The 436,475-nt window shown below is 66.5% G+C and carries 463 protein-coding genes, 4 tRNA genes and 3 riboswitches (1 of these 470 running past the window's edge); of the genes, 206 read left to right on the top strand and 261 right to left on the bottom strand.

Features of this window, described 5'->3' with window-relative positions; translation table 11 throughout:
• The 4 genes from der to panB form a co-directional block, all read right to left on the bottom strand.
• A protein-coding gene (gene der, locus AC1RPL_RS12120; protein ID WP_493069547.1) for a ribosome biogenesis GTPase Der crosses the window boundary here: on the bottom strand, positions 1 to 1,025 show its 5' portion. The gene continues 346 nt to the left of window position 1, outside the view; 1,025 of the gene's 1,371 nt are visible here — the first part of the coding sequence; the start codon lies at positions 1,023 to 1,025; its stop codon lies off the left edge, out of view.
• A gap of 106 nt (positions 1,026 to 1,131) precedes the next feature.
• The gene (locus AC1RPL_RS12115) at positions 1,132 to 2,454 is read right to left on the bottom strand and encodes an outer membrane protein assembly factor BamB family protein (protein ID WP_493069546.1); all 1,323 of its coding nucleotides are present in this window, start codon (positions 2,452 to 2,454) and stop codon (positions 1,132 to 1,134) included.
• Positions 2,451 to 3,161 carry a tetratricopeptide repeat protein gene (locus AC1RPL_RS12110; RefSeq protein ID WP_493069545.1) on the bottom strand — a complete coding sequence of 237 codons (711 nt, stop codon included), beginning with the start codon at positions 3,159 to 3,161 and terminating at the stop codon, positions 2,451 to 2,453. The genes AC1RPL_RS12115 and AC1RPL_RS12110 overlap by 4 nt, the downstream gene beginning before the upstream one ends.
• Before the next feature lie 76 nt (positions 3,162 to 3,237).
• Positions 3,238 to 4,095: a 3-methyl-2-oxobutanoate hydroxymethyltransferase gene (gene panB / locus AC1RPL_RS12105; RefSeq protein ID WP_493069544.1), complete on the bottom strand. Its 858-nt coding sequence runs from the start codon at positions 4,093 to 4,095 to the stop codon at positions 3,238 to 3,240.
• Positions 4,096 to 4,218: 123 nt separating this feature from the next.
• Between panB and AC1RPL_RS12100 the strand changes: the two genes are divergently transcribed.
• The 3 genes from AC1RPL_RS12100 to AC1RPL_RS12090 all read left to right on the top strand — a co-directional run bounded on the left by AC1RPL_RS12100 (position 4,219) and on the right by AC1RPL_RS12090 (position 5,384).
• Positions 4,219 to 4,635 carry a hypothetical protein gene (locus tag AC1RPL_RS12100; protein WP_493069543.1) on the top strand — a complete coding sequence of 139 codons (417 nt, stop codon included), beginning with the start codon at positions 4,219 to 4,221 and terminating at the stop codon, positions 4,633 to 4,635.
• A gap of 1 nt (position 4,636) precedes the next feature.
• Positions 4,637 to 4,843, top strand: a complete 207-nt coding sequence (locus AC1RPL_RS12095) for a helix-turn-helix transcriptional regulator (RefSeq protein ID WP_493069542.1) — start codon at positions 4,637 to 4,639, stop codon at positions 4,841 to 4,843.
• Positions 4,844 to 4,931: 88 nt separating this feature from the next.
• The gene (locus AC1RPL_RS12090; protein ID WP_493069541.1) at positions 4,932 to 5,384 is read left to right on the top strand and encodes a surface-adhesin E family protein; all 453 of its coding nucleotides are present in this window, start codon (positions 4,932 to 4,934) and stop codon (positions 5,382 to 5,384) included.
• A 9-nt stretch (positions 5,385 to 5,393) separates the two neighbouring features.
• Here the strand turns inward: AC1RPL_RS12090 and AC1RPL_RS12085 are convergent, their stop codons facing one another.
• On the bottom strand, positions 5,394 to 5,741 hold the full coding sequence (locus AC1RPL_RS12085) for an ArsC family reductase (RefSeq protein WP_493069540.1): 348 nt from the start codon (positions 5,739 to 5,741) through the stop codon (positions 5,394 to 5,396).
• Between the two features lie 74 nt (positions 5,742 to 5,815).
• Between AC1RPL_RS12085 and AC1RPL_RS12080 the strand changes: the two genes are divergently transcribed.
• Complete coding sequence (locus tag AC1RPL_RS12080; RefSeq protein WP_493069539.1) at positions 5,816 to 6,226, top strand: DUF1801 domain-containing protein; 411 nt, start codon at positions 5,816 to 5,818, stop codon at positions 6,224 to 6,226.
• Here the strand turns inward: AC1RPL_RS12080 and AC1RPL_RS12075 are convergent.
• The 17 genes from AC1RPL_RS12075 to rplO all read right to left on the bottom strand — a co-directional run bounded on the left by AC1RPL_RS12075 (position 6,223) and on the right by rplO (position 21,992).
• Positions 6,223 to 6,633, bottom strand: a complete 411-nt coding sequence (locus tag AC1RPL_RS12075; RefSeq protein ID WP_493069538.1) for a GNAT family acetyltransferase — start codon at positions 6,631 to 6,633, stop codon at positions 6,223 to 6,225. The two genes, AC1RPL_RS12080 and AC1RPL_RS12075, sit on opposite strands and share 4 nt — an antisense overlap.
• Positions 6,630 to 6,884, bottom strand: a complete 255-nt coding sequence (locus AC1RPL_RS12070) for a CBU_0592 family membrane protein (RefSeq protein ID WP_493069537.1) — start codon at positions 6,882 to 6,884, stop codon at positions 6,630 to 6,632. Before AC1RPL_RS12070 ends, AC1RPL_RS12075 begins: the two co-directional genes overlap by 4 nt.
• Positions 6,881 to 7,501, bottom strand: coding sequence for a hypothetical protein (locus AC1RPL_RS12065; RefSeq protein ID WP_493069536.1), 621 nt, complete (start codon positions 7,499 to 7,501; stop codon positions 6,881 to 6,883). Before AC1RPL_RS12065 ends, AC1RPL_RS12070 begins: the two co-directional genes overlap by 4 nt.
• Before the next feature lie 60 nt (positions 7,502 to 7,561).
• Positions 7,562 to 8,134 carry a DNA-3-methyladenine glycosylase I gene (locus AC1RPL_RS12060; RefSeq protein WP_493069535.1) on the bottom strand — a complete coding sequence of 191 codons (573 nt, stop codon included), beginning with the start codon at positions 8,132 to 8,134 and terminating at the stop codon, positions 7,562 to 7,564.
• Positions 8,131 to 9,309: a winged helix-turn-helix domain-containing protein gene (locus tag AC1RPL_RS12055; RefSeq protein WP_493069534.1), complete on the bottom strand. Its 1,179-nt coding sequence runs from the start codon at positions 9,307 to 9,309 to the stop codon at positions 8,131 to 8,133. Before AC1RPL_RS12055 ends, AC1RPL_RS12060 begins: the two co-directional genes overlap by 4 nt.
• Positions 9,310 to 9,359: 50 nt before the next feature.
• The gene (gene guaA, locus AC1RPL_RS12050; protein WP_493069533.1) at positions 9,360 to 10,916 is read right to left on the bottom strand and encodes a glutamine-hydrolyzing GMP synthase; all 1,557 of its coding nucleotides are present in this window, start codon (positions 10,914 to 10,916) and stop codon (positions 9,360 to 9,362) included.
• Between the two features lie 105 nt (positions 10,917 to 11,021).
• Positions 11,022 to 11,630 carry a hypothetical protein gene (locus AC1RPL_RS12045; protein WP_493069532.1) on the bottom strand — a complete coding sequence of 203 codons (609 nt, stop codon included), beginning with the start codon at positions 11,628 to 11,630 and terminating at the stop codon, positions 11,022 to 11,024.
• A 114-nt stretch (positions 11,631 to 11,744) separates the two neighbouring features.
• A complete protein-coding gene (locus AC1RPL_RS12040) occupies positions 11,745 to 13,883 on the bottom strand; it encodes a prolyl oligopeptidase family serine peptidase (protein ID WP_493069531.1) in 2,139 nt (712 codons plus the stop codon).
• Positions 13,884 to 14,178: 295 nt separating this feature from the next.
• Positions 14,179 to 14,601 (bottom strand): 50S ribosomal protein L17, encoded by a 423-nt coding sequence (rplQ, locus tag AC1RPL_RS12035; RefSeq protein ID WP_493069530.1) that lies wholly within the window; start codon positions 14,599 to 14,601, stop codon positions 14,179 to 14,181.
• Between the two features lie 290 nt (positions 14,602 to 14,891).
• The gene (locus AC1RPL_RS12030) at positions 14,892 to 15,338 is read right to left on the bottom strand and encodes a protease inhibitor I42 family protein (RefSeq protein WP_493069529.1); all 447 of its coding nucleotides are present in this window, start codon (positions 15,336 to 15,338) and stop codon (positions 14,892 to 14,894) included.
• Between the two features lie 168 nt (positions 15,339 to 15,506).
• The gene (locus AC1RPL_RS12025) at positions 15,507 to 16,580 is read right to left on the bottom strand and encodes a DNA-directed RNA polymerase subunit alpha (RefSeq protein WP_493069528.1); all 1,074 of its coding nucleotides are present in this window, start codon (positions 16,578 to 16,580) and stop codon (positions 15,507 to 15,509) included.
• 96 nt (positions 16,581 to 16,676) lie between these two features.
• Positions 16,677 to 17,066, bottom strand: coding sequence for a 30S ribosomal protein S11 (gene rpsK / locus AC1RPL_RS12020; protein ID WP_025495450.1), 390 nt, complete (start codon positions 17,064 to 17,066; stop codon positions 16,677 to 16,679).
• Between the two features lie 14 nt (positions 17,067 to 17,080).
• Positions 17,081 to 17,449, bottom strand: a complete 369-nt coding sequence (gene rpsM / locus AC1RPL_RS12015) for a 30S ribosomal protein S13 (RefSeq protein ID WP_493069527.1) — start codon at positions 17,447 to 17,449, stop codon at positions 17,081 to 17,083.
• Positions 17,450 to 17,954: 505 nt separating this feature from the next.
• Positions 17,955 to 18,644 carry a response regulator transcription factor gene (locus AC1RPL_RS12010; protein ID WP_493069847.1) on the bottom strand — a complete coding sequence of 230 codons (690 nt, stop codon included), beginning with the start codon at positions 18,642 to 18,644 and terminating at the stop codon, positions 17,955 to 17,957.
• Positions 18,645 to 19,217: 573 nt separating this feature from the next.
• A complete protein-coding gene (locus AC1RPL_RS12005; protein WP_493069526.1) occupies positions 19,218 to 19,871 on the bottom strand; it encodes an adenylate kinase in 654 nt (217 codons plus the stop codon).
• Positions 19,872 to 19,904: 33 nt separating this feature from the next.
• Entirely contained in the window at positions 19,905 to 21,263 is a 1,359-nt protein-coding gene (gene secY, locus AC1RPL_RS12000; protein ID WP_493069525.1) for a preprotein translocase subunit SecY, read from the bottom strand.
• 177 nt (positions 21,264 to 21,440) lie between these two features.
• Positions 21,441 to 21,992, bottom strand: a complete 552-nt coding sequence (rplO, locus tag AC1RPL_RS11995; protein WP_493069524.1) for a 50S ribosomal protein L15 — start codon at positions 21,990 to 21,992, stop codon at positions 21,441 to 21,443.
• Positions 21,993 to 22,156: 164 nt separating this feature from the next.
• On the opposite strand from rplO, the gene AC1RPL_RS11990 reads away from it, so the two are divergent.
• On the top strand, positions 22,157 to 22,477 hold the full coding sequence (locus AC1RPL_RS11990; protein WP_493069523.1) for a hypothetical protein: 321 nt from the start codon (positions 22,157 to 22,159) through the stop codon (positions 22,475 to 22,477).
• Positions 22,478 to 22,544: 67 nt separating this feature from the next.
• Here AC1RPL_RS11990 and AC1RPL_RS11985 read toward each other — a convergent pair whose 3' ends face one another.
• The 26 genes from AC1RPL_RS11985 to rpsL all read right to left on the bottom strand — a co-directional run bounded on the left by AC1RPL_RS11985 (position 22,545) and on the right by rpsL (position 37,913).
• The gene (locus AC1RPL_RS11985) at positions 22,545 to 23,048 is read right to left on the bottom strand and encodes a hypothetical protein (protein WP_493069522.1); all 504 of its coding nucleotides are present in this window, start codon (positions 23,046 to 23,048) and stop codon (positions 22,545 to 22,547) included.
• Positions 23,049 to 23,144: 96 nt separating this feature from the next.
• A complete protein-coding gene (gene rpmD / locus AC1RPL_RS11980) occupies positions 23,145 to 23,324 on the bottom strand; it encodes a 50S ribosomal protein L30 (RefSeq protein WP_044333362.1) in 180 nt (59 codons plus the stop codon).
• 5 nt (positions 23,325 to 23,329) lie between these two features.
• On the bottom strand, positions 23,330 to 24,061 hold the full coding sequence (gene rpsE, locus AC1RPL_RS11975; RefSeq protein ID WP_493069521.1) for a 30S ribosomal protein S5: 732 nt from the start codon (positions 24,059 to 24,061) through the stop codon (positions 23,330 to 23,332).
• A 2-nt stretch (positions 24,062 to 24,063) separates the two neighbouring features.
• Positions 24,064 to 24,423 carry a 50S ribosomal protein L18 gene (rplR, locus tag AC1RPL_RS11970; RefSeq protein ID WP_493069846.1) on the bottom strand — a complete coding sequence of 120 codons (360 nt, stop codon included), beginning with the start codon at positions 24,421 to 24,423 and terminating at the stop codon, positions 24,064 to 24,066.
• A complete protein-coding gene (rplF, locus tag AC1RPL_RS11965; protein WP_493069520.1) occupies positions 24,423 to 24,956 on the bottom strand; it encodes a 50S ribosomal protein L6 in 534 nt (177 codons plus the stop codon). Before rplF ends, rplR begins: the two co-directional genes overlap by 1 nt.
• Entirely contained in the window at positions 24,956 to 25,351 is a 396-nt protein-coding gene (gene rpsH, locus AC1RPL_RS11960; protein ID WP_213981421.1) for a 30S ribosomal protein S8, read from the bottom strand. The genes rplF and rpsH overlap by 1 nt, the downstream gene beginning before the upstream one ends.
• A gap of 10 nt (positions 25,352 to 25,361) precedes the next feature.
• Positions 25,362 to 25,667: a 30S ribosomal protein S14 gene (gene rpsN / locus AC1RPL_RS11955; RefSeq protein ID WP_348972776.1), complete on the bottom strand. Its 306-nt coding sequence runs from the start codon at positions 25,665 to 25,667 to the stop codon at positions 25,362 to 25,364.
• A 19-nt stretch (positions 25,668 to 25,686) separates the two neighbouring features.
• On the bottom strand, positions 25,687 to 26,268 hold the full coding sequence (rplE, locus tag AC1RPL_RS11950; protein WP_493069519.1) for a 50S ribosomal protein L5: 582 nt from the start codon (positions 26,266 to 26,268) through the stop codon (positions 25,687 to 25,689).
• On the bottom strand, positions 26,261 to 26,578 hold the full coding sequence (gene rplX, locus AC1RPL_RS11945; RefSeq protein WP_493069518.1) for a 50S ribosomal protein L24: 318 nt from the start codon (positions 26,576 to 26,578) through the stop codon (positions 26,261 to 26,263). The genes rplE and rplX overlap by 8 nt, the downstream gene beginning before the upstream one ends.
• Positions 26,578 to 26,946 carry a 50S ribosomal protein L14 gene (gene rplN, locus AC1RPL_RS11940; protein WP_086128650.1) on the bottom strand — a complete coding sequence of 123 codons (369 nt, stop codon included), beginning with the start codon at positions 26,944 to 26,946 and terminating at the stop codon, positions 26,578 to 26,580. Before rplN ends, rplX begins: the two co-directional genes overlap by 1 nt.
• A gap of 60 nt (positions 26,947 to 27,006) precedes the next feature.
• Positions 27,007 to 27,279: a 30S ribosomal protein S17 gene (gene rpsQ / locus AC1RPL_RS11935; RefSeq protein ID WP_086128649.1), complete on the bottom strand. Its 273-nt coding sequence runs from the start codon at positions 27,277 to 27,279 to the stop codon at positions 27,007 to 27,009.
• Between the two features lie 10 nt (positions 27,280 to 27,289).
• Entirely contained in the window at positions 27,290 to 27,493 is a 204-nt protein-coding gene (gene rpmC / locus AC1RPL_RS11930) for a 50S ribosomal protein L29 (RefSeq protein ID WP_493069517.1), read from the bottom strand.
• Positions 27,494 to 27,497: 4 nt separating this feature from the next.
• Positions 27,498 to 27,929: a 50S ribosomal protein L16 gene (rplP, locus tag AC1RPL_RS11925; RefSeq protein WP_086128647.1), complete on the bottom strand. Its 432-nt coding sequence runs from the start codon at positions 27,927 to 27,929 to the stop codon at positions 27,498 to 27,500.
• Between the two features lie 15 nt (positions 27,930 to 27,944).
• Positions 27,945 to 28,652: a 30S ribosomal protein S3 gene (gene rpsC, locus AC1RPL_RS11920; RefSeq protein WP_493069516.1), complete on the bottom strand. Its 708-nt coding sequence runs from the start codon at positions 28,650 to 28,652 to the stop codon at positions 27,945 to 27,947.
• On the bottom strand, positions 28,652 to 29,029 hold the full coding sequence (gene rplV, locus AC1RPL_RS11915) for a 50S ribosomal protein L22 (protein WP_116838638.1): 378 nt from the start codon (positions 29,027 to 29,029) through the stop codon (positions 28,652 to 28,654). The genes rpsC and rplV overlap by 1 nt, the downstream gene beginning before the upstream one ends.
• Positions 29,029 to 29,304 carry a 30S ribosomal protein S19 gene (rpsS, locus tag AC1RPL_RS11910; RefSeq protein ID WP_029936458.1) on the bottom strand — a complete coding sequence of 92 codons (276 nt, stop codon included), beginning with the start codon at positions 29,302 to 29,304 and terminating at the stop codon, positions 29,029 to 29,031. Before rpsS ends, rplV begins: the two co-directional genes overlap by 1 nt.
• Positions 29,305 to 29,307: 3 nt before the next feature.
• Entirely contained in the window at positions 29,308 to 30,159 is an 852-nt protein-coding gene (gene rplB / locus AC1RPL_RS11905; protein ID WP_493069515.1) for a 50S ribosomal protein L2, read from the bottom strand.
• On the bottom strand, positions 30,159 to 30,479 hold the full coding sequence (locus AC1RPL_RS11900; protein WP_493069514.1) for a 50S ribosomal protein L23: 321 nt from the start codon (positions 30,477 to 30,479) through the stop codon (positions 30,159 to 30,161). The genes rplB and AC1RPL_RS11900 overlap by 1 nt, the downstream gene beginning before the upstream one ends.
• Positions 30,472 to 31,086, bottom strand: coding sequence for a 50S ribosomal protein L4 (gene rplD, locus AC1RPL_RS11895; protein WP_493069513.1), 615 nt, complete (start codon positions 31,084 to 31,086; stop codon positions 30,472 to 30,474). Before rplD ends, AC1RPL_RS11900 begins: the two co-directional genes overlap by 8 nt.
• A 2-nt stretch (positions 31,087 to 31,088) precedes the next feature.
• Positions 31,089 to 31,847 (bottom strand): 50S ribosomal protein L3, encoded by a 759-nt coding sequence (gene rplC / locus AC1RPL_RS11890; RefSeq protein WP_493069512.1) that lies wholly within the window; start codon positions 31,845 to 31,847, stop codon positions 31,089 to 31,091.
• 384 nt (positions 31,848 to 32,231) lie between these two features.
• Entirely contained in the window at positions 32,232 to 32,543 is a 312-nt protein-coding gene (gene rpsJ, locus AC1RPL_RS11885; RefSeq protein ID WP_493069511.1) for a 30S ribosomal protein S10, read from the bottom strand.
• A gap of 352 nt (positions 32,544 to 32,895) precedes the next feature.
• On the bottom strand, positions 32,896 to 33,378 hold the full coding sequence (locus AC1RPL_RS11880) for a hypothetical protein (RefSeq protein ID WP_493069510.1): 483 nt from the start codon (positions 33,376 to 33,378) through the stop codon (positions 32,896 to 32,898).
• A 119-nt stretch (positions 33,379 to 33,497) separates the two neighbouring features.
• Positions 33,498 to 34,691, bottom strand: coding sequence for an elongation factor Tu (gene tuf, locus AC1RPL_RS11875; protein ID WP_493069509.1), 1,194 nt, complete (start codon positions 34,689 to 34,691; stop codon positions 33,498 to 33,500).
• Between the two features lie 79 nt (positions 34,692 to 34,770).
• Entirely contained in the window at positions 34,771 to 36,867 is a 2,097-nt protein-coding gene (gene fusA / locus AC1RPL_RS11870; protein WP_493069508.1) for an elongation factor G, read from the bottom strand.
• 101 nt (positions 36,868 to 36,968) lie between these two features.
• A complete protein-coding gene (gene rpsG / locus AC1RPL_RS11865; RefSeq protein WP_493069507.1) occupies positions 36,969 to 37,439 on the bottom strand; it encodes a 30S ribosomal protein S7 in 471 nt (156 codons plus the stop codon).
• Positions 37,440 to 37,541: 102 nt separating this feature from the next.
• Complete coding sequence (gene rpsL, locus AC1RPL_RS11860; RefSeq protein ID WP_116840096.1) at positions 37,542 to 37,913, bottom strand: 30S ribosomal protein S12; 372 nt, start codon at positions 37,911 to 37,913, stop codon at positions 37,542 to 37,544.
• Between the two features lie 278 nt (positions 37,914 to 38,191).
• Here rpsL and AC1RPL_RS11855 point away from each other — a divergent pair, with 278 nt between their 5' ends.
• Positions 38,192 to 38,746, top strand: coding sequence for a hypothetical protein (locus AC1RPL_RS11855; RefSeq protein WP_493069506.1), 555 nt, complete (start codon positions 38,192 to 38,194; stop codon positions 38,744 to 38,746).
• Positions 38,747 to 38,749: 3 nt separating this feature from the next.
• Positions 38,750 to 39,232, top strand: a complete 483-nt coding sequence (locus AC1RPL_RS11850; protein ID WP_493069505.1) for a bactofilin family protein — start codon at positions 38,750 to 38,752, stop codon at positions 39,230 to 39,232.
• Positions 39,233 to 39,336: 104 nt separating this feature from the next.
• Here AC1RPL_RS11850 and AC1RPL_RS11845 read toward each other — a convergent pair whose 3' ends face one another.
• Positions 39,337 to 39,933, bottom strand: a complete 597-nt coding sequence (locus AC1RPL_RS11845; protein WP_493069504.1) for a DUF4142 domain-containing protein — start codon at positions 39,931 to 39,933, stop codon at positions 39,337 to 39,339.
• Positions 39,934 to 40,026: 93 nt separating this feature from the next.
• Between AC1RPL_RS11845 and AC1RPL_RS11840 the strand changes: the two genes are divergently transcribed.
• On the top strand, positions 40,027 to 40,479 hold the full coding sequence (locus AC1RPL_RS11840; RefSeq protein ID WP_493069503.1) for a GFA family protein: 453 nt from the start codon (positions 40,027 to 40,029) through the stop codon (positions 40,477 to 40,479).
• A gap of 30 nt (positions 40,480 to 40,509) precedes the next feature.
• Here AC1RPL_RS11840 and AC1RPL_RS11835 read toward each other — a convergent pair whose 3' ends face one another.
• The 8 genes from AC1RPL_RS11835 to AC1RPL_RS11800 form a co-directional block, all read right to left on the bottom strand.
• On the bottom strand, positions 40,510 to 41,757 hold the full coding sequence (locus tag AC1RPL_RS11835; RefSeq protein ID WP_493069502.1) for a hypothetical protein: 1,248 nt from the start codon (positions 41,755 to 41,757) through the stop codon (positions 40,510 to 40,512).
• 64 nt (positions 41,758 to 41,821) lie between these two features.
• The gene (locus AC1RPL_RS11830; protein WP_493069501.1) at positions 41,822 to 42,166 is read right to left on the bottom strand and encodes a DUF3140 domain-containing protein; all 345 of its coding nucleotides are present in this window, start codon (positions 42,164 to 42,166) and stop codon (positions 41,822 to 41,824) included.
• 74 nt (positions 42,167 to 42,240) lie between these two features.
• Positions 42,241 to 43,644, bottom strand: coding sequence for a hypothetical protein (locus AC1RPL_RS11825; RefSeq protein ID WP_493069845.1), 1,404 nt, complete (start codon positions 43,642 to 43,644; stop codon positions 42,241 to 42,243).
• Positions 43,645 to 43,663: 19 nt separating this feature from the next.
• On the bottom strand, positions 43,664 to 44,026 hold the full coding sequence (locus AC1RPL_RS11820) for a hypothetical protein (protein ID WP_493069500.1): 363 nt from the start codon (positions 44,024 to 44,026) through the stop codon (positions 43,664 to 43,666).
• A 58-nt stretch (positions 44,027 to 44,084) separates the two neighbouring features.
• Positions 44,085 to 45,482 (bottom strand): dihydrolipoyl dehydrogenase, encoded by a 1,398-nt coding sequence (lpdA, locus tag AC1RPL_RS11815; protein WP_493069499.1) that lies wholly within the window; start codon positions 45,480 to 45,482, stop codon positions 44,085 to 44,087.
• 40 nt (positions 45,483 to 45,522) lie between these two features.
• Positions 45,523 to 45,921 carry an acyl-CoA thioesterase gene (locus AC1RPL_RS11810; protein ID WP_493069498.1) on the bottom strand — a complete coding sequence of 133 codons (399 nt, stop codon included), beginning with the start codon at positions 45,919 to 45,921 and terminating at the stop codon, positions 45,523 to 45,525.
• Positions 45,914 to 46,141: a hypothetical protein gene (locus tag AC1RPL_RS11805; protein WP_493069497.1), complete on the bottom strand. Its 228-nt coding sequence runs from the start codon at positions 46,139 to 46,141 to the stop codon at positions 45,914 to 45,916. Before AC1RPL_RS11805 ends, AC1RPL_RS11810 begins: the two co-directional genes overlap by 8 nt.
• A 17-nt stretch (positions 46,142 to 46,158) precedes the next feature.
• Positions 46,159 to 47,457, bottom strand: coding sequence for a pyruvate dehydrogenase complex dihydrolipoamide acetyltransferase (locus AC1RPL_RS11800; protein WP_493069496.1), 1,299 nt, complete (start codon positions 47,455 to 47,457; stop codon positions 46,159 to 46,161).
• A gap of 131 nt (positions 47,458 to 47,588) precedes the next feature.
• On the opposite strand from AC1RPL_RS11800, the gene AC1RPL_RS11795 reads away from it, so the two are divergent.
• Both AC1RPL_RS11795 and AC1RPL_RS11790 read left to right on the top strand, forming a co-directional pair.
• Positions 47,589 to 48,044 (top strand): universal stress protein, encoded by a 456-nt coding sequence (locus AC1RPL_RS11795; RefSeq protein WP_493069495.1) that lies wholly within the window; start codon positions 47,589 to 47,591, stop codon positions 48,042 to 48,044.
• 67 nt (positions 48,045 to 48,111) lie between these two features.
• Complete coding sequence (locus tag AC1RPL_RS11790) at positions 48,112 to 49,380, top strand: M20/M25/M40 family metallo-hydrolase (RefSeq protein WP_493069494.1); 1,269 nt, start codon at positions 48,112 to 48,114, stop codon at positions 49,378 to 49,380.
• 263 nt (positions 49,381 to 49,643) lie between these two features.
• Here the strand turns inward: AC1RPL_RS11790 and AC1RPL_RS11785 are convergent, their stop codons facing one another.
• The 5 genes from AC1RPL_RS11785 to AC1RPL_RS11765 form a co-directional block, all read right to left on the bottom strand.
• On the bottom strand, positions 49,644 to 50,684 hold the full coding sequence (locus tag AC1RPL_RS11785) for an RcnB family protein (RefSeq protein ID WP_493069493.1): 1,041 nt from the start codon (positions 50,682 to 50,684) through the stop codon (positions 49,644 to 49,646).
• Positions 50,685 to 50,798: 114 nt separating this feature from the next.
• Positions 50,799 to 51,284 (bottom strand): GAF domain-containing protein, encoded by a 486-nt coding sequence (locus tag AC1RPL_RS11780; protein WP_493069492.1) that lies wholly within the window; start codon positions 51,282 to 51,284, stop codon positions 50,799 to 50,801.
• 65 nt (positions 51,285 to 51,349) lie between these two features.
• Positions 51,350 to 51,751 (bottom strand): alternative ribosome rescue aminoacyl-tRNA hydrolase ArfB, encoded by a 402-nt coding sequence (arfB, locus tag AC1RPL_RS11775; protein ID WP_493069491.1) that lies wholly within the window; start codon positions 51,749 to 51,751, stop codon positions 51,350 to 51,352.
• On the bottom strand, positions 51,744 to 52,394 hold the full coding sequence (locus AC1RPL_RS11770) for an RluA family pseudouridine synthase (RefSeq protein ID WP_493069490.1): 651 nt from the start codon (positions 52,392 to 52,394) through the stop codon (positions 51,744 to 51,746). Before AC1RPL_RS11770 ends, arfB begins: the two co-directional genes overlap by 8 nt.
• 54 nt (positions 52,395 to 52,448) lie before the next feature.
• Positions 52,449 to 53,144, bottom strand: coding sequence for a mannan-binding protein (locus AC1RPL_RS11765; protein ID WP_493069489.1), 696 nt, complete (start codon positions 53,142 to 53,144; stop codon positions 52,449 to 52,451).
• Between the two features lie 152 nt (positions 53,145 to 53,296).
• On the opposite strand from AC1RPL_RS11765, the gene AC1RPL_RS11760 reads away from it, so the two are divergent.
• Positions 53,297 to 54,058: a M15 family metallopeptidase gene (locus AC1RPL_RS11760; protein WP_493069844.1), complete on the top strand. Its 762-nt coding sequence runs from the start codon at positions 53,297 to 53,299 to the stop codon at positions 54,056 to 54,058.
• Here the strand turns inward: AC1RPL_RS11760 and wrbA are convergent.
• Together wrbA and AC1RPL_RS11750 are read right to left on the bottom strand one after the other, a co-directional pair.
• Positions 53,989 to 54,615, bottom strand: a complete 627-nt coding sequence (gene wrbA / locus AC1RPL_RS11755; protein WP_493069488.1) for an NAD(P)H:quinone oxidoreductase — start codon at positions 54,613 to 54,615, stop codon at positions 53,989 to 53,991. The two genes, AC1RPL_RS11760 and wrbA, sit on opposite strands and share 70 nt — an antisense overlap.
• An 18-nt stretch (positions 54,616 to 54,633) precedes the next feature.
• Entirely contained in the window at positions 54,634 to 55,332 is a 699-nt protein-coding gene (locus AC1RPL_RS11750; RefSeq protein ID WP_493069487.1) for a pirin family protein, read from the bottom strand.
• Positions 55,333 to 55,514: 182 nt separating this feature from the next.
• On the opposite strand from AC1RPL_RS11750, the gene AC1RPL_RS11745 reads away from it, so the two are divergent.
• The 3 genes from AC1RPL_RS11745 to ctrA all read left to right on the top strand — a co-directional run bounded on the left by AC1RPL_RS11745 (position 55,515) and on the right by ctrA (position 57,535).
• Positions 55,515 to 55,709 carry a hypothetical protein gene (locus AC1RPL_RS11745; RefSeq protein WP_493069486.1) on the top strand — a complete coding sequence of 65 codons (195 nt, stop codon included), beginning with the start codon at positions 55,515 to 55,517 and terminating at the stop codon, positions 55,707 to 55,709.
• A 20-nt stretch (positions 55,710 to 55,729) separates the two neighbouring features.
• Positions 55,730 to 56,659 (top strand): LysR family transcriptional regulator, encoded by a 930-nt coding sequence (locus AC1RPL_RS11740; RefSeq protein ID WP_493069485.1) that lies wholly within the window; start codon positions 55,730 to 55,732, stop codon positions 56,657 to 56,659.
• A 162-nt stretch (positions 56,660 to 56,821) separates the two neighbouring features.
• Positions 56,822 to 57,535 (top strand): response regulator transcription factor CtrA, encoded by a 714-nt coding sequence (gene ctrA, locus AC1RPL_RS11735; RefSeq protein ID WP_493069484.1) that lies wholly within the window; start codon positions 56,822 to 56,824, stop codon positions 57,533 to 57,535.
• A gap of 61 nt (positions 57,536 to 57,596) precedes the next feature.
• Here the strand turns inward: ctrA and AC1RPL_RS11730 are convergent, their stop codons facing one another.
• Both AC1RPL_RS11730 and AC1RPL_RS11725 read right to left on the bottom strand, forming a co-directional pair.
• Positions 57,597 to 58,262, bottom strand: coding sequence for an HPP family protein (locus AC1RPL_RS11730; protein WP_493069483.1), 666 nt, complete (start codon positions 58,260 to 58,262; stop codon positions 57,597 to 57,599).
• Position 58,263: 1 nt separating this feature from the next.
• Positions 58,264 to 59,919: an amidohydrolase gene (locus AC1RPL_RS11725; protein ID WP_493069482.1), complete on the bottom strand. Its 1,656-nt coding sequence runs from the start codon at positions 59,917 to 59,919 to the stop codon at positions 58,264 to 58,266.
• A gap of 125 nt (positions 59,920 to 60,044) precedes the next feature.
• On the opposite strand from AC1RPL_RS11725, the gene AC1RPL_RS11720 reads away from it, so the two are divergent.
• Positions 60,045 to 61,289, top strand: a complete 1,245-nt coding sequence (locus AC1RPL_RS11720; RefSeq protein WP_493069481.1) for a threonine ammonia-lyase — start codon at positions 60,045 to 60,047, stop codon at positions 61,287 to 61,289.
• 606 nt (positions 61,290 to 61,895) lie between these two features.
• Entirely contained in the window at positions 61,896 to 62,681 is a 786-nt protein-coding gene (locus AC1RPL_RS11715; protein ID WP_493069480.1) for an arginyltransferase, read from the top strand.
• Positions 62,682 to 62,844: 163 nt separating this feature from the next.
• On the opposite strand, the gene AC1RPL_RS11710 is transcribed toward AC1RPL_RS11715, so the two are convergent.
• The 4 genes from AC1RPL_RS11710 to AC1RPL_RS11695 form a co-directional block, all read right to left on the bottom strand.
• Positions 62,845 to 63,654 (bottom strand): transglutaminase family protein, encoded by an 810-nt coding sequence (locus AC1RPL_RS11710; protein WP_493069479.1) that lies wholly within the window; start codon positions 63,652 to 63,654, stop codon positions 62,845 to 62,847.
• Positions 63,655 to 63,657: 3 nt separating this feature from the next.
• Positions 63,658 to 64,593 (bottom strand): alpha-E domain-containing protein, encoded by a 936-nt coding sequence (locus AC1RPL_RS11705; RefSeq protein ID WP_493069843.1) that lies wholly within the window; start codon positions 64,591 to 64,593, stop codon positions 63,658 to 63,660.
• Positions 64,594 to 64,603: 10 nt separating this feature from the next.
• Positions 64,604 to 66,040 (bottom strand): circularly permuted type 2 ATP-grasp protein, encoded by a 1,437-nt coding sequence (locus AC1RPL_RS11700; RefSeq protein WP_493069478.1) that lies wholly within the window; start codon positions 66,038 to 66,040, stop codon positions 64,604 to 64,606.
• A gap of 83 nt (positions 66,041 to 66,123) precedes the next feature.
• Positions 66,124 to 68,145: a protein-disulfide reductase DsbD family protein gene (locus AC1RPL_RS11695; RefSeq protein ID WP_493069477.1), complete on the bottom strand. Its 2,022-nt coding sequence runs from the start codon at positions 68,143 to 68,145 to the stop codon at positions 66,124 to 66,126.
• A gap of 78 nt (positions 68,146 to 68,223) precedes the next feature.
• Here AC1RPL_RS11695 and AC1RPL_RS11690 point away from each other — a divergent pair, with 78 nt between their 5' ends.
• Positions 68,224 to 69,879 (top strand): alkaline phosphatase family protein, encoded by a 1,656-nt coding sequence (locus AC1RPL_RS11690; RefSeq protein WP_493069476.1) that lies wholly within the window; start codon positions 68,224 to 68,226, stop codon positions 69,877 to 69,879.
• A gap of 42 nt (positions 69,880 to 69,921) precedes the next feature.
• Here the strand turns inward: AC1RPL_RS11690 and AC1RPL_RS11685 are convergent, their stop codons facing one another.
• The 11 genes from AC1RPL_RS11685 to AC1RPL_RS11635 form a co-directional block, all read right to left on the bottom strand.
• Entirely contained in the window at positions 69,922 to 70,866 is a 945-nt protein-coding gene (locus AC1RPL_RS11685) for a right-handed parallel beta-helix repeat-containing protein (protein ID WP_493069475.1), read from the bottom strand.
• Between the two features lie 125 nt (positions 70,867 to 70,991).
• Complete coding sequence (mmsB, locus tag AC1RPL_RS11680; protein WP_493069474.1) at positions 70,992 to 71,885, bottom strand: 3-hydroxyisobutyrate dehydrogenase; 894 nt, start codon at positions 71,883 to 71,885, stop codon at positions 70,992 to 70,994.
• Positions 71,886 to 72,009: 124 nt separating this feature from the next.
• The gene (locus AC1RPL_RS11675; protein WP_493069473.1) at positions 72,010 to 72,783 is read right to left on the bottom strand and encodes an enoyl-CoA hydratase; all 774 of its coding nucleotides are present in this window, start codon (positions 72,781 to 72,783) and stop codon (positions 72,010 to 72,012) included.
• Entirely contained in the window at positions 72,784 to 73,137 is a 354-nt protein-coding gene (locus tag AC1RPL_RS11670) for a YunG family protein (protein ID WP_493069472.1), read from the bottom strand.
• Positions 73,137 to 74,177, bottom strand: a complete 1,041-nt coding sequence (locus AC1RPL_RS11665; RefSeq protein ID WP_493069471.1) for an enoyl-CoA hydratase/isomerase family protein — start codon at positions 74,175 to 74,177, stop codon at positions 73,137 to 73,139. The genes AC1RPL_RS11670 and AC1RPL_RS11665 overlap by 1 nt, the downstream gene beginning before the upstream one ends.
• 225 nt (positions 74,178 to 74,402) lie before the next feature.
• Complete coding sequence (locus tag AC1RPL_RS11660; RefSeq protein ID WP_493069470.1) at positions 74,403 to 75,545, bottom strand: acyl-CoA dehydrogenase family protein; 1,143 nt, start codon at positions 75,543 to 75,545, stop codon at positions 74,403 to 74,405.
• Complete coding sequence (locus AC1RPL_RS11655; RefSeq protein WP_493069469.1) at positions 75,542 to 76,507, bottom strand: polysaccharide deacetylase family protein; 966 nt, start codon at positions 76,505 to 76,507, stop codon at positions 75,542 to 75,544. The genes AC1RPL_RS11660 and AC1RPL_RS11655 overlap by 4 nt, the downstream gene beginning before the upstream one ends.
• Before the next feature lie 125 nt (positions 76,508 to 76,632).
• Complete coding sequence (locus AC1RPL_RS11650) at positions 76,633 to 78,129, bottom strand: CoA-acylating methylmalonate-semialdehyde dehydrogenase (protein WP_493069468.1); 1,497 nt, start codon at positions 78,127 to 78,129, stop codon at positions 76,633 to 76,635.
• Positions 78,130 to 78,208: 79 nt separating this feature from the next.
• The gene (locus tag AC1RPL_RS11645; RefSeq protein WP_493069467.1) at positions 78,209 to 79,012 is read right to left on the bottom strand and encodes an ABC transporter ATP-binding protein; all 804 of its coding nucleotides are present in this window, start codon (positions 79,010 to 79,012) and stop codon (positions 78,209 to 78,211) included.
• Positions 79,003 to 79,974 carry a FecCD family ABC transporter permease gene (locus tag AC1RPL_RS11640; protein WP_493069466.1) on the bottom strand — a complete coding sequence of 324 codons (972 nt, stop codon included), beginning with the start codon at positions 79,972 to 79,974 and terminating at the stop codon, positions 79,003 to 79,005. The genes AC1RPL_RS11645 and AC1RPL_RS11640 overlap by 10 nt, the downstream gene beginning before the upstream one ends.
• Positions 79,971 to 80,804 carry an ABC transporter substrate-binding protein gene (locus AC1RPL_RS11635; RefSeq protein WP_493069465.1) on the bottom strand — a complete coding sequence of 278 codons (834 nt, stop codon included), beginning with the start codon at positions 80,802 to 80,804 and terminating at the stop codon, positions 79,971 to 79,973. Before AC1RPL_RS11635 ends, AC1RPL_RS11640 begins: the two co-directional genes overlap by 4 nt.
• 132 nt (positions 80,805 to 80,936) lie before the next feature.
• Here AC1RPL_RS11635 and AC1RPL_RS11630 point away from each other — a divergent pair, with 132 nt between their 5' ends.
• Complete coding sequence (locus AC1RPL_RS11630; protein WP_493069464.1) at positions 80,937 to 82,244, top strand: methyl-accepting chemotaxis protein; 1,308 nt, start codon at positions 80,937 to 80,939, stop codon at positions 82,242 to 82,244.
• 10 nt (positions 82,245 to 82,254) lie between these two features.
• On the opposite strand, the gene AC1RPL_RS11625 is transcribed toward AC1RPL_RS11630, so the two are convergent.
• Positions 82,255 to 83,079, bottom strand: coding sequence for a class I SAM-dependent methyltransferase (locus AC1RPL_RS11625; RefSeq protein ID WP_493069463.1), 825 nt, complete (start codon positions 83,077 to 83,079; stop codon positions 82,255 to 82,257).
• 72 nt (positions 83,080 to 83,151) lie between these two features.
• Between AC1RPL_RS11625 and AC1RPL_RS11620 the strand changes: the two genes are divergently transcribed.
• Entirely contained in the window at positions 83,152 to 83,412 is a 261-nt protein-coding gene (locus tag AC1RPL_RS11620; protein WP_493069842.1) for a hypothetical protein, read from the top strand.
• Positions 83,413 to 83,457: 45 nt separating this feature from the next.
• Here the strand turns inward: AC1RPL_RS11620 and AC1RPL_RS11615 are convergent.
• Both AC1RPL_RS11615 and cpdR read right to left on the bottom strand, forming a co-directional pair.
• Positions 83,458 to 83,532, bottom strand: a tRNA-Val gene (locus tag AC1RPL_RS11615).
• A gap of 69 nt (positions 83,533 to 83,601) precedes the next feature.
• Positions 83,602 to 83,976: a cell cycle two-component system response regulator CpdR gene (gene cpdR, locus AC1RPL_RS11610; protein ID WP_493069462.1), complete on the bottom strand. Its 375-nt coding sequence runs from the start codon at positions 83,974 to 83,976 to the stop codon at positions 83,602 to 83,604.
• A 116-nt stretch (positions 83,977 to 84,092) separates the two neighbouring features.
• Between cpdR and AC1RPL_RS11605 the strand changes: the two genes are divergently transcribed.
• Positions 84,093 to 84,935, top strand: a complete 843-nt coding sequence (locus AC1RPL_RS11605; RefSeq protein WP_493069461.1) for an N-formylglutamate amidohydrolase — start codon at positions 84,093 to 84,095, stop codon at positions 84,933 to 84,935.
• 27 nt (positions 84,936 to 84,962) lie between these two features.
• On the opposite strand, the gene AC1RPL_RS11600 is transcribed toward AC1RPL_RS11605, so the two are convergent.
• The 4 genes from AC1RPL_RS11600 to AC1RPL_RS11585 form a co-directional block, all read right to left on the bottom strand.
• Entirely contained in the window at positions 84,963 to 85,784 is an 822-nt protein-coding gene (locus tag AC1RPL_RS11600) for a restriction endonuclease (protein ID WP_493069460.1), read from the bottom strand.
• Positions 85,785 to 85,981: 197 nt separating this feature from the next.
• The gene (locus tag AC1RPL_RS11595; protein ID WP_493069459.1) at positions 85,982 to 86,527 is read right to left on the bottom strand and encodes a cytochrome b; all 546 of its coding nucleotides are present in this window, start codon (positions 86,525 to 86,527) and stop codon (positions 85,982 to 85,984) included.
• Between the two features lies 1 nt (position 86,528).
• Positions 86,529 to 87,311, bottom strand: coding sequence for a SapC family protein (locus AC1RPL_RS11590; protein WP_493069458.1), 783 nt, complete (start codon positions 87,309 to 87,311; stop codon positions 86,529 to 86,531).
• A 54-nt stretch (positions 87,312 to 87,365) separates the two neighbouring features.
• Positions 87,366 to 88,814, bottom strand: a complete 1,449-nt coding sequence (locus tag AC1RPL_RS11585; protein ID WP_493069457.1) for an FAD-binding oxidoreductase — start codon at positions 88,812 to 88,814, stop codon at positions 87,366 to 87,368.
• 74 nt (positions 88,815 to 88,888) lie between these two features.
• Here AC1RPL_RS11585 and AC1RPL_RS11580 point away from each other — a divergent pair, with 74 nt between their 5' ends.
• From AC1RPL_RS11580 to AC1RPL_RS11565, 4 genes are all read left to right on the top strand, one after another.
• A complete protein-coding gene (locus tag AC1RPL_RS11580; protein WP_493069456.1) occupies positions 88,889 to 89,371 on the top strand; it encodes a hypothetical protein in 483 nt (160 codons plus the stop codon).
• Between the two features lie 113 nt (positions 89,372 to 89,484).
• The gene (locus AC1RPL_RS11575) at positions 89,485 to 90,969 is read left to right on the top strand and encodes a DEAD/DEAH box helicase (protein ID WP_493069455.1); all 1,485 of its coding nucleotides are present in this window, start codon (positions 89,485 to 89,487) and stop codon (positions 90,967 to 90,969) included.
• Positions 90,966 to 91,481, top strand: coding sequence for a thioredoxin family protein (locus AC1RPL_RS11570; protein ID WP_493069454.1), 516 nt, complete (start codon positions 90,966 to 90,968; stop codon positions 91,479 to 91,481). The genes AC1RPL_RS11575 and AC1RPL_RS11570 overlap by 4 nt, the downstream gene beginning before the upstream one ends.
• Positions 91,478 to 91,666 (top strand): DUF1289 domain-containing protein, encoded by a 189-nt coding sequence (locus AC1RPL_RS11565; RefSeq protein WP_493069841.1) that lies wholly within the window; start codon positions 91,478 to 91,480, stop codon positions 91,664 to 91,666. Before AC1RPL_RS11570 ends, AC1RPL_RS11565 begins: the two co-directional genes overlap by 4 nt.
• A gap of 226 nt (positions 91,667 to 91,892) precedes the next feature.
• On the opposite strand, the gene AC1RPL_RS11560 is transcribed toward AC1RPL_RS11565, so the two are convergent.
• Both AC1RPL_RS11560 and AC1RPL_RS11555 read right to left on the bottom strand, forming a co-directional pair.
• The gene (locus AC1RPL_RS11560) at positions 91,893 to 92,531 is read right to left on the bottom strand and encodes a glutathione S-transferase family protein (RefSeq protein ID WP_493069453.1); all 639 of its coding nucleotides are present in this window, start codon (positions 92,529 to 92,531) and stop codon (positions 91,893 to 91,895) included.
• A gap of 19 nt (positions 92,532 to 92,550) precedes the next feature.
• On the bottom strand, positions 92,551 to 93,396 hold the full coding sequence (locus tag AC1RPL_RS11555; protein WP_493069452.1) for a dienelactone hydrolase family protein: 846 nt from the start codon (positions 93,394 to 93,396) through the stop codon (positions 92,551 to 92,553).
• Between the two features lie 150 nt (positions 93,397 to 93,546).
• Here AC1RPL_RS11555 and AC1RPL_RS11550 point away from each other — a divergent pair, with 150 nt between their 5' ends.
• Positions 93,547 to 94,356: an arylamine N-acetyltransferase family protein gene (locus AC1RPL_RS11550; RefSeq protein ID WP_493069451.1), complete on the top strand. Its 810-nt coding sequence runs from the start codon at positions 93,547 to 93,549 to the stop codon at positions 94,354 to 94,356.
• A 55-nt stretch (positions 94,357 to 94,411) separates the two neighbouring features.
• Here AC1RPL_RS11550 and AC1RPL_RS11545 read toward each other — a convergent pair whose 3' ends face one another.
• The 4 genes from AC1RPL_RS11545 to AC1RPL_RS11530 all read right to left on the bottom strand — a co-directional run bounded on the left by AC1RPL_RS11545 (position 94,412) and on the right by AC1RPL_RS11530 (position 97,870).
• Positions 94,412 to 95,101 carry a DUF1013 domain-containing protein gene (locus AC1RPL_RS11545; protein ID WP_493069450.1) on the bottom strand — a complete coding sequence of 230 codons (690 nt, stop codon included), beginning with the start codon at positions 95,099 to 95,101 and terminating at the stop codon, positions 94,412 to 94,414.
• A gap of 99 nt (positions 95,102 to 95,200) precedes the next feature.
• Entirely contained in the window at positions 95,201 to 96,223 is a 1,023-nt protein-coding gene (locus AC1RPL_RS11540) for a glycosyltransferase family 4 protein (protein ID WP_493069449.1), read from the bottom strand.
• Positions 96,224 to 96,243: 20 nt separating this feature from the next.
• Positions 96,244 to 97,122: a UDP-2,3-diacylglucosamine diphosphatase gene (locus tag AC1RPL_RS11535; protein ID WP_493069448.1), complete on the bottom strand. Its 879-nt coding sequence runs from the start codon at positions 97,120 to 97,122 to the stop codon at positions 96,244 to 96,246.
• Between the two features lie 127 nt (positions 97,123 to 97,249).
• Positions 97,250 to 97,870 carry a glutathione S-transferase family protein gene (locus tag AC1RPL_RS11530; protein ID WP_493069447.1) on the bottom strand — a complete coding sequence of 207 codons (621 nt, stop codon included), beginning with the start codon at positions 97,868 to 97,870 and terminating at the stop codon, positions 97,250 to 97,252.
• A gap of 174 nt (positions 97,871 to 98,044) precedes the next feature.
• On the opposite strand from AC1RPL_RS11530, the gene AC1RPL_RS11525 reads away from it, so the two are divergent.
• Positions 98,045 to 98,500, top strand: coding sequence for a hypothetical protein (locus AC1RPL_RS11525; protein ID WP_493069446.1), 456 nt, complete (start codon positions 98,045 to 98,047; stop codon positions 98,498 to 98,500).
• Here the strand turns inward: AC1RPL_RS11525 and AC1RPL_RS11520 are convergent.
• Both AC1RPL_RS11520 and AC1RPL_RS11515 read right to left on the bottom strand, forming a co-directional pair.
• Positions 98,493 to 99,080 carry a hypothetical protein gene (locus AC1RPL_RS11520; RefSeq protein WP_493069445.1) on the bottom strand — a complete coding sequence of 196 codons (588 nt, stop codon included), beginning with the start codon at positions 99,078 to 99,080 and terminating at the stop codon, positions 98,493 to 98,495. The two genes, AC1RPL_RS11525 and AC1RPL_RS11520, sit on opposite strands and share 8 nt — an antisense overlap.
• Positions 99,081 to 99,150: 70 nt before the next feature.
• Positions 99,151 to 100,134, bottom strand: a complete 984-nt coding sequence (locus tag AC1RPL_RS11515; RefSeq protein ID WP_493069444.1) for an NAD(P)H-quinone oxidoreductase — start codon at positions 100,132 to 100,134, stop codon at positions 99,151 to 99,153.
• A gap of 97 nt (positions 100,135 to 100,231) precedes the next feature.
• Here AC1RPL_RS11515 and AC1RPL_RS11510 point away from each other — a divergent pair, with 97 nt between their 5' ends.
• From AC1RPL_RS11510 to AC1RPL_RS11480, 7 genes are all read left to right on the top strand, one after another.
• Positions 100,232 to 100,429: a DUF1192 domain-containing protein gene (locus AC1RPL_RS11510; RefSeq protein WP_493069443.1), complete on the top strand. Its 198-nt coding sequence runs from the start codon at positions 100,232 to 100,234 to the stop codon at positions 100,427 to 100,429.
• Positions 100,430 to 100,570: 141 nt separating this feature from the next.
• Positions 100,571 to 102,892, top strand: a complete 2,322-nt coding sequence (gene clpA / locus AC1RPL_RS11505; protein ID WP_493069442.1) for an ATP-dependent Clp protease ATP-binding subunit ClpA — start codon at positions 100,571 to 100,573, stop codon at positions 102,890 to 102,892.
• Positions 102,893 to 103,155: 263 nt separating this feature from the next.
• Positions 103,156 to 104,346, top strand: coding sequence for a hypothetical protein (locus tag AC1RPL_RS11500; RefSeq protein WP_493069441.1), 1,191 nt, complete (start codon positions 103,156 to 103,158; stop codon positions 104,344 to 104,346).
• A 143-nt stretch (positions 104,347 to 104,489) separates the two neighbouring features.
• Positions 104,490 to 106,169, top strand: a complete 1,680-nt coding sequence (locus AC1RPL_RS11495) for a GGDEF domain-containing protein (RefSeq protein WP_493069440.1) — start codon at positions 104,490 to 104,492, stop codon at positions 106,167 to 106,169.
• A gap of 40 nt (positions 106,170 to 106,209) precedes the next feature.
• Positions 106,210 to 106,416, top strand: a complete 207-nt coding sequence (locus tag AC1RPL_RS11490) for a hypothetical protein (RefSeq protein ID WP_493069439.1) — start codon at positions 106,210 to 106,212, stop codon at positions 106,414 to 106,416.
• A gap of 31 nt (positions 106,417 to 106,447) precedes the next feature.
• Positions 106,448 to 108,136: a long-chain-fatty-acid--CoA ligase gene (locus AC1RPL_RS11485; protein ID WP_493069438.1), complete on the top strand. Its 1,689-nt coding sequence runs from the start codon at positions 106,448 to 106,450 to the stop codon at positions 108,134 to 108,136.
• Positions 108,133 to 108,492 (top strand): copper-binding protein, encoded by a 360-nt coding sequence (locus AC1RPL_RS11480; RefSeq protein WP_493069437.1) that lies wholly within the window; start codon positions 108,133 to 108,135, stop codon positions 108,490 to 108,492. The genes AC1RPL_RS11485 and AC1RPL_RS11480 overlap by 4 nt, the downstream gene beginning before the upstream one ends.
• A 163-nt stretch (positions 108,493 to 108,655) precedes the next feature.
• Here AC1RPL_RS11480 and AC1RPL_RS11475 read toward each other — a convergent pair whose 3' ends face one another.
• Positions 108,656 to 110,026 (bottom strand): NAD-dependent succinate-semialdehyde dehydrogenase, encoded by a 1,371-nt coding sequence (locus tag AC1RPL_RS11475; protein WP_493069436.1) that lies wholly within the window; start codon positions 110,024 to 110,026, stop codon positions 108,656 to 108,658.
• A 94-nt stretch (positions 110,027 to 110,120) separates the two neighbouring features.
• On the opposite strand from AC1RPL_RS11475, the gene AC1RPL_RS11470 reads away from it, so the two are divergent.
• From AC1RPL_RS11470 to AC1RPL_RS11430, 9 genes are all read left to right on the top strand, one after another.
• Positions 110,121 to 110,366, top strand: coding sequence for an exodeoxyribonuclease VII small subunit (locus AC1RPL_RS11470; protein ID WP_493069435.1), 246 nt, complete (start codon positions 110,121 to 110,123; stop codon positions 110,364 to 110,366).
• 8 nt (positions 110,367 to 110,374) lie between these two features.
• Positions 110,375 to 111,274, top strand: coding sequence for a polyprenyl synthetase family protein (locus AC1RPL_RS11465; RefSeq protein ID WP_493069434.1), 900 nt, complete (start codon positions 110,375 to 110,377; stop codon positions 111,272 to 111,274).
• 56 nt (positions 111,275 to 111,330) lie between these two features.
• A complete protein-coding gene (gene coaD, locus AC1RPL_RS11460; protein WP_493069840.1) occupies positions 111,331 to 111,834 on the top strand; it encodes a pantetheine-phosphate adenylyltransferase in 504 nt (167 codons plus the stop codon).
• A gap of 57 nt (positions 111,835 to 111,891) precedes the next feature.
• Entirely contained in the window at positions 111,892 to 112,632 is a 741-nt protein-coding gene (locus AC1RPL_RS11455) for a peptidylprolyl isomerase (RefSeq protein ID WP_493069433.1), read from the top strand.
• Between the two features lie 13 nt (positions 112,633 to 112,645).
• Complete coding sequence (queA, locus tag AC1RPL_RS11450; protein ID WP_493069432.1) at positions 112,646 to 113,671, top strand: tRNA preQ1(34) S-adenosylmethionine ribosyltransferase-isomerase QueA; 1,026 nt, start codon at positions 112,646 to 112,648, stop codon at positions 113,669 to 113,671.
• 83 nt (positions 113,672 to 113,754) lie between these two features.
• Positions 113,755 to 114,279 (top strand): EF-hand domain-containing protein, encoded by a 525-nt coding sequence (locus AC1RPL_RS11445; protein ID WP_493069431.1) that lies wholly within the window; start codon positions 113,755 to 113,757, stop codon positions 114,277 to 114,279.
• A 51-nt stretch (positions 114,280 to 114,330) separates the two neighbouring features.
• On the top strand, positions 114,331 to 115,272 hold the full coding sequence (locus AC1RPL_RS11440) for a cation diffusion facilitator family transporter (protein ID WP_493069430.1): 942 nt from the start codon (positions 114,331 to 114,333) through the stop codon (positions 115,270 to 115,272).
• Positions 115,265 to 115,912 carry an HAD hydrolase-like protein gene (locus AC1RPL_RS11435; RefSeq protein WP_493069429.1) on the top strand — a complete coding sequence of 216 codons (648 nt, stop codon included), beginning with the start codon at positions 115,265 to 115,267 and terminating at the stop codon, positions 115,910 to 115,912. The genes AC1RPL_RS11440 and AC1RPL_RS11435 overlap by 8 nt, the downstream gene beginning before the upstream one ends.
• A gap of 42 nt (positions 115,913 to 115,954) precedes the next feature.
• The gene (locus AC1RPL_RS11430) at positions 115,955 to 117,025 is read left to right on the top strand and encodes a calcium:cation antiporter (protein WP_493069428.1); all 1,071 of its coding nucleotides are present in this window, start codon (positions 115,955 to 115,957) and stop codon (positions 117,023 to 117,025) included.
• Here the strand turns inward: AC1RPL_RS11430 and AC1RPL_RS11425 are convergent.
• A complete protein-coding gene (locus AC1RPL_RS11425; RefSeq protein WP_493069427.1) occupies positions 117,022 to 117,585 on the bottom strand; it encodes a hypothetical protein in 564 nt (187 codons plus the stop codon). The two genes, AC1RPL_RS11430 and AC1RPL_RS11425, sit on opposite strands and share 4 nt — an antisense overlap.
• A gap of 50 nt (positions 117,586 to 117,635) precedes the next feature.
• On the bottom strand, positions 117,636 to 118,262 hold the full coding sequence (locus AC1RPL_RS11420) for a cupin domain-containing protein (RefSeq protein WP_493069426.1): 627 nt from the start codon (positions 118,260 to 118,262) through the stop codon (positions 117,636 to 117,638).
• A 190-nt stretch (positions 118,263 to 118,452) separates the two neighbouring features.
• Here AC1RPL_RS11420 and tgt point away from each other — a divergent pair, with 190 nt between their 5' ends.
• Positions 118,453 to 119,583, top strand: coding sequence for a tRNA guanosine(34) transglycosylase Tgt (gene tgt, locus AC1RPL_RS11415; RefSeq protein WP_493069425.1), 1,131 nt, complete (start codon positions 118,453 to 118,455; stop codon positions 119,581 to 119,583).
• A 118-nt stretch (positions 119,584 to 119,701) separates the two neighbouring features.
• Positions 119,702 to 120,730 carry a cell wall hydrolase gene (locus AC1RPL_RS11410; RefSeq protein ID WP_493069424.1) on the top strand — a complete coding sequence of 343 codons (1,029 nt, stop codon included), beginning with the start codon at positions 119,702 to 119,704 and terminating at the stop codon, positions 120,728 to 120,730.
• A gap of 211 nt (positions 120,731 to 120,941) precedes the next feature.
• Here AC1RPL_RS11410 and AC1RPL_RS11405 read toward each other — a convergent pair whose 3' ends face one another.
• A complete protein-coding gene (locus AC1RPL_RS11405; protein ID WP_493069423.1) occupies positions 120,942 to 121,310 on the bottom strand; it encodes a hypothetical protein in 369 nt (122 codons plus the stop codon).
• Between the two features lie 240 nt (positions 121,311 to 121,550).
• Here AC1RPL_RS11405 and AC1RPL_RS11400 point away from each other — a divergent pair, with 240 nt between their 5' ends.
• Complete coding sequence (locus AC1RPL_RS11400) at positions 121,551 to 122,366, top strand: hypothetical protein (protein ID WP_493069422.1); 816 nt, start codon at positions 121,551 to 121,553, stop codon at positions 122,364 to 122,366.
• On the opposite strand, the gene recN is transcribed toward AC1RPL_RS11400, so the two are convergent.
• Positions 122,363 to 124,024 (bottom strand): DNA repair protein RecN, encoded by a 1,662-nt coding sequence (recN, locus tag AC1RPL_RS11395; protein ID WP_493069421.1) that lies wholly within the window; start codon positions 124,022 to 124,024, stop codon positions 122,363 to 122,365. The two genes, AC1RPL_RS11400 and recN, sit on opposite strands and share 4 nt — an antisense overlap.
• A gap of 47 nt (positions 124,025 to 124,071) precedes the next feature.
• A complete protein-coding gene (locus tag AC1RPL_RS11390; RefSeq protein ID WP_493069420.1) occupies positions 124,072 to 124,887 on the bottom strand; it encodes an outer membrane protein assembly factor BamD in 816 nt (271 codons plus the stop codon).
• A gap of 119 nt (positions 124,888 to 125,006) precedes the next feature.
• On the opposite strand from AC1RPL_RS11390, the gene AC1RPL_RS11385 reads away from it, so the two are divergent.
• A complete protein-coding gene (locus AC1RPL_RS11385; protein ID WP_493069419.1) occupies positions 125,007 to 125,831 on the top strand; it encodes a class I mannose-6-phosphate isomerase in 825 nt (274 codons plus the stop codon).
• Between the two features lie 102 nt (positions 125,832 to 125,933).
• A complete protein-coding gene (locus AC1RPL_RS11380) occupies positions 125,934 to 126,455 on the top strand; it encodes a glycine zipper 2TM domain-containing protein (RefSeq protein WP_493069418.1) in 522 nt (173 codons plus the stop codon).
• Between the two features lie 240 nt (positions 126,456 to 126,695).
• Here AC1RPL_RS11380 and AC1RPL_RS11375 read toward each other — a convergent pair whose 3' ends face one another.
• Positions 126,696 to 126,917, bottom strand: a complete 222-nt coding sequence (locus AC1RPL_RS11375; RefSeq protein WP_493069417.1) for a hypothetical protein — start codon at positions 126,915 to 126,917, stop codon at positions 126,696 to 126,698.
• Positions 126,918 to 126,964: 47 nt separating this feature from the next.
• Positions 126,965 to 127,552, bottom strand: a complete 588-nt coding sequence (locus AC1RPL_RS11370) for an SOUL family heme-binding protein (protein WP_493069416.1) — start codon at positions 127,550 to 127,552, stop codon at positions 126,965 to 126,967.
• Between the two features lie 149 nt (positions 127,553 to 127,701).
• Between AC1RPL_RS11370 and AC1RPL_RS11365 the strand changes: the two genes are divergently transcribed.
• From AC1RPL_RS11365 to AC1RPL_RS11335, 7 genes are all read left to right on the top strand, one after another.
• Positions 127,702 to 128,439, top strand: a complete 738-nt coding sequence (locus tag AC1RPL_RS11365) for a hypothetical protein (protein WP_493069415.1) — start codon at positions 127,702 to 127,704, stop codon at positions 128,437 to 128,439.
• A gap of 104 nt (positions 128,440 to 128,543) precedes the next feature.
• Positions 128,544 to 128,921: a fluoride efflux transporter CrcB gene (crcB, locus tag AC1RPL_RS11360; protein WP_493069414.1), complete on the top strand. Its 378-nt coding sequence runs from the start codon at positions 128,544 to 128,546 to the stop codon at positions 128,919 to 128,921.
• Entirely contained in the window at positions 128,918 to 130,240 is a 1,323-nt protein-coding gene (locus AC1RPL_RS11355; RefSeq protein WP_493069413.1) for an RluA family pseudouridine synthase, read from the top strand. The genes crcB and AC1RPL_RS11355 overlap by 4 nt, the downstream gene beginning before the upstream one ends.
• Positions 130,240 to 130,842: an FMN-binding negative transcriptional regulator gene (locus AC1RPL_RS11350; protein ID WP_493069412.1), complete on the top strand. Its 603-nt coding sequence runs from the start codon at positions 130,240 to 130,242 to the stop codon at positions 130,840 to 130,842. Before AC1RPL_RS11355 ends, AC1RPL_RS11350 begins: the two co-directional genes overlap by 1 nt.
• A 160-nt stretch (positions 130,843 to 131,002) precedes the next feature.
• Positions 131,003 to 131,665, top strand: coding sequence for an HAD-IA family hydrolase (locus AC1RPL_RS11345; protein ID WP_493069411.1), 663 nt, complete (start codon positions 131,003 to 131,005; stop codon positions 131,663 to 131,665).
• Positions 131,662 to 131,895 carry a hypothetical protein gene (locus AC1RPL_RS11340; RefSeq protein ID WP_493069410.1) on the top strand — a complete coding sequence of 78 codons (234 nt, stop codon included), beginning with the start codon at positions 131,662 to 131,664 and terminating at the stop codon, positions 131,893 to 131,895. Before AC1RPL_RS11345 ends, AC1RPL_RS11340 begins: the two co-directional genes overlap by 4 nt.
• The gene (locus AC1RPL_RS11335) at positions 131,892 to 132,569 is read left to right on the top strand and encodes an ATP12 family chaperone protein (RefSeq protein ID WP_493069409.1); all 678 of its coding nucleotides are present in this window, start codon (positions 131,892 to 131,894) and stop codon (positions 132,567 to 132,569) included. The genes AC1RPL_RS11340 and AC1RPL_RS11335 overlap by 4 nt, the downstream gene beginning before the upstream one ends.
• On the opposite strand, the gene AC1RPL_RS11330 is transcribed toward AC1RPL_RS11335, so the two are convergent.
• The 5 genes from AC1RPL_RS11330 to fumC all read right to left on the bottom strand — a co-directional run bounded on the left by AC1RPL_RS11330 (position 132,566) and on the right by fumC (position 135,864).
• Positions 132,566 to 133,126: a hypothetical protein gene (locus AC1RPL_RS11330; protein ID WP_493069408.1), complete on the bottom strand. Its 561-nt coding sequence runs from the start codon at positions 133,124 to 133,126 to the stop codon at positions 132,566 to 132,568. The two genes, AC1RPL_RS11335 and AC1RPL_RS11330, sit on opposite strands and share 4 nt — an antisense overlap.
• 23 nt (positions 133,127 to 133,149) lie before the next feature.
• The gene (gene gmk, locus AC1RPL_RS11325; RefSeq protein ID WP_493069407.1) at positions 133,150 to 133,800 is read right to left on the bottom strand and encodes a guanylate kinase; all 651 of its coding nucleotides are present in this window, start codon (positions 133,798 to 133,800) and stop codon (positions 133,150 to 133,152) included.
• Between the two features lie 36 nt (positions 133,801 to 133,836).
• The gene (locus AC1RPL_RS11320) at positions 133,837 to 134,052 is read right to left on the bottom strand and encodes a hypothetical protein (protein WP_493069406.1); all 216 of its coding nucleotides are present in this window, start codon (positions 134,050 to 134,052) and stop codon (positions 133,837 to 133,839) included.
• Positions 134,049 to 134,243 carry a hypothetical protein gene (locus AC1RPL_RS11315; RefSeq protein ID WP_493069405.1) on the bottom strand — a complete coding sequence of 65 codons (195 nt, stop codon included), beginning with the start codon at positions 134,241 to 134,243 and terminating at the stop codon, positions 134,049 to 134,051. The genes AC1RPL_RS11320 and AC1RPL_RS11315 overlap by 4 nt, the downstream gene beginning before the upstream one ends.
• 232 nt (positions 134,244 to 134,475) lie before the next feature.
• Positions 134,476 to 135,864, bottom strand: a complete 1,389-nt coding sequence (gene fumC, locus AC1RPL_RS11310; protein WP_493069404.1) for a class II fumarate hydratase — start codon at positions 135,862 to 135,864, stop codon at positions 134,476 to 134,478.
• A 169-nt stretch (positions 135,865 to 136,033) separates the two neighbouring features.
• Between fumC and AC1RPL_RS11305 the strand changes: the two genes are divergently transcribed.
• The gene (locus AC1RPL_RS11305; protein ID WP_493069403.1) at positions 136,034 to 136,657 is read left to right on the top strand and encodes a PilZ domain-containing protein; all 624 of its coding nucleotides are present in this window, start codon (positions 136,034 to 136,036) and stop codon (positions 136,655 to 136,657) included.
• A gap of 36 nt (positions 136,658 to 136,693) precedes the next feature.
• On the opposite strand, the gene AC1RPL_RS11300 is transcribed toward AC1RPL_RS11305, so the two are convergent.
• The gene (locus tag AC1RPL_RS11300) at positions 136,694 to 137,179 is read right to left on the bottom strand and encodes an SspB family protein (RefSeq protein WP_493069402.1); all 486 of its coding nucleotides are present in this window, start codon (positions 137,177 to 137,179) and stop codon (positions 136,694 to 136,696) included.
• A gap of 70 nt (positions 137,180 to 137,249) precedes the next feature.
• Between AC1RPL_RS11300 and hisB the strand changes: the two genes are divergently transcribed.
• The 9 genes from hisB to AC1RPL_RS11255 all read left to right on the top strand — a co-directional run bounded on the left by hisB (position 137,250) and on the right by AC1RPL_RS11255 (position 144,066).
• Entirely contained in the window at positions 137,250 to 137,837 is a 588-nt protein-coding gene (gene hisB / locus AC1RPL_RS11295; protein ID WP_493069401.1) for an imidazoleglycerol-phosphate dehydratase HisB, read from the top strand.
• On the top strand, positions 137,834 to 138,439 hold the full coding sequence (gene hisH / locus AC1RPL_RS11290) for an imidazole glycerol phosphate synthase subunit HisH (protein ID WP_493069400.1): 606 nt from the start codon (positions 137,834 to 137,836) through the stop codon (positions 138,437 to 138,439). Before hisB ends, hisH begins: the two co-directional genes overlap by 4 nt.
• Positions 138,427 to 139,161: a 1-(5-phosphoribosyl)-5-[(5-phosphoribosylamino)methylideneamino]imidazole-4-carboxamide isomerase gene (hisA, locus tag AC1RPL_RS11285; RefSeq protein WP_493069399.1), complete on the top strand. Its 735-nt coding sequence runs from the start codon at positions 138,427 to 138,429 to the stop codon at positions 139,159 to 139,161. The genes hisH and hisA overlap by 13 nt, the downstream gene beginning before the upstream one ends.
• 145 nt (positions 139,162 to 139,306) lie before the next feature.
• Positions 139,307 to 140,080 carry an imidazole glycerol phosphate synthase subunit HisF gene (hisF, locus tag AC1RPL_RS11280; RefSeq protein ID WP_493069398.1) on the top strand — a complete coding sequence of 258 codons (774 nt, stop codon included), beginning with the start codon at positions 139,307 to 139,309 and terminating at the stop codon, positions 140,078 to 140,080.
• Positions 140,081 to 140,127: 47 nt separating this feature from the next.
• Positions 140,128 to 141,111 (top strand): L,D-transpeptidase, encoded by a 984-nt coding sequence (locus AC1RPL_RS11275; RefSeq protein ID WP_493069839.1) that lies wholly within the window; start codon positions 140,128 to 140,130, stop codon positions 141,109 to 141,111.
• Positions 141,112 to 141,147: 36 nt separating this feature from the next.
• A complete protein-coding gene (locus AC1RPL_RS11270) occupies positions 141,148 to 141,351 on the top strand; it encodes a hypothetical protein (RefSeq protein WP_493069397.1) in 204 nt (67 codons plus the stop codon).
• Between the two features lie 46 nt (positions 141,352 to 141,397).
• Positions 141,398 to 141,715 (top strand): phosphoribosyl-ATP diphosphatase, encoded by a 318-nt coding sequence (locus AC1RPL_RS11265; RefSeq protein ID WP_493069396.1) that lies wholly within the window; start codon positions 141,398 to 141,400, stop codon positions 141,713 to 141,715.
• 116 nt (positions 141,716 to 141,831) lie between these two features.
• Positions 141,832 to 142,209, top strand: a complete 378-nt coding sequence (locus tag AC1RPL_RS11260; RefSeq protein ID WP_493069395.1) for a histidine triad nucleotide-binding protein — start codon at positions 141,832 to 141,834, stop codon at positions 142,207 to 142,209.
• A gap of 315 nt (positions 142,210 to 142,524) precedes the next feature.
• Positions 142,525 to 144,066 (top strand): amino acid permease, encoded by a 1,542-nt coding sequence (locus AC1RPL_RS11255; protein ID WP_493069394.1) that lies wholly within the window; start codon positions 142,525 to 142,527, stop codon positions 144,064 to 144,066.
• Positions 144,067 to 144,167: 101 nt separating this feature from the next.
• Here AC1RPL_RS11255 and AC1RPL_RS11250 read toward each other — a convergent pair whose 3' ends face one another.
• Complete coding sequence (locus AC1RPL_RS11250) at positions 144,168 to 145,166, bottom strand: adenosine kinase (RefSeq protein WP_493069393.1); 999 nt, start codon at positions 145,164 to 145,166, stop codon at positions 144,168 to 144,170.
• A 56-nt stretch (positions 145,167 to 145,222) separates the two neighbouring features.
• On the opposite strand from AC1RPL_RS11250, the gene AC1RPL_RS11245 reads away from it, so the two are divergent.
• The 3 genes from AC1RPL_RS11245 (at position 145,223) to AC1RPL_RS11235 (ending at position 146,946) form a co-directional block, all read left to right on the top strand.
• Positions 145,223 to 145,918 (top strand): EI24 domain-containing protein, encoded by a 696-nt coding sequence (locus tag AC1RPL_RS11245; RefSeq protein ID WP_493069392.1) that lies wholly within the window; start codon positions 145,223 to 145,225, stop codon positions 145,916 to 145,918.
• Positions 145,915 to 146,289, top strand: coding sequence for a hypothetical protein (locus AC1RPL_RS11240; RefSeq protein ID WP_493069391.1), 375 nt, complete (start codon positions 145,915 to 145,917; stop codon positions 146,287 to 146,289). Before AC1RPL_RS11245 ends, AC1RPL_RS11240 begins: the two co-directional genes overlap by 4 nt.
• 63 nt (positions 146,290 to 146,352) lie before the next feature.
• Positions 146,353 to 146,946 carry a hypothetical protein gene (locus tag AC1RPL_RS11235; protein WP_493069390.1) on the top strand — a complete coding sequence of 198 codons (594 nt, stop codon included), beginning with the start codon at positions 146,353 to 146,355 and terminating at the stop codon, positions 146,944 to 146,946.
• A 14-nt stretch (positions 146,947 to 146,960) separates the two neighbouring features.
• On the opposite strand, the gene queG is transcribed toward AC1RPL_RS11235, so the two are convergent.
• Complete coding sequence (gene queG / locus AC1RPL_RS11230; RefSeq protein ID WP_493069389.1) at positions 146,961 to 148,016, bottom strand: tRNA epoxyqueuosine(34) reductase QueG; 1,056 nt, start codon at positions 148,014 to 148,016, stop codon at positions 146,961 to 146,963.
• A 54-nt stretch (positions 148,017 to 148,070) separates the two neighbouring features.
• Between queG and AC1RPL_RS11225 the strand changes: the two genes are divergently transcribed.
• From AC1RPL_RS11225 to msrB, 4 genes are all read left to right on the top strand, one after another.
• Positions 148,071 to 148,991 (top strand): ABC transporter ATP-binding protein, encoded by a 921-nt coding sequence (locus AC1RPL_RS11225; RefSeq protein ID WP_493069388.1) that lies wholly within the window; start codon positions 148,071 to 148,073, stop codon positions 148,989 to 148,991.
• Positions 148,988 to 150,223 carry an ABC transporter permease gene (locus tag AC1RPL_RS11220; protein WP_493069387.1) on the top strand — a complete coding sequence of 412 codons (1,236 nt, stop codon included), beginning with the start codon at positions 148,988 to 148,990 and terminating at the stop codon, positions 150,221 to 150,223. Before AC1RPL_RS11225 ends, AC1RPL_RS11220 begins: the two co-directional genes overlap by 4 nt.
• 199 nt (positions 150,224 to 150,422) lie before the next feature.
• Positions 150,423 to 151,652: a cytochrome P450 gene (locus tag AC1RPL_RS11215; protein WP_493069386.1), complete on the top strand. Its 1,230-nt coding sequence runs from the start codon at positions 150,423 to 150,425 to the stop codon at positions 151,650 to 151,652.
• Positions 151,653 to 151,787: 135 nt separating this feature from the next.
• The gene (gene msrB / locus AC1RPL_RS11210) at positions 151,788 to 152,270 is read left to right on the top strand and encodes a peptide-methionine (R)-S-oxide reductase MsrB (protein WP_493069385.1); all 483 of its coding nucleotides are present in this window, start codon (positions 151,788 to 151,790) and stop codon (positions 152,268 to 152,270) included.
• A 71-nt stretch (positions 152,271 to 152,341) separates the two neighbouring features.
• Here msrB and AC1RPL_RS11205 read toward each other — a convergent pair whose 3' ends face one another.
• Entirely contained in the window at positions 152,342 to 152,908 is a 567-nt protein-coding gene (locus AC1RPL_RS11205) for a CHAP domain-containing protein (protein WP_493069384.1), read from the bottom strand.
• A 434-nt stretch (positions 152,909 to 153,342) separates the two neighbouring features.
• Here AC1RPL_RS11205 and AC1RPL_RS11200 point away from each other — a divergent pair, with 434 nt between their 5' ends.
• Positions 153,343 to 153,894, top strand: a complete 552-nt coding sequence (locus AC1RPL_RS11200) for a hypothetical protein (RefSeq protein ID WP_493069383.1) — start codon at positions 153,343 to 153,345, stop codon at positions 153,892 to 153,894.
• 19 nt (positions 153,895 to 153,913) lie between these two features.
• Here the strand turns inward: AC1RPL_RS11200 and AC1RPL_RS11195 are convergent, their stop codons facing one another.
• From AC1RPL_RS11195 to AC1RPL_RS11120, 16 genes are all read right to left on the bottom strand, one after another.
• Positions 153,914 to 154,648 (bottom strand): extensin-like domain-containing protein, encoded by a 735-nt coding sequence (locus tag AC1RPL_RS11195; protein ID WP_493069382.1) that lies wholly within the window; start codon positions 154,646 to 154,648, stop codon positions 153,914 to 153,916.
• Positions 154,645 to 155,385, bottom strand: coding sequence for an NUDIX hydrolase (locus tag AC1RPL_RS11190; protein ID WP_493069381.1), 741 nt, complete (start codon positions 155,383 to 155,385; stop codon positions 154,645 to 154,647). Before AC1RPL_RS11190 ends, AC1RPL_RS11195 begins: the two co-directional genes overlap by 4 nt.
• Before the next feature lie 129 nt (positions 155,386 to 155,514).
• Positions 155,515 to 156,549, bottom strand: coding sequence for an SMP-30/gluconolactonase/LRE family protein (locus tag AC1RPL_RS11185; RefSeq protein ID WP_493069380.1), 1,035 nt, complete (start codon positions 156,547 to 156,549; stop codon positions 155,515 to 155,517).
• Positions 156,546 to 157,649: a Gfo/Idh/MocA family protein gene (locus AC1RPL_RS11180; RefSeq protein ID WP_493069379.1), complete on the bottom strand. Its 1,104-nt coding sequence runs from the start codon at positions 157,647 to 157,649 to the stop codon at positions 156,546 to 156,548. Before AC1RPL_RS11180 ends, AC1RPL_RS11185 begins: the two co-directional genes overlap by 4 nt.
• A gap of 343 nt (positions 157,650 to 157,992) precedes the next feature.
• Positions 157,993 to 159,018, bottom strand: a complete 1,026-nt coding sequence (locus AC1RPL_RS11175) for a sulfotransferase (RefSeq protein ID WP_493069378.1) — start codon at positions 159,016 to 159,018, stop codon at positions 157,993 to 157,995.
• Positions 159,002 to 159,376: a hypothetical protein gene (locus tag AC1RPL_RS11170; RefSeq protein WP_493069377.1), complete on the bottom strand. Its 375-nt coding sequence runs from the start codon at positions 159,374 to 159,376 to the stop codon at positions 159,002 to 159,004. Before AC1RPL_RS11170 ends, AC1RPL_RS11175 begins: the two co-directional genes overlap by 17 nt.
• Positions 159,373 to 159,555, bottom strand: a complete 183-nt coding sequence (locus tag AC1RPL_RS11165) for a hypothetical protein (RefSeq protein ID WP_493069376.1) — start codon at positions 159,553 to 159,555, stop codon at positions 159,373 to 159,375. Before AC1RPL_RS11165 ends, AC1RPL_RS11170 begins: the two co-directional genes overlap by 4 nt.
• Before the next feature lie 14 nt (positions 159,556 to 159,569).
• Positions 159,570 to 160,967 carry an arylsulfotransferase family protein gene (locus AC1RPL_RS11160; protein WP_493069375.1) on the bottom strand — a complete coding sequence of 466 codons (1,398 nt, stop codon included), beginning with the start codon at positions 160,965 to 160,967 and terminating at the stop codon, positions 159,570 to 159,572.
• 93 nt (positions 160,968 to 161,060) lie between these two features.
• Positions 161,061 to 162,305 (bottom strand): ATP-binding protein, encoded by a 1,245-nt coding sequence (locus AC1RPL_RS11155; protein ID WP_493069374.1) that lies wholly within the window; start codon positions 162,303 to 162,305, stop codon positions 161,061 to 161,063.
• A gap of 83 nt (positions 162,306 to 162,388) precedes the next feature.
• Positions 162,389 to 163,114, bottom strand: coding sequence for a response regulator (locus AC1RPL_RS11150; protein ID WP_493069373.1), 726 nt, complete (start codon positions 163,112 to 163,114; stop codon positions 162,389 to 162,391).
• A 56-nt stretch (positions 163,115 to 163,170) separates the two neighbouring features.
• Positions 163,171 to 163,557, bottom strand: coding sequence for an OsmC family protein (locus AC1RPL_RS11145; protein ID WP_493069372.1), 387 nt, complete (start codon positions 163,555 to 163,557; stop codon positions 163,171 to 163,173).
• Positions 163,558 to 163,708: 151 nt separating this feature from the next.
• Positions 163,709 to 165,109 (bottom strand): efflux transporter outer membrane subunit, encoded by a 1,401-nt coding sequence (locus AC1RPL_RS11140; protein ID WP_493069371.1) that lies wholly within the window; start codon positions 165,107 to 165,109, stop codon positions 163,709 to 163,711.
• Positions 165,110 to 165,212: 103 nt separating this feature from the next.
• Complete coding sequence (locus tag AC1RPL_RS11135; RefSeq protein ID WP_493069370.1) at positions 165,213 to 168,401, bottom strand: efflux RND transporter permease subunit; 3,189 nt, start codon at positions 168,399 to 168,401, stop codon at positions 165,213 to 165,215.
• A gap of 76 nt (positions 168,402 to 168,477) precedes the next feature.
• Positions 168,478 to 169,740 (bottom strand): efflux RND transporter periplasmic adaptor subunit, encoded by a 1,263-nt coding sequence (locus AC1RPL_RS11130; RefSeq protein ID WP_493069369.1) that lies wholly within the window; start codon positions 169,738 to 169,740, stop codon positions 168,478 to 168,480.
• Complete coding sequence (locus AC1RPL_RS11125) at positions 169,737 to 170,126, bottom strand: hypothetical protein (RefSeq protein ID WP_493069368.1); 390 nt, start codon at positions 170,124 to 170,126, stop codon at positions 169,737 to 169,739. Before AC1RPL_RS11125 ends, AC1RPL_RS11130 begins: the two co-directional genes overlap by 4 nt.
• A gap of 467 nt (positions 170,127 to 170,593) precedes the next feature.
• Positions 170,594 to 171,205, bottom strand: a complete 612-nt coding sequence (locus tag AC1RPL_RS11120) for a TetR/AcrR family transcriptional regulator (RefSeq protein ID WP_493069367.1) — start codon at positions 171,203 to 171,205, stop codon at positions 170,594 to 170,596.
• A gap of 182 nt (positions 171,206 to 171,387) precedes the next feature.
• Between AC1RPL_RS11120 and fixJ the strand changes: the two genes are divergently transcribed.
• Positions 171,388 to 172,002 (top strand): response regulator FixJ, encoded by a 615-nt coding sequence (fixJ, locus tag AC1RPL_RS11115; RefSeq protein ID WP_493069366.1) that lies wholly within the window; start codon positions 171,388 to 171,390, stop codon positions 172,000 to 172,002.
• Positions 172,003 to 172,156: 154 nt separating this feature from the next.
• Here the strand turns inward: fixJ and AC1RPL_RS11110 are convergent, their stop codons facing one another.
• Both AC1RPL_RS11110 and AC1RPL_RS11105 read right to left on the bottom strand, forming a co-directional pair.
• Positions 172,157 to 172,729, bottom strand: a complete 573-nt coding sequence (locus AC1RPL_RS11110) for a TMEM165/GDT1 family protein (protein ID WP_493069365.1) — start codon at positions 172,727 to 172,729, stop codon at positions 172,157 to 172,159.
• A 10-nt stretch (positions 172,730 to 172,739) separates the two neighbouring features.
• Positions 172,740 to 172,922, bottom strand: a riboswitch (yybP-ykoY riboswitch).
• A 64-nt stretch (positions 172,923 to 172,986) separates the two neighbouring features.
• Positions 172,987 to 173,514, bottom strand: a complete 528-nt coding sequence (locus AC1RPL_RS11105) for an alpha/beta hydrolase (RefSeq protein ID WP_493069364.1) — start codon at positions 173,512 to 173,514, stop codon at positions 172,987 to 172,989.
• A 201-nt stretch (positions 173,515 to 173,715) separates the two neighbouring features.
• Here AC1RPL_RS11105 and AC1RPL_RS11100 point away from each other — a divergent pair, with 201 nt between their 5' ends.
• The 4 genes from AC1RPL_RS11100 to AC1RPL_RS11085 are packed head-to-tail and all read left to right on the top strand — an operon-like array spanning position 173,716 to position 177,969.
• Positions 173,716 to 175,860: a TonB-dependent siderophore receptor gene (locus tag AC1RPL_RS11100; protein ID WP_493069363.1), complete on the top strand. Its 2,145-nt coding sequence runs from the start codon at positions 173,716 to 173,718 to the stop codon at positions 175,858 to 175,860.
• A 14-nt stretch (positions 175,861 to 175,874) separates the two neighbouring features.
• The gene (locus AC1RPL_RS11095; protein WP_493069362.1) at positions 175,875 to 176,177 is read left to right on the top strand and encodes a DUF3649 domain-containing protein; all 303 of its coding nucleotides are present in this window, start codon (positions 175,875 to 175,877) and stop codon (positions 176,175 to 176,177) included.
• Positions 176,174 to 177,649, top strand: coding sequence for a PepSY-associated TM helix domain-containing protein (locus tag AC1RPL_RS11090; protein ID WP_493069361.1), 1,476 nt, complete (start codon positions 176,174 to 176,176; stop codon positions 177,647 to 177,649). Before AC1RPL_RS11095 ends, AC1RPL_RS11090 begins: the two co-directional genes overlap by 4 nt.
• Positions 177,646 to 177,969 (top strand): DUF3325 family protein, encoded by a 324-nt coding sequence (locus tag AC1RPL_RS11085; RefSeq protein WP_493069360.1) that lies wholly within the window; start codon positions 177,646 to 177,648, stop codon positions 177,967 to 177,969. The genes AC1RPL_RS11090 and AC1RPL_RS11085 overlap by 4 nt, the downstream gene beginning before the upstream one ends.
• Before the next feature lie 21 nt (positions 177,970 to 177,990).
• Here the strand turns inward: AC1RPL_RS11085 and AC1RPL_RS11080 are convergent.
• Positions 177,991 to 178,066: transfer RNA gene (locus AC1RPL_RS11080), tRNA-Ala, on the bottom strand.
• A 201-nt stretch (positions 178,067 to 178,267) separates the two neighbouring features.
• Between AC1RPL_RS11080 and AC1RPL_RS11075 the strand changes: the two genes are divergently transcribed.
• Positions 178,268 to 179,143: a DUF2171 domain-containing protein gene (locus tag AC1RPL_RS11075; RefSeq protein WP_493069359.1), complete on the top strand. Its 876-nt coding sequence runs from the start codon at positions 178,268 to 178,270 to the stop codon at positions 179,141 to 179,143.
• Between the two features lie 214 nt (positions 179,144 to 179,357).
• Here AC1RPL_RS11075 and AC1RPL_RS11070 read toward each other — a convergent pair whose 3' ends face one another.
• From AC1RPL_RS11070 to AC1RPL_RS11050, 5 genes are all read right to left on the bottom strand, one after another.
• Positions 179,358 to 180,269, bottom strand: a complete 912-nt coding sequence (locus AC1RPL_RS11070) for an alpha/beta fold hydrolase (protein WP_493069358.1) — start codon at positions 180,267 to 180,269, stop codon at positions 179,358 to 179,360.
• A 4-nt stretch (positions 180,270 to 180,273) separates the two neighbouring features.
• Positions 180,274 to 180,477, bottom strand: a complete 204-nt coding sequence (locus AC1RPL_RS11065) for a helix-turn-helix transcriptional regulator (protein WP_493069357.1) — start codon at positions 180,475 to 180,477, stop codon at positions 180,274 to 180,276.
• On the bottom strand, positions 180,474 to 180,884 hold the full coding sequence (locus AC1RPL_RS11060; RefSeq protein WP_493069356.1) for a hypothetical protein: 411 nt from the start codon (positions 180,882 to 180,884) through the stop codon (positions 180,474 to 180,476). The genes AC1RPL_RS11065 and AC1RPL_RS11060 overlap by 4 nt, the downstream gene beginning before the upstream one ends.
• A 97-nt stretch (positions 180,885 to 180,981) precedes the next feature.
• On the bottom strand, positions 180,982 to 181,161 hold the full coding sequence (locus AC1RPL_RS11055) for a hypothetical protein (RefSeq protein WP_493069355.1): 180 nt from the start codon (positions 181,159 to 181,161) through the stop codon (positions 180,982 to 180,984).
• A 90-nt stretch (positions 181,162 to 181,251) separates the two neighbouring features.
• The gene (locus AC1RPL_RS11050; protein WP_493069354.1) at positions 181,252 to 182,649 is read right to left on the bottom strand and encodes a glutamate ligase domain-containing protein; all 1,398 of its coding nucleotides are present in this window, start codon (positions 182,647 to 182,649) and stop codon (positions 181,252 to 181,254) included.
• 40 nt (positions 182,650 to 182,689) lie between these two features.
• On the opposite strand from AC1RPL_RS11050, the gene AC1RPL_RS11045 reads away from it, so the two are divergent.
• A complete protein-coding gene (locus tag AC1RPL_RS11045) occupies positions 182,690 to 183,523 on the top strand; it encodes an LD-carboxypeptidase (RefSeq protein ID WP_493069353.1) in 834 nt (277 codons plus the stop codon).
• A 7-nt stretch (positions 183,524 to 183,530) separates the two neighbouring features.
• On the top strand, positions 183,531 to 184,334 hold the full coding sequence (locus tag AC1RPL_RS11040) for a 2OG-Fe(II) oxygenase (RefSeq protein ID WP_493069352.1): 804 nt from the start codon (positions 183,531 to 183,533) through the stop codon (positions 184,332 to 184,334).
• Positions 184,335 to 184,374: 40 nt separating this feature from the next.
• Here AC1RPL_RS11040 and AC1RPL_RS11035 read toward each other — a convergent pair whose 3' ends face one another.
• The gene (locus AC1RPL_RS11035; protein ID WP_493069351.1) at positions 184,375 to 185,784 is read right to left on the bottom strand and encodes a class I SAM-dependent methyltransferase; all 1,410 of its coding nucleotides are present in this window, start codon (positions 185,782 to 185,784) and stop codon (positions 184,375 to 184,377) included.
• Positions 185,774 to 186,127, bottom strand: a complete 354-nt coding sequence (locus AC1RPL_RS11030) for a VOC family protein (protein WP_493069350.1) — start codon at positions 186,125 to 186,127, stop codon at positions 185,774 to 185,776. Before AC1RPL_RS11030 ends, AC1RPL_RS11035 begins: the two co-directional genes overlap by 11 nt.
• A gap of 717 nt (positions 186,128 to 186,844) precedes the next feature.
• On the opposite strand from AC1RPL_RS11030, the gene thrS reads away from it, so the two are divergent.
• The 3 genes from thrS to AC1RPL_RS11015 all read left to right on the top strand — a co-directional run bounded on the left by thrS (position 186,845) and on the right by AC1RPL_RS11015 (position 190,428).
• Positions 186,845 to 188,836: a threonine--tRNA ligase gene (gene thrS, locus AC1RPL_RS11025; protein WP_493069838.1), complete on the top strand. Its 1,992-nt coding sequence runs from the start codon at positions 186,845 to 186,847 to the stop codon at positions 188,834 to 188,836.
• Between the two features lie 207 nt (positions 188,837 to 189,043).
• The gene (gene infC / locus AC1RPL_RS11020) at positions 189,044 to 189,577 is read left to right on the top strand and encodes a translation initiation factor IF-3 (protein ID WP_180142204.1); all 534 of its coding nucleotides are present in this window, start codon (positions 189,044 to 189,046) and stop codon (positions 189,575 to 189,577) included.
• A complete protein-coding gene (locus tag AC1RPL_RS11015; protein WP_493069349.1) occupies positions 189,574 to 190,428 on the top strand; it encodes a glycoside hydrolase family 16 protein in 855 nt (284 codons plus the stop codon). Before infC ends, AC1RPL_RS11015 begins: the two co-directional genes overlap by 4 nt.
• A gap of 702 nt (positions 190,429 to 191,130) precedes the next feature.
• Here AC1RPL_RS11015 and AC1RPL_RS11010 read toward each other — a convergent pair.
• The 9 genes from AC1RPL_RS11010 to AC1RPL_RS10970 all read right to left on the bottom strand — a co-directional run bounded on the left by AC1RPL_RS11010 (position 191,131) and on the right by AC1RPL_RS10970 (position 198,933).
• On the bottom strand, positions 191,131 to 191,514 hold the full coding sequence (locus tag AC1RPL_RS11010) for a VOC family protein (protein ID WP_493069348.1): 384 nt from the start codon (positions 191,512 to 191,514) through the stop codon (positions 191,131 to 191,133).
• 16 nt (positions 191,515 to 191,530) lie between these two features.
• A complete protein-coding gene (locus AC1RPL_RS11005) occupies positions 191,531 to 194,281 on the bottom strand; it encodes a [protein-PII] uridylyltransferase (protein ID WP_493069347.1) in 2,751 nt (916 codons plus the stop codon).
• Positions 194,282 to 194,326: 45 nt separating this feature from the next.
• Positions 194,327 to 194,509, bottom strand: coding sequence for a hypothetical protein (locus AC1RPL_RS11000; protein ID WP_493069346.1), 183 nt, complete (start codon positions 194,507 to 194,509; stop codon positions 194,327 to 194,329).
• A gap of 99 nt (positions 194,510 to 194,608) precedes the next feature.
• Positions 194,609 to 195,418, bottom strand: a complete 810-nt coding sequence (locus tag AC1RPL_RS10995; RefSeq protein ID WP_493069345.1) for a ferredoxin--NADP reductase — start codon at positions 195,416 to 195,418, stop codon at positions 194,609 to 194,611.
• 54 nt (positions 195,419 to 195,472) lie between these two features.
• Complete coding sequence (locus AC1RPL_RS10990) at positions 195,473 to 195,871, bottom strand: hypothetical protein (protein WP_493069344.1); 399 nt, start codon at positions 195,869 to 195,871, stop codon at positions 195,473 to 195,475.
• Positions 195,872 to 195,952: 81 nt separating this feature from the next.
• Positions 195,953 to 196,387 (bottom strand): DUF1003 domain-containing protein, encoded by a 435-nt coding sequence (locus AC1RPL_RS10985; protein ID WP_493069343.1) that lies wholly within the window; start codon positions 196,385 to 196,387, stop codon positions 195,953 to 195,955.
• Between the two features lie 350 nt (positions 196,388 to 196,737).
• On the bottom strand, positions 196,738 to 197,295 hold the full coding sequence (gene grpE, locus AC1RPL_RS10980) for a nucleotide exchange factor GrpE (protein WP_493069342.1): 558 nt from the start codon (positions 197,293 to 197,295) through the stop codon (positions 196,738 to 196,740).
• 10 nt (positions 197,296 to 197,305) lie between these two features.
• On the bottom strand, positions 197,306 to 198,349 hold the full coding sequence (gene hrcA / locus AC1RPL_RS10975; RefSeq protein WP_493069341.1) for a heat-inducible transcriptional repressor HrcA: 1,044 nt from the start codon (positions 198,347 to 198,349) through the stop codon (positions 197,306 to 197,308).
• Positions 198,350 to 198,435: 86 nt separating this feature from the next.
• Positions 198,436 to 198,933, bottom strand: coding sequence for a DUF6438 domain-containing protein (locus AC1RPL_RS10970; RefSeq protein WP_493069340.1), 498 nt, complete (start codon positions 198,931 to 198,933; stop codon positions 198,436 to 198,438).
• Positions 198,934 to 199,025: 92 nt separating this feature from the next.
• On the opposite strand from AC1RPL_RS10970, the gene rph reads away from it, so the two are divergent.
• The 3 genes from rph (at position 199,026) to AC1RPL_RS10955 (ending at position 200,670) form a co-directional block, all read left to right on the top strand.
• A complete protein-coding gene (rph, locus tag AC1RPL_RS10965) occupies positions 199,026 to 199,739 on the top strand; it encodes a ribonuclease PH (protein WP_180142230.1) in 714 nt (237 codons plus the stop codon).
• A 35-nt stretch (positions 199,740 to 199,774) separates the two neighbouring features.
• Positions 199,775 to 200,407 carry an RdgB/HAM1 family non-canonical purine NTP pyrophosphatase gene (gene rdgB / locus AC1RPL_RS10960; protein WP_493069339.1) on the top strand — a complete coding sequence of 211 codons (633 nt, stop codon included), beginning with the start codon at positions 199,775 to 199,777 and terminating at the stop codon, positions 200,405 to 200,407.
• A 98-nt stretch (positions 200,408 to 200,505) separates the two neighbouring features.
• Positions 200,506 to 200,670: a hypothetical protein gene (locus tag AC1RPL_RS10955; RefSeq protein ID WP_493069338.1), complete on the top strand. Its 165-nt coding sequence runs from the start codon at positions 200,506 to 200,508 to the stop codon at positions 200,668 to 200,670.
• A gap of 16 nt (positions 200,671 to 200,686) precedes the next feature.
• Here the strand turns inward: AC1RPL_RS10955 and map are convergent, their stop codons facing one another.
• Both map and AC1RPL_RS10945 read right to left on the bottom strand, forming a co-directional pair.
• Entirely contained in the window at positions 200,687 to 201,445 is a 759-nt protein-coding gene (map, locus tag AC1RPL_RS10950; RefSeq protein ID WP_493069337.1) for a type I methionyl aminopeptidase, read from the bottom strand.
• Position 201,446: 1 nt separating this feature from the next.
• Positions 201,447 to 201,653 (bottom strand): ParD-like family protein, encoded by a 207-nt coding sequence (locus tag AC1RPL_RS10945; RefSeq protein ID WP_493069336.1) that lies wholly within the window; start codon positions 201,651 to 201,653, stop codon positions 201,447 to 201,449.
• Between the two features lie 237 nt (positions 201,654 to 201,890).
• Here AC1RPL_RS10945 and AC1RPL_RS10940 point away from each other — a divergent pair, with 237 nt between their 5' ends.
• Positions 201,891 to 204,149, top strand: a complete 2,259-nt coding sequence (locus AC1RPL_RS10940; protein ID WP_493069335.1) for a TonB-dependent receptor — start codon at positions 201,891 to 201,893, stop codon at positions 204,147 to 204,149.
• 67 nt (positions 204,150 to 204,216) lie between these two features.
• Positions 204,217 to 205,815 (top strand): AMP-binding protein, encoded by a 1,599-nt coding sequence (locus tag AC1RPL_RS10935; protein ID WP_493069334.1) that lies wholly within the window; start codon positions 204,217 to 204,219, stop codon positions 205,813 to 205,815.
• A gap of 141 nt (positions 205,816 to 205,956) precedes the next feature.
• On the opposite strand, the gene AC1RPL_RS10930 is transcribed toward AC1RPL_RS10935, so the two are convergent.
• Positions 205,957 to 207,573 carry a carboxylesterase/lipase family protein gene (locus AC1RPL_RS10930; RefSeq protein ID WP_493069333.1) on the bottom strand — a complete coding sequence of 539 codons (1,617 nt, stop codon included), beginning with the start codon at positions 207,571 to 207,573 and terminating at the stop codon, positions 205,957 to 205,959.
• Positions 207,570 to 208,850 carry a spinster family MFS transporter gene (locus AC1RPL_RS10925; RefSeq protein WP_493069332.1) on the bottom strand — a complete coding sequence of 427 codons (1,281 nt, stop codon included), beginning with the start codon at positions 208,848 to 208,850 and terminating at the stop codon, positions 207,570 to 207,572. Before AC1RPL_RS10925 ends, AC1RPL_RS10930 begins: the two co-directional genes overlap by 4 nt.
• Before the next feature lie 141 nt (positions 208,851 to 208,991).
• Here AC1RPL_RS10925 and AC1RPL_RS10920 point away from each other — a divergent pair, with 141 nt between their 5' ends.
• The 5 genes from AC1RPL_RS10920 to AC1RPL_RS10900 all read left to right on the top strand — a co-directional run bounded on the left by AC1RPL_RS10920 (position 208,992) and on the right by AC1RPL_RS10900 (position 213,362).
• Complete coding sequence (locus AC1RPL_RS10920; protein WP_493069331.1) at positions 208,992 to 209,672, top strand: TetR/AcrR family transcriptional regulator; 681 nt, start codon at positions 208,992 to 208,994, stop codon at positions 209,670 to 209,672.
• 115 nt (positions 209,673 to 209,787) lie between these two features.
• Positions 209,788 to 210,681: an SDR family NAD(P)-dependent oxidoreductase gene (locus tag AC1RPL_RS10915; protein ID WP_493069330.1), complete on the top strand. Its 894-nt coding sequence runs from the start codon at positions 209,788 to 209,790 to the stop codon at positions 210,679 to 210,681.
• Entirely contained in the window at positions 210,678 to 211,997 is a 1,320-nt protein-coding gene (locus AC1RPL_RS10910) for a glycoside hydrolase family 1 protein (RefSeq protein WP_493069329.1), read from the top strand. The genes AC1RPL_RS10915 and AC1RPL_RS10910 overlap by 4 nt, the downstream gene beginning before the upstream one ends.
• Positions 211,998 to 212,191: 194 nt before the next feature.
• On the top strand, positions 212,192 to 212,722 hold the full coding sequence (locus AC1RPL_RS10905; RefSeq protein WP_493069328.1) for a hypothetical protein: 531 nt from the start codon (positions 212,192 to 212,194) through the stop codon (positions 212,720 to 212,722).
• 190 nt (positions 212,723 to 212,912) lie between these two features.
• Positions 212,913 to 213,362, top strand: a complete 450-nt coding sequence (locus tag AC1RPL_RS10900) for a c-type cytochrome (protein ID WP_493069327.1) — start codon at positions 212,913 to 212,915, stop codon at positions 213,360 to 213,362.
• Positions 213,363 to 213,515: 153 nt separating this feature from the next.
• Here AC1RPL_RS10900 and AC1RPL_RS10895 read toward each other — a convergent pair whose 3' ends face one another.
• Complete coding sequence (locus tag AC1RPL_RS10895; protein WP_493069326.1) at positions 213,516 to 213,875, bottom strand: SecDF P1 head subdomain-containing protein; 360 nt, start codon at positions 213,873 to 213,875, stop codon at positions 213,516 to 213,518.
• Between the two features lie 226 nt (positions 213,876 to 214,101).
• Here AC1RPL_RS10895 and AC1RPL_RS10890 point away from each other — a divergent pair, with 226 nt between their 5' ends.
• On the top strand, positions 214,102 to 214,980 hold the full coding sequence (locus tag AC1RPL_RS10890; RefSeq protein ID WP_493069325.1) for an OmpA family protein: 879 nt from the start codon (positions 214,102 to 214,104) through the stop codon (positions 214,978 to 214,980).
• Between the two features lie 150 nt (positions 214,981 to 215,130).
• Here the strand turns inward: AC1RPL_RS10890 and AC1RPL_RS10885 are convergent.
• Positions 215,131 to 215,216, bottom strand: a tRNA-Tyr gene (locus AC1RPL_RS10885).
• A 124-nt stretch (positions 215,217 to 215,340) separates the two neighbouring features.
• Here AC1RPL_RS10885 and AC1RPL_RS10880 point away from each other — a divergent pair.
• Both AC1RPL_RS10880 and rlmB read left to right on the top strand, forming a co-directional pair.
• Positions 215,341 to 216,966 carry a M20/M25/M40 family metallo-hydrolase gene (locus AC1RPL_RS10880; protein ID WP_493069324.1) on the top strand — a complete coding sequence of 542 codons (1,626 nt, stop codon included), beginning with the start codon at positions 215,341 to 215,343 and terminating at the stop codon, positions 216,964 to 216,966.
• Positions 216,966 to 217,715, top strand: a complete 750-nt coding sequence (gene rlmB / locus AC1RPL_RS10875; protein ID WP_493069323.1) for a 23S rRNA (guanosine(2251)-2'-O)-methyltransferase RlmB — start codon at positions 216,966 to 216,968, stop codon at positions 217,713 to 217,715. The genes AC1RPL_RS10880 and rlmB overlap by 1 nt, the downstream gene beginning before the upstream one ends.
• Positions 217,716 to 217,795: 80 nt before the next feature.
• Here the strand turns inward: rlmB and AC1RPL_RS10870 are convergent, their stop codons facing one another.
• Complete coding sequence (locus AC1RPL_RS10870; protein ID WP_493069322.1) at positions 217,796 to 218,113, bottom strand: 2Fe-2S iron-sulfur cluster-binding protein; 318 nt, start codon at positions 218,111 to 218,113, stop codon at positions 217,796 to 217,798.
• 63 nt (positions 218,114 to 218,176) lie between these two features.
• On the opposite strand from AC1RPL_RS10870, the gene AC1RPL_RS10865 reads away from it, so the two are divergent.
• Entirely contained in the window at positions 218,177 to 218,800 is a 624-nt protein-coding gene (locus AC1RPL_RS10865) for a DNA-3-methyladenine glycosylase family protein (protein ID WP_493069321.1), read from the top strand.
• A gap of 117 nt (positions 218,801 to 218,917) precedes the next feature.
• On the opposite strand, the gene AC1RPL_RS10860 is transcribed toward AC1RPL_RS10865, so the two are convergent.
• Both AC1RPL_RS10860 and AC1RPL_RS10855 read right to left on the bottom strand, forming a co-directional pair.
• The gene (locus AC1RPL_RS10860; protein ID WP_493069320.1) at positions 218,918 to 219,805 is read right to left on the bottom strand and encodes an ROK family protein; all 888 of its coding nucleotides are present in this window, start codon (positions 219,803 to 219,805) and stop codon (positions 218,918 to 218,920) included.
• Between the two features lie 131 nt (positions 219,806 to 219,936).
• The gene (locus AC1RPL_RS10855; RefSeq protein WP_493069319.1) at positions 219,937 to 223,089 is read right to left on the bottom strand and encodes a TonB-dependent receptor; all 3,153 of its coding nucleotides are present in this window, start codon (positions 223,087 to 223,089) and stop codon (positions 219,937 to 219,939) included.
• 284 nt (positions 223,090 to 223,373) lie between these two features.
• On the opposite strand from AC1RPL_RS10855, the gene AC1RPL_RS10850 reads away from it, so the two are divergent.
• Both AC1RPL_RS10850 and AC1RPL_RS10845 read left to right on the top strand, forming a co-directional pair.
• A complete protein-coding gene (locus tag AC1RPL_RS10850) occupies positions 223,374 to 223,730 on the top strand; it encodes a hypothetical protein (RefSeq protein WP_493069318.1) in 357 nt (118 codons plus the stop codon).
• Between the two features lie 143 nt (positions 223,731 to 223,873).
• Positions 223,874 to 224,788: an oxygenase MpaB family protein gene (locus tag AC1RPL_RS10845; protein WP_493069317.1), complete on the top strand. Its 915-nt coding sequence runs from the start codon at positions 223,874 to 223,876 to the stop codon at positions 224,786 to 224,788.
• A 74-nt stretch (positions 224,789 to 224,862) separates the two neighbouring features.
• Here the strand turns inward: AC1RPL_RS10845 and gcvPB are convergent, their stop codons facing one another.
• From gcvPB to AC1RPL_RS10820, 5 genes are all read right to left on the bottom strand, one after another.
• Positions 224,863 to 226,434, bottom strand: coding sequence for an aminomethyl-transferring glycine dehydrogenase subunit GcvPB (gcvPB, locus tag AC1RPL_RS10840; RefSeq protein ID WP_493069316.1), 1,572 nt, complete (start codon positions 226,432 to 226,434; stop codon positions 224,863 to 224,865).
• Complete coding sequence (gene gcvPA / locus AC1RPL_RS10835; protein ID WP_493069315.1) at positions 226,431 to 227,789, bottom strand: aminomethyl-transferring glycine dehydrogenase subunit GcvPA; 1,359 nt, start codon at positions 227,787 to 227,789, stop codon at positions 226,431 to 226,433. Before gcvPA ends, gcvPB begins: the two co-directional genes overlap by 4 nt.
• 161 nt (positions 227,790 to 227,950) lie before the next feature.
• Positions 227,951 to 228,322: a glycine cleavage system protein GcvH gene (gene gcvH / locus AC1RPL_RS10830; RefSeq protein WP_493069314.1), complete on the bottom strand. Its 372-nt coding sequence runs from the start codon at positions 228,320 to 228,322 to the stop codon at positions 227,951 to 227,953.
• Positions 228,322 to 229,485, bottom strand: a complete 1,164-nt coding sequence (gene gcvT / locus AC1RPL_RS10825; RefSeq protein ID WP_493069313.1) for a glycine cleavage system aminomethyltransferase GcvT — start codon at positions 229,483 to 229,485, stop codon at positions 228,322 to 228,324. Before gcvT ends, gcvH begins: the two co-directional genes overlap by 1 nt.
• A 68-nt stretch (positions 229,486 to 229,553) precedes the next feature.
• Positions 229,554 to 229,649: riboswitch (glycine riboswitch) on the bottom strand.
• A gap of 1 nt (position 229,650) precedes the next feature.
• A riboswitch (glycine riboswitch) is annotated at positions 229,651 to 229,739 on the bottom strand.
• A 90-nt stretch (positions 229,740 to 229,829) separates the two neighbouring features.
• Positions 229,830 to 230,477, bottom strand: coding sequence for a hypothetical protein (locus AC1RPL_RS10820; RefSeq protein ID WP_493069312.1), 648 nt, complete (start codon positions 230,475 to 230,477; stop codon positions 229,830 to 229,832).
• Between the two features lie 106 nt (positions 230,478 to 230,583).
• On the opposite strand from AC1RPL_RS10820, the gene ispH reads away from it, so the two are divergent.
• The 4 genes from ispH (at position 230,584) to AC1RPL_RS10800 (ending at position 234,448) form a co-directional block, all read left to right on the top strand.
• Entirely contained in the window at positions 230,584 to 231,537 is a 954-nt protein-coding gene (ispH, locus tag AC1RPL_RS10815; protein ID WP_493069311.1) for a 4-hydroxy-3-methylbut-2-enyl diphosphate reductase, read from the top strand.
• Positions 231,538 to 231,620: 83 nt separating this feature from the next.
• The gene (gene thrB, locus AC1RPL_RS10810; RefSeq protein ID WP_493069310.1) at positions 231,621 to 232,577 is read left to right on the top strand and encodes a homoserine kinase; all 957 of its coding nucleotides are present in this window, start codon (positions 231,621 to 231,623) and stop codon (positions 232,575 to 232,577) included.
• Entirely contained in the window at positions 232,574 to 233,014 is a 441-nt protein-coding gene (gene rnhA / locus AC1RPL_RS10805; protein WP_493069309.1) for a ribonuclease HI, read from the top strand. Before thrB ends, rnhA begins: the two co-directional genes overlap by 4 nt.
• A 6-nt stretch (positions 233,015 to 233,020) precedes the next feature.
• The gene (locus tag AC1RPL_RS10800; RefSeq protein ID WP_493069308.1) at positions 233,021 to 234,448 is read left to right on the top strand and encodes a class I SAM-dependent methyltransferase; all 1,428 of its coding nucleotides are present in this window, start codon (positions 233,021 to 233,023) and stop codon (positions 234,446 to 234,448) included.
• Here AC1RPL_RS10800 and AC1RPL_RS10795 read toward each other — a convergent pair.
• Positions 234,445 to 234,810, bottom strand: coding sequence for an STAS/SEC14 domain-containing protein (locus AC1RPL_RS10795; protein WP_493069307.1), 366 nt, complete (start codon positions 234,808 to 234,810; stop codon positions 234,445 to 234,447). The two genes, AC1RPL_RS10800 and AC1RPL_RS10795, sit on opposite strands and share 4 nt — an antisense overlap.
• 41 nt (positions 234,811 to 234,851) lie before the next feature.
• Complete coding sequence (locus tag AC1RPL_RS10790) at positions 234,852 to 235,262, bottom strand: acyl-CoA thioesterase (RefSeq protein WP_493069306.1); 411 nt, start codon at positions 235,260 to 235,262, stop codon at positions 234,852 to 234,854.
• Positions 235,263 to 235,476: 214 nt separating this feature from the next.
• On the opposite strand from AC1RPL_RS10790, the gene AC1RPL_RS10785 reads away from it, so the two are divergent.
• From AC1RPL_RS10785 to AC1RPL_RS10775, 3 genes are read left to right on the top strand one after another with little or no spacing between them, the layout of a single operon-like run.
• Positions 235,477 to 236,646: a glycoside hydrolase family 88/105 protein gene (locus AC1RPL_RS10785; RefSeq protein WP_493069305.1), complete on the top strand. Its 1,170-nt coding sequence runs from the start codon at positions 235,477 to 235,479 to the stop codon at positions 236,644 to 236,646.
• An 8-nt stretch (positions 236,647 to 236,654) separates the two neighbouring features.
• Positions 236,655 to 237,596, top strand: a complete 942-nt coding sequence (locus AC1RPL_RS10780) for a DUF4861 family protein (RefSeq protein WP_493069304.1) — start codon at positions 236,655 to 236,657, stop codon at positions 237,594 to 237,596.
• Between the two features lie 37 nt (positions 237,597 to 237,633).
• Positions 237,634 to 238,236, top strand: coding sequence for a hypothetical protein (locus tag AC1RPL_RS10775; RefSeq protein ID WP_493069303.1), 603 nt, complete (start codon positions 237,634 to 237,636; stop codon positions 238,234 to 238,236).
• Positions 238,237 to 238,273: 37 nt separating this feature from the next.
• On the opposite strand, the gene AC1RPL_RS10770 is transcribed toward AC1RPL_RS10775, so the two are convergent.
• The 4 genes from AC1RPL_RS10770 to AC1RPL_RS10755 all read right to left on the bottom strand — a co-directional run bounded on the left by AC1RPL_RS10770 (position 238,274) and on the right by AC1RPL_RS10755 (position 245,335).
• Positions 238,274 to 239,377 carry an alginate lyase family protein gene (locus AC1RPL_RS10770; protein ID WP_493069302.1) on the bottom strand — a complete coding sequence of 368 codons (1,104 nt, stop codon included), beginning with the start codon at positions 239,375 to 239,377 and terminating at the stop codon, positions 238,274 to 238,276.
• Positions 239,378 to 239,571: 194 nt separating this feature from the next.
• The gene (locus AC1RPL_RS10765) at positions 239,572 to 242,505 is read right to left on the bottom strand and encodes a TonB-dependent receptor (RefSeq protein WP_493069301.1); all 2,934 of its coding nucleotides are present in this window, start codon (positions 242,503 to 242,505) and stop codon (positions 239,572 to 239,574) included.
• 108 nt (positions 242,506 to 242,613) lie between these two features.
• Positions 242,614 to 244,494, bottom strand: coding sequence for a hypothetical protein (locus tag AC1RPL_RS10760; RefSeq protein WP_493069300.1), 1,881 nt, complete (start codon positions 244,492 to 244,494; stop codon positions 242,614 to 242,616).
• Positions 244,495 to 244,564: 70 nt separating this feature from the next.
• Positions 244,565 to 245,335, bottom strand: a complete 771-nt coding sequence (locus tag AC1RPL_RS10755) for a FadR/GntR family transcriptional regulator (protein ID WP_493069299.1) — start codon at positions 245,333 to 245,335, stop codon at positions 244,565 to 244,567.
• 86 nt (positions 245,336 to 245,421) lie between these two features.
• Here AC1RPL_RS10755 and manD point away from each other — a divergent pair, with 86 nt between their 5' ends.
• From manD to AC1RPL_RS10740, 3 genes are all read left to right on the top strand, one after another.
• The gene (gene manD / locus AC1RPL_RS10750) at positions 245,422 to 246,633 is read left to right on the top strand and encodes a D-mannonate dehydratase ManD (protein ID WP_493069298.1); all 1,212 of its coding nucleotides are present in this window, start codon (positions 245,422 to 245,424) and stop codon (positions 246,631 to 246,633) included.
• A gap of 335 nt (positions 246,634 to 246,968) precedes the next feature.
• Positions 246,969 to 247,730 (top strand): AraC family transcriptional regulator, encoded by a 762-nt coding sequence (locus AC1RPL_RS10745; protein ID WP_493069837.1) that lies wholly within the window; start codon positions 246,969 to 246,971, stop codon positions 247,728 to 247,730.
• Positions 247,731 to 247,788: 58 nt separating this feature from the next.
• The gene (locus tag AC1RPL_RS10740) at positions 247,789 to 249,282 is read left to right on the top strand and encodes a S41 family peptidase (protein ID WP_493069297.1); all 1,494 of its coding nucleotides are present in this window, start codon (positions 247,789 to 247,791) and stop codon (positions 249,280 to 249,282) included.
• Positions 249,283 to 249,291: 9 nt separating this feature from the next.
• Here AC1RPL_RS10740 and AC1RPL_RS10735 read toward each other — a convergent pair whose 3' ends face one another.
• The gene (locus AC1RPL_RS10735; RefSeq protein ID WP_493069296.1) at positions 249,292 to 250,377 is read right to left on the bottom strand and encodes an NAD(P)/FAD-dependent oxidoreductase; all 1,086 of its coding nucleotides are present in this window, start codon (positions 250,375 to 250,377) and stop codon (positions 249,292 to 249,294) included.
• Positions 250,377 to 251,321 carry an alpha/beta fold hydrolase gene (locus AC1RPL_RS10730; protein WP_493069295.1) on the bottom strand — a complete coding sequence of 315 codons (945 nt, stop codon included), beginning with the start codon at positions 251,319 to 251,321 and terminating at the stop codon, positions 250,377 to 250,379. The genes AC1RPL_RS10735 and AC1RPL_RS10730 overlap by 1 nt, the downstream gene beginning before the upstream one ends.
• Positions 251,322 to 251,370: 49 nt before the next feature.
• Here AC1RPL_RS10730 and AC1RPL_RS10725 point away from each other — a divergent pair, with 49 nt between their 5' ends.
• From AC1RPL_RS10725 to AC1RPL_RS10685, 9 genes are all read left to right on the top strand, one after another.
• Positions 251,371 to 251,847, top strand: coding sequence for an A24 family peptidase (locus AC1RPL_RS10725; RefSeq protein ID WP_493069294.1), 477 nt, complete (start codon positions 251,371 to 251,373; stop codon positions 251,845 to 251,847).
• Positions 251,848 to 251,907: 60 nt separating this feature from the next.
• Entirely contained in the window at positions 251,908 to 252,933 is a 1,026-nt protein-coding gene (cpaB, locus tag AC1RPL_RS10720) for a Flp pilus assembly protein CpaB (RefSeq protein WP_493069293.1), read from the top strand.
• A 1-nt stretch (position 252,934) separates the two neighbouring features.
• Entirely contained in the window at positions 252,935 to 254,626 is a 1,692-nt protein-coding gene (locus tag AC1RPL_RS10715; RefSeq protein ID WP_493069292.1) for a type II and III secretion system protein family protein, read from the top strand.
• Between the two features lie 28 nt (positions 254,627 to 254,654).
• Positions 254,655 to 255,275 carry a CpaD family pilus assembly protein gene (locus AC1RPL_RS10710; protein ID WP_493069291.1) on the top strand — a complete coding sequence of 207 codons (621 nt, stop codon included), beginning with the start codon at positions 254,655 to 254,657 and terminating at the stop codon, positions 255,273 to 255,275.
• Positions 255,272 to 256,558, top strand: a complete 1,287-nt coding sequence (locus tag AC1RPL_RS10705) for a pilus assembly protein CpaE (protein WP_493069290.1) — start codon at positions 255,272 to 255,274, stop codon at positions 256,556 to 256,558. The genes AC1RPL_RS10710 and AC1RPL_RS10705 overlap by 4 nt, the downstream gene beginning before the upstream one ends.
• 51 nt (positions 256,559 to 256,609) lie before the next feature.
• Positions 256,610 to 257,590: a type II secretion system F family protein gene (locus AC1RPL_RS10700; protein ID WP_493069289.1), complete on the top strand. Its 981-nt coding sequence runs from the start codon at positions 256,610 to 256,612 to the stop codon at positions 257,588 to 257,590.
• 4 nt (positions 257,591 to 257,594) lie between these two features.
• A complete protein-coding gene (locus tag AC1RPL_RS10695) occupies positions 257,595 to 258,593 on the top strand; it encodes a type II secretion system F family protein (protein WP_493069288.1) in 999 nt (332 codons plus the stop codon).
• 68 nt (positions 258,594 to 258,661) lie between these two features.
• The gene (locus tag AC1RPL_RS10690; RefSeq protein ID WP_493069287.1) at positions 258,662 to 259,189 is read left to right on the top strand and encodes a hypothetical protein; all 528 of its coding nucleotides are present in this window, start codon (positions 258,662 to 258,664) and stop codon (positions 259,187 to 259,189) included.
• 12 nt (positions 259,190 to 259,201) lie between these two features.
• Positions 259,202 to 259,711, top strand: a complete 510-nt coding sequence (locus tag AC1RPL_RS10685; protein WP_493069286.1) for a helix-hairpin-helix domain-containing protein — start codon at positions 259,202 to 259,204, stop codon at positions 259,709 to 259,711.
• A 340-nt stretch (positions 259,712 to 260,051) separates the two neighbouring features.
• On the opposite strand, the gene AC1RPL_RS10680 is transcribed toward AC1RPL_RS10685, so the two are convergent.
• The 5 genes from AC1RPL_RS10680 to AC1RPL_RS10660 form a co-directional block, all read right to left on the bottom strand.
• Entirely contained in the window at positions 260,052 to 260,561 is a 510-nt protein-coding gene (locus tag AC1RPL_RS10680; protein WP_493069285.1) for a chorismate--pyruvate lyase family protein, read from the bottom strand.
• A complete protein-coding gene (ppdK, locus tag AC1RPL_RS10675; RefSeq protein ID WP_493069284.1) occupies positions 260,558 to 263,218 on the bottom strand; it encodes a pyruvate, phosphate dikinase in 2,661 nt (886 codons plus the stop codon). Before ppdK ends, AC1RPL_RS10680 begins: the two co-directional genes overlap by 4 nt.
• A gap of 143 nt (positions 263,219 to 263,361) precedes the next feature.
• Positions 263,362 to 263,814, bottom strand: coding sequence for a hypothetical protein (locus AC1RPL_RS10670; RefSeq protein WP_493069283.1), 453 nt, complete (start codon positions 263,812 to 263,814; stop codon positions 263,362 to 263,364).
• Positions 263,811 to 266,111 (bottom strand): glycine--tRNA ligase subunit beta, encoded by a 2,301-nt coding sequence (glyS, locus tag AC1RPL_RS10665; RefSeq protein ID WP_493069282.1) that lies wholly within the window; start codon positions 266,109 to 266,111, stop codon positions 263,811 to 263,813. The genes AC1RPL_RS10670 and glyS overlap by 4 nt, the downstream gene beginning before the upstream one ends.
• Positions 266,108 to 266,974, bottom strand: coding sequence for a glycine--tRNA ligase subunit alpha (locus tag AC1RPL_RS10660; RefSeq protein WP_493069836.1), 867 nt, complete (start codon positions 266,972 to 266,974; stop codon positions 266,108 to 266,110). The genes glyS and AC1RPL_RS10660 overlap by 4 nt, the downstream gene beginning before the upstream one ends.
• Before the next feature lie 112 nt (positions 266,975 to 267,086).
• On the opposite strand from AC1RPL_RS10660, the gene AC1RPL_RS10655 reads away from it, so the two are divergent.
• From AC1RPL_RS10655 to AC1RPL_RS10625, 7 genes are all read left to right on the top strand, one after another.
• The gene (locus tag AC1RPL_RS10655) at positions 267,087 to 268,121 is read left to right on the top strand and encodes a TraB/GumN family protein (RefSeq protein WP_493069281.1); all 1,035 of its coding nucleotides are present in this window, start codon (positions 267,087 to 267,089) and stop codon (positions 268,119 to 268,121) included.
• Positions 268,118 to 268,999, top strand: a complete 882-nt coding sequence (locus AC1RPL_RS10650) for a TraB/GumN family protein (protein WP_493069280.1) — start codon at positions 268,118 to 268,120, stop codon at positions 268,997 to 268,999. Before AC1RPL_RS10655 ends, AC1RPL_RS10650 begins: the two co-directional genes overlap by 4 nt.
• A 142-nt stretch (positions 269,000 to 269,141) precedes the next feature.
• Complete coding sequence (locus AC1RPL_RS10645) at positions 269,142 to 269,474, top strand: ArsR/SmtB family transcription factor (RefSeq protein ID WP_493069279.1); 333 nt, start codon at positions 269,142 to 269,144, stop codon at positions 269,472 to 269,474.
• On the top strand, positions 269,471 to 269,950 hold the full coding sequence (locus AC1RPL_RS10640; protein WP_493069278.1) for an SRPBCC family protein: 480 nt from the start codon (positions 269,471 to 269,473) through the stop codon (positions 269,948 to 269,950). Before AC1RPL_RS10645 ends, AC1RPL_RS10640 begins: the two co-directional genes overlap by 4 nt.
• A gap of 217 nt (positions 269,951 to 270,167) precedes the next feature.
• Positions 270,168 to 270,794 carry a 50S ribosomal protein L25/general stress protein Ctc gene (locus AC1RPL_RS10635; protein WP_493069277.1) on the top strand — a complete coding sequence of 209 codons (627 nt, stop codon included), beginning with the start codon at positions 270,168 to 270,170 and terminating at the stop codon, positions 270,792 to 270,794.
• Between the two features lie 80 nt (positions 270,795 to 270,874).
• A complete protein-coding gene (gene pth / locus AC1RPL_RS10630; RefSeq protein WP_493069276.1) occupies positions 270,875 to 271,444 on the top strand; it encodes an aminoacyl-tRNA hydrolase in 570 nt (189 codons plus the stop codon).
• A gap of 122 nt (positions 271,445 to 271,566) precedes the next feature.
• On the top strand, positions 271,567 to 271,860 hold the full coding sequence (locus AC1RPL_RS10625) for a GIY-YIG nuclease family protein (RefSeq protein ID WP_493069275.1): 294 nt from the start codon (positions 271,567 to 271,569) through the stop codon (positions 271,858 to 271,860).
• Between the two features lie 50 nt (positions 271,861 to 271,910).
• On the opposite strand, the gene AC1RPL_RS10620 is transcribed toward AC1RPL_RS10625, so the two are convergent.
• Positions 271,911 to 273,098 carry a JmjC domain-containing protein gene (locus AC1RPL_RS10620; RefSeq protein ID WP_493069274.1) on the bottom strand — a complete coding sequence of 396 codons (1,188 nt, stop codon included), beginning with the start codon at positions 273,096 to 273,098 and terminating at the stop codon, positions 271,911 to 271,913.
• A gap of 157 nt (positions 273,099 to 273,255) precedes the next feature.
• A complete protein-coding gene (locus tag AC1RPL_RS10615) occupies positions 273,256 to 274,284 on the bottom strand; it encodes a transferrin-binding protein-like solute binding protein (protein ID WP_493069273.1) in 1,029 nt (342 codons plus the stop codon).
• A gap of 268 nt (positions 274,285 to 274,552) precedes the next feature.
• Between AC1RPL_RS10615 and ychF the strand changes: the two genes are divergently transcribed.
• Both ychF and AC1RPL_RS10605 read left to right on the top strand, forming a co-directional pair.
• On the top strand, positions 274,553 to 275,650 hold the full coding sequence (gene ychF / locus AC1RPL_RS10610) for a redox-regulated ATPase YchF (RefSeq protein ID WP_493069272.1): 1,098 nt from the start codon (positions 274,553 to 274,555) through the stop codon (positions 275,648 to 275,650).
• Positions 275,650 to 276,045 (top strand): OmpA family protein, encoded by a 396-nt coding sequence (locus AC1RPL_RS10605; RefSeq protein WP_493069271.1) that lies wholly within the window; start codon positions 275,650 to 275,652, stop codon positions 276,043 to 276,045. The genes ychF and AC1RPL_RS10605 overlap by 1 nt, the downstream gene beginning before the upstream one ends.
• On the opposite strand, the gene AC1RPL_RS10600 is transcribed toward AC1RPL_RS10605, so the two are convergent.
• Together AC1RPL_RS10600 and AC1RPL_RS10595 are read right to left on the bottom strand one after the other, a co-directional pair.
• The gene (locus AC1RPL_RS10600; RefSeq protein ID WP_493069270.1) at positions 276,042 to 277,487 is read right to left on the bottom strand and encodes an alpha/beta fold hydrolase; all 1,446 of its coding nucleotides are present in this window, start codon (positions 277,485 to 277,487) and stop codon (positions 276,042 to 276,044) included. The genes AC1RPL_RS10605 and AC1RPL_RS10600 overlap by 4 nt on opposite strands.
• Positions 277,488 to 277,539: 52 nt before the next feature.
• Complete coding sequence (locus tag AC1RPL_RS10595) at positions 277,540 to 277,929, bottom strand: MerR family transcriptional regulator (RefSeq protein WP_493069269.1); 390 nt, start codon at positions 277,927 to 277,929, stop codon at positions 277,540 to 277,542.
• A gap of 41 nt (positions 277,930 to 277,970) precedes the next feature.
• On the opposite strand from AC1RPL_RS10595, the gene AC1RPL_RS10590 reads away from it, so the two are divergent.
• The 4 genes from AC1RPL_RS10590 (at position 277,971) to AC1RPL_RS10575 (ending at position 282,013) form a co-directional block, all read left to right on the top strand.
• On the top strand, positions 277,971 to 278,726 hold the full coding sequence (locus AC1RPL_RS10590) for a MauE/DoxX family redox-associated membrane protein (RefSeq protein WP_493069268.1): 756 nt from the start codon (positions 277,971 to 277,973) through the stop codon (positions 278,724 to 278,726).
• Positions 278,727 to 278,728: 2 nt separating this feature from the next.
• Positions 278,729 to 280,060 (top strand): hypothetical protein, encoded by a 1,332-nt coding sequence (locus tag AC1RPL_RS10585; protein ID WP_493069267.1) that lies wholly within the window; start codon positions 278,729 to 278,731, stop codon positions 280,058 to 280,060.
• 39 nt (positions 280,061 to 280,099) lie between these two features.
• Positions 280,100 to 281,371: an alkaline phosphatase family protein gene (locus AC1RPL_RS10580; RefSeq protein ID WP_493069266.1), complete on the top strand. Its 1,272-nt coding sequence runs from the start codon at positions 280,100 to 280,102 to the stop codon at positions 281,369 to 281,371.
• A 189-nt stretch (positions 281,372 to 281,560) separates the two neighbouring features.
• On the top strand, positions 281,561 to 282,013 hold the full coding sequence (locus tag AC1RPL_RS10575; RefSeq protein ID WP_493069265.1) for a MaoC family dehydratase: 453 nt from the start codon (positions 281,561 to 281,563) through the stop codon (positions 282,011 to 282,013).
• A 159-nt stretch (positions 282,014 to 282,172) separates the two neighbouring features.
• Here the strand turns inward: AC1RPL_RS10575 and AC1RPL_RS10570 are convergent, their stop codons facing one another.
• From AC1RPL_RS10570 to petA, 4 genes are all read right to left on the bottom strand, one after another.
• Positions 282,173 to 282,709 (bottom strand): adenine phosphoribosyltransferase, encoded by a 537-nt coding sequence (locus AC1RPL_RS10570; protein ID WP_493069264.1) that lies wholly within the window; start codon positions 282,707 to 282,709, stop codon positions 282,173 to 282,175.
• An 82-nt stretch (positions 282,710 to 282,791) separates the two neighbouring features.
• A complete protein-coding gene (locus AC1RPL_RS10565) occupies positions 282,792 to 283,628 on the bottom strand; it encodes a cytochrome c1 (RefSeq protein WP_493069263.1) in 837 nt (278 codons plus the stop codon).
• Positions 283,629 to 283,643: 15 nt separating this feature from the next.
• On the bottom strand, positions 283,644 to 284,903 hold the full coding sequence (locus tag AC1RPL_RS10560; protein ID WP_493069262.1) for a cytochrome b: 1,260 nt from the start codon (positions 284,901 to 284,903) through the stop codon (positions 283,644 to 283,646).
• 12 nt (positions 284,904 to 284,915) lie between these two features.
• Positions 284,916 to 285,467 carry a ubiquinol-cytochrome c reductase iron-sulfur subunit gene (petA, locus tag AC1RPL_RS10555; protein ID WP_493069261.1) on the bottom strand — a complete coding sequence of 184 codons (552 nt, stop codon included), beginning with the start codon at positions 285,465 to 285,467 and terminating at the stop codon, positions 284,916 to 284,918.
• 200 nt (positions 285,468 to 285,667) lie between these two features.
• Here petA and AC1RPL_RS10550 point away from each other — a divergent pair, with 200 nt between their 5' ends.
• From AC1RPL_RS10550 to AC1RPL_RS10540, 3 genes are all read left to right on the top strand, one after another.
• Positions 285,668 to 286,117: a tRNA (cytidine(34)-2'-O)-methyltransferase gene (locus AC1RPL_RS10550; protein ID WP_493069260.1), complete on the top strand. Its 450-nt coding sequence runs from the start codon at positions 285,668 to 285,670 to the stop codon at positions 286,115 to 286,117.
• The gene (gene hemF, locus AC1RPL_RS10545; protein ID WP_493069259.1) at positions 286,114 to 286,968 is read left to right on the top strand and encodes an oxygen-dependent coproporphyrinogen oxidase; all 855 of its coding nucleotides are present in this window, start codon (positions 286,114 to 286,116) and stop codon (positions 286,966 to 286,968) included. The genes AC1RPL_RS10550 and hemF overlap by 4 nt, the downstream gene beginning before the upstream one ends.
• 125 nt (positions 286,969 to 287,093) lie before the next feature.
• Positions 287,094 to 287,684, top strand: a complete 591-nt coding sequence (locus tag AC1RPL_RS10540; RefSeq protein WP_493069258.1) for a GNAT family N-acetyltransferase — start codon at positions 287,094 to 287,096, stop codon at positions 287,682 to 287,684.
• Here AC1RPL_RS10540 and AC1RPL_RS10535 read toward each other — a convergent pair.
• Complete coding sequence (locus AC1RPL_RS10535) at positions 287,657 to 288,373, bottom strand: hypothetical protein (RefSeq protein WP_493069257.1); 717 nt, start codon at positions 288,371 to 288,373, stop codon at positions 287,657 to 287,659. The two genes, AC1RPL_RS10540 and AC1RPL_RS10535, sit on opposite strands and share 28 nt — an antisense overlap.
• Positions 288,370 to 289,203: a DUF7847 domain-containing protein gene (locus AC1RPL_RS10530; RefSeq protein WP_493069256.1), complete on the bottom strand. Its 834-nt coding sequence runs from the start codon at positions 289,201 to 289,203 to the stop codon at positions 288,370 to 288,372. Before AC1RPL_RS10530 ends, AC1RPL_RS10535 begins: the two co-directional genes overlap by 4 nt.
• A gap of 95 nt (positions 289,204 to 289,298) precedes the next feature.
• On the opposite strand from AC1RPL_RS10530, the gene lipB reads away from it, so the two are divergent.
• From lipB to AC1RPL_RS10515, 3 genes are all read left to right on the top strand, one after another.
• Positions 289,299 to 289,940 carry a lipoyl(octanoyl) transferase LipB gene (gene lipB / locus AC1RPL_RS10525; RefSeq protein WP_493069255.1) on the top strand — a complete coding sequence of 214 codons (642 nt, stop codon included), beginning with the start codon at positions 289,299 to 289,301 and terminating at the stop codon, positions 289,938 to 289,940.
• Between the two features lie 114 nt (positions 289,941 to 290,054).
• Positions 290,055 to 290,297 carry a hypothetical protein gene (locus tag AC1RPL_RS10520; RefSeq protein WP_493069254.1) on the top strand — a complete coding sequence of 81 codons (243 nt, stop codon included), beginning with the start codon at positions 290,055 to 290,057 and terminating at the stop codon, positions 290,295 to 290,297.
• 191 nt (positions 290,298 to 290,488) lie between these two features.
• On the top strand, positions 290,489 to 291,169 hold the full coding sequence (locus AC1RPL_RS10515) for a hypothetical protein (RefSeq protein ID WP_493069253.1): 681 nt from the start codon (positions 290,489 to 290,491) through the stop codon (positions 291,167 to 291,169).
• A gap of 162 nt (positions 291,170 to 291,331) precedes the next feature.
• Here the strand turns inward: AC1RPL_RS10515 and queE are convergent, their stop codons facing one another.
• The 8 genes from queE to AC1RPL_RS10475 all read right to left on the bottom strand — a co-directional run bounded on the left by queE (position 291,332) and on the right by AC1RPL_RS10475 (position 298,162).
• Positions 291,332 to 291,964 (bottom strand): 7-carboxy-7-deazaguanine synthase, encoded by a 633-nt coding sequence (gene queE, locus AC1RPL_RS10510; RefSeq protein WP_493069252.1) that lies wholly within the window; start codon positions 291,962 to 291,964, stop codon positions 291,332 to 291,334.
• Positions 291,965 to 291,975: 11 nt separating this feature from the next.
• The gene (queC, locus tag AC1RPL_RS10505) at positions 291,976 to 292,659 is read right to left on the bottom strand and encodes a 7-cyano-7-deazaguanine synthase QueC (RefSeq protein ID WP_493069251.1); all 684 of its coding nucleotides are present in this window, start codon (positions 292,657 to 292,659) and stop codon (positions 291,976 to 291,978) included.
• 180 nt (positions 292,660 to 292,839) lie between these two features.
• Positions 292,840 to 293,247 carry a DUF3617 domain-containing protein gene (locus AC1RPL_RS10500; protein WP_493069250.1) on the bottom strand — a complete coding sequence of 136 codons (408 nt, stop codon included), beginning with the start codon at positions 293,245 to 293,247 and terminating at the stop codon, positions 292,840 to 292,842.
• Positions 293,248 to 293,315: 68 nt separating this feature from the next.
• Positions 293,316 to 294,278 (bottom strand): Hsp33 family molecular chaperone HslO, encoded by a 963-nt coding sequence (gene hslO / locus AC1RPL_RS10495; protein ID WP_493069249.1) that lies wholly within the window; start codon positions 294,276 to 294,278, stop codon positions 293,316 to 293,318.
• Positions 294,279 to 294,340: 62 nt separating this feature from the next.
• Positions 294,341 to 295,261, bottom strand: a complete 921-nt coding sequence (gene argF / locus AC1RPL_RS10490; protein WP_493069248.1) for an ornithine carbamoyltransferase — start codon at positions 295,259 to 295,261, stop codon at positions 294,341 to 294,343.
• A gap of 149 nt (positions 295,262 to 295,410) precedes the next feature.
• Complete coding sequence (locus tag AC1RPL_RS10485; RefSeq protein ID WP_493069247.1) at positions 295,411 to 296,607, bottom strand: aspartate aminotransferase family protein; 1,197 nt, start codon at positions 296,605 to 296,607, stop codon at positions 295,411 to 295,413.
• A 167-nt stretch (positions 296,608 to 296,774) separates the two neighbouring features.
• Positions 296,775 to 297,320 carry a hypothetical protein gene (locus AC1RPL_RS10480; protein ID WP_493069246.1) on the bottom strand — a complete coding sequence of 182 codons (546 nt, stop codon included), beginning with the start codon at positions 297,318 to 297,320 and terminating at the stop codon, positions 296,775 to 296,777.
• Positions 297,321 to 297,322: 2 nt separating this feature from the next.
• Positions 297,323 to 298,162, bottom strand: a complete 840-nt coding sequence (locus AC1RPL_RS10475) for an ABC transporter permease (RefSeq protein WP_493069245.1) — start codon at positions 298,160 to 298,162, stop codon at positions 297,323 to 297,325.
• 55 nt (positions 298,163 to 298,217) lie between these two features.
• Here AC1RPL_RS10475 and AC1RPL_RS10470 point away from each other — a divergent pair, with 55 nt between their 5' ends.
• Positions 298,218 to 298,886: a GcrA family cell cycle regulator gene (locus tag AC1RPL_RS10470; protein WP_493069244.1), complete on the top strand. Its 669-nt coding sequence runs from the start codon at positions 298,218 to 298,220 to the stop codon at positions 298,884 to 298,886.
• Between the two features lie 50 nt (positions 298,887 to 298,936).
• Here the strand turns inward: AC1RPL_RS10470 and AC1RPL_RS10465 are convergent, their stop codons facing one another.
• Positions 298,937 to 299,311, bottom strand: coding sequence for a hypothetical protein (locus AC1RPL_RS10465; RefSeq protein WP_493069243.1), 375 nt, complete (start codon positions 299,309 to 299,311; stop codon positions 298,937 to 298,939).
• Positions 299,312 to 299,411: 100 nt separating this feature from the next.
• On the opposite strand from AC1RPL_RS10465, the gene AC1RPL_RS10460 reads away from it, so the two are divergent.
• From AC1RPL_RS10460 to AC1RPL_RS10445, 4 genes are all read left to right on the top strand, one after another.
• Entirely contained in the window at positions 299,412 to 299,726 is a 315-nt protein-coding gene (locus tag AC1RPL_RS10460; RefSeq protein WP_493069242.1) for a hypothetical protein, read from the top strand.
• Entirely contained in the window at positions 299,723 to 301,249 is a 1,527-nt protein-coding gene (locus AC1RPL_RS10455; protein ID WP_493069241.1) for a methyl-accepting chemotaxis protein, read from the top strand. Before AC1RPL_RS10460 ends, AC1RPL_RS10455 begins: the two co-directional genes overlap by 4 nt.
• Before the next feature lie 91 nt (positions 301,250 to 301,340).
• Positions 301,341 to 303,323, top strand: coding sequence for a DNA topoisomerase IV subunit B (parE, locus tag AC1RPL_RS10450; protein WP_493069240.1), 1,983 nt, complete (start codon positions 301,341 to 301,343; stop codon positions 303,321 to 303,323).
• A gap of 136 nt (positions 303,324 to 303,459) precedes the next feature.
• Complete coding sequence (locus AC1RPL_RS10445) at positions 303,460 to 304,782, top strand: serine hydrolase (protein ID WP_493069239.1); 1,323 nt, start codon at positions 303,460 to 303,462, stop codon at positions 304,780 to 304,782.
• On the opposite strand, the gene AC1RPL_RS10440 is transcribed toward AC1RPL_RS10445, so the two are convergent.
• Together AC1RPL_RS10440 and AC1RPL_RS10435 are read right to left on the bottom strand one after the other, a co-directional pair.
• A complete protein-coding gene (locus tag AC1RPL_RS10440) occupies positions 304,779 to 305,042 on the bottom strand; it encodes a hypothetical protein (protein WP_493069238.1) in 264 nt (87 codons plus the stop codon). The two genes, AC1RPL_RS10445 and AC1RPL_RS10440, sit on opposite strands and share 4 nt — an antisense overlap.
• Positions 305,039 to 305,872, bottom strand: a complete 834-nt coding sequence (locus AC1RPL_RS10435; RefSeq protein ID WP_493069237.1) for an AIM24 family protein — start codon at positions 305,870 to 305,872, stop codon at positions 305,039 to 305,041. Before AC1RPL_RS10435 ends, AC1RPL_RS10440 begins: the two co-directional genes overlap by 4 nt.
• A 173-nt stretch (positions 305,873 to 306,045) precedes the next feature.
• Between AC1RPL_RS10435 and AC1RPL_RS10430 the strand changes: the two genes are divergently transcribed.
• Positions 306,046 to 307,218, top strand: a complete 1,173-nt coding sequence (locus AC1RPL_RS10430; RefSeq protein WP_493069236.1) for a hypothetical protein — start codon at positions 306,046 to 306,048, stop codon at positions 307,216 to 307,218.
• A gap of 43 nt (positions 307,219 to 307,261) precedes the next feature.
• Here AC1RPL_RS10430 and AC1RPL_RS10425 read toward each other — a convergent pair whose 3' ends face one another.
• Genes AC1RPL_RS10425 through AC1RPL_RS10415 form a run of 3 tightly spaced genes read right to left on the bottom strand, consistent with a single transcriptional unit; the run spans position 307,262 to position 309,706 of the window.
• Positions 307,262 to 308,053, bottom strand: coding sequence for a LysR family transcriptional regulator (locus AC1RPL_RS10425; protein WP_493069235.1), 792 nt, complete (start codon positions 308,051 to 308,053; stop codon positions 307,262 to 307,264).
• Positions 308,054 to 308,099: 46 nt separating this feature from the next.
• Entirely contained in the window at positions 308,100 to 308,498 is a 399-nt protein-coding gene (apaG, locus tag AC1RPL_RS10420; RefSeq protein WP_493069234.1) for a Co2+/Mg2+ efflux protein ApaG, read from the bottom strand.
• Positions 308,498 to 309,706 (bottom strand): trans-sulfuration enzyme family protein, encoded by a 1,209-nt coding sequence (locus tag AC1RPL_RS10415; RefSeq protein WP_493069233.1) that lies wholly within the window; start codon positions 309,704 to 309,706, stop codon positions 308,498 to 308,500. The genes apaG and AC1RPL_RS10415 overlap by 1 nt, the downstream gene beginning before the upstream one ends.
• Positions 309,707 to 309,907: 201 nt before the next feature.
• Between AC1RPL_RS10415 and AC1RPL_RS10410 the strand changes: the two genes are divergently transcribed.
• Positions 309,908 to 311,206 (top strand): phospholipid carrier-dependent glycosyltransferase, encoded by a 1,299-nt coding sequence (locus AC1RPL_RS10410; protein WP_493069232.1) that lies wholly within the window; start codon positions 309,908 to 309,910, stop codon positions 311,204 to 311,206.
• A gap of 1 nt (position 311,207) precedes the next feature.
• Here the strand turns inward: AC1RPL_RS10410 and AC1RPL_RS10405 are convergent, their stop codons facing one another.
• The 7 genes from AC1RPL_RS10405 to uvrC all read right to left on the bottom strand — a co-directional run bounded on the left by AC1RPL_RS10405 (position 311,208) and on the right by uvrC (position 321,162).
• Complete coding sequence (locus tag AC1RPL_RS10405) at positions 311,208 to 312,308, bottom strand: glycosyltransferase (RefSeq protein ID WP_493069835.1); 1,101 nt, start codon at positions 312,306 to 312,308, stop codon at positions 311,208 to 311,210.
• Positions 312,308 to 313,360, bottom strand: a complete 1,053-nt coding sequence (gene leuB / locus AC1RPL_RS10400; RefSeq protein WP_493069231.1) for a 3-isopropylmalate dehydrogenase — start codon at positions 313,358 to 313,360, stop codon at positions 312,308 to 312,310. Before leuB ends, AC1RPL_RS10405 begins: the two co-directional genes overlap by 1 nt.
• 48 nt (positions 313,361 to 313,408) lie before the next feature.
• Positions 313,409 to 314,140: a DNA repair protein RecO gene (gene recO, locus AC1RPL_RS10395; protein ID WP_493069230.1), complete on the bottom strand. Its 732-nt coding sequence runs from the start codon at positions 314,138 to 314,140 to the stop codon at positions 313,409 to 313,411.
• A 166-nt stretch (positions 314,141 to 314,306) separates the two neighbouring features.
• Positions 314,307 to 315,251, bottom strand: coding sequence for a GNAT family N-acetyltransferase (locus tag AC1RPL_RS10390; protein WP_493069834.1), 945 nt, complete (start codon positions 315,249 to 315,251; stop codon positions 314,307 to 314,309).
• Positions 315,252 to 315,256: 5 nt separating this feature from the next.
• A complete protein-coding gene (locus tag AC1RPL_RS10385) occupies positions 315,257 to 316,213 on the bottom strand; it encodes a polysaccharide deacetylase family protein (RefSeq protein ID WP_493069229.1) in 957 nt (318 codons plus the stop codon).
• Between the two features lie 166 nt (positions 316,214 to 316,379).
• Positions 316,380 to 319,175 (bottom strand): DUF3857 domain-containing protein, encoded by a 2,796-nt coding sequence (locus tag AC1RPL_RS10380; RefSeq protein WP_493069228.1) that lies wholly within the window; start codon positions 319,173 to 319,175, stop codon positions 316,380 to 316,382.
• Positions 319,176 to 319,239: 64 nt separating this feature from the next.
• Positions 319,240 to 321,162 carry an excinuclease ABC subunit UvrC gene (uvrC, locus tag AC1RPL_RS10375; RefSeq protein ID WP_493069227.1) on the bottom strand — a complete coding sequence of 641 codons (1,923 nt, stop codon included), beginning with the start codon at positions 321,160 to 321,162 and terminating at the stop codon, positions 319,240 to 319,242.
• Positions 321,163 to 321,258: 96 nt separating this feature from the next.
• On the opposite strand from uvrC, the gene AC1RPL_RS10370 reads away from it, so the two are divergent.
• Positions 321,259 to 322,008 carry a class I SAM-dependent methyltransferase gene (locus AC1RPL_RS10370; RefSeq protein ID WP_493069226.1) on the top strand — a complete coding sequence of 250 codons (750 nt, stop codon included), beginning with the start codon at positions 321,259 to 321,261 and terminating at the stop codon, positions 322,006 to 322,008.
• Positions 322,009 to 322,196: 188 nt separating this feature from the next.
• On the opposite strand, the gene AC1RPL_RS10365 is transcribed toward AC1RPL_RS10370, so the two are convergent.
• The gene (locus AC1RPL_RS10365) at positions 322,197 to 322,388 is read right to left on the bottom strand and encodes a hypothetical protein (protein ID WP_493069225.1); all 192 of its coding nucleotides are present in this window, start codon (positions 322,386 to 322,388) and stop codon (positions 322,197 to 322,199) included.
• A gap of 97 nt (positions 322,389 to 322,485) precedes the next feature.
• On the opposite strand from AC1RPL_RS10365, the gene AC1RPL_RS10360 reads away from it, so the two are divergent.
• On the top strand, positions 322,486 to 322,911 hold the full coding sequence (locus AC1RPL_RS10360) for a surface-adhesin E family protein (RefSeq protein WP_493069224.1): 426 nt from the start codon (positions 322,486 to 322,488) through the stop codon (positions 322,909 to 322,911).
• Positions 322,912 to 322,961: 50 nt separating this feature from the next.
• On the opposite strand, the gene AC1RPL_RS10355 is transcribed toward AC1RPL_RS10360, so the two are convergent.
• The 6 genes from AC1RPL_RS10355 to AC1RPL_RS10330 form a co-directional block, all read right to left on the bottom strand.
• Complete coding sequence (locus AC1RPL_RS10355) at positions 322,962 to 324,839, bottom strand: CHASE3 domain-containing protein (protein ID WP_493069223.1); 1,878 nt, start codon at positions 324,837 to 324,839, stop codon at positions 322,962 to 322,964.
• Positions 324,840 to 324,876: 37 nt separating this feature from the next.
• A complete protein-coding gene (locus AC1RPL_RS10350) occupies positions 324,877 to 325,431 on the bottom strand; it encodes a F0F1 ATP synthase subunit B family protein (protein ID WP_493069222.1) in 555 nt (184 codons plus the stop codon).
• Positions 325,424 to 325,918, bottom strand: coding sequence for a F0F1 ATP synthase subunit B family protein (locus AC1RPL_RS10345; RefSeq protein WP_493069221.1), 495 nt, complete (start codon positions 325,916 to 325,918; stop codon positions 325,424 to 325,426). The genes AC1RPL_RS10350 and AC1RPL_RS10345 overlap by 8 nt, the downstream gene beginning before the upstream one ends.
• 25 nt (positions 325,919 to 325,943) lie before the next feature.
• Complete coding sequence (locus AC1RPL_RS10340; protein WP_493069833.1) at positions 325,944 to 326,156, bottom strand: F0F1 ATP synthase subunit C; 213 nt, start codon at positions 326,154 to 326,156, stop codon at positions 325,944 to 325,946.
• A 64-nt stretch (positions 326,157 to 326,220) separates the two neighbouring features.
• Complete coding sequence (locus AC1RPL_RS10335) at positions 326,221 to 326,994, bottom strand: F0F1 ATP synthase subunit A (RefSeq protein ID WP_493069220.1); 774 nt, start codon at positions 326,992 to 326,994, stop codon at positions 326,221 to 326,223.
• Positions 326,991 to 327,296: an AtpZ/AtpI family protein gene (locus AC1RPL_RS10330; RefSeq protein ID WP_493069219.1), complete on the bottom strand. Its 306-nt coding sequence runs from the start codon at positions 327,294 to 327,296 to the stop codon at positions 326,991 to 326,993. The genes AC1RPL_RS10335 and AC1RPL_RS10330 overlap by 4 nt, the downstream gene beginning before the upstream one ends.
• 176 nt (positions 327,297 to 327,472) lie before the next feature.
• Between AC1RPL_RS10330 and radC the strand changes: the two genes are divergently transcribed.
• The 3 genes from radC to AC1RPL_RS10315 are packed head-to-tail and all read left to right on the top strand — an operon-like array spanning position 327,473 to position 328,986.
• Complete coding sequence (radC, locus tag AC1RPL_RS10325) at positions 327,473 to 328,153, top strand: RadC family protein (protein ID WP_493069218.1); 681 nt, start codon at positions 327,473 to 327,475, stop codon at positions 328,151 to 328,153.
• 54 nt (positions 328,154 to 328,207) lie between these two features.
• Entirely contained in the window at positions 328,208 to 328,786 is a 579-nt protein-coding gene (locus AC1RPL_RS10320) for a hypothetical protein (protein WP_493069217.1), read from the top strand.
• Complete coding sequence (locus AC1RPL_RS10315; protein ID WP_493069216.1) at positions 328,786 to 328,986, top strand: hypothetical protein; 201 nt, start codon at positions 328,786 to 328,788, stop codon at positions 328,984 to 328,986. Before AC1RPL_RS10320 ends, AC1RPL_RS10315 begins: the two co-directional genes overlap by 1 nt.
• 80 nt (positions 328,987 to 329,066) lie before the next feature.
• On the opposite strand, the gene AC1RPL_RS10310 is transcribed toward AC1RPL_RS10315, so the two are convergent.
• Positions 329,067 to 329,600, bottom strand: coding sequence for an EF-hand domain-containing protein (locus AC1RPL_RS10310; protein WP_493069215.1), 534 nt, complete (start codon positions 329,598 to 329,600; stop codon positions 329,067 to 329,069).
• 264 nt (positions 329,601 to 329,864) lie between these two features.
• Between AC1RPL_RS10310 and purB the strand changes: the two genes are divergently transcribed.
• Positions 329,865 to 331,175 carry an adenylosuccinate lyase gene (gene purB, locus AC1RPL_RS10305; protein ID WP_493069214.1) on the top strand — a complete coding sequence of 437 codons (1,311 nt, stop codon included), beginning with the start codon at positions 329,865 to 329,867 and terminating at the stop codon, positions 331,173 to 331,175.
• A 670-nt stretch (positions 331,176 to 331,845) separates the two neighbouring features.
• On the opposite strand, the gene AC1RPL_RS10300 is transcribed toward purB, so the two are convergent.
• From AC1RPL_RS10300 to dnaK, 4 genes are all read right to left on the bottom strand, one after another.
• Positions 331,846 to 332,730, bottom strand: a complete 885-nt coding sequence (locus AC1RPL_RS10300) for a DUF2059 domain-containing protein (RefSeq protein ID WP_493069213.1) — start codon at positions 332,728 to 332,730, stop codon at positions 331,846 to 331,848.
• Between the two features lie 134 nt (positions 332,731 to 332,864).
• Positions 332,865 to 333,263, bottom strand: coding sequence for a glycine zipper 2TM domain-containing protein (locus AC1RPL_RS10295; protein WP_493069212.1), 399 nt, complete (start codon positions 333,261 to 333,263; stop codon positions 332,865 to 332,867).
• A 346-nt stretch (positions 333,264 to 333,609) separates the two neighbouring features.
• Positions 333,610 to 334,734, bottom strand: a complete 1,125-nt coding sequence (gene dnaJ / locus AC1RPL_RS10290) for a molecular chaperone DnaJ (protein ID WP_493069211.1) — start codon at positions 334,732 to 334,734, stop codon at positions 333,610 to 333,612.
• A gap of 122 nt (positions 334,735 to 334,856) precedes the next feature.
• Positions 334,857 to 336,767, bottom strand: a complete 1,911-nt coding sequence (gene dnaK / locus AC1RPL_RS10285; RefSeq protein ID WP_493069210.1) for a molecular chaperone DnaK — start codon at positions 336,765 to 336,767, stop codon at positions 334,857 to 334,859.
• A gap of 162 nt (positions 336,768 to 336,929) precedes the next feature.
• Between dnaK and AC1RPL_RS10280 the strand changes: the two genes are divergently transcribed.
• The 6 genes from AC1RPL_RS10280 (at position 336,930) to AC1RPL_RS10255 (ending at position 341,562) form a co-directional block, all read left to right on the top strand.
• Entirely contained in the window at positions 336,930 to 337,370 is a 441-nt protein-coding gene (locus AC1RPL_RS10280) for a copper chaperone PCu(A)C (protein WP_493069209.1), read from the top strand.
• A gap of 212 nt (positions 337,371 to 337,582) precedes the next feature.
• The gene (locus tag AC1RPL_RS10275; protein ID WP_493069208.1) at positions 337,583 to 339,346 is read left to right on the top strand and encodes a TadE/TadG family type IV pilus assembly protein; all 1,764 of its coding nucleotides are present in this window, start codon (positions 337,583 to 337,585) and stop codon (positions 339,344 to 339,346) included.
• Positions 339,343 to 339,927 carry a TadE/TadG family type IV pilus assembly protein gene (locus AC1RPL_RS10270; RefSeq protein WP_493069207.1) on the top strand — a complete coding sequence of 195 codons (585 nt, stop codon included), beginning with the start codon at positions 339,343 to 339,345 and terminating at the stop codon, positions 339,925 to 339,927. The genes AC1RPL_RS10275 and AC1RPL_RS10270 overlap by 4 nt, the downstream gene beginning before the upstream one ends.
• Positions 339,924 to 340,628 carry a TadE/TadG family type IV pilus assembly protein gene (locus tag AC1RPL_RS10265; RefSeq protein ID WP_493069206.1) on the top strand — a complete coding sequence of 235 codons (705 nt, stop codon included), beginning with the start codon at positions 339,924 to 339,926 and terminating at the stop codon, positions 340,626 to 340,628. The genes AC1RPL_RS10270 and AC1RPL_RS10265 overlap by 4 nt, the downstream gene beginning before the upstream one ends.
• 59 nt (positions 340,629 to 340,687) lie before the next feature.
• Positions 340,688 to 341,224 carry a PH domain-containing protein gene (locus AC1RPL_RS10260; protein WP_493069205.1) on the top strand — a complete coding sequence of 179 codons (537 nt, stop codon included), beginning with the start codon at positions 340,688 to 340,690 and terminating at the stop codon, positions 341,222 to 341,224.
• A 122-nt stretch (positions 341,225 to 341,346) separates the two neighbouring features.
• A complete protein-coding gene (locus AC1RPL_RS10255) occupies positions 341,347 to 341,562 on the top strand; it encodes a barstar family protein (protein WP_493069832.1) in 216 nt (71 codons plus the stop codon).
• A gap of 69 nt (positions 341,563 to 341,631) precedes the next feature.
• On the opposite strand, the gene AC1RPL_RS10250 is transcribed toward AC1RPL_RS10255, so the two are convergent.
• Positions 341,632 to 343,206, bottom strand: a complete 1,575-nt coding sequence (locus tag AC1RPL_RS10250; RefSeq protein ID WP_493069204.1) for an ATP-binding cassette domain-containing protein — start codon at positions 343,204 to 343,206, stop codon at positions 341,632 to 341,634.
• A 201-nt stretch (positions 343,207 to 343,407) separates the two neighbouring features.
• On the opposite strand from AC1RPL_RS10250, the gene AC1RPL_RS10245 reads away from it, so the two are divergent.
• Positions 343,408 to 343,875 carry a vgr related protein gene (locus tag AC1RPL_RS10245; RefSeq protein ID WP_493069203.1) on the top strand — a complete coding sequence of 156 codons (468 nt, stop codon included), beginning with the start codon at positions 343,408 to 343,410 and terminating at the stop codon, positions 343,873 to 343,875.
• A 39-nt stretch (positions 343,876 to 343,914) separates the two neighbouring features.
• Here AC1RPL_RS10245 and AC1RPL_RS10240 read toward each other — a convergent pair whose 3' ends face one another.
• From AC1RPL_RS10240 to AC1RPL_RS10220, 5 genes are all read right to left on the bottom strand, one after another.
• Entirely contained in the window at positions 343,915 to 345,387 is a 1,473-nt protein-coding gene (locus AC1RPL_RS10240) for a hypothetical protein (RefSeq protein WP_493069202.1), read from the bottom strand.
• Positions 345,388 to 345,489: 102 nt separating this feature from the next.
• A complete protein-coding gene (locus tag AC1RPL_RS10235) occupies positions 345,490 to 348,354 on the bottom strand; it encodes a M10 family metallopeptidase C-terminal domain-containing protein (RefSeq protein WP_493069201.1) in 2,865 nt (954 codons plus the stop codon).
• A gap of 75 nt (positions 348,355 to 348,429) precedes the next feature.
• The gene (locus tag AC1RPL_RS10230; RefSeq protein WP_493069200.1) at positions 348,430 to 348,771 is read right to left on the bottom strand and encodes a hypothetical protein; all 342 of its coding nucleotides are present in this window, start codon (positions 348,769 to 348,771) and stop codon (positions 348,430 to 348,432) included.
• Between the two features lie 249 nt (positions 348,772 to 349,020).
• Positions 349,021 to 349,341 carry a hypothetical protein gene (locus tag AC1RPL_RS10225; RefSeq protein WP_493069199.1) on the bottom strand — a complete coding sequence of 107 codons (321 nt, stop codon included), beginning with the start codon at positions 349,339 to 349,341 and terminating at the stop codon, positions 349,021 to 349,023.
• A 40-nt stretch (positions 349,342 to 349,381) separates the two neighbouring features.
• On the bottom strand, positions 349,382 to 349,741 hold the full coding sequence (locus AC1RPL_RS10220; protein WP_493069198.1) for a hypothetical protein: 360 nt from the start codon (positions 349,739 to 349,741) through the stop codon (positions 349,382 to 349,384).
• Positions 349,742 to 349,852: 111 nt separating this feature from the next.
• Here AC1RPL_RS10220 and AC1RPL_RS10215 point away from each other — a divergent pair, with 111 nt between their 5' ends.
• The 6 genes from AC1RPL_RS10215 (at position 349,853) to AC1RPL_RS10190 (ending at position 357,105) form a co-directional block, all read left to right on the top strand.
• Positions 349,853 to 350,188 carry a hypothetical protein gene (locus tag AC1RPL_RS10215; protein ID WP_493069197.1) on the top strand — a complete coding sequence of 112 codons (336 nt, stop codon included), beginning with the start codon at positions 349,853 to 349,855 and terminating at the stop codon, positions 350,186 to 350,188.
• 158 nt (positions 350,189 to 350,346) lie between these two features.
• The gene (gene uvrA / locus AC1RPL_RS10210) at positions 350,347 to 353,385 is read left to right on the top strand and encodes an excinuclease ABC subunit UvrA (protein WP_493069196.1); all 3,039 of its coding nucleotides are present in this window, start codon (positions 350,347 to 350,349) and stop codon (positions 353,383 to 353,385) included.
• Positions 353,386 to 354,237: 852 nt separating this feature from the next.
• Positions 354,238 to 355,281 carry a sensor histidine kinase gene (locus AC1RPL_RS10205; protein ID WP_493069195.1) on the top strand — a complete coding sequence of 348 codons (1,044 nt, stop codon included), beginning with the start codon at positions 354,238 to 354,240 and terminating at the stop codon, positions 355,279 to 355,281.
• Between the two features lie 108 nt (positions 355,282 to 355,389).
• A complete protein-coding gene (relB, locus tag AC1RPL_RS10200) occupies positions 355,390 to 355,566 on the top strand; it encodes a type II toxin-antitoxin system RelB family antitoxin (protein WP_493069194.1) in 177 nt (58 codons plus the stop codon).
• Entirely contained in the window at positions 355,566 to 355,841 is a 276-nt protein-coding gene (locus tag AC1RPL_RS10195) for a type II toxin-antitoxin system RelE/ParE family toxin (RefSeq protein WP_493069193.1), read from the top strand. The genes relB and AC1RPL_RS10195 overlap by 1 nt, the downstream gene beginning before the upstream one ends.
• Before the next feature lie 184 nt (positions 355,842 to 356,025).
• Positions 356,026 to 357,105: a hypothetical protein gene (locus AC1RPL_RS10190; RefSeq protein WP_493069192.1), complete on the top strand. Its 1,080-nt coding sequence runs from the start codon at positions 356,026 to 356,028 to the stop codon at positions 357,103 to 357,105.
• 38 nt (positions 357,106 to 357,143) lie between these two features.
• Here AC1RPL_RS10190 and AC1RPL_RS10185 read toward each other — a convergent pair whose 3' ends face one another.
• Entirely contained in the window at positions 357,144 to 357,713 is a 570-nt protein-coding gene (locus AC1RPL_RS10185) for a hypothetical protein (protein ID WP_493069191.1), read from the bottom strand.
• A 383-nt stretch (positions 357,714 to 358,096) separates the two neighbouring features.
• Here AC1RPL_RS10185 and AC1RPL_RS10180 point away from each other — a divergent pair, with 383 nt between their 5' ends.
• From AC1RPL_RS10180 to AC1RPL_RS10140, 9 genes are all read left to right on the top strand, one after another.
• Positions 358,097 to 358,309 (top strand): cold-shock protein, encoded by a 213-nt coding sequence (locus tag AC1RPL_RS10180; RefSeq protein ID WP_493069190.1) that lies wholly within the window; start codon positions 358,097 to 358,099, stop codon positions 358,307 to 358,309.
• 94 nt (positions 358,310 to 358,403) lie between these two features.
• Positions 358,404 to 358,610 carry a hypothetical protein gene (locus tag AC1RPL_RS10175; RefSeq protein WP_493069189.1) on the top strand — a complete coding sequence of 69 codons (207 nt, stop codon included), beginning with the start codon at positions 358,404 to 358,406 and terminating at the stop codon, positions 358,608 to 358,610.
• Positions 358,607 to 358,756: a hypothetical protein gene (locus AC1RPL_RS10170; protein ID WP_493069188.1), complete on the top strand. Its 150-nt coding sequence runs from the start codon at positions 358,607 to 358,609 to the stop codon at positions 358,754 to 358,756. Before AC1RPL_RS10175 ends, AC1RPL_RS10170 begins: the two co-directional genes overlap by 4 nt.
• A 143-nt stretch (positions 358,757 to 358,899) precedes the next feature.
• Positions 358,900 to 359,058, top strand: a complete 159-nt coding sequence (locus AC1RPL_RS10165; RefSeq protein WP_493069187.1) for a hypothetical protein — start codon at positions 358,900 to 358,902, stop codon at positions 359,056 to 359,058.
• Between the two features lie 282 nt (positions 359,059 to 359,340).
• Entirely contained in the window at positions 359,341 to 359,490 is a 150-nt protein-coding gene (locus AC1RPL_RS10160) for a hypothetical protein (RefSeq protein ID WP_493069186.1), read from the top strand.
• A 122-nt stretch (positions 359,491 to 359,612) separates the two neighbouring features.
• Positions 359,613 to 360,149 carry a DUF3617 domain-containing protein gene (locus AC1RPL_RS10155; protein WP_493069185.1) on the top strand — a complete coding sequence of 179 codons (537 nt, stop codon included), beginning with the start codon at positions 359,613 to 359,615 and terminating at the stop codon, positions 360,147 to 360,149.
• Positions 360,150 to 360,239: 90 nt separating this feature from the next.
• On the top strand, positions 360,240 to 360,683 hold the full coding sequence (locus tag AC1RPL_RS10150) for a hypothetical protein (RefSeq protein WP_493069184.1): 444 nt from the start codon (positions 360,240 to 360,242) through the stop codon (positions 360,681 to 360,683).
• 68 nt (positions 360,684 to 360,751) lie between these two features.
• Positions 360,752 to 361,165 carry a glycine zipper 2TM domain-containing protein gene (locus AC1RPL_RS10145; protein ID WP_493069183.1) on the top strand — a complete coding sequence of 138 codons (414 nt, stop codon included), beginning with the start codon at positions 360,752 to 360,754 and terminating at the stop codon, positions 361,163 to 361,165.
• Between the two features lie 73 nt (positions 361,166 to 361,238).
• Entirely contained in the window at positions 361,239 to 361,664 is a 426-nt protein-coding gene (locus AC1RPL_RS10140; RefSeq protein WP_493069182.1) for an OsmC family protein, read from the top strand.
• A gap of 1,072 nt (positions 361,665 to 362,736) precedes the next feature.
• On the opposite strand, the gene AC1RPL_RS10135 is transcribed toward AC1RPL_RS10140, so the two are convergent.
• Complete coding sequence (locus AC1RPL_RS10135; RefSeq protein WP_493069181.1) at positions 362,737 to 363,174, bottom strand: cupin domain-containing protein; 438 nt, start codon at positions 363,172 to 363,174, stop codon at positions 362,737 to 362,739.
• 103 nt (positions 363,175 to 363,277) lie between these two features.
• Between AC1RPL_RS10135 and AC1RPL_RS10130 the strand changes: the two genes are divergently transcribed.
• From AC1RPL_RS10130 to AC1RPL_RS10110, 5 genes are all read left to right on the top strand, one after another.
• Complete coding sequence (locus tag AC1RPL_RS10130; protein WP_493069180.1) at positions 363,278 to 363,637, top strand: glycine zipper 2TM domain-containing protein; 360 nt, start codon at positions 363,278 to 363,280, stop codon at positions 363,635 to 363,637.
• A 99-nt stretch (positions 363,638 to 363,736) separates the two neighbouring features.
• Positions 363,737 to 364,915, top strand: a complete 1,179-nt coding sequence (locus AC1RPL_RS10125) for a glycosyltransferase (protein ID WP_493069179.1) — start codon at positions 363,737 to 363,739, stop codon at positions 364,913 to 364,915.
• 55 nt (positions 364,916 to 364,970) lie between these two features.
• On the top strand, positions 364,971 to 365,120 hold the full coding sequence (locus AC1RPL_RS10120; RefSeq protein WP_493069178.1) for a hypothetical protein: 150 nt from the start codon (positions 364,971 to 364,973) through the stop codon (positions 365,118 to 365,120).
• 76 nt (positions 365,121 to 365,196) lie between these two features.
• Positions 365,197 to 365,775 (top strand): hypothetical protein, encoded by a 579-nt coding sequence (locus AC1RPL_RS10115; RefSeq protein ID WP_493069177.1) that lies wholly within the window; start codon positions 365,197 to 365,199, stop codon positions 365,773 to 365,775.
• 43 nt (positions 365,776 to 365,818) lie between these two features.
• Positions 365,819 to 366,457, top strand: coding sequence for a TMEM175 family protein (locus tag AC1RPL_RS10110; protein WP_493069176.1), 639 nt, complete (start codon positions 365,819 to 365,821; stop codon positions 366,455 to 366,457).
• On the opposite strand, the gene AC1RPL_RS10105 is transcribed toward AC1RPL_RS10110, so the two are convergent.
• From AC1RPL_RS10105 to yajC, 5 genes are read right to left on the bottom strand one after another with little or no spacing between them, the layout of a single operon-like run.
• On the bottom strand, positions 366,454 to 367,575 hold the full coding sequence (locus tag AC1RPL_RS10105) for a DUF3089 domain-containing protein (protein WP_493069175.1): 1,122 nt from the start codon (positions 367,573 to 367,575) through the stop codon (positions 366,454 to 366,456). The two genes, AC1RPL_RS10110 and AC1RPL_RS10105, sit on opposite strands and share 4 nt — an antisense overlap.
• Positions 367,576 to 367,617: 42 nt before the next feature.
• The gene (locus AC1RPL_RS10100; protein ID WP_493069174.1) at positions 367,618 to 367,989 is read right to left on the bottom strand and encodes an Mth938-like domain-containing protein; all 372 of its coding nucleotides are present in this window, start codon (positions 367,987 to 367,989) and stop codon (positions 367,618 to 367,620) included.
• Positions 367,990 to 367,993: 4 nt separating this feature from the next.
• Entirely contained in the window at positions 367,994 to 368,947 is a 954-nt protein-coding gene (gene secF, locus AC1RPL_RS10095; protein WP_493069173.1) for a protein translocase subunit SecF, read from the bottom strand.
• Between the two features lie 15 nt (positions 368,948 to 368,962).
• Positions 368,963 to 370,555 carry a protein translocase subunit SecD gene (secD, locus tag AC1RPL_RS10090; RefSeq protein ID WP_493069172.1) on the bottom strand — a complete coding sequence of 531 codons (1,593 nt, stop codon included), beginning with the start codon at positions 370,553 to 370,555 and terminating at the stop codon, positions 368,963 to 368,965.
• The gene (yajC, locus tag AC1RPL_RS10085) at positions 370,555 to 370,893 is read right to left on the bottom strand and encodes a preprotein translocase subunit YajC (RefSeq protein ID WP_493069171.1); all 339 of its coding nucleotides are present in this window, start codon (positions 370,891 to 370,893) and stop codon (positions 370,555 to 370,557) included. Before yajC ends, secD begins: the two co-directional genes overlap by 1 nt.
• A gap of 145 nt (positions 370,894 to 371,038) precedes the next feature.
• Between yajC and AC1RPL_RS10080 the strand changes: the two genes are divergently transcribed.
• A tRNA-Pro gene (locus tag AC1RPL_RS10080) sits at positions 371,039 to 371,115 on the top strand.
• Between the two features lie 256 nt (positions 371,116 to 371,371).
• Entirely contained in the window at positions 371,372 to 372,721 is a 1,350-nt protein-coding gene (locus tag AC1RPL_RS10075) for an MFS transporter (protein WP_493069170.1), read from the top strand.
• Positions 372,722 to 372,868: 147 nt separating this feature from the next.
• Here the strand turns inward: AC1RPL_RS10075 and AC1RPL_RS10070 are convergent, their stop codons facing one another.
• Positions 372,869 to 375,154: a glycoside hydrolase family 3 N-terminal domain-containing protein gene (locus AC1RPL_RS10070; RefSeq protein ID WP_493069169.1), complete on the bottom strand. Its 2,286-nt coding sequence runs from the start codon at positions 375,152 to 375,154 to the stop codon at positions 372,869 to 372,871.
• A gap of 192 nt (positions 375,155 to 375,346) precedes the next feature.
• Between AC1RPL_RS10070 and AC1RPL_RS10065 the strand changes: the two genes are divergently transcribed.
• Complete coding sequence (locus AC1RPL_RS10065) at positions 375,347 to 376,363, top strand: LacI family DNA-binding transcriptional regulator (protein ID WP_493069168.1); 1,017 nt, start codon at positions 375,347 to 375,349, stop codon at positions 376,361 to 376,363.
• A gap of 169 nt (positions 376,364 to 376,532) precedes the next feature.
• Positions 376,533 to 377,966: a glucoamylase family protein gene (locus tag AC1RPL_RS10060; RefSeq protein ID WP_493069167.1), complete on the top strand. Its 1,434-nt coding sequence runs from the start codon at positions 376,533 to 376,535 to the stop codon at positions 377,964 to 377,966.
• Here AC1RPL_RS10060 and AC1RPL_RS10055 read toward each other — a convergent pair whose 3' ends face one another.
• Positions 377,967 to 378,632 (bottom strand): TetR/AcrR family transcriptional regulator, encoded by a 666-nt coding sequence (locus AC1RPL_RS10055; RefSeq protein ID WP_493069166.1) that lies wholly within the window; start codon positions 378,630 to 378,632, stop codon positions 377,967 to 377,969.
• Between the two features lie 84 nt (positions 378,633 to 378,716).
• On the opposite strand from AC1RPL_RS10055, the gene AC1RPL_RS10050 reads away from it, so the two are divergent.
• Positions 378,717 to 379,844, top strand: a complete 1,128-nt coding sequence (locus AC1RPL_RS10050) for an FAD-dependent oxidoreductase (RefSeq protein ID WP_493069165.1) — start codon at positions 378,717 to 378,719, stop codon at positions 379,842 to 379,844.
• Here AC1RPL_RS10050 and AC1RPL_RS10045 read toward each other — a convergent pair.
• Together AC1RPL_RS10045 and AC1RPL_RS10040 are read right to left on the bottom strand one after the other, a co-directional pair.
• On the bottom strand, positions 379,841 to 381,643 hold the full coding sequence (locus tag AC1RPL_RS10045; protein WP_493069164.1) for a family 43 glycosylhydrolase: 1,803 nt from the start codon (positions 381,641 to 381,643) through the stop codon (positions 379,841 to 379,843). The two genes, AC1RPL_RS10050 and AC1RPL_RS10045, sit on opposite strands and share 4 nt — an antisense overlap.
• 76 nt (positions 381,644 to 381,719) lie before the next feature.
• Positions 381,720 to 384,629 carry a TonB-dependent receptor gene (locus AC1RPL_RS10040; RefSeq protein ID WP_493069831.1) on the bottom strand — a complete coding sequence of 970 codons (2,910 nt, stop codon included), beginning with the start codon at positions 384,627 to 384,629 and terminating at the stop codon, positions 381,720 to 381,722.
• A 309-nt stretch (positions 384,630 to 384,938) separates the two neighbouring features.
• Here AC1RPL_RS10040 and hslV point away from each other — a divergent pair, with 309 nt between their 5' ends.
• The 4 genes from hslV (at position 384,939) to hslU (ending at position 388,473) form a co-directional block, all read left to right on the top strand.
• Positions 384,939 to 385,490, top strand: a complete 552-nt coding sequence (gene hslV, locus AC1RPL_RS10035) for an ATP-dependent protease subunit HslV (protein ID WP_493069163.1) — start codon at positions 384,939 to 384,941, stop codon at positions 385,488 to 385,490.
• Between the two features lie 45 nt (positions 385,491 to 385,535).
• On the top strand, positions 385,536 to 385,895 hold the full coding sequence (locus AC1RPL_RS10030; protein ID WP_493069162.1) for a hypothetical protein: 360 nt from the start codon (positions 385,536 to 385,538) through the stop codon (positions 385,893 to 385,895).
• A gap of 105 nt (positions 385,896 to 386,000) precedes the next feature.
• Positions 386,001 to 387,119, top strand: coding sequence for an FAD-dependent oxidoreductase (locus AC1RPL_RS10025; protein WP_493069161.1), 1,119 nt, complete (start codon positions 386,001 to 386,003; stop codon positions 387,117 to 387,119).
• A gap of 61 nt (positions 387,120 to 387,180) precedes the next feature.
• Positions 387,181 to 388,473: an ATP-dependent protease ATPase subunit HslU gene (gene hslU / locus AC1RPL_RS10020; protein ID WP_493069160.1), complete on the top strand. Its 1,293-nt coding sequence runs from the start codon at positions 387,181 to 387,183 to the stop codon at positions 388,471 to 388,473.
• Between the two features lie 38 nt (positions 388,474 to 388,511).
• Here the strand turns inward: hslU and AC1RPL_RS10015 are convergent, their stop codons facing one another.
• The 8 genes from AC1RPL_RS10015 to ypfJ all read right to left on the bottom strand — a co-directional run bounded on the left by AC1RPL_RS10015 (position 388,512) and on the right by ypfJ (position 394,222).
• Entirely contained in the window at positions 388,512 to 388,922 is a 411-nt protein-coding gene (locus tag AC1RPL_RS10015) for a hypothetical protein (RefSeq protein WP_493069159.1), read from the bottom strand.
• 11 nt (positions 388,923 to 388,933) lie between these two features.
• Complete coding sequence (locus AC1RPL_RS10010; RefSeq protein WP_493069158.1) at positions 388,934 to 389,323, bottom strand: hypothetical protein; 390 nt, start codon at positions 389,321 to 389,323, stop codon at positions 388,934 to 388,936.
• A gap of 51 nt (positions 389,324 to 389,374) precedes the next feature.
• Positions 389,375 to 390,100 carry a hydroxyacylglutathione hydrolase gene (gene gloB, locus AC1RPL_RS10005; protein ID WP_493069157.1) on the bottom strand — a complete coding sequence of 242 codons (726 nt, stop codon included), beginning with the start codon at positions 390,098 to 390,100 and terminating at the stop codon, positions 389,375 to 389,377.
• A gap of 61 nt (positions 390,101 to 390,161) precedes the next feature.
• Positions 390,162 to 391,190 (bottom strand): NAD(P)H-dependent flavin oxidoreductase, encoded by a 1,029-nt coding sequence (locus AC1RPL_RS10000; RefSeq protein ID WP_493069156.1) that lies wholly within the window; start codon positions 391,188 to 391,190, stop codon positions 390,162 to 390,164.
• Positions 391,184 to 391,639 carry a VOC family protein gene (locus AC1RPL_RS09995; protein WP_493069155.1) on the bottom strand — a complete coding sequence of 152 codons (456 nt, stop codon included), beginning with the start codon at positions 391,637 to 391,639 and terminating at the stop codon, positions 391,184 to 391,186. The genes AC1RPL_RS10000 and AC1RPL_RS09995 overlap by 7 nt, the downstream gene beginning before the upstream one ends.
• 83 nt (positions 391,640 to 391,722) lie before the next feature.
• The gene (locus AC1RPL_RS09990) at positions 391,723 to 392,481 is read right to left on the bottom strand and encodes a tetratricopeptide repeat protein (RefSeq protein WP_493069154.1); all 759 of its coding nucleotides are present in this window, start codon (positions 392,479 to 392,481) and stop codon (positions 391,723 to 391,725) included.
• Positions 392,466 to 393,215 (bottom strand): alpha/beta fold hydrolase, encoded by a 750-nt coding sequence (locus AC1RPL_RS09985; RefSeq protein WP_493069153.1) that lies wholly within the window; start codon positions 393,213 to 393,215, stop codon positions 392,466 to 392,468. The genes AC1RPL_RS09990 and AC1RPL_RS09985 overlap by 16 nt, the downstream gene beginning before the upstream one ends.
• Before the next feature lie 116 nt (positions 393,216 to 393,331).
• Entirely contained in the window at positions 393,332 to 394,222 is an 891-nt protein-coding gene (gene ypfJ / locus AC1RPL_RS09980; protein WP_493069152.1) for a KPN_02809 family neutral zinc metallopeptidase, read from the bottom strand.
• Positions 394,223 to 394,338: 116 nt separating this feature from the next.
• Here ypfJ and AC1RPL_RS09975 point away from each other — a divergent pair, with 116 nt between their 5' ends.
• The 8 genes from AC1RPL_RS09975 to AC1RPL_RS09940 all read left to right on the top strand — a co-directional run bounded on the left by AC1RPL_RS09975 (position 394,339) and on the right by AC1RPL_RS09940 (position 401,458).
• Positions 394,339 to 395,478 (top strand): patatin-like phospholipase family protein, encoded by a 1,140-nt coding sequence (locus AC1RPL_RS09975; protein WP_493069151.1) that lies wholly within the window; start codon positions 394,339 to 394,341, stop codon positions 395,476 to 395,478.
• A 9-nt stretch (positions 395,479 to 395,487) separates the two neighbouring features.
• Entirely contained in the window at positions 395,488 to 396,273 is a 786-nt protein-coding gene (locus tag AC1RPL_RS09970; protein ID WP_493069150.1) for a 3-hydroxybutyrate dehydrogenase, read from the top strand.
• 17 nt (positions 396,274 to 396,290) lie between these two features.
• Positions 396,291 to 396,914 (top strand): DUF4893 domain-containing protein, encoded by a 624-nt coding sequence (locus tag AC1RPL_RS09965; RefSeq protein WP_493069149.1) that lies wholly within the window; start codon positions 396,291 to 396,293, stop codon positions 396,912 to 396,914.
• Positions 396,915 to 396,998: 84 nt separating this feature from the next.
• Positions 396,999 to 397,292 carry an endonuclease domain-containing protein gene (locus AC1RPL_RS09960; protein WP_493069148.1) on the top strand — a complete coding sequence of 98 codons (294 nt, stop codon included), beginning with the start codon at positions 396,999 to 397,001 and terminating at the stop codon, positions 397,290 to 397,292.
• A gap of 189 nt (positions 397,293 to 397,481) precedes the next feature.
• The gene (locus AC1RPL_RS09955; protein WP_493069147.1) at positions 397,482 to 398,789 is read left to right on the top strand and encodes an amidohydrolase; all 1,308 of its coding nucleotides are present in this window, start codon (positions 397,482 to 397,484) and stop codon (positions 398,787 to 398,789) included.
• Between the two features lie 131 nt (positions 398,790 to 398,920).
• On the top strand, positions 398,921 to 399,307 hold the full coding sequence (gene arr / locus AC1RPL_RS09950) for an NAD(+)--rifampin ADP-ribosyltransferase (RefSeq protein WP_493069146.1): 387 nt from the start codon (positions 398,921 to 398,923) through the stop codon (positions 399,305 to 399,307).
• Between the two features lie 68 nt (positions 399,308 to 399,375).
• A complete protein-coding gene (locus AC1RPL_RS09945; RefSeq protein WP_493069145.1) occupies positions 399,376 to 400,554 on the top strand; it encodes an alpha/beta fold hydrolase in 1,179 nt (392 codons plus the stop codon).
• A 22-nt stretch (positions 400,555 to 400,576) separates the two neighbouring features.
• Positions 400,577 to 401,458 (top strand): LysR family transcriptional regulator, encoded by an 882-nt coding sequence (locus AC1RPL_RS09940; RefSeq protein WP_493069144.1) that lies wholly within the window; start codon positions 400,577 to 400,579, stop codon positions 401,456 to 401,458.
• Here AC1RPL_RS09940 and AC1RPL_RS09935 read toward each other — a convergent pair.
• From AC1RPL_RS09935 to AC1RPL_RS09925, 3 genes are read right to left on the bottom strand one after another with little or no spacing between them, the layout of a single operon-like run.
• A complete protein-coding gene (locus AC1RPL_RS09935; RefSeq protein WP_493069143.1) occupies positions 401,349 to 401,969 on the bottom strand; it encodes a hypothetical protein in 621 nt (206 codons plus the stop codon). The two genes, AC1RPL_RS09940 and AC1RPL_RS09935, sit on opposite strands and share 110 nt — an antisense overlap.
• Positions 401,960 to 402,169, bottom strand: coding sequence for a cold-shock protein (locus tag AC1RPL_RS09930; protein WP_493069142.1), 210 nt, complete (start codon positions 402,167 to 402,169; stop codon positions 401,960 to 401,962). Before AC1RPL_RS09930 ends, AC1RPL_RS09935 begins: the two co-directional genes overlap by 10 nt.
• Entirely contained in the window at positions 402,163 to 402,477 is a 315-nt protein-coding gene (locus AC1RPL_RS09925) for a hypothetical protein (protein WP_493069141.1), read from the bottom strand. The genes AC1RPL_RS09930 and AC1RPL_RS09925 overlap by 7 nt, the downstream gene beginning before the upstream one ends.
• Positions 402,478 to 402,652: 175 nt before the next feature.
• Here AC1RPL_RS09925 and AC1RPL_RS09920 point away from each other — a divergent pair, with 175 nt between their 5' ends.
• Positions 402,653 to 402,970: a 1-deoxy-D-xylulose-5-phosphate synthase gene (locus AC1RPL_RS09920; RefSeq protein WP_493069140.1), complete on the top strand. Its 318-nt coding sequence runs from the start codon at positions 402,653 to 402,655 to the stop codon at positions 402,968 to 402,970.
• A 4-nt stretch (positions 402,971 to 402,974) separates the two neighbouring features.
• Here AC1RPL_RS09920 and AC1RPL_RS09915 read toward each other — a convergent pair whose 3' ends face one another.
• The 3 genes from AC1RPL_RS09915 to AC1RPL_RS09905 all read right to left on the bottom strand — a co-directional run bounded on the left by AC1RPL_RS09915 (position 402,975) and on the right by AC1RPL_RS09905 (position 405,170).
• Positions 402,975 to 403,925 (bottom strand): cation diffusion facilitator family transporter, encoded by a 951-nt coding sequence (locus AC1RPL_RS09915; protein WP_493069139.1) that lies wholly within the window; start codon positions 403,923 to 403,925, stop codon positions 402,975 to 402,977.
• Positions 403,926 to 403,931: 6 nt separating this feature from the next.
• Positions 403,932 to 404,279, bottom strand: coding sequence for a hypothetical protein (locus AC1RPL_RS09910; RefSeq protein ID WP_493069138.1), 348 nt, complete (start codon positions 404,277 to 404,279; stop codon positions 403,932 to 403,934).
• Between the two features lie 138 nt (positions 404,280 to 404,417).
• Positions 404,418 to 405,170: a Bax inhibitor-1/YccA family protein gene (locus tag AC1RPL_RS09905; protein WP_493069137.1), complete on the bottom strand. Its 753-nt coding sequence runs from the start codon at positions 405,168 to 405,170 to the stop codon at positions 404,418 to 404,420.
• Positions 405,171 to 405,266: 96 nt separating this feature from the next.
• On the opposite strand from AC1RPL_RS09905, the gene thpR reads away from it, so the two are divergent.
• Positions 405,267 to 405,803 carry an RNA 2',3'-cyclic phosphodiesterase gene (gene thpR, locus AC1RPL_RS09900; protein ID WP_493069136.1) on the top strand — a complete coding sequence of 179 codons (537 nt, stop codon included), beginning with the start codon at positions 405,267 to 405,269 and terminating at the stop codon, positions 405,801 to 405,803.
• 29 nt (positions 405,804 to 405,832) lie between these two features.
• Here thpR and AC1RPL_RS09895 read toward each other — a convergent pair whose 3' ends face one another.
• Complete coding sequence (locus AC1RPL_RS09895; RefSeq protein WP_493069135.1) at positions 405,833 to 408,148, bottom strand: ATP-binding protein; 2,316 nt, start codon at positions 408,146 to 408,148, stop codon at positions 405,833 to 405,835.
• A gap of 259 nt (positions 408,149 to 408,407) precedes the next feature.
• Between AC1RPL_RS09895 and AC1RPL_RS09890 the strand changes: the two genes are divergently transcribed.
• Entirely contained in the window at positions 408,408 to 410,993 is a 2,586-nt protein-coding gene (locus AC1RPL_RS09890) for a hypothetical protein (RefSeq protein ID WP_493069134.1), read from the top strand.
• 276 nt (positions 410,994 to 411,269) lie between these two features.
• Positions 411,270 to 413,312 carry a hypothetical protein gene (locus AC1RPL_RS09885; RefSeq protein WP_493069133.1) on the top strand — a complete coding sequence of 681 codons (2,043 nt, stop codon included), beginning with the start codon at positions 411,270 to 411,272 and terminating at the stop codon, positions 413,310 to 413,312.
• A gap of 48 nt (positions 413,313 to 413,360) precedes the next feature.
• Here AC1RPL_RS09885 and AC1RPL_RS09880 read toward each other — a convergent pair whose 3' ends face one another.
• From AC1RPL_RS09880 to AC1RPL_RS09870, 3 genes are all read right to left on the bottom strand, one after another.
• Positions 413,361 to 413,825: a low molecular weight protein-tyrosine-phosphatase gene (locus AC1RPL_RS09880; protein WP_493069132.1), complete on the bottom strand. Its 465-nt coding sequence runs from the start codon at positions 413,823 to 413,825 to the stop codon at positions 413,361 to 413,363.
• Positions 413,822 to 414,346, bottom strand: coding sequence for a superoxide dismutase family protein (locus AC1RPL_RS09875; RefSeq protein ID WP_493069131.1), 525 nt, complete (start codon positions 414,344 to 414,346; stop codon positions 413,822 to 413,824). Before AC1RPL_RS09875 ends, AC1RPL_RS09880 begins: the two co-directional genes overlap by 4 nt.
• Positions 414,347 to 414,409: 63 nt before the next feature.
• A complete protein-coding gene (locus AC1RPL_RS09870) occupies positions 414,410 to 415,408 on the bottom strand; it encodes a hypothetical protein (protein ID WP_493069130.1) in 999 nt (332 codons plus the stop codon).
• A gap of 210 nt (positions 415,409 to 415,618) precedes the next feature.
• Here AC1RPL_RS09870 and AC1RPL_RS09865 point away from each other — a divergent pair, with 210 nt between their 5' ends.
• Positions 415,619 to 416,500, top strand: a complete 882-nt coding sequence (locus AC1RPL_RS09865; protein WP_493069129.1) for a helix-turn-helix domain-containing protein — start codon at positions 415,619 to 415,621, stop codon at positions 416,498 to 416,500.
• 291 nt (positions 416,501 to 416,791) lie between these two features.
• Here the strand turns inward: AC1RPL_RS09865 and AC1RPL_RS09860 are convergent, their stop codons facing one another.
• A complete protein-coding gene (locus AC1RPL_RS09860) occupies positions 416,792 to 417,691 on the bottom strand; it encodes a hypothetical protein (RefSeq protein ID WP_493069128.1) in 900 nt (299 codons plus the stop codon).
• A 274-nt stretch (positions 417,692 to 417,965) separates the two neighbouring features.
• Between AC1RPL_RS09860 and AC1RPL_RS09855 the strand changes: the two genes are divergently transcribed.
• Both AC1RPL_RS09855 and acnA read left to right on the top strand, forming a co-directional pair.
• Positions 417,966 to 419,717 carry a hypothetical protein gene (locus AC1RPL_RS09855; protein ID WP_493069127.1) on the top strand — a complete coding sequence of 584 codons (1,752 nt, stop codon included), beginning with the start codon at positions 417,966 to 417,968 and terminating at the stop codon, positions 419,715 to 419,717.
• A 205-nt stretch (positions 419,718 to 419,922) separates the two neighbouring features.
• Entirely contained in the window at positions 419,923 to 422,598 is a 2,676-nt protein-coding gene (gene acnA / locus AC1RPL_RS09850) for an aconitate hydratase AcnA (protein ID WP_493069126.1), read from the top strand.
• 78 nt (positions 422,599 to 422,676) lie between these two features.
• Here the strand turns inward: acnA and AC1RPL_RS09845 are convergent, their stop codons facing one another.
• Positions 422,677 to 423,588: an eCIS core domain-containing protein gene (locus AC1RPL_RS09845; protein WP_493069830.1), complete on the bottom strand. Its 912-nt coding sequence runs from the start codon at positions 423,586 to 423,588 to the stop codon at positions 422,677 to 422,679.
• Positions 423,589 to 423,662: 74 nt separating this feature from the next.
• Entirely contained in the window at positions 423,663 to 423,881 is a 219-nt protein-coding gene (locus AC1RPL_RS09840; RefSeq protein WP_493069125.1) for a hypothetical protein, read from the bottom strand.
• A gap of 680 nt (positions 423,882 to 424,561) precedes the next feature.
• Between AC1RPL_RS09840 and AC1RPL_RS09835 the strand changes: the two genes are divergently transcribed.
• From AC1RPL_RS09835 to AC1RPL_RS09820, 4 genes are read left to right on the top strand one after another with little or no spacing between them, the layout of a single operon-like run.
• Complete coding sequence (locus AC1RPL_RS09835) at positions 424,562 to 425,314, top strand: SGNH/GDSL hydrolase family protein (protein ID WP_493069124.1); 753 nt, start codon at positions 424,562 to 424,564, stop codon at positions 425,312 to 425,314.
• Positions 425,311 to 426,525 carry a GDSL-type esterase/lipase family protein gene (locus AC1RPL_RS09830; protein ID WP_493069123.1) on the top strand — a complete coding sequence of 405 codons (1,215 nt, stop codon included), beginning with the start codon at positions 425,311 to 425,313 and terminating at the stop codon, positions 426,523 to 426,525. The genes AC1RPL_RS09835 and AC1RPL_RS09830 overlap by 4 nt, the downstream gene beginning before the upstream one ends.
• Positions 426,526 to 426,528: 3 nt before the next feature.
• Positions 426,529 to 427,935, top strand: a complete 1,407-nt coding sequence (locus AC1RPL_RS09825; RefSeq protein WP_493069122.1) for an MBOAT family O-acyltransferase — start codon at positions 426,529 to 426,531, stop codon at positions 427,933 to 427,935.
• 16 nt (positions 427,936 to 427,951) lie between these two features.
• Positions 427,952 to 428,323, top strand: a complete 372-nt coding sequence (locus AC1RPL_RS09820) for a hypothetical protein (RefSeq protein WP_493069121.1) — start codon at positions 427,952 to 427,954, stop codon at positions 428,321 to 428,323.
• Between the two features lie 55 nt (positions 428,324 to 428,378).
• Here the strand turns inward: AC1RPL_RS09820 and AC1RPL_RS09815 are convergent, their stop codons facing one another.
• The 4 genes from AC1RPL_RS09815 to AC1RPL_RS09800 all read right to left on the bottom strand — a co-directional run bounded on the left by AC1RPL_RS09815 (position 428,379) and on the right by AC1RPL_RS09800 (position 434,480).
• Complete coding sequence (locus AC1RPL_RS09815; protein WP_493069120.1) at positions 428,379 to 431,399, bottom strand: TonB-dependent receptor plug domain-containing protein; 3,021 nt, start codon at positions 431,397 to 431,399, stop codon at positions 428,379 to 428,381.
• A 315-nt stretch (positions 431,400 to 431,714) separates the two neighbouring features.
• Complete coding sequence (locus tag AC1RPL_RS09810) at positions 431,715 to 432,182, bottom strand: FKBP-type peptidyl-prolyl cis-trans isomerase (RefSeq protein WP_493069119.1); 468 nt, start codon at positions 432,180 to 432,182, stop codon at positions 431,715 to 431,717.
• Between the two features lie 9 nt (positions 432,183 to 432,191).
• A complete protein-coding gene (mtnP, locus tag AC1RPL_RS09805) occupies positions 432,192 to 433,061 on the bottom strand; it encodes an S-methyl-5'-thioadenosine phosphorylase (protein WP_493069118.1) in 870 nt (289 codons plus the stop codon).
• A gap of 3 nt (positions 433,062 to 433,064) precedes the next feature.
• Positions 433,065 to 434,480 (bottom strand): amino acid permease, encoded by a 1,416-nt coding sequence (locus AC1RPL_RS09800; protein ID WP_493069117.1) that lies wholly within the window; start codon positions 434,478 to 434,480, stop codon positions 433,065 to 433,067.
• A gap of 549 nt (positions 434,481 to 435,029) precedes the next feature.
• Here AC1RPL_RS09800 and AC1RPL_RS09795 point away from each other — a divergent pair.
• On the top strand, positions 435,030 to 435,533 hold the full coding sequence (locus AC1RPL_RS09795; protein ID WP_493069116.1) for a rhodanese-like domain-containing protein: 504 nt from the start codon (positions 435,030 to 435,032) through the stop codon (positions 435,531 to 435,533).
• 3 nt (positions 435,534 to 435,536) lie between these two features.
• On the opposite strand, the gene AC1RPL_RS09790 is transcribed toward AC1RPL_RS09795, so the two are convergent.
• Positions 435,537 to 436,352 carry a glutaminyl-peptide cyclotransferase gene (locus tag AC1RPL_RS09790; protein WP_493069115.1) on the bottom strand — a complete coding sequence of 272 codons (816 nt, stop codon included), beginning with the start codon at positions 436,350 to 436,352 and terminating at the stop codon, positions 435,537 to 435,539.
• Positions 436,353 to 436,475 lie beyond the last annotated feature (123 nt).

The raw sequence follows: 436,475 nt of genomic DNA, 5'->3' as shown, positions 1-436,475 counted from the left end.
GCCGAGACCGTGAGCAAGGGCACGCCCTTCACCTGCGCCAGCCCCTCGTCGAGCGCCTTCTTCACGCCGTTGAACAGGCCGGACGCATCCTCGGCCACGTCCCATTTGTTGAGCGCGATGATCAGCGCGCGGCCTTCCTGGAGCACGCGGTCGGCGATCTTGAGATCCTGCACTTCCAGCCCGCGGGTCGCGTCGAGCAACAGCACCACCACTTCGGCGAAGTCGATCGCGCGCAACGTGTCCATCACCGACAGCTTTTCGAGCTTCTCCTCGACGCGCGCCTTCTTGCGCAGCCCCGCGGTGTCGATCAGTCGGACCGGGCGCATATTGCCCTCGAAATCTTCCCACTGCCAATCGATCGAGATCGAATCGCGCGTGATCCCGGCCTCGGGACCGGTGATCATCCGGTCCTCGCCCAGGAAGCGATTCACCAGCGTCGACTTGCCCGCGTTCGGGCGGCCGACAATCGCCAGCTTGAGCGGCGCATTCGGGTTGTCGGGGTCCTCTTCCTCGACTTCCACGTCTTCGCGCTCGACATGCGGCAGCAGCACTTCGAACAGGTCGGCAAGTCCCTCGCCATGCTCGGCGGAGAGCTGAACGGGATCGCCGAAACCGAGCGCCATCGCCTCGATCACGCCCGTCTCGCCCGCGCGGCCCTCAGCCTTGTTGGCGACGAGCACGATGGGCCGGTCGGTCGAGCGCAGCCAGCGGGCAATCTCTTCGTCGAGCGGCGTGATGCCCGCGCGCGAATCGATGAGGAACAACGCCACGTCCGCGTCATGCACCGCGGCCTCGGTCTGCTGGCGCATGCGGCCGGGCAGCGTCGCCGCGTCCTCATCCTCATAGCCGGCGGTGTCGAAGATGCGGAATTCGAGGCCCAGCAGGTTCGCCTCACCCTCGCGCCGATCGCGCGTCACGCCGGGCTGGTCATCGACCAGCGCGACCCGCTTGCCGACAAGCCGGTTGAACAGCGTCGATTTGCCGACATTGGGTCGGCCGATGATCGCGACGGTGGGCAGTGCCATAGGATGAAACTCTTATCGGGTGTGTGCCCAGCAAAACGGCATGTAACACAAAAAGCAACGGGCGGGGCCTTTCGACCCCGCCCGCCTGCCATGGCCGGGATTCGTCTTATCGGAACGCGGTCAGGCGCCCTTTGTCGTCCAGAATATACAGCGTGTTGTTCGCCACCACCGGCTGCAGAGAGATCGGATCCTTGAGCTCGATCGTCGACGTCACGCTGCCATCGGCAGGCGACACGAAGATCAGCTCGCCGCGGGTATTACCCAGGATCAGCTTGCCGCCGGCCAGGACCGGGCCGACCCAGCCATAGGGATTCTTCGGCTTCTTGGCGTTCTTGTAATGCTTGAGCTGCGCGATCCAGCGCACCTTGCCGCTGGTGCGCGACAGGCACATCAGCCGGGCATCGTCGGTCACCACGAACAGCCACTCGCCCGCCACCCAGGGGGTGGAGATGCCGGCGATGTTCTGCTCCCACATGCGGTTGCCGGTGGCGATGTCCATCGCGACCATGCGGCCGCCCTGGCCCACGGCATAGACGCGGCCCTGGTCGATCACCGGCTCGGCATCGATGTCCGAGAGCGACGAGACCGAGGTGGTGATGCTGCTGCGCGAGAGCACGTCGCTCCACAGCGAGCGGCCATTCTCATAGCGATAGGCGTTGAGCTCGCCCGAGGAGAAGCCCGCGATCAGCGTGCCCTGGGCCGAAGCCGGGGCTGCAACGCCGAACACGCCCTGCGTCTCGAGGCTGGCCGACGCCGTCCAGCTGACGTCGCCGGTCTCCTGGCTCATCGCGAAGAGCTGATTGTCCTGGGTGACGACATAGAGGTTGCCGTTGGCGAGCGACGGCGCGCCGCGCAGCGGACCACCCGGGCGCTTGCGCCACAGCTCGGCACCGTCGGCGGCGTTGAGCGCGACTACGTCGCCCAGGCCGTTGCTGGCGAAGACATGCTCGCCGGCCACGCTGACACCGCCGCCGAACCGCGCGGTCTTGTTGCCCTCGGCCTTCACGGTCGAGGTGCGCCACAGCTCGTTGCCGCTGTCCGCGGCCAGGGCATGGACGTCACCAGCGGTGTCCATCACGTACAGCTTGCCTGCCGAGACCACCGGGGTCGCCGCCAGCCGCTCGCTCTTGGACGTCTTGGCGACTTCCTTGCTCCACGCACGCTGCGGCGTGGCCGAGAGCGCAAGATGCCCCATCGACTTCGAGGCGCTGCCGCCCGGCTGCGTCCAATCCTCGTTCACGGCCGCTTCGGGCACGATCACATCGACATTGGCCAGCGACTTGTCGGCGGTGATGTCGTTCTCGGACATCAGGATGGGAACGCGTTCGCCGAGCACGGGCGTCTTCTTGCCCTGCCCCTTGAATACACCGCAGCCGCTAACCAGCGCGAGTGCCGCAAGGGCCCCAGCCACCCTCAGCTTGTTGTTCATTGAGCTTGCTTTTCCTTCGACTGATCGAGGACGTCGATCCCCAATACGCTCGCCAGCTGAACTGCGCGTTGCCGCGTCGTCTCCGGCACATTCTCGCCGCCCTGGGCGATCTGCTGGAGCAGCTTGCCTGCCTCGGCACGCTTGCCGAGCTTGATCTGCGCGGTTGCGACCATCTCGCCGGCGCTGCCGAACCAGGCCGAATCCGGCTTGGCCAGGCCCTGCAGGCGCGAAACCACCACTTCCGGCTTCAGTGCGTCATATTCCGCCACGGTCTGGCGAAGCAGCGCATAGTCGCGGAAGGTCTTGGCATAGGCGGCGTTGTTGGCGACGGCGGCGAACTTGGCGGTGGCCCCCTTCACGTCCTTCTTCAGCAGCAGCTGATTGCCCTGGACGATCGAGGCCATGGCGGCGAAGCCGTTATTGCCGCTGGCCGAAAGCTTGGCGAGCTCCGGCAGCGCCTTGTCGGGCTGGTTCTGCTCGATCTCGCGCAGCGCCGCATCATATTGCTCGCCACGCTTGCCCTCGGCAGTCGCAGTCTGGTGCTGCCAGAACAGGAAGCCGGCAAGGGCGAGCAGGCCAACAACGACGGCGCCGACGATCAGCTTGCCGTAGCGCTGCCAGATGCTCAGCATCTGCGCGCGGCGATATTCCTCATCGACTTCGCGCAGGAAGGCTTCGTCTGTCGTACCGGAGGGGGGAAGCGCCAAAATCTACCTCATGCGTCTCTTGCGGGCGCGGAACCTGGCCGTGCCGTGCGGGAATCGATAGCCGCTCGGTAGCCCGTCAATCCCGCGGCGCATAGACCTGATCGGGTCCCGGAAACGCCCGGGACCGAACATCGGCGGCATAGGTTTCAACCGCGGCGGAAATGCGGCCAGCCAGATCGTCATATTTCTTCACGAACCGGGCGGTGCGTTCGAACATCCCGAGCATGTCGTCGATCACCAGCACCTGGCCGTCGCACTCGGCCGAAGCGCCGATGCCGATCACCGGGCAGGAGACGGCCGCGGTGATTTCCTTGGCCAGCGTCTCCACCACGCCCTCGACCACGATTCCGAACGCGCCGGCGGCGGCGATCGCGCGGGCATCGTCGAGGATCTGGGCATGCTCGGCATTGCTGCGCCCGCGCGCGCCATAGCCGCCGAGCGCGTTCACCGCCTGGGGCGTCAGGCCGACATGCCCCACCACCGGGATGCCGCGCTTGGTCAAAAACTCCACCGTCGGCGCCAGCGTCTCGCCGCCTTCCAGCTTGACGCCGGCCGCGCCGGTTTCCGCCAGCACGCGCGCGGCAGAGGCAAAGGCCTGTTCGGGACTGGCCTCATAGCTGCCGAACGGCATGTCGACGATCACCAGCGAATGCCAGCTGCCCCGCACCACCGCCGCGCCGTGCGCGATCATCATCTCCAGCGTCACCGGCAGCGTGGAAGGCAGGCCGTAGATCACCTGGGCGAGGCTGTCGCCGACCAGCAGCACGTCGCAGTGGGGATCGAGCAGCTGCGCCATCCGCGTCGTGTACGCGGTCAGCATCACTACGGGCTCCTTACCCTTGCGATCGCGGATCGCGGGGACGGTGAGCCGCTTCATCGGCGCGGGGGTCGGGTTTGCGCGGCTCGTGGCCGTGTCCATGGTGACGTGCGACATGCCGGCTCTCTAGCCGCTCGAAACGGCTCTCACCAGCACCGAGCAGCATGCAAGTTCGATACACTTGACTCAATGTTTGATATTTATAACATAGAGTCAGAAATTACCGACTCGGAGTGTAATATGCCATTCAAGGAAAAGATCGCCTGGATCTCTGTAGTGACCACGATCCTGGTGTGGGGCGGCTATTTCGGCTTTATGCTGGTGACCGGCGGGAAGTTGCACGGCGCAGTGTATTTCGTCGGCTTCATCGGCGCGGTGATCGTCCAGGCGGTCCTGGCGGCGGGCGCCGCGATCGTCACCGCCGTGCTCGCCCCCGCCGACGCCAGCGCCGGCAGCGACGAGCGGGACCGCGACATTGCCCGGCGCGCCTATGCCCTTGCTTATCCCGTGCTGATCACTCTCGTCATCTGCGTTGCGGGAAGCGTACATCTGGGGTTCGGCAAGATCGAAATGGCGTACGCGATCATGGGCTCGATCGTGATCGCCGAGATCGTCCACTATGCCGCGCAGATCATCGGCTACCGGCGGGGGCACTGACATGGCCAAGGTCGTCAATCAGGTGCGCACGCTGCGCTTCCTCGCCGGCGAGATGACCCAGGCCGAGCTGGGCGACCGGATCGGCCTCACCCGCCAGACGGTGGCGGCGATCGAGCAGGGCAAATACTCGCCCTCGCTCGAAGCCGCGTTCCGCATCGCCCAGGTGTTCGGCAAGCCGCTGGAGGACGTATTCAGCTGGGAAGAATGAGCCGTGGGTGACCCAGTTCGGAAGACGAAAGGCTTGCGCAGGCACGAAGGCGCGCTAGCGTGGTTACCGCCAGATTGGGGGAATCAGCATGCGCCTAGCCTTGTTCGCACTTGCCGCACTTACCTTGCCGCACGCCGCTTCGGCACAGAATTGGCGTCTCGCCGCCTATTCGAGCCAGGCGCCCCAAATGGCTTATTTCGTCGATGTCGATTCGGTGCGGCGCAACGGCAATGTCGTGACGTTCAAGCAGCAGACCATCTACGAGACGACGAGCCCGACGCGCGATTTCGATCGCTCGATGCTCACCCGCTCGGCGGACTGCTCGGCGATGACTTCGTTCATGCGCGACAGCAGCTTCTATGTGCGCGGCACCTATCTCGACACCGAGGCGGGCCCGAGCGATCCGACCTTGGCCAAGCCCGGCACCGTGCTGCTTACCATGCTAAACACGGTATGCGGCCGCGGCGACTATTTCTCGCCGGTCGTCGCCACGCCGGAGATCTGGGTGCTCGAGAAGTTCCGCACGGGCTTCGACAAGTAAGTCTCGCCCCTAGAGCAGCGCCTTGGCGTAGTTCTCCGGCTTGAAGCCGACCAGCACGCCGCCGGGATATTCGAGCACCGGGCGCTTGATCATCGAAGGCTGGGCCAGCATCAGCGCCGCCGCCTTGCCGGCGTCGATCCCCTCGCGATCGGCGTCGGGCAGCTTGCGGAAAGTCGTGCCCGCCCGATTGAGCAGCACTTCCCAGCCGGTGATCCCGCTCCACCGCGCCAGCCGCGCCGCATCGATCCCTTGCGCCTTGTAGTCGTGAAAGGCGTAGGGGATGCCATGCGCATCGAGCCAGGTGCGCGCTTTCTTGATCGTGTCGCAATTCTTGATGCCGTACATGGTAATGGTCATCCGCGATCCTTTGCACTGTCGAGCGGAGCCATAGCGATGACCACGGCCTTGCAGAAGCCCGCTATGGAGCGTCCATGACCGAGCCCAAGCTCCTCTCCGGCGGCAATCCCCAGATCGCCAAGGGCGACGGCGATGCGCCGGTCCAGGCCTATATCGCCGCGATGCCAGGCTGGAAGCAGCGGATCGGGCGCGCGGTGGACGATCTGGTGGTCCGCACCGTGCCCGGCGTGCGCAAGGCGGTGAAGTGGAACACGCCCTTCTATGGCGCGCCGGATGGCGAAGGCTGGTTCCTCGCGTTCCATTGCTTCGACGAATATGTGAAGCTCAGCTTCTTCCGCGGCACCTCGCTCGATCCGCTGCCGCCGGGCGCGTCGAAGCAGAAGGAGGTCCGTTACCTCGACATTCGCGAGGACGATGCGATCGACGAGGCACAGCTGGCGGACTGGATCCGGCAGGCGAGCGCGCTGCCGGGCGCGAAACTCTAGTCCTTCAGGAAGCGTCCCAGCGTCACCACGCCCTGCGGCTCCAGGCCCAGCGCCGCGTAGAAGCCGAGCGCTTCTGCATTGCTATCGCGCACCATCAGCTGGACCTTGGGGCAGCCCCGCGCCCGCAGCCATTCCTCCGCCGCGGCCATCAGTGTCCGGCCGAGCCCGGTGCGCCGCGCACTCTCCGACACCGCGAGGTAGTAGACCCAGCCGCGATGCCCGTCGTCGCCGATCATCACGCTGCCGATCAGCCCGCCCTCGCCTTCCGCGACCAGCACGGTGGAGGTTGCACCTTCCAGCGCGCGGGCGAAATCCTGCGCGGGATCGTTCCACGGCCGAGTGAGCCCGCACGCGTGCCACAGCGCGATCACCGCTGCCTGATCGGCCTGGAGTGCTTCCCGGATCATGCCGGCTGCCTTGCGATGCGCCACAAGGTCACCGCGCCGATCAGCATCCACACCACGTTGAGCGAGGCCGAGGGGATCGCCCCGTTCCAGCCGCTGTTCAGCACGAAACAGGCTGCGCCCACCACGTTCATCCATTGATAGAGGCGCGACTGGCCGGTCAGCCGCCCGGTGGACAGCAGCAGATAGGCCACCAGAATCAGCCCCGCGCCGGTCCAGCCGACGATCTCGATCAGCAGCCTTTCAATGGTCATCGCGCGATGCAGGTCACGCCGGCCCAGAGATTGGTCACCTTGCCGTCGGGGGCGTCCGAGCTGAGCAGGCCGGACAGGCCGCCCAGGGTGAACTCATGCCCGATCGTCGTCTCACCCACCTCGGCCGGGCCAGCCGCCTCCAGCGCCTTGCGGGTCATGCCGATGCCGATCCCGTTACCAGTGGTGAACTTCGGCGATTCGCGGCCGTCCAGGTCCCAGCCGGCGAACTTGCCGTCCTGGAAGTAGAGCGACAGGCCGTCGCGGAAAGCCGCATAGCCGAGCGCGCCGGCACCGCAATCCTGGTTGTCGGCCTGTTCGATCGGGCTGCCGAGCGCCGAGGTGAGCATCTTCACTGCGTCCGGCTTGGCCGTGCCGAAACGCAGATGCCGCGCCGATCCATTGGGCAGCACCAGCGTCAGCTCGTCGGGCGCCAGGTTGACGCCGACGCCCGGCGCATCCTCGCTCGCATTGACGGCATTGGTCTCATGCGCCGGCGGTACGGTGATCTCGGCCTCGTTGGCCGTAACCTTGTTCTCCACCGGCTTCTTGATCTCGGGCACGCAGGCGGCGAGCATGCCCAGCGCGGCGAGCGCGCATGGCCGCAGCTTGTTCGTCATTTTCATTCCCCTGCCCATTTCGCGGCATTTTCTCATTATCGCGGGACGCCCGCAATCACTTCACGCAAGCGCAGCCACCGGTTCACGGCGAAAGCAACCCATCTGGTGGTCGTTCACCAGCCCCACCGCCTGCATCCAGGCATAGACGATCGTCGGCCCGACGAACTTGAAGCCGCGGCGCTTCAGCTCCTTGGAGATCGTCTCGGAAAGCGGCGTGGTGGCGACGAAACCGTGGCCCGGCGACTGGATCGGCTTGCCGCCGGTGAAGGCCCAGCAGAATTCGGCGAAGTCCTCGCCGCGCGCCTGCATCTCGCACCAGATCTGCGCACCGCGAATGGTCGCCTCGATCTTGGCGCGGGCGCGGACGATGCCGGGATTGCCCATCAGCCGCTCGATATCCTCGTCCCCGAAGGCGGCGACCTTGACCGGATCGAAGCCGGCAAAGGCTTCGCGAAACGCCTCGCGCTTGCGCAGGATGACGATCCAGGCGAGCCCGGCCTGGAAGCCCTCGAGCATCAGCGTTTCCCACAATTCCCGGCTGTCGCGCACGGGCACGCCCCATTCGGCGTCGTGATAGGATCGGTTGAGCGGGTCGCTCACTGCCCAGGCGCAGCGTTGCAGGTCATCGGTCATTGGGCTCCCCTCACGGTCTCGCCGATATGCACTTCGCCCAGCCCCAGCCAGTCGGCCATGCGCCTGAGCTCCACCGCCAGCCGCGCCTCGGTATCGCCGGACGCGTTCGGCTCGAGCGTGATCCGGTGGGCGAGCAGCCGGCTGTTCTGGCGATCGGCCTTGAGGTCGACGCGGGCAGTGAGCGCCTCGTCCATCAGAAAGGGCAGCACGAAATAGCCATGGGTGCGCTTGTCGGCGGGGACGTAGATCTCGATCCGGTAGCGGAAGTCGAACAGCCGCTCGGTGCGGTTGCGCTCCCAGACCAGCGGATCGAACGGCGCGAGCAGCGCGTCGCCGGCGATCTTGCGCGGCAGCCTGGCATCGCGGTGCATCCAGGTCTTCTGCCCCCAGCCCTTGACCTGGACCGGGATCAGCACGCCCTCCTCTTCCAGCTCGGGAATGGCGTGGTTCGCTTCCTCGGGCTTGAGGCGGAAATAGTCGCGCAGGTCGGTCGCGGTGGCGACGCCGAGCGCGCGGACACTGCGCTCGATCAGCGCGCGCTGGGCAGTCGCGGCATCGGGCGTCGGCAAGTCGAAGATCGCGCGCGGGATCACGCGCTCGCTCAAATCATAGACGCGCTCGAAACTGCCGCGGCGCGTGGCGGTGGTGATCTGGCCGGACCAGAACAGCCATTCGAGCGCGAGCTTGGCTTCGCTCCACTCCCACCAGCCGCTCTTGGAGGTGCCATTCTCCAGGTCCGAAGCGGCGAGCGGCCCCTCCCTGGCAATCCGGTCGAGCACGACCTGCGCCTCCCCCCGGCGTTCATGCGCGAACAGCCGGAGTTGCCGCCAGCCGATCTCGCCGCGCTCGGCCCGCGCCATCCGCCAGCGGAACAGCGGGTGCAATTCGACCGGCAGCAGCGAGGCTTCATGCGCCCAATATTCGAAGAGCCGGCGGCTGCGCTTCGGCCCCCAGGCGTCGCGCTCGAGCAGGGTGCGATCATAGCCGCCCAGCCGCGAGAAGGCGGGCAGATAGTGCATTCGCGTCAGCACGTTGACGCTGTCGATCTGGTGGAGTCCCAGCCGCTCGACGGTGCGGCGGAGGTGCGGCGGACCGACCTTGGCCGGGTGCCGCACGCCGAACCCCTGGACACCAAGGAAGATGCGGCGCGCCTGCTTGAGGGAAAGGCTCGTCACTCTCTTCCCTCCAAGGCCCCGCGGAACATAACGGGTACCTTAGCGGGTTTTCATTCCCATTCAATCGTGCCGGGCGGCTTCGACGTGTAATCATAGGCCACCCGGTTCACGCCGCGCACTTCGTTGACGATCCGCGTCGCCACCCGCGGCAGGAATCCGCCGGGGAACTCGAAGGCCTCGGCGGTCATGCCGTCGATCGAGGTCACTGCGCGCAGGGCCAGCACCGAATCATAGGTGCGCCCGTCGCCCATCACACCGACGCTGCGCACTGGGGTGAGCACCGCAAAGGCCTGCCAGATCGTGTCGTAGAGACCCGCGTTGCGGATCTCCTCGAGGTAGATCGCATCGGCCTTGCGCAGGATGTCGCAGCGTTCCTTGGTCACCTCGCCCGGAATACGGATCGCCAGGCCCGGCCCCGGGAAGGGATGGCGGCCGACGAAGATCTCGGGCAGGCCCAGCTCGCGGCCGAGTGCGCGGACTTCGTCCTTGAACAGCTCGCGCAGCGGCTCGACGAGCTTCATGTTCATGCGCTCGGGGAGGCCGCCGACATTGTGGTGGCTCTTGATCGTCACCGAAGGCCCGCCGGTGAAGCTGACGCTCTCGATCACGTCGGGATAGAGCGTGCCCTGCGCCAGGAAATCGGCACCGCCGATCTTCTTCGCTTCCTCCTCGAACACTTCGATGAAGGTCTTGCCGATGAACTTGCGCTTGGCCTCAGGGTCGATGATCCCGGCCAGGCCGCCCAGGAACAGCGCCTCGGCGTCCACATGGACGAGCGGGATGTTGTAATGGCCGCGGAACAGGCTGACGACTTGGTCGGCCTCGCCCGAGCGCATCAGGCCATGGTCGACGAACACGCAGGTCAGCTGCTCGCCGATGGCTTCGTGGATCAGCACCGCGGCAACCGCGCTGTCGACGCCGCCCGACAGCCCGCAGATCACCTTGCCACTGCCGACCTGGGCGCGGATCTCGGCGATCTTGGTCTGGCGGAACTCCGCCATCGTCCAGTCGCCGGTGAGCCCGCAGACATGGCGAACGAAGTTGGCCAGCAGCCTGGCGCCGTCGGGAGTATGGACCACCTCGGGATGGAACTGCATCGCGTAATAGCGGCGGTCATCGTCGGCGATCACCGCGAAGGGCGCGCCCGAGCTGTGGGCGACAGGGCGGAAGCCGGGGGCGAGGTTGGTCACCTTGTCGCCATGGCTCATCCATACCTGGTGGTTCTCGCCTTCGCGCCACAGGCCGTCGAACAGCACGCAGCCATCGTCGATCTCGATGAAGGCGCGGCCGAACTCACCGCTGTCGCCGAGCTGCACCGTACCGCCGAGCTGGTGCATCATCACCTGCTGGCCGTAGCAAATGCCGAGCACCGGCAAGCCGCTGTCGAATATCTCCTGAGGGACGCGCGGGCTGCCCTCTTCGAGCACCGATGCGGGCGAGCCGGAGAGGATGATCCCCTTAGGCTGCATCCGGGCAAAGGCCTCGGCGGCGGTGGTGAACGGCGCGATCTCGCTATAGACGCCCGCCTCGCGCACGCGGCGCGCGATCAGCTGGGTAACCTGGCTGCCGAAATCGACGATGAGGATGGAATCTGCATGCTGGTCCATGCCCAGCGCGCTTAGCCAGAACCTGCGTCGGGGGGAAGGCCGGGCGGGAGATTATGCGCAGATTATTCTGGGGGCAGCGTGACGGCCGCCCCCATCCCTATCCGTCTAGAGTGACTGCAGCCCTGCGATCGTCACGATCGGATCGCTGCCCTTGCGGAACGCACAGCGGAAGCCGTAGCTCTGCTTGGTGGTGTCGCGATAGCCATCGGCCAACTCGACCTGGCCCTTGATCACCCAACTCCTGCCGTTCCAGACCGTGCTGGTGACCGAAGAGACATGCGCCAGGCGCGCATAACGCTCGCCCATGCTCTCGGCCTCCATCGCGCAGCGGTCCGCCGCGGCGTCTTCGTCGTACAGGCCGTCGAACCGGGCCGAATCAGGCGCCGGGGTCGGTGCGATCGGGCCGCTGCCGGGCTCGACCGGCTCGGCATAGCGGCTGGTATCCACCGGCGCGGTATCGATCGGCGCACGCGCCTCCGGCGGCGGCACGTTCTCATAGACCTCTGCCGCGGGCTGGGCCTTCTTCTTGCCACTCGAGACCAAGGCGAGCAGCCCGCCGACGACCAGTCCGCCGACGATCGCATCGCCCACGTCGAACTTGTCCTCATGGTGGCGCCTGCGCTCGGGATGCCAGCTTTGCGCCTGGGCCGGCATCGCCAGCCCGGTCATCGCCACCACCGCGGCCACGCCGCCCACGAGCTTCAGAAGTGCCATGCTGCTCTCCGTTACCTTGATGAAACGAGATTATGCAGGCCAGCCTGTCGCGTGGCTGAACCGATTTGCGATCGGGCGCTATTCTTCGGCAACCGCAGAATAGCGCCGCCCCGCTTACTTGCTCTTGATCTCCAGCCCCGTCCACCTGGCGGCAAAGGCCCAGAGGTCGGCCGCCTCGTCGATGATCTTGTCGGTCGGCTTGCCGGCGCCGTGGCCTGCCCGCGTCTCGATGCGCACGAGATGCGGCTTGTCGCCGATATCGGCATGCTGGATCGCCGCGGTGTATTTGAAAGTATGCCCGGGCACGACACGGTCATCGGTGTCCGCGGTGGTCGCCAGGATCGCCGGATAGGCCACGCCCGACTTCACGTTGTGATAGGGCGAATAGGCGTAGAGTGTCCTGAAATCGGCTTCCTTCGACGGATAGCCATAGTCGTCGACCCAATAGCGTCCCGCGGTGAACCGGTCGAAGCGCAGCATGTCCATCACGCCCACCGCCGGCAGCGCCGCGGCGAACAGGTCGGGCCGCTGGTTGACCACCGTACCGACCAGAAGCCCGCCGTTCGAGCCGCCCTGGATCGCCAGCTGGTCCTTGCCGGTGATCCCTTCGTTGATCAGATACTCGCCCGCGCCGATGAAATCGTCGAACACATTCTGCTTGTTCGCCAGCCGCCCGCCGTCATGCCACGCCTTGCCATATTCGCCGCCGCCGCGAATGTTGGCGAGGACGAACACGCCGCCCTGCTCCAGCCATGCCAGGCGCGAGGAGGAGAAGCTGGGGCCGTAAGGCACGTTGAAGCCGCCATAGCCCCAAAGCAGAGTCGGCGCCGGGCCGGTCGTGGTCTTCTTGCGGACGATGAACATCGGCACCTTGGTGCCGTCCTTCGACGCGTAGAAGCGCTGCTCGACCTTATAGTCCTCGGGCTTGAACAGCAGCTTGGGTGCGGCCCAGGGCGTGCTGGTGCCGGTCGCCATGTCGTAGCGGTAGATCGAGCTCGGCTCGTTGAAGCTGGTATAGGCGTAGAAGGTCTCGACATCGTCCGGCTCGCCGCCGAACCCGGAGGCAGTGCCGACACCCGGCAGCTTGACCGCGCCCAGCGCCTTGCCGTCCAGCGTGTAGCGGCGGACTTCGGTCTTGGCATCGACCAGATAGCTCGCGACCAGCTTGCCGCCTACGATCGCCGCGCCCTCAAGCGTCGCCGCATCCTCGGGCACCAGATCGGTGACCGCCAGCGTGTCCGCCGCCACATCCATCGTCACGATCTTGTGCTTGGGCGCGCCCTTGTTGGTCACCCAGTAGAACTTGCTGCCGACATTGCCTGCCAGGCCCCAGCTGTTCTCGAGGCCGGCGACGATCGTGCGCGGCTTATGCGCCGGGTCCTTCAGATCGATCAGCGTGATCTGGTAGCGGTCGTCGGTGCCTTCGCTGGTCGTGATCACCATCCAGTGTCCGTCATCGGTCACTTGGGCGTAATGGCTCCATTTGGGGCGGTCCGGCGTCTCGTAGATGAACTTGTCTTCGCTCTCGGCGGTGCCGAGCTTGTGGAAGAAGACCTTGTGGTTTTCGTTGAGCGCCTGGAACTTGGCGTCGGCCGCCACATCCGGGTAGCGCGAATAGAAGAAGCCGCTGCCGTCCTTTGCCCAGGACGCGCTCAGCGTGAACTTCATGCCATGGACGATGTCGCCGGTGTCCTTGCCGGTGGCGACGTCGAGCACCTTGGCGAAACGCCAGTCGGTGCCGCCGTCCTGCACCGCGTAGAGCAGATGCTTGCCATCGTCCGAAGGCGCCCATTCGGAGAGCGCGGTCGCGCCGTCCTTCGACCAGCCATTGGGGTCGATCAGCACCCGGCCCTGACCGTCCAGCGTGTCGCGGACGAACAGCACCGCCTGGTTCTGCAGGCCGCTATTGTGCATGTAGAAATAGCGGCCGCCCTTCTTCTGCGGCACGCCGAAGCGTTCATAATCGAACAACTGCTTGATCCGCGTCTTGAACCAGTCCCGGCCGGGCAGCGTGGCGAGATAGGCGTTGGTCACCTTGTTCTCGGCATCGACCCAGGCAGCGACTTCCTTGTCGTTACGGACGTCGTTCTCGAGCCAGCGATAGGGATCGGCGACCTTCACCCCGAACTGCTCCTCCACCACATCGACGCGGCGGGTTTCGGGGTAGCTTAGCTTGGTCACTGGGGTCTCCGGCTGGGTCTGGGCAAATGCTGGGGTGGCGAGAAGCAGGGGGAGTATGAGGGAGCGGCGCATGGAGCCTCCGAATGGGGGAATGCGCCTAGTCTTATCGCCCCTCTACAGAGGCACAAGCGCCAGCTCAGGCATAGCCGATCGACGTCGCCGAAATGGCCCAGATCAGCGCGCCGAGCGGCGCCAGCGCCATGCCGGCGGAGAGCCAGCTGGTGGTGGTGGATGGATGGTTCCTGTTCATGCCCCGAATGTGGGGAGCCGGCGGGGCAAGGCGGAGTGCAGGAAATCTTTCAGCCCCGAAACGAAAAGGGCGGCCGCACCCTAAGTGCGACCGCCCTTTGCTATCCTTCTAGACCGATCAGGCGACGGCGTCGAAATCGTCGTCCATCAGCACCGGGCCCGAATCCTGGCCCTTGGCCGAGACGTCGCGGTCGACGAACTCGATGATTGCCATCGGCGAGGCGTCCGAAGCGCGCGGGCCGGTCTTGATGATGCGGGTATAGCCGCCGTTACGGTCGGCATAGCGCGCCGCCAGGACGTCGAACAGCTTCACCAGCTGGGCGTCGTCGAGCAGACGGGCATGGGCCAGACGGCGGTTCGACAGGCCACCCTTCTTGGCGAGCGTGATCAGCTTCTCCGTATAGGGACGGAGCTCCTTCGCCTTGGCGACGGTGGTGGTGATCTGCTCGTGCTTGATGAGAGCCGCGGCCATGTTGCGGAACAGCGCAATACGGTGAGCCGAGGTACGCTGCAGCTTACGGCCGCCAACGCGATGACGCATGGTAACTTCCTTCTCGTTCGTTCGGGGGCCGTATAGCGGGTTCCATCAAAATATTACTTTGATGGAGTCCCAGCTGGTACCCCGGACCAGGCAGCGATAAGGGCCGCTGCCCAAAACCCTTTGCGAATTTCGCGAAGGCGCGCCCAAAGCGGATTCGGCGGCGAAAGTCAAGCCGCTCGACACGGATGCCGCCGGACCGCCGACGCTCCGAAGCGGAGCTAGCCCGCCCTGCCCATGGACCGGACAGCTCCGCCGCGGTTCAATCCGTCAGTTCTCAGACCCCTCCGAGCTCACTTCGCAGGCGCGGTGTTGAACAGGATCACGAACATCTTGGGTGCGACGCCATCATCATCGAACCAACGCTTCAGGACGAAGGCGATCGGGTTGGCGCCGGCCTCGCCCACCTTGAGATAGAAGGTCTTGGTGCCCATCCCGCCGACCGCACGGCCTGCACCGCCGCCTCGAGCCCCCTGATAGCTTGGCGGCTTCACGTCCACGAACCCGCCCGACGCCCAGCTGAGACCCCAGCTATACCCGTCGCTCGCAGACTCGGGGAGGTTGATGACGACCACGTCGCCCACCTTGATGTTCTGCGTCGACCCGGCGTCCTTGTCGGACAGGGTCAATGCCGGCACCACATCGGCAGCGGCCTGTGCCGCGGCCTGGCCGGCGACACCGACGGTACCCAGGCTCGCCAGGGCAAGGGCAAGAAACGCAGCACTTCTCGATCCGAACATGTCATTCCCCCAATTGCCGCAACCTGGGCGGCATCCGGTTGCATGTCGCATGGAACCCGCACGACCTGCCAGAGCAACAAGCGCGGATTTGGGGGCACCAGCGCCTTCACGGGAAAAGGGCCGCCCCTTGCGGGACGGCCCTTTCCTGTTCCTGCAAGGATCCTGGGCTCAGCCCATGATCTCCTGCTCGAGCTTCTTGGCCATCTCTTCGATGTTCTCAGGCGGCCAGCCCGGGATTTCCATGCCGAGGCGGAGACCCATCGACGACAGGACCTCCTTGATCTCGTTGAGCGACTTGCGGCCGAAGTTCGGCGTGCGCAGCATCTCGGCTTCGGTCTTCTGGACCAGATCGCCGATGTAGATGATGTTGTCGTTCTTGAGGCAGTTCGCCGAGCGGACCGAAAGTTCCAGCTCGTCGACCTTCTTCAGCAGGTAACGGTTGATCTGCGACGCGTCGCCCGCACCGGTGTCGGCAGCGCCGCCAGCAGCCGGAGCGGCCATGCCGATCGGAGCCGAACGGGTAACCGCCGAATCGTCGAAGTGGACGAACAGCGCCAGCTGGTCCTGGAGGATGCGCGCGGCATAGGCCACGGCGTCTTCCGGAGTGATGGTGCCGTCGGTCTCGACCGAAAGCGTCAGCTTGTCGTAATCGAGCTCCTGGCCGACGCGGGTGTTTTCCACCTTGTACGAAACCTGGCGAACCGGGCTGTACAATGCGTCGATCGGGATCAGGCCGATCGGGGCGTCTGCCGGACGGTTCGACGCGGCGGGGACATAGCCCTTACCGGTGTCGGCGGTCAGCTCCATGTTGAGCGTCGCGCCATCGTCCAGGTGGCAAAGCACGAGATCGGGGTTCATCACCTCGATATCGCCCGACACCGCGATGTCGCCGGCCTTCACTTCGGTCGGGCCAGTGGCCGACAGCTGAAGGCGCTTCGGGCCTTCGCCCTGCATGCGGATCGCGATCTGCTTCACGTTGAGGACGATGTCCGTCACGTCCTCGCGAACCCCTGCCAGCGAGCTGAACTCGTGGAGGACGTTCTCGATCTTGATCGAAGTGACCGCGGCGCCCTGCAGCGACGAGAGCAGCACACGGCGCAGCGCGTTGCCGAGCGTCAGGCCGAAACCGCGCTCGAGCGGCTCCGCCACGAAGGTCGACTTGCGCTTGGGATCGCCACCGGGCTTCTTCTCGAGGCCGTTGGGCTTCTTGAGTTCCTGCCAGTTCTTAGCGTTGACCGACACGGGCTTTCCTCATGTTGGGCGGGACTTGAGGCCATCCCGCCAGGTAATAACTGCAAGACCGCGGACCCGCCTCAGGATCCGCGGCACAAGCAGGATTTAGACGCGACGACGCTTCGACGGACGCACGCCATTGTGCGGGATCGACGTCACGTCGCGAATGGACGTGATCTGGAAGCCGACTGCCTGGAGGGCGCGGAGCGCGCTCTCACGGCCCGAACCCGGACCCTTCACTTCCACCTCGAGGGTGCGCACGCCGTGCTCGGCGGCCTTGCGGCCCGCGTCCTCGGCGGCGACCTGAGCAGCGTACGGGGTCGACTTGCGCGAGCCCTTGAAGCCCATCATGCCGGCCGACGACCACGAAATGGCGTTGCCCTGTGCATCGGTGATGGTGATCATCGTGTTGTTGAAGCTGGCGTTCACATGGGCGACGCCGGCGGTGATGTTCTTGCGTTCGCGACGGCGAATGCGCTGCGGTTCACGTGCCATGGTTCAGCGCTCCCTTACTTCTTCTTGCCGGCGATGGGCTTGGCCTTGCCCTTGCGGGTGCGCGCATTGGTATGCGTACGCTGGCCGCGGACAGGGAGCCCCTTGCGGTGGCGCAGGCCACGGTAGCAAGCGAGGTCCATCAGACGCTTGATGTTCATCGCGGTCTGGCGACGAAGATCGCCTTCCACGGTGTACCCTGCGTCGATCGCTTCGCGGATCTGCAGCACTTCCTGGTCCGAAAGGTCCTGGACGCGACGCTCGTCGGCGATGTTCAGCTTGGCGGTGATTTCCTTGGCCTTGGTCGCACCAATGCCGTGGATATACTGCAGCGCGATAACGACGCGCTTGTTGGTCGGGATGTTTACACCCGCAATACGTGCCATGGAATTTGTTCTCCCAGCTCCACGGGACGCCGCATGGCAGCTCGCGTCCCATCTCGTAGCGTTGATCCCGAAATGCAGTGGCACGACAAGCGTGCCAGCACGCCGCCGTTCACCGGTCTTTCGGAAGATGCGCGACATATGCGTCCGCCGGCGCTGAGTCAAGCGCCGCGGGAAGGGCTTTCGCCGGAACCGACTTCATACACCATCGTGCCCCCATCGCCAAGCAGCCCCTGCATCCCCTTCCGGGGTGCGATGTTCAACCGAGTGGTTGAACGATTCGTTGAATCCCTTGACAGTCCCACGCATGCGCGAGGAGGCGTCGCCCCGCTTCTCCAGAGAGCAGGCGAAATCCTATTTTGCAAGGGGACGCCCCCCCTGCCCACCGCCGTCATGCTGAACTTGTTTCAGCATCCAAGGCGCCGCGGGGGATATCGCCGGTAGAGGGTTGGACCCTGAAACAAGTTCAGGGTGACGGTTAGGATTGGGGTTGGCGTTGAGCCCCCCCCTACCCCTCCGCCGACAGCCGGTAGCCTGCGCCGCGCACGGTGTGGAGGATGGGCGCCATCCCCTCCTCCAGCTTGCGGCGCAGGCGGCCGATATGGACGTCGACCACGTTGGAGCCGGGATCGAAGCGGCAATTCCACACATGCTCGAGCATCATCGTGCGGGTGACGGTTTCGCCGGCATGGCGGGCGAGATATTCGAGCAGGTGGAATTCGCGCGCGACCAGCGGCACGATCCGCCCTGCCCGCGTCACGGTGCGGCTGAGCAAGTCGATATCGAGGTCGCCGACGATTAGGCGAGTCGCCGCCAGTTCGGCGGCGCTGCGCTCGGCACGGCGAAGCAATGCGGCGATGCGCGCACGCAGCTCGGCGAGCGAGAAGGGCTTGGCGAGATAGTCGTCGGCACCGGCGGTGAGCCCGGTCACCTTGTCGTCCACGGTGCCCAGCGCGGAGAGCATGATCGCCGGCGTGCGCAGCCCCTGCCCGCGCAGTGCAGCGAGCAGCGCCAGCCCGTCCAGGCCGGGCAGCATGCGATCGAGGATCCACAGGTCGAAATCGCCGTGCGTCGCCATCTCGAGGCCCAGGCGGCCATCCCCGCAGGTTTCGGCGGCGAGGCCTCCGGCGCTGAGCCCGCGCAGCACGAAGTCGGCGGAGGCGGGATCGTCCTCGACGATAAGGATACGAGGAGGCAGAAGATGCGGGGACAGGATCGGGGAAGAGGGTCGGCCGACGGACAAGGGGGTGTCCGCCGGCCGTTGCGTCGATGCCAGGGCAGCACCGGCGACTTCAGGTCGCATGCCGCTTACCTTGCGCTCTTCCCGGCGGGCTCGGCCTGAGCAGGGGCAATAGCCAGACCATGAGCCATGGCCGGGATCGCGGGGGCGGCGATCGCGGCACGAGCCGGGAAGAGCAACGGGGCAAACCGCATGCTGGAGACCTTGAATATGTGGCCGGCGATGCTGCCGGCTACAGGTCCTTGATAGCCGGTGGGGCTGCGCAGGGCGGTGACCGGGGAATGACAAAACCGTAATGTTGGCGGGCGTTCAAAATCCTCCCCCGGGCTCGTCTGGGGGAGGGAGACCGCGACGCGCAGCGGCGTGGTGGAGCGGCGCCGCGGGTCCCGGCGCGATGCGCCGGCCCCTCCACCATTCGCCACGCGAATGGTCCCCCTCCCAGCAAGCTGGGGAAGGAATTGGATCAGCGCAGGCCCAAACCAAAAAGGGCGCGGACTGCTCCGCGCCCTTTCCCGTCGATTGAACGGACCCTCAGCCCTTGGCGTCGAGGATCGCGTCGATCTGGCTGCCGACCTCGGCGATGTCCGCCATGCCGTCCACCGCGCGCACCAGGCCCCGGGCCTGGTAGATCGGCAGGATCGGCGCGGTCTTGGCGCGATATTCGGCCATGCGGGTGCGCACGGTCTCTTCATTGTCGTCGGGACGGCGCTTGAACTCGTGATGGCCGCACACGTCGCAGGTATCCGCGACCTTGGGCAGCTTGAACTTGTCGTGATAGCCCGCGCCGCAATTGGCGCAGGTGAAGCGGCCGGTGATGCGCTCGACCAGCGCATCCTCATCGACGACCAGCTCGATCACATAATCGAGCGCACGGTCATGCGACTCCAGGATCTCGTCGAGCGACTCGGCCTGGGGCGCGGTGCGCGGATAGCCGTCGAAGATCGTGCCCTGCTCCGCCGACAGCGTGCTCAGCTTCTCGTCGATCAGCGCCGAGACGATCTCGTCCGACACCAGCGCACCGGAGTCCATGACCGCGGCGACCTGATGGCCGAGCGGCGTATCCGCCTTGCGCGCGGCACGCAGCATGTCGCCCGTGGAGAGCTGGACCATGCCGCGGTCCGCCTCGAGCCGACTCGCCTGGGTGCCCTTGCCGGCTCCCGGCGGGCCCAACAGGATGATGTTCACTAAGCCTGTCCCCTCTTAAGCCCTGGACCGCGCTTAACGCGCGCGGCCCTTCAGCTTCGCCTTCTTGATCAGGTCGCCATACTGGTGCGCCAGCAGGTGCGACTGGATCTGGGTAACCGTATCCATCGTCACGTTGACGACGATGAGCAGGCTGGTGCCGCCCATCAGGAACGGAACGCTCATCGACGAGAACACCGCTTCGGGAACGAGGCAGATGATCGTCAGATAGGCCGCGCCGATCACGGTGATGCGGGTAAGCACGTAATCGAAGTACAGCTCGGTGTTCTTGCCCGGACGGATGCCCGGGATGAACCCGCCATAACGCTTGAGGTTCTCGGCGGTCTCTTCCGGGTTGAACACCACGGCGGTGTAGAAGAATGAGAAGAACACGATGCCGAGGCCGTACAGCGTCATGTACACCGGCGAGCCGTGGCGCAGCCAGGTGTTCAGGTTGATGATCAGGTCGCTGTACCAGTTCTCGCCCGCGGTCATGCTGCCGGCAAACTGGGTTACGGTGAGCGGCAGCAGCAGCAGCGACGAGGCGAAGATCGGCGGGATCACGCCGGCGGTGTTGAGCTTGAGCGGCAAATGGCTGCGCTCCGCCTGCACCCCGCGCGCCGTCTGGCGTTTGGGATACTGGATCAGGATGCGCCGCTGGGCGCGCTCCATGAAGCAGATGAACAGCACGAGCGCGGCGACGCCGACGGCGATCGCGACGAGGGTGAACCACTCGCCGCGGGTGCGGCCGCCTTCGAACAGCTGGGCGATCGTGATCGGCAGGCGGGCGACGATGCCCGCCATGATGATCAGCGAGATGCCGTTGCCGATGCCGCGATTGGTGATCTGCTCACCGATCCACATCAGGAACATGGTGCCGCCGACCAGGCTGACCACCGCGCCGATGCGGAAGATCATGCCCGGCTCCACCACGGGCTGCAGCCCCTGGCTGGCACCGAAGGTCTCGAGGCCGACGGCGATGAAATAGCCCTGCACCGCGGTCAGCGCGACCGTGCCGTAGCGGGTATACTGGTTCAGCCGCTTGCGGCCGCTCTCGCCTTCCTTCTTGATCGCGTTGAGCGTCGGCGACAGCGAAGTCGCGAGCTGCACCACGATCGAGGCGGTGATGTAGGGCATCACGCCAAGCGCGACGATCGACATGCGGTTGAGCGCGCCGCCGGTGAAGTTGTTGAAGAAGTCGAGCACGCCGCCCGCCGTCTGCTGCGCGAGCAGGTTCAGCTGGGTGGGATCGACGCCGGGAAGCGGCACGTAGCTCAGCATGCGGAACACGATCAGTGCGCCGAGGGTGAACCACAGGCGCTTCTTGAGATCGGTCGCCTTGGCGAACTTCGCCAGGTTGATGCTGGAAGCAAGTTGATCGGAGGCGGATGCCATGTGTTCGTTTGTCCCGGAAACAGAAACGGCGGTGGAGCGTTTCCGCCCCCCGCCGCTCATATAGGCACGCCCGTTCGGTTGTCTAACCTTCAGAGCATTTTGTCCCCGGCTATTGCCGGGGCACGGCTTCGAGCGGCCCGGTGCTGGCCCCCGGCGCTGGGCCGGGGAACAGCGGGTTTACGCCTTGGCGGCAGCCTTCTTGGCTTCCTTGTCCGCATTGCGCGCGTTCTGCGCGACGCGATGCTTGGCCTTGTGCTTGTCGGCAGCGGCGACGACCTCGGGGATCGTCACGGTGCCGCCGGCCTTCTCGACCGCTTCGATCGCGCTCTTCGACGCGCCGGCAACGGTGAAGGTCAGCTTGGCCTTGAGCTCGCCCTTGGCGAGGAGGCGGACGCCGTCCTTGCCGCCACGGGTCAGGCCGGCAGCGTTCAGCGCCGCCTGGTCGAGGTCGGTCGCGGTCAGCTTGCCTGCGTCGATCGCCTTCTGGATCGCGCCCAGGTTCACCTCGGCATAGTCCTTGGCGAAGATGTTGTTGAAGCCGCGCTTCGGGATGCGCATGTGGAGCGGCATCTGACCGCCCTCGAACCCGTTGATCGACACGCCTTCACGGCTCTTCTGGCCCTTCTGGCCACGGCCGGCGGTCTTGCCCTTGCCCGAGCCGATGCCGCGCCCGACGCGGATCTTGCGGTGGCGGGCGCCCTTGTTGTCGGTGAGTTCGTTAAGCTTCATGATCGTGCACTCGCTTTCGCTTTTGTCGCGCGTTGTAAGGAAGCGGGGCCCATAGCGGCGGGATCGGGGTTTGTCGACTCGTTGTTTGCCCTTTTGCCGCCAATGTCCGGCCTGGCCTCGCCAAGCCGCTTCTCCTCATGGAAATTCCAGCGAGGAGAAGTGAAGTGATCCGCAAGACGATGGTTGCCAACGCCCTGATCGCGATCAGCGGCGGCCTCGCCGGGACGGCGTTCTCGCAGATCAGCAAGCCCGCGGCGGTCTCGACCGCCAAGCCGGCCGAGATGAGCTCCGCTTTAGTCCTGGAAGCGCGGATCGACAGGCTCGAGAAGGACGTCGACATATTGAAGGAGCGGGTACAGCGCCTGTGCGATATCGTGGGCAAGCAGGCCGCGACGCTGAAGGAAATGCAGAAGTCCGGCGCCAACGAAAGCGTGGTGATGCAGCCCGCGCAGGGGATCAAGGGCAGCTGCCTGCAGGGCGTCTAGGCACTACGGACCGGGCGCGCCTGGGCATATGCCATCAGGGGGCGATATAGTCGGCGCCCGACGTCTCTCAGGGTTTCCGCTCCCGCATCTGGACATAGCAGATGGACGGCCCATAGCGCAGTCCGACATCCTCGCCGGCATCCAGCGTCTTGTAGCCCGCCTTGATCCGGTCCGCCGGGACGGGCGCATCGCCGTCCTGGTGATCGCGGATATGCGCCCCGCCAAACCCGCAGGATCGCGCAATCTCCAGTTGCGGTGAGAGCGCGGCCACCCTGACCGGTTCGCGGTCGCAGGTCGCGGGAAGCGGATCGCCCGGATGGAAGAAGCTGAAGCCGGAGATGAAGTGCGCCCGACCACCCAGGGCCTCGAGCACGCCTTCATCGGACGCCCCCGCGGGCAGCGTGAAGCGCAGGACGGTTTCCTCGCCCGCCCTTCCCGTGCAGACCCGGGTCCAGCCTTCCTTGCGCGCGGCCTGCTCGGCCAGCGCTATCTGGGGCGCCATGCCGGTGACTTCGACTGCGATCGGCCCCGATGGGGTCGCGAGGAGCGACAGAGCGAGCAACGTCCACATCTCCCTTCGCAGCGATCCTAGCGTGGCAGGCGGACAAACGAAAAGGGGCGACAGTCGCCTGCCGCCCCTTTCCTATCTTGCCGGATACGCGAAGGCTCAGCCCTCGAGCACCTTCACCATGTGCGGCAGCTTGCGGATCATGCCGCGGACTTCCGGGCTGTCCTCGAGCTCGCTGACCTTGTGCATCTTGTTGAGGCCCAGGCCGATCAGCGTCGCGCGCTGATCCTTGGTGCGACGGATCGGCGAGCCGATCTGCTGGATCTTGATCTTCGCCATGTCGCTTACTCCGCGATCGCGGCTGCATCCGCCTCGGCGGTCTGCGAACCACCGCGGCCGAGCAGGTCGGCGATCTTCTTGCCGCGCCGCTGGGCGACCGACTTCGGCGAAGTCTGGTCGTTCAGCGCCTCGAAGGTGGCGCGGATCATGTTGTAGGGGTTCGACGTGCCGACCGACTTGGTCACGACGTCGGCAACGCCCAGGCTCTCGAAGATGGCGCGCATCGGGCCACCTGCGATGATGCCCGTGCCCTGCGGCGCCGAACGGATGGTCACGCGACCGGCACCGAAGTGACCGTTGCCGTCGTGATGCAGCGTGCGGCCTTCCTTGAGCGGGATGCGGACCATTGCCTTCTTGGCAGCCGCAGTCGCCTTCGAGATGGCTTCCGGCACTTCGCGCGCCTTGCCATGGCCGAAGCCTGCACGGCCCTTGCCGTCGCCCACGACGACCAGCGCCGCGAAGCCGAAGCGCTTGCCGCCCTTCACCGTCTTCGAGACGCGGTTGATGTGGACCAGCTTCTCGATCAGCTCTTCGCCGCCGTCGTCCTGGCCACCGCCGCGACGATCGTCACGACGACCGCCACCACGATTGTCGCGACCGCCGCCACGATTGTTGCCGCCGCCCGGGCCGCCACGGCCACGGCCGCGGCCACGGCCCTGATTCTCCTGGGGAGCGCCGGTGGCCTGAGCTTCGAAGCCCGCGCCCTCTGCAGGCGCCTGGTTGTTTTCGTCAGCCATTCTCAGAACTCCAGCCCGCTCTCACGAGCGGCATCGGCCAGCGCCTTGACGCGGCCATGATAGAGGAAGCCACCGCGGTCGAAGACGACCTGGGTGATGCCGGCGGCCTTGGCAGCCGCAGCAACGCGCTTGCCGACTTCCTGCGCAGCCTCGATGGTCGCGCCGGTCTTGCCGCGCACGTCCTTCTCGAGAGTGGATGCCGATGCGACGGTCTTGCCGGCGGCATCGTCGATCACCTGGGCATAGATATGCTTGCCCGAGCGATGGATCGAAAGACGCGGACGACCACCGGCACGCGCACGAAGCGCGGTACGGTTGCGGCGACGACGCTTCGCGAAAAGCGAGAGACCCTTGGTGCTGATCACTTCTTCTTCCCTTCCTTACGGAAGATGAACTCGCCGTCGTACTTGATGCCCTTGCCCTTGTACGGCTCGGGCTTGCGCCAGCGGCGAATCTCGGCCGCAATCTGGCCGACCTTCTGCTTGTCGATCCCCGAGATCTCGACCGTGGTCTGATCCGGAGTCTTGATCTCGATGCCTTCCGGCACGTCGATGTTCACGTCATGCGAATAGCCGAGCTGGAGCTTGAGCACCTTGCCCTGCGAAGCCGCACGGTAGCCGACGCCGGTGATCAGGAGCTTCTTGGTGAAGCCCTCGGTCACGCCGGTGATCAGGTTCTGCACGAGCGTGCGCTGCATGCCCCAGAAGGCGCGCGCGCCCTTGGTCTCGTTCGCCGGCTGCACCGAGATGCTGCCGTCTTCGAGCGTGTAGCTGATCTCGTCGCGCAGGTTGAGCGACAGGGTGCCCTTGGGGCCCTTGACGCTCAGGACGCGGCCGTCGATCGAGGCGGTGACGCCTGCCGGTACGGAGACCGGCTTCTTGCCGATGCGGCTCATCAGAACACCTCCGCCAGCACTTCGCCACCGACATTCTGCTCGCGCGCTTCGGCGTCGGACAGAACGCCGCGCGGCGTCGAGACGATCGTGATGCCAAGGCCGTTGCGGATACGCGGAAGCTCCTGCGAGCCCGAATAGACGCGGCGGCCCGGCTTCGAAACACGTGCAACGTGCTTGATCGCCGGCTGGCCCTCGAAATACTTCAACTCGATGCGGATGCCCGCGGCGGGGCCCATCTGCTCTTCGCTATAGCCACGGATGTAGCCTTCGCGCTGGAGCACATCGAGAACGCGCGCACGCAGCTTGCTCGCCGGCGTAAGGACGGAGTCCTTGCGCGCGCGCTGGCCGTTGCGGATGCGGGTGAGCATATCACCCAGGGGATCGGTCACTGCCATCTTCGTGTCCTTACCAGCTCGACTTGGTGACGCCGGGGATCAGTCCCTTGTTGGACAGATCGCGCAGCATCACGCGTGCGAGACGGAACTTGCGGTAATAGCCGCGCGGGCGGCCGGTCAGCTCGCACCGGTTACGGATGCGGGTCGGATTACCGTTCCTCGGGATCTCGGCCATCTTGAGACGCGCGATGAGACGCTCGGTCTCATCGAGGCTCTCATCGTTCGCGATCGCCTTCAGCTTCGCATACTTGCCGGCGTACTTCTTCACCAGCTGCTTGCGACGCTCGTTCTTATTGATCGAACTCAGTTTCGCCATGACTTAAGTTCTCTTTCCTTTACGCGGCCTTGGCTTCGCCGTCCGCTTCGAGCGGGAACGGGAAACCGAAGAGACGGAGAAGCTCGCGAGCTTCGTCGTCGGTCTTCGCGGTGGTGGTCACGATCACGTCCATGCCGCGCACCTTGTCGATGCGGTCATAGTTGATCTCGGGGAACACGAGCTGCTCCTTCAGGCCGCAGGCATAGTTGCCACGGCCGTCGAAGCTCTTCGGGTTGAGCCCACGGAAATCGCGAACGCGCGGAAGCGCGATCGTGATGAAGCGGTCGAGGAACTCGTACATGCGCTCGCGGCGGAGGGTGACCTTCGCGCCGATCGGCATGCCCTCGCGCAGCTTGAACTGCGCGATCGACTTCTTCGCCTTGGTGATGACAGGCTTCTGGCCGGCGATCAGCTCCATCTCGGAAGCAGCCTGCTCGACCTTCTTCTTGTCCTGCGTAGCTTCGCCGACGCCCATGTTGAGCACGATCTTGTCGATCTTCGGCACTTCCATGACGTTCTTGTAACCGAACTTCTCGGTCATCGCCTTGGCGATCTGCTCGTCATAGAGCTTGCGCATGCGCGGCGTGTAGGAATCAGCCATTGATGACCTCCCCGGTCTTGACGGCGACGCGAACCTTCTTGCCGTCGCGCTCCTCGAAGCGGACGCGCGTCGGCTTGCCGTCGGCGGTCACGTGCGCGACCTTCGAGACATGCATCGGCGCTTCCGAACGCTCGAGACCACCCTGCGGGTTGGTCTGCGAAGCCTTGCGGTGACGCACGGCGATGTTCAGGCCCGAAACGACGACCTTGCCGTCCTTGGGCAGCGACTTGACGACTTCGCCGGTGCGGCCCTTGTCCTTGCCGGACAGAACTACGACCTGGTCGCCCTTCTTGATCTTGGCAGCAGCCATCACAGCACCTCGGGGGCGAGCGAAATGATCTTCATGAAGCCCTTCGAGCGAAGCTCGCGGACCACCGGGCCAAAGATACGGGTGCCGATCGGCTCCTCGTTCTTGTTGACCAGGACGGCAGCATTGCCGTCGAAGCGGATCACCGAGCCATCGGCGCGGCGGACGTCCTTGGCGGTGCGGACGATGACGGCACGGTGCACGTCACCCTTCTTCACCTTGCCGCGGGGAGCAGCTTCCTTGATGCTGACGACGATGACGTCGCCGACGGAGGCGAAGCGACGCTTCGATCCGCCCAGCACCTTGATGCACTGCACCCGCTTCGCGCCGCTGTTGTCAGCGACGTCGAGATTGGACTGCATCTGGATCATCGATCCGGTTCCTTCTCGTTTGGCCTTCCGGGACCAGCCCGGGGGTTCCAGTTAAAAAGATTAGGCGGCTGCGTCCGACTTAGTCGGGGTCGCGTGGGTATTCACCCGCTCGATCACCTTCCAGGTCTTCAGCTTGGAGATCGGCGCAGTCTCTTCGATGCGCACGGTCTCGCCGGCCTTGTACTCATTGCCCTCGTCATGGGCATGATACTTCTTCGAGCGACGGATGATCTTGCCGTAGAGCGGGTGCTTAACCTTACGCTCCACCAGCACGACGACCGTCTTGTCGCCCTTGTCGGAAACCACGTTCCCGGTCAGCACGCGCTTAGGCATGGTCTCTTCCTTACTTCGCAGCCGAGCGCGAACGCTCGTTCTGCAGCGTCTTGATACGGGCGATGTCCCGACGGACCTCACGAACCCGGCTCGGCTTCTCGAGCTGGCTGGTCGCGGCCTGGAAGCGCAGGTTGAATGCCTCGCGCTTCAGGTTGCCGAGCTCGTCGCCCAGCTGGTCTTCGGTCTTCGCACGAAGATCGGTAGCCTTGGTCATTCTATCAACCCTCCAGGTGCGAGGTATCGCCGAGGCGAGCCACGACCTTGACCTTGATCGGCAGCTTCATCGCAGCACGCTCGAACGCTTCCGCCGCGAGCGGACCGGGCACGCCGTCCAGCTCGAAAAGAATGCGGCCGGGCTTGACGCGGGCCACCCAGAATTCCGGCGAACCCTTGCCCGAGCCCATGCGGACTTCAGCAGGCTTCGACGACACCGGCACGTCCGGGAAAATGCGGATCCACAAACGCCCCTGGCGCTTGATGTGACGCGTGATCGCGCGGCGAGCCGCCTCGATCTGGCGCGCGGTGATCCGCTCCGGCTCCATCGCCTTCAGGCCGTACGACCCGAAGTTGAGCGCGGTGCCGCCCTTGGCGTCGCCATGGATGCGGCCCTTGAAGGCCTTGCGGAACTTGGTGCGCTTCGGTTGCAGCATTTCTCTGTCCTAAGCTTAGCGGCGGTCGTCGCGCGCCGGGCGAACGCCCGTCGTCTGCGACTCCAGGTTGAGGCGATCGGTCGCCATCGGATCGTGGCCGAGGATCTCACCCTTGAAGATCCACACCTTCACGCCGCAGACGCCATAGGCGGTGTGCGCTTCGGCAGTGGCGTGATCGATGTTCGCGCGCAGCGTGTGCAGCGGAACGCGACCTTCGCGATACCATTCCGAACGGGCGATCTCGGCGCCGCCGAGACGGCCACCGCAGTTGATCCGGATGCCCTCGGCACCGAGGCGCATGGCCGACTGCACCGCACGCTTCATGGCGCGGCGAAAGGCGATACGGCGCTCGAGCTGATCGGCGATACCCTGGGCGACGAGCTTGGCGTCGACTTCCGGCTTGCGGATCTCGACGATGTTCAGGCTCACGTCCGAGTTGGTCATCGCGCCGAGCGTCTTGCGCAGCTTCTCGATGTCGGTGCCCTTCTTGCCGATGATCACGCCGGGGCGTGCGGCATAGATGGAAACGCGGCACAGCTTGGCCGGACGCTCGATCACCACCTTCGAGATCGCGGCCTGGGGCAGCGTCTTGATGATGTACTGGCGGATCTTGAGATCCTCCAGCAGAAGGCGGCCATAATCGGCGCCTTCGGCGAACCAGCGGCTGTCCCAGGTGCGGTTGATCTGAAGCCGAAGCCCGATCGCGTTGCTCTTGTGACCCATTATGCTTCTTCCTGCTCGCGGACGACGATGCGAAGACGGCTGAACGGCTTCAGGATGCGGGTGGACTTGCCACGGCCGCGGGTCGCGAAGCGCTTCATCGTGATCGACTTGCCGACCGAAGCCTCGGCGACGACGAGTGCATCGACGTCGAGGTTATGGTTGTTTTCCGCATTGGCGATCGCCGAGGCGAGAACCTTGCGGGCATCGACGGCCATCGCCTTGGTCGAGAACTGAAGGATGTTCAGCGCGTCGCCGGCCTTCTTGCCGCGGATCAGGCCCGCAACGAGGTTCAGCTTCTGGGCCGAACCGCGGATCTGCGTGGCGACGGCAAGGGCTTCCTTGTCGCCGACCTTACGGGGGGCTGCCTGCTTGCTCATTAGCGCTTACCCTTCTTGTCGGCTGCGTGGCCGGGGAAGAAGCGCGTGGGAGCGAACTCGCCGAGCTTCATGCCAACCATGTCCTCGTTGACCGACACCGGCACGAACTTGCGGCCGTTATAGACGCTGAAGGTCAGGCCGACGAAGTCGGGCAGGATCGTCGAGCGGCGCGACCAGGTCTTGATCGGCGCACGCGCGTTGGTCTCCTGCGCGGTCTGCGCCTTCTTCAGGAGGTGGAGGTCCACGAACGGACCCTTCCAGACGGAACGAGCCATGGGTTAGCCCTTCTTCTTCGCGTGACGGCTGCGGATGATCATCTTGTCCGTCGCCTTGTTGTGGCGGGTGCGCGCACCCTTGGTCGGCTTGCCCCACGGGGTGACCGGATGGCGGCCGCCCGAGGTCCGGCCTTCACCACCGCCGTGCGGGTGGTCGACCGGGTTCTTGGCGACGCCGCGGGTCAGCGGGCGGATGCCCTTCCAGCGGTTACGGCCAGCCTTGCCGAGGTTGGTGTTCTGGTTGTCCGGGTTGGACACCGCACCGACGGTCGCCATGCAATTGCCGTGGATGTAGCGCTGCTCGCCCGAGTTCAGGCGAACGATCACCATGCCGCGGTCACGGCCGACGACCTGCACATAGGTGCCTGCCGAACGGGCGATCTGGCCGCCCTTGCCCGGCTTCATCTCCACGTTGTGGACGATGGTGCCGACCGGCATCGACGAAAGCTCCATGGCGTTGCCCGGCTTCACGTCGGTCTTCTTGCCCGCGATCACCTTGTCGCCGACAGCGAGACGCTGCGGAGCGATGATGTAGGCCAGACGCTCCTTGCCGGCTTCGTCGGCGCCGTAGTTCACCAAGGCGATGAAGGCGGTGCGGTTGGGATCATATTCGATCCGCTCCACGGTGCCCTCGACGTCCCACAGGCGACGCTTGAAGTCGATGATGCGGTAGCGCTGCTTGTGACCGCCGGCGATGCCGCGCGAGGTCACATGGCCCTTGTTGTTGCGGCCGCCGGTCTTGGTCTTGCCCTCGGTCAGACCCTTGACCGGACGACCCTTGTACAGGGCGGAGCGGTCGATCAGGATCAGGCCACGGACGCCAGGCGACGTCGGATTATAATTCTTGAGTGCCATTACGAATTGACCCCCGAGGTCACGTCGATCTGCTCACCGTCGGCGAGCGTCACGATTGCCTTCTTGATGTCCGAGCGCTTGTAAGGAGCGCCCTTCCACTTCTTGGTCTTGCCCTTCTGGACGATCGTGTTGACGCCAGTCACCTTGACCTTCCAGATCGCTTCGACAGCGGCCTTGATCTCGGGCTTCGTGGCGTCGCCAGCGACCTTGAACACAACGGCGTTGTGCTCGGAGACGAGGGTCGACTTCTCGGTGATGTGCGGAGCGACAATCACGTCATAGTGACGGTTGTCGATCACAGCTGCCTGCTTCTTAGCCATTGAAGCGCGCCTCCAGGCTCTCGACGGCAGCGCGGGTCAGGACCAGCGTGTCGTGCTTCAGGATGTCATAGACGTTGGCGCCGACTGCCGGGAGGACGTTGACGCCCACCAGGTTGCGGGCCGCGAGGAAACCATTGCCGGTCTCGCCGTCGATCACCAGGGCCGTACGGCCGGTGCCGAGCTTGGCGAACTGCGACTTGAGCTCCGCGGTCTTGGCGGTGCCGAACGCATCGAGGACGATCAGCGAACCAGCCTTTGCATGGCTGCTGAGAGCCATCTTGAGGCCGAGCGCGCGGATCTTCTTGTTCAGGCCGGGATTGAAGTCACGGACGCGGGCGCCGTGAGCCTTACCACCGCCGATGAACACCGGAGCGCGGCGATCGCCGTGACGAGCCGTACCGCCGCCCTTCTGGCGACCGAACTTCTTGCCCGTGCGAGCGACGTCGGCACGCTCGCGAGTGCCGCGCGCGGTGGCGCGGCGCTTCTCGAGCTGCCAGGTGACGACGCGGTGCAGGATGTCAGCGCGCGGCTCGACGCCGAAAACGGCCTCGTTCAGCTCGATGTCGCCCGATGCCTTCGCGTCGAGGGTTTGAACCTTGACCTTCACGTTCAGCCCTCCTGGCCTTCGGTCGCCTCGGGAGCCTCGGTCACTTCGGCCGGGGTTTCCGCGGGGGCGGTGTCGTTGTTGTTGGCGATCGACTTGATGCCGGCCGGGAACGGCGCATCGGCATGACGGTCGACCTTGACGGCGTCCTTGACGAACAGCCAGCCGCCCTTCGAGCCAGGGACCGAGCCCTTGACGAAGATCAGGCCGCGCTCGACGTCGGTGCCGACGATCTCGAGGTTCTGCTGGGTGCGGTACTTGTCACCCATGTGACCGGCCATCTTCTTGTTCTTGAAGACCTTGCCCGGATCCTGGCGCTGACCGGTCGAACCGAGCGAGCGGTGCGAGACCGAGACGCCGTGGGTGGCGCGCAGACCGCCGAAGCCCCAACGCTTCATGCCGCCCGCAAAGCCCTTGCCCTGGGTCTTGCCTTGGATGTCGACGAACTGGCCGGCGACATAATGGTCGGCCGAGATCTCGGCGCCCACTTCGAGCAGCCCGTCGGCATCGACGCGGAACTCATGGACCACAGCCTTGGGCTCGACTTCGGCCTTGCCGAAGTGGCCGCGCTGCGGCTTGGCGACATTCTTGCTCTTCGCCGAACCGGCGCCGAGTTGGACGGCCGTATAGCCGTCACGATCCTTTTCGCGGACGGAGATGACCTGCACGCCTTCGAGTGCCAGGACAGTGACCGGCACGTGGCGGCCGTCGTCCTGGAACAGGCGGGTCATCCCCAACTTCTTCGCGATCACGCCAGTGCGCATGACCTGTTGCTCCTATGCATAGGCACCCGAGGGGGAATTCCCACGGGTGCGTGCCTCAGCCCGAAAATATGATGCGAGCCCCCGTCCGGGCTGAACCCCCTCCCGAAGGAAGAGGCGACGGGGGACGCAGACCCGGTTCTCCGAAGAGGCCGGCGGTATCCCTATCGCGATGTGAGTGCGCCCTTGGCGCCCTCCAGTTCCTTGCCTTGGATCGGGATCGATCCGGTGGAGGAACCTTGCGAATCCCCCTTTAGGGAATCGCGAATCTCGTGTGGAGGCGCGCCTTTACGTCAGCAGCGCTTCCCTGTCCACCCTCCAACTGCGTTCCCTTGCAGGGATACGCCGAGTGGAGGACGACCCCGGCTTCCGCCGGGGCTCGCTCGCTTACGCGAGCTTGATCTCGACCGAGACGCCGGCAGCGAGGTCGAGCTTCATCAGCGCATCGACCGTCTGCGGAGTCGGCTGCACGATGTCGAGCATGCGCTTGTAGGTGCGCACTTCGAACTGCTCGCGGCTCTTCTTGTCGATGTGGGGACCACGGTTGACCGTGAACTTCTCGATCTTCGTCGGAAGCGGGATCGGACCACGGATGAGGGCGCCGGTGCGGCGCGCAGTGTCGGCGATGTCGCCGGTCGCCTGGTCGAGCACTCGGTGATCGAACGCCTTCAGACGAATGCGGATATTCTGCGTTTCCATGGACCTACCAATGTGAAAGAGCGGGGTAACTTTCCCGTCCACGCCAAAAATCGGCGGAACGGAACTGCCACCTCTTGCTGTTCAAACCCTAATTCGAAGGCGCGCCTCTACAGCCACTCGCGATTCGGATCAAGCCCCAGACTCGGCGAATTTCCCGGCGAATTTTCGGGATGCGGCTTGGGACTGGGATCGGGTGCCCAGGCAGGAGCAATTCCCTGCACCTCCCCGGCGATGGGCTGGGCCCGGCACCGGCAGATTGGCGTGCGCGCAACGACCTCTCGAACTTCATTGCAACTGGGCCCCGCCTTCGCCGCGGAACCGAAGCTGCCGGATCGCGATACGCGCCCGCGCCCTAGAAGCAATGCCCGGTCGGCTGCCCGCGCTCCGGCAGGATGCGCAAGCGCCGCTTGCCCCAATAGCTGATATCGGCCGACAGGCGCACCGGCGATCCCGGCCTGGTCCAGATCTCCTGGTCGCCGCGATCCTCCTGGCCCGTCCGGCACAGCTTCCAGCCCTTCGCCTCGAGCACCGGATTCAGCTCCAGGACGGCATCCTGGTCGCGGTCGTGCCACAAGATGAGCTGGTAGAAGCCGGAGCCCTTGCCCTCGTTCATATCGACGGCACCGCGATAGGGGCCCTTGCCGTACAGCATCACCCCGTCCTTGCGGCAGCGCAGGGCGTTCGAGGTGTACAGGCAGTCCGTGAAGCCCAGCTTCTCTGCGAAAGCCTGTCCGCCCATCACCGGCAGCCCCTCGAACCCCAGATCGGGCGGTGGCGGCGTCGGGCTGCATCCGCCGGCCAGTGCGCAGATCAGCAGTGCCAGACCAAAGCGCATTCCGCCCTCCCCGATTTTGCCAACCCGCGATAGCCGGGGACGGCACAACGGAAAAGCCCGGCCTCCCCTGGGGGAAGCCGGGCCATTCCTTGTTTCAGCTCACGCCCGAAGGCGCAGACTTACTTCTGGATTTCAGCAACCACGCCGGCGCCGACGGTACGGCCGCCTTCACGGATCGTGAAGCGCTGGCCAACGTCCATGGCGATCGGAGCGATGAGCTTGATGCCCAGCGACACGTTGTCGCCCGGCATGACCATCTCGGTGCCTTCCGGCAGCTCGATCGTGCCGGTCACGTCCGTGGTACGGAAGTAGAACTGCGGACGATAGTTGGCGAAGAACGGCGTGTGACGGCCACCCTCGTCCTTCGACAGCACGTACACTTCCGACTTGAAGTCGGTGTGCGGCTTGATCGAACCCGGCTTGGCCAGAACCTGGCCACGCTCGACTTCGTCACGGCCAACGCCGCGGATCAGCGCGCCGATGTTGTCGCCGGCCTCGCCCTGGTCGAGCAGCTTGCGGAACATTTCCACGCCGGTGACGGTCGTCTTGCGGACGGTCTCCTGGATGCCGACGATCTCGACTTCCTCACCAACCTTGACGATGCCGGTCTCGACGCGGCCGGTCACCACGGTGCCGCGGCCCGAGATCGAGAACACGTCTTCGATCGGCATCATGAACGGCTTGTCGAGCGGACGCTCCGGCTGCGGGATCGACTCGTCGACTGCCTTCATGAGCTCCAGGATGGCTTCCTGGCCCAGCTTGGCGTCCGAACCCGAGAGGGCGGCGGTAGCCGAACCACGGATGATCGGAATGTTGTCGCCGTCGAAGTCGCGCTTGCTGAGCTCTTCCCGGATTTCCATCTCGACCAGCTCGAGGATTTCCTCGTCGTCGACCAGGTCGCACTTGTTGAGGAAGACCACCATGGTCGGCACGCCGACCTGGCGAGCGAGCAGGATGTGCTCCTTGGTCTGCGGCATCGGGCCGTCGGTGGCGGCGACCACGAGAATCGCGCCGTCCATCTGGGCAGCACCGGTGATCATGTTCTTCACATAGTCGGCGTGGCCCGGGCAATCGACGTGCGCATAGTGGCGCGCAGCCGTCTCGTACTCGACGTGTGCGGTCGAGATGGTGATGCCGCGCTCGCGCTCTTCCGGAGCCTTGTCGATGTTCGCGAAGTCCACTGCGACGCCGCCCGAGGTCTCAGCGAGAACCTTGGTGATAGCAGCCGTCAGCGAGGTCTTGCCGTGATCGACGTGACCGATGGTGCCGATGTTGAGGTGCGGCTTGTTCCGCTCGAATTTTGCCTTCGCCATTGATTTCCTACCTTCTAGATCAATTTCGCGGCCGGTCAGGGCGCCACGCGAACGCGGCCCCTTAGCGACTCATTTTGGATTACGCCAGCTTCGCCTTCACTTCGTCGGCCACATTCGCGGGCACTTCGTCGTAATGCGAGAACTGCATGCTGTACTGCGCGCGGCCCTGGGTGAACGAGCGGAGCGCGTTCACATAGCCGAACATGTTCGCCAGCGGGACCATCGCCTCGACCGTCTGCGCGTTGCCGCGCGTGTCGGTGCCCTGGATCTGGCCACGACGGCTGTTCATGTCGCCGATGACGTCGCCCAGATAATCCTCCGGGGTGACGACCTCGACCTTCATGATCGGCTCGAGCAGCTTGATGCCTGCCTTCTGCGCCGCTTCGCGCATTGCTGCACGGGCGGTGATTTCGAACGCCAGCGCCGACGAGTCGACGTCGTGGTACGCGCCGTCATACAGCACGATCTCGAAGTCGATGATCGGGAAGCCGACGAGCGAACCCGTCGCAGCCGTCTCGCGGAAGCCCTTTTCGATCGCCGGCAGATATTCCTTCGGAATATTGCCGCCCTTGATCTCGTCCTTGAAGATGATGCCCGAACCGCGCTCGCCCGGCGTGAGCTTGACCTTCACGCGACCGAACTGGCCGGTACCGCCCGACTGCTTCTTGTGGGTGTAGTCGATGTCGACGGGCTTCGCGAGATATTCGCGATACGCCACCTGCGGCGCGCCGACATTGGCCTCCACCTTGAACTCGCGCTTCATGCGGTCGACCAGGATCTCGAGATGGAGCTCGCCCATGCCCTTGATGATGGTCTGGCCGCTCTCGGCGTCCGAAGTCACGCGGAACGACGGATCCTCGCGCGCGAGACGATTGAGCGCGACGCCCATCTTCTCCTGGTCGGCCTTGGTCTTGGGCTCCACCGAAAGCTCGATCACGGGCTCGGGGAACTCCATCCGCTCCAGGATGATCGGTGCGTTCTGCGCGCAGAGCGTGTCGCCCGTCGTGGTGTCCTTCAGGCCCGCCAGAGCGACGATGTCGCCGGCGAACGCTTCCTGGATGTCCTCACGGCTGTTCGCATGCATCAGCAGCATGCGGCCGACCTTTTCCTTCTTGTCCTTCACCGAATTGGTGACGACCGAAGCGGCCTCCAGCTTGCCCGAATAGATGCGCGCGAACGTCAGCGTACCGACGAACGGATCGTTCATGATCTTGAACGCCAGCGCCGAGAAAGGCTCGGTGTCCGACGACGGACGCTCGTCCGGCGTCTCGCCGTCGAGCTTCACGCCCTTGATCGCAGGAACGTCGAGCGGGCTCGGCAGATAGTCGACCACGGCGTCGAGCAGGGGCTGCACGCCCTTGTTCTTGAACGCCGAGCCGCAAACCACCGGCACGAAAGCCATGGTGAGCGTACCCTTGCGGATCAGCTTCTTCAGGTCTGCGACCGAAGGCTCGTTGCCCTCAAGATACGCTTCCATCAGGGCGTCGTCCAACTCGACGGCCATTTCGATCAGGTCGCTGCGATACTTGGCAGCCTTCTCGACCATGTCCTCGGGGATGTCGGCATATTCGAACTTCGCGCCGAGCGACTCTTCGAGCCAGATGATCGCGCGGTTCTCGACCAGGTCGACCAGGCCCTTGAAGCCGCCTTCGATGCCGATCGGGAGATACAGCACGGCCGGACGCGCGCCCAGGCGCTCGATGATCGAGTTGACGCAGAAATAGAAATCCGCGCCGGTACGGTCCAGCTTGTTGACGAAGCACATGCGCGGCACGCCGTACTTGTCGGCCTGGCGCCACACGGTCTCGGACTGCGGCTCGACGCCCGCAACGCCGTCGAAGCAAGCCACGGCACCGTCGAGCACGCGCAGCGAACGCTCGACTTCGATCGTGAAGTCGACGTGGCCGGGGGTGTCGATGATGTTGATCAGGTGCTCTTCGCCCTTGCCCTCTTCCGCGCGCCACTTGCAGGTGGTCGCCGCCGAGGTGATCGTGATGCCACGCTCCTGCTCCTGCTCCATCCAGTCCATCGTCGCGGTGCCTTCGTGCACTTCGCCGATCTTGTAGGACTTGCCGGTGTAGTAGAGGATGCGCTCGGTCGTCGTCGTCTTGCCGGCGTCGATGTGCGCCATGATGCCGATGTTGCGATAACGCTCGAGGGGATGGCTGCGGGCCATGACCTGGTTTCCTTAAGGATGTGGGGAGCCGGACGATCCGGCTCCCCGATATGTAGGAACGAAAATTTCCAGCGCCAGTTGCCCCGGCGCCGGAGAAAGACTTACCAGCGGTAGTGGCTGAAGGCGCGGTTCGCTTCGGCCATGCGGTGGGTGTCTTCGCGCTTCTTCACTGCGTTGCCGCGGTTGTTCGAAGCGTCCAGCAGCTCGCCCGAGAGGCGCGCCGACATGGTGTTCTCGCTGCGGTTGCGGGCCGAGGTGATCAGCCAGCGGATCGCGAGCGCCTGGGCACGCTCCGGACGGACTTCGACCGGAACCTGGTAGGTCGCACCGCCGACGCGGCGGCTGCGGACTTCGATGCCCGGCTTGATGTTGTTCAGCGCGTCATGGAACACACCGATCGGATCGCGCTTGGCGCGGGTTTCGACGGTTTCCATGGCCGAATAGACGATGCCCTCGGCAACGGACTTCTTACCGTCCAGCATGACCGAGTTCATGAACTTCGAAAGGACGATATCACCGAACTTGGGATCCGGCAGGATTTCGCGCTTTTCTGGGCGACGACGACGAGCCATCTTGAACTTCCTTCTAAAACTTCAGCTGATCCGGAACCTGTCCGGGGCTTACTCCAGTGTATGGATCCCGGCCTGCGCCGGGATGATCGGGCTAGCGCCCGATCACTTGGGACGCTTGGCGCCGTACTTCGAACGCGACTGGCGACGATCCTTGACGCCCTGCGTATCGAGCACGCCGCGCAGGACGTGGTAGCGAACGCCGGGAAGATCGCGGACACGGCCGCCGCGGATCAGAACAACCGAGTGCTCCTGAAGGTTGTGACCTTCGCCCGGGATGTAGCTGATGACTTCGCGCTGGTTGGTCAGGCGGACCTTGGCAACCTTGCGAAGCGCCGAGTTCGGCTTCTTCGGAGTCGTCGTGTAGACGCGGGTGCAGACGCCGCGCTTCTGCGGGTTCTGCTCCATCGCAGGGACCTTCGACTTGGTCTTCTGCAGTACGCGGCCCTTGCGGACCAGCTGGTTAATCGTCGGCATGAAGCCCTTCACCTTATGTTACCGGCGTGGCCGGCGGTTACTTTGCTGGAACCCTTGTTTGAGAATACGAAAAGGCCCCGGGTGTCCTCGACCCCCCGGGCCATTGCGTCTCCAGCAACGTTCAGCTCTTGTCCCAAAAGGAATCGCGACCGGACATGCCAGTCCCTTGTGGAACGGGGGCGCCTATAGCGAGGGGGGGCGAGCGGGTCAACCGACTCCCCCAAAGCGACACCGCAGGATAACGGAGCGTCAACCTCCCGCCGGCTACAGCTGGGAAGATGGTTCGTTACGCCCCCCGATTCAAGCCGCTCGCCGCCGCGCTCGCGGCGCTGTTCGCCACGCTCGCGCTGGGCAGCGTCGGCCCCAGCATCTCCGGAGTCGCGGGGCTGCTTTCCTGGGAGCTGTTCGGCCTGGCGATCACCGGCGGCGCCGGGGTGCTCGCTTGGCACCTTGCCCAGCTGACCGCGCTGCCGGCAGGGCCCGCCGCAAAGGCCGCCCTGCCCGCGGCGCTGGTCCCGCTGATCATATTCCCGAGCATCGGCGCGGGCGCGCTGGTCGTGCCCGCCGCGCTCGCCCTCGCCCTGTTCCGGACCGAGCGATTCGCCGCGGTGCTGGTGCTCGCCGGCGCAGTGGCGATGTTCGGCCCTGCCCCGCTATCCCCATTCGTCGCCGGCGCAGCGATGCTCGCCGCCGCGTGGCTTTGTCGAGCGCGCTGCCCCGCCGCGAACGACAATCCCTCTCTGGAACGCCTGTCCCGCTTTTGGCCGATGCCTGTTCCTGCACATTATGCTAGACAATTGCCCAGGGATTCGGGGTCCGAAACTGGGGAGTAGCGTATGTTCAATGGCAATAATCGTGGTCGTGATCGCGACGAGCGCCCGGCAATGCCGCCCGCGCCGCCGCAGCAGAGCAGCGGCAGCAATGCCAAGCGCGGCATGTTCTCGGTGATCGGTCCGGACGTGACCGTGACCGGCAATATCTCGGCCACCGCCGACCTGCATATCGACGGCCGCATCGAAGGCGACGTCAATTGCGGCAGCCTGGCGCAGGGCGCCGACAGCCAGATCTTCGGCAACGTCACCGCCGAGACCGCGCGCCTTGCAGGCGCGATCGAAGGCACGGTGCGCGTCAAGCAGCTCACGATCGAGCGATCGGCCAAGATCACCGGCGATGTCGAATATGAGAACATCACCATCGAGAATGGCGGCCATATCGACGGGCGCCTGAAGCATATGAGCACCGTCGCGGCGGCAGCGGCCACCGGCCCGCGCGCCGTGGAAGCGGCACCCTCGCCTTTCGCGGCGGCGGCGAACGAATAGGCTTCGTTTTTCGGGGAAACAGGAGGGGCGCGTTCCCACGGGGGGAGCGCGCCCTTTCTAATCTCCCCCTCCCTGCAAGGGAGGGGCGCTAGAAGGCCGGCCCCTCAGAGCCCCTTGATCTTGTCCAGATGCATCTGGACGATCGGCGCGATCTCTGCCGCGAAGCCCTTGAGCTCCGCCACGGTGCCGTTCGCGGCATAGTCCCTCACTGCCGCCAGCGTCTTCTCGTGCGCGACGATCTGCTGCGCCTTGTAGGCGGTATCGAAGTCCGCGCCGGTCGTGTCGCGCAGCGTGGCGAGGTTCGCCTCCTGCTCGGCGCTGAGCTTGGGATTGGGTGCGATCGCCGGCGCCGCCTTGGCGCCCGCGGCCTTGAGCTTAGCGGTCGATTCGGTGTGCCCTGTCACCATCATCCCGCCAAAGTCCTTGAGCGCCTGGCTCGTCGCCTTTTGCTGGGCGAGCTTGCCCGCCGCCACTTCATAGGCGTCGCTGGCACCCGCGGTGTCGGCGAAGGTCTGGCCGGTCATTACCGGCGCGCCGGTCTGGGCATTGAGCTCGGCCGCCGCATTGGCGTCGACGCTGTTCTCGGGAATGATGGTGTCGGTGGCGACGATATTGTCGACCGTGGTCACCGGCTCGCTGCCGCCGCAGGCGCCGAGCGCGAACGCCGGTCCCAGGCCGAGCGCGAAGAAGTATTTGTGCATGCAGGCTTTCCTCCTGTTGGGAGAAGGAACGCGGCGCATGGAGATGCCGTTCCGGGCGGGTTATGGGGATGCGGCGAATCGAGGAGATGGCCGATGATCGACGGGACCCAGGTGCATGAAGGCGGCTGCCGCTGCGGCGCCCTGCGCTTCCGGCTGAGCGCCGCCCCCTTCCTCACCAGCGCCTGTCATTGCACCGGCTGCCAGAAGATGACCGGCAGCGCCTTCTCGCTCACCCTGACCGCGCCGAGCGCAGCGTTCGAGGTAACGAAGGGTGCGCCGGTGATCGGCGGGCTGCACGGCCCGGTGGCGCATCATTTCCACTGCGACCAATGCAAGAGCTGGGTATTCACCCGCGCCGAGGGGATGGACTGGTTCGTCAACATCCGCACGACGATGCTCGATGCGCCGAACGACGCCCCGCCCTTCCTCGAGACCTGGACCAGCGAGAAGCTCCCCTGGGCGGAAACGCAGGCGACGCGCAGCTATCCGGGCAATCCGGACTGGAACGACTGGGATGCGCTGACCCGGGAATATGCCGCGGGTTAGATCATGCGCGGTCGGGGGCGGTGATACGGCTCAATCGAGCCGCAGCACCGCCGTCGCAGCGGAGGACAGGTCCGCCCGTTCCAGCAGGGATTGCTGGATTGCCAATGCCGTGCGGGCGACCTTTCCGGAATATGCCGTCCGCCCGTTCACGATCACGCGCACCGGCCGATCGAGGTCGAGCAGGCGATCGGAAAGGCGCAGCACGGTGCCCGCGGGAATGGTGCCGCCCAGCGTGATGGCCTGCCCCTTGACCTCTGCGGTGATCGTGTCGCCGGCCTTGGCCGCGGCGGCATCCGGAATGTGCAGCCAGTAGAAGCGATCGTGCGTCACATCATCCTGTCGCCAGATGATGCGGCGGGGCCACGGATCGCGGGTGAAGCCCGCCATCCAGGGCAGCGCCTCCGCGTCCTTGCGGTTCATCCAGTGCGGCAGGCCCGGATAGATGCGCGACATGTGGATATAGCCGCCGGGATCGGCCGCGCGCAGCCGATCGAGCTCGGCGGTTTTCTCCGCCGCGATCCTGTTGCGGTCATAGGCGGCATCGGCGCCGCCCATGAAGATCGCGAAGGGCAGGTTGCGCAGGCCGAGCAGCGACGCATCGTTCGGATGGCCCGCCATCATCGCCGCCGCAGCGAAGCGATCGGCCATGCGCGGGGCCAGCTGCCACACGCCATCGCCTCCCGCCGAATAGCCCATCAGGTAGACGCGGTCCGGATCGACACCATTCACCGCGACCTGGGCGTCGATCAGCTGCTGGAACAGCGGGTCGATATGCCCTTCGTGCCATAGATTCCACGTATCCGTCGGCGCGCGCGGGGCAAGGTAGATGCCCTCTGCAGGCTCATAGAGGCGAATCTGGTTCCGCCACTGCTGGTCGTTCACCGCCGCCTCGGCATTGCCGCCACCGTGCATCGAAATCCACAGGCTGCGCTTGCCCGGTGCCGCATTCCCGAAAATCCTGCTTTCCCACTTCAGCGTCTTATCACCGATCGTGATCTGCTTGGCGGCAATTGCGTCGGCGGAGCTTGTCGCGACTGCGCGCATGCGCGCCGCGCCCAGCAGTGCCAACGCCCGATCCGCGTCCGCGCGGCCCAGCGGGCGCGCCAGTGCAGGATCGTCGAGCGCGCGCGCCGCCGCGGGCTTCGCCAGCCAAGCCTCGATGGCGGCGAGTGGTGTCGCCGCGGTAGCCGGACGCGCCTCGACGGGCATTGCGGGGACGAAAATCGCCGGGACGAGCGGGCTGGCGGCGAGCAGGATGCGGATCGCGGAGGTGAGCATGCCGCTCCTCTACCCCGGCGGGGGCGCCTGTCCATGGTATAAATATGATCACGATGCCGACGGGTTAGTCCTTCAACGGATCATGCCCCCAGTTCATCAGCGAATAGCGCCAGCGTGAGGTCGGAATCCGGAAGTCCTCGTGCGGCCCCTGGGCGCGATGGCGGGCGACGAAGCCGATGACCTTGCGCATATGGGCATAGTCGCCGCCGTCGAGGTCGTCCTTGTCGGTTCGCAGGATCCCCACGATCCGCCGGCCCGATGCATGGCCTATGCTTTCGCCGCCATCGCGCTTGAAGCCCACCTTACGGCTTTCCGCCGTTTCGAGCCATTCCTCGATCTCTGCCGGCGCCATGTTCACCACCTCGTGGAACTTGCGCCAAATCTCCTCATGGTCGTCGCGACCCGCCACCCCATTCTCCGTTACCGTCATGTTACCCATGCGTAACGGTCTGCTATAGCTGCGGTTTCCGCCCTTGCGGGATTTTATCCAGCCGCATCGGTGTAAGTTTCGCCGACCGGCGGCAGCGCGATCCTCGCCGCGAGGCAGGTCGCGCCGACCAGCAGCAGCGCGGAGAGCGCGATCCGCACACCGCGCTTGGGCAAGGGCGCTCCTGCCAGCAGCGCGACTGCAATCCCGGTCGCGAGCATGGCCCAGAGGTGATAGCGATAATCGGCGGCGACGCTGATCACCAGGAAAGCCAGTTCGGTCAGCGCTGCCGACAGCGCAAGCGTGACCGCCAGCCGGCCTCGGGCATCCTCGCGCCGCCAGGCCAGCGCCAGCACCGCCAGCGCGGCGACCAGCCACAGGATCGGCGCACCCAGCGGGCTTTCGGCGAGCATGCCCGCGACTCGCTGGAACGGTTCGGTCCGCGGCGAAGGCGAGGCCAGCCCGAGCGCGTTGGGCTCGCTATCCCATTGCGGATCGGCAAGTGGGTAGCGCCACGGTACCAGCCAGCGCATCGTCGCGTTCCAATGCGCGAGCCGGTGCGCGGCATAGGCGAGCGGATGGCGCGCGATCGCGCCGATCCAAACCTCGGTCAACTCGCGCCCCGGCGCGGCGACGGCCAGCCCGTCCGACACGAAGTCGCAGCGGTCGCCGAGCGGATCCCACAGCAAGGGCCGGATGCACCGCTTCGCCTCCGCCGCCTGCCACACCGACGCGGGCAGCGCCGGCACTGCTTCGGCGCCCGCATGATGCGCGATGCCAGCCAGGTCGTAAATCGGCAGCGAGCGACCGACATCGCTCGCGCTGGCGCGGAAGATGGCATGATTGACCAGCGGCATCGCCACCAGCACCGCGATCGTCGCCGCCAGCATCAGTGCGCCTTGGCGTACCGGCCGCCATCGCCCCGCCCCCAGCAAGCCGAAGGCGAGCGGCACGGTGGCGAACACGGCGTTGATGCGGACCAATGTCGCATAGACCAGCAGCAACCCGACCAGCGCCACCGCCCAGCGCGGCAACGCCCGGTCCTGCAGCCGCCACCAGGCCGCAATCCCCGTCGCGGCTAGCAAAGCCCCCGCCATCTGACTGTCCTTGAGCACCGCGACCTGCCAGCCGGCGAGCGGCGGCCAGACGCCGAGCAGCAGCACCGCGCCTGCCGCGATCCGCGCACCCTGTCGGGCCAGCGCCGCCGCGATCAGGCCGAGGCCGGTCCAGAAGAGCAGCATCTGCAGCAGGAACATCGGCGCCTGGCCGTGCCAGCCGCTGGCGTGGAACAGCGCCCACAGCCGCGCCATCGCCGGCGGGTGCCAGTCGTCATAGCTGCCCGACGTGACTTGCGCGTACTGGTTGAGGCTGTCGAACATCGCGATGCCCGGCCAGAACAGCGCGAGCATGAGGAGGCCGAGCAACAATGCCGCAAGCGCCGCCCGTCCGGCAGGCGACACGCGGCTCAATGCAATGCTCCTAGCCGGTCTTGCGGCCGAACACCGGGCGCGGCGCATCCTCGGGGATCCTCATGTCGATCTCGCCCGCCGCCTTGCGCTCCATGTAGCGGGCGAGCGCGGCATCTGCGTCGAAAGCCGGCGCTTCCGCCAAGTCCACGCCCGGCTTCACCTTGGCAGCGCTGCTCGACACCAGGGCCAGCTTGAGCAGTTTGACGACCACCGGAATGCAGAAGATAAGGCCGATCGCGCCCAGCCCGAGCACCGTGGGGCCCAGCCCGGGGGCCAAATACCCGTCGCTCCAGCTCTCGCCGGTGAAACGAAACAGCAGCCAGCCGATATAGGCCAGGGGCAGCAGGGACAGGATCAGCTTGACCGCGCGCACGCCAAATCTCCCACCAGTTTGCGAGAAGCTGGTGGGAGGTTTGGCAAAAAAGCATGAACTAAATGTGGAGAGCGCGGCCATATGCGCCGAGAACCGCCTCGTGCATCGTCTCGCTGATCGTCGGGTGCGGGAACACCGTCTCCATCAACTCGGCCTCGGTGGTCTCCAGGGTCTTGCCGATCGTATAGCCCTGGATCATCTCGGTCACTTCCGCGCCGATCATGTGCGCGCCGAGCAGTTCGCCGGTCTTGGCGTCGAACACCGTCTTCACAAAGCCCTCGGCTTCCTCAAGAGCAATGGCCTTGCCGTTGCCGATGAAGGGGAAGTTGCCGACCTTGACCTCGTAGCCGGCTTCCTTGGCCTTGGCCTCGGTGAGGCCGACGCTGGCGATCTGCGGGTGGCAATAGGTGCAGCCCGGGATGTTGCGGACGTCCATCGCGTGCGGATGCTTGCCGGCGATCGCCTCGACGGCGATCACGCCCTCGTGGCTCGCCTTGTGCGCGAGGAAGGGCGGCGCAGTGACGTCGCCGATCGCATAGAGGCCGGCGATGTTGGTCTTGCACGCCGCGTCGGTGACGATATGGCCGCGCTCGGTCTTCACGCCCAGCGTCTCAAGCCCGATATTCTCGGTGTTCGGCACGATGCCGATCGCGACGATGACATGGCTGAACTCACCGACCGTGACCTTGCCGTCCTTGTCCTTGATCGACGCCTTCACGCCCAAACCGGTGACTTCGAGCTTGTCGACGCCGGTCGAGGTCAGGATCGTCATGCCCTGCTTCTTGAACTGCTTCTCGAGATGCGCGGAGACGTCCTTGTCCTCCACCGGCACGATCCGGTCGAGCATCTCGACGATGGTCACTTCCGAGCCCATGTCGTTGTAGAAGCTCGCGAACTCGACGCCGATCGCGCCCGATCCGATGACGAGCAGCTTGGTCGGCATCTCGGGCGGAGTCATCGCGGTGCGATAGGTCCAGATGCGCTTGCCGTCGGTCTTGGCGAAGGGCAGGTCGCGGGCACGGGCGCCGGTGGCGACGATGATGTTCTTCGCCTCGAGATCGGTCTTCTTGCCGTCCTCGCCGGTCACGGTCAGCTTGCCCGGCGCGGTCAGCACGCCGGTGCCCATGTGCACCGTGATCTTGTTCTTCTTCATCAGGTGCGTGACGCCCTGGTTGAGCTGCTTGGCGACGCCGCGCGAGCGCTTCACCACGGCTTCCAGGTCGGCGCTGATCTTGTCGGCGACCAGCCCGTAATCCTTGGCGTGCTGCATATAGTGATAAATCTCGGCCGAGCGAAGCAGCGCCTTGGTCGGGATGCAGCCCCAGTTGAGGCAGATGCCGCCCAGCAGCTCGCGCTCGACGATCGCCGTCTTGAGGCCCAGCTGCGCGGCGCGGATCGCCGCCACATAGCCGCCGGGGCCCGAACCGAGCACGATCACGTCATAGGTGTCAGCCAAGGGAGGAGTCCTTCATTCTGAATGATGCGAATATGGGGCGTCAGCCCGGGATTTCATCGATCGGCCGCGGCCGCTTGTGCTCGTCCACCGCCACGAACACGAAATGCGCCTGGGTGACCAGGCAGCTCTCTTCCGAGTGCCGGGCGCGGCGCCAGGACTGGACCTCGATCGTCATCGAGGTGCGCCCGACCTTGACGATATCGGCGAACACCGAGACTTCGTCGCCCACCAGCACCGGGGCGTGGAACTTCATGCCCTCCACCGCGACGGTGACCGCCCGGCCGCGCGAGCGGCGTGCGGCGACCAGCCCGGCGGCAAGATCCATCTGGCCCATCAGCCAGCCGCCGAAGATGTCGCCATAGGCATTGGCGTCGGCCGGCATGGTGCTGACCCGGATCGCCGGCTGCTGCTGCGGCGGCTGACCGCCTTCCTCAATCATTTGCGCGCGGCCCCGTGCCGCCGGCAAGCTTTGCCTTGTCCTCGGCGAACGCCTTGCGCACCGGGCCAACGCCCATCAGTACCACCGCGATCATGCAGCCGAACGCGACCACCCAGATATCCTGGGTCGCGCGCGGATAGGACCAGGCCGCCGCCGTGGCGATCAACGCCGCGGCGACCAGCCCGATCGCGATATGCACCACTTCGATCAGCACGCGCATCGGCGCAGCCCTCCGGTTCAGGCGATCATCCCGAACGGATTCTCGACCAGTTCCTTGAAGATCTTCATCATCGCGGCGCCATCGGCCCCGTCGATCGCACGATGATCGAAGCTGCCCGTGGCCGACATCACCGTCGCCACCTGCAGCGCGTCGTCGATCACATAGGGCCGCTTCTCGCCCGCGCCGATCGCCATGATCATGCCCTGGGGCGGATTGATCACCGCTTCGAACTGCTTGATCCCGAACATGCCCATGTTCGAGAGCGACGCGGTGCCGCCCTGATATTCCTCGGGCTTGAGCTTGCCTTCCTTGGCGCGGCCGGCGAGGTCCTTCATCTCGACCGAGATCGCCGAGACCGCCTTGTTCGCCGCATCGCGGATGATCGGCGTGATCAGGCCGGTCGGGGTCGACACAGCGACCGACACGTCCGAGCGGCTGTACTTGATCAGCTGGTCGCCGGTGTAGGTGACGTTGCACTTGGGCGCCTGGGCCAGCGCGACGCCGAGCGCCTTGATCAGCAGGTCGTTGACCGAAAGCTTCACGCCGCGCGCCTCGAGCGCCTTGTTGAGGTCGCCGCGCAGCTTGAGCAGCGCATCCAGGCGGATGTCGAGCGTCAGGTAGATGTGCGGGATCGTCTGCTTCGACTCGGTGAGGCGGCGTGCGATCGTCTTGCGGATGTTCGAGAGCTTCTCGGCCTCGTGCGGGATCGATTCGTCCCACCAGACCGGCTTGTGCTCGGCCGGAGCGGCGGCGGCGGGAGCAGCCGAAGGTGCGGCGGCGGCAGTCGGAGCAGCAGCGGCGGCGGCAGGCTTCGCGCCTTCGAGATCCGCCTTGACGATGCGGCCGTTCGGGCCCGAACCCGAAACATTGGCCAGGTCGACGCCCTTTTCGGCGGCGATGCGCTTGGCGAGCGGGCTCGCCTTGACACGCTCGCCCGAAGCCGAAGCCGCCTGGGCCGGAGCGGATGCCGGAGTCGGCGCGGGCGCAGGGGCCGGAGCTGCCTCCGCCTTCTTCTCTTCAGCCTTGGGCGCTGCCGCCGGGGCCGGCGCGGCCGCCGCGGTCGAGGCGTCCTCGCCCTCGCCGGCGATGATCGCGATCACGGTGCCGACCTTCACATTGTCGGTGCCCTCGGCGACGAGGATCTTGGCGATCACACCTTCGTCCACCGCTTCGAATTCCATGGTCGCCTTGTCGGTCTCGATCTCGGCCATGAGGTCGCCGGACTTCACCGTATCGCCCTCCTTGACGAGCCACTTGGCGAGGGTGCCCTCTTCCATGGTGGGGGAAAGCGCCGGCATCTTGATTTCGATCGACATGAAGGTTTCCGTTGTTGGAGCCCTGAGCAGGTTCGCGCCCTCCTTTGCGCCCCCCCCGCCCCGGGTCAAGAGACGCGCTTGCAGGAAATGACGCTACGGGGCACGTAACGCACGACCAAGAGGATCAATCCATGCGCACCTATCTGGTGGTGATCGACGAAAGTCCGGAGGCGGAGATCGCATTGCGATTCGCTGCCAGGCGTGCCGCGAAGACCGGCGGCAACGTCGAAATCCTTGCGCTGATTCCCAAGCCGGACTTCGTCCAATGGGGTGGCGTGATGGCCACGATCGAGGAGGAAGCCCGCGAACGCGCCGAGGCGCTGGTCGCCCGCGCCGCCGGTACCTTGTTCACCGAATCGGGCCTGAAGCCCTCGATCACGGTGCGCGAAGGCGACGGGCCGAAGATCGTCCACGAGATGATCGCCGCCAACCGCGAGATCGCCGCCCTGGTGCTCGGCGCCGCCGCCAGCGGCCCGCCGGGCCCGATGGTGGCGCACTTCGCGGGCTCGGATGCGGGCACGCTGCCGGTACCGCTGATGATCATCCCCGGTGCACTGGATATGGACGCGATCGATCGGCTGAGTTGATAATCCCTCTTCCATTGGGAGCGGGAGAGTTATTGACCCGCCCGCCCCATCGCGCCACCCTCCCCACATGCGCACCCTTCCCCTGCTCTCGCTCGCCCTGCTCTTTCCCGCCGCCGCCCAGGCGCAGGAAAAGCCAGACCCCGCCCATCTCAAGGCATCGGTCGAGAAGCTGGTCGGCTTCGGCACCCGCCACACCCTCTCCGATCCCGACAACCCCACGCGCGGCATCGGCGCCGCGCGGCGCTGGTTCGCCGGCGAGCTCGCCAGGATCGGCGACCAGTGCAACTGCATCGAAGTCGCCAATATCGCCCGCACCTTCACCGGCCCGCGCGCGCCGAACGGGGTGCAGATCGTCGATGTCGTCGGCTTCCAGGCCGGCACCGATCCCAAGCGCGTCGTCATCGTGATGGGCCACATCGACAGCCGCGTGACCGATGTGATGAACGCCACCGCCGACGCGCCGGGCGCCAATGACGACGGCTCGGGCACCGCGCTGGTGCTCGAGGCCGCGCGCATCCTGTCGAAGGAGAAGTTCAAGGCGACGATCGTCTATGCAGCGCTTTCCGGCGAGGAGCAGGGCCTGTTCGGCGGACAGTTGCTGGCGGAGACCGCCAAGGAGCGCGGCTGGACGGTCACCGCGGTGCTCAACAACGATATCGTCGGCAACACCGTCGGCACCGATGGGCGCAAGGTCGCAGACCGGGTGCGCGTCTTTTCCGAGACCTATGGCGAGAACGACGAGCCCGCTTCGCTAAAGGGGCTGCGCGCCGATGGCGGCGAGGATGACGGCCCCTCGCGCGCGCTCGCCAAGGCGATCGACCAGGTCGCCGGCAAGATTCCCGGCGGGCTCGACGCCTTCCTCGTCCGCCGGCCCGACCGGTTCGGCCGCGGCGGCGATCACTCGCCGTTCCAGAAGCTCGGCTATCCCGCAGTGCGCTTCTCGGTCGGCGTCGAGAATTACGACGCCCAGCACCAGGACCTCGTCCCCGGCAAGGGCGACACCGCCGACAAGATGGACTTCCCCTATCTCGCCAAGGTGACTGCGCTCAACGTCGCGACGATCCGCCGCCTGGCCTCGGCACCGGCATCGCCCGACAAGGTGACGATCGGCGGCGCCTTGGGCTCCGACACGTCGGTGAAGTGGACCGCCGTTCCCGGCGCCGCGAAATACCGCATCCACTGGCGCCGCGCCGACGCGCGGGAGTGGACGGGTCAGCTCGATGTCACCGGCACCGAGGCGAGCCTGAAGGGCGTGGTGGTGGACGACAGCTTTGTCGGTGTCTCGGCGGTCGGCGCCGATGGGGCGGAGAGCCTGGTGACATTCGGGCGGCGGTGAGCCTTATCGTCACCCTGAACTTGTTTCAGGGTCCAACTCTCGACAATGGATGTTGCGCGCGGCACCTGGACACCGAACACGTTCAGCATGACGAAGACTTGCAATGTAGGATTTCGCCTGCTCCATACTGGTGGATGCAGGCCGAGCTTCTCCTCAGCACCCGTCGCACGTCCCGCGCATCACCGCGCGGAAAGGGAAAACCGGGCCCCCGTAGCGTATACTTCGTAAACTTCCGCGGCGCGCTCAACCCCGCGAATCGGCCCTTAGCGGCAGCCGCAGACGCAGCACCTTACCACCGGCGCGCGGTAGCGACGCACGGGCGCCTTGCGCACCACGCGGCGCGGGGCCGAGCGGACATAGGTGGTGGTGGTCGCCACTTCCTCGATCACTTCCTCGGTGATCGTGGTAGTTGTGGTCGCGGCGGGCATGGTGATGATCACGGTCGAGCCGACCGGCGCGCCATAATAGGCGGCACCCGCCTGGTAGCTGCCCTGGGCGCCGTAATAAGCCTGGCCCGAGCCGTAATAGCCCTGAACCTGCACCGCCGGCGGCGCACCGATCGCGCCGGCCGGCGGTGGACTCCCCCTGGAGTAACCGTCGTCATAATAGTCATTGGGATCGACCGGCTGGATGGGCTGGCGATAGCCGCCGCCAACGGTCGCGTTCGAATAGCTGTACGCGTTCGAGTAGCTGCCGCTCGAATCGGCATAGGCATCGGCCCAGCCGATCCCGTCCACCGAATCCCACACGTCGCCGCGGTCGTCGACCAGCACGGCGTCGTCATAATAGCGGACCCAGAAATAGCCGGCGGGTGGCGCGGCGAGGCCCCAGCTCAGATAGTCCGGGATGCGGAAGCCGCTGCCCATCCAGTAATTGGGCAGGTGCCCGCCACGGCCCATGCGGCGATAATTGTTCCAGCCGCCGGGTGCCTGGGTGCCGGCATACCAGCGGCCGTTGATCTGGCCGCCCCAGCGGTTGCCGCCATGTTGCGCGGCATTCTGGCCTCGGCCACGCGGCGGCAGCGCCATCCAGCGGCCATTCTGCCAGACACGCGGGCCAGCGGTGGGCACGCCGGGGCCGGTATGGATGTTGGTCGGCACCGGGCCGGGATTGTGCGGGGGATTGGCTGAGACGCGTGGCGGCGGCGGCATCGGCACATTCCGCGGGCCCATGCCACCAGGCGCGGGAATCGGACCGCCGCGGGTGCCGCCCCAAGTGGGGCCAGGCGACGTCACCTGCGCGGCGGCGGGCAGTGCTGCCAGCAGCGCCGTGGCCATCACGGCCGGCTTCAACAGGTGACGCATCATAAACTCCTTCGCCATGCTCAGAGCCGCCCCGCTCTCATGGTTGCCGAAGGATTAAGCTCTACCCGCGCGGGGCGCCACTTTTGCCTATGCTTAACGGAGTCCCGATCCGGGTCAGCCGACCAGTCTGGGACCGAGAATCCGCATCAAGGCTTCGCAACCCGCCGCGTCGCCGGCATCGAAGCGTGCCGGATTGGGGCTGTCGAGGTCGAGCACACCGACCAGTTCGCCCTGGACGACGATCGGCACCACCAACTCGGAGCGGCTGGCGGCGTCGCAGGCGATATGGCCAGGGAACGCATGGACGTCCTCGACCAGCTGGGTCTCGCGGGTCGTCGCCGCGGCACCACATACGCCCTTGCCGAACGGAATGCGGATGCAGGCGGCCTTGCCCTGGAACGGCCCGAGGACGAGCTCATCGTTCACATTGCGGTAGAAGCCGGCCCAGTTGAGATCGGGCAGATACTGCCAGATCAGCGCCGAGACATTCGCCATGTTGGCGATGGCGTCGGGCTCGTCGGCGGTGAGCGAATCGAGCGCGGCGGCGAGGTCGCGGTAGAGCTCAGCCTTGTCGGTGGTTTCGATGTCAAAGGCGTACATGGCGCTTCATGTAGGCGATCGCGCGACCGAACGGGAGAGGCGAAACCGACAGATTGCGCGGGCGGTCAGTCCAGCCGGACCTTGCCGCGGCCGGCCTTGACCTGGGATCGGCCCTTCTTCTCGTCCACCCGCCGCGCCTTGGCGGCCTTGCTCGGCTTGGTCTTAATCCGCCGGGCGTCGCGCTCATGCGCCTTGTCGATCAGCTCGCCCACCCGCTCCCGGGCATCGGCGCGATTGGCTTCCTGGGTGCGGAACTTGCGGGCGGTGATCACCAGCTCGCCGCCGGTGGTCAGCTTGGTGCCAGCCAGCAGCTTGAGCTTCTGATAGGCATAGGGCGCCAGCCCCAGCTTGAACACGTCGATCCGCAACTGCACCGCAGTCGCCACCTTGTTGACGTTCTGTCCACCCGGCCCGGTCGAGGCGAGGAACTTCTCCTCGACGATCGCCTCGTCGGGAATCTCAGCCACGGCCGAACCCGATATTGTGGAAGCGCGCCGGCAGCGGCGCTGTCGCGTGGATGTCGTCCTTGCCTTCACGGGGCACGGTGAGTTCCGCTGCGTGGAGCATCATCGCCGGCCCGCCGCGGCCATAGACCGGGTCGCCCAGCACCGGCACCCCCAGCCCTTCGGCGGCGTGGACGCGGATCTGATGGGTGCGGCCGGTCTCGGGATAAAAGGCGACCATCGCCTTACCGTCCTTGCGCTCGATCACCTTCCAGCGCGTGATCGAAGCCTTGCCCTTGGGATCGCCGGTCATCCGCCAGCCCTCCTCTCGGGTCGAAATCTTGGACAGCGCCAGTTCGATCGTGCCGCTGTCGCCCTCGGGCTCGCCGTCGAGCACAGCGAGATAGCGCTTGGTCACCGCGCCGGCCTCGAAAGCCTGGGCGAAGCGCTTCATCGCCTTGGGGTTGCGGGCGAGCAACAGGCATCCGCTGGTGTCGCGGTCGAGCCGGTGGACGGGCAGCGGCAGGCGCTGGAAGCCGAAGGTGAGCTGGCCGAGCAGGTCCTCGAGGCTTTCCGCGCGGTCCCGCGGACGATCGACCGGCAAGCCCGCAGGCTTGTCGATCACCAGAGCCTCGCCATCGATGAAGAGCACGCGATCCTTGAACATCGCCCGCCCATGCCACCGCCGGCGCCGAAGCGCCAGCGGTGGTGGGTTTTCAGCTTAGCGCTGGAAGCGGATCGAGCAGACCGACTGGCGGCCCTGCACCGTAGTATGCCACTGGCCGGTCCATTCGCCGCGCATGTTGCGCGCGGTGTCGCGGCACTTGCGATCGGCATCGCCCTGGTTCCAGAGCGGGCCGACTTCGATGTCGCGGATCACGCCACCGCTGCCCCAGCCGCCGCCATTACCGGGATAACCGCCGCCATTGCCGGGACCGCCGGGGCCACCGCCCCAGTTTCCGCCGCCATTGCCCGGACGGCCGCCGCCGGGACGACCCCAGCCGCCTTCGCCATAGCCGCCATTGTCACCCCAGCCATTGTTGCGGCGCGGATCGACATCGGTGATGCGGTAGAGAAGGCGCGGTCCGCCGGTGCGCGGAATGCCCGAGATGACGCCGCCGCGCAGATCGAGGCGGACGCGAGCGCCGCGCGAAGGATCGTAGAGGTTGACCTGGTCGCGGCTGCGATTGGTCTCGTCGAAACGGTGGATCAGCGTGCCGTCATCGGCGAATTCGACCCACCGGCCGGGCCGGGTCTCGACAAAGGCGCCGCCGCCGGTGTGGCGGACGCGGCCGACATTATTGCCGTCCACCCGCTGCAGGGCAGTGGGCGCGGCGTGGCTGGCCGGCGGGGCCGCCGAGGCGACACCGCCCAGCAGCGCCGCGGACAAGGCTAGGCAGGAAATTCGTGCGAGCATGGTTCATTCTCCCCTGGCTGCAACTTCGGGCCTTCTGACCCGATCGACACAGCTGCGCAACGATTCAGAAACGCGCAAAGTTGCGTGAGCCTTTTCGCTTGAACGGCGTTTGAACGAGCAATGCCCATCCTGGCAGCATGTTGGGGTTGCGTATGCGTATCTCGGCACTCGCCCTGTTCCTGCTCGCGCCGCTGGCGGCCCATGCCCATGAGGACGCCGCGCCCCCGCCAGCGACCGCATCGGTGGCACGTCTATTCAACCACCTCCCCTATGACGAGACCGATCCCGCCGCGCTGCTGCCGGTGCCCAGCCTGCCGGGCTGCACCGTGGCCCGCGAGGTCGTGTTCGATCTCGAGCGACTGCTGAGCGCCGCTCGAGCGGAGGGCATCGATCTCGGCGCAGTATCTTGCTTCCGCTCGGTCGCCTATCAGCGCCGGGTATTCTGTGCCGGCGCCGACAATTGCGACGCGGTGGCGCCGCTACGCGCCCGCTTCGTTGCGCCGCCGGGCTATAGCGAGCACGCCACCGGCTATGCGATCGACTTCATCCAGCGCGGCGGCGATTGCCGGGCGGTCGAGCAATGCTTCTTCCTCACCCCCGGTGGGCAATGGCTGATGCGCCGCGCGCCCGAGTTCGGCTTCGAGCTGTCGTTCCCTGCCGGCAACAAGCAGGGCGTGGGCTGGGAGCCCTGGCATTGGCGCTGGGTCGGTGCCCCGACCGCCCTCGCGCGCTTCGCCTCGGCGCAGGCGAGCTTCCCCGCCCTTCCCGCCGCATCACAAATAAAAACAGCGGCCGGACACGAGGTCCGGCCGCCGTCGCTGGAGACCGCGGCAGGAGGGGGAGTTTACGCGGTCTCGGCTTCGCGGTGGGGGGCCGCGATCTTGTTGGCCAGCTCGGCAACCTTGCGGCCCTGATAGCGCGCGCCGTCCAACTCGACCTGGCTGGGCAGGCGGCTGCCGTCGCCGTCCGAGATGGTGCTGGCGCCGTAGGGCGTGCCGCCCTTCACTTCATCGACACCGCCCTGGCCCTGGAAGCCATAGTCGAGGCCGACGATGTTCAGGCCGAAGTGCAGCAGGTTGGTGATGATCGAGAAGAGCGTTGTCTCCTGGCCGCCATGCTGGGTGGCGGTCGACGTGAAGGCGCCGCCGACCTTGCCGTTCAGCTGGCCCTGGTACCAGACGCCGCCGGCGCGGTCCCAGAAGCTCGCCATCTGGCTCGCCATCCGGCCGAAGCGGGTCGGCGCCCCGACGATAATGCCGTCATAGTTGGCGAGTTCGTTGACGTCGTCGAGCACCGGGTGGCTGTGATCGGCGATGAAGCCCGATGCAGCCGCGACTTCGGCAGGCGCAGTCTCGGGAACGCGGCGGACATCGACCTCGGCACCGGCGCTGCGGGCGCCTTCGGCCACGGCATCGGCCATCTTCGCGAGGTGGCCATAGGACGAGTAATAGAGAACGAGGATCTTGGACATGGTTGCTTCCCTTCCTGATTATTCGCTGTCGACCAGGACGATTTCGGCGTCCTCGATCGCGGTGATGGTGTAGGTCTTACCACTGGCGAGCGCGGCCCCGTCTCGGGCATCCACGCGCTCGCCGTCGATCTCGATCGTGCCGACGGCAGGCACCAGATAGGCGTGACGATTGGCACCCACTTGGTGGGTGACGCTCTCGCCGGCCTTGAGCGTGGCGCCGAGGACGCGGGCGTCGGCCCGGATCGGCAGCGCGTCGTCATCGTCGGCGAAGCCGCTTGCCAGGGTGACGAACTTGCCCGAGCGATCGCCCTTGGGGAAAGGCTTGGCGCCCCAGCTCGGCTGGCCACCGCGCTCGCGCGGCATGATCCAGATCTGGAAGAGTGTCGTCGTCTCGGGCTCGAGATTATACTCTGCGTGACGCACGCCGGTGCCAGCGCTCATCACCTGGACATCGCCGGCGCCGGTGCGGCCCTTGTTGCCCATCGAGTCCTGGTGCGTGATCGCACCCTGGCGGACATAGGTAATGATCTCCATGTCCTGGTGCGGATGCGCCGGGAAGCCGGCGCCGGCAGCGATCTCGTCGTCGTTCCAGACGCGCAGCGCACCCCAGTTCATGCGGGCAGGGTCGTAATAGTTGGCGAAGCTGAAATGGTGGCGGGCGTTGAGCCAGCCATGGTCGGCGTGGCCAAGCGTATCAAAGGGTCGTTTGTCGATCATGGGGTGTAAACCTCCTGGTGTTGAGCAGAAGATAGGGACCCGGATCGGACCGTAAATGGAAACGTTGGAAACCGATCGTTTCGATATGCTTCCATTCGCCGGCGAAGCTGCTAGATTGGGTGGGTCCATAGCCGAAAGCAGCCGCCATGCCGCATGTGCTTCGCCGACTTCGCCCCTGCGCCGTGCTGCTCGCCCTGCCCGTTCCCGCACTGGCGCTAAAGGCTCCCAGCACCTGTCCCACCGCTGCCGCCGCGGACGGCGACGGGCAGAAGGATTTCGGACGTCACGCAATTCCGCGCGGTTCGAACAAGCCTTCTCGGCAGATGGCGCAAGCGCTGGGAAGTGAACTGGATCGCCACGACACGCGGCGCAGCTGAGCGCCGGACGGAGACACTAGATGAAAATCCCCGATTTCGAAGCCTGGGCCGTTTTCGCCGCAGTGGTCGAGCACCGCTCGTTCAGCGCCGCCGCGGACGCGCTGGCAGTTTCAAAGGCCACCGTGTCCAAGGCGATCACCCGCCTGGAGGGGCGGCTGGGCACCACGCTCTTCCATCGCACTTCGCGCCGGCTGACCCTCACCGACAGCGGCCGCGGCCTGGCCGAATATGCCCAGCGCATCCTGAGCGAAGGCCAGGCAGCGGAGGAAGCCGCCTTCGAATCCGCCAGTGCTCCCGCGGGACTGGTGCGCGTGGCGGCGCCGCTCACCTTCGGCATCCAGGCAGTAGCCCCGGTGCTGGCCGACTTCATGAAGCTCTATCCGGACATCAAGGTGGAGCTGCGCCTGTCCGATGCGTTCGTCGATATCGTCGGCGAGGGGATCGATATCGCGCTGCGCATCGCCGAGCTGCCGGACTCGTCGCTGCGGGCGCGGCGGATCGGGCCGGTGGTGATGCACATCGTCGGCGCGGCCAGCTATTTCGACAAGGCAGGCCGCCCGCGCCATCCCGCCGACCTCGCCCATCACGCCTGCTTCGTGTACACAAATACGTCCAATCCGGATGTTTGGCGCTTCCGCAAGGCCGGCGGCGAGGAAGCCGCGGTTCGCGTCGATGGGCCGATCCGCACCGACAGCGGCGATGCGATGATCCCCGCCCTGCGCGCCGGGCTGGGCATCGCCCGCCTGCCCGACTTCCTGATCGGCGGCGAACTCGCCAACGGCAATCTGGAGTCCGTCCTGGAGGATTGGTCGGCCAGCGCCGCCGGACTCCATCTGCTGACGCCCCCCGGCACGCTGCGCCCGGCTCGCGTCGAGGCGCTGATCGAATTCCTCACCGATCGCCTGCGCAAAACCTGTGGCGAATTCCTGGGAAAGGACTCGACTCCGTAACGAAATTGAGTCCGCTCTTAGGTAGATTCCCTACGACTCGTGGACCTAGGCCGGTTAGGGAGAAATTAACCTTTTGCCTTCAGACAAGCTTAGGTTAATGAATCGTCCGAGGCATGCCTTTTCATTGGGGCTAGGCAGCCTGCGGGCAAGGGGACTTTGACGATGCGCGTGCTGTTGATCGAAGACGAGCCGAGCACTGCCAAGGCGATCGAGCTGATGCTCACGACCGAGGGTTTCAACGTCTACACGACGGACCTCGGCGAGGAGGGCTTGGACCTGGCCAAGCTCTATGATTACGACATCATCTTGCTCGACCTGAACCTGCCCGACATGCACGGGTACGATGTTCTCAAGAAGGTCCGGGTCGCCCGCGTGCAGACGCCGGTGCTGATCCTGTCGGGCATTAACGAGATGGACTCCAAGGTGCGTTCGTTCGGCTTCGGTGCCGACGATTACGTTACCAAGCCCTTCCACCGCGAAGAGCTGGTAGCGCGCATCCATGCGGTCGTCCGCCGTTCGAAGGGCCACAGCCAGTCGGTCATCCGCACCGGCAAGCTCGCCGTGAACCTCGACGCCAAGACGGTCGAGGTCGATGGTGCCCGCGTGCACCTGACCGGCAAGGAATATGCGATGCTGGAGCTGCTTTCGCTCCGCAAGGGCACGACGCTCACCAAGGAAATGTTCCTGAACCACCTGTATGGCGGCATGGACGAGCCCGAGCTCAAGATCATCGACGTGTTCATCTGCAAGCTGCGCAAGAAGCTCAGCATGGCTACCGAAGGCGACAATTACATCGAGACCGTCTGGGGCCGCGGCTATGTGCTGCGCGAGCTGGACGGTGTCGAGGCGCAGGAGCCGGTTTCGGCCGTAGCCTGACACGAACTACCAACGGGGGTTGGCAAGGGCCGCGGTTCGCAAGGACCGCGGCCTTTCTATGTCAGCGCCTGCGCCGCGCCATCGCGTGGCGCTCGGCGGCTTCGAGCAGCGCCGCCAGATCCTCGCGGCTGACGTCGAAGCTCTCATGCGCTTCCTCCAGCGCCGCATCGATATCCTCAGGCTGGATGCGCGGATGGACGGGCGCCGGCACCGGGCGGTGCGGATAGCTGTGGCCGGAGAAGCGGTGAAAGGCGATGCCAGCCAGCACCAGCAAGGCGGCGTTGAGCCCGGCGGGCATCAGCGCGAACCAATAGCCCTTGGCCAATATCTCCGGTCCACCGACCACCGCGAGCAGCGCGCAGCCGCCGCCCGAGGGGTGGAGGCATCGCGTGGCCGACATCATGATGATCGACAGCCCCACCGCCAGCCCAGCCGCCAAGGCGGTATGGCCGAGGAACTGCGCCGCGAACACGCTGCACGCGGTCGAGACGATGGTCCCGCCGATCACCGGCCAGGGCTGGCCGAGCGGGCTCGACGGCACCACGAACAGCAGCACCGCCGAGGCGCCGATCGGGGCAGCGAGCAGCAAGGCGGCATGATGTCCGCCGAGCAGCGCCGCAATGCCACCGGAAAAGCCGATGCCGAGCGTGGCACCCAGCGACGCGATCATCCGCTCGCGCCAATTGGCACCCGCCAGCAGCCGCAGCCTCGGCAATACGCCGCCCATGCTATTTCTTCACGTACACGCGCGCGCCGCCCACCCAGGTCTCGAGCACCTGGGTGCCGCGCAGGTCCGCGGGCGAAGCGAGCAGCGGGTCGCGATCGACGATGATGAAATCGGCGCGCATGCCGGGCGCCAGGCGCCCGATCAGCTTCTCGGCAAACCCCGCCCAGGCGGCACCCGTGGTGAAGCCCGCCCAGCCCTGCTCGCGCGTCACCGCTTCCTCCACGCGCCAGCCGCCGAAGGGCTGGCCGTTGGCGTCGGTGCGGGTGAAGGCGACTGCCCAGCCCGCCCAGGGATCGGGGCTCTCGACCGGATAGTCCGATCCGAAGGCGATGTGGGTCCCGTCCTTGAGCATCGTCTTCCAGGCATAGGCGCCAGCGAGCCGGTCCGGCCCCAGCCGCACCTCGGCCATCTTCATGTCGCTGGTCTGGTGAACCGGCTGCATCGAAGCGATCACGCCCAGCTTGGCGAAGCGCGGCAGGTCCTTGGGATCGACGATCTGGGCATGCTCGATCCGCCAGCGGCGATCGTCCTTGTACGTGTCGGACAGCACTTCGACCGCGTCGAGCACCTGGCTGTTGGCACGATCCCCAATGGCATGAACCGCGATCTGGAAGCCGTCCATCGCGCCGCGCGTCATCATGTTGAGCAGCTGGTCGTCGCTCAGGAAGCCGAGGCCCCTCTGCCCCGGCGCATCGCTGTAATCCGCCTTGAGCCAGGCGCCGCGGCTGCCCAGCGCGCCATCCGCATAAAGCTTGATCCCGCCCATGCGCAGCTTGTCGCCATAGAGCCAGGGTGTCGGCCCCTGCCCCGCCACCGCCAGCGCGGTCTCGACGCCGCTGGCATAGCTCATGATCCGGATGCGGAGCTGGCCCATGTCCGCCATGCGGCGGAAGGTCAGCCAGTCGTCCACGCTGCTGCCCATGTCCGCCGTGGCGGTGATGCCGAGCGCGAGCAGCCGGTCCTGCGCGGCGAGGAAGGCGGCGTTGCGCTCGCGCGGCGTTGCCCGGGGCACGAATTTCTCGACCAGCGGCATGGCGCCATCGACGAACACGCCCGAAGGCACGCCCTTGGCATCGCGCTCGATGCGGCCGCCTGCCGGGTCCTTGGTCGCGGCGGTGATGCTGGCGATCTGGAGCGCACGGCTGTTGGCCCAGGCAGCATGGCCATCGATTCGCTCGAGCCACACCGGACGATCCGACACGGCCTTGTCGAGCTCCGCCGCGGTGGGGAAGCGACCGAGCTTCCAGGTCTCCTGGTTCCACCCTCGGCCGATGACCCACTTGGTCGGGTTGGCATCGGCATAGGCCTTGATCTTGGCCAGCGCCTCGTCGAGCGAGATCGTCGCCGATAGATCGAGCAGCAGCAGCTGCGATCCCAGGCCCATGACATGTCCGTGTCCGTCGATCATGCCCGGCAGCATCGTCTTGCCACCCATGTCGATCTTCCACTCGACCTTCTTCGGGCGCTTGTCCTCGCGGCCGAGCAGCTGGGTGACCTTGCCGTCGCGGTTGAACAGGATGCCGCTGAAGCGGACCACGTCGCCCTTTTCGTCCAGCGTCATGCCGTTGACGTTGTCGATCAGTCCGTCCGCCATGGCGGCAGTGGGAGCAAGGATGAGGGCGAGCACGGCGAACAGCCGCAGGAGGCGCTTCAGCATGGGCCCGGGCATAGGGCCTGTTCCGCCCCCGCGCCAGATGTGCCCGGATCATGCCCGCCGCACATGGCCCGCAAAGGAGAAGCGTGGTTTCCCCTGGGGCGCAGATGGTCTAGGCGAAGCGTCCTATGGCCACCAAGACCCTCCCGGCGAATGCGCCGCTGCCCGTTTCGTTCGATGACGTCCGTGCGGCGCAGGCGCGCATCGCGGGGCAGATCGTGCGGACGCCGACGCTGGTAAGCAAGACGCTGTCGGACCTGACCGGCGCGACGGTGTATCTCAAGTTCGAGAACCTTCAGTTCACCGCAGCCTACAAGGAGCGCGGCGCGCTCAACACGCTGCTCCAGCTCGACGAGGAAGCGCGTTCCAAGGGCGTGATCGCCGCATCCGCCGGCAACCATGCCCAGGGCCTCGCCTATCACGCCACGCGGCTCGGCATCCCGAGCACGATCGTGATGCCGAAGAACACGCCGATCGTGAAGGTGACGCAGACCGAGGGTCACGGCGCAAATGTGATCCTGGAAGGCGAGACGTTCGACGCCGCCTATGCGCATTCGCGGAAACTGGAGGCCGAGCACGGCTTCACCTTCATCCATCCCTTCGACGATCCCCGCGTCATCGCCGGCCAGGGCACGGTCGCGCTCGAGATGCTCGAGGACGTGCCCTCCATCGATACCCTGGTGATCCCGATCGGCGGCGGCGGCCTGATCTCGGGCTGCGCCACCGTGGCCAAGTCCGAAGGGCGCAGCATCGAAGTGGTCGGCGTCCAGGCCGAGCTCTACCCGTCGATGTACAACCGCATCCACCACACCGAGATGCCCTGCGCCGGCGACACGCTGGCCGAGGGCATCGCGGTGAAGGAGCCGGGCGGAATCACGTCCAAGCTGGTCGAGGCACTGGTCGATGATATCGTGCTGGTCAGCGAGCGCCGGCTGGAGGAGTCGGTCAGCCTGCTGCTCCAGATCGAGAAGACCGTGGTCGAAGGCGCCGGCGCCGCCGGCCTCGCCGCGTTGCTCGGCGAGCCGCAGCGCTTCAAGGGCAAGACCGTGGGTATCGTGCTGTGCGGCGGCAATATCGATCCGCGCCTGCTCGCCTATGTGCTGCTGCGCGACCTTGCCCGCTCGGGCCGGATGGCGCGGCTGCGCATCCGCCTGCAGGACCGGCCGGGCGCGCTCTACAAGGTGGCGCAGATCTTCGACCAGCTCTCGGTCAACATCCTCGAGCTGTCGCACCAGCGCATCTTCACCAACCTCCCCGCCAAGGGCCTGAGCCTGGACGTGGAGTGCGAGACGCGCGACCGGGATCATCTCGACCGGCTGATGACGGCGCTGCGGCGCGCCCAGTACGAGGTGCAGCTGGTCGAGCTGGCGTAGGACGATTCGCGGCGGCGCGCGGCCGCGGAAGTTTACGAAGTTTAGGCTACGGGGGGCCGGTTTTCCCTTCCCGCACAGATGCACGGTGTAGGCGATGCGCATACGGATTTGAGGGCCGGCCTGCATCCACCAGTGTGGAGCAGGCGAAATCCTACATTGCAAGGTGCTTTATCCCGGCGAAGGCCGAGGCCCAGATTAAGCGTGCGCGGCGAAGACGCGCCAAATGGCGCGTGACTTCAAGATTGGGCCCGGCCTTCGCCGGGGAAAGAAGAGAGCATGGAGGAACCCTGCTGCCTCGCAATCCTCCGCGACTCCGCAGGACTCCTTCTGTTCCACATCAAAGGGACGAAGCGAATCGCACGCGCGACGAACCGAGTCGTCGCTGGATTCACACGATTCGCCGCTTCCGATATGATGCCGGCTCAAGGCAAATTTCGCTTTTTCGGCAGCGTGTTACGCGGCCCGATGGTTAACGCCTCCGCTCTCCCGGGAAGTGGTGAATCGTTAACCCTCTTTCATGGTAAAGCAGCTTTTCATCCTTCAATTTCGGCAGCATAGTCGCCCGGTCAGGCCGAACGTACCGGCCGGAGCAAAGGGGCATCAGGGGTGACTGCACTTTCCCGTTTTCCGCGGTTCTTCGTCACCAGCCCGTCGCCCTGCCCGTATCTGCCGGGGCGCCAGGAGCGGAAGATCTTCACCGAATTGGCGGGCCAGCATGCCGGCGAGCTGAACGATGCGCTGGGCCGCATCGGCTTTCGCCGCAGCCAGTCGGTCGCCTATCGCCCGAGCTGCGCGGGCTGCACCGCCTGCGTCTCGGTCCGCGTCGTCGCCGACCAGTTCAAGCCCAATGCCAGCCAGCGCAAGCTGCTCAAGCGGCATTCCGACCTCGAGATCACCGCCTGCAAGCCCTGGGCGACCGAGGAGCAGTTCGCGCTGCTCCAGCGCTATCTGGGTGCGCGCCATCCGGGCGGCGGCATGGCGGCGATGGACGAGAACGACTATGCCGACATGGTCGAGCAGTCACCGGTCAGCTCCTATGTGATCGAATATCGCGAGCCTTCGGTGGACGGCGTGCCCGGCCGCCTGGTCGGCGCCTGCATCACCGATCAACAGGCCGATGGCCTGTCGATGATCTACAGCTTCTTCCTGGCCGATGACGAGAGCCGCCCGGGCCTGGGCAATTTCATCATCATGGAACACATCCTGCGCAGCCAGGCAGCGGGCCTGCCCTATGTCTATCTCGGCTATTGGGTGAAGGGCAGCGAGCGGATGGCGTACAAGACGCGCTATCGCCCGATCGAAGTGCTCGGCCCCAATGGCTGGACGGTGCTGGAAGACGAAGAGGCGCCGATCTCGATGCCGGTGCCGCAGACCGCGGCTGCGTTCGCTTAAGGCCGACAATCAAATTTCGTCATCCCCGCGAAGGCGGGGATCCAGAGCCAAAGGCAGAGCGCATGCGGCGAGCCTGAGCATCTCCGGCAACGGCGCTGCCAATTGCTTCGACTACCCACGCTACCCTGGATCCCCGCCTTCGCGGGGATGACGGCGGAAAGCTCTATTCCTCCACCCCGAGCTGATCGACGTGCAGGTCGACCGCCAGCTGTTCCTGGCCGTGCCCGATCCGCATGCCGCCGGTCGCCGCGGCGCCGTTCGCATCGAGCCCGATCGCCACGCGGACATAGCTTTCGTCGGGACTGAGGCCCGTCGAGGGATCGAAGCCGATCCAGCCCAGCCCCTCGACATAGGCCTCAGCCCAGGCATGCGGCGCCGAGCGCGCGGCATCTTCGGCGCGGTAGCCCGAGACGTAGCGGGCCGGCACTGCCAGCCCGCGCGCGGCGGCGATGAACATCTGCGCCACGTCGCGTGAACTCGCCTTGCCTGCCTCGAACGCCTTGGCGGCGGTGCAGCCGGCATCGGGAAGGTCGGGCACGCGCGGGAAACGCCGGTGGAAGGCGGCGTTGAGGCTGTGGAGCTGAGCGAGCGGGTCGCGCGCCGTGCCGGCGCCGTCCGCCGCGAAGACGAACAGCGCGTCGCTGGTCTTGGTGCGCGGGGTGGTGCGCAGATAATAGAGCGGCGGCAACGGCTCGGGCGCGTTGCGTACCACACCGCTCGCCTCGCTGGTCAGCACTTCGCCCGTGACGGTGATGTCGAGCGCTTCGAGCGGTCCTTCGGCATAGAGCATGGTCACGGCATTGCCGTAGCCGTCGGTCGCATCGCGCAGCCGTGCGTCGCAATCGACGCCGACCAGCCAACTCACCACCGTCTGGTCCTGCGTATCGCACGGCGTGAGGCGCAGCATCTGGACGATGCGCGCCTGCGGCTGGCTGAACTTGTAGGTCGTGCGGTGTTCGATCGCGATGCGCATGGCCTAAATGAACCTGAATTGCCGGGCGATCGCGGCATTGAGCATGTCATTCTCGCGAACGAACGCCTCGAGATATTCGTGCAGGCCGGAAACGATCACGTCATGGGTCTTGGTCTTCTGCATCCGGGCCATGCGGGCGCGCGCCATGCGGTCCGCCTCGCCCTGGAGGCCGGTGCGCTTGGCGAGCGCGTTGAGCAGGGTCACGACTTCCTCGACACAGGCGGCAAGGCTGCGCGGCAGCTCGAAGCGGCTGATCAGCAGGTCGATCACGTTCCGCGGCTGGAGCCCGTCATTGTAGAGCCAGCGATAGGCGTTCACCGCCGACACGGTCTGCAGGATCGTGTTCCACTGGTCGCGATCGACCACGCCGCCGACCTGCTCGTCGTCGGGCAGCAGCAAATGGTATTTCACGTCGACCAGCCGGGAGGTGTTGTCCGCCCGCTCGACCGCGGCACCAAGCTGGATCAGCAACGTCGCCTCGTTGCGCATCATCCGGTGGATCGCGCCTTCGAAGCCGCGGGTCTCGCCCTTGACCTGCTCGAGCAGGTTGAGCGTGGGAATGGCGCCGCCGGTGGAGGAGCGCTGCTGCGTCATCAGCCAGGCGCGGTTGATCGCGGTCCAGGCCTCGCGGGTGAGCGCGGTGCGCACCGCCCGGGCATTGTTGCGCGCCCTTTCCAGGCAGCGGATGATCGAGCCGGAATGACTGGCATCGAGCGTGAGGAAGCGCGCGACATTGGGCTGGCTCATGTCCAGTCCGGTCTCGGCAAAGGCCTTGTCGGTATAGGTGACGGCGAGCGCGCTCTGCCATGCCGCCTCGCCGGCCGGGCGGGTGGAAAGCGCGTCGAGGCGGATCGTTGCCTCAACCAGCCGGGCGATGAAGTCGGCCCGCTCGAGATAGCGGCCGAGCCAGTAGAGCGCCGCGGCGGTGCGGGAGAGCATCAGCATCGCGTCATGCCCCGTCGTCGAGCAGCACGAAGCTGTCCTTGGTGCCGCCGCCCTGGCTTGAGTTCACCACCAGCGAGCCCTTTTGCAGCGCCACCCGAGTGAGCCCGCCGGGCGCGACGCGGACGCCGTCGCTACCGGTCAGCACGAAGGGGCGGAAATCGACATGGCGCGGCGCCAGGCCCTGCTCGACCAGGGTCGGCACCGTCGAGAGCGCCAGCGTCGGCTGCGCGATATAGCGGTGCGGCTCGGCGATCAGCGCGGCGCGGAAGTCGGTGATCTGCTGCTTGGTCGCGGTCGGGCCGACAAGCATGCCGTATCCACCCGATCCATCGACCAGCTTGACCACAAGCTCGGGCAGATGATCGAGCACATATTTGAGCATGTCGGGCTCGCGGCAACGGAAGGTCTCGACATTGGGCAGCTTGGCCTCGCCGCCCGAATAGAAGCGGACGATCTCGGGCATGTAGCTGTAGATCGCCTTGTCGTCGGCGATGCCGTTGCCCGGCGCGTTGAGGATCGCGACATTGCCCGCCCGGTATGCCGCCATGATGCCGGGCACGCCGAGCATCGAATCGGGGCGAAAGACGAGCGGGTCGAGGAAGTCGTCGTCGATGCGGCGATAGATCACGTCGACCTTCACGCGCCCGGCGATCGTCTGCATCCAGACGACGTCATCGTCGACCACCAGGTCCGCCGCCTCGACCAGCTCGACGCCCATCGAGTCAGCCAGGAAGCTATGCTCGTAATAGGCCGAGTTGAAATGCCCCGGCGTGAGCACGACGCAGACCGGCTTGGGATTGTTGCCCGGTGCGACCGACTGCATCGTCTTCAGGAGCATGTCCGGATAGCTGTCCACCGGCGCCACGCGGAAATCGCGGAACAGCTCGGGGCACAGCCGGAGCATGGCCTCGCGATTCTCCAGCATGTAGGAGACGCCGGAAGGCGTGCGGGCATTGTCCTCGAGCACATAGAATTCGTCCGGGCCGGTGCGCACCAGGTCGATGCCGCAGATATGCGCCCAGATGCCGTGCGGCGGACGGACACCGTCCACTTCGGCACGGAACTGGTCGTTGAGATAGACCAGCTCGGGCGGGATGATCCCCTCCTTGAGGATGCGCCGCTCGCCGTAGATATCCTCCAGGAACGCGTTGATCGCCTCGACGCGCTGGACCAGCCCTTCGGAGAGCCGGGTCCATTCGCCGGCAAGGAACACCCGTGGCACGATATCGAACGGGATGATCCGTTCCGCGGCATCGCTGTCGCCATAGACTGCGAAGGTGATGCCGAGCTGGCGGAACGCAGCCTCGGCGGATTGCTGGCGGCGCTGCAATTCCGCAGCATCGGTATCTGCCAGCCACTGCGAAAGCGCAGCAAATTCGGCGCGCGGACTGTCAGGCCCGCCATGCCCCCAGATTTCGTCAAACGCCCCGCTTGCCGCCATGCGCCTCCCAAGTGCCGGAAAGACCGACAAGTTCCATGCTGCAACGCTTTGCTGCGTCGCACAAGGGGGCAGCAACTATGACGTCAGTTCGCGGCGGCGAGGTCCCGCAGCATGGCCTGGGTCAGGATCTGCGGCAGGACGCGCGGCTCGGCCACGCCCGGCTTGTACCAGAGATAGAGCGGTACGCCCGCGCGATTGTGCAGCTCGATGAAGCGGCCGAGCGCGGGATCGCCATTGGTCCAGTCGCCAACCAGCACCGCCACCTTGTGATCGGCCAGCGCCTGCTGCACCGCCTCGGTCTCGATCACCGCCTTCTCGTTGACCTTGCAGGTGAGGCACCAGTCGGCAGTGAAATAGGCAAAGACGGGTTTGTTCTGCGCGGTCAGTTCGGCGAGGCGTGCTTCGCTGAACGGCTCGGCACCGGAGACCGGCCTGGCCTCCGCGGGGGCGGCACGAACGATCGCGATCGATGTGATAGCGAATAGCAATAGCAGCGCCGCCGGCACCCAGGCGAGACTCTTGCCGCGTCGCTGGCGCAGTCCCGTCCACCACAGGCCGAACGTCGCGAGCAGCGTGGCGCCCAGCCCGATCGTCATACCCGAAACGCCCGCCTGCTGCCCGAGCACCCAGGCCAGCGCCAGCGCGGTAAGGAACATCGGCACCGACAGGATGCGGCGCAGCGTCTCCATCCAGGCGCCCGGTTTGGGCAGCAGCCGGCGGAATGCGGGCACGAAGCCGAGCAGCAGAAACGGGAGCGCGATGCCCAGTCCCAGCCCGCCGAATACCGCCAGCGCCGCTGGCCAGGGCAGGACCAGCGCCGCGCCCAATGCTGCGCCCATGAACGGGCCGGTGCAGGGCGTCGCAACGAACGCCGCGAGCGCGCCAGTCGCGAAGGCGCCGCCCGTGCCCTTGGATGCCGCACGGTTGACGAAGCCCGGCGCGGACAGCTCGAACAGCCCGGCCAGGTTGAACGAAATGCCGGTGACGAGGAGGAGCAACACCAGGATCACCCGCGGATCCTGCAGCTGGAACGCCCAGCCCAAAGTCGCCCCGCCCGCCCGCAGCGCCAGCAGCGAGCCGCCCAGCGCCAGGCAGACCGTTATCACCCCCGCGGTATAAGCCAGCGCCTCGGCCCGCGGATTGCCGCCCTCGGCATTGGCCTTGGCCAGGCTCAGCGCCTTTAGGCTGAGGATCGGGAAGACACAGGGCATGATGTTGAGGATCAGGCCGCCCAGCACCGCGCCCAGAAATGCGAGAACCGCGTTGGTCCAGGACACGGCTGTGGGGGCCGCCGCCTTGGCCCCCGCTACAGTGCCTTGCACGGCCTTCACCCAGAAGCCCTGCTTGCCGAACGCCAGCAGTCCCTCGATCGGCCCCCTAGCGCGTACGCCGCCGGTCTCGACCAGCACCCTGTCGCCGTCGCGCGTCACCTTCTGGGGCGCGGCATAGTCGAACACATCATGGGTGGCCGGGAAGAAATAGCCTTCGCCGTCTGCCTTCGCAGCCGCGGGGAACGGAATGGAGAGGCGCAGCGCCTTGCCGTCGACCTGATAGGTGCCCTCCGCGCCCAGCGGCTTGGGCAATGCCGCCCGCCATCCGTCGAATTGCGCGCGGCGATCGGCGGTCACCGTGCCGTCGCCCACCTGCAGGATCGTCGAAAGGTCAGCCTTGCCCGGCACGCAGATCGCGTCGGTGCAGACCAGGTAATCGAGCTTCAGCTTGACCGGGAATGCCCCCCTGGCGTCCGCCGGCACTTTCAGCGTGACCAGCGGGGCGAAGGGGCCTTCATAGACATAGTTCATCAGCCCGGCGATCAGCAGCCGCTGCGGCACCGGATAGCGGAACTCGCCGACGCTCGCACCCTTGGGCAGGGTCCAGTCGGCGCGCGCCGGCAGCCCGGCGTCGCCCGGATTGAGCCAATAGGCGTGCCAGCCCTTTTCGGGCACCGAGGCCAGCGCCAGCGTGACCTCGCTACCCGGCGCCGGCCGCTCGCTCTCGGCGATCAGGGTGATATCGACATGCTGCCGCCCCGGCATCTGGGCCGAAGCCACGCCGGCAAAAAAGCACAGCAACAACGCCATCAATCCGAAACGAACCGCCGCCATGGAGCATCCTTGCCGTGGAAGAGCTGTTGGCCCAATAGCAGCCCGGCAGGATTTGCATACGCCGGAGGTGGCCCAAGCATGAAGTCGTTCCGCCCATTCGCAGCCGCCGCCGCGCTGCTCGCGACAGCCCCGCTCGCCGCCCAGGAAGCCCCCCCGGCGCAGACGGTCCCCTCCGAGGCACCCCGTGCCGCGCCTTCGCTGGTGGTGGTGGTCTCGGTCGATCAGTTCTCGGCCGATCTCTTCGCGGAATATCGCGGCCAGTTCACCGCCGGCTTCGCGCGGCTGCTGACCGGCGCAGTCTTCCCCTCGGGCTATCAGAGCCACGCCGCCACCGAGACCTGCCCCGGCCACTCGACGATCCTGACCGGCGACCATCCGTCCAGGACCGGCATCATCGCCAATGACTGGACCGACTTCAGCGCGCCGCGCGCCGACAAGACGGTCTATTGCGCCGACGACGAGACCGTCCCCGGCAGCAGCTCGACCAACTACACCGTCACCGACAAGCACCTTAAGGTGCCGACGCTAGGCGAATGGATGAAGCTCGCCGATCCGCAGAGCCGGGTCGTCGCGGTCTCGGGCAAGGACCGTTCGGCGGTGATGATGGGGGGCCACAAGACCGACGAGATCTGGTGGTGGAACGGCAAGGCGTTCGTCTCCTATGCCGGCCGCGCCGAGCCGGCGATGGTCACGCGGATGAACGCCAATGTCACCACCCGCATCGCCGAGGCGCAGGAAGCGCTGCCGCTGACACCCTTTTGCCAGGCGCGCAGCCGCGCCATTCCGCTGGCGAATGGTCGCACGGTGGGGGATGGCCGCTTCGCCCGCGCCGCCGGCGACGCCAGCGCCTTCCGCGCCTCGCCCGAGTTCGACGAAGCGATCCTGGCGACCGCCGCCGGGCTTGCCACCGACATGAAGCTCGGCCAGTCGGGACATACCGACCTGCTGATCGTCGGCGCCTCGGCCACCGACTATGTCGGTCATGGCAAGGGCACAGAAGGCAGCGAAATGTGCCTGCAGCTGCTCTCGCTCGACCAGACGCTGGGCAAGCTGTTCGCCGTGCTCGACAAGACCGGTGTCGATTATGCCGTGGTGCTCACGGCAGATCATGGCGGCCATGACTTGCCCGAGCGCAACGTCGATCACGCCGCCCCCACCGCGCAGCGCATCGACAAGAGCGTGACCGCGACCGAGATGGGCAAGCTGATCGCCGCCAAGTTCAAGCTCACCGGCCCGGTGCTGGTCGGCAGCTCGTTCGGCGATGTCTATTTCGACCCCAAGCTCACCAAGGCGCAGCGCGTCCAAGTGCAGGCCGAAGCGCTCAAGCTCTATGCCGCCAATCCGCAGGTGCAGGCAGTGTTCACCCGCGCGCAGATCGCAGCGACCCCGATCGTTCACACGCCGCCCGAGACCTGGTCGCTGCTCGAGCGCGCCCGCGCCTCGTACGACCCGCAGCGCTCGGGCGACCTGGTCGTGGCGCTGAAGCCGCGCGTCACGCCGATCCTCGCCGGTGGGCCGGGAAGCGTCGCCACGCATGGCAGCTTCTGGGACTATGACCGCCGCGTGCCGATGCTGTTCTGGCGCAAGGGCATGACCGGGTTCGAGCAGCCGCTGTCGGTGGAGACGGTGGATATCGCCCCGACGCTCGCTGCGCTGATCCATGTGCCGGTGCCGGTCGAGATCGACGGCCGGTGCCTGGATCTCGATGCGGGTGCCGGAGACACGTGCAAGTGAAGTGACTTGAGCCCCTCCCCTTCGGGCGAGGGGCTTACGATGTTACCGCCGCCGTTCGAAGATGCGGATGCCGGGGCCCAGGTCGTTCTGCCCCAGCGGGCCGACCTGGCCGGTAAAATCGGCGACGAAGGCCGGGCTCGGCGGCGCACCCGGGGCGAGCGTGGCCGAATTGCCTTCGATGCGCAGGCCGGTGCTCGGATAGGTGCGGCCCTCCGCCGCGACCACGATCAGGCCCGAGCTGTTCTCCTTGCGCGCGCCCTGCACGAAAATGTTGCCGGCGATCAGGCCGGTGCCGCCCTCCGACAGGTCGATCATGTAGTTGGTCTTGTTGCCCTTCGAGTCGTCGAAGCTGTTGTTCGTGATCGTCACACGCCTTGCGCGCAGCTTGACGTAATGACCGCCGGTGCCGCGCTCGAAACGCGAATTGGTGACGATCACGTCGCCGTCCACCGCGAGGTAGATCGAATGGCTGCAATTCTCGGTCTCGCACTGGCCAAGACCGGCGAAGGTCGTGTGATCGATGGTGATCCGGCGCACCGTCTCGTGGCCGCCGCCGAGAATGCCTTCTTGGCTGTCGAGGAACATCGAATTGGTGACGGTCAGGTCGCCCATCTCGATGCGGATGCCGGCGCCGTTGCCGTCATCGACCGCGAAGCCGCGAAAGACCACACCGTCCACCACCGATCCGCGGCCGCGCAGCACAAAGGCAGCCTTTTCCTCGCACACGGTCTTCTCGAAGATCGCGGTGCCGGGCTGGATCGCCTTGAAACTGATCTTGCCGCCGGTCTGCACGGTGCACTCATGATAGGTGCCCGGCGCGATCAGGATCGTCGCGGTGCCGTCTCCGACGGCATTCACTGCGTCATCGAGATGCGCGAAGCCCTGGCCGGTCTCGGCGATGACGAAGGGGGCGCGCTGTTGTTGCGGCTGGGCAGCCACCGGCACGGCGAGGACGAGGGCGGCGAGGATCGGCATGCGCATGGCCATTTTGTGCACCATGAGGCGTTAAATTCCCGTCATTCCCTATTCATCATCCCGGCGAAAGCCGGGACCCAGAGCCAAGCAGCGCAGTCCTTTGTAACCCTGGGCCCCGGCTTTCGCCGGGGTGACGGTTATTGCTGCGGCGAAGGCCCCCTGAGCGTCTTGATGATGCCCGAGAAGTCGAGCCCGGCGCCTTCGCCGTCGACGAACGCCTGGTAGAGTTCCTCCGCCCGCGTCCCCATCGGCACGTTAGCGGCCACGCTCGCCGCCGCCTCCAGCGCGAGCTTGAGGTCCTTTAGCATCAGCGGCGCCGCAAAGCCGCCCTGATAGTCGCGGTCGGCGGGGCTTTCGGGGCCGACGCCGGGGACCGGGCAATAGCTCGTCATCGACCAGCTCTGGCCCGAACTGACCGAGGCGATATCGTAGAAGCGCTGGGCGTCGAGGCCGAGCTTCTCGGCCAGCGCAAACGCCTCGCAGGTGGCGATCATCGTCGCTCCGAGGATCATGTTGTTGCAGATCTTGGCCCCCTGCCCCGCGCCGCTGGCACCGGCATGGATCACGGCCTTGCCCATCTCGGCGAGGAACGGCTCGGCGCGGCCGAACGCCTGCTCGGTGCCGCCGACCATGAAGGTGAGCGAGCCGGCATTGGCCGCGGCGATCCCGCCCGAGACCGGCGCGTCGACCGCCATCAGCCCGCGCTCGGTGGCCGCCTGCGCGACGCGGCGAGCCGTGTCGACGTCGATCGTCGAGCAATCGATCAGGATCGCGCCGGGGGCGGCATTGTCGAGCAGCACATCGGCATAGACTGCCTCGACATGCTTGCCGGCGGGCAGCATCGTCACCACCGCTTCTGCGCCGGCCACCGCCTCGGCGGCGCTGGCGGCGGGCAGGCAGCCGGCGGCCTTGGCCTTGTCGAGCGCGTCCTGGCTCAGGTCGAAGGCGCGGACGTCATGCCCCGCCTTGGCAAGGTTCGCGGCCATGCCGCCGCCCATATTGCCCAGGCCGATAAATGCTACGCGTGCCACTGCTTCTCTCCTTGTTCCCCTTCCGCTTGCGGGAGGGGTTAGGGGAGGGCCTGTGTGACCCGCCCCCCATATTCGATAGCCCCTCCCCCGCCCCCTCCCGCAAGCGGAAGGGGAGCAGAAGAAGTTATTTTCCCGTCCATTCCCCCGGACGCTTCTCGACGAACGCCGTCATGCCTTCCTTCTGGTCGGCCGTGCCGAACAGCGCGTGGAACAGCCGGCGCTCGAAGGCGACGCCCTGGGTCAGGCTGGTCTCGAAGGCGGTGTTGACCATCTCCTTGTTGGCCAGCACCGCGAGCGGCGCCATGCCGGCGATTAGCTCGGCGGTCTTGACCGCTTCCTCGACCAGCTCGGCGGCCGGCAGGATGCGGCTGACCAGCCCGGCGCGCTCGGCCTCGGCGGCGTCCATCATCCGGCCGGTCAGGCACATCTCCATCGCCTTGGCCTTGCCGACCGCGCGGGTGAGGCGCTGCGAGCCGCCCATGCCTGGCGATACCGCGAGCTTGATCTCGGGCTGGCCGAACTTGGCGTTGTCGCCCGCCAGGATGAAGTCGCACATCATCGCCAGCTCGCAGCCTCCGCCCAGCGCATAGCCGGAGACCGCGGCGATCACCGGCTTGCGGGTGCGGGTGAACACGTCCCAGCCGGCGAAGAAGTCATGGCCGTACATGTCGGCAAAGCCCTGGGCCTGCATCTCCTTGATGTCGGCCCCGGCCGCAAACGCCTTCTCGCTGCCGGTGATCACGGCGCAGCCCTGCGACGGATCGGCATCGAACGCCTTCATCGCGTCGAGCAGCTCGGACAGGATCTGGCTGTTGAGCGCGTTGAGCGCCTGGGGGCGGTTGAGCGTGACCAGCGTGGCGGCGCCGCGCTGTTCGACGAGGATGGTTTCGTAGGTCATTCAGGCCTCCTGGTGCAGGCGCTCGACATTGGCGAGCAGGGCGGCGAGCTGTTCGGGCGACGCGTGCTGATGCGCTTCCTCGACCGAGCTCGGGCTGTTGTCATAGGGAATGGGTTCGTCGAACTGGTCAGTCGCCAGGTCCCAATAGCGGCCGTCGATCCGATTGTAGAAATGGGTGCCGCCCTTGGTGGCGGTCTTGAAGATGTCGCCGCCGAAGACATGCTGCGTGGCGAGCGCGGTCACCGCGCACTGGTTCAGGCACGGATTCCCAGGATCGAAGGTGCCCGGGATCGTCTCCGCGCTCCAGGCGCGCTTGACGGCGTGGTAGAAGTCGGCGGGCGTGGCGAAGGGCATCATGGCTCCCATTGTTGATCGGCCGGCAGGGGCGCGAAGATCGCGTCGATGCTATCATCGCTGACGCCCTCGGGCGTAGCGGGGTTCCATTGCGGCGCATTGTCCTTGTCTACGATCAGCGCGCGCACGCCCTCGATGAAGTCATGGCCCTGCGCGACGCGGCCGCCGATGGCGAACTCCTGGCGCATCTCCTCGGCGAAGCTGGCCCTGGTCCGGCCCTCGCGCACGAGGCGGAGCGAGACCTTCATCGACAAAGGCGATTTGGTGCGAAGGGTGGCATGCGTCGCCATCGCCCATTCGTTGGGCTCGTCCCACAGCGAGGCCAGGATCGCCTCGACCGTGTCGAACGCGAAATGCCGGTCGATGATGCTCTGGAAGGCGAGAATCTTAGCCTCGGGCGCGGGGACCGACAGCTGGGCGAGCACTGCCTCGACGGACGCCGGATCGGCAGCGATCCGCGCCTTGGCGCCTTCCAGCGCCTCGGCGGGCAGGTAATGGGTCGCGAGGCCGAGCGCGAGGCATTCGGCGCCGTCGAGGCGGTGGCCCGTCAGCGCGAGATACTCGCCGATCTTCCCCGGCAGGCGCGAGAGGTACCAGCCGCCACCGACATCGGGGAACAGGCCGATGCCGGTCTCGGGCATGGCGAACTTGGTGTTCTCGGTCGCGATCCGATACTTGGCCGGCTGCGAGATGCCGACACCGCCGCCCATGGTGATGCCGTCCATGAACGCCACGATCGGCTTTTCACAGGTGAACAGCGCGTGGTTGAGCCGGTATTCGGTGCGGAAGAAGTCGCGCGCCTGGCTGCCGTCGCCGGCGCCGCTTTCGGCGATCATGCGGATGTCGCCGCCGGCGCAGAAGCCGCGCCCCTCCGCGTGATCGATCAGCACGATCTCGACATGCGCGTCATTCCGCCACGCCGCCAGCGCGTCGAGCATTGCGGCGCATATGCCGGTGTTCAGCGCGTGGATCGCCTTTGGGCGATTCAGGCGGATGCGGCCGGCCTTGCCTTCGATCTGGGTCAGAACTTCACTCGTCATGGCCAAACTTCTCGAAACTCGCGCTTGTGAGGGAAAGAAAAAGAAAAATTTGTTCCTACTATGTTCTTATCGGTTATGGCAGGTTGGAGGCTTGTAGGACAGCCCTGGCCAACCATCTTTCGCCATCCCCGCGCAGGCGAGGATCCAGAGCCAAGGACGATACGGCAGAGAAATCCTGGATCCCCGCCTGCGCGGGGATGACAGGAAGGATGGACGCGGGAATGCTCACTGCCGCGTCAGCTCCCGGCCGATGATCATCCGCATCACCTGGTTGGTGCCCTCGAGGATCGAGTGGACGCGCAGGTCGCGCCAGAAGCGCTCGATCGGATAGTCCATCAGATAGCCATAGCCGCCGAATAGCTGGAGTGCGCGGTCGACCACCGAGCTGCCGGTGTCGGTGGCGAAGCGCTTTGCCATGGCGGCGAACTTGGTCTTGTCGGGCGCGCCCGCGGTGACCTTGGCGGCGGCGAGGTAGAGGAGCGCGCGCGCGGCCTCCAATTCGGTCGCCATGTCGGCCAGCACGAACTGGGTGTTCTGGAAGTCGGCGATCGGCTTGCCGAACTGCTGGCGGTCCCTGGTATAGGCGATCGCCTCGTCGAGGCAGCGCTGCGCCCCGCCGAGCGAGCAGGCACCGATGTTGAGGCGCCCGCCGTCGAGGCCCATCATCGCGAAACGGAAGCCTTCGCCTTCCCCCCCGATACGGTTCTCGACCGGCACGCGGACGTTATCGAAGGTTACCTGGCGGGTAGGCTGCGAATGCCAGCCCAATTTGCGCTCATTGGCGCCAAAGCTGACGCCGGGCATGTCCTTTTCGATCACCAGGCAGGAAATGCCCTTGGGACCTTCCTCGCCGGTGCGGACCATCGTGACATAGACTTCGTTCTCGCCGGCACCCGAGATGAACTGCTTCGAGCCGTTGACGACATAATGGTCGCCGTCCAGCACCGCGCGCGTCTTGAGCGCGGCAGCGTCCGAACCCGAGCTCGGCTCGGTGAGGCAGTAGCTGGCGATCCGCTCCATCGTGATCAGCGACGGGAGATACTTGTCCTTCACCGCCTGGCTGCCGAAACTGTCGATCATCCAGCTCGCCATGTTGTGGATCGAGATGAAGGCGCTGGTCGAGGGGCAGCCATAGGCCATCGCCTCCATGATCAGTGCAGCCTCGAGCCGGCCGAGGCCGATGCCGCCACTCTCCTCGGAGACGTAGATCGACGCAAAGCCCAGCTCGGCCGCGGCCTTGATCGTGTCGCGCGGGAAGATGTGCCTCTCGTCCCACTCGCCAGCGTGCGGAGTTATCGCATCGGCAGTGAACTGGCGCGCCACCTCCTGGATCTGGAGTTGCTCATCGGTGAGGTCGAACTGGGTCATTGGGCTTTCTCGTGCAGCACCCGCTCGGCGAAGAGCGGGTTGGCGATCTTGAGGTCGTTGCGGTCGTAATAGCGCGGCGGCGGGACCTTTTTCTCCCAGGCCATCTGCTCGGTGAGCGTGCCGTTGGTCCAGGGGACCATGGGCATCGCGGTGCCGATCGGATCGGCATAGGCCTGGTCGGGGGTGACGATCTCCCAGCCCTGGCGGCGCAGCGCGTCGATCAGGTCGCCGATGAACAAGGCAGCGATATCGGTCTCATGGAGCAGCATCACATGCGCGGGCGAGCGGCCGATCGTCTTGATCGCCAACTGGTCGGCGAACTCGGCAGCCTGGACGTGGCTCTCGACATAAAGGTCGCGCAGGGCGGCCATGTCGATCGGCCTGCCGTCCTTCTTCGCCGCGATCGTCAGCCCCTCGATATTCCAGTCCGAGGCTTCGGCAGTGACATAGCCGTTGCGGATATGGCGCGCGGCAAGGCCGGCGCGGACGGCGGCGACCTTGACCTTGTCCGGCCCACCCTCGTCGAGGAAGGGGAAGCGCAGCCAGCGGCGGCTGCCCGGCTGCTTGTCCAGCCAGGCCTGGGCCTTGTCGACCTGGTCGAGGAATTCCTCGGTGCTGACCTTGGACAGATGCGGATGCAGCCAGGTATGGTTGGCCAACACGTTGCCCGCCGAGACATAGGCGGCGATCCGCGCCATGGCAGCCTTGCCGGCGGCGCCATTGTCGATGCGGCCGGGATTGAGGAACAGCGCCACTTGGCTGACCCCGCGCGAGCGCAGCACCGCGATCAGCTTGCGGGTGCGCTCATCCTCGCTGAGAAAGGCGCCGGCCCCACGCGGCACATCGTCGAAGCTGAACGCGATGCGCTTGGTTGCGGTCTGGGGCGTGGCGCCGGCGTTCGCCACCGGATCGGCACGCACCACCAGCATCAACGCAGCGACGAAGAGAAATAGACGGACCATAGGCTCCCCCAATACCCGTTCGCCTCCCTGGAAGGGAGGGGTTAGGGTGGGTTGCTGTCCACGGGCGGCACGGCTCGCGGAGGCCCCCACCCCCAGCCCCTCCCTTCCAGGGAGGGGAGCAGATGTCACCCCATCGTCGGGATGACGAAGGCGCTGTCGCCGGTGCCGCCGCCATCGGGCCAGCGCTGCGTGATCGTCTTGACCTTGGTCCAGAACTTCACGCCTTCCATGCCGTGCTGGTTGGTGTCGCCGAACGCCGAGCGCTTCCAGCCGCCAAAGGTGTGATAGGCGACCGGCACCGGGATCGGCACGTTGATGCCGACCATGCCGACATTGACGCGCGCGGCGAACTCGCGGGCGGCGTGGCCGTTGCGGGTGAAGATGGCGACGCCGTTGCCGTACTGATGGTCGCTCGGCAGCTTGAGCGCGGTCTCGAAATCGGGCGCGCGGACGATCTGGAGGACCGGGCCGAAGATCTCTTCCTTGTACGCCTGCATGTCCGGGGTGACGCGGTCGAACAGCGACGGCCCGATGAAGAAGCCCTGCTCATGGCCCTGGAGCTGGAAGCCGCGGCCGTCGACGACCAGCTCGGCGCCTTCATCGACGCCGGTCTGGATCCAGTTCTCGACCCGCTGCTTGTGCGCGGCGTTCACCACTGGGCCGTAATGCGCGTCCTTGTCGGTGCTGACGCCCACCCGGAGCGCCTCGATCGCGGGGATAAGCTTTGCGCGCAGGGCATCGGCGGTCTTGTCGCCGACGGGGACGACCACCGGCAGCGCCATGCAGCGCTCGCCCGCCGAGCCGAAGGCGGCGCCGGAGAGGTCCGCCACGACCTGGTCGAGATCGGCATCGGGCATGACGATGCCGTGGTTCTTGGCGCCGCCCATCGCCTGGACGCGCTTTCCGGCCTCGACGCCGCGGCGATAGACATAATGGGCGATGTCGGAGGAGCCGACGAAGCTGACCGCCGAGATCGCCGGGTGATCGAGGATCGCGTCGACCATTTCCTTGTCGCCGTGGACGACCTGGAGAATGCCTTCGGGCGCGCCGGCCTCGAGCATCAGCTCGGCGAGGCGGACGGGGACGCTGGGATCGCGCTCGCTGGGCTTGAGGATGAAGGCGTTGCCGCAGGCGATGGCGACGCCGAACATCCACATCGGGATCATCGCCGGGAAGTTGAACGGGGTGATGCCCGCGCCGATGCCGAGCGGCTGGCGCATCGAATAGACGTCGATGCCGGGGCCGGCGCCCTGGGTATATTCACCCTTCAGCACATGCGGGATGCCGCAGGCGAACTCGATCACTTCGAGACCGCGCTGGATGTCGCCCTTGGCATCGGCGATGACCTTGCCATGCTCGGAGCTGAGCAGGTGGGCCAGCTCGTCCATGTTCTTCTCGATCAGCGCCTTGAAGGCGAACATCACGCGGGCGCGGCGCTGCGGGTTGGTCGCGGCCCAGCCGGGCTGCGCGGCCTGGGCGGCAGCGATTGCCTTGTCGAGATCGGCCTGGGTGCCGAGCTGGACCCGGGCCTGGATCTGGCCGGTATTGGGATCGAAAACCTCGCCTTCGCGCGCGCCTGCGCCGCCCGAATGACCAACAATGACATGGTCGATGATACGCATGCTGCTCTCCTGCCGCAGGCTCTTGCGGCCCGACTCGCTGTGTAATTTAATTACGCACTGGCACAAGAAACGGTCGCTGTCACGCCTCCGGCGACGGAGCGGCCGAGGGCTGGGAGCGCCCGATCGGCACGGGGATCAGCCGGCCCCGATCGTCGCCGATCACCATCACTTCGACGCCGAACGCATCGCGCAGCGGCTGGTGGGCGAGCGCTTCGTTGGCCGGTCCGAACGCGACAACCTTGCCTTCGCGCAGCAGCAGCACGTCGTCGGCCGCGCGGGCGGCCTGGACGAGATCATGGAGGACGATCACCACGCCCATCCCCTGCCCCGCCAGATCACGCAGCCGCTCGAGCAGGCCGAGCTGGTGGGCGGGATCGAGCGCGGCGAGCGGCTCGTCCGCCAGCAGCCATTGCGGGCGTCCGGCAAGGACACGGGCAAGCAGGACGCGGGCGCGCTCGCCGCCGGACAGCTCACCGACCAGGCGCCCGGCGAATGCATGGGTATCGGTGGCGGTCATCGCCTCGGCGATTGCGGCTTCGTCCTTTGCCGACATGCCGGCAAAGGGCGCGCGGTGCGGCATGCGGCCGAGCGCGACGAGGCTCTCGACCGTGACGTTCCATTGGACCGCGGCTTCCTGGGGCAGGTAGCCGATGGCGCGGGCGCGCTCGCGCGGCTCGAAGCGGCCGATCGCCTTGCCGCCCAGACGGACATGGCCGGCATCGGCATCGACCAGCCCGGCGAGCGCACGGACCAGGGTCGACTTGCCCGAGCCGTTGGGGCCGAGGATCGCCGTGACCTTGCCCGGGCGGAACACGGCGTCGATGCCGTGGAGCACCTGGCGGTTACCCAGGCTGACGGCGAGAGTGTCGATACTCAGATCCATGCCGACCGCCGAAGCTTGAGGAGCAGGCCGAAGAAGAAGGGCGTGCCGATCAGCGCCATGGCGACGCCGAGGCGGATCTCCGCGGCGCCGGGGGCGAGTCGCACCAGGCTGTCCGCCGCCAGCACCAGGGCTGCGCCGCCGAGCGCGCTGGGGAGCAGCAGCGCGGAGGGCCTGGCGCCGACCACCGGGCGCAGGAGGTGCGGGACGATCAGCCCGACAAAGCCTACCACGCCGGTCACCGCGACGCTGGCGCCGACCGTGAGCCCGGCGCCGAGCACGACCAGCGCCTGGGTGCGCTCCAGCCGGAGGCCGAGCGAGCGCGCGGCTTCCTCGCCCAGGGTCAGCGCATCGAGCGCGCGGCCGGTAAAGAGGAGGAGCACACTGCCGGCCAGGATGAAGGGCACCGCCAGCTGCACCTCGGCAAAGCTGCGATCGGTGAGCGAGCCCATGATCCAGTCGATGATCTCGGCAGTGGCATAGGGATTGGGCGCGATCGAGATCAGGAAGGCCGTGAGCGCCCCGCCCAGACTGGCGAGCACCGTGCCGGCCAGCACGAAGGTGACCGCGCTTTGCGCGCGCCAGGCGAGCGCGGCGAGCAGCAGCATCGACCCCGCCGCGGCGAACATCGCGCTGCCGAAGATGACCAGGGGCGCGCTGGCGGCGAACAGCACGATCGCGGCGACCGCGCCCAAGGCCGCGCTCGACGAGACGCCGAGCACCGACGGGTCGGCGAGCGGGTTGCGGAGATAGCCTTGCAGCACCGCGCCGGTGAGCCCCAGGCCTGCGCCGATGAAAAGGCCCAGGATCGCGCGCGGCAGCCGCAACTCGGCGACGATCCACCAGCGTGGGTCGTCGGTGAACCAGGCGGAGAAGGGCACGAACACCTTGCCCGCTGCCAGCGAGGCGACGAACAGCAATGCGACGAGGATCGCGAGCCCGGCGAGGAGGGGAATGCGCTTCATCGCCCTACCTCGCGGCGCACCTGGATGAGCCTGTTCATCGCGCGGGCGATCACCGGCCCGCCGCAATTGAGCAGGTTGCGCGGAAACACTGCCTGCGTCACCTGCCCCTTCGCATGGGCGAGCGCGCGGCGGCGCAGCTCGGCGGCGCGGCTGGCGGCGTCGCGGCCCGTCGTGTCGGGCACCAGCATCACGCGCGGAGGATCGGCGACGATCCGCTCGGCAGGCAAGGTGCCGGTGAACTGGAGCCCGTAATGCGCGGCCTGGTTGGAAAAGCCGGCGCGGCGCAGCATCTCGTCGAGCAGATTGCCCTCCCCCGAAACCATGTTGCCGCCGATCCAGACCAGGGCCGGCACCGGCGGCGCATTCGTTGCCGCGGCGGCGACTGCGCGGTCTATCCTTGCATTCATCGCCCGGCCCTTGTCGGGCGCGCCGAGCGCGGCGGCAAGCTCGGTGACCTGCGCCTTGCTCGCATCGATCGTCACGGGCGAATCGAGATAGAGTGTCTTGAGCCCGGCGCGGGCATAGGCCTGGCGGGTGGCGGGCGAGGTGAAGCTGCTGGCGATGACGAGATCGGGCTGCATCGCCACCACTTCCTCCGCCGTGCCGCGGGTGCCGCGAAAGCGGTTGGCGAGGTCGAGCGGGATCGAAGTGGCGCCGGGGTCCTGCGAATAATGGCTGATCGCGGCGATGCGCCGGTGCGGCACCAGTTCGACCAGCATCGCATCGGCGCAGGGGTTGGTCGAGACGATGCCGCCGCCGCCGCGCGGCGCGGGCGCGCAGCCGGTGAGCGCCGCGCCGCAAATGACCAGGAATGCGATTCCGCCCCGCATATGTCGCCGGATACACCGCGTGCGCCATTTTGCGCGAAGAATCGTCTGCAACCCGCGAAAAAATGCGGTTTGTCTCGGTACTGTAACGCTCGGCTAAGCGCGCATTTACCAACGCCCCCTATCCGGCGGGCGATGCTTCTCGCCGATCCCTCCCCCGCCCCAAGCGCCACCTGGCTCACCGAGCGCGAGCTCGATCCGCCGCTGCTGACGCTCACCGATACGATGTGGCGCGCGGCCGAGCTGTTCGGCGGCGATCCCGAGCTGCGGCTGGTGGCGATCGTCGATGAACGGCAGCGGCCGCTCGGCGCGATCTTCGAAAAGGACGTGCGGCGGCTGCTGCTCAATCCCTTCGGCCATGCGCTGATGCGCAACCCCAGCTATGGCGCGGCGGTGTCGCGCTATGTGCGGGACTGCCCGGTCGCCGAGATTCACGAGGATATCGCGCGGCTGATCGAAGTCTATCGCAAGGCCGGCGGGTCGGAGGGCATGATCCTGACGCGGGGTGGCCGGGTGCAGGCGACGGTGAACAACCGCCGGCTGGTCCACCTCTCCGCGGAGCGCGAGATCGCCTCGGGCCGCGCCCAGGTCGAGCGGGCCGCCCGCATCGAATCGGCGAGCAAGCGGTTCGAGGCGCAAGTGGATGCGCTGTCGCAAGACCTGGGGCGCCTGTCGACCGAGCTGGAGCATGGCGCGACTGCCACGGCGGACCGGGCAAGCGGCGTGGGCGACCGCGCCGTGGCCGTCGCCACCGCCGCTGCCCAGACCAGCGACAACATGGCCGAGATCGCCGCGCGCGGCCGCGAGCTGGCCGGGGCGTTGGCCGGGATCGGGCACAATACCAGCGATGCGCGCCAGGCCGCCGGCGCCGTCCGCACGCTGGTCGAGACCGGTAGCCAGCGTGCGCGCGAGCTGCTCCATTCGGCGCAATCGATCGATTCGGTGATCGGCCTGATCGCGGACATCGCGCGGCAGGTGAACCTGCTCGCATTGAACGCGACGATCGAGGCGGCGCGCGCCGGCGAGGCCGGGCGCGGCTTCACCGTGGTGGCGAACGAAGTGAAGCAGCTCTCGACCCAGACCGGCATCGCCGCGGACAAGATCACCGCGCATGTCCGCGAGATTTGCAGCGGGATCGACGAAGTCGCCGCCGGACACGGCCGGGTCGAGCAGGCGATCGGCTCGATGGCGACGCTGGCCGATGCCGTGGAGCGCGCAGTGGCGGCGCAGGAGGAAGCGACTCGGACGATCGCCTGGAACGTCGACGAGGCGGTGCAGGCGAGCCATGGCATCCAGCGCGACGTGGAGCAGATCGGCGGAACCTCGCTCGATGCTTCCAACCAGGCGCAGGCGATGCAGCGGGTCGCGGTGCGGCTGCACAGCGGCGCCGATGCACTGTCGGACCAGGTCCACGCGTTCCTAGGCGAATTGCGCCGCGCCTGAAGGCGCCGCCCTAAGCGGCCGCGGTGACGATCTCGACGCGAACCGGCATCCGCACCACGCCGTGCTGCACATGGCTGGCACAGGCTTCGACGAAGCGGGCACGGGCGATCTCGCGCGCTTCGGGCGAGGCATTCTGGAGCGGCCCCGTCGCCATGGACGAGGAAGCGAGCAGGAAGTCGGCGGCGTCCCGCGGCGTCGCTCCGGGCACAGGCAGCTCGCAATGCCAGCTGCGGCTGGCCGCATCCTGGAAGCCGGCGGCATCGAGCAGCGCGATCAGCTTGGCCGGATCGCCATAGCGGACCGGGCTGGGCGCATCGGGATCGGCGGCGGGCAAGTCCATCACCGTCGCGATGCTCGCGCGGATCTGCGCCATGAAGCCCACTTCGGCAGCGGGTCCCCAGACGGCGAAGGCCAGGCGCCCGCCCGGCACGAGCCAGTGGCGTAGATTGGCGAACGCAGCGGCGGGATCGTCGAAGAACATCACCCCGAAGCGCGAGGCGAGCCGGTCGAACGGGAGCTCGGGCCGCCAGCTGGAGGCATCGGCCTCGATGAAGCGCCCGACATCGCCGGCGCGGGCAGTGGCGGCCGCGACCAGGTCGGGCGAGATGTCGAACCCGGTGATCGCGCTGCCGGCAGGCGCCGCAGCGGCAAGGGCGCGGGTGGTGGCGCCGCCGCCGCAGCCCAAGTCCGCGATGCGCAGCGGGCCATCGAGCGCAAGCGCTTCGATCAGCGGCGCATCGACCGGGGCCAGCATCGCCTCCATCCCGTCGAGCTGATCCCGCCACTGGGCGCCGCGGCCGCCCGCCCAATCGTCCTTGCTGGTACCGTTCTGCATGGCGTGCCTCATGCGCCAATGCGCGATGCGATGCCAGTGGCCCGCGCGCCGCGCGTGGGCTATCGCGCCGCCATGGCCAGGAAGAAGCGCATCCTCACCGCCACGCTGCCGGACGGCTATGTGAAGACGATCGGGCCGACCAACGCCCCCTTCACCCATTATTGGCGCATCGTCGCCGATCTGGGCGATGGCCGCACCGAAGTGTTCTGGGGGCACGCAAAGTCGCTCAAGGAAGCCACCGGCAAGAAGGCCGCGCTCGCCGATGCCGCCAAGCAGCGTGGCTGGGCCGGGTACAAGTTCGAAGTGGTGGAGCTGACCGAAGGGCCGGCCTGACCAAGAAAAAAGCCGCCAGATCAGCGATCTGGCGGCTTTTCTATATGGTGGGCGCGGCAAGGATTGAACTTGCGACCCCTGCGATGTCAACACAGTGCTCTACCACTGAGCTACGCGCCCGTTGGCCTGTCGGCCGAAACGGGAAGCGGGCCTTTAGCGGGGCTCTCCGAGCCGCGCAAGGGCCCAATCTCAATTAAATCCGGCGTTCTCCGCCTCGAACAGCCGATCCACTTCCAGCACCAGGTCGCGCAGGTGGAACGGCTTGGACAGCACGCGTGCCTGGGGCACCTGCTTGCCCGCCTTGAGCGTGACCGCCGCGAAGCCGGTGATGAACATCACCCGCATGTCCGGCGCGATCTCGCTCGCCTTCTGGGCCAGTTCGATGCCGTCCATCTCGGGCATCACGATATCGGTGAGCAGCAAGTCGAACTGCTCGGTCTCGAGCAGCGGGATCGCCGCGGTGCCGCGATCGACAGCACTGACGGCATAGCCGGAACGCTCCAATGCCCGGGTGAGATATTCCCGCATCACGCGGTCATCCTCGGCCAGCAGAATCCGGATCATGTTTCCCCACTCGATATCAACAGCGCTCATCCTATACATGAAGCCCTTAAGATTTTCCGCCCTTTTCCGTGGCCCGCGGCATTGCGGCGTGCAGAAGTGGGGCATAGTCAGGTGTCGTGACCGAAGCTTCCTTCGTCCGCCATGGCCCCGCCGAGCCGCTCAGCCCGGTCGTGCTTTCCGTGCCGCATGCCGGGCGTGACTATCCCGCTGCGCTGGTCGCCGCGCTGCGCGTGCCGCTGGAGGCGCTCAAGGGGCTCGAGGATCGGCATGCCGATGCGATCGCCCTCGCCGCCCGGCGCGACGAGACGCTGTTCGTGGCGACAAGGCCGCGCGCCTGGATCGACCTCAACCGCGCCGAGCATGAGCGTGACCCGCGGCTCGACGACGGCGCCTGGATGCACGGCGCGCCGCTTTCCGCCAAGATCCGTTCCGGGCTCGGGCTGGTGCCGCGCCGCGTGGGCACCGCCGGCGACATCTGGCGGCACCGGCTGAGCGCCGACGAAGTCCAGCAGCGCATCCTCAGCGATCACCGCCCCTGGCACGCGGCGATCGCGGCGGCGCTGGCAGCGGCGCGAGCGCGATTCGGCGTGGCGGTGCTGCTCGACGTGCATTCGATGCCGCCGCTGGGCAATCCGGCGACCGCGGCACGGCTGGTGCCGGGCGACCGGTTCGGCAAGTCGGCCGCGGCGCGCTTCCTCGGGCGGATCGAAGGCGTGGCGCGCGCGCACGGGGTGCGGACAGCAGCCAACACGCCCTATTCGGGGGGGCACATATTGGAGCGCCACGGCGAGCCCCGCCGCAGCGTCCATGCGATCCAGCTGGAGTTCGACCGCTCGCTCTATCTCGATTCGGCGCTCGACCAGCCCGGGCCAGGGCTGCCGGCGATGGTGGGACTGCTTCGCGAGATGATCGATGCGGTGGCCGACGAGGCGATGCCGGGGGCGATCGCGGCGGAATAGCGCAGATTGCACGTGGCAAGTTGAAAGTCAGACGGTGTCCTTGAAGAATCCCTCCAACGGGCCTTCGTCGCGTTCCCAGATCCCGCGTTCGCTCAGCACAAAGTTGCGGCAGAAGGAGAGTATTTTCCTACTATCGCCAAGTCGGACGGGCGCTCGCGATACGTGAATACGCGCCGCGACGGTTCCCCAATAACCCGAACTGGCGAGGAAGAGACCCGCCACTGCCTGTTCCCGCAATACAACGTCAGCGAAGCGCTCGACCGCATCCGGCCCTACGCGCGACGGCGCGCTCCAGTGCTTGAGTTCAATAAGGAAACGCTGACCCTCGATAACGACCGCAAGATCGTAACCACCGTCTTTTGTGGAACGGGTGCGTTCGACCGCGTATCCTAGCCCCCGCAAAGCCTCGAACAATGCGCGCTCGAGATCCAGCCATTCCATACCGAGCAATTCGTCGGGATTTTCGGCGATCTTGCGGGCCATGTCACGCATCGCAACCCGCGCCAAATACGCAACCCCGCGGGGCCGCTCTTCTTCGGCGGGCGCTGCCAAATCCCCGAACAGCCAATCGACCGCCGTTTCGTAACTCTTGGTATCGAGAGCGACATCGATCAGCGGATGGATACTGACGCTGTCATATCCGCCAATATCCCATCTGCACGCTGCGAACGCTGCGCCTTCAGTCTGCTGATAGCCGGAAAATACAGCCCAACGTTGGCGGCGATGCAGGTCGACATAACCCATCGCGCAGGGCCCCGCATGCACTGGCGAAACCCACGACGAAAAGCCCTCCCCACGCTGGCCATCCGCGTCAATCCATCTTGGCGGGTCCAAAAGTGCAAGGGTCATGTCGCCTCCTCGCTCGCGTAGCCCATAAAAAACCACCCCGTGCTTACGCACGAGGTGGCCAAGGTTCAGGGAGGAGACACGCCCGAGGGCGTGCCGTACAGCCTCACGAAAGGGGGGACATGAAGCCGTACAAGACCAAATATAATTGGGAGGCCGATTAGTTCAAGAGGCTGCGAGCAGGCGTTCTTCCAGAAAGATCAACCGTTTCGGCGGAGTCCCGGAGCCATGCGCGCGAGCACGCGGTCGCGCAGGATCAAATGGTGGCGCAGCGCCGCGGCGACGTGGATCGCCACCAAGGCGGCCATCAGATAGCCGAGCAGCTCATGCGCCTGGTGCGCGCTGTGCGCGATATCGGGCGTGGCGGGCAGGACGGGGATCCGGAACAGCCCGAACCAGTCGATCGGACGCGGCTTGTCGGGATTGGACGAGAGCAGCCAGCCGGTGAGCGGCAGGATCAGCAGCAGCGCATAGAGAAGGAAGTGCACCGCGTTCGCCGCGGTCTTCTCCCAGGCCGGCATCGCAGCGGGCAGCAAGGGCGGCTCGTGCGTCAGCCGCCAGCCGATGCGGCCAAGGGTGAGCAGCAGCACGGCCATGCCCACCGATTTGTGGATCGGCATCACGCCCCACGCCCGCGGTATGGCGTCGTGGAACAGGCCGACCAGGATATTGAAGAGAACGAGCGCGGCGATCACCCAGTGGAAGGCGATCGCCGCCCGGCTGTAGCGCTCGCCGCGCTCGATCATTTTACGCGTTCGGCTGGACGAGCTGCGGCTCGGGCATCTTGCCCTGGCGCACCTGGCGGCCGAAAATGTCGCGCATCAGGCCCAGCGAGAAGAGGTGGGCGTAGATGAGCGGCAGCATGCCGTTCTGCACGATCTTGCGCAGCTGATCGCCGCGCATCTCGTTGAGCTTGGCTTCGTCGATCATCATGAAGCCGCGATAGACGAAGGGCTGCGCCGAGCCTTCCGGCTGGATCGTGACTTCGCCGTCGATCAGCAGGTCGAGCTCCTTGAGGTCCTTCATGAACTGGGCGGTGCGGGCACCGGCCTGTTCGAACTGCTCATTGAACTGCAGGATGTCCTTGGTGGTCTGGCTCGGCTCGCCATTCTCGAACAGCGGCTGGCCGTCCTCGAATGCGCCGATCGTGTCCGAGCTCGGATCGAAGCAGAGCGACAGCTCGTCGCTTTCCGGGCGCAGGCGGGCCAGCAGGTACGGGTAGCGGCGGATATAGGCCGGAACGTAGAAGTTGGTCTCGTTGAGCGAGCCGTCTTCGTCGAAGAAGGTGTTGATGCCTTCGTTCAGGCCCATCAGCGCCAGCGGAACCGGCTCTTCGCCCTGCGAGAAGACGATCGGCAGGTGGCGCTGCACCAGCGGGAATTCCTCCACGGTGACCGGCACCGCGTGCTGCTTGGCGAGAAACGGTGCCTTGTCGGCCGGCCGGATCTTGAAATCCGAGTGCTGCTGGCTCGAGAGCGGAAGAATGTCATTGTAGAACAGAGGCAGCGACTGCTGCGGCGCGGAAGCCATCCTAAATCTCCTGGGAACTAAAAAATATAATGTCTGGAATCCCGGTGGGCGGGTCTATGGTGTGCCAGCGTCGGGCGCAAGGCTTACAAGCTTGCCGGGATTTAGGATTCCGCGCGGATCCAGTGCCATTTTGATCGCTTTCAGCGCCGCGATGCGCGACGGCGGGCTCAGCCGCTCCAGTTCGGCACGCTTCATCTGGCCGATTCCATGCTCGGCGGAGATCGATCCGCCCTCCGCCACCACCAGATCATAGACCAGGCTGGAGATCGCCGGGCCGTCGCCCGCATACCAGGCGTCGCGGTCCGCTCCCTGGGGCGCGCGGACGTGGAAATGGACATTGCCGTCGCCGAGATGCCCGAAGGCAGTGGCGCGCGTGCCGGGGAAGCGGCGCTCTGCCTCTGCCGCGGCGTCGATCATGAAGTCCGGCATCTTGTCGACCGGCACCGAGATGTCGTGCTGCATCGCCGGTCCGAGTGCGCGTTCGGCCTCGGAGATCGAATCGCGGATGTGCCAGAAGGCCTCGACCTGCGATTCGCTGGTCGAGATCACGGCATCCTCCGCCAGGCCGGCCTCGAACACCGGCGCCAGCAGCCGCTCGAGCAGCTCGGCCGGCGGCTCCGCGCCCGCTTCGGTCGCCACCGATTCGATGAGGACATGCCAGGCATGCTGGCCGGCCAGCGGCGAGCGGGTGCCGGGGATGTGGTGGATGACATGGCCGAGGATCTCGCCGGGGATGATCTCGAAGCTCTCGATCGTGTCGGTGCGGGTTTCCATCATGCGCAGGATCTGGAGCGCACGCTGTGGGCTCTCGACACCGACCCAGGCAGCGGCGCGATCGAGGATCGCGGGATAGAGGCGCAAGGTCGCTGCGGTGACGATGCCGATCGTCCCCTCCGCGCCGATCAGCAACTGGGTGAGATCGTAGCCGCGATTGTCCTTCTTGAGCTGCGCGAGGCCGTCATGGATCGAACCGTCGGGCAGCACCGCCTCCACGCCTGCGACGAGGTGGCGCATGTTGCCGAAGCGCAGCACCTGGGTGCCGCCGGCATTTGTGGAGACCAGCCCGCCGATCGTGGCGCTGCCCTTGGCGCCCAGCGTCAGCGGGAAGCGGCGGCCCTGTTCGACCACGGCGTTATGGAAATTGGTGAGGATCACCCCTGCCTCGACCACCGCGAGATTGCTTACCGGGTCGATCGAGCGGATGCGGTTCATCCGCCGGGTGGAGAGCAGCAGCGCCGATCCATCGGCGGGCGGAGTCGCCCCGCCGACCATGCCGGTATTGCCGCCCTGCGGCACGATCTTCACGCCCAGTTCGCCGGCGAGACGGATCATCTCGGCCACTTCCTGCGCCGAACCCGGCGAGAGCAGGGCCGGCGCGCTGCCGTGATAGCGACCGCGCCAATCCGACTCCCAAGGGGAGATCTCCTGGGGGTCCGTGGTAACTGCCTTGGGGCCGAAGCGCTCCAAAACGGCGGTGACGAGCTGCTGTTGTGCTGGTGTCATGGCATTTTTGGGCTAGCACGACGGCGTGCAGTTCATCCACTGTTCAAACCTAGGTCGTACATAACCAACGCGAAATGCCGAATCCGTTTGCCGTCACCTCCAGCCTGTTGCTCCTCGGCGCCGCGCCAGCCGCGGCGCCCGCTGGCGCACCCGACTGGTTTTCGGTCACGGCCCGCCTCCAGCAGCAGCAACAGTCGCAACAGCAGGAGCGCGTGACGATCTCTGTGCCGCGCGTCACGATAACCAGCAGCGCGACGATCGTGGTGCGCCGGGCACCGCGCGTGATCGAGAAGAAGACCAAGGACTGCGTGAAGATCCAGGACATTTCCGGCTTCGCGGGAGTCAACACGCCGGACAGCGTCGATCTGGTGTTGCGCGACGGTACGCTGCTGCGCGCCAAGCTGGGCCGCAGCTGCCAGGCGCTGGGCTTCTATTCGGGCTTCTATGTGAAGACCAACAAGGACCAGAAGATCTGCGCCGGGCGCGATGCGTTCCGCGTCCGATCGGGCCGTTCGTGCGACGTCGAAGGCTTCCGCACGCTCGAACTGGCGCGCTGAGCACGCCAAAGCGCCTCCAGACACACCTCTACGCTTGACTTTCCCTGACAAATCCGCAAGCGCGTGAAGGCTTCGAGCGTGGGTTTTATCACGTCGATTTTCCGGAAAATTGCATGAGCTTTGCCGATCTCGGCCTTTCAGACGAACTTCTGCGCGCAGTGACCGACTCCGGCTATACGGAGCCGACCCCGATCCAGCGCCAGGCCATTCCAAGCGTGTTGATGGGCAAGGACCTGATCGGCATCGCACAAACGGGTACCGGCAAGACCGCCGCCTTCGTGCTCCCCATGATCGACATTCTCGGCGAAGGGCGCACCCGCGCGCTGATGCCGCGTTCGCTGATCCTCGAGCCGACGCGCGAGCTCGCCGCCCAGGTGGCGGAGAATTTCGAGAAGTACGGCACCCACCACAAGCTCTCCATGGCCCTGCTGATCGGCGGCGTGCAGATGGGCGACCAGGTCAAGGCGCTCGAAAAGGGCGTCGACGTGCTGATCGCCACGCCGGGCCGGCTGATGGACCTGTTCGGGCGCGGCAAGATCCTGCTCACCCAGTGCAACCTGCTGGTTATCGACGAGGCGGACCGGATGCTCGACATGGGGTTCATCCCCGACATCGAGGAAATCTGCACCAAGCTGCCCAAGAGCCGGCAGACCCTGCTCTTCTCGGCGACGATGCCGCCGGTGATCAAGAAGCTGGCGGACAAGTTCCTCAACGATCCCAAGCGGGTCGAAGTGGCGCGCCCGGCATCGACCAACATCAACATCACCCAGCGGGTCGTCGAGACGACGGCGGCGAAGAAGCGCGAGACGTTGCGCGCGCTGCTCGAAGCGGACGACGTCCAGACCGGCATCATCTTCTGCAACCGCAAGACCACGGTGCGCGAGCTCAACAAGAGCCTGCAGCGCTCGGGCTTCCGCTCGGCGGAGATCCATGGCGACATGGAACAGTCGGCGCGCATCGCCGAGCTGGAGCGGTTCAAGAAGGGCGACGTGAACATCCTCGTCGCCTCCGACGTCGCCGCGCGCGGTCTCGATATCAAGGGCGTCAGCCACGTCTATAATTTCGACGCGCCCTGGCATCCGGACGATTATGTCCACCGCATCGGCCGCACCGGTCGGGCGGGCGCGACGGGCACAGCCTATACGCTGGTCACCTCGGAAGACGCCGAGAATATCGCGAACATCGAGAAGCTCACCGGCCACAAGATCGAGCGGGTCAAGCTGAAGGGCGCGCCTGCCCCTGCCCCCGCTGCCGAGGAAGAGCGCGAGGAAGCCCCGCGCGGCCGCGGTCGTGGCCGCAAGACCGACGAGGAAAAGGCGCCCGCACGTCCGCGTTCGCGCGGCAAGAAGGAGGAGCCGCGCAGCGAAGCGCCGCGTGCCGAGGAAGCCCCTGCTCCCGAAGCGCGTCGCGAAGAGCCCCGGCGCGAGCCGGCCCGCCGCGACGAGCCGCGCCGTGAGGAACCGCGCCGCGAGCGTCGTCCCCGCGACGAGCAGCCGCGCCGCGATCATCGCCGTCGCGACGACGATGCGGGTGGGCCGGACGACGGCTGGAACGGCCCGATCCCCGACTTCCTGAACTACACGCTCGCTGCCGAATGAGCCGCCGCGCAGGGCTGGTGCTTGCGCTGGCCCTGCTGGCGCTGCCGGGTGCCGCGCTGGCCCAGGCCGCCGCGCCCCGGCTCAAGGCACGCTCGCTCGCGCAGCTGGCGCAACCTTTGCCTGCGCCTTATGATTCCGGCCGCGATGCGCGGAAGGACATCGACGCGGCGATCGCCCGGGCGAAGCAGTCGGGCAAGCTGCTGCTCGTCGATTTCGGCGCGAACTGGTGCGTCGATTGCCGCGTGCTCGCCGGCATTTTCGAACTGCCCGACATGCGCCGGTGGATGGCCCGCCGCTTCGAGCTGGTGCAGGTCGATATCGGCCAGTTCGACCGCAATCTCGACCTGCCTCGCCGCTTCGGCAGTACCTCGCTCGGCGCCGTGCCGGCGATCCTGGTCGTCGATCCGCGCACGGGCGCGCTGCGTAACGTCAAGGAAACACTTGGCCTGAGCGACGCGCGTATCATGCAACCGCAGGAAGTGGCCGACTGGCTCGCGCGGTGGACGAAATGATCGAGTATGTGCCGATCGTGGAGAGCCCATGCGTCAGCGTCTGCGTGATGGACGCGAACACCGGCTGGTGCATCGGCTGCGCACGCACGCTCGACGAGATCGCCCGCTGGGGCGAGACCGACCAGGCCGACCGAGACGCCGTGATGTCCGAGCTGCCGGCGCGGATGGAGCGGCTGGACGGTTAGGCCCTCTTCCTATTTCGTCCGCCGCACCGACTCGCCAAAGTCGACAAAGTACATGCCCAAGGCGGGGGTTTCGCGGCGCTTCAGTTGACACTGTTCCCGCAAATGCGCCGCATCTCGCAACATCCTTGCGCGCGCGTGATCCTATCTTCCCAACAGCCTCAAAGAGCGGCTGGTCTGCTGACCCAGCCGCGGCAGGCAAACACGCGAAATCCTACATTGCAATGGGTCAGGCCGGCGCCTTTGCAGCTTCCAGCTCCGCCGCCAGTGCATCGTCCTTGGCCCCGGCGCGCTTGTACCCCTCGCGCTCACTCAGCCGGCCGAAATAGTCCAGGAAGGCGTCGCGCTTCGGCAGGGTGCCGAACATCGTGCCCCAGCCGATCGCCGAGCCGACATAGATGTCCGCCGCGGTGAAGCGGTCGCCGGCGATGTACGGGTTCGCCGAGACCGCCTTTTCCAGCACATCGACCGTCTTCTCGAAATTGCCATAGCCGAACATGCGACCCTGCTCGGGCGAGGGCACGAACTGGGCGACGTTGTTAGTCACCGCCTGCTCGACCGGGCCCGCGGCGAAGAACAGCCAGCGGTAATAATCGGCGCGCTCTTCGGCGTTCGGAGCGAGACCGGCTTCGGGGAACGCCTCGGCAAGATAGGCGCAGATCGCTGCGCACTCGGTGACGACATGGCCGCCGTGGACGATCGCCGGCACCTTCCCCATCGGGTTGACCGTCAGATAGTCCTCGCCCTTCATCGTGGTGCCGTATTCCACCGCCCGCGTCTCATAAGCTGCGCCGGCTTCCTCCAGCGCCCAGCGGGCGATGCGTCCGCGCGACTGGGGATGGGTGTAGAAGGTCAGATCGTCCGCCATGGGATTTCCTTTCAGATCGTCAGAGCGTGGCGAAGGTCGCGAGCAGCCGGTCCCAGGCGCGGTTGGCCTGGTCGGCATTGTAGACCTGGCTGTCCGGCGGGCACCATCCGTGCATCGTGCCCTTGTAGACTTCGATCTCGGCAGGCTGGCTGCTGGCAGCGAAGGCAACCTTGAGCTTGTCCTTGTCGGTCGGCGCGCGGGCGTCGTCATTCTCGGCGATCGCGATCAGCCAGCGCGCCTTCATGCTGGGCACCAGCGCGATCAGGCCGTCCGCGGCGAGCCCGCCGCCATGGAAGGTCGCGCCACCATGGACGCGCGCGGGCGCCGCCGCGGCGGTGTACATGACCATCGGCCCGCCCATGCAATAGCCGGTGCTGCCGATGCCGCGCTTCTTGTCGACTTCCTTCTGGCCATCGACCCAGGCGACGAATGCCTTGGCATCGCGCGTCGTGGCATCGGGCGTGAGAAGCTGGCGCCAGGGGCCGACCTTGGCCTTGAGCGCGTCGTCGAAGCCCTGGCCTTCGGTGACGAAGGGCGACTTGGTCGAGCGGTAGAACTGGTTGACGGTGAGCACGGCATAGCCCGACTGGGCGAGGCGGTCGGCCATCTGCCGGAAGGCCGGGCGCAGGCCGAAGATATCGGGCCAGACGATCACGGCGGGATGCCTGCCGGTGGTCGGCGCGACGAAATAGGCATCGCAGCTGCCGTCCGGCGTGACGATGGTGACGTCGCGGCCCTTGACCTCGGCCGCATTGGCGGGAACCGGCAGCAGCGCCACCATGCCCACCGCCGCCGCGCCCGCGCCGAACTCGCGGCGAGTCATCAGGAAACGATCGTTATCGGCGGCGGTCAGCTCGTCACACATGCGGTCTCTCCACGCTTGTCGCAGGCGCGCCCGGGAGCCCCTCCCGAGTCGCGGACGCTAGGCTACACGCCCCGTCCGCTCCCGTCATGCCGCGAGGGCTCGACATCGCCGGATGCGCCCGGCATTCCTCGCGCCTGAGCGGGGAGATGCATGGATATCGAGGCCTATTTCACGCGGACCGGCCAGGCGCGGCCCGCCAAGTCCGACCGCGCCGCGCTGACCGCACTGATCCGCGCGCATCTGGCGACCTTTCCCTTCGAGAATCTCGACGTACAGCTCGGCCGGCAAGTATCGATCGAGCCCGAAGCGATCTTCGACAAGCTGGTGACCCGGCGACGCGGCGGCTGGTGCTTCGAGCAGAACGGGCTGTTCGGCCGCGTGCTCGAAGCGCTGGGCTTTGAGGTGCGCCGCATCTCCGGCGGCGTGATGCGGCAAGTGTTGGGCGAAGGCGCGATGGGCAACCACCTTGCGCTGGTCGTGACGCTGGAAGGGCAACCCTGCCTGGTCGATGTCGGCTTTGGCGGCATCCTGACCGGTCCGCTGCCGCTGATGGCAGGCGCGGAGAACCACCCGCCCTACCGCGTCGGCTTGCGCGAGGTCGAAGGCCATTGGCGCTTCGAGGAGCGCTATGGCGCGGGCGATCCGTTCAGCTACGACTTCAGCGACGGTCCCGCCGACGAGGCGCTGTTCGCGCAACGCTGCAGCGATCTGCAGACCGTGCCCGAATCGCCCTTCGTCCAGAACCTGGTGGTCCAGCAGCGCCGCGGCGACCGGCACATCAACCTGCGGGGCCGCGTGCTGGTCGAGCGCGGGCCAGAGGGCGAGACGCGCGAACTGCTCCAGAACGCAGAAGCGCTGGTCGAGCGGCTCGACCAGCGCTTCGGATTGCAGGTGCCGGAGGCTGCGGGGCTATGGGACGCGATCTGCGCCCGCCATGCCGCGCTGTTTCCAGACGCTTAGCGCGATGACACCTTGAGCCTTCTAACTCCCTCCCTTGCAGGGAGGGGAATCCAGCTTAGCCGTTGTTGCTGCGGAACAGCGTCTCGGCGGTGTGCTCGATCGGGGCGGCAGGGGCATCCTCGCCGGTAGCATCGGCCTCGCGCGCCGCGGCGGTGCGCTCGGCGCGGAGCTGCTCGATCAGTGCCTCGCGGTCGCCTTCCAGGCGGGTGTCGGTCGGCGCCTCGATGCCGGCGGCCTTGGCTGCCTTGGCAACAAGCCCATCGAGTTCGCGCTGGCTGGTCAGGCCGAGCGTCACCGGATCCTTCGGCGTGATGTTCGCGATGTTCCAGTGGCTGCGGTCGCGGATCGCGGCGATCGTGGTGCGGGTGGTGCCGATCAGCTTGCCGATCGCGCCGTCCGAGATCTCCGGATGGTTGCGCAGGATCCAGGCGATGCCGTCCGGCTTGTCCTGGCGCTTCGAGACCGGCGTGTAGCGCGGGCCCCTGGTGCGGCGGACCTGATCGGGGCCCTTGAGCATCTTGAGGACGTAGTTCGGGTCCTTCTGGCCCTTCTCGATCTCGTCCATCGTCAGCTCGTGCGCGCGCACCGGATCGCGGCCGGTCAGCTTGGTCGCAGCGGTATCGTCGGCGATCGCCTGGATCTCGAGGATGTGCAGGCCACAGAACTCGGCGATCTGGTCGAACGAGAGCGAAGTCTGATCGACCAGCCAGGAAGCGGTCGCATGGGGCATCAGCGGCTGGGCCACTTACAGTCTCCAGAAATAGAAAGGGCCGCCCATCACGGGCGGCCTGTCACGGCGCTGACTTAATGCCAGAAAGCGGCGGGGGCAAGGAAGAAGCGCGCATCAAGCCGCGGCTTTTTCCCCGTGCATCGGATGGAGCGCGTTGATGAACTGGCGCGCGCTGGCTTCCCAGGTAAAGGTCCTGCCATAGGCGGCGCAGGCGGCGCGGTCCCGGGTCAGCGCCTGGCCGATCGCCTGGGTCAGGTCCTCACTCATCGCGCCGGTCTCGGGTGTGAGCACATCGATCGGCCCGGTGACCGGATAGCCGGCGACGGGCACGCCGCACGCCAGCGCCTCGATCATCACCAGCCCGAACGTGTCGGTCTTGCTTGGGAAGACGAACACGTCCGCTGCGGCATAGGCGGAGGCGAGCTCGGCACCGAACATAGGCCCGAGGAACTTCGCCTCGGGGAAGCGCGCCTGAAGGGCGGTCCGCGCGGGGCCGTCGCCCACCACCACCTTGGTGCCCGGATGCGTCGTCTTCAGGAACGCCTCGATATTCTTCTCGACCGCGACGCGGCCGACATAGAGCTGGACCGGGCCGGGCAGGTCCTGAATCGCCCGGTGCGGCGCCAGGCCGGGATGGAAGCTGGCGAGGTCCACGCCGCGGCCCCAATGCTTCACATGGGCAAGGCCATGCGCGATCAGCGACTGGCGGATCGACGGGGTGGAGGCCAGGATCGCCTGGCTCGGCGCATGGAACCACTTGATATAGCGCCAGATCCACTCGGCCGGCACGCCCGAGCGCGCCGAGACATAGTCGGGGAACTGGGTGTGATAGGCCGTGGTGAAAGGCATGTCGTGCCGGATGCACCAGCGCCGCGCGGCGACGCAGAGCGGCCCTTCGGTGGCGAGGTGGATCGCGGTGGGATCGAACGCCTCGAGCATCGCACCGACGCTCGCGACGCGGGCCAGCGCCAGCCGGATCTCGGGATAGGTCGGGCACGGCAGCGAATAGAAGAGGTCGGGCGAGATCACGATGATCTTGTGACCCTGTTTTTCGAGGACGCCCCGCACCGATTGGAGGGTGCGCACGACTCCGTTCACCTGGGGCTCCCAGGCGTCTGTCACAATGGCTATCCGCACGGGTCCGACCTCCGTTGCCGTCACGCAGCCGCCAGTCTGACCCCGGACGCTGCTTCGCTTTCGCGCTTCACCATCTCTTCGGCCCAATGGAGAATTTCCATCGTACCGTCGTAGTGCTCAACGAGCGCGGTGCAACCCTCCACCCAATCGCCGTCATTGTAATAGGCGATACCCCCGATATCGCGCATCTCGGCGGTGTGGATATGGCCGGCGATCACGCCGTCGACTCCCCGCGCACCGGCTTCGTGCGCGACGATCTCTTCGAACTTCGAGATGAACTCGACTGCGTTCTTCACCTTGGCCTTGGCGTATTTGCTAAGCGACCAATAGGGCATGTCGAGCCAGCGGCGGACACGGTTCACCACCCGGTTCAGGCCCATCATCATCTCGTAGGCGGCGTCGCCCAGATGCGCGAGCCAGCGGTGCGACATCGTGATCGCGTCGAACTCGTCGCCGTGGAGCACGAGCAGGCGGCGGCCATCGGCAGTGGTGTGGATCGCCTGGCGGCGGATATGGACGCCGCCGAAGTTCAGTCCGGAGAATTGCCGGAACATCTCGTCATGATTGCCCGGAATGTAGATGATCTCGGTGCCGCGCTTGGCGCGCTTCAGGAAGCGCCAGACGATGTCGTTGTGCGAATCGGGCCAGTAGAAGCGCTTCTTGAGCGCCCAGCCGTCCAGGATATCGCCGACCAGGTACATCAGGTCGCAATCGACGTGATCGAGGAAGTCGATCAGCATCTCGGCATTGCAGCCGCGCGTGCCGAGATGGACGTCCGAAATCCACACGGTGCGGTAGCGCTTGCGCTCGGTGATCGCCCTTTCGGGGATCGACGGAGACGATGCGTGGAAATCCGCGATATGCTGCGCGTCGAACGGAAGCCTGGTGATCGTGGCCATTTGCCCAGCCCTGCAATTGCCCTTGCCTGGGCTCGCTAAATGGCTGCGAAATATGACATTTGGAATCGCTCGCGGTTCACGCGGATGTCACACGAATGTGGATAATGGGCAGCTTCCGCCCGACGAATCATGCGGTGAATGGAATGTGGCGCGGCAATGCCGCCACTCGGTCCAGCCAGGCACGCACCGCCGGATAGGGCTGAAGGCTGAACCCGCCGGTTTCCGCGAGGTGGGTATAGGCGTACAGCGCGATATCGGCGAGCGTCAGCCGGTCGATCACGAACCAGTCGCGTTGCGTGAGATGTTCGTCCATCAGCGCCAGCGCCGCCTCGCCCGCTGCCTGCTTGACCGGCACGTTGGCGCGCTGCGCGTCGCTCAGATTGTCCAAACCGATCCAGATCTTCCAGAAGCGCAGCGTCGCGACATTCGGCTCATGGTTATATTGCTCCCAGAACAGCCAGCGCAGCATGTCGGCGCGCTCGAACCGGTCGTGCGGGATCAGGTCGCTGCCATCGGCGAGGTAGAAGCAGGCGGCGTTGCTCTCCGGCAGGAAATCGTCCGGCCCGACCTGGAGCACGGGGATACGGCCATTGGCGTTGACCTGAGCGAGGAATTCCGACGTGCGCGTCTCGCCTTTCACGATGTCGTATTCGCGCCGCTCGAGCGGAATCCCCAGATGCGCGGCGGTGAGCCGGATCTTGTAGCAATTTCCGGAGGCGGCATATTCGTGAAGCACCAGCGCGGACATATTCCCTCCCTTGTCGAGGCGTCCCTGTCTCGCGATCCGCGCGCCGCGGTCAAACAAATAGCGCCGGCCCAACTACAAGCCGGGCTTATCGGTTGCGCCCAGGGGACCTGATCGCGGCGGCGATCGCGCCCGGTCCGCCCCGCCCCTCTATAAAGAGAGGGAAGGGAAGAAATCTTGCAAGGCCTGGACCTCATCCATCACGAGCATCGCGAGCTGGTGCGACTGACCGAGGTGATCATCGCGCTGGCCGGCGATCCGGCTGCCGGCATCGAGCAGATCGCCGCCGCCCGCCATGCGCTGGGCCAGGTAATCATCCGCCATGTTCTCGACAAGCAGGCGATCGTCACTGCCGCGCTGCAGGCCAGCGCCGATCCCGCGCACAAGGCGCTCGCCTGGCGCTTCATCGAAGACCTGAACAAGCTGCGCCAGAGCACCAGCGAGCATTATGGCGTGTGGACGGCGACGACCATCCCGGCCGATCGCCAGGGGTTCGTCCTAGCGGTGCGCGAACAGCTTCGCCTGCTCCGCGCGCGGATCGCCTGGGAGGAAAGCGCGGTGTTCCCGATCGTCGCCGAACTGCTCGCGCCGGCCGCACCAAAGCCGATTCAGGCAGGCGGCCGGATCAGATAATCCCGTTCTCCTCGCGCCACCGCACCATGCGGCGGTACCAGAGCCAAAAGGCGAGCGCGAGGCCGGCCAGGAACAGCCAGCCCCAGAGGTGGCGCCACCAAGGGATCATGCTGCTCGCCCGCAGATCGCGGCCATTGGCCTTGTCGAGACTGGCGAACCCCTGATCGTTCAGCGGCGCGGCGACGACGCCCCAGTCCGAGCTGAAGAACAGCACATGGCCGTATTCGCGCGCGTACCAGAAGGGCATGCCCAGGAAGGTCATCTCGCGGGCCGAATAGCCGAGCCTGGGCGCGCTCATATGCGCATAGGAGGGCACCGGCGCCTCGAGCCCGAGCCGAGTCCGCTCCATGTCGAGATAGCGTTCCACCTTGGTCGGCTCGCGCCGGACGTGCACCCCAAAGTCGTCGATCTGCGAGATCATGTCGCCCAGCTCGGGCGGCACCTTCACCTCGGCCAGGTCATCGATGGTCGAGCGGTCGGCGAGCACCCAATAGCGGTCCGACAGCAGCAGCGACCATGCCAGCATCAGCACGAGCGCGCCGATGACCAGCTTGAGCGGCAGATCCTTCTTCAGATTCATGAGTCCCCTCCCCCAAGGTGAGGACGATCTTACCGATATGCTTGCCCGATTCCAGATGCGAATGCCGGGGCTATTCCTCTACTTGGAGCACGATCTTGCCGACATGGTCGCCGCCCTCCATCCGCCGATGCGCATCCGCTGCGTCGGCGAAGGCGAAGACCTTGTCGATCACCGGCTTGAGCTTGCCTTCCGCCACGAACGGCCAGACGGTGCGATGCAACTCGTCGGCGAGCAGCGTCTTGAATTCCACCGAGCGCGGGCGGAGCGTCGAGCCGGTGAGCGTCAGCCGCTTGCGCATGATCTCGAAGATCGGGATCGTCGCCTGCATGCCGCCCTGGACGGCAATCGAGACGTGGCGCCCCTCCTCGGCCAGGCACTGGAGGTTGCGCGGCACATAATCGCCGCCGACCATGTCGAGCACGATGTTCACACCCTGGCCGCCGGTGATCTCCTTCACCCTCGCGACGAAATCCTCGCTCTTGTAGTTGATCGCGTGATCGGCGCCGATCTGCTTCGCGGCTTCGCACTTCTCGTCCGACCCGGCGGTAACGATGATCGTCAGGCCGAACAGATTGGCGAGGTGGATCGCCATCGTGCCGATGCCCGACGTGCCGCCATGGACGAGGATCCACTCCCCTTCCACCGCATAGGCGCGCTCGAACACGTTGCTCCAGACGGTAAACAAGGTCTCGGGGATCGCCGCGGCCTCGACCATCGTCAGCACCGGCGGCACGGGCAGGCACTGCCCGTACGGCGCTACGGCATATTCGGCATAGGCCCCGCCCGCGATCAGCGCGCAGACCGGCTGGCCGAGCACTTCGCGCGGCACGTCCTCGCCAACGGCAACGATCTTGCCCGAGATTTCCATGCCCAGGATCGAAGGCGCGCCGGGCGGCGGCGGATACTGCCCCTTGCGCTGCATCACCTCGGGGCGGTTGACCCCGGCGGCGGCGACCTTGACCAGCACCTCGCCAAGGCCGGGCGCCGGCACGGGCCGCTCGACCGGGACCAGCACCTCCGGCCCACCGGGTGCTTCGGGATCGATTGCCAGCATCGTTTCCGGAAGACCCATATCGGCTTGTCGCTTTCAAACGCAGGAGAAACCCCTGGGTCTTATTGACATCGGGCCTGCCAGGGTCAACGCTGCCCTCATGGAAGCCGATGAAAATCTTCCGCGTCGCAAAGACGACCTTCTTGCCCAGCTGGGACGCCAGGATCTCGACCCCTATTCGGTGGAGGAGCTCGAGGAGCGCATCGCCCTCCTCCAGACCGAAATCGATCGAAGTCGAAGCAAAATTTCATTCGCCATTAATCACCGCGCAAGCGCGGACGCTCTATTTAGGAAATGAGCGTGACGGCACCGGATGGGGCGATACGCCACACAAAATTCCGGTGCGGGGCCGCTGCGCTTGATGCGAGGCCCGACGATCCCGACATTAGGGATCAACAGGGTCGAGTATCCCTTTCCGGCCCACAGGAGTTGTACCTGAATGCCTAGTTTCGCCTCCGCCCTGGAATCGACGCTGCACAAGGCGCTCGAAGCCGCAAGCTCGCGTCGCCATGAATATGCCACCCTCGAACATCTGCTGCTCGCGCTCGTCGATGACGAGCATGCCAGCAAGGTGATGAGCGCGTGCGGCGTGGACCTGGGCGAACTCAAGAATACCGTCGCGCATTATCTCGATACCGAACTCGAAGCGCTGAAGGTCGATCAGGCGACCGATCCGTCGCCGACCAGCGGCTTCCAGCGCGTCGTCCAGCGCGCCATCCTCCATGTCCAGTCCTCGGGCCGCGACGAAGTGACCGGCGCCAACGTGCTCGTCGCCCTGTTCAGCGAGCGCGAGAGCTATGCCGTCTATTTCCTACAGCAGCAGGACATGAGCCGCCTCGACGCAGTGAGCTTCATCTCGCACGGCGTCGGCAAGGGCGGCACCGGCAGCACCGAATCGATCACGCCCAAGGGCGCCGATGAGGACAAGTCGACCAAGCAGGAAACCAAGCCCGGCAAGGGCGAGAGCGCGCTCAAGCAGTTCACCGTCGATCTCAACGAGAAGGCGAAGGCCGGCAAGGTCGATCCGCTGATCGGCCGCGGCCCCGAAGTGGACCGCACGATCCAGATCCTGTGCCGCCGCAGCAAGAACAACCCGCTCTATGTGGGCGATCCGGGCGTGGGCAAGACCGCGATCGCGGAAGGCCTGGCGCGCAAGATCGTCGAGGGCGAAGTGCCCGAGGTGCTCAAGGAAGCGGTGATCTACTCGCTCGACATGGGCGCGCTGCTCGCCGGCACCCGCTATCGCGGTGATTTCGAGGAGCGGCTCAAGCAGGTCGTCAACGAGCTCGAGAAGCTGCCCCACGCGGTCCTCTTCGTCGACGAGATCCACACGGTGATCGGCGCCGGCGCCACCTCGGGCGGCGCGATGGACGCGTCGAACCTGCTCAAGCCGGCGCTGTCGGGCGGCTCGATCCGCTGCATCGGCTCGACCACCTACAAGGAGTTCCGCAACCACTTCGAGAAGGACCGGGCGCTGCTCCGTCGCTTCCAGAAGATCGACGTCAACGAGCCGACGGTGGAGGACACCATCAAGATCCTCGCCGGCCTGCGCACGGCGTTCGAGGAGCACCACCACGTCAAGTACACCCCCGACGCGATCAAGTCGGCGGTGGAGCTGAGCGCGCGCTACATCAACGACCGCAAGCTGCCCGACAAGGCGATCGACGTGATCGACGAAGTCGGCGCGATGCAGATGCTGGTGCCGCCGTCCAAGCGGAAGAAGACGATCACGCCCAAGGAGATCGAGCAGGTCATCGCGACCATGGCGCGCATCCCCGCCAAGAGCGTTTCGACCGACGACACCAAGACGCTTGCCAACCTCGAGCTCGACCTCAAGCGGGTCGTGTTCGGGCAGGACAAGGCGATCGAAGTGCTGTCGTCCGCGATCAAGCTCAGCCGCGCGGGCCTGCGCGATCCGGACAAGCCGATCGGCAACTACCTGTTCTCCGGCCCGACCGGCGTCGGCAAGACCGAAGTGGCGAAGCAGCTCGCCGAGCTGCTCGGCATCCCGCTCCAGCGCTTCGACATGTCGGAGTACATGGAACGCCACTCGGTGAGCCGCCTGATCGGCGCCCCTCCGGGCTATGTCGGCTATGACCAGGGCGGCCTGCTCACCGATGCGGTCGACCAGCAGCCCCACTCGGTGCTGTTGCTCGACGAGATCGAGAAGGCACATCCGGACCTGTTCAACATCCTGTTGCAGGTCATGGATCACGGGCGGCTGACCGATCAGCACGGCAAGTCGGTCGACTTCCGCAACGTCATCCTGATCATGACCACCAATGCCGGTGCGTCGGACATGGCCAAGGAATCGATCGGCTTCGGCGAGATGACTCGCGACGACGTGCAGGAAGAAGCGGTGAAGAAGCTCTTCACCCCGGAATTCCGCAACCGTCTCGATGCGATCGTGCCGTTCGACTATCTGCCGACGCAGGTGGTCAGCCGGGTGGTGGACAAGTTCATCCTCCAGCTCGAACTGCAGCTGGCGGATCGCGGCGTCCACATCCAGCTCGACGAGGAGGCCAAGACCTGGCTCACCCAGAAGGGCTATGACAAGCTCTATGGCGCGCGTCCGATGGGCCGCCTGATCCAGGAGAAAATCAAGCAGCCGCTGGCCGAGGAGCTGCTGTTCGGCAAGCTCGTCCATGGCGGCGAAGTGAATGTGAAGCTCAAGGACAACGCCTTGTCCTTCGCGATCAGCCCGGCGGCACCCAAGCCGAAAAAGGGCAAGAAGACCGAGGCGGCCAAGGCGACCAAGTAAGACTGGGCCACACCCTGAGAAACGATGCGGGCCGGGAGGAAACTCCCGGCCCGCTTTGTCTTGGCCTTCCGCGGCGAGCGCTGGCGTGATCGGACGGTTACCGGGCCGGGTCGGTCCCATGATGGTCCGGCTTCGTCGCACGCGCATAGCCGCCAGCTATGGCGTGTAGCAGGCGACCAATACACCATTGCTTTTTCGTTCCGATGTCGTAAGGAACACCCGCGTTTCGGGTCGCAGCCATGGTCTTTCCAGGGAGAATCCGAATGCGTTCGAGAAAAATGAAATTGCTGAGCGCGGGCACGGCGCTGGCGAGCATGCTCGTCGCCGGCATCGTCGTTGCGCAGAGTGCCGATACCGGGCCCGAGGCCCGCTATGTGATGGATGTCGCCACCACCGCCGGCATGATGGGCCGGGGCGACACGCGCGACGTGACGCTGCGCCTGGGCTCGCGCATGCCCGCGACGGGCGGTGCGCCCAAGGCCGATCACTTCCTGCCCGCCGGCATGCGCATGGGCCCCTCGGTGCCGCTCGTCACGCCCGAGCCCGGCAAACCGGAGAAGGACGAGCCCGGACAGGGCGATTTCCAGCGTCCCAAGGGCCGGCTGCTGATCTTCTGGGGTTGCAGCGCGCATGCCGGGCCCGGTCAGCCAGTGGTGATCGACTTCTCCAAGCTGGCCAAGGGCCAGGTGCCGCCCGACCTTTTCAGCGCCCGCATTGCCGCGGAAGTGGGCCCGCGCGCCAGCAACAGCCGCACCTATGGCGACTGGCCGAACGGCAAGACGCGCGCCAAGGTGAGCGGCAATTCCTCGCTGATCGGCCAGCACCGTATCGCCGGCAATTACAGCCCGGAGATCGCCTTCGCCCTCACCCAGGACTTCATGCAGACGCCGCGCGTGAAATCGGGCACGGCGACGGACGGATCGATCCCGCTCAACTGGGGCGCGGTGCCCGCGGCGACCGGCTATTATGCCTGGGCGATGAGCGCGAAGGAGGGCAAGGACGGCAACGACATGGTCTGGTGGGCCTCCTCGGCCAGCCGCCAGTTCGGCGGCGACCTGTGGAGCTGGCTCTCGCCCGCCACGGTCGGCCGGCTGATCGGGCAGAAAGTGGTGATGCCGCCCAGCCAGACCAGCTGCACCATCCCGGCAGAAGTGAAGGCCGCGGGCGGCGAAGTGATGATGGGCTTCCTCAACGCCTATGGTCCCGAGGCGAACTTCGCCTTCCCCGAACGGCCCAGGGACCCCAAGATCGCCTGGCACCCCAAATGGACTGCCAAGGTGCGGTACCGCGCGGCCGGCAATTTCATGCCCGGCATTCCGGACATGGCCGACATGATGCGCGGCCAGGACGGCGATGAAGAAGGCGGCAAGCCCGAGGAGAAGCCCAAAGCCTGCAAGCCCAAGCTGGGCGGGTTCCTCAAGAAGGCGGCTGGCCTGGGCGGCAGCGGCTGCTGAGTCGGGCGGGCACCGGGGAATTGCACACCGCGTGCGGTTCCCCGGACGGCCGATAAGTGCTTGCCGCGCTTCATAAAGACGCTTCGGCGTGCGCATCATTTACCGGTTGTTCGTCATGTCCGGCGTAATCCTGCGACATGGTGGTGTCGCGTTTCCTGCAGCTTGCATTCCTGGTCGGCGCCTTGCTCGCGCTCGTGGGGACGGGTGCGCCTGCCGCGGCACAGTCGAACGCGGGCCGCCCGCTCGCCACCTGCCTGCTCAAGGACACCGGCGGAATGAACCCCGCGGAGCTGATCCGCCACCCCGAGCGCTTCGATTGCAGGACGGCGCAGCACAAGCTCGGCCCCGGCAATTTCTGGGTGATCTCGCAGGAGATCGACCAGCGCTCCCGCTCACGCAACCCGTTGCTCGTGCGCTTCGCCAGCCTGTGGCAGCAGGGCGTGGCGCTGCACACGCTCTACGCCGACGGCAAGATCGACGTCGAGCGTACGGACGCACGCGGCATCACTCCCTGGATCCAGCTCGGCGCACTAGCCGAAGTGCCGCTCGACCGCCGCGAGGCCAAGGTCGTCCGCCTGCTCTGGCACGTCGAGGGATCGGCGAACATGCGTGGCGTCATGCTCGGCACGCGCCTTGTCACAGGCACGGAGAGCCAGCGTTCCAATATCGCCCTGACCGCGCTTTATGCGGGCTTTGCCGGGTTGTGCCTTGGGCTGCTCGTCTACAATCTCGCGCTGTGGGGGGCGCTGCGCCACCGCTTTCAGCTCTTCTACTGCGTGATGGCGCTGGGCCTGCTCTTCTACGTCTTCTCATCCTCGGGCGCGCTGGCCTGGGCCTTCCCGGACATCGCCAACAACGACCGGCTGCGGCTCAACTATCTCCTGCTCGGCTTTACCGGCGCGAGCGCATTGGTCTTCGCGCGCAGCTTCTTCGAAGACCAGGTCTTCGCCGGCTGGCTCGGCCGCTTCGCCTATGTCGTCGCAGGCGCGCTGCTCGGCGTGGGGATACTCGTCTTCTGCTTCGCACCGCTCAACGTGCAGATCGTCGATGCCGCCTTCACCACCACCTTCCTGCTGCTCGGCGCAGTCGTCGGCCCGACCTTGTGGCGCGCCTGGCGGGTGCGTTCCAACTATCTGTGGCTGTTCGCGATCGGCTGGGGCGCCCCGATCCTCACCTCGCTGCTGCGCACGCTCGCCAATTTCCACGTCATCGAGTGGAGCTTCTGGCTCGACAATTCGACCTTGCTCTCGATGGCGCTGGAAGCGCTGATGTCGAGCCTGGCCATCGCCTACCGGATCAAGCTGCTCCGCGACGAGCGCGACGACGCGATCGCCAGCGAAGTGATGGCACGCCGCCTTGCCGACACCGATCCGCTCACCGGCTTGCTCAACCGCCGGGCCTTCCTTGCCCAGGCGATCGGCCGACCCGGCGAACAGCAATTGCTGATCGCCGATCTCGATCACTTCAAGACCGTCAACGAGACGCTGGGCCATGATGGCGGCGACGAAGTGCTGCGCCTGTTCTCGCGCACCCTGCGCGCCGTCACGCCGCAGGGCGCGCTGGTCGCCCGGCTGGGCGGCGAGGAGTTCGCGATCCTGACCGCCGTCGATGCCGCGATCGAGCCCGAGCAGTTGCTGGCGAAGCTGCGCGCCACGCGCATGCCCTTCGATCTCAAGGTCACCTCCAGCATCGGCGCCTGTACCGGTCCGGTCGCCAATGATCTCGACTGGAAGACGCTCTACCGCGGCGCCGACATCGCGCTGTTCGACGCCAAGTCGGCGGGGCGCGACCGCGCCCGCCGCGCGCGCCGCGAAGCCGCCTGATCGCTTGCCCGGCGGGCCCTTGCGGGCTATGCCGTTCATCATGTCGGGACGAGCCAGGAAGATCGCCTTCGGGGCGCTTGCCGCATTGGCGCTGATCCCCCTCGCCTCCCCCGACCGCCGCGCCAATCTCGAGATCAACCTGGAGCGCGCCGGCGACGTTTCGCCGCAGCGGCTCGAAGCCGCCTTCACCGTCGGCCTGGTGGCCGTCTCGGTGCTGGTCACCTGGAGCAAGCGGCTTACGACTTGACCCCCAAAGAGGCTTGCTTACAGCAGTGTCAATGACTGACCCCGAACAGATCTGGCGTACCGCGTACAACCACCCCGGCGCTTGGGACATCGAGTTCCCGCCCAAATCCATGATCGAACTGTTCGAGGAAAGCGCCCGCGCGCATCCCCAGGCACCGCTGCTCGATTTCATGGGCCGGCACTACAGCTATGGCGAGACGCTGGACGGGGCCAACCGCGTCGCCTGCGGCCTGAAGGCACTGGGCTATGGCCCGGGCGACCGGATCGGGCTCTTCCTACCCAACGTGCCGCATTATGTCGCCGCCTATTACGGCATCCTCAAATTGGGCGCGACGGTCGTCAATTTCTCGCCGCTCTACACGGCCGACGAGTTGAGCCACCAGGTCGAGGATTCGGGCACGCGCGCGCTCTTCACCCTCTCGGCCTCGGCGCTGCTGCCGACCGCGCTCAAGGTGCTCGACCAGAGCGGGCTCGAGCGGCTGGTGGTGGGTTCGGTGGCAGGCGCCCTGCCGGTCGCCAAGTCGCTCTTCTACCGGCTGTTCCGCGGGGCCGAAGTGGCGCAGCGCCCGCATGACCCGCGCATCCTCGCCTTCTCGCAGCTGATCGCCAATGCCGGCGCCTGCGAATCCCCCAATCTCGACCCCGAGAACGACGTGGCGTTGATCCAGTATACTGGAGGCACCACCGGCACGCCCAAGGGCGCGGTGCTGACGCACCAGAACCTGTCGGCGAACGCCCGCCAGGTCGCCCGGCTCGACCCCGATGTCGCCACCGCCAAGGACCGGGTGCTCGGCGTCCTCCCCTTCTTCCACGTCTTCGCCAATACCTGCGTGCTGAACCGCACCGTGGTGACCGGCGGCGAGATCGTGATGCTGCCGCGCTTCAACGCCAAGCAGGCGCTGGCCGAGCTGCGCCGCACCCAGCCGCGCGCGCTTCCGGGCGTGCCGACCATGTACCAGGCACTGCTCGACACGCCCGGCAGGAAAGCGGCGGATTTCGCCTCGCTGCGCTTCTGCATCTCCGGCGGCGCCCCCCTGCCCGCCCAGCTCAAGGACGAGTGGGAACAGGTCACCGGCGCGCGCGTGATCGAAGGCTATGGCCTGTCGGAAAGCTCGGGCGTGGTCTGCACCAATCCCTATGTCGGGCTGAACAAGCCCGGCACGATCGGCCAGCCCCTCGCCGCCACCCGCGTCCGCCTGGTCGACAAGGAAGACCCGACCCGCCCGCCGCCCGAAGGCGAGCCCGGCGAGATCGTCGTCTCCGGCCCGCAGATCATGAAGGGCTATTGGAACCGCCCCGATGCCGATGCCGAAGTGTTCGTCGACGATCACTGGCTGCGCACCGGCGATGTCGGGCTGATCGACGAGGACGGCTATATCAAGATCGTCGACCGGCTGAAGGATATGATCGCGGTCGGCGGCTTCAAGGTGTTCCCGAGCCAGATCGAGGCCGTGCTCTATCAGCACCCGGCGGTGAAGGAGGCGCTCGTGATCGGCCTGCCCGACGCCTATCATGGCGAAATGCCGCATGCCTATGTCACGCTCGACGAGGATGCCGAGCCGGTGGACGGTGCGACTTTGTGCAAATGGCTCAATGCGCGCATCGGCAAGCACGAGAGGGTGAGCGAAGTCGTGGTGCGCGAAAGCCTGCCCAAGACGATGATCGGCAAGCTGAGCCGCAAGGACCTGATCAACGAAGTGATGGCGGAGCGGGCAGCGTGAAGGCGCTGCTGGCGCTTGCGCTATTCGCGGCGGCGCCAGCATCCGAGCAGCGGATCGACGTTGCCCTCTCCAACTTCAGGTTCACGCCCGCGACGATCGCGCTGGTTCATGGCCAGAGCTATGTGTTGCACCTGACGAGCAACGGCGGGCACAGCTTCGCCGCCAGGGATTTCTTCGCGGCGGCAGCGATGCCCGCGGCGGAACGGGCCAAGGTGAAGGACGGCAAGGTGGAGCTCGACAGCGACACCGCCGTCGACCTCCACTTCACCGCGCCCAGGGCCGGCACCTATCCGATCAAGTGCACCCACCTGCTCCATGCGAGCTTCGGGATGACGGGCAAGTTCGTGGTTTCCTAATTCCTCCCCGAGCTTGTCTCGGGGAGGGACCATTCGCGCAGCGAATGGTGGAGAGGCCGCCGCGGAATGCGGCGGTGACCCGCCGCGCCCCTCCACCACCGCCTTCGGCGGCGGCCCCCCTCCCCCAGCAAGCTGGGGGAGGAATTGATTTAGTCCCCCGCCTTCACACCTTGCCGAACATCACGGCCTTCAGGTTCATGAACTCGTGCATGCCCCAGGGCCCGAGCTCGCGGCCATGGCCCGAGAGCTTCACGCCCCCGAACGGCGCCTCAGGCGTGGAGGCTAGTAGCGAATTCACCGCAGTCATGCCCGACTGGATATCGCGGGCGAAGCGCTCGATCTCGGCATCGTCCTGCGTCCACACCGACGAGCCGAGGCCGTAAGGCACGTCGTTGGCGATGGTGATCGCCTCATCGATGTCCGTCACCTTGTAGACTGCGGCTACGGGCCCGAAGATCTCCTCCTTGGCGACATCGCTTTCGGGATCCATGTCGATCAGCACGCCCGGCGTCATCCAGGCGCCTTCCTTGTCGAGCTTCTCGGCACCGAAGCGCAGCGTCGCGCCCTCATCCACCGCGCGCTTGACCTGCTCGAGCACCGTGTCGCGCTGGGCCACGCTAGAGAGCGGGCCCATGCCCGTTTCCTTCTCCATCGGATCGCCGATCTTCAGCGCCTTCATGCCGCCCTCGAACTTGTCGAGGAACGCGTCATAGACGTCGGCATGGACGATCATCCGCTTGGCGCAGATGCAGCTCTGCCCGGCATTCTGGACGCGCGCGGTCACCGCGGTCTTCGCGGCCAGGTCGAGATCGGCCGAGGGCATGACGATCAGCGGGTCCGACCCACCGAGCTCGAGCACCACCTTCTTGAGCGCGCGCCCAGCGGCCTGGGCAACCTGCGCGCCCGCGCCCTCGCTGCCGGTGAGCGTCACTGCCACCACGCGCTTGTCGGCGATGATCGCCGAGACCTTGTCCGACTTGATCGGCAGGTTCTGGAACAGCCCGTCGGGCGCGCCTGCTGCGCTCATCATCTGCTGGATCAGCGCCGCGCAGCCCTGCACGTTCGACGCGTGCTTCAGCAGCCCGACATTTCCCGCCATGATCGTCGGCGCGAGGAAGCGGACCACCTGCCAGTACGGAAAATTCCACGGCATCACCGCCAGCACCGGCCCCATCGGCAGCCAGCGCGCCACGGCATGACCGCCGCCCGCGATCTGCACCGTGGTCGGCTCCATATAGGAGGGCCCTTTCGCCGCATAATGGCGGAAGCCGCTGATGCACTTCTCGACTTCGGCCACGGCGCTGGCCAGCGTCTTGCCCATCTCCTTCGTGGCCGACTCGGCGAGGTGCTGCTTGTTCGCCTCCCAGGCATCGGCGACCTTGATCAGCAACTCGGTCCGCGCCTCCAGCGGCGAATCGCGCCAGGAGCGGAATGCCGCCTCGGCCCGGGTCAGCGCCATCTCGATCCCGTCCGCGTCCAGCTCGTGATAGGTGTCGACCGTCTCGCCGGTGGCGGGATTGATGCTGGTGAACATGGGCGCGTCTCCTGAGGCTGGTCCGGGGTAACGTGCAGCTAGGAAGCGCGGTGCCCGGTTGCAATCGCAGGGCGCCCCGGCGCATAGCGTCGCCATGGCAGAAGAAGCGGACGTCACTGCGCTCTCGTTCGAGGAAGCGCTGAAGGAACTGGAGCGAATCGTCGCTCGACTGGAGAGCGGCGAGGCCCAGCTCCAGGAAGCGATCGACCTGTACGAGCGCGGCGACCAGCTGCGCCGGCAATGCGCGGCGCGGCTCGATGCCGCCCAGGCCCGCATCGAGGCGATCCGCACCGATGCCGAGGGCCGCGCCGCGGGCACCGCGCCCTTCGCCGCCGGCTGAACCCACCCATGGCGCACGCCTCCCTCGCGCTGCAGGCGGCGCTCAACCAGGTCTCGGCGGAGATGGACCGCCAGTTCGACCTGCTGCTCGCCGTCCCGACCGACCCGCGCCAGGGCCTGTACCGCGCGATGCGACACGCCGCGATCGGCGGCGGCAAGCGGCTGCGGCCACTGCTCGCCTCCGCTACCGCGCAGCTGTTCGGCGTCGACAGGACTTGCATCGCCCGCACCGCGCTCGCGCTCGAATGCATCCATGTCTATTCGCTGATCCACGACGACCTGCCGGCGATGGACGATGACGACATGCGCCGCGGCAAGCCGACCGTGCACCGCGCGTTCGACGAAGCGACCGCGATCCTGGCGGGCGACTGCCTCCACGCGCTCGCCTTCGAAGTGATCGCTGACGAGCGCACGCATCCCGATCCGTTCGTGCGCATCGAACTGACGGGCACCCTCGCCATCGCCGCCGGCCCGGCCGGCATGGCAGGCGGGCAGATGATGGACCTGGAGGCCGAGAAATCCTCCTTCGATCTGGCCACCGTCACCCGGCTCCAGGCGATGAAGACCGGCGCGCTGATCAGCTGCGCAGTGGAATGCGGCGCGATCCTCGGCCGGGTTCAGCAGGAGGGCCGCACCGGCCTGCGCGGTTATGCCCGCGATGTCGGCCTCGCCTTCCAGATCGCCGACGACATCCTCGATGCCGAAGGCGACGAGGCCCTGGTCGGCAAGAAGCTCCACAAGGACGGCGAGGCGGGCAAGGAGACCTTCCTATCCCTGCTCGGCATGGACCGCGCCAAGGAGCAGGCCCGCATGCTCGTCGATCAGGCGATCGAGCACCTCAAGCCTTACGGCGCCGAGGCCGATCTGCTGCGCGACATCGCCCGCTACACGCTGGAACGCGACCGCTGACTTAGGGCCAGGCCCTAATCTTGCCGTCATCGCGACGGAGGAAAGAGCCTATGACTATTCGCACCGGCGTCTATCCCGGCACCTTCGATCCGATCACGCTCGGCCATATGGACATCATCCGCCGCGGCGCGAAGCTGTGCGACCGGCTGGTGATCGGCGTGACCACCAACCCTTCCAAGAACCCGATGTTCACCATCGAGGAGCGGATGGAGATGGTGAAGCGCGAAGTCGCCGACATCGCGGGCGAAATCCACGTCGTCAGCTTCGATTCGCTGCTGATGGACTTTGCCGAGCGCGAAGGCGCCAGCATGATCGTGCGCGGCCTGCGCGCCGTCGCCGACTTCGAATATGAGTATCAGATGGCGGGCATGAACCAGCAGCTGAACAGCCGGATCGAGACGGTATTCCTGATGGCCGATGTCTCGCTCCAGCCGATCGCCAGCCGCCTGGTCAAGGAAATCGCGCTCTACGGCGGCGATATCCGCAAGTTCGTGCCCTCTGCGGTCAATGCCGAAGTGGCGGCGCGCGTTGCCGTCATCGGTCGCAAAGGGAGTGGTTGAGCCCGTTCTATTGGGCTAGAGCCGCTGGTTGAGGGTGTATTCCGAGTGGGGAAATTGATGCGTTTGTTTGCCGCGATGGCCGCTTCGGCCGTGATGATGTTCGCCACGCCCGCCCTTGCCCAGGGCGGCGGAAAGGCGCCCAAGCCGGTCGCCGAGCCCCTGAAGGGCGTCAGCGCCGAGGATGTGAACAGCATCTATCCCGCCGTCGTGCCCGCCGATCCGGCCGAGACCTGGGTTCTCGACCTCTCGACCGGCGGCCGCGTGCTGATCCGCCTGCGCCCCGACGCCGCGCCCAAGATGGTCGCGCGCATCAAGGAGCTCACGCGTCGCCATTTCTATGATGGCCTGACGTTCCACCGCGTGGTCGACGACCCCTATTACATGGCACAGGGCGGCGATCCCAAGGGTGACGGCACCGGCGATTCGGACCTGCCCAACGTACCGGCCGAATTCAACAACCTCCCCCATGTTCGCGGCACCGTCGCCGCCGCTCGCCGCGGCGCGCAGGAAAACGCCACACCCGAGCAGAAGACCGAGGCGGAGAACAGCGCGAACAGCCAGTTCTACATCATGATGGCGCCCAAGCTGGCGTTCGACCATGATTACACGGTATTCGGCCGCGTCATCGCGGGCATGCCGTGGGTCGACAAGATCGAGCGCGGCGAGCCGCCGGCGAACCCGACCAGGATCGTCCACGCCTATATCCAGTCCGACAACCCGCCGCCTTATTCGAACCTGCCGGCCGATGCCCCCAAGGCGCTGCCCCCGGGCGAGGTGAAGGCGACGCTGCCGCAATAAGCCGCCGCACCACGTGAACGTCGACCTTTTCGATTTCGAGCTGCCAAACGACCGGATCGCGCTGCGCCCTGCGGCTCCGCGCGATTCGGCCCGTCTGCTCGTGCTCGACGGCGCCGTGACGCGCGACCTGCGGGTAAGCGACCTCCCCGCCCAGCTGCGCGCCGGCGATTGCCTAGTGTTTAACGACACTCGTGTGATCCCCGCCCAGCTCGAGGGCACGCGCGGAGAGGCGAAGATCGGTGCCACCCTCCACAAGCGCGAAGGCCCGCGCCGCTGGCGCGCCTTCATCCGCAACGCCAAGCGCCTGCGCGACGGCGACACGGTGGATTTCGGCGCGGGCGTGACCGCTACCGCCGGCGACCGCGCCGAGGATGGCAGCTTCGCGCTCGATTTCGATGGCGACGAACCGGTGGAGCTGCTGCTGGAGCGCTGCGGCTGCATGCCGCTCCCACCCTATATCGCCTCCAAGCGCCCCACCGATTCGCGCGATGCCGACGATTATCAGACGATGTTCGCCAGCGAGCCCGGCGCCGTAGCCGCGCCCACCGCGGCACTGCACTTCACGCCGGAGCTATTGGCGGCGCTCGACGCGGCGGGCGTGGGCCACACCACGCTGACGCTCCATGTCGGCGCAGGCACCTTCCTGCCGGTCAAGGCCGAGGACACGGCGGACCATAAGATGCACGCCGAATGGGGCCGCATCGACCAGGCGACCGCCGACCGCCTGAACGCCGTCCGCGCCGCCGGCGGCCGGGTGATTGCGGTCGGCACCACCAGCCTGCGCCTGATGGAAAGCGCCGCGGGCGAGGACAACATCATCCGCCCCTTCGAAGGCGATACCGCGATCTTCATCACCCCCGGCTACCGCTTCAAGGGCGTGGACGGCCTGATGACCAACTTCCACCTGCCGCGCTCGACGCTGTTCATGCTGGTGTCGGCGCTGATGGGGCTGGAGCGCATGCAGGATGCGTATGGCCACGCCATCGAGAGCGGCTATCGCTTCTACAGCTATGGCGACGCCTCGCTGCTGCTCCCCTGACCCCGCCCCACCTTCGCCACAGATTGCGGCTTGGGTGGCGGCGCGGTAGCGGTCCTCTTCGCCGCGAGTCGGGAAGGATCCTCATGCGTTTGTTGCTTGCCCTGGCGGTTCTGGCCGCAACGCCCGCTTTTGCCCAGGAGCGCGCGCAGATCCCGTCGCCGCAGGCGAACCCCGCCGTGCCGATCGGCACGAGCACGCGCGAGCAACCTGCCTTCACCGTGATCGTCGAGCCCGCCGCGATGATGATCGCCGCCTTCGATGCGGACGGCGACGGCAAGGTGACGCGCGCCGAATTCGATACCGGCCTGAAGCGCAGCTTCGACGCAGTCGATACGCGCCACCAGGGCTGGCTCGGCTATATCGCCTATTCGGACTGGCAGGAGCGCTGGATGGGCGACCGCAACACCGTGCCCAGCCCCTTCGAAGTGGACCGCGACGGCGACAACAAGATCAGCTTCGCCGAACTGGCCGAGCGCTTCGACCTGCTGTTCACCCGCTTCGATGCGGACAAGGACGGCGTGCTGGTCCGCAAGGAGCTGGTCACCATCCGTCCGCAGCTGGGCCCGGGCACCGGCCGGGGCAAGAAAGGTGCCCGCAGCTCCAATTGATGCGATTCATGTCCTAGCATCTCATGCCGGGACACGGCTAAGAGCGTAACGATGGCCGCGCATCACGACCATAATCATGCTTCGCACGGCCACCACCATGGCCATAGCCACGCGCCCGCGGACTTCGGGCGCGCCTTTGCCATCGGCACCGCGCTCAACCTGGGCTTCGTCGTCATCGAGGGCGGCGCGGGCGTCCTCACCCATTCGATGGCGCTGCTCGCGGACGCAGGACACAACCTCTCCGACGTGCTCGGCCTGCTGATCGCCTGGGGCGGTGCCGAACTTGCCAAGCGTCCCGCCTCTCGCCGCTTCACCTATGGCCTGCGCGGCTCCTCGATCCTCGCGGCGCTCGCCAATGCCGTGCTCCTGTTCGTCGCGGTCGGCGCGATCCTGCTCGAGACGGTCCAGCGCCTCTCCGAGCCGCGCGACGTGCCGGGCATGACCGTGATGCTCGTCGCCGGCGCCGGCATCGTCGTCAACTTGTCGACCGCCCTGCTCTTCGCCCGCGGGCGCGAAGGCGACGTCAACATCCGCGGCGCCTATCTCCACATGGCCGCCGACGCCGCGGTATCGGCGGGTGTGGTGATCGGCGGCGGGCTGATCCTGTTCACCGGGGCGGACTGGATCGATCCCGTCATCAGCCTGGTCATCGTCGGCGTGATCCTGTGGAGCAGCTGGGGGCTGTTCACCGAATCGCTGACCATGGCGCTGCAGGCCGTGCCCAAGGGCATCGACCCCGAGGCGGTGGAGAAAGCGCTCGCCGCGCTGCCCGGTGTCGAGCGGGTCCACGACCTCCATATCTGGCCGATGAGCACCACCGAGGCGGCGCTCACCGCGCACCTGGTGATGCCGGGCGGCCACCCTGGCGACGCCTTCCTGCTCGCGCTGCAACATCGGCTGGCGCACGACTTCAGGATCGATCATACGACGGTACAGATCGAACTGGGCAACGGGGCGGAATGTCGCATGCATGGCGGACACGCGCATGACTGATGCGGCGCCCATCCGGCTGGTGATCTTCGATTTCGACGGCACGCTGTCCGACAGCGGCGACTGGTTCCTCTCGGTCGTCGATGACCTGGCGCGCAAGTTCAACTTCCGCACCGTCCAGCCCGACCAGGTGGACATGCTGCGCCACAAGAGTTCGCGCGACGTGATCGCGTTCCTGGGCATTTCCCGGTGGAAACTGCCGCTGATCGCACGTCACCTGCGCAGGCTGATCGGCCGCAATGCACATGAGATAGCGCTGTTTCCCGGGACGCCCGACCTGCTTCAGCAGCTCGCCGCCTGGGGTGTGAAAATCGCACTGGTCACCTCCAATTCGGAAGCCAATGCGCGCAAGATCCTGGGCCCGGTGCACGCGGCGCGGATCGACTGCTTCGCCTGCGGCTCCTCGCTGTTCGGCAAGGCACCCAAGTTCCGCCGCGTGCTCAGGAAGATGGGCATGCGCGCCGATCAGGTGCTCGCGATCGGCGACGAGACGCGCGACGTCGATGCGGCGCGCGAAGTGGGCATGCACGCCGGATCGGTGCTGTGGGGCTATGCCGCGGAGGAGCTGCTCACCGCGATGCAGCCCGATGTGACGTTCCGCACGCCGCACGACATACTGGAATATGTCGCCGCGCATCGCTGAGGCGGTTGGACTGCGCGCGCCGACCTGCCTAGGGTAGCCGGTATGGAATTTTTGCGCAGGACCTGGATCTGGCTGCCTCCCTTCGCGGGGGCGCTGAGCATCGCCTTCGGCAGCACCGTCGCCATCCCGCCGCTGCTGCTCGGCGTGGTGCTGATCGTCACCGTGCTGGCCGCGGTCCACCATGCCGAGCTGATCGCGCACAAGGTGGGCGAGCCCTTCGGCACCTTCCTGCTCGCACTCGCCGTCACGGTGATCGAAGTCGGCCTGATCCTCACGCTGATGCTGCAGGGCAAGGCCGGCGCCGAGACGCTGGCGCGCGACACCGTGTTCTCCGCCGTGATGATCATCCTCAACGGGCTGCTCGGCGCGTTCATCCTGCTCGGTGCGCTGCGTCACCATGAGCAGAGTTTCCAGCAGGTCGGCGTCAGTGCCTCGATCGCCACGCTGTGCACGCTGACCGTGCTGACGCTGGTCCTGCCCAATTTCTCCGCCTCGGCCGGCCCCTTCTACGCGCCGTCGCAACTCGCCTTCGTCGCGATTGTCTCACTGCTGCTCTATCTCACTTTCGTGACGGTCCAGACGGTGCGCCACCGCGACTATTTCCTCCCGCCTGAGGAAGCTGCCGCCGACCTCGAGGCGCATGCCCCGCCACCTACGGGCAAGGCGACCCTGCTCTCCGGCGCGATCCTCATCGCCTGCCTCGTCGAAGTGGTGCTGCTCGCCAAGGCGCTGGCGCCGGCGATCGAGGACGGCGTGGCCGGCGCCGGCCTGCCCCATGCCGTGGTCGGCGTGGTGATCGCGGCACTCGTGCTGCTGCCCGAAAGCGTCGCGGCAGTGCGCGCGGCGATGGCCAACCGGCTCCAGACCAGCCTCAACCTCGCGCTGGGTTCGGCGCTGGCGACGATCGGCCTCACCATCCCCGCGGTGGCGGTGCTGTCGCTCGTTCAGGGCCTGCCGCTGGCGCTCGGCCTAGATTCGCGCGGGATCGTGCTGCTCTCGCTGACCCTGCTGGTGGCCACCCAGTCGCTCGCCACCGCGCGGACGACGGTGCTGCAGGGCGTGGTCCACCTCGTCATCTTCGGGGTGTTCGTGTTTACGACGCTGGTGCCCTAGACGAGGCTCCGCGACAGCCAGGCAAGCGGCCCGGAGAGGATCAGCAGCGCCAGCACCAGCGCGTGCCACCAGCGTGCGCGCACCAGCGCGAGCGAGGCCATCGCGGCCAGCACGAGCAGGTCGGGCAGACGGTTCAGCGCTGCGGCCGCCCCGCCCTGCCCCACGCCTTCGGCCACGCCGCAAAGGATGCCCCAGCCCAGCGTCACGCAGAACAAAGTCCAGATATAGCGCTGGTTCTCCGCATAATAGTCGCGCAAGGCCAAGCCCTCCGCCGGCACCTCGTCGGGCAGCACTGCGCAGGTGAGCAGGAATAGCAGGATCAGCTGGACGAGCGCGGGCAGGAAGCCGCCGATCGTCACCGGCGTGGCGGCCGGCGCATAGAGCGACCACCAGATCATCAGGTTGACCATCAGCGTGGCGAGTGCGACCGCAGGCACCGCCCAGTCCCATCGCACGCGCGCCCGGGCACGGAGCAGCTTCTGGAAGCTGGTCAGCAGGTCCGCGACGCCCAGCCCGACGATGATCGACGCCAGCACCAGCACATATTCATAGGGTTCCATCGCCGCCCCCGCCGCCGATTTGATGGGCGAGGATGACGCAGGCGGGCCCGTTAGTCGAGGTGGATCGCCAGCCAGACGGTGGTGCGGTCCTTCGTGGTCCAGGCGACCCAGTGCTTCTGGCCCTTCTCGATCAGCAGGTGATCGCCGGGTGCGAGTTCGACTACCGCCGAATCCAGGATACGGATTCCCGCCGCGCCTTCGAGCAGAAGCACCCATTCGTCCCAATCCTGCACCATCGGCGCGTCTTCGGGCGTCGACTGGCCGTGCGAGACGATGCGCTCGATGCGAATGCCGGGGCGCCGGAGCAACTCGGTGAACGCCTCGGCGCGCTTCGCCGCGGGGAGCTTGGCCAGCAGATTGGCGACCTTCGGGTTGAAGCGCGGCTTGGGCTTCGGCTTCGGTTTCGGGGCGGGCTTGGGCTTGGCCTTGGGAAGCGGCCTGGCCGAACCGGCGGACTTGCTCCAGGCATTGCTGCTGGCGCCGCGCAGATGGTCCTCGATTTCCTCCGCGCTGGCAGTGAGCACGCCCTCGTCGATGCCGAACACGGGCGCGTCGTCCAAGTCCTTCAAGCCATACCTGCCGAAGTCCCCGCCCGGCTTGCGGCGGCGCGAGGCGACGAGCTTCAGCCCGCGATGCCCGGCCATCTCGCGCAGCTTGTCGGTGGTCTCGTTCGGCATGTTCTTCTTCCAAACTCCTTCTCCCCTTGTGGGAGAAGGAAGGGGCCCGCGCCGAAGGCGTGGGAAGGATGAGGGGGACTGAGTCTCACTCCCCCTCACCCTTCCGCCGACTGCGTCGGCTCCCTCCCTCTCCCACAAGGGGAGAGGGAGAACTAGACAGCGCCCTTCGGCAACGCCAATGGCAACGCCCATGTCCCGTTTCGAGTTCACCATCCATGCCACCGACGGCAAGGCGCGCCTCGGCACGATCGCCATGCAGCGCGGCGAGATCCGCACGCCCGCCTTCATGCCGGTCGGCACCGCCGCCACCGTCAAGGCGATGAAGCCCGGCGATGTCCGCGCCGCCGGCGCCGATATCATCCTCGGCAACACCTATCACCTCATGCTCCGCCCCGGTGCCGAGCGCGTCGCGCGGCTGGGCGGCCTGCACAGCTTCATGGGCTGGGATCGCCCGATCCTCACCGACTCGGGCGGCTATCAGGTGATGAGCCTGTCCGACCTGACCACGCGCAGCGAAGAGGGCGTCGCCTTCAAGTCGCATCTCGACGGCTCGCGCCACATGCTCAGCCCCGAGCGTTCGATCGAGATCCAGCGGCTGCTCGGCAGCTCGATCACCATGGCGTTCGACGAGCTCGTCCCCACCACCTCGACCCGCGAGGTCCAGGCCGCGGCGATGGAGCGATCGATGCGCTGGGCGCAGCGCAGCCGCGATGCCTTCTTCGCCGCCGAGGAGCATGCCGAGCACAACGCCATCTTCGGTATCCAGCAGGGCGCACTCGACGAAGGGCTACGCAAGTCCAGCGCCGATGCACTGCTCAATGTCGGCTTCGACGGCTATGCCGTGGGCGGCCTGGCGGTCGGCGAAGGCCAGGAAGCGATGTTCGGCGTGCTCGACTTCGCGCCGGGCCAGCTCGACGCGACCAAGCCACGCTATTTGATGGGCGTCGGCAAGCCGGACGACATCGTCGGCGCGGTCGAGCGCGGCATCGACATGTTCGATTGTGTGCTGCCCACCCGCTCCGGCCGCACCGGCCAGGCCTTTACCCGAATCGGCCCGGTCAACATCCGCAACGCCAAGTTCGCCGAGGACCAGGGCCCGCTCGACCCCAGCTGCCCCTGCCCGGTCTGCGCCACCTGGAGCCGCGCCTATCTCCACCATCTCGTCCGCGCCGGCGAGATCCTGGGCGCGATGCTTATGACCGAGCATAATATCTGGTTCTACCAGGTGCTGATGCAGGATTTGCGCGCGGCGATCGGCGAAGGCACGCTCGCGGCCTTCGCAAACGACTTCCGCAGCCGCTACACGACCCGACAAGGTTAAAATTACCTTTACCATCAAGTGTTTCGCTGTGGGACGCGTCCAAATCCGGGGGCGCGGGAGCCAATGAAATCGGCTATGCCGCGCACGGGCAAAGGGCCCGGGCGGGGTAAGGCACAGCGTGTTCTGGCGGCGTTTCTCGAAGATGCAGGCGCGCGGGATCGGCGCGGCGATCGTCGTGTCGCTGGTGGGCGCGGGCTTCTCTGCCCAGGCGCTCGGCCCCTCGATCGCGAAGCCCGAGAGCAAGCCCGTCCTTGTCGGCTACGAGGCCGAAGACCATTTCCCCGGCGCCGCCTTCTATTATGCCGTCGATGACGATGCCGCGGTGAGCGCGGGCACGACCGGCACCACGGCGCTTCCCGACATGCCGATCCCGGCCGACGCGGTGGAGGCGCCGGTCGACGGATCGATCCAGCCGGCCCTGCCCTTCCACCTCGCCGGTAGCGGCCTGGACAAGAGCCGCGCGCTCCAGTGCCTTACCACGGCGATCTATTACGAAGCGGCGAACGAGCCGAGCGACGGCCAGCGTGCGGTGGCGCAGGTGATCCTCAATCGCGTGCGCCATCCCGCCTTCCCGGCCACCGTGTGCGGCGTGGTGTTCCAGGGGTCGGAGAAGCGCGGCTGCCAGTTCAGCTTCGCGTGCGACGGCGCGATGGCACGCCAGCCGATGCGCACCGCCTGGGACCGCGCCGCGAAGGTCGCCGCCGCAGCGCTTTCGGGGCAGGTGTTCGGCGCGGTCGGCGAGGCGACGCATTACCATACTTATGCCGTGACACCGTCCTGGAACCGCAGCCTGGTGATGACCGGCGTGTTCGGCGCGCATTTCTTCCATCGCTGGAAAGGCTGGTGGGGCACCGCCAATGCCTTCCGCCAAGCCTATCGCGGCGGCGAACCGCTGCCCGAGCCACATGCCCGGACCGACCTGGCCGCGCTGGCAACGCCGGTGATGCCGCTGATGCCGGTGCCGGTTGCGGGGAAGCCCGCCGCGACCGCGTCCACCCCGCGCGAGAATATCCAGCCGGCCTATGCCCAGAGCGGCACCGCGCTCTCCCGCTATTCGGCGCCCGGGCCCGCACCGGTCGCCGCGCCGGCGAGTGACGATTCACAGATCCTCGACAAGTGGAAGGACAGCGGCAAGCCGCTGCGTTGAGGGCCGCCTTACCTCTTATTTCTTTCCCCGGCGAAGGCCGGGCCCAGCCCTTCAAGAAACACCGCGCAGTAGCGCGCCTGCGTGCACGCTGAGTTTGGGCCAGAGAAAGATGGTGCGGACGCGATTCCCGCCAAACGCAACGGGCCCCGCCTTGCGGCGGAGCCCGTCCTCGTCAGGTTTCCCTCCAGGGGGAAAGGGAAACCCGCCGGCGTCATCGGCGGCCGGGGCGGCCGTATTCGCGGTCGTGCTTCTGGTAGTTGATCCGCGCCGACAGCGCATCGAAGCGACGATCCAGGTCACGCCGCTCGGCGATCGTGATGCCGGGGCGCGAGCGACGATACTGGGCCTCGAGCCGGTTCAGGTTGGCGAACTCGCCCCGGAGGCGAGCCGCCTCGCTGCGGCTCAGCTGGCCCGAGCGCACGCCCTGGTCGATCCGGCGATACAGATTGTCCTGGCGAGCATTGATGTTCTGCCACGTCTGATAGGCGGGCGCCGGATGCGGCGCAGCCATCGCGGCGGTCATCGGAACGGCCGAAGCGGCAATGCCAAGGCCGGCGAGCATCAGGGTAAACTTCTTCATCTCAGTCTCTCCTCTTACGAAACCGGGCCGCCCCTCAGCGGCCTGAACACCTTTATGGGGACCGGCTGTCGCATGCTTGTCCCCGTCCCCACGCTATTGTGTCGCAAGCTGTCCCGCCCGTGAGAGTTCCGTTCAGCTTCGGGGAGACGAGTCCCGCGCGCGGCGACCCGATGGTCCGAAGCTCCCAGGTTGACGGCGCGCATACCTGCGATAGGCTGAAGACTTCGGGGGAACCGCCACATGCCATATCGTTACGCCCATTGGGCTCTGCTTGCGATCTTCCCGCTCGCGGCGCTGGCCTTCTGGCCAGGGTACATCTCGACGATCTCCACCGCGCCGTTGCAGATGCATGCGCACGGGGTGACCGCAACGCTGTGGCTGCTGCTCCTCGTCGCGCAGAGCTGGACGATCCATTCGGGGCAAAACGCGCTGCATCGCACGCTCGGCGTGGCCAGCCTGGTGCTGTTTCCGCTGTTCCTGGCCGGCGGATCGATGATCTTCCTTGGCATGGCACGGCGGTACGTCGAGGGTGCGTCGCCTTTCTACACGCTCTACGCGCCGCGCCTCGCCTGGATCGATGTCGTGTCGGTCGCTGCCTTTGCCTGGTGCTATTACGAAGCGCTCCGCCAGCGGCGAAAAGTGCAGGTCCATGCGCGCTACATGCTCGCGACAATATTCTTCCTGCTTCCGCCGATCCTCGGACGGCTCGCCCCGATCCTGCCGCCGTTGTCGATCAGCGGACCGGCGGACTTCTGGAAGCTCGGCATCGGTTTCCAGCTCGCCAACGCGGTGACCGCAGCGATCGCCTTTGGCCTGGCACTGCAGAGCGGGCGCCATGGCCGGCCCTTCTTCATCGCCGGCGCGGCGACATTGTTCGCCGCGCTGCTGTTCGAGTTCGTCGGCCCGCTCGAAGCATGGAAGGCGCTGCTCGTTCGCTTCGCCGAGCTGCCGCCTTTGCCCTTTGCCCTCGCAGCGGCGCTGATCGGCGCGGGGACCGGCTATGCCGGCTGGGTCGCCGGACGGCGCCAAGGGATCGAGCGGGCTGCGGTCGCCTAGGCCGCGATCAGCCGCTCGGCCTGGGCGCGCGCCTCGTCGGTGATCTCGGCGCCCGAGAGCATGCGGGCGATCTCCTCGCGGCGCTGCGCCGGATCGAGCGGCGTCACGCCGGTGCGGGTGACGGTCCCGTCATGGCTCTTGGCAATCAATAGATGCTGGGCACCGCGCGCCGCGACCTGCGGGCTGTGCGTCACCACCAGCACCTGCGCGCTGTCCGCCAGCCGCGCCAGGCGTTCGCCGATGGCGCTCGCCACCGCGCCGCCGACGCCGCGATCGATCTCGTCGAAGATCAGCGTGCGCGCGCCGCCTTCCTCGGCCAGCGCCACCTTCATCGCCAGGATGAAGCGCGACAGCTCGCCGCCCGAGGCGATCTTGACCAGCGGGGCAAAGGGCGCGCCTGGGTTGGTCGAGACTTCGAACTCGACCCGGTCCATGCCGAAGCTCGACCAGTTTGCCTCCGCCTGCGGCTCGACCACCGTCTTGAAACGCGCGGAATCGAGCTTGAGCGGCTTCAACTCCCCCGCCACCGCGGCGTCGAGCCGGGCAGCGGCCATCGCGCGGTTCGCGGAAAGCGTCTTCGCGGCCTCGGCATAGGTGCGGTGCGTCGCCGCGACCGCGGCCTCGAGCTTGGCGATTCCCGCCCCGCCGCTCGCGACGCGGTCCAGCTTCGCGGAAAGCTCGTCGAGCAAGGCCGGCAGATCATCCGGCTGCACACGGTGCTTGCGGGCGAGGCCGCGCAGTTCGAAGAGCCGCGTCTCGTCCGCTTCCAGCGCGGCGGGATCGAAGGCCAGCGCTTCGGCGGCGACATCGACCCGGTCCTGCGCCTCGGCCGCCTCGGTGATCGCGCGGTCGATCGCGGCAAGCGCTTCGGCCAGCGCTTCATGATCGCCGGCTACACGCTCCAGCACCCGCGCGGCCTGGCGCAGCCGGCTCAGCCCGCCTTCCGAACCATCGAGCAATTCGGCGATGCCCTGCAGATCGCCCGCGATCTTCTCGCCGCGCTGCATGGCGGCGCGGCGCTCGGCGAGGCTTTCCTCCTCGCCCGCCTCCGGCGCCAGCGCGCGCAATTCGGCGACGGCATGTTCCAGCCATTCGCGGTCGCGTTCGGCAACATCTTGCTCGGCCCGCGCCACCGCCAGCGCCGCCTCGGCATCCCGCCACGCTCTGTGCGCGATCGCCACCGGGCCGGGATCGCAGCGCCCGAAGCTGTCGAGCAACGCCCGGTGCCCGCGCGGATTGAGCATCCCGCGATCGTCATGCTGGCCGTGGATCTCGACCAGGTGCGGCGCCAGTTCGCGCAGCAGCCCGGCAGAGGCCGGCTGGTCGTTGAGGAAGGCGCGGCTGCCGCCATCCGCCTTGACGATGCGGCGCACGATCAGCGGCTCGCCCGCTTCGAGCTCTAGCCCGTTCTGGTGGAAGAGGTTGGCGATCTCGCCGTCCCGCGCCGGCGGCTCGAAGCTTGCGGTCACCACGGCCTGCGCCGCGCCCTGGCGGACCAGCCCGGTCTCGCCCCGCGCGCCCAGCGCCAGGCCCAGCGCGTCGAGCAGGATCGACTTGCCCGCGCCGGTCTCGCCGGTGAGCACGCCCAGCCCGGCGCCGAACTCCAGGTCGAGCGCTTCGATCAGGACGACATCGCGTATGGCCAGCGCAGTCAGCATGCGCCCGCTCTATCGCAGGAACTTAATAGGAACAAAAGCCCCGAGCATCAGCTCGCGGGCTTGGCCACCGTCTGCGCCGCCTGAACCTTGTCCTGGTTCGACTGCATCAGCTTGTAGGCGTGCTCGTACCAGTCGGTCCCCGGATAGTTGGCGCCGAGCACCGCAGCGGCCTTGTTCGCTTCCTCGGGCATGCCGAGCGCGAGATACGCCTCGGTCAGGCGCATCAGCGCCTCGGGCACGTGGGTGGTCATCTGATACTGGTCGACCACGGTACGGAAGCGCATCGTCGCCGAGAGCCACTGGCCGCGCGACTCGTAGAAGCGGCCGATCTCCATTTCCTTGCCGGCGAGGTGATCGCGGACAAGGTCCATCTTCAGGCGGGCATCGGCGGCGTACTTGGTGTTCGGATAGCGGCGGGTGAGCTCGCCCAGCGAATCGAGCGCCTGCTGCGTGATCTTCTGGTCGCGCTGCACGTCGCTGATCTGCTCGTAATAGCACAGGCCGATCAGGTAATAGGCATAGGGCGCATCGCGGTTGCCCGGGTGGACGGCGAGGAAGCGCTGCGCCGAGGAAATGGATTCGGTGTAGTCGCGGTTCAGATAATAGCTGAACGCGCCCATCAGCTGCGCGCGGCGCGCCCAGACCGAATAGGGATGCTGGCGCTCGACTTCGTCGAACAGCGCCGCGGCCAGCTTGTACTGGTGGGCATCCAGCTTCTGCTTGGCGGTGGAATAGAGCGTGCCGACGTCGCGCGCGACATAGGGCAGGTCCTTGTTGCCGCTCTTCTTGGCGCAACCGGCCATCGAAAGTGCCAGAACCGGGAGAAGGGCGAGCGCAAGGGCGCGGGTCGTTGGAGTACGCATGGGTGGGGGTCTTAGCGTGCCGTTGTGGCTTCGAACAATCCTTTTCGCGGCGGGATTGCGGCGGGAGCTTCAAGGCTGCATGCGCGTTGCATCGCCGGACCATTTTCGGGAGGGATTTCGTGACCGCCACGCTGCTTGCCACACACCGCGTTGAGAAGCCCTGGGGCCGCCACAAGCTCTGGCCCGGCTTCGCGGATCCGTCGCCGACAGGCGATCCGGTAGGCGAGGTCTGGTTCCAGACACCGGGCAACGCCGCGCCCGACCTGCTGATCAAATATCTGTTCACCAGCGAGAAGCTGTCGGTCCAGGTCCACCCCAATGACGAGCAGGCCCATGCCGCCGGCCTGCCGCGCGGCAAGGACGAATGCTGGGTGATCCTCGATGCCGAGCCCGATTCGACGATCGCGCTTGGCACGAAGGAGCCGGTCGACCGCGAGACGCTGAAGGCCGCCGCGCTCGATGGCTCGATCGAAGGCCTGCTCGACTGGAAGCCGGTCAAGGCGGGCGACTTCTATTATTCGGGCTCGGGCACGATCCACGCCATCGGTGCCGGGATCACGCTGGTCGAAGTGCAGCAGAACAGCGAGACCACCTACCGGCTCTATGATTATGGCCGCCCGCGCGAGTTGCACCTAGACGCCGGCATCGCCGTATCAGATCCCGTGCCCTACACGCCGCACCCGATGCCCGGCCGCGTCGGCGAGGACCGGGTGATCCTCGTCGAGGGCCCTAAATTCGTGCTCGAGCGCTGGGCCGGCGGCAAGCGCGAGGTGACGCTGCCCGACGGCGTCACCGGCTGGCTGATCCCGCTGCGCGGCGAAGGCGTGGTCGACGGCGTCGCCTTCCAGGCCGGCGAATGCGTGACGGTCGAAGGCAGCGCCGACCTCCATGCCGAGGCGGGCAGCGACCTGCTCTTCGCCTATCCGGGCGACACGCGGATCTGACGCATGGCCGCGCGATGAACGGGAGGTAGTTTCCCGTTCACGCAACTCGTCCCGCTTCGGCACGTTGGTGCGGCAGGGAAAACGAGAAAACGGAGAAAACCCATGCGTATTCTTTTAGCCGCCGCGATCGCCAGCGCGGGCCTTGCCATCCCGGCCGCAAATGCCGCCGCCCCCGTCGCAGCCGCAGCCGCAGCGTCGATCGATGGCCAGCAGAACTATCGTGACCGCGACCGCCAGGATTATCGCGACCAGAATTATCGGGATCGCGATCGCCGGGACAACCGCCAGTGGCGCAGCGATTGGCGCCGCTATCGCAACTACGACTATAACCGTCTGCCGCCGGGCGAGCGCTATTATGACGCGGCGGACTATTATCGCGACGGCCGCTATTACCGCGAGCGCCGCCTGACGCGGAACGACCGCATCTATCGCGGCAATAACGGCCAATATTATTGCCGCCGCTCGGACGGCACGACCGGCCTGATCGTAGGCGGCGTCGCCGGCGGCCTGTTCGGCAACGCGATCTCGAACGGGCGCAATGCCACCCTGGGCACGCTGCTCGGCGCGGCCGCGGGGGCGGCGATCGGGTCGTCGGTGGATCGCGGCGACGTGCGCTGCCGCTAACAGCCCGCGCGCGTCCGCGCGCAAACCTGAAGCTTGCCACGCAGGCAGAGAGGGGCCCGGCGGAAACGCCGGGCCCTTTTCTTATGCGCCGATGATCTTTCGTGATCGATCTGTCCGACTTCCCACTCTTTCGTCATCCCCTTGAAGGCGAGTATCCAGAGCCAAGCAGGACGGTCCGGGCACAGAAATCCCCGGATCCCCGCCTTCGCGGGGAGGATCTACACTCGGTACTGCCAGAGATCAGAAGATGAAGCCGCCCAGCCACAGGCGAACCAGGCCGACGCCGGCGACGACGATGTTGAGGTTGCGCCCGGCGTTCGAGTCCGAAAGCGCGCCCAGCGCCAGGCCGACCACGGCGACCGGGATCACCACATAGTTCAGCCAGCCGAGCAGCGGGATCAGCGCAATCAGCATCAGCGGCAGGGCAATGATGCCCACAAGGATCGAGAGCAGGTTCAGCATGGGTAAGCGCTATATCTCAACGAAGGTGTGTTATCAAGATATAGCAGTCAGGCCGCGAGCGGGATCAGCACCTCGGTGCGCCGCAGCGATGCCGGGGTGAAGGGCGAGTTGTAGAAGGCGTGTTCCACAGGCCCGGCCGGACGCAGGCCGTTCGCGCCGATCCAGGCGCGCAATTCGGCCTCATGCGCATCGAGCGCGCCTTCGCTGTCGAGCCCGGCGAAGCGCAGCGCCGCGATCCGCCGCGCCGGCAGCGTGCGCAGCGATACACCCGCCGCGGGATCGCCCAGCACCTCGATCGCCGCATCGGCCGGCATCAGGAAACGCGTGCGCCAGCCCCGGCCATCCTCGTCGCCATCGGCGAACACCGGGACCGGTAGCCGCTTGCCCGCGCGCTCGCGGCCGAAAACGAACTCCGCCAGCCGGGTAAAGCCAACCGAGAGCGCCGCCTGACGCAGCCCCGGCACCACCACTTCGGCGACGACCAGCCCGGGATAGTCGCGCACGCTGAACGCACCATCGCGCGTCACCGTGCTGAACGCAGCTTCCTCGTCCGGCCTGGAAAGCAGGAGGTAACCGACACCAGCAGCGACTGCGGCGGCCACACCGGCGCCGATCATCCTCGCGTTGAGCTGCATGCATACCCCTTTGGTCGTTCGGCAAAATACGCACACGATCCGTCCGGGGTTCCGCTTATGGTTAACGCAATTGTGGATAGAAATCCAGCGTGCCCAAGCCTTCCTTAACCCTCCTGCGGCATAGTCGTGCGCTCAAAGGAGCGTGTAAAATGGCCCGTAGCCACGGTTTTCTGCTGATGCTTGCCCTGCCCCTGGCGCTTGCCGGGTGCGGCAGCAAGGGCAGCCTGGGCGATACTTCGGACACGGAGAGCGGCAACGCCGCCGATCCGGCGCTGGCCAGCGCGCTGCAAGACCAGATCATGGTCGATCCCCAGCTCGGCCGCCAGGCGAATGGCGATGCTGTGCGCCCGCCGGCCCAGCCCTATTCGGGCGGCGTGCCCAGCGACAATGTCGCGGCAAACGGCAGCAAGATCGACAATGGCCAGCTTCTTAAGACCCCCGCGCCGACCCAGGCGGGGAAGGATTGCACCCGGTGCGCCGCGGCGCGCGAGTCCGTCACGCTGGGCGGCCTTGCCTCGCGCCAGAAGGACAGCAAGACCAACCAGTGCGCGTCATCGCTGCAATATGCCGCCGGCTGGGCGCAGCGCCTGCCGCGCGACTTGCCGCTCTATCCGCAGGCGCGCGTGAGCGAGGCCGCGGGCAGCACCGCCGGCCAGTGCCAGCTGCGCGTCGTCAGCTTCTCCTCGCCCCAGCCGATGCAGGCGATGCTCGACTGGTATTACACCAAGGCGATCCGCGGCGGCTACACAAGCGAGCACCAAGTCGACGGTGCCGAGCACATCCTGGGTGGCACTCGCGACAAGGACGGCGGGGCGTATGTGCTGTTCCTGACCAACCGGCCGGATGGCGGGACGGACATCGACCTGGTGGCGAACAACGGGATTTGATCTCTTTCTGCCCTCCCTTGAAAGGGAGGGGCCTAAGAAGGCCGGTTCGCGAGGGAGGAATTGGTTGGGTTCCCCTCACAGCCATTCCGCGCTAACGGCTCAAGATGCCTCCCCTACTCCTCGTCATGCTCGGCGGTGCCCTCGGCTCCGCGGCGCGCTTCCTGACAGGCAGACTCACGCTCGCCTGGTTCGGGCCCAATTATCCCTGGGGAACGCTCGCGGTGAATCTGATCGGCGGCTTCCTGATGGGCATGCTTGCCGGCACCCTCGCCCGCATCGGCCAGGGCGGCGAGCAATGGCGCCTGCTGATCGGCGTCGGCGTGCTGGGCGGCTTCACCACTTTCTCGGCCTTCACCCTCGATCTGATGAACATGATCGAGCGCGGCGACTGGGGCCTTGGCCTGGGCTATATCCTCGCCTCGGTCCTCGGTTCGGCACTTTCGCTGTTCGCGGGCCTTAGCATTTTGAGAGCAATCGCATGACCGACGCAGTCCGTCAGTTCACCGTGAAGCCCGACGACGACGGCATCCGCCTCGATCGCTGGTTCAAGCGGCACCTGCCCGATACCAGCTTCAACCTGGTGTCGCGCTGGGCGCGCACCGGCCAGCTGCGCGTCGATGGCGCGCGCGCCAAGCCGGGCGACCACGTCACCGAAGGCCAGGTGATCCGCGTGCCCCCGGCCGACCCGGTCACGGCCGACAAGCCCGCTCGCCCCAAGCGCGTCCGCGTCGTCGACCTGAGCGACGAGCAGATCGAATTCGCCCGCGCCATGGTGATCCACCAGGACGATGCCGCGTTCGTGCTCAACAAGCCGCCGGGCCTCGCCACGCAGGGCGGCACCAAGACCAACGAGCATGTCGATGAGCTGCTCGACGCGCTCCAGTACGATAACGACGTGCGCCCCAAGCTGGTCCACCGGCTCGACAAGGACACGAGCGGAGCCCTGCTCGTGGCGCGCACCGCCCGCGCTGCCGCGGCTTTCTCCAAGAGCTTCTCCAGCCGCACCGCGCGCAAGGTCTATTGGGCGCTGGTCGTAGGCGTGCCGAGCATTCAGGACGGCATGATCGAGCTGCCGATCGGCAAGCAGCCGGGAACCGGCGGCGAGAAGATGCAGGTCGACGAGAAGGAAGGCCAGGCCGCCCGCACGCGCTATCGCGTCATCGGCCGCGCCGGCAACCGCGCCGCCTGGGTCGAGCTCCAGCCCTTTACCGGCCGCACGCACCAGCTGCGCGTCCATATGGCGGCGATCGGCTTCCCGATCGTCGGCGACGGCAAGTACGGCGGGCCCGAAGCCTTTCTGACCGGGGGCATCAGCCGCAAGATGCACCTCCACGCCCGCCGCCTCCGCGTCGATCATCCCGATGGCGAGCGGATCGACATGCGCGCCCCGCTGCCGCACCATTTCGCCGAATCGCTGCACACCCTCGGCTTCGAGGAAGCGGAGGGCGACGCGCTGCCGCTCGACGATGGGCTGCCGCCGATGACCAAGGAGCAGCTCAAGTCCAATGCCCGCGCGCATGCGAAGTCGGTGCGCAAGGAGCGCCGGGGGGAACGGCGCGGACGCGGCGAAGGCGCGACCGCCGACAAGCCCGCGCCCCGCAGCGGCGGCAAGCCGAGCACGCGCAAGGCGCCGGGCGCCGGCGGGAAGCCCGCCACCGGCGCCAAGCCCGGTGCCCGCAAGCCCGCCGGCGCCGGCCCCAAGCCCGGCCCACGCAGCGGTCCGCGCACCGGCACCAGCCCTGGCACCAGGCCCAGCCCGAGCCGCGGCAGCGCCAAGCCTGGCGGCACCCGGAGCCGCTGATGCATCCGCATCCGGCCTTCCGCTGGGAAGACCGCCCGGCGATCCGCGAACTGGTCCGCGACATCGGCTTCGGCGCGGTCTTCGCGGCGACGCCAGACGGTCCGCGCGTCGCGCATGTGCCGGTGGTGTGGCTGGAGGATGAAACGCTCGCCTTCCATGTCTCGCGCGGCAACGGCATCGCACGGCATCTCGACGGCGCCACCGCCCTGTTCAGCCTGCAGGGACCGGACGCCTATGTCAGCCCCGACTGGTACGGCATGGGCCCGGACGAAGTGCCGACCTGGAACTATGTCGCGGTAGAGCTGGAGGGCCGGGTCACGCCGATGGACGAGACCGCGCTGCTCGCGCATCTGGACGCGCTTGGCCATGAGCAGGAACGCCGCCTCACGCCGAAGCCAGAGTGGAAGCGCGACAAGGTCGATCCGGCGAGGATCGCAAAAATGCTTACCGCCATCGCCGGCTTCCGGCTGGAGATCCAGGCGTGGCGCGGCACCCGCAAGCTCGCCCAGACCAAGCCCGAGGCGGCGCGCCTAGCCGCCGCCGACGCGCTGGAAGCGCAGGGCCAGCGCGCGATGGCGCAGCTGATGCGAGGGGCGAAGTGATGGGCCTTCTCATTCCTCCCCGAGCTTCTCTCGGGGAGGGGGACCATTCGCGCAGCGAATGGTGGAGGGGCCGCCGCAGCGCGGCGGTGACCCGCCGCGCCCCTCCACCACCGCCTTCGGCGGCAGTCCCCCTCCCCCAGCAAGCTGGGGGAGGAATTTTATGACCAACCGTCTCGCCGTATTCGATTGCGACGGCACGCTGGTCGATTCGCAGGCCAATATCTGCCGCGCGATGGAGGCGACCTTCGACGCGCACCGGCTCGATCCGCCGAGTCGCAACGACATCCGCCGCATCGTCGGCCTCAGCCTGGTCCCCGCCATCGCGCAACTATTGCCGCAAGCCGATGCCGATCTCCACCACGCGATGGCCGAGGAATATAAGCGCGCCTTCCATGCGATGCGCGCCAGTGCCGCGCTCGATCCGGAGCCGCTCTACGACGGCATAATCGAGACGATCGATGCGCTCGACGCGGCCGGCTGGCTGCTCGGCGTCGCCACCGGCAAGTCGGATCGCGGACTGCACCTGATCCTCGAGCATCACGGCATCCACCAGCGTTTCATCACGCTGCAGACCGCCGATCGCCACCCCTCCAAGCCGCACCCCGCGATGCTCGAGCTTGCCATCGCCGAGGCCGGCGCCGCGCCCGAGACCACCGCGATGATCGGCGACACCAGCTTCGACATGGCGATGGCGCGCGCCGCTGGCGCCCACGCCGTTGGTGTGCTATGGGGATACCACACGTCCGCGGAGCTGCTCGGCGCCGGCGCGCAGGTGATCGCCGATCACGCCAGCCAGCTCCCCGCGCATCTGGAGAGGCTATGACAGACGCCGAACGCCTGGCGATGAAGCGCTATTACCTGATGGTCGGAGTCAACATGCTCGGAACCGCCGGGGCGGTGATCGGCCTGCTCGTCGCCGGCCGCGCGCATGAGTATCAGATGACGCTGTTCGGCGGCATGATCATCATGTCCTCGCTCTATGTGATGGCGATCGTGCCCAAGACGATGGCGCGCCGCTGGAAGACCCCCGAAGAGGCCCCGCCCGAGGCATGAGGCGTTTCTGGAAGGACGTTAGCGTCGAGAACCGCCAGGTGGCGCTCGACGGCAAGCCGGTGCGCACCCCGGGCCGCGCGGCGCTGGTGCTCCCCACCCCGGCGCTGGCCGAAGCGGTGGCGGACGAATGGCGCAATGTGGGCGAGACGATCGATCCGCGCGCGATGCCGCTCACCGGGCTCGCCAATGCCGCGATCGACCGGATCGCCCCCGACCCCGCCCCCTTCGCCGCCGGGCTCGCCGCATATGGGGAAAGCGACCTGCTCTATTACCGCGCCGAGGATCCCGAGCCCCTGGTCGCGCGCCAGAGCGAAAGCTGGGACCCGCTGCTCGACTGGGCACGCAGCCGCTACGACATTCACTTCGAGACCATTGCCGGCGTGATGCACAAGGCCCAGCCCGAAGCGACCGTCACGCGGCTTGCCGAAGCGGTGGGGGCGCTCGACGGCTTCCGCCTGGCCGGGCTTTCCCCGCTGGTGACGGTCAGCGGCTCGCTGGTCGGCGCGCTGGCGCTGCTCGAAGGGGCAGTGGAAGCCGAGACCCTGTGGCAGGCCGCGCATGTCGACGAACTCTGGCAGGCCGAGCAATGGGGCGAGGACGTACTCGCCGTGCAACTGCGCGACGCCCACCGGGTCGACTTCGACGCCGGTGCGCGGTTCCTGGCGCTGCTCTAGGCCTGCGCCACCACTGGCCTCGGTAGCGCCCAGGCGAGCACTGCCCCCGCCGCGATCCAGCTCGCGACATCGCTGATCCAGAGATAGGTGAAATAGCCCCAGGGTGCGTGGTTGAAGATCGGCTGGCCGAGGTCTGAATAGGCAGTGATCGCCACCGCAACCATGGCCACCAGCTTGAGCCGGCCGGCAAAGTCGAAGCCCGATGCCACGCGCATCATCGCATAGCCCGCCGCCAGCACGCACAGGATCGCCAGCACCAGCCCGCCGATCAGCGAAGCGCTGTCCGGATTGGCGAAGCCATTGGCGTTGAACAATATCATCGCCGTCGGGCCCTGCCCGTAAAGCTGGGTACCGAGTGGCGTGCCCGGCCAGGGTACGGGATAGGCGCCGGTGCCGAGCGACCCGAGATGCTGCGCCAGCGCCGCGTGCAACGCCGCGCTGGTGGCGTCGTCGGTACGCGAAAGTGCAAGCAGGCTGAGCGGCGTACCCCAGAAGAGGAAGCCCACCAGCCACATGGCGAGCCCACCGAGCGCACCGCCGAGAATAAGTCTAGTCATAGGAACCTCCCCTGTTGGGAAGGTTACTTCATCAACCCGCGGATGAATCCGATCAAGCCCGTCTGGCGCGAGCGCTTGAGCCGCTCGGCGTTCAGGATCGTATGGACCGAGCGATAGCATTGGTCGACGTCGTCGTTGACCAGCACATAGTCATAGCCGTCCCAGTGGCTAACTTCAGCGGCGGCACGCGCCATGCGGGCGTCGATCACTTCCATCGTGTCGGTCGCGCGGTTGACCAGCCGCTGGCGCAGTTCGACGAACGACGGCGGCAGGATGAACACACGGACCACGTCGCCGCCGGCCAGCTGGAACAGCTGCTGCGCGCCCTGCCAATCGATATCGAACAGCACGTCGCGGCCCGAATCGAGGATCTCCTCCACGGTCGCGCGCAGCGTGCCGTAGCGGTGGTTGAACACGTGCGCCCATTCCAGGAACTCGTGGTTGTTCGCGATTTCGCGGAACTGCTCGAGATCGACGAAGTGGTAATCGACGCCATCCACCTCGCCCGGGCGCATCGGCCGCGTGGTATAGGAGACGGACATCTCGAGGTGATCGTCGGCCTTGAGCAGCTTGCGCGCGATGGTCGACTTGCCGGCACCCGAGGGCGAGGAAAGCACGAACAGCACACCGCGGCGCTTGAATCCGTGCGGGTCGGTCTCGGTACGATGAGGCATGGGAGCCTTTGGCTTGGGACTCACCTCTACGTCAAGCTAGGACCGGACGTAGCGCACCTTCCGTTTCGGGAAAATCAGCCGCCAGACGAAGCGCAGTACCAGGAACAGCGCCGCCAGCACCCAGCCGAACGGCCCCATCCGGGCCAGCAACCGCTGGACCCCGAGCCCGATCACTGCACCCTTCACGCCGCCCTTGCCGTCCGAACGGTCGATCCGGTTGCCGATAAAGGCGGCGAGAAGCTTGCCGATCATGCCGCTTCCGTGCGGCTCTTGGTGAGGTGATGATAGGCATAGGCCGCACCGCCGAGCACCAGCGCGGCGGGCACGATCTTCTTGGCGGCCTTCCAGCTCAACACGCCGACGAGCGCGCCGATCGTGCCGCCCTCGCCATCCCGGCGATCGATGCGGTTGCCGATCCAGCCTGCGATTGCGTCCCCGATCATCTGCGTTCCTTCGATTGGTGTTCGAGGGAGCAAGCGATTGAAAGGAAACTAAGTTCCTGCGGCGAGCAAACCACCGACCGCTGCAGTTGCTATTGCAGCGTCCTCCCACACCCATCCGTCATGCTGAACTTGTTTCAGCATCCAACCCACCACCAGCGATACCGCTCGGGGAGAGTTGGACCCTGAAACAAGTTCAGGGTGACGGAGGATTATAGTCACATGGGACGGTGACTTACCGCCCGATCATCGTCTCAGGACGGACATACTGGTCGAACGTCGGCTCATCGACGAGGCCGAGCGCCAGCCCGCTCTCCTTGAGCGTCAGGCCCTTTTCATGCGCGTTCTTGGCGATCTTGGCGGCGTTGTCATAGCCGATCGCCGGGGCCAGCGCGGTCACCAGCATCAGCGAGCGGTCGACCAGCGCCTTGATCTGGCTCTCGTTCGCTTCGATCCCGTCGACGCAGCGCTCGGCAAAGCTGGTCATGCCGGTCGAGAGCAGCGCAATCGAGCGCAGCACGTTCGCGCCGATCAGCGGCATGAACACGTTGAGTTCGAAATGCCCCTGCATGCCGCCGACGGTAACCGCCTGATTGTTGCCGATCACCTGCGCCGCAACCATCGTCAGCGATTCGCACTGAGTCGGGTTGACCTTGCCCGGCATGATCGAGCTGCCCGGCTCGTTGGCCGGCAGCGACAGCTCGCCGAGGCCCGAGCGCGGGCCCGAGCCGAGGAAGCGGATGTCGTTGGCGATCTTGTTGAGCGCCACCGCCAGCGTGTTCAGCGCGCCGGAGAAGAAGACGAGGCCGTCCTTGGCCGCCAGCTGCTCGAACTTGTTCGGCGCCGGCTCGAACTGCGTGCCCGCGATGTCGGTGATCGCCGCGGACATGTCCTCGGCCCAGCCGTCCGGCGCGTTGAGCCCAGTGCCGACCGCGGTGCCGCCGATCGCCAGCTTGCGCAGATTCCCGTTCAGCGCGCCTTCGATTCGCGCCTTGCAGCTCACCAGCTGGGCTGCATAGCCCGAGAATTCCTGGCCGAGCGTCAGCGGCGTCGCGTCCTGGGTGTGGGTGCGGCCGATCTTGATGATGTGGTCCCAGGCCTCGGCCTTGGCGGTCAGCGAGGCAGTCAGCTGGTCGAGCGCGGGAATCAGCGCGTCGCCCGTCGCCAGCACCGCGGCGACGTGCAGCGCAGTCGGAAAGCTGTCGTTCGACGACTGGCTCATGTTGACGTGATCGTTCGGGTGCACCGGCGACTTGCCGCCCTTGGTGCCGGCGAGCACGAAATTGGCGCGGCCCGCGATGACCTCGTTGACGTTCATGTTGGTCTGGGTGCCCGAGCCGGTCTGCCAGATCACCAGCGGGAACTGGTCGTCCAGGTCGCCCGCCACGATTTCCTGCGCCGCCGCCTCGATCGCATCGGCGATCTTGGCGTCCATGCCATGCTTGCGGTTCACTCGCGCCGCAGCCTGCTTCACGATCGCCTGGGCATGGACGATGCCGAGCGGCATGCGCTCCATCTCGCCGAATGGGAAATTCTCGATCGAACGCTGGGTCTGCGCGCCCCAATAGGCGTCGGCGGGAACTTCGATCGCGCCGATCGAATCGGTTTCGGTACGGGTGGTCACGCTTGGCTTCCTCTATCCAGTCCGCGCGCGGGCGGAGTCACGCGGCCTCTAGCCCCTCGGTCTTCGTGTTTCCAGCCTCGGGCAATTTGCGCGGCGTTAACCAGCTCTGTGCTCTTACGGTGCCCGGACAAAAATGATGCACGCCCAATCCTCCCTGCCCGCCGGTGCGATGCCCCATCGCCAGCCGCGCAAGAACTTGCTGCTCGCCGCCACGATCGAGGCGGACGGGCTCAAGGTGGCCGTGCGTATCCGCAATCTTTCCGAAGGCGGGGCGATGGTCGATGGATCGGTGCTGCCGCGCCCCGGCACCCAGCTGACGCTGCACCGTTCGCAGATCCAGGTCGCCGCCCGAGTCGTCTGGCAGGCCCAGGGCCGCTGCGGCGTCGCCTTCGACACCAGCGCCGTCACCGTCGAGGAATGGGTCTCCGGCAACCGCGTCGCGACCTTCGAAGGCTATCGCGGCCAAGCCAGAGTCGATGCGATCCAGGAAGCGGTGCGCAGCGGCGTGCAGCTGCCACCCGAGTCGCCGGCGGAACAGGCCGAAGCCAACCTCTCCGATCTCGGCACCCGCATCGTCGAGGAAGTCGCCTATGTCCGCACGCTGCTCGACAGCCTGGGCGAGCAGCTGATCGACGATCCGCACGTCATCGCCACGCATCTCGAATCGCTGCAGAACCTGGATCGTGCCAGCCAGATCCTCGATCATCTCGGCGCGATCCTCGGCGCGGACGATCCCGCCGCGGCGGTAGACGCCGTGGCGATGCAGGAGCTGCGCGCGCGCCTGATGCGCTGATATTTGCTGATGCCGGCCGCTGGGCCGGGACGCAGCTTACTTCTTCCGCTTGAAATCCACCGAGACGACGTTCGAGCCGTCTTCGACCGGCTTGGCCGCGGGCCCGTCATTCTCCGCTTCCTCGTGCTGCGGCTCGCCATCCTCGCCGCCATCGGCAGCCTGGAAGCGCAGTTCGAAGTTCACCGCCGGATCGTGGAAGCCGGTGATCGCCGAGAAGGGGATGAACAGCATCGCCGGCACCTGGTTGAAGCTCAGGCCCACCGAGAATTTCTCGCCGTCCACCTTCAGGTCCCAGAATCGGTGCTGCATGACGATGGTCATCTCGTCCGGGAAGCGCTCGATCAGCCGCTGCGGGATGTCGACCCCAGGCGCATGCGTCTTGAAGGTGATGTAGAAATGGTGCCCGCCGGGCAGATTGCCCGTCTCGGCCACCGTACCGAGCACGCGACCAACGACTGCGCGCAGGGCCTCCTGCACGATCTCGTCATAGGGAATCAGGCTATCTGGCACGTTGCCGGTCATTCCCCTTGGGTAGCGCATGCGGGCGCACCGTCAAGATTGCATGCGCGCCAACCATCGTTATGTGGGGCGCATGCGCACCGCCACCGTGAGCCGCAAGACGAGCGAGACCGCCGTCGATGTCACCGTCAACTTGGACGGCACCGGCGCCTATGCCGTGTCGACGGGGATCGGCTTCTTCGATCACATGCTCGAGCAGCTCAGCCGCCATTCGCTGATCGATCTCGGCGTGAAGACGGTGGGCGACCTCCATATCGACCAGCACCACACGGTGGAGGACACGGGCCTGGCGATCGGCGAGGCCATTGCCCAGGCGCTGGGCGACAAGAAGGGCATCCGGCGCTATGCCGACGCGCTCTCGCCGATGGACGAGACGCTGACCCGCGTCGCAATCGACATTTCGGGCCGCCCCTTCCTCGTCTGGAAGACCGAATTCTCGCAAAAGCGCCTCGGCGAGATGGACACCGAGATGTTCGAGCACTGGTTCCACTCGTTCGCACAGACCGCGGGCGTGACGCTGCATGTCGAAACGCTCTACGGCAGCAACAACCACCACATCGCCGAAGCCGCGTTCAAGGGCCTGGCCCGGGCGCTGCGCGAAGCGGTCGAGATCGACCCGCGCAAGGCGGACGTGATCCCCTCCACCAAGGGGGTGTTGTGAGTGGCATCGCGCTGATCGATTACGGCGCGGGCAATCTCTACTCCGTGCACAACGCGCTGAAGGCGGCGGGCGCGGCGGACATCGCGGTGACCGCCGACCCCGAGGTGGTGCTCAAGGCGGACCGGATCGTCCTGCCCGGCGTCGGCGCGTACGGTGCCTGCGCAGCGGGGCTGCGCGTCATCCCCGGCATGGTCGAGGCGCTGAACACCCGCGTCCGCCAGCAGGGCGCGTCGTTCCTCGGCGTCTGTGTCGGCATGCAGCTGATGGCCGACGCGGGCGAGGAGATGGGCACGCATCCCGGGCTCGGCTGGATCAAGGGCGTCGTCCGCGAGATCCCGGCAAAGCCCGACGTCCATGTGCCGCACATGGGCTGGAACGACGTCGTCCCAGCCGCCCGGCACCCGCTGATCGAGGCGGGCGAGGCCTATTTCCTGCACAGCTTCGCCTTCACCGGCGAAAACGTGCTCGCCACCACCGACCATGGCGGCCCGGTCACCGCGGCGATCGGCCGCGACAACATGATCGGCGTCCAGTTCCACCCCGAAAAGAGCCAGCGCTACGGCATCGCGCTGGTCGAGAGATTCCTGCAATGGCGCCCCTGATCATCTTCCCCGCGATCGACCTCAAGGGCGGCCAGGTCGTCCGCCTGGCCGAAGGCGATATGGACCGCGCCACCGTGTACGGCGACAATCCCGCTGCCCAGGCCGAGATCTTCGCCCAGGCAGGCTCGGAATGGCTGCACGTCGTCGATCTCGACGGCGCCTTTGCCGGCGAATCGGTCAACGGCGTCGCGGTGGCGTCGATCCTCGAGAGCTTCGGCGGCAACATCCAGCTCGGCGGCGGTATTCGTACTCGCGAATCGATCGAGCGCTGGCTCGACCTCGGCGTGAAGCGCGTGGTGATCGGCACCGCCGCGCTGGAGAACCCCGAGCTCGTCCGCGAAGCAGCCCGCGACAATCCCGGCCGCATCGTCGTCGCCGTCGACGCGCGCGACGGGCTGGTCGCGACGCGCGGCTGGGCCGATGTCTCGGACGTCGCCGTGGTCGATCTCGCCCGCCGCTTCGAGGATGCCGGCGTCGCCGCGCTTCTGTTCACCGATGTCGGCCGCGACGGCCTGCTCAAGGGCTGCAATGTCGAGGCGACCGTCGCGCTCGCCCGCGCCGTCTCGATCCCCGTCATCGCCAGCGGCGGCGTCACCGACATCGCCGACATCCATGCGCTGCGCCCCCATGTCGCCGACGGAGTCGAAGGCGTGATCACCGGCCGCGCGCTGTATGACGGCCGCCTCGACCTCAAATGGGCGATCGAGATGGGACGGGCATGAGGGAAAGCCTCGCCACAATCGCTCCCCTTCCGCTTGCGGGAGGGGTCGGGGGAGGGCCTGAAACGATGGCGCCGATCTCGCCGACAGCCCCTCCCCTAACCCCTCCCGCAAGCGGAAGGGGGACAAGTTTGGAGGGGCCTGAGATATGACCGTCCGTGCCCGCGTCATCCCCTGCCTCGACGTCGCCAACGGCCGCGTGGTCAAGGGCGTCAACTTCGTCGACCTGATCGATGCCGGCGATCCCGTCGAGCAGGCCCGCGCCTATGACGCCGCCGGCGCCGACGAGCTCTGCTTCCTCGACATCACTGCCAGCCACGAGGCGCGCGGCACGATCCTCGACGTCGTCCGGCGCACCGCAGAGGTGTGCTTCATGCCGCTTACCGTCGGTGGCGGCGTGCGCAGCGTCGAGGATGCCCGCGCGCTGCTCCTCGCCGGCGCCGACAAGGTTGCGGTCAATTCCGCTGCCGTCACCCGCCCCGAAGTCGTCGCCGAGATCGCCGAGAAGATGGGCAGCCAGTGCGTCGTCGCCTCGGTCGATGCGCGCCGCACCGCAGAGGGCCGCTGGGAAGTCTTTACGCACGGCGGCCGCAAGCCGACCGGGATCGATGCGGTCACCCACGCCCTCGCCCTCGCCCATCTCGGCGCCGGCGAGTTGCTGATCACTTCGATGGACCGCGACGGCACCCGCGACGGCTATGACCTCGAGCTGATCCGCACGATTGCCGACCAGGTGACCGTGCCCGTGGTCGCGAGCGGCGGCGTCGGCAACCTCCGGCACCTGGTCGAAGGCGTGGTGCAGGGCCATGCCAGCGCCGTGCTCGCCGCCTCGATCTTCCATTTCGGCGAGGCCAGCATCGCCGACGCGCATGCTGCGCTGGCGGCGGCGGGCATCCCGGTGCGCAGCGCAACGCGCGCTTAACATCGCCGCCCTAGTCTAGCCTCTCACCCGGAGGAGATCCGCTCGTGTTGAAGCTCGCCATCACGACTGCGCTATCGATCGCGCTCATTCCCTCCGCGCTCGCCCAGGGCGCCAAGTCCAGCTCGCCGGTCGAGTTCGCCCGCGAAGTCGATCAGCTCAAGCCCGGAGAATGGGTATGGGCACCCGAAGTCGCCCCCGCCGGCCCGATCCTCGTCTATGTCGATCTCTCTTCCCAGCGCGCCACCGTCTATCGCAACGGCGTGCGCATCGCAGTCAGCACCGTCTCCTCGGGCAAGCCGGGGCACGAGACCCCCACCGGCGTGTTCACCGTGCTCCAGAAGGACGCGAAGCACCGTTCGAGCAAGTACAACTCGGCCCCGATGCCCTTCACCCAGCGGCTCACCTGGGACGGGATCGCGCTCCATGCCGGCGGGCTCCCCGGATACCCTGAGAGCCATGGCTGCGTGCACCTGCCCTACAGCTTCGCCCAGGCGCTGTTCGCCGAGACCAGCCTGGGCGTGACCGTGGTGGTGGAGGGCAATGCCGCCGATCATATCAACACCACCGAGGCCAGCCTGCTCGCCCCGCTTGATGCCAAGGGCAAGCCGGCCACGATCGAGCCGCTTGAGGGTCAGGAATATCGCTGGCAGCCCGAGCGCGCACCCAAGGGGCCGCTCACCATCATCGTGTCGAAAAGTGACCAGCGCATCGTCGTGCTGCGCGGCGGCGTCGAGATCGGCCGCAGCGCCGCGCAGATCGCGGACGATGATCCCGGCTCACATGTCATCACGCTCACCCGCGGCGCCGATGGCGGGAACAATTGGGTCTATGTCGGCCTGCCCGGCCATAGCGAGGATGCCGGCCGCACGCTCGACGAGGCGACGCGCAACCGGGTTCGGATGCCGCGCGGCTTCTACGAAGCGGTGAAGGCCGCTCTCGTGTCCGGCACAACGATCCTCGTCACCGATTCGAGCGTAGGCGCGTCGCCGGGCAAGCCCATCACGATCATGGACGCCGTGAACCCGAATTAACATTTTGTCGGGGGATTTGCGGCTAGGCTCCGCCCCATGCGCAACGCCCTGCTTCCCCTGGCCCTGCTCGCCGCGATCCCGGCACTCGCCGCCGACGAGCCGCCGCACACCGGCCGTGCCGGCAGCCGCTCGATGCCCGAGCTTTCGGACCTCGCGCTCGCCGCCTGCGCCGCCGGCGGCATCTGGTTCGTCCGCCGCCAGCTGCGCGCCCGCTTCCGCAAGGCTGCACCCAAGGATTGACAGCCCAGGATTGACAGGGGGACCCGGCTCCTACAGCCGGGGAGCCATGGCCGACACGCTCGACACCCTCGAACAGACCATCCGCGCCCGCCGCACCGCGAGCCCGGACAGCTCCTATGTCGCGAAGCTCACCGCTCGCGGCCGCGCCAAGATCGCGCAGAAGGTGGGCGAGGAAGCCACCGAGACGGTGATCGCCGCGATCCAGGACGACCGCGAGGAGCTGACGAAGGAAGCCGCCGACCTGGTCTTCCACCTGATCATACTGCTCGCCGATGCCGGCCTCAGCCTGGACGACGTCCGCGCCGAGCTGGCGCGGCGCGAGGGGGTTTCGGGAATCGACGAAAAGGCGAGCCGTTCAACCTAGCCGTCACCCCGGCGAAAGCCGGGGCCCAGAGTTTCTCTGCCGCATCGCTCTTGGCTCTGGGTCCCGGCTTTCGCCGGGATGACGGTCTGCTATTGGAGCGGAAAAGGGAGACAGCAATGCCCATCGACGCCACCCAGCCCTATGACGACCAGAACATCTTCGCGAAGATCCTCCGCGGCGAGATCCCGTCGAAGAAGGTCTTCGAGAACGAATTCGCCCTCGCCTTCCACGACATCAACCCCCAGGCGCCGCACCATATCCTTGTGATTCCCAAGGGACCGTACGTGTCGTGGGACGATTTCTCGGCCAAGGCGAGCGAGGCGGAGATCGCCGGTTTCGTCCGCGCGGCAGGCCAGGTGGCACGCGAGGCGGGGTTCGTCGAGCCGGGCTACCGACTGCTCGCCAACACGGGCATGGACGCGCACCAGGAAGTGCCGCACCTGCATGTCCATGTCTTTGCCGGCAAGCCGCTGGGACCGATGCTGGCGCGCTGAGGAGCATCCTTTCCTCGCTTTTCCCCGGCGAAGGCCGGGGTCCAGGCCAGGCAGTGCGCAGCGAAGACTCGCCAAGGCACGTGACTTTCACGACTGGGCCTCGGCCTTCGCCGGGGAAAGACAGGGGGAAATACCGCCCTCCCCGTCAATGCTCCGCAACTTCATGCAAGCCCGCCCCCCACGACTCGCCGCTTTCGCGCGTCAAAGCTGTGCTTTCCGCCACTAAAGCATTGCCTCCCCCGGTTTTGCGGCTAGGCTCGCGCCTTTCATCAAGAACGGGGGCGGCGGACAAACCGCCGCTAAGGGGACCATCCAATGATATTCGGGCGTGTAAAATCCCTCGATGCCATTTTGGCGACAGCCGAAAAGAAATCGCTGCATCGATCGCTGGGCGCGTTCCAGCTCACCATGCTGGGCATCGGCGCCGTCATCGGCACCGGCATCTTCGTGCTGACCGCGGAAGCGGCGCAGAAGGCCGGGCCGGGCATGATGGTGAGCTTCATCATCGCCGGCGTGGTCTGCGCCTTTGCCGCGCTCTGCTATGCCGAAATGGCGGCGATGGTGCCGGTCTCCGGCTCCGCCTATACCTATAGCTATGCCGTGATGGGCGAGCTGATCGCCTGGATGGTCGGCTGGGCGCTGATCCTCGAATATGCCGTTGCCGCGGGCGCGGTGTCGGTCGGCTGGTCGGGCTATGTCATCGGCCTGATCGAGCACAGCTTCGGGATAAACATACCCGACATGCTGGTCGCAGGGCCCTTCGACGGCGGCGTGATCAACTTGCCGGCGATGCTGATCGCCGCGCTCGTCACCTGGCTGCTGGTCATCGGCACCAAGGAGAGCGCCACGGTCAACGCCATCCTGGTCACCATCAAGGTCGCCGCGCTCACCCTGTTCATCATCCTGGCGGTGCCGGTGATGAACAGTGCGCAATTCTCGCCCTTCGCACCGACCGGCTTTGTCGGCGTGTCGATGGCGGCGGCGTCGATCTTCTTCGCCTATGTCGGCTTCGACGCGGTCTCCACCGCGGCCGAGGAAACCAAGAATCCCCAGCGCAACATGCCGATCGGTCTGATCGGCAGCCTCGGCATCTGCACCATCTTCTACCTGCTCGTCGCCGCCGGCGTGATCGGCGCCCCGGGCCTCAGCACCCAGCCGGTCACCGGCGCGGGCGGCATCGCCCTCGATCCGGGCAGCCGCGAGCTGGCAGCGCAGTGCGCCACCCGCGCGGCGCAGGGCTTCAAGGACGTGGTCTGCTCGAAGGAAGCGCTGGCGTTTACGCTGCGTGAAATCGGCTGGCCGCAGATCGGCAATTTGCTCGGCCTCGCCGCCGGCCTGGCGCTGCCTTCGGTCATCCTGATGATGATGTTCGGCCAGACCCGCATCTTCTTCGTGATGAGCCGCGACGGCCTGCTCCCCGCCGCCTTCTCGAAGATCCACCCGACCTACAACACGCCGCACGTGATCACGATCATCACCGGCGTCGCGGTGGCGCTGTTCGCGGCGTTCTTCCCGGTCGGCCAGCTCGCCAACATCTCCAACTCGGGCACGCTGTTCGCCTTCGCCGCAGTGTCGATCGCCGTGATGGTGATCCGCAAGACCGATCCGACCCGCAAGCGTCCATTCAAGACGCCGTTCATCTACCTCACCGCACCGCTCGCGATCCTGGGCTGCGCCTATCTGTTCATCAGCCTCGATCACAAGAGCATCATCCTCTTCCTGATCTGGGCGGCGATCGGCCTGGCCGTCTATTTCGGCTATAGCCGCTCGCGCAGCCATGTCGGCCTGGGCCATGACGAAGTGCATGAGCCCGAAGCCTATGACGACCTCGAGCCGCCGGTGCCCGGCACCCGCTGAGGCTAGGCTTCAGAGCAAAAGAAAAGGGCCGGAGGAGCGATCCTCCGGCCCTTCTTCTTTGTCAATTCCTCCCCCAGCTTGCTGGGGGAGGATTTCGATGCTCACCCCAGCTTCGCTTCCGCCAGTTCCTTCAGGTTGACCTCGGCGCGGGCGCCATAATGCTGGATGATCTCGGCCGCGGCGATCGCACCCAGGCGCAGCGAGTCCCGCACCGAGCGGCCCTGGGCCTGGCCGTGGAGGAAGCCCGCGGCGAACATGTCGCCGGCGCCGGTGGTGTCGACCAGCTTGGCGATCGGCTCGGCCGGCACTTCGACGCGGTCGGTGCCGACCAGCGCCATCGCGCCCTGCTCGCTGCGGGTGACGACGAGCACCGGTACCTGGCCATGGACGTGCTGCACCGCCGCCTCGAAATCGTCCTTGCCGCACAAGGCAAGCAGCTCATTCTCATTGGCGAACAGGATGTCGATCAGCCCGTCCGCGATCAGCTTGCGGAAATCGTCGCCATGGCGCGAGATGCAGAAGACGTCGGACAGGGTGAAGGCGACCTTGCGGCCATTGGCGCGGGCGATGTCGATCGCCTTGCGCATCGCGGCGCGCGGCTCTTCCGGATCCCAGAGATAGCCTTCGAGATACAGGATCGCGCCATTGGCGATCAGCGTCTCGTCCAGCGCCGAGGCCGGCAGGAACTGCGAGGCGCCGAGGAAGGTGTTCATCGTGCGCTGGCCGTCGGGGGTGACGAAGATCAGGCAGCGCGCGGTGGTCGGCTGGCCGGCACGCACCGCGGTGTCGAAATGGACGCCGGCGGCGCGCAGGTCGTGCGCGAAGACAGCGCCGAGCTGGTCGTCGGCGACCTGGCCGATGAAAGCGGCCTTGCCGCCCAGCGCGGCGATACCGGCCACGGTATTGCTGGCCGAGCCGCCCGAAACCTCGCGGCCCGGGCCCATCTTGTCATAGAGCGCGTCCGCCTCTTCGGGCGAGAACATCAGCTGCATCGAACCCTTGGCGACACCGATCTCCTCGATGAAGCTGTCCTCGGCCTGGGCAAGGATATCGACGATCGCGTTGCCGATGGCGACGACGTCATAGGTGGGGCTGGTCAAACGGATGCTCCAAATAGATTGCGCGGACGCCGTAGAGATGGGCAAAGGATAGCGCAATGATTCACGCCTTCTTCCTGTCGCTGGGCCAGCTCTTCGACCGGCCCGTCCTGGCGGTCTTCGTCAAGTCTATCCTGGTCACCCTGGTTCTGTTCGCCGCGGTGAGCGTCGGGCTGTGGTTCGGCATGCACGCGCTGTCGGCGTGGATGGCGGCCTGGCTCGGCGGCTGGAGCGGGTCGGAGACCTTTGCGGACATCGCCACGATCGTGCTGGTGATCCTCGCGCACTGGCTGATGTTCCGCGCCATCGCCGTTGGCGTGGTGGGAGTGTTCGCCGACGAGGTGGTCGCCGCGGTCGAGAGGAAATACTATCCCGCCGCCCATGCCCAGGCGCGCGACGTGCCGTTCGGCCGCTCGGTGGCGATGGGCCTCGGCTCGGCGCTGCGGCTGATCGGCATCAACCTGCTGTTCTCGCCGCTCTATCTGATCCTGCTGGTCACCGGCGTCGGCACCGCCGTGGCGTTCTTCCTGGTCAACAGCTGGCTGCTCGGCCGCGACCTCGGCGACATGGTCGCGGCGCGGCACATGCAGCAGGGCCAGCTGCGCGGCTGGCGCCGGCGGACCAACCTCAGCCGTTTCGCGCTCGGCGCGGTGGGCACCGGACTGTTCCTCGTCCCGATTTTGAACCTGATCGCCCCGGTGCTCGGAGCCGCCATGGCCACCCACGCATTCCATCGCGGAAGGCGGGCGTCATGAAGAAACTCATCATAATCACAGCCTTGGCGCTAGGCGCTTGCGGCGAAGGTGCTATTCCGCCGCCGCGCGCCGGCTATGTGCCGGTGCCCAGCCAGCGCCCCGCGCCGAGCGCGCCGCTGCCTGCCAACCTGACCGCGCTCCACGGCATCACCGGCCCGCGCTTGATCGCGCAGTTCGGCAAGCCGCAGCTCGACATGAGCGAAGGCACCGCGCGCAAGCTCCAGTTCGCCGGGCCGATCTGCGTGCTCGACGCCTATCTCTATCCGCAGCGCAACGGCGAGGCAGTGGTCACCCATATCGACGCCCGCCAGCGCGACGGCCGCCCGATCGACGAGGCAAGTTGCGTGGCGGCGCTCGGCGCGCACCGCTGACGCTCCGACCGCTTGACCCTATTCGACTACAACTGTAGTCGAATAGGGTCAGGGAGAGCGGTTATGGCAATGTGGCATTTGTTGGCGCTCGGGTTGTCGCTTGCAACGGCAGGCACCACGCCTGTTCCGCCCTTTGCGGATCACGCGCAGCAGGACAATGCCGAGATGGCGGCGCTGTTCAAGGCCGATCAGGCCGCACGTTCCAGCCTCAAGCCCGAACAGCTGAAGGACAAGGCGTTGCTGACGCGGATGATCGCCGAGGACCAGCAGCGCCGTGCCAGGGTGCGCCAGTTGCTGGATCAGGGACTGCTGACCACCGCGCAGGACTTTTATGGCGCGGCATTCGTTTACCAGCATGGCCTGGCCGCGGAGGATTATCTGCTCGCCCACAGCCTGGCCCTGGCAGCGATGGCGAAGGGCAAGTCCGAAGCGAGCTGGATCGCCTCTGCGACGCTGGATCGCTATCTGCAGAAAATCGGCCAGAAGCAGATTTACGGAACGCAATATACCAGCGCGAAAGAGACGGGCCCGACCATGGAGCCTTATGATACCGCGCTGATCCCCGACAGCCTGCGCACGCTTTTGGGTGTGCCTGATCTGCAGAAGCAGCAAGCACGCCTATCGACGATGCGCGCGGCCGGGCCACTTTCCCGCTGACTCGTGCCCGCGCGTCAGCGATCCCTGGGAACGAGCCGCGCCAAAGCCCATTCCGCCGCCTCGCGCACCGTTTCGTCGGCATCATCCAGCAACGCCCGCACTGGCGCCACCAAAGCGTCACTCCCGCTGTTGCCAGCCGCGATCAAGCAATTGCGCACCATCCGGTCGCGCCCGATCCGCTTGATCGGCGAGCCCGAGAACACCTCGCGAAACCCCGCATCGTCGAGCGCGAGCAAGTCGCCCAGCGCCGGCGCGGTCAGCTCGGCACGCGGCACGAACGCCATATTGGCCTGCGCCGCATGGGCGAACTTGTTCCACGGGCATACCGCCAGGCAGTCGTCACAGCCATAGATGCGGTTGCCGATCCCTTCGCGGAATTCGTGCGGGATCGGGCCCTTGTGCTCGATCGTCAGATACGAGATGCAGCGCCGCGCATCGAGGCGGTAGGGCGCCGGGAAGGCATCGGTCGGGCACGCCACCTGGCACGCGTCGCAGCTCCCGCAGGTCGAGCGCACCGCGCCGTCCGGCGCCAGTTCCAGGGTCGTGTAGATCGCCCCCAGGAACAGCCAGCTGCCGTGCGAGCGGCTGACCAAATTGGTGTGCTTGCCCTGCCAGCCGAGCCCCGCCGCCTCGGCCAGCGGCTTCTCCATCACGGGCGCGGTGTCGACGAACACCTTCACGTCCGCGCCGGGCGCTTGCGTGACCAGCCAGCGCGCCAGTTCCTTCAGCCGACGCTTGATGACGTCGTGATAGTCCTGGCCCTGGGCATAGACCGAAATCCGCCCGATCTCCCCCTCCCCGGCCAGCGCGAGCGGATCGGTGCGCGGCGCATAGCTCATCCCCAGCGAGATGACCGAGCGCACCTCGGGCCACAATCCGGCGGGCCGCTCGCGGTGATGCGCGCGCTCCTCCATCCAGATCATCGAGCCGTGGCGCCCCTCCTCCAGCCATTGCCGCAGCCGTTCGGCGGTCTTGGGCGCGGCATCGGCGCGCGCGATTCCGCAATCGGCGAAACCGATTTCGGCCGCTTTGGCCTTTATTAGTGCTTCCAGTGCCTTGTGCTGCGTCACGCGGACCCGCTACCACGGTTGCGACAACGGAGGGATTCCATTTTGACGAGCGAATTGGCCGTAAGCGCCCGGGGGCTGGTCAAATATTTCGGGGAAAGACGCGTCGTCGACGGCGTCGACATCGCCGTGCCCAAGGGGCTGATCTACGGCGTGCTCGGCCCCAACGGCGCCGGCAAGACCACGACGCTGCGCATGCTGCTCGGCATCATCGAGCCCGATGGCGGCGAGCGCTCGATGCTCGGCCAGTCGCATCCGCGCGACGCCAGCGACCAGGTCGGCTACCTGCCCGAGGAGCGCGGCCTCTATCCCAACATGAAGTGCCGCGAGGCGATCGCCTTCATGGGTGCGCTGCGCGGGCTGCCTTGGTCGGTCGGCCGCAAGCGCGCCGATACGCTGCTCGACAATGCCGGCCTCGGCCATGCCAAGGACGAGAAGATCCGCAAGCTTTCCAAGGGCATGGCCCAGCTCGTCCAGTTGCTCGGCTCGGTCGTCCACGAACCCGACCTGCTCGTTCTCGACGAGCCTTTCTCCGGCCTCGATCCGGTCAACCAGGAGAAGCTCGAGGCGCTGATCCTCGCCCAGCGCGATCGCGGCGCGACGATCCTGTTCTCCACCCACGTCATGGCCCATGCCGAGCGCCTGTGCGACCGGCTGTCGATCATCGCCGGCGGCAAGGTCCGCTTCGAAGGCACGGTCAACGAGGCCCGCGCCACGCTGCCGATGAAGGCGCATTACACGCCGCACCATAATGTCGAGGGTGCGGCCAGCCTGCTCCCCGCCGATGCCCGGCGCGAAGGCGATGGCTGGCGCTTCACCTTGCCGGCGGACGGCATCGAGGCGCTGCTCGTCAAGCTTATCGATGGCGGCTACGGGGTCTCGGGCCTGTCGATCGAGCGGCCCGGGCTGCACGACGCGTTCGTGAAGATCGTCGGCGAAGACGCCTTGAAGGACCAGGATCGGGAGCAGGCCGCATGAGCAGTTTCGCGCGCACCTTGCGCCAGGCGCTCACCGTCGCCCGCCGCGATTTCACCGCTACGGTTTTCACGCCCACTTTCCTGCTCTTCCTGCTCGCGCCCGTGCTGATGATCGCCTTCGGCACCGTCGGCGGGATCGGCGCCCAGTCGATCGTCGGCGACGATTCGCAGATGAAGATGGTGGTGATCGCGCCGGCCGAACAGGCACCCGTGCTGCTCGCCACCGACAAGCAGCTGCGCAAGCTCTTCCCGAAAAAGGGCGACCTGACCCCGCCGCCCCTGACCATCGAAGCGCCGACCGGCGATCCGGCGGCGCAGGCCCGCGCCTTTTTCGACAATGACAAGTTCGACGCCGCCGCCGTCCTCTACGGTCCGCTCGACAAGCCCGATGTCCTCTACGCCCGGCGCGGCTGGAGCGAGGCGCAGTTCCTCTCGCAGCTCGCCGAGCAGAGCCTGCGTGCCCAGAAGCTGGGCGGCAGCGCGCCCCTGAGCACCGTCACCCAGACCGTGGTGAAGCGCGGCCAGGCGTCGCCGGGCGGGCGCGGCCAGGCCGCCTCGATCGGCGTGTTCGCGATGTTCTTCATCACCCTGTTCCTGTCGGGCCAGGCGGTCGGCACCATGGCCGAGGAGCGATCGAACAAGGTGATCGAGATCCTTGCCGCCGCCGTGCCGCTGGAAAGCGTGTTCTTCGGCAAGCTGATCGGCATGTTCGGCGCCGCAGTCCTGTTCGTGCTGTTCTGGGCGACGATCATCATCAACGCGACCCAGCTGCTGCCCGCCGAGATCGCCGGCAGCTTCCCCAGCCTGGTCGCGGTGATCGGCGCGCCGGTCTATGCCGTGCTGTTCATCGCCTATTTCACCATGGCGTACATGCTGCTCGGCGCGGTGTTCCTCAGCATCGGCGCGCAGACTTCAACGCAGCGCGAGCTGCAGATGCTGTCGCTGCCGATCACCATCTTCCAGATGATGATGTTCGGCCTGGCACTGGGTGCGGCGACTCGGCCGGACAGCTGGATCGCCACTGCGGCCCAGCTTTTCCCGTTCAGCTCGCCCTTCGCGATGATCGGGCTGGCGGGCAGCTCGCCGGCGATCTGGCCGCATTTGCTCGCGCTTGCCTGGCAGGTGCTGTGGGTGACGATCATCATCACGCTGGGCGCCCGCTGGTTCCGCCGCGGCGTGCTCAAGTCGGGCAGTCCCAAGCGCCGGGCGAAGATCGAGACGGCCGCCGCCTGAGGACTGGCTGGGGAGCAAGCCTCCTCCCCACCGTCATCCCCGCGAAGGCGGGGATCCAGGGTCACAAAGGGCGTCGCTCCGCCACTCTGGATCCCCGCCTTCGCGGGGATGACGATTACGGATGCCAGTCGCCCCCGGCCTCCACTATTGACACAACTGTCAATTAGGTATTCCCTCCTCCCATAAAAGGAGAGGCAGCATGGCTACGCTTGCGACCGAAACCGATGGCGCGGTCGATCCGCTCGACGTCAGCCGGCCCGAGCTGTACCGCGACGATACCTGGCACGCCCCCTTCCGCGAACTGCGCGAAAAGGGCGGCGTCCATTACAACGCGCACAGCGCCTTCGGCCCCTTTTGGTCGGTCTCGACTTACAAGCCGATCGTCCAGGTCGAATCGCTCCCCGATCTCTTCTCGTCGCAAGCCGGCGGCATCACCATTGCCGACCTGCAGGAAGGCGACATCAAGATGCCGATGTTCATCGCGATGGACCGGCCCAAGCACACCGGCCAGCGCCGCACCGTCGCCCCCGCCTTCACGCCGAGCGAGATGGTGCGGATGAGCGAGAATATCCGCACGCGCACCACCGAGATCCTCGATTCGCTGCCCATCGGGCAGGAGTTCGACTGGGTCGACCAGGTTTCGATCGAGCTGACCACCCAGATGCTGGCGATCCTGTTCGACTTCCCCTGGGAAGACCGCCGCCTGCTCACCCACTGGTCCGATTGGGCCGGCGATATCGAGATCGCCAAGGATCCGGTGCGCAAGCAGCAGCGCCGCGAGATCCTGTTCGAATGCGCCGCCTATTTCGGCAATCTCTGGCAGAGCAAGGTCGGCAAGGAATCCACGCCCGACCTGATCTCGATGATGATCCATTCGGATGCGATGGCCGAGATGGACCAATATGAGTTCCTCGGGAACCTGATCCTGCTGATCGTCGGCGGCAACGACACCACGCGCAACTCGATGAGCGCCTATGCCTGGGGGCTCGAGCTGTTCCCCGACCAGCGCGCCAAGCTCGAGGCCGATCCGGGCCTGATCGCCAACGCCACGCAGGACATCATCCGCTGGCAGACCCCGCTCGCCCATATGCGCCGCACCGCGACCCAGGATACCGAACTGGAGGGCCACAAGATCCGTGAGGGCGACAAGCTGGCGCTCTGGTATCTCTCGGCCAATCGCGACGAGAGCGTGTTCCCGGATGCCGACAAGATCATCGTCGATCGCGAGAATGCCCGCCGCCACCTCGCCTTCGGCCACGGCATCCACCGCTGCGTCGGCGCGCGCTTGGCCGAGCTGCAGATCGGCATATTGATGGAAGAGATGGCCAAGCGCCGCCTGCGCGTGAACGTGCTGCGCGAGCCCGAGCGCGTCGCGGCCTGCTTCGTGCACGGCTACAAGAAGATGCCGGCGGAGCTGAGCCACTATTGATGCCTTATCGTCATCCCGGCGAAAGCCGGGACCCAGAGCCAAGCAAGACGTCGCTCAGTGACCCTGGGTCCCGGCTTTCGCCGGGATGACGGCGTGGGGCTGGACGCCGGTGTGTCGTCACCCCACATTCCCCCCATGGAAACCAACCGCCGCACCTTTCTCGCCGTCGCCGGCCTCGGCGCCTTCACTGCTGCTTGTGGCGGCGCGCCCGCCGCAGCCGCGCAGAAGTTCGAGTTCACGCTCAGCGACGCCGAATGGAAGAAGCGGCTCAGCCCGCTCGCCTATCAGGTGCTCCGCCGCGGTGCGACCGAGCGCGCCTTCACCAGCCCGCTCAACAACGAGCACCGCGCCGGCACCTTCACCTGCGCCGGCTGCGCGCTGCCGCTGTTCGCCTCGTCGACCAAGTTCGACAGCGGCACCGGCTGGCCGAGCTTCTGGCAGCCCCTGCCGAACGCCGTGCTGGGCAAGTCGGACTACACGCTGGGAATGAGCCGCACCGAAACGCTATGCCGCCGCTGCGGCGGGCATCTCGGCCATGTCTTCGACGACGGGCCCAGGCCTACCGGCAAGCGCTACTGCATGAACGGCGCCGCGCTGGCGTTCGTGCCGAAGGCGTAACCCGCCCTACTTCCAAATACGAAAAGGCCCGGACAATCGCCGGGCCCTCTCCTTCAGCGCTGTCGAAGCGATCAGCCCGCGTCGGGGGTCTCGTTCTTGCTGTCGGCGATCAGGTCGCTCAGGTCGAGGTCGAGCGAGGGCTTGAAGTCGTCGTCCAAGTCGCGCGGCGCGCTGCCCGAATAGATGAAGCCATTGACCGGATAGACCGAGGTGCCGAGGCCGCCGGTCGGCGCGAACCAGACCTTCACTTCGCTCCAGTCGCCTGCAGCCGAGACATCGACGGCGCGCACGTTGCGCTCGACGCTGCCGGCACGCGACCAGTTGGCATGGGTGAGGAGGACTTCGCGGTCGCTGACCACCTGGCTGACCATGGCGACATGGCCGAGCGGCATCTTGGACGTGCGCTGGAACGACATGACCGCACCGATCTTCGGTGCCTCGCCGCGCTGATAGCGGCCGGCGGCCTGGTTCCACCAGGTCCAGGCATTGCCATGGATGTCGACGCCCGAGACTTCACGAGCGAACGGCGCGCACTGCCAGAAGGTACGGCCCTTGGCCGACGCTGCCTGCGGAGCAGCAGTCATCAGGATGCAAGCAGCCATCAGCGCGAAACGCGCTGCGAGAACACGAAAATTCATGGACCCCCCGGTCAGGAAGCAATCAGATGTTGAGTGCGAATGACCAAACTATAGGACCGAAGTACACCCCCGCGGCGGGTCGATGGGACGAACCGTTGCGACGAGCCGATGACCTGCAAAAATGGCTGCGAAACAGGGAACCTTTGACCGGGAACTTCGTGTGCGTGGGTGTGCAGGTGCGCAAAAACGCCGCCCTGGCCTCGGTACAAACCCGGACCCGGATGCACCCCAAATGGGCAATATCCGTGCGCAAGTGCATCAGTCCCTGAGGTTTTGCACAAGCAGGACCTCAATTCATCGCATCGATGTTGCGCCGCGGAATCACATAGTTTCCTATAATGAACAGGGGACGACGACGGGTTCAGCGGCTCGTTAACCATATTGCCGCAGTATCCGTGTCGGAGGGTCACGATCTGGGGTGGGAGTATTGAGCAATGGGAGCAAAGGCTAAACCGGCGGAAGGCGCGATGACGCTCGCCGAAATGAAGGAATTCGCCGGGTTCAGCGCCGCGACGCAGCGCTATATCCGCCGCTCGCTCGACATCGGCCTTGAGCGCGAGGATGCGATGATCCGCTGGTCGCGCGACGTCGTCGAAGCCGCCAGCATCCGCGCCCAGTCGCGCATCTATGACCGCCTGCACGAAGTGCGCGCGCTGATGCCGGAGGACAGCGATCTCGATTCGATCGAGCCGTTCATGTCGCCGCTCGTCGCCATCGCCGCCTTCGATCTCGGCCAGGGCCGGCTCACCACCTTCTCGGCCTTCCGCTTCCTGTTCGAGCGGCTGATCGGCGCCGAAGTGCGCCCCTGGCTCCCCTCGGCCTTCTGCGCCGCGGCGGCGCTGCCGCACCTCCATCCGGACCTGCGCCGCAAGCTGCTCCAGTCGATCAGCGAAGCCGCGGCGACCGCCTCGGGCTGGTCGAACCGCCAGCCGAGCTTCTACCCGGCCTGGGTGGAGAAGGTCGACACGGCGTCGCTCTCGCACTGATGCTTTCCGGCGGGTCGGCCTAGCGGCAGGCCCGCCACCCCATCTCTCCCCGCTCCGCCTCGTCGAGGTGCAGGTGATCGCGGTGCGCCGCGTTGTAATCCGGGGACAATACGGTCGAGAACAGCTTGCACGCCCCCGTGCGCGCCTCGCGCAGGAACGCAGCCTTCTCGCCCCCCTCGCCCCAATCCTTGAGCACGCTGATCCGCGTCCCGTCGGCCAACCTGAACGCAGCGATGTCGACCGCGTCGGCAGTGGCATGCTCGCTCCAGTCGCCCGCGCTGCGACCATAGATCCGCCGGCACGAATAGCTGCCGAGATGCTCGATCCCGACGATATCCTGGCCGAAATGCTTCTGCGCGGCGGGCTGCAGGATATCCCATTCCCACAGCGACAGCGCCGCCGCCACCGGGCAGGAGGTGCCGAGATTGGCGGGGCTATAGGCGATCCCGCGCGACCCTCCGGATGCGAAGCGCACCCCGTCGGCATAGCCGCACTCCGGATCGCTCCCGGCCACCGCCGGCAACTGGGTGTAGCGCACCCCCGCCGCGCGCAGCAGCACCCGGCATTCGGCATAGTCGTCGGTGAGGCCGGCAAGCTTGCGCCCGGTGAACATGCCGATCGGCTGGCTGAGGTCCAGCCGCGTCCAGGGCAGGTCCTGCGGCCGGCCGCGCAGCACTGCGTAGCCGAGCAGCAGCCCGCCGATCAGCAGCGCGAGGACCAGCGTGACGGTAATCGCCCGCCGCACGATCCTCATGCGCGGATAGCCTCGTCGAGGCGCTGCGCGGTGACCGGATAGCCGAGATCGTCGGGGATGCAGAGATGCGGCACGTCGCCGCGCGTCTCCACCCAGGGGGTGATCGTCCGCACCGGATGCGCGCGGGCATCGGCGACGGCATCGTCGAACTTCGCGAACAGCGCCAGCCGCTCGAGGTTGCGCCGCGTCGGGAAGATCAGATGCGCCTCGCCGCGCTCGGCCATCGCCAGCACCGCGCGCGCGCTCGCCCAGAAGACGCGGACATTCTCGTTGCCATCGACCAGCGGCTCGGCATTGTCGGGCGCGCGGGCAAGGTAGAAGCGCGTGTCGAAGATCTTGTGCTTCACCCCCAGCGGCAGCCAGCGCGCGAACGGCACCAGCGCATCGAGCGCCAGCGCGGCGCCCGCTTCCTTGAGCAGATCGCCCATCGGCGCGCCGGCATAGAGCCGCTCGCGCATCGCCAGCATCCTGCCCGCGGGCGCCAGCCCGACGACGACCCCCGCTTCCTCCAGCGTCTCGCGGATCGCGGCGATCCGCGCGGCATTCTCATCGACATCGCCGCCCTGCAGCTCGGCCAGCGCGACATCGCCCGGATCGATCCGCCCGCCGGGAAAGACCAATGCCCCGCCGGCAAATGCCATCGCCGCGGCACGCTCGACCATCAGCAACTCGGGCACCCCGCCCCGCTCGCGCATCACGATCACGGTCGCCGCGGGAATCGCCTCTTCGTCTGCCATGCGTCCGGTGTAGTGCGGGTGCGCCCTAAATTACATCGTCATGCTGAACTTGTTTCAGCATCCCACCCACCACCAGCGATATCGCCCGTGGAGAATTGGACCCTGAAACAAGTTCAGGGTGACGGAAGTCTACCAGCCCGAAGCCTTCAGCCGCACCTTCGCCACCATGTCGGACGAGGTGATGAACAGCGTCTTCCCATCCTCGCCGAAGCAGCAATTGGCGGCCGCCTTGCCGGTGGCGATCAGCCCGAGCTTCCTGCCATCGGGCGCGATGATGTAGATCCCGCCCGGCCCGCTGGCGAAGAGATGCCCGCTCTTCGCCACCTTCATCCCGTCGGGCAGCCCGGGCAGCTTGCGCGCCACTTCCGCGGAGAAATCGACGAACGGCACCAGTGCGCCGCGCGCCGAGCCGTCCGCCGCCAGTTCGCAGGTGAAGATCTTCGCATCGTCCGGATCGGACTGGCTGACATAGAGCCGGTCGAGCCCCGGGGAGACGCCGATGCCGTTCGGCCGCTTGAGGTTCTTGTCGATCAGCGACACGCCGCTGCCGTCCGCATTCACGCGGTAGACGCCATTGAACGCCAATTCCTTCAGCGGCGACGTGTCCCCCTCGGCCAGCCCATAGGGCGGATCGGTGAAGTAGATCGACCCGCCGCGCCCGATCGCCAGGTCGTTGCAGCTGTTGAATTTCTTGCTCTCGAACGCACCGACGACGATCGTCTTCTTCCTGGTCGCCAGATCCACCCGCGCGATCGCGCGGGTCCCCGAATCGGCCATCAACAGGTCGCCACGCCCATCGATCACCATCCCGTTCGATCCCGCCTCGCGGATGCCCGCCGGGATCGGTCCGGCCAGGCCGGAGGGCGAAAGGAACGGCCTCGCCCCCTCCCCCGCCTTCCAGCGATACGCGATATTGGCGGGCACATCGGAAAAGAGCAGATAGCCGCCCTTCCTCACCCAGACCGGTCCCTCGGCCCATTTATACCCGCTGGCGATGACCTCGATCGGGCTCGCCACATCGATCAGGGCATCCAGCGCCGGATCGAAGCGGGTAATGCCCCCCACTGTCTCGCCAAAGGCTACGCCCGGCAGGAAGGGCAGCACCGCCATGCCGGCCAGCAGGCTGCGGCGCGTCGTCTCGATCATCATCCTCGTCTCCGTCATGCCAGCTTGATCGTCCGGCCTTCGCGCGCCGAGCGGTATATCGCCTCGATCAACCGCATGTCGCGCAGTCCTTCCTCGCCCGAAGCGCGCAAGGGAAGACCGGTCAGCACGCTTTCGGCCAAGTGATCGAGTTGGGCGACGAACTGGTTCTTGGCCGGCGCCGGCAGCTCGACTGGACTGGTCTGCCCATTCTGCCGCGTCCACATGCGATGCCCCTCATAGGGTGTGGCCGGCTCCATCCCCACCCAGCCCTTGGTGCCGGTCACGCGATAGGCATTGTGGCCGGAGGAATAGCTCGACACGCAATTGGCGATCAGCCCGGTGGGGAAGCGCATCTGCCAGTCGATCCGGTCCTCGACCGTCGCGAAGCGCGGATCGCTCTTGTCGGTCGATTCCATCGCGCTGATTTGGGTCGGCTCCTCGCCCGCCAGGTAGCGCGCGGCATTGAGGCTGTAGATGCCGATGTCCATCAGCGATCCGCCACCCGAATAGGGCCGGTCGAGCCGCCACTGGCCGGGCTGGGCGTAGAAGCCATGCTCGGCGGTGATCAAGGTCGGGCGGCCGACGAACCCCGACTTCACCAGCGAGACTGCGTGGAGATTATATGGCTCGAAATGGCAGCGATAGCCGATCATCAGCTTGCGATTGGCCTGTTTCGCCGCCGTGATCATCGCCTCGCATTCGGCCGCGGAGACCGCCATCGGCTTCTCGCACAGCACATGCTTGCCGGCCTTGCTGGCGCGGATCGAATATTCGGCATGCATGTTGTTGGGCAGCACGACATAGACCAGGTCGATGTCGGGATTGTCCTTGATCCGGTCGTAATCCCGATAGCTGTAGCGGTGCGTCTTCGCGATGCCGTATTGCGCGCCGAACTTCTCGAGCTTGGCCGGCGTGCCGCTGACCAGCGCGCGCAACTCGGCGAATTCGCAGTCCTTGATCCGCGGCATGATCTGGTTGGTCGCGTAGTTGCCCAGGCCCACGATCGCATAGCCGAGCTTGCGTCTGCCCTGCGCCCAGGCAGGCATGCCCAATGCGCCCGTAACCAGCCCGGCACCGATGCCGCCCAGCATGTCGCGGCGCGTCGCGATGATCTTCATTGGCCCCTCTCCGACTAGTGAAAGCCCAAGCCCCGATCTCCGGCTTTGCCGCCGGTCGATTTGCGTTAGCGCTATCATGGATAGTGGAGGGGGAACAGGCTTGTACGACTTTGGTCGGCCCCGCTCCTCTTCTCGTCATCCCGGCCTTGAGCCGGGATCCCGCTTCTCCTGCCATCCCATGCCTTTTCGTCATCCCCGCGAAGGCGGGGATCCAGGGTCACCGCGTACAAATGATGCAATCAAGCGCACGCTCTCCGGAGCTCGCTGATGCGAACCGCGCGTGCTCTGCCCTTGGCTCTGGATCCCCGCCTTCGCGGGGATGACGGAGTAAAGCCGCAGAACCCTAGCCAAACTGCCCCCGAAACCGCGCCTGCAGCCGCGCATGCGTCTCCGCCACCCGCGCCAGCAGCACCGGGTCAGCATCGGCATGGCGCAGCTCCGGCGCCCGCAACGCGGACGAATCGATCGGCGCCTCCACCATCACCGCCAGCCTTGGCGCATAACGGCGCGGCTCGGCGCACAGCGCGTCATAGTCGAGGAACAGCTGGCGCTCCTGCACGCGCGGGGGCGAGGCGAGCAGCGCGCGATAGACCGCGTCCCACAGCTTCAGCCAATACTCGATGCGCTCGGCGTCCTCGTCGCCTCCGGGGGCCCCGTCGAACAGGAAGGGCCGGCGATCCGCGCCGAACTCGTGATGCCCCAGCCAGGTCATGTAGCGCTGGCGGAACGGGTCCTCCTGCGCCAGCGCGACCGCGCGGCGGTGCTGTGCGAGGAGCGACAGCGCCTGCTGCAGCGGATCGCGGAACGGATGGACCAGTATTGCGTCGCGAAACGTCGCGGCCAGCCCCTCCAGGCGCAGGATATTGTTATTGTTCTTCGATAGATAGCGCCTCCCGCCGTGGCGCAGCAGGACCAGGCGCAGATAGTCGCGGAAGTTGGCGAGCGTCTCCGGATCGGGTGCGACCGGGGCCAGTCCGTCGCGGCGCAGGTAGCGTTTTCCCTCGAACGCGCGCCAGAAAACCTCCTCAATCGCCTCGGGACTATCCAGATCATGGGTCAAACCGTCTGCATGCCCCCGTTCCCGGGCCTCGACATGCCGCTTGCCGCCCAGCCGGCCCCAGCCGTTCGGAGCAAGTGGAAACGGAAGGTCGCGGTAGGACGGTGCGGCGAAATCGCCGCCGGCGTGGAGCAGCCGGGTCAGGATCGACGTGCCTGCGCGCGCCAGTCCGGCGATGAACACCGGGCGCTGGATCGGCACCGCCGCCATGCGTTTGCGGTGGGTGACCCGCTCGATATCGAACATGGCCTCCAGCAGCGCAGGCGAACCCAGGGCGATGCGGTGGAGGAGCTTGTCAGCCCCGCTGTACACGCGGGATCACCTGCCAGCGCAGCACGGCATAGCCCAGCGTGAAGGGCATCAGTGCCCACTTTGCCGTCCAGTCCGTCCGAACGGCGCCGATTTCGGGCCAGTTGGCGTCCAGTACCAGCACTGCCAGCAGAGGGGCGGCGACTGCGAGCAGCAACATTCCCGCCCATGCCGTCCGCGCGAACATCCGCCCTGAAAGGATACGGAGCGCCCGTTCCTTGCCCCACTCCGAAACACCCCGTTTGGCCAACAGCCGCAGGGCATGCCGGCCGCACTCGGCAAGCGCCTGAAATGCAGGGACAAGCGGCAGCGCGCGCGCCAGTTCGAGCACCGCGACGATGGCGAGGAAGAGCAGGATCACCGGGCGCGCCCGCGGATGCGGCGGACCAGCCGCTTCAGCGGGTACCAGACGACCGAGACGATCGCGAGCAGGATCGAGCCGATCAGCCCCAGCGCCACGCCGACCGCGCCGAGGCCGAGTCCCGGGCCGGTATAGGCTTGGGCGGCGAGTGGTGCGCAGAGCGCCAGGGCTATCGACAAGGCTCTGAGAAGGTTCACGAACATGTTGCATGCACCGTAGCTTGAATGGCCGGGCCATCGGTGGTGGGATCGAGATAGCGTGCCCAGCTAAGGGCCATGCGCCGCTCGGCGGAATCGGCGGAGATGTAGCGCCAGCGCACCGCGCCCGCGGGCGACATGCGGACGAGGCGGCCTTGCTCGGTCTCCTCGATCATGGCGTCCCCGCCCGGCAGCGGCGTGCCGCGGCCCTGGGCGCGCGTGGCGATATGATTGGCGGCAAAGCCCTGGTCCCAGGGCGAGCTGGTGGCGCCGGTGACGAGGTCGAGGACGAGCAGCCGATTGTGGCCGTTCACCCGCTCGCCCGGATAGCCCATCAGCGTGTTGTTATCGAACACCGAGATGCGGTGATCGTCGAGGATGCTGACGTCGTGCTGGAAGCGCCACGGGCCGATCTTCCACCACAGGATCTTGCCCGTGCTCGGCCTGTACAATGCGATAAGCGAAAGGTTGCGCAGGCTGAGGAACAGGTCGCCCTTCTTCCACTTCTGTCCGTCGACCATTGCCGGCTGGATGTCGTTGAGATGGAAGGGATCCTGCACATAGGGCCGGCCGCGCCACAGCCGGGCAAGGCCGTTGCGCTCGAGGATGTCGGCGATACGATCGAGCTTGACCAGCCGTCCCTCGGGCGAAACCTGGGCGACGGCGTCGTCCCAGAAGTCGGCCTTCACGCCCGGCTCGCGCGGCACGGGATAGCGATACGGCACCCACAGGCTGCCGTCCGGGCCCTGCTCGGTCGAATGGCTGAAGATGCCGTCCACCGACCAGAGCAGCGTGCCGCAGGCGTCGTAGCGGGCGAGCGGCGAGCTGTCGTGCACCACTACGCTGCCATCGGCGAGCAGCAGCGGGTGCATCAGCCGGTTGCGCGCCGCATCCTTGTCGCGGTGCACGTCGGTGAGCGCGGACCTGAAGCGCGAGGCGGCATTGGCGGCATCGACATCGGGCACGACTTCGCGCACCACCGCCCCGTCCGACAGGCGCACCAGTTGCACCACCGATCGCGCGCGGTTGGGGTCGAAGGGGGAGATCAGCACATAGCCGGTATCGGTGAAGCCCGCATCGCGGGTGAAGCCGGCCGGCAGTTTCTCATATTTGCCGCCGAAATAGGGTGCGGGGCTCTTGAACATGCCGGTAATCGTATCGGGCACGCGCGCCACCGCGATCGCGACGCGGCCGACGGCGCCCGACTTCTCCCAGCCATCGACGATCGCGCCGGTGCCGATCGCGGCAACGGGCACGAACAGCAAGGCGAGGACCAGGCTCCACAGCGGCACGGGGCGCGACAGCAGTCCGTCGAGCCCGCGCGCATCCGGCGCGAGCGGCACCGCGCCGCCGCCCCCTTCATCGTCCCGTTCGATGTGCTGATCCCGCCGCAACTTGCCCTCACCGTTCGAACACAGGGTTCCGCGGCGCGGGTGTCGGAGGGATTTCGGTTCGTCGCTGGGAGGTTTCCGCTTTGTGGCGGTTATCTATACCGGAAGCGTAACAAGCGCGGAGAGGCCGCCTTCCTCGCGGTTGCGGATGACTACATCACCTCCATGCGCACGCGCCACCGCCCGCGCACTGGCCAGGCCCAATCCGATCCCGCCGGTATCGCGGTTGCGCGAGCGCTCGCCGCGGAAGAACGGCTCGAACACGCGGTCGAGATCCTCGGGGGACACGCCCGGCCCGTCATCGCGCACTTCGATCATCGCCTGGCCGTCCGCCTGCCCCAGCGAGACTTCGGCGCTGCCGGCATATTTGAGCGCGTTGATCACCAGATTGTTGAGCATCGCCTTCAGCGCCGGCGAATTGCCCTCGACCACTACCGGATCGCCCGGTGCAAGCGTCACCGGCTCACCGCGGTCGCTCATGTCGTCGGTCACCGTCTCGGCCAGCGAGCGCAGGTCGAGCGGCTTGCGCGCGCCCTGCTTGGTCGTGTCGCGCAGATAGCTGAGCGTCGCGGAGATCATCGCCTCCATGTCGCGGATATCGCCCTCGCACGCCTGGCGCAGCGCGTCGGGTGCGGCCTCCAGGCGAAGGCCGAGGCGCATCAGCGGCGTGCGCAGGTCGTGCGCCACGGCGCCCACCACGGTGGCGCGATCGTCGACATAGCGGTTGAGCCGCGCCTGCATCCGGTTGAAGGCGGCGGCGGCATCGGCGATCTCGGTCGGCCCGTCGATCGCGATCGGCGCGGCGCGCGGATCACGGCCGAGCCGTTCCGCCGCGGCGGCGAAGGCACCGATCGGCTTGGCGATACGGTGGGCCAGCGCCCAGGCGAAGGGCGCGACGGCAGCGGCCGACAGGATCAGCCACCATAGCACGAACCAGCGCCACGGTTCGAAGCCGCTGACGGTAGAAACCGTGATCCATTGCCCATCCGCGCGGCGGTATGACGCGGTGAAGTCGCCGGTGATGACCACGCTCCGCGCTGCCTGCACGCTGGCCGGTGGCTCCGAATGCGGCACGCTCGCGCGGTCGTAGATCTTCTCGCGAGTCAGGAAGGGTGTCGGGAAACTGATCAGGACTCGCTCGACCGGCAGGTTCATTACCTTCGCGATCGCCACCTCGGTCCGCTCGCCGCGCGGATTCCAGTGCGGTTCGTCGACATGGCTCGACCGGGAAACCGCGAGATCGTCGTCGCTGGGCTTGCCCTGCAGCGCATCGACAGCCTGGCCGACCGTATAGAGCTTTGCGGTGGGAGTCTGGACCGCGATCAGCAGCGCGAAGTTCATCAACTGCGTAACCGCGACGCAGACCACCATTAGCGCAAAGACCCGCAGGAACAGAGGCGACCCCGCCCCGCGCCCGCGGAGTGTCACGCGCGCACCACCTTGGGTACGAACAAATAGCCTTCGTTACGCACGGTGCGGATGATCTCGTCCCCGCCCGAGCGCAGCTTGCGGCGCAGGCGGCTCACCTGCACATCGATCGCACGGTCATAGGCGTCCGAGTCCGGACCGCGCGCCGCCGCCAGCAGCGCCTCGCGGCTCAGCACCCGCCGCGGACGCTCGATGAACACGCGCAGCACCGCGAACTCGCCATCGGTGAGGCCGACGAGCACGCCATTGGGATCGAACAGCTCATGGCTGCCCAGATCGATGCGCCAGCCTTCGAAGGTGTAGACCTCGCCGCTCTCCGCAGTGGCGACCGCACCGCGCTTGCGCAGCGCCGCGCGCACCGTGGCTAGGATCTCGCGCGGGCTGCAGGGCTTGGGAAGATAATGGCCCGCGCCGACTTCAAGGCCCAGGATCCGGTCCTGCTCCTCGCCCAGCGCGCTGAGGAAGACGATCTCGGGCCCGTCGGCGCGCGCGATGCGGCGGCATGCCGAAAGCCCGTCCTCGCCCGGCATCATCACGTCGAGGATGACGAGATCCACGGGCGTACGCGCCAGGATCTGGTCCATGTCGCGCGTATTCGACGCAGTCTCGACACGGTAGCCGCGCGAGCCGAGGCTGTTCGCCAGCAGCATGCGGATGTCACGGTCGTCGTCTACGACGAGGAGGGTCGCAGTGTCATCCTGCGGAGTCGCGGTAGCAAGCATGTTGCAGCTTCTACGACAAATTGCGTCCCCAGTGTTGCGCTAAGTTGTAACAAAGTTCACCCGAGCCGCGTCGCGATCGGGACACCGCGTTTCAGGGTGAGCGTGACCGGCGTCTTTTCGGCGATTTCGGCAAGGCGGGCGTTCTGCTCGGCATCGGTTCCGGCGATCTTCAGCACCCGCTCGATCTCGAGCGTCTCGCCCTGGCCGTGGAGGAACAGCGAGACTTCGATACCCTCGACCTGCCATTGCTTGCGCTCGGCATACATGCGCAGCGTGATCGCGGTGCAGGCGCCCAGCGAACCCAGCAGCAGTTCATAGGGCGCCGGCCCGGCATCGCCGCCGCCGCGCTCGGCGGGCTCGTCACCGACAAGCTGGTGCGTTCCGAAGTCGATCTGGGTGGCGTAGGGCGCGTCGCGCCCGATCTTGGCGATGGCATGGGTCATGCGCGCCAGCCTAACCGCTCCGGCAATCCCCGCCCAGTGCCCATCTGGGTGATCACTCTAATCGTCATCCCCGCGCAGGCGGGGATCCAGAGCCATTGGTGCTGTCCGTGGAACCCTGGATCTCCGCCTTCGCGGGGATGACGAACGGCAGCTAACTCGTCTGCCAGCCGCCGCCGAGCGCGCGGAAGAGATCCACCTGGGTATCGGCGATGAACGCATCCGCCTGGGCGAGATCGGCCTCGGCATCGGCGAAGGTGCGCTCGGCATCGAGCAGCGCCAGCGAGTCGATATCGCCTTCGCGCTGACGAGCACGGGCGATGTTGACCGCCGCTTCCGCCTCGTTGCGCGCCGCCTGGAGCGCGGTGCGCCGATCGAGCGCATGGCCATAGGCGGAAAGCGCGGTCTCGGTCTCCTGCAGGGCGCCCAGCACGACACCATCGAAGCTGGCGAGCGCGCCCTTGGCATCGGCCTCGGCACCCGCGACGCGCGCCCGCGCCGGGCCCGGATTGATCGCCCAGTTGAGCAGCCCGCCGGCCAGCCAGCGCAGCGGTCCGGCACCGAAGATATCGCCGAAGCTGGTGCCGGTCGAGCCGCCCGAGGCGCCGAGGGTGATGCGCGGATAGAGGTCCGCGGTGGCGACGCCGATCCGCGCGGTCGAAGCCGCGAGGCGGCGCTCGGCGGCGCGGATGTCCGGGCGGCGGGCAAGCAAGGCGGCGCCGTCACCGACCGGGATCGGTTGGCTCAGGCGCAGCGTGGTGCTGCGCTCGCCGGCCATCGCAGGCAGGTCGGCAGGCGTGCGGCCGGTGAGCGTGGCGAGGCGGAACAGCGCCGCATCGCGCTCCGCCTTGAGCGCGGGGACCTGGGCCTGGCGCTGGTTGCGCAGCGCGCCGATCCGGGCAGTGTCGAGTCGGGTGGCCAGGCCGACGCCGCGGCGGCGCTCGGTCAGGTCGATCGATTGGTCGAGCAGCTGGACGATGTGCTCGGCCACGCCCAGCCGCTCGGCGGCGGAGGACGCATCGGCATAGGCGCGGGCCGTCTCGGCGGCGACGATCACGCGGACCGCATCGGCGTCCGCCTCGGCGGCGCCGACATCGCCGCGGGCGGCTTCGGTGCCGCGGCTGAGCCGGCCGAACAGGTCGGCTTCATAGCTGACGCTCAGCCCGGCATCGACTTGCCAGTCCTCGCGCGGCCCGCCAGGGGCACGCTGGTTTTCGGGCAGGCGGCCGTAATTGGCGCCGGCACCAAGGCTTGCCTGGGGCAGCTGGTCGGCCTTGGCGCCGCGCAGCACGGCGCGGGCCTTTTCGATCCGCGCCACCGCTACGCGGATGTCGGTGTTGACGGCCAAGGCATCGCTCACGAGCTGGTCGAGCACCGGGTCGTTGTAGAGCCGCCACCAATTGCCCTGCACGGGCTCGGCGTTGACCGCCGGGTTGGCCGCGACGAAATTCCCGCCCGCGGTCTGGGGCGGCGTCGGCGCGACATAGTTCGGACCGGCGGCGCAGGCGGCGAGCGCCAGGGCCGAGGCGGTTGCGAGGAACGTGCGATACATCATGTTCAATCCTCCTCCCGTCATCCCTGCGAAAGCCGGGACCCAGGGTTACAGAGCGAGTCGTTCGTGGCTCTGGGCCCCGGCTTTCGCCGGGGTGACGAAGAGCTCATTCAGCCGGTGCCAGCACCGGCTCGTGGCCACCATCGGTCGCCTTGCGAGCACGGAGGTTCGCGATGCGATCCCCGAGCGCGCGGCAGACGACGTAGAAGGTCGGCGTGAAGAGCAGGCCGAAGGCAGTCACGCCCATCATCCCGAAGAACACCGCGGTACCGAGCGCCTGGCGGAGCTCCGCACCCGCCCCGCTCGCGATCAGCAGCGGCACGGCGCCGAGGATGAAGGCGAACGAGGTCATCAGGATCGGCCGCAGGCGGTCGCGTGCGGCACGCACCGCGGCTTCCACCGGCGACAGCCCATCCTGCTTCTCGGCCTGCTGGGCGAACTCGACCACGAGGATCGCGTTCTTCGCAGCCAGCGCAATCAGCACGACCAGGCCGATCTGGGTGAGGACGTTATTGTCCATTCCCCGCAGGTTCACGCCGGCCATGGCCGCGAGCAGACACATCGGCACGATCAGGATGATCGCCAGCGGCATGGTCAGGCTTTCATACTGCGCCGCCAGCACCAGGAAGACGAACACCACGGCCAGCGCGAAGACCAGCCCGGCAGTGCTGCCGGCCATCTTCTGCTGATAGGCGATGCCGGTCCACTCGGCGCTGTAGCCGGCGGGCAGATTGGCGGCGAGCTTCTCCATCGTGTCGAGCGAGGCACCCGAGCTGTAGCCGGGGGCAGTATCGCCATCGACTTCCACCGCCGGGAACAAATTGTAGCGCGTCACGCGGTACGGGCCGGTCTTGTTCTCGAAGGTCGAGACCGAACCGATCGGCACCATTGCGCCACTGTTCGAGCGGGTCTTGAGGTTGGCGATATCCGCCTCGGTCGCACGGAACGGAGCATCCGCCTGCGCGGTCACGCGATAGGTGCGCCCGAGCATGTTGAAGTCGTTCACGAAGGCCGAGCCGAGATAGACGTTGAGCGCCTCGAACACCCGCTCCGGCGGCACCCCGAGCATGTCTGCCTTGCGCCGGTCGATATCGGCGAAGACGCGCGGCGTCGCGGTGTTGAAGAAGGTGTAGATCTGCTTGAGGCCGGCGGTCTGGTTGGCCTGGCCGATCAGCCCGAACGCCGTCTTGCCGAGATCCTCATAGCCATGTTCGCCGCGGTCCTCGACCATCATCCGATAGCCGCCGGCCGAGCCGATGCCCTGGATCACGGGCGGGGGCACCACGAGCAGCATCGCCTCGTTGATGTCGGCGGTGCGCTTGCGCGCCTCGTTCATGATGTCGTTGATGTTGACGCCGAGCTTCTTGCGCTCCTCGAAGGATTGCAGCGGCACGTAGGCGGCGGCCGAGTTCGGGGCGAGCGTCTGCGACGGACCGTCGAAGCCGGCGAGCATCACCGAGCCCTTCACGCCCGGGATCGGCAGGATGCGGGCGACGACCTTGCGCATCACTTCGTCCGTCCGCTCGAGCGACGAGCCCGGCGGCAGCTGGATGACCGTGAGGAAGTAGCCCTGGTCCTGCTGCGGGATGAAGCCGACGGGCGTCACCCAGAACATGCCGATCGTCGCGGCGATCAGGCCGACATAAGTGAGCATCATCCGCTTCGGACGCGTCACCAGCACGCGGGTGAGCTTTGCGTACCGCACGCTCATCCGCTCGAAGCCGTTGTTGAACGCGTCGGCACCCCGGCGCACCAAACGGCCGACCGGGCCCTTGGGCTCGCTTTCGTGATGGCGCAGCAGCAGCGCGGCCATCGCCGGCGACAGCGTCAGCGAGACGAGCAGCGAGATCGCCGTCGCCGCCGAGATCGTCACGGCGAACTGCTTGTAGAAGGCGCCCGACAGACCGTTGAGGAACAGCGTCGGCAGGAACACCGCGAGCAGCACCAGCACGATCGCGACGAGCGCGCCGGACACTTCGTCCATCGACGTCTGCGCCGCCTGGAGCGGAGTCATGCCCCGTGCCAGGTTGCGCTCGACATTCTCGACCACGACGATCGCATCGTCGACGACGATGCCGATCGCCAGCACCAGGCCGAACAGCGAGAGGTTGTTGAGCGAATAGCCAAGCGGCAGCAGCACCGCCATCGTGCCGATCAGCGAGACCGGGATGGCGAGCACCGGGATGATCGCCGCGCGCCACTTCTGGAGGAAGACGATGACGACGAGCACGACGAGCAGGATCGCCTCGCCCAGCGTGTGATAGACGGCGTCGATCGACTGGGAGATGAACTCGGTCGGGTTGTAGATGACGCGATATTCGAGGCCCTTGGGGAAGTTCTTCGACATCGCCTTGAGCTCGTTCTCGACTGCGGTCGCCGAGGCGAGCGCGTTCGAGCCCGGGCGCTGGAAGACGCCGAGGATCACGGTGGGCTGGTTGGAAAGATAGGTGTTGGACGAATAGTCCGCCGCGCCCAGTTCGACCCGCGCCACGTCGCTCACGCGCACCTGGCGGCCGTCCGCATCGGTGCGGATCACCACCTGGCCGAATTCAGCCGGGTTCTTCAGGCGGCCCTGCGTCTCGATGTTGAGCTGGAAGGCGTTGCCATTGGGAGTCGCACCGGCCTGGCCGAGCGAGCCCGCCGCGACCTGGATGTTCTGCCCGCGCAGTGCCTGGACGATGTCGCCCGCGGTCAGGCCCAGCGCCGCGGCGCGGCCCGGATCGATCCACACGCGCATCGCATAGTCGCGCGCACCGAACATGCGGACATCGCCCACGCCTTCGACACGGGCCAGGCGGTCCTTCACCTGGGTCAGCGCATAGTTGGAGATGTAGCTGCGATCGACCGAGTTGTCGGGCGAGATCAAATTGACCACCATCAGGAAGTCTGGCGTGGTCTTGCGCGTCACGACGCCCAGGCGCTGCACTTCCTCGGGCAGGCGCGGGATCGCGACCGCCACGCGGTTCTGCACCAGCACCTGCGCGGAATCGAGGTCGGTGCCCGACTTGAAGGTCACCGTGATCGTGACATTGCCGTCACCGGTCGATTGCGACGACTGGTAGAGCATGTCGTCGACGCCGTTGATCTCCTGCTCGATCGGCGCGGCGACCGTCTCGGCCACCGTTTCGGCCGAAGCGCCGGGATAGCCGGCGGTTACCGTAACCGTCGGGGGGACGATGTCCGGATATTGCGAGATCGGCAGCGCCAGATAGGCAATCGCGCCGATGATCGTGATGATCACCGCGATGACCGCCGCGAAGATCGGGCGCGTGATGAAGAAGCGTGAGAGGCGCATGGGGCCACTCCTCGTCAAATGAGTGCGAAAATGAAGTGCCGGCCGCCGGACCCTGGGGAGGCCCGGCGGCCGACGGTCAACGAGCGAAGGTAGCTTCGCCCGTCACCGGCGCCGTGAGGGACGGCGCCTGATTGGTTACGGTCGGCGCGATCTTGCCGGCCTTGGGGGTGACCTTGCCGCCGGGCGCGGCGAACTGGGTGCCCGAGATCACCACGCGGTCCGTCGGCGTCAGCCCTGCGCGCACGACGCGCAGGCCGTCGACCACGGGTCCGAGCTCGACCTGCTTGGGCGCGACGGTGTCGTCCTTGCCGACGATCAGCACCATCTTGCGTGCCTGGTCGGTCTGGATCGCGCTGTCGGGCACCATCAGCGCCGTGGCGGTGCCACCGGCGGAGAGACGCATGTTGCCAAACATGCCGGGCGTCAGGAACAGCCCCGGATTGCTCAGCACCGCGCGGCCGCGGATCGTCCCCGACTTGGGATCGAGCCCATTGTCGGTGAAGTCGAGCTTGCCCTTCCACTTGTAATCGGTCTCGTCCTGCAGGCGGATCTCGACCGGCGAGGTGCTCGCGCCCGCTTCCTTCGCGCGCTTGGTCTTGAGGAACAGCGCCTCGGACCCGTCGAAGGTGAAGTAGATCGGATCGAGCGCGTTGATCGTGGTCAGTAGCGAACCGCCCTGCCCCTCGCCCGCCGCCACAAGGTTGCCGGCATCGACCTTGCGGTCCGAGATGCGGCCCGAGATCGGTGCGCGGACCTGGGTGAACTCCATGTCGAGCGCACGGGCGCGGACGCGCGCCTGGGCGGCCGAGACCGACGCACCTGCGGCACGGACACGGGCCTGGAGCCGCTCGACATCGCTCTTCGACACGGCCTCGACCGCGACCAGGCGATTGGCCCGGCTCAGGTCCGAATTGGCGAGCGCAAGATCGCTCTGCGCGCTCGCCAGCCCCGCCCGCGCCTCGGCAAGCGCCGCGGCGAAGGGGCGCTGGTCGATCGAGAAGAGCAACTGGCCCTTCTGGACGATCGCGCCGTCGGTGAAGTGGACGCCGGTGATCGCCCCCGAGACGCGCGGACGCACCTCGACGGCGCGGCTCGGCTCGAAGCGGCCGACATAATCGTCCCACTCGTTGATGTCGCGGACCAGCGGGGTGGCGACCGTCACCGTGGGCGGCGGCGGCGCGGCCATCGCGGCGGGCGCGTCCTTGCTGGCGATGCCGAGCCCGGCGGCGACGAGCACCACCGGCAAGGCGATCAGGCTGCCGCGCTGCCACAAGGGCATGCGGCGGATGCGGGCCGAGACGTCGCTGGTCTCGGTTTCGATGCGCGAGATCATGTTCATTGGAATCGCTTCCCCTGGTTCAGGGCTGCCCGGCCGCGGCTGATGGAGGCGAGCAGCGTTTCATATTGGTCGGGCGTGAAGCCCGCTTCGTGGAAGGCGCGGATCTCGTGGCGCGGCAGGGCATAGCCCTTGTGCCAGGCGAGCACGGCGACGCGGCGCAGTGCCTCGAGTTTCTGATCCGCCAGTTTCGGATTGGGGCTCTCGCCCCCGAAGATCATGCCGAGCGCAACCGACAGGCGGCCCGGCTTCTCGAGCGAGGCGAGCCGGTCATGCTGCGCGATCGCGACGACCTGCCACTCGAGCGCGGAAAAGCCGCTGCTGCGCAGGATGTCCGCCGGGGCTGCGACCGGGCTGCCCTGCAGCTCGGAAAAGTTCAGATAGGCCATGATCGTCTCCTCCTGCGTGTCGGCCGGCGGAGGCAAAAGCCTCCCCGTGCCGGCGGAACCCCATCCGCCGGCATCTCCGGTCATCCCAATCGACCGGCACGAGACGGGGCATTCGCGCAGACGCAATCGCCTGCGGCGCACCGGCTCGGTCCTGTCCTAAATTCTTCGCTGCTGGAGTTTCGGGCTGGAGCCTTGGCTCCCGGTCCTCGCTTCGGCGGCTTCCCTCATTTCTATACTGACTGGTATAGAAATCGTGCTGCGTTGCGTCAAGGGCTTTTTATACTGGTCGGTATTTTTTGTCGAGATGGTCTTCAAAAAACCTCCCCGCGCTTGTCTCGGGGAGGGGGACCGCCCGGCAACACCGGGTGGTGGAGGGGCGCCGCGGGCACCGCCGCGTTCCAGCGACCCCTCTACCACTCTTCGCGAGCGGCCCCCTCTCCCGGCGAGCTGGGAGAGGAATTGATTGGTTACTTGCTAGGCCAGCAGGCCAGGCTGGTGTCGATCAGCGCCTTGAGATCGGTGCAGCTGGTGCCGCCGCCCGCCTGGAGCGCGATGCCCTGGAGCAGCGCGGTCAGATAGGCGGTAAGCCCGATCACATCGGTATCGGCGGGCAGGTCGCCCTCCTCCTTCGCGCGTTCGAACCGGTCGATCAGCCCCTGCTTCACGACCGAACCGCGCTTGAGCACTTCGGCGCGGATCGACTCGGCCTCGGTCCCGCAGGCCACCGAGTTGATCACGCCCATGCATCCCTTGGGATCGCACGAGCTCATCTGCATCTCGAGCGCGCCGACCAGCAGCCGCTCGGCCACGCCGCGCGCGGTCGGCGCCTCGAGCGCGCGGCTCATATAATCGAGCTTCTCGCGCTGGTAGAGGTCGAGCGTCTTGGTGAAGAGCGCTTCCTTGTTGCCGAACGCTGCGTAGAGGCTCGGCCGGGTGATCCCCATCGCCTCGGTCAGGTCGGTGAGCGAGGCGCCTTCATACCCCTTGCTCCAAAAGACGCGCAGCGCCGCGGTCAACGCCGAGTCGGTGTCGAATTCGCGGGGGCGCCCCTTGGCGGCAGGACAGGCGGTGATTTCCATAATGACCGGTACATAATGACGATGTGTGAAAAAGTCCAATGCGTTTCGTCGCTTCCGCGTTCCACCCGTTAACCACTGTATTTTCACGGGTGTGAAAGTATCTGCCCCCCGGCCTACCCCGCCGCAGTGATCGGGGGCCTCCGATTCGGCCGTGAACGCGTCTTTGAAATGGAGCAGGGTGAATGAGTGACCAGCGTCTGGTGCACATCATCGATGATGAGGACAGCGTTCGCAACTCGATCGCCTTCATGCTCAAGACCACCGGCTATGCGGTCCGCACCTGGCCCTCGGGCGCGGCGTTCCTGCGCGAGCTGCGCAGCGCCGAGCCCGGCTGCATCCTGCTCGATATCCGCATGCCCGAGATGGACGGCCTCCAGGTGCAGCAGCAGCTGAACGAACGCGGCGCGGCCATGCCGGTGATCGTGCTGACCGGCCACGGCGACGTGGCGATCGCCGTGAAGGCGATGCGCGCCGGTGCGGTCGATTTCCTCGAAAAGCCGTTCGAAGCCGAGCATCTGCTCTGCGCGATCGGCAAGGCGTTCGAGCGGCTGGGCGAGAGCAGCAGCGCCTCACGCACCGATGCCGCCCGCACGCAGATCTCCAGCCTGTCGATGCGCGAGCGCGAAGTGCTGGAAGGGCTCGCCGCCGGCTATCCCAACAAGACCATCGCCTATGATCTCGGCATCAGCCCGCGCACCGTCGAAGTGCACCGCGCCAACCTGATGCAGAAGCTCGGTGCGCGCAGCCTCTCCGAAGCGCTGCGCGTCACCTTCACTGCCGAGATGGGCGAGATCTGAGGGCCTACCCCCCTCTTCGTCATCCCCGCGCAGGCGGGGATCCGGAGCCAAGCAGGACCGTCCGGGCACAGTAACCCTGGATCCCCGCCTGCGCGGGGATGACGGTTGGGAATATGCGGGGATGACGGCTGGGACATGAGTCCCAGCCTAAGCCCTAGAACCACCCAGCCGTCTCGGCGAGCATCAGCAAGCCGGCGACGATGAACAGCACCGCCGCGATGCCGTGGACCAGCTTGAGCGGCACGCGCTTCAGCAGCGCATTGCCAAGCAACACCGCCGGCACATTGGCGAGCATCATGCCGATCGTCGTCCCTGCCGTCACTGCCCAGACATTGTGGAAGCGCGCGCCCAGCGCCACCGTGGCAAGCTGCGTCTTGTCGCCCATCTCGACCAGGAAGAAGGCGATCGCGGTGGTGACGAAGGCGCCGAACCTAGCCGGCTTGTCCTCGAGATCGTCGATCTTGTCGGGGATCAGCGTCCACAGCCCCATGGCGATGAACGAGGCCGCGATCAGGTAGCGGAACCAGGCTCCCGAAAGCAAAGCGGCGGCTTCGGAGCCGACGAGGGCGGCAAGGAAATGGTTGGCGAGCGTCGCGACCAGGATGCCGAGGATGATCGGCACCGGCTTCTTGAAGCGCGTGGCGAGCAGGATGGCGAGCAGCTGGGTCTTGTCGCCGATCTCGGCGAGGGCGACCAGCGCGGTCGAACTGAACAGGGCTTCGAACAAGGGACACTCCGGGCCGGACGGAGACGAAATCCAACGACATCGCACCTCCCCGCCCGGCAAGAGCGGAGATGCGACGCCATTGGTCTCGCCCGAACGATGTTCCCGTCCCTCCCGCGCCACGGCCTCTCGACCGAGTATGTTGACGCGGGAGCCCGCGCGACGCGCGGCTGGCTACTCCCCAAATAGCGAGTTGCTGCGCAAGGCAGCACGCGAGCGCCCCTAGAGGAGGCGCCCGGCGAACGCGAGTCCTTTATGGCTCAGCCGGCCAGGCTGAGATGGCGCGGTTGGGAATCCGGCAGCGGCTCGTCCCCACGCAGCGAAGCCAGCAGCTCGCCGATCGAGCGCACCGGCGTCGAATCGAGGAAACGGCTGCCCCAATCTCGTGCCAGCGCCGCGGCATCCGCGCCGGTGTCCGCCAGGATCGATGGAAAGCCGATGCGCAGCTTCGGCCCGGCGAACAGCTGCTCGGGTGAGGCTGCAACTACCGATCCCAGCGGTCGGACGAACACCGCGCCCGCCACCTTATCGACATAGGAGGCCGGCGAGAGCCGCGCCCACCATGTCACGGCGAAGCAGCCGATGCCGTGCGCCACCAGGATCACCGGTTTCTCGGTGAGGCGCACCGCCTCGTCGAGCCGCGCGGCCCACAGGTTGCGCCCGCCACCGCCGGCGCCCAGTTCGATGATCTGCCCGGCATGGGCGAGCAGGCTGCGCGCGGGGCGATCGGCACGGTCATAGATGGTGAGAGTCGGAAGCGACGTATCGAAGAGGCCAGTGTGGGGCATTCGCATTCTCCCAAGCGGCGGGGAATCACGCTCAACGAGTCGGAAGGCTATTCCTACCCCAGCGCTATGCAATCGGGGTTGCGCCAGGATGAAGCTGTGGCGAGCCGAAATCCGGATGCCGCCATTCTTGCTAATGCGATTGACTCGCAACATACCCATCCCTATCCGGCGCTGCGAATGTTTCGCAAAAGGGAATCCGCCATGCAGTCCTTGTTCCGCAGCACGCTGTTCGCCAGCGCCATGCTCCTGGTGCCTGGCACTGCCTGGGCTGCCGGCCCCGACGGAGAGGACGATCAGGACAAGGCGAAGGACGAGATCGTCGTCACCGGTACGGTCGAGCAGAAGACGGCCTCGGCTACCGGCCTGGCGCTGACGCCCAAGGAAACCCCGCAGTCGATCACGATCTTCGACCGCTCTCGCATCGACGATTTCGCGCTGACCAACGTCAACGACCTGATCAACCAGCTGCCCGGCATCAATGTCGAGCGCGTCGAGACCGACCGCACCTATTTCAACTCGCGTGGCTTCGACGTCTCGAACTTCCAGGTCGACGGAATCGGCATGCCTTTGTTCTGGGGCATCCAGTTCGGCGATCTCGACACGGCTTTGTTCGACCGGGTCGAGGCGGTGCGCGGCGCCAATGCGATCATGACCGGCATCGGCAACCCGTCCGCGACGATCAACTATGTCCGCAAGCGCCCGACCGACACGCTCAGCGCCACCGTCTCGGCCCAGGGCGGCTCGTGGAACCAGTGGCGCGGCGAGGCCGATGTCAACCTGCCGATCAGCGACACGCTCGGCGCACGCTTCGTCTATGCGCACGACCAGCGCGATTCCTATCTCGACTATAATCACGTCGACCGGAACGTGTACGGCGCGATTGTCGCCTGGAAGCCGGCCGCGGGCCTGACGCTCACCGCCGGCTATACTCGCCAGGACAATGACGCCGACGGCGCGCTGTGGGGCGCGCTGCCGCTCACCTACACCGACGGTACCCGGGTGCCCTACCCGGTCTCGGCCTCCACCTCGGCCGACTGGACCTATTGGAACGTCAGCGACCAGAGCGCCTTTGCCGAGCTTGCCTATGCATTCGGCGGTGGCTGGCAGGCCAAGGGCGTGTTCACCTACAAGCACTTCCAGGAGAAATCGCAGCTGCTCTACGCCTATGGCTATCCCGACAAGGCGACCGGCCTGGGTGTCGAGGGCATGTCGGGCATCTACCCTTCGATCTACGACCAGTATCTCGGCGACTTCTATGCCTCCGGCCCGGTCACGTTGTTCGGCCGCGAGCACCAGCTGGCGTTCGGCGTCTCCACTGGCCGCTCGGACGGGCGCGAATGGGAGAATTTCTCCAACGACACGATCGTCTATCCGCCGGTGCAGGACTGGGGCCGCACCGCGATCGCCGAGCCGAGCTATCCGGGTGAGTATCTCGCCGCCGATTATAGCGACAGGCTGACCCGCGTATACGGCGCTGCGCACCTCAACTTCACCGATCGCCTGAAGGCGGTCGTCGGTGCCAGTGCGATGTGGATCAAGTCGGAGGGCACCTCCTACGGCACCGACCAGGCGCGCGACGACAGCGCCGTCAGCCCCTATGCCGGCCTGCTGTTCGACCTGACCGGGAACATCACGCTCTATGCGAGCTATACCGACATCTTCAATCCGCAGGTCGAGCTCGGCCTGGACGGTGCCAAGCTCGCCCCGGCCAAGGGCAGCAGCCTGGAAGGCGGCATCAAGAGCGAATGGTTCGGCGGCCGGCTCTACGCCACCGCCACGCTGTTCCGCGCCAGGCAGAACGGCCTCGCGTCCTTCGCCGGCGTGTTCGGCGATCCGGCCGGCCCCTGCCTCGCCGGCGGCCAGGCGGGCGACAGCTGCTATGTCGGCGTCAACACCACATCCAAGGGCTTCGAGATCGAGCTCGCCGGCAAGATCACCGAGAATTGGTCGCTGAGCGGCGGCTATACCGGCATGGAGATCGAGGACGACAATGGCGACCGGACCCGCACCTGGCTGCCGAACAGGACGCTAAAGCTCGCCACCACCTATGCGATCCCCAGCCTCAACGACCTGAAGCTCGGCGCGCAGCTGCGCTGGCAGAACGCGATCACCTATGCCGATAGCAGCGTCGCATCCTACGGCGTCGTCGCCGGCGACGTGATCCTGCGCCAGCCCAGCTATGCAGTGGTCGACCTGATGGCGAGCGTGAAGCTGGTCGATCGGCTTACCGCCGCGGTCAATGTCCGCAATGTCGGCAACGAGAAGTATCTCGGCAGCCTGATGTGGGGCCAGGCATTCTATGCCGCGCCGCGCAGCGCGACCTTCTCGCTTCGTTTCGCTTACTGATCTACGGACCACAAATGGCTGGGTCAGCAGAGCAGCGCGAGGGCTGGAAGTATCGCGCCAACGTCGCCGCGCGCGTCGTCGCGGGGACGATCGGCGCCTATGCGGTCGCCGCGCTCTTCGCTGCGGCACTGGCGCGGGTGCTGCCGATGCCGCGGGTCGAGGCGGTGATCCCGGCCACGCTGCTCGCCTTCTTCGTCGGGCCGGCCGTCACCATCTGGGCATTCCTCGCCCGCGGCCCGTGGCGCGCCTGGGCCGGGGTGATCCTGTTCGGCGCGGTCTTCGCCGCGATCGCCTGGCTCGCAGGAGCACCGGCATGAGCGCGGCGATCCGCGAAGGCGTCCGTCAGGTCATGGCCTGGCTGCACGGCTGGACCGGACTGCTGCTCGGCTGGGTGCTGTTCGTCATGTGCCTGGCCGGCACGCTCAGCGTGTTCAAGCCCGAGATCGGCCAGTGGATGCGCCCCGAGACCAGTGCCAAGGCCGATCCGGCCGACGCGGTCCAGGCCGCTGCCGACTGGCTGGGCAAGAACACCAGGAACACCAACGGCTGGTACCTCAACGTACCCAATGCCCGGATGAACACGGTGGAAGCCGCGTACGACAGCGATGGCACCTTCCTCTACCGCGCGCTCGATCCGGTGCGCGGCGCGCCTGCCGCGCGCGAGACGCTGGGCGGCGAGTTCTTCTACCGCCTCCATTTCGAGCTCGAGCTGCCCTATCCCTGGGGCCGGCTGCTCGCCTCGATCGCGGGCATGGTGATGCTGGTCGCCCTGGTCACCGGGATCATCGCGCACCGCCGCATCTTCAAGGACTATTTCACCTTCCGCCCGGCCAAGGGCCAGCGCTCCTGGCTCGACGGGCACAATGCGCTGGGCGTCCTCGCCACGCCCTTCCACCTGATGATCACCTTTACCGGGATCATCACGCTCGCCTCGCTCAACATGCCCTGGCCGCTCACCGCGGCCTATGGCAAGAACCTGGCTGCACTCTACCACGACCTCACCCCCGGCATCACCGAGCGGGCCAAGGCGAACGTCCCCGCGCCGCTCGCCCCGGTCGCGCCGATGCTGCGCGAGGCGCAGCGCCAGCTCGGGGGCACGATCGGCCGGGTCTATGTGATCAATCCAGGCGACAAGGCCGCGGTGGTGACGATGTTCCGCTCGGACGCCGACCAGCTCGGCTTCAATCCTGCCGAGATCAGCTTCGACGGCGTCACCGGCGCGCAGCTGAGCAAGTGGCAGGAAAATCGCGGCGCGATCCAGACCTATAATGTCGTCTACGGCCTCCACATGGCCCGCTTCGCGCCGATGGCGACGCGCTGGCTCTATTTCCTCGGCGGCGCGATGCTGACGCTGGCGATCGCGACCGGCATGGTACTTTGGATCGTCAAGCGCCGCGAGCGAGCGCCGCTGTCGCTGGCCAACCGCGCGCTCGAGCGGCTCAATGCGGGCGTGCTCGCCGGCGTCCCGCTGGGCTGCGCGGCCTATCTCCTTGCCAACCGCCTGCTCGCGCTAGGCCTTGCCGGGCGCGCCGAGCTGGAGGTCTCCACTGCGCTGTGGACCGCCGGTGCAGCGCTGCTCGTCGGCGCCGCGCTTCCGGCGCGCTGGTCCTGGCCCTTGCTCACCGGCGCGACCGCGCTGGCCTGCGCGCTCGCAGCGGTGCTCGGCCTTTCGGCCAGCGTCATGTCCGCCATGCTGCTCGCCACCGCCGCCGCGCTCGCGCTGCTGGCCGCGAAGCAAGTGCGCGGCCCCAAGAAGCGCCCCGAGCGCAAGAGGCGCGCCGCAGCATGATCCTCGCAATCACCGGCTTGCTCTATCTCGGCATGTTCGCGCTCGCCTCCGGCATGTCGCGCCACGGCCCGCCGCTGCTCGGCGCCCAGGCAAGGCTCGCCTGGTTCCGCCATCCGGCGCGCTATGGCTGGACGCTGGTCGCACTTTCGCTGCTGCTGGCCTGCCTCGCGCGCGACGGCGGCCAGGCGCTGGTGCTGTGGTTCGGGCTGGTGCCGTTCGTCAGCGCGATCATCCTGCTCGGCCTGACCTATCGCCCGGCCGCGGCGCGTGCCTGTGTAGCCGTGGCAGCGATACTGCTGATCGCAGCGCCGTTCTTCTGAGTCTCAGGGAAAAGGGGCGGCTGGTGGAGCTGAGGGGAATCGAACCCCTGACCTCTGCAGTGCGATTGCAGCGCTCTCCCATCTGAGCTACAGCCCCGCCGCCTGTCTCCGGGGTGGCCCCGGAGAGGCGTCCCATTAGCTGCGCACGATCTCCAATGCAACCGGCTTGAAACCGGCGCGGCAAAACGTATCGCCCGCGCGCCGAACGGCGTTGGAAAGGCGGGCTTTTCCCGGAACCAACCGCCCCCTTCGTCCGCTGAATCCGCACCAATCAGCCAATCGGCAGTGGAGAGGATTCATGGACGACCGCTACGAAGATCCCCGCTATTTCGGCCCGCGGGATCAATATCAGGTACCCGGCGCACGCAGCGGCGGGGACAATTATTCCAGCGCCCGCGATTATGCCGCAGCCGGAGAACTTGGCCGCGGGCGCGGCACGCGCGGCGGCTATGGCAGCCAGAGCCATGGCAGCGGCGGTTACGGCAACGACTGGGACCGCGGCGGGCGCGACTATCGCCCCGAGCGCAGCGGCTGGGACAGCCCGCGCGGCACGAACCGCAGTCAGCCCCGCTATGAACGCGCCTACGCAGGCCGGGGCCAGGAGCCGGATCGCGGCTTTTTCGAGCGCGCCGGCGACGAAGTCCGTTCCTGGTTCGGTGACGGCGAGGCGGAGCGCCGCCGCGAGGCGGACATGCGCTACGACGCGCGCCAGGCCCAGGCGGAGAGCGACGATCACTATGGCAGCTGGCGCCGCGAGCGGATCGCGGAGCTCGACAACGACTATGACGAATATCGCCGCGAGAACGCCCAGCGCTTCCACAACGAGTTCAGCAGCTGGCGCACCGATCGCCAGGGCCAGCGCGACGGGCTGCGCCGCGTGAACGAGCATATGGAAGTGGTCGGATCGGACGGCGAGCATGTCGGCACGGTCGACAAGGTCCGCGGCGACCGCATCCTGCTGACCAAGAACGACAGCGATGCCGGCGGCCACCACCATTCGATTCCCTCGCGCTGGATCCAGTCGGTCGACGACAAGGTGACCCTGCGCAAGAGCGCGGCGGAGGCGCAGGCGGCGTGGAAGGACGAGGAGCGTGGCGCGCTGTTCGGCGGCCGCGACGAGCAGGACTGGAATCGCGACCGGAACCTGAACCGGAGCTTCTCCGGGACCTATTGATCCCCAGATACCAGAGGTGAGCAGAACTGGGCCCGGGAGTAGTTCCCGGGCCCTTCTTTTGCTTGGGCGATGGCTTTGCCGAGCGCTGGTTTCTGCCCAGCGGTTCCCCGGCCAAGGCGGGGCCCAGTTGCAATGCGCTTCGAGAGGTCCATCCGGCTCACCAATTGCGCCGAGACGGGGCCCGGCCTTCGCCGGGGAACCGAACCTCGCCCGCCTACCCCGCCAGGAAGGCGTTCAGCGCGGCGCGGAACGCTTCGGGCTGATCGAGCATGATGAAGTGCCCGCTGTCACCCACGCCCTTCACCGTCACGTTTGCCGCGCCGGCATATTCGCGCTTGTAGAAATCGATCACCCGCGCTTCGCCGCGCTCCGCAGTCCACGGCGCCAGCACGGTGATCGGCGTGGCGATGCCCTTGAGCTGCGGCCGCACATCGGTCTGCAGGTCTTCATACAGCGCCTGACCCGAAACCCGCATGTCCGCCTTGGCCGACCAGGCCGCAACCTGGACCTGCGATTCAGGCTTGAGCGCATTCTGCCGGGCGATCGCCTGGCCAATGGCGTCGGGGAAGGGCTTGCCATGGAGTCCGGCCATCTGCGCACGCATCGCCCCGGCCTGGGGCTTCACCGACTCGACCGTCGATCCGGGGAAGAAGGCCGATCCGACGAAGGGCAGCGCATCTACGATCAGCGCCTTGCCGACGTCGCTCGGGTACGCCTGGGCCAGCATCAGCGTGAGCAAGCCGCCCATCGAATGGCCGACGACGGCCGCGCCGCCGATCTTCCGCGCCGCGATCAGCTTGTGCAGGTCGGCCAGCACGCCCGGCAGGATGCCCTCGCCCAGATTGGCGCGCGGCGCATCGCCGCCAAAGCCGTTGACCTGGACGAGATAGACGGTGTGGCTCCTGGCGAGCTCGGGCGCCACGCCGTCCCACACCGCGCGGGGGCTCGACAGGCCGGGGATCAGGATCACCGGGCTGCCCTTGCCGATCACCTGCACCGAGATGTGGTCCATCTGGATCAGGTCGGCCGGCGCCGGCGCAGGGGTGGCGGCATGCGCGGCGGGCGCATGGAGGATCATCGGAATGCTGGCGGTGGCGAGCAGGGCGAAGGCAATGCGACGGATCATGGGTTCAGTCCTTGCGATTGGGGTTGGTGAAGACTTCTTCGATGGTCAGGCCGAAAAGGTCGGCGATCTTGAAGGCGAGCGGGAGCGAGGGGTCGTAGCGGCCGGTCTCGATCGCATTGACGCTCTGGCGCGAGACCTCGAGCCGCTCGGCCAGGTCCTGCTGGCTCCACGCCCGCTCGGCGCGCAGCACGCGGAGGCGATTGTTCATGCGCCACCGCCGCGCATCGCTGCGATCTTGTTGAAACAGCTGCCCACGCCCAGCCCGGCGAACCACAGGATCGCGGCGTAATAGGCGTAGACATGCGGCACGAGGCCGAAATTCTCGAGGAAGCCCCAGGCCGTGGCGATGCTCATCGCAAAGCCGGTCGCGACCAGCGCCTGGCGCGTGACCTGAACCCGCAGATACTCGTCCTGCTCCTCGATGAGGTAGCGGCCGAGGACGTAGAACACGCCGATGACCGGGAAGGCCGGCAGCAATCCGGCGACATAGCCGAACGGCCCGTGAAGCGGATTGTTGTTCGCATAGGCGACCACGCCGACGAGGATCAGGCCGTAGCCGAGCATCAGCAGGATCACCGATTTCGAATACCGCTTCTGCGCGCGATTGAGTGCCATGAACAGCGTCCTTTGCAGTTTGTAAAGCGAGCTTTACGCTGCGAGTCGCAGAATGTCAACCACGCTTTCCATACCGGAAAGCACGCCAGACTAAATGCTAATCTTGCTTTCCTTCAGGGGCGAGGTCTGGATCGACTTTCCAGCCATACATACCGCGGATCATCGGCTTGCCGCAGCCTTCGCACCAGGATCGATAGGTAGACCCGTCAGTCCACGCGCGGCCGCGGCTGCGATGGTGCTTGCCGAACAGGCAATAGACTGGTTGCAGCAGGCTCATCTGCATCCCCCGGCATCTTTCGCGGGAGGGTGGCACTTCCGCCGGCAAAGTCTACGGTTTTTCGCAGGTGTCCGGAAATATTGCCGATTTTTAATGCGCTAGCTGGCCGAGCATCTCTGCTGCGAGCAGGCTGAGCGTGTCGTCGCGTGCGCCCATCAGCACGATCCGGTCGCCCGGTCTCGCCACTGCGACAAGGTGCGCCGCCGCCGCCGCGCGTTCCGGGATGTAGAGCGCCCCCCGCCCGGTCGCGGCGACATCGGCGACGATGTCCGCGCTGGTCACTTCGCGGCTGGTGGTGCCGCCCTGATAGACCGGATCGGGCAGGATGAGCAGATCGTCGGGCCCCAGCTTCTCGGCGAGCATCGCCACCAGCTCGGCGCGCATCACCTTGAGCGGGCCATAGCCGTGCGGCTGGAACATCAGCAGCAGCCGCCCCTCGAACGCGTGGAGCGTGTCGAGCGTCGCGGCGATCTTGTCGGGGTTGTGGCCGAAATCGTCGATCACCGCGATGCCGTTCGCTTCGCCGACCAGCTCGAAGCGGCGCTTGAGCCCCTGGAAGCCCTGGATCGCCCGCGCCGCATCCTCGATGGGGATCCCCGCCGCCACCGCCGCGCCGATCGCCGCCAGCGCGTTGGAGACATTGTGCCGGCCCGGCACCTGCAACGTCACCGGGATCGGCAGTTCGCCCTCGCGCGCCAGTTCGAAGGTGATGCCGTAGCGCTGCTCGCGCAGGTTGATCGCGCTGAGGTCCGCCGGGCTGCCGATCGCGAAGGTTACCAGCCGATCGCGCGGCATCGTCGCCGCGAGCAGCGCGCCTTCGCCATTGTCGAGGTTGATCACGGCCTTGCCCGATCGCGCGATGAATGCGCCGAACAGCTGGATCAGCTTCTCCATCGGCATGTGATCGAGGCTGACATTGTTGAGCACGGCCACGCCCGGCCGATAGAGCGCGATCGACCCGTCGCTCTCATCGACTTCACTGACATAGACGTCGCCCCTGCCCACCAGTGCGCTGGCGAAGGGGGTGTCGGGCGTGACGAAGTTCTTCATCACGGCACCGTTCATCACCGTCGGATCGCGGCCCAGCACATGGAGGATCCAGCCGATCATGCCCGTCACGGTCGACTTGCCGCTCGTCCCCGCCACGCCGATCGAATGGCGGGCGGCATTGAACAGCGCCGCATTGAGCTCCGCCCGGGTCATCCGCGAGTTGCCGAGCTCGGCAGCGCGGCGCGCATCGGGCACCGTCTCCTCGATCGCGGCGGAGGCGACGACGATCTGGTCGGGCGAAGCGATCCCGCTGCCGTCCTGCGGGAACAGGCCGATGCCGCTCGCCTTCAGGAAATCGAACTTGGCCGGCAACCGGGCCTGATCCAGGCTCCGGTCCGATCCGGCCACCTTGGCGCCCTGCCCTGCCAGGATCATTGCCAGGGGCATCATTCCCGAACCACCGATGCCGACGAAGAAGTAAGGTTTGCGATGCTCCATGACCTCGCGCTATCGGAAATTCGAAGCAAAGGGGCAAGGCATGCGCATCGGAGTGGTAGCACCGGCACGAACCGTCAGCAGGGAATCCTCGCTGCGGCTCTCCGCATTCATGGCGCTGACCTATCCCGAGCACGAGATCGTGTTCCACCCGCAATGCTATCTGGAATGGGGCCATTTCGCCGGTACCGACGACCAGCGCGCGGCGGCGTTCCTCGAATATGCCAATGATCCGGCCTTCGACGCGATCTGGTTCGCGCGCGGCGGCTATGGCTCGAATCGCATCCTCGACAGGGTGATGCCCAAGCTCGGCCCGGCGGCGCGGCACAAGACCTATATCGGCTTCTCGGACATGGGCTTCATGCTCGGCGCACTCTATGCCGCGCGAGTCGGGCGCCAGGCGCACGGGTCGATGTCGTCGGGACTGGGCAAGGCGGACGACGGCACGGCCGAAGGCTGGGTGCTCGGCTGGCTGATCGACGGCGACAAGCGCGGGCTCGAGCCGAGCCTGGCGGACAGGCGCCCCGCCGCCGCGTTCAACCTGTCGATCCTCAACGCCTTGATCGGCACCAAATACCTGCCCGACCTGGCGGACCATGTCCTCTATGTCGAGGAAGTCGATGAGCCGCTCTACCGGATCGACCGGATGCTGTTCCAGATGGCGCACGCGACCCAGCTCAAGGGTATCGCCGGCGTGCGGCTCGGCGCCGTCACCGCGGTCAAGGACAATGGCGAGGCCGAGGGCAATTACAATTTCGGCGAGACGATTGACGAGATCATCACGCGCTGGTGCCGCGACATGGGCGTCCCCTATCTCGGCCGGGCCGAGATAGGGCATGTCCGCTTGAATCGCGTCGTGCCGTTCGGGCTGGTGTGAGGCAGGCATGAAGCTCTTCGGCCGTCGCGACGGTGGCAAGCCCGATCCCGTTCCACAGCCCACGCCGGCACCCGCCGCGGCGGGCCCCGCTGCCCGGCCCACGCCCCAGGGCCCGCCCGAAAGCCTGCCCGGCTCCAACCGCACCTGGCTCGCCGAGACCGGCGCCACGGTGCGCGCCGCGCTCGATGCCAGCCCGTCTGCGGTCCGCATCCAGACGCCCCTGCTCGAAATCTATGCAGTGAAGGATTTCCTCCGCCCGGAGGAATGCGCGCAACTCATCGCCATGATCGATCAGGACGTGAAGCCATCGGTCAGCCTGCGCAAGGAAGGCACGCCGACCCGCCGGACCAGCGAGACCTGCTTCCTTTCCACCGAGGTCCCGCTCGTCGCCGCGATCGAGCGGCGGATCGCGAACTTGCTGGACCAGCCGCTCAGCCATAGCGAGACGGTGCAGGGCCAGCGCTATTATCCCGGCCAGCAGTTCAAGGTGCACAACGACTATTTCGCCGCCGGCCAGTCCTATTCCGAGGTGGTGGCGGCCGAAGGCGGGCAGCGCACCTGGACCGCCATGGCTTATCTCGACCGGCCCGAAGGCGGCGGCCACACGCATTTCCCCAAGATCCCGCTCGCCGTGCCGCCAACGCCCGGCGTGCTACTGGTCTGGAACAACCTCGATCGCGAGGGCCATCCCAACCGCTATTCGCATCATGAGGGCATGATGGTCGAAGCGGGGGCGAAGCACGTACTCACCAAATGGTTTCGCGAGCGCCCCTGGCATTCGAGCGCGGCCTCGGACGCGCTGCGCCGCTGATCCTGCAATCCACTCAAGATTACCTGGTATATGGGCAAGCCTAGGATGATCCGGGCGTGCGCGCCCAGAGGTGGAACATGCTGGCAAAGAGATGCGGGTGCGCCACCTCGACCTGATCCCACAATGCGAGGTCACGCCGGTCCGCTGCGCCGTGCATCGCGGCGAAGCACGGCTGCGCCTCGGGCGGCGCGTCGAGCAGCAGCAGTTCCAGACCCGCATCGGCGAGCATCTCCCCGATCGCAGGCAGGCGATACCAATGCTCGCGGACATGGAAGCACAGGTCGCGGCAGCCGCTCATCGTGTAGAAATCGTCGCTTTCCCGAAGCCGGGCGAGCGGCTGCTCCGGCGGCAGCGCAAGCACGTGTGCACGGAAGGCACGGATGTCCCAGCCCTGCGCGGCGATCGCCCGGTGCGCCTCGGCCACCCAGCCCCGTGCCCGCTCGCTGTAGAGCGCCACGCGGAGCACGCCGCCCGGCGCGAGCACGCCCGCCAGCGCGGCGAGCCCGTCCGCGGGCCGCTCCATATGGTGGAGTACCCCGGTGCTGCTCACCAGGCCGAAGCGCTGGCCGAGCTTCTCGACATCCAGGATGTCGCCCTGCACGAAACGGACATTCGCCACGCCGAGCGCATCCGCCATGCGCTGGCCATAGGCGAGGCTCGCCGCGCTGAGATCGAGCGCAGTGATGGCCAGCGACGGATCCATCCGCGCCATGTCGAGCGGCTCGAACCCGGTGCCGCAGCCGGCGACCAGCACGGCGAGCGGCTCGGCCTGCGGCGCGCCGAGCTGGGCGAGATGCCCCGCCACCGACACCGGCTGCGGCACCGGCGGCGCGCGCCAGCGGGGATAGGGATTGGCTTCGTACTGGTCGCGCACGGCATCCGAGATGCGGCGAGCCTCTCCCGCTTCCTTTCCCCGCGCCGGGCGGAGAGAAAGACAGGGCATCTCGGCAGCCAGCAATTGCTCCGCTTCGATTTCAACAAAAGCCTCGGCGGGGACACCAAGCCCCTCCCCACCCCAGACATATTCGCTCGCGAACGCCTGCGCCGCCAACGCGGCCCGCAGCCCCTCCGGCAGATCCCGCGCCGCCAGCCACACCAGCCGCGCCTCCATCGCCGGATCGACATTGATGCAGCGGGTGAGGAATGCCTCCCACAGCGCATCCTCCGTCACCACTGGCGCGGGATATTTCACCAGCAGCATGTGCGCCGCCGCCCGCGCCAGCCGCTGCGGATCGACCGAGCCGGCGCGCAGGCACGTCACCAGGTCCGCCTCGAGCTGCTCCGGCCAGCCGGTGAGCGACAGCTTGGCGAGGAGATCGGCATAGGCCGGCGCGACGCCGTCGGGGTCGAGCGCCAGCGCCCGGCTCAGCATCGGCAGCGCCTGGCCATATTGCCGCTGGCGGACCGCCGCGTCCGCCATCGCCAGCAATTGCGCGATCTCAGCCCGCAACGCGGCCGATCCGCACCAAGGTCCCGTCAGGATCGCTCACTGCGAACTCGTAGCAGCCCCAGGGCTTCAGGCTTGGCCCTTCCTTCTCGATGATCAGCTCGCGCACGCCCGCCGCGACGCCATCGACATCGTCGGTATAGAGATAGATGCCGAACGGATTATGCCCCGGCTGCAGCCAGCCGGTAACCGCCTGGTTGAGGTGGAGATGCCAGCCCTTGCCGTCGGCCAGGATGCGGTAATGGCCATGGTCGCTGGTCAGCGCGAAGCCCAGCCGCGCGTAGAAGGCCGTGCTCGCCTTCAGGTCGTTGCAGGGCAGGATCGCGGTGGCGTGGTGCTGTTCCATGGACTGAGCTTTAGCCGAGGCGGGCACCGCGGGCTATGTCTGCGATTGGGTGGTTAGCTGCCGCTAGATCAATGCTCTAGGCCTATCCTTGCAAGACGAATCAATTCCGGAAGCGCTGTTCGCACGGAGGCGATCAGTTTCGCGTTTTCCTCATGTCGATCGTCGGCGGGGACAACGTACGGCGGCGACTGGATCAAGCACGCCGCGACGATGTCCGAGCCCGGCCAAGCGCCTGATCTAATACTCTCATTTGCGCCGGTGTCCGGCGTAGTGGCGACAGCATATGCCCCCATGCACAACTCATCATCGAGCCTGCGAACATACCATGGGCCGGAGGACGCCGATCGCTCAAGTGCTGCGAGGGCCTCTAATTGTTCCAATGTCATTACGCAAAGATAGCGGGAGCCAGCCAAGGTCCGCAATTGGCGCGTTTGCCGACCGGCAGCTTGCGCCTGCAGCCAGTCCGCAGAGCCCCTCTAGAAACAGGCTTCCAATGTAGGATTTCGTCTGCCACCGCAGTCGCATGCGCAGGGACTCGCATCTTCGATCGACCGGAACGGCGATCGGCGCGAGGGTACAAAGTGAAACAATAGGGCGCGACTCCCTTCACTTTGCCTCCCAGACGCGCATTTCCACGGGCGCTTGCCTATATCGCACCCGCGAAGGCATAAGCCGCGCTCCGACCAACCCCTCACGAAAGCAAAATCCGTGTCCGAGATGTTCCGCATAACGCTGCCCGACGGTTCCGTCCGCGAGGTAGCCCCGGGGACTACCCCGGCGGACATCGCCGCCGCGATCGGCCCAGGCCTGGCCAAGGCCGCGCTTGCCGCCCGCGTCGATGGCGAGCTGCGCGACATCGGCCGCCCGTTCGAGGGCGATGCCCAGCTGGCGCTCGTCACCGCGCGGGACGAGAAGGACGCGCTCGAGCTCGCCCGCCACGATTTCGCGCATATCCTGGCCGAAGCGGTGCAGCACCTCTTCCCCGGCACGCAGATCACCTTCGGCCCGTCCACCGATGACGGCTTCTATTACGACTTCGCCCCCAAGGACCGCCCCTTCACCGAGGAGGACCTGCCGGTCATCGAAGCCGAGATGCGCCGTATCATCGCCGCGGACGAGCCTCTCATCCGCGAAGTCTGGTCGCGTGCCGACCTGATCCAGCGCTGGACCGAGCAGGGCGAGAGCTTCAAGGCCGAATGGGCACAGGAGCTGCCCGAGGGCGAAGAGCTGACCGTCTACCGCGCCGGCAAGGGCGAGGACGCCTGGCTCGACATGTGCCGCGGGCCGCACCTCGCCTCCACCGGCAAGGTCGATCCCAACGCCTTCAAGCTGACGCGCGTCTCCGGCGCCTATTGGCGCGGCGACCAGAAGAACGCGATGCTCTCGCGCATCTACGGCACGGGCTGGCTCAACAAGAAGCAGCTCGACGAGCACATGATGCGCCTGGAGGAGGCCGCCAAGCGCGACCACCGCAAGCTCGGCCAGGAAATGGACCTGTTCCACCTCCAGGCCGAGGCGCATGGCAGCGTGTTCTGGCACCCGCACGGCTTCACCATCTGGCGCGCGCTCGAAGCCTATATGCGCCGGGCGATCGACGGCACCGGCTATCAGGAAGTGAAGACGCCGCAGGTGATGGACGCGCGCCAGTGGGAGCAGTCCGGCCATTGGGGCAAGTATCGCGAGAACATGTTCGTCATCCCCGACGAGGTGCCCAACGTCTCCGACGAAGGGCCGATCATCTCGGACGACGCGCAGTGGATGGCGCTCAAGCCGATGAACTGCCCGGCGCACATCCTGATCTTCAAGCAGGGCATCAAGTCGTACCGCGACCTGCCGCTCCGCCTCTACGAGAATGGCTGCTGCCACCGCAACGAGCCGCACGGCGCGCTGCACGGGCTGATGCGCGTCCGCCAGTTCACCCAGGACGACGCGCACATCTTCTGCCGCGAAGACCAGATCGTCGATGAGGTGCAGGCCTTCTGCCGCCTCGCCGATCGCATCTACAAGGACTTCGGCTTCAAATATTCGATCAAGCTGGCGCTGCGCCCCGACAATCGCTTCGGCACCGAGGAGATGTGGAACCAGGCCGAGACCGAGCTGCGCGACGCCGTGGTCCGCGCCGGCATGGCGACGGAAGAATATGGCTGGGAGGAGCTGCCCGGCGAGGGCGCCTTCTATGCGCCCAAGCTGGAATGGCATTTGACCGACGCGATCGGACGGACCTGGCAGGTCGGCACGATCCAGTCGGACCGCGTGCTGCCCGAGCGGCTCGACGCGTCCTATGTCGGCGAGGATGGCGAGCGTCACCGCCCGGTGATGCTCCACCGCGCGATCTTCGGCTCGTACGAGCGCTTCATCGGCATCCTGATCGAGCATTTCGCCGGCAAGCTGCCGGCCTGGCTGGCGCCCACCCAGGCGGTGGTCGCGACGATCGTCTCCGATGCCGACGACTATGCCCGGGAAGTGGCGAAGAAGCTGACCGCCGCGGGCATCCGCGTCGAGACCGATCTTCGCAACGAGAAGATCAACTACAAGGTGCGCGAGCATTCGGTGGCCAAGGTCCCGAACCTGCTCGTCGTCGGCAAGCGCGAGGCCGAGGAAGGCACCGTGGCGCTGCGGGTCCTCGGCAGCCAGGGCCAGCAGATGCTCAGCCTCGACGAAGTCGTGGCCAAGCTGGTCGAAGAGGCGACCGCGCCCGATCTGAAGTGAATAATCCGGGCGGCGGCCGGTCGCCGTCGCCCGGTTTCCCTTGCGTTATTGCGGCTTAATGCCGATATCCGCGTTACGTCCGGGCCACAGTGCGCGGAATTTCGGCGGAAATGCAGGTGTCGGGCTACCGAAGTGCCGCTTCCTGCGTTATTGAGCCGACCAAACCCCGAGTCTGCAACAACAGGAGCAAGTCGTATACGTCCGCCCATGAATCGCCGCTCGATGGTGGCACCGCCGATGAACGGTCCGCGGTTTAACGAATTCATTCAGTCGCCCAAGGTTCGAGTGATCGATCATGAGGGCGAAAATCTCGGCGTGATGTACACGCGCGAGGCGATGGAGCAGGCCCAGGAGCATGGGCTCGACCTGGTCGAAGTGTCCCCCAACGCGGATCCGCCCGTCGCCAAGTTCCTCGATGTAGGCAAGTTCAAGTACGAGGCGCAGAAGAAGGCGAACCTCGCCCGCAAGAGCCAGAAGACGCAGGAGATCAAGGAGATCAAGATGCGTCCGAACATCGACGATCATGATTATGATACGAAGATGAAGGCCGTCCACAAGTTCATCGGCGAAGGCGACAAGGTGAAGATCACCCTGCGCTTCCGCGGCCGCGAGCTTTCGCATGGCCAGCTCGGCATGAACCTGCTCAAGCGCGTCCAGGAGGATTGCGCCGAGGATGCCAAGGTCGAGAGCTATCCGCGCATGGAAGGCCGACAGATGCTGATGGTGCTGTCGCCCAAGTGAGCTACGAGGCGCGAGGGCTGCTGATCGCGGCCCTCGCCGCCCTCCCCTTCCCTGCCGCGGCCCAGGATAGTGCCGCCTCCTCCACCACTTCGCAAGTCGATGCCCCGATGGTGGTGCCCGCCGGCTACGGCCAGGTCTGGTTCGACGAATTCGACCGCCTCGACGCGGCGAAGTGGCGCTACGACACCAGCCGCAACAAGGCAGGCTGGTACAACAACGAACTCCAATATTACGCCGCCAACCGCCGCGAGAATGTCCGGGTCGAGGACGGCCACCTGATCATCGACGCCCGCAGGGAACGCCTCGCCGACCGCCCCGATTTCGGCGGGCAGGACTATAGCTCGGGCAAGCTCGTCAGCCCCGCGGCCTGGACCCACGCCTTCATCGAAGTCCGCGCCAAGCTCCCCTGCGGCCGCGGCATCTGGCCGGCGATCTGGATGCTGGGCACCGACGACAAGGCCGGCTGGCCGGCGCTCGGCGAGATCGACATCATGGAGCATGTCGGCTGGGACCCCGGCCGCGTCCACGGCACGATCCACACCAGGGCCTACAACCATGTCGCCGGCACCCAGCGGGGCGCCAACACCCTGGTCCCCGATGCCTGCGCCAAGTTCCACACCTACCAGCTCGACTGGAACGCCGACCGCATCCTGATCGGCATGGATGGTCGCGCCTTCATGCGCTTCGACAACGACCATAAGGGCGATCCCGCCACCTGGCCGTTCGACAAGCCGCAATACCTGATCCTCAACGTCGCTGTCGGCGGCTGGGGCGGGCAAAAGGGCATCGACGACACCGCCTTCCCGGCGCGGATGGACGTGGATTACGTCCGGGTGTGGCAGAAGCGCTGAGACAATAGCCGTCATCCCGGCGGAAGCCGGGATCTTAAGCCGAGGCACACACGAGCGGCCCCATAACCGTCATCTGCGCGCAGGCAGGAATCCAGGACAGTCCGGGATGATCGATGCAATCGAGCCTGCGCCGACCGGATACGCCAGGGCTAACCGCTCGGGCACCGCCCTTGGCTCGGAATCTCCGCCTTCGCGGGGATGACGGGGGCAGAAGCGGATTCTGCTTGACAAAACAAACCAAATAGGTAATAAGCCGCACCATTCTTCGTACCAGGCCAGTACGAAGATGCGGAAGGCCGGTGTCGCACAGCGTCGCCGGAGGATCGGCGCGGAGTCGTTCGGCTACGGTAAGTCGAAGCTTCGCCAGTTGAATGCGCTGTGAGCCCCTTGCCTTTAAACTACCCCTGACTGCTTCTCCACGGCCGCGATACAGGGGGGCTCGCCACAGCAGAAAGTCTCGACGCGACAGAACACGAATACCAAATGCCAATCGTCGTCGAGCCCGAGCGCCCGAGAAGAGAACGCGCCGGTCCTTTCCTTCTGCCCATCCCCGGCTGCCCAGGCAGGCCGGGCCATCGGCGCATCCGCCATCTCATCGGCATGCCCGCACGCACGTCACCCGGTGAAAGCCGGGCCCCAGGGCCACAAAAGACTGCGCTGTTTGGCTCTGGGTCCCGGCTTTCGCCGGAATGACGGGAGGCCTTATTGCGCCGGCGGCTCCCACAGCTCGATCGGATTGCCCTCAGGATCATGGATCCGCGCGAAGCGGCCGGTCTCGGGCGTGTCCCATTCGTCCTTGGTGGTAATCTCGATGCCGAGCGCATTGAGCTGGTCGAGCATGCTGTCGAGGTCGCGCACGCGCAGGTTGAGCATGTAGCCCTTGTCCGCCGCGAAATAGTCGGTGGTTGCCGCAAAGGGCTCGAACACCACCGGGCCGGGCTCGGGGTTCCAGAACCAGGGGCTTGTCTGGCCGTGCTCGTCGGTGCCGAAGCCGCCGCCCACGCCCAGCACTTCGCCATACCAGGCCTTGAGCCCCTCTGGATCCTTCGCCCGGAAGAAGAAGCCACCCAATCCGATCACCGGCATCGTCGATCCCCTTTCGTCAGGCGGCGTCCGCCACCATGCCCTCGCCCGTCGCGGCATCCAACAAGCGACGCTCGATCGTCTTCAATCGCCCGCCGCTCTCGATCTTATCGCCGATCAGGTCGGTCAGATAGAAGGTATCGACTGCGCGCTCGCCATAGGTGGCGACGTGCGCGGAATGGATCGTCACCTTCGACTGGAACAGCCCATAGGCGAGGTGGCAGAGCAGGGCCGGCCGGTCGCGTGCGTTGATCTCGATCACGGTGAAGCGGTTCGAGGCGTTGTTGTCGATCAGCACATTGGCCTCGATCGCGAACGCCTCGGCGCGGGCGCGTACCAGCGGCTTGGCCTTCAGCCGGTCCTGGAGCTTGGCGCGGTTGGCGAGCGCATCGGCGATCGTCGTCTTGATCCGGTTGAGCCGCGCCTCTTCGTCGAACGGGCGGCCGAGCGGGTCCTGGATCAGGAAATTGTCGAGCGCCATCCCGTCCCGGGTGGTGTGGATGCGCGCGTCGATGATGTTGCCGCCCGCGACGTGGATCGCGCCGGCGATGCGGTAGAACAGGCCGGGGTGGTCCGCGGCGTAGACCGTCACCAAAGTCGCGCCGCGCTCGGGATAGACCTGCGCTTCCACCGATAGCTGGGCATCGCCCGCCGCCTCGATCTGGCGGGCATTGCGCTCGAGCACATCGGCGGGCTCGGCGATCCAGTAGCTCTCGGGCATGCGCTTGCGGAAGCCTTCGACCCGGGCAGCATCCCAGCCGACCAGCTGCGCGAGTTCTTCCTGCTTGGCGGCAATCCGCTCGTTGCGTCCCTTCTGCTTGTGGCCAAGCCGCAGCACTTCCTCGGCGGCATCGTAGAGATCGGCGAGCAGCTGGCGCTTCCAGCCATTCCACACGCCCGGCCCCACTGCGCGGATATCGACGATGGTCAGCAGCAGCAGCAGGCGCAGCCGCTCGGGGCTCTGCACATGGCCGGCAAAATCTAGGATCGTCTTGAAGTCGGACAGGTCGCGCTTGAAGGCGGTGGCGGACATGATCAGGTGCCAGCGCACCAGCCATGCCACCGTCTCGGTCTCGGCCGGGCTCAGCCCCAGGCGCGGACAAAGCCGTTCGGCCACTTCGGCACCCAGGATCGAATGGTCGCCGCCGCGCCCCTTGGCGATGTCGTGGAGGAGCACCGCGACATAGAGCGCGCGGCGCTGGGCGACCTGCTTGAAGATGCTGGTGCCGAGCGGATGATCGTCGCGCAGCTCGCCCTTCTCGATCTGGCTAAGCAGCCCGATCGCGCGGATCGAATGCTCGTCCACCGTATAGTGGTGGTACATGTCGAACTGCATCTGCGCGACGACGCGGCCGAAGTCGGGCACGAAGCGGCCGAACACGCCGGCCTCGTTCATCCAGCGCAGCACCGTCTCGGGAGTGCGTGGGCTGGTCAGCACTTCGAGGAACAGCGCGTTGGCACGCGGATCGTCGCGGACATCGTCGACCAGCTTGGCATCGCGCGCCGCCGCCCGCATCGCCAGCGGGTGGATCTCGAGATTGTGCAGGTCGGCGAGCTGGAACAGCTCGATCAGCCGCACCGGATCATCTCGGAAATAATCGTCGCGCGGCAGCGCCAGCCGGCCGCGCTCCAGCGTGAAGCCCTTCAATTTGCGCGGCCGCCGCCACAGGGTCGGGAAGCCGAACCGCGATCCGCGCGCCGCGAACTTCTCGTCCAGATGCGCCAGGAACACGCCGGTCAGGTCGCCCACGCCCTTGGCCTGGAGGAAGTAGAAGCGCATGAAGCGCTCCACCTTCGACATGCCGGGGCGATCGGAATAGCGCATCCGCTCGGCGATCTCGCGCTGGACGTCGAAGGTCAGCCTGTCCTCGGCGCGGCCGGTGATCAGGTGCAGGTGGCAGCGCACCGCCCAGAGGAAATTCTCGGCACGGCGGAACTGGCGATATTCCAGCTTGGTCAGCAGCCCCTTCTCGACGAGTTCGGCGCTTTCGCGGACATTATAGGCGTATTTGCCGATCCAGAAGAGCGTGTGCAGGTCGCGCAGGCCGCCCTTCCCTTCCTTCACATTGGGTTCGACGACATAGCGGCTGTCGCCCATCCGCTTGTGCCGCAACTCGCGCTCTGCCAGCTTCTCGGCGATGAAGGCGCGCGCGGTATCGGCCTGAACCTCCACCTTGAAGCGCTGCGCCGCCTCGTCATAGAGCACGGTGTCGCCCCACACATAGCGCGCCTCGAGCAGCGCGGTGCGCACCGTCACATCGGCCTTGGACTGGCGCACCATCTCGTCGAGCGAGCGCGACGAGTGGCCGACCTTCAGCTGCATGTCCCACAGCGAATAGAGCATCGATTCGATCACCTGCTCGCTCCAGCCGGTGACCTTCCAGGGCGTGAGGAAGCCGATATCGATGTCCGAATGCGGCGCCATCTCGCCGCGGCCGTACCCACCCACCGCGATCAGCACCATCCGCTCGGCGGCGCTGGGATTGGGGTTGGGATGCAGCCGCTCCGTGGTGAAGTCCCATAGCAGGCGGAGCAGCTGGTCGATCAGGAAGGCGCCCGCCGCCGCAATCTCGTGCCCGCGCGAAGGATGCTCGGCCAGCCGGTTCGCGATCTCGGCGCGCCCGGCGTCGAGGGCGGCCTTGAGCTCGCTGGTGCCAGCCGCGCGTAGCTTTGCACCATCCTTCGCGGTAACCGCGGAAAGCCGTTCGGCCACCGCACGCCGGTCGATCAATGCGCGGCGGTTGGGAACATTGTCGAAGCGATTGGACATGCGCCCGAGATAAGGTTTGTCTCGCCGCGCGTCACCCCGCTTCGATCACTGCACGGAATCGGCGTCGAGGTTGATCCCTTCCATGCGCCGGGTATATTCCCCCTGCTCGCGCTTCAATCGGCGATGATAGGTGCGCTCGCGGGAATAGTAGCGAATATAAACAATGGTCGCCGCCAAGGCTGCGACGATCATCCCAATCATGAAATAGGCGATTTCGACACGCTGCATGTTCGGCTCCTTTGCCGGGAGCCGATGCACGAAGGCGCATAAACGCGGGGCAGGTCTCAGGCTCGTCGCATTGCACAACGCTTCTCAGCCGATTTGGTCTCACCCGACGAAAGCGCGCTCCAGCACGAAGCTGCCCGGATTGGCGTTCGAGCCTTCGGTGAAGCCATGCCCTTCGAGCATGTGCGCGAAGTCCTTGATCATCGCGTTCGAGCCGCACAGCATGATCCGGTCGGTTTCCGGATTGAGTTCGGGGTGGCCCTGGACCGGCGCCTTGAACAGCCAGCCATTCTCGATCAGCTGGCCGATCCGCCCCGAGGTGCGGAAGGGCTCGCGCGTCACGGTGGGGATATAGTGGAACTGGAGCAGCGCCTGATCGGCCACCAGCGGATCGCTGGCGAGCTGCGCGGTCAGTTCGTCATGATAGGCGAGGTCGCTCACCCGGCGCGTCGAATGGACGATCACCACCTGGTCGAACCGGTCATAGGTGTCGGGATCGCGGGCGATGCTGAGGAAGGGCGCCAGGCCGGTACCGGTCGACAGCATGAAAAGGCGCTTCCCCGGCAGCAGCGCATCGGCGACGAGCGTGCCGGTCGGCTTCTTGCCCAGATAGACTTGGTCGCCCGGCTGGATTAGCTGGAGGCGCGACGTGAGCGGACCGTCCTCGACCTTGATCGACAGGAACTCGATCTCGTCCGACCAGGTCGGGCTGGCGATCGAATAGGCGCGCATCAGCGGCTTGCCCTCGCCTTCGAGGCCAATCATCACGAACTCGCCGGCGCGGAAGCGGAAGCTCGCGGGGCGCTCGATCGCAAAGCTGAACAGATGCTCGTTCCAGTGCTTCACCCAGCGGACGGCGCAGGTCTGGAACGCGGCGTGCTCGGGGAGGACGATCGGGGGGCGGGCATGCATATTCACGAGGTCGGCTCTTTCCAAATCGACGAGATTCTTCAAACTACTTTTACTTCAACGCACCAAAGCGGCGGCTATCCGCGCGACCGCTACAGAAAGCGGAAGGCGCGCCTCGGGTTTCACGATCTGCTCGATCAAGGCATCGACGCGCGGCTGCGCGCCGGCGCGTGCTAGCGCATGCAGCGAAAGGAGCAAGGCCTCGTCATCGCCAATTTCCGCCGCAAAGGGCGGTTTGAAGCGAAGTTGGGACAATCCCTCGCGCTCGAGCAGCAGCATCGCCATGTTGAGATCGGGCAGCATATCCACAAGGCCCTGGCCATGCAGAACCGGGCCGAGCGCAGAACAGGGGCACCGCCCGGCGCGCATGCATGCGACCCATTGCCGCATCGCAGAGAGCAGCAACTGGTCGGCAGGCGCGGACTCCGCGACGGAGCGGTCCAGATACTCGTACAAAGGCGATCCCCATCCCGTGGAGAATCCAAGGGCGAGGATCGCCTTAGCGTTTGCTGAGAATGATTAGCAATAGCGCAGTTTTCATGCGGCGCGTGAAAGCCTGGCTATCTCCGCGGCGAGCATGTCGATCTTCGCGTGCAGGCTCTCGATCTGCAATTCGGCACGCGTGTTGGTTTCGTAATCGAGCCGCGCCTCGAACCGGTCCTTCGCTGCCTGGCGGTTCTGGCTCATCATGATGATCGGCGCCTGCAGCGCTGCGAGCATCGACAACATCAGATTGAGGAAGATGAAGGGGAACGGGTCGAAGGCATGTACGCCCAGCAGGACGGTGTTGAGCACCGCCCACGCGCCGAGGAACAGGCCGAAGCTGATGATGAAGCCCCAGGAGCCGCCGACAGCGGCGACCTTGTCGGCAAGCTTCTGCCCAAAGGTCTGCCGTTCATCGAACAGCGCATGGGGATCGCGACCTACGCCGATGCGGCGGAGATCCGACAGGAAACGGATTGCTGCGTTCATTCTACACCTCACTGCGACCGGCCGCCCGGGCCGGCGCGCGAGGTGAGCGTGTCAGCTCAGCGCGGCAGCCTCGGACGGCACGGTCGATCGACTATGATCGTTGCTGGACATGACCCCATTCTCGGAGTTGTGGCGGTTGTGGGCGCACGGCTGTGCGTCCAGGGGCGACATGGCGCCGGAAACCGCGGATTTCAAATGAAATAGCTGTCATCTTGCGCGAACTCCCCCGCCCTGCAGGGGGGATGCGTGCGGAGCGAGTTTGGCCCGTGGCAAAAGAAAAGGCCGGGCATCGGACCCGACCTTATTCCAACCCTCCCTTTCCCCTCCCCGGAAGGGAGGGGAGAAGAGCCTCAGTCCGGCTTCTTCGCCACGCCCACCAGCGCGGGGCGCAAAAGGCGGTCGCGGATCATGTAGCCCGACTGGATTTCCTGCACGATCGTGCCCGGTTCGGCATCGGCGCTCGGCATTTCCAGCATCGCCTGGTGGCGGTTCGGGTCGAGGGCCTCGCCCATCGCGACGATCTTCGAGATGCCGTGACGCGCGAACACCGAATCGAGCTCGCGGCCGGTCGCCTCGAGGCCGGTGACCAGGCCCTTGAACTTCTCATCGTCCCGAAGCTCGGCCGGTATCGACGCGAGCGCACGCGTGAGATTGTCGGCCACAGACAGGACGTCGCGCGCGAAAGCGGTCGCCGCATAGGTTTTGGCGTCCTGCGCTTCCTTCTCGAAGCGGCGGCGGACGTTCTGCGTCTCGGCCTGCGCGTACATCACCGACGCTTTCGCCTCGGCGAGCTGTGCCTCGAGCTCGGAAACCCGGTCGTGCTCCGCCACTTCGGGCGCGCCGTCCGCGGTTTCCTCGCGCAGAGTCGTTTCTTCCTGCGTGTCCGTCACCTTGTTCTCTTCCGTCATATTTCCCTGTTCAGGCCAGTAATCGGGCCAATGTGGCCGCCGTGAAATCTACCATGGGCACGACGCGCGCATAGTTCAACCGCGTGGGGCCGATCACGCCCACCACGCCCACCACGCGCCCGTCCATTGCGCGCACCGGTTTTGCGATCACCGATGAGCCTGACAACGCGAATAGCTTGTTTTCCGATCCAATGAAGATACGCGTCGCTTCGCCCTCGCGCGCCGAATCGAGCAGGCTGGCGATCTCCTCCTGCCCTTCCAGCTGGTCGAGCAACTGGCTGACCTTGTCGAGATCCTCGGCCGCGGCAGTATCGATCAGCCGCGCCTGGCCCCGCACGATCAGCACGGGGCGGCGGCCGCCATCCTCGCTCCACACCGCAAGGCCGCGCTCGACGAGCACGGCCGCGGCACTGTCCAGCGCCGCACGCTGCTGGCCGAGTTCGCGCTCCGCCCGGGCGAATGCCTGGCTGAGCGTGAGCCCGCCAAAGGTGGCGGAGAGATAATTGGCGGCGCGCTGCAGCGCTGCCGGGTCCATGCCGTCGGGCAGCTCGACCACGCGGTTTTCGACCGATCCGTCCTCGCTCACCAGCACGGCGAGGGCGCGATCCTGGCTGAGCGGCACGAAGCCGAACTGGCGCAGCACCTGCTCGGCCTTGGGCACCAGCACCAATCCCGCACAGGCCGAAAGCCCCGAAAGCGCCGCAGTGGTGTTCGCCAGCGCCTCTTCCACCGGCCCACGCTCGGCGGCGTTGCGCTCGATCGCCGCGCGCTCCTCGGCGCTGGGCGCGCTGGCCTGCATCATCCCGTCAACGAACAGCCTGAGGCCCGTCTGGGTCGGCATCCGCCCCGCGCTGGTATGCGGCGAGGCGAGCAGGCCGAGCTCCTCGAGATCTTGCATCACGTTGCGGATCGAGGCGGGCGAGAGGTTGAGCCGGGAGATCTGCGCGATCGTGCGGGACCCCACCGGCACGCCGGTCTCCAGATAGGAATCGACCACGAGACGAAACACGTCGCGGGCGCGGTCGGTCAGTTCGTGGATCGGCAGGGTGGTCATGCTTATGATCTAGGGGGCCGCACGTTTCACCTCAACCTTCGTCATCCCCGCCGTCGCGGGGATGACAAGGAGGCCACGAGGTGGAGCTAGGGCCGCTCGCCGATCAGGTCCTGGATCGGCAACGCATCCGCCGCCTCGCCCAGCGCTTGCTTGATCGCCGGGTTCTGCATCACGCAGCCATAATAGACATGGAGATGCTGGCTGTCGCCGATCGCGCGGGTCCACATCACATCGACGCTCGGCATGTCGGTCGCGACGTTGGGGCAGTTCTTCTCGCCCGGGGCATAGCGTATTTGCCCGCTTACGGGACGGTAAGGGGCCAGCTTCGTGGCAAAGGCGTCATATTCGGCGCGAGTGAGCTTGAAGGGCTTCTCGCCGGTTACCGCCGTAAAGCGCGTGCCCTCGAACACGCCGGTGCCGTCGGGCCGCACGGTGACCGAATAGACCGGGCAGCGGCCGTGACAGGGGCCGGTCTCGTACCGGATCGAATCGCCTTCGATGGGAATTGGGCGGCCAGGACCTTCCGTCTTCGCGCAACCCGCCAGCGCCAGCGCGCCCAGCCCCAGAACCGCAAACCTGTGCATACCTCTGTCCTCCGCGGATCGTGCACCGAGACTGGCGCGTTCCAACCGTTCCGTCTACGTGCCGCTCCAAACCTTGCAGGAGACTGAAGCAGATGCGCCCTTCCGGCCGCGCCCCCGACGAAATGCGTGCGATCACGATCGAGCCCCACTTCACCCGCCATGCCGAGGGTTCGGTGCTGATCAGCTTTGGCGACACCCGTGTGCTCGTAACCGCCAGCGTCGAAGAGCGGCTGCCGCCCTGGCTCAAGGGCAAGGGCGAAGGCTGGGTGACCGCCGAATACGGCATGCTCCCGCGCGCGACGCATACCCGCGGCCAGCGTGAAGCGGCCAAGGGCAAGCAGTCGGGCCGTACCCAGGAGATCCAGCGCCTGATCGGCCGTTCCTTGCGCGCCGTCACCGATCTCAAGAAGCTCGGCGAACGCCAGATCACACTCGATTGCGACGTGATCCAGGCCGATGGCGGCACCCGTACCGCGGCGATCTCGGGCGCGTTCGTCGCGCTGCGCATCGCAGTGAACAAGCTGATGGCCGCCGGCCTGATCAAGGAAGACCCGATCACCGCGCAGGTCGCCGCGGTTTCGTGCGGCATCCACCAGGGCACACCGGTGCTCGACCTCGACTATATCGAGGACAGCGGCGCCGACGCCGACGCCAATTTCGTCCTGCTCTCCAACGGCAATATCGCCGAGGCGCAGGCGACTGCCGAAGGCGCGACCTATGACGAGGAAGGGCTGCTCCGCCTGCTCCGTCTCGCGCGCATCGGTTGCAACCAGATCTTCGAAGCGCAGTTGAAGGCAATCGGATGAGCGAGGCTTACGAAGGGATCGGGGGCGACACCCCCATGGATTCTGGCCGCCAGGCGATCCGCAAGCTGAAGCCCGGCAAGCTGGTGATCGCCAGCCACAATGCGGGCAAGGTACGCGAGATCCGCGAACTGCTCGGCCCCTATGGGATCGAGCCGATTTCCGCGGCTGAGCTCGATTTGCCCGAGCCCGAAGAGACAGGAACGACTTTCGTCGCCAATGCCGAGCTGAAGGCGCTGCAAGCCGCTGACCTGTCCGGCCTGCCCGCGCTCGCCGATGATTCGGGCCTTTGCGTCGAGGCGCTGAACAACGATCCGGGCATCTTCTCCGCGCGCTGGGCCGGCGAGAGCAAGGATTTCGGCATCGCGATGCAGCGCGTCGAGGACAAGCTCGCCGCGCTGCCGCCCGAGACCAGCCGCGACGCGCATTTCGTCTGCGCGCTCGCGCTCGCCTGGCCCGACGGGCATGTCGAGTGGTTCGAGGGCCGCGTCGACGGCATTTTGGTGTGGCCGCCGCGCGGAAATCGGGGCTTCGGCTACGACCCGGTGTTCCTGCCCGAGGGCCATCAGGAGACCTTCGGCGAAATGGAGCCCGCCGCCAAGCACGCGATGAGCCACCGCGCCGATGCCTTCCGCCAGCTGGTTGGCGCGGCACTCACCGAAGAAAGGTGATTCGCACCGCGTTAACGATTAAAACCGTGCAACACTTGCGACTCCCCTAGGGTACAACCCTGGGACAACGAGAAAACAAGAGGTCGCTAATGGGTTCGATGCGTCAACTAGCGTCGATGTTCCGGCATGTGCACGAAGCGCAGGCCATGGGCGTCGCCGAGGATATCTCGGAGGACGCCCTTGCGCCTGACGACGCGGACGCTTTCCATGTCGGCCGGGACGACGAGAACGAAGCTGCCGGCCGCGCCTTCCAGCAGAATTAGGGGGAACGGCGCGAAATCAGGTGCCGTCGCCGCGCAGGGTCAGCACCTCGACACCGTCCGCAGTAACCGCAACAGTGTGCTCGAACTGCGCCGAGAGCTTGCGGTCCCGGGTAACCACCGTCCAGCCATCGTCTTCGGTCGAGACCATTCGGCTGCCCTGGTTCACCATCGGCTCGATCGTGAACGTCATGCCCTCGCGTAGCAGCATGCCGGTACCGGGCTTGCCGAAATTGAGCACCGAGGGCTCCTCGTGCATCTCCCGGCCGATGCCGTGCCCGCAATATTCGCGCACCACCGTGTAACCATGCTTCTTCGCGTGCCGTTCGATCGCGAAGCCGATGTCGCCGAGCCGTGCGCCAGGCCGCACCTGCCGTATGCCCTGCCACATCGCCTCCTGCGCCACCTTCACCAGCCGGCGGGCCGCCGGCGGCGCATCGCCGACGATATAGGTCTTGCTCGAATCCGCGATGAAGCCGTTCTTCTCCAGCGTGATATCGAGATTGATGATGTCGCCGTCACGGATGATCTCCGCAACATCGGGCACACCGTGGCACACGACATGGTTGATCGAGCAGTTCAGGACATATTTGAAGCCATATTGTCCCTTGCTCGCCGGCCGGGCGGCAAGGTCCATGGTGATGAACTGCTCGACCAGATCGTTGACCTGCATCGTCGACATGCCGGCGAGGCCCTGCCCGTCCAGCATCTCGAAGACCGAGGCGAGCAGCTTGCCGGAGATCCGCATCAGCGCCAGTTCGTCGGGAGTCTTGACCATGTCAGGCGGCCAGCATGCCCGGTTCGCAGGCTTGCGCGGCGTCAAGTTGCGCCTTCACGATATCGTTGAACGACAGCGTCGGGTTCGCTTCGGCGAGCATGCCGATCTTCATCCAGAACTCCGCCTGGGCATTGATCGAGCGGCACATCACCGTGCTGGCCCGGCGCGCCTCCTCGTGCAGCTCTTCGTCGATTTTTACGATGCCCATCTCATCCTCGGCAGCATGATTGAATATCCGAACCATATACGTTTCGTATGCTTGATTCAATGCGCAGCGCGCGCTTCCCGTCCGCAAGACGCATCGACTGTGCTGCCCGTGCAACGGTCCAATCCTTAACGTTCACTCTTGTGAGAATTAATATTGCAAGCCCTCCGGCTTTGCGGCAATCTTCCCCTCATCGTGCCGCAGAGCGCGTGCTGGAGATGGATGTTGGGAGGGACCCGAATGAATTACCGTCCGTTGCTGCTCGGCGCTTCCGCGCTGGCCCTGGTCTGGAGCGGCGCAGCCGCGGCGCAGACTGCTTCCGCGCCGGCGCAGGATGCGTCCGCCACTTCCGATCAGGACAAGGTCGAAGAAGGCGAGATCGTCGTCACCGCACAGCGCCGCAATGAAAATCTGATGAGCACCGCGGTCTCCGCCTCGGTCCTTTCGGGCACCCAGCTCGATAACAAGGGCGTCGCCAATGTCGATGCGCTGCAATTCGCGATGCCCAGTGTCGTCGTGAACAATTTCGGCCAGGGTAACGATTTCAACGTCCGCGGCATCGGCAAAGCCGAGCACAACACCCAGACGACGACCGGCGTGATCACCTATCGGGACGGGGTTCCGACCTTCCCGGGTTATGTGCAGGGCGAGCCCTATTACGACGTCGGCAACATCCAGGTGCTGCGCGGCCCCCAGGGCACGATCGTCGGCCAGAACGCCACGGGTGGCGCGGTATTCGTCAACACCAACGATCCGATCATCGGCGGCGGCTTCCATGGCTATTTCAACCTGAATTACGGCAGCTACAACGAAGCCGGCATGCAGGGTGCGGTGAACCTGCCGATCAGCGACACCTTCGCCGCGCGCATCGCGCTGTACGGCTCGCGCCGCGACACCTTCTACAACATCACCGGAGCCGGCGGCGCGGCCTATCCGTTCGACAAGGGCAACCAGGGCATCATGGCCGGCCGTATCAGCTTCCTGTGGAAGCCGAGCGACCGCCTGTCGATCCTGTGGAAGACCGATGTCGGCCATCTCGACATGGGCGCCTATCCGGCAACGCCCGTAGGCAATTACTTCGAGACGCTGCCCGGCACCTCGACGCCGAATCCCAATCATCGCGACCTGTTCGATGTCTCGTTCAACACGCCCCAGGCGGCGCGCGACGAGTTCGTCCGCTCGACGCTCAAGGCCGAATATGAGTTCAACGGCGGCGTGAAGCTCCGCTCGGTGTCGAGCTACCAATGGGCCAACACGATGTACCGCGCCGACCTGGACGGCACCGCGACCGGCATCAGCACCTTCTATGACAGCGTCGACGAGCAGCAGATCACGACCGAGCTCAACCTGATCTCGCCCGATCACAACCGCGTCACCTGGCTGCTCGGCGCGTTCGGCCTGTGGAACGACTATTATTTCCGCAAGCCCTATCAGTTCGCGATCGACCTCGCCTATCCGTTCAACCTGCCTGCCTATCAGTACAAGCTGCAGGGCACGAACCCGACGCGCTCGCTGGCGGCGTTCGGCCAGCTCGGTTTTGCGATCACCCCGAGCCTGAAGATCGACGCGGGCGTCCGCTACACGGCGAGCCAATCGACCAATCATGTCGATGTGCTCCAGTACGGCGCCTATCTGCGCGACGACGAGACGGTGAAGTCGGACAATGTCTCGTATAAGGTCTCGCTCGGCTGGAAGGTCAGCCCCGACCAGTATCTCTACGGCTTCGTCGCCACCGGCTTCCGCCCCGGCGGCCTCAACGTGCCGGTAGGCGCCGCCATCGCCCATCCGCCGTTCAAGCCCGAGGAAGTGACGTCGTTCGAAGCCGGCTGGAAGGCCAATTGGGCGGGCGGCAAAGTCCGTACGACGATAACCGGCTTCTACAACGACTATAAGAACTTCCAGGTCATCATCGGCTATCCGAGCTTCCCGACCTTCGGGATCGAGCTCAACGTGCCCGACAAGACCAAGATCTATGGCTTCGAGGCAGAGACCGAGCTTCACTTCGGCGGCCTGCAGCTCGATGCCGGCGTCAATGTGCTGCACAGCGAGCTCGGCACCTTCTATGCCGTCGACACGCGTAACCCGCCGACGGGCCTGCCCGGCGATCCGGTGGTGGCGTGCACCCCCGCAACGGGCCCGGCGAGCGCTAAGTGCATCAACCTTGGCGGCCGCCGCCAAACCTATGCGCCCAACCTCACCTTCAACATAGGCGCGCAGTACGAGCTCGAGCTGAACAGCGGCGACAAGATCACGCCGCGCGTGAACTTCGGCCATGTGGGCGACCAGTGGGCGACGCTGTTCCAAAGCCCTGCACGCGGCGACCATCTCGAGGCGCGCAACATCCTGAACGCCCAGCTCGCCTTCCAGCACAAGACCTGGACGATCACCGCCTACGGCACCAACCTGACCGACCAGCATTATCCGGCGGCGCTCAACAGCGGGCTCTACTTCGCGGGTCCGCCGCGCCAGTACGGCGTCAAGCTGCTCAAGACCTTCTGATCCCACCTGGCCGCCGGCAGACTCCCTCTCCGGCGGCCTTTCCTTTCCCCCTGCGCCCCAAGGTCCCATGCAGCCCTACGGTCTGACAGTAGACAAATTTCTCGATCACGCCGCCAAGTGGTTCCAGGACTGCGAAGTGGTCGAAGCCGATGCGGGACAGGTCATCCGGCGGACGACCTATGCTGCCCTGCGCGAACGCAGCAACCGCCTGTCGGGCGCGCTCGCCGCGCTCGGGATGGAACAGGGCGACCGGGTCGGCACGCTGGCCTGGAATACGATCCACCATTTCGAGATCTATTACGCCGCGATGGGCATGGGGCTGGTCTGCCACACGCTCAACCCGCGGCTGACGGCGGCGCATCTCGCTGCGATGGTCAACGAGGCCGAGAACCGCGTGCTCGCGGTCGCGATCGACCTGCTGCCGCTCGCCCGCGAAGTGATCGCGCACTGTCCGACGATCGAGCATGTCATCGTGCTCGACGCACCCATTATCGATACGCAGCCTCTCGGGTCGCACCGAGCGCGTATCTGGGACCATGATGCGCTGCTCGAAGCGCACGGATCCCCCGCCGTGTGGGGAGCGTTCGATGAGAACCTCCCCGCCGGCCTCTGCTACACCTCGGGCACCACCGGCAGCCCGAAGGGCGTGGTCTATACCCACCGCTCCAACTATCTTCACACGCTGCGTGCGCTCCAGGCCGACGCTCTGGCGCTCACTGCGCGCGACACGTTGCTGCTCGGCGTGCCGATGTTCCACGCCAATGGCTGGGGCATACCGTTCGCCGCACCCGCGGTCGGCACCAAGCTGATCCTGCCGGGCCGCACGGTGGACGGGCCGAGCCTGGCCAAGCTGATCCGCGCGGAGGACGCCACCGTCGCCGTCGGCGTACAGACCGTCTGGCTCACTCTGGCCGACCAGGCCGATGCAACCGGCGAGACTTTCCCGACGCTCGAGCGCGTGGTGATCGGCGGATCGAGCTGCCCCGACGCGCTGCTCCGCCGGCTGGAGGAGAAGCTCGGCGCCGAAGTGCAGACGAGCTGGGGCATGACCGAGCTCTCGCCGGTCGGCACCATGGCCGCGCCGCATCTGCCCGCCAGCGCCAGCCGCGCCTCGGGCCGCCCGATCATGGGGCTCGACCTCAAGCTCACCGACGCGGCGGGCAACACGCTCGACCCGCAGCGCAACGTGCAGGGTCACTTGAAAGTGAAGGGCCACAGCGTCGTTGAGCGCTATTTCCGTGCCTCCGAGACGGCGCTGGATAGCGAAGGCTATTTCGACACCGGCGACCTGGCGATGATCGACACCGCCGGCAATCTCACCATCTGCGGGCGCGCCAAGGACCTGATCAAGTCGGGCGGCGAATGGATCAATCCCAACGAGATCGAAGCGATCGTCGGCACGCATCCCGCCGTCCGCCACGTCGCGGTGATCGCGCGCGCTGATGCCAAATGGGGCGAGCGCCCGGTGTTGATCGTCGAAAGCGCAGGCGAGGATCCGCGCACTTTGCTCGAGATGCTGCGCGGCAAGGTGGCGGACTGGTGGATCCCGAGCGAAGTCGCCGAAGTGCCGGCGATGCCGCTGGCCGCTTCGGGCAAGATCGACAAGAAGCGGCTGCGCGACGACTATGCCGAGGGGCGGATCGCGGCAAGCAAGGTGTCGCGGTAACGCGCTCCCCTCCCTGCAAGGGAGGGGGTGGGTTGCGAGCGCAGCGAGCCCTCCCACGCAATCCGAAAAAAGAAAAGGCCGGGCATCGAGCCCGACCCTTTCTAACCCACCCCTAGCCCCTCCCTTGCAGGGACGGGAATTTCACTGACACCCGGCCGCTTTCGCCGGCAGCTTCGGCGAGGCCAGGCCGACATTCCAGTTCCACGCGATCCCCGCCGCGCGGCGGCGGCAGACCACCGCTTCATACTGGTCGTACACGCCCGGCATCAGCCCGGTCTCGGCCTTGGGTGCGTCGGTGATGTGGAGATAGTTGCGCGCCTTGCCAAAGGCGGGCCAGGTCGAGCCCGGCGTACCGCTCTTCACGAAGCTGGCCCAATAGCCAACCAGCGTGTCCGACAGCGGGCGATCGCTCTCGGCCATCGCCGGCCATTTCGGCGGCAGCGGCGTGAGATTGCCGAACACATAGGGCAGCTCGCTGGCGTGGAAGGCGTGCAGGCCGGCGTCGTTCATCGCCGGATAACCGTGATCCCACAGATACACATAGGCCGGCTGGCCGATCGCCGCTTGCTTGCGCGCGAGCCGCTCGGTGGTCCAGCCATAGAGCGCGTCGCGGGTCGTCGCGATGATGCTCTCCTTGTAATCCGCCGCTGGGTAGAGCTTCAGGAAGGCGTCGGCGAACTCGCCGTACTTCTCCCGGATACCCTTCTCATAGTCCTCCGCCGTGTCGGGCGCCTTGGGCGCGAGCATCCGCAGCGAACGGATTTCGCCCTGATTGAAGCCGGTGAGCAGCGGCACCGGTGCCTGTTTGCCCTGGTCGAACGCGTCGACCATCTGCGTCGGCAGCACCAACCCATCGACCACGCCGAACGGGAAGAAGCCGAGCTTGGCGGCGCTGTCGGTGAGCGTCTGTGCGTCCATGCCGCGCAACGCGGCGAGGTCGGGCGCCTGCACGCCGGCGGAGAGCATCGTGCCGATCGCCTCGGCCGACGGCGCGCCATATGCCTGCTTTTTCAGCTCCGGCATCGTGACCATGTACGCGCTCTGGGCGATCGCCTTGGAGAAGGTGCCGCGGGCCAACGGCGATTCCATCAGGAACATCACGCTGAGCCCGCCAGCGGATTCGCCGGCGATCGTCACCTGGGCCGGATCGCCGCCGAACGCCGCGATATTGTGCTTCACCCAGGCGAGCGCCGCCATTTGGTCGAGCAGGCCGTAATTGCCCGAGACCTTCTGGGGCGATTCCGCGCTCAGCGCCGGATGCGCGAGCCAACCGAGCACGCCCAGCCGGTAATTGATCGAGACGACGATCACGCCGTGCTCGGCCAGTTTCTTGCCGTCATACATCGGCTCGCGGCTCGATCCGCCCGAGAGCGCGCCGCCATGGATCCAGAAGAAGACCGGCGCCTTCTTGGCATTGGCCGGCGCCCAGATGTTGAGCGTCAGGCAATCTTCGCTCACCGGCATCGGCTGAGCGGGCGAATAGACCGAAGTCGGCGTCTTGCTCTGCGACTGGACGCAGGCCGGGCCAAAGTCCTTGGCCGCACGCACGCCGGTCCAGGGCTGCATCGGTGCCGGCGGGCGCCAGCGCATCCCGCCGACTGGGGGCACCGCATAGGGGATGCCCTTGAACTCCCGGATCGCCCCGTCGAGCGTGCCGCCCACGCGGCCCGACGGCGCGTTCACGACGGGCTCCTGCGCCAACGCGGTGCCCGAGAGGAGCACGCCAGTGGCAAGGGCGGCGGTACGGAGCAGCTTCATGCGGTCACCTTTACGAAGGTCTCGCGGCGCAGGATGCCGCCGAGCACGAGGAAAAGCGCGATTGCGATCAGGTAGAAGGGCGAGAGCGTGTAGAGCGCCAGCTGAAGGCCATGCTCCCAGCCATGGCTTTTGAACCAGTCGCTGGCGGCGCCGACATAGGTCGGGCCAAGGCCCAGCCCGATGAAGTTCATCACCAGCAACAGCAACGCGCCCGAGAGCACGCGCTGGTTGGGCCGGACCTCTTCCTGGACCAGCGCGACCGAGGCGGAGAGATAGAAATAATTGAAGCAGTTGACGACAGTCAGCAGCACCAGTGCGAGCGGCCAGCCGGGCGACCAGACGAATGCGATGTAGAACGGCATGGCGATGGCGAGCGAGATCGCCGGGCCATAGGCATAGACGGTGCGCGAACGGCGGCTCAGCCGGTCGATGATCCGGCCGGAGAGGAGCATCGCGGCGCTCATGCCCACACCGACGACGAGCGCGTACCACACCGCGATCTCGGGCAGCGTCATGCCCTTTTCGCGGATCAGGAACAGCACCGCGAAATTGCCCAGGCCATAGGTGACGAACTGAGTGGCGCCGCTGCCGAGTGCCGCAAGCATCAGCACCGGATGGGTGAAGAACATCCAGCAGGTGCCCCAGAAGGGCGCCTTGTCTGCGATGGGCTTGGCAACCGGGCTGAGATCGGTCGCGCCGCGCTTGGGTTCGCGTACGACGACACGGACGAGGATCGCGGTGAAGATGCCGACGATACCGATCGCCACGAAGGCGTCGCGCCAGTCGAACATCGAAGCGATGGTGGCGCCGAAGGCGATGCCCAAGGCAGCCCCGATCGGCGGCCCCAGGTTGAAGATGCCAAACGCCATGCCGCGTTCGCCGGGGCGGAAGGTGTCGGTGATGATCGCATAGCTGGGCGGCACGCCGCCGGCCTCGCCGAAGCCCACCGTCATCCGTGCGACGACGAGCTGGGTGTAGCTGGTCGCGAGGCCACAGGCGATCGTGGCGCCACTCCAGATCGCGCAGGCGAGCGACAGGATGGTCACGCGGTTGGTGCGGTCGGCGAGCCAGCCGACGGGGATCGCGATGAAGCAGTAGAACATCGCGAAATAGAGGCCGCCGATCAGCCCGAGCTGGCTGTCGCTGACATGCAGCGAGTCCTGGATCGGCTTGGCAAGGATCCCGAGGAGCTGCCGATCGAGGAAGTTCAATACATATACGAAGGTGAGCGTGACGAGCACGATCCAGCGACGGGCGCCGCCTGCCTGAGTTTCCACGCTACCTCTCTCCCGGCGTGATTTTTCCGCCTTTATCGCATCATGCGGGCAAGCCCGCGAGCCTGTCAACACACACTATCACGCGTGTGAATATCCGTGCATGGGGTTGACGCTGGGCCCGTAGACGGGAAGGACGGGCAAGTGACCGAGACCGCCAAGCCCGTTCGCCGCTCCCGCAAGGCGGAGCAGCGCGCCGAGACGATGGAGCAGATCTACGACGCTGCCGAGGCGCTGTTCTCGCAGCATGGGCTCTATGGCGTGACGCTCAAGGACGTGGCCAAGCAGGTCGGCGTCCACCACACGCTGCTCAATTACTATTTCACCGACAAGAAGGCGCTGTTCGACGCCGTCTTCGCCCGTCGTGCGGTGGTGACGGCCGGGCGGCGGATGGATGCGCTCGATGCCTATGACAAGGCATCGGCCGGCAAGCCCACGGTGGAAGGGGCACTGCGGGCGTTCCTCGATACCGACCTCGACACCTATATCCAGGGGGGCGAGAGCTGGAAGAACTATGCCAAGCTCGCCGCGCAAGTCGCCAACACCCCGGCCTGGGGCGCGGACCTGATGGACGAGCATTTCGACCCCGTCGTGCTGCGCCTGATCGGCCTGCTCAAACAGGCCCTGCCCGGCTGCGCCGACGAGGATATTTTCTGGGGATATCACTTCGTTACCGGCGCGCTGACGCTGACGCTGGCGCGCACCGGGCGGATCGACAAGCTCTCCGGCGGCATCTGCCATTCGGACGATTTCGAGGCGGTGAAGGAGCGGATGGCGAGCTTCCTGGCCGCCGGCTTCCTCGACATCTGCAAGCGGACCGACTGAACGCCTTTGTGTGCCAAGTTGGCGCCGGACCACGCTTTGAATCATAATTCGCTAGCTTGCGAGTGAATGATTGCAGGCTTAGGAAGCGGTCCGTCAAAATCAAAAGGAATGCGGGATGTCGCTGTCGGGTCGAGTAGCCATTGTCACGGGTGCAGGCGGAGGTCTGGGGCGCTGCCATGCGCTGTACCTCGCAAGCCAGGGCGCCAAGGTTTTGGTCAACGATCTGTCGCAGCCCGCAGCGGACGCAGTGGCCGCGGAAATTCGCGCGGCCGGCGGCGAAGCGCTGGCGATGGCCTTCTCGGTCACCGACGAGCCCGCCGTCGCGGCGATGGTCACCGAGACGGTGCGGCTGTGGGGCCGCATCGACATCCTGGTCAACAATGCCGGCATCCTGCGCGACAAGAGCTTCGCCAAGATGACCATGGAGGAGTTCCGCCTGATCGTGGAAGTCCATCTGATCGGCGCCGCCATCTGCAGCAAGGCCGTCTGGGAGACGATGCGCGCGCAGAATTACGGCCGCATCGTCATGACCACGTCGTCCTCCGGCCTCTACGGCAATTTCGGCCAGGCGAATTACGGCGCCGCCAAGATGGCGCTGGTCGGCCTGATGCAGACCCTCGCGATCGAAGGCGAGAAGTACGGAATCAAGGTCAACAGCCTGGCGCCAACAGCGGCGACCGGAATGACCGAAGGCGTGCTGGGTGCCGAGAGCCTTGCCCTGCTCGCCCCCGACCTGGTGAGCCCCGGCCTGCTGGCGCTGGTCGGCGAAGACGCCCCTACCCGCGCGATCCTGTGCGCCGGCGCCGGCCATTTCGCCGCTGCGCACGTGACGCTGACCGAAGGCGTCCAGATCGGCCGGAGCGACACTGCCGGCGAGCAGGTCGTCGCCAGCTGGGCTTCGGTCACCGATCGTAGCGGCGAGATCGTCCCCGCCTATGGCTTCACCCAGGCCGAGCGCGAGGTGGCCGCCGCCACCGGCAGCGCCCCGGTCTCGGCCGCGGCGCGGTGACCGACGCCCTCCGACTGGGGCGGCGCGAGCTGATCGCTGCCGCCGCACTCGGAGCCGCCGGGGGCATCCCCTCGGCGGACGCGGCCATCCTTCGCCGCAAACCGGCCCCTCCGGGCTTTTTGTGGGGCACGGCGATCTCCGCCTATCAAAGCGAAGGCAACAACACCAACGCCGACGCCTGGCTGATGGAGAACCTGCAGCCGAGCATGTTCAAGGAGCGCTCGGGCGACGCCACCGATAGCTATCATCGCTATGCCGAGGACTTTGCGCTGGCCGCGAAGCTCGGCTTCAATTCCTACCGCCTGGGCGTCGAATGGGCGCGGATCGAGCCGAGCGAGAGGCATTTCTCGTATGCCGAGCTCGATCATTATGCCCGCATGCTCGAGAGCTGCCGCGCGCATGGCCTGCGGCCGATCGTAACGCTCAACCACTTCACCACGCCCTTGTGGTTCGCGATGCGCGGCGGCTTCGAAGTGGCGGACGCGCCCCAGCTCTTCGCCCGCTATTGCCGCAAGGTCGCCGAGCGGCTGGGCGGGCTGATGCATATGGCGACGACCTTCAACGAAGCGAATATCCGCCTGCTGGTCGACCTGATGCCGGGCTACAGCGCGGTCGTGCCCAAGGTGAAGGCCGCCATCGCCGCCGCGGCCAGGGCGACCAATTCGCCGAAGTTCTCGCGACTGGCCTATGCGGACGCGGAGATTGTCACGCCGATCATGCAGGCGGCGCACCGCCAGGCCTATGCCGCGATCAAGGAAGTGCGCCCCGCCCTCCCCGTCGGCATCACGCTGACGACGCAGGACGTGCAGGCCGACACGCCGGAGCGCGCCGCGCACTTCCGAGACCAGTTGTACGGAGACTGGGTGGCGGTGGCGCGCGAGGCCGCCGATTTCTTCGGCGTGCAGACCTATACCCGCTTCCTGTTCGATGCGAACGGCATGGTGCCGCCGGCCAGGGACGCCGAGATGACGATGGCAGGGTATGAATTCTATCCCCAGGCGCTGGCCAACACGATCCGCTGGGCGCACCGCGAGATCGGCAAGCCGATCTACGTGACCGAGAGCGGCATAGCGGCCAAGGACGACGCGCGCCGCATCGCGTTCATCGACCAGGCACTGGACGGCGTGCGGCAATGCCTGGACGAGGGCATTCCGGTGCACTCCTACCTCTACTGGTCGCTGCTCGACAATTTCGAGTGGACTTCGGGCTATGGTGTGCCGTTCGGGCTGGTCGCGGTGGACCGCGAGACGTTCAAGCGCACGCCGCGGCCGAGCGCGCTGCATCTGGGGGCGATCGCGCGGGCGAACCGGATCTGAGGCGGCGGCCGTTAAGGGAGTGACGGCTCCGTGCGGTGGCCGATGCACTGCATGGTGGTAGCGCTTGCCGCCGCCTGGCCGGCGCGCCGCCGCATTGCTACCCATCGCCCATGAGATGCCTTTGGTTCTTCGCGTCTACCATATTGCTTACGGGCTGTGGTGATTCAGCCAGAAAGCCGGCCAAGCCGGTGACCATGACGGATCAGCGCCTGATCGCAGGCCTTCGAGACTGTGCGATCGACCCGGCAGATGCCAGGCAGATCGGCGAACGGGTGAACGGAAGGCGCAGCGATTATTTGGTCTTCAGCGTCGATCCGCCCTACCCTGCGCATAAGATGCGGTGCCTGGCGCGCACGCTCATGCAAGCGAACTATGGGTTGCGCCGATCAGGCGCGCAGTTCGAGCGCGCCTTCGGGCATGCATGGAAGGCCGAATCCCTGATCTATGCGCGGAAGGCCGGAATAGCCTGGGTGCGAGAACATCGCCCGGGCAGAAACCCACCGCAATTCGTGCCGGGCAAAGGCTCCCTTGAAGATTTTGCGCGGGAGCTGGAAAAATTCTGCCGGGCCAAGCCCAGCGCCTTATCCGTTTCCGTTGAAAGGGAAGCGCTTTACATTCCTTGGGGAGGCGAAGAGCCCCAGGATGAATGCCTGTACTTCGCGGCGCTTGGCGCAAACCTGGAGGGCTATGGCTTTTACGTGCCAGGCCCGGGCATCGGATATTAGCGCGGCCGCCGGCACCGCGCCCCCAGCGGATCGCCCCGGTAGTCCATGATCCCTTCGAAGGTGGAAATCCAGGATAACAGAGCGACACCCGATGATGATTCCGGGTCCCCGCCTTTGCGGGGACGTGGGCGGAGGGCGTGGACGATTCGCCCCATGGAGCTTGGGTACAACGGCGCCTAGGCCTAGGCGCATGCCGAATGGCTTTCCCGCCCGTGCCCTGATCGCCGCAGTGCTGCTCGCCGGCTGCACCGACGATGCGCGCGAGGAGCGGTTGCGCAAGGCCGGCCCCAATCCTTCGCTGGCGGCGCTGATGAAGGTCGCCGATACCCAGGCCGGCGAGCGGAAGTTCGGCCGGTGCGCGGCCTGCCACCGCGCCAGCCCCGGCGCGCCCGATCTGGGCGGGCCGAACCTCTATGGCGCCTACGGCCAGCCGATGGGGCAGAACAGCCCGCGGTTCAGCTACACGGCGGCGCTGCGGAACGCGGGCGGCAGATGGGATGCGGCGACGCTCGATGCCTGGATCGCCGATCCGAGGGCGGTGGTGCCGGACACGAACATGCAGTTCGCCGGCGTGCCCGATCCGCTCGATCGCGCGGATATCATTGCGTATCTGCAGGGGCGCCGCGAGCAGGGGCGGTAGGTGCAGAAAACCACTACTGCGTGTTTCCGCCATTCAGGCGGCGATGCTTGCATGGCAGCTAAGCGCTCCAATATCGGCCGGTCGACAGCGTCGATGCCGATCCCGAGACCTGCCATTCGATCAGTCGGCAGCTGGACCTCGGTTATTGGGTGGTTAGCAGTCGCTCGTCACCGCTTTTACGATCTGCTCCAACACTACCTTGTCGGGACCAGAGATCACAAACACGCCCCCCATAACAGGCTCCAAGATCAATGGCTCGGCAACCGCGGCGCCGTTCAGCGTAACAGACAGGCGTTTGCCCTTCGCCTGCGTGGTCAGGCGGGCGAAGGTCGCTTTCCCATTGTCATTCAGTTGGATCAGAGCAACGGGCTGCCCCGTATACCTGTCCGAACTGATAGTAGCGTCGATGGCCGTAGAACGGCAAAGCCTCATAGTGCCTACACTGACGACATCCCTAGAGCCGGTCGCCGCGCTCGGCAGAGCGCCTAAAATGAGAACGGGGACAAGCAGCATTTATGCAGTTGTAGCGCCGATCTCCACCGTCCGCTATTGGGCGAAAGCAGCCGTTCGCTTCAGGGGAGCACGCGGTAGACATGACCTCTCCTTTCGGCTCGTCGCGCTCAATGCCCGAGCCACCCCCTCAACCAACCACCTCTCCGGGCTCGTTCATCTGGCGGACAGCTTTATCCGAACACGCATGGTTTTGCCGGCGGGGGCAGTTTGAAGGAGGTTGCTCTCAATGCGTGTCATTTCCAAAAAACCGGGAGTTCGCTTCCTGGTCGCGATGCTGGCCGTTTCGGTGTCGGGCAGCGCCTATGCGCAGCAGCAGAACGCGCCTGATTCCAATATCGTCGTGAACGGCCCCGCGCCGTCCGAGCTGGTCCCGGGACCCGAAATCAAGGGCGTCATCGTCGCGCGCAATGGCGACCGGGTGAAGATCGCGACCGCCGAGGGCGCGAGCACGATCATCGCGATCACCGATACGACGCGGATCAAGTCCGGCAGCGGCATCTTTGGCGGCGGCAACAAGCTTGCCGCGAAGTCGCTGCTCAACGGGCTGCCGGTTACCGTCAAGACGCTGCAGCCGCGCGGCGCCGAAGCGGGCGGCGAGCTCTATGCCAGCCAGATCAGCCTCAAGAAGAACGATCTGCGGACCGCGACGATGATCGCGAGCGGAACCGCGCAGGGCTTCGAGGAACAATCCGCGGCGACCGAGGCGCTGCGCGGCCGGATGGGCGACATCGACAAGTACAACGTCAAGGCGACGACGAACGTGCACTTCGATGTCGGCCGGACGGACCTGTCCGCGCACGACAAGGCGGAGCTTTGTGCCGCGGCAAGCTCGGCCGACCAGACGGAGAATGCGCTGCTGCTGGTCGTCGGCTATACCGATTCGACCGGCGGCGACGACTTCAACCAGGAGCTCAGCGAGAAGCGCGCCAGCCGCGTCATCAACTATCTGCAGCAGGTCTGCGGCTGGAAGCCCTATCGCATGCTGACACCGACGGGCATGGCCAAGGCGGATCCGCTGGCGAGCAACGACACGCCCGAAGGCAAGGCGCAGAATCGCCGCGTCGCGGTGAACGTGCTGGTCAGCAAGAGCGTCGACGGGCTGTAAGCGCGCGGGGCGGGACTGGCTCGCCCCAAGCCGGCCTTCCATGAATGAGGTCGGGAGCGGTCAGTCCGCTTCCGGCCTCATGTCGTATGGGCGGCCCAGCCCCAGATACGACAAAGCCAGCTAACCCATTGGGAAAGCTGGCTTGGAAGGTGGTGGACAGGGCTGGATTCGAACCAGCGTACGCTTGCACGGGCAGATTTACAGTCTGCTGCCTTTAACCACTCGGCCACCTGTCCATGGCGCCGTTCGGCGAGAGCGCGGTCCATTGCCGAAGCGATGGACGCCTGTCAACGCCTTGCGCACAGGCTTTGTGACGAATAGCGTCCGCCGCTTCCAAACAGATACTCTCCGGGGGGCCCCATGCGCCGATTTTCCTTCGCCATCGCCACGCTGCTTGCTGCAACCGCGATCGCGCCGCTCGCCATCGCCAAGGGTCCGGACGGGCCGACCGCGCCGATCGACCAGATCGTCGACGAAGGCACCAACCACAGCGAAGTGATGCGCATCGCGCAATATCTGAGCGACGTGATCGGCGGGCGCCTGACCAATTCGCCCTCGATGCGCCAGGCCGAAGACTGGACCCAGGCCAAGTTCCGCGAATGGGGCCTGACGAATGTCCACAAGGAAGGCTTCGAGTTCGGCCGCGGCTGGTCCGCCAAAAATGCCAGCGTAAAGATGGTCGCGCCGCGTCCGCTCACCCTGGTCGCCGCCCCGCTCGCCTGGACGCCGGGCACCAACGGGCCGGTCACCGGCCAGGTCGTGCTCGCGCCGATGGCCGACGAAGCGGCGCTCGCCCAGTACAAGGGCAAGCTGCAGGGCAAGATCGTGCTGATCAGCGAGCCGGCCGAAATCACCGATGCCACCGACCCGGACTTCCGCCGCCTGGACGATGCCGCGCTCGACAAGGCGGATACCTTCCAGATGGCCAATGGCCCGGCCACCGCCAATCGCCGCCCGCCGGCCGCCGCGCGCTTCGCCTTCACCGCCAAGCGGGATGCCTTCCTGAAGGCCGAGGGTGCGGTCGCCTATGCCACGATGTCGGCGCGCAACGGCAAGCTGGTCCACGGCCAGAACAGCCAGTTCCAGGTCGGCGCCACGCCGCCGCTGCCCGGCTTCGAGATCGCGGCCGAGGACTATCGCCGCCTCGCCCGCCTGGCGAAGATGGGCGTGGCCCCCAGCCTCGAGCTGAACAGCGACGTCACGTTCGACGACAGCGACACCAAGGCCTACAACATCTTGGCCGACATCCCCGGCACCGATGCCAAGGCCGGCTATGTGATGGCTGGCGCGCATATGGACAGCTGGGCGATGGGCGACGGCGCCGCGGACAATGCCGCGGGCGTATCGATGGTGATGGAGGCCGCGCGCATCATCAAGGCATCGGGGATCAAGACCAAGCGCAGCATCCGCTTCGCCTTGTGGTCTGGCGAGGAACAGGGCCTGCTCGGCTCGATGGCCTATGTCGAAGGGCATGTCGCGACGCGCCCGGTGGATCCCGCGCTCACCGGCATCGGCCGCTACATGGGCTGGAGCAAGGCCTTCCCGATCAAGCCAGGCGCCGACCACGCCAAGCTGGCGGCGTACTTCAACCTCGACAACGGCTCGGGCAAGATCCGCGGCATCTATACCCAGGGCAACACGGCGGTGGTGCCGATCTTCCGCGACTGGCTGGCCCCGTTCAACTCGATGGGCGCGACCAAGGTGGCGACGGGCCGCACCGGCAGCACCGACCATGTGTTCTTCGATGCGGTGGGCATCCCCGCCTTCCAGTTCATCCAGGACCCGCTCGATTACGGCTCGACGGTGCACCACACCGATGTCGACACGTTCGACCATCTGAAGTCCGAGGACATGCGCCAAGGCGCGATCATCCTCGCCGCCTTCCTGGTCAATGCAGCCAACGCGCCGGAGCCGCTGCCGCGCCTGCCGCTGGCGACCGAGCCCAAGGCTTCGGACGACTTCTACCCAGCACCGGGAGCACATTGATGGCCAAGCGTGGACACCGGCCGAGCCAGGCATCGTCGAACCGGCCCCGTTTCTATGGCCGGCACGCGGTGCTGGCGGCGCTCGACAATCCCGAGCGCGTGGTGCGCAAGATCTGGGGCACGCGCGAGGCGCTGGGCGGGCTCGACATCCCGACGACGATTCCGATCACCTTCGCCGACGTCGCCGATCTCGGCCGGCTGGTGCCGAGCGACGCGCCGCACCAGGGGCTGGTCGCCGAAGTCGACCCGCTCGAGGACATCTGGCTGGGCGACCTGCTCGCGCAAGGGGCAGAGGATATCCGCCCGCTGCTCGTGCTCGACCAGGTGACCGATCCGCACAATGTCGGCGCGATCCTGCGCTCGGCGGCGGCGTTCGACGCGCTCGGCATCGTGACGCAGGACCGGCATTCGCCTTCGGAAACGGGCACGCTCGCCCGTGCGGCGGCGGGGACGCTGGAAGTAGTGCCCTGGGTGCGGGTGGTGAACCTGGCGCGGGCGTTGGACGAGATCGCAGAGGCGGGCTTCTGGCGCGTCGGCCTGACCGGCCATGCCACGGGCAACCTCGCCGATGTGATGGGCGGCCAGCGCAAGATCGCGCTGGTGCTCGGCGCCGAGGGCGAAGGCATGCGCCAGAATACCGAGGCGCATTGCGACGAACTGGCCAAGCTGCCGATCTCGAACAAGGTCGAGAGCCTCAACGTGTCGAACGCCGCGGCGATTTCCCTGTATGCGGTGAGCGTGCGGGGGTAGCTTCGCGAAGCGCCCCATATCCCGTCATCCCCGCCTTCGCGGGGATGACGAAGATAAGAAGCGGGAAAGTACCCGCTCGCTCAATCTTCCTCCGCGATCTTTACGCGCAGGCCGTCCAGTTCGTCGGTGAACGGGATCTGGCACGACAAGCGCGAGGTCGCGTCGCGGTCGCCGGCGCTGTCGAGGAGATCGTCTTCGTCCATGCTCATCTTGGGGAGTTTGGCCGCAAATTCCGGGTCGACATGGACGTGGCAGGTCGCGCACGAGCAGCAACCGCCGCATAGCGCGAGCAGCTCGTCGAAGCCGCTCTCGCGGATCACTTCCATCACGCTCAGGCCCGCATCGCCCATGACCTCGCGCTCTTCTCCATCCCGGGTCACGACGATAAGCTTGGGCATGACATTCTCCTGGTTCGCCTTCGTCCATGCCGCCGAAACCTGCGCTTCGCAAGGCGGCGCGCCATGGGCCTGACCGCGGATCAGCTCCGTACGGCGCTGGATACGTTGGCGACCCACGAGCCCTTGATCGCCGCGGCGATCGGTCGGGTCGGCTATCCCCCGCCCCGCATCCGCGAGCGCGGCTATGCGACGCTGCTGCGCACGATCATCGGCCAGCAGGTGAGCGTCGCCGCGGCGCAATCGATCTGGAACAAGATGGCGGCGCAGCTGGGCGACCTCGCCGACCCCGGCACCATCGCCCGCGTCAGCGACGAGCAGCTGCGCGCGGCAGGGCTGTCACGGCAAAAGGCCGCCTATGCGCGCAGCCTGGCCGAGGAGGTTACGAGCGGCCGGCTCGACCTGGCGAACCTGCCCGAGGATGACGAGGAAGCGATCGCAGCGCTCGTCCGGATCAAGGGAATCGGGCGCTGGTCGGCCGAAGTCTATCTGCTCTTCGCCGAGGGGCGGCCCGACATCTGGCCCGCGGGGGACCTGGCGGTGCAGATCGAAGTCGGGCGCATCCTTGGACATGCCGAGCGGCCGAGCGAAAAGCTGACGCGCGAAGTCGCGGAGGCCTGGCGCCCGCACCGCGGCGCTGCGGCGGTGCTGGCCTGGCACCATTATAATTCGGAGATGGACGTAATTTAAGGGGCGCCGTTCCCCTCCCACATTACTCGTCATCCCCGCGAAGGCGGGGATCCAGGGTAATAGAGCGACGTCCTTCGTGATTCTGAATCCCCGCCTTCGCGGGGATGACGGAGGTGTTCAAGCGCGTGAGTCGAGCCCCACCGCGATCGCACCCAAGGGCCCAGCCATCGTGCCCAAACCCGGCATGCCGACACGCGCATCAATATCCTCCGCCCATTCGGCGAGCGCGCCATAGCCGCCCAGGCTCGCCACCAGCCGCACGCGCAGCTTTGGGAACAGATACGCGCGCGCCGCCACCACACCGCCGCCGATCGCGATCCGCTCGGGTGCGGCGGTGACGACGAGATTGTGGAGCATCCCCGCGAGATCGTGGACGAACAGGTCCCATACAGGCCCATCGTCCGGTAGCTGGTCGCCCGGCACACCGAAGCGCTCGGCGAGTGCGGGACCGGCGATCAGCCCCTCGAGGCAGTCGCCATGGAAGCGGCACCAGCCGGCATAGTTGTCGCCCGGCGCGCGGGGCACGCGCATATGGCCGGCTTCGCCATGCGCCCAGCCCATCACCGGCCGCCCGCCCGTAACCAACCCGACACCGACGCCGGTGCCGATCGTGATATAGGCATGCGCGGCCATGCCCTGCGCGGCGCCCCAGCGACCTTCGGCCAGCGCGGCGCCGTTCACGTCAGTCTGGAAGCCGATCGGTTTGGCATAGCGCGTCCCCAGCCGGCGGATCAGATCGGTTCCGCTCCAACCCGGCTTGGTCGTCGCGGTGATCGCGCCATAATCGGCGCGTGCCGGATCGAGTCCGACCGGGCCGAAGCTCGCCACGCCGATCGCATCGAAGCTCCAGCGATCAAGCACGGCTTCGATGCCCGCCAGCGTCGTCGCCGGATCGGTGGTGGGAATGGTCACCCGGTCGCGCACATCCCCCGGCCCGGTGGCGAGCAGCGCCACGCATTTGGTGCCGCCCAGCTCGATGCCGGCGATCAGCTTTTCCTCTGCCATGCAACAGCGCTAGCCCGGTTCGCGCGCACAAAAAAGAGGCCGCCCGAAGACGGCCCCGATGGGGTTGAAGAGAGGTGCGGCAGCGGCGGCCGGTTTGCGCCCCGGCCGCCACTCCCCCTTTGCCTTGGGACCTAGAAGCGACCCCGCAGCCCGATCATGACCTGACGGCCCGGATCGTAGAGCGTGAAGGCAGCGTTCTCGAACTGGAAGTAGCTGCGTTGCTGCGCCTTGGTGAGGTTGATCACGTCGAGCGTCAGTTGCGGCGCCCATTTCATGTCGAGCAGCTCGGCGAAATCGACCGATGCCGACAGATCGAACTGCTGGTAATCGTCCGAATAGAGCCGGGCGAGCGCGATGCCGTTCTGGTTGGCATCCGACGAGACCGAGCCACGCTGGAAGGTGGTCGACAGGCGGACGTTGATCCCGCCCTTCTCGTAATAGCCGGTGATGTTGTAGGTCACCGGCGAGACGCCCACCGCCACGGCCGGGGCGGCGCCCGATCCGGTCTGGTCGATCAGCGTCAGGTTCGCGTTGAACCCGAAGCCCTCGAGGCCCAGCCGGCCGAGCAGGAAGTCGAGCGGCTGCACCCAGTTCACTTCGAGGCCGTTGACCTTGAGTGTACCGGTGGCGTTGACCTGCTGCGAGAGCACCACGGTGGCACTGTTCGCGCCGCCGCGCGAGTTGATCGCGGCCTGCTGCGTCGGCGTCAGCGTATCGAAGGTCACGCCATACGCGCCGAGTGCCGAGAAGGGCACCGTGGTCGTGCCGGTAGTGGTGAAGCCCGTCACTGCCTTGCGGAAGGCGGTGAAGCCGACATAGCCTTCCTTGCCCGTGTAATATTCGAAGCCCAGGTCGATATTGGTCGACAGATAGGGCGTCAGCGACGGGTTGCCGACCGAGCCGACATCGGCCGAAGGGCTCGAGAAGTTGAGACCCGGCAGCATCGTGTTCGGGTTGGGCCGAGTCATCGTCCGCGATACCGCGGCGCGGACCACGGCGGCATCGCCGATATGGAAGGCACCGCTGACCGAGGGCAGCCAGTTGTCGTACTTGGCGTTCGTGTAGACGAAATTCACCAGGTTCGGATAGCAGCTGCCGTCACGGACATTGCCGGTGCCCGGGCAGGCCGCGGGCAGCGGCCCGGCACCGTCCGGATCCTGCGAGTTGCGGGGATCCGAGAGCGAGACGCGCCCGCCGATCGTCTGATCGGTGCGCACATAGCGGACGCCGGCATTGTAGTTGAGGTGGTTGCTGTCGCCGATCTGCAGATCGCCATTCACTTCGCCGTACGCGCCGAGCACCTTCTCGCGGACATAGCCGCCGCTGGCGCCGGTGTTGGCCGAGCCCGCTTCGGGCGCGGCATCGTGGAAGGCGTCATAATTGGACGCTGCCTTGAACGCATCCCAGTTCACCGTGACGAAACCGGCCGAGGTCGGGCTCAGCAGGCCGGGCAGTTGCGCGTTCGAGATCAGCGAGCCGGCATAGGTTACCGGCCCGGTCGATCCGGCCGAATAGCCGGTGCCATAGGCCGGATAGGTCGGATAGCCTGCCGGCGCCGCACCGGCCTGGACCAGGCCGTTGCACGGCGGCTGGGTGTTGGGCGACGGCACGAACACGCTCGGCCGATCGCCGCACACCGCGTTCTGCCAGGCCTGGCTGTTGTCATAGGCGTTGATCGTGCGCGACGTGTCGTCATAGGCGGCGCCGATCTTCAGGTTGAAGGTCGGATCGCCCCAGGTCAGGTTGCCGCGCACGCCCTTGGTCTCGGTCTTGCGCTTCTCGTCCTGGATGTTCACGCGCCCGCCCGGCCAGGCGAAGTTCGCCGGGTTGTTCAGGTCGATGTTCGTGGTGATCGACGGGATGTCGCCGCTGGTGTTGTCGTAATTCACCACCACACCCGAATTAGGCGCGGTCAGCACCACGACGCTGGGCGATTCGCGGTGGAAGCTCGACCAGGTGTAATTGCCGGCGATATCGACCTTCAGCTTGTCGGCGACTTCCCATTCCAGGCCCGGATTGATGCCCCAGAACTTGGTCTTCTCGATGAACGGGCGATATTCGAGGAACCACTGCGCATTGGCGTAGGTGCCCTTGGTCACCGTGCAGCCCGCGGTGCAGTCCGACTTGTCATAAGTCGTGTTGAGCGGGATGGCCGCGCCGTTGCGGCCCACCCAGTTCATGTCGACGCGCTCGAGCTGGTTGTCCTTCCAGCCGAACATGCCATCGACATAGGCGTGGAAGCTCTCGCCCTTGTATTCGAGGCTGGCAATCGCGTTGATCCGGTCCTTGGTGCCCTCCTCGAACATCCGGCGGCCGAGACGCGGGATGATGCCGTTGTCGATCTGCGAGATCGTGGCGCCCGGGTTGCGCGCGAGCAGGAAGGCCTGGTCGATCGGCGTGCCGGTGATCAGGCCGGCACCCGAATTGGCGGGCACCGTGGCCGGGATCGTCCAGTTGCCGCCGCCGGTGGGATTGCAGCCGGTTGCCGCTCCGCACTGGGCCGCGGAGAGGTTCGGGTTGGTCCAGCCGATCGTCTCGAAACCGGTGGTGCGCACCTTGTTGTGCACGCCAGCGACGCCGAGCAGGATGCCGAAATCGCCCATCGTGGTGCTGCCGAGCAGCGAGCCGCGATAGCCCCAGTCCTTGCTGTTGGTGTTCTTGGTCAGCTGCGCGCCATAGGTGACGTGCGTGCCGCTCTTATCGAACGGCCGGGCGCTGCGCATGTTGACCGTGCCGGCGGCGCCGCCCTCGACCTGGTCGGCGATCCCGCTCTTGTTCACTGTCAGCGAGGTGAACAGCTCGGTCGGGAACATGTCGAGATCGACTTCGCGGTTGGTGTTCTGCGAGTCGGTGCGGCCCGTCGACGCCACCGCCACCGGCGCGCCGTTCAGCAGCACGCGGGTGAAGTTGGTGCCGAGGCCGCGGATCGTGACGTTCAGGCCTTCACCGGTCACTTCGCGCGCGATGGTCACGCCCGGGATACGGTTGAAGCTCTCGGCGATGTTGGTGTCGGGGAACTTGCCGATATCCTCGGCGAAGATCGAATCGGTGAAGCCGACCGAGTTCTTCTTGGCGTTGGTCGAGCTTTGCAGCGAAGCGCGATAGCCGGTGACGACGATCTGCTGCTCATCCTCGGGGACGCCCCGGTCCTGCGCGGCGGGCGTTGTGGCCGCAGGCGTCGTGCTGGTTTGGGCGAGCGCAGGCCAGGCAGTGCCGGCGAGCAGCACGCCCGCGGCCATTGCCAGACGACGTGCAGTGAAACGGGACGCAACTCGAGCGTGCATAAATCCCCTCCTGTGAAAGCCTCTTTCCGGGCCATTGAGCTCCATCGCATCGCGCGATGTTAGCGGTCACATTTGGCTATGCCTCGTCGCGAGCGCTGTCAACTCATACATTTGAGCCTTGGTAGATCACAAGGAAGACAAGGGCTTACCGCGCCACAGCAATGATATTGCCGCGCCGCACCAACTTGTATGAGTTAGATGACACCGTTGCCAGGGTTCGACTCAGGATTGGGCCAAAGGCTGGCTTGGCAGGCCAGTCGAGGAATTGGGCTGGGAGCGATCAAGTGACAGCGCTGCGAAAGCCAACTTCAAATGACGCGCAGGCTGTGACGCGCATCATTGCCAAGATCAACGCGATGTCCGACGCTGACCTTGATCAATTCGGCGCCTGGGATGGGCTACGCGACCTATCCGGTCGAACGGAGTTGGAAGCGATCGATACCGGTCCGAGCAATATCGTCGTCAGTGAAGGCGGCAACTTCGAAGCCACTGCGGACATCTATGTCACACTCAACTATGGTCCTTCCAACGACGGCGTTTCAATGAGCGACGGGTACCTTGCCACACTCCGTGGCCGGATTGATGGCGAGGATGTTCATATCGACGACATCAATGTCGATGTGTCGTCCTTCTACGAATAAGTACCGCGGCTTGCATTGGCTTGTGCGCTCCACCTTGTTGTCGCCTCCGCTGCACGGGTGAGTTTCCGCGAGCGCCACCTCACCTACAGGGCGAACGCCCGCCGCTGATCTGAACCGGCGCGCCTGATGCACGTTGACTCAGCATGATGGACGCCCTCAGCCTTCCCGACCCCGTGCTCCGCCGTATCGGCGCGGCGGCGAGCGAGATGATGGGCTCGGCGCCCGGAATGAATTTCGACTTCGCCGCGCCTCCCGGCGAGCCGGCGCTGGTGCCGGCGGACTCGGTTTCGTGGCGGGTGTTCAAGAACCCGGTGACCTTGTTCATCGGCGGTGTCGCGGCAGTGATCCTCGAACTGGCCGAGCCGGGCGTGCGCGACGGGGTGTGGCAGCACTCGAACTTCCGCACCGATGCGCTGACCCGGCTTCGCCGTACCGGACTTGCCGCGATGATGACCGTCTATGGGCCGAGGAGCCGGGCCGAGGCGATGATCGCCGGCGTGGTGCGCGCGCATGGCCGGGTGACCGGCACGACCAGCGAAGGCGTGCCCTATCACGCCAATGATCCGGTGCTGCTCGACTGGGTGCAGGCCACAGCGTCCTATGGCTTCGTCCACGCCTATCATGCCTATGCCGAGACGCTGAGCTATCGCGAACGGGACGCGGCGCTCGCCGAGGGTGCCTTGGCCGCGCGGCTCTACGGTGCGACGGGCGCGCCGAGCAGCGAGGCGAAGATGGCGGCGATGTTCGCGGTCATGGACGCGCGGCTGGTGCCCTCGCCGATCATCGCCGAGTTCCTGGGGATCATGCGCGAGGTACCGGCGCTGCCGCGCATCGCCCGCCCCTTCCAGCGTATGCTGTTGCGCGCGGCGGTGGAGCTGTTGCCCGATCCGCTGATCGCGCGGCTGGGATTGGAGGAATGGCGGCTGCGCGGGTACGAACGGCGTCTGGTGCGTATGGTCGCACGCGCGGCGAACCGGTTTCCGCTGCTGGACTCGCCGCCCGGCAAGGCGAGCGAGCGGCTGGGTATGTCCGCAGATTGGCTGTGGCGGAAGCATTGATGGCCGGCCGCCGATCCCATCACTCGTCACCCTGAAACAAGTTCAGGGTGACGAGTGATGGATAGTTCGGAGCCTTATTCCGCCGCTTCGGCGACCACCGGTTCCTTCCACGCCAGCACCGGCTTGCGCGCGGCCAGCGTCTCGTCGAGGCGGCGGCGCGGGGCGAAGTGCGGGGCCGTCTTGATCGTCGGGTCCCCATTCTTTGCGCGGGCCGCCACGCTGCGGAACGCGCCGATGAACTGATCGAGCGTCGCCTTGCTCTCCGTCTCGGTCGGCTCCACCAGCATCGCGCCGTGGACGACGAGCGGGAAATAGACCGTCATCGGGTGATAGCCTTCGTCGATCAGCCCCTTGGCGATGTCGATCGTCGACAGGCCTTCGGGCAGGCCCTTATCGCTGAAGATCGCCTCGTGCATGCACGGGCCATATTTGGCGAAGGGAGCGTCGAGCACGTCGGTCATCGAGCGCAGGATATAGTTGGCGTTGAGGACCGAATCCTCGGCGACCTGGCGCAGGCCGTCGGCGCCGTGGCTGAGGATATAGGTCAGGGCGCGGGTGAACATGCCCATCTGGCCCTGGAACGCCGTCATGCGGCCGAAGCTGCCGGCATGATGCTCGCCCGCGCTCTCTTCCTCGACCAGACGGAACTGGTCGCCGTCACGCTCGACGAAGGGCAGCGGCGCATAAGGCGCCAGCGCTTCGGACAGCACGACCGGGCCCGAGCCCGGGCCGCCGCCGCCATGCGGAGTCGAGAAGGTCTTGTGCAGGTTGATGTGCATCGCATCGATGCCGAGATCGCCCGGGCGGACGCGGCCGACGATCGCGTTGAAATTGGCGCCGTCGCAATAGACATAGCCGCCCGCCGCATGCACCGCGTCCGAGATTTCCTTCATCTCGCGCTCGAACAGGCCGCAGGTGTTCGGATTGGTGATCATCACCCCGGCGATGTCCGGCCCCAGTCGCGCCTTCAGCGCTTCCAGGTCGACGCGGCCGTCCTCGGTCGCGGGAATGTCCTCGACGGTGAAGCCCGCAAAGGCCGCCGTCGCCGGGTTCGTGCCATGCGCGCTGATCGGCACCAGCAGGATCTTGCGTGCCTGCTCGCCGCGCGCATCGAGCGCCGCGCGGATCGCGAGGACGCCACACAGCTCGCCATGCGCGCCGGCCTTGGGGCTCATCGCCACGGCCTGCATGCCGGTGAGCGTGATCAGCCAGTGCGCGAGCTGGTCGATGACCTCCAGCGCGCCCTGCACCGTGTCGACGGGCGCGAGCGGGTGGATGTCGGCGAAGCCCGGCAGGCGCGCCATGCGCTCGTTGAGGCGCGGATTGTGCTTCATCGTGCACGAGCCGAGCGGGAACAGGCCCAGGTCGATCGCATAGTTCTGGCGGCTGAGGCGGGTGTAGTGGCGCACCGTCTCGGGCTCGGACAGGCCCGGCAGGCCGATCTTGCCGGAGCGCTCGAGCCCGGCGAGGCGCGACTTGCCTTCAGGCACCTCGCCGAAATCAACGCCGGTGGTTTCGGACGAACCGATCTCGAAGATCAGCGCCTCTTCGAGCATCAGCGCGCGGTTGCCGGTGAAGGTCGAAGTGTTGGCTTCCCCCGCCTCCGGGGTGGTGGGGCGCCAGCCGGACTGGTTGATCGTGCTCATGCCAGCACCTCCTGGAGCGCGGAGGCAAAGGTTTCGACATCCTCCGCCGTGTTGGTTTCGGTGACGGCGACGATCAGGCCGGTGCCAAGATCGGGGGCCGAAGGATACAGTCGACCAAGCGAGACACCTGCGAGGATGCCCTGTTCGGCCAGGGTACGAACCACCGGCCGCGCTTCCTTTGCCAACTTCAGGGTAAACTCGTTGAAGAAGGTCGGGGTGACCAGCTCGACGCCCGGCACCTGGGCCAGCCGGTCGGCGGCGGCCGAGGCGCCGGCATGGTTGATCGCGGCCAGCTGGCGCAGGCCCTTCTCGCCGAGCAGGGTCATGTGCACCGACATGGCGAGCGCGCACAGCACCGAGCTGGTGCAGATGTTCGACGTCGCCTTCTCGCGGCGGATATGCTGCTCGCGGGTGGAGAGCGTCAGCACATAGCCGCGCTTGCCCTCGGCATCGACGGTCTCACCGCAGAGGCGACCGGGCATCTGGCGGACCAGTTTCTCCGAGCAGGCGAACAGGCCGACATACGGCCCGCCGAACTGCAGGCCGACGCCGAGCGACTGGCCCTCGCCGACGACGATGTCCGCGCCCATCTCGCCGGGCGACTTGATCGCACCAAGGGCGACGGGCTCCGTCACCACGGCGACGAGCAACGCTTTCCTGGCGTGCGCGGCTTCGGCGAGCTTGGACAGGTCGGCGATGCGGCCGAGGATATCGGGGTACTGGACCACGACGCACGAGGTGTCGTCGTCGATCTGCGCGATCAGGTCGTCGGTGTCCGGGGTCGGCGACAGCGTCGGCACCGAGGTGACGAGTTGGTCGCCGGTGAACTTGGCCATCGTCTGCGCGACCGAGACATAATGCGGGTGGAGGCCGCCCGAGAGAAGAGCCTTGCCGCGCTTGGTGACGCGGCGCGCCATCACGATGGCTTCCCAGCACGCGGTCGAGCCGTCGTACATCGAGGCATTGGCGACGTCGCAGCCGAGCAGGCGCGCGACCTGGCTCTGGAATTCGAACATCATCTGCAGCGTGCCCTGCGCGATTTCCGGCTGATAGGGCGTGTAGGCGGTGAGGAACTCGCCGCGCTGGATGAGGTGATCGACGCTGGCCGGCACATGGTGGCGATAGGCGCCCGCGCCGAGGAAGAAGGGCGCGGCCCCCGCGGCGAGGTTCTTCGCCGCGAGCCTGGTCATGTGGCGCTCGACCGCAAGCTCGCTGGCATGGAGCGGCAGGCCCGGGATCGGGCCGTCGAGCACGGCGGCGGCGGGGACGTCGACGAAAAGGTCGTCGATCGACTTGGCGCCGATGACGCCGAGCATCGCCTCTCGGTCAGGCTGGGTAAGGGGCAGGTAGCGCATCAAACTCTTCTCCACCCCTCCCTTCGAGGGAGGGGCAAGGGGTGGGTTAGCGGCGACGGGGGCTCGATGCCCCCGACGGCGCTGCATGGGAGTGCCGGCCGAGCTCGCTTCGCTCGACGCCCACCCCCGATCCCTCCCTTGCAGGGAGGGGGGTCAGAAGGTCACAGCTTCGAGACGTAATCCTGGTACGCGCTCTCGTTCATCAGGCTGTCGAGCTCGGCCGGATCGGCGAGGGTCAGCTTGAAGAACCAGCCTTCGCCCTCGGGGTCTTCGTTGACCAGAGCGGGGCTGTCGGCGAGCGCGGCATTGCCTTCCACCACAGTACCGGAGACCGGGGCATACACGTCGGACGCGGCCTTGACCGACTCCACGACTGCGGCGTCGTCGCCCTTGGCCACTTCCTTGCCCTCATCCGGCGTCTCAACGAACACGATGTCGCCGAGCTGGCCTTGGGCATAATCGGTGATGCCAACCGTGGCGGTGTCGCCGTCGACTTCGACCCACTCGTGATCTTCGGTGAAATAGCGGCTCATCAGGCTCCCTTTCTGACGTAACGATGAGGGACGAAGGGCATCTTCACGACCTCCGCCGAATGGATCTTGCCGCGCTGGGCAAGGGTGATCTTGGTGCCGGGCTCGGCCGAGGCGGCGGGCACATAGGCCATGGCGATCGGCTGCTGCAGGGTCGGCGCGAAGCCGCCGCTGGTAACCTTGCCGACTTCATTGCCCTCGGCATCAAGGACAAGGCCGCCTTCGCGGACCGGTTGGCGCCCTTCGACGACCAGGCCGACGCGCTTGAGGATCGGGCCCTGCTCGCGCTCGAGCATGACGCGCGCATGACCGGGGAAGCCGCCTTCCTCGCGACGGCGCTTCTTGAGCGCGAAGCCGAGCGCGGCGGAAATAGGCGTGGTCTCGGTATCGAGGTCGTGGCCGTAGAGCGGCAGATCGGCTTCGAGGCGCAGCGAATCGCGCGCGCCCAGTCCGATCGGCTTGACCTCGGGCTGGGCGGTGATCGCGTCGGCCAGCGCCTCGGCGCCCTCGACGGGGACCGATATCTCGAAACCGTCCTCGCCGGTATAGCCCGAGCGGCTGATCCACAGGTCATGGCCCTGCCACTGGAATGCCGCGCCCTGCATGAAGACGAGGTCGCCGACGCCCGGGATCACCCGGCCGAGCGCCGTGACGGCTTCGGGGCCCTGCAGGGCGAGGAGGGCGTGCTCCTCCATGTGGTTCATGCCGATCTCATCGGGCAGGAATTCGCGGAAATGGGCGATGTCATCCCATTTGCAGGCGCCGTTGACGACCATGTAGACGCTGCCATCGTCGCGGCGCGTGAGCATCAGGTCATCGAGGATGCCGCCATTGTCGGCCATCAGCAGCGAATAGACCGGATGGCTTGGCTTGGCCGCCTGGATGTCCGCAGGCATCAGCGCTTCGAGCGCGGCTTCGACACCTTCGCCCGAGAAGCTGAGCTGGCCCATATGGCTGACATCGAACAGGCCGGCATGCTCGCGCACCCAGATATGCTCGGCCATGATGCCTTCATACTGGACGGGCATCTCATAGCCGGCGAAGGGGACCATGCGGCCACCCTTGGCGCGGTGCCATTGGTCGAGCGGGAGCTGGAGCAGGGCGGCTTCGCCCTCCCCGCCTTCGGGATCGCCGCTGAGGGGCTGGTCCTGGACTTGCTGGCTCATCGCGGCACTCCGGATTCGAGAGGGACTCGACGAAGCGGCGCGGAATCCTCGCGCACCATTCCATCGCCCCCTCTGTCACGGGAACCTGAGAGCTTTCCCCCGGACCAGGTCCGGGGTTACCCCTTCGGTGGAACGCGCGCGAAGCGCGTTCGCTTTCCAGAGTGTCGTGTACGCGCGGTCCCTGTTGCCTGAGAGATTCCGGGGCGGTTGCTCCTTCGGCGGCAGGTTGCCCTGCACTCTCCCGCGCGTGCCTATCGACGGGCAGCAGCCTTGGCCGCCGCCCCGATTCGAGTCAATTGCATTGCTTGCAAAACAGTCCGGATGTTGCCGCCCGGAAGGCGCAATCAGCGCGTGACGTTGTACTTCAGCTGGTCCTCGGTCAGCTGGAATCCGACCAGCGCCTCGAAGGTCGCCGAAAGCACTGCACCGCGCACTGCGGGATCGGCGAGCGGATCCATCGCCGCGGCCTCGTTGCCGGCCTTGCGCTTCTCGGTCAGGCGCTTGCGGACGTCGTCGGGCAGCGTCGCCGCGCTGCGATCGACATAGGACGTCGCGGTGCCGGTGGTCTGCGCGCGCAGCTGGCCGGCTTCGAAATGCACCGTGACGCGGTTGATGCGCTTGGCAACCACCGAGCTGCCGCCGCGGACGACCGTGACAAAATAGGGGAAGCTCACGTCGCGGGCGCCTTCGGCGCTCTGGCGGCGGGCGAGCACATCGAAATTGATCGTCGTGACGACCTGAGGCCCGTTGTCGTCGCAAGTCGAGGTGACGTTGGTCATCACGGCGTTGACGTCGATCGCCGTCGACTCGCGACTGCTCGCCGGGTTGAAGATCGTCATGTCGCCGGTGCCGGCCGGGATGCCGACATGCGGGCAGGCCGAACGGACCGCGGTAACGCCGGCGCCGCCGCCGGAGGCATCGATCTCGCCGGTCTTGGCGCACGCGCTGAGCGCGAGCGGGATCAGGGCGATAACGGCGAGCTTGCGGACCAAGTGGAAACCCTTTCAACGACACGGGACCAATGGGACCCAAAGCGGCAGGCAGCATAGGAACCGCGTTGAGCCCGCGCAAGCAATCGCGTAGAGCCGCGGCAGAACTATGGCCGACCAACTGAAACCTGTGCTCGAGCTGCTGATCGCAGCGCCCCGCGGCTTTTGCGCGGGAGTCGATCGCGCCATCCGCATCGTCGAACTGGCGATCGAGAAATATGGCGCGCCCGTCTATGTGCGCCACGAGATCGTCCATAACAAATATGTTGTCGATACGCTGAAGGCGAAGGGCGCGATCTTCGTCGAGGAGCTCGACCAGGTGCCCGACGACGTGCCGGTGGTGTTCTCCGCGCACGGCGTGCCCAAGGCAGTGCCGGCCAAGGCGGAGGAACGCGGGCTCGACTATCTTGACGCGACTTGCCCGCTCGTCTCCAAAGTCCACCGCCAGGCCGAGCGGCTGGTCGCCGCCGGCCGCCACATCCTGTTCATCGGCCATGCCGGCCATCCCGAGGTTATCGGCACGTTCGGCCAGGTGCCCGAAGGCGCGATGAGCCTGGTCGAGACGCCGGCCGATGCCGAACAGGTCGCTGTCTCCGATCCGGCCAATCTGGCCTTCCTGACCCAGACCACGCTTTCGGTGGACGATACCGCGGCGACGCTCGACGTGCTCAAGCGGCGCTTCCCGAGCATCCTGGCGCCGGGGCCAAACGACATCTGCTATGCCACCACCAACCGTCAGGGCGCAGTGAAGGCGATCGCGTCCTCGGTGGACCTGATGCTGGTGATCGGCAGCAGGAACTCGTCCAATTCGCTTCGGCTGGTAGAAGTCGCCGAGCGCCAGGGCATCACCGCCTATCTGATACCGCGCGCCGAGGACATTGACTGGAGCTGGTTCGACGGCGTCGCCACCGTCGGCGTTAGCGCGGGGGCCTCGGCCCCTGAGCTGCTGGTCCGCGAACTGGTCGACAAGCTGACCGAGCGCTTCGAAGTGACCGAACGCGAAGTCGAGACGGTGCCCGAGAACGTCGTCTTCAAGCTGCCGCGCGGGCTGGAAGCGGCGTAATACCGATCCCAAGCACAACTGCGGTTGTGCGGGCGGCGCGTCCGGGGGATGGGTCGCCGCGATCGAGGGGATAAGGGGGCAGCGTGGCGGTCTACACACAGGTATCGGCAGAGGCGCTGTCAGAATTCCTGGCGAAGTTCGATGTCGGCGAGCTGGTCTCGGCCAAGGGCATTGCCGAGGGCGTGGAGAATTCCAACTATCTCGTCGACACGACCAAGAGCCGTTTCATCCTGACGCTCTACGAGAAGCGCGTCGCCGCCGATGACCTGCCCTATTTCATGGCGTTGCTGGAGCATCTGGCCTACCACGGCCTGCCCGTGCCGCCGGCGGTTCCCGATCGCGACGGGACGCTGATCCACGAACTCCAGGGCCGTCCGGCCTGCTTGATCCAGTTCCTCTCGGGCGTCTCGGTCTCGCATCCTACCCCCGTGCAGGCGCGCGCCGCCGGCGAGGCACTGGGCAAGATGCACAAGGCCGCCGCCGATTTTCCTCTCGACCGCCCGAACTCAATGGGTGTGACCGAGTGGCAGCCACTGTTCGAGCGTTGCGGCCCCGGCCTGGATACCATCCAGCCCGGCCTGTACGATCGCGTGGCCAAGGCGCTCGAAACGGTACTGGCCGCCTGGCCCGGCGACCTGCCGCGCGGCGCGATCCATGCCGATCTGTTCCCCGACAACATGCTGATGCTCGGCAACCGGGTGACCGGGCTGATCGACTTCTACTTCGCCTGCACGGATATCCGAGCCTATGACCTGGCGGTGATGCACGGCGCCTGGGCGTTTGACGGCAAGGGCGAGAATTTCTCTTCTGAGGTCGGAGCGGCGCTGGTCGAAGGCTATGCCGCCAGCTTCGGATTGAGCGACGCCGAGCGCGCCGCCCTGCCCATCCTGGCCGCGGGGGCGGCGATCCGCTTCTTCCTCACCCGCGCCTGGGACTGGCTCAACACGCCTGCCGACGCGCTTGTCACCAGGAAAGACCCGCTCGCCTATATGCACCGTCTGGACTTCTACGCGGAGAAGGGCGACGCGCTCTTCGCATGAGCGAACTGGAACATGTCGAAATCGCCACCGATGGCGCGTGTAAGGGCAACCCGGGCAAGGGCGGCTGGGGCGTGGTGCTGCGCATCGGAACGACCGAGAAGGAAATGTCGGGCGGCGAGAAGCACACGACCAACAACCGCATGGAGCTGATGGCCGCGATCGAGGGACTGAAGGCGCTGAAGCGCCCGTGCCGCGTGACCCTGCACACCGACAGCCGCTATGTGATGGACGGACTGACCAAGTGGATCCATGGCTGGCTCAAGAATGGCTGGCGGACCGCCGACAAGAAGCCGGTGAAGAATGCCGATCTGTGGCAAGAGCTGCTCGACGCTGCCAAGCCGCACCGGGTGGAATGGGTGTGGGTCAAGGGCCATGCCGGCCACCCGGACAATGAGCGCGCCGACAAGCTGGCAAGCGACGCGGCGATCGGAATGTGACCGGCGGTGGCGATTGGCCTATCGAACGGGCCGCGCCTCGACACCGATAGCATGGGAAAAATCGACGTGACCGATCCGGTTTCCACTGACCACCTGGCCGATGCGCGCACAGCGCTCGCCGAAGCGATGGCCCTGCACGAACAAGGCGATCTCGAAGGCGCAGAAGCCGGATATCGTCAGGTGCTGGCGCAGGGCTATCGCGCGGCGGACGTGCTGCCGTTGCTCGCAGGCCTGCTCGGGCGCCTTTCGCGTCCGGAAGATGCCCTCGTCGCCTGGGACCAGCTTCTTGCGATCGAGCCCGATCATGCCGTGGCGCTGCATGAAAAGGGGCTGACGCTGCACTGGCTCGGCCGCACCGGCGAGGCGATCGCGGCACTCGATCGCGCCTGCAGCGTCGATCCTGACAATGCGATCGCAATCGGCAACCTGGCCGTGGTTCTGGCCGATGCCGGGCAAAACCTGGACGCGCTCCGGCAATTCCGCCGCGCGCTGGCGCTGGCGCCCGACAATCTACACCTGCGCCACCAAGTCCGCCGGCTCGGCTCGGCATCGGTGCCCTTCTGGCATATTCCGATGATGAACGATGCGCCGCGCAACGATGCGTTCGAGGCCGCGATAAAGGCCGCGATCACTGTCACCGGCCCCGATGCGCGCGTGCTCGATATCGGCGCGGGGAGCGGCCTGCTGTCGCTGATGGCTGCGCGGGCCGGGGCACGAAACGTGGTGGCGTGCGAGATGGACCCGATGATCGCCGAGATGGCGCAGCAGATCGTCGCGCAGAACGGCTATGCCGATCGCATCACCGTGCATGCCAAACCTTCGACCGAACTCGCCGTTGGCGTGGAGCTTGATGCGCCGGCCGATATCCTGGTCTCGGAAATCCTCTCGAGCGACCTGCTGACGGAGAAGGTGCTCGACACGTTCGAGGACGCCCATCGCCGGCTGCTCGCGCCCGAAGCCATCGTCATACCACGCGCGGCAAGCGCGATGGGGTGCTTGGTGGCAAGCGAGAACCTGGCCGACTATGCCTTTGTCGGCGAGGTTTCCGGGTTTGATCTTTCCGCCTTCACCGCCTTTGCACCGCAGCGCCTGCCGATCCACGGCACCATGACCGGATGGGAGCGGCTGTCAGACGATCTGGAGCTGGTACGCCTCGACCTCACGCAGCGGAAGTATGACGCGGTGCTCGCACGGCTGCGCATCCCGGTCACCGCGAGCGGGCGCGCCATTGGCATTGTCCAGTGGATGCACATCGATCTGTGGGAAGGCGTGTCGTTCGACAATCATCCCGATCGGTACACCGACGGGGGCTGGCTGCAGGTGCTGCACAGCTTTCCCGAGCCGATCGACGTGGTGGCGGGTCAGACGCTCGACATCGCGGCTGGTCATGATCGGATCACGCTGATTCTGTTGCCGCTCGCCGAGGCCTCCTAGCCCGCGGCGCCGCGCCCCAGCAGCCAGGCGAGTGCGCTCTCCGCGCGGTCGAAGATGCGGAGATAGGGCTGGGTCATCTCGCGGCTGACCTGCATTCGAGTGATCGCGCTTTCGGTCACGATCGCGATGCGGCTTGCCTTGGGGAAACCGGCGAAGTGGCGGCGGAAGGCGAACACCGCCTCCTGCGCCTGCACACCGCTGCTGCGCATGTCCATCCGCAGCAGATAGCCGGGCGCGAAACCCTCGGCATCGAACTGGTCGCGCAGCCGGCGGGCATAGTCGCCCACGCGCTCGGGCTCGAACATGGCGAGCCACTTGATATCGAGCAGATTGAGCTCTTTACGGAAGGATACGCGGTACATCGGGTCGCTTTCGCAGCCAGAAGTTAACGGTTTCTCGCCGTTCAGTCCTCGGTTTTTACGAAGAACTTGTCGATCACGTCGCGCGCCAGCCGCGCCGGGCGGAGTGTTTCGGCATCGAGGCAGCACCAGCTCGACTTGACCTCGGCCAGCACCTCGCCGCCGCGGCGGATCACCGTCTCGTAAAAGGCGCGCGCGCCCTGGACCTTCTCGAGCAGCACGGTGGCGACCACGTCGTCCTCGAGGAACGCGGGCTTGCGGTACGTGATCTCGTGCTTGAGCGCGACCCACAGGTGCTCGGCCACCGCCTCGACCGGCGCGAGCGCCTGCCAATGGGCGATCACCGCCTCCTGCACCCACTTCAGGTAGGAGGCGTTGTTCACGTGCCCCATGAAGTCGATATCGTCCTGTGCGACGTCGATCTGGAATTCATAGGGGAGCGCGGTACCGGACATGGCTGCATCATAGCGGAAACATCGTCTCCAAGCGACAAAAATCCAGGGAAAACCGCGGGTTTCGCCGGAATGGCGGTTGTCGTAACGTCAACTTGGTTCGCCCAGCCTCGTTCCAGGCAGGCGCAAATTGGCCTTACCACTTGACTTGGACACATCGGGCAAACATCGTCCGGGCAGAACCGCGATGACAGCGGTAGCAAGATGGGGAGATCCGATGAAACTGAAGCTCGCTGCCGCTTTGGCCGGAATCACATTGGTCATGAGCGCGAGCGGCATCGCTCGCCCGGTGGCGCCGGCCGATGCGTCCGCGCCTGCCCTGCCCGGCCGCGCGCAGGTGATGGCATCGATGGAGCGCGTCGCCGACTGGCAGCTCAGCCATCTCGACGACCTCAGCTACATGCCCGCCGCGCGCCAGAGCACCAAGCGCGCCCGCGACTGGCAGCAGGCGACCTTCTGGGTGGCGCTCACCCATCTCGCCGATCGTTCGAAAGGCCCGCGCTACACCGACGCGATCTTCGCCAAGGGCCGCGAGGAAGGCTGGAAGCTGGGTGACCGAGTCTATCACGCGGACGATCACATCATCGGCGCCGCCTGGATTTGGGCCGCGCGCAAGGGCGCCGGCGCACAGGCGATCGCCCCGATGCGCGCGACCTTCGATCAGATCCTCGCCGCACCGATGACCGGCGACCTGAAGTTCATCACGCCCGAGAGCGGCGATCCGGCCTGCACCACGCGCTGGTGCTGGTGCGACGCGCTGTTCATGGCGCCGCCGACGCTGTGGGCGTTGAGCAAGGACACCAAGGACGGCCGCTATGCCGGGTTCGCCGACAAGGAATATCGCGCGACCACCGATTACCTGTTCGACAGGAACGAGCATCTCTATTTCCGCGACAGCCGCTTCTTCGACCAGCGAGGGAGTCAGGGCGAGAAGCTGTTCTGGAGCCGCGGCAATGGCTGGGTGTTCTCGGGCCTTGCGCGGATGATCCCCGAGATCCCGGCCAAGGATCCGCGCCGCGCTTATTATGTCGGCCTGTTCCAGCAGATGGCGGCGAAGCTGGTGACGCTCCAGCGCGGCAATGGCTATTGGCCGCCCTCGCTGCTCGCCGATCCCAACCGCTCGACGGACGAATCCAGCGGCACCGGCTTCTACGTCCATGGCATGGCCTGGGGAATCAAGGCTGGTCTTCTCGATCGCAAGACCTATCTCCCTGCGGTTACAAGGGGTTGGGCGGCACTCGAGCGCGCCGTTCAGCCAAATGGCATGTTGGGCTGGGTACAGCAGGTGAGCGACCGGCCCGATGTGGTGAAGGCCGAGGACGCGCAATTCTACGGCACGGGCGCCTATCTGCTCGCCGGCGCCGCGGTCTATGATCTGACGAAGTAAGGAAGAACATGAAGCACGCCCTCTGGCTCCTCGCCGCACCCCTGCTGATCGCGGCCGGGCAGGACAGCGCCCCGCCCGCTCCGCTGGCGACGCTCAATGTCCGTCAGGCCGATGGCAGCTACAGACTGGTCGATCGGATCGACGTGCCCGCGAGCCACACGATCCATGACGGGCTGATCGCGATGGAAGGCCCGGGCTGGGAGAGCGACAAGGTCGCCTATCGCCTGTACCTCGACGAGCGCAACGTGCCAGATATCTACGGCAAGAAGCTCCCCGGAAACGTGCTGCCGACGATCGGCATGGGCAAGGACGACTATCATTCGATGGCAGACTGGGGGCAGGATATCTTCCAGGTCGACCAGTCGCTCGGCATGGGCGGGATCGGCGTGCTGCGGGACGGCACGGCGACCCAGCTCGGCAAGGCGAAGATCAGCGCGCGCGTGTTCAACACCGATCGTGCGGCGACGGTGCTGGTGACCAATAATGGCTTTCCCGGCGCGGGCGGCCCGGCCGATCTTTCGACCACGTACCGGATCTTCGCGGGCTCGCGGCTGACCCAGGTCGAGGCGCGCGTCTCGGGCAATGTGCCGGCAATGGTCGCGGGGCTGGTGCTGCATCAGGGCGTGACCAGGATCGAGAGCCCGAAGCGCGGCAAGTGGCGCTATTTCGCGACCTGGGGCCAGCAGAGCCTGGCGAAGGACGATCTCGGCATTGCGCTGTTCTATCCGGCGGACGAGGCGGTCGCGACGGGGAATGACGGCAAGTCGCTCTACGTGCAGTTCTGCGACCCGCGCAACATCCGCTACGCGTTCGGCGCGGCCTGGGTGCAGGAGCCGGGCGCGGCCAAGACCGAGCGCGAGTTCCGCAAATGGCTGGACGACACGGCAGCGGACCTGGCAAGCAAGCCGCTCGTGGTGAGCTCGGCGCAGAAGACCTGCCCGGTGAAATAAGAGCTTCCGGCCGGCCGATCACTGCTATGCACCCCCAATGCTCAGCCTGTTCGCGCTTACCGCCCTCGCCCTGATCTCGCCCACGCTAGATACCGACTCCACCCAGGTTCGCGAAGCCGATGCGATCGGCTGCCGGCTCTCCGTGCCGGAATATAATGGGTTCGCGCTGGCGGTGGATGGCCCGGACGGCATTGCCCGCGCCCGGCACTGGAAGGAAGTCGCGTCGCCCAACGCGTTCATGCGCGAATATCTGCTGCCGGCCGAGATCGTGGTCGCGGGCAGCTATCGCGCCCGGCGGATCGCCTTCACTGCCGACTCGATCCTGGCGATCCTCGACGTGGCGGACCCGGAGACGGTCGCGCACGGCGAGAATATCCGGAATGCGATGGACCCGGCACCGCTGATCGAGGACCTTCGTCGTGCCGGCGCGAAGAATCCCGAAGCGGAGATCAAGTTCCGCAAGTTCATGGGTGAGCGCATCGTGAAGGACGAGACCGAGCTGCCCAAGGACGGTGAAGCCTTTGGCGTGCACATGGTCGTGGCGCGCAGCATCTCCAACGTCACCACGCATCCGGGCAAGACGCTTTATGGCTGCTCCTATCGGATGGAGATGCTGGACAAGGATGGAAAGCCGCTCTGAGCGGAAGGGCCTTCCCGGTCACCCCGGGGAGGATTGATCACTTGGCCGGCTTGTTCGGCTCGCTCACGCCAGGGCCATTGCCGAAATAGCGCTTCAGCTCCGTCTCCGGCGCCAGCGGATAGTCCGCCCCCCAGGCGCCACGCGCCCGGCGCAGCAGTTCATCGAGCTCCTCCGGCTGCTGGCGCAATTCCGGCAGCGGCCAGGTTTCGACCTTGCGGTAATAGGGCTTCAGGAAATCGGTGGCGCCCTTCAGGCTCTTTCCGCCATCGGCATAATTCCAGACATCGACGCCCACGCATTTGGCCATGTCAGCCACGTCAAAGGCGGCGAATAGCGCGTAGATCGAATAATGAAGGCTGCGCGTGCGACCGAGCTCGAGCGGCAGCTTGCCCTCGGACGTGATCTGCGGCGAGATGCGCTTCTTGCCGAACGCCTCGGCCACCGCCTTGGTCATCTCGGGCCGACGGGCGAACAGCGCGAACTGCGACGTCTGCGCGTCGAACCACATGCCGTGATTGTTCTTGGCGGCATTCTCCGCCTTGCCGTTCTTGCTGGTCTGCATCCAGTCGAGATAGTCGGAGAACCACTTCTCCAGGCCCTTCTGCTCCTCGGCAGTGAGCTTGCCCGCGGGACCGATCAGCCCGATGCCGTCGACCACCCGCTCGAGCCGCGAGGTGTCGAGCACGCCCTCGGCGCGGCCCTCCTCGCGGCCGGGCACCGCCTGGGCATAGTTCATGTTCGGGTTCATCCGCGTGGCGGGCGTGAGGAACCAGGTACGCACCAGGCTCGCCGCGCGGCCGGCGTAACGGGCATTGTCGGAGAAATAATAGGCCAGGCTCAGCGTCTCGACGTCCGAGCTCATCCCCTCCAGGTCGGTGACGTCATACTTGTCGGTATTGCGGTCCGGATTGATCTCGCCGTCCTTGCGCATATACGGCACGCCGCCCGGCTTGCTGGGGTCCGGCCACCAATAAGGCGCGAGGCTGAGATAGTCGTGCGGGTCGCGCGAGGGCGGCGCGGTCCGCTTGTCGACCACCGTGTAGAGCGAGCGCGCCATCGCCTTGTCGGCGCGGGCGATCAGCGCGTCATAGGCCGCCTTGGTCCCCGGATCGGTCGCAATCGCGGCCTTGAGCCGGATCATTGCGTCCGGCGCCAAGAAAAAGGTCCTGCGTCCACCGAACGAAGCGGAATATCCTTCCGCGCCGTTGCAGACCGGCTGCTGGGTATTAAGGCCAGGGGAGGCGATCCCGGCATGGGAGGCAGCCTGCGGCGCAAGCGCCGCAGCCAGGACGAGGAGGGTGAGAGAGCTGCGGCGCATCGTGGATCCCCTTGCGATCAGTAGCGGACCCGGAAGCCGAAATAATATTGCGGCCCGCTCTCGCTGACTTCGGCGATCGAGTCATAGCCGCCCTTGTAGAACACGTCCTTGGTGTTGGTGACGTTGAGCGCCTGGAGCTTGAACTGGATGTTCTTCGTGATGTCCCACTGGGCCGACAGGTTGAGGTAGCCAGCATCCTGCACACCGCGGTTCGTGCCGCCGTTCGGCTTGTAGTAATGCGAACGGTAGCGATACATCGCGCGCAGCGAGAAACCCTTCTTCTCCCAATAGACCGTGCCGTTGGCGACGTACTTCGACAGGCCGATCAAATTTTCCGGATCGAGATAGGGCGCCAGCGTCGAGGTGTCGGGATACTGGAAGTTCGCCCAGGCCACGTTGAGCGAGCCGTTGACGCCGAACCCGCTGAGGAAGCCGGGCAGCCAGGAGAAATTGTGGCTGCCGGTGAACTCGACACCGTAGAGGTGGCGCATGTCGGGATCATTGGCCGGCGCGATCAGATTGACGTTGTAGCTCTGCTGGGTGGGCGCACCGCCATCGATCACGGTAGTGACGTTGATCGTCGTCGGAATGCCCGCCGAGCGCGAGATCACCGCGCCGCGCAGCCATTTGTAATAGCCCGCCACCGAGAAGAGCGTGTCGCGGCTCGGATAGAATTCCAGGCTCAGATCCGCGTTCCACGCGCGCATCGGCTTTAGGTCCGGATTGCCGCTGGTCGGGTTGAAGGTGACGCTGGCCGCGCCGCCGGTGCCCGTGGTCGGATTGAGGTTGATGCCCGCGCCGAAGCTCTCGATCGGCGAGCGCGACAGGGCGCGATAGCCCGCGGCGCGCAGCTTGATCTTGTCGGACAGGTTGAAGGAGACGTTCAGGCTGGGCAGCCAGTATTGATATTCGCCCTTCAGCGTGTCGGTCTGGATCGTGCCCGTCGGATCTGCGGCGACGGTGTAATTGTCCGCGGCAGTGTCGATCGTCACCTTGAACGGCAGGCGATAACCGATCGAAGTGATGTTGGTCCGCACATAGCGCAGGCCGATATTGCCGCTGAACGGTGTTTCGCCCAGGTCACCGCCGAAGCTGGCCATCGCATAGGCAGCCTTGATCTTCTCGGTCACGTCGATGTCGCTGGGGTCGCGACTTTCGGCGGGCAGTGTCAGCGAATCTTGGCCGGTGAAGGTCTTGAAAAGGCACTGATTGTCGAACGTCGCCCAGCTGTGCAGGTTGGTGTTCGTCGACGGGAAGAAGTCGGCGGTCGGATAGGAGCGACGGCACTCCGTGTTCGCCTTGGCGATGATCTGCGCCACGGTCATGCCGCCATAGGGGACCAGCGTCGCCAGATCGTTGTTGCGGTTGTTGTCGAGCGTGCGCTGGTGCTCGGAATAGCGGCCGCCGACCTTGATCGACTTGAGGAAGCTGCCGTCGGCGAAATTATACTGCCCGTCGAGCCGGCCCGCCCAGATATTGTCCTTGCGATCGGTGACGAAGCGCTGGCGGGCATAGACCGAGGTCGCTGCATTGGCCGCGAAATTGTCCGGGTTGTTGACGTCGAAGTTGAAGAAGGTGACGCGCGGGACGATCGGGCTCTCCGAATAGTCTAACTCATAGCCGACGCGCGTGGTCGAGCGCATGCGCGTCGCCTTCTGCGTTTCGGTACGGTGCGAGTCCGAGAAGCTGGCATCGCCGGTGAGGACGAAATTGCCCGGTTTCCAGGTGACGGTGGCGCCGCCGCCCTTGTAGGTCTCGTTGCGCTCGCGCAGCTCGAGCTGATTCTCGAGGTTCGAGTTGCCCGAATATTTGATCAGCGCGCCGTCGGTATAGCCATTGGTCCCGGTGCCGATGAGGATCGGCTTGATGCCGCGCAGGCTCTCGGCGATCGACAGGATGTTGCGGTCCTCGGTCGATTCGCGCTTCGACCACTGGCCATCGATCGCGATGTCGAGATTGGGCGCCGGGCGCCACTGCAGCGCACCGATCACCGCGTTGCGCAACTCGCGCGTGTTCTGCTGGCGGAAGTTGCGCGACTGGGTAGCGTAATAGGTATCGCCGATCGTCTCGCCGATGCCGGTGCGCGGCGCAGTGCCGACGGTACAGTTCGAATTGGCACCGGCAGCGTTGAGCACCGCGGCGGTGCCGGTGGTCAGCGTGCCGTTATTGGCCGACGTGTTGCACGGCACGAAGGCCGAGTTGCCGTTGTAATAATCCTCCGGCGCGGCGACGTCCTGGCGCTGATAGCCGATCGCGATGCCGAACTCGCCGATGCCGGTATGGAACTGCTTCACCAGACTGGCATTGGCGCGGTAGCCGAAGCCGTCGCGGCCGACGATGTTGTCGTCCTTGGGCAGATAGGAGCCGCGGATCTCTGCCTGGAAGCGCGATTTGCCATAGTCGAGCGGGCGCATCGAACGCAGCTCGATTACGCCGCCGATGCCGCCTTCGAGGAAATCGGCCTGTTGCGATTTGTAGACGATGACGCCGTTGACCAGCTCCGAGGGGAATTGCTGGAAAGCGACCGAGCGGTCCGCACCCGCCGTCGAGACTTCGCGGCCATTGAACATCGAGAAGCTGAGCGTCGGTCCCAGGCCGCGCACCGACAGCTCGTTGGCATTGCCCTTGAAGCGATCCGCGGAGACGCCGGTGATGCGCTCCAGCGTGTCGCCCACGCTGTTGTCCGGCAGGGCGCCGATCTCGTCATTGACGATACCATCGAGAATCACGTCGGCGTTGCGCTTCACGTCGATCGAGCTGCGCTGCTCCGCGCGGGCGCCGGTGACGATGATGGCCTGTGCGTCGTCCTGCGGCGCGGCGCCGTCAGCCGGGGCGGGATCGGGCGCGGGTTCGGCGGTCTGCGCATAGGCAGGCATCACCGCACAGGCGGATGCCAGCAACGCCAGGCGCAGCGAATTACGTCCGAAAGCGGAAAAAACGATCCCAGGCATGTACTCTCCCCGTCGATAAGCGCCCGTTTTCGGGTCAGGTCGTGTGGTAAGGCCAATTTGGCACCGGTGTCAACCCAATTGGCCAGCGCGATTTGATCGTAACAGCCGTCACTCGTAGCTGAGCGACCAGCTCAAGGTGAGCGGCGCCGCGAGGCGCTTGGCGCCGATCCGGCAGCGAATCAACGAGGCAAAGGCACCGGTGGGCGCGCGATAGGCCTTGCCCCCTGCCGGGCCAACGGTGCAGCCGTCATAGCCTTTTGCGGAGAAGCCGGTGACCTCCCCTGCCCCGAACGCCACGGCATTCGGCCCGGTATTGCGCGGATCGCCCGAGAAGCTGGCGAACTCCATCGTCACTTCGCCGAGATCCACCGGCGTGGCGGCGCGATAAATGTCGGTGCGCGTGATCTTGCCGGAGGCGAATTCGTATCGTGTGGTGACGCTGATCCTTTTGTCGACGACCAGCGCATTGCCGCCCATCCGGTCCAACGCATCCTGATGCCAGCTGACGATCGTCCGCTTGCCCTCGCGCTTCCAGGTGAGGCCGCGGAACAAGGCGAGCGGCATCAGCACGCTGCCATCGGCCAGGGCAAGGCGCGGAGTGAGCTGTGGGAAGTCCGCATCGGCCGATCCCTGCAGCATCCCCGGCGAGAAGGGGATCGGGAAATAGGGATTGTGCATGTGCTGGTCTTCGGCGCCGTTGATGATCGGCAGGCTGATGACGTGCCCGCGATCCCGCAGCGTGAGCAATGCCCGGTCATAGTCGCCGCGGGCGAACCAGGTGAACGTCGCGGCCGGCAGCGTCCTCAGCCAGGCGGCATAGGCGGGCGACGGCGCCGCGCCCTGATACCCGAGCCCGTTCCACAGCGCGTTGGTGTAGATGTACTGGCGCGCCAGGCTGAGATTCTCGCCCAGGATCCGGTGCTTGCCGCGATAGCCATCGGTGCGGCGGCCACCATCCCACAGGTTCACCGAGCCGGTGTTCGCATCGAGCCAGAAATCGGCATAGCGTGCAGCGATGCGCGACGAGAGCGCATAGGCCATGTCGCGCTCCTGCTTGCTCAGCACACCCAGCTTCGCCGCAGCGGTGAGCACTTCGAGGAAGGCGGTGTCGCCATAGGTGCCGATGCTGCGGCCATATTCCCAGCCTTCGCCGGTGAGACTGGCACGGGCGAGCATCAGTTCGGCGGACTTGCGCAGCCAGCCCTTCACCTCGGGCGTGGGCGCCATGCCGGTCTCGATGAAGCGCTGCGCGATCTCGCCGATCAGCAGGATCGAATAGCGATCGAAGCGGCCATGGCCTTCAGTCTCGTCGGCGAAGCCATATTTGCCCGAATAGGCGCGGTAATGCTCGATCATCCGCTGGAGCAGCGCCTTGGATGCCGCCTCATCCTCCCAGCCGAGCAGATAGCGCAGCCGCGCCACGCTGAAGGCGACTCCGTAATAGTTGTTGGGCAGGTCGTGGAGCAGCTTGAGTGAGGCGGGATCGACGAAGCTGCGCCAGTCGAGGCGCTGGCGAAGACGCGCCAGCGTTTCGGGTCGGACCGCGTCGTCGAGCAGCCCGGCGCGCTTCAGCGCGTAGAGCGCCGAGATGTAATAATAGATGCCCCAGGTGTCGTTGGGGTCCTCGATCGTCAGGTCGGCGATGTCGCGGTAGCCTGCGAGATAGGTGGCCAGCTTCGGATCGCCGCGGGGCGTGTCGAGCAGGAGATAGTGGAGGCCCGAAGCGATCTTGCCGGGAAGGAACTTGTCGCCGCTGTCGAACACCGGCACGCCGTCCAGCCGCATCGCCCGCTTCTCGCGCAGCAGCTGGTGGAGCAGCGCCGCGAGCTGGGGCATCAGCCGCTGCTCGATCGTCGCGTCCATCGGCGGGGCGGTGACATAGACCGGGCCGTGGGGCGCCGGGGCGGCCGGCTGGGCGATCGCTGCGGGGGTTGCGAGCAGCATGAGACTGGCGCCGCTGCCGAGCAGCGCACGCGAAGGACTGTTCAACTTGGCCTCTCCCTTTGGTCAGGCCAATTTCAACATTCAGGTAATCGGTGTCAAGCCACTCATCGCTCGATCAGGCGGAGCCGATCTTCAGCCGGCGTGCAACGCTGTCCCGGCGCGTCTCGATCTCGTTGCGGGCGCGCTCCATTGCCTCCAATTCGGTGGCTTCGAGCAGATCGTCGACCACGCCACGCAGATGGCGGCGCATCGCGTTGCGCGCCGCGTGCGGGTCATGCGCCTTGAGCGCATCGACAATCGGGCGATGCTCCTCCACCCGCGGGGTGATGCCGCCGCGCTTGGCGCGGGCGAACATGTTGGCGGCGAGCGGCGAGTTGACCCGCAGGTCCCAGAGATAATCGACGACGCTGCGAATCGCGGCATTGCCCGTGGCATTGGCGATGGCGAGGTGGAAGCGGTGATCGGCGTCCATCACCGACGGCTCATTCGAATCGTCGGCGGCCATTTCGTCCAGGAGTCCTTCCAGCTCGGCGATCTGCTCCTCGGTGATCGACACCGCGGCTAAGGCGACCGCCTCGCCTTCGAACAGGATGCGCGCCTCGGTAAGGTCGAAGGCGCCGACGTCGAAATTGAGCGCATCGGCGCGTTCGCCGCTGCCATGGTCACGCTTGGTGACATAAAGGCCCGAGCCGTGCCGCGCCTCGATCCAGCCGCGCATCTCGAGCGCGATCATCGCCTCGCGAATGGTGGGGCGGCTGACCTTATACTCTTCCGCCAGGTCGCGCTCGCCGGGGAGCCGCGAACCGGGCGACCAGCGGCCGGCCTCGATCGCCTCGGTGATCGAGGCGGCGACGCGCTGATACAGCTTGTTGCCCGTGATCTTCATTGCATCCTCGTCATACACAGTCTCGTAGGTTGACACGATAGGTCATACAAGTGGATATTGGCCTGACCACTTCCAGGGGGTTCGCTTTGCCACGTATCACTGCCGCCCGCGTCATCGTGACGCGCCCCGGCCGCAACTTCGTAACGCTGAAGATCGAGACCGACGAGGGCGTTTACGGCCTTGGCGACGCGACGCTGAATGGCCGCGAGCTGGCCGTGGCAAGCTATCTGACCGATCACGTCATCCCCTGCCTGATCGGCCGCGACGCGCACAGCATCGAGGATATCTGGCAATATCTCTACAAGGGCGCGTATTGGCGTCGCGGCCCGGTCACCATGACGGCGATCGCCGCGGTCGACATGGCGCTGTGGGACATCAAGGGCAAGCTGGCCAACATGCCGGTCTACCAGCTGCTCGGCGGCGCGGCGCGCGAGGGCTGCATGGTCTATGGCCACGCCAATGGCAGCGATATCAGCGAGACGATCGAGCGCGCCCAGGAATATCTCGAGCGGGGCTACAAGGCCGTCCGCCTCCAGTCCGGCGTGCCGGGCATGAAGACCACGTACGGCGTGTCGGGCGAGCGCTTCTATTACGAGCCGGCCAAGGGCTCGCTGCCCGAGGAATCGCAGTGGAGCACGGCGAAATACCTGCGCTTCGTGCCCGAGCTGTTCGACAAGGCGCGCGACGCGCTGGGCTGGGACATCCATCTGCTCCACGACGTCCACCACCGCCTCACCCCGATCGAGGCGGGCCGGCTGGGCAAGGACCTGGAGCCCTATCGCCTGTTCTGGCTCGAGGACGCGACCCCGGCCGAGAACCAGGCCGCGTTCCGGCTGATCCGCCAGCACACCACCACCCCGCTGGCGGTGGGCGAGATCTTCAATTCGATCTGGGATGCCAAGCAGCTGATCGAGGAGCAGCTGATCGACTATATCCGCGCGACCGTGGTGCATGCCGGCGGCATCACCCATCTGCGCCGGGTGGCGATGCTCGCCGACCTCTACCAGATCCGCACCGGCTGCCACGGCGCGACCGACCTGTCGCCTGTGTCGATGGCGGCGGCACTGAACTTCGGCCTGTCGATTCCCAATTTCGGCATCCAGGAATATATGCGCCATTCGGAGGAGACCGACGCGGTCTTCCCGCATGCCTACAGCCTCACCAACGGGCTGATGCACCCGGGCGACAAGCCGGGGCTGGGCGTGGACATCGACGAGGTGCTGGCGGCCAAATACGAGTATAAGCGCGCCTATCTGCCGGTGAACCGGCTCGAGGACGGGACGATGTTCAACTGGTGAGCCGCGCAGCGCCCGAGAAAGGCTTCCTACAGGCCGCTTTCGGGCGACTCGCCAAAGTACACGAAGGACACGCAAAGAGCCGGTTTTCGCGGCGATTAAGTTGACAACATTCCCGCAAGCGCGCCGCATCTCGCAACATCCTTGCGTGCGCGCGATCCTATCTTTCCAACAAGGCAAAGAGCGGCCGGGCATCGAGCCCGACTGCGCGAGGGAAGCAGGCGAAATCCTACATTGCAAGAGTGGCGTGACGTTCACGGCGCGCTCATCACGATACCCGGATGAGGATGCGGCGCCCATCGGCAAGGTTTCGCGCGGGAGGTACGCATTTGAGCCTCGTGACCCAGGATATCCGCCTCGCCCGCTACGCCGGACGCAGCGATATGGCCGCGCACGCGCATGCGCAGGGCAGCCTCACCATCGTGCTCGAGGGCGATTATAGCGAGACGATCCGCGGCCGCTGCACCCACCACGGCCCCGGCGCGATGCTGTTCTGCCCGCGCGGCGAGCCGCACGCGCAGCTCTTCGGATCGAACGGCGCACTGAAACTGCTGCTTCGGCCCGGCGACCAGGCACTGGATTTCCTCGCCGATCACGCGCCGCTGCGGGAAGCGCCCAGCACGGGGTCCGCCGAGATCGCCCGTCTCGGGCGGCGCGCCGCAGCCGAGATCGCACTGGCGGATGCTTTCTCGGCTTCGGTGCTCGAGGGGATATGCTGGGAACTGACGGCATTGTTCGGCCGCCAGATAAGCCGCAAGGAGAGCCAGCAGGCGCGGCGCAGCGCCCCTCTCGTCGCCAAGGCGCGGCTGCATCTGGCGGAGCATCTCGATCAACCTCTGTCTGTTACCGACCTCGCGGCAGCGGCCGGCGTCCACCCCTCCAGCCTGTTGCGCGCCTTTCGCCGGGAACTCGGCTGCACGCCCGGCGAGCTGCAACGGCGCCTGCGTATCGAAGAGGCTTCGCGCCTGCTGGCGGCTTCCACGCTGCCGCTCGGCGAGATCGCGCTGGCCTGCGGCTTTTCCGACCAGTCGCACTTCTCGCGCACCTTCCGGCATCTCCACGGCTGCACGCCCGGCCAATATCGCGCGCGCTGCCGCTGAGCGGCCAATCGCCGCTCTGGTGCAAGACACCGGCCGGAGGCCTGGCTAGCCTGCCGGCATGACGATCCCAACGCGACGCCTCCGGGCGATGCTGGCGGGGCTGACCGCCCTGCTCGCCCTCCCCGCCACCGCGATTGCGCAACCGGCCGGACGCGCCGAGTGGCAGGCCGATTATCGCCAGCTCAAGGCCGCGCTCGAAGCGTCCTACGCCAACCTCGCCTGGAAGGGGTCACTTGCAGGCGGCGTCGATCTGCCGGCACTGGACCGCGCGGCATCGGCAGCGCTGGCGGCCGCCGGAAGCGAGGAGGAGGCTGATCGCGCCCTGCGAGAATTCGTGGCCGGCTTCCGCGATGGCCATTTCTCGGAGCTTCCCTACCTCGCGCGCGCCGAAGGGCCGGCAGTGCCCGAACCTGCGGATCCGCCGCTTGATCCTGCGGATCCGGCGACCGGCTGCGCGGCCCTGGGCTATGCCTCCACCGCTTCCGTCGCCTTCACCCTGCCGTTCGAAAGCCTTCCCGGCTTCAGGCTGATCGGAGACGGTCTCTCGCAATCCTTCCGGACCGGGCTGCTCGCATCCAACGGGCGCGTTATCGGCATCCTGCGCATCCAGAATTTCCGCGCCCGCCCCTTCCCCGCGACGTGTATCGAGGCTTGGGCGGCGTTGCGCCGATCCGGGGCGGCGATCACCCCGGTCTCGATTCGGCAGGCCGCACGGCAGCGCTGGTTCGCGGACATGGCGGCTGCCCTGGCCGAACTGAGAGGCCGGGGTGCAACCGTCATGCTGGTCGATGTCGGCAACAATGGCGGCGGCGACGATAGCGGCGATTGGACGGCGCGGCTCTTCTCGGCCAGGCCGGTGCGCTCGGCCAGGCTGCTGATGATCGACGCTCCGCCCGCCACGGACTATTTCGATGAGCAACTGGGTGACCTTAGCGCCGTGCTGGCCGCGTCGCCGAAACCTGCCGACGCCGGCCTGCTGCAAGCGGCCCGCGATCTTTTCGCCAGGCAAAAGACTGCAGTCGGCCAGGCGCATTGCGACTTGTCCTGGGTCTGGCGCGAACGGCGCGACTGGCCGGCCACCGGTTGCCGAAACCTGCTCGATGCGGCGTATGCCGGCGGCGCCAGCCCCGGGATGACGCCGGATTCACCCGCAGACGATACAGCGGCGATCGCACTGTCCAGCGCGGCGCGGGTTCGCGCCTATGCCGGCTCCTGGACCGGGCCCACCTATGTGCTGACCGATCGCAGAACCTATTCCTCGGCGGAGATGTTCGCCGCGGTCATGCAGGATAACGGCATCGCCAGGCTGATCGGGGGCCGCACCGGGGGCGATGGCTGCGGTTTCATGGTCGATACCACGCCGATCCTGTTGACCCACACGCGCCTGCGCTTCCGGATACCCAATTGCATGCGCCTGCGCGCCGATGGCACGAACGAGGAAGCCGGCATCACACCGGACCTGCCCGTCGCGCCGACCGAAGGGGAGTCGGATCGCGCCAGGGCGGCACGCGTCATCGCGACGATCGCGGAGGATGTGGCTCCACGGCGCTAGACCCAGCGCCTATATTGCGAACCGCCCCGGCGCGTAGAGCGCTGGATCGATCCCCGCCACCATCGGATCGGCCGCGTTGCCGAGCAGCAGCGCGGCAGCGAGTCTGGCCGCGGCGGGGGCGGTCTGGATGCCGAAGCCACCCTGCCCTGCACACCAGAAGAAGCCGGGCGCCGCGCGATCGAAGCCATAGACCGGCAGGCGATCGCAGGCGAAGGTGCGCAGGCCCGCCCATTTATGCTCGAGCTTCTCGACGCGCCAGTCGACGACATGCTCGAATCGGTCGATCGCGGTGGCGACATCGATATCCTCGGGCTGGGCGTCGCAGGGCGGGGTCTCGATCTCGTCGTGCGGGGAGAGCCAGATCCGGCCGCCCGCCTCGGGCTTCCAGTAGAAGCTGCCGCCGATATGCGCGACCATCGGGCTGCTCGGCGCCGGCGCGGGTTCGGTCTTCAATTGCATCATCGTGCGGCGGTAGGGCCGGATGCCGAGCGGCGCGACGCCCGCCAGTTCCGCCACCGGATCGGCCCAGGCGCCGGCGGCATCGACCAGAACATCCGCTTCGAAATCGCCGGCGCGGGTCCCGATCTTCCAGCGGCCGGCCTGGCGGCGCGCCGATACCAGCGCGGCGCCGAGGACCAGCTCCCCGCCTGCGCAACGAAAGGCGGCGAGGCACGCCGCGTGCAGCCCGCCGACATCGATATATTCGCAGCTCGGCTCGTGGACACCCAGCGTCCATTCGGAGCGCAGGCCCCCGATGATGCCCTGTGGATCGACGGGGTGTAGCTCGACACCGCTGCCTGCGAACTCGGCAAGGAACGCATCGATCGCCGCGGCTTCATCGGCGCGGCCGATATGGATCGAGCCCATCGGATCCAGGAAACCGCCCGCGCGCAGCGCAGGGCCCGACGCGGTGGTGAGCGGCTGGATCGCTGGCCCGCCATAGCTTTCGGACCAGAAGGCCGCCGAGCGCCCCGTGGCGTGATGGCCGGCGCGGTCCTCCGCCTCGATCATGAGCACGCGCGCATGCGGCGCGAGCTCGGCCGCGAGGCTGGCGCCGGCGATGCCGGCACCCACAATCACTATGTCATAGGCCATCAGCGCCGCTGGGCGCGGGCGGCGAGGAACAGGTCGATCTCGCCGATCGCGCGGTTGCGGACCTTGTCTTCCTCGCGCAGGATCTCGTGCGCGCTTTCCTTGCCGAAAGTGACGATGCGGGCGTCGGGCAGCTTCGGCACGATCTTGAGCGCGGCCCTGGCATCGACGAGCCCGTCCGCCTTGGCGATCAAGGCGAGCACCGGCACGGGCATCTTCCGGAGCTTCGGGTTCTTCGCCAGCTCGCGCATCGACTTGAATGCCTCGATCACCCAGCGCCAGCTCGGCGGGCCGGTGACGATCGCGGGATCGTGCTGCTGCCAGAAGATCTCATCCGAATAGCGCGCCTGGTCGTGGGTGAGCAGGTTCGAGCGCGTCTCGGTGGTATAGGGCTTCTCATTGCCCTTCCAGGCGGGGCGGGTGCTGTCGCCGACGCCGCCCAGGATCCGTGCGGCGCGCTCGGCAAAGCGGCCGAACGGGCTCTTCACGCCCAGCATCGGCGCCACGATCACCGCCGCATCGGGCCGAATCGCGCCTTCGACCAGCCCGCGCAGGATCAGGTGGCCGCCCATCGAATGGCCGATCACAACATGCGGGCCCGGCGTCGCGGCCTCCCAATCGGCATAAAAGGCGCGCAGGTCGGCGATGAAGCTGTCGAAGCTGTCGATGTCGCCGCAATTGGCGCGCGAGGTCAGCCGCCCCGAGCCGCCCTGGCCGCGCCAGTCGAACGATGTGATCGTCCAGCCCTGTTCGTGCCAGTGGTGGAACACCTCGAGATATTTCTCGAAAACATCGCCGCGGCCGCCCTGGAACAGGATCGATCCACGCGGAGTCGCAGTCTCGGCAGGCCAGGCGAAGGCGCGCAGATGCCAGCCATCGGGGGTCCCCCAATAATGGACCTTGGCCCCGGCGGGGATGGCACGGCGGATATCCGGATTTTCACGCATTGGGCTTGGTTACGTTTTGATAAGCCGTCTCGTCTAGGACTTTGGCTCTATGGGGGGCCTGTTCATCACTTTGCTGCTCGTCGCGCTCGCGCTGCTGCTCGTTTCGGCGGGCATCCAGGACGCGCGCACCCGTGAGATCGCCAACTGGAAGAACGCCGCCATCGCATTGATGGCGCCGCTCTGGTGGTGGGCGAACGGGCTGGCGATCTGGCCCGACGTGACGGTGCAGCTCGGCGTCGCGCTGCTCGTCTTCGCCTTCTTCCTCGGCGCGTTCGCGCTGGGACAGATGGGCGGCGGCGACGTCAAGATGATCGGCGCGCTGGCGCTGTGGCTGCCGGTGATGCCCCTGATCTGGATGCTGGTGCTCATGTCGCTGATCGGCGGCGGGCTCACGCTCCTCATGGTGATCGACAAGAAGCTGCGGCGCAGCGCCAAGGGGGACCCTGTGGAAATCCCTTATGGCGTGGCCATCGCAATCGCAGCGCTACTGGTTCTTCGCGAACCGATTTTTAACCAGTTCGGGTGAATAATTAACGCCGGCGCAACCACAACGCCGGTGTTTTTTGAGAAGGCTTGGAATAGCGAAATGGATGCACGCAAGCTGATCCTCCTCGTCGGTGCGCTCGTCGTAGCCGCCATCACCGCGTTCATGGCGCGCAGCATGATGGCCGGCGCGCCCGCGCCCCAGGCCGGTGCCGTGCCGAGTTCGGTGCAGCCACAGAACACCACCGAGGTGCTCGTCGCCAAGCGCGAGCTGCCCGTGGGCACCATCCTCGACGCCCAGGCGCTGGAATTCCGTCCCTGGCCCAAGGAGCTGGTCGAGGGCGCCTATTATGTGAAGAGCGAATCGGATCCGGCCAAGCTGGTCGGCACCGTGGTGCGCTTCCCGATCCCGGCCGGCCAGCCGGTGACCCAGGGCGCGCTGGTCAAGCCCGGCGACCGCGGCTTCCTTGCCGCCGCGCTCGGACCCGGCATGCGCGCCGTCACCGTGCCCGTCTCGGCCCAGAGCGCCGTTGCCGGCTTCGTCTTCCCGGGCGACCGGGTCGACCTGATCCTCACCCAGTCGGTTGCAGGCGGCGGCGATGGCCCCGCGCTCAAGGCCTCGGAGACGGTGCTGCGCAACCTGCGCGTGCTCGCCACCGACCAGAAGACCGACAAGACCACCGACGACAAGGGCAACACGATCGTCACGACCTATTCGAACGTGACCGTCGAGGCGACGCCCAAGATCGCCGAGAAGATCGCGGTCGCGCAGACCATTGGCACGCTGTCGCTCTCGCTGCGCTCGATCGCCGACAACCAGGGCGAGCTCGAGGATGCCATCGCCAATGGGGACGTCGACGTGCCCGCCGATGGCGATCCGAAGAAGGAAAAGGAAATGATCGCCAAGGTGGCCAAGCGGCCGCAGGACGGCGTGAGCACCTTCGCCACCGGCGCCGACGTGTCGCGTTTCCAGCGCAGCACGGTGCCGGCGAAGACCAGCGAGCCCGCCGCGGCACCTGCCGCAGGGCCTGCCCAGAATTATCCCGGCGCCAATGTCCCGCGCGGCCCGGTCGTCACCATCGTGCGCGGCAATTCGGAAACCGCCGTTCCTCTGGGGGGGAAGAATTAAGATGAACCGCATGCTTCTTCTGAAGCGCTCGCTGGCCATGGCCGTGTCGACCGCGATGGTCGGCGCGCCGGCAGCGGGCTATGCCCAGACCGCAAAGCCGCGCCGTACGACGGTGGGCGTGGCGAACCTGCCCGCCGGCACCCAGCGTCCGAGCAGCGAGATCCTGCTGTCGATCGGTCAGGGCGAGCTGATCACGCTGCCGGCGAATGTCGCCAGCGTGTGGACGTCGAACCCGACGGTGGCGGACGTCTATGTCAACAATCCGCGCCAGATTCATCTGTTCGGCAAGGAATTCGGCGAGGCGACGGTGTATGCCGCCACCGCATCGGGCCAGGTGGTCTTCTCCACCAATGTCCGCGTGGCGCAGAACATCACGTCGATCGACCGCATGATCAAGGTCGCGATGCCCGATGCGGACATCCAGGTGACGACGGTCGGCCAGATCGCGGTGCTCAACGGCATCGTGAAGTCGCCGCAGGACAGCGAGCAGGCGCAGCGCCTGGTCACCGGCCTGCTCAATCCGGGCGTCAACGTCAACGATGCATCGGCGCAGCTGAAGATCGCCGTGATCAACCGGCTGAAGACGGCTACGCCGCTGCAGGTGCAGCTCCAGGTGAAGTTCGCCGAGGTGAGCCGCAGCTTCGTCAAGAATATCGGCGTGAACGTCACCACCAAGGATTCGACCGGCGGCTTCCAGTTCGGCCTGGCGCAGGGTCGCAATCCGGGCGCCTATACCGACTCGGCGCTCGCCCAGTATCCGACCGCGACCAAGGTCATCAACGGTGCGACCGTGACGGGCGCCTATGACCCGGTCACCGGCCAGTTCGTCAATCCGCGCGCCTCCGGCATCGCCGACATCACGCGCGGATCGGACAACGCAACCCTGGGCCTGGCCGGCAAGCTGTTCGGCCTCGACATCCTCTCTGCGATCGACGTGGGCGAGACGATCGGCCAGGTGACGACGCTGGCCAATCCGAACCTGACCACGCTTTCGGGCGAGACGGCGAACTTCCTGGCCGGCGGCGAGATCCCGATCCCGATCGCACAGGGCCTGGGCACCACCACGGTGGAGTACAAGCAGTACGGCATCAGCCTGGCGTTCACGCCGACGGTGCTGTCGGACGGCCGCATTTCCCTGCGCGTGCGCCCGGAAGTGTCGCAGCTGACTTCGGCCGGCGCCGTCCAGCTCAATGGCGTCACCATTCCGGCGCTCAGCACGCGCCGCACCGAAACCACGGTCGAGCTCGGCTCGGGCGAGAGCATGGTGATCGGCGGGCTGCTGCAGAACAGCCACAACAATTCGATCACCAAGACGCCCGGCCTGGGCGACGTGCCGATCCTCGGCGCGCTGTTCCGTTCGAACGGGTTCCAGCGCAACGAGACCGAGCTGGTGATCGTGATCACTCCGTATCTGGTGAAGCCGGTCAACGCGAACCAGATCGTCCTGCCGACCGACGGCTACAAGGCGCCGAACGACTTCGACCGCGTCTTCATGGGCTCGCTCGGTGGCAGTAACAGCGGCGGCGATCGTCCCAAGCCGAGCATGGCGCCGGCGAACGGCCAGCCTTCGGTGGGTGCCTTCGCGCCTGCCCCGGCCTCGCCCCAGCCGGCAGCACCGGTCCAGGCGCTGCCGAACCAGAACACCCGCAAGCAGAAGAAGGGCGGCTCCGCGGCCCCCGGCTTCGGCAACTGACCAGATGCGACTGACGAGGAGATCGCCCGTGCTTCCGCGCTTCACTCCCCTGCTCGTTCCAGCGCTGCTGCTGGCCGGCTGCGGCACCTATAATGGCGGTGTCGAATCGGCCAACCAGCCGATCGTCCAGCGCAACGACTATGTGCTCGACCTGCAGACGACGGGCTATGGCCTGGCGCCGGGCGAAGGCCAACGCCTCGCCGGCTGGATGTCCGCCATGGGCCTTCGCTATGGCGACCGCATCGCGATCGACGATGGCGCGGCCGGCACCACCGGCCGCGACGAAGTCGCGAGCGAAGCCGGCCGCTACGGCCTGCTGCTCGCCGACCGCGCTCCGGTGACCGCCGGGCAGATCGCCCCGGGCACGATCCGCGTGGTCGTCACCCGGATGACCGCCGGCGTGCCGGGCTGCCCCGACCATTCGCGCAACGGCGAATACACGTTCGAGGCGAGCACCAGCTCCAACTATGGCTGCGCGACCAACAGCAACCTGGCGGCGATGGTCGCCGATCCGGGCGACCTGGTCCGCGGTGCGCCCGGTTCGCCGACCACAGATCCGGCGACCAGCGCCAAGGCGATCGGTGCTTTCCGTGCCGCTGCGCCATCGGGCGCCGGCGGCGCCAAGGTCAATGCGGAGGCCCCGAAGTGAACGCGCCCTTCAATCCCGCCCGCACCGGGCATCGCGATCCGTTCGTGGCCTTCGTCTGCGACGAGACGACGGCGGAAACGCTGCGCCCGATCGCCGTCGAACTCGGCTGGAGCCCCGAAAAGGTCAACAAGGGCGGCCTGCGCAACGCAGTGCAGACGCTGTCGGTCTCGGCCAGCCCGAACATCCTGTTCGTCGATCTTTCCGAGAGCGGCGATCCGCTGAACGACATCAACGCGCTCGCCGAAGTCTGCGAGCCGGGCACGGTCGTGATCGCATCGGGCCAAGTCAATGATGTGCGCCTGTACCGCGACCTCGTCGCGAGCGGCATCCACGACTATCTGCTCAAGCCGCTGAACCCCGATGCGCTGCGCGATGCCTTCGCCCAGGCGCAGACGCTGCTCAATGCGCCCAAGCTGGCCGAGGCTTCGACCGACCGTCCGCATTGCGCGGTGGCGGTGATCGGAACGCGCGGCGGCGCCGGCGCTTCGACGATCGCGACTTCGCTGGCCTGGCTGATGGGCGAGAAGCAGGGCCGCACCACGGCCTTGCTCGACCTCGACGTGCATTTCGGCACCGGCGCGCTCGCGCTCGACCTCGAGCCGGGCCGCGGCCTGACCGACGCGATCGAGAATCCGAGCCGCATCGACGGGCTGTTCATCGAGCGCGCGATGGTGCGCGCTTCGGACCGCCTCGCCGTGCTCAGCGCCGAAGCGCCGATCCATTCGCCGATCATGACGGATGGCGCGGCCTTCTATCAGCTGCAGGAAGAGATCCGCACCGCCTTCGAGTGCACCGTGGTCGATCTGCCGCGCTCGATGCTGGTCAACCACCCGCATTTGATCACCGACGTGCAGGTCGCCGTGCTGGTGACCGAACTGACGCTCGCCGCTGCGCGCGACGCGATCCGCATCCTAAGCTGGTTCAAGTCGAACGCGCCGCAGACCCAGGTCATCGTCGTCGCCAACAAGATCCAGCAGGCTGCGGTGCTCGAGATCAGCCGCAAGGATTTCGAGGGCTCGATCGAGCGCAAGATCGACTTCCTGCTGAGCTATGACGCCAAGGTCGCCTCGCAGTCTGCGAAGCTCGGCAAGCCGCTTGCGGAAGTGGGCAAGGGCAACAAGGGCCTGGCCGCGCTCGGCGAACTCGCCCAGCGCATCGCCGGTATCGCTGATTCGGGCGCCGACGACATCGCGCCCAAGGGCAAGGGATCGAAGGTCGCCAAGAGCGGCGGTTCGCTGCTCGACAAGTTCAAGGGCAAGATCCCGACCAAGGCAAAGCGGTAACCAATGCGCGGCTAGGCTGCGCAAGGGCCCTATATTCGGAGACGATGCGGCGTGGACATGCTGCCGACCATAATGCTCGCAGGGGGTGCCTTTCTGGTGCTCATGATGCTCGGACTGGCCTTTTCGGGCCCGAACGCGGCAAGCGCGGGCGCGCGTCGCGTGAAGACTCTCCGCGAGCGCCATGTCGTCAGTGCCGCCGGCGCCAATGCGATGGAAGCGCAGCTGCGCCGCGTCGCCACGGCCCGCGCGACCAAGATGGACCTGACCGCCGCGCGCTTCCTGCCCAACCCGGCGCTGCTCCAGAAGCGCCTGAACATGACCGGCAAGGGCTGGACGCTCGGCAAGTACATGATGATCTCGGCCGGGCTGTTCCTGGTGCCCGCGATCCTGATGGCCCTCCAGGGCCTGCCGATCCTGCTCGGCCTTGCCTTCGGCCTGTTCCTCGGCCTCGGCCTGCCGCATTTCATCGTCGGCTTCTTCATCAAGCGCCGCATCGCCAAGTTCACCGCCAAGTTCCCCGACGCGATCGAGCTGCTCGTGCGCGGCCTGCGCTCGGGCCTGCCGATCACCGAGACGATCGGCGTGGTCGGTGCCGAGATCGACGGCCCGGTGGGCGAGGAATTCCGCTCGGTGAGCGACAAGATGAAGATCGGCAAGTCGCTCGACACCGCGCTGCAGGAGACTGCGGACCGGCTCGGCACGCCCGAATTCCAGTTCTTCACCATCACCATCCAGATCCAGCGCGAGACCGGCGGCAACCTAGCCGAGACGCTGGCGAACCTGGCCGACGTGCTGCGCAAGCGCAGCCAGATGAAGCTCAAGATCAAGGCGATGTCGTCGGAATCCAAGGCATCGGCACTGATCGTCGGCGCCCTGCCCTTCATCGTGTTCGGCCTCGTCTGGTTCATCAACAACAACTACATGCTGAACTTCTTCCAGGACGAGCGGCTGATGATGATCGGCGGCGGCGGCCTGATCTGGATGGGCCTGGGCGCCTTCATCATGGCCAAGATGGTCAATTTCGAGATCTGATGCGATGAACGGAGCTCCTCCCGCTGGTCCCACGCTGATGGGTATCGACGTCCTCTGGGTCGCGACGATCCTGTGCGCCGTCGCCGCCCTTGCGGTGATGCTGGCCATCTATGCCGCCACCACGGTGCGCGATCCGATGGCCAAGCGCGTCAAGTCGCTCAACGAGCGCCGCGAGCAGCTGAAGGCGGGCATCACCGCCTCCACCTCGAAGCGCCGCGCCAAGCTCGTGCAGAAGAACGAGACCACCGACCGGATCCGCTCGCTGCTCTCCTCGATGAAGGTGCTGCAGGACAGCCAGGTCAAGGTAGCGCAGACCAAGCTGCTCCAGGCCGGCATCCGCCGCAAGGAATTCGCCGTCGCGGTGATCTTCGGCCGGCTCGTCCTGCCGATCGTGTTCGGCGGACCGATGCTCTACATGGTCTACGGCACCAGCATGTTCTCGGACTGGAGCCCGATGAAGGCATATGGCCTGGTCGCGGGCACCTTCATCCTCGCCTACAAGGCGCCGGACCTCTATCTGAAGAACAAGATCACCAAGCGCAGCCACGCGATCCGCAAGGGCCTGCCCGACGCGCTCGACCTGCTGGTGATCTGTGCCGAAGCGGGACTGACCGTGGATGCCGCCTTCGCGCGCGTCTCCAAGGAACTGACCAAGGCCTATCCCGAGCTGGGCGAGGAATTCCAGCTCACCGCGATCGAGCTGGGCTTCCTGAGCGACCGCCGCCAGGCCTTCGAGAATCTCGCGGAGCGCATCAACCTGGATTCGATCCGCGGCGTGGTCACCACCATGATCCAGACCGAGAAATACGGCACCCCGCTCGCTTCGGCGCTGCGCGTGCTCTCGGCCGAGTTCCGCAACGAGCGCATGATGCGCGCAGAGGAAAAGGCCGCGCGCCTGCCCGCGATCATGACCGTGCCGCTGATCCTGTTCATCCTGCCGGTGCTGTTCATCGTCATTCTCGGCCCCGCGGCCTGCTCGATCAACGACGCGCTGATCAAGTAACCATTTCGCGGTGGCGCGGCCTCTCCTGGCGGGTTAGCTTCCCGCCAGACTTAGGGGAGGTCGACTCGATGCACGATTTGCCGTTCCAGACGATCACGCAGTTCGCAGGCCTGGGCCTGACGCTGATCGCCGGCTGGTTCCTTGGGCTCGCCAGCCATTCGGGCGGCCGCAAGTGGCGCGAGCGCTACCTCGAAGAGGATATGGAGAACGCCGGCTATCGCGACCGGGCCGAGGCCGATCTGCGTGACTCCGCCCGCCGCATTCGCGAGCTCGAAGCCGAGAATGCCAAGCTGCGCGCCGCCGAGCCGGTGGCCGTTGCCGCCGAGCCGGTGGCGGTTGCCGCTCCCGCCGAGCCCGTCGTCGAGCGAGAGGGCCATTCGACCGCCACGGTGGCTGCTGCCGCCGTCGCTGGTGCCGTGGCCGGCGCGATCGCCACCCATGCGGTGGCAGAGAATCACGCCGAAGCCGTGCCTGCCGAGCCGGTCGTCCAGGACCATGCCGAGCCCGCGCATCCGGCGCCCGTGCACGCGGAGCCCGCACCGGCCGAGCCGGCGCCTGAAGTCGCGCATACCGAACCCGCCGACGCGCACCACTAGGGACTGCTGGCCATGGCGCTTCCGTTCGAGACCGGCACGCAGTTCGCGGCGCTGGGGCTGACGCTGGTCGGCGGCTGGTTCCTGGGGCTGGCGAGCCGATCGGGCGGGGCCAAGTGGCGCGAGCGCTACCAGGACGAGGAACTGGAGCATGCCCGCTACCGCGACGAGGCGGAGAGCCGCATTCGCACGCTGGAGCGCGAGCTGAAGACCTCACGGAACGAGGCCCCTGCCCCGGTTCCCGTCGCCGAGGACACACCCGGCTCCGCCTGGCGCGGCTGGTTCGGCTGGGGCCGCGACAATCTCGCCCGGATCAACGGCATCGACGAGGCGCGCGAGAAGCGGCTCAACGAGCTGGGCATCAAGACCTATCGCGAGATCGAGAAGCTCGCCCCGGGCGACGAGGCCGCGCTGGAGCAGCGGCTGGGTGCGGAGCCTGGCACGATCGGCGAGCAGGGCTGGCGCGAACAGGCAGCGTTGCTGCGTGCCGGCAACGAGCGCGAGCATGCGGAGCGGTTCGGCTAGGGCAGGCTTCCTACATCGCGTTCTACGCCGACTCGGCAAAGTTCGTGAAGGTCACGCAAAAAACGGGTTTTCGCGGCGCTTATTTTCCCAATTTTCCCGCAAATGCCGCGCATCCCGCAATATCTTTACGCGGGCTTGATCCTATCTTTCCTACGGGTTCAAAGAGCGGCCGGTGGGGACCAGCTGCGGGAGTCAAGCGGGCGAAATCCTACATTGCAAGCGGCAGGTGGAGCGCTGGCCTTCCCATCGTCATCCCCGCGAAGGCGGGGATCCAGGGTTACTCTGCCCGGACGGTCCTGCTTCCGCCTTCGCGGGGATGACGGATACTGGGTGGCTCGACCTAAGGCCGCACCGGCAGGTCGAGCAGCGCCGGCGTGTAATTCTCGAGAACCTCGGCGAGAGGATGGCCCTGCCCGTCCAGTACGATCGCACGCTGGCGCAGGGCATAGGGCGCGACGCTCGGGTCGGCCTGGCGGGTGGCGATACCCAGGGTGCGGCGGCTGGGTGCGAGCGGACGGATCGCTGCGCCGAAGGGAGCGTCGCCGGCCAGCGCCGCGCGCATCTCCCGCGTAAGCCGGGCGGGAACGTACCAGTTCTCGGCGATCGACAGCGCGATGTCGCCGCATTTGAGCGCCACGCTGCGATAGGCGACCGGCTCGTTCGCGTCGACCGCCAGCCGCATGCGTTGCTCGGGCGTAGGCGGCTTGGCGCCGGTGCGGTCCACCACCGCGCGGATCGGATCGGCGCAGCGGCGCTGGAGCACCGCGGTCGCGCTGCGTGCCGCCAGCAGTTCCTGGCGGAGCGCCTCCGCCGGATCCGCCTGCGCCAGCAGCAGCGCGAGCAGAATCAAGCCTGGAGCGCCGCCTGCGCCGCCGCCAGCCGCGCGATCGGCACGCGGTAGGGCGAGGCCGAGACGTAATCGAGCTTCGTCGCCTCACAGAAGGCGATGCTGGCCGGATCGCCGCCATGCTCGCCGCAGATCCCGAGCTTGATGTCGGGCCGCGTCGCCCGGCCGCGCTCGGCGGCGATCGCGATCAGCTCGCCCACGCCTTCGACATCGAGGCTGACGAACGGGTCCTTGGCGTAGATGCCCTTCTCCACATAGGTGGTGAGGAAGCGGGCGGCATCGTCGCGAGAGACGCCGAGCGTGGTCTGGGTGAGGTCGTTGGTGCCGAACGAGAAGAACGCGCCGACCTCGGCGATCTCGCCTGCACGCAGCGCCGCGCGGGGCAGCTCGATCATCGTGCCGACCAGATATTCGATGCGGCGGCCCTTGTCGGCGAACACCGCCTCGGCGGCCTTGTCGACCACCGCCTTCATCAGGCTGAGTTCCCTGGCGGTAGCGACCAGCGGGATCATCACTTCGGGGATCGGCGCTTCGCCCGACTTCTCTGCGACCGCGACAGCGGCCTCGAAGATCGCGCGCGCCTGCATCTCGTAGATCTCGGGGTAGGTCACGCCCAGGCGGCAGCCGCGATGGCCGAGCATCGGGTTGAACTCGTGCAGCTCCGCGGCGCGGCGCTTGAGCGTTTCGACGTCGAGGCCGGCCGACGCCGCAACTTCGGCGAACTCGGCTTCCTCGTGCGGCAGGAACTCGTGCAGCGGCGGATCGAGCAGGCGGATCGTGCAGGGCAGCCCGGCCATCACTTCGAAGATCTCGATGAAGTCGCTGCGCTGCTCGGGGAGCAGCTTGGCGAGCGCCACGCGGCGGCCCTTCTCGTCGGCCGCCAGGATCATCTCGCGCACCGAAGTGATCCGCGACTGCTCGAAGAACATGTGCTCGGTGCGGCACAGCCCGATGCCCTCGGCGCCGAAATCGCGCGCGGTGCGGCAATCGAGCGGGGTCTCGGCATTGGCGCGCACCTTGAGGCGGCGCTTGGCATCGGCCCAGACCATCAGCGTGCCGAAATCGCCCGAGAGCTCGGGCTGCACGGTCGGCACCGCGCCGAACATCACTTCGCCGGTGGTGCCGTCGATCGTGATCAGATCGCCTTCGCGAACCTCGCGCCCGCCGACGCGGAACAGCTTTTCCTTGGCGACGATCGCGAGCGTGCCGGCGCCCGAGACGCAGGGGCGCCCCATGCCGCGCGCGACCACTGCGGCGTGGCTCGTCATGCCACCGCGCGCGGTCAGGATGCCGCGCGCCGCGTGCATGCCGTGGATGTCCTCGGGGCTGGTCTCGACGCGGACCAGGATGACGCTCTCGCCGGCGCCTGCGCGCTTCTCGGCGGTGTCGCTGTCGAACACCGCGATGCCCGAGGCGGCCCCCGGCGAGGCAGGAAGCCCCTTGGTCAGCACGTCACGCGCGGCCTTGGGATCGAGCGTCGGGTGGAGCAGCTGGTCGAGCGCCGCGGGATCGACGCGCAGGATCGCCTCTTCCTGCGTGATCAGGCCTTCGCTGGCCATGTCGACCGCGATCTTGAGCGCGGCCTTGGCGGTGCGCTTGCCCGAGCGGGTCTGGAGCATCCACAGCTTGCCGCGTTCGACGGTGAACTCGATGTCCTGCATGTCGCGGTAATGCTTCTCGAGCGTCTCGAAGACGGCGGCGAGCTGCGCGTACACTTCGGGCATCGCCTCTTCCATCGAGGCGGGCTTGGCGCCGGCGCGTTCGCGCGCAGCCCTGGTGAGGTATTGCGGGGTGCGGATGCCGGCGACGACGTCCTCGCCCTGCGCGTTGATCAGGAACTCGCCATAATAGGCGTTCTCGCCGGTCGAGGGATCGCGGGTGAACGCGACGCCCGTCGCGGACGTGTCGCCCATATTGCCGAACACCATTGCCTGGACATTGACCGCGGTGCCCCAGTCGCCGGGGATGTCGTTCAGGCGGCGATAGACCTTGGCGCGCTCGGACTGCCAGGAGCCGAACACTGCGCCAATCGCGCCCCAGAGCTGGTCGTGCACGTCCTGCGGGAAGGGCTTGCCCCACAGCTCCTGCACGATCGCCTTGTACTCGGCGACCAGCGCCTGCCAGTCCTTGGCCGAAAGCTCGGTGTCGAGGCTGTAGCCGCGGTCTTCCTTGGCGATCTCCAGCGCTTCCTCGAAGCGGCCATGATCGAGCTCGAGCACCACGTCCGAATACATCTGGATGAAGCGGCGATAGCTGTCCCAGGCGAAGCGATCATCGCCGCTGATCGTGGCGAGGCCGACCACGGTCGTGTCGTTGAGGCCGAGGTTGAGCACCGTGTCCATCATGCCGGGCATCGACGCGCGCGCGCCGGAGCGGACCGAGACCAGCAGCGGATCGGACGCATCGCCGAAGGTCTTGCCGGTGATCCCCTCGATATGGGCGATGCCGTTCGCGACTTCGGCCTTCACGCTCTCCGGGAAGACGCCGCCCTGGTCGTAATAGACCGCGCACATCGGCGTGCTGATCGTGAAGCCGGGAGGCACCGGCAGGCCGATCCCGGCCATGCCATCGAGATTTGCACCCTTGCCGCCGAGCAGATTCTTGTCGCCCTGGCCACCGTCCGACACCCCGCCGCCGAAGCGGTACACATATTGCGTCATGCAAAGCCCTTCTTGCTTAGGGCCGCCTACCGCAGGTGCGAACAAGGGGAAAGCCGCTGACTACGTTGTCAGAGGGCAAGATTTGCTTGGGCTGGGGAGAAGTCGGCGAGACACCGGTTACCTAAGCCCGGCGACGCGGAGTCTCACTTCCGATCGAGGACCGCACGACCGAGCGCGCCGCGCAGCAGCAGATCGGGCACATCGCCGGCCAGCCGCACGCGGACCATGCCGACCATGAACCTCTTTTCCTCCGAGACCGCCTCGATGCGCGCCCAGGGGATGAACAGCATCGGGTGGAAGGGGCGGAAGAACAGGAAGGGCCGCAGCCACAGTCCGCTCTGCGTCACCCAGCCATCGATGCACGAGCCGTAATTGGCCGCGCGCAGCGAGTCGCCGATGCGCAGGCTGGCGAAGCGGATGCGCCGGGCGGACAGCGGCGGATCGGACGTGGCGGCATAATGCGCCGCCAGCGTCCGCCAGCCCATCGACGCGATGAGCCCGATGATCGCGACCCAGAAGAGCGGGAAGGCAATCGCGAACAGGGCGACGAACAGTGCCGGCGACACCGGCAGCTCCCCTCCGCCGGTCACGTTCATCCCTCGATCTTCGAGAAGTCGGCCACGTTGTTCACTGCGTCGCGGATGCGGGCGAGCAGGCCGAGGCGCATCTCGCGCTTGAACTCGTCCGGATCGACGACGGTGACGTCATCGAAGAACTTGTCGATCGGCGCGCGCAGCGTGGCGAGCGCGGCCATCGCGGCTTCGAAATCCTCCGCCGCGATCGCGGCTTCGGCCTTGGGCTCGGCGGCATCGAGCGCCTCGCGTAGCGCGGCCTCGGCGGGCTCGGCCTCGTAGATCTCGTTGTCCGCGACTTCGCCGGGGGCCCAGCTCTCCTTCTTGAGGATGTTGGCGGCGCGCTTGTAGCCGGCGAGGAGGTTCTTGCCGTCTTCCGAAGTGACGAAGGACTGGAGCGCTTTCACGCGGGCGAGCAGGCGAACGAGATCGTCCTCGCCGCCCAGCGCGAACACCGCGTCGATCAGGTCGTGGCGAACGCCGGCTTCCTTCTGCTGGACCTTGAGGCGGTCGATCAGGAAGGAAATTACCGCTCCGGGTACATGCTCAAACGCCGTGGAAGCTAACCTAAGCTTGACCGGTTCGGGTTGCTTATCAGGATTCGCCTTTCCAACCGCAAAGTAGTGGCCGTCCTCTTTTGCAAGCCCCTCGTTGACGGCGCCAATCGCAATTAAGGTTGCTTCGTCGAGGAGACGTCGAAGCGGCAAACGGAGACCATTGTCGAGGATCAGCGCGGTAACGCCCAACGCCGAGCGGCGAAGCGCGAAGGGGTCCTTAGAGCCACTGGGCTTCAGGTCTACGCCGAAGAACTGAGTGATGCTGTCCAGCTTGTCCGCCAGCGACACCGCCACCGTAACCGGTGCAGTTGGGACATCATCCCCCTGTCCGACCGGCTTGTAGTGATCGCGCACTGCCTCTGCGACTTCCGCCGGCTCGCCCTGCGCGGCGGCGTAATAGCCGCCCATCAGGCCCTGGAGCTCGGGGAACTCGCCGACCATGCCGGTAACGAGATCGGCCTTGGCGAGGCGCGCGGCGCGCTCGGCCTGGTCGGCGAGACGCTTCCTTTCCTCGTCATCCCCGCGAAGGCGGGGATCCAGGGTTTCAGAGGACTGCGCTGCTTGGCTCTGGATCCCCGCCTTCGCGGGGATGACGGAATTGGTAGCGGAGGAGGGACTTGAACCCCCGACGATACCCTCCTCCACCAGCCACCGCGCCAGCTTGGCGACGCGGTCGACCTTGTCCGCAACTGTGCCCAGCTTCTCGTGGAAGACGATCTTCTCGAGCTTCGGGGTCAGGTCCTCGAGCCGGGTCTTCAAATCCGTCTCGTAGAAGAAGCGCGCATCGCTCAGCCGCGCCGCGAGGACCTTCTGGTTGCCCTCGACGATCTTCTCGCCGCCGTCCGCCGCGTCGATGTTCGCCACGCAGACGAAGGCGTTGGCGAGCTTGCCCTCGCCGTCGCGGCAGACGAAGTATTTCTGGTTCACGCGCGCGGTGAGCTGGATCACTTCGGGCGGCACGTCGAGGAAGGCCGGATCGAAGCGGCCGAGCAAAGGCATCGGCCATTCGGTGAGGCCGGCATTCTCGTAGAGCAGGCCATCATCCTCGATCAGCGTCAGGCCGGCCTTTTGCGCGGCCATCTTGGCGCCGACCGCGATGATCGCGCGGCGCTCGGCACCATCGACGATGACGTGGCAGAGGCGCAGCTTCTCGATATAATCCGCGGCCGAGCCGATCGTGATCCCGCCCGGGTGGTGGAAGCGGTGACCGACGGTGACCGAGGCGCTCTTCACGCCCGCGATCTCGACCGGCACCAGCTTGTCGCCGAGCAGCGCGATGATGCCCTGCAAGGGGCGCACCCAGCGCAGGCTCTCGGTCGAGGACGAGGCTTCGCCCCAGCGCATCGACTTGGGCCAGGGGAAGGCGGTGATGACGTGGGTGATCGCGCTGGCGAGGACCGAGCCGGCGGCGATGCCGGGGCGGTCGATCACCGCGAACAGGACCGTGTTGCCCTTGCCGTCGTCGCGCTCGACGAGCTGCTCGCGGGCCAGGCCGGTCGAGCGCAGGAAGCCCTCGATCGCCTGGGCCGGCGCATCGGCGCGGGGGCCCTTGCGCTCCTCGCTGGCTGCCGCGGTCATCTCGGCGACGCCGCGGACGATCAGCGCGAGGCGGCGGGGGGTGGCGTAGCTCTCGATGCGCTCGAACGGCAGGTTGAGCGCCTTGAGGCGCGTCTCGAACAGCCCGGCCAGGTCGGCGCGCGCCTTTTCCTGCATGCGTGCCGGGATTTCTTCCGAGCGGAGTTCGAGGAGGAAATCTTCGCTCATACCGTCCACTCCGGATACGAGGCGTTCCAGGCGGGCGTCATGTGCGCGATCCAGGCTTCGCAGCTGCCCTTGGCCAGGTCGCGGACGCGGCCGATATAGGCCTGGCGCTCGGCGACCGAGATCACGCCGCGGGCTTGCAGCAGGTTGAAGATGTGGCTGGCCTCGATCGCCTGCTCATAGGCGGCGATGGGGATGTTGTTGGCCAGGCAGTTCTCGCATTCGGCCGCGGCCTTGCGGAAGCCCTCGAACAGCGTCTCGGTGTCGGCGACTTCGAAGTTGTACTTGGACATCTGCTTCTCGTTCTCGAGAAACACGTCGCCATAGGTCACGCCGGACTCGTTGAAGGCGAGGTCGTAGACGCTGTCCTTGTTCTGGATGTACATCGCCAGGCGCTCGAGCCCGTAGGTGAGCTCGCCGGCGACGGGCTTGCAGTCGAAGCCGCCCATCTGCTGGAAATAGGTGAACTGGGTGACTTCCATGCCGTCGCACCAGACTTCCCAGCCCAGGCCCCAGGCGCCGAGCGTCGGGCTCTCCCAATCATCCTCGACGAAGCGGATGTCGTGCCTGGTGAAGTCGATGCCGATCGCCGCGAGCGAGCCGAGATACAGGTTCTGCAGGTCGGGCGGGCTCGGCTTCAGGATCACCTGATACTGGTAGTAATGCTGGAGCCGGTTCGGGTTCTCGCCATAGCGGCCGTCGGTCGGGCGGCGGCAGGGCTGGACGAAGGCGGCATTCCACGGCTCGGGGCCGAGCGCGCGCAACGTCGTTGCCGGGTGGAAGGTGCCGGCGCCCATGCGCATGTCATAGGGCTGGAGGATCACGCAGCCCTTCGCCGCCCAATAATCATGGAGCGTGAGGATCATGCGCTGGAAGCTAAGAGGCTCGGCCATAGCCTCGCGCTTTGGCGTCTCGCCTCCTGTGGGTCAATGCTGCACCGCCGTTGACTTGGGACAGGCCTTCGGTTCTCCTCGGCCGATGAGCAGACTCAGGCTGGGCCTTGCGGCGATCGGACTGGTACTCGCGGGCGCCGCGGTGGCGCAGGGCGTAGCGGAGCTGAATCCCCGCCTGCCCTATGCCGCCCCTGCCCCCGACGATGCACTGAGCCTGGGCGGTTCGCGGGTGCTGTCCGAAGTGGATGCCGGCTATGCCGCGCGGCTCGAGGCGGAAAAGGCGCGGGTTGCCGGCTCGCAGCCCTATGAAGTCCACCCGGCGATCTGGAGGATCGCGGACGCGGATACCACCATCTACCTGTTCGGCACCGTCCACAGCCTGCCGCCCGGCTTTCGCTGGCGCAATCCGGGGCTGGAGGCGGTGATCGTCCGCGCCGACACGCTGCTGCTCGAATCGACCGACGACGATGCGGAGACGGCCGACTTCCTCGGCGGGCTGCCCAGCGACGCCAGCCTGCCGCCGCTGATCGATCGCGTCTCGCACCGCAGCCGCGCCAAGCTGGCCGAGATGCAGGGCGCGCTGCCCGCCGAACTGGTGGCGCAGATGGACAAGATGCCGAGCTGGGTCGCGGCGATGGGGATCGGCTATATCAAGGACCTGGTCGCCGGCGACATGCCGAGCCAGGGCGCCGACGACTGGCTGGAGAAGCAGTTCCGTGCCACGGGGCGCCCGGTGGAAGCGATCGAGGATTCGAACCAGGTGATGCAGAACATCAACGCCGTGCCGGAGGACGCGCAGCGGCTGATGCTGGAGTCGGCGATCCTCTCGCCGGCGCGCGATCATGACGCGCTGGATGCCGTGGCGCATGCCTTTGCCAAGGGCGAAGTCGGCCCCGATTCGGCGCTGCTGATCCTGCCGAACGCCTTCGATCCGGGCGGGGCGATGGCCGATCCGCTGCTCGCCGAGCGCAACGCCGCCTGGGTAGAGAGCCTGGTCGCGCGGTTGAAGACCAGGCGCGGCACTATCCTGTTCGCGGCCGGTGCCGGGCATTTCGTCGGGCCGGGATCGGTGATCGAGCTGCTCGGCAGGCACGGCCTCAAGGTCGAGCGCGTCCAGTGATCCGCCGCTTGCTGCCGGCCTTGCTGGCCCTCGCTTTGTGGGGTTGCGGAGACAAGGCGCCAGTCGACACCGCCGCCGATCCCGCCCTGTGGGTGGTGAAGGATGCCGACACGACCATCTATCTGTTCGGCACCGTCCATGTGCTCAAGCCCGGCCTCAGCTGGTTCGATGGCGGGGTGAAGAAGGCGTTCGGCGCCTCGGACACGTTGGTGCTCGAGCTGGTGATGCCGCCCGATGCCGAGATGCAGAAGATCGTCGCAGACCTCGGCACGCACGCCCCCGGCAAGCCGCTGCCCGACGAGCTGCCGCCGGTGGAGGCGGCCAAGATGCGGGCGGCCCTGCCCGAATATGGCCTCTCCGCCGACGCGCTCGACAATGCCGATCCGTGGCTGGCCGCGACGATGCTCTCGGTGCTGCCGCTCAGGCAGCTCGGCTATGACGACAAGCAGGGTGCCGAGCTGATCCTGACCAATGCCGCCAAGGCCGCGGGGAAGAGGATCGAGGGCCTGGAGACGGCCCGCCAGCAGCTCGGCTATTTCGACGCCCTGCCCCTGCCCGCTCAGCGCAAGCTGCTGATCGAGACGATCGACGATCTGCCCCAGGCGGGGAGCAAGATCGACCAGGCGGTGGCGGCCTGGCGCAGGGGTGATGCCGAGGGGCTGGCGAAGCTGGTCAACGAGGACAGCGCCGCCTCGCCCGAGGTTACCGAGGCACTGATCGTCCGCCGCAACCGCAATTGGGCCGACTGGATTTCCAAGCGAATGCAACGGCCTGGCACGGTGTTCCTGGCGGTCGGCGCGGGGCATCTGGCGGGGACGACCAGCCTGCAGGTCGAGCTTGCCAGGCGCGGGCTCAAGGTGGAGCGGGTCCACTACTGAGACTCTCCCGTAATCCCTGCGAAGGCTGGGATGATGGATAAGGCCTGCACGCTCCGTACACCAAAGGTGCCTAAGTTCACTCGGGACTGACATCGCGCAGCCGATTATATAACCATTTAGTTAGATAAATGATTGGTTATATATGGACGCCCTGAGCAACACCTTCGCCGCCCTGGCAGACCCCACCCGCCGCGCGATCCTGGCGCGGTTGGCGCTGGGGGAAACGACCGTGGGCGAGCTCGCCCAGCCCTTCGCGATGAGCGGTCCGGCGGTGACCAAGCACTTGAAGGTGCTGGAGCATGCCGGGCTGATCTCGCGCAGCCGCATCGCGCAGCAGCGGCCGGCCAGGCTGGAGCCCGCCGCGCTCAAGGCGGCGAGCGACTGGATCGCCGAATATCGCCGCTTCTGGGACGCCAAGTTCGACGGCCTGGATGCATATCTTGTCGAATTGCAGAAGCAGGGAGAGACGGAATGAGCACGGAAGTTGGCGTCGGCTATGAAGTGACGATCGACCGGACCTTCGCCGCACCGCGCGCGCTGGTGTTCGACTGCATGACCAAGGCCGAGCATCTCGCCCGCTGGTGGGGTCCGCATCATTTCGACGTGCCCTTTGCCGAGAGCGAGGCGCGGCCGGGCGGCAGGATCCGTATCGATATGCGCGGGCCCGAGCCGTACGGGATCAACGAGGTGCATGGCGAGTATCTGGAGGTTAGTCCTCCGGATCGTCTGGTCATGGTTCTTCGCGCCTTCGGTGCGCCCGACGGCAGCTGGGGCATCGAGCACCGCACCACGATGACCTTCGCCGACGCGCCCGAAGGCGGCACGCACATGCACATGACGACGGTGGTGCTGCAGGCGAGCGAGGCGCTGCTGCCGGCGCTGTCGGGCATGCGCGAGGGGTGGAGCCAGAGCTTCGAGAAGCTGGAGGCTGTACTTCCGGATCTGGTGTGAGCGGAAAGCCCTCTCCCCATTGGGGAGAGGGTTGGGAGAGGGGCAGAGGTGGAGAGTGCGTCGCACTTCCCCTCTCCCCGGCCCTCTCCCCGGGTGGGGAGAGGGAGAATGCGCGCCTTGCTTTTCCCGCCGCACCCCGTTATGCGCGCCCGTTCCGAGCCAGGGTCATCCCTGGAGGCCTGGCCGGGTGACTTAACTTTAGCGATTGGAACGACACATGAGCGATACGCTTACGCTGTCGGCCGAGACGCGCGAGCAGGTTGGCAAGGGAGCCTCCCGCGAGCTTCGTCGTAATGGCCGCGTCCCCGCCGTAATCTACGGCAACAAGCAGGACCCCAAGGGCATCCATGTCGAGGAGCGCGAGCTTCAGCGGCTGCTGATGACCGGGCACTTCTTCAATTCGGTCGTCATGATCAATGGCGAGCGCACCCTGCCCAAGGACGTGGCCTTCGACCCCGTCAGCGACCGTCCGGTCCATGCCGACTTCCTGCGCATCTCCGAGCACGCCAGCGTGCACGTGAACGTGCCGATCGTCTTCGCTGACGAAGAGCTGTCGCCCGGCATCAAGCGCGGCGGCGTTCTGAACATCGTCCGTCACGAACTCGACCTGGTCGTCGACGCCGCCGAGATCCCCAGCGAGATCACCATCTCGCTCAAGGGCCTCGAAGTCGGCGATTCGCTGCACATCTCGGCAGTGACCCTGCCCAAGGGTGCCAAGTCGGCGATCACCGACCGCGACTTCACCATCGCGACGATCGTTGCCCCGTCGGCGCTCAAGTCGAGCGAAGGCGACGTCCAGACCGAAGTGGCCGAAGAGGCTCCCGAGGCTGGCGAGGGCGAATAAGCCCTTCGAACTTAGCGGTTCAAAAAATCGCCTCCGCACCCCAAGGTGCGGAGGCGATTTTCGTTTGAGCAGGAATTGAGATGCAGCTGTGGGTCGGCCTGGGCAATCCGGGCCCGCAATATGCGATGCACCGGCACAATGTCGGCTTCATGGCCGTCGATGCCATCGCCGAGACCTATGGCTTCTCGGCCGAGAAGAAGCAGTTCCAGGGCTGGGTGCGCGAAGGCCGGGTGGGCAATGACAAGATCCTGCTGCTCAAGCCGGGTACGTTCATGAACGAAAGCGGCCGCTCCGTGCGCGCGGCGATGGACTTCTACAAGCTCACGCCCGAAGACGTGACGCTGTTCCATGACGAACTCGACCTGGTGCCGATGAAGGTCAAGGTGAAGCGCGGCGGCGGCACCGCGGGGCATAATGGTCTCCGCTCGACCGATGCGCATCTCGGCCCGGACTTCCGCCGGGTGCGGATCGGCATCGGCCATCCCGGGCACAAGGACCGGGTCCATGGCTATGTGCTGGGCAATTACGCCAAGAGCGAGATGGACCCGCTGGCCGACATGCTGGGCGCGATCGCGGCGGAGGCGCCGTGGCTGGCGGCGGGCGACGATGCGCGGTTCATGAGCGACGTGGCGCTAAGGTTGCAGGATTGAAGCGGGCGTCGGCGTTTTCCTCGCGAATATCGCGGCACCCCGGGTCAAGCCCCGGGGTGACGACCACTTCGGATCATCCCTGTCACCCCGGGCTTGACCCGGGGTCCCGCTTATCATGTTCTATGTGGATGCGGGGTGGCTGGGTTTACATCATGGCTGACCGCTATTGCGGCACGATGTATGTCGGCGTCACCTCCAATCTCCCAGCACGCATCTATCAGCACAGAACCGGCGACGGCTCGGACTTCTGCCGCCGCTACGGGCTCGATCGCCTGGTCTGGGCGGAGCACGCGCCTTCGATCACCGACTGCATCGCGCATGAGAAACGCGTGAAGCGTTGGCACCGCGAATGGAAATTCGCGCTGATCGAGCGCGGCAATCCGGAATGGCGCGATCTCTATGACCAGCTTGTTTGACGCAGAAGAAGCGGGACCCCGGGTCGAGCCCGGGGTGACGGAGAGGTAGGCTACAGCCCCGGGCGGTAGGGCCGGATCAGCCCTAGGCGGACCAGCAGCGCGAGCAGCGCGTCCACTTCCGCGGCCGGATGATGCGCAAAGCGTGCGCGCAGTTCCTGGGCGCTCACCGCCGGGCGGGCGAGCACATATTCGGCTGCATCGGCGATCGGGCCAAGCGCCTGCTCGCTGCCGGCGGCACGCAGCACTGCACCCGTTTCCGCCCAGGCGACGGCGCCGGCGCGATCGGTGCGCGCATAGAAATCGAGCGCCGGCCGCTCGGGCAGCGAAAGCCCGCGCCGGGGTGCGGCGAGCTGGCGCTGGCGCACCGCCACTTCCTCCAGCATCGCCCCGCTGCGCGCCAGCGCGCCCAGCCGTTCGCCCAGTGCCGCGAGCTGGGCGGCAAGCGGCGCCCCGCCCCCTTCGCGCGCATCGGAAAGATAGGCGCGGAAGGCCGGCTCGCGGATCGCCATTTCCTGGAGCAGCTCGAAGATCAGCCTGCCCGAATGGGGCGTGATCCCGAGCGTCAGGTGGAGCGATTCGGCGGAACTCGCCAGCGCGTCGTGGAAATAGCCGCGGGGGATGTAGAGTACGTCGCCGGGGCGCAGTGTCACGTCCATCAGCACCGGGCCCTTGGCGGCATCGATCCGCGCCTGGGCATCGTCGCCTTCCAGCGGCGTGAGCGGGTTCTCGGCACGGTTGGCGTAGATCCGCCAGCGCTTCTCGCCGACACAGTGGATCGCGAAGACCTCGTGCAGGTCGAGATGCGATGCAAAGGCCTGCACGCCCTGGAACGAGCAATAGAGGTTGGCCTCGACACGCGCGGCGAACTGGCGCGCCAGTCCATCGGTGAGGGCCCGGATCTCGGGGGCGACATCCTCCACCGCATCGGCGACCAGGCTGGCGCCCATGGCGAGGAACATCTCGACCTTGGCGGGATCGGCAAGCTGGCGGACGCCGCCGCGGCCGGGCACCTGGTCCATGTAGAAATCGGGCGAGACCGGCGCGCTGTTGAGCAGCAGCTTGATATGCTCCGGACCCCAATGGGTGCGCATGCCGAGCAGCTGGTTGAGCCGGGCCCAGCCGATCACCGCCTGCCGGTTCGAGCCCGCGGGCGCGGGGATATGGAGCGGCTTGCGGCCCCAATAGTCGGCAAGGAAGTGTTCGGGCGCCAGCGGCGCGATGAGCTCGGCGAAATCCACGTGCCCACGCTAGCGGGTGCGGGCGGCGGTTGTCGATGGCGCTACCGCCTCTTCCTTCGTCACCCCGCCACCAGGCCGGGGTGACGGAAGATTGGGAGCAAAGGAAAAGGGGCCCCGGCGAACCGGAGCCCCTTCCCTGTCTTTCGAAGCGGAAAGCTTACTTCTTGCCGACGATCACGCCGATCAGGCGCTGCTGGGCGCCGCCGAAGGTGCCCGTGGCGGAGAAGGCGGTGCCGACCTGCTCGGCCTGCGACCCGAAGAAGCCGCCCACCAGCGTGCCCGAGAGCGGGCTGCCGACGGTGAAGCTGCCGGTCCATTGATTCTGGGCGACCGGGATCGCGCCCGAGGCGGTGAAGGTGCCATAGGCCACCGCCGCGCCGCCGCCGGCCGGGATGGTCTGCAGCGTCAGGACCGTATCGACCTGGCCGGTGGCGAAGTTCACGCTCATCGTCACCGTGCCGGTGACCTTGTTGATCGTGGTAGTGGTGCCGATGGTGCTGATCAGGCGGCCAGTGACGGTCAGCGTGCCGTAGTTGACCGTGCCGGTGGTCGGCATGTCGGCATAGGCCGTCGCATAGCCCCAGGTGGTGTAGGTCAGGCGCTTCTGGCCCGCGGTCGAATCACCGCGCCACCAATTGGCGTAGCTCACGCGGCTCAGCGCCAGCGCGGTGTTGCTGGTGCTGGCGACGCCGGTGGTGGTGTTCGTCGTGATCACGTTGTTGAGGAATTCGCCCTGCGCGAACTTGCCCGCCGTAGTCGCATCGTCGCGACGGAAGATGAACTCGGGATTGGTCGCGATCGCATCGGCGACCACGGTCGCGGTGCAGGTCTGGCCGGTCGGCTTGCAGAAGCGCGACTCCTCGGTGCCCTCGTCCAGCACATAGGTGCCGGTGGTGAACGCCGTATCGGTGGCGAGCTTCACGCGCGCCGACGGCGTTTCGGTGCTGGCGGCACCCAGGGTGACCGCGCTGGTCGCCGGATCGCCGGTGTAGCTGGTCGCCGCGTTGAAGGTGTAGAACTCGGCCGGGGCGGTCAGCGGGAGCGACGCGTAGGTCGGCGACGCGGTGGGCGTCGGCGTCGGCGTTGCGGTCGGCGTGGGCGTCGCGGTGGAAACGTCTCCGCCGCCGCAGCCCGACAGCGCAACCGTCGCGGCAAGCGCGCTCATGAACATGTGACGGCGAATCATTCCCTGCTCCTCAAAAACACGCGGGCACCGAAAGGGCTGGCCCCTGTACCCCAGATGAACGGCCCTCAGTCAACCCAGCGAACCGGGTGATCCCGATCCTTTGCGGCACTTTGAGGGCCTTAGAAGGCGAAAGCGCGCATCGCAACTTTCTCCTCCGCTCGGACGAAGACGGAGCCGGCATGCCCGTCCCGCAAGGCCAAGCTGGCAATGCCGGCACTTTGCCTTTATCGGGCGCCTTTTCCAGACCATTGGCACAGGCAGTTTTCACATGGGTTTCCGCTGCGGCATCGTCGGCCTTCCGAACGTCGGCAAGTCCACGCTCTTCAACGCGCTGACCGAGACGGCAGCGGCACAGGCGGCGAACTATCCGTTCTGCACGATCGAGCCGAACGTCGGCAACGTCGCGGTGCCCGATGCGCGGCTGGACAAGCTGGCCGCAATTGCCGGCTCGCAGAAGATCATCGAGACGCAGCTCGGCTTCGTCGACATCGCCGGGCTGGTGCGTGGTGCCAGCAAGGGCGAAGGGCTGGGCAACCAGTTCCTCGGCAATATCCGCGAGGTCGACGCGGTCGTCCACGTCCTGCGCTGCTTCGAGAATGACGACATCCAGCATGTCGACAACAAGGTCGATCCGATCGCCGACGCGGAGACCGTGGAGACCGAGCTGATGCTCTCGGACCTCGAGAGCCTCGAGAAGCGGGTGCCGGCCTTCCAGAAGAAGGCGGCACAGGGCGACAAGGAAGCCAAGGTCGCGGCCAGCGTGCTCGGCCAGGCGCTCGACCTGCTGCGCGAGGGCAAGCCGGCGCGGCTGACCGAGCCGAAGGACGCCGATGAGGAGCGCGTGTTCCGCCAGGCGCAGCTGCTGACCAGCAAGCCGGTCCTCTATGTGTGCAACGTCAACGAGGAGGACGCGGCGAACGGCAACGCCTTCTCGGCGCGCGTGTTCGAGAAGGCCAGGGCCGAGGGCGCCGAGGCGGTAGTCGTCTCCGCCGCGATCGAGGCCGAGATCGCGACGATGCCGGTGGAGGACCGCGGCGAGTTCCTGGGCGAGCTGGGGCTGGAGGAGACCGGCCTCGCCCGCGTGATCACCGCCGGCTACAAGCTGCTGCACCTGCTGACCTTCTTCACCGTCGGCCCCAAGGAAGCGCGCGCCTGGACGGTGGACGAAGGCGCCACCGCCCCCCAGGCGGCCGGCGTGATCCACAGCGACTTCGAAAAGGGCTTCATCCGCGCCGAGACGATCGCGTTCGACGACTATATCCAGTTCAAGGGCGAGGCCGGCGCGCGCGACAGCGGCAAGCTGCGCGCCGAAGGCAAGGCCTATGTCGTCAAGGACGGCGACGTGATGCACTTCCTGCACAGCTGATGCGGTGGATCGGACTGCTCGTCCCCATGCTGGTTGCCGCTGCGCCGGCGCAGGAGGTGCAGCGCCATTCGACGGTCTATTTCGCGCCGGATTCGGTGGAAGTGGTGCCCGAGGCCGAGCCGGCGCTCGATTACATCGTCCAGGCGATGCTCGCGCATCCGCAGATGACGGCGCGGCTGTCGGGACATACCGACCGGGTGGGAAGCGCCGATTATAATCTCGCCAGGAGCCAGCGCATGGCGGCTTCGGTCGCGCGTTACCTGAGCGACCACGGCGTGCGCGAGGCGCGGATCGGCACGATCGGCCATGGCGAGGCGCGGCCGGCGGTTCCCACCGCGGACGGAGCGCGGAATCCGCTCAACCGGCGCGTGGAGATCGACCTGGTCGGCGGCTAGTTCGCCGGCAGCGCGAACTTCACCGGCGCGGCCTCGACGCGGCTGGGCAGGCCCTGCGCCGTCCCCGCCTGCAGGAAGCGCAGCGCCGCGGCGGCGACATCGGGATGATCGCGCAGCAACGGCATCGGGCCGTTATGCTGGCCGCGATGGACGAGCAGCGTGCGGGCATTGGGGAACCAGGGCAGCAGGTCGAGCAGATTCTCCATCGGCGTGTTGGCGTCCCAATCGCCCTGGACGAAGAGAACCGGCGTCTCGTCACGCACCGGCAGGCGGAAGGCGTCGCCCAGATCCGCAGTCGGCCAGGCGCCCGTGCTGGCGGTATAGGTCGCGAAGTTCCAGCGGCCGAGCATGTCGAGCGCCGGATCGCTCTCCAGCTGCGCGCGGCGGGCGGCGCTGACGCCGGTCGCCGTGTCGATCAGCGGGCCGATCAGCGACTGGGTCGCGGCCTTGCGCCCCTCCGCGACTTCGTGGGCCCATGCCTCGTAACGGCCGTTGTAGAGGTCGATCACGAAGGCGGGCCATTCGCGGGCGTTGGTCACCTTGGCGAACAGCGCCTGCTGGAAATCGCCGAGGCCAAGGACGACTTTGCCCTCCGGCAGCGCGACGGTGGCCGGCCCCTTGGCGAAGCGGTCGCGGACGGTGCGCGCGGCGGCGATCAGGCCGCCTGCAGGAATGAGCGGCTTGAGTGCGGGATCCTGCTCGGCCTCGAAGGCGACGCGCTGGAGGACGGCGAACACCTGGCTGGGCATGTCATAGCCGTTGTTCAGCGGCTCGGCGGCGGAGATCAGCGCGCGGGCGACGGTGCCGGGGTGGCGCTTGAGCACCGCGAAGCTCCACTGCGAGCCGAAGCTGGCGCCCAGCAGGCCGATCCTGGGATAGCCGAGCCCCTGGCGCACCGCGTCCACATCGTCGGCGCATTCGGCGATCGTATAGCCCGCCAGGTCGTGCCCCGGATTGGCGACGGCAGCGCCCCGGGCGAGCTTCTGCAGGATCGCGACATCGTCCTCGATCGCCGCGGGGCGGTCGAGCGGTGTCGCGGGATAGGCCAGTTCGAGCATGTCGCCGCGCAGCGTGTAGCCGCGCTGCTCGACGATCACGAGGTCGTTGGTCGCGGCGTAATCGAGCCAGCTCCTGAGGCGCCGTTTGGCCGCTGGGCTAGGGTCGCCGATCGTGTCGAGCAACGTGATGCCGGGGCCGCCGGCGAGCAGGAAGATCGGCGGCTGACCGCTGGGCTTCGCGGCCTTGATGCGCAGGATGCCGACCTTGATCCGGCGGCTGTCGGGCCTGGCGCGATTCTCGGGGACTTCGATCGCGCCGATCTCGTAACGGACCGGGCTGCCGTCCGAGGCGGTCTCGGTGCCGGTGGTGAGCGTCAATACGTCCTTTGCCAGCGCAGGCGTCGCTAGCCCGAGCGCCATCATCAACGCGAATATGAACTGCATGCCGATCCCCTCTTTTCCGGACATCGTGGCGCGGGCGAAATGAACGGCGGGTTTACCCCTCGAACGCAGCCAGGATCGGGCAAGGCCCCTTCCCGCCCTTGCCGCATTCATGCGCGAGCTTGCCCAGCGAATCGCGGGCGGCGGTGAGTTCGGCGATCTTCCGGTCGAGCATTCCGATCTGCTCGCGCGCCAACGCGCGGGCGCGAGGGCGGTCGTCGCGGGCGTCGAGTTCGAGCAACTCGGCGATCTGTTCGAGGGTGAAGCCGGCAGCCTGGGCCGAGCGGATGAACTTGAGGCGACGCAGGTCGCTGTCGTCATAGCGGCGCACGCCGGCGCCATAGCCGCGCTCGGGTTCGGCAAGCAGCCCGCGGCGCTGGTAATAGCGCACTGTCTCTACGCCGACTCCGCCTGCGTCCGCCAATTTCCCGATCGTCAGGGACATGCTTGACTCCGTACCATGGTACGGACCCTATATGGACGGGCATGACCGAGAATGCAAAGCGCGCGACGCTCTACCGCATGGTGATGCCCGATCATGTCTGCCCGTACGGCGTGAAGTCGAAATGGCAACTCGAGCGGCATGGCTATGTCGTGGACGATCGCTGGCTGACGACGCGGGCGGAGACCGACGCGTTCAAGGCCGAGCATGGCGTGCAGGCCACCCCGCAGACCTTCATCGACGGCAAAAGGATCGGCGGGAATGACGATCTGACCCGCTTCTTCGGCGGCAAGGTCGCCGAGCCGGGCGCGACCAGCTACCAGCCGGTGATCGCGCTGTTCGGGATCACCGCGGCGCTGGCGCTGGCGGCGAGCCATGCGGTGACGGGGTCGGCATTGAGCGTGCGCGCCGCCGAATGGTTCGTCAGCTTCAGCATGTGCGTGCTGGCGATGCTCAAGCTGCAGGATGTCGAGAAATTCTCGTCTATGTTCCTGAATTACGACCTGCTCGCCAAGCGCTGGGTGCCTTATGCCTATGCCTATCCCTTCCTCGAAGCGCTGGCCGGCGTGCTGATGACCGCGGGCGCGCTGACCTGGTGCGCGGCGCCGCTGGGACTGGTGATCGGCGGGATCGGCGCGGTGTCGGTGTTCAAGGCAGTCTATATCGACCGGCGGGCGCTCAAATGCGCGTGCGTGGGCGGGAGCAGCAATGTGCCGCTGGGCTTCGTCTCGCTGACCGAGAATCTGTTCATGGTGGGAATGGGTGTGTGGATGCTGGCCAAGCCGGGAATGGGGATGTGACGATGAAGATGCTGCTGCTCGCCACCGCCACTTTGCTCGCGCCCCTGCCCGCCTTCGCCCAGGATCATTCGGAGCATGCGATGCCGGGGATGGACATCCCCGCGCCGGCTCCCGCGCCCGCCCCTGCCCCGCAGGACCATGCGCTGCACGACATGGACGAGATGGAGGACCAGGGCGACTTCGTCCCCACCACCCGCCTGCGGTGGAGCGCGGCCGGATCGGGCACCTCGCGCCTGCCGGCCTCGGACGGGATGCGCGGCGGCTTCCACGTCATGACCGGCGACTGGATGCTGATGGCGATGGGATCGGCCAGCCTGGCCTATACCGACCAGGGCGGACCGCGCGGCGACGATGCGGCCTACACCGCCAACATGGCGATGTTCCAGGCGGTGCGGAGCTGGGACGGCGGGACGAAACTCACCTTCGACGTGATGGGCAGCCTCGACGCCGTCAACGGCCAGCGCGGCTATCCGAACCTGTTCGCGACGGGAGAGACCGCGCATGGCGAGGCGCTGGTCGATCGCCAGCATCCACACGACCTGTTCATGGAGATCAGCGCCCGGCTCGACGTGCCGCTGCCCGGCCCGCTGATGGGTTTCGTCTATCTCGCACCGGTGGGCGAGCCGGCGCTCGGCCCCGCGGCCTTCGTCCACCGCAAGTCGGCGAGGTACCTGCCGCTTTCGCCGATCTCGCATCATTGGTTCGACAGCACGCACATCACCTATGGCGTGGTGACCGGCGGCATCTCGGCCGGCCAAGTCCAGCTCGAGGCCTCGGCATTCCGCGGCCGCGAGCCCGACGAGAATCGCTGGGATATCGAAAGCCCAAAGCTCGACAGCTGGAGCATGCGGGCGACCTGGATGCCCTCGCCCAATTGGGTGGTGCAGGCGAGCCATGGCCGGCTGACCGATCCCGAGGCGATGCATGCCGGGCAGGACGAGAACCGCACCACGGCGAGCGTGCAATATGGCGGCGGTGGCGTCTCGGCGATGCTTGCCTTCTCGGCCAAGGACCGCGAGCCGGGCGACACGCTGACTGCCTGGATCGCCGAGGCGAACTGGGACCTGTCCCGGCATCACAGCCTGTTCGGGCGCGTGGAGAATGTCGCCAATGACGAACTCTTCCCCGATCATGCCAATCCGCTGCACGATACCAAGTTCCGGGTGACGCGGTTCGAGGGCGGATACGCCTATCGCATCCCGCTGTCCGACAAGGGCGAGGTGGCGCTGGGCGGATCGCTGGCAGCCTATGCCAAGCCGGCGGCGCTCGACGCGGCGTACGGCAAGGCGCCGCTCAGCTACACGCTATTTGCCCGGCTGGGGCTTGGCATGTAGCGTCTTCTACCAGCAACAATTGACTGGCAGGGGCCGAGCATGCGCTGGTATTCGAAGATCGCCGCCGCGGCGCTTGCCGCCGTCCTCCAGGCCTGCGCCACCGCGCCGGTCGCCGCGCCGCCGCCCGCAGTCGCGCCCGTCGTGGCCGAGCAGCGCGCGCCGGTGACGATCCTTGTCTCGATCGACGGCTTCCGGTCGGACTATCTGGGGCGCGGCGTGACGCCCAACCTGACCCGCCTTGCCACCGGCGGCGTCACTGCGCCGATGCACCCGAGCTTCCCGTCCAAGACCTTTCCCAATCACTGGACGCTGGTGACCGGCCTCTATCCCGATCACCACGGCATCACCGCCAACAAGATGGAAGACGAGGGCCGCCCCAAGGAGGTCTTCACCATGTCCACCGACGATCCCTATTGGTGGAACACCGCCGAGCCGATCTGGGTGGACGCGGAGAAGGCCGGCATCCGCAGCGCGACCGAGTTCTGGCCCGGATCCAACGTGGCGATCGGCGGGGTGAAGGCCAGCGAATGGCCCTATGCGATGCAGGGCGGCACCCGGCCGAGCGACTGGGCGCAGTTCAACCAGGTGATCAGCGGCGAGCAGCGGGTGAACGGGGTCCTCGACTGGCTGCGGCGCCCCGCGGCGATCCGCCCGAAGCTGGTGACGGTCTATTTCGACACGGTGGATACCGCCGGGCACATGTTCGGCCCGGACGACAAGCGCACCACCGATGCGGTGGCCGATATCGACGAGAGCATCGGCATGCTGGTCGACGGGCTGGCGGCGCTCGGCCAGCCGGCCAACCTGGTGATCGTTGCGGATCACGGCATGGCGCAGATCAGCAGCGCGCGGGCGGTGCAGCTGCCGATCGGGCCCGATGACGCACATGTCGTCGAAACCGGGCCCTATGCCAGCCTGATCCCCACGCCGGGCCGCGAAGCCGTGGTGGAGAAGGCGCTGCTCGGCAAGCACGCGCATTTCGAATGCTGGCGCAAGAGCGAAATCCCGGCGCGCTTCCATTATGGCACCAACCCGCGCATCCCGCCGATCTTCTGCTTGGCCGAGACCGGCTGGCAGCTGCTCGACAAGGCGCCGAGGCGCGACGAGGTGGGCGGCAATCACGGCTTCGATAACATGTCCCCCGAGATGAGCGCGCTGTTCATCGCCCATGGCCCGGCGTTCCGGATCGGCGTGCTGCCCGCCTTCACCAATGTCGATGTCTATCCGCTGCTGCGCGACCTGATCGGGCTGCCGCCCAAGGCGGGCGTGGATGGGACCGACGCGCCGTTCCGGGGCGTGCTGGCGCGTTGAACAAGCTCCCCTTCCTGGAAGGGAGGGGGCTGGGGGTGAGTGATGCACGCATTTACGGCGCCGTGCGCCCGGCCACATCAGTATCGCCAAGCCTCCACGCGCCCGTAGCCTCTCCTTCCAGGGCGGGGACCAACGGATGACGGATAGAGGGGGCTTGCGCGGGATCGGTTTTCATCCGAAACCTACTCCATGCTCTATCTCGAAGATATCCATGCCGGCATGAAGCGCAGCTTCGGCCGCTACGAAGTCACGCGCGAGGAAGTGCTCGACTTCGCGCGCAAATATGATCCCCAGCCCTTCCACCTCTCCGACGAGGCGGCGGCACAGACCCATTTCGGGCGGCTGGCGGCGAGCGGCTGGCACACGTGCGCGATGACCATGTCGATGTTCGTGGCGGAGATGGGCGTGAACCCGCAGGCAAGCCTGGGCGCAGCCGGGGTGGACGAGTTGCGCTGGCTAAAGCCGGTCTATCCGGGCGACGTGCTGCGCTGCGAGAGCGAGATACTGGAAGTGAAGCCGTCGCGCAGCCGCCCGGAAATGGGCAGCCTGCGTACCCAGACGACGACGTTCAACCAGCATGACGAGCCGGTGCTGCGCTTCATCGCGCTGGCGCTGATGCGGCGGCGGCCGGCGGAGGGCTGAGGGCCTTCACTCCCCTCCCTGCAAGGGAGGGGTCGGGGGTGGGTTGCGAGCGGAGCGAGCCCAACGAGCCGGTGGCAGAATAGAAAAGGCCGGGCATCGAGCCCGAGCTTTCCTAACCCACTCCTATTCCCCTCCCTTGCAGGGAGGGGAATAGGGAACTTAGTGCCCCTCGAACGCCACCAGCGCGTTCACCGCGACGCCGTCGCTGCGCAGCGCGTCGGCGCCGCCCAGATCGGGCAGGTCGACCACGAACGAGGCCTGGACCACCTCCGCCCCTGCCTTGCGCAGCAGGCGGACCGCGGCGCGGGCGGTGCCGCCGGTGGCGATGAGGTCGTCGACCAGCAGCACGCGGGCGCCGGGGGCACAGGCATCGGCGTGGATGGCGATGCGGTCGGTGCCATATTCCAGCGCATAATCCTCGGCGATCGTCGCGCCCGGCAGCTTGCCGTCCTTGCGGATCAGCAGCATGCCCGCGCCAAGCTGCACCGCCAGCGCCGCACCGAACAGGAAGCCGCGCGCCTCGATGCCCGCGACCAGGTCGATCGGCCCCGCCACTGCCTGCGCCATGCGGTCGACGCTGAGCTTCAGCCCCTCGGCATCGAGCAGCAGCGTGGTGATGTCGCGGAACAGGATGCCCGGCTTGGGGAAGTCGGGGATGGTACGGATGCGCTGCCGGATATCGTCATTCTCTGCCATCGAAACCCAAGCCTTCTTGCCAAAAAATATCCCGCCCGGGCTGCCCCGGGCGGGATCCAAACCTTCCGCGTTGCCGCGGCTATCAGTGCTTCACGTTCGCCCAGACGACGCGGTAGGCGCTATATGCGAGGATCGTCGCCAGCAGCAGGAAGCCGAGCACGACGAAGCCCACCATGCGGCGCGTCTCGAGCGTCGGCTCCGCCGTCCAGACGAGGAACGCCGAGACGTCCTGTGCCATCTGGTCCTTGGTCGCGCGGGTGCCGTCCGCATAGGTCACCTGCCCGTCCGAGACGAGCGGCGGCGGCATCGCGATGTTGAGGTTCGCGAAATAGGGATTGAAGTGCATCCCGTCCGGCGTCTTGGCGAAGTCCGGGAACTTCTTCACGGCCTCGGCCGAAGGCTTCTCGTCATAGCCGGTCAGCAGCGAGTGGACATAGGCCGCGCCGTCATGCCGCGCCTTGGTGATCAGGCTGAGGTCCGGCGGCGTGCCGGTGCCGGGATAATAGGCCTTGGGGAAGCGATCCGACGGCAGGTTGTCGCGCTCGCCCCAGGTGCCGGCCTTTTCGTCGAACGCCGGCTGCTTGATCGCCCAGTCCTTGGCGATCTTCTTCACCTCGGGATCGGTATAGCCGAGGTCCTTCAGGTTGCGGAAGGACACCAGGCTGAGCGAGTGGCAGACCGAGCAGACTTCCTTGTAGACTTGGAAGCCGCGCTGGAGCTGCTGGCGGTCGAACTTGCCGAGCGGCCCGTCCGACGCGAGGTGCAGCTCCTTGGGATGCTTGTGCATCGCATGCTCGGCGGTTTCCGCGGCGGGTTCGGTGACGACCCCCACCACGGTCCAGAGCAGCGCCCAGAGAAGCACGCCGACAAAGGCGCCGCCGACCAGGAACTTGATCGATTTGATGAACAGCGAAGTCATTGTTCCCAGTCCCCCTTACGCGCCGGTCTTGGCCAGCACGGCCTCGGTGATCGAGTTGGGCAGCGGCTTCGGCGTCTCGTACATCGAGATCAGCGGAACGATGATCAGGAAGTGCGCGAAATAATAAGCCGCCGCGATCTGGCTGAGGATCACGTAGAGCGGCTCGGCCGGCGAGCCGCCGCAATAGCCGAGCACCAGCACGTCCGCCACGAGCACCCAGAAGGCGATCTTGTATGCCGGGCGATAGGAGCCCGAGCGTACCGGCGACTTGTCCAGCCAGGGCAGGAAGAACAGGATCAGGATCGAGCCGAACATCGCCAGCACGCCCCACAGCTTCGCCGGCAGGATGAAGTCCGACGTGCAGGCGCGCAGGATCGCGTAGAACGGCCAGAAATACCATTCGGGGACGATGTGCGCCGGCGTGGAGAGCGGGTTGGCCGGGATGTAATTGTCCGGATGGCCCAGATAGTCCGGCGCGAAGAAGATCAGCGCGGCGAACACGAACAGGAACACCAGCACGCCGACGCCGTCCTTGGCCGTGTAATACGGATGGAACGGCACGGTATCCTGCTCGCCCTGCACTTCGACGCCCGTCGGGTTCGACGAGCCCGGGATGTGCAGCGCCCAGATGTGCAGGATCACCGCACCTGCCACCACGAACGGCAGCAGATAGTGGAGGGAGAAGAAGCGGTTCAGCGCGGCATCGTCCGGCGCATAGCCGCCGAGCAGCCAGATGCGAATCCAGTCGCCGACCACGGGGATCGCCGAGAAGAAGCCGGTGATCACCTGCGCCCCCCAGAAGCTCATCTGCCCCCAGGGGAGCACATAGCCCATGAAGGCCGTCGCCATCAGCAGCAGGAAGATGACCACGCCGAGCAGCCACACCATCTCGCGCGGCGCCTTGTACGACCCGAAATACAGGCCGCGGAACATGTGGATGTAGATCACGATGAAGAACATCGAGGCGCCGTTCGCGTGGGCGAAGCGCAGGAACCAGCCCGCGTTCACGTCGCGCATGATGCCGACATTCACCGAATCGAAGGCGCCCGCGGCCGACGAATGGAAGTGCATCGCCAGCACGATGCCGGTGATCAGCTGGCAGACCAGCGCCACGCCGGCGAGCACGCCGAAGTTCCACCAGTAATTCAGGTTGCGCGGCACCGGGTAACCGGCGCCGACGGCGTTGTAGACGAAGCGCGGCAGGGGCAGACGCGAGTCCACCCACTGCATCACCGGGTTCTTCGGCTCATAATGCTTGGCCCAGGGAAAGCTCATCGCGCTATATCCTCACCCAACCACGACGACAGAGTCGGACGTGAAGTTATATTTCGGAACCTCGAGGTTCTTCGGCGCAGGGCCCTGGCGGATGCGGCCGGCGGTATCATAGGCCGAGCCGTGGCACGGGCAGAAATAGCCGCCGAACGGACCGCGGCTCTCGCCCTCGCCCGCACCCAGCGGCACACAGCCGAGATGGGTGCACACGCCCAGCGTGATCAGCCAGTTCTTGTGGTCCTTCGCCGTGCGCTGTTCCAGCGTCTGCGGATCGCGCAGGCTGGAGACCGGCACCGCATCCGCCTCGGAGATTTCCTTCGGCGTCAGGTTGCGCACAAACAGCGGCTGCTTGCGGAAGCTCGTCTTGATCGCCTGTCCCGGCTCGATCTTCGACACGTCCACCTCGGTGGTGGCCTGTGCGAGCACATCGGCGGACGGGTTCATCGAATTGATCAGCGGAAGCACCGCGACGCCTGCACCAACAGCGGCCACCGAGACGGCGGCATATTGGAGATAATCGCGCCGACGGGGGTTTGCAGGACCGTCCGGATCGCCTTCAAAAGCCATGTTTACCCCTTGCACTTCGAACTTGCCGCGACGGATGCGCGGGTAGGACGGACGCATACACGGGCGCTAAGGCCCCCCTCGTAGCCGCTCGGTGTCTCCCGAATAGGCTAGCTGGCCTGATAGACGCGGCCCAAGCGCTTCGGCAACAGGGATTTTGAGCGACTTGTTACGCCGGGCAAGTCAGCGCTAGGAGCAACGCCATGCGACTAGCCCTGTTCGAGCCCGATATTGCCGGCAATGTAGGTGCCGTGCTGCGCCTCGGCGCCTGTTTCGGCGCGCCCGTCGATCTGATCGAACCGATGGGATTCGCGTGGAACGATGCCGCGCGCCGGCGCGCGGCGATGGATTATGGCGAGATCGCCGAAGTCGAGCGCCACGCCGATTTCGGTGCCTTCGCCGAAAAGCTCACCGGCCGCGTGGTGCTGTTCAGCACCAAGGGCGCTATCCGGCTCGACGAAGCGAGCTTCCAGCCGGGCGACACCTTGCTGTTCGGCTCCGAAAGCCGCGGCGCCCCCGATTTCGTGCACGATCGCGCGGATTTGATCGTGCGCATACCGCTGCGTGCCGGACTGCGCTCCTTGAATCTCGCGGTATCGGCGGGCATCGGGCTCGCCGAGGCACTCCGCCAGACACGAGGATTTCCGGAATGATCGAGCTCGACCAACAGCAGCAGCGTGCGCGCACCTGGTTCGAGAGCCTGCGCGACGCGATCTGCGCCGAATTCGAAGCGATCGAGGCCGAGGCGGGATCGGACGCGAAGTTCGAATACACGCCCTGGGACCGCACCGATCCGTCGGGCGCCCCCGGTGGTGGCGGCGTGCGCGGGGTGATCAAGGGCAAGGTGTTCGAGAAGGCGGGCGTCAACGTCTCGACCGTCGGCGGCAGCTTCGAGGGCGATTTCGCCAAGACGATCCACGGCGCCGGCGACAATCCCAATTTCTTCGCCACCGGGATCAGCCTGGTCGCGCACATGGCCAATCCGCATGTGCCGGCAGTGCACATGAACACGCGATTCCTGGTCACCACCAAACGCTGGTTCGGCGGCGGCGCCGACCTCAACCCGCCTTTGCCCTATGCCGAGGACACGGAGGAATTCCACGCGGTGATGAAGGCGGCATGCGACCAGCACGACCCGCAGCATTATCCGCGCTTCAAGGCCTGGGCCGACGAATATTTCTACATCCCCCACCGCAAGGTGCATCGCGGCGTCGGCGGGATCTTCTACGATCACCTGGAGGGCGCCGGGGAGGAAGGCTGGGAGGCGAACTTCGCCTTCACCCAGGATGTCGGCCGCGCGTTCCTGGATGCCTTCCCGCGCATCGTCCGCCGGCGGATGGGCCTGAACTTCACCGAGGCGGAGCGCCAGCAGCAGCTCGAATGGCGCGGCCGCTATGCCGAGTTCAACCTGATCTATGACCGCGGCACGCTGTTCGGCCTGAAGACCGGCGGCAATATCGATGCGATCCTGATGAGCCTGCCGCCCGTCACTGCATGGTCGTGATTTCTTCTTTTCCGTCATCCCCGCGAAAGCCGGGGCCCAGGGTAACGGGCCGCGTCGCTTTTGGGCTCTGGGTCCCGGCTTTCGGATGACGGAAGGGAAAATGGGATGACGGACAGGGACAGCGCATGGGCCTGATCCCGGTCGCCAACGACCAGATCGCCACCGTCGTGACCGCGCTGGAGATGCTGGCGCGGCCACGGCCGCGGCCCCTGCCCGATTCACCCTTGCGACTCGTGCGCTGGAACGTGCCCGATCCGGCCAAGTACCGCGCGCTGTTCCGCCGCGTCGGCGAGCCCTGGCTGTGGTTCTCGCGGCTGGTGATGGACGAGGAGCGGCTGGCTTCGATCATCCAGGACCCGAAGGTGCACGTCTTCGCGGTGGTCGACCGCGCCGGGATCGAAGTCGGCATGCTCGAGCTCGATTTCCGGGCCGAGGGAGTCTGCGAGCTGGGGTTCGTCGGGCTAGTGCCCGAGCTGGCGGGCAAGGGCCATGGCAGCTGGCTGATGGCGCATGCGCTGATGCTTGCCTGGGCACCAGGGATCGGCCGGGTCTGGGTGCATACCTGCACGCTCGATCATCCGGGCGCTTTGGGTTTCTACCGCAAGCACGGCTTCGTGCCCTATAAGCGCACCGTCGAGACCTTCGCCGATCCGCGACTGGCGGGCGTGCTCGCCGCCGATGCCGCGCCTCAGATCCCCTGCTTGATCGCGCGATAGGCCCCGGCCTGGAGCAGGAGCTGGGCGATCCCGGCCGCCGCGCTGAGCGTCGCCGCGCAGACCGCCGTGACCACCACGCCGATCGTGCCCGCCGATTCGAGCCCGAGCAGCAGCGTGCCGACGACCTGGGTGATCAGATAGAAGGGCAGCACCACGCTCATCCCCAGCGCGAACAGGCGCCAGCCCAGGCCGTGGCTGCGCTTCAGGCCCTCGATGAAACCATCGACCACGCCGTGCTGCGGCTCCGCCACGATCACCGCCCAGACGAGGTAGCAGCGGCCAAAGGCGTACATGCCGGGGAAGAAGAACAGCAGGAACCCGCCGCCGATCAGCACCGCGCTGCCGATCATCGCCACGAGCAGCGCTGGGATCAGCCGCACCACCGCGCCGATCGCCTGCCCCACCGTCGGCCGCGAGCCGTCGAGCAACAGCCGCAGGACCAATGCGCTCCCGAAGAACTGGATCAGCAGCGAGCCCAGCACCCAGAAGCTGTTGGCGGCATACCAGTCTGCCAGGACGCGGTAGAGCGCCTGGTCGGTCAGGGCCTTGAGATCGGGCATGGTGACGAACAGGTTGAAGGCGAAGACGGGGATGAAGAAGAATATCCCCATCACCGCCAACAGCACTTCGCGATTGGCGCGCCACATCGCGCCGGCGTCGGCGAAGACCGCACTGAAACGCAGGTTCATGCGCTGATCACGCCCTCGCGCAACCCGGCCTCTGCCGTGAGGGCGAGGTAAAGCTTGGCAGTGAAGGCGGGGACCAGCACGGTGAAGCCGGTCTGCACCGCGGCGGCGACGATCGACGTCAGGATACCTGCGAGCGAAAGGCCGTCCGCAGGCCCGCCGACGACGAGCGTGAAGATGCTGCCGAACACCATGTTGGCGGCAAGCACCGAAACCAGGCAGACCATGCCGAAGAGCAAGGTCACGCCGATAATCCGCCAGGTCATTCCGCGTGTGAGCTTCCATGACTGGCGCAGCGCGGAAAACATCCGCTTCTCGCGCACGATCACCGGCGTGGTGACGAACAGGCGCGCGCTGAGCCAGAGCAGCAGCCCGCCAAGGAACAGCAGATAAAAAGCGATACCGAAGCCCATGCCGGAAGAAATCCCGGTAACTTCGCCGCGCGCTATCGCGACCATGTCATAGCCGCCGAGTTGGAGCGCGATCGGGACCGGCAACACGAGCACGGCCATCCCGACGAACAGCGCCACCGAGACGATCAGCGCGGGCAATAGCCGCGCGCGCCCGATCGCGCCGGGCGCGCGGCCCTCGTTGATGTCGAGCGCCATCGCGGCGATGGTGAGCGAACCCCACAGCGACAGGATGCTGAAGGCGAACTGGAGGAGATAGATCGCCAGCATGAACCCAGGGCTCGCACCGGTCTTCACCGACTGGAAGCTGCCCTGGATCGAGGTCGGCACGAAAAAGGCGAGCAGCGCCACGGGCAGGACCGCGCCGAGATTGTCGCTCAAAAACTCCGCCGTCCGATCCCAGACGGTGCCCATCTTCGCCATGCGCCCCATGTCCTCCCTTTGCCCAAGGGTGTTAGCCGCAGGACAGTTTGTTGCCAATGCTTGCGCAATCGCTTCGGCGTGCGCAATTCGCACGCATGACGAACGATATCGAATGGCGGGTCGCGCCAGCTCCAATCGAATATGGCGCCGCGCTGGCCGAGATGGAGGCGCATGTCGCTGCGCTTACCGCGGGCACAGCGCGCGAGCGGATCTGGCTGCTCGAGCATCCGCCGGTCTATACCGCCGGCACGAGCGCGAATGATGTGAGTGAACTGGTCGATGCGCGCTTCCCGGTCTTCCGCACCGGGCGCGGCGGGCGCTACACCTATCATGGGCCCGGCCAGCGCATCGGTTATCTGATGCTCGACCTGCGCGCACGGAAGCGCGACGTGCGCGGCTATGTCCATGCCGTCGAGGGCTGGGTGATCGCGGCGCTGGGCGAATTGGGCATCGAGGCATTCCGCGCCGAGGGGCGGATCGGCATCTGGACGCTCGACCAGGCGGGACAGGAAGCCAAGATCGGCGCGATCGGGGTGCGCATCCGGCAATGGGTGACGATGCACGGCTTTGCGGTAAACCTCTCGCCGAACCTCAATGATTTCAACGGGATCGTGCCGTGCGGCATCGCCGAGTTCCCAGTCACCAGCGCCGCGGCGCTCGGCAAGCCGGTAACGAACGAGCAATTCGATTTAGCGCTCGAAGCCACATTTTTGCCATTTTTGGACGCTCTCACCTGAGCGAGGTCAAATTCGAGTCTTGAGGGGTTTGCCCGAACCGTCTAATGTCCACTCCGGTTTGGGTATTAAGCGGCGTAACCGTAATCCAAATCCATAATCTAGGGAGCTTTCTACATGCGTGCAGTCATTTCGAAGATCGTTGCAGGTTCGATGATCGCCGGCGCGGCCCTCCTGGCCTCGGCGTGCACCAGCAATGAGTCGACCAACGTGACCAACACCACCACCGAGGTCGTTCCGACCGAGAACGTGACCACCGACACGATGGTCACCAACATCGACGCCGCCGCCACCGAGAACGGCGCCGTTGTCGAGAACACCACCACGACCGTGACGACGAACACCACCAACGCGATGTAATTCGCGCCCGGTAGAGTGTTTGACGAAAGGGGCCGTCCGGGCGACCGGGCGGCCCTTTTCCGTTTCCGTGCACGCTTTTGCGATGAAATGCCGGGATGGCACGGGCCGAATGGTAAAAAAGGGCTTCTACGCGGACTCGTAACGCCGTAACCCGTGCAAACGGGGTTCAACTGGTAGTTTTAGAGGGCAACATGCTCGCATCGCGTATCGCACTTGTGCTCGCCGGGGGGATTGGCCTGTTCGCCGCCATGCCTGCTTCGGCGCAGTTCTTCCTCAAGCCCGCCACGCTGGCGACCGGGCGCGTGACCGGCGAAGAGCCGGGCATGACTGGTCCGGCTCTGCCGGGCGCCACCGCCGACGAGTTGCGCGCCGCGCTCGCCTGGAACCTGCGCGCCGCGCTCAACGTCGCCGCGCTCCAGTGCCAGTTCGAGCCGACCCTGCTGTCGGTCGACAACTACAATTCGCTGATCAAGGATCATTCGATCGAGCTGCGTGATTCCTACGCTACGCTCGAGAAATATTTCGTAAGGGCATACAAGAACAAGAAGCAGGGCCAGCTAGAGCTCGATAAGTACGGCACCCGTATCTATTCGGGCTTCTCGACTGTTCAGGGTCAGCTATCTTTCTGCCAGACTGCCGCCGCAATCGGCCATGACGCGGTCTTCGTGAAGGCGGGTCGGTTCAGCGAACTGGCGCAGGACCGCATCAAGGAACTGCGCGCGAGCCTGGGCCCGTGGGGCGAGCAATATCGTCCGTCGGGCTATGTCATCACCGGCATGTACGGTGTGAAGATGCCGCCGTTCGGCAACGACAAATGCTGGAAGAAGGGCCTTTACCAGGCCAAGAAGTGCGGTCCGCTGCTGCTGGATTGAGCTGAGCCATTCCCCTCCCTGCAAGGGAGGGGTTTGGGGTGGGTTGGAAAAGGTCGGGCGCGATGCCCGGCCTTTCCTTTGTCCCCTGCCGACGGTTGGGCTCGCTACGCTCGCGACCGACCCCCAGCCCCTCCCTTACGGGGAGGGGAGCTAAAGGTGGGTTCACCGCAAACCCAGCATCTTGTGCGTCTGCAGCGTCAGCCGCCATTTCGGCCGCGCCATCGCAAAGGCGATCGCCGCCTCGATATTCTCCTGCGCCGCCACGCTGTCCATCGGCTGGATCAGGAAGTTGGCGAAGTCCCAGCCCTCGATCGCCTCGACATCGGTGCCCGGCTGCGGCCAGACCAGCTTGAGCTCGTTGCCGGCGCGCTGGACGATTTCGCTGCCCGCCTTGGGGCTGATGCACACCCAGTCGATCCCGGGATGCGCGGGCAAGGTGCCGTTGCTCTCGATCGCGATACGGAAGCCGCGAGCGTGCAGCGCCTCGACCAGCGCATCGTCGACCTGAAGCATCGGCTCGCCGCCCGTGAGCACCACGAAGCGCGCCTCCGCCCCCTCGCCCCAGAAGCCCTCGACTGCATCGGCCAGCGCATCGGCCGTGGCGAACTTGCCACCGCCCAGCCCGTCGGTGCCGACGAAATCGGTGTCGCAGAACTGGCAGACCGCGCTCGCCCGATCCTGCTCACGCCCGGTCCAGAGGTTGCAGCCGGCGAAGCGCACGAACACGGCGCGTGCACCGGCGTTCACGCCCTCGCCCTGGAGCGTGAGGAACATCTCCTTGACGCTGTAGGTCATGGCCAAAATTCCTAGGGCTTGACGGCGTACTTCGTCGGATCGGCGATGCCGGCTTCCTCGAAGCCCTTGGCGCGCAGGCGGCAGCTGTCGCACAGTCCGCAATGCAAGCCCCCGGGCGCTGGATCGTAACAGGACCAGCTCAGCCCCATGTCGAGCCCCAGCCGCGCGCCTTCGCGCACGATATCGGCCTTGGTCATGAACTGCAGCGGCGCTCGGATATGGAAGGGCTCGCCCTCCACCCCGGCCTTGGTCGCCAGCTCGGCGAGCTTCTCGAAGCCCTCGATGAACTCCGGCCGGCAATCGGGATAGCCCGAATAGTCGAGCGCATTGACGCCGATATAGATGTCACGGGCGCCCGACGCCTCGGCCCAGCCGAGCGCGAGGCTGAGGAAGATCGTGTTGCGCGCGGGGACGTAGGTGACCGGGATATCGTCCCCCACCCCATCCTTCGGCACGTCGATATCGGCGGTGAGCGCGGAGCCCCCGAACGCGCGCAGGTCCATCGGCATCACCACGTGGCGCTCGGCACCCAGCATGGTGGCGACGCGGCGTGCGGCGGCGAGCTCGATCTGGTGACGCTGGTTATAGTCGAACGAAAGCGCGAATATCCGGTGCCCCGCCTCGCGCGCGAGCGCGGCCGAGATCATCGAATCGAGTCCGCCCGAAACCAGTACAATTGCAACGCTGCCAGTCATCGGCGCGCCCTACTCCGGATTTTGCTGCAAAGCAAAATAGGCTGCTCCCAGGCGACAAGGCGCAAAATGGGCCGCCGAAGCGGCCCAGGATAGGGAAAACCCATGCTCAGGGAGGAAAGTGCTCAAAGAAGAGCAACGCCACGGTAGCGCGCCAGCAATGAAATAAATGTTAAGGCCCGTTCAGCTGCAGGCGCTGACGCGGCGTGCCTCATATTCCTGCTCGAAGGGCGACCCGTCGAGTACGCCCTGCGTCTCGATCTTCACCAGCCGCGGCGTCTCCACCGTGACGGTGGTTCGGCCCTGGCCGCGCCCGGTGCACGTATAGCGCACCGTCACCGCGCGCTGGTCCTCGCTGATCACGAATTGCTCGCACGGCGCATTGCCATGGGCGATCTGAATGAAGTTGACCGGCGCGGTGAAGCAGATCTTGCGTTCGCTGCCGAGCCGCTCCTTGAGCAGCCACTGGCCGCGCTCGACCGTCGCCATCACGCCCTGCGGTGCCGCGCGATGGGCCACGGCCGGCCCGTCTCCAACAATAAACAGCGATGCGCCGGCAAGTGCCGCGCACATCATACGCCTGAACAACATACGCACGTCCTCCCGTCGCAGCCCCGAAGGCCCGCGCCCTTGCCCCGATATGGCGGGATTCCGCCGAATTACAACGCCGGCGGAACGAAATCGGCGAGCTTCACCGGGAATTTCTTCGAGCAGAAAGCGCAATCGACGCTGATCACGCCGTCCTCATCCGCCATCTCGGCACGCTCCTCTTCGGGGAACTTGCTCAGCACGCTGGTGATGTAGTCCGGATCGCACCGGCAGCCCCGCGCCAGCGCCGAGCCGGCGAGGATGCGCACTTCTTCCTCCTCGTTGAACAGCCGCCAGACCAGCGATTCGAGCGGGATCGACGCATCGCCGAGCTCGTCGATGCCCATCGTCGAAGCCAGCGCCTCGACATGCTGCCATTCGGGATGGTCGAGCCGCACGTGCAACCGCTCGCGCCCCGCCTCACCCTCCGGCAGATGCTGGAGGAACAGGCCGCCGGCGACCCATTTGCCGCTGGTCTTGTCGCGCCTGGCACCCAGCTGCACCAGGCTGGGGATCTGCTCCGACTGGAGGAAATAGCTCTGCGCCGCCTCGGCCAGTGAACCGCCGTCGAGCGGGACGATGCCCTGGTAGCGCTCCTTGGTCGCCGCCTGGTCGAAGGTGACGGCGAGATGCCCCTTGTTGAACAGCGCGTAGAGCGAAGGGCTCTCGCCCAGCTCCGCCAAGCGCTCGGCATCGAACTGCACATAGCCGCGCAGCTCGCCATTCTTGTAGTCGCACACCAGCAGGCTGACGATGCCGCCCTGGGTCTGCGCCTGGAGCGTCATCTGCCCCTCGCCGCCCTTCAGCGTCGAGCCCAGCAGCGCGGTGAGCGTCAGCGCCTCGGCCAGCAGCCGCTCGATCTGCTCGGGATAGGCGTGCGCCGAGAGGATCTCGTCGAGCACCGGCCCCAGCCGCGCGACCCGGCCGCGGGTGTGGCGGGCAGGAATGGTGAAGCCGGTCACGCGATCGAGATCGGTGGTGGGGGCGATGTTGTTCACGTCGAAATCCTCGCTGCCCGGCGCATGGCCGGTCATGCCTGGAGGCATTGGTTGTCGGAAGTTGGCCCGAATGTAGGGAGCCAAACTTTCGAAACAACTCAGCCGATCTGTCCGAACACCCAGCGTAGCACCGCCTTCTGCGCATGAAGGCGGTTCTCCGCCTCCTGCCAGATCAGCGACTGCGGGCCGTCGATCACGGCATCGACCACTTCCTCGCCGCGGTGCGCGGGCAGGCAGTGGAGGAACTTGGCGCCCGGAGCGGCCTGCGCCATCAGCGCCTCGGTCACCTGGAACGGCATCATCGCGGCGAGCTTGGTCTCGGCATGCGACTGGCCCATCGAGATCCAGGTATCGGTGACGATGATGTCGGCGCCGTCCACCGCTTCTTGCGGCGTGCCGACGACCTTGGCCCGGCCCTTGCCGCGGGCGACATCCTCGTCCGAGGGCTGGAAGCCCTGGGGGCAGGCCGCGACCACGTCGAAGCCCATCAGCCCGCCGGCCTCCATGATCGAGGCGAGGACATTGTTGCCGTCGCCCAGCCACGCGACCTTGAGCCCGTGCAGGCCGTAGCCCGCCTCGAGGATCGTCTCCATGTCCGCCATGATCTGGCAGGGATGCGAGGCGTCGGTGAGGCCGTTGATCACCGGCACGCTGGCGTATTTCGCCATCTCGACCACCTTCGCGTGATCGTCGGTGCGGATCATGATCGCATCGACATAGCCCGACAGGATGCGCGCGGTATCGGCGATGCTTTCGCCCCGGCCGAGCTGCATGCTGCCGGCGTCCATCACGATCGAGGTGCCGCCGAGCTGGCGGATCGCCATATCGAACGAAACCCTGGTCCGGGTCGAGTTCTTCTCGAACACCATCGCCAGCACGCGGCCGGCGAGCGGAGCGTCGGCATCGACCTTGCCCTTGGGCCAGCCGGCGCGGGCCGCCTTGCGGGCAATGGCGTCGTCGAGCATCGCCTGGATGCCCGAGGTACCGGCGTCGGAGAGATCGAGGAAATGGCGGGTCATCTTAAATCCTCCCTCGCGCAAGCGGGGGAGGTGGTACGCGAAGCGTGACGAAGGGGGCGCCTCCCCGCACGTCAGAGCCCGCGGAGAAGCCCCCTCCACCATGCTGCGCATGGTCCCCCTCCCCCGCTGCGCGAGGGAGGATCTGAAGTTCAATCGTCACTGGCGATCCCGAAGGTCCGCGCGCCTTCGCTCAGGCGCTCGATGCACTCGGCGATGTGATCCTCGTTGATCACCAGCGGCGGCAGCACGCGGAACACGTTCTCGCCCGCCGCCACGGTCAGCAGCCCGTGATTGTCGCGCAGATGGGCGACGAAGTCGCGGCTCACCGCCGGCTCCTTCATCTTGATGCCGAGCATCAGGCCCTTGCCGCGGATCTCCTCGAACAAATGATCATGGTTCGGGATCATCTGCTCGAAGGCCTGGCGCAGGCGCTCGCCCATCTTGGTGACGTTCTCGAGGAAGCCGTCCTCCAGCATCACGTCGAGGATGGCCGAGCCGGCGGCCATGGCGAGCGGGTTGCCGCCATAGGTGGAGCCGTGGGTGCCGATCACCATGCCCTTGGCCGCTTCCTCGGTCGCCAGGCAGGCGCCGAGCGGGAAGCCGCCGCCGATGCCCTTGGCCGCGGTCAGGATGTCGGGCGTGATGCCGTAATGCTCATAGGCCCACATCTTGCCGGTGCGGCCGTACCCGCATTGGATCTCGTCGAGCACCAGCAACAGGCCATGCTCGTCGCACGCCTTGCGCAGGCCCTGGATGAACTCCGGCGTGCCCGCGGTCATGCCGCCCTCGCCCTGCACGGTCTCGACCAGGAAGCCGGCGGTCTCGTCGTCGATCAGCGCCAGCGCGCCCTCGAGATCGTTGAACTTGGCATAGGCGAAGCCCGGCAGCAGCGGCTCGAAGCCGTCGCGCATCTTGGCCTGGTCGGTCGCCGAGATCGCGCCGAGCGAACGGCCGTGAAAGGCGTTCTTGAAGGTGATCAGCTTGTGGCGCTGCGGGTTGCCGTTGGCGAAGTGATAGCGGCGCGCGGTCTTGATCGCGCACTCGATCGCCTCGACGCCGGAATTGGTGAAGAACACCGTGTCGGCGAAGCTGACGTCGATGATCCGCTGCGCCAGCGCCTCGCCCTGCGGGCTGCCGTACAGGTTCGACACGTGCATCAGCGTGGCGACCTGGTCCTGCAGCACCTTGGTGAGGTGCGGATGGCCATGGCCGAGCGCGTTGACGGCGATGCCGGCAGCGAAATCGAGATATTGCTCGCCGCGTTCCCCATAGAGGTAGACGCCCTCGCCTCGCACCGGCCGCACAGCGCACCGCGGGTAGACGGGCATGAGCGGGGTGATGGTCATGGGAACATACTCCTCAGGAAAAAGCTCGAAACGAGGCTCCAGAAACGCAAAAGGGCGGCCTATCGGGACCGCCCGAGGCGGGTGTTTACGAGCGGGGGGCCGGGAGCGTCAATAATCGTTTCGGCGAGGGGCATGCCCGCGCGCCATATCGCAATGGCCCATCAGATTTACCAAGCTTTGATGATATGACCGATCGCAACGATCAAGCCGAGCAAGGCCACGGCAAAGGCAACCCATTTACTGATGCGAAATATTGGTTCACCCGCCTTGACACGCTTCCACTCGACTTTCAGGAGCCTACCAGAATTAGCGATGAGCTCACTCGCAGCATCACCAAATTCTGACGCAGAATTAGCATCGTGTGCCTCCATCGCATGAAGACTTGCATCCATGCGATCAACGGCCGCCATAATTTCTTTCGAGAGATTTTCATTCGGATTCAAGCGCAATTTCAAGCGACCCAACGCAAGATTCATTTCTTCAAAACACTTACGCCTGTCAGTATGGTCATCCACATCAGTTGATGAGCAGTAAATGGTCGCGAGCCGACTGGACGATGCAACGAACTTAGTAACGTCGTCGCGAACGGCATCAATCCAAGCCTGCCTGAACTCCGATGTCTTTTGCTCTTTCGCAGCAATCAAGCCGAGGAACGACAACCCTGCGGCAATGCAAGCTGCTATGATCGCACCGAGGGCAATATCGGGTACCATGTTCAGTTCTTGATCTTCCACCCGCGCCGCAACAGCGCATAGCAGACGAAGCCCAGCACCACGTCGAGCGCCAGGATCACCAGGCTGCCGATCAGGATCGGCGAATCGGCCACGCCGATGAAGCCGTAGCGGAAGCCCGAGATGATGTAGAAGAACGGGTTGGCGTGGCTGATCGCCTGGAAGGTCGGGGCGAGCCGCTCGACCGAGTAGAAGGTGCCCGAGAGCAAGGCGAGCGGGGCGACGACGAAATTGGTCACCGCCGCGGCATGGTCGAACTTCTCCGCCCAGATCGAGGTGAGCACGCCCAGGCAGGCGAGCAGCACCGAGCCGAGCAGGCCGAACCACAGCACCGCCCAGAAATGATGCGGCACCGCTTCGCTGCCCAGATAGACGAACATCGCCAGCCACACCGCACCGCCCACCATGAACGCACGCGTCACCGCCCCGCCGACGATCCCGAGCAGCAGTTCGGCCGTGGAAAGCGGGGGCATCAGATAATCGACGATCGTCCCCTGGATCTTGCCGACGAGCAGCGAGAAGCTGGAATTGGCGAAGGCGTTGTTGAGCATGCCCATCACGACCAGGCCGGGGGCGACGAAAGCGGCGAAGGGCACCTCGGCCCCACCGACATGCACGGCGCCGCGCGCACCCAGCGCGGTCGTGAAAACCACCATCAGCATGAGCTGCGAGATCGCCGGCGCCCATATCGTCTGGAGCTGCACCTTGAAGAAACGGCGCACCTCCTTGATATAGAGGGTGCGCAAGCCTCCCCAGTTGACGTTGCGAATCACCGGAACGCCGGGCTCGGGGAGCTGTTGACCGATTTCTGGCTGGCTGCGCATCGCAGGTTCGCGTAACCGCTGACCGCGCGGCCCGCAAGGTGAAGGAAGAGAAGTTTTGAGCTGGACCGAAGAGCGGATCGATACGCTGAAGAAGATGTGGGACAGCGGGCTGACCGCAACCCAGATCGCCGAGGAGCTGGGCGGGGTGAGTCGCAATGCCGTGATCGGCAAGGCCCACCGCTTGGGCCTGCCGGCGCGCCCCTCGCCCGTGAAGCCCAATGAGCCCAAGGCTGCGGCCGAGCCCAAGGCTACACCGGCGCCCCGCGCTGCCGCACCCGCCGCGACGCCGGCTCCGGCCCCAGCGCCGCGCGCTGCGGCGCCTGCCGCAGCCGCTGCCCCAAGCGATTCGCCCGACGCCGCGCCCGATGCGCCGGTGAAGCCCAGCGGCCCCGTGCTCCGCTCGGTCGGCCCCGGTGGCTTCGTCCGCCAGAATCCCGGCGAGCAGAGCCCGCCGATCACCCCGGCCCCGCCGCGCCGCCTCGTGCCGGCCCGTCCGAGCGAAGCGATCGCGGGCAAGACCGGCCTGCTCGATCTGAACGACAAGATCTGCAAGTGGCCGCTCGGCCATCCGGGCGAGCCGGACTTCCATTTCTGTGGCGACAAGGTCAATCCGGGCTTCCCGTACTGCGTCGCGCATTGCGGCCACGCCTATCAGGCGCAGCTGCCCCGCCGCGACCGCCGCCCGCCGCCGCCGCTGCCCTTTGGCGGCCCGCGCGTGCGCTGAGCCAATAATCGGGCTGCGGAGCGATCCGCAGCCCGATTGCTTTCGGGGCCTCACCCGTCGGGCGTGAACAGCCCCTGCAGCCCGGTCAGGATCGCGATGATGCCGAAGATCGCGAGCAGCAGCCCGCGCCCGCTGGTGCCGCCCTGCGGCGCCGCCTGGCTGGTCAGCCGGTCCCAGAGCAGCGCCAGGCCCACGCCGATCCCGACGATCTCGAAATGGAAGACATGCGGCCCGCTGGTCAGGTGGACGATCAGCCAATAGCCGCCCGCCGCCAGCGCGACGATGCCGACGATCCAGCCGAACGGCGCCAGCTTGCCGGCGAATCGGGCGAGATCGTCCCCCACCCGCGGCGACTGGGCGAGCAAGGCCGTGGCGAGCAGGAAGCCGCCCAGGATGTTGGCGAGGTCGAGAAGCAGCGCGATCATCCGCGTCCAACGCGACACCCCGAAGTTCGTTTCGACGGCGGATCTACGCATTCATACTTGGTTTACCGTTTGCTAACCTTCCTCGGACTAGGCGGGAGCAATGAACCGTTTCGGAGGATTCCTGGCCCGCCATGCCCTGAGCGCACAGCTCGCGCTCGTCCTGGTAGCGCTGGCCTGTGCGGCATTCTGGCCGCCGAGCCAGGGGCGGATGCTCCTCGTGCCTGTGCTGCCGGGCGCAGCCAGGCACATGCTCGCCCGCGCCGTCGATGGCGGCGCGCAGCTGCTCGGCAGCGGCCCGATCCCGGGCAGCTTCGTCATCGCCGGAAGCCATCTCGCCATCGCCTCGGCGTTGACCGGCGAGGGCGTCATGATCCTCGCCGCCCCGCCGGCCTTGTGCGGGGGAGCAGCGGCATGAACGAGATCGATCGCCTGCGCCGCCGCGGCGTCGAAGTGCTGGTGGTGGCCAGCTGGGCAACCGTCGTCACCGTCTTCGTGCTCGGCGTGCTGCTCCGCGGCGGCCAGCGCGAGTGGATCACCCTGCTGCTCGGCGCCGCCGCCAATGTCGCGCCGACCATCGTCGCGCTGCGCCATCGCCACGACCTGTCCGCGCGGCTGATCGTCGGCACGCTCGCCGCGATCCAGCCCGCACTCGCCGTCTATGCGCTCACCGGCCATGCCTGGCAGATGGACGCGCACATGTATTTCTTCGTCGGGCTCGCGGCGCTGACCCTGCTCTATGACTGGAAGCCGATCGCGCTCGCCTGCGGGCTGATTGCGGCGCACCACATTCTCTTCCAGCTCCTGCCCCCGGCCTGGGTGTTCGAAGGCGGCGGCGATTTCGGGCGGGTGATCTTCCACGCGGTGGCGGTGCTGCTCCAGTTCGCCGTGCTCTATTACCTCACCACCCAGCTCGTCCGGCTGATCGACGCCCAGGCCGATGCCCGTGCGCAGAGCGAGCGCTTCGCCGCAGACGCGACCGCGCGCCGCGACGATGCCGAATCGGCGCTTGCCGCTGTGCGCGCCGCAGAAGCCCGTGAGCGTGCCGAGCGCGAACGCCGCGAGGCGAGCGAGCGCGGCGCCAGTGCCGAGCGCCGCCGCGAGATGCTGGCGCTGGCCACCGCCTTCCAGGAATCGGTTGCCGAGACGGTGCGCGACGTGACGCGCGCGTCGAGCGACCTCGACCATTCGGCCCGCTCGCTCAATACGCTCGCCCACCGCGCCAGCGGCGAGCTTGCCGCCACCGTCCACATCGCCGCCCAAGCTTCGGAGACTGCCGAGGGCCTGGCCATGGGGGTGCGCCAGCTTTCCTCCTCGATCATGGCGATCGCCACCAGCGTTGACCAGCAGGCGACGCTGAGCGGTGCCGCGCGTGGCGTCTCGCGCTCGGGCGAACATGCCGTCCGCTCGCTCGCCGACCGCGCCAGCACGATCAGCGAATTCGCCGAATCGATCCAGGAAATCGCGGCACGCACCAATCTGCTCGCATTGAACGCGACGATCGAGGCGGCGCGCGCCGGCGAAGTCGGCCGCGGCTTTGCGGTGGTCGCGCATGAAGTGAAGGCGCTCGCCAACCAGACCGGCCACGCCACCGAAGAGATCCGCGCGCTCGCCGGCACTGTCCAGGGCGGCGCGACCGAGGCGCATGACGCGCTGGGCGAGATCGCCGCCACCGTCGCTGAAGTCGCCGCTGCCGCAGAGTCGATCCGCGCCGAAGTCGATGGCCAGCGCCTCGCCGCGGGCATGATCGAGGCGACCGCGCACGACACCGCCCAGGGCGCCACCCGCATGGCCGAGCGTATCGGCGCGGTCGCCACCGTGGCGAGCGACACCGAGGAACTGTCCGACCGCGTCTCCTGCTCGGCGACGGGGCTTTCCCAGGCCGCGCTGGCCCTGGAAGCAGCGACCGATAAGTTCATCGCGCAGCTGAAGGTGGCCTGACTTTCAATTCCTCCCCGAGACAAGCTCGGGGAGGATTTAAGAGCACCCCCTCCGCTTGCGCCCTTCCCCCCGCACCCCCTATACGTTCTCCATGGCTGCTGAAGACTTGTTTGCCGCGCCGGGCGTGCCCTCTGGCACCTATGACGCTTCCTCGATCGAGGTCCTTGAGGGGCTGGAGCCGGTACGGCGCCGCCCGGGCATGTATATCGGCGGCACCGACGAGCGCGCGCTCCACCACCTCGCCGCCGAAGTGCTCGACAATGCGATGGACGAGGCGGTCGCCGGCCATGCCAATCGCATCGAGGTTCTGCTCGAGGCCGGCAACCGCATCACCATTACCGACAATGGGCGCGGCATGCCGATCGATCCGCACCCGAAATTCCCCGACAAGTCGGCGCTCGAAGTGATCCTTTCGATGCTGCATTCGGGCGGCAAGTTCTCGGGCAAGGCCTATGCGACGAGCGGCGGCCTGCACGGCGTCGGCATCAGCGTGGTCAACGCGCTGTCGATCGACACCACGATCGAAGTCGCGCGCGACAAGCAGCTCTATCGCCAGCGCTTCAGCCAGGGCCAGACGCTGGGGCCGCTCGAGCACCTCGGCGGCACGCCCAACCGGCGCGGCACGTCGGTGAGCTTCGTCCCCGATGCCGAGATCTTCGGCGAGATGCTGTTCAAGCCAAGCCGGCTCTACAAGCTGGTCCGCTCCAAGGCGTATCTCTTCGCCGGTGTCGAGATCCGCTGGAAGTGCGATGCGGAGCTGATCAGCGACGAGACTCCGCCCGAGGCGGTGTTCCAGTTCCCCGGGGGCCTTGCCGACCACCTCAAGGAGCAGCTCGGCAGCCGTGAATGCGCCACCGCGGATTTCTTCGCCGGGCGCCAGGATTTCCCGGGCGAGAATAACGGGCGCGTCGAATGGGCGGTGTCGTGGCCGCTGTGGAGCGACGGCTCGTACAGCTGGTATTGCAACACCATCCCGACGCCCGATGGCGGCACCCATGAAGCGGGCCTGCGCGCGGCACTGACCAAGGGCATCCGCGCGTTCGGCGAGCTAGTCGGCAACAAGAAGGCCAAGGACATCACCGGCGACGATGTGATGACCGGCTCCGAACTGATGCTCTCGGTGTTCATCCGCGATCCGCAGTTCCAGTCGCAGACCAAGGACCGGCTGACCTCGCCCGAGGCAACCGGCCTGGTCGAGAAGGCGGTGCGCGATCATTTCGACCATTTCCTGGCCGACAATATGGAGCGCGGGCGCGCGCTTCTCGGCTATGTGGTCGAGCGGATGGACGATCGCCTGCGCCGCAAGCAGGAGCGCGAGGTCAAGCGCAAGACCGCGACCTCGGGCCGCAAGCTGCGCCTGCCCGGCAAGCTCACCGATTGCTCGGCCGACGATCCCGCGGGCACCGAGCTGTTCATCGTCGAGGGCGATTCGGCCGGCGGCTCGGCCAAGCAGGCGCGCAACCGCAAGACCCAGGCGATCCTGCCGATCCGCGGCAAGATCCTGAACGTCGCCAGCGCCACCTCCGCCAAGATCCTGGCCAACCAGGAAATCGCCGACCTGATCCTCGCCATGGGCTGCGGCACCCGCAAGGACTGCGATCCCAGCAACCTGCGTTACGAGCGGATCATCATCATGACCGACGCAGACGTGGACGGCGCCCATATCGCCACGCTGCTGATGACCTTCTTCTTCCAGGAAATGCCCGAGCTGGTCCGCCAGGGGCATCTCTACCTCGCCCAGCCGCCGCTCTATCGCCTCGTCTCGGGATCGAAGAGCGCCTATGCCCGCGACGACACGCACCGCGCCGAGATCGAGGCGACGGTGTTCAAGGGCAAGAAGGTCGAAGTCAGCCGCTTCAAGGGCCTGGGCGAGATGAACCCCAACCAGCTCAAGGAAACCACGATGGACCCGGCCAGCCGGGGCCTGCTGCGCATCACCCTGCCCCAGGAATATGAGGAGCGCGCGGTGGTGAAGGACCTGGTCGACCGGCTGATGGGCAACAACCCCGCGCACCGCTTCGCCTTCATCCAGGAGAATGCGGCGCGGCTCGACGAGGAAGTGATCGACGCCTGAGCCGGCGCCGCTTCGCGCAATAATGTTGATATCATGATTTTCATGCGCTATGACGGCTGCGCAACGAAGTTGACACGTCGCCTGCGCGTGTATCAGGCGAGTAACACGACTACAACTGTAATCGAAAGCTCCGCACATGCGCCATTTGCTTCTCGCCCTTCCGGTTTTCGCGCTTGCCGTGCCCGCGGCCGCGCAGACGGCGCCAGCTGCCGCGCCCGCGGCGCAGCCTGCCCAGGCCGATCCCGCCTTCACCGTGCGGCTCGGCGAGCTGCTCGCGATCTTGAACGGCGGCGGCGATTATGCGGCGTTCTTCACGCCCGCCTTCCAGGAGAAGGTGCCCAGGGAGAAGTTCGTCGGCGTCACCGCGCAGCTGATCGCAGCCAATGGCAAGCCGATCGCGATCCTGGGCGTCGCGCAGGAGACGCCCTGGCGCGCGACCGTGCGCGTGCAATATGAAACCGCGGTGGCCAACGTCCTGCTCGTCGCCGATCCGGCGGCGCCGCACCAGGTGGGCGGGCTGCTCGTCCGCGGCTTCGAGGCCGCCGAGAAGACGATGCCCCAGGTCGAAAGCGCGCTCGCCGCACTGCACGGCGAGACCGGCTATGCGATCGCCAGGCTGGGCGCGGGCACGCCGCAGTTGCTCGCCGGGCGCAATGCCGACAAGCCCTATGCGATCGGGTCCGCATTCAAGCTGGTGATCCTCGCCGAGCTGGTCCGCGCCACCAATGCGGGGACACGCAAATGGGACGATCTCGTCACGCTCGACGGCAGCCCCCTGCCTGGCGGCGGTTACGCCAGCAAGCCCAAGGGCACCCAGGTCAGCCTGCGCGAGCTGGCGACGCAGATGATCTCGATCAGCGACAACAGCGCGACCGATATCCTCCTCAAGACGCTGGGCCGCGAGAAGGTGGAAGCGATGATGCCCGTGCTCGGCATTGCCGATCCGGCGCGCAACAGGCCCTTCCTCGCCACGCTCGACATGTTCAAATTGAAGGGCGTCGCCGGACTGGGCGACCGCTATCTCGCGCTCGACGAAGCCGGGCGGCGCAAGCTGCTCGACGGCGAAGCGGCTGCGGTGCCGGTGATTCTGATCGACCAGACCAGCTTCCTGAAGAAGACGCCCAGGATGATCGACACGCTCGAATGGTTCGAGAGCCCGAACGACCTGGTGCGCGTGATGGACTGGCTGCGCCGCAATACCGAAGGCCTTGCCGGCACGGATGCGCGCAAGATCCTGTCGACCAACCCCGGCGTCAGCCCCGATGTGCGCGGCAAGTGGCAGTGGATCGGCTACAAGGGCGGATCGGAGCCCGGCGTGATGAACATGACGCTGCTGCTCCAGGCGCAGAATGGCGACTGGTATGTCGTCACCGGCAGCTGGAACGATCCCGCCAAGGAAGTCGATCAGGGCCGCTTCGCCGCATTGATCGGCAAGGCGGCCGAGCTGACCGCACCCTAGATTTCCCCGCGCATCCGCCGCTTGTGATATTTGCTGCGCGCGCCGATCCCCAGGATCATCAGCGCGAAGCCGGCGACGATCGCGGCCAGGACGACCAGGTTCGGGATCGGCGTCCAATAGGCGTTGACCAGGATCAGCGCCGAACCGAGCACCGCCAGCGCCACCCCGGTGCGGCGCGGGCCGCGGGCGACGCCGAGCAGCTCGCGGCGATAGGCACGGCGTTCCTCGGCATCGTTGAGATTGGGGATCGGCCGGCTCAACGATTGCCTCCGATGATGTCGCCCAGGGGGCCGAGGATCGAGCCTTCGCCGCGATTCTGCCCGCCGTTCGGCATGGCGGCGGCGAGCATCCGGCCGGCCAGGCGCGAGAAGGGCAGCGACTGGATCCACACCTTGCCCGGCCCGCGCAGCCGCGCGAAGAACAAGCCCTCGCCGCCGAAGAACACGCTGCGCACCCCGCCTGCGGTGATCAGGTCGAACTCGACGCCGGGCGTGTAGGCGGCGAGACACCCGGTATCGACGTGGAGCTCTTCGCCCGGGGCCAGTTCGCGTTCGACCACCATGCCGCCGAACTGGACGAACACCCAGCCATCGCCGTCGAGCTTCTGCATGATGAAGCCCTCGCCGCCGAACAGGCCGGTCATCACGCGGCGCTGGAAGGCGATGCCCATCGACACGCCCTTGGCGGCGCAGAGGAAGGCGTCCTTCTGGCAAATCAGGGTGCCGCCTATCTGATCAAGCTTGAGCGGCACGATCGCGCCGGGCACGGGGGCCGAGAACGCCACGCGCGCCTTGCCCGAGCCGTTGTGCGTGAAGACGGTGGTGAACAGGCTCTCGCCGGTCACCAGCCTTTTGCCCGCGCCGAGCAGCGCCCCCATGAAGCCGCCGCCCTGGCCGCTGCCATCGCCGAACACGGTGGTCATGCCGACGCTCGCATCCTTCCACACCAGCGCGCCCGCCTCGGCCACCGCGCTTTCACCCGGGTCGAGCTCGATCTCGACGAACTGGAGCTCCTGCCCCTTGATCTCGAAATCGATATCGTCGGCCAGGCCGGGGCTGCGGCTATGATGGCGCCAGGGGCTTTCGGGCATGATCGGCTCTCCGGGTTGGAATGGCCGAACCATAGCCAATTGCCGCCGCCCCGGACAACGCCGCGCGGGCCAATGCCTGAAATTTGCGCGCTGCCGTCACGATTGCCAAATCCAGGCATGGAAATGTCCCGGAAATTGCGTATCCTGCCGGTTCGAAAAAGGGAGACCCCGAGATGCGTCGAGTCCTTGCCCTCCTGCCGATCCTGATCGCCACCCCCGCGCTCGCCCAGCAGAACAATGCCGACGAGCCCCCGGCGATCGTGGTCACCGGCACTCCGATGGACAAGAGCGCCAGGCTGCTCAAGGACTGCATCGCCCGCCATTGCCCGCCCAGGGAGGATATCGACGCCTCCATCGCGCATGCCGAGAACCAGTTCATCGCCGGCGAATATCAGGCCGCGCGGGAGACCCTCGCCGCCTCGCACAACCGCAACCGGCGGTTCGCGCGCGACTATCCCACCGATGTCGCCGACCTGTCCCGCGCCTATGGGCGGCTGACCAATCTCAGCGGCTACCCCGAGCAGGGGCGCCTTCTCCAGATCGATTCGCTCGAGGCCCTCAAGGAGGGGCTCGGCTCGGCCGACGCACGCATCCTCGTCCAGCGCATCGCGACCGGCGACGAATATGTGAAGCAGGGCCGCGTCATTGCCGGCGAGGAAGTGTACCGCAAGGTCGAGAAGCAGGCGCGCAAGGCCGGGGAGCTCGACGTCGTCGGCATGGCGCTGCTGCGCCCGGCGATCGTCAATGTCGCCCTCGCCAAGATCAACGTCGCCTATGCCGGCGACGCCCGCGCTGCGATCCGCCGCGTCCTCGACACGCAGGAGCCCGAGCTGGCCCCGCATCGCGCCGCCGCCCGGATCCTCGCCGCCCGCCTCGCCGGCCAAGGCAGCGATATGGCGGCATTCGACAAGGCGATGGCCGACCTTGGCGACCAGCGCACCGATCGCGCCGTGCTGGTCTACAGCCCGCCGATGGAAGTGCTCTCGCGCGAGCCGGACCTGGACTACAAGGTCAGCTTCAACACTGCGCCACAGTGGATGGACGTGCGCTTCCGCGTCGATGCCGATGGCCGGGTGCAGGACGTCGAGGCGCTGCGCATGTCCGATGGCGCCCAGCGCAACTGGCGGGAGCTCGCGCTCGAGTCGGTTGCCAGGCGGCGGTACCTGCCGCTCGCGTTGCCGGCTGGATCCAGCGGCATGGTCCGCCTCGAACGCTTCTCCTATGTCTTCGACGTCGGCGGCCAGACCGGCTCGCGCATGGCCGTGCGTTCATCGCAGGGCCGGATCTCGTCGCTCGACATCACCGCCGATCCGCCCGGTAAATCCGCGACCGACAAGGGCCGCTGAGCCGGATCGGAGCGGCCGGGGACCAGCGCCTTGGCCAGTCGGCTCAGGACGCCAGCGCGTCGACCAGCGTCTTCACCTTCTTCTGGCGCCATTGGGGCAGCGGCGCGACCAGCCAATAGCCGAGCTTCGAAGCCTTTGGCTCGCCGACCACCACGACGCGGCCCGACGCGATATCGGTGCGCGCGAGCAGCTCGGGCACGGTCGCCCGGCCGAGCCCTTCGGCCGCGGCCTCAAGCGCCAGCCCCGCATCGGCGACGCGGACCAGCGACCCGGCATCCTCGGCCATGCAGCCCGGCCAGGAAATGCGCACATCGATGCTGCCGCCTGCCCGCTCGACCGTGACCATGCCGTCGCTCTCCAGCGCCTCGCCTTCATGCTCGCCCGGACCTTCGCCCCATCGGATGGCGAGGTCGAGATTGGCCTCGGTGAAGTCGATCGCGTCGTCGGCGGGGACGAGCATGAAGCGGATCTCGCTGTCGCCGCGGGCGATTTCGGCAAGGCGCGGCATCAGCCATTTGGCGGTCAGGTCGCGCGGCGCGGCGATGGTCAGCGACTTCGACGATTGCCCCGCCTGCATCGCGCGCACGCTTTCCTCGAACTGAAGGAAGCCAGCGCGCAGCGCCGCGAGGCCTGCCTCCGCCTCCGGCGTCAGCTCCAGCCCCTTGGTAGTGCGGCGGAACAGGACGACGCCCAGCGTGTCCTCCAGCGCACGGATCTGCTGGCCGACCGCCGCCGGCGTCACTGCCAGCTCGTCCGCCGCGCGCGTGAAGCTCAGGTGCCGCGCCGCGGCGTCGAGCACGCGCAGGCCGTTAAGGGGGAGATGGGTTCTTTTCATTGTGCCAGACTCCAGGAGCGCGACACACTCTCCCCGTTAACATCCCTCATTCCGCCACCGCCGGCGCTGTCAGCGCGAACTTGGGGATGGCGACATCGAAGGCCGAACCGTCTTCGCCGATCATGTGATAATTGCCCTGCATATTCCCCGTCGGCGTGCTGAGCGGACAGCCCGAGACATAGTCGAAGCTCGCCCCCGGCGCGATCATCGGCTGCTCGCCGACCACGCCTTCGCCCTCCACCGTATGGCGGGCGCCGCGCCCGTCGGTGATGATCCAGTGTCGGGTGAGCAGTTGCACCATCACCGGCGAGCTGTTCTCGATGCGGATGTGATAGGCCCAGAACCAGCGGCCGCGTGCCGGCTCGCTCTGTTCGGGCAGATAGCTCACCGATACGCGCACGGTAATCGCGCGCGTTTCCGCCGCATCGGTGAACAGCGCATCCATCACAACCCGGCGGCTCTCAATGCCTGATCGAGATCGGCGATCACGTCCTCGGAATCCTCCAGCCCAACGTTGAGCCGCAGCATGCCCTCGGTTACGCCCATCTCCAAGCGCTTCTCCTCGGCAACGCCGGAGTGGGTGGTCGAGCTGGGATGCGTCATCAGCGAGCGCGAATCGCCGATGTTGTTGGAGATATCGACCAGCTCAAGCGCATCGAGCAAGGCGTGGGCCTGCGTGCGCCCGCCATCGACTTCGAACGAGAAGATCGGGCCGGCGGCGTTCATCTGGCGGTTGAACAGATTGTGCTGCGGATGGCTGGGCAGCGCCGGGAAATTGACCTTGGGCACGCGCTTCTCGAGGAAGCTGCCCACCTTCAGCGCGTTCTCGCTCTGGCGGCGAATGCGCAGGTCGAGCGTCTCCAGCCCCTTCAGCACCACCCAGGCGTTGAACGGCGACAGCGTCGGGCCGGTGTTGCGATGGAAGGGCAGCAGCACGTCGTTGATGAAGGCAGAGGTGCCGGCGACGGCGCCGGCCAGCACGCGGCCCTGCCCGTCCATCATCTTGGTCGCCGAATAGGCCACCACGTCGGCGCCGAACTCCATCGGCCGCTGCAGCGCCGGGGTGGCGAAGGCATTGTCGACCACGCTAGTGATGCCGTGCTTGCGGGCGATGCCGCACACTGCTTCCAGATCGACCACGTCCATCGTCGGGTTGGCCGGCGTCTCGAAGAAGAACACCTTGGTGTTCGGGCGCACTGCGTCTTCGAACTGCTGCGGATCGCGCGCGTCGATCACGGTGGTCTCCACGCCGAAGCGCGGGAGCAGGCTGTCGGTCAGCCAGCGGCACGAGCCGAAGGCGGCGCGGCCCTGGACGATATGGTCGCCGGCGCTGACCTGGCAGAGGATCGCCGCGGTCATCGCCGCCATGCCAGATGCCATCGTCCGGCAGGCCTCGGCGCCTTCCAACAGCGCGATCCGCTCCTCGAGCATCTCCACCGTCGGGTTCTGCAAGCGCGAATAGGTCATGCCCTGCTGCTCGCCCGCGAAGCGCGCGGCGGCGTCGCCCGCGCAATCATAGGCGTAGCCCGAGGTGAGGAACATCGCCTCGCTCGTCTCACCCCATTCCGAACGCGCGGTGCCCCCGCGCACGGCCTGGGTAGCGGGCTTCCAATTGCGGGTGACGCTGCGGTCCTGGCCTGTGTGACGCTTCATGATGGGTTTGCTTTGCGGCGGAGCGAGCGCCCACGTCAACACCGGTCGTCACTTGGGCGCCGACAAGCCCTTCTTTCGTCATCCCGCGAAGGCGGGGATCTAGAGCCACGAAGGACGTCGCGCTGCCACTCTGGATCCCCGCCTTCGCGGGGATGACGAAGGGGCATGACGGAGGCGGAACGGTCGGCTAATCAACGCCCCATGCTCGATCGCCTCAAGGCCCTGCAGGGCCGTCCTTGGACCGTTGCCCTGCTGCTCGCCATCGCCACGCAGATGCTGTTCCTGGTCCATCTCGATCAGCCCAGCGTGATCATGTTCGACGAGGTGCATTACCTGCCCGCGGCGCAGGCGTTGCTCGACCTGTCCGGCCCGCGCAATGTCGAGCATCCGATGTTCGGCAAGGAGCTGATCGCGGCGGGCATGGCCTTGCTAGGCGACAATCCCTTCGGCTGGCGCATCGCCTCGACCCTAGGCGGCACCGCGACGGTGCTGGGCGTATTCGCCTTCCTGTGGCTGTTCACCCGCCGCATGCGCGTGGCGGTGATCGGCGCGCTGCTGACGGTGCTGAACCAGACCGTCTACGTCCAGGCGCGCACCGGCATGCTCGACATATTCCTCGGTGCGCTGCTCGTCTGGGCGTTGGTGATGTTCCTCTGGGCTATGCAGGGCAGTGGCAAGGCGGTGTGGTGGCGCTGGGTCGCGGCGAGCGTGCTGCTGGGGCTGGTCACCGCGGTCAAATGGGCCGGCGTGCCCTATATCGTGCTGGCCACCCTCGCCTTCCTCGTCATCCGCATTCGCGATGCGCGGCGCGCCAACAAGCCCGTGCTCTCGGCGCTTTCGGGCAAGGACCAGCCGCATTGGGCCGGCCTGCCCGCCATTACCGCGATCCTCGTCCTGGGCGTGGTGAGCGTGGCCACCTATTTCATCACCTTCATGCCGGCCTTCTTCTACACCACCGATCCGTTGCCCCTGTCCGGGCTCTTCGCGCTGCAGATCCATATGTGGCAGATGCAGACCCAGATCCTGCCGCACCACACTTATCAGTCGAGCTGGTGGAGCTGGCCGCTGATGCTGCGGCCGATCTGGTATTTCTATGAATGGGACCGCGGCGCCCAGCGCGGCGTGCTGCTGATCGGCAATCCGCTGATCATGTGGGGCGGGCTGGTCGCCGTCCTCGCCTGCTATTGGGCCTGGTTCAAGGACAAGGCGATCAAGCCGCTGGCGATGGCTTTGCTATGGACCGCCAGCCTGGCGATCTATGCCGTGATCCCCAAGTCGATCGGCTTCTATTATTACTATCACCCGAGCAGCATCTTCCTGTGCATGGTGCTGCCGGTCGCCTTCCTCCACTTCGACCGGGACAGGAACCGCGGCTGGGAAGAGTGGTTCACCGCGCTCTCGCTGCTGATGTTCGGTTATTTCTACCCCGTCCTCTCGGGCGCGCCGCTGGCGGACAGCCAGGGCTTTACCCATTGGATGTGGCTGGGGAGCTGGCGCTGACTCAATAGCGTCCCCAGACGAAGCGCGACGACAGCGCGAAGTTCCACACCGCGGCAACCGCGATCCCGGCGAGCGCCGCGAAGCGCCAGTCACCGTGCTGGACATTGTGCAGGAACGCCGCGACGCCGACGTTCGCGGCAGCACCGACGCTGCACACCACGCAGAACGACACCCAGCCGCCCAGCATCGGGCCGAAGCCCTTCAGCCTTTGCTCGCGATAGGTCAGCGCGTTATTGAGGAAGAAGTTGAAGGTCATCGCGATCGCGGTGGCGAGGATCGTCGCGCCGACGAACGGCCAGTTCAGCCCGCGGAAGAACAGCGCGAGCACGAGGAAATGCACCGCGGCGCCGACCGCGCCGATGCCGGAGAACATCACGAAGCGCACCGGCACGACCCTGCCGAACATCCGGTCGTAGAGCGCGATCAGATATTCCATCGCGACGACGTAATCGAGCTTGCTCTCACCCAGCGCCCGGGTGCGGAACACATAGGGTAGCTCGAGGAATTTCAGCGGCCGGTGCGAGGCGGTCATGATGTCGAGCAGGATCTTGAACCCGATCGCCGACAGCGTCGGCACCAAGTCGCGCACGATACCGGTGCGGATCATGAAGAACCCGCTCATCGGATCGGAGAGATCGGCCTTGAGCACTTTGCGCGAAAGCCTGGTCGCGAAGGCCGACTTGGCGACGCGGTCGTCATCCCATTCGCCGGTGCCGCCGCCATCGACGAAGCGCGAGCCGATCACCACGTCGAGATCGGCGCTGCCTTCCAGCGCGTCGAGCATCTTGGGCAGCAACGTCTCGTCATGCTGCAGATCGCCGTCGATCACCGCCACGAAGGGCGCCGCCGTCGCGCACATGCCCTCGATGCAGGCCGAGGAAAGCCCGCGCCGCCCGATCCGCTGGATCACCCGCACGCGGCCATCGCGCCGCCCCAGCTCGCGCGCCGCATCCGCCGTCCCGTCCGGGCTGTTGTCGTCGACGAAGATCGCTTCCCAGTTCCGCCCGGTCAGCGCTTCGTCGAGCTTTGCGATCAGCAGCGGCACGTTCGCCCGCTCGTTGAACGTCGGGATGACGACCGCGAGCTCGAGCTGGTCTGGGATCACGCGAGCGCCTTCAGCACCGCATCGCCCATCTCGCTGGTCGACATCGAGCCGCCAAGGTCCGCGGTCCGCGCGCCCGCAGCGAGCGCCGCGCCGACCGCGGCTTCCACCTTCTGGGCCACCTCTTCATTGCCGAGCGAATGGCGCAATAGCATCGCCGCCGACAGGATCGCGCCGCATGGATTGGCCTTGCCCTGCCCGGCAATGTCCGGCGCCGAGCCGTGGATCGGCTCGTACATGCCATTGTCCCCGCTCCACGCGCGCAACGATGCCGAGGGCAGCATGCCGATCGAGCCCGCGCACATGCTCGCCTGGTCGGAGAGGATGTCGCCGAACAGATTGCCCGTCACGATCACGTCGAACGCCGCCGGTGCGCGCACCAACTGCATCGCGGCATTGTCTACATACATATGGGTCAGGTGGACGTCGGGATATTCGGTCGAGAGCTCGTTGACCACATCGCGCCACAGCTGCGACGTCTCGAGCACATTGGCCTTGTCGACCGAGCAGAGCTTCTTCTTGCGGCGCTTGGCCATCTCGAAGCCGACCCGGGCAATGCGCTCCACCTCGGCTTCGTTGTAGCTCATCACATCGAAGCCCTGGCGCAGGCCCTCGACGTTGTGGCGCCGGCCCTTCTCGCCGAAATAGACATCGCCGACCAGTTCACGGACGATGACCAGGTCGAGCCCCGCGACCACTTCGGGCTTGAGCGGCGAGGCATCGGCGAGCGCAGGGAATAGCGTCGCCGGACGGATATTGGCGAACAGGCCGAGCTCGCGGCGGATGCCGAGCAGCGCCGCCTCGGGGCGCAGCCTCCGCTCCAGCGCCTCGAAGCGCGGATCGCCGATCGCGCCGAACAGCACGGCATCGGCTCTCTTCGCGAGGTCCAGCGTCTCCTGGGGCAGCGGCCGCCCGGTCAGCAGATAGGCCGCGCCACCGACCGGCGCCTCCTCGAAGTCCAAGCCCAGCGCGAGCGCTTCCAGCACCCGGCGCGCCTCGCGCGTCACTTCCGGCCCGATCCCGTCCCCGGGCAGTACAGCAATCAGCGGCAACTCAAGCTCCCCACATCGTCGCGGCCCGCTTTGCCGCTCTTGTGTCCGTCACGCAACAGCCCGCTTCAACCGATCGACCAGCCGCGCGCGTGCGGCGAGCAGCTCGGCGCCTTTTCCGATCAGCAGGTCACGCTCGAGGAAATGGCCGGTAAGCTTGAGGCCGTCGAGGATATCGTCCCATCCGGCCTCGCCGCCTTCGACCAGGAAGCGCGGCAGGCGCAGCAGCCTGTTCTCATAGCCCTCGGCCCCGATCCGGCTCACTGCGATGCCGCTCTTGGGGCTGACATAGGCCAGATCGTCGTTGCGCCCGGTCGCCGCGCAATGCTCGAGGTCGAGCCCGAAGCCCAGTTCGGCGAGCAGCAGCAGTTCATAGCGCACCATCGCCACTGCCCAGCCCCGCGCCGCCGGCGCCGCCTCGATCGCGGCGAGCACGCCGTCGAGCGCGCTGTACAGCCGCGGATAGGGCTGCGCCTCGGGCAAGGCGAAGGACGAGAGCGCGGTCGCCCATTGGAAGGCGGCCGCGGGTAAGGCTTCGGAGAACATCGCCGCGCGGCTGTGGAGCAATTCCACCGTTAGCCCGGCCAGCGCATCCTCGGTCCGCGAGCGCCATTCGCCCTGCACCAGATTGGCCGGCTGCAGCACCGGCCGCAGCGTCCGGCCATGCCCCCCGCGGACATAGCCCGGCTGGACGCCGTCCTCTTCGGTGAACGCCCGCACGATCGCACCATGCTCGCCATGCGCGCGAACGGACAGGATGATGGCTTCGGCGCGCAGGTGCATGAAGGCGTCCTACCAATTCCTCCCCGGAACGGGGAGGGGGACCGCGACGCGAAGCGGCGTGGTGGAGGGGCCCCGTTATCCGCGGACATATCAGCTTGTGGAGAGCGGGCCCCCTCCACCATCGCTGACGCGATGGTCTCCCTCCCGTTCCGGGGAGGAATTAAATCTAGCCGCCCCGCCGCACCTTCTTCGCGAATTTCTCCAGCCCGGCCCGCTTCACCAGCGCCTTCACCCCGGCAACACTGCGGTTGAACCCGCCCAATGCGCCCATCGTCACGCGGTTCGCCAGCGAGGGCCGCAACAGGAACAGGTCGACGCAGTCTACCCCGCCGGTGGCGAACTGGCGCTTGTGCTGGCCCTCGCCCTCGGTGAAGTCGAAGCGGCTGAACGCGCCCTCCTCGAATAGCTCGCGCATAGCCTCGAGCTGGAGCACCGCGCCGGGCGACAGGTCGTTGAACGCCGGATCGTGCCCGACATGGGCATAGAGCACCACGCCGCCCGCGATCACCGGGCAGTAGAGATAGGCGGCCGGCTCGCCCGCGATATAGAGTAGCCAGGCCCGCACCTGGCCGGCTGCACCCTGCGCCAGCATCGTCGCCAGGAACTCAGGGCTGTCGGGCAAACCCGAGCCGAGCAGCTTTTCCTGATAGGTCCTGAGCGAGATCCGCCGTGCGACGTCGTGGAATGCCTCCAGCTCGTGCGGCGCGCGGAAGGCGCGGACGTCGAGCTCGCCACTGCTCTCGGCCGCGATCTTCCTGGCCTTGCGCTTGATCCCCTGGCGGGCGTTGGACGACAGCCCGTTCCACCAGCCATCGAACCCCACCCCGAAATCGGTGAAATAGCGCGTGTAGCGCTGGCGGATGAAGGGCAGCATGTCGTCCGATGCCTTAACCAGTCCCGGCACCAGATGCTCGGGCAGCGAGGTCACGACATAGCCATGCGCCTCGCGCGGCAGCACCGGCAGCGCGGGCACCCGGTCGGCGCGGGCCTCGTCCAGCGTCAGCGGCAGGCGCACCAGCTGGCGCTGGATCGTCGCCAGCGTGCGTGCGCCGATCTCGAACTTCAGGCTGGTCGCCTTCGCCTGGGGCGCCTCCGCGGTCACGTCGCTCATCGCGTTCACGCGGCGCGCTCCTCGACCAGGTTCGACCAGAGCTGCTCGGCCTGGCGCAGCCGCGTGCGGATCAGGCTCGGCCCGAGCGGAGCATCGTCCTGCCCGAGCGCCATGCGCGGCCGGTCTGCGAAGAATTCGGTCACCAACACCCCCCGGCGGCTGGCCAGCATGCGGCACAGCGCCTCGAAGCGCCGCACATGCACGGCGTTAGGCCGCGTCCCGGCGCGATTTGCAAGCTCGAAGCCGTGGCTGACGATCGTGACGGCCGAATGGCTGCGCAGCACGGCATGATCGAGCGCAGCGCGCATCTCGCCGGCCGAAAGCGCGCAGATCTGGAAATGCCTGAGATGCCCGGCGCGGTCCTCGATCAGCGTGACCGGCACTTCGATGATCCCGCGATGCGCGATCGGCGCGATCTGGCGCTCACCCAGCCCGATCGCGCTCGGCCAGGGATGTTCGGAGCCATTGTGGCTGCTGTCATATTCGAAACCGAGCTGCGCCAGCGCCGCCAGCGTGTCGTCGCTCGCCGAATAGCTGCCGGAGCGGAACGCCATCGGCTCGGACGCGCCGCACGCGACCAACATGTCGGAGGCGGCGGCGAGCAGCTCGACCTGCTCCTCAAGGCTGTAATCGATCAGCTCGAAGGGGCCATAGGTGGTTCCCTTGTCGCCAGCATGCGCCCCGGTCCAGTTGGGGTGCAAGTGCAGCTGCACTTCCTGCCCCGCCTCGAGGATCGCGCCGACGACGCGCTTGATCGGCTCCAGGCCATAGACCAGCGCCGGCATCGGATCGACGAAGAAGCAGGCCTTGAGATCATGCCGGGCGAGCTGCTCGAGCTGCCAGGCGACGCCGACATTGGCAGGTTCCAGCGAGCGCTGGACGATCGTATCGACATCGAGCCCGGCGACATGGTGCCGCCACATGATCTCGGTGTCGATCGTGATGAAGACACGGGTAGCCATGCTGCCCGCCTAGCATGCGGGCGTGAAGAAAAGGCGAATGGCGGGCCTTTAGTTGAAAGACTCAGCATTCCAATAATCGTCATCCCCGCGAAGGCGGGGATCCAGGGTTATGCTGCCTGGGGAGGCCCTGCCTGACTCTGGATCCCCGCCTTCGCGGGATGACGGGTTACGCCTTGATCCCCCAGCGCGCATAATCCGCGTCGACCTTGGGCGAGAGCAGCCGGGCATCGGCGATGTCGGCCTGCCCTTCTTTCAGCTTGCCCATGCGGGCCTTCACGATCCCGCGCAGGAACAGGCTCGACGCCGCCGAGGGCCGCTGCTCCAGCGCCGCCTCGAGATCGGCCAGCGCCTCGGCCAGCTTGCCCTGGCGGAAATAGACCATCGCCCGGCTGTCGAGCGCCGCCGCGCTGTCGCCGCTCAGCTGGATCGCGCGCGTGCAGTCTGCCAGCGCGGTATCGAGCTGGACGTTCATCGTGCCCTTGATCCAGCAGCGATTGTTGAGCATTTGGCCGTTGCCCGGCTTCTTCTCGATCGCCGCATCGCTCGCCGCGATCGCGCCCTCGGCATCGCCGGCGCGCGACAATGCAGTCGCCTTGAGCGAAAGCATCGCCGGCATGTTCTCGCCTTCCTCGGCGATCTTCTCGTCGAGCATCGCCAGCGCCGCGTCCTTCTCGCCGATCTCGGCCATCAGCGCAGTGAGCGGGCCCAGCGCGGCGGCGTCGCCCGGCTCCAGATCGAGCGCCGCGCGATAGTCCGCGATCGCCGCCTTCTTGTTGCCGATCAGTTCGTACAGTCCGGCCCGTCGGCGATAGCTGGTGGCATCGGCCTGGATCGCGATGGCCTTGTCGAGGTCCGCGATCGCCTTGTCGCGCTCGAGGATCCAGTTGAGGAAATTGGCGCGCGCCACATAGCGGCCGGGCTCCTCCGGCTTGTCGGCGATGTAGCTCGCAAAGCGCGCCAGCACGACATCATAGCGGTGCGCGGCCTTGGCAGCGGGCACGCCGTGCCAGGGCGAGGGATAGCCCGTCACGGTGCGCGCGCCGAGCCGGCGGTTCTTGGCCTCGGCGAACTGGGCGCGCGCCGTCGCGAAATCGGCCGGCGCGATCTCGGCGCCGGTCTGGCTGTTCTCGAACTCCATGGTCAGCACCTCGCCGGCGAGCACCGCCTTGCGCGCCACGTGCATGCCGCCGGGGAGGTCCGTGTCGAGCACCGGATTGCCATCGAAGCTGAAGCCCGCCCCGCCGTCCGGCAGCCTGATCCGTACCGTTCGCTTCGAACGCATCGCGCCACCGGTCTCTACCGGCACGTCCTTCCAGCTCGCCCGCGAGCGGTCGGGCATGACGAAGCCACCGCCCGAGGATCCGATATCGTAGCGATAGCGGCTGTCGGCATAGGTCCAGCGGCTATTGGCGATGCCGCTCAGCTTGATCGTCGCAGTGCCCGCCGCGTCGTCGAACGAAAAGTCGCTCGCCGTCACGATCACTTCGCCGCCGCCCGGCGGAACGAGCTTCTGGAACTGCTCGCGAATCTCCTTCTTGTCGGTGTTGGCCGAGATGTTGCGAATCATGTCCGCCGTGGAGCCGCGCAGCGTGACTTCGGCTTCGAACGGCGCGGCAAGGTTGATCCCGCCGCGCATGTCGATGTCGAGCGTGCCGATCTGCGCCGGCCGCGCCGGCACGCGGTTCGGCGCTTCCTCGGGCACGGCCCCTGCGGTGCGTAGCGGCAGCACCCAGCCGAAGCTCGGCACGTCGGCAATGTCCTCCAGATGCGTGCCGGAGGCAGTGCCGTCGAGCCACAGGGTCTGGCCGTTCACGCGGGCGACGGCGAAGACATGGTTGAACGCGGCCGGCGACGGCAGCCGCGCCGCGACCAGATCGCCATTACCCAGATTGGCCATCACCGCCTCGGATTCGACGCCGAGCGCGTGCAGGATGGCGAGCAGCAGCAGCGTCTTGGCCTTGCAGTCGCCATACTTCGTCAACCAGGTCTCGCTTGGCGACTGCGGCACATAATTGCCATTGTCCATGCCCTTAAACAGATAGCGCACCTTGCCCTGCACCAGCGCGAGCGCCGCCGCGGTGCGGCGCAGCGGGTCCTTCTCCGCCGCCGCGATCTTCGCCACTTCGGCGGCGAGCGGGCTGCCCGGCGCGATCAGGCCCTGGGTGCGATACAGCGGCTCCATCGTCCTGGAGACCGACTGCCAATCCGGAAAGGTCGTCGCCTCGACGATTCCCGGCTTGAAGAAGCGCCCAGGCATGCGCGACGGGCTCGGCTGCTGGCGCATCACCGGCAGCTTGAACACCATCTCGTGCCAGCCGCCCGCATCGCGCTGCTCGGGGGTGGCGCCTTCGGAATAGGTCTTCCACTTCACATCGGTGCCCGTCGGCCAGAGCAGCCGGGTGCGCGCGAAGCCGATCTTGATCGGCTCGGCGAAGATCGGCCCGATCGCGACTGCATTGCCCTGGAGCGTCGGATCCTTGCTGGTGACCGAATAGCGCAGGTCGAGCACGTCGCCGACCTGGAGCCCCTCCACCGCCAGCGTCGCGGTCAGCCGGCCGTCGAGCATCAGCCGCTCGAGCCCTTCCTCGCGCTGGATCACGCTGAACTTGGCGCCCTTCAGCGCATCGATCCGCTTGCCGCCGCGCAGGATATCGACGCCGTGGACGATCAGGTCGCCATGCGAGGGCTGCCAGTCGATCTTCACCGTGCCGGCGCTGGAGACCCCCTGGATCGTCGCGAGGCGGGTGGCGCGCTCATAATAGATCCAGCTCTGCCCGTCGGCGAGGCGCGCCTGGACGTCGCCGATCATCATCGCCGGAGCGTCATTGCCCAGATTGGCGGTGGCCGGCTCGGGCGCAAGCGTTACCCAGGCGGGGACGGGCTGGTAGAGCGGCTTGTCGCCCGCATGGGCCACCCCGGCCGTGCCGCACAGCAAGGCCGCAACCATCAAACGCCGAACCATCGAATCCTCCCCGGAATAACCGGCCAAGGTTTCGAAAGTCCCGGCCGTTCAGGCAAGCGGCAAATCAGCGGGAATGGAAATAATCATAGACTTGCTGCGCCACGCCCGCGCTCACTCCCGGCGCCTTTTGCAGGTCTTCCAGGCTTGCCGCCCGCACGGCCCGCGCCGTGCCGAAATGCATCAGCAGCGCCTTCTTGCGCGCCGGGCCGATGCCGGGGACTTCGTCGAGCGGGCTCGCACCGATCGCCTTGGCGCGCTTGTCGCGATGCGCGCCGATCGCGAAGCGGTGGACTTCGTCGCGCAGCCGCTGGAGGTAGAAGAGCAGGGGCGAATTGACCGGCAGGGTCAACTCGCGTCCGTCCATCAGGTGGAACACTTCGCGGCCTTCCCGCCCGTGGTTCGGCCCCTTGGCGACGCCGACCATGCACACGTCCTCGATGCCGAGATCCTCGAGCACCGCCTTGGCCGCATTGAGCTGCCCGCGCCCGCCGTCGAGCAGAACCAGGTCTGGCCAGTTGCCGCCCTGCCGGTCCGGGTCCTCCTCCTGCGCTCGGGCGAAGCGGCGGCTGAGCACTTCGCGCATCATCGCATAGTCATCGCCCGGCGCCGTCTCGGCGCGCTTGATGTTGAACTTGCGATACTGGTTCTTCTGGAAGCCCTCGGGCCCCGCGACGACCATCGCGCCCAGCGCATTGGTGCCCTGGATGTGCGAGTTGTCATAGACTTCGATCCGGTCGGGCGGCTCGGGCAGCTCGAACAGATCGGCGACTTCGCGGAGGAGTTTCGCCTGCGTCGTTCCCTCGGCCAATCGCCGGTCCAGCGCTTCCACCGCGTTGCGCTTGGCCTGGTCGAGCAGCCGCCGCCGCGTGCCCCGCTGCGGCACGCCCAGCGCGACCTTGTGCCCGGCCCGCTCCGCCAGGGCCTCGGCGAGCAATGCTGCTTCCTCCAGGTTGCGATCGACGAAGATGATCTTCGGCGGTGGCACTTCCTCGTAGAATTGCATCAGGAAGGCCGCGAGCACTTCGTCCTCGCTCACTTCGTTGGTGTGCGCCGGGAAGAAGCTGCGATGTCCCCAATTCTGGCCGCCGCGGATGAAGAAGGCCTGGATGCCCATCACGCCCGACTTGTTGGCGAGCGCGAAGATATCGGCATCGCCGACACCCTCGGCATTGATCGCCTGGCTGCCCTGGATGAAAGTCAGCGCCTTGAGCCGGTCGCGCAGGATCGCCGCCAGCTCGAAATCGAGCCCCTCCGCCGCCGCCTGCATCTGCGCGCCGAGCTTGGCTTGGACCTGGGTCTTCTTGCCCATCAGGAAGTCGCGCGCGTCATCGACCAGCTCCTCATAGGCGGCCGGCTTGATCCGGTCGACGCAGGGCGCCGAGCAGCGGCGGATCTGGTAGAGCAGGCACGGCCGGTCGCGCGTATTGAAGAAGCTGTCGGTGCAGCTCCTGAGCAGGAACAGCTTCTGCAGCGCGTTGAGCGTCTTTCGCACCTGCCCTGCCCCGGCGAACGGCCCGAAATAATCGCCCTTCACCTTGCGCGCGCCGCGGTGGAGCTGGATGCGCGGATAGTCATGGTCGCGGCGCAGTAGGATGAACGGGAAGCTCTTATCGTCGCGCAGCAGCACGTTGTACGGCGGGCGGAAGCGCTTGATCAGCTGCGCCTCAAGCAGCAGCGCCTCGGCTTCGTTGTTGGTCGTGACGATCGTCATCGACCGGGTCTGCGCCACCATCCGCTGCAGCCGCTTCGAGAGGCGCTGGACCTGGGTATAGTTGGTCACCCGGTTCTTGAGCGCGCGCGCCTTGCCGACATACAGCACGTCGCCGCGCGCATCCTGCATCCGGTAGACGCCGGGGCGCACCGGCAATGTCTTCAGCACATTGCGGATCGCCGCCACGCCGGCCTCAAGATCAGGCGCGTCGGCGCCGCGCACCGCATAGGTGGCGGCTTCCTCGTTGAAGCGGTTGGGGGAATTGGGATCGGACATCGTCGGATGGGATTTAGGAGCCGCTTTCGCCGCGGGCAACTTGAACGGTCACATCAATGTGTCATGCTCGGCTCAAACACATAGGAGAGTCGTCCCATGAAGCTCGCCCTGTCCGCCGCGCTGCTCGCGCTCGCCATGCCGCTTGCGGCACATGCCCAGACCGTCCCCGCCCCGATCGCCGCCGCGCTCACCGATGCCGGCAGGCCCCAGGCCGACAAGGATCGCGACGCCGCCCGCCACCCGGGCGAGATCCTCGCATTCGCCGGCATCGCGCCGGGGCAGAAGGTCGCCGACTTCATCATGGGCGGCGGATACTGGACGCGCCTGATCGCACCGATCGTCGGCGCCACGGGCAAGGTCTATGCCTATCAGCCTGCCGAGTTCATCGCGTTCCGCGCCGCCTATGCCGATGAGCAGAAGGCCGCAGTGGCCGGCCGCGCCAATGTCGTCCCCCTGAGCGACAGTCTGAAGAGCTTCGCCTTCCCCGAGCCGCTCGACGCGATCATCACGGTGCAGAACTGGCATGATCTCCACCTCAAGTCCGCGCCCCCCGGCGCCGCCGCTTTCATCGCCAGGAAGCTCTATGAGTCGCTCAAGCCCGGCGGGGTGCTGCTGGTGATCGACCATGCCGCCAATTCCGATCCCGCCTTCGCCGTGCCGCAGACCCTCCACCGCATCGACCCCGCCGCCGCCAGGGCGGAGATCGAGGGCGCCGGCTTCAAGTTCGAAGGCGAACTGCCCCTGCTGCGCAACCCCGCCGACCCGCACACCGCGAACGTCTTCACGCCCGAGGTCCGCGGCAAGACCGACCAGTTCATCTACAAGTTCCGCAAGCCGGCGATGTGAGGCGCGCAAGTTCGGCCCGTATCGTCATTCGATATTCGCGCGGCGCTTTCGCAATTACTCCGTCACCCTGAACTTGTTTCAGGGTTCAAAGCGCTTCGAGCGATATCGCCTGGGGAGAGTTGGATGCTGAAACAAGTTCAGCGTGACAACCCTATCGGGGCGGGCCCGGTCGTGTCGGCCGCCGCGCCCTACCGCCCCGCTTTATTCTCCAGCGCGTTCGCCCGGGCCTCGATTCGCTCCATCGTCGCCTGGGTGCGCGCGCCGATATCCTGCGCGAGGCGATGCTCTTCCACCGCGCTGTGCCAGGCGACGGCGAGGACGAAGACGAGCAGCAGGGCGGTGAGCGCGGTGGCGAGCTGGAGCCAGCGTTGGGTGGTCATGCGGCCATCCTAGCCGCCTCGACCCGCTCCGGCCAGCCGGCCCCTTTCCCCCGAAATGGAGTCATGGCAGGGTGCCGGAAACACGAGGGAAACCGTCATGCGCCTGCTGCTGATCGCCATTGCCCTGCTGCCCTTCGCCACCCCGGCCGCCGCTCAGCAATGGTACCGCGTCGGCGGCAACGAGACCACGCAGAGCTATGTCGATCTCGCCAGCCTGCGCACGCTGGGCGACAAGATCGTCGGCGATGTCGAGAGCGTCTATGTCAAGCCGATCGGCGATGGCATCATCGCCGCGCGCATCCGCACCGAGTTCGCCTGCACGGCCAAGAGCTTCCGCACGCTCGAGTACAGCTATTTCGCCGCCGGCGGAAAGTTCATGCGCAGCGAGCCTTCGGAGTCGATCAACGAGGTCAAGGTCGCCAAGCCGGAGAGCATCAACGAAGCGATCCTGGACTTCATCTGCTTCCGCAAGGGCGGCGAAGCGGTGGCCGATCCGCTCAGGGACGCGCCGGGGCAGTTCTGAGGAATGTCATTTAATTCCCCTCCCTCCTAGGGAGGGGAGTTGGAGAGCCCTCACTCCCGCCCGTCGAGCACCTGGCGCACCTTTACCGCGAGCTGGCCGATGCTGAACGGCTTGGCAAGAAAGTCGACGTCATGGTCGAGCATCCCGTTATGCACGATCGCATTGCGGGTATAGCCGGTGGTATAGAGCACCGGCACGTTCGGCAGTATCTCGTGCACGCGGTCGGCCAGGACGCGCCCGGTCATGTCGGGCATCACGATGTCGGTGAACAGCAGGTCGATGCTCGGATGGCTCTCCAGCATCGCCAACGCCTGGAGCGGGCCAGATGCGTGGACCACGACATAGCCGAGCTCGCGCAGCGCATCGACCGACATGATCCGCACCTGCTCCTCGTCTTCGACGACCAGGATGATCTCGCCGCGGCCCTGGGGCAGCTCGGCCGAGGCCGCCGGTGCCGGGCGGCGGTCGTCCTCGCCGAAATGGCGCGGCAGATAGAGCTTCAGGATCGTGCCGACCCCCAGCTCGGAATAGATCTTCACATGCCCGCCGGACTGCTTGACGAAGCCATAGACCTGGCTGAGCCCCAGCCCGGTGCCCTTGCCCACTTCCTTGGTCGAGAAGAATGGATCGAAGGCGCGCTCGATCACTTCCTCCGGCATGCCAAGGCCGGTGTCGGTGACCGAGATCATCACATATTGCCCCGCGGCCACTTCAGCATGGGTGGCGGCATAGGCGTCGTCGAGATGCGTGTTCGCCGTCTCGATCGTCAGCCGCCCACCCTCGGGCATCGCATCGCGCGCATTGACGCACAGATTGACCAGCGCGTTCTCGAGCTGGCCCGCATCGATGAACGCCGGCCACAGCCCGCCGGCCAGCACCGTCTCGAAGCGGATCGTCTCGCCGATCGTCCGGCGCAGCAGCTCGGACATGCCGGCGACCAGCTTGTTCGCATCGAGCGCGCCCGGGGCCAGCGGCTGGCGGCGCGCAAAGGCGAGCAGGCGCGACGTCAGCTGGGCGGCGCGCTCGGCACCCTGCAGCGCATTGTCGATCGATTGCGCGGCCTTGTCGGGGTCCTTGCCGATCCGGCGCTTGGCCATGTCGAGCGACCCGATCACGATCGCCAGCATGTTGTTGAAGTCGTGCGCGATGCCGCCGGTCAGCTGGCCGACCGATTCCATCTTGCCGAGCTGGCGCAGCTGCGCCTCGGCCGCCTCGCGCTGGGCAGTCTCCGCGAGCAGCTGGGTGTGCGCGGCTTCCGCCGCGTCGCGTGCCAGCATCGCAGCATGGGTGCGCCGCATCGCCGTGCGCGTGACGAAGAACGCCACCACCGCCACGCCGATCGCAGTCAGCGCCAGCCACAGCAGCAACAGGGTCGCCTGGCGGGCGGCACTGGCGCTCCGCGCCGCAAGCTGTTGCGATTCGTACGAGCGCATCTCGTCCACCAGCGTGCGGATCGCGCGCATCTGATTCAGGCCGACATTGGTCTTGATGCCCGAGGCCACTGCGGCATTGTCACCCCGGCGGATCATCTCGACGAATTTGGCGAGACGGGTGATCCGGCTCCGGATCAGCGCGTCCAGCTTTACGGCGCGTGCCGCCTGCACCGGACTGTCCGCGACAAGCCGGTGCAGCTCCGCGAGTTCGCCGCCGATACTCTGGGTCCCCCGGATATAGGGCTCGAGATATTCGGTGTTGCGGGTGATCATGTAGCCGCGCTGGCCGGTCTCGGCCTGCTGCACGCCGGAGAGCACGCTGCTCAGCTGCTCTTCCACCTCGAGCGTGTGCGCCACCCAGCGCTGCGCCTGCTGCTGCCCCTGGACCAGGAACAGCGCGCCGACCAGCGCCGCCGCGAGCAATACGAAGGAAACGAGCAGGGCGACAACGCCCGGGTCGCGCGAGGCGGGCATGGTGCCCCCGCCTGCGCTCATATCAAGGGCCGAACCGGAATCCCGCCCCCTCGGCACGTCAGTTCAAGCGACCGAGCCCTGCGATCGTCTTGTCGACGAGCGCCTTGTCGGCTTCCGCGCCATGCTTCTCGGCGATGATCGCGCCGGCTGCGGCTGCGGCGGCATCGGCGGCGTGCGCACGCACTTCGGCGATCGCGGTGCGCTCGGCGGCGGAGATCTTGTCCTCGGCCATCTTGGCGCGGCGCTTGGTCAGTTCCTTGGCGTCGGCCTCTGCCTTCTTGAGCAGGTCCTTCGCCTCGGCCTCGGCATGCGCGACGATCGCGGCGGCATCCGCCTCGCTCGCGGCGGTGCGTGCCTTGGCCTTGGCCAACTCGGCCTCCGCCTCGGCCCGAAGCGCGGTGGCTTCGTCGAGCTGCTGGCGGATCGACGCGATCTTGGCGTCGAGCATCTTGCCGATCATCGCCGGCACGCGCTTCCACAGCACGATGCCGACCACGATGAGCATGGCGATGGCGACGAACATCGGCGCGGTGATGACGCCGAAAGCCGCGGGCTCATGATGCAGCTCGACCGTGCCGGTCTGCGTCTTCATGCCATGAGGTTCCTCAGCCATTGGCCAGCGCCGCCTTCACTTGCTGTGCGACCGACGCGCGGTCGGCATTCACGCCCGAGAGCTTGGCGACGATCGCCTGGACGGCTTCCACCGTCTCGGACTCGATCTCGCCTAGTGCCTGGGCCTTGGTAGCGGCGATGCGCTGCGTGGCCTCGGCGATCTTCGCCTCGGACGCGACATCGCCCTTGTTCACTTCGGCTTCGGACTTGGCGGTCGCCTTGTCCTTGGCCTTGCTCAGCGTCGCGAGCGCCGTGGCCCGGGCCGTTTCCAGCCCGAGCTCATAGGCGGCATCCGATGCCTGCGCGGCGTCCCGGGCAGCCTCTGCCGCGGCGAGGTCGCCGGCGATGCGGGCGTTGCGGTCTTCGACCGTACGCTCGATCTTCGGGACCATCGCCTTGCCGATCCCGAAATAGATGAGGGCAAACACGATCGCGAGCCAGAAGAGCTGCGACGCGTAGATCTCAGGGATTTGGGATAGCTGTGGCATTGGACGTCCCCAGGCCGCTAGTGGCTTACTTGACGACGAACAGGATCAGGATCGCGACGACGAACGCGATCAGGCCCAGAAGCTCGGCACCGGCGAAGCCGATGAACAGGCGGCCCTGCTGGCCATCAGCGGCACCGGGGTTGCGCAGCGCACCCTCGAGGAACGAACCGAACACGTTGCCCACGCCGAGAGCGGCCAGGCCGATGCCGATCGCCGCAAGACCGGCGCCGATGTACATGAGACCAGTATCAGTCATTTCAAACTCCCTACGTAATCCAGATAAACCAAACAAACAGCGCGACTTAGTGCAGATGCACCGCGTCGTGGAGATAGAGCGAGGTCAGCAGCGCGAACACATAGGCCTGGATCGCGCAGACCAGCAGCTCGAGCGCGCTCACGCCGATGATCATCAGCATCGAGGCGAACCACACGCCATAGCCGATCCCGCCCGCGTTCAGGCCCTGCACCGCAAAGCTGCCGAACACTTCGAGTAGGATGTGCCCTGCGGTCATCGCGACGAACAGTCGCAGGCCCAGCGAGAACGGACGCACCATGAACGAGATGAACTCGACCGGGATGATCACTGGCATCAGCCACAAAGGCGCGCCGTGCGGCACGAACAGCGTGAAGAACTTCAGGCCATGCTTCCAGAAGCCGACCAGCAGCACGATGCCGAACGAGAAAAACGCCAGCACCGCGGTCACGGTGATGTGGCTGGTCACCGCGAAGGTGTGCAGACCCGGCACGATCGCCAGCGGCAGGATGCCGATCAGGTTGGCGAACAGGATGAAGAAGAACAGCGTGAAGATGTACGGGGCGAACTTCTTGCCGCCCTTGCCGATGCTGGTGCTCACCATCGAATCGATGAAGCCCACCGCGCCTTCGGCCATCAGCTGCCACTTGCCGGGCACCAGCGCGCGCTTCATGCCACCCAGCATGAACACGAACAGCAGGGCCGCCACGACGAACATGAACAGGGCCGAGTTGGTGAACGAAAGGTCGTAGCCGAGCACGTCAAGCTTGATCAGCTTGCCGACCTCGAACTGCTCCATCGGATTGATTGCGCCGGCGCTCACTCTGCCCGCTCCTTCGAAATCTTGTAGATGCTACGGAAAGCTGCCGCGATCGACAGCGCGAGCAGGCCCAGCAGGAACCACGGGCTGGTGCCCAGCCAATGATCGAGCGCATAGCCCAATATGCCACCGCCCAGCGGCATGCCGATCAGGTCCATCAGCACGCGCGAGCCCTGCTTGTAGCCCTTGGCGTCCCCCGGCGCCTTGGGCACCGCCGAACCGGTGCGCGCAGCCTCGGCCGCCTTCGCATCGGCGATGCGGCGGTCAAGGTCGCTGGGAGCACGGTCTTGGGTCAAGGCGGTCAAGGCGATCCAGATAAGAAAAAAGCCGCCGACACGGGCCAGCGACATTTGAGCATCGCCAGCTGTTCGGCCGCGTTGCTCGGGCGCTTTAGGAAGCACCGCCGGGCGAGTCAACTCTAGGGTCCGGACCCGCGCGAATTCGCCTTGAATAGCGCAGCATTTGCAGGAACAACCCCGCCATGTCCGAAGCCCCCGACAATAGCGGTCACCGCGCGCGCCTGCGCCGCCGCCTGTTCGAGGGCGGACCGGACGCGTTGCTCGATCACGAGCTCGTCGAATATCTGCTCGCCCTGGCGATTCCGCGCCAGGATACCAAGCCGCTGGCCAAGGCGCTACTCCACGAATTCGGCGGAATCGCCGGTCTTCTTACCGCCGACGCCGAAGCACTCGCCCGGGTGAAGGGCATGGGCGAGACCAGCGTCGCCGCCTTGAAGGCCGCCCATGCCGCAGCGCTCCGCCTGCTGCGCGCCGAAGTCGCCGAGCGGCCGGTGCTCGCCAATTGGCAGGCGCTGCTCGATTACCTGCGCGCCGACATGGCCCACCACACCACCGAGCGCTTCCGTGTCCTGCACCTCAACTCGAAGAACATGCTGATCCGCGACGAGCTGATGAGCGAGGGTACGATCGACGAGGCCGCAGTCTATGTCCGCGAAGTGATCCGCCGGGCGATGGACCTGCGCTCGGCGGCGCTGATCCTGGTCCACAACCACCCTTCGGGCGACCCCTCCCCCAGCCGTGCCGATATCGAGATCACCCGCCAGATCGCCACCGCCGGCAAGGGCCTGGGCATCGCGGTGCACGACCACATCATCCTGGGGCGGGAGGGCCACGCTTCGCTTAGGGGGCAGGGGCTGATTTAGCGCGCCTGACATGCCCGGCCTTCGATCCTGTTGCGATCTTTTTAGGAGAAGAGCGTGCCCGTATTGCTCAAGCGCTGCACGACCGGGGCCGCCTACACGCCCTTCGAACCCGACCAGCCGGAATATTTCCGGCCGACCCTGCATTACGCCGAGTTCGTCGCCGGGCGCGCGCCGTTCCAGCCCGGCTATGACCACGTCATTTCAGCGACGCAGGAGCGCAAGACCGCAGGCAAGGTCCCGGACATCATCACCGTGCGCACGATCCGCGTATGCAGCCAGCGCTTCCGGGATTTCGTCGAGCGCTGGGAGCCTGGGCTGCATTTCTTCGAGCCCATCACGCTCAGGCGCAAGACTGGCGAGGATCTTGGTGCCTGGTACAAAAATAGCGTCGGCCAGGACATCGATTGCCTGCTTACCGCAGGGCTCGATGCCTATTTCTCGAACTACCTCGATCACGACGGCAGCATCCGCTGGGAATTCGACATGGGAAACGCAGTGGGGGACGCCTTAGTGAAAAACATCCGGACAAGGCGGTTGCGCAGCCGCTCCGCGTTAGCCGCGAGGCAATTGCAGGCGCGCACTGGTGCACGCTTGGCTTGCTCGGCATCCGCGGCGTGGACTCGCCGATGCTGATGTCCGATGCCATGTACCCCGCCTTTCGCAAGGAGAAATTCCGCGAGCTCGACTATCAGGGTCGTGTCGATGTCTTCGATCAGCCATGGCGGGCCGGGGACAATATGGGGCCCATGCTCGACAAGTGGCGCGCCCGCGAGCGCGAGATCGCGCAGTGCTGGCCCCCGCGTCCTCCGCGCCGAGGCCGCGCCGTCGGCTAAGCGCAAATCAAACGGCCGCCGGAGGCAAGTCCGGCGACCGTTCGGGAGTAGCGCCATGCGTATCCGGCGCGACGAAAGTCTTATGAGGGCTTGGGCGTCAGGAAGACCGTCAGCTCCTGCTTGTTCACCGAAGCGCTCTTGTCGGTATCGGCGGTGGTGAAGGCCTGGGCGGTCCAGGTCGCTGCCTCCGGCGTGCCGGGCTGGAAGGTCGGCTCGGCCGCCTTGCGCAGATTGCCCATCCAGGCGGCGAACTCGGTGGCGTTCAGCTTGCCGTCGGCATCCTTGTCATAGCCGCCAAAGTCGCGGCCCACGGCCTGGGCGACCTGCTCCTGGGTCGCCGCCGGCTGCGTGGCGGGCGTCGCTTCGGCAGTCGCTACCGGCTGGGCAGCGGGTTCCGCTGCGGTCGTGCCGGTTTCCTGCGCCAAGCCCTGGGCGGGCTGAGTCGCGGGTTGGGCCGGTGCCGTCTGGGCCGTGGTTGCGTGATCCTGCGCGGCGGGCGCCTTGTCGTCGGTCGCGGGTGGCGTGGACTGTTCCTGCATCGGCACGGCCTGCGCCGGCTGCGTATTGTCCTGCGCGGGAGCCTGCTGTGCTATGGCAGGAATGGCAAAAAGCATGGAAGTCGCAAGAAGCATGGGCTTCAGCATCTGTAACTCTCCTGTTATTCGTCAGGCCGTTACTTTTCCGGCCCTTTGATGATCTGTTGATGCATTCACGATACCAACCAATCATCTCATCGTAATTTCCTCAACTCATCTCCACGAAAAGCCAGCTCATCGCTTTTGATTTGCCCTGTGGCCCGCCTGCAACTGGACCGCTTCGGTTGCCCCTCTCCCCCCCGCTTGCTAGGGGCGCGCCACACTCCCGGCGAAAGGCTTGCAATGGTCCCCCGTTATTCGCGCCCCGAAATGACCGCGCTCTGGTCGCCGGAGGCGCGCTTCCGCATCTGGTTCGAGATCGAGGCGCACGCCACCGAGGCGCTGGCCGAACTCGGCGTGGTGCCGAAGAGCGCCGCCAAGGCGCTGTGGGACTGGTGGGCGACCAGCCCGGCGATCGACGTCGCCGCGATCGACGCGATCGAGGCCGTGACCAAGCACGACGTCATCGCCTTCCTCACCTGGGTGGCCGAGCAGGTCGGCGACGAAGCCCGCTTCATGCACCAGGGCATGACCAGCTCGGACGTGCTCGACACTTGCCTGGCGGTCCAGCTCGCTCGCGCATCGGACATCCTGCTCGCCGACATCGACCAGCTGCTCGACGTGCTCAAGCGCCGCGCCTATGAGCACAAGCTGACCCCGACGATCGGCCGCAGCCACGGCATCCATGCCGAGCCGGTCACCTTCGGCCTCAAGCTTGCCGAGGCCTATGCCGAGTTCAAGCGCAACCGCGAGCGCCTGGTCTTCGCCCGCGCCGACATCGCCACCTGCGCGATCTCGGGCGCGGTCGGCACCTTCGCCAATATCGATCCGCGCGTCGAAGCGCATGTCGCCGAGAAGCTCGGCCTGAGCATCGAGCCCGTCTCGACCCAGGTCATCCCGCGCGACCGCCACGCGATGTTCTTCGCCACGCTCGGCGTGATCGCCTCGTCGATCGAGCGCCTCGCCGTCGAGGTCCGCCACTTGCAGCGCACCGAAGTGCTCGAGGCCGAGGAATATTTCTCTCCCGGTCAGAAGGGCTCGTCGGCGATGCCGCACAAGCGCAACCCGGTGCTGACCGAGAACCTCACCGGCCTCGCCCGCATGGTCCGCAGCGCGACCATCCCGGCGATGGAGAATGTGGCACTCTGGCACGAGCGCGACATCAGCCACTCCTCGGTCGAGCGCTATATCGGCCCCGACGCGACGATCACGCTCGACTTCGCCCTGGCGCGCCTCACCGGCGTGATGGACAAACTGCTGGTCTATCCGGCGCGCATGCAGAAGAACCTCGACCGGATGGGCGGCCTCGTCCATTCGCAGCGCGTGCTGCTCGCGCTCACCCAGGCCGGCGTGTCGCGCGAGGACAGCTACCGCCTCGTCCAGCGCAACGCGATGAAGGTGTGGGAGAGCGACGGCGAGCTTTCGCTGCTCGAGCTGCTCAAGGCCGACCCGGAAGTCACCGCCGCGCTCTCGCCGGCGGAGATCGAGGACAAGTTCGACCTCGGCTATCACTTTCGCCAGGTCGACACGATCTTCGAGCGCGTCTTCGCCTGACGGCATGCGGGGCGCAACCCCGATGGTAATGTAGGATTCGACCCGTTACCCCTCCGAGCGACTCGAACGTGAGGAGGGGCGGTTGGCGATCGGCGCATCGGTGGGCAAAGGCGGGGTCAACGACCTGGCGGACGTGCTCGTCGTCCAGCATCTGCTCAACGCCTGGCTCGGCGCCACCGGCCAGAAGCTGCTCCCCACCACCGGCGAATGCGGCACGCTCACCATCGCCGCGATCACCGGCTACCAGGGCAAGGCGCTCGCAATGCCCAGGCCCGATGGGCTGATCGGCCCCGGCGGCAAGACTTGGGCAGCGCTTTCCGCCCCGATCCTCTCGGGCGCCGACTGGTGGAACGCCAACCAGGCCAAATACCCCAACAGCGCCACCGTCGCCGACCTGGTCCAGCCCTTCCAGGCAAACGTCGCCGCCTTTCTCAGGGCGCTGAAGGACGCCGGCGCCGCCGTCACAATCTCCTCCACCCGCCGCAACGCCCTCCGCGCACATCTGATGCATTACAGCTGGTGCGTGGCGAAGGGCTCGGTCGCGCCGGACAAGGTCCCCGCATTGCCCAGCCTCATGATCCAATGGGATCATGGCGACCTTGCCAGGTCGAAGGCCGGCGCGCAGGCGATGGTCGATCTGTTCGGAATCGCCTTCGAACCCTCGCTCACCTCACGCCATATCCAGGGCCGCGCGATCGACATGACGATCACCTGGTCCGGCACGATCAAGGTGAAGGACAAGGCCGGCAAGGCCCGAGACATCGCCACGCCGCGCTCTGGCGACGCCAACACCGATCTCCACAAGCTCGGCGCGGGCTATGGCCTGATCAAGCTGCTGAGCGACCCGCCGCACTGGAGCGACGACGGGCGCTGAGCTTTCGTAAACGGGCTGGGACCCCGGCGACGCGGCGCCATGCGCGCGCACATATTCCTTCGCGGCGGCCAGCGCGATCGCGTCGATCTCCCGCTGCGCGGCAGCCATGGCCTGCTGGACCATCGCGCTCATCTCGGCCCCTTGCTGCAGCGTCATCGCGTCCGTCTTCCGGCCCGCCCTGGTCTGAGAGAAGGTCCCGAGCGCGGCTATTTCCCGCGGGGTCAGGACCCCGACGACCCCGCCGCGCGCGGCGATCTGCGGAGTCGCTTCCAGCAGCCGTCGGCCGATCGGCCCGGAAAAGAAGGCGACCGCCGCCTCGAGCTCCCCGCGGTCCAGTCGCGCGGCAAACTGGGCGGAAATGCGGGCCTTTGCCGGGATCATCGCCGCGGTGAGGATCTCGCGCATCTTCACCGTCGCCGCGTTCACCACTGCATCGGCCAGGCCGGGCACGCGCTTCTCGGCGATCTCTGCGCGGGGATCGCGCAAAAAGCTCGTGCGGAAGCTGGCCGAGAAGGCCTTTGTCGCGTCCCGCACGATCAGTTCGGTGGGAACGGTGAGCTCAACCAATTGCCCGGCAAGGGTCTGGCCGGCCTCCGGACGGGCCGCCGCCTGCGCGTCTTGGCGCGGCGGCGGGGCCAGCGGCGCGATCGCGCAGGACAGTCCAGTCAGCAATGCGAACATGCGATTCCCCCTTTAACCGCGGCTTGCGCATCCTCATCGCGCCAGGCCGTGCTGGCAACGCCGTTACCGAACGAACCGACGCGAAAAGGGCCCGGCGTTTCCACCGGGCCCCTCCATCTCAAATCCCGAAGGACTTAGCGGCAGCGACGGCCGCCATTGTCCTTGTCGATCGCCTGGCCGAGCAGCGCGCCGCCCAGGGCACCGAGCAACGTGCCCGGGGTCCGGTCGCCGTAGCGGTCGACACTGCGGCCGACGAGCGCACCGGCGACACCGCCCAGCAACAGGCCCGTGGTGCCGTCCGAACGGCGGCAATAATTGCGGCCGTCACGCCCGCGCCAGGTCGGGCCGTTATAATAGCCGCCGCGGTCATTGTAGCCGCGATTGTCATAGCCGCGGTTGTCGTAGCTCCGCTCGTAGCGGCCATTGTCGCCGCGATAGCCGTCATAGCCACCATGGCGCTGCGCCATTGCCGGTGTGGACAGGGCGGGAAGGGCAACGGCCATGGCCGCGAGGCCCAGAAGCGTCTTACGCATGATCTTGTCTCCTCTTCTGGCCGGCACGCAGGGCACCGGTGTTGAGGACAGGTCTAGGCGAGTCGGGCTGAGGCGATGCTGAACCCGGTTTGCAGCTTACGTTAACGTAACGAGCGGTGAGAGGGAGCTGCGGCTTCTTCTTCGTCATGCTGAACTTGTCTCAGCATCCAGCGCGCCACCGGCGATACCGCTTGGGGCGCGTTGCCCCCCCCCTGAAAAGTTCAGGGTGACGGTGGGAAGCGGCAGCGCCGGTTGCCAATCTCGTCTCACATCAAAGCCCGAATGCAAATCTCCCCCGCGGTTAGCCCGCAGGGGAGATTTCCACCTCACGGATTCTACCCAGGCCTCAGCCCAAGGCCGCCTTGAGCTTGGCGAAGAACCCCGTGCTCTGCGGGCATTCGTCGCCCGTCTCGGTCGAGCGAAATTCCTCGAGCAACTCGCGCTGCTTGGCGGTCAGCTTGGTCGGCATCTCGACGACGAGTTCGACGACCAGGTCGCCGCGCCCACGCCCCTGCAGCACGGGCATGCCCACGCCGCGCTGGCGCACTTCGCGGCCCGACTGCGTGCCGGGCGCGATCTTGATGACGTGCTTCTCGCCGTCGAGGCCCGGGATGACGATCTCGCCGCCCAGCGCCGCGGTGGTGAAGCTGATCGGCGCATGCGCGAACAGGTTCGTCCCCTCACGCTCGAACAGGCCATGCTTCTTGACGTGCAGGAAGATGTAGAGGTCGCCGGCCGGCGCGCCGCGCGCACCCGCCTCGCCCTCGCCCTGCAGCCGGATCCGCGTGCCTTCGTCCACGCCCGGCGGCACGTTGATCTTCAGCGTCTTGGTCTTGTCGGCCCGGCCCTCGCCGCGGCAGTCGCGGCACGGCTCATCGATGATCTCGCCGGCACCGTGGCAATGCTGGCAAGCGCGCTCGACCATGAAGAAGCCCTGCTGCGCGCGCACCTTGCCGTGTCCGCCGCAATATTTGCACTGGGTCGCCTTGGTGCCCGGCTTGGCGCCGGTGCCGTCGCACGTGTCGCAATGCCCGGAGACATCGACGGTGATCTCGCTGGTCTGGCCGTGGAACGCGTCCTCGAGCGTGATCTCCATGTCGTAGCGCAGGTCCGCGCCGCGGCGCTGCTGGCGCTGGCCGCCGGAGCGTCCGCCCATGAACTCGCCGAACACGCTTTCGAAGATGTCGCTGAACGCGCCGAAATCCTGCGCGCCGTGGCCTTGGCCGCCGCCGCCCATGCCGTTGCGGAACGCCGCATGGCCGAACCGGTCATAGGCCGCGCGCTTCTGCGGATCCTTCAGGCAGTCATAGGCTTCGTTGATCGCCTTGAACTTGGCCTCATGGTCCTTGCACCCGGCATTCTTGTCGGGATGATATTTGATCGCGAGCTTGCGATAGGCGGACTTGAGCGTCGCCTCGTCCGCGGTGCGCTCGACTTCGAGCAGCTCGTAGAAATCGACTTCGGTGGTCATTTAAACCCGGCCCCCGCCCTGGCCGCCACCCCGGCGAAGGCCGGGGTCCAGGGTCACAAGCGACATCGCCTCTGGCTCTGGATCCCGGCTTCCGCCGGGATGACGGTGGGTACGCATGTTACTTACGCCTTGTTGTCGTCCACCTCGGAGAATTCCGCGTCGACGACTTCCTCGCCGCCCGCTTCGTTCTCCGGCGCAGCATTTGCCTGGGGCGAAGCCTCGGCCGCCTGCTGCTTGTCGTAGATCGCCTGGCCGAGCTTCATCGCCACCTGGGCGAGGTTCTGGCTCTTGGCCTGCATGTCGTCCGGATCGCCGGCTTCCACTGCGGCCTTGGCCTCGGCCACCGCCGCCTCGATCTCCGCCTTCAGGCTCGGATCGACCTTGTCACCATTCTCCTGGAGCTGGCGCTCGGTGGTGTGGATCAGGCTCTCGGCATTGTTGCGGGCTTCGGCGCCGGCACGGCGCTTCTTGTCCTCTTCGGCGAAGTTCTCCGCGTCGCGGACCATCTGCTCGATGTCGCTGTCCGAAAGACCGCCCGAGGCCTGGATGCGGATCTGCTGCTCCTTGCCGGTACCCTTGTCCTTGGCCGACACATTGACCAGGCCGTTGGCGTCGATGTCGAAGGTCACTTCGATCTGCGGCACGCCGCGCGGCGCCGGCGGAATGCCAACCAGGTCGAACTGGCCGAGCATCTTGTTGTCCGCCGCCATCTCGCGCTCGCCCTGGAAGACGCGGATGGTCACCGCCTGCTGATTGTCGTCAGCAGTCGAATAGACCTGACTCTTCTTGGTCGGGATCGTCGTGTTGCGGTCGATCATGCGGGTGAACACGCCGCCCAGCGTCTCGATGCCGAGGCTCAGCGGAGTCACGTCGAGCAGCAGCACGTCCTTGACGTCGCCCTGGAGCACGCCGGCCTGGATCGCCGCGCCGATCGCAACCACCTCATCGGGGTTCACGCCGGTGTGCGGCTCCTTGCCGAAGAACTCCTTCACGATCTGGCGCACCTTGGGCATGCGGGTCATGCCGCCGACCAGCACAACTTCGTCGATCGCCGAACCCTTGACGCCGGCATCGGCCAGCGCCTTGCGGCACGGCTCGAGCGTGCGCTGGATCAGCTCCTCGACGAGGCGCTCCAGCTCGGCGCGGTTGATGGTCTTCACCAGGTGCTTCGGCCCATTGGCGTCGGCGGTGATGAAGGGCAGGTTCACTTCGGTGGTCTGCGCGCTCGAAAGCTCGATCTTCGCCTTCTCGGCGGCTTCCTTCAGGCGCTGGAGCGCCAGCTTGTCCTTGGTCAGGTCGATACCCTCGGCCTTCTTGAAGTCCTCGGCCAGGAACTGCACCAGCTTGGCGTCGAAATCCTCGCCGCCCAGGAAGGTGTCGCCGTTGGTCGCCTTCACCTCGAACACGCCGTCGCCGATCTCGAGCACCGAGATATCGAACGTGCCGCCGCCAAGGTCATAGACCGCGATCGTCTTGCCGTCGTTCTTCTCGAGGCCATAGGCGAGCGCAGCCGCCGTCGGCTCGTTGATGATGCGCAGCACTTCCAGGCCCGCGATCTTGCCGGCATCCTTGGTCGCCTGGCGCTGCGCGTCGTTGAAATAGGCCGGCACCGTGATCACGGCCTGGCTGACGGTCTCGCCGAGATAGCTCTCCGCGGTTTCCTTCATCTTCTGCAGGATGAAGGCGCTGATCTGGCTGGGCGAATAATCCTCGCCGCCGGCCTGCACCCAGGCGTCGCCATTCGGCCCGCGCACGATGGTGTAGGGCACCAGCTCGGTGTCCTTCTTGGTGATCGGATCGTCGAAGCGGCGGCCGATCAGGCGCTTCACTGCAAACACCGTCGAATCCGGGTTGGTCACCGCCTGGCGCTTGGCCGGCTGACCGATCAGTCGCTCGCCATCCTTGGCGAAGGCGACGATCGAAGGCGTGGTGCGTGCGCCTTCCACATTCTCGATTACCTTGGGCTTGCCGCCCTCCATCACTGCAACGCAGCTGTTGGTCGTCCCCAGGTCGATACCGATTACTTTAGCCATAGTCCCTCGTTGGCCCCCAGTCCTAAATCAAACACTTGGCCCCCTGCGCCCCTGCGAAGAGGCAGCGCGGAGAACCGCTTACGTCGCCGGATATAGGTGGCCGCGCGCTTGCCGCAAGAAGCATGGCTTTCTACAGCCGATCCCGAAATGGGAGTCACACGCATGCGGCTGTTTCCGGGCCTACTCGCACTGGCGGCGCTCAGCGCCTGCGCGCCCAAGGGCGAATTGAAAGCGGACCGCGCCTGGGTGCGCCTCCCCGCCGTGTCCGGCCAGCCGGGCGCGGCCTATTTCACCGTCCAAGGCGGACCGGCGCAGGACACGCTGCTGGCTGTCTCCACCCCCGCCGCGATTCGGGCCGAACTGCACGAGAGCATGAAGGGCGATCACGGCATGATGTCGATGGCGCCGCTGAAGGACGTCGCCGTCCCCGCCGCCGGCACGCTCGAATTCGCGCCGGGCGGCCGCCATGTGATGCTCATGTCGATCGGCCCCGCGGTGAAGGCCGGGCAGAAGGTCCCGCTCACGCTTTCCTTCGCCAGCGGCAAGACGCTGCGGGTGGATGCCAAGGTGGTCGGCGCCGGCGATCCTGCACCCGCCGGCTAGGGAGAAGATCCAGGCCGGATCGACATTCAAGTTCCCCCTGCAAGCGAGGGGAGCAGATTCGGCCCGCAAAGGCGGGGATGACGATGGAAACCCCGCCCTCCCGTAATATTACGTGGCGTGGAAATCCCTACCCCCTCGGCAACTAGCTCTTTGGAATTCCAGTCGAAAAGCGCTCCACTGGATGGACCGCATCAGGTCCCGATGCGGAGCAGATGGTGGAGCAGGATCGGCTACAGGTTTCGGGGTTCCTGACGCGTCTCAAGCGGGACCAGCGCGGCACCACCCTGGTGATGATGGCGGCAATGCTGGTGCCGCTCGCTGCCTTTTGCGGCTGCGCGATCGATTCCGCCCGCCTCTATGTGGTCAAGGCGCGCCTCCAGCAGGCCTGCGATTCCGGCGTGCTCGCCGGGCGCAAGTCGATGACCGATAGCTCGCTCACCAACACAACGCTCGACCCCACCGCCACCACGGCGGCGCAGACCTTCTTCAACAATAATTTCCGCACCGGCTGGTTCAGGACCACTGCCGCCAGCTTCACGCCGGCCAAGACGTCGGACGCCCAGGTCTCGGGCACCGCCACGGCCACCGTGCCGATGACGGTGATGTCGATGTTCGGTTATGCCAACCAGACGATCACCGTCACCTGCCAGGCAAGCTACGACATCGCCGATACCGATGTGATCTTCGTGCTCGACACCACCGGCTCGATGGCCTGCCTGCCGAGCGACGACGACAGCACCTGCAATTCCTATGTCTCCTCCGCCGGCACCACCAGCTACACGCGCCCCGCCGACGGCGCCGGCAGCGGCAACGACAGCGTCGCCGGCTATCCGGGCAGCACGGCCTATTATGTGCCGGAGAAGACCAACTCGCGCATCGCGGCGCTCCGCTCGGCGGTGCTCAGCTTCTACGATACCATGGCCTCGTCCGCGGACCCGTCGACGCACATCCGCTACGGCTTCGTCACCTACACCTCGACGGTGAATGCCGGTAAGGCGATCGTCGATCTGTCGCCGGCCTATATGGTCGGCGGCTCGGGCAGCGCGAACGTCCAGTGGAACTATGAATCGCGCTATCAGACCGGCAACCTGCTCGGCACGCCGATCTGGAAGTACCAGCAGCAGAATTTCGACATCCGCAATTTCGTCGCGGGCAATGCCGTCGCCGATCCCAGCAAGACGACCGGCGCCACCAATCGCTGGACCGGCTGCATCGAGGAGCGCGCCACCACCGCCGGCACGACGAGCTTCAGCCAGGGCTCGCTGCCGCCCGATCTCGATCCCGACTTGGTCCCCAACACCAATATCGACACCCAGTGGAAGCCGATGTGGCCGGAGCTGTTCTACGCGCGCAACAACTACAACAGCACCGCCACCGCGACGTCGACCGGGGACAGCAACAGCCACCCCAATATCGGCACCACGCCCTATTACCAGGCAGGCTATGTCTCGTGCGGCAAGCCGGTTTCGCGGCTCGACGTGATGACCCGGACCCAGGTGTCCAACTTCGTCAACGCGACCGATTTCCGCCCGATCGGCGGCACCTATCACGATGTCGGCATGATCTGGGGCACCCGCATGATCTCGCCCTCGGGCATCTTCGCGGCCGACACCGCCGCCTGGCCCGCGCGCCAGACCCCCAACCGCGTCATCGTGTTCCTCACCGATGGCGACATGGCGCCCAACACCGGCGTCTACGGCATGTACGGCAATGAATATTACGACCGGCGGGTGAGCGGCGGCGACTTCACCAACCTCAAGGCCTATCACAATGCCCGCTTCCTGGCCGAGTGCGGCGCGGCCAAGGCGCGCAACATCCAGGTGTGGACGGTGACGATCGATTCGAGCGCCACCACCGAGATGAAGAACTGCGCCACCACCACCAGCCAGGCGCTCGCCACCACCACCGGCTCGGGGCTTTCGACCGCCTTTGCCAACATCGCCAAGCAGGTGGCGATGCTCCGCGTGTCGCAGTGACCCCCGCTCGGTTCCTGCGGGATCGCCGCGGCGTGACCGTGGTCGAGTTCGCCTTCGTGCTGCCGGTGATGCTCACCTTGATGATGGGCATGATGGAGCTCGGCTATCAGGCCTATGTCCAGTCGGTGCTCACCGGCGCGGTGCAGAAGGCCGGGCGCGACAGCGGCATCCAGGGCGCGACCGCGGCGACGATCGACGCCAAGGTGCTCACCCAGGTCCGTGCGGTCGCCTCCCGGGCGAGCTTCGCCACCGGCTATCCGACGCGGCTGAGCTATTCGAGCTTCAGCGCCGTCGCTCCGGAGCCTTTCGTCGACACCAACAACAATGGCGTGCGCAACGCCGGCGAATGCTACACCGACGTCAACGGCAATGGCCAATGGGACGCCGATGCCGGCCGCGCGGGCCAGGGCGGCGCCAATGACGTGACGGTCTACACCGCGCAGATCAGCTACAGCCGCCTGTTCCCCGTCACCCGCTGGTTCGGCTGGCCGGGCACCGCGACGCTCAGCGCCAGCACCACGCTGATGAACCAGCCCTACGCCACCCAGAACACCAACACGCCGGCGACGATCTGCACATGACGATGCTCCGCTTCCTCCGCCGCCTCGCCGCCGCCCGGCAGGGCGTGGCGATGCTCGAATTCGGCTTGGCGCTGCCCGTGGTGCTGGTGCTCGGCTGCTACGGCGTCGAGACCGCCAACCTGGCCATCGCCAATTTGCGCATCAGCCAGATCGCCGGCAACCTTGCCGACAACGGCTCGCGCATGGGCGCGATGACCGCGCTCTCCACCGTCCAGCTGCGCGAGCTCGACCTCAACAACGCGCTCCAGGCCGCGCGCCTCCAGGGCGCCGCGCTCAACCTCGGCACCAATGGCCGCGTCATCCTCTCCAGCCTCGAGAACATCCAGCAGAGCTACGACACCGCCCCGGTCCAGCGCATCCACTGGCAGCGCTGCTTCGGGATGAAGAGCGGCGCGGGCTATGATTCGAGCTACGGCACCACCGCCGTCACTGCCGGCACCGATGCGACCAAGGCCAATGCCGGCACCACTTCCACCGGAATGGGCGATCCCGGCGCGGTGGTCACCACGGTGAGCGGCACCGCGCTGATCTTCGTCGAAGTGAATTACGATTATCAGCGGCTGTTCGGCGGCGCCTTCATGGGGCCCGCCAAGCTCCATTACGTCGCCTCGTTCCTGGTCCGCGACCGCCGCGACCTGTCGCAGCTGTTCAACCCCGCCCCCACCGCGACCCGCGCGACCTGCGACAAATATACGAGTTGAGTTGAAGCCCCGCCGATCCGCGCTATCCTCTCCTCAAGAATTCCCGAGGGAGGGCCCGAATGCCGCAGATCCTGGACCGTTTCCGCTCCTCCACGCTCGGCTGGCTGTTCGGCACGCTGGCCGGCTGGGGCACCTGCTTCCTGTTCCTTGCGGGACTTGCCGGCAGCTTCTATTTCCTCGCACAGGGCACGCTGGTCGGCGCCGCCTGGGTCGCCCCGCTGCTGCTCGCCGTGGCGATCATCGTCGTCCTCCTCAAATGGTTCGAGAACATCGCCATCGCCTATGAGATCACCGAGGACCGGCTGATCCTCCACAAGGGCATCTTCCAGAAGTCGATCGACGAGATCGAGCTCTACCGGGTCAAGGATGTCCGCATCGACTTCTCGATCGTCAACCAGCTGGCGGACATCGGCACGATCAGCATCACTTCGTCCGACGAGACCACCCGCGACGCCCCGCTGGTGATCCGCGACGTGGCCCAGGCCCGCCTGCGCCGCGAAAAGCTGCGCGAGCTGGTCAACACCGCCCGCCTCAGCCGCGGGGTGCGCGAGATCGATATGGTCCAGGAAGGGCTGGGGGAGCCGCCGCTGAGCTAGGACGGCTTTCGCCCCGGTTGCGGACGCTCGTCCGATGAACGATCATCCCGAATGCGGACCATCTACATCGACTGTAACGGCGCAAATCTGCTTCGGAAGTTTGGCAACGCTATGTCGATGCTATTGCCCCTGAAGATGCGCGTTTCTTTGGGCGCAATCTCAACGCGTTCTGGGATGCGATTGAAGGAGGCGGCCCCGGCTGGCCTGGAGAAGTGAAGCTGGTGTTCGCTGGCTCGGCGCGATTGGCGGCATTTCAGGTAGGAGGCGGGCTATCGATGTTGGATGGGCTTCGCCGAATAGCGAACGACGCAACTCAAACGGAGATTGAGTTGGCGTAGCGGTCACGTCTGCTTCAGTGCGACGCATTCCGATAGTGGACTATCCGCAATCCACCCAATAACCGCCGCTCACCGCCCCACCGCAATCTCCCGCCCCACCCCGATCGCGTCCAGGAACGCCCGGTCATGGCTCACCACCAGCAGCGCCCCGTCATAGCCCGCCAGCGCCGCCTCCAGCACCTCGACCGACTCGACGTCCAGATGGTTGGTCGGCTCGTCGAGCAGCAGCAAGTGCGGCACCACCGCCCCGCCCAGCACACAGGCCAGCCCCGCGCGCAGCCGCTCGCCGCCGCTCAGCTCCCCCGCCAGCTTCAGCGCATCCCGGTTGCGGAACGCAAAGCGGGCGCACGCCGCATGGGCCTCGCGCTCGGTCGCCCCGGGATGCAGCCGCCGGAAATTGTCGAGCACGCAAGCCCCGTTCGCCAGCAGCCCGACATGCTGGTCGAGCATCGCCACTCGTCCCTCGGCGCGCCACACGCGCCCGCGGTCCGGCGCCAGTTCCCCCGCCGCCAGCCGCAACAGGCTGGTCTTGCCCGCGCCGTTCGGCCCGACAACCGCGACGCGCTCGGGGCCGACAACCGAAAACCGCCACGGCCCGAACACGCGCTCCCCGCGCACCAGCGCCGCATCCTCGAACGCCAGCAGCCGGCGATTGGCGGGGAGCGCGGTCGGGGGAAGCTCGATCACCAGCGGCGTCACCACTTCCACCGCGTCCCGCGCCGCCGCCAGCCGCGCCTCCGCCTCGCCGACAACGCGCTCGCCGATCCCGGCTCCGCGTCCGGCCGAATTCTCCGCCCGCTCCTTCTGCCGCCCGAGCAAGATCTTCGGCGCCGATCCGCTGGCGGCAAAAGTACGACCGGCCCGGTCGCGGCGCGCCTGGCGTTCACGCGCCTGCTGCGCCCCCGCCTCGGCGCTACGCAGCACGCCACTCGCGCGCTCGACCGCGCCAGCCATCCGCTCGCGCTCGGCCTCGCGCGCCGCGGCAAAGGCCGACCAGCCCCCGCCGAACACCCGCACGCCCCGCGGCGTCAGCTCGACGATCCGGTCCATTCCCTCGAGCAGCGCCCGGTCATGGCTGGCGACCAGCACCCCGCCCTTCCACTCGCCAAGCAGCGCCGCCACCGCGGCGCGGCCTTCGGAGTCGAGGTTGTTGGTCGGCTCGTCGAGCAGCAGCAGGTCGGGCGCATCGAGCCGCAGCCGCGCGATCCCCACCCGCGTCCGCTCGCCCCCCGAAAGCGTCGCCACCCGCCGGTCGAGCGCCAGCGCGCCCAGTCCGGACTCGCTCAGCGCCGCGCTCACCCGCTCCTCCAGCGTCCAGTCCGCGTCGAAATCCGCATCGCTGCCTTCGCCGGCAAGCACCCGCGCCAGCCGGGCAAGCCCGTCACCCACACCGAGCACTTCATCGACACGCCAGCTCTCCGGCCAGCTCTGCCGCAGCACGCCGACGGTCCCTGCGCGCACCACGCTGCCGCCCACCGGCAGCACCTCGCCCGCGACGATGCGCAGCAGCGTGGACTTGCCGCAGCCATTGCGCCCGACCAGCCCGGTGCGTTCCCGCCCCAGCGCCAATGTCAGAGTGTCGAAGAGCCGGACGCCCTCAGGCGTGGCGGCGGAAAGCGTATCCAGGGTTACGAAGCAAGACATGGGGCACCTGCAGGCAGGACGAGACGATCGGGCGGACGATGGTCATTTCCTGGCGCATGGCGGCTCACTCCTTCGGAACTTGCGAGCGCGCTATCTGGCGGGCCGGCCAGCGGATGACAAGTCCGGCACGGCGCAAATAGCATTGGCCGGAACTCGCCCCGCATCCTAGCAATTGGGGAAGCCGAAGGGGGCGGAGCGACGATGACCGAAAAAGGCGAGGGCCGGAAACTGACGCAAGGCGAGATCGCCCTTGCCCGCTCGATCTATCATGACGCGATCAACCTGGAAGGCGTCGAGATCCGGCGGCGGAAATGGTTTCCCTTCCAGCCGGTCAACACCACCATGGCGCCCACCGGCCACATCCATTTCCATCCGGACAGCGACAAGTGGCGCGAGGATTACAGCAAGGAAGGGCTGGGCTTCCACGGCCTGTTCCTGCACGAGCTCTGCCATATCTGGCAGAGCCAGCGCGGCATCTACCTGCCGCTCAAGCGCCATCCGTTCTGCAGCTACACCTATGCCCTCAAGCCCGGCCAGCCGCTCATCAAATATGGGCTGGAGCAGCAGGCCGAGATCGTCCGCCACGCCTATTTCCTCCGGCACGGCGTGCTGGTGGAGGGCGCGCCGTCCGCCCAGGCCTATGAAAGCCTGATCGCAGTCTTCCGCTGATCCGGCATGCGGCGCCGGGATCCCCGGCGCCGCATGCCTCTAGAGTTTCTCGCCACCATCGTCCGCCGACATCTTGCGCGGCGGCGGTGCCGGACGCGGTGGCGGTGCGGGGCGTGGTGCCGGCGGCGTGTAGCTGGGCCGTGTCGGCGCGGGGGCCGGCGCTGCCTGGGGCGCCGGCGTATAGCTCGGCCGCGGTGGCGGTGCGGAGACGCTGGGCGGCACGGGCCGCGGGCGGAACTGCGGCGCGGGCGTCGCCCCCGACGCGTCGGGGGCAGGGCGCGGGCGCCAGCCGCCCTCGGGCCGCGGTGGACGCGGTGCGGGCGGGCTGTCCACGCTCCCCGGGGGCGTCGGCACCGGCATCGGCGTGGCCGCCGGTGCGGGCGGGCGGCCCCAGCCATTGCCGTCGCCGCGCGGGCGCGGCGGGCGCGCATCGGGCCGCGGCATGGTCGGCGGCGTTGGCACGCCCGCCTCGGGCACCGTCACCGGTGCCGGCGGCGTACGCGGACGGCCACGGCGCCAGTCGGGCGCGCCGTCGGGCCGGTCCGGCGCGGGCCGGGTGAAGGGCGGCGGTGCCGGATTGCCGGGCGTGACAACCGGCGGACGCGGCATTCCGGTCCCCGGCGGTGGCGGATTGGCTCCGGGCCCGCCAGGACGTCCCGGCCTGCCCGGCTGGGGCGGACGGCCCGCCCCCGGCTGGTGCGACCAGCCCGACCCCGGCTGCGGCGGGCGACCGGCTCCCGGACGGCCCGGCCCTCCCGGCTGGCCCGGCGTGTGGAAGCGGCCCGGCGGCGGGCCCTGGAAGCCACCCTGGCGCCAACGGCTGAAGCGCAGCGCCTGCTCGCGGCGGCGGCGCTGCTCGGCGTCGAAGCGCCGGCGCCACGCCGAAGCGTCGCTGCGCGCATGATAGCGGCTCCAGCCGGGATAGCGGCTGCGCCCCTCGTCCCACAGCTGGATGAAGCCGAAGATATACGGGCTGGCGTCGATCCAGGCATCGGCATCGACCGGGCGATAGTCCCGTGCCGAGAGCGCGCGGTAGAGCCGCCTCCCGCGATCGAACAGGTCGTGCGCGGCATCGTCATAATCGCCGAACTCGCCGCGCGGTGCGGCCTCGCCGTCGGCGTCATAGACCATCGCCAGCCGCCCGCCGTCGAAGGCGAAGCTCATTCCCGGCTCGACCGTCAGGAACGGCGCCGTGGCGCCCGGTGCGAAATAATAGCTGCGGATGCCCTCGCTGCCGGCGTCCTCGACGATGATCGTATCGCCGTCGCCGGTCTGCCAGGCCCAGGGCTCCTGCCCCTCGAAGGCGAAGGCGGTATCGGGCGGGGCATCGCCGATCGCGTCCCACAGGGCGTCGGCGCGGTCGATCCACTGATAGTCATCGGCGGATTGCTGGACCGCCTGGCGCGGTGCCGATCCGGGGGCCGCCGCCACCGCGGCCGCCTGCGCGGCGCCGGGCAACACCCAGGCCGCGCCCGCCAGCATCGTCAGCCTGATCATCCTCTCGAACCGCATGGCCTTCCCCTCTCTCTGTTCCTGGCCGAGACTCGTCCCACGCCGCTGAACGGCGCGTGAAACCATGGTGCAGCTTCCTGAAAGGAATCCGGCCCCGAGACTCTAGGCGAAGTGGAAAGGGTCGCCGTCGACCGGCATCAGCATGTCGATGTGGAAGGGGATCCCGTCGAACTCGCCGCGCGCTTCCTCGCCGGTGTGGAACAGTTGCGCCAGACCGTGGCTGGCCGGTGCTTGCGTGTCGTGCCACAGGGCGGCCGCATCCGGCACGATGATCTGCTGCGCGTCGCCCTTGCCGCCGCCATCGACGGCCATCACCGGCGCGCTCTTCACCTTCTCCGGTGCCATCACGTCGGGCTTTTCGGGGGCCTGCGCCACGCCCAGGATGAAATCGCCCGCGGACAGCTGCGCCTTGGCCACGCCGATCAGCAGCACGTAATTGCCGCCGCTCAACGCGATGTTCATCACGCCGTTGCCCTGGTCGGTCATCGCCGCCTGCACCTGCGCGAAGCTGGTGAAGCCATAGGCGGACAGGTCGATCTTGTCGGTGCCCGGAGCGAAGTCGGCGATCGTGTCCAGCCCGCTGTTCGCGCCGAACACGAACGTGTCCGCGCCTGCCTCGCCGTAGAGCGCGTCATTGCCCAGGCCACCGTCGATCCGGTCATTGCCCGCGCCGCCGAGCAGCCAGTTGGCCGCGTCGCTGCCGGTGATCACATTGTCCAGCGCGTTGCCGACACCGTATAGCGTCGTGCCCTGCAGGATCAGGTTCTCGACATTGTCGAACAGGTAATAGGTGCCGCCGGCGATGTTGGCATAGACGGTGTCCGTCCCGCCGTTGAGGTTCTCGAAGGTGAAGTCGTTCTGCGCATCGACATAATAGGTGTCGTTGCCGGCCCAGCCATAGAGGAAGTCCTGCTCGCCCGCGCCGTCCTCGCCGTGCAGCACGTCGTTGCCGTCGTCGCCCACCAGATAGTCGATGCCGGTGCCGCCCCACAGCGTGTCATTGTCTTCCTGGCCATAGATCCAGTCCGCACCCGCGCCGCCGAAGATCGTGTCGTTGCCCTGGTGGCCGATCAGCAGATTGTCGCCGCCATTGCCGGTGAGGATGTTGGCCAGCTCGTTGCCCACGCCGAACTGCGCTGCCGTGCCCGCGACCAGGGTCAGGTTCTCGACATTGGCGTAGAGATAGAAGCTGGCGCTCGCCAGCACGCTGTCGCTCCCCTCGCCCGCCGCTTCGTAGATCACATCGTTCTGGTCATCGACATAATAGAGGTCGTCGCCCAGCCCGCCGTTCAGCTTGTCGGCGCCGGTGCCGCCGTCCAGCGTGTCGTTGCCCGCCAGGCCGATCAGCGTGTCCGCCCCCGCCCCGCCGGTCAGCTTGTTGGCGATATCGTTGCCGATCATCAGGTCGGCGCCGCTGCCGCCGATCGCATTCTCGATCACCGCCCCGCGCGCGATCGAGACATTGCCCGTCCGTCCGCCGACGCTGGAGAATTGCTCCTGGGTCAGGTTGATCGTCTGCGTCTGGCCGAAGCCCGAATAGTCGAGCGTGTCGACGCCGCCATTGTCGAACACCGTATAGGCGACGGTCGGGTTCTTGGTCGCGTCATAGATGTCGCGGCCGGCGGTGCTGTTGAAGCCGTAGGTGGTGTCGCCCGTCCGGGTCAGCGTGTTGGCGCCGTAGAGCGAGGCGATCGCCACGCCGTCCGCCACCATCGGGCTCACCGTGTACTGGCGGGTGAAGCCAAGGTCGTGGAAATAGCTGTTCTCGTTCTCGTCGAAATACGACATCACCGTCGTGATCCACGCATCGTTGAGATACGCAGCGTCCGCCGGATAGTCCGCGCTGCCGTTATACGGCCCGCCATGCCCCAGCCCCAGCGCGTGGCCGATCTCGTGGATGAAGGTCTGGAACGAATAGCTGTTCAGCCCGGTGCCATACTGGTCCACCCAGGCCTGCGAGACGTTCACCGTCGCACTGGTGGTGATCCCGCCCGAATAGACTGCGCTGGTGAAGGCGCCGTCCTCGTCGTTGGAGAACAGCAGCGCGCCCCCGGTCGTCACTTCGCTGAAGGTGATGCCGGTCACGTCGGTCCACAGCAGCAGCGCCTGGCGCGCCAGATTGGCGGCAGCCGTGCTCAGGTCGCTCACGTTGAAGGTCAGCGTGCCGCCCGCGGCCACATTGAAATGGTGGCGGTTGCCGTTCCAGTAATCGTCGGTCAGCTGGTGGGCGATCTGGTCGTTGCTGTACACGGTGAGCGCCGGCGCGGTGACCATGTTGAGCTTGTAGGCGCCGGTCTCTTCGTCGTTCCAGCCGCCGACATCGACATAATAGGTGCCGCTGGTCGTCGCGGTGAAGCGCACGCCCGAATAGGTGCCGACCCGGTCGTCATTATAGGAGAGCTCGTTGCCGGCCGCATTGCGGATGGTGATCGTCGAATCGACATCGCCCGCGCCGCCGGTCGACAGCGTCTGGAACAGGTAGCTCTGCCCCGCGACCAGCGTGACGCGGTAGAAGTCGTGATCGCCTTGGCGATCGATGCTGCTCGTCGCGGTGCCGTCGAGCGCGATCGTGCTCGTCGTCGTCACGTCTCCGGCGATCGTGTCCGGCGCCGCCGCCGCGGTGTCGGTCAGCCGGATCAGGAAGGTGCCGGTCGTCTGGTCGTTATAGGTCGCGCCGGCGATGTAATAGGTGCCGCTCGTCGTCGCGGTGAAATGAATCTCGGAAAGGGTCCCCGCCCCGCCATCGTCGTCCGACAGCAGCAGCGTGCCGCCCGCATCGTACAGCCGCAGATAACTGTCGACATCATCCTGGTTCACCGAATTGGTGGCGAAGCTGTAACTATGCCCCGCGACCAGCGTGACGCGGTACCAGTCGCGATCGCCCTGCGTCTCGATCGTCGTGGTGACGGTGCCGCCTACATCGAGGACAATGGTGGTCGAGCTATCGCCGGGTACGCTGTCAGGCATGCTCTCTCACCAGAAAAGGGCGTGAACTGACGGACTTGTTCCCGACAGCCAGGCGCGTGGGCAACTGGGTACTTCCTACCGGTTCGCCGTGCGCGCTGCAATCTCCCGCGCAAGGAGATCGATCGTGGATGGTCCCATCGCCCGATCCGAGGTGGCGACCGAGATTTCGGGCAGTGCCGTGGCGCGCCCGCCCGCGATCCTGGTGACCCGCGCCGTGGCGATGCCGGGCTTCTCGAAGCGCAGCGCCACCCTCACCCTGTCCGGCCGCACCCCGGCGCGCACCAGCCCGGCCTTCACCCGCGCGCACGCCGCCTCGGGCGTGGTCGCGGGGACGAGCAGCTTGGTCCCGGCTGCGGTACAGGCGAAGCCGGTGGGCTGGGCAAGGGTGAGGAGGAGGAGGAGGAGGAGCGCGAGCATCTCGGCCTCATAGCACGATGCGCGCTGTGCAGCGCATGAACGGCCAGGCCCGCACGCGCACGCCGAGCTGGCGTTTCTGAGCAACTGACACACCACCTCGCCGTCGATCAGGCCGTCGCGACAGCTATTGTAGGCGACTGAAACCCCAGTGGCGGGAGCCGGGCCGTTTGCTGTCCGGCAACTTTCAGCACCGCGCCGGCGAAAGCCGCCGTTCACGAAGATCGCGACGGGAACGGCGGCGCATGCCCCCTAGTCGCCGTTGGCATCGACCATGAAGACCATGGTCTTGCCGCGCGACGCTGGATCCCACCCCGCTAGTAACGCCGCGCGCACCCCTTTTGCGGCAATCGCGTCGTTGATGTGGGAGCGCCCTTTCGGCAAGCCTTTCAGAAGACGCTTCGGCGTGGGAAATTCCAGCAGCGCCTCGCGCGGCATATCCTGCTGACGCAACGAGACCGTCATGCCCCTCCAGCCATCGGCATCGGATAGCTGGGGCTCGCTCTGAAGCTCCCAGTCATATTTGGATCCGTCGATTTCGACAGTGCCGCCAAGGCCGCGCGTATGAAGCATGTCGGGACGTTAGCATGCCAGCAACGGCACTTCACCCACTTCACTGGTGTCGCAGGGTCTTCTCGAATCCCTCATTCGCCTTCGTCATCTTGGCCAGCTTCCTGAGATAGGTGCGAACATGCCGTTCGTACCGCGTATCGTCATAGGTACTCGTCGCCGGATAGTCGTCCTGGCCGATCAGCTCCTTGAGGCGCCCGGCGAACGCTGCCTGGTCGCTTGTGCAAGCGGCGTCCTTGAGCGCACGGCAGGCCCATTCCTCGGCAGCGGCCTTGTCATAGTCGTCCCGCGCCTCATAGCCGCGCCTGTCCGCTGCCGCCTGATCCAGCCGCGACACCTCGAAACGACGCTCGAGCCATTTGCGGACCAGCTCTCCATCCCAGGGTTTCGACGGGTTCGTCATTGTTCTCTTCCAGTCGAGTTGCGGCAAAGGGCCGGCGTTATGAACTTGCCATATGACGCCGCCGTTCGCATCGCTACAGGCTGAAGGAAATCAAGGCAGTTGGATCGACCTATGGCCCGCAAGCGTTCGAAAGATCCCTATGACCATCTCCCGCAGGAAGACGAGGCGCCGGCAGCGCCGGTGCTCTGCTGGCTCTGCGGCCGCCCGACCGGCAAGACCATCGTCTGGCACCATCCCGTGCCCAAGAGCCGCGGCGGCCGCGATGTCGTGCCGATGCATTCCATCTGCCAGCAGACGCTGATCGCCAATTTCACCAATTCCGAGCTGCAGCGCCATGGGATGGACGTGACAGGCCTGCTCGATAATCCGAACGTGCGCAAATTCGTGGATTGGGTGGCGAACAAGGATCCGGACTTCACCGCGACGATTGCGAAGAAGCAACGCTGATACGTGCAAGTCCAGGCTATCGACCGACAGCCGTTCCGGGATGGCCGGTTCGGTGCGGGAGAGGCAATCCCCGTCCTCCGCCACGCAACTGGCGTTCTGCCTCGGGCGTTCCTATCTCTCCACTAGAAACCCCAACAGAACAAAGCTAGAACTCCGGCATGGCACTCACCACCATTTCCGTACGCGGCGCGCGCGAGCACAATCTCAAGGGCGTGGACGTCGACATTCCGCGCGACACGCTGACCGTGATCACCGGCCTGTCCGGCTCGGGCAAATCCTCGCTCGCCTTCGACACCATCTATGCCGAGGGCCAGCGCCGCTATGTCGAATCGCTCTCGGCCTATGCGCGCCAGTTCCTCGAGCTGATGCAGAAGCCCGATGTCGATCATATCGAGGGCCTGTCGCCCGCCATCTCGATCGAGCAGAAGACGACGTCGCGCAATCCGCGCTCCACGGTCGCCACGGTTACCGAGATCTATGATTACATGCGCCTGCTCTGGGCGCGCGTCGGCGTGCCCTATTCGCCGGTCACCGGCCTGCCGATCAGCGCGCAGACGGTCAGCCAGATGGTCGACCGCGTGCTCGCGCTTCCCGAAGGCACCCGCCTGCTCCTCCTCGCCCCCGTCGTCCGCGGCCGCAAGGGCGAGTACAAGAAGGAGCTCGCCGAGTGGCAGCGCGCCGGCTTCCAGCGCGTCCGTATCGACGGCGAGACCTATCTGATCGAGGAAGCCCCGGCGCTCGACAAGAAGTACAAGCACGACATCGAAGTGGTGGTCGACCGCCTGGTCGTGCGCGAGGACATCGGCACGCGCCTGGCGGAAAGCTTCGAGACCGCGCTCAAGCTCGCCGAGGGCCTGGCCTATATCGACCTGGTGGATACCACCGTGGCCGAGCTTTCTTCCCCCCTCCCGCTGGCGGGAGGGGCCGGGGGAGGGGTTGTCCGTGAGGCACCCCAGGCGTTCTCGACTGACAGCGACATGCCCCGCCCCAACCCCGAGGGTGAGGGGCTCAAGAAGAACGTCACCGGCGGCCAGCTCAAGGGCACCGGCCTCCCGCCCAACCGCATCGTCTTCTCCGAGAAGTTCGCCTGCCCGGTCTCCGGCTTCACCATCCAGGAGATCGAGCCCCGCCTCTTCTCGTTCAACGCGCCCCAGGGCGCCTGCCCGGCGTGCGACGGCCTGGGCGAGAAGCTGGTGTTCGACGAGGATCTGGTCGTCCCCAACCACGATCTCACGATCAAGAAGGGCGCGATCGTGCCCTGGGCCAAGTCCAACCCGCCTTCACCCTATTACATGCAGGTGCTGGGCTCGCTCGCCCGCGAGTTCGGCTTCAGCCTCGACACGCCCTGGCGCGACCTGCCGGGCGAGGTCCAGCTGGTCATCCTCCACGGCACCGGCGGCAAGCCGGTCACCCTCACCTTCGTCGACGGCCGCAAGTCGTACGACGTGAAGAAGCCGTTCGAGGGCGTGATCGGCAACCTCAACCGCCGCATGCTGCAGACCGAGTCCGCCTGGATGCGCGAGGAGCTGAGCAAGTACCAGGCCGCGCACCCCTGCGAGGTCTGCCACGGCGCCCGCCTCAAGCCCGAGGCGCTGGCGGTCAAGATCGCCGGCGAGAACATCAGCCACGCCACCCATCTCTCGGTGGTCGACGCGCTCGCCTGGTTCCAGAAGCTGCCGGCCACGCTCACGCCGCAGCAAAAGGAGATCGCCCGCGCGATCCTCAAGGAGATCGACGAGCGGCTCGGCTTCCTCAACAATGTCGGCCTCGATTACCTCAACCTCGATCGCACCTCGGGCACGCTCTCGGGCGGCGAGAGCCAGCGCATCCGACTCGCCTCGCAGATCGGCTCGGGCCTGTCCGGCGTGCTCTACGTCCTCGACGAGCCGAGCATCGGCCTCCACCAGCGCGACAACGACATGCTGCTCGCCACGCTCCGGCGTCTCCGCGACCTCGGCAACACCGTGATCGTCGTCGAGCATGACGAGGACGCGATCCGCACCGCCGACTATATCCTCGACATGGGCCCCGGCGCCGGCGTCCATGGCGGCGAAGTCGTCGCGCGCGGCACGCTCGACGAGATCCTGAACACCACCGGCAGCATCACCGCCGACTATCTCAGCGGCACCCGCGAGGTCCCCGTGCCGGCGAAGCGCCGCAAGGGCACCGGCAAGAAGCTGACGGTCGAGAACGCCACCGCCAACAACCTGCGCGGCGTCACCGCGAGCATCCCGCTCGGCACCTTCACCTGCATCACTGGCGTCTCGGGCTCGGGCAAGTCGAGCTTCACGATCGACACGCTCTACGCCTCCGCCGCGCGCCAGCTCAACGGCGCCCGCGTCCTCGCCGGCAAGCATGACCGCATCACCGGCCTGCAATATCTCGACAAGGTGATCGACATCGACCAGTCGCCGATCGGCCGCACCCCGCGCTCGAACCCGGCGACCTACACCGGCGCCTTCACCAACATCCGCGACTGGTTCGCCGGCCTGCCCGAGGCGCAGGCGCGCGGCTACAAGCCCGGCCGCTTCAGCTTCAACGTCAAGGGCGGCCGCTGCGAGGCGTGCCAGGGCGACGGCGTGCTCAAGATCGAGATGCACTTCCTCCCCGACGTCTACGTCACCTGCGACGTCTGCCACGGCCAGCGCTACAACCGCGAAACCCTCGAAGTGAAGTTCAAGGGCAAGAGCATCGCCGACGTGCTCGACATGACGGTCGAGGACGCGCTCGAGTTCTTCAAGGCGGTCCCGCCGATCCGCGACAAGATGGCGATGCTCGCCGAAGTCGGCCTCGGTTACGTCAAGGTCGGCCAGCAGGCGACCACCCTCAGCGGCGGCGAGGCCCAGCGCGTCAAGCTCGCCAAGGAACTCGCCCGCCGCGCGACCGGCAACACGCTCTACATCCTCGACGAGCCCACCACCGGCCTGCATTTCGAGGACGTCCGCAAGTTGCTGGAGGTCCTCCACGCGCTGGTCGAGCAGGGCAACACCGTGGTGGTGATCGAGCACAATCTCGACGTCATCAAGACCACCGACTGGATCCTGGATCTGGGGCCGGAGGGCGGCGTCAAGGGCGGCGAAATCGTCGCGCAGGGCACGCCGGAAGAGGTAGTGAAGGAGCCGCGGAGCTTTACGGGGCGGTATCTCGCGCCGTTGCTGGCGAAGGGGACGGTTCAGGAGACTGAGGCGGCGGAGTAGCCAGCATATCTCCACGCCAAACTAATAATCGTAAGTACGGCCCCAACGACGCCCGCAAATTATGTTGGCCTCATAACCCTTCCATGCCAAGCTGTCTAAATCGAGGTTAATCGACAAACAGGGGATGGGGGAAAAGAAGAGGTGAAAGAAGTTCTTCTAAAGGTATTTAAAAGCAGCCGCGACTTGAACCTTATTTCCAAGATAAAATTGCATCTCGCCGAATAAGAGATCGCCGCGGCGCGGTTAAAATTGCCGTCATAGATGATCAACCCTTTGCACCGCATTATCTCCTTTCAAATCACAATTACATCATCACTCAGCTTGGAGACATAAGTTCGATAGACCTAGTTAAAGACTTTGACATAATACTTTGCGATATACTTGGAGTTGGCCTTTCCTTTAACGAAAGCCTTCAAGGTGCGGGCTTAATTTCGGAAATTAAACGCCAATTTCCTGAAAAATGGGTCCTCGCTTATACTGGCGCGACACTGAGCCAGACCGCCACCCGAGAAGCCAAGTCATCCGCAGACGACCTTATCAAGAAAGATATTAACATCAGCGAGTGGACGACGCTATTAGATCGCTATGTAAATCACGTCCTCAACCCTCACACAACTTGGTTACGTGTCCGCGCCGACCTCCTGAACAGGGGCGTCAGCATGAAAGATGCAATTATCCTTGAAGACGCCTTTACTACGTCGATATTAAAAAATAATCCTGGCCCGGAATCTCTTAAAAAAGCGCTCTCCAAATCGAAGGTTTCCGACGACGCCAGAAATATAGTCAATGGCCTTATAAGCTCAGCGATATTTTCTCTCATAACAGGAAGCACCTCCTAGACGGAGAAAATACTTGCACGCCCTTCCTTACCTAATCTCTGATGACGATGAATTATCATATCACCCGGGTTCAATATTGAAGATTCCGGAGATTTTTTTAGAATCTCATATGATTGAGTTTTATAGAGAAATCAATCGCGAGGGGTGGCACAAAGATCACATGGGATATTATACATATGCCCAACGAGATTATAAGAACAACCTGATTCTCTTTCCCGGAATACACGCATCCACCGACCAGCCATTACAGAATCTCTATGACGCGATCCCCATAGATTTTGAGGACCTCGAGAAATACGTTGATCACATTTTTGGATTGGAAAATGAAGTTATTTCATCCTCGGATCATGTTAATCTTCTTGTTCACGATCTTCGCAGTATCTCTAACAATATTTACAGCGCAGCGCTCTCGGCCAAAGTATCACTGAATGACGGAAATGTATCCCTCGCAAACCAGCATTTAGACAACGTGGTTTGCTCGCAGACTGTTCTTAAGATAAGAACGGATATACTTGACTATCTGATAAATCCCGCTTCCGTAATCGGGAAGCTACCCATAGACCTTAGGCAGAAAACCATTGATGTAGTTGGAGCATTTCGGGAGTCCGCGAGCGCAAAGAACGTTAGGTTTGACCTAGACACAAAGGATAATCGCCTAATCGGCTGCCCCAATGTGTTTGAATTTATTCCATTTGTTCTTATCGAGAATGCAGTAAAATACTGCCCCAAAGACAGCAGAATAGCTATAAACATATCATGCTTAGATAAGCATGTTATTTTTTCGATAACCTCTTTCGGACCGTATATTTCCGAAAGGGAGAGAAAGACCATATTTTTGCGAGGCGTCCGCGCAAAAGCAGCGCCCAATGGCTTGGGGTCTGGCATAGGCTTATTTGTGCTGAGCGAGGTAATAAACTCCTACTTGGGCGGAACAATCGGCGTTTTTCAGGATAACTCCGGGATTAGCCCTGATAAAAAGATGTTTCGAACCACGTTTAGCGTAACGATTCCAGATACCGCCTTGGAAGACTTAGCCGAGAAAGCCGATCTTGAATAAGGACGGTTGCTGAGACAGGACATCGGCCGGGGGCCGACCATCTCCATTCCGGACATATCCCACCACCCGCGCCTTCCCCAACCACGCCCGCAGCGCTATATTCCCCCCATGGCAAAGCTCTCGCCGATCGTGTCCGAATTCGCTTCCACCGAGGAAGAGGCGGCGCATGATGCCTGGGTTCGTGCCAAGGTGGAGAAGGCGCTCGCCTCGACCGCGCCGCGCATCCCGCATGAAGAAGTGATGGCGGAGATGCAGGCGATCCTCGACCGCCACAAAGAGCCCTGATGCTCCTGCTCGTCTGGCGCGACACCGCGCGCCAGGACATGCGCGACATCATCGGTTATGTCGCCACGCACCGGCCCGCAGCCGCGCGACGCCTTGCCGAGGCGATCCGCCACACCGCCGATCGTCTGCCGGGGCATCCCCATATCCACCGCCCGGGCCGCGCTCCCGATACGCGCGAGGCGGTGATCCATCTCAACTATATCCTGATCTACCGCGTCACCGCCGACGCCATCGAAATCCTCTCGCTGATCCACGCGCGTCAGCGCTACCCCTGAAGCCGCGTCGTCGGCCGGCGCTCGCAGCGCCGCCGGCCGTGCGCGCCTGGTGCGCTCGCAATTAGCTCCGCTAATCGCCTCGCCGGCGCGCAGAAGAACAAACCATAAACAAACCCCTTTCCTACAGCCCCCATTCCAGCATATCTGAACGGTCCTCATCACAACCCAAGAGAGGACCGAAGCCATGGCACTGCACTTCCCCCCGATCCCCGACGGCATCCCGCACAGCGAAAACCACCTCCCCGACACGCCCTTCCGCGAATATACCGGCAGCCCGTCGCAGCGGATCGCCGGCTGGTCAGGGGAGAAGCAGGCGATGTTCCTCCAGGCGGTTGCCGAGGGGCTTAGCATCGATCAGGCGTGCCGCCTGGTCGGCCTGTCCAAGCAGTCCGCCTATGCCTTCCGCCTCTCCGCCAAGGGCGCGCAGTTCAATATCGGCTGGCAGGCGGCGCTGCTGCGCTCGCGCGATACGCTCGCCGACATGCTGATGGAGCGCGCCTATCACGGCAATATCGAGACGATCACCCGGCCCGATGGCAGCGAGGTCGAGCGCCACCGCATCGACAATCGGCTGGGCATGGCGATGCTCACCCGGCTCGATCGCATGGCCGATCGCGCCGCAAGGGAAACCACCCATGCCGCCGCCCGCCTCGCCGCGCAGGAGTTCGGCGCCTATGTCGAGCTGATCGCGCAGGACGCCGGACCCGCCCGCGCCGGGCTGCTGCTCGCCCAGGGCATCACCCCCGCCACGCCCGAGGATCTCGCCCCGCTCGCCGCCCTCGCCCGCGCCGACCAGTGGCTGCGCACCCATACCGACCTCGCCGAGCCCATCGCCGATCTCGACCCCGCCGATCGCGGCGGCTGGTCCGGCCCCGACTGGAACCGCGCCGAGGCCGCCGGGCTTGTCAGCATCGGCCCCGTCCCCGCGCACGCGGAAGCGAGTCAACGGATTCAAGATTTCCCGGATGCCGAGCCCGGCGACCAGGGCCCGGTCTGGTGGGACGGCCATGACGAGAAGTGGCGCACCAGCTTCCCCCCGCCCGCGGGCTTCTATGGCGAGGAAGACGGCGACTATGGCGACGACGGCTATTCGCGCGAGCTGACCGCGGAGGAAGAGGATCTCCTCGAGGCGCCGCGCCGCGCCGAGATCGCCGCGCAGCGCACGGTGGAGAGCGAGGCCCGCGATCGCTGGTTCGGTGTCCTGGCCACACCCGCTCCGGATCCCAGCCCCGCGCCCGCCCCCACGCAGCAATCCGCGCCGTGATCCGCCAGGGGAGCACGGCGCGGACCGGGCGCGAACCCTCAGGCCGTCGCCGGCTTGGGCGCCGCCTGGGCGAGCGCCAGCGGCGTGTCCGCCGTCCCGCTCGGCGCGGAGAAGGCGATAGTGTCGTCGGTCAGCGTGATCGTCACCGTGTTGCCGGCATCCTCGCTCTTCAGCAGGAACTCCTTGTACCCCTCGACCGAGGTATCGTTGGTCGCCGCGGTCAGCACCTCCATCAGCACCCCGGCCACGTCGCCGGCGCCCAGCGTCTCGGGTCCGGCGGCGTCCAGCCCTTCGGCGATCACTTCGCCGAAGTTCGAGATGCCCCAGTCGACCTTGTCCCACAGCCAGCGCGCATTGTCGGGATCGGTGTTCCAGACATTGCCTTCGCTATCGACGGCGAGCAGGAACCACCAATCCTCGCCGGTGGTGCCGAAGCCGGTATTATACTCCACGCTCAGCGGCGGGCTGGTGGTCTGGCCGGGGGCGAGGTTCTCCCAGCTCGCCTTGCTCGAATAATTGTCGCTATATTTGTGCGACAGGCCGATCGAGACGAAGGTCTTGCTGCTGCTGTTGGTGATCACGGCCGATGCGGTGTTCGCGGTCGTCATGAGTCTCTCCCGATGTCACCCCGCTCGCTCGCCGCCCTATCAAGCGCGGGGCCTGGCGGGCAGCGCGATTGCATCCGATCCCGTGCGAGTGCGGTTGCCTGTCCGGAACGACCCGCAGGCACGGCGGTGCGCGCCGTATCTCCGGATCGGAGAAACTTGATCCGGGCTGCGCGGAAGTCGCCGCGGGCCGGCGCCAAATCGGCGAAAGGGCGCGGTTTGTGGCGGAAGCCCTTGAACTTGAAGCACCGCCTCCCCACATCGCATCTGCTACAGTCGCATTTCGACGGTTTTCGGCGCTTTGCGGCCCCTTATTCCTTCTTTCTGCCCCTTGCAGCACGAGGTCCGTCCATTTCGGGCGCGCCGACTATTGAAGGAATATTCGCATGGCCAACACCGGAACCGTCAAGTTCTTCGACGCCACCAAGGGCTTCGGCTTCATCGCGCCGGACGGCGGCGCGCAGGACCATTTCGTCCACATCAGCGCCGTCGAGCGCGCCGGCATGAGCACGCTGAACCAGAACCAGCGCGTCAGCTACGATCTCGAGGACGACAAGCGCGGCCGCACGTCGGCCGTGAACCTGACCGCCGTCGACTAAGCGGAGTCAGGGCGGTTTACGCCGTCCGGTGGCGCCCCCTGGGTCTCCTTGGGGGCGCCGCCACCCTGCATGCCCGCTTTAGGAGTACGAGATCTTGGCCAATCAACCCGATTACCGGGCCCAGGCGGCGAAATGCCGTGCCGAAGCCGATGCCGCGACGCTCGACAATGTCCGCGACCAGCGGCTGCGTGCCGAGGCCGCATGGCTCGACATGGCGATCCGCCAGGAGCGCGTCGCCAGTTCGCGGGTCGCCCGCGAAGCCGCGGTCGTCACTCGAATACCCATACAGGAAACCCTATGAATTTCTTCGACAAGATACACGAGACCCAGCTTACCCGCCGCCCTTCGCGGCCGATCTTCCCGGCACTGATCAAAGTCCTGCCGGTGTCCCTCCAGTCCCGCCACTGCGAAGTGTCCCGCGCCGCCGCGCGCGAGGTTTTGGGCTGATCTTTCGGGCATTCCACCGATCCTGCGCCGAATAGATGCGGCGCGGCGATGGAACCATGGTAGAAGCCTCCATTACCGGCAGATTCTCTTGTAGGCGCCGGTAACTGAGAGACCCGTGCTCCCGCTTACTTGAGGAGCTTGCCATGGAACTCGAATATCTGAACACGCGCTATCGCGACTCGCTACAGCGTGCCGTCGATGCCAAGAACCCGCCGGCCCGCATCTCTCACGAGCGTCTTGCCGGCTTCTACGCCAAGCGGATCAGCGAAGAGACGCTGCGCCGCTGCGAGCCCGCCGAATAGGCGGGGCAAAGCGCGAACATCCTGCTTGCAATGTAGGATTTCGCTTGCTTGGCTGTTGCTCCCGGCCACCGTGCCGGGCGCTCCTTCAACCCGTAGAACCCCTGCTTGCGGATGCCTTTCCGGCGTCCCACATAAGCGACAGGCGCCGGCCGCGGCTTTTTGCGGCCTCGTGTTTCCGCCCCCTGCTTCCGCAAGGCGGAACAGAACGCGCCTTCACCCTCTTCTTCCTCCGGCGCCGCGCTGCGTGCGCCCTCGGATCGGAGTAACCAAACCAGGAAAACCATGAACTTTTTCGACGATATCCACGAAACCCAGATTACCCGCGGCAACAAGCAGCCCTTCCAGGCCTTTGTCCCGCTCCACCGCCGTCTCTTCCCGCTCGAGAGCCAGCGCGGCACTGCCCGCGCCGCCGCCCTCGAAGTGCTGGGCTGAGACTGCAGTCAACCCCGGGGCCCTTGTCGGGCCCCGCTTTCGTTTCCTCCGCTTTCGTTCCCCCTTCTCGGGAGCTATGCTCCGGTCCGGGGCGGGCATGTTCACTGCATAAGGGAATGTCCATGAAGCGTTTGACGATGCTGCTGCCGCTGGTTCTTGCGGCCTGTAATTCCGGGCCGACCGTCAAGGCCGAGAACGCCTCGGTCGACGAAGTCTCGAACAAGGTCGCCGCGGCGCAAGGCGCCGGCAGCTTCATCTCGCCGGGCCATTGGGACGGCAAGGTCACCATCACCAAACTCGACTCGCCGGGCATGGAAAAGATGCCGCCCGAGGCTGTGAAGATGATGAAGGACAAGATGATGCAGGGCCAGAACTTCGCCAGCTGCGTGACCGAAGCCGATGTGAAATCCCCCAAGGCAGGCATGTTCGGCGGCGACAAGAGCTGCCGCTATGATCACTTCACCATGGCCGGCGGCACCATCGACGCCAAGCTGACCTGCGAGAGTGCGGGCCAGAAGCGCGAGATGACGATCAAGGGCAGCTATGCCGCCGACAGCTACCACACCGAAGTCATTTCGGATGGCGGCCCGGCGGGGAAGATGGCGGCCACGGTCGATGCCAAGCGGGCCGGCGCCTGCACGGGCAAGGAGAAGAGCTGAGGCTTGGAGTTCGGCTGGGGGCGGGGGCGGGCGGAACAGTCGCCCCGCCCGCCCGTTCAGGCCGAAACCCTTGAGACAAGAGGAATTTCGATGGCAACGCGCAAGACCCCCGCCCGCTCCACCACCAAGGCTCCCGCCAAGACCACGGCAAAGGCACCGGCCAAGGCTGACAAGCCTGCCACCGCCAAGCGCAGCCGCGCCGCCGCGACGCCGCGCAAGTCGGCTGCGACCAAGACGCCGGCCAAGCGCGCCGCGGCGCAGGCCCCGGCCCGCCGGACCGGTCATTCGGCAGGGTTTGCCTCCATCGGCGCGCTCGCCGTGGCGGCGCTGGGTGCAGTGGCGTTCGGCGCATGGCGGCTGCTGCGCCGTCCTTCGGAGGGCACCGAGCCGACCGACCTGATGGGTGAGGAACATCCCGACGGTTCGGAGCGCGCGATCGACGCCTTCCGCCCCGATCCCACCGCTCCCGTTCCCGCTTCGGAGCGCGACCAGTTCCGCCCGGCGCTGGCCCAGCTCGGCAACACCGTATCGTGATGGCTGCGAAACCTTTCCGTGCTCCCACGCATTCCCCCCGCAGAGAGTGGGTTCACGGAGAGAAAACCATGCGTATCCTTATCCTCGGCCTGGCGGCCGCGGCGACCCTCGCCGGCTGTACGGACTATAGCAGCGGCGGCCCCGGCGCGAGTTCCTACGCCTATCGCGACTATGACTATAACCGCCCCGATCCGTCGTACGGCGGCTATGATGCGGGTCGCTATTACCGTGAGGGCGGCAACTACCGCGAGCGCCGCCTGTCGCGGAACGACCGTGTCTATCGTGGCCAGGACGGCCGCTATTATTGCCGCCGTTCGGATGGCACGACCGGGCTCGTCATCGGCGGTGTCGCCGGCGGCGTGCTCGGCAATCTGATCGCGCCGGGTGGCTCTGAGCTGCTCGGCACGGTGCTCGGTGCAGCCGCCGGCGCAGCGGTCGGCTCGTCGGTCGACAAGAACAGCAGCGATGCACGCTGCCGCTAACCCAAACGGGTAGCCTTCAAGCCGGGCCTTTGATCCCCTAGATCAGGGGCCCGGCCATGAGGGAGACTAGACCATGACGACCCGTACCGCGACTGCCCGCTACGAAGGCTTCGGCAAAGAGGGCAAGGGCCATATCACCACCCAGTCGGGCGTGCTGACCGACCAGTTCTATGGCTTCAACACCCGTTTCGGCGATGAGCCGGGCACCAACCCCGAAGAGCTGATCGCCGCGGCGCATGCCGGCTGCTTCACCATGGCACTCAGCTTCGCCCTGGCCCGTGCCGGCTTCAGCGAAGGCAATATCGAGACCAGTGCCGCCGTGAAGCTCGAGCAGGACGGCGACGGCTTCACCATCACCCGCTCGGACCTGACGCTCAAGGCCAGCGTCCCTGGCCTGGCCGAGGAACAGTTCGAAGCATTGGCGGCGGGCGCCCATGCCAATTGCCCGGTCTCCAAGCTGCTCAAGGCGGAAAGCAAGCTCGACGCGACCCTGCTCTGACCGCGTCCTATTCGGCTTGTAATGTAGGATTTCGCCTGCTCTGCGGTGGCATGGCGGTGCAATCAACAAAGCGGATAAACCTCTCCCCGGCGAAGGCCGGGGCCCAGACTTGGAATCCTGTCGAGCAGTTCGCGCTTCCTGCCAACCATCTCGAGATATCTGAGGCTGGGCCCCGGCCTTTGCCGGGGAAGAAGAAGCGCCTCGCCAAGAGCCGCCTTGCATTCCAGCGCTCTACATCGTCCAAACGCAAAAGGGGCCCGGCATTGCTGCCAGGCCCCGTGTCGCCGGACTGCTGCCATAGACCCGGACGGATCCTCGGCATGGTTTCGGCGGCTCCTCGGTCCGCGCCGGCAAGGGCATGCGAACCTTGGGTCGGTCGTCGAGACTGGCCGTTGTCCGCTCATCCAGAAGGAGAGCTGCGGTTGCCAGCCTCGGCGGCCCGCTTCGTCCTCCCGGCCGGGGGCCGGAACTCGGAAGCCTTGCTGGACGCGATCTTCTCCGTTCGATCCCTTCCAAACCGTCCGCTCCGCTTGCGCTTCGCTTCGAGCCTTTCCAGTCTCTGCGGCGGTCCGTTCCTTCGTTCTTGGTCCCGAGCGCTTGCGCGCCGTTTCCGCGAACCAAGGTTCCGTCCCCTTTCCGTCTCTTCCTCGGCATCGAGCAACGCTTGCGCGCCACCGTCTGCTTCCACTTCGGGCGGCACTTGCGCGCCGCCTTCCGCTTTCGTTTCGCACGTCGCTTGCGCGCCGCGGTCCACACTCACTTCGCAATGTCGCTTGCGCGTCATGCTCGGTATCCGGTCGAGCCGTGCCCTGGTGTCCCTCGAAACTTCAGTAGCGCGTGGGCGGCACTTCCGTTTCGCAAACCCTCCTGGGCTTCGCATCCCCGAACCGTTCCGGATGTGGTTTCCCGAAGGCGCCTTCATCGTTCCCGGCTCGTGTAAGGTTCTGATTTCGCTTTGGTTTCCCGCCGCTGCACCGTTCCGCTTACAGTTATGAAGGTGTCATCGAACCCGAGTCGCGCAAAGTGCCAAATGCGCCTGCAAACCTGTGAAGACTGTGGATAACGGGGAGAACTAGGTAATAATCTTGCGTGGAGCCCAATTGGGAGGCGCCAATTCGAACCCGGCGAAGTCGAAGCCGGGAACGACGATGCAGCTTACCAGCGCCCATCCGTGCGGCGCTTCGGTCGCTTGCCAGCGATTCGCCGGGACCAGGCATTGGGGCGCATAGCCGGCAGCCACATCGGCGCCAAGCCGCGTGATCGCCGGGTCGCTATGGGCCGCGTCGGCGATGTGCACGTCGAGCGGACTACCGGCATGCCACAGCCACCATTCATCGGCATCCACCCGGTGCCAGTGCGAGCGCTGGCCCGCCTCGAGGAGAAAGTAGATCGCCGTGCCCAACGCCCGCCCGTCTCCACCCTGTGCCGCCCGCCACGTCTCGCGGTACCAGCCGCCTTCCGGGTGCCGCGCAAGTTCCAGCTCCGCGATGATCGCCCGTGCTTCGTCCATACTTCCCTCCGATGAACGGGGCGTAGTTTCCCGTTCATGCAACTCTGCGTTCGAACGGGACGTTACGCTGTCGGGTTTGCCCGTAGAATATCAGGAGTGAGACATGCGTAAGTTTATCATCGCGCTGAGCGCGATTGCCTTCGCGGTGCCCGCCGCGAGCGTTGTCCCCGTTGCGGCGAACGCTGCACCGGTCGCCAAGGCAGGGATCGGCGGGGAGTTCGCCCAGGATCGCCGCTATCGCAAGCGCTACGCCTATCGCGAGTGGCGTGGTCGGGACGGCCGCAGCTATTGCCGTAAGCCGGACGGTACCACCGGCCTGGTCGTCGGCGGCGTCGCCGGCGCGCTGGTCGGCCGCACGATCGACACGCGCGGTGACCGCACCGTCGGCACGCTGCTCGGCGCGGCTGCTGGCGCGGTTGCCGGCCGCGAGATCGAGCGCAGCGGCAAGAAGAGCTGCCGCTAAGCCCTGAAGACATCGCAGCCCGCCCGGTTGAACGCACCGGGTGGGCTGCTCTGTGTCCAGCCGCGGAGATTTAACCCTTCGCCGCTATACCCCTCCGCCATGCTCCGCGTACTCATCCTCTCGACGCTGTTCCCCGACGCCTCGCGCCCCAATTTCGGCATCTTCGTCGAGCGCCAGACGCTGTCGCTGGCGGAGCGCGACGATGTGGAAGTGCGCATTGTCGCTCCACTTGGCCTGCCGCCCTTTCCGCTTTCCCTCCATCCCCGTTATGCGCCCCTCGCCGCACTGCCCGAGCGCGAGCAATGGAAGGGCCTGACGGTCCACCGCCCGCGCTTCCTCAACCTGCCCCGCACCGGCGGCCGCTTCCATGCCCGCGCCATCACCGCGGCTGTCGCGCCGCTGCTGGAGCAGATCCGCAAGGACTTTCCGTTCGACGTGATCTCGGCCGAGTTCTTCTTCCCCGATGGCTCCGCCGCAGTGGCGCTCGGCAAGCGCTTTGGCGTGCCCGTCTCGATCAAGGCGCGCGGCTCGGACATCCATGACTGGGGCCGCCGCAAGACCACCGGGGCCCGGGTCGTCGCCGCCGGACAGGCCGCCGACGGTGTGCTGGCGGTAAGCGACGCGATGCGCGGCGACATGATCGCGATAGGCATCCCGGGCGACAAGATCGAGACGATCGCCACCGGCGTGGACCTCTCTCGCTTCGCGCCGCGCGACCGCGCCGCCGCCAAGGCCGAGCTCGGCATCTCGGGCCCGCTCGTCCTCTCGGTCGGCGCGCTGATCCCACTCAAGGGCCATGACATCGTCATCGACGCGGTGAACACGCTTCCCGGCGTCACCCTGTGGATCGCCGGCGAAGGCGGCGACCGCAAGCGCCTCGAAGCGCAGATCGAGCGGCTAGGCTTGGGCGACCGGGTAAAGCTGCTCGGCTCGGTCCCACCCGATCGCGTCGCCGTCGCGCTAGCTGCCGCCGATGCGATGGCGCTCGCTTCGGAGCGCGAGGGCCTCGCCAATGCCTGGCTCGAGGCGATCGCGTGCGGCACGCCGGTGGTCATCCCCGATGTCGGCGGCGCGCGCCAAGTGGTAACCGCCCCCCCCGCGGGCCGCATCGTCGCCCGCACCCCCGCCGCCTTTGCCGGCGCGCTGGGCGAACTCATCACCGCGCCTCCCGCCACGGCGGACACCCGCGCCATTGCCGAACCCTTCACCTGGGCGGCCAACAGCGCCCGGTATCGCGGCGTCCTCCAGCGTCTGGTCGATCGCCGCCGCACGGCCTGAGGGAACCGCTGCGCTCCGCCCGGTGTTCGTGTCGCGAGCGTGACGGAGAGAGAAGATGGGTGCCATTCGCAATCTGCCCGAGCCGCCGGCCGAGGCGCCGCCTCTGGTCTATTACATCCTGCCCCAGGAAGAGGCGCCGATTGGCCCCGGCGACCTGGAGATCGAATTCGAGTTCGAGACCGATTGGGATGACGATGAGGAATGACCATTTCCGCGTTGACTAGCCCGCGCCACTCCCTGACATTCGCGACAATGCAGTTACAACGGGCGGAGACCGAGTGATGGCGGGTAAGAAAGACAAGAAGTCGGGCGAAGCGAAGACCGAGAAGAAGGGTTTTCTTCCCAAGAGCATCGCCGGGATGAAGCTGCCCAAGGAGCTGCGCAAGCAGCTCGACGCGCTCGCCAAGCATCCCGTGGTGAACGATCTGCTCGCCGCTGGGCTCGTTGCGCTCGCCGCCAAGCTCAAGCCGAACGACAAGGGCGAAGCCAAGGAGGCCACCGCGCCGTCTCCTACGCCTGCCCCTGCTGCTGCCACCGCGAAGCCGGTGGTCAAGCGCGCCCGCAAGCCCGCCGCTCCCGCAAGCGCGAAGCCCGCGGCCCAGACCGAAGCCAAGCCAGCACCAGCAAAGGCACCTGCCGCCAAGGCCGAAGCCAAGCCCGCAACCGCGAAGGCACCGGCGAAGCCTGCGGCAAAGGCCCCCGCCAAGCCCAACGCTGCTGCCGCGCCCAAGCCGGCCGCTACAGAGGCTCCGGCGCCCAAGTCCACACCGAAACCGCGCAAGCCGGCAGCAGCCAAGGCGACCGCCGCCAAACCGCGCGCCACAACGCGCCGCACCACGCCACCCAAGACCACGCGCTGATCCTCTGCTAGGGGCAGCGCCGAATCGATTTGGGGGCAGTTGAATGAAGCCGAAACAGACGCACGCCGAGGGTCCGGCGCACGGTCTGGAGCGCATGGCGTTCTTTTCCGACGCAGTATTCGCGATCGCGATCACCCTTTTGGTGATCGAGATTCACCAGCCCCCCGTCTCGACGCCGTATACCGATATGGCGTTCCTCGAGGCGCTGAACCATGTGATTCCGAACTTCATCGGCTTCTTCGTCTCGTTCTTCGCGATCGGCGCCTTCTGGGCGAGTCATCACCGCGCCTTTGATTGCGCGCGCCACTGGAGCACCAAGCTCTATCTGCCCAATCTGATGTTGCTCAGCGCGATCGCCGCGATGCCTTTCTTCACGGCTTTCTCCGCCGAGCATTTCGGCTACCGCATCCCCACTGCCTTTTACTGCGGCTGGATGGTGGTCATCGCAATCTGCAACATCCTGATCCAGCGCATCCTCACCTCCGCGCCCGTGGTGGGCGAGCATGTGTCCGAGGAGGAGCGCAGGATGATCCGCCTGCGCGGGCAGTCGGCGTTGCTCGGCTCGATCACCGCTTTCGGGACCAGCCTGTTCCTGCCGTTCCTCGGCCAGGTGATGCTGATCAGCATCCCGCTCTGGCGCATGCTGCTGATCCGCATCGCGCCGACGCAGAAGGCCGCCTAGCGCGTCTTCGCCCAGGCCCGATATTGCCGCGCCGTCAGATCGACCAAGTCGCCCTGCGCCAGGTTCATGTCGATCAGGTGCAGGCCCCAGTCCTTCAGGATGCTGGTGCCCACCTTTACATCACCCGAGATCGTGTCGGTGCGCGGATCGGCGTGATCGGCGTTCACCGTTACCGCGAGATAATTGAACCCGTCCTTGTTGACGCATTCGGCGGAGAGCAGCCCGGGCACGCTGACAAAGGGCGTCGTCACCGGCGCGCCATCCTTGCTCCAAGCTTCGGCAGGGCTCTGTACCATCATGTTTCCGCCCGCGTTCAGATAGGCGTGCATCGCGGACTTGCCCCCGACCAGCGCCGCAGGATTCGTGCAGCCTGCTTCCACGCCCGGCCTGTCGCCCTTTCCGAAACGGGTATTGGGCGGCGGCGGAGAGTCGGCACGAAAACTCGCATAGGTCACGATACAACCGGCCTGGTCGGCGCTGCGGCACAGCGGAATCGTCGGGAACACGCCGCCGACATCCTTGCCGATCGGCACCGGTACCGAGCTGCCGATCAGCAGCGCCGAGACCAGTTGCTTCTGCGCGGGCTTGCCGTCGATCGCGGTGGCGACGAGCCGGGTCAGGATCAGCGATCCCTGGCTGTGCCCGATCAGCACCACGCCGCGGCCCTCATTGTCATGGGCCATGTAATCGTCCCACGCCGCCTTCACGTCGGCGAACGCCATCTCGCGGTCGATCTTGGGCGTGCCGCCGCCGATCACGCTACGCAGCGCCGTTAGCGTCACCTGGCGATAGACCGGCGCGAACACCCGGCAGTTCCTTGCGAAGCGCGCGACTTGGAACTGCGCGACGCGCTTCTCCTCGTCACCGGGGATCATGTCGCTGTTCGGCGTCGTGTCGAGCGAGATGGTCGGGTAGATGTAGAAACAGTCGAACCTGGGATCCTTGGCGGCCTTGAACGGCTCGACGCTGCGCTTTCCGTCCGCCGCGACCACCGTGGCCGATAGGTCCATGGTGCAGGCATCCTGGCGGCCGGGCCGGCAGAGCCAGTTGGCGGTGTCGCGATAATCGGGGCCGTCGGACTGCGCGGTCATTGCCAGCGCGAGCGCGAGAATCATCATGCGTGCCTCTCCCTTTGGCGAGAGCTTAGCTGCGGGCGGCGATCAGTCCAGCGGGTAGAGCGCGCCCGCGATCCAGCGCAACTCGGCGCGCAGCACGCCCCAGGCGCGGGCCGCCGCGCGGCTGTCCATCGCCTCGATGCCGATACCCCTGGCGCCCAAGGCCCCCACCAAGGCACGCGGCGGACGGACCAAGGTGGCGCCGGTGCCGAGCAGCAGGAATTCCGGCTTGGGATCCAGCGCCAGCAGCGGGGCGAGATCGGCTTCGGTCAGTTCCCCGATCGCTGGCGGTGCCCAGCCATCGGCGCGCTCGGGGGTGATCAGCAGCCCCTCGTACACGCCTTCGTCGACCCGGAAGCCACGCCCGGAGAAGCCGGTGATGACCGGCCCCTCCGCGCTGGCGCGCTTTACTTCCACCAGGTCAGCCGATGCGCTCGGCGCCGGTCGCCGCCGAGGGCTTTTCCTCGCGCGGGCCGGGCTTCAGGCCCAGCGTGATCAGCAGCGACGAGGAGACGTAGATCGACGAATAGGTACCGACGACGATGCCCAGCATCATCGCGGCGGTGAAGCCACGCAGCACCGGGCCACCGAAGATCAGCAGCGAGGCGAGCGCAAGCATGATCGTCAGCGAGGTCATCACGGTGCGTGGCAGCGTCTCGTTGACCGAGAGGTCGATGAGCTCGCTAATCCCCATCTTGCGGTACTTGCGCATGTTCTCGCGGATACGATCGTCGATCACCATCTTGTCGTTGATCGAATAGCCGATGATCGTGAGGATCGCCGCGACGATGTTCAGGTCGAACACCATGCCCGTCACCGCGAAGAAGCCCAGCGCCATCAGTACGTCGTGGATGATCGCCACTGCGGTCGAAACGCCGAACTGCCATTCGTAGCGGAACCACGAGAAGATCGCGATGCCGACGATCGCCAGGATCACCGCCAGCACACCCTTCTGCACCAGTTCGCCCGAGACCTTGCCCGAGACGGTGGAATAGGTGCTGAAGGTCGCGCCGGGGAATTTGGCCGCCAGCGCCTTCTTCACGGTCTCCACCATGGTGTTGACCGCATCGGGATTGGCCGAAGCGGGAACCGGCAGGCGGATGGTCACCGTGTTCTGTCCGCCAAGTTGCTGGAGCGCCGCCTCGCCGAAGCCGAGATGGTTCACCGTCTCGCGGATCTCGTCGACCTGCGGCGGGCCGGCGAACTTCTCCTCGATGGAGACGCCGCCGACGAAGTCGACGCCCATGTTGAGCCCATGGATACCGACCAGCGCGACGGCCGCGACGGTGAGCGCCATGGTGATGGCGAAGGCGATGTGGCGGACGCGCACGAACCCGATGTTCGTGTTGTCCGGGATGATCTTGAGGAGCCGCATGTGCGTCGCTTCCGATTAAATATGGATTTCGGTGGGCCGGTTACGGCGCACCCAGATCGAGACGAGCATGCGGGTGAACACGACGGCGGTGAACACCGAAGTCGCGATACCGATCAGCAGCACCACGGCGAAGCCGCGCACCGGGCCGGAGCCCAGGAACACCATGATCAGGCCGGCAATGGCGTGCGTCACGTTCGCTTCGAAGATCGTGCGGCTGGCTTCCTTGTATCCGAGCTCGATCGCCTGCATCACGCTGCGCCCACGCCGCCGCTCTTCGCGGATACGCTCGTTGATCAGCACGTTGGCGTCCACCGCGGTGCCGATCGTCAGCACGAAGCCGGCGATGCCGGGCAGCGTCAGCGTTGCGTTGAGCAGGCCCATCACCGCCAAGATGACCAGCACGTTGATGGTCACCGCCAGCGTCGCATAGATGCCGAAGCGGCCATAGGTGAGGATCATGAAGGCGATCACGGCAACGACCGCGATGATCGACGCGGTGATGCCGGCACGGATCGAGTCCTTGCCCAGTTCGGGGCTGACCGTCGATTCCTGCACCACCTTGAGGTCCACCGGCAGCTTGCCCGATCGCAGCGCGATCGCGAGCTGGTTGGCGCTCTCCACGGTGAAGCCGCCATTGATCACGGCGCTGCCGCCCAAGATCGGCTCGTTGATGTTCGGCGCCGAGATGACGGTGCCGTCGATGATGATCGCGAAGGGCTTGCCGCTATTTTCCTGCGTCACCTTGGCAAAGCGCTTGGTGCCCGCACCGTTCAGCTCCAGCGTCACGCCCGGCTGGCCCGTCTGCTGGTCATAGCTCTGCTTGGCATCAACGAGCATGTCGCCGGTGATCATCACCGTGCGCTGCACCGCGATGTTGCCGCCGGCCTGGTACGGCATGATCACGTCGCCGGCGGGCGCCTCGCCACGCTGCACGGCATTCTGGTCCGCCGTCGAATCGACCAGGCGGAATTCGAGCTTGGCCGTCTTGCCGACCAGCGCCTTGAGCGCGGTCGGATCCTGCAGGCCCGGCACCTGCACCACGATGCGGTTGGCGCCTTCGCGAATCACGGTCGGCTCGACGGTACCGAGCGCGTTGATGCGCTTCTCGATGATTTCCCGCGCGTCGTTCATCGCGGTCTCGATTGCTTCGTTGATGCCCGCGTCGGTGGGCGTCAGCACGAACTGCGACGAATTGACCACGGCTACGTCCCACTGGCGCTGGCCGGTGGTGCCCACGCCCGTGCCGGTGATCGCAAGCAGCTTCTCGCGGGCCGCATCCACCTTGGAAGGGTCGCGCAGCATGAAGCTGACCTTGCCGCCCTGGATCGAGATATCGCCGATGTCGATCTTGGGATCGCGGCGCATCTCGACGCGGACCTGGTCCTGCATCTGGGTCAGCTTGGCCTGGCGCACGTCATCCGTGTTCGCCTCGAACAGCAGGAAGCTGCCGCCGGCAAGGTCGAGGCCGAGGTTGATCGCGGGCTTGGGCACCCAGTTCGGCCAATGGTCGCGCGCGCTCTTCGGGAAGAAGCTCGGCACCGACAGCGCGATCATGATCGCGATGCCGACGAGGATCGTGGTGATCTTCCAGCGGGGAAAGTCGAGCATCAGTCGTTCGCGGGCTTCGCGCCGCCGGCCGACTTCACGCTGGTCAGCGTGGCCTTGATCGCGCGGACCTTCACGTTCGGGGCGAGCTCGAGTTCGACTTCGGTCTCATCGACCTTGGTCACCTTGCCGATCAGGCCGCCGCCGGTGACGACCTGGTCGCCCTTCTTCACGGCGTTGATCGAACCCTGGAGCTCCTTCATCCGCTTCTGCTGCGGGCGGATCATCAGGAAATAAAAGGCGACGAAGATGAGGACGAGCGGCGCAAGGCCGAGGATGCCGCCCATCGGGCTGGCCTGTGCCGCGCCTGCGGCCTGTGCATATGCTGGGGTTATGAACATGGGATCCCGAAATAAGCTGAGAGGGCCGGCGCGGAATCCGCTCCGTTCAAGCGCGGCGCGCTAACATGCGCGACCTGCACGCGCAACTATTGTCGGGACCCGCTTGCATCCTGCGCCGCACCGGCCTAGAGGCCCCAACCTCGGTCGGGGCGTAGCGCAGCCTGGTAGCGCATCACACTGGGGGTGTGGGGGTCGCAGGTTCGAATCCTGTCGCCCCGACCAGTCTCTTCGGAGACATGAAGCGAGGCCGGGCGGGCGCCCGCGCGCTCGCGCTCGGCGCCGAATCGGCACGATCGGCCCCTTCGAAAATGTTGAATCCCTTGACTCTCCCCGCATGCGTGAAGCTCCCCGGCCCAGACGGAGAGCAGAGCGGACGAAATCCTATTTTGCAAGGTCGAACCGGCATTCTAGGGTCGGCGGCCCAAGGCGGCGGGAGAGGACGAATCGACATGCGCGCGCACGCGGCAACGCCCGCCCGATGATCGCCCGCCTCCGCGCCGCGCCGCCGCGCCTCAGGCTGCTGCTCTTCGCCTTCGGGGACTTCGCCTTCAATCTCTACTGGCAGAGCATCATGCTCTTCCTGCTCTTCTACTATACCGAAGCGCTGTCGCTGCCGGTGGCGACCGCCGCGGCGATCTACACCGTCGCCTCGGTATGGGACGGGCTCGCCAATTTCATCGCCGGCGCCGTCGCCGATCGCCGCGAGCCCGGGCGCGGCTATGGCCATTTCCTGATGCTGGGCAGCATCCCCCTGGGGCTCGCCTTCGTGCTGACCTATGTGCCGCCGCTGGCCAGCAGCTGGTGGGGCATCGCCAGCATCTTCGTCGGCCACCTGCTGTTCCGCACCGCCTATGCCGCGGTCAACGTCCCCTATCTGGCGATGAGCGCGCGCGTGAGCAGCGACAGCCGCGACCGCGCCTTCCTGGCCGGCATGCGCATGCTGTTCGGTACGATGGCGGCAGTGCTGGTCGCACGCGGCACCTTGCCGCTCGGCGCCTGGCTGAGCGGCACGGCGGTTCCCGCCCAGGCCTATCTCGGCGCGGCGATTCTGTTCGCGATCCTCGGCACCGCGATCCTGATGCTGGTCGGCGCAAGCTACCGCGAGCAGGTCGTGCCGCTCCGCGCAGCCCCACCCTCGATAGCGGCAAGCCTCAGGAGCCTCGCCGCCAACCGCGCCTTCGTCACGCTCAACCTCGCGATGATGGCGATGATCGTCGCGGTGACGATCCTCAACAAGTCGGTGCTCTATTACTTCAAATACTTCGTCGGCGACGACGTGGCCGGGCAGAGCGCGCTCGCCTGGATGGGGGTGGTCGGTGCAGCCGCCGTGCCGCTGTGGATGCTGCTCCAGCGCCTGCTCGGCACGCGCGGGCTATGGTTCCTGGCAGCCTCGGCCTGCATGGCCGGGCTGGTGCTGTTCGTCGGCGTGCATATCGAGCGCGCCGGGCCGATGCAGCTCTTCCTGGTCGCGATGCAGGCGCTGATCGTCGGGCTGCACTTCGCCTATTGGGCGATGCTGCCCAACACGGTGGAATATGGCGAGCAGGCCACGGGGCTGCGCGTCGAGGGCGCGGTGTTCGGCATGGCCGCCTTGCTCCAGCGCATCGCGATCGGCGTCGCCACCTTGCTGCTCGCCGCGGGGTTCGATGCGGCCGGCTATGTCGCCAATGTCCAGCAGAGCCAGGCGACCCTCGCCACGATGCGCGGCACGATCGCGCTGGTGCCGCTGGCATTCCTGGCGCTGTCGGTGGCGGGGATGTGGCTCAACCCGCTGGGCAAGGGCGCGCATGCCCGGATCGTGAAGGACCTGGAGGAGCGGGCCAACTAATTCCTCCCCGAGCTTGTCTCGGGGAGGGGGACCGCCGCCGAAGGCGGTGGTGGAGGGGGCGCCGGGCACCGGCGCGCTGCGCCGGCCCCTCCACCATCGCTACGCGATGGTCCCCCTCCCCCAGCAAGCTGGGGGAGGAATTGAACGTCACGCCACCAGCGTGAACTGCGCCTTCACGCCCTCGGCTTCCGCCGACGGTGCGATCCACACATCGAACAGCCCCGGCTCGACGACCGGCTTGTTCTCGCGCCCGATGAACAACAGCTGGTCCCGGCGAAGCTTGAACGTCACCGTCTCGCTTGCGCCCGGTGCCAGCGCCAGCTTGCGGAAGGCCTTCAACTCGCGCACCGGCCGGGTCACGCTCGCCACCCGGTCGCGAATGTAGAGCTGCACCACTTCCTCGATCGCGCGCGCTCCCGAATTGGTGATCTTCGCCGAGACGGTGATCTCCCCGTCCCAGGCCAAGGTCGCCGGCACCGACAGGTCGGCATAGCCGACCTTGCCATAGGTCAGCCCATGCCCGAACGGGAACAGCGCCGAGTTCGGAATGCCGCGATAATGCGCCTTGTAGGGCTGGAGCGGCCCTGCGGGGTTCGGCCGGCCGGTCGGCTTGTGGCTGTAATAATAAGGCTGCTGGCCCGGCGAGCGCGGGAAGCTGCACGGCAGGCGGCCCGCCGGGCTGTAATCCCCGAACAGCACATCGGCCGTGGCGTTGCCGCCCTCCGATCCCAGGAACCAGGTGACGAGGATCGCGCCTGCGTTCAGCACCGCGCCGTCCAGCGCCAGCGCGCGTCCATTCTTGAGCACCACCACGATCGGCTTGCCCGTCTTCGCGACGGCTTCCGCCAGCGCCATCTGCGGTGCGGGGACCACGATCTCGGTGCGCGACTGCGCCTCGCCGGACATGTTCTCCGCCTCGCCGATCGCCAAGATCACTATGTCCGCCGCATTCGCCGCGGCCACCGCCGCATCGATCCCGCCGGCCAGCGGCGCTTCGACGCCCGAGCCGAGCGTGACGCTCACCGCACCCTTGTCGGCCACTGCGGCGCGCACGCCGCTCGCCAGGTCGATCGCCTGGGCGTTGTCGCCATAGACCACCCAGGGCCCGTTGATGTCGTGCTTGCCTTCCGCGAACGGCCCGATGATCGCGATGCGCTTGCCGCTCTTGGGCAGCGGCAACAGGTCGCCGTCATTCTTGAGCAGCACGATCGACTTGCGCCCGGCCTCGCGGGAGAGCGCGATCGCCTGCCTGGTGCGTGAGCGCGCCTTTTCGCGCTTCACGTCGATGCGGCGGAACGGATCCTCGAACAGGCCAAGCTTCGCCTTCATCGCCAGCACGCGGCGCACCGACTCGTCGAGTGTCGCCATCGGCACTTCGCCCTTGGCGACGAGATCGGGCAGATGATCGCGGTAGAAGCCGCTGGTCATGCTCATGTCGACACCGGCGAGGAAGGCGAGCTTGGTCGCCTCGCGCGCGTCGGCGGCGAAGCCATGGTCGATCATCTCCATGTCGCCGGTATAGTCCGACACCACAAAGCCCTCGAAGCCCCATTCGCCGCGCAGGATGTTGCGCATCAGCCAGTCATTGGCGGTCGAGGGCACCCCGGAGATCTCGTTGAACGAGGCCATGCCCGACAATGCGCCGGCGTCCAGCGCAGTCTTGAACGGCGGCAGATAGACTTCGCGCAGCGTCCGTTCCGACACATCGACACTGTTGTAGTCGAGCCCCGCCTCGGCGGCGCCATAGGCGGCGAAATGCTTGAAGCAGGCGAGCATAGCGTCGTTCGCCTTCAGGTCCTTGCCCTGGAAGCCGCGTACCCGCGCCGCGGCGATCAGCTCGCCGAGCAGCACGTCCTCGCCGGCGCCTTCCATCGTTCGGCCCCAGCGCTGGTCGCGCGCGATGTCGACCATCGGCGCGAAGGTCCAGTCGATGCCGGCCGCAGCGCCTTCATAAGACGCCATGCGCGCCGTGCGTTCGGCCAGGTCTGGCTCGAACGACGCCGCCTCTCCGACCGGCACCGGGAAGATCGTGCGATGGCCATGGATCACGTCGGCGGCGAAGAGCAGCGGGATCTTGAGCCGCGACTTGGTCATCGCCACGGTCTGCATGCGGCGCGCCATCTCGGCGCCATTGCCGTTGAACACGCCGGTGAGGTGCCCCTTCTCGACCTCGGTCAGCTGCTCCTCGAAGCTCGGCCCGTTGCTCGGCGGGTTGAGCGCAGTAGCCACGCCGCCGCCCCAGGCCGCGGGCATCAGGGTGAGCTGGCCGGCCTTTTCCTCGACCGTCATCCTGGCGATCAGCGCATCGATGAAGGGCGGCACCGGCAGGCTGCCCGCCGCCCGCAGCATCGCACGCGCCGGGCTCGCGGCCCAGGCCGCAACTGCACCGGCTCCCATCAGCGCCGCGCGTCGCGAAATCCTGGTGTCGAACATTGTTCTTCCTCTCCTGTGCGCCCCGCCGCCAACCACCAACGGGATTTGTCCTCACGATATCCGGGCGCGAAACTTTTTTGCTTGTCGCTGCGAACCGTAACCGGTTACATAACTCGCACGCGGCTTGTAATGCAATCGCGGAAGCGGTCTGAAACGCAGGAAACATGCGTGATCCGGTAGAAGGGACTGAAAATGGGCGAGGCCACCATCCGCGATGTCGCACGCCGCGCCGAAGTTTCGGTCGCATCGGTGTCGCGCGCGCTCAACGGCCTCGACAATGTCCGCGCCGAAACCCGCGACCGGGTGATCAAGGCAGCGACCGAATTGGGCTATGTCCCCCATGCCGGCGCGCGCAGCCTAAGCCTCGCGCGCAACCACGCGATCGGTGTCGTCCTGCCCGATCTCCACGGCGAGTTCTTCTCCGAATGCGTGCGCGGCATGGACAGGGAAGCGAGCCGCCGTGGCTACCTGCTGCTCCTTTCCAACATGCATGACGATGGCGACCAGGCCGCGGTGGCCTTGCGGGCGATGCGCGGCCGCGTCGACGGGCTGCTCGTGATGGCGCCGCACATCTCGGCCGAAACGCTCGAGCGCGCGATTCCGCCGGCGCTCCCCTCGGTGATGATCAACAGCCATGCCGACCTGCCCGGCCGCCCGGCCCTGCGCTTCGACAATCGCAGCGGCGCCGAGGCGATGGTCGATCACCTTTACGCCAATGGCTATCGCCACATCGTCCACATCGCCGGGCCCGAGCGCAATGTCGACGCGCAGCAACGCGCCCAGGGATATCTTGCCGCCTGCGCACGTCTCGGCCTGCCCCCGCGCATCATCGCCGGCGACTTCAACGAGGAAGCGGGCGAGGCCGCCGCGCACGAGATCCTGGCGAGCAACACGCTTACCGACGCCGTCTTCGCCGCCAATGACAGCATGGCGATCGGCTGCCTCCACATCCTGCGCACCTCCGGCAAGCGCGTGCCCGAGGATATCGCCGTCGCCGGTTTCGACGACGTCCCCCTCGCCCGCTACCTCGCGCTCAGCACGGTGCGGGTGAACATCGCCGAGATGGGCGCCCGCGCCGTCGCCCGGCTGATCGACATGCTGGAGGGCAAGGACCAGGTCCGCGCCAGCGAAACCCAGATTCCCGAGCTGGTGATGCGCGCCACCACGGCGCCGCGCACCGCTTCCACGGACGGAGCCGCGCATGCGTGAGCGTGGCTCCGTTTCTTTTTGCGCCGGAACTGTAACCGGTTTCAGAAACCACCCGCCGCTGGTTGCATCCCCCGTGGGAGGCGGCGCCCGCCGCGCCGCCTCCGATTTTCCGGGCGGCATGTCATAGCCGCGGGCGGAACCGCTCTTTATCGTGTATGAGGCTTGGACCATGATCGACCGGCGCGCGCTCCTTTCGCGGTCTTCGCTCCTGTTGGCCGGAGCCGCGGTGCCGGGCGCAGCGGCCGCGCAGAGCCGCAAGGCGGCCGGTGTGCGCACGCTCCCCGCCTTCTACGAGGACATCGAGCACCGCACGTTCCGCTGGTTCTGGGAAACCGCGCGGCGCGACAATGGCTTGGTCCCCGATCGCTATCCCAGCCCCAGCTTCTGCTCGATCGCCTCGGTCGGCTTCGCGCTGACCGCCTATCCGGTCGGGGTCGAGCGCGGCTGGATCACCCGGGCGGAGGCGCGCGACCTCACCCTCACCACGCTGCGCTTCTTCTGGGAAGCGCCGCAGGGGCCCGAGCCGACCGGCAAGATCGGCCATGCCGGCTTCTTCTACCATTTCATCGACATGATCACCGGCGAGCGCTTCGGCAATGTCGAGCTGTCCAGCGTCGACACCACCTTGCTGCTGATGGGCGTGCTGTTCGCCGGTCAATATTATGATCGCGCAGACGCGAAGGAGCGCGAGATCCGCGAACTCGCCCAAAAACTCTATACCCGCGCCGACTGGAACTTCTTCCGCTCGGACGGGCGCAAGGCCGTGTCGATGGGCTGGCACCCCGGCCGCGGCCTGATCGAGCGCAACTGGGACGGCTATAACGAGGGGATGTTCGTCTACATCCTCGGCCTCGGCGCCCCCGAGCACGCGCTGCCGGCGGACAGCTGGGATGTCTGGACCGCCCCCTATCCGCACAGCTGGCGCGGCGAAGGGCCGACTCGCCACCTCGCCTTCGCGCCCATGTTCGGCCACCAGTACAGCCAGGTCTGGATCGACTTCCGCGGCATCCGCGACGCGGTGATGCGCGAAGCCGGCATGGACTATTTCGAGAATAGCCGCCGCGCCACTTATGCCAACCGCGCCTATTGCATCGCCAATCCGCAGCGCTGGGACGGATGGTCCAAGGACATATGGGGCCTCACCGCCTGTGACGGCCCGGGCGGCTACACGCTCGACTTCAAGGGCAAGCGAACCGAGTTCTTCGGATATTCCGCCCGCGGCCCGCTCGGCCAGCCCGACGAGCGCGACGACGGCACGCTCGCCCCCACCGCCGCGCTCGGCTCGCTGCCCTTCGCACCCGAGATCGTGATCCCCGCCGCCGAGGCACTGCGCCGCGAGCATGGCGCGCTCCTGTACGGCAAATACGGCTTCTACGACTCGTTCAACCCGAGCTTCCGCTGGACCGACAAGCGCGTCGCGAATGGCCGGGTCGATCCGGTGAAGGGCTGGTACGACACCGACTATATCGGCATCGACCAGGGCCCGATCCTGCTCCAGGCGGCGAATTACCGGAATGATTTCGTGTGGAAGCGGATGCGCAGCAGCGCGCCGATCCGCAAGGGGCTGAAGGCCGCCGGGTTCACCGGGGGCTGGCTGGGCTGATCAGCCCAGCGCGTCGATGCCGGCCAGGATAAGGTCTACGCCGGCCAGGAATTGCGCGCGATCGTCATGCACGGGCAACTGCGCCGCCACCTTGGGCAGGAAGCTGTATTCGGCCGGATCGAGCTGCGCCCAGCGCGCGGCGACCGCCCCGAGGAACGCCGAGCGGTCAGTTCGGCCGGCGTCCTGCGCAAGCCGCGCATTCGCGGCATTCTGTCCGGCGACCCCGAGGATGTAGTTCACCAGCGCGGACGCGGAATCGAACAGCGCGCGGTCGGGGACGCCGAGTTGCTGGAGCCGGCTGCCGATCCCTTCCGCCACCAGCAGCATCGCCGGCCGCCACGGCGCCCGGTGCAGCTGCGCACCCACCCAGGGATGATCGTCGATCGCGTCGAACACGCCCAAGGCAATGGCGCGGATCGCGTCGCGCGGCTCCGTGCCGCCGATCGCGTGCACCACCCCGGCGATGACATGGTCGGCAGCCGCCCCGAGCAGATCGTCCTTGTCGGCGACATGCCAGTAGATCGCGCCGCTTCCGGTCGCCAGCCGCGCGGCGAGCGCACGGAATGTCAGCGCGCGCTCGCCCTCGGCATCGAGGATCGCGATCGCCGCCTCGACGATCCGCTCCTTCGAAAGCGCGTCCGCGCGGCGTTCGGTCCGTTCTGCCATGCACAATGCCTTGACAGCATTGGAACGCCGTTCCAATAGACGATTTATGGAACAACGTTCCAATCAACGTTCGAAAGCTTCAATATGACTCCCGTCACCATCGTCGGCGCCGGCCTTGGCGGCCTCGTGCTCGCCCGGGTCCTTCACCTCCACGGCATTCCCGCCGCAATTTACGAAGCGGATTCCGCACCCGAGGCCCGTACCCAGGGCGGCATGCTCGACATCCATGTCGAGGACGGCCAGCGCGCGCTCGAGGCAGCGGGCCTTACTGGCCAGTTCCGCGCGCTGATCCACGAAGGCGGCCAGGCGTCGCGCGTGCTCGACCAGCACGGCAATGTACTGCTCGATCAGCCCGATGACGGCACCGGCGGGCGCCCCGAGGTGCTGCGCGGCGAATTGCGGCGGATCCTGCTCGAGTCGCTCCCGGCAGGGACGATCCACTGGGGGAAGAAGCTCGTCGGCGTTGCGCCGCTCGACGATGGCCGGCACGCGCTGACCTTCGCGGACGGGTCGGGTGTGACCAGCGATCTTCTCGTCGGTGCCGATGGCGCCTGGTCGAAGGTGCGTCCGCTGCTTTCGACAGCGCAACCCGGCTATATCGGCACCACCTTCGTCGAGACCTATCTGCATGATGCCGACACGCATCACCCCGCATCGGCCGAAGCGGTGGGCAGCGGCGCGCTGTTCGCGATGGCGCCGGGCAAGGGCATCTTCGCACACCGCGAGGCGGGCGGCGTCCTCCACGCCTATGTCGCGCTCAACCGCCCCGCTGAATGGATCGCCGGCATCGACTTCACCGATGCCGCCGCCGCGACCGCGCGTATCGCGGCCGAGTTCGCCGGCTGGGCGCCGGCGCTCACCGCATTGATCACCGATGGCGAGACTCCGCCGGTCCCGCGCGCGCTCCACGCGCTGCCGAACGATCATCGCTGGGATCGCGTGCCCGGCGTGACCTTGCTCGGCGATGCCGCGCACCTGGCACCCCCGGCTGGCGAGGGCGCCAACCTGGCGATGCTCGACGGCGCCGAGCTCGCCTTGGCGATCGCGGCCCGGCCCGGCGACATCGAAGCGGCACTCGCCGACTATGAAGCGGCGATGTTCACCCGCAGCGCGAAGGAAGCCGCCGACGCCCACCAGATTCTCGGCATCTGCCTTGGCGCGAACGCCCCGGGCGCGCTGGTCGAATTCTTAACCGAGGCGTCGGGCGTCTAGCGGATGCGGACAGGCTTGGTCCGCCGAGAAACCCCATTCTCGTCGAACGCCTCGACCGCGACCCAATAGTCCACGCCCAGGTTCAGCGCCCGCAACTCGAGCGCCGGTCCCTGGTCCGCCCAGCGTTGATAGGCCAGCGTCAGCCGATCCGGCCGCACGCCCCACAGGACATTGTAGCCCACCGCGCCGGGCACGGGCTTCCACGTGACATGGGCATTGCGAGCGTCGCCGTCGCGCTTTGCAATGACCCCGCCCGGCATCGCCGGCGCCTTGCCGCCTGCCGAGCCGAACACCCGCAAGTCGCTGATCGCCAGGTTCGCCCCGCCGACATGGCCGTGCACGTACCGTACGAACCGCGCCTGTACCGGCGCCGGCAGCTGGAAATAGGCATTGGGCCGATCCCGCCGCGGCGCCTCGGTCCTGGCCAGCGGAAACCAGTTCTTCCCGTCCAGCGAGGATTCCAGCGCGAACTCGGTATAGATATCCGGCGCGTCGCCGAACCGACCGGCCTTGTAGTCGGCGAAATTGACCTGCACCGCGCGCAGCGTCCTGGCCCCGCCAAGATCCACCGTCAGCGTCTCGCCCGGCGCATTCTTCCCCGCCACCCAGAAGCTGCGCGGATCCTCGTCGGTCGCCCGGCCGGCGCCGAACTCGCCGAGCGTCGACGAAGCCACCGCCGCCTTCCGGTACGAAAGCAGCATCCAGCCGGTGAACAGGCTCTCCGGATCCTCGACCTTCGCAGTCGGTGCATAATGCGGGAAGTCGCCGAAGCGAGTCGAGACCGCCATCTGCCCGTCCGCCCAGAACCTGGCCGGCCACATCCCGATTCGCCGCTCGAAGGTCCAGTTATAGCCGATCCACGGCGTGCCGGTGTTCCACCAGTTTCCGTGCACATCCTGGAAGGTCGAGCCGTGCCCCGCGCCCTGCACGAACCCGCCGGGCTTGTAGGCGACCGGGTTGTACGGCGCATATTCGAACGGCCCGAGCGGCTTGTCGGAGACATAGGTGCCGTTGGAATAGGCGTTATATTCGGTGCCCGGCGCGCCGTACTGCAGATAGTAGCGCCCACCGACCCTGGTCATCCAGGCGCCCTCCATGAAGGGGGTAATCGGCGTGCCGTTCGGCAGCGTGCCCGAATGATCCTGGCCGAACCGCTCCCAGCCATGCTGCTCGGGGTGCAGCGCCAGCATCGGCGTGGGCTTACCCTTGTAGGCCAGCTTGCCGTCCGCGAACGCGATCTCGATCCCGTAGAGCGGGAAGACGTTGGACGATCCCCAGTACAGGTACCACTTCCCGTCCTCGTCCTTGAACAGCGCAGGGTCCCAGGGGCCGGGCGGCACCTTGGCCTCGCCGGGCGCGGGGACATGCCCCTCCCCCACCGAATCGACCAGTTCGGGCATGCGCCGCACGAAGAAGTCGAGCTTGCCGCTGTCGGGATCGGTGATCGACAGGATCGATTCCGCGCGCGTCATCGATGGCTGGATCAGGATGCGCTCGCCATCGCTCCACACCGCGGGTGCGACGATCGAGTTGAACGGCCAGCGGCTGGGCGTGACGAACGTCCAGTGGACCAGGTCGCTCGACGACCAATAGCCGTCGGCCAGCGTCTGGAAGAGGTAGTATTTGCCCTTGAAGGTGACGATCGCCGGGTCCGCGCCGGTGCGGTACGACACGCCTTCATTGGCCTGTTCGAAATTGTAGCGATAATCGATATCGATCGGGTTGGCGTAGGTTTCGCGTCCCGGCTGGGCGTGCGCGGTGGTGGCGAGCAGGCTGGCCAGGGCCAACGGGATACGCATCGTCTTTCCCCGAATGAAAAGGGGGAGGAAAGCCCTGCGGCTCGCCTCCCCCCGAAGTGACAGCGCCCGGGCTGCTCTAGAAGCGATACCCCAGGCGGAACTGGATGCGGCGCGGCAGCGTCAGCGTGTTGGCCGCATGGGCGTAATCGGCCGGATCGAGCAGGTCCGGCGGGGTCACCGCCGCGTTCATATAGGTGTCGAAGTCCTTGAAGTTCTTGTTGTTGAACAGGTTGAGGACATCGACTGCGACTTCGAGATTGTCGCCACCCAGCACCGGGAAGGTCTTGGCCAGCGACACGTTCACCTCGCAAAAGGCGAACAGCCCCTCGATGCAGTTCTTCTCCGGATAGGCCGCGGTCAGCAGTGCCGCACCGCTGTCCGAACCGCGGCTGCCATCGGTAACCTGATAGGCAGCGCCGCTGCTCAGCGTGGCGAGGGTGGAGAAGCGGAAGCCCAGCGGCAGGTCGACCATGCCCGAGATCACCACCCGGTGACGCTCGTCGCCGGCCTTGGGCCGCCAGCCATAGCCGTCCGGCGTCAGGCCATCGAGGCTGAACAGGTCGCCGCCATTCTGCTCCGCCTTGGAGAGCGTGTAGGCGATGTTCAGGCCCCAGCCCGAGGCCTTGGTGTAGTTCTTGTCGAGCGTGAAGAAGAGCGCCTTGTAGCGGGTGTCGAGCCCGTCATAGCCGATCAGCACGTTGGCATAGCCGTACGGCGTCACCGGCGCGGTGTTGCAGCAGCCGCCCAGCCCGTTGTTCTGCCGGGTGGCGAACAGGTTGGTATAGCCGTTGCGGCCGGTCTGGTACGAGCCGGTGACCGACGCTTCGAAGATGCCGAAGCGCTGGCGCACGCCGAGCGAGAACTGGTCGTTCACCGGCGGACGGGCATCGTTCTTCACTGCGAACAACTCGGGCAGGCCGGTGGTGGCGGTCGCCGCGAGCGCCAGCAGGCCCGCGCGGGTGCCATAGGCCGGATTCCACACCACCGTCGGCAGGCCCGAACGCGGCAGGCCATTCTGCGAGAAGCGGAACACGCCGACCGGGTTGATCGAGCGCGACAGCTCGTCGACCGTGTTGTTGAAGTTGTTGCGGTCGTAATAGCGGCCCGCGCCGCCGAAGATCACCGTCGAGCGATCGCCCTTGATGTCGTACGAGAAGCCGAAGCGCGGCGCGATCGCGCCGGCGAACGGCGAACGGTCGTTGCCGTCGGTGATGTAGTTCTCGGGGTTGAAGTAGAAGGTGGTCGGCAGCGCACGCAGTGCCGCCGCTGCCGCCGCGGGCGTGCGATAATGGTTGTTGAAGCCGTTGGTCTCGTAATCCCAGCGCACGCCCAGGTTCAGCTGCAGCCGGTCGGTGACGTCCCAATCGTCCTGCAGATAGAGGCCGACCTGGGTGTTCGACGCCTGGATCCGCCCGCTGCCCAGCCCGAGGCGCGCCTCGGCCGGGAACGAGAAGTTGGTGTCGTCGGCCGGATCGACCGTGCCGGCGCTGTCGATGCGATAGGTGTAGCGCGGCTGGATATAGGCGTTGTTGTCGAACTGGATGTCGGTCACTTCGACGCGCGCACCGAACTTGATCGCATGGCCGTCGATGCCGGTGAAGGTGAAGTCGTCGCGCAGCGTGTAGCTCGCCTGGGTCTCGTTGCGCGTCGAATCCTTGCCGCCATAGAGGATCACGCCGGCATATTCGTACGACGGCAGCTCGGGGTGCAGCGAGGTCGGGTTGAAGTTGTAGTTCAGGTAGCTGGCGTTGAACTCGTTGGTGAAGCTGTCGCCGTTATAGTTCCACTTGAACAGGTAGGTATCGACCTTGTTCTTCTTGTTCTCGGCATTCTCGAAGGCGGTGTTGCCGCCAAAGCCCTGGATATCGGTCTCCTCGCGGCGGCTGAACGACAGGTCGAACGTCTGGCGATCGTCTGGGGTCAGGGTCAGCTTGCCGAAGTAGAAGTCGCCGCGGAACGGGCTGACGAACGCGCCTTCGAACTCGCTCAGGCGGCGGCCCGAATATTGCTCGAACTGCGCGATCGCCGCGGGCGAGCCCGAGCTGTCGACGTTGAACGCACGGTTCTGGTCGTTGCCTTCATAGGCGGCGAAGAAGAACAGCCGGTCCTTGATGATCGGGCCGCCGAGCGACGCGCCATATTGCTTGCGCTCGAACGCCGGCTCGGCGCGGTTGTTGCGCTTGTCGAGATACGCCTTCTCGCTCAGCCCCTTGTCGGTGTACTGGCCGAAGATCTCGCCGTGGAACTCGTTGGTGCCCGACTTGGTGATCGCCGTGACGATCGCCGCGCCGGCCTGCTCGTACTCGGCCTTGTAGTTCTGGGTGAGGACGCGGAATTCCTGCACGGCGAGCTGGCCGAACGGGTTGCCGCGGCTGTTCTGCTGGCCGGCGATGCCGCCCTCGCGCACCTGGTTCTTCAGGCTGACGCCGTCGATGAACACATTGACCTGGCTGGCGGTCGACGCACCCGAGGTGAAGCCCTTGTCGGTCTCGCTGTCATTATACTTCACGCCCGGGGCGAGTGCGACGAACGACAGGAAGTTGCGGTCGGTCTGCGGCAGGCGCTCGATCTGGGTGACGCTGACATTGGTCGCGACTTCGCTGGTGCGCGTCTCGGTCAGGCGGTTGCCGGTCACGACGATCTGGCCTTCGGGCACCGCTGCGGTGTCGCCGCCGAGCGTCAGGTCGAGATTGACCGACTGTGCCACTGCGATCGCCACCTGCTGGCTCGTGCTCTGCCCGCCCGCGGATGCGGTCACTTCATACTCGCCCGCGCGCAGGCCGGTCAGGGTATAGCGGCCGTCGGGGCCGCTGGTCGCGCTGATAGTCTGGTTGGTGCTGGCGCTGCGTGCGCTGATCTGCGCGTCGGCGATGGCAGTGCCGTCCGCACTCGTCACCGCGCCGCGCAGCGTGCTGGTGCTCACCTGGGCCGAAGCCACGGTCGGCAGCATGATGGCGCCGCTTGCCAGCAGCGTCGCGGCCGCCATTGCAGTTGCGGAGATGCCGCGCGTCAGGGCGCGACGATTCTTAGTCTGAATTCCCACTGTATTTCCTCCCCAGCGAGGTTGTAACCGGTTACAAGCTTCGGTGGCAGTTGTTCTGTTCTTGGTGTTCGCCTGAAACCCCAATGAAACCGGTTCCATGAAACGTCAATGCTCCGACGCGTCAGCGTTGTCGGGTGTGAATTTTGCTGCAGTGCGATGTGTCGCCAATGCAACACTTGCGGCGGATCGCGTGCCGCGCCGCCGGAACAGACCCTCTTGCGGGGCCCGCCTGGTGCTCCCCATATCCTCTCCATGAGCGAAACAAATGCGTGGCACGGCACAACGATCCTTTCCGTGCGCAAATCGGGTAAAGTCGTGATCGCGGGCGATGGCCAAGTCTCGGCCGGCAACACCGTGATGAAGCCCAACGCCCGCAAGGTCAGGCCCCTGGGCGACGGCAGCGTGATCGCAGGCTTTGCCGGCGCCACGGCCGATGCCTTCACCCTGTTCGAGCGGCTCGAGGCCAAGCTGGAGCGCCACAACGGCCAGTTGCTGCGCGCCGCGGTCGAGCTCGCCAAGGACTGGCGGACCGACAAATATCTCCGCAACCTCGAGGCGATGCTGATCGTCGCCGACAAGGAAGTGACGCTGGTCGTCACCGGAAACGGCGACGTGCTGGAGCCCGAGGGCGGCGTGGCGGCGATCGGCTCGGGCGGCAATTTCGCCCTGGCCGCAGCGCGCGCGCTGGTCGATTACGAGACCGATGCAGAGAAGATCGCGCGGGCTGCGATGAAGATCGCCGGCGAGCTCTGCGTCTACACCAATGACCGCCTCACCGTGGAAATGCTCGACAGCGACACCTGACCTGCCCTAGCGGCGCCGCCTTCCCCCCTTCCGCAAAGGCACATCATGTATCGCGTCGAGTATGACCGCCAGGCCGATCGCCTGACGATCCATGTGAGCGGTTTCTGGAAGATAGAGGATGTGGCGCCCTTCGCCGCGGCTGTGGGCGAGAAGCTGGCCGAAGCGCGTGCCGCCGGCGGCACCTACACGGCGCTGGTCGAATCGTTCGACTTCCCGGTGCAGGCGAACGACGTGGCCGACCTGCTGCCCAACATCATGCACGCCGGCATGCCCCACACCACCGGCCGCGCCGCCGTGGTGGTCGGCAGCCACCTCAACAAGCTCCAGGCCGAGCGCACGCTGACCCATGAGCGGGTGCGCGTGTTCACCACGATGGAAGCGGCGGAGGCGTGGCTGGCCTCATAAGCCCCTGCCCTGAAGGGGTGGGCCAGAAGAGCCATGAGCTCGCCTCATACCTTCCCCAACCAAAACCAGGTTGAGCCGCGCGCTCTCTCCCCTACCCTGCGCGGCATGCTGATCGCCCGCCGCCCGCTGATCGCCTCCGCCGCGCTCGCCCTCCCCGCCTGCACGGCGACGCCGCGCCCGGCGGCGCTCGCCACCACCAGCCGCGGCCCGAAATGCCTCCCCATCGCCAATGTTTCCCCGCACCGCGTCATCCGCACGGTCGCGGGCCTGCGGCCCTATCGCGCCTCGGGCTTCATCGTCCGCGCCGAGCCGCTGGGCGACAAGCGCCTGGTCCATAATTACGGCCATGGCGGCGCGGGCATCACGCTGAGCTGGGGCACCGCGCGGCTTGCGGTCGATCTCGGCCTGCCCGGCCATGGCGGCCCGGTCGCGGTGCTCGGTTCCGGCATCGTCGGCCTCACCACCGCGCGCCTGCTCCAGGAAGCCGGGCGCCAGGTCACGCTCTACGCGGCCCAGCTGCCGCCCCACACCACTTCGAACATCGCCGGTGGCCAATGGCACCCGGCCAGCCTCTATGAACCCGACCAGGTCACCCCCGAATGGATCGGCCAGTTCAAGGCGGCGATGGACTATAGCTGGCGGCGCTTCCAGATCATGGTCGGCGAGGAATATGGCATCCGCTGGGTGCCCACCTACCTCCAGATGCGAGACGATCCCGCGCAGGACGACGCCGCGCCCGATCTCGCCGACGCCTATGAGGCGGACCGGGTGATCCTCGGCCCGGGCGAGCATCCCTTCCCGGTCCAGCGCGTCCGCCGCTTCAGCACCATGTATGCCGAGAGCGGCCATCTGCTCCGTCAGCTGATGCGCGACATCCAGATCGCCGGCGGCACGTTCGTCATCCGCGACTTCGCCACCCCCGCCGACATCCTCGCCTTGCCCGAAACGCTGGTCTTCAACTGCACCGGCCTCGGCGCGGGCAAGCTGTTCGGCGACGCCGGGATCGAGCCGGTGCGGGGCCAGCTCGCGGTGCTGCTTCCCCAGCCAGAGGTCCAGTACGCCTTTGGCGGTCACATGGGCTATATGTTCCCCCGGGCAGACGGCATCCTCTGCGGCGGCAGCTTCGAGCATGGCGAATGGGACGCCACGCCACAGCCCGATCGCATCGCGAAGATCCTCGCCCGGCACCAGGCCTTCTTCGCCGGCTTCCGCTGCACGGCTTGAAGCGGGGCATCCGGCACCCGACATCCGGGTTCGAAACAATGCCAGAGACCCATTTCCCAAAATGAACGAAGCCCTCACCCCCAAGGCGATCGTCGCCGCCCTCGACGCGCACATCATCGGCCAGCAGGACGCCAAGCGCGCCGTGTCGGTCGCGCTGCGCAACCGCTGGCGCCGCCAGCAGCTTTCCGCCGACCTTCGCGACGAGGTCACGCCGAAGAACATCCTGATGATCGGGCCGACCGGCTGCGGCAAGACCGAGATCAGCCGCCGCCTGGCCAAGCTCGCCGACGCGCCCTTCGTAAAGGTGGAAGCGACCAAGTTCACCGAAGTCGGCTATGTCGGCCGCGACGTCGAGCAGATCGCCCGCGACCTGGTCGAGGAAGCGATCCGGCTCGAGAAGGAGCGCCGCCGCGCCGCGGTGAAGGACAAGGCGGAGGAGGCGGCGATGCAGCGCCTGCTCGACGCGCTCACCGGCAAGGACAGCTCCACGGCGACGCGCGAGGCGTTCAAGCAGCGCTTCCATGAAGGCACGCTCGACACCAGCGAGATCGAGATCGAAGTCGAGCAGGCCTCGCAGATGCCCTTCGACATCCCGGGCGCCGGCCCGCAGATGATCAATCTGGGCGAGATGATGAAGGGGCTGAGCGGCACGCCGCTCAAGCGCCGCAAGCTCAATGTCCGCGCCGCCTGGGAGAAGCTCGTCGAGGAAGAGGCCGACAAGCGCCTCGACCAGGACGAGGTCAGCCGCGTCGCGCTGGCCGATGCGGAAGCCAATGGCATCGTCTTCCTCGACGAGATCGACAAGATCGCGGTCAGCGACGTGCGCGGCGGCTCGGTCAGCCGCGAAGGCGTCCAGCGCGACCTGCTGCCGCTGATCGAGGGCACCACAGTCGCCACCAAGTACGGGCCGATGAAGACCGATCACATCCTCTTCATCGCCAGCGGCGCCTTCCACGTCGCCAAGCCGAGCGACCTGCTCCCCGAGCTCCAGGGCCGCCTGCCGATCCGCGTCGAGCTCAAGGCACTGACCGAGGCGGACTTCGTCGCGATCCTCAGCGACACCAAGGCGAGCCTGGTGGCGCAATACGCCGCCCTGCTCGGCACCGAAGGCGTCCAGATCGACTTCACCGAGGACGGCATCCGCGCAGTCGCCAAGATCGCCGCCGAGGTGAATGCGGAGATCGAGAATATCGGCGCCCGCCGCCTGCAAACGGTGATGGAGAAGCTGCTCGAGGACATCAGCTTCGGCGCCGAGGACCGCAAGGGCGAGACTTTGGTGATCGACGGCGCCTATGTCGATAGCCAGCTTGCCGCCGTGGCGCGGAACACGGATCTCAGCCGCTACGTGCTGTAAAAACTCCTCCCTTGCGCAAGCGGGGGGAGGATTTTACGTCACTTCACCTTCTCGTACGGCGTGAACTTGCCGAACACGCAATATGCCCCCGGAATGCTCGCCCCCGGATCGATCGCCCGGAAACGGTCGTTCCGGCATAGCTGCGATCCGTGCACTTCGACGATCAGTGTCGTGTAGGGCCGCAGGCCCGGGCAGGCGCTGGCCAGGTCGTTGCGCCACAATGTGCGACCCACCGGCTTGTAGAGGATCGTCTGGCTGTCGATGATCTGCGAGCCCTCGCTGTCGTTCACGCTGATACAGTCCTTCGGCGCGCCGGCGACGCGATCGCCCAGTGCGTCGGCCAGGTCCTTCTGCGCCTCGGCCTGCTGCGACGCCTGCATCTGGGCGCTCGGCGTGCAGGCCGCCAGCGCGAGCAGCCCGATCATGGCCCCGATCATCGCGACGCGCATGCGACCTCTCCTCACTTGGTATATGGGACGAACTGGCCGAGCGCGCAGGAGCCGGTCATCATCCCGCCCACGCGCGAACGCGTGGTCACCGTGTCGCCGCGGCACAGCCGGCTGGAAATGCTCTTCACCACCATCAGATCGTCATTGGCCAGGCCGAGGCAACTGCCGACCGTGTCGTTGCGCCACACTTTCTTGCGGCCCTGGATATAGAGGATCGTGTCGCGAAAGCCCCTGGTCTCGCCCATGCTGTCGCGGTCGATACAGTCCTGTGGCGTGCCGGCGCTCATGCCGTCCAGCACCTTGGCGATCTTGGCCTCGTCGCTGGTCGATGTCTTTTGCGGCATCGCCGCGTTGGCGGCGCAGGCGCCCAGGATCAGCACGGGCAAGGCGAAGCGGATCATCATCTGTCTCCTGTCGCCCCCGACATGTATCGCCTTATAACGCTTCGCCGATCAAAAAGCATCCTTCGCCGCACGACGCTCCGCCAGCTGCTCGACGCTCTCGGCGCGCAGGAATGGGTTGGTGGCCAGCTCCGCCCCGATCGTCGTCGGCACCGTCGGCTCGCCCGCCGCGCGCAGCGCATCGACTTCAGCCATCCGCGCCTGGAGTGCTTCGTTCTCCGGCTCGACGGTCAGCGCGAAACGCCCGTTCGCCTGGGTATATTCATGCGCGCAATAGACCTGGGTCTCGGGCGGCAGCTTGGCGAAGAGCTGCATGTTCGTGAACATCTGCTCCGCCGTTCCCTCGAACAGCCGGCCGCAACCCATGGCGAACAGCGTGTCGCCGACGAACAGCTTCTCATCCTCGGCGAAGTGATAGGCGATGTGCCCCGCGGTATGGCCGGGCACCTCCAGCACATGCGCGACATGCTGGCCCACCTTGATCTTGTTGTTGCCGCCTGCCAGCCAGTCGGCGCCCGGGATGCGGGTGCCTTCCCCCGAAGGCGCGATGATGACCGCCCCGGTCTCCGCCTTCAGCACGGCGTTGCCGCCGGTATGGTCGGGATGCCAATGCGTGTTGAGGATCGCGTTGAGCTTCCAGCCGCGCAGCTTGAGCTCGGCGAGCACGGGCGCGGGGTCGCCGGGATCGACCACGGCGGTCTTGTCCGCGCGCCTGTCGTGGATCAGCCAGATGTAATTGTCGCTCAGCGCTGGAATGCGCACGATCTCGAGTGCCATTTGTTTCCCTTCCGTACGCTTTCTAGCGCCTTGCCCGGGTTTTGCACCAATCCCGCAGCATTTAGCTGCGCACGGATGCAAGTTCCTCCGCCAGCCGTCGGACCAGCGCCTCGGCGCCCATCGCCCGCACCCGCGCCACGCCGGTGCCGGCCCAGAGCGGCGAATAATCGCCCCGCCCCTCCGCCTCGGCGTGCGCCCGCAGCGACGCCAGCGCATTGGAAGCATAGGGAAAGGCGGGCACGTCACCCCGGATCGGCCGCAGCGCGCGCATCAGCCGATTGACGATCCCCTGCGCTTCGCGGCCCGAGAACAAATTGGTGAACGCTGTCGGCACGTCGGTGCCCAGCAGCGCGCGGAACGGCGCGGAGATGCTGCTCTCCTCCGCCGCCAGGAAGGCTGTGCCGATCTGCACGCCGCTTGCCCCCGCCGCAAGCACCCGGGCGATATCCGCTCCGGTGACGACCCCGCCGGCCGCGATCACCGGCACCGCGATCCTCTCGGCGAGCAAGGTCGCGAGCGGCACCGGCACATGCCCCTCGCCCAGGAACCAGCCGGCATGCCCGCCCGCTTCGGCGCCTTGCGCGATCACCGCATTCACCCCGCGCGCGGCAAGCCAGCGCATCTCCTCCGGCGTCGTCGCATTGCCGAACACCACTGCCCCGGTCCCGCGCACCCGCGCGAGCAGCAGTTCGTCGGGCAGCCCGAAATGGAAGCTGACGATCTCGGGCCGCGCCTTCTCGACCGCGTCGCAAAGATCGGCGTCAAACGGCCGGCGCAGCGGCGGCGCCGAGCCGGGCGTGACGCCTTCTTCGGCATAATAAGGCGCGAGCAGCGCCCGCCACGCCGTCTCGTCGGGCGCCGGCTCGGAAAGATGATGGCAGAAGAAATTGAGGTTGAGCGGCCCCTTGGCGCCGGCCCGCACCTCGGCGACCTGTTCGACGATCTGTCCCGGCGTCAGCAGCGCGCAGGGCAGCGATCCCACTGCCCCTCCGCGCATCGCCGCGATCGCCAGGGCCGGGCCACCGGCGCCCGCCATCGGCGCCTGCACGATCGGGGCACGCGCCCCGAGCCGTTCGAGAAAGCCTACCACACGCCCGTATTGGGCATCGACGCCCAGGGCTCGGCCGGCGGCAGCGGATCGCCCGCCTGGAGCAACTCGATCGAAATACTGTCGGGGGTGCGGACGAACGCCATGTTGCCGTCGCGCGGCGGGCGGTTGATCGTCACGCCACCGTCCAGCAGCCGCTGGCAGGTCTCGTAGATATTGTCGACGCGGTAAGCGAGATGCCCGAAATTGCGCCCGCCGGTGTACGCCTCGGGCGCGCTGCCGTCCTCGGCCGGCCAGTTATAGGTCAGCTCGACCTCGGCATCGGCACGCTGGCCCTCACCCTTCGAATCCTCGTCGGCGGCAAGGAAGATCAGCGAGAAGCGTCCAGCCTCGCTGTCCATACGCCGGACCAGCTTGAGGCCCAGAAGTTCGAAGAAAGCGATCGTGGCGTCGGGATCCGTCACGCGGATCATGGTGTGGAGGTAGCGCATGGGCGGGGAGATAGGTGTCAGCAGCGCAGAGTGCCAGCCCCTTCAATTCCTCCCCGAGCAAGCTCAGGGAGGAATTTAGAATGCTACTTCTCCGTCGCGGAAAACTGCTCCAGCGCCTTGCGCGCCGCACTCGCGATGCCCGTGCCCGGCGCCAGCTCGATCGCCCGGTTCCACGCGGTGCGGGCATCAGCTTCGTTGCCGCTCGCCGCGGCGATATTGCCCGCCTCGAGCTGCACGGAGGGATCGTCACCCGAACGGCGCAGCGCCTCGGTGATGTCGTTCGCCGCGCGCGGCAGGTCGCCCGCGCGCCGCGCCAGCGTCGCCGAGAGCAGCCAGACGAGCGGATCCTTGTCGGCATAGGTCAGCGCCTTGTCGATATCGCTGCGCGCCGCTTCCATGTCGCCCAATGCGACCATCGCCCGCGAGCGGTCGAGATGCGCCTCGCCCAGGTCGAGCCCGGCCAGCGTGCCGGTGGCGAGCGCCGCGTCGATCGCCGCGCGGGCCCTGGCCGGCTCCTTTGCCGCGATCCAGGCGTTGCCGGCCGACGCCCAATATTGCGGCGCGCGCGCATCCTTGGCAGTCTCCGCCTCGCGCGCGGCGTCCTCGAACGTGCCGGCCGCCGCCGCCCATTTCCCCTGATTAGCATAGGCCACGCCCAGACATTGCCGCGCCAGCGTGCCGCCGCCTTCCGAACGCCACTGGACCGCGTCCGCAAGCGCCTTGGCCGGATCGCCGGTCGCCAGGTCCATGCACTGGGTGAAGCGCGGCGGCTCCTTCTGCGGCGGGGCCGACGCGGCCTGCACCGGGACGGCCTGCAGGGCGAGGATCAGGATGGGGAGCATATCGTCAGGACTTCCTCGAGCGCGCGCACGATCAGGGCCAGGTCCTGCTCGCGCGAAAAGCGATGTTCGGCGTCCTTGACCAGCAGAGTCTGCACCATGTCTGAACGGATCGTCGCCGCGAGCCGTGGGGCGTATTCCCACGGCACCTCCTTGTCCTTCTGTCCATGGAGCAGCCGCACCGGCCCGCCCCAGGCGATCGGCTGGACGAGCACCCGGTTCGCCTCGCCCGACGCCCAGAAAGACCGCGTCGTGACCGTCGGCTGGTCGCCATAATCATTGGGCTGCTCGATCCGCCCATGCTGCAGCAGCGCGAGCTTCTGCTCCATGGTGAAGCCCCAGTCGGTGAAATCGGGCGCCGCGGCGACGCCGATCATGCCGGCGACCAGCTCGGGCCGCGCCTTGGCGATCATAGCCATGATCCAGCCGCCCATCGACGAGCCGACCAGCACCGCCGGTTCCTTGACCACGTCCTCGATCATCCGGATCGCATCGTCTCGCCAGGTGGCGAGCGTCTCGTCCTCGAAGCTGCCTTCGCTCGCGCCGCAGCCGGCATAGTCGAAGCGCAGGAACGCGCGGCCATTGGCCTTCGCCCAGGCCTCGAGATGCAGCGCCTTGCTGCCGTTCATGTCCGACGCATAGCCGCACAGGAACAACACGGTCGGGCCTTTGCCCGGAATGTGGTGATAGGCGAGCTTGGGGCGCGGCGGGGTTTCGGGGGCGGTGGTTTCGGTCATGCTGGAGGCTTAGCGCGTCACCCCCAACCCGTCATCCCCGCAAAGGCGGGGATCCAGAATCACGAAAGGCATCGCTCTGCCACTCTGGATCCCCGCCTTTGCGGGGATGACGAAGTCTAGATATTTCCCGAAAACGTATCGCACACCTTCGGATCGCCGCTCTCCAGGCCCTTGCGCAGCCAGGCCGTGCGCTGCGCCGACGTGCCGTGGGTGAAGCTCTCCGGCACCACCGTGCCCTGCGCCTGCTTCTGCAGCGTATCGTCGCCGATCGCGTTCGCCGCGGTCATGCCTTCCTCGATATCGCCCGGCTCGATCCGGCTCTTGTTGCGCGCCGCCCAGACGCCGGCATAGCAGTCCGCCTGCAGCTCCAGCCGCACCGACAGCGCATTGCCCTCGGCGTCGCTCGCCCGCGCCTGGCGCTGCGAGACTTCGTCCGACACGCCGAGCAGGTCCTGGATATGGTGCCCCATCTCGTGCGCGATCACATAGTCGCGGGCGAAGTCGCCCTTCGCCCCGAAGCGCTGTTCGAGCTCCTGGAAGAAGCTCGTGTCGAGATACACGCCCTGGTCGCGCGGGCAGTAGAAGGGGCCGACTGCCGCGGAGGCCGAGCCGCAGCCCGAATCCACGCGCTGCGCATAGAAGTTGATCGTCGCCGGCTTGTACTGCTTGCCTTCGCCCTGGAAGATGGCCGCCCAGGTATCGTCGGCCGAACGCATCACCTTGCAGGCTTCCAGCCGCAGCGGCGACTGCTCGCACACTTGCCGCCCGCTCTGTCCTGCGGTCGGCGACTGGCCGCCACCGCCGCTGCTGGTGCCGAGCATCCCGCCACCGCCGCTCAACGCGAAATAGGCGATGGCGATCAGCCCGACGATCGCGATGCCGCCACAGCCCATGCCGCGCCCGAGCAGCAAGGGCAGCAACCCGAGCAGGCCAAAGCCGCCACCGCCACCTCCACCGCTTCCCAGGTCGCGGGCGTTGTCGGTGGGGTCGATATCGTCGAGCCGCATGGCATCCCTCTTTGTTGATTACCCGCAACAATGCGCCAAGCGGCCCCCGGTTGCACGCAGCGAACCTTACGAAAGATACACTTCCCTCGCTCCGCCGTTTCGGCCACAGCACCGGCATGGCAGACGCAGAGACCCGTCCCCGCCGACAAGCCCCCGGCCTGCCGCTACCGGACACGGTCGCGCTGGTGCTGCAGGGGGGCGGCGCGCTGGGCGCCTATCAGGCCGGCGTGATCGAGGAACTCCACACCGCCGGTATCGAAGTCGACTGGGTGGCGGGCATCTCGATCGGCGCCGTCAACGCCGCCCTCTTCGCCGGCAATCCGCCCGAAAAGCGGCTTCCGGCGATCAAGGCATTCTGGGACCAGGCGACCTCCGCGCTCCCCGACATCTCGCTGCCGATGAACGATGCCGCGCGCGAGTTCAGCCATGAATGGGCCGCCGGCATGGTGATGTGGGGCGGCGTCCCCGGCTTCTTCCGCCCGCGCCTGCTGCCCCCCGGCTTCGCCACCCCCGGCACGATCGAGGCGTTGAGCTTCTACGACACCTCCCCGCTCAAGGAGACGCTCGACCGGCTTGTCGACTGGGAGCTGCTCAACAACGGCCCCGTTCGCCTCTCGGTCGGCGCGGTCGAACTGCAGAGCGGCAATTTCCGCTATTTCGACACGCGCGACGAAACGCTCGACGCCCGCCACATCATGGCCTCGGGCGCGCTGCCGCCGGGCCTGCCGCCGGTCGAGATCGACGGCGCCTGGTATTGGGACGGCGGCCTCGTCTCCAACACCCCGCTCACCCATATCCTCGACCGGCAGGACGCCGAGACTTTGATCTTCCAGGTCGATCTCTTCCCCGCCGCCGACGAGCTGCCGCGCACGATCACCGACGTCATCGCCCGCGAGAAGGAGATCCGCTTCTCCAGCCGCACGCGCGCGGTCTCCGACGAGCGCATGCGCCTGCGCCAGGAGCGCCAGATGGTCTGCCGCCTGCTCGACAAGCTGCCGCCCGAGCTGCTCGCCGATCCGGAAGTCCAGGCGATCCGCGCAAGGGTCTCCGAATTCCCCGTCAGCCTCGTCCAGCTGATCTACCGCGCCAATGCCTGGGAAGGCGGCTCGCGCGACTTCGAATTCTCGGCGCGCTCGATGCACGAGCATTGGCAGGCCGGCCGCACCGCGGTGGCCGAGACCATGGCGAACGCGCGCATCGTCGCCAGCAACATCCTCGACGGCAACACCGCCGCCTTCGACCTCACCCAGCATTAGGAGTACCCAATGTTCCTCAAGGGCAAGTCCGCGATCATCACCGGTTCCACCTCGGGCATCGGCCTGGCCTATGCCAAGGCGCTGGCTGCCGAGGGCGCGAGCGTGATGATCAACGGCTTCGGCGATGCCGCCGCGATCGAGACGGAGCGCGCCGCGCTGGAAGCGCCCAGCGGTGCCAGGGCGCTCTACGACGCGGCCGACATGACCAAGCCCGACCAGATCGACGCGATGGTCAAGCGCTGCCATGACGAATTGGGCGGCCCGCACATCATCATCAACAATGCCGGCATCCAGCACGTCGCGCCGATCGAGGATTTCCCGCCCGAGAAGTTCGACGCGATCATCGCGATCAACATGTCCTCGGCCTGGCACATGACGCGCGCCGCGGTGCCGTACATGAAGGCGCAGAAATGGGGCCGGATCCTCTCCACCGCCTCGGCCCACAGCCTCGTCGCCAGCCCCAACAAGAGCGCGTACGTGATGGCCAAGCACGCCATTGCCGGCCTCACCAAGACGATCGCGCTCGAAGTCGCGACCTATGGCGTCACGGTCAATTGCGTCTCGCCCGGCTATGTCTGGACCCCGCTGGTCGAGAACCAGATCCCGGACACGATGAAGGCGCGCGGCCTCACGCGCGAACAGGTAATCAACGACGTGCTGCTCGATGCCCAGCCGACCAAGCAGTTCGTGACATCGGAACAGGTCGCCGCGCTGGTGCTTTTCCTCTGCCGGGACGAAGCGGCGCAGATCACCGGCGCCAATTATTCGATCGACGGCGGCTGGACCGCGGCCTGATGAAGGAATTGAAGCGCATGAACTGGGTCCCCGCCGCCGCGTTGCTCGCGCTCGGCCTCACCGGCTGCAATGTCTATCGCGAAGCGACGACCAGCGAGCCGCCGGCCGGCTGGGGCTGGCGCAAGGTCGCTACCGATGCGGACGCCGATCGCATGCGCAACTGGCGCAAGGCCTGGGACGCGGGTCTCGCCCCCGCCAAGGCCGAGGCGCCCGCGGCGATCGCAGCCGATCCCAAGCTGTTCGATCCCGATGTCGCACTCGGCTCGGCGATGCCCCCGGCGGGCGCGTATCGCTGCCGCACCTTCAAGCTTGGCTCGCAGCAGCCGGTGACGCGCTATTTCACCGCCTATCCCGCCGGCAACTGCACCATCGCCCCGCGCGGCGATGCGCTGCACTTCCTCAGGACCGACAGCGAGCAGCGTCCGGACGGCCTGATCTATCCCAACACCGATGCACGCGCGATGTTCGTCGGCGTCCTCGTCCTCGGCGACGAGACCGCCCCGTTGCGCTACGGCGCCGATCGCAAGCGTGACATGATCGGCTATGTCGAGCGGATCGACGAAAAGCGCTGGCGGATGGTCTTCCCCTATCCCGGTTTCGAATCGAAGCTCGACATCATCGAGCTGGTGCCGGCGGGTTAGCGGAGGGCTGACCAGATTCCCCTCCCTGAAAGGGAGGGGTCAGGGGTGGGTTGGCGAGCACAGCTCGCCATGACAAGCTCATCCATGCTCCGCCGCATCGATCCCAAGCTGACCGCCCGGGCACGCGAACTGCGCAACAACCCCACGCCGGGAGAGCGCGAAATCTGGCGCCGCATCTCCCGCTTCCGCCCGGCCTTCACCCGCCAGCATATTGAACCGCCGTATATCATCGACCTCGTATGCCGCCGCGCGAAGCTTGCAATCGAGTTCGACGGTAGCCAGCGCCTGGATACCGTCGAAGCGGACGCACGAAGAACGGCATTCCTTGAAACACAAGGCTGGACCGTTATCCCTCTGGAACAGCGACGTGCTCACTAACCCTCACGGTGCCGCCCAGCACATTCTGCAGAGGACCGCCGAGTGCCTCGGCGGTACCCACCCCCAACCCCTCCCTTCCAGGGAGGGGAGAGCCAGGCGCCCCCGTTTCAGTTCGCCCTTACCCACCGCACCCGTTTGACACCCCGCCCGCCCCAAGCGACACTCCCGCCTCCATCCAGGGGGAACCAAATGCTCCGTACGCTTCTTCTCGCCAGTGCGATGAGCTTCGCCACGCCTGCCTCCGCCGATCCGGTGCACGACGCGACCCAGGCCGCGCTCCCCCAGCTGATGGACTTCTACCGCGATTTCCACGCGAACCCCGAACTCAGCCTCCATGAGCTGAAGACCGCCGCCAAGCTCGCCGAGGAAGCGCGCAAGGCCGGCTACAAGATCACCGAGCAGGTCGGTGGCACCGGCGTCGTCGCCGTGCTCGAGAACGGCCCCGGACCGGTCCTGCTGATCCGCGCCGACATGGACGGCCTGCCCGTCACCGAGGCGACCGGACTTCCCTTCGCCTCCAAGGTCCGCGCCACCACCGATGACGGCGTCGAGGCCGGGGTGATGCATGCCTGCGGGCACGACACGCACATGGCGAGCTGGATCGGCACGTTGCGCAACCTGGCGGCGATGAAGTCGAAATGGCACGGCACCGTGGTGATGATCGCCCAGCCCGCCGAAGAGCGCGGCGCCGGTGCCAAGGCGATGCTCGAGGACGGCCTGTTCACGCGCTTCCCCAAGCCGCAATTTGCCCTCGCCTTCCACGACAGCGCCAGCCAGCCCGCCGGCCAGATCGGCGTGACCCCCGGCTATGCGCTGGCCAACGTCGACTCGGTCGATATCCTCGTGAAGGGCGTCGGCGGCCATGGCGCCTATCCGCAGACCACCAGGGACCCGATCGTCCTCGCGGCGCGCATCGTCGGCGCGCTGCAGACCCTGGTCAGCCGCGAAGTCGATCCGCAGGAGGCCGCGGTGGTCACGGTCGGCATGATCAAGGGCGGCTCGACGCACAACATCATCGGCAGCGAAGTGACGATGCTGATCACCGTGCGCAGCTTCAAGCCCGAGGTCCGCAAGCTCCTGCTCGACGGCATCGCACGCATCGCGAAGGGCGAGGCGATCGCCGCCGGCGTGCCCGACGACCGCATGCCCGAAGTGAAGGTCCGCGACAATTTCACCCCCGCCACCTTCAACACCCAGCCGCTGTCGGACCGGATGAAGACGCTATGGACCAGCCGCTTCGGCAAGGACCGCGTGGTCGAGTCCAAGGCCGTGATGGGCGGCGAGGATTTCAGCCGCTACTGGCTCGCCGATCAGTCGATCCAGAGCCTGATCTTCTGGGTCGGCGGCGTGCCGGCGGACAAATGGGCGGCGTCGGACAATGGCAGGAAGCCCCTCCCCTCTCTCCACAGCGCCTATTGGGCGCCGGACGCGGAAAAGGTGATCGGCACCGCGACCGAGGCGATGACGTCCGCGGCGCTGGATATCCTGAAGAAATAAGGGATGCGGGGGCGCTTCCGAGCCGGAGCGTCCCTTCCCACTATCATTGTCTACCCCGAAACCGGGCTTGCGGCAAGCCGGGGTCCCTGTTCCATGAAGCTGCCCTCGATTCGCACGCTGAGGAGCAGCACATGATCTACTATCACGGCACCCGCGCGGACCTGCGGCCCGGCGACCTGATCGCGGCGGGCCACAACTCCAACTATGGCGCGCGCAAATCCGCCTCCTGGGTCTATCTCACCGGCACGCTCGACGCGGCGATCTGGGGCGCCGAGCTGGCCGCCGGCGAAGGTCGCGAGCGCATTTACATCGTCGAGCCGACCGGCGAATTCGTCGACGACCCCAACCTCACCGACCAGAAATTCCCCGGCAACCCCACGCTTTCCTACCGCTCGGCGGCACCGCTCCGCGTCATCGGCGAAGTCGCGCAGTGGGAAGGCCATTCGCCCGAACATCTGAAGCACATGAAGGATGCGCTCGAACGGCTGAAGGCGCAGGGCATCGAGGCCATCGACTGACTCGCATCCGCGGGACTTGACGCGGCCGGGTTGAACGATCGCGCCGCTGGAGCGTCCTAGTGCAGGTGATGAAGCGACGCACTCGATCGGCGCTGGTTGCAGCGCTCGCTTTTCTGGCGTGCCAGCCGCTGTCGGCGCAGCAACAGCACCCGCAAACCCCGGACCCGAGCGCGGGCCTGGAGGAAGCGCGCGCGATCGTCGGCGACATCCAGAAGATCGTGACGCCGCGCGGCATCGACGAAACCCTGACGCTGGAGCTGGGCGGTGCCCGGCAAGTCGTCAACATCCGGGGCAGCGACCGGACCAACCCGATCCTGATCTACATCCATGGCGGCCCCGGCTCGGTCGAGATGCCGATGGCGTGGAGCTTCCAGCATCCCTGGGAGGACTTCTTCACGGTCGTCCAGTGGGACCAGCGCGGGGCCGGGCGATCCTATCCGCTCAACGACCCCGCCACGATCGCCCCTACCCTCACGCTGGAGCGCTACCGCGACGATGCGATCGAGCTGATCGAGCAGCTGCGCCAACGGCTCGGGCAGAAGAAGGTCTTCCTTCTCGGCCACAGCTTCGGTTCGGCGGTGGGCCTTGCCGTTGCCCGGAAGCGCCCCGACCTCCTATACGCCTATCTGGGCATGGGCCAGCTCATCGACTTCCGGGAGAATGAGCGGGTCGGCATGCAGCGCACGCTGGAGACTGCGCGCGAACGCGGCGATACTGCGGCGGTGCGCGCCGTAACCGCGCTCCGGCCCTATCCCGATGCCGGGCCGTTCACCATCGCCCAGGCCGATGCCTGGCGGAAATGGGCCAACCGCTACGGGTCGCTGGCCGGCCTGCGCCCCGATGCCGATTTCTACTTCAATGCGACGAAGCTCTCGCCGCTCTACACCGCGCAGGACCGCGCGGCCTGGGCCAAGGGAAGCGCCTTCACCGTCACGACGCTCTGGCCACGGCTGGCCGACGTGTCCTTCGCCGGCGTGCACCGCCTCGGCGTGCCCGTCATCTTCCTGCTCGGCCGGCATGACAGCACCACCCCTTCGGCCATCGCCGCCGACTGGATCGGCCGCCTGTCCGCTCCGTCGCGGGCGATATGCTGGTTCGAGAATTCGGGGCACCTGCCGATGATCGAGGAGCCGGGACACGCATTGGCGGCGCTGCTGTCGGTCCGTCCGATCGCGAAGGGCGGGCGGTTCGTGGACATGGGCGGAGGCTGCACCGCTCTGCCCAGCAAGGCTGGCGCCCGCCATTAGATAAACTTATGCTCGGGCGCCCATGGTCCGCCCCCATCTCCCCCTCAACGCCCTGCGCGCCTTCGAGGCTTCCGCACGGCATCTCAGCTTCACCCGCGCCGCGATCGAGCTGTGCGTGACCCAGGCGGCGATCAGCCACCAGGTGAAGGGGCTGGAGGAGCGATTGGGCGCGCAGCTCTTCCGCCGCCTGCCGCGCGGGCTGGCACTCACCGACGAGGGGCAGGCCCTGCTCCCCGCGCTCGCCGACAGCTTCGATCGCATTGCCGAGCTGGTCGAGGGAATCACCAGCGGCACCGCGGCGCAACTGCTCTCGGTCGCCGCGGTCGGCACCTTTGCCACCGGCTGGCTGCTCCCGCGCCTGCCCGATTTCCACGCGGCCCATCCGCGTATCGACCTGCGCCTGTTCACCAACAACAACCGCGTCGATCTCGCCGGCGAAGGGCTCGACTATGCGATCCGCTTCGGCGCCGGCGCCTGGCACGGGACCGAGGCGGTGCCGCTGATCGAGACGGCCCTCACGCCGCTGTGCACGCCTGAGCTCTCCGCGCGCCTCACAACACCCGCCGACCTGCTCGCCTTGCCCCTGCTTCGCTCCTACCGCGCCGACGAATGGCCGCGCTGGTTCGCGCTTGCCGGCATCGCCCCACCGCCGCTCCGCGGCCCGGTGTTCGACAGCTCGCTGGCAATGGCCGAGGCGGCGATCCAAGGCGCGGGCGTCGCGCTCGCCCCGCCCGCGATGCTCGCCCGCCCTCTCGACGAAGGCCGGCTCGTCCGCCCCTTCGCGCTCGAGGTCGCTACCGGCCGCTACTGGCTGACCTGGCTCCAGTCGCGCGCGCCAAGCCCGGCGATGGCGGCGTTCCGCGAATGGATCGTAGCGCAGGCATCACCACCCCCGCCTCCTTGAACAGCTGCCCGGCAAGCGCGCGATAATAGAGGCAGATCTCGAGCAACTCGGGCGCGGACGGCTCCAGCCGCTCGCCCACTGCAACGCGGCGCAGCGCGATCCCGCCGGTGCCGTGCCAGCCGAGCGTCATCGCACCGCCGTCCTGCGCATCGCCGCGCCGCACCAGCCCGCCGCAATGGAACAGGCAGTCGCGCGTCCGCCCGAGCGCGAGCAGCCGCGCCCGGTCGGGATCGGCCACGCCGAGGAGATGCCGCAACCGCGCCACCTTGTTGGCGGTGTTGCGCTCGCGCTCGGAAAGCAGGATGCCGCGCGCGCTCGCCAGCGCCTGGACGAGATGCTGGAGGAAGCGATCGAGTTCGCGCAGGCCGTTGCCGATCACCTTGGCCCGGTACCGTCCCGAAATCGCGCGCGGCAGGCCGGCGTCGAGGCCGAGCCCCTGCCCCAGAAAATACGCGCCGCGCTCCAGCGTGGCGTGCGCGCGGGCGAGCTCGCCGCCCGGGTTCAGCAGCAAAGCTTCAGGTCTTGGGCACAGGTCTGGCCGCGCGCGTCGGTGCGCAGCGCATAGGTGACGCGCTGGCGCGGCTCGAGCGCGCCGAGGCCGGCAACCGTCACCGCGCTGACATGGACAAAGGCGTCGTCCCCGCCCCGATCCGGGCGGATCACCCCGAAGCCGCTCGGGGCGTGGTAGAAATAGACTGTGCCGCTCAGCATGCGGCCGCCTTGCGCGCCGCGATCGCCTGCTCCACCGCGGCGAGCCCGTCGGCGCTGGCCACCGCCAGGTCGAGCGGTCGCCCGCCGAGCTTCTCGTCGAAGCCGTTCAAAAACTCCGTCGCTGCCTCGCGGCCCAGCGCCTCGAAGGCCAGCCGGGCGATGCGGCCCTGCCGCTCGGCGGAGGCAGGCTCCAGCCGCACGGTGGTGAAGCGCTTGCGAAAACCATTGGTCCGGGTGCGTTCCGGCGCCACTTCTTCGGCCGCCGGCGAGGGCGTTTCCTGGGATTCCGGGCTTGGATTGGGGTCCATGAAATGCTCCGCAACATGTAAGCGGGAGCGCACAGGTCTCTCAGCCGCGGGCGCCTACATGGTGGAACTGCCCGCGATGGCTTGGCCTAGCATGCCGCTGGGGCAGAGGATAGCGCGCGCCGCCCGCTTTGCTTATGGAAGGGCGGTTCGCGGCTGGCTGCAAGGGAAGGCAAGGATGAGCGCCCGCAAGACCCGGATCATGTATGTCGAGGACAAGTCCGAGGGGCTCAACGGCCCCGCGCGGATCGGGCGCGTGACGCTGTCGCAATCGGGTAGCTCGGTCCATTATCAGGGCCACACCTTCCAGAAGCTCGGCGGCCAGGGCTTCAAGGCCAATTATTTCGAGGTTCGGACCGGCGATCATTACTGGATCTCGGGCCCGCGCAAGGATGGGCAGGACCGGCTCTATCCGGGCAGCACCATGCCGGTCGAAATCGACGCAGATGTCGCGGAGGAATATTGGCGCGAGATCCGCGCTCAGCCGCGCGGCTGAGCGCTCACCCCATCGCCACGGCGTCCACCGCATCCTCACGCTTCTCGGGGCGGATATAGATCGAGCTGAGCTTGGGCTCCTGCGCCTTCAGCCGGTGCTCCAGCCGTTCGATCAGGCTCTCCGCCTCGCCCATCGGCAGCGTGTCGGAGAAGTCCGCGCTCACCGCCACGAACACCTTATCCGGCGCGGTGTGGATCGTGCGGATATGGTTCACATGCGTGATGCAGGGCTCGGCCTCGAGCAAGGTGCGGATCGCCGCGATCATGTCCGGGTTAGCGCGCTCGCCGATCAGCAGCCCCTTGGATTCGCGCGCGAGCAGCATCGCCACGCCGGCGAGGATCACGCCAATGATGATCGACGCCCAGCCGTCGATCCGCGGGTCGCCATAATGGTGGCTGGCCCACACGCCCGCACCCGCGACGATCAGGCCGGCCAGCGCCGCCGAATCCTCGAACAGCACGATGAAGCCGGCGGGGTCCTTCGATGCCTTGATCGCCTGCCACCAGCCATGATCGCCCTTGCTCTGGCCGAACTCGCGCATCGCGATCCACCAGCTTGTCCCTTCCAGCGCAAAGGCGATGGCGAGCACGATATAGTTGATCAGCGGATCGCGCAGCGGCTCCGGCTCGGCGATATGCTTCCAGCCTTCATAGACCGATACGCCGGCACCCAGCCCGAAGATCAGGATCGCGACGATGAAGGCCCAGAAATAGAGCTCGCGGCCATAGCCGAAGGGGTGGTCGCTGTCGGGCGCGCGCTTGGCACGGTGCTGCCCATAGAGGAGCAGGCCCTGGTTACCCGTGTCGACCAGGCTGTGCACGCCTTCGGTGAGCATCGAGGAAGAACCCGAAATCGCGGCCGCCACGAACTTGGCGACCGCGATTCCGAAATTTGCGGCAAGCGCCGCATAGATGACGATGTTACCGCGCCAGCCAGACGCGGGCGAGGCTGCCATCCGGGCTTAGCCGAGGCCGATCTTGGACAGGATCTTGCCGATCACGCCCTGTTGCTCGCCCGCAGCCAGCTTGGCTTCCTTCTTCGGGTCGTAGCCCGAGCTTTCGGGAAGCTCGCTATGGCCGTGGCTGTGCACCGGCTGGGTCGATGCGGGCGGGTCCGACGCATCCATCGATTCGTCGAGCCCGCGGTCTAGCCGCGCCTCCTTGCTGTCCGGATTGCGGTACAGCCGCTCGGCAATCGATTCGTCGGTGCCGGCATCGGCCGACTGTACCGCCGTCCGCTTGGTTTCTTCCTCGGGGCCCGGTGCCACCGACATATGGTCCAGAGCCGGGTCGATCGGGTTCGCGTTCATTTTCACTCTCCTGAGCGTTGCCCTGCTGTAACGAACGCCCCGCGATTCGCGTTCCCGCGCGGGCATCTGCTGGACGCAAAAGAAAACGGCCCGGCGAGTTTCCCCGCCGGGCCGTGATCTGCTTTCCGTTGCCGGAAACTAGTTCCGCTGGCTGCCGAACAGGCGCAGCAGGAACAGGAACATGTTGATGAAGTCGAGATAGAGCGTCAGCGCGCCCATGATCACGGCCTTGCCCATCATGTCCGTGCCGCGGACATAGGCGTACATGCTCTTGATCTTCTGCGTGTCATAGGCGGTCAGCCCCGCGAACAGCAGCACGCCGATCGCGCTGATCGCCAGGCTCAGCGTGCCCGACTGCATGAACAGGTTGATGACCGAAGCGACGATCAGGCCGACCACGCCCATGATCAGGAAGGTGCCCAGCCCCGAAAGATCGCGCTTGGTGGTGTAGCCCCACAGGCTGAGGCCCGCAAAGCCGGCCGCCGTCGCGAAGAAAACCTGCGCGATCGAGGTATCGGTGTATTGCAGGAAGATCGTCGAAAGCGACAGGCCCATCAGCGTGGCATAGACCCAGTAGAGTACCTGCATCGCCGGCGTCGAAAGGCTGCGCTGGCCGAAGCTCATCACCATCACGACGCCGAGCGGCGCCAGCATGACGATCCAGCCGAGCAGCGATATCGAAGTGCCGCCGTTCGGCTGCTGGGCGAACAGCGTGTCGATCGCGCCGCTCTTGGCGAAGACCAGCGCGACGATGCCGGTCAGCAACACGCCCGAGGCCATATAGTTGTAGACGGACAGCATGTAGGACCTGAGCCCCGCGTCGCGCACATCGGCGCTTGCGCCGACGCTTGCATAGGGCGCGTCCGTCCGGGGATCCGACCAGTTAGCCATTTGAAACTCCTTTTTCCGGCACCTGCCGGACATGGGTGTAATATCGCCCTGATACGGGGTGTTTTCAAGCGAAACCGGGGCGTCTAGTGCCTTGGTATGATCCGCCTGTTCGTCGGCCTGCGTCCACCCGCCGCCATTCGTGCCCAATTGCTCGCGCTGATGGGCGGGATTCCCGGCGCGCGCTGGCAGGATGACGGGCAGCTCCACATCACCCTGCGGTTCATCGGCGAGATCGACGAGCGCGCCGCCGAGGATGCCGCGCTCGCGCTGTCGGGCGTCCGCTGGCCGCCGCTCGAAGTCGCGTTGGAAGGCGTCGGGACCTTCGACAGCCGCGGCCGGATCAATGCGCTCTGGGCCGGCGTCCGCCCGCGCGAAGGGCTGGCCGGGCTCCACCACAAGATCGACCAGGCGTTGGTCCGCGCCGGGCAGGAACCCGAGCGCCGCGCCTATCTCCCCCACATCACCCTCGCCCGGATGAACACGCCCAGCGAAGCGCTGGCGAACTTCGTCGAGGCGCATGCCGGCCTCGCCAGCTCGCCCTTCGCGCTCGAGCATTTCTACCTGTTCGAAAGCCATCTCGGCCATAACGGCGCGTGGTATGACGTGGTGGAGCGGTATCCTTTGCTCTCTTAACTCCCCTCCCTGCAAGGGAGGGGAGCAGGTCACCCCTTCTTCTTCCCGCCCCTCGCCTCGATCACCGCGCGCACCTTCTTTGCCAGCTGCTCGCGCGAATAGGGTTTGGAGAGCAGCTCCACCCCGGCATCCAGCCGCCCGTCATGGACGATCGCATTCTCGGTATAGCCCGAGGTGAACAGTACCCGCAGCTCGGGCAGCCGCGCCCGTGCCAGCCGCGCCAGCTCGGGGCTCTTGAGCGCGCCGGGCATCACCACGTCGGTGAACAGCAAGTCGATCGCCACGCCGCTCTCGATCACGCTGAGCGCGCTTTGCGCGTCATTGGCGCGCAGCACGGTGTAGCCGAGCTCGGTCAGCAGCTCGACCACGGTCGCCTGCACATCGGGATCGTCCTCGGCGACCAGGATCGTCTCGCTTCCGCCGCGCATCGGCACGATCTCGTGCGAGGCGACCAGCACTTCCTCGCGCTTCCTGACACGGGGGAGATACAGCTTCACCGTCGTGCCGTGCCCGATCTCGGAATAGATCTTCACATGGCCGCCCGATTGCTTGACGAAGCCATAGACCATCGACAGACCCAGCCCCGATCCATGCCCCTCGGGCTTGGTCGAGAAGAACGGCTCGAACACCTGCTCGATCAGCTCGGGCGCGATGCCGCTGCCGGTGTCGGTCACCGCCAGCATCACATATTGCCCCGCCGGCACGTCCTCGAGCCTGTGGGTATAGTCGTCGTCGAGCGAGGCATTGGCCGCCTCGATCGTCAGATTGCCCGTCCCTCCCATCGCGTCGCGCGCGTTGATCGCCAGGTTGAGGATCGCATTCTCGAGCTGGGTCGGATCGGCCTGGCAGTTCCACAGGCCTCCCGACGTGATCACTTCGATCGCGATCGCCTCGCCCAGTGCGCGGCGCAGCATGTCCTCCATGCCGCCCAGGAACTTGCCGACATTGAGCACCCGCGGCTCGAGCGGCTGGCGCCGGCCGAAGGCGAGCAGCTGGCTGGCCAGCTTCGATCCGCGTTGCACGCCGGCCAGCGCATTGGCCACCCGCCGCTCGGCCTTTTCCTGCCCCTGCACGTCGCGCGCGAGCAGCTGGAGGTTGCCCGAGATCACCTGGAGCAGGTTGTTGAAGTCGTGCGCGACACCGCCGGTCAGCTTGCCGATCGTCTCCATCTTCTGCGCCTGCTGGAGTGCTGCGAACACCGCCTCGCGTTCGAGCACGGCCTCCGCCACGCGAATCTCCAGCCGCTCGTTGAGCACTCGCAGCTGCTCCTCGGCCCTGGCCCGGTGGACGAGCTCGCGCTCCACCGCTTCGAACAGCCGGGCATTGTCCATCGCCAGCCCCGCCTGCCCCGCCAGGCTCAGCAGGCTCGCCTCGGCCGCTTCGCCGAACATGCCGGGCTCGGGATGGCCGTAGAGCAGCCCGCCGATCACGTCCCCCGACGGCGTCCGCACCGGCACGGCGAGATAGGAGCGCACCGGCAGATGGCCCTTGGGCATGCCGTGGAACGGCCCCGCCTGGCCATAGCGTTCGTCGACAGTGATATCGTCGACGCGCAGGATGCCCGTGCCCGCGAATGTCGGCTCGAACAGCTTGGTGATCCGCGGCATCGGGAATTTCTCGAAGGCGGATCGCGGGGCGCCGGCGAGCGCGTAGAGCATGTAGCGCTCGCCTTCGGCTTCGTCGGTATTGTTGTAGAAGAAGGCGCCGAAATTCGCGGCGATCAGCGCCACCCCCGCATCCACTGCGGTCTGCGCCACCCGCGCGCTGTCGCGCTCGCCGGTGATCGCCGCGCCTGCCCGGTTGACCACTTCCAGCGTCCGCGTCTTCTCCTCCAGCGCCGCGCGCGCCTCGCCTTCGCGCTGCACTGCGTGGAAATGCTCGGTCCGGTCGGCGCTGGTCCCGAAGATGCCGAGCACCGTGCCGTCGGCATCGCGGATCGGCGTCATCGCCAGGTCGACGCGGATGTTGATCCGCTCGCCATTGCCGCGCATGCTCTGCACGTGCAGCCCCGGCCGCAGCACCGCCTCGCCGCGATAGGCCTGCTCGAAATAACGGCCCACCTCCGCCCACACCTCAGGCCAGCTGTCGCGATAGGACCGGCCGAAGATCCGCGCATTCTCGTCGCGATAGGCCTGCAGGATCAGGTCGTTGTAGAAGAAGACGTAATCGGGACCCCAGGTGACGAAGGCGCGCTGCGGCGAGGCGAGCATCAGGTCGAGCGCCTGGCGGAGCGCGGGCGGCCAGCCGGCGACCGGCCCCAGCCCCTGCGCCGCGAACCCCGGCGCGCGCAGCATTTCCCCAGTTTCTCCGCCATGATCAGGCCAGGCGGCGTCGGCTCTTGCCATTTATGCGTCCCTTGGGCCCCCGCCCGGATCGCGGTTTATACATGCTCGGCGGTCGAGGAAAAGACCGGCGCGCCTCCGCGGAATCCGCATCTTTTCGAATAAATGACGCGCCTCCTGTCCGGCCTGCGCCGAAAAGTCCGTTTCCCCTCTCGACAACGGGAATGGCGCAACCGGCTTGGGTGGCCGGTGCGCGGGCACAACGACTGCCCGATCCTTTCCCGCACCGTCGCACAGGGACTGCAACGAAGAGGGAAACATCATGACGACCATTCGGATCAACCGCCGCACCACGCTGCGCACCTTCGCCACCGTGTCGATGGGCACGCTCGCGATGATCCTCGCCACCGGCGAGGCACAGGCGCAGAACGCCCAGTGCCGCGACGCCGCCAACAATCCCGTCGGCACGCTCCAGCCTGGATCGGACGACAATGCACTCTGCGGCGACGTCACCGTCAACGGCGATTCCAATGTCGCGATCGGCGAAGCCGCTACCGTGCAGGGGCCGGGCAACACCGCCGTCTTCGGATCGGTGGCGATCGGCTATTCGGCAGATGCCACGTCGGGCACTTCGGTGGCGATCGGCGCGGTCGCGAACGCGACCGGCTCCAGCTCCACGGCGGTCGGCTTCGGCGCTTCCGCGTCGGGCACCGAATCGCTCTCGCTCGGCATAGTCGCACAGGCGATCGGCAACCAGTCGATCTCGATCGGTGCCGCCAGTGCCGCGCATGACACTGCTTCGATCGGCATCGGCCGCAACGCCAATGCCACGGGTGCCTTCTCGATCGTAATGGGCGATGCCGCCGCCTCGACGCTGGGCGACAGCATCATCTTCGGACGCAATGCGCTCGGCACCGATTATGGCTCGATCGCGATCGGCTATGGCACCGAAGCAGGCGACCAGGCGCTGGCGGTCGGCTTCATCTCCTCGGCGACCGGCGACGGCGCCTCGGCATTCGGCCTCGCGGCGCTCGCGAGCGGCGACAGCAGCACCGCGCTAGGCTACGCGACCCAGGCCACCGGTGCAGGATCCGTCGCGCTCGGCATGGGCTCGACGAGCTCGGGCGCCAATTCGATCACGCTTGGCACGTCGAATGCCGGCATCACCCAATATGCCAGCGCGACCGGCGCTGGCGGCATCGCGATCGGCTCGGCGACCACCTCGACCGGCGCGGGCTCGGTCGCGATCGGCGCCGATGCGTTTACCGCCGATGCCGATTCGGTCGCGCTGGGCCGCGACGCGCGGTCGCAGGGCTTCAATTCGACCACGCTGGGCGCCGGCACCCGCGGCGGCAACTCGGCCACCGCAGTCGGTCAGTCGGCAACTGCGACGGCGTTCGGTAGCGTCGCGCTCGGCGTCGCCGCAAACAGCGCCGGCCAGTTCGACGTTGCGATCGGCCTGACCTCTTCGGCGACCGGCGGCCGCTCGGTTGCCGTCGGCCTCAACTCCACATCTTCGGGCGCGCTGTCGGTGGCGATCGGCGGCCAGGACGGCGGCTCGGGTGTGTCGACCGTGGCATCCGGCGCGCGCAGCGTCGCGCTCGGCGCAACCGCCCAGGCGGCCGGTTCGGACACCGTCACGCTCGGCTATGGCAGCTTCGCCTCCGCCAACAACAGCGTCGCGCTGGGCGCCGGATCGGTAGCCGATCGCGCCAACAGCGTCTCGGTGGGCGCGGCAGGCACCGAGCGCCAGCTCACCAATGTCGCCGCCGGCACCGCGGCGACCGACGCGGTCAACCTCGCTCAGCTCAACGCAGTGGAGGCGACCGCCAACACCGCGCTGTCGACGGCGAACAATGCTCTGGCAGCCGCGACCACCGGCGGCGCCACCGCCAACCAGGCGCTGATCGCCGCTTCCACAGCCCAGGGTACCGCCAACACCGCGCTGGCAAACGCGGCAACCGCACAGGGCACCGCCAACACCGCCTTGGCCAATGCCGCAACCGCGCAGGGCACCGCGAACACCGCCCTCGTCAACGCCGCAACCGCGCAGACCACCGCCAACACCGCGGCGGCCAATGGCGCCTATTTCCGCACCAACATGAGCGGCGCGGGTCCGCAGGCGACCGGCGCCAACTCGATCGCGGTCGGCAGCAACTCGGTTGCCGGCGGCGAATCCTCGGTGGCGATCGGCAATGGCGCGCGCGCCGTTTCGGGCCAGGCCGTGTCGATCGGCGCGGGCAATGTCGCGACCGGCAATGGCGCAGTGGCGATCGGCGATCCGAACGTCGCGACCGGCCAGGGCGCGGTCGCCCTCGGTGCCAACAACACCGCAAACGGCCAGGGCGCGGTGGCGTTGGGCAACGCGAGCACCGCGAATGGCGCATCGGCAATCGCGCTGGGTGACGGCGCCAATGCCGGCGCCGCGGGCAGCGTCGCGATCGGCCAGGGTTCGGCGGCGACGCGCGTCGGCCAGGTCGCGCTGGGTACGGGCAGTTCGACCTACACCATGTCCGGCATCAACTCCTCGGCGAGCAAGGCCGCGCAGCAGGGGGCGCTCAGCCTGGTGACCAGCGATGCCGCAGGCAACCTGGCGACGATGTCGCTTGACCTCACCGAGATCGGCACGCTCGGCACCCGGATGACCAATGCCGAAGGGCGTATCGACTTGAATGCCCGCCGCGCCAATGGCGGCATCGCAGCGGCGATGGCGCTGGGCGGCACGACGATCCCGGGCGACATGAACGTGGCCGTGTCGTTCAACCTCGCCACCTATCGCGGCGAGCAGGGCTTCTCCGGCGCCGCCGTCGCCAAGGTCGACGACCATGTCTGGGTCAGCGGCGGTTTCGCCGGCTCGACGGTCAAGGGCTCGACCGGCGGCCGGGTCGGCATGACCTTCGGCTGGTAGGCACCAACCGGCGGCCGCGCGCGTCATCCGCGCGCGGCCGTCTCCGGTGACCTTGCAATCCCGGCCCGCGTCGCGCACGCCGCCGATCGAATAGCCGCCAAAGTTCTCGCCCAGGACGGCAGGCACTCGGCACATGCCTTTCCAGCAGCCGGCAAGAAAGGCCGAGTTCTCCGAGCCGGCAACACAACAAATAGACGCCGGCTCCATTAAACGATTCGCCATCGCATCTACCCGGCAATTTGGATAAGCATCCGCCAGGCGCGTTTCCCGCCAACCATGACCCCGTCCTGGGACCCGCTTCGATTTGAAGCGCCTGCAGGGAGAATGATGTTGCCGAATGAGCCCCAGCTTGCCGATGGCGGGACTGTCCTGCCCCCGCTCGATGCCTTTCCCGACTTCTATCAGGGCCTGGATGGCGTCACGTTCCTGAAGGCGCTGAAGGGACTGTGGACGCTCAACGCCTATGACTCGGTCATTCCCGGCAGCGAGAATACCAAGGTCGTCAAAGACATTCTCGTCCAGTTCGATGACGCAGGGAATTTCACGATCGCCGCGCCCGCGATCGAGGCACGGATCGAGAACGGCTTCATCCCGGACCTCGCCGTGGCAATGAAGATTGGCCTCGAGGGCAGGCTCGACATCCTGCAGACCGCGGACCTGAAGGGCCGGTTCCAGGTCGGCGTTTCCAACCTGCATGTCATAGAAGACCAATATGTCATCGCGGGAGGCGGCAAGGGCGGCGACATCAGCATGCTCGTGTCGCCGCTCGTCAGGGCGATGATCTCCAAGACGCCCGCCAAGGGATTGTTGTCGCTGTACGACGACCCTGGCGAGTCCGTCCTGAAGTTCGAGGCGGGTGATAATTTCGTCCAGGTTTTCTCGCGCCCGCTCCCCAAGGCGCGCCTCCGCGAGATCCGCTTCACCAATGCGTTCAAGAAGATGTGCCACACGTTTCCGCTCTGGGTGATCGGCATCAACGACATCGACGACGACGTGTCGCACGAGGCGGTGGGCGATCCGTTCGGGATGCCGATATTCGACGCCTATCGAAACGACCCGCTGGCGTTCACCCGCGGCCAGACGATCACGCTCGCGGTGATGCTCACCGTGGAGCCCAAGGGGACGCCCTACCGCCTGTTCGGCATCTGCCCCGGCGCGCCGTACCTGCAGTTCCAAAGCGAGGACCGGATATCGACCGGCGTCGAGGAAGACATAAAGCTCACCGCGAATGTGCCGTTGCCGTCGAACAAGCTGATGTACTTTGCCAGGAGCATCACCTGGAATATCCAGAGGGCGGAACCGGGCGGCGCATGGGCAAGGGTCGAGCAGCCCGATGGCGACGCTTCGCTGTCGGGCGCCCACCGCATCCATGTCATCTACGCCGAGCCGATCCTGGAGAACTCGCGGCATAAGGCACACGAACCCTTCGCCATGACCGAGCGCCGTCTCAGGACCGCGATCGACTACTGCAACGATGCGGATCTGAAAGGACCGGCCGGATCGGAGGATCCCGCCGATCTCCATGCGCTCGCCCGCGCCGTCCAATACCATGTGAACAACGACAACAAGCCGCTGCTCACCATGGATCGCGCGACGAACTTCGATAAATCCTGGGGCGTGCGTGTGGCGGACCGGCTGTGGGGGCTGCTCGACAAGAACATCAAGCTTGCGGCGATCGGGAAGCTCGACAAGGCGGACCATCCGGAGGCGTTCAAGAAGCTGGAGACCGGCAACTGCTGGGAAGCGACGATGGTCATGGATCAGATCCTGCGCATGCTCGGCGTGAAGTCCGAACAGGTTCATGTCTTCGGCCGCTCCACCCTGCCGCCGTTGAAGCACGGCGAGAATGTGAGCAGCATGGAGGGCCAGGGCCTGGGAGACGTCGGCAAGCAGGAGACTCGGATCTGCAACCAGCACCTCGTCAACGGCAAGCCGGTTCCGCGGACCGAGTATCTCTATCTCAACTCCAATCCATGGGGCGACCTGACGTTGCAGGGCCCCAAGAAACCCGGATATCCCGAACTGAATGAGGGCGAGGGATGCCTGAAGGTGGGGGACAAGCTCTACGGCGGACTGTCCGATGTTTATGTGGAGCCGGGCGGCGGGCGCACGGCCGCGCACAACATGATCCTGGATTTGCAGAACCGCGCACTGGCACTTAAAAACAAGCCGCCTTGGGTGAGCCATTATCAGCTATGGGCGGCACCCAAGCAACTACCCGGCGACACTGTGGTCAAGGCGATGGAGCCCGATCCGGACACATATTGCGCTCATCCAGAGCCCGGCTCGACCCTTCCGGGCGTGCCCGTCCCGAGTTAGCCGGCCGGCTTTTCGATCAGGCCGGCAGCACCTGCCCGCTGTCGGCCGTCACCGCCCGATCCGCGCCACCAGCGCGTCGGCGGCGGCGCTCACATCCGCCCAGGTGAGGTCGAAGTCGCTGTCCTCGCCATAATAGGGATCGGCGACCGAGCTGCCCGCGCGGCCGGGCACATGGTCCATCAGCAGGCCCAGTTCCGCCGTGCCGTCCGCCGGCGCGATCGCCTCGAGGTCCGCCAGGTTCTGCCGGTCGAGCGCCAGCACATAGTCGAAGCGGCGAAAATCCTCCGGCCGGACCTGCCGCGCCCTGAGGCCGGAGATGTCCGTCCCATGCCGCTTTGCCGCCGCCTGCGCCCGGCGGTCGGGCGGTGCGCCGGCATGCCAATTGCCGGTGCCCGCCGAATCCACCGTCACCTCGATCCCGGCACGGTCAGCAGCCGCCCGCAGCGCACCTTCGGCGAGCGGCGAACGGCAGATATTCCCCAGGCATACGAACAGGACCGACGGCACGCTCACATCGCGTGGAAGACGCCGCAGGCGATCCGCCCGCCCGAATTGCCCGAGGGATCGGTCTTGTAGTCGTCGGCATTGGCATGGACGACCAGCGCGGCGCCGTCCTCGTCGAGCAGTCCGGCATAGGTGCCGCCCGGCAGCACGAAGATCGTCCGGTCGCGGCCGTCCTCGCCCACCGAGAGGTTGGGCAGGTCGCCCGAATGCGGGCCCATCGGGTTGTCCTTGCCATGCTGGTGCGCGGTCGGGTTCCAGTGGCCGCCGGCGCTGGCGAAGTCGGGGCCGTCGCACTTGCCGATAGTGTGGACATGGGTGCCGTGCACGCCCTTGGTCATGCCGTGCACTTCCACCATCACGCGGATCGCCCCGTCGACTTCCTCGGCGATCGCCTTGCCGACATCGGTGCCGTCGGCCATCTTGAGGTCGGCCTGGGCACGGAAATGGCCGGCCATGTAGCGCGCATCCTTTTGCGGGCTCGCGCACCCGGCCACCGCCAACAAACTCGTCGCCACCAGCAAAGCACGCATCGCCCACACTCCGGATTAATGTTCCCCCACGTAATGGCCGTAGCCGCCGCCGGTTCCAAGGGGTCAGGGCAAACATTCTCCATCCGCCTTGCCCGATACGCTGCCCACCCCGAGGATGATCTTCGCCCGCCGCTCGAAAGTGAGCGCCTGCCAGCGCCCCGAATTGCCGATCGCGGTGCGGCTCCGCAAGAAGGTGAGGTGGAGCATCTCATACTGCTCCGGGTCGATCAGCCTTTTGTCGAGCATGCAGCCCCAGCGTGCCACGTTCCATGCCCAGTCGCGCTGCACGCCGTCCTGGTCGATGCTCCGCGCCAGCGCGCCATACCAGGCGAAGATCGCGCCCAGCCGCACCCAGCGCTCGCCCTCGGGCATCGCCGCCAGCTTGCGCCGCAGCCGCGCCAGATCCTCGTCGAGCGGGAAGCCGCCCTGCTGCACCTTGGTGTCCACCGCCCAGCGCACCTTGCGCAGCCCGATCGGCTGCCCCGGGAACACCCGCAACAGATCCTGCCGCACCCCCTCGAGCAGCACCAGATAGGTATCGAGCTGCACCTGCAGCATCGCATCGCTCTCGAACAGCGCCGCCAGCTCGCCGCGCAGCACCGGGCCGAGCTTCCCATCCGCCCCATGCGCCGCCAGGATCTTCTCCCGGCACTTCTCCCGCACCGGCACCGCCAGGCAATCGCGCGAGAAGATCGTCTTGCCATAGACCGGCATCAGGCTCTTGCGCGCCCGCCCGAAATGCCGCTGCCCCCGCTTCCACGCCTTCAGGAGCGGCTGCAGGCTGCCCGTCCCGAAATTCCACTGCGACATGCCGACCGAGACGAGTTGCCCGTCGAAATTGCCCGTGGGATCCGCCCAGCAGCCAGAGGTCTCGGGCACCGAAGTCTCGTGCATCTGCGCAAAGATCGCCGCCCGGTCGAGCCCGATCGCCCCCAGCCGCGCCGCGCTGTCGGCATCGATCACCAGGAACGGCGCATCCTCGACGGCCCGGCAGGCCGCCTGCGCCATCGCCACGCCGGGACACAGCATCAGCACCAGTCCCGCCAACCCGATCCACCGCATCGCCCGCCCCCCCTGGCCCTTCCCCGGAACCCTAGCACGACGCCGCCCCGACCATGCAAATCGCGCCAACCCCGTGCAAAACCACGGATTCCTGCTACTCAAAATGACGAATCGGCCGTTATCCATCTTCCCGCCGCTCCCCCGCCCCTCCAGATATTCCCGGAGAAGATGCCAGGTCACTTGCCACTCGATCCGCCGCCGGTCCGCTTGATGACGCGGCTGCTCGCCGAGTTTCAGACGACGATCCTCGCCACCGCCATCCCGCTGTTCGACGGCGATATCGACCGCGTCACCATCTTCGCGCTGATCACCCGCGACACGTACGGCTTCGAAGCCGCCGGCCAGCACCCGCCCTCCAGCATCTCCGCCCATTCGCTCGCCATGTCGCTGTCGCGCCCCTACGAGACCGTCCGCCGCCACGTCCATGCGCTGGTCGATGCCGGCTGGTGCGAGCGCGGGGCGGAGGGCGTCCATGCCAGCCCCGCCGAGCTCGCCCGGCCCGATCTCGTCGCCTTCCTAACCCTGATGCACGACGCCGCGGTCCGCTTCGTCGCCGACCTCGCGCACAATGGCGTGCCGATGCCCGAAGTCGGCGCCGCCCGCCCCTATCACCACGCCTCGGGCGTCCAGGCGGCGATCGACATGATGCTGGCGGTCGTCGACAGCAATCGCCGCGTCCATGGCGACTGGCTCGAGCTCGTCGTCTTCTCGACCATCTACTGCGCCAATTCGCGCCTGCTGAACCAGGACCGCGCGCTCGCCCGCCTGCACGCCGACGGGCGCACCACCCCGCCCGACGCGCTGCGCCCGCCCGTCCGCACCAGCGCCGTCGCCCGCGCGCTCGGCCTGCCCGAGGCGACCGTGCGCCGCCGCGTTGCCAGCCTGTGCGAGGATGGCCGGGTCGAGCGGCTCGGCAAGAAGTTGCGCGTCTCGGAAGACTGGCTCAACCGCCCGGACTCGCTCGCCACCAGCACGCAGAGCTTCGCCATCGTCCGGCTGCTCCTGGCCCGCCTGGGCGCGAACGGCTTCCCGCTCGACGACCCCTCGCGCGCCTATCTCGCCCGCCGCCCCCAGGTCCCCGCCTTCGACTGACGGACTGACCCAAATCGGCGCCCCAGCCGCACGCGTTCGTCAAAATGGGCACCCCGCCGCTTGAGCCACCGCGAGGGGCCTCCATAGCCAGAGCGCGATTCGCGAACCGGACGGCAGCCTTGCCGTCCGATATCAGCATGGCCTCGTCCCAATGCGGGGCCTAGCGGTCCGCCGGCTCCCTCTGGCGGCCACCATCGGTGGGCGCGGGCCTCCCAGCCCGCGCCCTATGGGGCCCAGCGCCTTCCTATCTTCCTTCTACCTTTCCCCGGCGAAGAAAACGCAGGGAAGCCATCACCCCATCCCACCCCCGGTGATCCGCGGCATCACGGCAGGCGGCGGCGCAGGCTCGGCCACCCCATCCTCGTCCCACTCGTCCTCATACTCCCCCTCGTCCTCGTCCCGCCGGAGCGACGCCTCCTGCGCCGCCTTGTCCGCGGCCGCGATCGCCCGCGCCTTGTCGATCATGTCGAGCTTCCGCATGATCGCGGCATTGGTATCCTCAGGGTCCGCCCGCGAGCCGAAGAACCCGCCTGCCGCCTTGGCCGCCGCCTCGGCAAAGGCGATCAGCTCCTTCTGCGTCGCATTGCGCCGCGGCGCGCCAGGCGCGGTCCCGCGCTCGATCAGCAGCCGCAGCAGCCCCTCCGAATAGCGCCGCTTGCGCGAGACCTCGACGCCGCCCTTCCAGACGATCTCATCCCAGCCCTCGACCGCCCGCTCATAGGCTGCCTGTTCGAGCGTCGGCGCCACCCGGTCGAGCGCCCGGTCCCAGGCGAGCGCGAACTTCGCATCGCGCTTGCGCATCCGATAGGCGGAAGTGTCGGAGATCCGCGCCCGGACGCACGCGTCGCGCACGCAGCCGGTCTCGGAGAGCGCCCGCAGGAAGATGCGCGTGCGGATCGCGGTCCAGCCGTCATGCCGCTGGCGATAGTCGCGGAACATGCCGTTGCGGCGGCGCTCGGCCTTCTCCGCCGCCTCGCTCAGCCGAGCCGCCCGCGCCTCCCCGGCCCGCGCCACCGCCTTGTCCCAGAGATGCGCGAAGTCGGGATCGATCTTGCGCCGATGATAGGCGCCGGCCGTACTCACCCCAGTCTCGCGGCACGCCCGCCGCACCGAACCATGCGCCGCCACCCCGCGCAGGAAAGCCTCCCGCACCGCACCCGACCAACGCTGCCGCCCAAACTCGCCCGCCATCCGACTCGCTCCATCTTTGAGGAGCCAACTCAGTTATGGGGAATTTTCCTACATTGGAAGAACAAATGTGGAACATCATCACTTCTCCCGACTTGTCCCGGTGAGAGAAATCGCCCGCAAGCCGGGGTTTGTCTTTTGCCCGTATCCCGTCACAATGACTGGCCGGCCAGCGTGCAGGGGAGCGCGCGGAGGGACGGGGGACATCATGCGCTTTTCGCCAAGCAGGTTGCACGCACCGCCACGCTGGTTACGCCGGTTGCTCGCGCCGATCTGGATGCTGCTGCTGCTCGGCGCCGTGGTGGGCCAGGTCGGAGGCAGCTGGCGCGTGATCACCAATCATCTTTGGTACGACGCTCCATTCGCCGCACTGGGGCTTAAAGGTGAGCAGGGAGCCTATGTCGAAGGTGCCGGCAATCTGCCCGATACCAAGAAGATCGAGATTGCCACCCAGCTCGCCGAGATAGACGGCAAGCCGGTGCCCGCCGACATTTCCTACGAAGCGTTCGCGCGCAGGGTGGCCGGCCCGATGGGAAGCGCCGTCACTCTCTCCTATTATGACGACGACGGCGAACTTTATGACATACAGCTCGTGCGCTCGTCCGCAAACGCAGAGGCGGTCAGCCCGTTGTGGCACACCCTGTTGGATCCATGGCTGGTCACGGCGCTGGAGCTGATCGCGGCGGGCATCGGCTTATGGGTTTCGATGCTGATGTGGCGGCGGCGCGACGACGGTGTCTCGTTCCTGCTTTCCTTCGGCCTGATCGGCCTGGTGCTCAGCGCCAGCCAGGTCTGGGACTTCCTGTCTTGGATAGATCTCGATCCACTGCCCTTTAACCTTATAATGACGCTCGGGCCGGTGCTGGGCACGACCTGCCTGGTAGCAGTGATCCCTGCCTTTCCCGACGGAGTCTATCGGCCGCGGTGGAGCGGCCTGTTGCTGATCGTCGCTCCCATTGTTGGCTCGTTGAATTTCTCCGGCGGCGTGATGCTGGTATTGTCGGATCGCCTGCCGGACGGCGCCTTGACGCTGTCCTTCGCCATAAGCCGGTGGGTCAGTTGGCTATCCGCGCTGATCGTGCTCACGGCGTGCGTCGCAGCAGTGCTGCGCTACCGCGCGACACCGCCGGGAATCGAGCGGCAGAAAGTCAAATGGGCGGCGCTGGCCATTGTCGTCGGTCTCGGCGCCTCCGCCTTGGCGAACCTCGTCTTGTACCGCATCTCGCTGGAGGGACCGGCCGGGGTGGGGGTCGAAGTTGGCAGGCTGGTGCTGATAGCGTTCGGCAATGCCGTGATACCACTCGGACTGCTTGCCTCATTGTCCGGCTGGCGGCCCAACGATGCCGATGGCGCTATCGGTCGCTCGGCAGCCTATGCTGCCCTCACATTGCTGATCGGCGCGATCTGGGCCGCGAGCACCACTTGGCTCGACAAGCTGGTCGGCGACGCCGTGACGCCCGCCGCCGCCGCCGGCATCAGCACCGCGGTGGCCGCTGCGATCTTCGTACCGACGCGCGAGCGCCTGCTGGGCTGGGCGGAGCGGCGCTTTCAGCCGGCGCTGGTCAAGCTGCGCGGCTTGCCTGCCAAGCTGTGGCCGTTGAAGATCGACCACGATCCGGCAGAAGTTGGGCGGGGAACCCTGCTGGCAATCGTCAACGGCATCCAGGCACGCAGCGCCGCGCTGGTCCTCGAAAGCCATGGCGACAGGCGCGTTATCGCCACCTACGAGACCAGCGTCGATGCCGTGCTGCTCGATCTGGATGCGGCTCCGCCCGATCGGGTTTTCCCGGTCCACCACGCGCTGTGCGATCTCATGGGCACCGTGGGCTATCTGCTGATCGGCCCGCGAAGCGACGGTGCTTCGTACAATCCGGACGAGAAGAAGGCGATCGGCCTGGTGCTGGGGCCCATCGCCGAAGTGCTGCGTGCGACATCGCGCCGCGCCGCGCGCGTCGATGCCCTGGCGGCGATGTTGACCTCGGTCGATGCCCGCGTCGCTGGACTCGAAGCATTGCGCGCGCGTCGCTAGCGATCCGCTGCGTGCTGCCGAACGCCGCATCGAGCGTGGAGCGGGGGTTGGCGTATAAGCCTCCCCTTCCCCTCCCCCCCGTCCCGCGCTAAGGCGCACGCGAATCTTCGCATTCGCAGCACCCGTTGCGCCCGCGCGGCCTACAATAGGCCAGCGTCCCCCGAGCGCCCGGGACCGGACAGACAGGGAAAGGACCCCGCGCCTCATGACCGCCATCGGAAACGATACCCTCGGCACTCGCGACACGCTCACCGTCGGCACCGCCAGCTATGATTATTTCTCGCTGCCCAAGGCCGCGAAGAAGCTCGGCGACATCAGCCGCCTGCCCTTCTCGATGAAGGTGCTGCTCGAGAACATGCTGCGCTTCGAGGACGGCGTCACCGTCACCAAGGACGATGCCCAGGCGATCGTCGACTGGCAGAAGGACGCGCGCTCGAACCGCGAGATCCAGTATCGCCCGGCCCGCGTGCTGATGCAGGACTTCACCGGCGTTCCCTGCGTGGTCGATCTCGCCGCGATGCGCGATGCGATCACCAAGCTCGGCGGCGATCCCGCCAAGATCAATCCGCAGGTCCCCGTCCACCTCGTCATCGATCACTCGGTGATGGTCGACGAGTTCGGCACGCCCAAGGCGTTCGAGGACAATGTCGCCCTCGAATATGAGCGCAATGTCGAGCGCTACGAGTTCCTGAAGTGGGGCTCCAAGGCGCTGAACAACTTCTCGGTCGTACCCCCGGGCACCGGCATCTGCCACCAGGTGAACCTCGAATATATCTCGCAGTCGATCTGGTCGTCCAAGACCGCGGACGGTGCCGCGACGATCGCCTATCCGGACACGCTGGTCGGCACCGACAGCCACACGACGATGGTCAACGGCCTGGGCGTGCTCGGCTGGGGCGTGGGCGGCATCGAGGCGGAGGCCGCGATGCTCGGCCAGCCGGTGTCGATGCTCATCCCCGAAGTCGTCGGCTTCAAGCTGACCGGCAAGCTGGGCGAGGGCATCACCGCCACCGACCTGGTGCTGACCGTCACCCAGATGCTGCGCGCCAAGGGCGTGGTCGGCCGCTTCGTCGAATTCTATGGCCCCGGCCTGCACGCGATGACGCTGGCGGACCGTGCGACGATCGCCAACATGGCGCCCGAGTACGGTGCGACCTGCGGCTTCTTCCCGATCGACGACAAGACGCTCGATTACATGCGCCTGACCGGCCGTCCGGACGAGACCGTCGCGCTGGTCGAGGCCTATGCCAAGGCGCAGGGCATGTGGCACGACGTGTCGGGCCCCGAGCCGATCTTCACGGACACTCTGGAGCTCGACATGAGCAGTGTCCGCCCGAGCCTTGCCGGCCCGAAGCGCCCGCAGGACCGGGTGAGCCTCGACAGCGTCGACGAAGTGTTCAACGGCGACCTGACCAAGGTCTACAAGAAGGATCACGCCGTGCGCGCCGAGGTCGAGGGTGCCGATCATGGTATCCGCGACGGTGACGTGGTGATCGCGGCGATCACCAGCTGCACCAACACTTCGAACCCCTCGGTGCTGATCGCGGCCGGCCTCGTCGCCCGCAAGGCGCGCGCGAAGGGCCTGAGCAGCAAGCCCTGGGTGAAGACTTCGCTGGCGCCGGGCTCGCAGGTGGTCACCGACTATCTCGACAAGACGGGCCTCACCGAAGACCTGAACGCGATGGGCTTCAACCTGGTCGGCTATGGCTGCACGACCTGCATCGGCAATTCGGGCCCGCTCGCCCAGCCGATCTCGGACGCGATCAACGGCAACGACATCGTCGCCGCCTCGGTCCTCTCGGGCAACCGCAACTTCGAGGGCCGCGTGAGCCCGGACGTCCGCGCCAACTTCCTCGCGTCGCCGCCGCTGGTCGTCGCCTATGCGCTCAAGGGCACGGTGACCGAGGACATGTACGAGACGCCGATCGGCCAGGGCACCGACGGCGAGGACGTGTTCCTCAAGGACATCTGGCCGTCGAACGAGGAAATCGCGGGCCTGATCGCTGCAAACATCGACGACCGCATGTTCCGCTCGCGCTACGCGAACGTGTACGCCGGCGACGATCACTGGCGGAAGATCAGCGTCGTCGGCTCGGACACCTATAGCTGGCCGACCAGCTCGACCTACATCCACAACCCGCCCTATTTCGAAGGGCTTACGATGACCCCGGCGGCGGTAACCGACATCGTCGACGCCAAGCCGCTCGCCATCCTCGGCGACTCGATCACCACCGACCACATCTCCCCGGCCGGCTCGATCAAGGCAGACAGCCCCGCAGGCACGTTCCTGCAGGAGCATCAGGTCTCGAAGAAGGACTTCAACAGCTACGGCGCACGCCGCGGCAATGACGAAGTCATGGTCAGGGGGACGTTCGCGAATATTCGCATTAAAAATGAAATGGTTCCGGGCATCGAGGGTGGCATGACGCGCTATGGCGGTCAGGTCATGCCGATCTACGACGCGGCCGTGCGCCACAAGAAGGACGGCACGCCGCTCGTCATCGTGGCGGGCAAGGAATATGGCACCGGCTCCTCGCGTGACTGGGCGGCCAAGGGCACCAACCTGCTCGGCGTGCGCGCCGTCATCACCGAGAGCTTCGAGCGCATCCACCGCTCGAACCTGGTCGGCATGGGCATCCTGCCGCTCCAGTTCGCCGACGGCGTGACCCGCGAGACGCTGAAGCTCAAGGGCAGCGACACCTTCACGATCAAGAACGTCGCCGGCCTGCGCCCGCGCCAGGATGTCGAAGTCGAGCTCACCCGCGAGGACGGCTCGAAGGAGACTTTCCTCACCCGTTGCCGGATCGATACCGTCAACGAGCTGGAATATTTCCTCAACGGCGGCATCCTGCAGTACGTGTTGCGCAAGCTCGCTGCCTGATCGGACAGATCCAAGCCAAATAGAAAGGCCGCGGCGGACATTCCGCCGCGGCCTTTTTGCTGCCTGCCCGGCCAGCGCTCATCCGTAGGTGATCGTGCCTTTCAGCTCGGCAGTGTGGCCGTGGTCCTTCGAATAGAGCCCATAGTCGTCCGTCACCGTGACGGTGATCTTGCAGCCCAGGTCCCGCGCCGTGTTTGCAAGTCGCGTGTCGCAGGTGGAACAGGGCCAGGCATCGATCGAGATGCTTCTGGCCACCTTCGCGGCCTCGTCCGCCTTGGCAGCCCCTCTTGCCTGCTTGATCGCGGCGACCGCATCCTTCCACGCCTTGCAGATCTGCGCTTCGGCATGATGCGAGGTGTCGGACATGTTGGCGGCGTTATAGGCCGTGCCGTCGGCGGTGGCATGAACGCCGTTGCCCTTCGATGTTTCGCCGCCGGTGCTGGTGCCGGAAAGCGGCGCGCCGCTCGCCATCCTGGTGTCCTTCGCGGCCGCAGCCGCCGCCGCAGTCGCGGGAGCCGCAGCTGCGGCAGCCGCGCGCGCCGCCGCCGCGGCGGCCTTGAGGGAGTTCGGCGCCGGCTTGGAGCGCTGGATCGCGCCCCGCGCATGGACTGAGCCCGGCACGGCAATCGCCCCCATGTGCCCGGCGCCGGCCGCCGCCTTCGCCTGCACCGGCATGCCGTGGTTCGCGGCGCGCATCCCCATCCGGTCAGCCTCGGCCTCGAGCACGCGGTCCTGCACCACCGACAGTCCATTGGCAGAGCCACGCACGCGCCCTTGGCGCTGCTGGACCACATGCGCGAGCTCGTGGCCGATCAACTGTTGCCCGCGCACCGTTTCGGGCTGATATTGTCCCGGCGCGAAGTACAGGTCGTTGCCGGTAGTGAAGGCGACCGCGCCGATCTGCGAAGCTTGCGGGCCGATATGGACCCTAACGCCCGAGAAGTCGGCGCCGAGTGCCGCTTCCATCTTGGTGAGCAGCGCGCCGGGCAGCGGCGTGCCGCGTCCGTTCGCCAGCTGCAGCTGCGACGGATCGATCGCTATGGTCTCGGCACCAAAAGGCTGGGCTACCGCGCGCGTCGCATGCGCCGGCGCCGGCCGTCCGGGCGCCGCCCGCCGCTGACCGCGGCCAGCCCGCCGAAGCTGGGCGGAGGCGGTCCCGCAAGCGCCTTGCCCACCGTCACGCCGGGCACCGTCGCCGCGCTAGCCGGCGCGAGGCACTGCAGGGCACTGGGCTGGCGCATGCCGCCACCGATGAAGAATCCCTGGATCACGCGTGCAGGCATCGTTCCTCTCCCATGGAGGCGCCAAACAGCTTGCGTAGCTGTGTCTATCACGGTTTCGAAATGCCAACCAGCACGACCGGGCGCACCATCCTACGCGAATCGCTTGCCTGCGAATCGAGTCGGCAAATTGAGTCGATCGGTTCGTCGCTGCAATGCCACGGCCTGCCTCAGTCCGTCCTGAGGGAAATTGATAATTACTCGCAGAAGAAAATACCCGCAGCGCACCAAAGCGCGATTCCAGACGCGGCCTACCAAGACGTTCACAAAATATCCCGATAAATTTCCCGCTAAATAACGTTTACAAATAGCCTGACGTGATATTACCCTGCTTCATATTTACACTTTTGCCATTTAAAGACAGTTTATCGCAATAGCCTCGATAACACTCCCGGCGCTAACGACATCATTAAGTATATATACTTGATAATCTTGAGAAATATTTTACGTCAATACAAAATCCATCTGGACTATACTTTTATATCACCCTATTTATGCGTCGGGCTCCAATAGACTGGCTCACAATGAACCTCACAAAACTAGTAATGGACCGTTCCGCGGTCCTTCTTATCGGCGTGTCCGTAGGAGTCGTGATCGGTCTCAGCTTTCTCGGAGGCTCCATTCCTGCCGGCTCTACAGTAATTTGCGGTAGTTGTTCGCCCGCTATACATAAGGACGCTACTTTGCGTGCGCCCGAGGTAAGCGGCGCGAAACAATGCGCCGCCCCCGCGCAACGCCAGCTCATCTCCACGCTTCGCGCGCACCGTGCCGTTCGTGTCGCCGTGTTCGGCGACAGTTATGGCGACGGAATCTGGTCCGGGCTGCAGCGCCAGCTCACGACGGCGGACGGCTATGAGGTGATCAAGTACAGCCAGCCCGCAAGCGGCTTCACCCGCTACCGCACGCTCAACCTCGAGGCGCATGCCGCCGAACAGCTGGGCGACGACAGGATCGACCTTGCGGTGATCTCGTTCGGCGCCAACGACGTGCAGGGGATCATCACCGACGAAGGCAAGCATGCCCCGCTATTGGGCGATCTGTGGAAGGCGCAGATCGGCAAGCGGATCGATCGCTATGTCGCGCTGCTGCGCCGGCACGACGCCCTGGTCTATTGGGTCGGCCTGCCGCACATGCGCGATGCCGCGTTCGATGCGCAGGTCGGCGCGATCAACGACTTCTACGCCTCGGAAATGGCGAAGCTGGAAGTGCCCTTCCTCGACAGCCGCCCGGTCGCGTCCGACGCCAGCGACGCCTACGCCGCCTATCTCCCCGATCCGAAGACCGGCGAGCGTACCTTGGTCCGTGCGGGCGACGGCATCCACATGTCGATGACCGGCTATGTCTGGATCACCCGCGGCCTGGCCGGGCGGATCCGCGACTATGTCGACGCGACCCGACCGATCGCAGGCCCCGCTCCCAAGGAAACCGGCAAGTGATCGTGCTCGCCGCATTGCTGCTCGCCGGCGCGCCCTGCACCGGCCCGGTGTGCAACTTCGATACGCTGGCGCCTTGGGCCGCGAAGATGGCAGAGGCGAAGCACGCACCCGCGGGCACGCCGCCGGTGCACATCCTCCAGATCGGCGACAGCCACACCGCGGGCGATGCGCTGACCGGCGCCTGGCGCGCGCTGCTCCAGGCGGACTCGGGCAATGGCGGCCGCGGCGTGCTGCCACCTGGCCGACCATATGCCGGTTATCTAACCCGCGGCGTGACTATATCCATGTCGCCCGACTGGCAGATTGCCGCGAGCTTCGGCCCGGGATCGACCCCGCCTCGCCCGCCGCTCGGCCTGTCAGGCTTCACCCTCACCTCCGTCACCCCCGACGCACGGATGGGGCTGGTCGCGGAGCCAGCCATGGCTTTCGATCGCTTCGTGCTGTGCGCGATGGCCGGACTGCGCGCCCGCAGCGTGACCGTGAAGGCCAGCGACGACACGCGAACGATCGACCTCGATTCCGACATCGCCGAGCCGCGCTGCACGACGCTCCACTGGGACATGCCGCAGACCGCGATCGAGGTGATTGCAGATGCCGGCCCGGTGACGATCACCAGTTGGGGTACCTTCCGCGACCAGGGCGGCGTCGCGCTTTCCAACCTCGGGATCGTCGGCTCGCAGCTCCAGCACTTCGCCCGCACCGATGACACGGTGATCGCCCGGGAGCTGCGCGCCTATGCGCCCGACCTGATCGTCCTGGCCTTCGGCACCAACGAAGGCTTCGCGCCGCATTTCGATGCGAACAGCTATCGCGCGACGCTGATCGAGCAGGTCAGCCGGCTGCGCAGGCTCGCGCCGGACGTGCCGCTGCTGCTGCTCGGCCCGCCCCAGGCGCTCAGCCGGAATCCGGCGCTCCAGGCCAATGCCGATGGCGTGCTGACCGGCTGCCCCGCTGCTGATCCCACAAATCCGCCGCTGTTCGAGCCGCCGGCGCTCGGCCGCGTCCGCGCGATCCAGCGCGACCTCGCACAGGAGATGGGCTTTGCCTGGTGGGACTGGGCGGCGCGGATGGGCGGCCCCTGCGCGGCTGTGCGCTGGTTCGCCGATGGCCGGATGCGCGGCGACTATGTCCACCTCACTTCCGCCGGCGGCCGTGCGCTCGCGCAGCTGCTGCAGGACGATCTCGTCCGCTTCGCCTTTCCTGGACGCTAGACGATGCTGTTCCCCACGCTGAGCTTCGGCCTGTTCTTCCTCGCGGTGTTCGCCCTCACCTGGAGCACCACTTCCAACGACTGGCGCAAGCTGGTGCTGCTCGTCACCAGCTGGATCTTCTACGGTGCCTGGGACTGGCGCTTCGTGCCGCTGCTGATCGTCTCGGCGGTGATGAACTGGGGCGTCGCCGCGCTGATCGCCCGCGGCGACGATGCCGGGCGTCGCAAGGCGCTGATGCTCGGCGGCGTGGCCGCCAATCTGGCGATGCTCGGCTTCTTCAAATATTTCGACTTCTTCGCCGAACAGGCCGGCAGCCTGCTCGAGCTGCTGGGCGTGAAGCAGGACCCGGCGCTGATGCAGGTGATCCTGCCGGTCGGCATATCCTTCTTCACCTTCCAGGGGATCAGCTACGCGGTCGACGTCTACAAGGGCCGCGTGTCAGCTGCGCGGCTGCTCGACATCCTGCTGCTGATGTCCTTCTTCCCGCACCTCGTCGCCGGCCCGATCGTCCGCGCGTCCGACCTGGTGCCGCAGTTCCAGCAAAAGCCGCAGCTCAACCGCGGCATGGCTACGATGGGGCTGCTGCTGATCGTCTGGGGTCTGTTCAAGAAAGCGGTGATCGCCTCGGAGCTCGCCACCGCCTTCGTCGATCCCGTGTTCGAGGCGCCGATGATGCACGGGCGGATCGACCTGATCCTCGCCGCCTATGGCTATGCGGTGCAGATCTATTGCGACTTCTCGGCCTATTCGGACATGGCGATCGGCGTCGCGGCGTTGCTCGGCTACCGGTTCCCGCGCAATTTCGATCGGCCCTATCGCTCCGCCTCGCTTCAGGAATTCTGGCGGCGCTGGCACATCAGCCTGTCGCGCTGGCTGCGCGATTATCTCTATATCGACGCGCTGGGCGGCAATCGCGGTGGCAGGACGCGGGTCTATCGCAACCTGATGATCACGATGCTGCTCGGCGGGCTGTGGCACGGCGCGGCCTGGACCTTCGTGATCTGGGGCGGGCTGCACGGCGCGGCGCTCTGCGTCGAGCGCTGGTGGTCGCGTTCGGAGATCACCAAGGCACTGGTGCTGCCGTATTGGGCAAAGGTGGCGCTCACCTTCCATGTCGTCGTGCTCGGCTGGGTCTTCTTCCGCGCGGCGAGCTTCGACGACGCGGTCGCCTATCTCGGCGGCATTTTCGCGCCGGGCGTCGATACGATGACGGTGACGCCGCTGGTGGTGGCGCTGATCGCGTTCGGCCTGGCGATCCACGCGCTGCCCTGGGACGCGATGCAGCGGGCGGCCCAGCGCCTGCGCACCCTGCCCGCCCCGGCCTTCGCGCTGGGGCTGGCGGCGGCGATGCTGGTGGTCGACGCGATGCGCTACGAAGGGGTCGCGCCCTTCATCTATTTCCGATTCTGACAAGAGGATTGCCACGATGGAAGCGCGCATCCGCGACAGCTACGAATTCCCCACAGACCTGCCCGAAGAAGCGGACCCGCGCGGCGCGCTGCGCTGGACCGTCGGCGTGATCGCCCTCACCGCCGCCGCGCTCGCCCTCACCAACGCCGGCGCGATCAGTGGCTGGGCGGGCAGCTTCGATCCGCAGCCCGGCGTGATCGCGCTGGTCCAGGCCGCGGACGGCTGGGACGAGACCACCGCCCGCCTCGGTCTGGCCGAACCGCACACGCGCATGCACCGAGCTTGGAAGCACATGGAGCAGGCCCGCTGGTCTGACGGCGGCCCGGTGGTCGAGCAGGCGGCGCTCGATCCGCGCGCGCCCGAGCGGGACCCCGCCACCGCCAAATGAAAAAAGGGCGGCCTCCCGAAGGAGACCGCCCCGTTTCATGAACTTCCGGGCGCTGTCAGAACCGGAAGTTCGCTCCCGCCCGGAACTGGCGGCCGATAAGGCCGGAATAGTGCCAGGTGGTGAGGAAGTTCGGCGCGCTCGCATATGCCGCCGGTGCCAGCGGAGCCCGCGCATCGAGCAGGTTCTTCACGTTGACGAAGAAGGTGAACTGGTCGTTCACGCGCGCCGTCATGTTCAGATCGTTGCTGATGAACGAATTCACGTAGCAGAACTGGTTGAGGTTGGTGCTGCGATACAGGCTCGCCGAGCAATCCGTCGTGTACGGCGCCGTGGGCGGGCCGGCCTGCTGGTCGGTCGAGACCTCCTTGATCTTGCCGACATAATAGGTCGTCAGGCTGACCGAGAAGTCCCCGAAGTCGAGCGTGTTCTGCCAGTTGCCGCGCCAGTCCGGCGTGCCGTTGCCCGACGACAGGTCGTACGGACCGAAGGTGCCGGCATAGCTCTGCACGCCGTTGGCGGCATGCAGGTCGTACTTGAACAGGTGCGTCGCTTCGATGCGGCTGGTGAACTTCACGCCGGGTGCGATGTTGAAGTTCGCCGTCGCGGCCAGATCGATGCCCGAGGTGATCGCATAGTTGGCGTTCACATAAGGCACGTTGATGATCAGCACGCGGGGCAGCGCGGTCGGGTAGAGCGGATCGGCGCCGTCCACCGTGTTGACCGAATAGCCCGGACCAACCGCGGCAACCGCGGTCTGCGCCGCAGCAAGGTTTGCCGAGCTGAAATACGCGCTGACCGCCTTGCCGATATCCGGACCCGCGACGATCAGGTTCGACTTCTTCACGTTGTAATAGTCGGCAGTGAAGCTGAACCAGCGCACCGGCTGGAAGATCAGTCCTGCGGTGAAGCTGCGCGAGGTCTCCGGCTTGAGGTTCGGGTTGCCGGCCACGCCGCGGCCAAGCGAGTAGGCCAGGTTGTACGGATTGCCGCCCGAAGCGCAGGTGGTGGTGTTACCGGTGCCGCCATGAGCCAGCTGGAACGCGCAGGGCGGCGTCGTGGTGACGAAGCCGGCATATTGGCTGCGTGCGCCCGATTCCGCGAAGGTCGGTGCGCGGAAGCCCTGCGAATAGGTGCCGCGGATCGCGAACTCCTTGATCGGTGCGAACTTGGCGCCGATCTTCGGCGAGAAGTGACTGAAGCCTTCCGAATAATGATCGTACCGGCCCGAAGCGGTCACATCGAGCGACTTCAGGATCGGGGCGTCGATTTCGAAATAGGCGGCCGAGACGGTGTGCGAGCCGAACGCCGATGCCGTGGTCAGGCCATAGGTGTCGAGCTTGGCGTTCTGGTTGTTGTTCTCCAGCATCTCGTGACGGACCTGGCCGCCAACGGCGAACTGCAGCGAGCCGCCCGGCAATTCGGTCACGACCTTCGTGATCGATGCATCGGCGCCGTACATTTCGGAGTGCGACGGGGTGATCTTGTCCGGCGCGAGCGCATTGCGCACTGCCTGGCTGTTCGCCGACGGGTTCACGAAATTATACGAGCCGGTGTTGATCGCCGTGCGCAGCGCCGCGATGTTGATCAGGCCGTGCTGGTTGATCTCCAGATTGTCGCGGGCATAGACGCCCTCGACACGCCAGTTCCAGTCCCCCCCGAAATCGCCGCTCAGGCCGCTGGTGAAGCGATAGACTTCATTGGTGCGCTCGCTGCCGGCGGGGATGTCGCCGAACGCGTAATAGATGCGCGCCGCCCCGTTCGACGGATCGGTGGCATAGGCAGCGGCATAGGGATTGTTCGGGTTGAGCGCGCGGCCCGGGGCACCGATAGTCGCGCAATTGACGCCCGAGGTGCAGATATAGACCGGCAGCACGATGCCCGGGTTGCTCGAGGCAACGCCCGGTGCCGCGCCGAACGGCTGGGTCTGGCGGATCGCCGAGGGCGCACCGTGGATGCTGACATAAGAGCGGCTGTAGCTGCCCGTGATATAGCCTTCGATATTGTCGGCAACGCGAACGCTCAGGCGGCCATTGACCGAATAGCGCTCCTGCAGCGGCTGGATCTGGCGATACTTGTCGACTAGGTCGTACTTGCAGCCCGTGCCCGCCTGCGACGAGGTCGCCACGGTGAAGGTGCCGCCGGTGCAGTTGGCAAGGCCAAGTGCCGTGTAGTTGATGCCCGAAAGCGGCGTGCCGGTCGCGCCGCTCAGCGGGTTGTTGAGGTCGTTCTGGTGGACACGGCCGGTATAGGCGGTCGGCACGTTGACGACGAGCGAGCCGTCCGAGGCATTGTTGTCGATGCCGCCGATCGAGCTCAGGTCCTGCGTGTTGTACGGGAAGCCGCGATCGTGGTTCGAGACGCGGTCGTCACGCTGATATTCGGCGTTGACGTAGAAGTTGAAGCCCGACTTGGCATAATCGCCAAAGCCCAGCGTCAGGTCGCCGCGCAGATGGCCTGCATCGCCGCGCTCGGCCGCGCCACCTTCGATCGTGCCGGCAACGCCGTTGAACTGCTTCTTGAGGATCAAATTGACCACGCCGCCGATCGCGTCCGCGCCATAGGTCGACGAGGCGCCGTCCTTCAGCACTTCGACGCGGTCGACCAGGCTGAACGGGATCGTGTTCAGATCGACATAGGCGTTGTGGCCGTCATCGTTGATCGGGAAGTTCGCACCGCGCAGGCCATCGACAAGGACCAGCGTCGAGGAAACGCCGAGGCCGCGCAGCGACACGGCCGAACCGCCCGCCGAGAAGCCCGACTGGAAACCGGTGCCGATCGAGCCGGCGCCATCGGCCGAGATCGAGCGGACTGCATCGGTGATCGTGGTGATGCCGGCCTTGGCCAGCGTGTCCGACGTCAGCACGGTAACCGGCGACGGCGTCTCGGTATCGGTACGGCGCAGCAGCGAACCGGTGACGACGATCGAATCGCCCTCGTCGGTGACGGCAGGCTTGTCCTGCGTCGCCGTGGCAGGCGCGGTCTGCGCATATGCCGGCGCCGCCATCATGCCCAGCGCAAGCGCCAGTGGCGCTGCGCTGCGGGCAAGACGCCGCAGGTTGGTGGTCTGTTGCAGCATGAAACTTCCCTTCGCTCTCTTTTCCGGATTTTGTCCGGTTTGTTTCGAGCAGACTCTCCCCCCAGGAAGGCCTCTCTGAGCTGCAGGGTGTTTCACTCCGGTTCCGTTGTAAAGAAGCAGAAACATTTCATTTAGAATTGAGAAACATTTGTCGGCGGCTGTGCCACAAAGGCAACACGCTCTCCGAAGCACGCAGGCGGAGCCTGCCTCCCCTTGGGCCGGCGCTGTACCACGGGAAAATACGTAACCCCGCGACCGGCGCGGAAATGCCGGTCGCGGGGCTGCAATATGTCTGAAACGGAGTCGGAGGGGCGCTTACTGCGCGGCAGGGATGTCGATCAGCTCGATGTTGAACAGCAGCGTCGCGCCGCCGGGGATCGGGCCCTTGCCCGTAAAGCCGTAACCAAGGTTGGCCGGGATCGCGATCTCGAACGTGTCGCCCACGCCCATCAGTGGCACCGCGACCTGCCAGCCCTTGATCAGCCTGCCGAGCGGAAAGGTCGCCGGCTCGCCGCGATCATAGGAACTGTCGAACTTCTCGCCGTCGATGAAGGTACCGGCATAATGCAGCGTCACCGTGTCGGCGACCGTGGGGTGCTTGCCCGTGCCGTCGCCCTTCACCCGGCGCCAGCGCAGCCCTTCCGGCGTGCTGTGCCAGCCATCCGAGCCATTGAGCTTGGCGAGCGCCAGCATCTGCTGGCTCTGCCAGGCCATGTCCTGCGAGCGATCGGGTGCGGGTGCGTCCTGGGCGGCGAGCAGGGCAAGGGCAGCGAGAAACGACATGACGAATCCTTAGTTGGAGAGAGCGCGGCCGGCGACCGCATCGAGCTTGCGCAGCAAATGCGGGTCGCGCGCGTTCGCCGCGGTGATCAGCGCGAAATCGAGGCAGGTATCGATCGGCGAGGCGGGGCGCTCCGCCGGCAGGTTCTGCAGCAGGTGCATCACCATCCGGCGCGCCTTGTCGGCATTGGTGCCGAGCTGGGCGATCACCGTGGCGACATCGACGGCCTCCTCGCCCTCGCGCCAGCAATCATAGTCGGTGACCATGCCGACCAGCGCATAGGGCAGCTCCGCCTCGCGGGCGAGCTTGGCCTCGGGCATGCCGGTCATGCCGATGATGTGGCAGCCCCAGCTGCGATAGAGATGGCTCTCCGCACGAGTCGAGAATTGCGGCCCTTCCATCGCCAGATAGGTGCCGCCGACATGCGTCAGAGCACCCGCAGCCTTGGCCGCGTCGGCTGCCAGCGCGGAAAGGCGGGGGCAGACCGGATCGGCCATCGACACATGCGCGACCATGCCTTCGCCGAAGAAGCTCGAGGGCCGGCCCTTGGTCCGGTCGATGAACTGGTCGGCAATGGTGAAGGTGCCCGGCGCGCGCTCCTCGGCCAGGCTGCCGACCGAGGATACTGCCAGCACATCGGTCACGCCCAGGCGCTTCAGCACGTCGATATTGGCGCGGACGTTGAGGTCCGACGGCGAGACACGGTGGCCGCGGCCATGGCGCGGCAGGAACACCACGCGGACATGGCCGACACGGCCGACGAAGCAGTCGTCCGAGGGCTTGCCCCAGGGACTCTCGGTCGAGATCCACTCGCCATCCTCGATGCCGTCGACATCGTAGAGACCCGATCCGCCGATGATCCCGATCGTCCAGCCGCTCATCGTCTACCCCTTTGCTGCGTTGCGGCGGGCATAAGCGAAGTAGACGACCAAACCCAAGAGGTTCCAGCAGCCGAACCAGATCTGCGTGCGCTCGGGCAGGCTGATGAACAGATAGAAGCAACCGAAGATCGCCCCCAGTCCCACGAGCCACGGCGCGGGCGCGCGGAACGGGCGCGGTGCATCGGGCGAACGGCGGCGCAGGACGAGCAAGCACAGGCCGACTGCGGCAAAGGCCAGCAACGTGCCGGCATTGGCCAGCGCAGCGATCTCGTCGATCGGCAGGAAGGCCGCGAAGATGCTCACCACGCATGCCGTGAACAGGGTAATGCGCACCGGCGAACCTCGCTTCGAGACCTTGGCCAGGCTCTTGGGCAGCATGCCGTCACGCGCCATCACGAAGAAGATGCGGCTCTGGCCGAACAGGAAGCCCAGGATCACCGTGGGCAGCGCGATGATCGCGCTCAGCGCCAGGAACTTGGCGACCCCCGGCTGGCCGATCTCGCGCAGGATCAACGCCAGCGGCTCGGGGCTGTCGGCGAAGCGGGTATAGGACAGCGCGCCGACGGCAGCGACCGCGACGATCATGTAGATGGCGACGCAGGCGATCATCGATCCGACGATGCCGATCGCCAGGTCGCGGCCGGGATTCTTGGCCTCTTCCGCCGCCGTGGAGATCGCATCGAAGCCGTAGAAAGCGAAGAAGATGATCGCAGCGGCGGCCATCACGCCGCGCTCCACTCCGCCTTCGCTCACGTGCTTGGTGAAGCCGAAAGGCGCGAACGGATCGAAGTTCGCGGCGTTGAAATAGGGCAGCGCGACAGCGACGAAGACGGCCAGCGCGATCAGCTTCACCACCACCAGGATGGCGTTGAGCGTCGCGCTCTCGCGCGTGCCGAGGATGAGCAGGCCGGAGACCAGCCAGACCACGAACAGCGCCGGCACGTTGACGCCCCAATGCGCCACCTGCCAGCCCAGCATCTGCGGGCCGTGGGTAAGCTCAGGCGGTACGCCCAGGCTGGTGAGGAAGGGCGTCGCATAGCCCGACCAGCCCACCGCGACCGTCGCCACCACGAGCGTATATTCGGCGAGCAGACTCCACCCGACCACCCAGGCGATGATTTCGCCGAGGCTCACATAACTATAGGTATAGGCACTGCCCGAAGTCGGTATCATCGTCGCCAGCTCGGCATAGGCGAGCGCGGCACAGGCGCAGATCGCGCCGGCAACGACGAAGGAGAGGATCACCGCCGGCCCCGCCCGGTCCGCGCCGACGCCGATCAGCGTCAGGATGCCCGTCCCGACGATCGCGCCGACGCCGAGCGCGACGAGATGCGGCCAGGACAGCGTGCGTGCGAGGCGATGCTCGGGCGGCCGGTCTTCCTCCGCGACGATCTGCTTCAGGCGGAACAGGCTGGCCATCGAAACTCCCCTCTCTCTTTGGGCAAGAGGTGTAGCGTGGCGCGGCTAGGGCGCAACTTTGTTTCGTGTCATTCCCGGGAAAAGGGGAAGCGATCCAGGATCTCGACATCTAGGCGCTGAACGTGACCTCCCGCCTTCACCCCGGCCTTGTGCCGGGGTCCACAGCGCCTCACGGTCTGGGCAAGAGCTTGTTGTTCGCCGCTCGCCTCCCGGTGGCGCCCGCACGAGGCCGGGGTGACAAGAGAAAGGCGGCGCCAAGGCGATCCTTCATATGTCGATCGGCCCTAGTGGCGTGCGCCCGTCGAACGCGTTGAACATGGGGCTTTCAATGTAGGATTTTGCATGGTTACGTCCTTGGCATGACGACCAACCCGCGATTCGCCCGTTTCAGCCGGCGAGCGGGAAGCGGCGGCAAAGTGAAACAATGTTGGTCGACTCCCTTCACTTTGCCGGCATCGGCGCACTCTAGAATCAACGAAATCGACGTTCAGCAAAGGTGCAGCCGCCCAGCGCGATCTTTGCCCATCCGATTGGCCTGGGAGACCCCCGATGCTGTTGCTCACCGCCCTCGCGCTAAGCCTTGCCGCGCCCCAGGATCCGCCGGCGCATCCGCCTGCCAATCCGCAGATCGACTATGCCGGGTTCGCCACGCTCACCTTCGACGTGCGCGAACTGCGGGCCAAGCGCCTGCTGCCCTTCGATCGCTTCCAGGCAATGGCGAGTGAGAAGGGCGTGCTGCTGCTCGACGCCCGTTCGAAGGACGCATTTGCGCGCGGCCATATCGCCGGGGCGGTCAATCTGCCCTTCACCGATTTCACGGCGGAATCGCTGGCTGCCTTGGTCGGCGCGGATCGCGAGCGCCCGATCCTGATCTACTGCAACAACAATTTCTCGAACCACCGCGCGCCGGTGCCGCTCAAGTCTGCCCCGCTCGCCCTCAACATCCAGACCTTCATCAACCTGGTCGGCTATGGCTATGCCAATATCTGGGAGCTGCGCGACGTGGTCGATTTCGAAGACCCGAGGGTCGGCTGGGTCACCGCTCCGGCCTGAGCCTTATTTGGCGCAGGTCGTCAGCTTCGCCGCATCGGCATTGTTGCTCACCGAGGCACCTTGCTTCACTTCGAAGAGCTGGGGCCAGCGCTTGCCGACGACGAACACGCGCTTGGCGGCGGCGTCATAGGCAATGCCGTTGGGCACGATATCGGGATCGTCGGTCTTCGGCCCAAGCGCGCTCACGTCGAGGAAGCTCTTCACCTTGCCACTGGTCGGGTCGATCCGTGCGACCAGGTTGGTCTGCCAGATGTTTGCCCAGATCTCGTTATCGATCCACTCGAGCTCGTTGAGCTGTGTGACCGGGCACCCATTGGCGGTCACCTTGAGCGTCGAGACCGGCTGCATCGTCTTGGGATCGAGGAAGCGCAGCTCGTCGCTGCCGTTCGACATGATGATGTTCTTGCCGTTCTGGGTCATGCCCCAGCCCTCGCCCTGATAGGCGAAGGTGTCGCCAAGCGTCATGTCCTTGAAATTATAGGTGAAACCGGTCTGGTCCTTCCAGGTCAGTTGATAGAGCTTGTCGCCCATCGCCACGATGCCCTCGCCGAAATAGGGCGCGGGCAGGTCGACTTGCTGCAGCACTTTGCCGGTCGCCGGATCGACCTTGCGGATGAACGAGGTGCCCGCCTCGCCGGTGCTCTCATAGAGCGCGCCGTCCTTGAAGAAGAGCCCTTCGGTGAAGGCGCTCGGATCATGCGGATGCGTCGCGACGACGCTCGCGGTATAGACCGGGATCCCGCTGACCCGCAGGAAGAAGAACCACACGCCGACCGCGATCACGGCCAGGGCGACGACTGCAAGGAGAATGCGCTTCATCGCGGCGGAGAAAGCCGTGCGAGCGCGCCGCTGTCAACGGCGAAGCCGCCGGCGCGGCTATGGCGGGCAATAAAGACTTTCCGATCGGGCTGGATTGCCGGGTCATGGTTGGCGGCGCGGTGT

Source organism: Sphingomonas sp. GW821-FHT12D09, assembly GCF_058807215.1.
Note: the sequence above shows the minus strand (reverse complement) of the source record. Positions and strands in the feature narration are given on the sequence as shown.

Excerpts from the sequence above, each read along its gene's own strand:
- AC1RPL_RS12115 (WP_493069546.1), bottom strand. The coding sequence starts at position 2,454 with ATGAACAACAAGCTGAGGGTGGCTGGGGCCCTTGCGGCACTCGCGCTG.
- panB (WP_493069544.1), bottom strand. The coding sequence starts at position 4,095 with ATGTCGCACGTCACCATGGACACGGCCACGAGCCGCGCAAACCCGACC.
- AC1RPL_RS12100 (WP_493069543.1), top strand. The coding sequence starts at position 4,219 with ATGCCATTCAAGGAAAAGATCGCCTGGATCTCTGTAGTGACCACGATC.
- AC1RPL_RS12095 (WP_493069542.1), top strand. The coding sequence starts at position 4,637 with ATGGCCAAGGTCGTCAATCAGGTGCGCACGCTGCGCTTCCTCGCCGGC.
- AC1RPL_RS12090 (WP_493069541.1), top strand. The coding sequence starts at position 4,932 with ATGCGCCTAGCCTTGTTCGCACTTGCCGCACTTACCTTGCCGCACGCC.
- AC1RPL_RS12085 (WP_493069540.1), bottom strand. The coding sequence starts at position 5,741 with ATGACCATTACCATGTACGGCATCAAGAATTGCGACACGATCAAGAAA.
- AC1RPL_RS12080 (WP_493069539.1), top strand. The coding sequence starts at position 5,816 with ATGACCGAGCCCAAGCTCCTCTCCGGCGGCAATCCCCAGATCGCCAAG.
- AC1RPL_RS12075 (WP_493069538.1), bottom strand. The coding sequence starts at position 6,633 with ATGATCCGGGAAGCACTCCAGGCCGATCAGGCAGCGGTGATCGCGCTG.
- AC1RPL_RS12070 (WP_493069537.1), bottom strand. The coding sequence starts at position 6,884 with ATGACCATTGAAAGGCTGCTGATCGAGATCGTCGGCTGGACCGGCGCG.
- AC1RPL_RS12065 (WP_493069536.1), bottom strand. The coding sequence starts at position 7,501 with ATGACGAACAAGCTGCGGCCATGCGCGCTCGCCGCGCTGGGCATGCTC.
- AC1RPL_RS12060 (WP_493069535.1), bottom strand. The coding sequence starts at position 8,134 with ATGACCGATGACCTGCAACGCTGCGCCTGGGCAGTGAGCGACCCGCTC.
- guaA (WP_493069533.1), bottom strand. The coding sequence starts at position 10,916 with ATGGACCAGCATGCAGATTCCATCCTCATCGTCGATTTCGGCAGCCAG.
- AC1RPL_RS12045 (WP_493069532.1), bottom strand. The coding sequence starts at position 11,630 with ATGGCACTTCTGAAGCTCGTGGGCGGCGTGGCCGCGGTGGTGGCGATG.
- AC1RPL_RS12040 (WP_493069531.1), bottom strand. The coding sequence starts at position 13,883 with ATGCGCCGCTCCCTCATACTCCCCCTGCTTCTCGCCACCCCAGCATTT.
- rplQ (WP_493069530.1), bottom strand. The coding sequence starts at position 14,601 with ATGCGTCATCGCGTTGGCGGCCGTAAGCTGCAGCGTACCTCGGCTCAC.
- AC1RPL_RS12030 (WP_493069529.1), bottom strand. The coding sequence starts at position 15,338 with ATGTTCGGATCGAGAAGTGCTGCGTTTCTTGCCCTTGCCCTGGCGAGC.
- rpsK (WP_025495450.1), bottom strand. The coding sequence starts at position 17,066 with ATGGCACGTGAACCGCAGCGCATTCGCCGTCGCGAACGCAAGAACATC.
- rpsM (WP_493069527.1), bottom strand. The coding sequence starts at position 17,449 with ATGGCACGTATTGCGGGTGTAAACATCCCGACCAACAAGCGCGTCGTT.
- secY (WP_493069525.1), bottom strand. The coding sequence starts at position 21,263 with ATGGCATCCGCCTCCGATCAACTTGCTTCCAGCATCAACCTGGCGAAG.
- rplO (WP_493069524.1), bottom strand. The coding sequence starts at position 21,992 with ATGAAGCTTAACGAACTCACCGACAACAAGGGCGCCCGCCACCGCAAG.
- AC1RPL_RS11985 (WP_493069522.1), bottom strand. The coding sequence starts at position 23,048 with ATGTGGACGTTGCTCGCTCTGTCGCTCCTCGCGACCCCATCGGGGCCG.
- rpmD (WP_044333362.1), bottom strand. The coding sequence starts at position 23,324 with ATGGCGAAGATCAAGATCCAGCAGATCGGCTCGCCGATCCGTCGCACC.
- rpsE (WP_493069521.1), bottom strand. The coding sequence starts at position 24,061 with ATGGCTGACGAAAACAACCAGGCGCCTGCAGAGGGCGCGGGCTTCGAA.
- rplF (WP_493069520.1), bottom strand. The coding sequence starts at position 24,956 with ATGAGCCGCATCGGCAAGAAGCCGGTCTCCGTACCGGCAGGCGTCACC.
- rpsH (WP_213981421.1), bottom strand. The coding sequence starts at position 25,351 with ATGGCAGTGACCGATCCCCTGGGTGATATGCTCACCCGCATCCGCAAC.
- rpsN (WP_348972776.1), bottom strand. The coding sequence starts at position 25,667 with ATGGCGAAACTGAGTTCGATCAATAAGAACGAGCGTCGCAAGCAGCTG.
- rplE (WP_493069519.1), bottom strand. The coding sequence starts at position 26,268 with ATGGCTGATTCCTACACGCCGCGCATGCGCAAGCTCTATGACGAGCAG.
- rplX (WP_493069518.1), bottom strand. The coding sequence starts at position 26,578 with ATGGCTGCTGCCAAGATCAAGAAGGGCGACCAGGTCGTAGTTCTGTCC.
- rplN (WP_086128650.1), bottom strand. The coding sequence starts at position 26,946 with ATGATCCAGATGCAGTCCAATCTCGACGTCGCTGACAACAGCGGCGCG.
- rpsQ (WP_086128649.1), bottom strand. The coding sequence starts at position 27,279 with ATGCCTAAGCGCGTGCTGACCGGGAACGTGGTTTCCGACAAGGGCGAC.
- rpmC (WP_493069517.1), bottom strand. The coding sequence starts at position 27,493 with ATGACCAAGGCTACCGATCTTCGTGCGAAGACCGAAGACCAGCTGGGC.
- rplP (WP_086128647.1), bottom strand. The coding sequence starts at position 27,929 with ATGCTGCAACCGAAGCGCACCAAGTTCCGCAAGGCCTTCAAGGGCCGC.
- rpsC (WP_493069516.1), bottom strand. The coding sequence starts at position 28,652 with ATGGGTCACAAGAGCAACGCGATCGGGCTTCGGCTTCAGATCAACCGC.
- rplV (WP_116838638.1), bottom strand. The coding sequence starts at position 29,029 with ATGAGCAAGCAGGCAGCCCCCCGTAAGGTCGGCGACAAGGAAGCCCTT.
- rpsS (WP_029936458.1), bottom strand. The coding sequence starts at position 29,304 with ATGGCTCGTTCCGTCTGGAAGGGTCCGTTCGTGGACCTCCACCTCCTG.
- rplB (WP_493069515.1), bottom strand. The coding sequence starts at position 30,159 with ATGGCACTCAAGAATTATAATCCGACGTCGCCTGGCGTCCGTGGCCTG.
- AC1RPL_RS11900 (WP_493069514.1), bottom strand. The coding sequence starts at position 30,479 with ATGGCTAAGAAGCAGGCAGCTGTGATCGACAACCGTCACTATGACGTG.
- rplC (WP_493069512.1), bottom strand. The coding sequence starts at position 31,847 with ATGCGCACTGGCGTGATCGCGAAGAAGTTGGGGATGACCCGCCTGTTC.
- rpsJ (WP_493069511.1), bottom strand. The coding sequence starts at position 32,543 with ATGGAAACGCAGAATATCCGCATTCGTCTGAAGGCGTTCGATCACCGA.
- AC1RPL_RS11880 (WP_493069510.1), bottom strand. The coding sequence starts at position 33,378 with ATGCGCTTTGGTCTGGCACTGCTGATCTGCGCACTGGCCGGCGGATGC.
- tuf (WP_493069509.1), bottom strand. The coding sequence starts at position 34,691 with ATGGCGAAGGCAAAATTCGAGCGGAACAAGCCGCACCTCAACATCGGC.
- fusA (WP_493069508.1), bottom strand. The coding sequence starts at position 36,867 with ATGGCCCGCAGCCATCCCCTCGAGCGTTATCGCAACATCGGCATCATG.
- rpsG (WP_493069507.1), bottom strand. The coding sequence starts at position 37,439 with ATGGCTCGTCGTCGTCGCCCAGAAAAGCGCGAAATCCTGCCGGATCCC.
- rpsL (WP_116840096.1), bottom strand. The coding sequence starts at position 37,913 with ATGCCGACGATTAACCAGCTGGTCCGCAAGGGCCGCGTACTGCAGAAG.
- AC1RPL_RS11855 (WP_493069506.1), top strand. The coding sequence starts at position 38,192 with ATGGTTCGTTACGCCCCCCGATTCAAGCCGCTCGCCGCCGCGCTCGCG.
- AC1RPL_RS11850 (WP_493069505.1), top strand. The coding sequence starts at position 38,750 with ATGTTCAATGGCAATAATCGTGGTCGTGATCGCGACGAGCGCCCGGCA.
- AC1RPL_RS11845 (WP_493069504.1), bottom strand. The coding sequence starts at position 39,933 with ATGCACAAATACTTCTTCGCGCTCGGCCTGGGACCGGCGTTCGCGCTC.
- AC1RPL_RS11840 (WP_493069503.1), top strand. The coding sequence starts at position 40,027 with ATGATCGACGGGACCCAGGTGCATGAAGGCGGCTGCCGCTGCGGCGCC.
- AC1RPL_RS11835 (WP_493069502.1), bottom strand. The coding sequence starts at position 41,757 with ATGCTCACCTCCGCGATCCGCATCCTGCTCGCCGCCAGCCCGCTCGTC.
- AC1RPL_RS11810 (WP_493069498.1), bottom strand. The coding sequence starts at position 45,921 with ATGATTGAGGAAGGCGGTCAGCCGCCGCAGCAGCAGCCGGCGATCCGG.
- AC1RPL_RS11805 (WP_493069497.1), bottom strand. The coding sequence starts at position 46,141 with ATGCGCGTGCTGATCGAAGTGGTGCATATCGCGATCGGGCTGGTCGCC.
- AC1RPL_RS11800 (WP_493069496.1), bottom strand. The coding sequence starts at position 47,457 with ATGTCGATCGAAATCAAGATGCCGGCGCTTTCCCCCACCATGGAAGAG.
- AC1RPL_RS11795 (WP_493069495.1), top strand. The coding sequence starts at position 47,589 with ATGCGCACCTATCTGGTGGTGATCGACGAAAGTCCGGAGGCGGAGATC.
- AC1RPL_RS11790 (WP_493069494.1), top strand. The coding sequence starts at position 48,112 with ATGCGCACCCTTCCCCTGCTCTCGCTCGCCCTGCTCTTTCCCGCCGCC.
- AC1RPL_RS11785 (WP_493069493.1), bottom strand. The coding sequence starts at position 50,684 with ATGCGTCACCTGTTGAAGCCGGCCGTGATGGCCACGGCGCTGCTGGCA.
- AC1RPL_RS11780 (WP_493069492.1), bottom strand. The coding sequence starts at position 51,284 with ATGTACGCCTTTGACATCGAAACCACCGACAAGGCTGAGCTCTACCGC.
- AC1RPL_RS11770 (WP_493069490.1), bottom strand. The coding sequence starts at position 52,394 with ATGTTCAAGGATCGCGTGCTCTTCATCGATGGCGAGGCTCTGGTGATC.
- AC1RPL_RS11765 (WP_493069489.1), bottom strand. The coding sequence starts at position 53,144 with ATGCTCGCACGAATTTCCTGCCTAGCCTTGTCCGCGGCGCTGCTGGGC.
- AC1RPL_RS11760 (WP_493069844.1), top strand. The coding sequence starts at position 53,297 with ATGCGTATCTCGGCACTCGCCCTGTTCCTGCTCGCGCCGCTGGCGGCC.
- wrbA (WP_493069488.1), bottom strand. The coding sequence starts at position 54,615 with ATGTCCAAGATCCTCGTTCTCTATTACTCGTCCTATGGCCACCTCGCG.
- AC1RPL_RS11750 (WP_493069487.1), bottom strand. The coding sequence starts at position 55,332 with ATGATCGACAAACGACCCTTTGATACGCTTGGCCACGCCGACCATGGC.
- AC1RPL_RS11740 (WP_493069485.1), top strand. The coding sequence starts at position 55,730 with ATGAAAATCCCCGATTTCGAAGCCTGGGCCGTTTTCGCCGCAGTGGTC.
- ctrA (WP_493069484.1), top strand. The coding sequence starts at position 56,822 with ATGCGCGTGCTGTTGATCGAAGACGAGCCGAGCACTGCCAAGGCGATC.
- AC1RPL_RS11730 (WP_493069483.1), bottom strand. The coding sequence starts at position 58,262 with ATGGGCGGCGTATTGCCGAGGCTGCGGCTGCTGGCGGGTGCCAATTGG.
- AC1RPL_RS11725 (WP_493069482.1), bottom strand. The coding sequence starts at position 59,919 with ATGCTGAAGCGCCTCCTGCGGCTGTTCGCCGTGCTCGCCCTCATCCTT.
- AC1RPL_RS11720 (WP_493069481.1), top strand. The coding sequence starts at position 60,045 with ATGGCCACCAAGACCCTCCCGGCGAATGCGCCGCTGCCCGTTTCGTTC.
- AC1RPL_RS11710 (WP_493069479.1), bottom strand. The coding sequence starts at position 63,654 with ATGCGCATCGCGATCGAACACCGCACGACCTACAAGTTCAGCCAGCCG.
- AC1RPL_RS11705 (WP_493069843.1), bottom strand. The coding sequence starts at position 64,593 with ATGCTCTCCCGCACCGCCGCGGCGCTCTACTGGCTCGGCCGCTATCTC.
- AC1RPL_RS11700 (WP_493069478.1), bottom strand. The coding sequence starts at position 66,040 with ATGGCGGCAAGCGGGGCGTTTGACGAAATCTGGGGGCATGGCGGGCCT.
- AC1RPL_RS11695 (WP_493069477.1), bottom strand. The coding sequence starts at position 68,145 with ATGGCGGCGGTTCGTTTCGGATTGATGGCGTTGTTGCTGTGCTTTTTT.
- AC1RPL_RS11690 (WP_493069476.1), top strand. The coding sequence starts at position 68,224 with ATGAAGTCGTTCCGCCCATTCGCAGCCGCCGCCGCGCTGCTCGCGACA.
- AC1RPL_RS11685 (WP_493069475.1), bottom strand. The coding sequence starts at position 70,866 with ATGGCCATGCGCATGCCGATCCTCGCCGCCCTCGTCCTCGCCGTGCCG.
- AC1RPL_RS11675 (WP_493069473.1), bottom strand. The coding sequence starts at position 72,783 with ATGACCTACGAAACCATCCTCGTCGAACAGCGCGGCGCCGCCACGCTG.
- AC1RPL_RS11670 (WP_493069472.1), bottom strand. The coding sequence starts at position 73,137 with ATGCCCTTCGCCACGCCCGCCGACTTCTACCACGCCGTCAAGCGCGCC.
- AC1RPL_RS11665 (WP_493069471.1), bottom strand. The coding sequence starts at position 74,177 with ATGACGAGTGAAGTTCTGACCCAGATCGAAGGCAAGGCCGGCCGCATC.
- AC1RPL_RS11660 (WP_493069470.1), bottom strand. The coding sequence starts at position 75,545 with ATGACCCAGTTCGACCTCACCGATGAGCAACTCCAGATCCAGGAGGTG.
- AC1RPL_RS11655 (WP_493069469.1), bottom strand. The coding sequence starts at position 76,507 with ATGGTCCGTCTATTTCTCTTCGTCGCTGCGTTGATGCTGGTGGTGCGT.
- AC1RPL_RS11650 (WP_493069468.1), bottom strand. The coding sequence starts at position 78,129 with ATGCGTATCATCGACCATGTCATTGTTGGTCATTCGGGCGGCGCAGGC.
- AC1RPL_RS11645 (WP_493069467.1), bottom strand. The coding sequence starts at position 79,012 with ATGGATCTGAGTATCGACACTCTCGCCGTCAGCCTGGGTAACCGCCAG.
- AC1RPL_RS11640 (WP_493069466.1), bottom strand. The coding sequence starts at position 79,974 with ATGAAGCGCATTCCCCTCCTCGCCGGGCTCGCGATCCTCGTCGCATTG.
- AC1RPL_RS11635 (WP_493069465.1), bottom strand. The coding sequence starts at position 80,804 with ATGCGGGGCGGAATCGCATTCCTGGTCATTTGCGGCGCGGCGCTCACC.
- AC1RPL_RS11630 (WP_493069464.1), top strand. The coding sequence starts at position 80,937 with ATGCTTCTCGCCGATCCCTCCCCCGCCCCAAGCGCCACCTGGCTCACC.
- AC1RPL_RS11625 (WP_493069463.1), bottom strand. The coding sequence starts at position 83,079 with ATGCAGAACGGTACCAGCAAGGACGATTGGGCGGGCGGCCGCGGCGCC.
- AC1RPL_RS11620 (WP_493069842.1), top strand. The coding sequence starts at position 83,152 with ATGGCCAGGAAGAAGCGCATCCTCACCGCCACGCTGCCGGACGGCTAT.
- cpdR (WP_493069462.1), bottom strand. The coding sequence starts at position 83,976 with ATGATCCGGATTCTGCTGGCCGAGGATGACCGCGTGATGCGGGAATAT.
- AC1RPL_RS11600 (WP_493069460.1), bottom strand. The coding sequence starts at position 85,784 with ATGACCCTTGCACTTTTGGACCCGCCAAGATGGATTGACGCGGATGGC.
- AC1RPL_RS11595 (WP_493069459.1), bottom strand. The coding sequence starts at position 86,527 with ATGATCGAGCGCGGCGAGCGCTACAGCCGGGCGGCGATCGCCTTCCAC.
- AC1RPL_RS11590 (WP_493069458.1), bottom strand. The coding sequence starts at position 87,311 with ATGGCTTCCGCGCCGCAGCAGTCGCTGCCTCTGTTCTACAATGACATT.
- AC1RPL_RS11585 (WP_493069457.1), bottom strand. The coding sequence starts at position 88,814 with ATGACACCAGCACAACAGCAGCTCGTCACCGCCGTTTTGGAGCGCTTC.
- AC1RPL_RS11580 (WP_493069456.1), top strand. The coding sequence starts at position 88,889 with ATGCCGAATCCGTTTGCCGTCACCTCCAGCCTGTTGCTCCTCGGCGCC.
- AC1RPL_RS11575 (WP_493069455.1), top strand. The coding sequence starts at position 89,485 with ATGAGCTTTGCCGATCTCGGCCTTTCAGACGAACTTCTGCGCGCAGTG.
- AC1RPL_RS11570 (WP_493069454.1), top strand. The coding sequence starts at position 90,966 with ATGAGCCGCCGCGCAGGGCTGGTGCTTGCGCTGGCCCTGCTGGCGCTG.
- AC1RPL_RS11565 (WP_493069841.1), top strand. The coding sequence starts at position 91,478 with ATGATCGAGTATGTGCCGATCGTGGAGAGCCCATGCGTCAGCGTCTGC.
- AC1RPL_RS11560 (WP_493069453.1), bottom strand. The coding sequence starts at position 92,531 with ATGGCGGACGATCTGACCTTCTACACCCATCCCCAGTCGCGCGGACGC.
- AC1RPL_RS11555 (WP_493069452.1), bottom strand. The coding sequence starts at position 93,396 with ATGTGTGACGAGCTGACCGCCGCCGATAACGATCGTTTCCTGATGACT.
- AC1RPL_RS11550 (WP_493069451.1), top strand. The coding sequence starts at position 93,547 with ATGGATATCGAGGCCTATTTCACGCGGACCGGCCAGGCGCGGCCCGCC.
- AC1RPL_RS11535 (WP_493069448.1), bottom strand. The coding sequence starts at position 97,122 with ATGGCCACGATCACCAGGCTTCCGTTCGACGCGCAGCATATCGCGGAT.
- AC1RPL_RS11530 (WP_493069447.1), bottom strand. The coding sequence starts at position 97,870 with ATGTCCGCGCTGGTGCTTCACGAATATGCCGCCTCCGGAAATTGCTAC.
- AC1RPL_RS11520 (WP_493069445.1), bottom strand. The coding sequence starts at position 99,080 with ATGAATCTGAAGAAGGATCTGCCGCTCAAGCTGGTCATCGGCGCGCTC.
- AC1RPL_RS11515 (WP_493069444.1), bottom strand. The coding sequence starts at position 100,134 with ATGCTGGCAATCGATCCCGAAGCACCCGGTGGGCCGGAGGTGCTGGTC.
- AC1RPL_RS11510 (WP_493069443.1), top strand. The coding sequence starts at position 100,232 with ATGGAAGCCGATGAAAATCTTCCGCGTCGCAAAGACGACCTTCTTGCC.
- clpA (WP_493069442.1), top strand. The coding sequence starts at position 100,571 with ATGCCTAGTTTCGCCTCCGCCCTGGAATCGACGCTGCACAAGGCGCTC.
- AC1RPL_RS11500 (WP_493069441.1), top strand. The coding sequence starts at position 103,156 with ATGCGTTCGAGAAAAATGAAATTGCTGAGCGCGGGCACGGCGCTGGCG.
- AC1RPL_RS11490 (WP_493069439.1), top strand. The coding sequence starts at position 106,210 with ATGTCGGGACGAGCCAGGAAGATCGCCTTCGGGGCGCTTGCCGCATTG.
- AC1RPL_RS11485 (WP_493069438.1), top strand. The coding sequence starts at position 106,448 with ATGACTGACCCCGAACAGATCTGGCGTACCGCGTACAACCACCCCGGC.
- AC1RPL_RS11475 (WP_493069436.1), bottom strand. The coding sequence starts at position 110,026 with ATGTTCACCAGCATCAATCCCGCCACCGGCGAGACGGTCGACACCTAT.
- AC1RPL_RS11470 (WP_493069435.1), top strand. The coding sequence starts at position 110,121 with ATGGCAGAAGAAGCGGACGTCACTGCGCTCTCGTTCGAGGAAGCGCTG.
- AC1RPL_RS11465 (WP_493069434.1), top strand. The coding sequence starts at position 110,375 with ATGGCGCACGCCTCCCTCGCGCTGCAGGCGGCGCTCAACCAGGTCTCG.
- AC1RPL_RS11455 (WP_493069433.1), top strand. The coding sequence starts at position 111,892 with ATGCGTTTGTTTGCCGCGATGGCCGCTTCGGCCGTGATGATGTTCGCC.
- AC1RPL_RS11445 (WP_493069431.1), top strand. The coding sequence starts at position 113,755 with ATGCGTTTGTTGCTTGCCCTGGCGGTTCTGGCCGCAACGCCCGCTTTT.
- AC1RPL_RS11440 (WP_493069430.1), top strand. The coding sequence starts at position 114,331 with ATGGCCGCGCATCACGACCATAATCATGCTTCGCACGGCCACCACCAT.
- AC1RPL_RS11435 (WP_493069429.1), top strand. The coding sequence starts at position 115,265 with ATGACTGATGCGGCGCCCATCCGGCTGGTGATCTTCGATTTCGACGGC.
- AC1RPL_RS11430 (WP_493069428.1), top strand. The coding sequence starts at position 115,955 with ATGGAATTTTTGCGCAGGACCTGGATCTGGCTGCCTCCCTTCGCGGGG.
- AC1RPL_RS11425 (WP_493069427.1), bottom strand. The coding sequence starts at position 117,585 with ATGGAACCCTATGAATATGTGCTGGTGCTGGCGTCGATCATCGTCGGG.
- AC1RPL_RS11420 (WP_493069426.1), bottom strand. The coding sequence starts at position 118,262 with ATGCCGAACGAGACCACCGACAAGCTGCGCGAGATGGCCGGGCATCGC.
- tgt (WP_493069425.1), top strand. The coding sequence starts at position 118,453 with ATGTCCCGTTTCGAGTTCACCATCCATGCCACCGACGGCAAGGCGCGC.
- AC1RPL_RS11405 (WP_493069423.1), bottom strand. The coding sequence starts at position 121,310 with ATGAAGAAGTTTACCCTGATGCTCGCCGGCCTTGGCATTGCCGCTTCG.
- AC1RPL_RS11400 (WP_493069422.1), top strand. The coding sequence starts at position 121,551 with ATGCCATATCGTTACGCCCATTGGGCTCTGCTTGCGATCTTCCCGCTC.
- recN (WP_493069421.1), bottom strand. The coding sequence starts at position 124,024 with ATGCTGACTGCGCTGGCCATACGCGATGTCGTCCTGATCGAAGCGCTC.
- AC1RPL_RS11390 (WP_493069420.1), bottom strand. The coding sequence starts at position 124,887 with ATGCGTACTCCAACGACCCGCGCCCTTGCGCTCGCCCTTCTCCCGGTT.
- AC1RPL_RS11380 (WP_493069418.1), top strand. The coding sequence starts at position 125,934 with ATGCGTATTCTTTTAGCCGCCGCGATCGCCAGCGCGGGCCTTGCCATC.
- AC1RPL_RS11375 (WP_493069417.1), bottom strand. The coding sequence starts at position 126,917 with ATGCTGAACCTGCTCTCGATCCTTGTGGGCATCATTGCCCTGCCGCTG.
- AC1RPL_RS11370 (WP_493069416.1), bottom strand. The coding sequence starts at position 127,552 with ATGCAGCTCAACGCGAGGATGATCGGCGCCGGTGTGGCCGCCGCAGTC.
- AC1RPL_RS11365 (WP_493069415.1), top strand. The coding sequence starts at position 127,702 with ATGGCCCGTAGCCACGGTTTTCTGCTGATGCTTGCCCTGCCCCTGGCG.
- crcB (WP_493069414.1), top strand. The coding sequence starts at position 128,544 with ATGCCTCCCCTACTCCTCGTCATGCTCGGCGGTGCCCTCGGCTCCGCG.
- AC1RPL_RS11355 (WP_493069413.1), top strand. The coding sequence starts at position 128,918 with ATGACCGACGCAGTCCGTCAGTTCACCGTGAAGCCCGACGACGACGGC.
- AC1RPL_RS11350 (WP_493069412.1), top strand. The coding sequence starts at position 130,240 with ATGCATCCGCATCCGGCCTTCCGCTGGGAAGACCGCCCGGCGATCCGC.
- AC1RPL_RS11345 (WP_493069411.1), top strand. The coding sequence starts at position 131,003 with ATGACCAACCGTCTCGCCGTATTCGATTGCGACGGCACGCTGGTCGAT.
- AC1RPL_RS11340 (WP_493069410.1), top strand. The coding sequence starts at position 131,662 with ATGACAGACGCCGAACGCCTGGCGATGAAGCGCTATTACCTGATGGTC.
- AC1RPL_RS11335 (WP_493069409.1), top strand. The coding sequence starts at position 131,892 with ATGAGGCGTTTCTGGAAGGACGTTAGCGTCGAGAACCGCCAGGTGGCG.
- AC1RPL_RS11330 (WP_493069408.1), bottom strand. The coding sequence starts at position 133,126 with ATGACTAGACTTATTCTCGGCGGTGCGCTCGGTGGGCTCGCCATGTGG.
- gmk (WP_493069407.1), bottom strand. The coding sequence starts at position 133,800 with ATGCCTCATCGTACCGAGACCGACCCGCACGGATTCAAGCGCCGCGGT.
- AC1RPL_RS11320 (WP_493069406.1), bottom strand. The coding sequence starts at position 134,052 with ATGATCGGCAAGCTTCTCGCCGCCTTTATCGGCAACCGGATCGACCGT.
- AC1RPL_RS11315 (WP_493069405.1), bottom strand. The coding sequence starts at position 134,243 with ATGATCGGGGACGCAATCGCAGGCTGGATCGGCAACCGCATCGATCGC.
- AC1RPL_RS11305 (WP_493069403.1), top strand. The coding sequence starts at position 136,034 with ATGCCCCATCGCCAGCCGCGCAAGAACTTGCTGCTCGCCGCCACGATC.
- AC1RPL_RS11300 (WP_493069402.1), bottom strand. The coding sequence starts at position 137,179 with ATGACCGGCAACGTGCCAGATAGCCTGATTCCCTATGACGAGATCGTG.
- hisB (WP_493069401.1), top strand. The coding sequence starts at position 137,250 with ATGCGCACCGCCACCGTGAGCCGCAAGACGAGCGAGACCGCCGTCGAT.
- hisA (WP_493069399.1), top strand. The coding sequence starts at position 138,427 with ATGGCGCCCCTGATCATCTTCCCCGCGATCGACCTCAAGGGCGGCCAG.
- hisF (WP_493069398.1), top strand. The coding sequence starts at position 139,307 with ATGACCGTCCGTGCCCGCGTCATCCCCTGCCTCGACGTCGCCAACGGC.
- AC1RPL_RS11270 (WP_493069397.1), top strand. The coding sequence starts at position 141,148 with ATGCGCAACGCCCTGCTTCCCCTGGCCCTGCTCGCCGCGATCCCGGCA.
- AC1RPL_RS11265 (WP_493069396.1), top strand. The coding sequence starts at position 141,398 with ATGGCCGACACGCTCGACACCCTCGAACAGACCATCCGCGCCCGCCGC.
- AC1RPL_RS11260 (WP_493069395.1), top strand. The coding sequence starts at position 141,832 with ATGCCCATCGACGCCACCCAGCCCTATGACGACCAGAACATCTTCGCG.
- AC1RPL_RS11255 (WP_493069394.1), top strand. The coding sequence starts at position 142,525 with ATGATATTCGGGCGTGTAAAATCCCTCGATGCCATTTTGGCGACAGCC.
- AC1RPL_RS11245 (WP_493069392.1), top strand. The coding sequence starts at position 145,223 with ATGATTCACGCCTTCTTCCTGTCGCTGGGCCAGCTCTTCGACCGGCCC.
- AC1RPL_RS11240 (WP_493069391.1), top strand. The coding sequence starts at position 145,915 with ATGAAGAAACTCATCATAATCACAGCCTTGGCGCTAGGCGCTTGCGGC.
- AC1RPL_RS11235 (WP_493069390.1), top strand. The coding sequence starts at position 146,353 with ATGGCAATGTGGCATTTGTTGGCGCTCGGGTTGTCGCTTGCAACGGCA.
- AC1RPL_RS11220 (WP_493069387.1), top strand. The coding sequence starts at position 148,988 with ATGAGCAGTTTCGCGCGCACCTTGCGCCAGGCGCTCACCGTCGCCCGC.
- AC1RPL_RS11215 (WP_493069386.1), top strand. The coding sequence starts at position 150,423 with ATGGCTACGCTTGCGACCGAAACCGATGGCGCGGTCGATCCGCTCGAC.
- msrB (WP_493069385.1), top strand. The coding sequence starts at position 151,788 with ATGGAAACCAACCGCCGCACCTTTCTCGCCGTCGCCGGCCTCGGCGCC.
- AC1RPL_RS11205 (WP_493069384.1), bottom strand. The coding sequence starts at position 152,908 with ATGAATTTTCGTGTTCTCGCAGCGCGTTTCGCGCTGATGGCTGCTTGC.
- AC1RPL_RS11200 (WP_493069383.1), top strand. The coding sequence starts at position 153,343 with ATGGGAGCAAAGGCTAAACCGGCGGAAGGCGCGATGACGCTCGCCGAA.
- AC1RPL_RS11195 (WP_493069382.1), bottom strand. The coding sequence starts at position 154,648 with ATGAGGATCGTGCGGCGGGCGATTACCGTCACGCTGGTCCTCGCGCTG.
- AC1RPL_RS11190 (WP_493069381.1), bottom strand. The coding sequence starts at position 155,385 with ATGGCAGACGAAGAGGCGATTCCCGCGGCGACCGTGATCGTGATGCGC.
- AC1RPL_RS11185 (WP_493069380.1), bottom strand. The coding sequence starts at position 156,549 with ATGACGGAGACGAGGATGATGATCGAGACGACGCGCCGCAGCCTGCTG.
- AC1RPL_RS11180 (WP_493069379.1), bottom strand. The coding sequence starts at position 157,649 with ATGAAGATCATCGCGACGCGCCGCGACATGCTGGGCGGCATCGGTGCC.
- AC1RPL_RS11155 (WP_493069374.1), bottom strand. The coding sequence starts at position 162,305 with ATGAACTTCGCGCTGCTGATCGCGGTCCAGACTCCCACCGCAAAGCTC.
- AC1RPL_RS11150 (WP_493069373.1), bottom strand. The coding sequence starts at position 163,114 with ATGCTTGCTACCGCGACTCCGCAGGATGACACTGCGACCCTCCTCGTC.
- AC1RPL_RS11145 (WP_493069372.1), bottom strand. The coding sequence starts at position 163,557 with ATGACCCATGCCATCGCCAAGATCGGGCGCGACGCGCCCTACGCCACC.
- AC1RPL_RS11140 (WP_493069371.1), bottom strand. The coding sequence starts at position 165,109 with ATGATGTATCGCACGTTCCTCGCAACCGCCTCGGCCCTGGCGCTCGCC.
- AC1RPL_RS11135 (WP_493069370.1), bottom strand. The coding sequence starts at position 168,401 with ATGCGCCTCTCACGCTTCTTCATCACGCGCCCGATCTTCGCGGCGGTC.
- AC1RPL_RS11130 (WP_493069369.1), bottom strand. The coding sequence starts at position 169,740 with ATGAACATGATCTCGCGCATCGAAACCGAGACCAGCGACGTCTCGGCC.
- AC1RPL_RS11125 (WP_493069368.1), bottom strand. The coding sequence starts at position 170,126 with ATGGCCTATCTGAACTTTTCCGAGCTGCAGGGCAGCCCGGTCGCAGCC.
- AC1RPL_RS11120 (WP_493069367.1), bottom strand. The coding sequence starts at position 171,205 with ATGGAAATCACCGCCTGTCCTGCCGCCAAGGGGCGCCCCCGCGAATTC.
- fixJ (WP_493069366.1), top strand. The coding sequence starts at position 171,388 with ATGAGTGACCAGCGTCTGGTGCACATCATCGATGATGAGGACAGCGTT.
- AC1RPL_RS11105 (WP_493069364.1), bottom strand. The coding sequence starts at position 173,514 with ATGCCCCACACTGGCCTCTTCGATACGTCGCTTCCGACTCTCACCATC.
- AC1RPL_RS11100 (WP_493069363.1), top strand. The coding sequence starts at position 173,716 with ATGCAGTCCTTGTTCCGCAGCACGCTGTTCGCCAGCGCCATGCTCCTG.
- AC1RPL_RS11095 (WP_493069362.1), top strand. The coding sequence starts at position 175,875 with ATGGCTGGGTCAGCAGAGCAGCGCGAGGGCTGGAAGTATCGCGCCAAC.
- AC1RPL_RS11090 (WP_493069361.1), top strand. The coding sequence starts at position 176,174 with ATGAGCGCGGCGATCCGCGAAGGCGTCCGTCAGGTCATGGCCTGGCTG.
- AC1RPL_RS11085 (WP_493069360.1), top strand. The coding sequence starts at position 177,646 with ATGATCCTCGCAATCACCGGCTTGCTCTATCTCGGCATGTTCGCGCTC.
- AC1RPL_RS11075 (WP_493069359.1), top strand. The coding sequence starts at position 178,268 with ATGGACGACCGCTACGAAGATCCCCGCTATTTCGGCCCGCGGGATCAA.
- AC1RPL_RS11070 (WP_493069358.1), bottom strand. The coding sequence starts at position 180,269 with ATGATCCGTCGCATTGCCTTCGCCCTGCTCGCCACCGCCAGCATTCCG.
- AC1RPL_RS11065 (WP_493069357.1), bottom strand. The coding sequence starts at position 180,477 with ATGAACAATCGCCTCCGCGTGCTGCGCGCCGAGCGGGCGTGGAGCCAG.
- AC1RPL_RS11060 (WP_493069356.1), bottom strand. The coding sequence starts at position 180,884 with ATGGCACTCAATCGCGCGCAGAAGCGGTATTCGAAATCGGTGATCCTG.
- AC1RPL_RS11055 (WP_493069355.1), bottom strand. The coding sequence starts at position 181,161 with ATGAGCCTGCTGCAACCAGTCTATTGCCTGTTCGGCAAGCACCATCGC.
- AC1RPL_RS11050 (WP_493069354.1), bottom strand. The coding sequence starts at position 182,649 with ATGGAGCATCGCAAACCTTACTTCTTCGTCGGCATCGGTGGTTCGGGA.
- AC1RPL_RS11045 (WP_493069353.1), top strand. The coding sequence starts at position 182,690 with ATGCGCATCGGAGTGGTAGCACCGGCACGAACCGTCAGCAGGGAATCC.
- AC1RPL_RS11040 (WP_493069352.1), top strand. The coding sequence starts at position 183,531 with ATGAAGCTCTTCGGCCGTCGCGACGGTGGCAAGCCCGATCCCGTTCCA.
- AC1RPL_RS11030 (WP_493069350.1), bottom strand. The coding sequence starts at position 186,127 with ATGGAACAGCACCACGCCACCGCGATCCTGCCCTGCAACGACCTGAAG.
- thrS (WP_493069838.1), top strand. The coding sequence starts at position 186,845 with ATGTTCCGCATAACGCTGCCCGACGGTTCCGTCCGCGAGGTAGCCCCG.
- infC (WP_180142204.1), top strand. The coding sequence starts at position 189,044 with ATGAATCGCCGCTCGATGGTGGCACCGCCGATGAACGGTCCGCGGTTT.
- AC1RPL_RS11010 (WP_493069348.1), bottom strand. The coding sequence starts at position 191,514 with ATGCCGGTGATCGGATTGGGTGGCTTCTTCTTCCGGGCGAAGGATCCA.
- AC1RPL_RS11005 (WP_493069347.1), bottom strand. The coding sequence starts at position 194,281 with ATGTCCAATCGCTTCGACAATGTTCCCAACCGCCGCGCATTGATCGAC.
- AC1RPL_RS11000 (WP_493069346.1), bottom strand. The coding sequence starts at position 194,509 with ATGCAGCGTGTCGAAATCGCCTATTTCATGATTGGGATGATCGTCGCA.
- AC1RPL_RS10995 (WP_493069345.1), bottom strand. The coding sequence starts at position 195,418 with ATGCATGCCCGCCCCCCGATCGTCCTCCCCGAGCACGCCGCGTTCCAG.
- AC1RPL_RS10985 (WP_493069343.1), bottom strand. The coding sequence starts at position 196,387 with ATGAACGCAGCAATCCGTTTCCTGTCGGATCTCCGCCGCATCGGCGTA.
- grpE (WP_493069342.1), bottom strand. The coding sequence starts at position 197,295 with ATGACGGAAGAGAACAAGGTGACGGACACGCAGGAAGAAACGACTCTG.
- hrcA (WP_493069341.1), bottom strand. The coding sequence starts at position 198,349 with ATGACCACCCTGCCGATCCACGAACTGACCGACCGCGCCCGCGACGTG.
- AC1RPL_RS10970 (WP_493069340.1), bottom strand. The coding sequence starts at position 198,933 with ATGCACAGGTTTGCGGTTCTGGGGCTGGGCGCGCTGGCGCTGGCGGGT.
- rph (WP_180142230.1), top strand. The coding sequence starts at position 199,026 with ATGCGCCCTTCCGGCCGCGCCCCCGACGAAATGCGTGCGATCACGATC.
- rdgB (WP_493069339.1), top strand. The coding sequence starts at position 199,775 with ATGGATTCTGGCCGCCAGGCGATCCGCAAGCTGAAGCCCGGCAAGCTG.
- AC1RPL_RS10955 (WP_493069338.1), top strand. The coding sequence starts at position 200,506 with ATGCGTCAACTAGCGTCGATGTTCCGGCATGTGCACGAAGCGCAGGCC.
- map (WP_493069337.1), bottom strand. The coding sequence starts at position 201,445 with ATGGTCAAGACTCCCGACGAACTGGCGCTGATGCGGATCTCCGGCAAG.
- AC1RPL_RS10945 (WP_493069336.1), bottom strand. The coding sequence starts at position 201,653 with ATGGGCATCGTAAAAATCGACGAAGAGCTGCACGAGGAGGCGCGCCGG.
- AC1RPL_RS10940 (WP_493069335.1), top strand. The coding sequence starts at position 201,891 with ATGAATTACCGTCCGTTGCTGCTCGGCGCTTCCGCGCTGGCCCTGGTC.
- AC1RPL_RS10935 (WP_493069334.1), top strand. The coding sequence starts at position 204,217 with ATGCAGCCCTACGGTCTGACAGTAGACAAATTTCTCGATCACGCCGCC.
- AC1RPL_RS10930 (WP_493069333.1), bottom strand. The coding sequence starts at position 207,573 with ATGAAGCTGCTCCGTACCGCCGCCCTTGCCACTGGCGTGCTCCTCTCG.
- AC1RPL_RS10915 (WP_493069330.1), top strand. The coding sequence starts at position 209,788 with ATGTCGCTGTCGGGTCGAGTAGCCATTGTCACGGGTGCAGGCGGAGGT.
- AC1RPL_RS10905 (WP_493069328.1), top strand. The coding sequence starts at position 212,192 with ATGACGGATCAGCGCCTGATCGCAGGCCTTCGAGACTGTGCGATCGAC.
- AC1RPL_RS10900 (WP_493069327.1), top strand. The coding sequence starts at position 212,913 with ATGCCGAATGGCTTTCCCGCCCGTGCCCTGATCGCCGCAGTGCTGCTC.
- AC1RPL_RS10895 (WP_493069326.1), bottom strand. The coding sequence starts at position 213,875 with ATGCTGCTTGTCCCCGTTCTCATTTTAGGCGCTCTGCCGAGCGCGGCG.
- AC1RPL_RS10890 (WP_493069325.1), top strand. The coding sequence starts at position 214,102 with ATGCGTGTCATTTCCAAAAAACCGGGAGTTCGCTTCCTGGTCGCGATG.
- AC1RPL_RS10880 (WP_493069324.1), top strand. The coding sequence starts at position 215,341 with ATGCGCCGATTTTCCTTCGCCATCGCCACGCTGCTTGCTGCAACCGCG.
- rlmB (WP_493069323.1), top strand. The coding sequence starts at position 216,966 with ATGGCCAAGCGTGGACACCGGCCGAGCCAGGCATCGTCGAACCGGCCC.
- AC1RPL_RS10870 (WP_493069322.1), bottom strand. The coding sequence starts at position 218,113 with ATGCCCAAGCTTATCGTCGTGACCCGGGATGGAGAAGAGCGCGAGGTC.
- AC1RPL_RS10865 (WP_493069321.1), top strand. The coding sequence starts at position 218,177 with ATGGGCCTGACCGCGGATCAGCTCCGTACGGCGCTGGATACGTTGGCG.
- AC1RPL_RS10860 (WP_493069320.1), bottom strand. The coding sequence starts at position 219,805 with ATGGCAGAGGAAAAGCTGATCGCCGGCATCGAGCTGGGCGGCACCAAA.
- AC1RPL_RS10855 (WP_493069319.1), bottom strand. The coding sequence starts at position 223,089 with ATGCACGCTCGAGTTGCGTCCCGTTTCACTGCACGTCGTCTGGCAATG.
- AC1RPL_RS10845 (WP_493069317.1), top strand. The coding sequence starts at position 223,874 with ATGATGGACGCCCTCAGCCTTCCCGACCCCGTGCTCCGCCGTATCGGC.
- gcvPB (WP_493069316.1), bottom strand. The coding sequence starts at position 226,434 with ATGAGCACGATCAACCAGTCCGGCTGGCGCCCCACCACCCCGGAGGCG.
- gcvPA (WP_493069315.1), bottom strand. The coding sequence starts at position 227,789 with ATGCGCTACCTGCCCCTTACCCAGCCTGACCGAGAGGCGATGCTCGGC.
- gcvH (WP_493069314.1), bottom strand. The coding sequence starts at position 228,322 with ATGAGCCGCTATTTCACCGAAGATCACGAGTGGGTCGAAGTCGACGGC.
- gcvT (WP_493069313.1), bottom strand. The coding sequence starts at position 229,485 with ATGAGCCAGCAAGTCCAGGACCAGCCCCTCAGCGGCGATCCCGAAGGC.
- ispH (WP_493069311.1), top strand. The coding sequence starts at position 230,584 with ATGGCCGACCAACTGAAACCTGTGCTCGAGCTGCTGATCGCAGCGCCC.
- rnhA (WP_493069309.1), top strand. The coding sequence starts at position 232,574 with ATGAGCGAACTGGAACATGTCGAAATCGCCACCGATGGCGCGTGTAAG.
- AC1RPL_RS10795 (WP_493069307.1), bottom strand. The coding sequence starts at position 234,810 with ATGTACCGCGTATCCTTCCGTAAAGAGCTCAATCTGCTCGATATCAAG.
- AC1RPL_RS10790 (WP_493069306.1), bottom strand. The coding sequence starts at position 235,262 with ATGTCCGGTACCGCGCTCCCCTATGAATTCCAGATCGACGTCGCACAG.
- AC1RPL_RS10785 (WP_493069305.1), top strand. The coding sequence starts at position 235,477 with ATGAAACTGAAGCTCGCTGCCGCTTTGGCCGGAATCACATTGGTCATG.
- AC1RPL_RS10780 (WP_493069304.1), top strand. The coding sequence starts at position 236,655 with ATGAAGCACGCCCTCTGGCTCCTCGCCGCACCCCTGCTGATCGCGGCC.
- AC1RPL_RS10775 (WP_493069303.1), top strand. The coding sequence starts at position 237,634 with ATGCTCAGCCTGTTCGCGCTTACCGCCCTCGCCCTGATCTCGCCCACG.
- AC1RPL_RS10770 (WP_493069302.1), bottom strand. The coding sequence starts at position 239,377 with ATGATCCGGCTCAAGGCCGCGATTGCGACCGATCCGGGGACCAAGGCG.
- AC1RPL_RS10765 (WP_493069301.1), bottom strand. The coding sequence starts at position 242,505 with ATGCCTGGGATCGTTTTTTCCGCTTTCGGACGTAATTCGCTGCGCCTG.
- AC1RPL_RS10755 (WP_493069299.1), bottom strand. The coding sequence starts at position 245,335 with ATGAAGATCACGGGCAACAAGCTGTATCAGCGCGTCGCCGCCTCGATC.
- AC1RPL_RS10740 (WP_493069297.1), top strand. The coding sequence starts at position 247,789 with ATGACGATCCCAACGCGACGCCTCCGGGCGATGCTGGCGGGGCTGACC.
- AC1RPL_RS10735 (WP_493069296.1), bottom strand. The coding sequence starts at position 250,377 with ATGGCCTATGACATAGTGATTGTGGGTGCCGGCATCGCCGGCGCCAGC.
- AC1RPL_RS10730 (WP_493069295.1), bottom strand. The coding sequence starts at position 251,321 with ATGCGTGAAAATCCGGATATCCGCCGTGCCATCCCCGCCGGGGCCAAG.
- AC1RPL_RS10725 (WP_493069294.1), top strand. The coding sequence starts at position 251,371 with ATGGGGGGCCTGTTCATCACTTTGCTGCTCGTCGCGCTCGCGCTGCTG.
- cpaB (WP_493069293.1), top strand. The coding sequence starts at position 251,908 with ATGGATGCACGCAAGCTGATCCTCCTCGTCGGTGCGCTCGTCGTAGCC.
- AC1RPL_RS10715 (WP_493069292.1), top strand. The coding sequence starts at position 252,935 with ATGAACCGCATGCTTCTTCTGAAGCGCTCGCTGGCCATGGCCGTGTCG.
- AC1RPL_RS10695 (WP_493069288.1), top strand. The coding sequence starts at position 257,595 with ATGAACGGAGCTCCTCCCGCTGGTCCCACGCTGATGGGTATCGACGTC.
- AC1RPL_RS10690 (WP_493069287.1), top strand. The coding sequence starts at position 258,662 with ATGCACGATTTGCCGTTCCAGACGATCACGCAGTTCGCAGGCCTGGGC.
- AC1RPL_RS10685 (WP_493069286.1), top strand. The coding sequence starts at position 259,202 with ATGGCGCTTCCGTTCGAGACCGGCACGCAGTTCGCGGCGCTGGGGCTG.
- ppdK (WP_493069284.1), bottom strand. The coding sequence starts at position 263,218 with ATGACGCAATATGTGTACCGCTTCGGCGGCGGGGTGTCGGACGGTGGC.
- AC1RPL_RS10670 (WP_493069283.1), bottom strand. The coding sequence starts at position 263,814 with ATGAACGTGACCGGCGGAGGGGAGCTGCCGGTGTCGCCGGCACTGTTC.
- glyS (WP_493069282.1), bottom strand. The coding sequence starts at position 266,111 with ATGAGCGAAGATTTCCTCCTCGAACTCCGCTCGGAAGAAATCCCGGCA.
- AC1RPL_RS10660 (WP_493069836.1), bottom strand. The coding sequence starts at position 266,974 with ATGATCCTCACGCTCCATGATTATTGGGCGGCGAAGGGCTGCGTGATC.
- AC1RPL_RS10655 (WP_493069281.1), top strand. The coding sequence starts at position 267,087 with ATGAGCAGACTCAGGCTGGGCCTTGCGGCGATCGGACTGGTACTCGCG.
- AC1RPL_RS10645 (WP_493069279.1), top strand. The coding sequence starts at position 269,142 with ATGGACGCCCTGAGCAACACCTTCGCCGCCCTGGCAGACCCCACCCGC.
- AC1RPL_RS10640 (WP_493069278.1), top strand. The coding sequence starts at position 269,471 with ATGAGCACGGAAGTTGGCGTCGGCTATGAAGTGACGATCGACCGGACC.
- AC1RPL_RS10635 (WP_493069277.1), top strand. The coding sequence starts at position 270,168 with ATGAGCGATACGCTTACGCTGTCGGCCGAGACGCGCGAGCAGGTTGGC.
- pth (WP_493069276.1), top strand. The coding sequence starts at position 270,875 with ATGCAGCTGTGGGTCGGCCTGGGCAATCCGGGCCCGCAATATGCGATG.
- AC1RPL_RS10625 (WP_493069275.1), top strand. The coding sequence starts at position 271,567 with ATGTGGATGCGGGGTGGCTGGGTTTACATCATGGCTGACCGCTATTGC.
- AC1RPL_RS10615 (WP_493069273.1), bottom strand. The coding sequence starts at position 274,284 with ATGATTCGCCGTCACATGTTCATGAGCGCGCTTGCCGCGACGGTTGCG.
- ychF (WP_493069272.1), top strand. The coding sequence starts at position 274,553 with ATGGGTTTCCGCTGCGGCATCGTCGGCCTTCCGAACGTCGGCAAGTCC.
- AC1RPL_RS10605 (WP_493069271.1), top strand. The coding sequence starts at position 275,650 with ATGCGGTGGATCGGACTGCTCGTCCCCATGCTGGTTGCCGCTGCGCCG.
- AC1RPL_RS10600 (WP_493069270.1), bottom strand. The coding sequence starts at position 277,487 with ATGCAGTTCATATTCGCGTTGATGATGGCGCTCGGGCTAGCGACGCCT.
- AC1RPL_RS10595 (WP_493069269.1), bottom strand. The coding sequence starts at position 277,929 with ATGTCCCTGACGATCGGGAAATTGGCGGACGCAGGCGGAGTCGGCGTA.
- AC1RPL_RS10590 (WP_493069268.1), top strand. The coding sequence starts at position 277,971 with ATGACCGAGAATGCAAAGCGCGCGACGCTCTACCGCATGGTGATGCCC.
- AC1RPL_RS10585 (WP_493069267.1), top strand. The coding sequence starts at position 278,729 with ATGAAGATGCTGCTGCTCGCCACCGCCACTTTGCTCGCGCCCCTGCCC.
- AC1RPL_RS10580 (WP_493069266.1), top strand. The coding sequence starts at position 280,100 with ATGCGCTGGTATTCGAAGATCGCCGCCGCGGCGCTTGCCGCCGTCCTC.
- AC1RPL_RS10575 (WP_493069265.1), top strand. The coding sequence starts at position 281,561 with ATGCTCTATCTCGAAGATATCCATGCCGGCATGAAGCGCAGCTTCGGC.
- AC1RPL_RS10570 (WP_493069264.1), bottom strand. The coding sequence starts at position 282,709 with ATGGCAGAGAATGACGATATCCGGCAGCGCATCCGTACCATCCCCGAC.
- AC1RPL_RS10565 (WP_493069263.1), bottom strand. The coding sequence starts at position 283,628 with ATGACTTCGCTGTTCATCAAATCGATCAAGTTCCTGGTCGGCGGCGCC.
- AC1RPL_RS10560 (WP_493069262.1), bottom strand. The coding sequence starts at position 284,903 with ATGAGCTTTCCCTGGGCCAAGCATTATGAGCCGAAGAACCCGGTGATG.
- petA (WP_493069261.1), bottom strand. The coding sequence starts at position 285,467 with ATGGCTTTTGAAGGCGATCCGGACGGTCCTGCAAACCCCCGTCGGCGC.
- AC1RPL_RS10550 (WP_493069260.1), top strand. The coding sequence starts at position 285,668 with ATGCGACTAGCCCTGTTCGAGCCCGATATTGCCGGCAATGTAGGTGCC.
- hemF (WP_493069259.1), top strand. The coding sequence starts at position 286,114 with ATGATCGAGCTCGACCAACAGCAGCAGCGTGCGCGCACCTGGTTCGAG.
- AC1RPL_RS10540 (WP_493069258.1), top strand. The coding sequence starts at position 287,094 with ATGGGCCTGATCCCGGTCGCCAACGACCAGATCGCCACCGTCGTGACC.
- AC1RPL_RS10535 (WP_493069257.1), bottom strand. The coding sequence starts at position 288,373 with ATGAACCTGCGTTTCAGTGCGGTCTTCGCCGACGCCGGCGCGATGTGG.
- AC1RPL_RS10530 (WP_493069256.1), bottom strand. The coding sequence starts at position 289,203 with ATGGCGAAGATGGGCACCGTCTGGGATCGGACGGCGGAGTTTTTGAGC.
- lipB (WP_493069255.1), top strand. The coding sequence starts at position 289,299 with ATGACGAACGATATCGAATGGCGGGTCGCGCCAGCTCCAATCGAATAT.
- AC1RPL_RS10520 (WP_493069254.1), top strand. The coding sequence starts at position 290,055 with ATGCGTGCAGTCATTTCGAAGATCGTTGCAGGTTCGATGATCGCCGGC.
- AC1RPL_RS10515 (WP_493069253.1), top strand. The coding sequence starts at position 290,489 with ATGCTCGCATCGCGTATCGCACTTGTGCTCGCCGGGGGGATTGGCCTG.
- queE (WP_493069252.1), bottom strand. The coding sequence starts at position 291,964 with ATGACCTACAGCGTCAAGGAGATGTTCCTCACGCTCCAGGGCGAGGGC.
- queC (WP_493069251.1), bottom strand. The coding sequence starts at position 292,659 with ATGACTGGCAGCGTTGCAATTGTACTGGTTTCGGGCGGACTCGATTCG.
- AC1RPL_RS10500 (WP_493069250.1), bottom strand. The coding sequence starts at position 293,247 with ATGTTGTTCAGGCGTATGATGTGCGCGGCACTTGCCGGCGCATCGCTG.
- hslO (WP_493069249.1), bottom strand. The coding sequence starts at position 294,278 with ATGACCGGCCATGCGCCGGGCAGCGAGGATTTCGACGTGAACAACATC.
- argF (WP_493069248.1), bottom strand. The coding sequence starts at position 295,261 with ATGACCCGCCATTTCCTCGATCTCTCCGACGCCGGTACCTCGGGCATC.
- AC1RPL_RS10485 (WP_493069247.1), bottom strand. The coding sequence starts at position 296,607 with ATGACCATCACCCCGCTCATGCCCGTCTACCCGCGGTGCGCTGTGCGG.
- AC1RPL_RS10480 (WP_493069246.1), bottom strand. The coding sequence starts at position 297,320 with ATGGTACCCGATATTGCCCTCGGTGCGATCATAGCAGCTTGCATTGCC.
- AC1RPL_RS10475 (WP_493069245.1), bottom strand. The coding sequence starts at position 298,162 with ATGCGCAGCCAGCCAGAAATCGGTCAACAGCTCCCCGAGCCCGGCGTT.
- AC1RPL_RS10465 (WP_493069243.1), bottom strand. The coding sequence starts at position 299,311 with ATGATCGCGCTGCTTCTCGACCTCGCCAACATCCTGGGCGGCTTCCTG.
- AC1RPL_RS10460 (WP_493069242.1), top strand. The coding sequence starts at position 299,412 with ATGAACCGTTTCGGAGGATTCCTGGCCCGCCATGCCCTGAGCGCACAG.
- AC1RPL_RS10455 (WP_493069241.1), top strand. The coding sequence starts at position 299,723 with ATGAACGAGATCGATCGCCTGCGCCGCCGCGGCGTCGAAGTGCTGGTG.
- parE (WP_493069240.1), top strand. The coding sequence starts at position 301,341 with ATGGCTGCTGAAGACTTGTTTGCCGCGCCGGGCGTGCCCTCTGGCACC.
- AC1RPL_RS10445 (WP_493069239.1), top strand. The coding sequence starts at position 303,460 with ATGCGCCATTTGCTTCTCGCCCTTCCGGTTTTCGCGCTTGCCGTGCCC.
- AC1RPL_RS10435 (WP_493069237.1), bottom strand. The coding sequence starts at position 305,872 with ATGCCCGAAAGCCCCTGGCGCCATCATAGCCGCAGCCCCGGCCTGGCC.
- AC1RPL_RS10430 (WP_493069236.1), top strand. The coding sequence starts at position 306,046 with ATGCGTCGAGTCCTTGCCCTCCTGCCGATCCTGATCGCCACCCCCGCG.
- AC1RPL_RS10425 (WP_493069235.1), bottom strand. The coding sequence starts at position 308,053 with ATGAAAAGAACCCATCTCCCCCTTAACGGCCTGCGCGTGCTCGACGCC.
- apaG (WP_493069234.1), bottom strand. The coding sequence starts at position 308,498 with ATGGATGCGCTGTTCACCGATGCGGCGGAAACGCGCGCGATTACCGTG.
- AC1RPL_RS10415 (WP_493069233.1), bottom strand. The coding sequence starts at position 309,706 with ATGAAGCGTCACACAGGCCAGGACCGCAGCGTCACCCGCAATTGGAAG.
- AC1RPL_RS10410 (WP_493069232.1), top strand. The coding sequence starts at position 309,908 with ATGCTCGATCGCCTCAAGGCCCTGCAGGGCCGTCCTTGGACCGTTGCC.
- recO (WP_493069230.1), bottom strand. The coding sequence starts at position 314,140 with ATGCACCTGCGCGCCGAAGCCATCATCCTGTCCGTTCGCGCGCATGGC.
- AC1RPL_RS10390 (WP_493069834.1), bottom strand. The coding sequence starts at position 315,251 with ATGAGCGACGTGACCGCGGAGGCGCCCCAGGCGAAGGCGACCAGCCTG.
- AC1RPL_RS10385 (WP_493069229.1), bottom strand. The coding sequence starts at position 316,213 with ATGGCTACCCGTGTCTTCATCACGATCGACACCGAGATCATGTGGCGG.
- AC1RPL_RS10380 (WP_493069228.1), bottom strand. The coding sequence starts at position 319,175 with ATGGTTCGGCGTTTGATGGTTGCGGCCTTGCTGTGCGGCACGGCCGGG.
- uvrC (WP_493069227.1), bottom strand. The coding sequence starts at position 321,162 with ATGTCCGATCCCAATTCCCCCAACCGCTTCAACGAGGAAGCCGCCACC.
- AC1RPL_RS10370 (WP_493069226.1), top strand. The coding sequence starts at position 321,259 with ATGAAGCTCGCCCTGTCCGCCGCGCTGCTCGCGCTCGCCATGCCGCTT.
- AC1RPL_RS10365 (WP_493069225.1), bottom strand. The coding sequence starts at position 322,388 with ATGACCACCCAACGCTGGCTCCAGCTCGCCACCGCGCTCACCGCCCTG.
- AC1RPL_RS10360 (WP_493069224.1), top strand. The coding sequence starts at position 322,486 with ATGCGCCTGCTGCTGATCGCCATTGCCCTGCTGCCCTTCGCCACCCCG.
- AC1RPL_RS10355 (WP_493069223.1), bottom strand. The coding sequence starts at position 324,839 with ATGAGCGCAGGCGGGGGCACCATGCCCGCCTCGCGCGACCCGGGCGTT.
- AC1RPL_RS10350 (WP_493069222.1), bottom strand. The coding sequence starts at position 325,431 with ATGGCTGAGGAACCTCATGGCATGAAGACGCAGACCGGCACGGTCGAG.
- AC1RPL_RS10345 (WP_493069221.1), bottom strand. The coding sequence starts at position 325,918 with ATGCCACAGCTATCCCAAATCCCTGAGATCTACGCGTCGCAGCTCTTC.
- AC1RPL_RS10340 (WP_493069833.1), bottom strand. The coding sequence starts at position 326,156 with ATGTACATCGGCGCCGGTCTTGCGGCGATCGGCATCGGCCTGGCCGCT.
- radC (WP_493069218.1), top strand. The coding sequence starts at position 327,473 with ATGTCCGAAGCCCCCGACAATAGCGGTCACCGCGCGCGCCTGCGCCGC.
- AC1RPL_RS10315 (WP_493069216.1), top strand. The coding sequence starts at position 328,786 with ATGTCCGATGCCATGTACCCCGCCTTTCGCAAGGAGAAATTCCGCGAG.
- AC1RPL_RS10310 (WP_493069215.1), bottom strand. The coding sequence starts at position 329,600 with ATGCTTTTTGCCATTCCTGCCATAGCACAGCAGGCTCCCGCGCAGGAC.
- purB (WP_493069214.1), top strand. The coding sequence starts at position 329,865 with ATGGTCCCCCGTTATTCGCGCCCCGAAATGACCGCGCTCTGGTCGCCG.
- AC1RPL_RS10300 (WP_493069213.1), bottom strand. The coding sequence starts at position 332,730 with ATGTTCGCATTGCTGACTGGACTGTCCTGCGCGATCGCGCCGCTGGCC.
- AC1RPL_RS10295 (WP_493069212.1), bottom strand. The coding sequence starts at position 333,263 with ATGCGTAAGACGCTTCTGGGCCTCGCGGCCATGGCCGTTGCCCTTCCC.
- dnaJ (WP_493069211.1), bottom strand. The coding sequence starts at position 334,734 with ATGACCACCGAAGTCGATTTCTACGAGCTGCTCGAAGTCGAGCGCACC.
- dnaK (WP_493069210.1), bottom strand. The coding sequence starts at position 336,767 with ATGGCTAAAGTAATCGGTATCGACCTGGGGACGACCAACAGCTGCGTT.
- AC1RPL_RS10280 (WP_493069209.1), top strand. The coding sequence starts at position 336,930 with ATGCGGCTGTTTCCGGGCCTACTCGCACTGGCGGCGCTCAGCGCCTGC.
- AC1RPL_RS10275 (WP_493069208.1), top strand. The coding sequence starts at position 337,583 with ATGGTGGAGCAGGATCGGCTACAGGTTTCGGGGTTCCTGACGCGTCTC.
- AC1RPL_RS10265 (WP_493069206.1), top strand. The coding sequence starts at position 339,924 with ATGACGATGCTCCGCTTCCTCCGCCGCCTCGCCGCCGCCCGGCAGGGC.
- AC1RPL_RS10260 (WP_493069205.1), top strand. The coding sequence starts at position 340,688 with ATGCCGCAGATCCTGGACCGTTTCCGCTCCTCCACGCTCGGCTGGCTG.
- AC1RPL_RS10250 (WP_493069204.1), bottom strand. The coding sequence starts at position 343,206 with ATGTCTTGCTTCGTAACCCTGGATACGCTTTCCGCCGCCACGCCTGAG.
- AC1RPL_RS10245 (WP_493069203.1), top strand. The coding sequence starts at position 343,408 with ATGACCGAAAAAGGCGAGGGCCGGAAACTGACGCAAGGCGAGATCGCC.
- AC1RPL_RS10240 (WP_493069202.1), bottom strand. The coding sequence starts at position 345,387 with ATGCGGTTCGAGAGGATGATCAGGCTGACGATGCTGGCGGGCGCGGCC.
- AC1RPL_RS10235 (WP_493069201.1), bottom strand. The coding sequence starts at position 348,354 with ATGCCTGACAGCGTACCCGGCGATAGCTCGACCACCATTGTCCTCGAT.
- AC1RPL_RS10230 (WP_493069200.1), bottom strand. The coding sequence starts at position 348,771 with ATGCTCGCGCTCCTCCTCCTCCTCCTCCTCACCCTTGCCCAGCCCACC.
- AC1RPL_RS10225 (WP_493069199.1), bottom strand. The coding sequence starts at position 349,341 with ATGCTTCATACGCGCGGCCTTGGCGGCACTGTCGAAATCGACGGATCC.
- AC1RPL_RS10220 (WP_493069198.1), bottom strand. The coding sequence starts at position 349,741 with ATGACGAACCCGTCGAAACCCTGGGATGGAGAGCTGGTCCGCAAATGG.
- AC1RPL_RS10215 (WP_493069197.1), top strand. The coding sequence starts at position 349,853 with ATGGCCCGCAAGCGTTCGAAAGATCCCTATGACCATCTCCCGCAGGAA.
- uvrA (WP_493069196.1), top strand. The coding sequence starts at position 350,347 with ATGGCACTCACCACCATTTCCGTACGCGGCGCGCGCGAGCACAATCTC.
- relB (WP_493069194.1), top strand. The coding sequence starts at position 355,390 with ATGGCAAAGCTCTCGCCGATCGTGTCCGAATTCGCTTCCACCGAGGAA.
- AC1RPL_RS10195 (WP_493069193.1), top strand. The coding sequence starts at position 355,566 with ATGCTCCTGCTCGTCTGGCGCGACACCGCGCGCCAGGACATGCGCGAC.
- AC1RPL_RS10190 (WP_493069192.1), top strand. The coding sequence starts at position 356,026 with ATGGCACTGCACTTCCCCCCGATCCCCGACGGCATCCCGCACAGCGAA.
- AC1RPL_RS10185 (WP_493069191.1), bottom strand. The coding sequence starts at position 357,713 with ATGACGACCGCGAACACCGCATCGGCCGTGATCACCAACAGCAGCAGC.
- AC1RPL_RS10180 (WP_493069190.1), top strand. The coding sequence starts at position 358,097 with ATGGCCAACACCGGAACCGTCAAGTTCTTCGACGCCACCAAGGGCTTC.
- AC1RPL_RS10170 (WP_493069188.1), top strand. The coding sequence starts at position 358,607 with ATGAATTTCTTCGACAAGATACACGAGACCCAGCTTACCCGCCGCCCT.
- AC1RPL_RS10165 (WP_493069187.1), top strand. The coding sequence starts at position 358,900 with ATGGAACTCGAATATCTGAACACGCGCTATCGCGACTCGCTACAGCGT.
- AC1RPL_RS10160 (WP_493069186.1), top strand. The coding sequence starts at position 359,341 with ATGAACTTTTTCGACGATATCCACGAAACCCAGATTACCCGCGGCAAC.
- AC1RPL_RS10155 (WP_493069185.1), top strand. The coding sequence starts at position 359,613 with ATGAAGCGTTTGACGATGCTGCTGCCGCTGGTTCTTGCGGCCTGTAAT.
- AC1RPL_RS10150 (WP_493069184.1), top strand. The coding sequence starts at position 360,240 with ATGGCAACGCGCAAGACCCCCGCCCGCTCCACCACCAAGGCTCCCGCC.
- AC1RPL_RS10145 (WP_493069183.1), top strand. The coding sequence starts at position 360,752 with ATGCGTATCCTTATCCTCGGCCTGGCGGCCGCGGCGACCCTCGCCGGC.
- AC1RPL_RS10140 (WP_493069182.1), top strand. The coding sequence starts at position 361,239 with ATGACGACCCGTACCGCGACTGCCCGCTACGAAGGCTTCGGCAAAGAG.
- AC1RPL_RS10135 (WP_493069181.1), bottom strand. The coding sequence starts at position 363,174 with ATGGACGAAGCACGGGCGATCATCGCGGAGCTGGAACTTGCGCGGCAC.
- AC1RPL_RS10130 (WP_493069180.1), top strand. The coding sequence starts at position 363,278 with ATGCGTAAGTTTATCATCGCGCTGAGCGCGATTGCCTTCGCGGTGCCC.
- AC1RPL_RS10125 (WP_493069179.1), top strand. The coding sequence starts at position 363,737 with ATGCTCCGCGTACTCATCCTCTCGACGCTGTTCCCCGACGCCTCGCGC.
- AC1RPL_RS10120 (WP_493069178.1), top strand. The coding sequence starts at position 364,971 with ATGGGTGCCATTCGCAATCTGCCCGAGCCGCCGGCCGAGGCGCCGCCT.
- AC1RPL_RS10115 (WP_493069177.1), top strand. The coding sequence starts at position 365,197 with ATGGCGGGTAAGAAAGACAAGAAGTCGGGCGAAGCGAAGACCGAGAAG.
- AC1RPL_RS10110 (WP_493069176.1), top strand. The coding sequence starts at position 365,819 with ATGAAGCCGAAACAGACGCACGCCGAGGGTCCGGCGCACGGTCTGGAG.
- AC1RPL_RS10105 (WP_493069175.1), bottom strand. The coding sequence starts at position 367,575 with ATGATGATTCTCGCGCTCGCGCTGGCAATGACCGCGCAGTCCGACGGC.
- secF (WP_493069173.1), bottom strand. The coding sequence starts at position 368,947 with ATGCGGCTCCTCAAGATCATCCCGGACAACACGAACATCGGGTTCGTG.
- secD (WP_493069172.1), bottom strand. The coding sequence starts at position 370,555 with ATGCTCGACTTTCCCCGCTGGAAGATCACCACGATCCTCGTCGGCATC.
- yajC (WP_493069171.1), bottom strand. The coding sequence starts at position 370,893 with ATGTTCATAACCCCAGCATATGCACAGGCCGCAGGCGCGGCACAGGCC.
- AC1RPL_RS10075 (WP_493069170.1), top strand. The coding sequence starts at position 371,372 with ATGATCGCCCGCCTCCGCGCCGCGCCGCCGCGCCTCAGGCTGCTGCTC.
- AC1RPL_RS10070 (WP_493069169.1), bottom strand. The coding sequence starts at position 375,154 with ATGTTCGACACCAGGATTTCGCGACGCGCGGCGCTGATGGGAGCCGGT.
- AC1RPL_RS10065 (WP_493069168.1), top strand. The coding sequence starts at position 375,347 with ATGGGCGAGGCCACCATCCGCGATGTCGCACGCCGCGCCGAAGTTTCG.
- AC1RPL_RS10060 (WP_493069167.1), top strand. The coding sequence starts at position 376,533 with ATGATCGACCGGCGCGCGCTCCTTTCGCGGTCTTCGCTCCTGTTGGCC.
- AC1RPL_RS10055 (WP_493069166.1), bottom strand. The coding sequence starts at position 378,632 with ATGGCAGAACGGACCGAACGCCGCGCGGACGCGCTTTCGAAGGAGCGG.
- AC1RPL_RS10050 (WP_493069165.1), top strand. The coding sequence starts at position 378,717 with ATGACTCCCGTCACCATCGTCGGCGCCGGCCTTGGCGGCCTCGTGCTC.
- AC1RPL_RS10045 (WP_493069164.1), bottom strand. The coding sequence starts at position 381,643 with ATGCGTATCCCGTTGGCCCTGGCCAGCCTGCTCGCCACCACCGCGCAC.
- AC1RPL_RS10040 (WP_493069831.1), bottom strand. The coding sequence starts at position 384,629 with ATGGCGGCCGCGACGCTGCTGGCAAGCGGCGCCATCATGCTGCCGACC.
- hslV (WP_493069163.1), top strand. The coding sequence starts at position 384,939 with ATGAGCGAAACAAATGCGTGGCACGGCACAACGATCCTTTCCGTGCGC.
- AC1RPL_RS10030 (WP_493069162.1), top strand. The coding sequence starts at position 385,536 with ATGTATCGCGTCGAGTATGACCGCCAGGCCGATCGCCTGACGATCCAT.
- AC1RPL_RS10025 (WP_493069161.1), top strand. The coding sequence starts at position 386,001 with ATGCTGATCGCCCGCCGCCCGCTGATCGCCTCCGCCGCGCTCGCCCTC.
- hslU (WP_493069160.1), top strand. The coding sequence starts at position 387,181 with ATGAACGAAGCCCTCACCCCCAAGGCGATCGTCGCCGCCCTCGACGCG.
- AC1RPL_RS10015 (WP_493069159.1), bottom strand. The coding sequence starts at position 388,922 with ATGCGCGTCGCGATGATCGGGGCCATGATCGGGCTGCTCGCGCTGGCG.
- AC1RPL_RS10010 (WP_493069158.1), bottom strand. The coding sequence starts at position 389,323 with ATGATCCGCTTCGCCTTGCCCGTGCTGATCCTGGGCGCCTGCGCCGCC.
- gloB (WP_493069157.1), bottom strand. The coding sequence starts at position 390,100 with ATGGCACTCGAGATCGTGCGCATTCCAGCGCTGAGCGACAATTACATC.
- AC1RPL_RS09995 (WP_493069155.1), bottom strand. The coding sequence starts at position 391,639 with ATGCGCTACCTCCACACCATGATCCGCGTGACGGATCCCGACGCCACG.
- AC1RPL_RS09990 (WP_493069154.1), bottom strand. The coding sequence starts at position 392,481 with ATGCTCCCCATCCTGATCCTCGCCCTGCAGGCCGTCCCGGTGCAGGCC.
- AC1RPL_RS09985 (WP_493069153.1), bottom strand. The coding sequence starts at position 393,215 with ATGACCGAAACCACCGCCCCCGAAACCCCGCCGCGCCCCAAGCTCGCC.
- ypfJ (WP_493069152.1), bottom strand. The coding sequence starts at position 394,222 with ATGCGGCTCGACGATATCGACCCCACCGACAACGCCCGCGACCTGGGA.
- AC1RPL_RS09975 (WP_493069151.1), top strand. The coding sequence starts at position 394,339 with ATGGCAGACGCAGAGACCCGTCCCCGCCGACAAGCCCCCGGCCTGCCG.
- AC1RPL_RS09970 (WP_493069150.1), top strand. The coding sequence starts at position 395,488 with ATGTTCCTCAAGGGCAAGTCCGCGATCATCACCGGTTCCACCTCGGGC.
- AC1RPL_RS09965 (WP_493069149.1), top strand. The coding sequence starts at position 396,291 with ATGAACTGGGTCCCCGCCGCCGCGTTGCTCGCGCTCGGCCTCACCGGC.
- AC1RPL_RS09960 (WP_493069148.1), top strand. The coding sequence starts at position 396,999 with ATGCTCCGCCGCATCGATCCCAAGCTGACCGCCCGGGCACGCGAACTG.
- AC1RPL_RS09955 (WP_493069147.1), top strand. The coding sequence starts at position 397,482 with ATGCTCCGTACGCTTCTTCTCGCCAGTGCGATGAGCTTCGCCACGCCT.
- arr (WP_493069146.1), top strand. The coding sequence starts at position 398,921 with ATGATCTACTATCACGGCACCCGCGCGGACCTGCGGCCCGGCGACCTG.
- AC1RPL_RS09945 (WP_493069145.1), top strand. The coding sequence starts at position 399,376 with ATGAAGCGACGCACTCGATCGGCGCTGGTTGCAGCGCTCGCTTTTCTG.
- AC1RPL_RS09940 (WP_493069144.1), top strand. The coding sequence starts at position 400,577 with ATGGTCCGCCCCCATCTCCCCCTCAACGCCCTGCGCGCCTTCGAGGCT.
- AC1RPL_RS09930 (WP_493069142.1), bottom strand. The coding sequence starts at position 402,169 with ATGCTGAGCGGCACAGTCTATTTCTACCACGCCCCGAGCGGCTTCGGG.
- AC1RPL_RS09925 (WP_493069141.1), bottom strand. The coding sequence starts at position 402,477 with ATGGACCCCAATCCAAGCCCGGAATCCCAGGAAACGCCCTCGCCGGCG.
- AC1RPL_RS09920 (WP_493069140.1), top strand. The coding sequence starts at position 402,653 with ATGAGCGCCCGCAAGACCCGGATCATGTATGTCGAGGACAAGTCCGAG.
- AC1RPL_RS09915 (WP_493069139.1), bottom strand. The coding sequence starts at position 403,925 with ATGGCAGCCTCGCCCGCGTCTGGCTGGCGCGGTAACATCGTCATCTAT.
- AC1RPL_RS09910 (WP_493069138.1), bottom strand. The coding sequence starts at position 404,279 with ATGAACGCGAACCCGATCGACCCGGCTCTGGACCATATGTCGGTGGCA.
- AC1RPL_RS09905 (WP_493069137.1), bottom strand. The coding sequence starts at position 405,170 with ATGGCTAACTGGTCGGATCCCCGGACGGACGCGCCCTATGCAAGCGTC.
- thpR (WP_493069136.1), top strand. The coding sequence starts at position 405,267 with ATGATCCGCCTGTTCGTCGGCCTGCGTCCACCCGCCGCCATTCGTGCC.
- AC1RPL_RS09895 (WP_493069135.1), bottom strand. The coding sequence starts at position 408,148 with ATGGCAAGAGCCGACGCCGCCTGGCCTGATCATGGCGGAGAAACTGGG.
- AC1RPL_RS09890 (WP_493069134.1), top strand. The coding sequence starts at position 408,408 with ATGACGACCATTCGGATCAACCGCCGCACCACGCTGCGCACCTTCGCC.
- AC1RPL_RS09885 (WP_493069133.1), top strand. The coding sequence starts at position 411,270 with ATGACCCCGTCCTGGGACCCGCTTCGATTTGAAGCGCCTGCAGGGAGA.
- AC1RPL_RS09875 (WP_493069131.1), bottom strand. The coding sequence starts at position 414,346 with ATGCGTGCTTTGCTGGTGGCGACGAGTTTGTTGGCGGTGGCCGGGTGC.
- AC1RPL_RS09870 (WP_493069130.1), bottom strand. The coding sequence starts at position 415,408 with ATGCGGTGGATCGGGTTGGCGGGACTGGTGCTGATGCTGTGTCCCGGC.
- AC1RPL_RS09865 (WP_493069129.1), top strand. The coding sequence starts at position 415,619 with ATGACGCGGCTGCTCGCCGAGTTTCAGACGACGATCCTCGCCACCGCC.
- AC1RPL_RS09860 (WP_493069128.1), bottom strand. The coding sequence starts at position 417,691 with ATGGCGGGCGAGTTTGGGCGGCAGCGTTGGTCGGGTGCGGTGCGGGAG.
- AC1RPL_RS09855 (WP_493069127.1), top strand. The coding sequence starts at position 417,966 with ATGCTGCTGCTGCTCGGCGCCGTGGTGGGCCAGGTCGGAGGCAGCTGG.
- acnA (WP_493069126.1), top strand. The coding sequence starts at position 419,923 with ATGACCGCCATCGGAAACGATACCCTCGGCACTCGCGACACGCTCACC.
- AC1RPL_RS09840 (WP_493069125.1), bottom strand. The coding sequence starts at position 423,881 with ATGCCTGCACGCGTGATCCAGGGATTCTTCATCGGTGGCGGCATGCGC.
- AC1RPL_RS09825 (WP_493069122.1), top strand. The coding sequence starts at position 426,529 with ATGCTGTTCCCCACGCTGAGCTTCGGCCTGTTCTTCCTCGCGGTGTTC.
- AC1RPL_RS09820 (WP_493069121.1), top strand. The coding sequence starts at position 427,952 with ATGGAAGCGCGCATCCGCGACAGCTACGAATTCCCCACAGACCTGCCC.
- AC1RPL_RS09815 (WP_493069120.1), bottom strand. The coding sequence starts at position 431,399 with ATGCTGCAACAGACCACCAACCTGCGGCGTCTTGCCCGCAGCGCAGCG.
- AC1RPL_RS09810 (WP_493069119.1), bottom strand. The coding sequence starts at position 432,182 with ATGTCGTTTCTCGCTGCCCTTGCCCTGCTCGCCGCCCAGGACGCACCC.
- mtnP (WP_493069118.1), bottom strand. The coding sequence starts at position 433,061 with ATGAGCGGCTGGACGATCGGGATCATCGGCGGATCGGGTCTCTACGAT.
- AC1RPL_RS09800 (WP_493069117.1), bottom strand. The coding sequence starts at position 434,480 with ATGGCCAGCCTGTTCCGCCTGAAGCAGATCGTCGCGGAGGAAGACCGG.
- AC1RPL_RS09795 (WP_493069116.1), top strand. The coding sequence starts at position 435,030 with ATGCTGTTGCTCACCGCCCTCGCGCTAAGCCTTGCCGCGCCCCAGGAT.
- AC1RPL_RS09790 (WP_493069115.1), bottom strand. The coding sequence starts at position 436,352 with ATGAAGCGCATTCTCCTTGCAGTCGTCGCCCTGGCCGTGATCGCGGTC.